431 protein-coding genes, 2 tRNA genes, 1 other RNA gene, 20 pseudogenes and 1 other annotated feature (2 of these 455 only partly in view) are annotated in these 461373 nt (G+C 49.6%); of the genes and pseudogenes, 225 read left to right on the top strand and 229 right to left on the bottom strand.

The window, feature by feature from the left end; genetic code table 11:
- A protein-coding gene (gene nifJ, locus HGD79_RS04390) for a pyruvate:ferredoxin (flavodoxin) oxidoreductase (RefSeq protein ID WP_000628159.1) crosses the window boundary here: on the bottom strand, nt 1-334 show its start. It extends 3191 nt beyond the left edge of the window; the window shows 334 of its 3525 coding nt (coding positions 1-334); its start codon is at nt 332-334; its stop codon lies beyond the left edge, outside the window.
- Between the two features lie 273 nt (nt 335-607).
- Between nifJ and HGD79_RS04385 the strand changes: the two genes are divergently transcribed.
- On the top strand, nt 608-874 hold the full coding sequence (locus tag HGD79_RS04385) for a DUF333 domain-containing protein (protein WP_001295715.1): 267 nt from the start codon (nt 608-610) through the stop codon (nt 872-874).
- Here the strand turns inward: HGD79_RS04385 and hslJ are convergent.
- Together hslJ and ldhA are read right to left on the bottom strand one after the other, a co-directional pair.
- On the bottom strand, nt 871-1293 hold the full coding sequence (hslJ, locus tag HGD79_RS04380) for a heat shock protein HslJ (RefSeq protein ID WP_001295716.1): 423 nt from the start codon (nt 1291-1293) through the stop codon (nt 871-873). The genes HGD79_RS04385 and hslJ overlap by 4 nt on opposite strands.
- A 110-nt stretch (nt 1294-1403) precedes the next feature.
- Nucleotides 1404-2393 (bottom strand): D-lactate dehydrogenase, encoded by a 990-nt coding sequence (gene ldhA / locus HGD79_RS04375; RefSeq protein WP_000762236.1) that lies wholly within the window; start codon nt 2391-2393, stop codon nt 1404-1406.
- Nucleotides 2394-2600: 207 nt separating this feature from the next.
- Between ldhA and HGD79_RS04370 the strand changes: the two genes are divergently transcribed.
- Genes HGD79_RS04370 through HGD79_RS04360 form a run of 3 tightly spaced genes read left to right on the top strand, consistent with a single transcriptional unit; the run spans nt 2601 to nt 5756 of the window.
- A complete protein-coding gene (locus tag HGD79_RS04370; RefSeq protein WP_000900974.1) occupies nt 2601-5240 on the top strand; it encodes a YdbH family protein in 2640 nt (879 codons plus the stop codon).
- Nucleotides 5237-5422, top strand: a complete 186-nt coding sequence (locus HGD79_RS04365) for a YnbE family lipoprotein (RefSeq protein ID WP_000698141.1) — start codon at nt 5237-5239, stop codon at nt 5420-5422. Before HGD79_RS04370 ends, HGD79_RS04365 begins: the two co-directional genes overlap by 4 nt.
- Before the next feature lie 4 nt (nt 5423-5426).
- Nucleotides 5427-5756, top strand: a complete 330-nt coding sequence (locus HGD79_RS04360) for a YdbL family protein (RefSeq protein ID WP_001345059.1) — start codon at nt 5427-5429, stop codon at nt 5754-5756.
- 171 nt (nt 5757-5927) lie between these two features.
- On the opposite strand, the gene feaR is transcribed toward HGD79_RS04360, so the two are convergent.
- Nucleotides 5928-6833, bottom strand: coding sequence for a transcriptional regulator FeaR (gene feaR / locus HGD79_RS04355; RefSeq protein WP_001067523.1), 906 nt, complete (start codon nt 6831-6833; stop codon nt 5928-5930).
- Nucleotides 6834-7068: 235 nt separating this feature from the next.
- Here feaR and feaB point away from each other — a divergent pair, with 235 nt between their 5' ends.
- The gene (gene feaB / locus HGD79_RS04350; protein WP_000138623.1) at nt 7069-8568 is read left to right on the top strand and encodes a phenylacetaldehyde dehydrogenase; all 1500 of its coding nucleotides are present in this window, start codon (nt 7069-7071) and stop codon (nt 8566-8568) included.
- 57 nt (nt 8569-8625) lie between these two features.
- On the opposite strand, the gene tynA is transcribed toward feaB, so the two are convergent.
- Both tynA and paaZ read right to left on the bottom strand, forming a co-directional pair.
- Entirely contained in the window at nt 8626-10899 is a 2274-nt protein-coding gene (gene tynA, locus HGD79_RS04345) for a primary-amine oxidase (protein WP_021534099.1), read from the bottom strand.
- Nucleotides 10900-11146: 247 nt separating this feature from the next.
- Nucleotides 11147-13192: a phenylacetic acid degradation bifunctional protein PaaZ gene (gene paaZ / locus HGD79_RS04340; protein ID WP_139496364.1), complete on the bottom strand. Its 2046-nt coding sequence runs from the start codon at nt 13190-13192 to the stop codon at nt 11147-11149.
- A gap of 284 nt (nt 13193-13476) precedes the next feature.
- Here paaZ and paaA point away from each other — a divergent pair, with 284 nt between their 5' ends.
- The 19 genes from paaA (at nt 13477) to HGD79_RS04245 (ending at nt 32824) form a co-directional block, all read left to right on the top strand.
- Nucleotides 13477-14406, top strand: a complete 930-nt coding sequence (gene paaA, locus HGD79_RS04335; RefSeq protein WP_000191073.1) for a 1,2-phenylacetyl-CoA epoxidase subunit PaaA — start codon at nt 13477-13479, stop codon at nt 14404-14406.
- Nucleotides 14407-14417: 11 nt separating this feature from the next.
- A complete protein-coding gene (gene paaB / locus HGD79_RS04330) occupies nt 14418-14705 on the top strand; it encodes a 1,2-phenylacetyl-CoA epoxidase subunit PaaB (protein WP_000073393.1) in 288 nt (95 codons plus the stop codon).
- Between the two features lie 8 nt (nt 14706-14713).
- On the top strand, nt 14714-15460 hold the full coding sequence (paaC, locus tag HGD79_RS04325) for a 1,2-phenylacetyl-CoA epoxidase subunit PaaC (protein WP_001072831.1): 747 nt from the start codon (nt 14714-14716) through the stop codon (nt 15458-15460).
- A gap of 14 nt (nt 15461-15474) precedes the next feature.
- Entirely contained in the window at nt 15475-15972 is a 498-nt protein-coding gene (gene paaD, locus HGD79_RS04320) for a 1,2-phenylacetyl-CoA epoxidase subunit PaaD (protein WP_001189197.1), read from the top strand.
- Nucleotides 15973-15979: 7 nt separating this feature from the next.
- Entirely contained in the window at nt 15980-17050 is a 1071-nt protein-coding gene (gene paaE, locus HGD79_RS04315) for a 1,2-phenylacetyl-CoA epoxidase subunit PaaE (protein WP_000206374.1), read from the top strand.
- Nucleotides 17047-17814 carry a 2,3-dehydroadipyl-CoA hydratase PaaF gene (gene paaF, locus HGD79_RS04310; protein ID WP_001292353.1) on the top strand — a complete coding sequence of 256 codons (768 nt, stop codon included), beginning with the start codon at nt 17047-17049 and terminating at the stop codon, nt 17812-17814. The genes paaE and paaF overlap by 4 nt, the downstream gene beginning before the upstream one ends.
- Nucleotides 17814-18602, top strand: coding sequence for a 2-(1,2-epoxy-1,2-dihydrophenyl)acetyl-CoA isomerase PaaG (gene paaG / locus HGD79_RS04305; RefSeq protein ID WP_000969777.1), 789 nt, complete (start codon nt 17814-17816; stop codon nt 18600-18602). Before paaF ends, paaG begins: the two co-directional genes overlap by 1 nt.
- Before the next feature lies 1 nt (nt 18603).
- The gene (gene paaH / locus HGD79_RS04300; protein WP_000973362.1) at nt 18604-20031 is read left to right on the top strand and encodes a 3-hydroxyacyl-CoA dehydrogenase PaaH; all 1428 of its coding nucleotides are present in this window, start codon (nt 18604-18606) and stop codon (nt 20029-20031) included.
- Nucleotides 20021-20443: a hydroxyphenylacetyl-CoA thioesterase PaaI gene (gene paaI, locus HGD79_RS04295; protein ID WP_000018413.1), complete on the top strand. Its 423-nt coding sequence runs from the start codon at nt 20021-20023 to the stop codon at nt 20441-20443. The genes paaH and paaI overlap by 11 nt, the downstream gene beginning before the upstream one ends.
- Nucleotides 20443-21648: a bifunctional 3-oxoadipyl-CoA/3-oxo-5,6-dehydrosuberyl-CoA thiolase gene (gene paaJ, locus HGD79_RS04290; RefSeq protein WP_001206190.1), complete on the top strand. Its 1206-nt coding sequence runs from the start codon at nt 20443-20445 to the stop codon at nt 21646-21648. The genes paaI and paaJ overlap by 1 nt, the downstream gene beginning before the upstream one ends.
- Nucleotides 21649-21674: 26 nt before the next feature.
- Nucleotides 21675-22988, top strand: a complete 1314-nt coding sequence (paaK, locus tag HGD79_RS04285; RefSeq protein WP_000632286.1) for a phenylacetate--CoA ligase PaaK — start codon at nt 21675-21677, stop codon at nt 22986-22988.
- Between the two features lie 100 nt (nt 22989-23088).
- Nucleotides 23089-24039 (top strand): phenylacetic acid degradation operon negative regulatory protein PaaX, encoded by a 951-nt coding sequence (paaX, locus tag HGD79_RS04280; RefSeq protein WP_000039892.1) that lies wholly within the window; start codon nt 23089-23091, stop codon nt 24037-24039.
- A complete protein-coding gene (paaY, locus tag HGD79_RS04275) occupies nt 24021-24611 on the top strand; it encodes a phenylacetic acid degradation protein PaaY (protein WP_168848311.1) in 591 nt (196 codons plus the stop codon). The genes paaX and paaY overlap by 19 nt, the downstream gene beginning before the upstream one ends.
- Before the next feature lie 231 nt (nt 24612-24842).
- Nucleotides 24843-25703 carry a pyridoxine 4-dehydrogenase gene (pdxI, locus tag HGD79_RS04270; RefSeq protein ID WP_000097794.1) on the top strand — a complete coding sequence of 287 codons (861 nt, stop codon included), beginning with the start codon at nt 24843-24845 and terminating at the stop codon, nt 25701-25703.
- Nucleotides 25704-25766: 63 nt separating this feature from the next.
- Nucleotides 25767-28073 carry a DUF2773 domain-containing bactofilin gene (locus HGD79_RS04265; RefSeq protein WP_000471490.1) on the top strand — a complete coding sequence of 769 codons (2307 nt, stop codon included), beginning with the start codon at nt 25767-25769 and terminating at the stop codon, nt 28071-28073.
- A 170-nt stretch (nt 28074-28243) separates the two neighbouring features.
- Nucleotides 28244-28849 carry a CDP-alcohol phosphatidyltransferase family protein gene (locus HGD79_RS04260; protein WP_000177537.1) on the top strand — a complete coding sequence of 202 codons (606 nt, stop codon included), beginning with the start codon at nt 28244-28246 and terminating at the stop codon, nt 28847-28849.
- The gene (locus HGD79_RS04255; RefSeq protein WP_000890931.1) at nt 28849-29745 is read left to right on the top strand and encodes a phosphatidate cytidylyltransferase; all 897 of its coding nucleotides are present in this window, start codon (nt 28849-28851) and stop codon (nt 29743-29745) included. Before HGD79_RS04260 ends, HGD79_RS04255 begins: the two co-directional genes overlap by 1 nt.
- A gap of 15 nt (nt 29746-29760) precedes the next feature.
- Nucleotides 29761-31518: a bifunctional alpha/beta hydrolase/class I SAM-dependent methyltransferase gene (locus tag HGD79_RS04250; protein WP_000431896.1), complete on the top strand. Its 1758-nt coding sequence runs from the start codon at nt 29761-29763 to the stop codon at nt 31516-31518.
- Nucleotides 31508-32824, top strand: a complete 1317-nt coding sequence (locus tag HGD79_RS04245) for a phosphatase PAP2/dual specificity phosphatase family protein (protein ID WP_001585693.1) — start codon at nt 31508-31510, stop codon at nt 32822-32824. The genes HGD79_RS04250 and HGD79_RS04245 overlap by 11 nt, the downstream gene beginning before the upstream one ends.
- 50 nt (nt 32825-32874) lie before the next feature.
- On the opposite strand, the gene azoR is transcribed toward HGD79_RS04245, so the two are convergent.
- Nucleotides 32875-33480, bottom strand: coding sequence for an FMN-dependent NADH-azoreductase (gene azoR, locus HGD79_RS04240; RefSeq protein WP_000048948.1), 606 nt, complete (start codon nt 33478-33480; stop codon nt 32875-32877).
- Between the two features lie 200 nt (nt 33481-33680).
- Here azoR and hrpA point away from each other — a divergent pair, with 200 nt between their 5' ends.
- The 3 genes from hrpA to aldA all read left to right on the top strand — a co-directional run bounded on the left by hrpA (nt 33681) and on the right by aldA (nt 40291).
- On the top strand, nt 33681-37583 hold the full coding sequence (gene hrpA / locus HGD79_RS04235; RefSeq protein ID WP_000139567.1) for an ATP-dependent RNA helicase HrpA: 3903 nt from the start codon (nt 33681-33683) through the stop codon (nt 37581-37583).
- 271 nt (nt 37584-37854) lie between these two features.
- Nucleotides 37855-38655 (top strand): DUF218 domain-containing protein YdcF, encoded by an 801-nt coding sequence (gene ydcF / locus HGD79_RS04230; protein WP_001027942.1) that lies wholly within the window; start codon nt 37855-37857, stop codon nt 38653-38655.
- Nucleotides 38656-38851: 196 nt separating this feature from the next.
- On the top strand, nt 38852-40291 hold the full coding sequence (gene aldA, locus HGD79_RS04225) for an aldehyde dehydrogenase (RefSeq protein WP_000115944.1): 1440 nt from the start codon (nt 38852-38854) through the stop codon (nt 40289-40291).
- A gap of 41 nt (nt 40292-40332) precedes the next feature.
- On the opposite strand, the gene gap is transcribed toward aldA, so the two are convergent.
- Nucleotides 40333-41334: a type I glyceraldehyde-3-phosphate dehydrogenase gene (gene gap, locus HGD79_RS04220; RefSeq protein WP_000048667.1), complete on the bottom strand. Its 1002-nt coding sequence runs from the start codon at nt 41332-41334 to the stop codon at nt 40333-40335.
- A gap of 188 nt (nt 41335-41522) precedes the next feature.
- Here gap and cybB point away from each other — a divergent pair, with 188 nt between their 5' ends.
- The 3 genes from cybB (at nt 41523) to yncP (ending at nt 42565) form a co-directional block, all read left to right on the top strand.
- Entirely contained in the window at nt 41523-42053 is a 531-nt protein-coding gene (gene cybB / locus HGD79_RS04215; RefSeq protein ID WP_001307188.1) for a cytochrome b561, read from the top strand.
- Nucleotides 42054-42297: 244 nt separating this feature from the next.
- Nucleotides 42298-42471, top strand: coding sequence for a periplasmic protein (locus HGD79_RS04210; protein WP_000731833.1), 174 nt, complete (start codon nt 42298-42300; stop codon nt 42469-42471).
- Nucleotides 42472-42496: 25 nt separating this feature from the next.
- Nucleotides 42497-42565: a hypothetical protein gene (gene yncP, locus HGD79_RS26525; protein ID WP_212591405.1), complete on the top strand. Its 69-nt coding sequence runs from the start codon at nt 42497-42499 to the stop codon at nt 42563-42565.
- Here yncP and hokB read toward each other — a convergent pair.
- Nucleotides 42543-42692, bottom strand: a complete 150-nt coding sequence (gene hokB / locus HGD79_RS04205; protein ID WP_001320773.1) for a type I toxin-antitoxin system toxin HokB — start codon at nt 42690-42692, stop codon at nt 42543-42545. The genes yncP and hokB overlap by 23 nt on opposite strands.
- Before the next feature lie 398 nt (nt 42693-43090).
- Between hokB and trg the strand changes: the two genes are divergently transcribed.
- Nucleotides 43091-44731 (top strand): methyl-accepting chemotaxis protein Trg, encoded by a 1641-nt coding sequence (gene trg, locus HGD79_RS04200; RefSeq protein WP_001098551.1) that lies wholly within the window; start codon nt 43091-43093, stop codon nt 44729-44731.
- 37 nt (nt 44732-44768) lie between these two features.
- Here trg and HGD79_RS04195 read toward each other — a convergent pair whose 3' ends face one another.
- A complete protein-coding gene (locus tag HGD79_RS04195) occupies nt 44769-45692 on the bottom strand; it encodes a LysR substrate-binding domain-containing protein (RefSeq protein WP_000414560.1) in 924 nt (307 codons plus the stop codon).
- 216 nt (nt 45693-45908) lie between these two features.
- Here HGD79_RS04195 and HGD79_RS04190 point away from each other — a divergent pair, with 216 nt between their 5' ends.
- The 4 genes from HGD79_RS04190 to rimL all read left to right on the top strand — a co-directional run bounded on the left by HGD79_RS04190 (nt 45909) and on the right by rimL (nt 50095).
- A complete protein-coding gene (locus tag HGD79_RS04190) occupies nt 45909-47252 on the top strand; it encodes a VOC family protein (RefSeq protein WP_139496365.1) in 1344 nt (447 codons plus the stop codon).
- 224 nt (nt 47253-47476) lie between these two features.
- Entirely contained in the window at nt 47477-49132 is a 1656-nt protein-coding gene (gene opgD / locus HGD79_RS04185) for a glucan biosynthesis protein OpgD (protein ID WP_000375956.1), read from the top strand.
- 139 nt (nt 49133-49271) lie between these two features.
- The gene (locus tag HGD79_RS04180; protein WP_001296778.1) at nt 49272-49496 is read left to right on the top strand and encodes a YdcH family protein; all 225 of its coding nucleotides are present in this window, start codon (nt 49272-49274) and stop codon (nt 49494-49496) included.
- 62 nt (nt 49497-49558) lie between these two features.
- Complete coding sequence (gene rimL, locus HGD79_RS04175; RefSeq protein WP_139496366.1) at nt 49559-50095, top strand: 50S ribosomal protein L7/L12-serine acetyltransferase; 537 nt, start codon at nt 49559-49561, stop codon at nt 50093-50095.
- On the opposite strand, the gene ydcK is transcribed toward rimL, so the two are convergent.
- A complete protein-coding gene (gene ydcK, locus HGD79_RS04170) occupies nt 50090-51070 on the bottom strand; it encodes a YdcK family protein (protein ID WP_001234056.1) in 981 nt (326 codons plus the stop codon). The two genes, rimL and ydcK, sit on opposite strands and share 6 nt — an antisense overlap.
- Nucleotides 51071-51193: 123 nt before the next feature.
- Between ydcK and tehA the strand changes: the two genes are divergently transcribed.
- The 3 genes from tehA to HGD79_RS04155 all read left to right on the top strand — a co-directional run bounded on the left by tehA (nt 51194) and on the right by HGD79_RS04155 (nt 53747).
- The gene (gene tehA, locus HGD79_RS04165) at nt 51194-52186 is read left to right on the top strand and encodes a dicarboxylate transporter/tellurite-resistance protein TehA (protein ID WP_001296725.1); all 993 of its coding nucleotides are present in this window, start codon (nt 51194-51196) and stop codon (nt 52184-52186) included.
- Complete coding sequence (gene tehB, locus HGD79_RS04160; protein ID WP_000586733.1) at nt 52183-52776, top strand: tellurite resistance methyltransferase TehB; 594 nt, start codon at nt 52183-52185, stop codon at nt 52774-52776. Before tehA ends, tehB begins: the two co-directional genes overlap by 4 nt.
- A 302-nt stretch (nt 52777-53078) precedes the next feature.
- Nucleotides 53079-53747 (top strand): DUF3313 domain-containing protein, encoded by a 669-nt coding sequence (locus tag HGD79_RS04155; RefSeq protein WP_001261013.1) that lies wholly within the window; start codon nt 53079-53081, stop codon nt 53745-53747.
- A gap of 98 nt (nt 53748-53845) precedes the next feature.
- Here the strand turns inward: HGD79_RS04155 and tnpA are convergent.
- Nucleotides 53846-54208: pseudogene (tnpA, locus tag HGD79_RS04150) on the bottom strand (IS200/IS605 family transposase); the annotation flags it as partial.
- A 69-nt stretch (nt 54209-54277) separates the two neighbouring features.
- On the opposite strand from tnpA, the gene HGD79_RS04145 reads away from it, so the two are divergent.
- Entirely contained in the window at nt 54278-55486 is a 1209-nt protein-coding gene (locus tag HGD79_RS04145) for an RNA-guided endonuclease TnpB family protein (protein WP_168848310.1), read from the top strand.
- Between the two features lie 39 nt (nt 55487-55525).
- Here HGD79_RS04145 and ydcO read toward each other — a convergent pair whose 3' ends face one another.
- Nucleotides 55526-56740 carry a BenE family transporter YdcO gene (gene ydcO, locus HGD79_RS04140; RefSeq protein WP_071529698.1) on the bottom strand — a complete coding sequence of 405 codons (1215 nt, stop codon included), beginning with the start codon at nt 56738-56740 and terminating at the stop codon, nt 55526-55528.
- A gap of 52 nt (nt 56741-56792) precedes the next feature.
- On the opposite strand from ydcO, the gene sutR reads away from it, so the two are divergent.
- The gene (gene sutR, locus HGD79_RS04135; protein WP_000429140.1) at nt 56793-57329 is read left to right on the top strand and encodes a DNA-binding transcriptional regulator SutR; all 537 of its coding nucleotides are present in this window, start codon (nt 56793-56795) and stop codon (nt 57327-57329) included.
- Nucleotides 57330-57401: 72 nt separating this feature from the next.
- Nucleotides 57402-59363 carry a 23S rRNA 5-hydroxycytidine C2501 synthase gene (gene rlhA / locus HGD79_RS04130; protein WP_001298803.1) on the top strand — a complete coding sequence of 654 codons (1962 nt, stop codon included), beginning with the start codon at nt 57402-57404 and terminating at the stop codon, nt 59361-59363.
- Between the two features lie 91 nt (nt 59364-59454).
- Here rlhA and HGD79_RS04125 read toward each other — a convergent pair whose 3' ends face one another.
- Nucleotides 59455-59685 carry a YncJ family protein gene (locus HGD79_RS04125; protein ID WP_000494244.1) on the bottom strand — a complete coding sequence of 77 codons (231 nt, stop codon included), beginning with the start codon at nt 59683-59685 and terminating at the stop codon, nt 59455-59457.
- A gap of 221 nt (nt 59686-59906) precedes the next feature.
- Between HGD79_RS04125 and HGD79_RS04120 the strand changes: the two are divergent.
- The 8 genes and pseudogenes from HGD79_RS04120 (at nt 59907) to patD (ending at nt 67601) form a co-directional block, all read left to right on the top strand.
- Nucleotides 59907-60061: pseudogene (locus HGD79_RS04120) on the top strand (mRNA interferase).
- 45 nt (nt 60062-60106) lie between these two features.
- Nucleotides 60107-60523, top strand: a complete 417-nt coding sequence (gene hicB / locus HGD79_RS04115; RefSeq protein WP_001270286.1) for a type II toxin-antitoxin system antitoxin HicB — start codon at nt 60107-60109, stop codon at nt 60521-60523.
- 78 nt (nt 60524-60601) lie between these two features.
- The gene (locus tag HGD79_RS04110) at nt 60602-62008 is read left to right on the top strand and encodes a PLP-dependent aminotransferase family protein (RefSeq protein ID WP_000760589.1); all 1407 of its coding nucleotides are present in this window, start codon (nt 60602-60604) and stop codon (nt 62006-62008) included.
- Nucleotides 62009-62252: 244 nt separating this feature from the next.
- Nucleotides 62253-63398: a putative ABC transporter substrate-binding protein YdcS gene (ydcS, locus tag HGD79_RS04105; RefSeq protein ID WP_000047456.1), complete on the top strand. Its 1146-nt coding sequence runs from the start codon at nt 62253-62255 to the stop codon at nt 63396-63398.
- Between the two features lie 17 nt (nt 63399-63415).
- Nucleotides 63416-64429 carry an ABC transporter ATP-binding protein gene (locus tag HGD79_RS04100; protein ID WP_000220396.1) on the top strand — a complete coding sequence of 338 codons (1014 nt, stop codon included), beginning with the start codon at nt 63416-63418 and terminating at the stop codon, nt 64427-64429.
- Nucleotides 64430-65371 (top strand): ABC transporter permease, encoded by a 942-nt coding sequence (locus HGD79_RS04095; RefSeq protein ID WP_001251315.1) that lies wholly within the window; start codon nt 64430-64432, stop codon nt 65369-65371.
- The gene (locus HGD79_RS04090; RefSeq protein WP_000555471.1) at nt 65361-66155 is read left to right on the top strand and encodes an ABC transporter permease; all 795 of its coding nucleotides are present in this window, start codon (nt 65361-65363) and stop codon (nt 66153-66155) included. The genes HGD79_RS04095 and HGD79_RS04090 overlap by 11 nt, the downstream gene beginning before the upstream one ends.
- Before the next feature lie 21 nt (nt 66156-66176).
- On the top strand, nt 66177-67601 hold the full coding sequence (gene patD / locus HGD79_RS04085; protein ID WP_001163890.1) for an aminobutyraldehyde dehydrogenase: 1425 nt from the start codon (nt 66177-66179) through the stop codon (nt 67599-67601).
- Between the two features lie 96 nt (nt 67602-67697).
- Here the strand turns inward: patD and yncL are convergent, their stop codons facing one another.
- A complete protein-coding gene (yncL, locus tag HGD79_RS04080) occupies nt 67698-67793 on the bottom strand; it encodes a stress response membrane protein YncL (RefSeq protein ID WP_001303494.1) in 96 nt (31 codons plus the stop codon).
- A gap of 194 nt (nt 67794-67987) precedes the next feature.
- Here yncL and ortT point away from each other — a divergent pair, with 194 nt between their 5' ends.
- Entirely contained in the window at nt 67988-68161 is a 174-nt protein-coding gene (ortT, locus tag HGD79_RS04075; RefSeq protein WP_000061178.1) for an orphan toxin OrtT, read from the top strand.
- Nucleotides 68162-68246: 85 nt separating this feature from the next.
- Nucleotides 68247-68480 carry a DUF2526 family protein YdcY gene (gene ydcY / locus HGD79_RS04070; protein WP_000018633.1) on the top strand — a complete coding sequence of 78 codons (234 nt, stop codon included), beginning with the start codon at nt 68247-68249 and terminating at the stop codon, nt 68478-68480.
- Here ydcY and HGD79_RS04065 read toward each other — a convergent pair whose 3' ends face one another.
- Together HGD79_RS04065 and mddA are read right to left on the bottom strand one after the other, a co-directional pair.
- Complete coding sequence (locus HGD79_RS04065; RefSeq protein WP_001076535.1) at nt 68481-68930, bottom strand: DMT family transporter; 450 nt, start codon at nt 68928-68930, stop codon at nt 68481-68483.
- Nucleotides 68927-69445 carry an L-methionine sulfoximine/L-methionine sulfone acetyltransferase gene (mddA, locus tag HGD79_RS04060; protein WP_000027563.1) on the bottom strand — a complete coding sequence of 173 codons (519 nt, stop codon included), beginning with the start codon at nt 69443-69445 and terminating at the stop codon, nt 68927-68929. Before mddA ends, HGD79_RS04065 begins: the two co-directional genes overlap by 4 nt.
- 180 nt (nt 69446-69625) lie before the next feature.
- Here mddA and curA point away from each other — a divergent pair, with 180 nt between their 5' ends.
- Both curA and mcbR read left to right on the top strand, forming a co-directional pair.
- Nucleotides 69626-70663: an NADPH-dependent curcumin/dihydrocurcumin reductase gene (gene curA, locus HGD79_RS04055; RefSeq protein ID WP_000531452.1), complete on the top strand. Its 1038-nt coding sequence runs from the start codon at nt 69626-69628 to the stop codon at nt 70661-70663.
- 197 nt (nt 70664-70860) lie between these two features.
- Nucleotides 70861-71526 (top strand): colanic acid/biofilm transcriptional regulator McbR, encoded by a 666-nt coding sequence (mcbR, locus tag HGD79_RS04050; RefSeq protein ID WP_001300742.1) that lies wholly within the window; start codon nt 70861-70863, stop codon nt 71524-71526.
- Nucleotides 71527-71561: 35 nt separating this feature from the next.
- On the opposite strand, the gene pqqU is transcribed toward mcbR, so the two are convergent.
- Complete coding sequence (gene pqqU / locus HGD79_RS04045; RefSeq protein ID WP_000689379.1) at nt 71562-73664, bottom strand: TonB-dependent receptor PqqU; 2103 nt, start codon at nt 73662-73664, stop codon at nt 71562-71564.
- Between the two features lie 241 nt (nt 73665-73905).
- Here pqqU and HGD79_RS04040 point away from each other — a divergent pair, with 241 nt between their 5' ends.
- On the top strand, nt 73906-74967 hold the full coding sequence (locus HGD79_RS04040; protein WP_000550675.1) for a YncE family protein: 1062 nt from the start codon (nt 73906-73908) through the stop codon (nt 74965-74967).
- Nucleotides 74968-75081: 114 nt separating this feature from the next.
- Here the strand turns inward: HGD79_RS04040 and ansP are convergent, their stop codons facing one another.
- The gene (gene ansP / locus HGD79_RS04035) at nt 75082-76581 is read right to left on the bottom strand and encodes an L-asparagine permease (protein WP_001300590.1); all 1500 of its coding nucleotides are present in this window, start codon (nt 76579-76581) and stop codon (nt 75082-75084) included.
- A gap of 266 nt (nt 76582-76847) precedes the next feature.
- Between ansP and HGD79_RS04030 the strand changes: the two genes are divergently transcribed.
- The 16 genes and pseudogenes from HGD79_RS04030 to pptA all read left to right on the top strand — a co-directional run bounded on the left by HGD79_RS04030 (nt 76848) and on the right by pptA (nt 95033).
- Nucleotides 76848-77465, top strand: a complete 618-nt coding sequence (locus HGD79_RS04030; protein WP_000598869.1) for a glutathione S-transferase family protein — start codon at nt 76848-76850, stop codon at nt 77463-77465.
- Nucleotides 77466-77540: 75 nt separating this feature from the next.
- Entirely contained in the window at nt 77541-77753 is a 213-nt protein-coding gene (locus HGD79_RS04025; protein ID WP_000882235.1) for a YncH family protein, read from the top strand.
- Between the two features lie 820 nt (nt 77754-78573).
- Nucleotides 78574-80682, top strand: coding sequence for a type VI secretion system tip protein VgrG (locus HGD79_RS04020; protein ID WP_000103418.1), 2109 nt, complete (start codon nt 78574-78576; stop codon nt 80680-80682).
- 67 nt (nt 80683-80749) lie between these two features.
- Nucleotides 80750-84970, top strand: coding sequence for an RHS element core protein (locus HGD79_RS04015; RefSeq protein WP_168848309.1), 4221 nt, complete (start codon nt 80750-80752; stop codon nt 84968-84970).
- Nucleotides 84971-85369: a hypothetical protein gene (locus tag HGD79_RS04010; protein ID WP_168848308.1), complete on the top strand. Its 399-nt coding sequence runs from the start codon at nt 84971-84973 to the stop codon at nt 85367-85369.
- Between the two features lie 84 nt (nt 85370-85453).
- A pseudogene (locus HGD79_RS26830) lies at nt 85454-85591 on the top strand (RHS repeat-associated core domain-containing protein); the annotation flags it as partial.
- Nucleotides 85565-85987, top strand: coding sequence for a hypothetical protein (locus HGD79_RS26945; RefSeq protein ID WP_230075144.1), 423 nt, complete (start codon nt 85565-85567; stop codon nt 85985-85987). The pseudogene HGD79_RS26830 and the gene HGD79_RS26945, both read left to right, overlap by 27 nt.
- Nucleotides 85988-86013: 26 nt before the next feature.
- Nucleotides 86014-86358, top strand: coding sequence for a hypothetical protein (locus HGD79_RS04000; RefSeq protein ID WP_001279018.1), 345 nt, complete (start codon nt 86014-86016; stop codon nt 86356-86358).
- A 403-nt stretch (nt 86359-86761) separates the two neighbouring features.
- The gene (locus HGD79_RS03995; RefSeq protein WP_000420793.1) at nt 86762-87898 is read left to right on the top strand and encodes an ISAs1 family transposase; all 1137 of its coding nucleotides are present in this window, start codon (nt 86762-86764) and stop codon (nt 87896-87898) included.
- Between the two features lie 29 nt (nt 87899-87927).
- Nucleotides 87928-88341 carry a hypothetical protein gene (locus tag HGD79_RS03990; RefSeq protein ID WP_000960009.1) on the top strand — a complete coding sequence of 138 codons (414 nt, stop codon included), beginning with the start codon at nt 87928-87930 and terminating at the stop codon, nt 88339-88341.
- A gap of 304 nt (nt 88342-88645) precedes the next feature.
- Entirely contained in the window at nt 88646-88840 is a 195-nt protein-coding gene (locus HGD79_RS03985) for a DUF3969 family protein (RefSeq protein WP_000990552.1), read from the top strand.
- Between the two features lie 80 nt (nt 88841-88920).
- A pseudogene (locus HGD79_RS03980) lies at nt 88921-93161 on the top strand (RHS element core protein).
- The gene (locus HGD79_RS03975; protein WP_001774450.1) at nt 93139-93372 is read left to right on the top strand and encodes a hypothetical protein; all 234 of its coding nucleotides are present in this window, start codon (nt 93139-93141) and stop codon (nt 93370-93372) included. The pseudogene HGD79_RS03980 and the gene HGD79_RS03975 overlap by 23 nt, the downstream one beginning before the upstream one ends.
- Nucleotides 93356-93532, top strand: a complete 177-nt coding sequence (locus HGD79_RS03970) for a hypothetical protein (protein WP_000008097.1) — start codon at nt 93356-93358, stop codon at nt 93530-93532. Before HGD79_RS03975 ends, HGD79_RS03970 begins: the two co-directional genes overlap by 17 nt.
- A 449-nt stretch (nt 93533-93981) precedes the next feature.
- Nucleotides 93982-94755: pseudogene (locus tag HGD79_RS03965) on the top strand (ISAs1 family transposase); the annotation flags it as partial.
- Between the two features lie 50 nt (nt 94756-94805).
- Nucleotides 94806-95033: a tautomerase PptA gene (gene pptA, locus HGD79_RS03960; protein WP_001120141.1), complete on the top strand. Its 228-nt coding sequence runs from the start codon at nt 94806-94808 to the stop codon at nt 95031-95033.
- A 3-nt stretch (nt 95034-95036) separates the two neighbouring features.
- Here the strand turns inward: pptA and HGD79_RS03955 are convergent, their stop codons facing one another.
- On the bottom strand, nt 95037-95606 hold the full coding sequence (locus HGD79_RS03955) for a flavin reductase family protein (RefSeq protein ID WP_000085912.1): 570 nt from the start codon (nt 95604-95606) through the stop codon (nt 95037-95039).
- A gap of 172 nt (nt 95607-95778) precedes the next feature.
- Here HGD79_RS03955 and nhoA point away from each other — a divergent pair, with 172 nt between their 5' ends.
- Complete coding sequence (gene nhoA / locus HGD79_RS03950) at nt 95779-96624, top strand: N-hydroxyarylamine O-acetyltransferase (protein WP_000187896.1); 846 nt, start codon at nt 95779-95781, stop codon at nt 96622-96624.
- Nucleotides 96625-96719: 95 nt separating this feature from the next.
- Here nhoA and HGD79_RS03945 read toward each other — a convergent pair whose 3' ends face one another.
- From HGD79_RS03945 to yddG, 9 genes and pseudogenes are all read right to left on the bottom strand, one after another.
- Entirely contained in the window at nt 96720-97613 is an 894-nt protein-coding gene (locus HGD79_RS03945; RefSeq protein ID WP_000804379.1) for a PhzF family isomerase, read from the bottom strand.
- 78 nt (nt 97614-97691) lie between these two features.
- Nucleotides 97692-98372 (bottom strand): respiratory nitrate reductase subunit gamma, encoded by a 681-nt coding sequence (narI, locus tag HGD79_RS03940; RefSeq protein WP_000617115.1) that lies wholly within the window; start codon nt 98370-98372, stop codon nt 97692-97694.
- Nucleotides 98369-99064 (bottom strand): nitrate reductase molybdenum cofactor assembly chaperone, encoded by a 696-nt coding sequence (narW, locus tag HGD79_RS03935; RefSeq protein WP_001166377.1) that lies wholly within the window; start codon nt 99062-99064, stop codon nt 98369-98371. Before narW ends, narI begins: the two co-directional genes overlap by 4 nt.
- Nucleotides 99064-100608 carry a nitrate reductase subunit beta gene (narH, locus tag HGD79_RS03930; RefSeq protein ID WP_000702560.1) on the bottom strand — a complete coding sequence of 515 codons (1545 nt, stop codon included), beginning with the start codon at nt 100606-100608 and terminating at the stop codon, nt 99064-99066. Before narH ends, narW begins: the two co-directional genes overlap by 1 nt.
- Nucleotides 100605-104345, bottom strand: a complete 3741-nt coding sequence (gene narZ / locus HGD79_RS03925; protein ID WP_168848307.1) for a nitrate reductase Z subunit alpha — start codon at nt 104343-104345, stop codon at nt 100605-100607. The genes narH and narZ overlap by 4 nt, the downstream gene beginning before the upstream one ends.
- Nucleotides 104346-104426: 81 nt before the next feature.
- Nucleotides 104427-105815 (bottom strand): nitrate/nitrite transporter NarU, encoded by a 1389-nt coding sequence (gene narU / locus HGD79_RS03920; protein WP_001207905.1) that lies wholly within the window; start codon nt 105813-105815, stop codon nt 104427-104429.
- A gap of 322 nt (nt 105816-106137) precedes the next feature.
- A pseudogene (locus HGD79_RS03915) lies at nt 106138-107468 on the bottom strand (leucine-rich repeat domain-containing protein).
- A gap of 38 nt (nt 107469-107506) precedes the next feature.
- Nucleotides 107507-107782, bottom strand: a pseudogene (locus tag HGD79_RS03910) (porin); the annotation flags it as partial.
- 258 nt (nt 107783-108040) lie between these two features.
- Complete coding sequence (gene yddG, locus HGD79_RS03905) at nt 108041-108922, bottom strand: aromatic amino acid efflux DMT transporter YddG (protein WP_000198200.1); 882 nt, start codon at nt 108920-108922, stop codon at nt 108041-108043.
- 231 nt (nt 108923-109153) lie between these two features.
- Here yddG and fdnG point away from each other — a divergent pair, with 231 nt between their 5' ends.
- The 3 genes from fdnG to fdnI are packed head-to-tail and all read left to right on the top strand — an operon-like array spanning nt 109154 to nt 113744.
- On the top strand, nt 109154-112201 hold the full coding sequence (fdnG, locus tag HGD79_RS03900) for a formate dehydrogenase-N subunit alpha (RefSeq protein ID WP_077250785.1): 3048 nt from the start codon (nt 109154-109156) through the stop codon (nt 112199-112201).
- A 12-nt stretch (nt 112202-112213) separates the two neighbouring features.
- A complete protein-coding gene (fdnH, locus tag HGD79_RS03895) occupies nt 112214-113098 on the top strand; it encodes a formate dehydrogenase N subunit beta (RefSeq protein WP_001240582.1) in 885 nt (294 codons plus the stop codon).
- Nucleotides 113091-113744, top strand: a complete 654-nt coding sequence (gene fdnI, locus HGD79_RS03890) for a formate dehydrogenase-N subunit gamma (RefSeq protein ID WP_000045648.1) — start codon at nt 113091-113093, stop codon at nt 113742-113744. The genes fdnH and fdnI overlap by 8 nt, the downstream gene beginning before the upstream one ends.
- A 50-nt stretch (nt 113745-113794) precedes the next feature.
- On the opposite strand, the gene HGD79_RS03885 is transcribed toward fdnI, so the two are convergent.
- The 5 genes from HGD79_RS03885 to bdm form a co-directional block, all read right to left on the bottom strand.
- Nucleotides 113795-114079, bottom strand: coding sequence for a HigA family addiction module antitoxin (locus HGD79_RS03885; RefSeq protein WP_000781370.1), 285 nt, complete (start codon nt 114077-114079; stop codon nt 113795-113797).
- Nucleotides 114080-114225: 146 nt separating this feature from the next.
- Complete coding sequence (adhP, locus tag HGD79_RS03880; protein ID WP_000642407.1) at nt 114226-115236, bottom strand: alcohol dehydrogenase AdhP; 1011 nt, start codon at nt 115234-115236, stop codon at nt 114226-114228.
- A gap of 133 nt (nt 115237-115369) precedes the next feature.
- Nucleotides 115370-117067: a malate dehydrogenase gene (gene maeA / locus HGD79_RS03875; RefSeq protein WP_000433475.1), complete on the bottom strand. Its 1698-nt coding sequence runs from the start codon at nt 117065-117067 to the stop codon at nt 115370-115372.
- Nucleotides 117068-117223: 156 nt separating this feature from the next.
- Nucleotides 117224-117361: a stationary-phase-induced ribosome-associated protein gene (sra, locus tag HGD79_RS03870; RefSeq protein WP_000841554.1), complete on the bottom strand. Its 138-nt coding sequence runs from the start codon at nt 117359-117361 to the stop codon at nt 117224-117226.
- 101 nt (nt 117362-117462) lie between these two features.
- A complete protein-coding gene (gene bdm, locus HGD79_RS03865; protein WP_000495766.1) occupies nt 117463-117678 on the bottom strand; it encodes a biofilm-dependent modulation protein in 216 nt (71 codons plus the stop codon).
- A gap of 345 nt (nt 117679-118023) precedes the next feature.
- Here bdm and osmC point away from each other — a divergent pair, with 345 nt between their 5' ends.
- A complete protein-coding gene (gene osmC / locus HGD79_RS03860; RefSeq protein WP_000152305.1) occupies nt 118024-118455 on the top strand; it encodes a peroxiredoxin OsmC in 432 nt (143 codons plus the stop codon).
- Between the two features lie 55 nt (nt 118456-118510).
- Here the strand turns inward: osmC and HGD79_RS03855 are convergent, their stop codons facing one another.
- From HGD79_RS03855 to HGD79_RS03790, 14 genes are all read right to left on the bottom strand, one after another.
- Complete coding sequence (locus HGD79_RS03855) at nt 118511-119437, bottom strand: ABC transporter ATP-binding protein (RefSeq protein ID WP_001285553.1); 927 nt, start codon at nt 119435-119437, stop codon at nt 118511-118513.
- The gene (locus HGD79_RS03850; protein ID WP_000193559.1) at nt 119430-120416 is read right to left on the bottom strand and encodes an ABC transporter ATP-binding protein; all 987 of its coding nucleotides are present in this window, start codon (nt 120414-120416) and stop codon (nt 119430-119432) included. Before HGD79_RS03850 ends, HGD79_RS03855 begins: the two co-directional genes overlap by 8 nt.
- Nucleotides 120413-121309, bottom strand: a complete 897-nt coding sequence (gene ddpC / locus HGD79_RS03845; RefSeq protein WP_000979586.1) for a D,D-dipeptide ABC transporter permease — start codon at nt 121307-121309, stop codon at nt 120413-120415. The genes HGD79_RS03850 and ddpC overlap by 4 nt, the downstream gene beginning before the upstream one ends.
- Nucleotides 121306-122328 (bottom strand): ABC transporter permease, encoded by a 1023-nt coding sequence (locus HGD79_RS03840; RefSeq protein ID WP_075826915.1) that lies wholly within the window; start codon nt 122326-122328, stop codon nt 121306-121308. The genes ddpC and HGD79_RS03840 overlap by 4 nt, the downstream gene beginning before the upstream one ends.
- Nucleotide 122329: 1 nt before the next feature.
- Complete coding sequence (locus tag HGD79_RS03835; RefSeq protein WP_000830514.1) at nt 122330-123880, bottom strand: ABC transporter substrate-binding protein; 1551 nt, start codon at nt 123878-123880, stop codon at nt 122330-122332.
- Between the two features lie 13 nt (nt 123881-123893).
- Nucleotides 123894-124475, bottom strand: coding sequence for a D-alanyl-D-alanine dipeptidase (gene ddpX / locus HGD79_RS03830; protein WP_001285834.1), 582 nt, complete (start codon nt 124473-124475; stop codon nt 123894-123896).
- Between the two features lie 257 nt (nt 124476-124732).
- Nucleotides 124733-127132 (bottom strand): oxygen-sensing cyclic-di-GMP phosphodiesterase DosP, encoded by a 2400-nt coding sequence (gene dosP / locus HGD79_RS03825; protein WP_168848306.1) that lies wholly within the window; start codon nt 127130-127132, stop codon nt 124733-124735.
- A 24-nt stretch (nt 127133-127156) separates the two neighbouring features.
- Nucleotides 127157-128539 carry a diguanylate cyclase DosC gene (gene dosC / locus HGD79_RS03820; protein WP_000426277.1) on the bottom strand — a complete coding sequence of 461 codons (1383 nt, stop codon included), beginning with the start codon at nt 128537-128539 and terminating at the stop codon, nt 127157-127159.
- A gap of 376 nt (nt 128540-128915) precedes the next feature.
- Nucleotides 128916-130235 (bottom strand): glycoside hydrolase family 10 protein, encoded by a 1320-nt coding sequence (locus HGD79_RS03815; protein ID WP_168848305.1) that lies wholly within the window; start codon nt 130233-130235, stop codon nt 128916-128918.
- 130 nt (nt 130236-130365) lie between these two features.
- Nucleotides 130366-131901, bottom strand: a complete 1536-nt coding sequence (gadC, locus tag HGD79_RS03810) for an acid resistance gamma-aminobutyrate antiporter GadC (RefSeq protein ID WP_000246019.1) — start codon at nt 131899-131901, stop codon at nt 130366-130368.
- Nucleotides 131902-132056: 155 nt separating this feature from the next.
- Entirely contained in the window at nt 132057-133457 is a 1401-nt protein-coding gene (locus HGD79_RS03805; protein ID WP_000358930.1) for a glutamate decarboxylase, read from the bottom strand.
- Between the two features lie 361 nt (nt 133458-133818).
- Entirely contained in the window at nt 133819-136602 is a 2784-nt protein-coding gene (locus HGD79_RS03800; protein ID WP_001245021.1) for a M16 family metallopeptidase, read from the bottom strand.
- A gap of 56 nt (nt 136603-136658) precedes the next feature.
- Nucleotides 136659-139031 carry a TonB-dependent receptor plug domain-containing protein gene (locus tag HGD79_RS03795; protein WP_000832460.1) on the bottom strand — a complete coding sequence of 791 codons (2373 nt, stop codon included), beginning with the start codon at nt 139029-139031 and terminating at the stop codon, nt 136659-136661.
- 37 nt (nt 139032-139068) lie between these two features.
- Nucleotides 139069-140754: an ABC transporter ATP-binding protein/permease gene (locus tag HGD79_RS03790; protein WP_000628542.1), complete on the bottom strand. Its 1686-nt coding sequence runs from the start codon at nt 140752-140754 to the stop codon at nt 139069-139071.
- A gap of 202 nt (nt 140755-140956) precedes the next feature.
- Here HGD79_RS03790 and HGD79_RS03785 point away from each other — a divergent pair, with 202 nt between their 5' ends.
- The gene (locus tag HGD79_RS03785; RefSeq protein ID WP_120795387.1) at nt 140957-141079 is read left to right on the top strand and encodes a protein YneP; all 123 of its coding nucleotides are present in this window, start codon (nt 140957-140959) and stop codon (nt 141077-141079) included.
- Here HGD79_RS03785 and HGD79_RS03780 read toward each other — a convergent pair.
- The 15 genes and pseudogenes from HGD79_RS03780 to lsrR all read right to left on the bottom strand — a co-directional run bounded on the left by HGD79_RS03780 (nt 141045) and on the right by lsrR (nt 163571).
- Complete coding sequence (locus HGD79_RS03780) at nt 141045-142202, bottom strand: anaerobic sulfatase maturase (protein WP_168848304.1); 1158 nt, start codon at nt 142200-142202, stop codon at nt 141045-141047. The genes HGD79_RS03785 and HGD79_RS03780 overlap by 35 nt on opposite strands.
- A 51-nt stretch (nt 142203-142253) precedes the next feature.
- Complete coding sequence (locus HGD79_RS03775) at nt 142254-143936, bottom strand: sulfatase (protein ID WP_001295684.1); 1683 nt, start codon at nt 143934-143936, stop codon at nt 142254-142256.
- A 403-nt stretch (nt 143937-144339) separates the two neighbouring features.
- Nucleotides 144340-145101: an acid stress response transcriptional regulator YdeO gene (gene ydeO / locus HGD79_RS03770; RefSeq protein WP_000060489.1), complete on the bottom strand. Its 762-nt coding sequence runs from the start codon at nt 145099-145101 to the stop codon at nt 144340-144342.
- Nucleotides 145102-145174: 73 nt separating this feature from the next.
- Nucleotides 145175-145372 (bottom strand): two-component system connector SafA, encoded by a 198-nt coding sequence (safA, locus tag HGD79_RS03765; protein ID WP_000543394.1) that lies wholly within the window; start codon nt 145370-145372, stop codon nt 145175-145177.
- Nucleotides 145373-145619: 247 nt separating this feature from the next.
- The gene (gene ydeP, locus HGD79_RS03760) at nt 145620-147899 is read right to left on the bottom strand and encodes an acid resistance putative oxidoreductase YdeP (protein WP_001402249.1); all 2280 of its coding nucleotides are present in this window, start codon (nt 147897-147899) and stop codon (nt 145620-145622) included.
- A 333-nt stretch (nt 147900-148232) separates the two neighbouring features.
- Nucleotides 148233-149147: a fimbrial protein gene (locus tag HGD79_RS03755; protein ID WP_000520676.1), complete on the bottom strand. Its 915-nt coding sequence runs from the start codon at nt 149145-149147 to the stop codon at nt 148233-148235.
- A gap of 59 nt (nt 149148-149206) precedes the next feature.
- A complete protein-coding gene (locus tag HGD79_RS03750) occupies nt 149207-149710 on the bottom strand; it encodes a fimbrial protein (RefSeq protein WP_109553913.1) in 504 nt (167 codons plus the stop codon).
- 12 nt (nt 149711-149722) lie between these two features.
- A complete protein-coding gene (locus tag HGD79_RS03745) occupies nt 149723-150253 on the bottom strand; it encodes a fimbrial protein (RefSeq protein WP_000876763.1) in 531 nt (176 codons plus the stop codon).
- Between the two features lie 13 nt (nt 150254-150266).
- Nucleotides 150267-152468, bottom strand: a pseudogene (locus HGD79_RS03740) (fimbria/pilus outer membrane usher protein); the annotation flags it as partial.
- A gap of 210 nt (nt 152469-152678) precedes the next feature.
- A pseudogene (locus tag HGD79_RS03735) lies at nt 152679-152887 on the bottom strand (AraC family transcriptional regulator); the annotation flags it as partial.
- A 311-nt stretch (nt 152888-153198) separates the two neighbouring features.
- Complete coding sequence (gene hipA / locus HGD79_RS03730; protein ID WP_001125463.1) at nt 153199-154521, bottom strand: type II toxin-antitoxin system serine/threonine protein kinase toxin HipA; 1323 nt, start codon at nt 154519-154521, stop codon at nt 153199-153201.
- Nucleotides 154521-154787, bottom strand: coding sequence for a type II toxin-antitoxin system antitoxin HipB (hipB, locus tag HGD79_RS03725; RefSeq protein ID WP_001296726.1), 267 nt, complete (start codon nt 154785-154787; stop codon nt 154521-154523). Before hipB ends, hipA begins: the two co-directional genes overlap by 1 nt.
- A gap of 208 nt (nt 154788-154995) precedes the next feature.
- Complete coding sequence (locus HGD79_RS03720; protein ID WP_168848303.1) at nt 154996-160416, bottom strand: ECSE_1600 family autotransporter; 5421 nt, start codon at nt 160414-160416, stop codon at nt 154996-154998.
- Nucleotides 160417-160946: 530 nt separating this feature from the next.
- Nucleotides 160947-162539, bottom strand: a complete 1593-nt coding sequence (gene lsrK, locus HGD79_RS03715) for an autoinducer-2 kinase (protein WP_000113129.1) — start codon at nt 162537-162539, stop codon at nt 160947-160949.
- Nucleotides 162540-162617: 78 nt separating this feature from the next.
- Nucleotides 162618-163571 carry a transcriptional regulator LsrR gene (lsrR, locus tag HGD79_RS03710; RefSeq protein WP_000154340.1) on the bottom strand — a complete coding sequence of 318 codons (954 nt, stop codon included), beginning with the start codon at nt 163569-163571 and terminating at the stop codon, nt 162618-162620.
- A 248-nt stretch (nt 163572-163819) separates the two neighbouring features.
- Between lsrR and lsrA the strand changes: the two genes are divergently transcribed.
- From lsrA to tam, 7 genes are read left to right on the top strand one after another with little or no spacing between them, the layout of a single operon-like run.
- Nucleotides 163820-165355, top strand: coding sequence for an autoinducer 2 ABC transporter ATP-binding protein LsrA (gene lsrA, locus HGD79_RS03705; RefSeq protein WP_001194887.1), 1536 nt, complete (start codon nt 163820-163822; stop codon nt 165353-165355).
- Nucleotides 165349-166377, top strand: a complete 1029-nt coding sequence (gene lsrC / locus HGD79_RS03700; RefSeq protein WP_000911143.1) for an autoinducer 2 ABC transporter permease LsrC — start codon at nt 165349-165351, stop codon at nt 166375-166377. The genes lsrA and lsrC overlap by 7 nt, the downstream gene beginning before the upstream one ends.
- Nucleotides 166377-167369, top strand: a complete 993-nt coding sequence (gene lsrD / locus HGD79_RS03695) for an autoinducer 2 ABC transporter permease LsrD (protein WP_001222721.1) — start codon at nt 166377-166379, stop codon at nt 167367-167369. Before lsrC ends, lsrD begins: the two co-directional genes overlap by 1 nt.
- Before the next feature lie 11 nt (nt 167370-167380).
- The gene (gene lsrB / locus HGD79_RS03690; RefSeq protein WP_000172479.1) at nt 167381-168403 is read left to right on the top strand and encodes an autoinducer 2 ABC transporter substrate-binding protein LsrB; all 1023 of its coding nucleotides are present in this window, start codon (nt 167381-167383) and stop codon (nt 168401-168403) included.
- A 26-nt stretch (nt 168404-168429) separates the two neighbouring features.
- The gene (gene lsrF / locus HGD79_RS03685) at nt 168430-169305 is read left to right on the top strand and encodes a 3-hydroxy-5-phosphonooxypentane-2,4-dione thiolase (RefSeq protein ID WP_000774169.1); all 876 of its coding nucleotides are present in this window, start codon (nt 168430-168432) and stop codon (nt 169303-169305) included.
- 23 nt (nt 169306-169328) lie between these two features.
- Complete coding sequence (lsrG, locus tag HGD79_RS03680) at nt 169329-169619, top strand: (4S)-4-hydroxy-5-phosphonooxypentane-2,3-dione isomerase (protein ID WP_000558520.1); 291 nt, start codon at nt 169329-169331, stop codon at nt 169617-169619.
- A 56-nt stretch (nt 169620-169675) separates the two neighbouring features.
- Nucleotides 169676-170434 (top strand): trans-aconitate 2-methyltransferase, encoded by a 759-nt coding sequence (gene tam, locus HGD79_RS03675; protein ID WP_001286554.1) that lies wholly within the window; start codon nt 169676-169678, stop codon nt 170432-170434.
- A gap of 3 nt (nt 170435-170437) precedes the next feature.
- Here tam and HGD79_RS03670 read toward each other — a convergent pair whose 3' ends face one another.
- The 6 genes from HGD79_RS03670 to sad form a co-directional block, all read right to left on the bottom strand.
- Entirely contained in the window at nt 170438-171352 is a 915-nt protein-coding gene (locus HGD79_RS03670; RefSeq protein ID WP_168848302.1) for a bestrophin family protein, read from the bottom strand.
- 206 nt (nt 171353-171558) lie between these two features.
- Complete coding sequence (gene uxaB / locus HGD79_RS03665) at nt 171559-173010, bottom strand: tagaturonate reductase (RefSeq protein ID WP_000854633.1); 1452 nt, start codon at nt 173008-173010, stop codon at nt 171559-171561.
- Nucleotides 173011-173236: 226 nt separating this feature from the next.
- Complete coding sequence (locus HGD79_RS03660; RefSeq protein ID WP_000558044.1) at nt 173237-174655, bottom strand: diguanylate cyclase; 1419 nt, start codon at nt 174653-174655, stop codon at nt 173237-173239.
- A 138-nt stretch (nt 174656-174793) separates the two neighbouring features.
- A complete protein-coding gene (locus HGD79_RS03655) occupies nt 174794-175153 on the bottom strand; it encodes a DUF4186 domain-containing protein (RefSeq protein WP_001191027.1) in 360 nt (119 codons plus the stop codon).
- The gene (gene glsB, locus HGD79_RS03650) at nt 175153-176079 is read right to left on the bottom strand and encodes a glutaminase B (protein WP_000257409.1); all 927 of its coding nucleotides are present in this window, start codon (nt 176077-176079) and stop codon (nt 175153-175155) included. The genes HGD79_RS03655 and glsB overlap by 1 nt, the downstream gene beginning before the upstream one ends.
- A 63-nt stretch (nt 176080-176142) precedes the next feature.
- The gene (sad, locus tag HGD79_RS03645; protein WP_001296740.1) at nt 176143-177531 is read right to left on the bottom strand and encodes a succinate-semialdehyde dehydrogenase; all 1389 of its coding nucleotides are present in this window, start codon (nt 177529-177531) and stop codon (nt 176143-176145) included.
- Between the two features lie 100 nt (nt 177532-177631).
- Here sad and HGD79_RS03640 point away from each other — a divergent pair, with 100 nt between their 5' ends.
- The 3 genes and pseudogenes from HGD79_RS03640 to ydeA all read left to right on the top strand — a co-directional run bounded on the left by HGD79_RS03640 (nt 177632) and on the right by ydeA (nt 181044).
- Nucleotides 177632-178513 (top strand): LysR family transcriptional regulator, encoded by an 882-nt coding sequence (locus HGD79_RS03640; protein ID WP_000366496.1) that lies wholly within the window; start codon nt 177632-177634, stop codon nt 178511-178513.
- 77 nt (nt 178514-178590) lie between these two features.
- Nucleotides 178591-179704 (top strand): annotated as a pseudogene (gene yneK, locus HGD79_RS03635) (putative protein YneK).
- A 149-nt stretch (nt 179705-179853) separates the two neighbouring features.
- Nucleotides 179854-181044, top strand: coding sequence for an L-arabinose MFS transporter (gene ydeA, locus HGD79_RS03630; protein WP_000210799.1), 1191 nt, complete (start codon nt 179854-179856; stop codon nt 181042-181044).
- 24 nt (nt 181045-181068) lie between these two features.
- On the opposite strand, the gene marC is transcribed toward ydeA, so the two are convergent.
- Complete coding sequence (marC, locus tag HGD79_RS03625; protein WP_000885033.1) at nt 181069-181734, bottom strand: NAAT family transporter MarC; 666 nt, start codon at nt 181732-181734, stop codon at nt 181069-181071.
- 211 nt (nt 181735-181945) lie between these two features.
- Between marC and marR the strand changes: the two genes are divergently transcribed.
- From marR to marB, 3 genes are read left to right on the top strand one after another with little or no spacing between them, the layout of a single operon-like run.
- The gene (gene marR, locus HGD79_RS03620; RefSeq protein WP_000843419.1) at nt 181946-182380 is read left to right on the top strand and encodes a multiple antibiotic resistance transcriptional regulator MarR; all 435 of its coding nucleotides are present in this window, start codon (nt 181946-181948) and stop codon (nt 182378-182380) included.
- Between the two features lie 19 nt (nt 182381-182399).
- Nucleotides 182400-182783 carry an MDR efflux pump AcrAB transcriptional activator MarA gene (gene marA / locus HGD79_RS03615; protein WP_000091199.1) on the top strand — a complete coding sequence of 128 codons (384 nt, stop codon included), beginning with the start codon at nt 182400-182402 and terminating at the stop codon, nt 182781-182783.
- A 31-nt stretch (nt 182784-182814) separates the two neighbouring features.
- On the top strand, nt 182815-183033 hold the full coding sequence (gene marB / locus HGD79_RS03610; RefSeq protein ID WP_139496566.1) for a multiple antibiotic resistance protein MarB: 219 nt from the start codon (nt 182815-182817) through the stop codon (nt 183031-183033).
- A 56-nt stretch (nt 183034-183089) separates the two neighbouring features.
- Here the strand turns inward: marB and HGD79_RS03605 are convergent, their stop codons facing one another.
- The 5 genes from HGD79_RS03605 to HGD79_RS03585 form a co-directional block, all read right to left on the bottom strand.
- Nucleotides 183090-184529, bottom strand: coding sequence for a 6-phospho-beta-glucosidase (locus HGD79_RS03605; RefSeq protein WP_000012618.1), 1440 nt, complete (start codon nt 184527-184529; stop codon nt 183090-183092).
- 24 nt (nt 184530-184553) lie between these two features.
- Nucleotides 184554-186227: a carbohydrate porin gene (locus HGD79_RS03600; protein WP_001022772.1), complete on the bottom strand. Its 1674-nt coding sequence runs from the start codon at nt 186225-186227 to the stop codon at nt 184554-184556.
- Nucleotides 186228-186282: 55 nt separating this feature from the next.
- Nucleotides 186283-186594, bottom strand: a complete 312-nt coding sequence (locus tag HGD79_RS03595; protein ID WP_001296721.1) for a PTS lactose/cellobiose transporter subunit IIA — start codon at nt 186592-186594, stop codon at nt 186283-186285.
- A gap of 27 nt (nt 186595-186621) precedes the next feature.
- Nucleotides 186622-187944: a PTS sugar transporter subunit IIC gene (locus HGD79_RS03590; protein ID WP_168848301.1), complete on the bottom strand. Its 1323-nt coding sequence runs from the start codon at nt 187942-187944 to the stop codon at nt 186622-186624.
- Between the two features lie 114 nt (nt 187945-188058).
- Entirely contained in the window at nt 188059-188370 is a 312-nt protein-coding gene (locus HGD79_RS03585; protein ID WP_000722571.1) for a PTS sugar transporter subunit IIB, read from the bottom strand.
- A 198-nt stretch (nt 188371-188568) separates the two neighbouring features.
- On the opposite strand from HGD79_RS03585, the gene HGD79_RS03580 reads away from it, so the two are divergent.
- On the top strand, nt 188569-189267 hold the full coding sequence (locus HGD79_RS03580) for a GntR family transcriptional regulator (protein WP_168848300.1): 699 nt from the start codon (nt 188569-188571) through the stop codon (nt 189265-189267).
- A 44-nt stretch (nt 189268-189311) separates the two neighbouring features.
- On the opposite strand, the gene eamA is transcribed toward HGD79_RS03580, so the two are convergent.
- A complete protein-coding gene (eamA, locus tag HGD79_RS03575; protein ID WP_000087216.1) occupies nt 189312-190211 on the bottom strand; it encodes an O-acetylserine/cysteine exporter in 900 nt (299 codons plus the stop codon).
- A 194-nt stretch (nt 190212-190405) separates the two neighbouring features.
- On the opposite strand from eamA, the gene ydeE reads away from it, so the two are divergent.
- The 3 genes from ydeE (at nt 190406) to mgtT (ending at nt 191919) form a co-directional block, all read left to right on the top strand.
- Nucleotides 190406-191593, top strand: a complete 1188-nt coding sequence (gene ydeE, locus HGD79_RS03570; protein WP_001054164.1) for an efflux MFS transporter YdeE — start codon at nt 190406-190408, stop codon at nt 191591-191593.
- A gap of 126 nt (nt 191594-191719) precedes the next feature.
- Entirely contained in the window at nt 191720-191815 is a 96-nt protein-coding gene (gene mgtS / locus HGD79_RS03565) for a protein MgtS (RefSeq protein ID WP_000901367.1), read from the top strand.
- The gene (gene mgtT / locus HGD79_RS26515) at nt 191815-191919 is read left to right on the top strand and encodes a protein MgtT (protein WP_211180496.1); all 105 of its coding nucleotides are present in this window, start codon (nt 191815-191817) and stop codon (nt 191917-191919) included. The genes mgtS and mgtT overlap by 1 nt, the downstream gene beginning before the upstream one ends.
- A 114-nt stretch (nt 191920-192033) precedes the next feature.
- Here the strand turns inward: mgtT and dgcZ are convergent, their stop codons facing one another.
- The gene (gene dgcZ / locus HGD79_RS03560) at nt 192034-192924 is read right to left on the bottom strand and encodes a diguanylate cyclase DgcZ (RefSeq protein ID WP_000592826.1); all 891 of its coding nucleotides are present in this window, start codon (nt 192922-192924) and stop codon (nt 192034-192036) included.
- A 254-nt stretch (nt 192925-193178) separates the two neighbouring features.
- Entirely contained in the window at nt 193179-193571 is a 393-nt protein-coding gene (gene ydeI / locus HGD79_RS03555) for a YdeI family stress tolerance OB fold protein (RefSeq protein ID WP_000671731.1), read from the bottom strand.
- Nucleotides 193572-193846: 275 nt separating this feature from the next.
- On the opposite strand from ydeI, the gene HGD79_RS03550 reads away from it, so the two are divergent.
- On the top strand, nt 193847-194365 hold the full coding sequence (locus HGD79_RS03550; protein ID WP_001024746.1) for a 2-oxo-tetronate isomerase: 519 nt from the start codon (nt 193847-193849) through the stop codon (nt 194363-194365).
- Nucleotides 194366-194408: 43 nt separating this feature from the next.
- Here HGD79_RS03550 and dcp read toward each other — a convergent pair whose 3' ends face one another.
- Nucleotides 194409-196454: a peptidyl-dipeptidase Dcp gene (dcp, locus tag HGD79_RS03545; RefSeq protein WP_021565120.1), complete on the bottom strand. Its 2046-nt coding sequence runs from the start codon at nt 196452-196454 to the stop codon at nt 194409-194411.
- A gap of 136 nt (nt 196455-196590) precedes the next feature.
- Between dcp and ydfG the strand changes: the two genes are divergently transcribed.
- The 3 genes from ydfG (at nt 196591) to ydfZ (ending at nt 198493) form a co-directional block, all read left to right on the top strand.
- Nucleotides 196591-197337, top strand: coding sequence for a bifunctional NADP-dependent 3-hydroxy acid dehydrogenase/3-hydroxypropionate dehydrogenase YdfG (ydfG, locus tag HGD79_RS03540; protein WP_000636571.1), 747 nt, complete (start codon nt 196591-196593; stop codon nt 197335-197337).
- 88 nt (nt 197338-197425) lie between these two features.
- The gene (rspR, locus tag HGD79_RS03535; RefSeq protein ID WP_000215549.1) at nt 197426-198112 is read left to right on the top strand and encodes a DNA-binding transcriptional regulator rspR; all 687 of its coding nucleotides are present in this window, start codon (nt 197426-197428) and stop codon (nt 198110-198112) included.
- Between the two features lie 177 nt (nt 198113-198289).
- Nucleotides 198290-198493 carry a putative selenium delivery protein YdfZ gene (gene ydfZ, locus HGD79_RS03530; protein ID WP_000214712.1) on the top strand — a complete coding sequence of 68 codons (204 nt, stop codon included), beginning with the start codon at nt 198290-198292 and terminating at the stop codon, nt 198491-198493.
- A 35-nt stretch (nt 198494-198528) separates the two neighbouring features.
- Here ydfZ and HGD79_RS03525 read toward each other — a convergent pair whose 3' ends face one another.
- Together HGD79_RS03525 and ydfJ are read right to left on the bottom strand one after the other, a co-directional pair.
- On the bottom strand, nt 198529-199989 hold the full coding sequence (locus HGD79_RS03525; RefSeq protein WP_000527781.1) for a mannitol dehydrogenase family protein: 1461 nt from the start codon (nt 199987-199989) through the stop codon (nt 198529-198531).
- Between the two features lie 88 nt (nt 199990-200077).
- A pseudogene (ydfJ, locus tag HGD79_RS03520) lies at nt 200078-201361 on the bottom strand (MHS family MFS transporter YdfJ); the annotation flags it as partial.
- 604 nt (nt 201362-201965) lie between these two features.
- Here ydfJ and HGD79_RS03515 point away from each other — a divergent pair.
- From HGD79_RS03515 to HGD79_RS03505, 3 genes are all read left to right on the top strand, one after another.
- Nucleotides 201966-202079, top strand: coding sequence for a YnaM/YnfT family protein (locus HGD79_RS03515; RefSeq protein WP_120795384.1), 114 nt, complete (start codon nt 201966-201968; stop codon nt 202077-202079).
- A gap of 68 nt (nt 202080-202147) precedes the next feature.
- Nucleotides 202148-202381 carry a cold shock protein YdfK gene (gene ydfK, locus HGD79_RS03510; RefSeq protein WP_000836768.1) on the top strand — a complete coding sequence of 78 codons (234 nt, stop codon included), beginning with the start codon at nt 202148-202150 and terminating at the stop codon, nt 202379-202381.
- Nucleotides 202382-202697: 316 nt separating this feature from the next.
- On the top strand, nt 202698-203288 hold the full coding sequence (locus HGD79_RS03505; RefSeq protein WP_168848299.1) for a recombinase family protein: 591 nt from the start codon (nt 202698-202700) through the stop codon (nt 203286-203288).
- 97 nt (nt 203289-203385) lie between these two features.
- Here HGD79_RS03505 and HGD79_RS03500 read toward each other — a convergent pair.
- The 23 genes and pseudogenes from HGD79_RS03500 to HGD79_RS03390 all read right to left on the bottom strand — a co-directional run.
- Nucleotides 203386-203508 (bottom strand): annotated as a pseudogene (locus tag HGD79_RS03500) (tail fiber assembly protein); the annotation flags it as partial.
- 51 nt (nt 203509-203559) lie between these two features.
- Nucleotides 203560-206865, bottom strand: coding sequence for a prophage tail fiber N-terminal domain-containing protein (locus HGD79_RS03495; protein ID WP_168848298.1), 3306 nt, complete (start codon nt 206863-206865; stop codon nt 203560-203562).
- A 64-nt stretch (nt 206866-206929) separates the two neighbouring features.
- Nucleotides 206930-207529, bottom strand: a complete 600-nt coding sequence (locus HGD79_RS03490; protein WP_001230359.1) for an Ail/Lom family outer membrane beta-barrel protein — start codon at nt 207527-207529, stop codon at nt 206930-206932.
- Between the two features lie 66 nt (nt 207530-207595).
- Complete coding sequence (locus HGD79_RS03485; RefSeq protein ID WP_168848297.1) at nt 207596-210994, bottom strand: host specificity protein J; 3399 nt, start codon at nt 210992-210994, stop codon at nt 207596-207598.
- Between the two features lie 60 nt (nt 210995-211054).
- Complete coding sequence (locus HGD79_RS03480; protein ID WP_247653390.1) at nt 211055-211627, bottom strand: tail assembly protein; 573 nt, start codon at nt 211625-211627, stop codon at nt 211055-211057.
- Complete coding sequence (locus HGD79_RS03475; RefSeq protein ID WP_000194780.1) at nt 211624-212367, bottom strand: C40 family peptidase; 744 nt, start codon at nt 212365-212367, stop codon at nt 211624-211626. The genes HGD79_RS03480 and HGD79_RS03475 overlap by 4 nt, the downstream gene beginning before the upstream one ends.
- 5 nt (nt 212368-212372) lie before the next feature.
- A complete protein-coding gene (locus HGD79_RS03470) occupies nt 212373-213071 on the bottom strand; it encodes a phage minor tail protein L (protein WP_001152624.1) in 699 nt (232 codons plus the stop codon).
- Nucleotides 213071-213400: a phage tail protein gene (locus HGD79_RS03465; protein ID WP_000847331.1), complete on the bottom strand. Its 330-nt coding sequence runs from the start codon at nt 213398-213400 to the stop codon at nt 213071-213073. The genes HGD79_RS03470 and HGD79_RS03465 overlap by 1 nt, the downstream gene beginning before the upstream one ends.
- Entirely contained in the window at nt 213397-215976 is a 2580-nt protein-coding gene (locus tag HGD79_RS03460) for a phage tail tape measure protein (protein WP_168848295.1), read from the bottom strand. The genes HGD79_RS03465 and HGD79_RS03460 overlap by 4 nt, the downstream gene beginning before the upstream one ends.
- Nucleotides 215969-216403, bottom strand: a complete 435-nt coding sequence (locus HGD79_RS03455; RefSeq protein ID WP_000459458.1) for a phage tail assembly protein T — start codon at nt 216401-216403, stop codon at nt 215969-215971. The genes HGD79_RS03460 and HGD79_RS03455 overlap by 8 nt, the downstream gene beginning before the upstream one ends.
- Nucleotides 216385-216807 (bottom strand): phage minor tail protein G, encoded by a 423-nt coding sequence (locus HGD79_RS03450; protein WP_000479206.1) that lies wholly within the window; start codon nt 216805-216807, stop codon nt 216385-216387. Before HGD79_RS03450 ends, HGD79_RS03455 begins: the two co-directional genes overlap by 19 nt.
- Nucleotides 216808-216822: 15 nt before the next feature.
- Entirely contained in the window at nt 216823-217563 is a 741-nt protein-coding gene (locus HGD79_RS03445; protein WP_001360166.1) for a phage tail protein, read from the bottom strand.
- Nucleotides 217564-217570: 7 nt separating this feature from the next.
- Complete coding sequence (locus tag HGD79_RS03440) at nt 217571-217966, bottom strand: phage minor tail U family protein (protein ID WP_000683128.1); 396 nt, start codon at nt 217964-217966, stop codon at nt 217571-217573.
- On the bottom strand, nt 217963-218541 hold the full coding sequence (locus HGD79_RS03435; RefSeq protein ID WP_000975111.1) for a phage tail protein: 579 nt from the start codon (nt 218539-218541) through the stop codon (nt 217963-217965). Before HGD79_RS03435 ends, HGD79_RS03440 begins: the two co-directional genes overlap by 4 nt.
- Nucleotides 218542-218552: 11 nt before the next feature.
- Nucleotides 218553-218906, bottom strand: coding sequence for a head-tail joining protein (locus tag HGD79_RS03430; protein WP_000752996.1), 354 nt, complete (start codon nt 218904-218906; stop codon nt 218553-218555).
- Nucleotides 218907-218917: 11 nt separating this feature from the next.
- Nucleotides 218918-219316 carry a DNA-packaging protein FI gene (locus HGD79_RS03425; RefSeq protein WP_000158854.1) on the bottom strand — a complete coding sequence of 133 codons (399 nt, stop codon included), beginning with the start codon at nt 219314-219316 and terminating at the stop codon, nt 218918-218920.
- 39 nt (nt 219317-219355) lie between these two features.
- Nucleotides 219356-220381, bottom strand: a complete 1026-nt coding sequence (locus HGD79_RS03420) for a major capsid protein (protein ID WP_000063254.1) — start codon at nt 220379-220381, stop codon at nt 219356-219358.
- A 55-nt stretch (nt 220382-220436) separates the two neighbouring features.
- A complete protein-coding gene (locus HGD79_RS03415; protein WP_168848294.1) occupies nt 220437-220769 on the bottom strand; it encodes a head decoration protein in 333 nt (110 codons plus the stop codon).
- A gap of 9 nt (nt 220770-220778) precedes the next feature.
- Entirely contained in the window at nt 220779-222098 is a 1320-nt protein-coding gene (locus HGD79_RS03410; protein ID WP_000123317.1) for a S49 family peptidase, read from the bottom strand.
- Entirely contained in the window at nt 222079-223680 is a 1602-nt protein-coding gene (locus HGD79_RS03405) for a phage portal protein (RefSeq protein WP_001349645.1), read from the bottom strand. The genes HGD79_RS03410 and HGD79_RS03405 overlap by 20 nt, the downstream gene beginning before the upstream one ends.
- Entirely contained in the window at nt 223677-223883 is a 207-nt protein-coding gene (locus HGD79_RS03400; protein WP_000198149.1) for a gpW family protein, read from the bottom strand. The genes HGD79_RS03405 and HGD79_RS03400 overlap by 4 nt, the downstream gene beginning before the upstream one ends.
- Nucleotides 223880-225805: a phage terminase large subunit family protein gene (locus HGD79_RS03395; protein WP_053879349.1), complete on the bottom strand. Its 1926-nt coding sequence runs from the start codon at nt 225803-225805 to the stop codon at nt 223880-223882. Before HGD79_RS03395 ends, HGD79_RS03400 begins: the two co-directional genes overlap by 4 nt.
- Nucleotides 225780-226325, bottom strand: coding sequence for a DNA-packaging protein (locus HGD79_RS03390; RefSeq protein WP_000453611.1), 546 nt, complete (start codon nt 226323-226325; stop codon nt 225780-225782). Before HGD79_RS03390 ends, HGD79_RS03395 begins: the two co-directional genes overlap by 26 nt.
- Nucleotides 226326-226713: 388 nt before the next feature.
- Between HGD79_RS03390 and HGD79_RS03385 the strand changes: the two genes are divergently transcribed.
- Together HGD79_RS03385 and HGD79_RS03380 are read left to right on the top strand one after the other, a co-directional pair.
- On the top strand, nt 226714-226947 hold the full coding sequence (locus HGD79_RS03385; protein WP_001368374.1) for a YlcI/YnfO family protein: 234 nt from the start codon (nt 226714-226716) through the stop codon (nt 226945-226947).
- A gap of 57 nt (nt 226948-227004) precedes the next feature.
- A complete protein-coding gene (locus HGD79_RS03380) occupies nt 227005-227415 on the top strand; it encodes a DUF1398 domain-containing protein (protein ID WP_000373090.1) in 411 nt (136 codons plus the stop codon).
- 151 nt (nt 227416-227566) lie between these two features.
- Here the strand turns inward: HGD79_RS03380 and HGD79_RS03375 are convergent, their stop codons facing one another.
- The 9 genes from HGD79_RS03375 to essD form a co-directional block, all read right to left on the bottom strand.
- A complete protein-coding gene (locus tag HGD79_RS03375) occupies nt 227567-227740 on the bottom strand; it encodes an addiction module toxin, GnsA/GnsB family (RefSeq protein ID WP_001019606.1) in 174 nt (57 codons plus the stop codon).
- Between the two features lie 171 nt (nt 227741-227911).
- Nucleotides 227912-228142: a protein YnfN gene (gene ynfN, locus HGD79_RS03370; RefSeq protein WP_000720962.1), complete on the bottom strand. Its 231-nt coding sequence runs from the start codon at nt 228140-228142 to the stop codon at nt 227912-227914.
- Between the two features lie 4 nt (nt 228143-228146).
- Nucleotides 228147-228212, bottom strand: a complete 66-nt coding sequence (gene ynfR / locus HGD79_RS03365; RefSeq protein ID WP_168848530.1) for a small protein YnfR — start codon at nt 228210-228212, stop codon at nt 228147-228149.
- Between the two features lie 2 nt (nt 228213-228214).
- Entirely contained in the window at nt 228215-228403 is a 189-nt protein-coding gene (locus tag HGD79_RS03360; RefSeq protein ID WP_071524604.1) for a cold-shock protein, read from the bottom strand.
- A gap of 10 nt (nt 228404-228413) precedes the next feature.
- Nucleotides 228414-228626: a cold shock protein CspI gene (gene cspI / locus HGD79_RS03355; RefSeq protein ID WP_000066495.1), complete on the bottom strand. Its 213-nt coding sequence runs from the start codon at nt 228624-228626 to the stop codon at nt 228414-228416.
- Between the two features lie 363 nt (nt 228627-228989).
- Entirely contained in the window at nt 228990-229487 is a 498-nt protein-coding gene (locus HGD79_RS03350) for a DUF2514 domain-containing protein (RefSeq protein ID WP_001071769.1), read from the bottom strand.
- Nucleotides 229484-230017, bottom strand: coding sequence for a lysozyme (locus HGD79_RS03345; protein WP_001092971.1), 534 nt, complete (start codon nt 230015-230017; stop codon nt 229484-229486). Before HGD79_RS03345 ends, HGD79_RS03350 begins: the two co-directional genes overlap by 4 nt.
- Nucleotides 230014-230325, bottom strand: coding sequence for a YdfR family protein (locus tag HGD79_RS03340; protein ID WP_000189915.1), 312 nt, complete (start codon nt 230323-230325; stop codon nt 230014-230016). Before HGD79_RS03340 ends, HGD79_RS03345 begins: the two co-directional genes overlap by 4 nt.
- A gap of 4 nt (nt 230326-230329) precedes the next feature.
- Nucleotides 230330-230545, bottom strand: a complete 216-nt coding sequence (gene essD, locus HGD79_RS03335; protein WP_000839590.1) for a phage lysis protein EssD — start codon at nt 230543-230545, stop codon at nt 230330-230332.
- A 219-nt stretch (nt 230546-230764) separates the two neighbouring features.
- Between essD and ynfU the strand changes: the two genes are divergently transcribed.
- Nucleotides 230765-230935, top strand: a complete 171-nt coding sequence (ynfU, locus tag HGD79_RS26510; protein WP_001405948.1) for a putative zinc-binding protein YnfU — start codon at nt 230765-230767, stop codon at nt 230933-230935.
- Between the two features lie 363 nt (nt 230936-231298).
- Here the strand turns inward: ynfU and cspB are convergent, their stop codons facing one another.
- Entirely contained in the window at nt 231299-231514 is a 216-nt protein-coding gene (cspB, locus tag HGD79_RS03330; protein ID WP_000066484.1) for a cold shock-like protein CspB, read from the bottom strand.
- Between the two features lie 300 nt (nt 231515-231814).
- On the opposite strand from cspB, the gene cspF reads away from it, so the two are divergent.
- Together cspF and HGD79_RS03320 are read left to right on the top strand one after the other, a co-directional pair.
- Complete coding sequence (gene cspF, locus HGD79_RS03325) at nt 231815-232027, top strand: cold shock-like protein CspF (protein WP_000087756.1); 213 nt, start codon at nt 231815-231817, stop codon at nt 232025-232027.
- A gap of 54 nt (nt 232028-232081) precedes the next feature.
- A complete protein-coding gene (locus tag HGD79_RS03320) occupies nt 232082-232171 on the top strand; it encodes a hypothetical protein (protein ID WP_120795389.1) in 90 nt (29 codons plus the stop codon).
- Nucleotides 232172-232448: 277 nt separating this feature from the next.
- Here HGD79_RS03320 and HGD79_RS03315 read toward each other — a convergent pair whose 3' ends face one another.
- From HGD79_RS03315 to relB, 7 genes are all read right to left on the bottom strand, one after another.
- Nucleotides 232449-233201, bottom strand: coding sequence for an antitermination protein (locus HGD79_RS03315; protein WP_001047135.1), 753 nt, complete (start codon nt 233199-233201; stop codon nt 232449-232451).
- Nucleotides 233202-233214: 13 nt separating this feature from the next.
- Complete coding sequence (locus tag HGD79_RS03310) at nt 233215-234264, bottom strand: DUF968 domain-containing protein (RefSeq protein WP_168848293.1); 1050 nt, start codon at nt 234262-234264, stop codon at nt 233215-233217.
- 1 nt (nt 234265) lies between these two features.
- The gene (locus tag HGD79_RS03305) at nt 234266-234544 is read right to left on the bottom strand and encodes a hypothetical protein (RefSeq protein ID WP_012304870.1); all 279 of its coding nucleotides are present in this window, start codon (nt 234542-234544) and stop codon (nt 234266-234268) included.
- A 66-nt stretch (nt 234545-234610) separates the two neighbouring features.
- Nucleotides 234611-234862: a protein Rem gene (gene rem, locus HGD79_RS03300; RefSeq protein ID WP_000980994.1), complete on the bottom strand. Its 252-nt coding sequence runs from the start codon at nt 234860-234862 to the stop codon at nt 234611-234613.
- A 216-nt stretch (nt 234863-235078) separates the two neighbouring features.
- Complete coding sequence (gene hokD, locus HGD79_RS03295) at nt 235079-235234, bottom strand: type I toxin-antitoxin system toxin HokD (RefSeq protein WP_000813254.1); 156 nt, start codon at nt 235232-235234, stop codon at nt 235079-235081.
- Nucleotides 235235-235305: 71 nt separating this feature from the next.
- Entirely contained in the window at nt 235306-235593 is a 288-nt protein-coding gene (gene relE / locus HGD79_RS03290) for a type II toxin-antitoxin system mRNA interferase RelE (RefSeq protein ID WP_000323025.1), read from the bottom strand.
- Complete coding sequence (gene relB, locus HGD79_RS03285) at nt 235593-235832, bottom strand: type II toxin-antitoxin system antitoxin RelB (RefSeq protein WP_000534858.1); 240 nt, start codon at nt 235830-235832, stop codon at nt 235593-235595. Before relB ends, relE begins: the two co-directional genes overlap by 1 nt.
- A gap of 24 nt (nt 235833-235856) precedes the next feature.
- Here relB and ydfV point away from each other — a divergent pair, with 24 nt between their 5' ends.
- Both ydfV and HGD79_RS03275 read left to right on the top strand, forming a co-directional pair.
- The gene (gene ydfV / locus HGD79_RS03280; RefSeq protein ID WP_168848292.1) at nt 235857-236162 is read left to right on the top strand and encodes a protein YdfV; all 306 of its coding nucleotides are present in this window, start codon (nt 235857-235859) and stop codon (nt 236160-236162) included.
- Nucleotides 236163-236364: 202 nt separating this feature from the next.
- Entirely contained in the window at nt 236365-236697 is a 333-nt protein-coding gene (locus tag HGD79_RS03275; RefSeq protein ID WP_001317460.1) for a FlxA-like family protein, read from the top strand.
- A 436-nt stretch (nt 236698-237133) separates the two neighbouring features.
- On the opposite strand, the gene HGD79_RS26505 is transcribed toward HGD79_RS03275, so the two are convergent.
- From HGD79_RS26505 to HGD79_RS03240, 10 genes and pseudogenes are all read right to left on the bottom strand, one after another.
- Nucleotides 237134-237313, bottom strand: a complete 180-nt coding sequence (locus HGD79_RS26505) for a hypothetical protein (RefSeq protein ID WP_247653389.1) — start codon at nt 237311-237313, stop codon at nt 237134-237136.
- A gap of 90 nt (nt 237314-237403) precedes the next feature.
- A pseudogene (locus HGD79_RS26500) lies at nt 237404-238066 on the bottom strand (IS1202-like element ISEsa1 family transposase); the annotation flags it as partial.
- A 37-nt stretch (nt 238067-238103) separates the two neighbouring features.
- Complete coding sequence (locus HGD79_RS26495; protein WP_021511900.1) at nt 238104-238475, bottom strand: helix-turn-helix domain-containing protein; 372 nt, start codon at nt 238473-238475, stop codon at nt 238104-238106.
- 634 nt (nt 238476-239109) lie between these two features.
- A pseudogene (locus HGD79_RS26340) lies at nt 239110-239531 on the bottom strand (hypothetical protein).
- Between the two features lie 165 nt (nt 239532-239696).
- Nucleotides 239697-239879, bottom strand: a pseudogene (locus tag HGD79_RS26940) (hypothetical protein).
- Nucleotides 239880-240008: 129 nt separating this feature from the next.
- Nucleotides 240009-240498: pseudogene (locus tag HGD79_RS03260) on the bottom strand (class I SAM-dependent methyltransferase).
- Nucleotides 240495-240917: a DUF977 family protein gene (locus HGD79_RS03255; RefSeq protein ID WP_168848291.1), complete on the bottom strand. Its 423-nt coding sequence runs from the start codon at nt 240915-240917 to the stop codon at nt 240495-240497. The pseudogene HGD79_RS03260 and the gene HGD79_RS03255 overlap by 4 nt, the downstream one beginning before the upstream one ends.
- 40 nt (nt 240918-240957) lie before the next feature.
- Nucleotides 240958-241923 (bottom strand): hypothetical protein, encoded by a 966-nt coding sequence (locus HGD79_RS03250; RefSeq protein ID WP_000054509.1) that lies wholly within the window; start codon nt 241921-241923, stop codon nt 240958-240960.
- Entirely contained in the window at nt 241904-242425 is a 522-nt protein-coding gene (locus HGD79_RS03245; protein ID WP_168848290.1) for a toxin YdaT family protein, read from the bottom strand. The genes HGD79_RS03250 and HGD79_RS03245 overlap by 20 nt, the downstream gene beginning before the upstream one ends.
- Nucleotides 242409-242636 (bottom strand): Cro/CI family transcriptional regulator, encoded by a 228-nt coding sequence (locus tag HGD79_RS03240; RefSeq protein WP_168848289.1) that lies wholly within the window; start codon nt 242634-242636, stop codon nt 242409-242411. Before HGD79_RS03240 ends, HGD79_RS03245 begins: the two co-directional genes overlap by 17 nt.
- Before the next feature lie 80 nt (nt 242637-242716).
- Between HGD79_RS03240 and HGD79_RS03235 the strand changes: the two genes are divergently transcribed.
- The 9 genes from HGD79_RS03235 to HGD79_RS03195 all read left to right on the top strand — a co-directional run bounded on the left by HGD79_RS03235 (nt 242717) and on the right by HGD79_RS03195 (nt 248974).
- Entirely contained in the window at nt 242717-243124 is a 408-nt protein-coding gene (locus tag HGD79_RS03235; RefSeq protein ID WP_000381212.1) for a helix-turn-helix domain-containing protein, read from the top strand.
- Nucleotides 243125-243292: 168 nt separating this feature from the next.
- A complete protein-coding gene (locus HGD79_RS03230; protein WP_000379578.1) occupies nt 243293-243448 on the top strand; it encodes a DUF1391 family protein in 156 nt (51 codons plus the stop codon).
- 1 nt (nt 243449) lies between these two features.
- Nucleotides 243450-243578 carry a protein YdfB gene (ydfB, locus tag HGD79_RS26820; RefSeq protein ID WP_000344964.1) on the top strand — a complete coding sequence of 43 codons (129 nt, stop codon included), beginning with the start codon at nt 243450-243452 and terminating at the stop codon, nt 243576-243578.
- 29 nt (nt 243579-243607) lie between these two features.
- Nucleotides 243608-243826 carry a protein YdfC gene (ydfC, locus tag HGD79_RS03225; RefSeq protein WP_168848288.1) on the top strand — a complete coding sequence of 73 codons (219 nt, stop codon included), beginning with the start codon at nt 243608-243610 and terminating at the stop codon, nt 243824-243826.
- 567 nt (nt 243827-244393) lie between these two features.
- Nucleotides 244394-244582 (top strand): cell division inhibition protein DicB, encoded by a 189-nt coding sequence (gene dicB / locus HGD79_RS03215; protein ID WP_000854559.1) that lies wholly within the window; start codon nt 244394-244396, stop codon nt 244580-244582.
- Entirely contained in the window at nt 244579-244770 is a 192-nt protein-coding gene (gene ydfD, locus HGD79_RS03210; RefSeq protein ID WP_001083280.1) for a lysis protein YdfD, read from the top strand. Before dicB ends, ydfD begins: the two co-directional genes overlap by 4 nt.
- Nucleotides 244771-244863: 93 nt before the next feature.
- Nucleotides 244864-247335 carry an exonuclease gene (locus HGD79_RS03205; RefSeq protein WP_021511903.1) on the top strand — a complete coding sequence of 824 codons (2472 nt, stop codon included), beginning with the start codon at nt 244864-244866 and terminating at the stop codon, nt 247333-247335.
- A 72-nt stretch (nt 247336-247407) separates the two neighbouring features.
- Complete coding sequence (locus tag HGD79_RS03200) at nt 247408-247659, top strand: excisionase family protein (protein ID WP_000005552.1); 252 nt, start codon at nt 247408-247410, stop codon at nt 247657-247659.
- A gap of 34 nt (nt 247660-247693) precedes the next feature.
- Nucleotides 247694-248974 (top strand): site-specific integrase, encoded by a 1281-nt coding sequence (locus HGD79_RS03195; RefSeq protein ID WP_000876986.1) that lies wholly within the window; start codon nt 247694-247696, stop codon nt 248972-248974.
- A 187-nt stretch (nt 248975-249161) separates the two neighbouring features.
- On the opposite strand, the gene HGD79_RS03185 is transcribed toward HGD79_RS03195, so the two are convergent.
- The 3 genes from HGD79_RS03185 to HGD79_RS03175 all read right to left on the bottom strand — a co-directional run bounded on the left by HGD79_RS03185 (nt 249162) and on the right by HGD79_RS03175 (nt 251939).
- Complete coding sequence (locus HGD79_RS03185; protein WP_000836057.1) at nt 249162-250181, bottom strand: Zn-dependent oxidoreductase; 1020 nt, start codon at nt 250179-250181, stop codon at nt 249162-249164.
- Nucleotides 250182-250192: 11 nt separating this feature from the next.
- Nucleotides 250193-251407 (bottom strand): starvation-sensing protein RspA, encoded by a 1215-nt coding sequence (gene rspA / locus HGD79_RS03180; RefSeq protein ID WP_168848287.1) that lies wholly within the window; start codon nt 251405-251407, stop codon nt 250193-250195.
- Nucleotides 251408-251612: 205 nt separating this feature from the next.
- Nucleotides 251613-251939, bottom strand: a complete 327-nt coding sequence (locus HGD79_RS03175; RefSeq protein ID WP_000598292.1) for a YnfA family protein — start codon at nt 251937-251939, stop codon at nt 251613-251615.
- A 134-nt stretch (nt 251940-252073) separates the two neighbouring features.
- Here HGD79_RS03175 and HGD79_RS03170 point away from each other — a divergent pair, with 134 nt between their 5' ends.
- Both HGD79_RS03170 and speG read left to right on the top strand, forming a co-directional pair.
- Nucleotides 252074-252415: a DUF1283 family protein gene (locus tag HGD79_RS03170; protein WP_000705211.1), complete on the top strand. Its 342-nt coding sequence runs from the start codon at nt 252074-252076 to the stop codon at nt 252413-252415.
- Between the two features lie 34 nt (nt 252416-252449).
- Entirely contained in the window at nt 252450-253010 is a 561-nt protein-coding gene (speG, locus tag HGD79_RS03165; protein WP_001138581.1) for a spermidine N1-acetyltransferase, read from the top strand.
- A gap of 2 nt (nt 253011-253012) precedes the next feature.
- Here speG and HGD79_RS03160 read toward each other — a convergent pair whose 3' ends face one another.
- Nucleotides 253013-253723: a YnfC family lipoprotein gene (locus tag HGD79_RS03160; RefSeq protein ID WP_001321287.1), complete on the bottom strand. Its 711-nt coding sequence runs from the start codon at nt 253721-253723 to the stop codon at nt 253013-253015.
- Between the two features lie 107 nt (nt 253724-253830).
- Between HGD79_RS03160 and HGD79_RS03155 the strand changes: the two genes are divergently transcribed.
- The 7 genes from HGD79_RS03155 to clcB all read left to right on the top strand — a co-directional run bounded on the left by HGD79_RS03155 (nt 253831) and on the right by clcB (nt 262837).
- On the top strand, nt 253831-254136 hold the full coding sequence (locus HGD79_RS03155; RefSeq protein WP_001307224.1) for a DUF1161 domain-containing protein: 306 nt from the start codon (nt 253831-253833) through the stop codon (nt 254134-254136).
- A gap of 198 nt (nt 254137-254334) precedes the next feature.
- The gene (ynfE, locus tag HGD79_RS03150; RefSeq protein WP_050940319.1) at nt 254335-256761 is read left to right on the top strand and encodes a selenate/tellurate reductase subunit YnfE; all 2427 of its coding nucleotides are present in this window, start codon (nt 254335-254337) and stop codon (nt 256759-256761) included.
- A gap of 60 nt (nt 256762-256821) precedes the next feature.
- Nucleotides 256822-259245, top strand: coding sequence for a selenate/tellurate reductase subunit YnfF (gene ynfF, locus HGD79_RS03145; protein ID WP_001342196.1), 2424 nt, complete (start codon nt 256822-256824; stop codon nt 259243-259245).
- A gap of 10 nt (nt 259246-259255) precedes the next feature.
- Nucleotides 259256-259873 carry a DMSO reductase like molybdoenzyme iron-sulfur subunit YnfG gene (gene ynfG / locus HGD79_RS03140; protein WP_000213028.1) on the top strand — a complete coding sequence of 206 codons (618 nt, stop codon included), beginning with the start codon at nt 259256-259258 and terminating at the stop codon, nt 259871-259873.
- Nucleotide 259874: 1 nt separating this feature from the next.
- Nucleotides 259875-260729, top strand: a complete 855-nt coding sequence (gene ynfH / locus HGD79_RS03135; RefSeq protein ID WP_000526492.1) for a selenate reductase membrane anchor subunit YnfH — start codon at nt 259875-259877, stop codon at nt 260727-260729.
- A gap of 42 nt (nt 260730-260771) precedes the next feature.
- On the top strand, nt 260772-261386 hold the full coding sequence (gene dmsD / locus HGD79_RS03130) for a Tat proofreading chaperone DmsD (protein WP_000148710.1): 615 nt from the start codon (nt 260772-260774) through the stop codon (nt 261384-261386).
- 158 nt (nt 261387-261544) lie between these two features.
- Complete coding sequence (gene clcB, locus HGD79_RS03125; RefSeq protein ID WP_168848286.1) at nt 261545-262837, top strand: voltage-gated ClC-type chloride channel ClcB; 1293 nt, start codon at nt 261545-261547, stop codon at nt 262835-262837.
- Here clcB and bioD read toward each other — a convergent pair.
- The 3 genes from bioD to HGD79_RS03110 form a co-directional block, all read right to left on the bottom strand.
- Entirely contained in the window at nt 262790-263485 is a 696-nt protein-coding gene (bioD, locus tag HGD79_RS03120) for a dethiobiotin synthase (RefSeq protein ID WP_000919226.1), read from the bottom strand. The two genes, clcB and bioD, sit on opposite strands and share 48 nt — an antisense overlap.
- 124 nt (nt 263486-263609) lie before the next feature.
- Entirely contained in the window at nt 263610-264830 is a 1221-nt protein-coding gene (gene mlc, locus HGD79_RS03115; RefSeq protein ID WP_000225276.1) for a sugar metabolism global transcriptional regulator Mlc, read from the bottom strand.
- Between the two features lie 134 nt (nt 264831-264964).
- Entirely contained in the window at nt 264965-265858 is an 894-nt protein-coding gene (locus HGD79_RS03110; RefSeq protein ID WP_001019530.1) for a LysR family transcriptional regulator, read from the bottom strand.
- 106 nt (nt 265859-265964) lie between these two features.
- Here HGD79_RS03110 and HGD79_RS03105 point away from each other — a divergent pair, with 106 nt between their 5' ends.
- The 4 genes from HGD79_RS03105 (at nt 265965) to HGD79_RS03090 (ending at nt 269047) form a co-directional block, all read left to right on the top strand.
- Nucleotides 265965-267218 carry an MFS transporter gene (locus HGD79_RS03105; protein ID WP_000091840.1) on the top strand — a complete coding sequence of 418 codons (1254 nt, stop codon included), beginning with the start codon at nt 265965-265967 and terminating at the stop codon, nt 267216-267218.
- A gap of 423 nt (nt 267219-267641) precedes the next feature.
- A complete protein-coding gene (gene asr, locus HGD79_RS03100) occupies nt 267642-267950 on the top strand; it encodes an acid resistance repetitive basic protein Asr (RefSeq protein ID WP_001342195.1) in 309 nt (102 codons plus the stop codon).
- A gap of 92 nt (nt 267951-268042) precedes the next feature.
- A complete protein-coding gene (locus HGD79_RS03095; protein WP_000233090.1) occupies nt 268043-268126 on the top strand; it encodes a hypothetical protein in 84 nt (27 codons plus the stop codon).
- A 99-nt stretch (nt 268127-268225) separates the two neighbouring features.
- Nucleotides 268226-269047, top strand: coding sequence for a serine protease (locus tag HGD79_RS03090; protein WP_001260841.1), 822 nt, complete (start codon nt 268226-268228; stop codon nt 269045-269047).
- Between the two features lie 38 nt (nt 269048-269085).
- Here the strand turns inward: HGD79_RS03090 and mdtI are convergent, their stop codons facing one another.
- Nucleotides 269086-269415, bottom strand: a complete 330-nt coding sequence (mdtI, locus tag HGD79_RS03085) for a multidrug/spermidine efflux SMR transporter subunit MdtI (protein ID WP_000046661.1) — start codon at nt 269413-269415, stop codon at nt 269086-269088.
- Entirely contained in the window at nt 269402-269767 is a 366-nt protein-coding gene (gene mdtJ, locus HGD79_RS03080) for a multidrug/spermidine efflux SMR transporter subunit MdtJ (protein ID WP_000276149.1), read from the bottom strand. The genes mdtI and mdtJ overlap by 14 nt, the downstream gene beginning before the upstream one ends.
- A gap of 411 nt (nt 269768-270178) precedes the next feature.
- Between mdtJ and tqsA the strand changes: the two genes are divergently transcribed.
- Nucleotides 270179-271213: an AI-2 transporter TqsA gene (gene tqsA, locus HGD79_RS03075; protein WP_001118241.1), complete on the top strand. Its 1035-nt coding sequence runs from the start codon at nt 270179-270181 to the stop codon at nt 271211-271213.
- Nucleotides 271214-271237: 24 nt separating this feature from the next.
- Here tqsA and pntB read toward each other — a convergent pair whose 3' ends face one another.
- Together pntB and pntA are read right to left on the bottom strand one after the other, a co-directional pair.
- Complete coding sequence (gene pntB / locus HGD79_RS03070; protein WP_000014036.1) at nt 271238-272626, bottom strand: Re/Si-specific NAD(P)(+) transhydrogenase subunit beta; 1389 nt, start codon at nt 272624-272626, stop codon at nt 271238-271240.
- Between the two features lie 10 nt (nt 272627-272636).
- Nucleotides 272637-274169, bottom strand: coding sequence for a Re/Si-specific NAD(P)(+) transhydrogenase subunit alpha (pntA, locus tag HGD79_RS03065; RefSeq protein WP_001352420.1), 1533 nt, complete (start codon nt 274167-274169; stop codon nt 272637-272639).
- Between the two features lie 523 nt (nt 274170-274692).
- On the opposite strand from pntA, the gene ydgH reads away from it, so the two are divergent.
- The 3 genes from ydgH (at nt 274693) to folM (ending at nt 277964) form a co-directional block, all read left to right on the top strand.
- Nucleotides 274693-275637 (top strand): DUF1471 family protein YdgH, encoded by a 945-nt coding sequence (gene ydgH / locus HGD79_RS03060; protein WP_000769322.1) that lies wholly within the window; start codon nt 274693-274695, stop codon nt 275635-275637.
- 185 nt (nt 275638-275822) lie between these two features.
- The gene (locus HGD79_RS03055; protein WP_000412379.1) at nt 275823-277205 is read left to right on the top strand and encodes an amino acid permease; all 1383 of its coding nucleotides are present in this window, start codon (nt 275823-275825) and stop codon (nt 277203-277205) included.
- A gap of 36 nt (nt 277206-277241) precedes the next feature.
- Nucleotides 277242-277964, top strand: coding sequence for a dihydromonapterin reductase (gene folM, locus HGD79_RS03050; protein WP_160539688.1), 723 nt, complete (start codon nt 277242-277244; stop codon nt 277962-277964).
- Here folM and HGD79_RS03045 read toward each other — a convergent pair.
- Nucleotides 277961-278296 (bottom strand): GlpM family protein, encoded by a 336-nt coding sequence (locus tag HGD79_RS03045; RefSeq protein ID WP_000524868.1) that lies wholly within the window; start codon nt 278294-278296, stop codon nt 277961-277963. The two genes, folM and HGD79_RS03045, sit on opposite strands and share 4 nt — an antisense overlap.
- Before the next feature lie 128 nt (nt 278297-278424).
- On the opposite strand from HGD79_RS03045, the gene rstA reads away from it, so the two are divergent.
- From rstA to tus, 3 genes are all read left to right on the top strand, one after another.
- Nucleotides 278425-279144, top strand: coding sequence for a two-component system response regulator RstA (rstA, locus tag HGD79_RS03040; RefSeq protein WP_001092519.1), 720 nt, complete (start codon nt 278425-278427; stop codon nt 279142-279144).
- A 3-nt stretch (nt 279145-279147) separates the two neighbouring features.
- Nucleotides 279148-280449, top strand: a complete 1302-nt coding sequence (gene rstB / locus HGD79_RS03035) for a two-component system sensor histidine kinase RstB (protein ID WP_168848285.1) — start codon at nt 279148-279150, stop codon at nt 280447-280449.
- A gap of 75 nt (nt 280450-280524) precedes the next feature.
- Nucleotides 280525-281454 (top strand): DNA replication terminus site-binding protein, encoded by a 930-nt coding sequence (gene tus, locus HGD79_RS03030; protein ID WP_001295399.1) that lies wholly within the window; start codon nt 280525-280527, stop codon nt 281452-281454.
- Here tus and fumC read toward each other — a convergent pair.
- Entirely contained in the window at nt 281451-282854 is a 1404-nt protein-coding gene (gene fumC, locus HGD79_RS03025) for a class II fumarate hydratase (protein WP_001099102.1), read from the bottom strand. The two genes, tus and fumC, sit on opposite strands and share 4 nt — an antisense overlap.
- A 142-nt stretch (nt 282855-282996) precedes the next feature.
- A complete protein-coding gene (gene fumB / locus HGD79_RS03020; RefSeq protein WP_000066639.1) occupies nt 282997-284643 on the bottom strand; it encodes a class I fumarate hydratase in 1647 nt (548 codons plus the stop codon).
- A 198-nt stretch (nt 284644-284841) separates the two neighbouring features.
- Between fumB and manA the strand changes: the two are divergent.
- Nucleotides 284842-286017, top strand: a pseudogene (gene manA / locus HGD79_RS03015) (mannose-6-phosphate isomerase).
- A 100-nt stretch (nt 286018-286117) separates the two neighbouring features.
- The gene (locus HGD79_RS03010) at nt 286118-287626 is read left to right on the top strand and encodes a YdgA family protein (protein WP_168848284.1); all 1509 of its coding nucleotides are present in this window, start codon (nt 286118-286120) and stop codon (nt 287624-287626) included.
- Nucleotides 287627-287670: 44 nt separating this feature from the next.
- Here the strand turns inward: HGD79_RS03010 and uidC are convergent, their stop codons facing one another.
- The 6 genes from uidC to malI form a co-directional block, all read right to left on the bottom strand.
- Nucleotides 287671-288936: a glucuronide uptake porin UidC gene (gene uidC, locus HGD79_RS03005; protein ID WP_001227035.1), complete on the bottom strand. Its 1266-nt coding sequence runs from the start codon at nt 288934-288936 to the stop codon at nt 287671-287673.
- A gap of 38 nt (nt 288937-288974) precedes the next feature.
- Complete coding sequence (uidB, locus tag HGD79_RS03000) at nt 288975-290348, bottom strand: glucuronide transporter (RefSeq protein WP_001075893.1); 1374 nt, start codon at nt 290346-290348, stop codon at nt 288975-288977.
- A complete protein-coding gene (gene uidA, locus HGD79_RS02995; RefSeq protein WP_168848283.1) occupies nt 290345-292156 on the bottom strand; it encodes a beta-glucuronidase in 1812 nt (603 codons plus the stop codon). The genes uidB and uidA overlap by 4 nt, the downstream gene beginning before the upstream one ends.
- Before the next feature lie 387 nt (nt 292157-292543).
- Nucleotides 292544-293134: a DNA-binding transcriptional regulator UidR gene (uidR, locus tag HGD79_RS02990; protein ID WP_000969095.1), complete on the bottom strand. Its 591-nt coding sequence runs from the start codon at nt 293132-293134 to the stop codon at nt 292544-292546.
- Nucleotides 293135-293362: 228 nt separating this feature from the next.
- On the bottom strand, nt 293363-294130 hold the full coding sequence (gene hdhA, locus HGD79_RS02985; RefSeq protein ID WP_000483362.1) for a 7-alpha-hydroxysteroid dehydrogenase: 768 nt from the start codon (nt 294128-294130) through the stop codon (nt 293363-293365).
- A gap of 111 nt (nt 294131-294241) precedes the next feature.
- Nucleotides 294242-295270 carry a mal regulon transcriptional regulator MalI gene (malI, locus tag HGD79_RS02980; RefSeq protein ID WP_000179513.1) on the bottom strand — a complete coding sequence of 343 codons (1029 nt, stop codon included), beginning with the start codon at nt 295268-295270 and terminating at the stop codon, nt 294242-294244.
- Nucleotides 295271-295444: 174 nt separating this feature from the next.
- Here malI and malX point away from each other — a divergent pair, with 174 nt between their 5' ends.
- From malX to add, 3 genes are all read left to right on the top strand, one after another.
- Complete coding sequence (malX, locus tag HGD79_RS02975; RefSeq protein ID WP_000125609.1) at nt 295445-297037, top strand: PTS maltose transporter subunit IICB; 1593 nt, start codon at nt 295445-295447, stop codon at nt 297035-297037.
- A gap of 9 nt (nt 297038-297046) precedes the next feature.
- Nucleotides 297047-298219 (top strand): bifunctional maltose regulon transcriptional repressor/cystathionine beta-lyase MalY, encoded by a 1173-nt coding sequence (gene malY, locus HGD79_RS02970; protein WP_168848282.1) that lies wholly within the window; start codon nt 297047-297049, stop codon nt 298217-298219.
- A 103-nt stretch (nt 298220-298322) separates the two neighbouring features.
- The gene (gene add / locus HGD79_RS02965) at nt 298323-299324 is read left to right on the top strand and encodes an adenosine deaminase (RefSeq protein WP_096147387.1); all 1002 of its coding nucleotides are present in this window, start codon (nt 298323-298325) and stop codon (nt 299322-299324) included.
- Nucleotides 299325-299358: 34 nt separating this feature from the next.
- On the opposite strand, the gene HGD79_RS02960 is transcribed toward add, so the two are convergent.
- On the bottom strand, nt 299359-300399 hold the full coding sequence (locus HGD79_RS02960) for an oxidoreductase (RefSeq protein ID WP_001282516.1): 1041 nt from the start codon (nt 300397-300399) through the stop codon (nt 299359-299361).
- A gap of 242 nt (nt 300400-300641) precedes the next feature.
- Here HGD79_RS02960 and blr point away from each other — a divergent pair, with 242 nt between their 5' ends.
- The 12 genes from blr to gstA all read left to right on the top strand — a co-directional run bounded on the left by blr (nt 300642) and on the right by gstA (nt 310977).
- Nucleotides 300642-300767, top strand: coding sequence for a division septum protein Blr (blr, locus tag HGD79_RS02955; RefSeq protein WP_001300888.1), 126 nt, complete (start codon nt 300642-300644; stop codon nt 300765-300767).
- 272 nt (nt 300768-301039) lie between these two features.
- Nucleotides 301040-301255 (top strand): transcription modulator YdgT, encoded by a 216-nt coding sequence (ydgT, locus tag HGD79_RS02950; RefSeq protein WP_000217950.1) that lies wholly within the window; start codon nt 301040-301042, stop codon nt 301253-301255.
- Between the two features lie 85 nt (nt 301256-301340).
- Nucleotides 301341-301781: a DUF2569 domain-containing protein gene (locus tag HGD79_RS02945; RefSeq protein ID WP_000214176.1), complete on the top strand. Its 441-nt coding sequence runs from the start codon at nt 301341-301343 to the stop codon at nt 301779-301781.
- A 76-nt stretch (nt 301782-301857) separates the two neighbouring features.
- Complete coding sequence (gene rsxA / locus HGD79_RS02940; RefSeq protein ID WP_000133193.1) at nt 301858-302439, top strand: electron transport complex subunit RsxA; 582 nt, start codon at nt 301858-301860, stop codon at nt 302437-302439.
- A complete protein-coding gene (gene rsxB / locus HGD79_RS02935; protein ID WP_000991809.1) occupies nt 302439-303017 on the top strand; it encodes an electron transport complex subunit RsxB in 579 nt (192 codons plus the stop codon). Before rsxA ends, rsxB begins: the two co-directional genes overlap by 1 nt.
- Nucleotides 303010-305136, top strand: coding sequence for an electron transport complex subunit RsxC (rsxC, locus tag HGD79_RS02930; RefSeq protein ID WP_000915756.1), 2127 nt, complete (start codon nt 303010-303012; stop codon nt 305134-305136). Before rsxB ends, rsxC begins: the two co-directional genes overlap by 8 nt.
- On the top strand, nt 305137-306195 hold the full coding sequence (gene rsxD / locus HGD79_RS02925) for an electron transport complex subunit RsxD (RefSeq protein ID WP_000231922.1): 1059 nt from the start codon (nt 305137-305139) through the stop codon (nt 306193-306195). It begins immediately after the preceding gene.
- A 3-nt stretch (nt 306196-306198) separates the two neighbouring features.
- Complete coding sequence (gene rsxG / locus HGD79_RS02920) at nt 306199-306819, top strand: electron transport complex subunit RsxG (protein ID WP_000920805.1); 621 nt, start codon at nt 306199-306201, stop codon at nt 306817-306819.
- A gap of 3 nt (nt 306820-306822) precedes the next feature.
- On the top strand, nt 306823-307518 hold the full coding sequence (rsxE, locus tag HGD79_RS02915) for an electron transport complex subunit RsxE (RefSeq protein WP_001289657.1): 696 nt from the start codon (nt 306823-306825) through the stop codon (nt 307516-307518).
- On the top strand, nt 307518-308153 hold the full coding sequence (nth, locus tag HGD79_RS02910) for an endonuclease III (RefSeq protein ID WP_001030348.1): 636 nt from the start codon (nt 307518-307520) through the stop codon (nt 308151-308153). Before rsxE ends, nth begins: the two co-directional genes overlap by 1 nt.
- Nucleotides 308154-308763: 610 nt before the next feature.
- Complete coding sequence (dtpA, locus tag HGD79_RS02905; protein ID WP_000100931.1) at nt 308764-310266, top strand: dipeptide/tripeptide permease DtpA; 1503 nt, start codon at nt 308764-308766, stop codon at nt 310264-310266.
- Nucleotides 310267-310371: 105 nt separating this feature from the next.
- Nucleotides 310372-310977: a glutathione transferase GstA gene (gene gstA / locus HGD79_RS02900; RefSeq protein ID WP_000765749.1), complete on the top strand. Its 606-nt coding sequence runs from the start codon at nt 310372-310374 to the stop codon at nt 310975-310977.
- Nucleotides 310978-311020: 43 nt separating this feature from the next.
- Here gstA and pdxY read toward each other — a convergent pair whose 3' ends face one another.
- The 5 genes from pdxY to anmK form a co-directional block, all read right to left on the bottom strand.
- Complete coding sequence (gene pdxY / locus HGD79_RS02895; RefSeq protein ID WP_001307229.1) at nt 311021-311884, bottom strand: pyridoxal kinase; 864 nt, start codon at nt 311882-311884, stop codon at nt 311021-311023.
- Between the two features lie 58 nt (nt 311885-311942).
- Complete coding sequence (gene tyrS / locus HGD79_RS02890; RefSeq protein WP_001295400.1) at nt 311943-313217, bottom strand: tyrosine--tRNA ligase; 1275 nt, start codon at nt 313215-313217, stop codon at nt 311943-311945.
- A gap of 128 nt (nt 313218-313345) precedes the next feature.
- Nucleotides 313346-314002 (bottom strand): pyridoxamine 5'-phosphate oxidase, encoded by a 657-nt coding sequence (pdxH, locus tag HGD79_RS02885; protein ID WP_001282311.1) that lies wholly within the window; start codon nt 314000-314002, stop codon nt 313346-313348.
- 58 nt (nt 314003-314060) lie between these two features.
- On the bottom strand, nt 314061-314390 hold the full coding sequence (mliC, locus tag HGD79_RS02880; RefSeq protein WP_000061968.1) for a C-type lysozyme inhibitor: 330 nt from the start codon (nt 314388-314390) through the stop codon (nt 314061-314063).
- 97 nt (nt 314391-314487) lie between these two features.
- Entirely contained in the window at nt 314488-315597 is a 1110-nt protein-coding gene (anmK, locus tag HGD79_RS02875) for an anhydro-N-acetylmuramic acid kinase (RefSeq protein ID WP_000835094.1), read from the bottom strand.
- Between the two features lie 273 nt (nt 315598-315870).
- Between anmK and slyB the strand changes: the two genes are divergently transcribed.
- Complete coding sequence (gene slyB / locus HGD79_RS02870; RefSeq protein ID WP_000597196.1) at nt 315871-316338, top strand: outer membrane lipoprotein SlyB; 468 nt, start codon at nt 315871-315873, stop codon at nt 316336-316338.
- 46 nt (nt 316339-316384) lie between these two features.
- Here the strand turns inward: slyB and slyA are convergent, their stop codons facing one another.
- Complete coding sequence (slyA, locus tag HGD79_RS02865; RefSeq protein WP_001296943.1) at nt 316385-316819, bottom strand: transcriptional regulator SlyA; 435 nt, start codon at nt 316817-316819, stop codon at nt 316385-316387.
- 200 nt (nt 316820-317019) lie between these two features.
- Between slyA and HGD79_RS02860 the strand changes: the two genes are divergently transcribed.
- Genes HGD79_RS02860 through HGD79_RS02850 form a run of 3 tightly spaced genes read left to right on the top strand, consistent with a single transcriptional unit; the run spans nt 317020 to nt 320128 of the window.
- Entirely contained in the window at nt 317020-317256 is a 237-nt protein-coding gene (locus HGD79_RS02860) for a DUF1656 domain-containing protein (protein WP_000670998.1), read from the top strand.
- Between the two features lie 2 nt (nt 317257-317258).
- Nucleotides 317259-318116 carry an HlyD family secretion protein gene (locus HGD79_RS02855; RefSeq protein ID WP_001296942.1) on the top strand — a complete coding sequence of 286 codons (858 nt, stop codon included), beginning with the start codon at nt 317259-317261 and terminating at the stop codon, nt 318114-318116.
- Nucleotides 318116-320128: an FUSC family protein gene (locus HGD79_RS02850; RefSeq protein ID WP_000994289.1), complete on the top strand. Its 2013-nt coding sequence runs from the start codon at nt 318116-318118 to the stop codon at nt 320126-320128. The genes HGD79_RS02855 and HGD79_RS02850 overlap by 1 nt, the downstream gene beginning before the upstream one ends.
- Here HGD79_RS02850 and sodC read toward each other — a convergent pair whose 3' ends face one another.
- The 3 genes from sodC to HGD79_RS02835 all read right to left on the bottom strand — a co-directional run bounded on the left by sodC (nt 320129) and on the right by HGD79_RS02835 (nt 321915).
- Nucleotides 320129-320650 carry a superoxide dismutase [Cu-Zn] SodC gene (gene sodC, locus HGD79_RS02845; RefSeq protein ID WP_001296937.1) on the bottom strand — a complete coding sequence of 174 codons (522 nt, stop codon included), beginning with the start codon at nt 320648-320650 and terminating at the stop codon, nt 320129-320131.
- 80 nt (nt 320651-320730) lie between these two features.
- Entirely contained in the window at nt 320731-321627 is an 897-nt protein-coding gene (locus HGD79_RS02840) for an aldo/keto reductase family oxidoreductase (RefSeq protein ID WP_000250656.1), read from the bottom strand.
- 48 nt (nt 321628-321675) lie between these two features.
- Nucleotides 321676-321915 (bottom strand): DUF1289 domain-containing protein, encoded by a 240-nt coding sequence (locus HGD79_RS02835; protein ID WP_001542911.1) that lies wholly within the window; start codon nt 321913-321915, stop codon nt 321676-321678.
- Nucleotides 321916-322017: 102 nt separating this feature from the next.
- Here HGD79_RS02835 and nemR point away from each other — a divergent pair, with 102 nt between their 5' ends.
- From nemR to HGD79_RS02810, 5 genes are all read left to right on the top strand, one after another.
- Nucleotides 322018-322617: a DNA-binding transcriptional regulator NemR gene (gene nemR / locus HGD79_RS02830; RefSeq protein WP_021532937.1), complete on the top strand. Its 600-nt coding sequence runs from the start codon at nt 322018-322020 to the stop codon at nt 322615-322617.
- A 36-nt stretch (nt 322618-322653) separates the two neighbouring features.
- Entirely contained in the window at nt 322654-323751 is a 1098-nt protein-coding gene (nemA, locus tag HGD79_RS02825) for an N-ethylmaleimide reductase (protein ID WP_000093589.1), read from the top strand.
- Between the two features lie 80 nt (nt 323752-323831).
- On the top strand, nt 323832-324239 hold the full coding sequence (gene gloA / locus HGD79_RS02820; RefSeq protein ID WP_001237796.1) for a lactoylglutathione lyase: 408 nt from the start codon (nt 323832-323834) through the stop codon (nt 324237-324239).
- Between the two features lie 102 nt (nt 324240-324341).
- Nucleotides 324342-324989, top strand: coding sequence for a ribonuclease T (gene rnt, locus HGD79_RS02815; RefSeq protein ID WP_001282281.1), 648 nt, complete (start codon nt 324342-324344; stop codon nt 324987-324989).
- 92 nt (nt 324990-325081) lie between these two features.
- Complete coding sequence (locus HGD79_RS02810; RefSeq protein ID WP_168848281.1) at nt 325082-329698, top strand: ATP-dependent helicase; 4617 nt, start codon at nt 325082-325084, stop codon at nt 329696-329698.
- A 50-nt stretch (nt 329699-329748) separates the two neighbouring features.
- On the opposite strand, the gene grxD is transcribed toward HGD79_RS02810, so the two are convergent.
- The gene (gene grxD / locus HGD79_RS02805) at nt 329749-330096 is read right to left on the bottom strand and encodes a monothiol glutaredoxin 4 (protein WP_139496520.1); all 348 of its coding nucleotides are present in this window, start codon (nt 330094-330096) and stop codon (nt 329749-329751) included.
- A gap of 334 nt (nt 330097-330430) precedes the next feature.
- On the opposite strand from grxD, the gene mepH reads away from it, so the two are divergent.
- Together mepH and sodB are read left to right on the top strand one after the other, a co-directional pair.
- Nucleotides 330431-331246, top strand: coding sequence for a peptidoglycan DD-endopeptidase MepH (mepH, locus tag HGD79_RS02800; RefSeq protein ID WP_000101193.1), 816 nt, complete (start codon nt 330431-330433; stop codon nt 331244-331246).
- Between the two features lie 127 nt (nt 331247-331373).
- Nucleotides 331374-331955: a superoxide dismutase [Fe] gene (gene sodB / locus HGD79_RS02795; RefSeq protein WP_000007283.1), complete on the top strand. Its 582-nt coding sequence runs from the start codon at nt 331374-331376 to the stop codon at nt 331953-331955.
- Between the two features lie 145 nt (nt 331956-332100).
- Here the strand turns inward: sodB and HGD79_RS02790 are convergent, their stop codons facing one another.
- Entirely contained in the window at nt 332101-333270 is a 1170-nt protein-coding gene (locus HGD79_RS02790) for an MFS transporter (protein WP_168848280.1), read from the bottom strand.
- A gap of 165 nt (nt 333271-333435) precedes the next feature.
- Nucleotides 333436-333525: a cytochrome bd-I accessory subunit CydH gene (gene cydH / locus HGD79_RS02785; protein WP_000102278.1), complete on the bottom strand. Its 90-nt coding sequence runs from the start codon at nt 333523-333525 to the stop codon at nt 333436-333438.
- A gap of 298 nt (nt 333526-333823) precedes the next feature.
- Between cydH and purR the strand changes: the two genes are divergently transcribed.
- Complete coding sequence (purR, locus tag HGD79_RS02780; RefSeq protein WP_000190982.1) at nt 333824-334849, top strand: HTH-type transcriptional repressor PurR; 1026 nt, start codon at nt 333824-333826, stop codon at nt 334847-334849.
- On the opposite strand, the gene punR is transcribed toward purR, so the two are convergent.
- Entirely contained in the window at nt 334846-335778 is a 933-nt protein-coding gene (gene punR, locus HGD79_RS02775) for a DNA-binding transcriptional activator PunR (RefSeq protein WP_000269501.1), read from the bottom strand. The genes purR and punR overlap by 4 nt on opposite strands.
- A 112-nt stretch (nt 335779-335890) precedes the next feature.
- On the opposite strand from punR, the gene punC reads away from it, so the two are divergent.
- Together punC and cfa are read left to right on the top strand one after the other, a co-directional pair.
- Nucleotides 335891-337102, top strand: coding sequence for a purine nucleoside transporter PunC (gene punC / locus HGD79_RS02770; protein WP_001182363.1), 1212 nt, complete (start codon nt 335891-335893; stop codon nt 337100-337102).
- A gap of 290 nt (nt 337103-337392) precedes the next feature.
- Nucleotides 337393-338541 carry a cyclopropane fatty acyl phospholipid synthase gene (gene cfa, locus HGD79_RS02765; RefSeq protein ID WP_000098911.1) on the top strand — a complete coding sequence of 383 codons (1149 nt, stop codon included), beginning with the start codon at nt 337393-337395 and terminating at the stop codon, nt 338539-338541.
- Between the two features lie 39 nt (nt 338542-338580).
- Here cfa and ribE read toward each other — a convergent pair whose 3' ends face one another.
- Nucleotides 338581-339222: a riboflavin synthase gene (gene ribE / locus HGD79_RS02760; protein ID WP_000493947.1), complete on the bottom strand. Its 642-nt coding sequence runs from the start codon at nt 339220-339222 to the stop codon at nt 338581-338583.
- A gap of 214 nt (nt 339223-339436) precedes the next feature.
- Here ribE and mdtK point away from each other — a divergent pair, with 214 nt between their 5' ends.
- Nucleotides 339437-340810 carry a multidrug efflux MATE transporter MdtK gene (gene mdtK, locus HGD79_RS02755; protein ID WP_001174942.1) on the top strand — a complete coding sequence of 458 codons (1374 nt, stop codon included), beginning with the start codon at nt 339437-339439 and terminating at the stop codon, nt 340808-340810.
- A gap of 40 nt (nt 340811-340850) precedes the next feature.
- On the opposite strand, the gene HGD79_RS02750 is transcribed toward mdtK, so the two are convergent.
- On the bottom strand, nt 340851-342107 hold the full coding sequence (locus HGD79_RS02750) for an AIDA repeat-containing protein (RefSeq protein WP_000534291.1): 1257 nt from the start codon (nt 342105-342107) through the stop codon (nt 340851-340853).
- Between the two features lie 307 nt (nt 342108-342414).
- Between HGD79_RS02750 and HGD79_RS02745 the strand changes: the two genes are divergently transcribed.
- The 4 genes from HGD79_RS02745 (at nt 342415) to HGD79_RS02730 (ending at nt 344715) form a co-directional block, all read left to right on the top strand.
- Nucleotides 342415-342491: transfer RNA gene (locus tag HGD79_RS02745), tRNA-Val, on the top strand.
- A 4-nt stretch (nt 342492-342495) separates the two neighbouring features.
- Nucleotides 342496-342572: transfer RNA gene (locus HGD79_RS02740), tRNA-Val, on the top strand.
- Nucleotides 342573-342679: 107 nt separating this feature from the next.
- The gene (locus tag HGD79_RS02735; protein ID WP_000212657.1) at nt 342680-342985 is read left to right on the top strand and encodes a monooxygenase; all 306 of its coding nucleotides are present in this window, start codon (nt 342680-342682) and stop codon (nt 342983-342985) included.
- 125 nt (nt 342986-343110) lie between these two features.
- Nucleotides 343111-344715, top strand: a complete 1605-nt coding sequence (locus HGD79_RS02730) for an FAD-NAD(P)-binding protein (protein ID WP_168848279.1) — start codon at nt 343111-343113, stop codon at nt 344713-344715.
- A gap of 11 nt (nt 344716-344726) precedes the next feature.
- Here the strand turns inward: HGD79_RS02730 and ydhT are convergent, their stop codons facing one another.
- The 7 genes from ydhT to fumD all read right to left on the bottom strand — a co-directional run bounded on the left by ydhT (nt 344727) and on the right by fumD (nt 351122).
- On the bottom strand, nt 344727-345539 hold the full coding sequence (gene ydhT / locus HGD79_RS02725; RefSeq protein WP_000587560.1) for a protein YdhT: 813 nt from the start codon (nt 345537-345539) through the stop codon (nt 344727-344729).
- A 3-nt stretch (nt 345540-345542) separates the two neighbouring features.
- Nucleotides 345543-346328, bottom strand: a complete 786-nt coding sequence (gene phsC / locus HGD79_RS02720) for a thiosulfate reductase cytochrome B subunit (RefSeq protein WP_001069997.1) — start codon at nt 346326-346328, stop codon at nt 345543-345545.
- Complete coding sequence (locus tag HGD79_RS02715) at nt 346325-346993, bottom strand: 4Fe-4S dicluster domain-containing protein (protein WP_001310861.1); 669 nt, start codon at nt 346991-346993, stop codon at nt 346325-346327. The genes phsC and HGD79_RS02715 overlap by 4 nt, the downstream gene beginning before the upstream one ends.
- 63 nt (nt 346994-347056) lie before the next feature.
- Nucleotides 347057-347695: a YdhW family putative oxidoreductase system protein gene (locus tag HGD79_RS02710; protein WP_001299088.1), complete on the bottom strand. Its 639-nt coding sequence runs from the start codon at nt 347693-347695 to the stop codon at nt 347057-347059.
- 12 nt (nt 347696-347707) lie between these two features.
- The gene (locus HGD79_RS02705) at nt 347708-349810 is read right to left on the bottom strand and encodes an aldehyde ferredoxin oxidoreductase (protein WP_168848278.1); all 2103 of its coding nucleotides are present in this window, start codon (nt 349808-349810) and stop codon (nt 347708-347710) included.
- Nucleotides 349811-349830: 20 nt separating this feature from the next.
- Nucleotides 349831-350457, bottom strand: a complete 627-nt coding sequence (locus tag HGD79_RS02700) for a ferredoxin-like protein (RefSeq protein ID WP_001070230.1) — start codon at nt 350455-350457, stop codon at nt 349831-349833.
- A gap of 455 nt (nt 350458-350912) precedes the next feature.
- Nucleotides 350913-351122: a fumarate hydratase FumD gene (gene fumD, locus HGD79_RS02695; protein ID WP_000528342.1), complete on the bottom strand. Its 210-nt coding sequence runs from the start codon at nt 351120-351122 to the stop codon at nt 350913-350915.
- Nucleotides 351123-351476: 354 nt separating this feature from the next.
- On the opposite strand from fumD, the gene HGD79_RS26490 reads away from it, so the two are divergent.
- The 3 genes from HGD79_RS26490 (at nt 351477) to lpp (ending at nt 353638) form a co-directional block, all read left to right on the top strand.
- The gene (locus HGD79_RS26490) at nt 351477-351671 is read left to right on the top strand and encodes a protein YnhH (RefSeq protein WP_240806354.1); all 195 of its coding nucleotides are present in this window, start codon (nt 351477-351479) and stop codon (nt 351669-351671) included.
- A 7-nt stretch (nt 351672-351678) separates the two neighbouring features.
- Entirely contained in the window at nt 351679-353091 is a 1413-nt protein-coding gene (gene pykF / locus HGD79_RS02690; protein WP_001295403.1) for a pyruvate kinase PykF, read from the top strand.
- Nucleotides 353092-353401: 310 nt separating this feature from the next.
- Nucleotides 353402-353638 carry a murein lipoprotein Lpp gene (gene lpp, locus HGD79_RS02685; RefSeq protein WP_000648420.1) on the top strand — a complete coding sequence of 79 codons (237 nt, stop codon included), beginning with the start codon at nt 353402-353404 and terminating at the stop codon, nt 353636-353638.
- Between the two features lie 63 nt (nt 353639-353701).
- Here lpp and ldtE read toward each other — a convergent pair whose 3' ends face one another.
- From ldtE to HGD79_RS02635, 10 genes are all read right to left on the bottom strand, one after another.
- Entirely contained in the window at nt 353702-354706 is a 1005-nt protein-coding gene (ldtE, locus tag HGD79_RS02680) for a L,D-transpeptidase LdtE (RefSeq protein WP_000817104.1), read from the bottom strand.
- Between the two features lie 148 nt (nt 354707-354854).
- Nucleotides 354855-355271: a cysteine desulfuration protein SufE gene (sufE, locus tag HGD79_RS02675; RefSeq protein ID WP_001196517.1), complete on the bottom strand. Its 417-nt coding sequence runs from the start codon at nt 355269-355271 to the stop codon at nt 354855-354857.
- A 12-nt stretch (nt 355272-355283) separates the two neighbouring features.
- Nucleotides 355284-356504 carry a cysteine desulfurase SufS gene (gene sufS, locus HGD79_RS02670; protein ID WP_000144602.1) on the bottom strand — a complete coding sequence of 407 codons (1221 nt, stop codon included), beginning with the start codon at nt 356502-356504 and terminating at the stop codon, nt 355284-355286.
- Nucleotides 356501-357772 carry a Fe-S cluster assembly protein SufD gene (gene sufD, locus HGD79_RS02665; protein ID WP_000908012.1) on the bottom strand — a complete coding sequence of 424 codons (1272 nt, stop codon included), beginning with the start codon at nt 357770-357772 and terminating at the stop codon, nt 356501-356503. The genes sufS and sufD overlap by 4 nt, the downstream gene beginning before the upstream one ends.
- Nucleotides 357747-358493 (bottom strand): Fe-S cluster assembly ATPase SufC, encoded by a 747-nt coding sequence (gene sufC, locus HGD79_RS02660; RefSeq protein WP_000948855.1) that lies wholly within the window; start codon nt 358491-358493, stop codon nt 357747-357749. The genes sufD and sufC overlap by 26 nt, the downstream gene beginning before the upstream one ends.
- A gap of 9 nt (nt 358494-358502) precedes the next feature.
- Complete coding sequence (gene sufB / locus HGD79_RS02655; protein WP_000089364.1) at nt 358503-359990, bottom strand: Fe-S cluster assembly protein SufB; 1488 nt, start codon at nt 359988-359990, stop codon at nt 358503-358505.
- An 8-nt stretch (nt 359991-359998) separates the two neighbouring features.
- Nucleotides 359999-360367, bottom strand: coding sequence for a Fe-S cluster assembly scaffold SufA (gene sufA, locus HGD79_RS02650; protein ID WP_000367160.1), 369 nt, complete (start codon nt 360365-360367; stop codon nt 359999-360001).
- Between the two features lie 547 nt (nt 360368-360914).
- Nucleotides 360915-361103, bottom strand: coding sequence for a YdiH family protein (locus tag HGD79_RS02645; RefSeq protein ID WP_001296104.1), 189 nt, complete (start codon nt 361101-361103; stop codon nt 360915-360917).
- 99 nt (nt 361104-361202) lie between these two features.
- On the bottom strand, nt 361203-361613 hold the full coding sequence (gene menI, locus HGD79_RS02640; RefSeq protein WP_000637982.1) for a 1,4-dihydroxy-2-naphthoyl-CoA hydrolase: 411 nt from the start codon (nt 361611-361613) through the stop codon (nt 361203-361205).
- On the bottom strand, nt 361610-364666 hold the full coding sequence (locus HGD79_RS02635) for an FAD-binding and (Fe-S)-binding domain-containing protein (RefSeq protein WP_000612968.1): 3057 nt from the start codon (nt 364664-364666) through the stop codon (nt 361610-361612). Before HGD79_RS02635 ends, menI begins: the two co-directional genes overlap by 4 nt.
- A 388-nt stretch (nt 364667-365054) precedes the next feature.
- Between HGD79_RS02635 and ydiK the strand changes: the two genes are divergently transcribed.
- The 9 genes from ydiK to HGD79_RS02590 all read left to right on the top strand — a co-directional run bounded on the left by ydiK (nt 365055) and on the right by HGD79_RS02590 (nt 374329).
- Nucleotides 365055-366167 carry an AI-2E family transporter YdiK gene (ydiK, locus tag HGD79_RS02630; RefSeq protein ID WP_000248636.1) on the top strand — a complete coding sequence of 371 codons (1113 nt, stop codon included), beginning with the start codon at nt 365055-365057 and terminating at the stop codon, nt 366165-366167.
- Nucleotides 366168-366352: 185 nt separating this feature from the next.
- Nucleotides 366353-366460, top strand: an RNA gene (gene rprA / locus HGD79_RS02625) — antisense sRNA RprA.
- Between the two features lie 135 nt (nt 366461-366595).
- Complete coding sequence (locus HGD79_RS02620) at nt 366596-366952, top strand: YdiL family protein (protein WP_001299124.1); 357 nt, start codon at nt 366596-366598, stop codon at nt 366950-366952.
- A gap of 99 nt (nt 366953-367051) precedes the next feature.
- Entirely contained in the window at nt 367052-368266 is a 1215-nt protein-coding gene (locus HGD79_RS02615) for an MFS transporter (RefSeq protein WP_000795570.1), read from the top strand.
- A gap of 226 nt (nt 368267-368492) precedes the next feature.
- Nucleotides 368493-369758, top strand: coding sequence for an MFS transporter (locus HGD79_RS02610; protein ID WP_001297389.1), 1266 nt, complete (start codon nt 368493-368495; stop codon nt 369756-369758).
- A gap of 11 nt (nt 369759-369769) precedes the next feature.
- Nucleotides 369770-370636, top strand: coding sequence for a quinate/shikimate dehydrogenase (ydiB, locus tag HGD79_RS02605; RefSeq protein WP_000383460.1), 867 nt, complete (start codon nt 369770-369772; stop codon nt 370634-370636).
- 30 nt (nt 370637-370666) lie between these two features.
- Nucleotides 370667-371425: a type I 3-dehydroquinate dehydratase gene (gene aroD, locus HGD79_RS02600; RefSeq protein ID WP_000860182.1), complete on the top strand. Its 759-nt coding sequence runs from the start codon at nt 370667-370669 to the stop codon at nt 371423-371425.
- 143 nt (nt 371426-371568) lie between these two features.
- Nucleotides 371569-373164, top strand: coding sequence for an acyl CoA:acetate/3-ketoacid CoA transferase (locus HGD79_RS02595; protein WP_000805691.1), 1596 nt, complete (start codon nt 371569-371571; stop codon nt 373162-373164).
- Nucleotides 373165-373177: 13 nt separating this feature from the next.
- Nucleotides 373178-374329 carry an acyl-CoA dehydrogenase gene (locus HGD79_RS02590; RefSeq protein WP_000347850.1) on the top strand — a complete coding sequence of 384 codons (1152 nt, stop codon included), beginning with the start codon at nt 373178-373180 and terminating at the stop codon, nt 374327-374329.
- Nucleotides 374330-374371: 42 nt separating this feature from the next.
- On the opposite strand, the gene HGD79_RS02585 is transcribed toward HGD79_RS02590, so the two are convergent.
- Nucleotides 374372-375283, bottom strand: coding sequence for an AraC family transcriptional regulator (locus HGD79_RS02585; RefSeq protein WP_000284799.1), 912 nt, complete (start codon nt 375281-375283; stop codon nt 374372-374374).
- A 315-nt stretch (nt 375284-375598) separates the two neighbouring features.
- Here HGD79_RS02585 and HGD79_RS02580 point away from each other — a divergent pair, with 315 nt between their 5' ends.
- Genes HGD79_RS02580 through fadK form a run of 5 tightly spaced genes read left to right on the top strand, consistent with a single transcriptional unit; the run spans nt 375599 to nt 380659 of the window.
- A complete protein-coding gene (locus HGD79_RS02580; protein ID WP_000692135.1) occupies nt 375599-376363 on the top strand; it encodes an electron transfer flavoprotein in 765 nt (254 codons plus the stop codon).
- A 19-nt stretch (nt 376364-376382) separates the two neighbouring features.
- Entirely contained in the window at nt 376383-377321 is a 939-nt protein-coding gene (locus HGD79_RS02575; protein WP_000080700.1) for an electron transfer flavoprotein subunit alpha, read from the top strand.
- A 55-nt stretch (nt 377322-377376) separates the two neighbouring features.
- Nucleotides 377377-378666 (top strand): FAD-dependent oxidoreductase, encoded by a 1290-nt coding sequence (locus HGD79_RS02570; protein ID WP_001287814.1) that lies wholly within the window; start codon nt 377377-377379, stop codon nt 378664-378666.
- Entirely contained in the window at nt 378663-378956 is a 294-nt protein-coding gene (locus tag HGD79_RS02565) for a ferredoxin family protein (protein WP_000081071.1), read from the top strand. Before HGD79_RS02570 ends, HGD79_RS02565 begins: the two co-directional genes overlap by 4 nt.
- A 56-nt stretch (nt 378957-379012) precedes the next feature.
- Nucleotides 379013-380659 (top strand): medium-chain fatty-acid--CoA ligase, encoded by a 1647-nt coding sequence (gene fadK, locus HGD79_RS02560; RefSeq protein WP_168848277.1) that lies wholly within the window; start codon nt 379013-379015, stop codon nt 380657-380659.
- A 56-nt stretch (nt 380660-380715) separates the two neighbouring features.
- Here the strand turns inward: fadK and ppsA are convergent, their stop codons facing one another.
- Nucleotides 380716-383094, bottom strand: coding sequence for a phosphoenolpyruvate synthase (gene ppsA / locus HGD79_RS02555; RefSeq protein WP_000069375.1), 2379 nt, complete (start codon nt 383092-383094; stop codon nt 380716-380718).
- A gap of 332 nt (nt 383095-383426) precedes the next feature.
- Between ppsA and ppsR the strand changes: the two genes are divergently transcribed.
- The 3 genes from ppsR to hemP all read left to right on the top strand — a co-directional run bounded on the left by ppsR (nt 383427) and on the right by hemP (nt 385786).
- On the top strand, nt 383427-384260 hold the full coding sequence (ppsR, locus tag HGD79_RS02550) for a posphoenolpyruvate synthetase regulatory kinase/phosphorylase PpsR (protein ID WP_000368046.1): 834 nt from the start codon (nt 383427-383429) through the stop codon (nt 384258-384260).
- 156 nt (nt 384261-384416) lie between these two features.
- Entirely contained in the window at nt 384417-385463 is a 1047-nt protein-coding gene (gene aroH, locus HGD79_RS02545) for a 3-deoxy-7-phosphoheptulonate synthase AroH (protein ID WP_001082226.1), read from the top strand.
- Nucleotides 385464-385594: 131 nt separating this feature from the next.
- Nucleotides 385595-385786, top strand: coding sequence for a hemin uptake protein HemP (hemP, locus tag HGD79_RS02540; protein ID WP_001270809.1), 192 nt, complete (start codon nt 385595-385597; stop codon nt 385784-385786).
- A 3-nt stretch (nt 385787-385789) separates the two neighbouring features.
- On the opposite strand, the gene selO is transcribed toward hemP, so the two are convergent.
- From selO to thrS, 14 genes are all read right to left on the bottom strand, one after another.
- The gene (selO, locus tag HGD79_RS02535) at nt 385790-387226 is read right to left on the bottom strand and encodes a protein adenylyltransferase SelO (RefSeq protein ID WP_063113659.1); all 1437 of its coding nucleotides are present in this window, start codon (nt 387224-387226) and stop codon (nt 385790-385792) included.
- Between the two features lie 62 nt (nt 387227-387288).
- A complete protein-coding gene (ydiV, locus tag HGD79_RS02530; protein ID WP_063113660.1) occupies nt 387289-388002 on the bottom strand; it encodes an anti-FlhDC factor in 714 nt (237 codons plus the stop codon).
- Between the two features lie 246 nt (nt 388003-388248).
- Nucleotides 388249-388713, bottom strand: a complete 465-nt coding sequence (locus HGD79_RS02525; protein ID WP_001209780.1) for an NlpC/P60 family protein — start codon at nt 388711-388713, stop codon at nt 388249-388251.
- A gap of 77 nt (nt 388714-388790) precedes the next feature.
- Nucleotides 388791-389540: a vitamin B12 ABC transporter ATP-binding protein BtuD gene (gene btuD, locus HGD79_RS02520; protein WP_000029479.1), complete on the bottom strand. Its 750-nt coding sequence runs from the start codon at nt 389538-389540 to the stop codon at nt 388791-388793.
- Nucleotides 389540-390091: a bifunctional thioredoxin/glutathione peroxidase gene (gene btuE / locus HGD79_RS02515; RefSeq protein WP_001154187.1), complete on the bottom strand. Its 552-nt coding sequence runs from the start codon at nt 390089-390091 to the stop codon at nt 389540-389542. Before btuE ends, btuD begins: the two co-directional genes overlap by 1 nt.
- A 62-nt stretch (nt 390092-390153) precedes the next feature.
- Complete coding sequence (btuC, locus tag HGD79_RS02510; protein ID WP_000956529.1) at nt 390154-391134, bottom strand: vitamin B12 ABC transporter permease BtuC; 981 nt, start codon at nt 391132-391134, stop codon at nt 390154-390156.
- A gap of 100 nt (nt 391135-391234) precedes the next feature.
- Nucleotides 391235-391534: an integration host factor subunit alpha gene (gene ihfA / locus HGD79_RS02505; RefSeq protein ID WP_001229265.1), complete on the bottom strand. Its 300-nt coding sequence runs from the start codon at nt 391532-391534 to the stop codon at nt 391235-391237.
- 4 nt (nt 391535-391538) lie between these two features.
- On the bottom strand, nt 391539-393926 hold the full coding sequence (pheT, locus tag HGD79_RS02500) for a phenylalanine--tRNA ligase subunit beta (RefSeq protein ID WP_024230122.1): 2388 nt from the start codon (nt 393924-393926) through the stop codon (nt 391539-391541).
- 14 nt (nt 393927-393940) lie between these two features.
- Nucleotides 393941-394924, bottom strand: coding sequence for a phenylalanine--tRNA ligase subunit alpha (gene pheS / locus HGD79_RS02495; RefSeq protein WP_000018596.1), 984 nt, complete (start codon nt 394922-394924; stop codon nt 393941-393943).
- Between the two features lie 209 nt (nt 394925-395133).
- Nucleotides 395134-395258: a sequence feature (Phe leader region), on the bottom strand.
- Nucleotides 395208-395252, bottom strand: a complete 45-nt coding sequence (gene pheM / locus HGD79_RS02490) for a pheST operon leader peptide PheM (RefSeq protein WP_001386830.1) — start codon at nt 395250-395252, stop codon at nt 395208-395210. (Overlaps the previous feature by 45 nt.)
- Nucleotides 395259-395374: 116 nt before the next feature.
- Nucleotides 395375-395731, bottom strand: a complete 357-nt coding sequence (rplT, locus tag HGD79_RS02485) for a 50S ribosomal protein L20 (RefSeq protein WP_000124850.1) — start codon at nt 395729-395731, stop codon at nt 395375-395377.
- A gap of 52 nt (nt 395732-395783) precedes the next feature.
- Nucleotides 395784-395981: a 50S ribosomal protein L35 gene (rpmI, locus tag HGD79_RS02480; RefSeq protein WP_001124225.1), complete on the bottom strand. Its 198-nt coding sequence runs from the start codon at nt 395979-395981 to the stop codon at nt 395784-395786.
- 96 nt (nt 395982-396077) lie between these two features.
- The gene (gene infC, locus HGD79_RS02475) at nt 396078-396620 is read right to left on the bottom strand and encodes a translation initiation factor IF-3 (RefSeq protein ID WP_001700733.1); all 543 of its coding nucleotides are present in this window, start codon (nt 396618-396620) and stop codon (nt 396078-396080) included.
- A 3-nt stretch (nt 396621-396623) separates the two neighbouring features.
- Nucleotides 396624-398552, bottom strand: coding sequence for a threonine--tRNA ligase (gene thrS, locus HGD79_RS02470; protein WP_001144202.1), 1929 nt, complete (start codon nt 398550-398552; stop codon nt 396624-396626).
- A 523-nt stretch (nt 398553-399075) separates the two neighbouring features.
- Here thrS and espL1 point away from each other — a divergent pair.
- Both espL1 and yniD read left to right on the top strand, forming a co-directional pair.
- Nucleotides 399076-400973 (top strand): annotated as a pseudogene (espL1, locus tag HGD79_RS02465) (type III secretion system effector EspL1).
- Between the two features lie 171 nt (nt 400974-401144).
- A complete protein-coding gene (gene yniD, locus HGD79_RS02460; RefSeq protein ID WP_001142445.1) occupies nt 401145-401252 on the top strand; it encodes a small membrane protein YniD in 108 nt (35 codons plus the stop codon).
- A 52-nt stretch (nt 401253-401304) separates the two neighbouring features.
- On the opposite strand, the gene HGD79_RS02455 is transcribed toward yniD, so the two are convergent.
- Nucleotides 401305-402063 carry a YdiY family protein gene (locus tag HGD79_RS02455; RefSeq protein WP_000771396.1) on the bottom strand — a complete coding sequence of 253 codons (759 nt, stop codon included), beginning with the start codon at nt 402061-402063 and terminating at the stop codon, nt 401305-401307.
- Between the two features lie 286 nt (nt 402064-402349).
- Here HGD79_RS02455 and pfkB point away from each other — a divergent pair, with 286 nt between their 5' ends.
- From pfkB to HGD79_RS02440, 3 genes are all read left to right on the top strand, one after another.
- Nucleotides 402350-403279 (top strand): 6-phosphofructokinase II, encoded by a 930-nt coding sequence (gene pfkB, locus HGD79_RS02450; RefSeq protein ID WP_000251735.1) that lies wholly within the window; start codon nt 402350-402352, stop codon nt 403277-403279.
- Nucleotides 403280-403379: 100 nt separating this feature from the next.
- A complete protein-coding gene (gene ghoS, locus HGD79_RS02445; protein WP_000146159.1) occupies nt 403380-403670 on the top strand; it encodes a type V toxin-antitoxin system endoribonuclease antitoxin GhoS in 291 nt (96 codons plus the stop codon).
- 105 nt (nt 403671-403775) lie between these two features.
- Nucleotides 403776-404636 carry a fructosamine kinase family protein gene (locus HGD79_RS02440; RefSeq protein WP_000267654.1) on the top strand — a complete coding sequence of 287 codons (861 nt, stop codon included), beginning with the start codon at nt 403776-403778 and terminating at the stop codon, nt 404634-404636.
- Nucleotides 404637-404676: 40 nt separating this feature from the next.
- Here HGD79_RS02440 and HGD79_RS02435 read toward each other — a convergent pair whose 3' ends face one another.
- Nucleotides 404677-405213 carry a YniB family protein gene (locus HGD79_RS02435; protein WP_000222172.1) on the bottom strand — a complete coding sequence of 179 codons (537 nt, stop codon included), beginning with the start codon at nt 405211-405213 and terminating at the stop codon, nt 404677-404679.
- 146 nt (nt 405214-405359) lie between these two features.
- Between HGD79_RS02435 and hxpB the strand changes: the two genes are divergently transcribed.
- The 3 genes from hxpB to tcyP all read left to right on the top strand — a co-directional run bounded on the left by hxpB (nt 405360) and on the right by tcyP (nt 408305).
- On the top strand, nt 405360-406028 hold the full coding sequence (hxpB, locus tag HGD79_RS02430; protein ID WP_000106834.1) for a hexitol phosphatase HxpB: 669 nt from the start codon (nt 405360-405362) through the stop codon (nt 406026-406028).
- 162 nt (nt 406029-406190) lie between these two features.
- The gene (locus HGD79_RS02425) at nt 406191-406781 is read left to right on the top strand and encodes a metal-dependent hydrolase (RefSeq protein WP_001297653.1); all 591 of its coding nucleotides are present in this window, start codon (nt 406191-406193) and stop codon (nt 406779-406781) included.
- Between the two features lie 132 nt (nt 406782-406913).
- On the top strand, nt 406914-408305 hold the full coding sequence (gene tcyP / locus HGD79_RS02420) for a cystine/sulfocysteine:cation symporter (RefSeq protein WP_001010697.1): 1392 nt from the start codon (nt 406914-406916) through the stop codon (nt 408303-408305).
- A 3-nt stretch (nt 408306-408308) separates the two neighbouring features.
- Here the strand turns inward: tcyP and HGD79_RS26485 are convergent.
- Nucleotides 408309-409111 (bottom strand): annotated as a pseudogene (locus HGD79_RS26485) (hypothetical protein).
- Between the two features lie 288 nt (nt 409112-409399).
- Nucleotides 409400-409663, bottom strand: a complete 264-nt coding sequence (gene cedA, locus HGD79_RS02405) for a cell division activator CedA (RefSeq protein ID WP_001241561.1) — start codon at nt 409661-409663, stop codon at nt 409400-409402.
- Between the two features lie 182 nt (nt 409664-409845).
- Between cedA and katE the strand changes: the two genes are divergently transcribed.
- Complete coding sequence (katE, locus tag HGD79_RS02400; protein ID WP_168848276.1) at nt 409846-412107, top strand: catalase HPII; 2262 nt, start codon at nt 409846-409848, stop codon at nt 412105-412107.
- 46 nt (nt 412108-412153) lie between these two features.
- Here the strand turns inward: katE and chbG are convergent, their stop codons facing one another.
- The 7 genes from chbG to osmE all read right to left on the bottom strand — a co-directional run bounded on the left by chbG (nt 412154) and on the right by osmE (nt 418033).
- Nucleotides 412154-412912, bottom strand: a complete 759-nt coding sequence (gene chbG / locus HGD79_RS02395) for a chitin disaccharide deacetylase (protein ID WP_000440460.1) — start codon at nt 412910-412912, stop codon at nt 412154-412156.
- A gap of 12 nt (nt 412913-412924) precedes the next feature.
- Nucleotides 412925-414277, bottom strand: a complete 1353-nt coding sequence (celF, locus tag HGD79_RS02390; RefSeq protein ID WP_168848275.1) for a 6-phospho-beta-glucosidase — start codon at nt 414275-414277, stop codon at nt 412925-412927.
- A 104-nt stretch (nt 414278-414381) separates the two neighbouring features.
- Nucleotides 414382-415224: a transcriptional regulator ChbR gene (gene chbR, locus HGD79_RS02385; protein WP_000983653.1), complete on the bottom strand. Its 843-nt coding sequence runs from the start codon at nt 415222-415224 to the stop codon at nt 414382-414384.
- Nucleotides 415225-415231: 7 nt separating this feature from the next.
- Complete coding sequence (gene chbA / locus HGD79_RS02380) at nt 415232-415582, bottom strand: PTS N,N'-diacetylchitobiose transporter subunit IIA (RefSeq protein ID WP_000968919.1); 351 nt, start codon at nt 415580-415582, stop codon at nt 415232-415234.
- 50 nt (nt 415583-415632) lie between these two features.
- A complete protein-coding gene (chbC, locus tag HGD79_RS02375; protein ID WP_000073041.1) occupies nt 415633-416991 on the bottom strand; it encodes a PTS N,N'-diacetylchitobiose transporter subunit IIC in 1359 nt (452 codons plus the stop codon).
- A gap of 84 nt (nt 416992-417075) precedes the next feature.
- Nucleotides 417076-417396, bottom strand: coding sequence for a PTS N,N'-diacetylchitobiose transporter subunit IIB (chbB, locus tag HGD79_RS02370; RefSeq protein WP_000412169.1), 321 nt, complete (start codon nt 417394-417396; stop codon nt 417076-417078).
- Between the two features lie 298 nt (nt 417397-417694).
- Complete coding sequence (gene osmE, locus HGD79_RS02365) at nt 417695-418033, bottom strand: osmotically-inducible lipoprotein OsmE (RefSeq protein WP_001039044.1); 339 nt, start codon at nt 418031-418033, stop codon at nt 417695-417697.
- 201 nt (nt 418034-418234) lie between these two features.
- On the opposite strand from osmE, the gene nadE reads away from it, so the two are divergent.
- Complete coding sequence (nadE, locus tag HGD79_RS02360; RefSeq protein WP_000175010.1) at nt 418235-419062, top strand: ammonia-dependent NAD(+) synthetase; 828 nt, start codon at nt 418235-418237, stop codon at nt 419060-419062.
- Nucleotides 419063-419291: 229 nt separating this feature from the next.
- A pseudogene (cho, locus tag HGD79_RS02355) lies at nt 419292-420178 on the top strand (excinuclease Cho).
- Here the strand turns inward: cho and ves are convergent.
- The 7 genes from ves to astC all read right to left on the bottom strand — a co-directional run bounded on the left by ves (nt 420138) and on the right by astC (nt 427757).
- Nucleotides 420138-420713: an environmental stress-induced protein Ves gene (gene ves, locus HGD79_RS02350; protein ID WP_000455601.1), complete on the bottom strand. Its 576-nt coding sequence runs from the start codon at nt 420711-420713 to the stop codon at nt 420138-420140. The pseudogene cho and the gene ves sit on opposite strands and share 41 nt — an antisense overlap.
- Nucleotides 420714-420914: 201 nt before the next feature.
- The gene (spy, locus tag HGD79_RS02345) at nt 420915-421400 is read right to left on the bottom strand and encodes an ATP-independent periplasmic protein-refolding chaperone Spy (protein ID WP_001228981.1); all 486 of its coding nucleotides are present in this window, start codon (nt 421398-421400) and stop codon (nt 420915-420917) included.
- A gap of 329 nt (nt 421401-421729) precedes the next feature.
- Nucleotides 421730-422698, bottom strand: a complete 969-nt coding sequence (astE, locus tag HGD79_RS02340; protein WP_000368492.1) for a succinylglutamate desuccinylase — start codon at nt 422696-422698, stop codon at nt 421730-421732.
- A complete protein-coding gene (gene astB / locus HGD79_RS02335) occupies nt 422691-424034 on the bottom strand; it encodes an N-succinylarginine dihydrolase (RefSeq protein WP_000995006.1) in 1344 nt (447 codons plus the stop codon). The genes astE and astB overlap by 8 nt, the downstream gene beginning before the upstream one ends.
- Nucleotides 424031-425509 (bottom strand): succinylglutamate-semialdehyde dehydrogenase, encoded by a 1479-nt coding sequence (astD, locus tag HGD79_RS02330; RefSeq protein WP_000177243.1) that lies wholly within the window; start codon nt 425507-425509, stop codon nt 424031-424033. The genes astB and astD overlap by 4 nt, the downstream gene beginning before the upstream one ends.
- A complete protein-coding gene (astA, locus tag HGD79_RS02325) occupies nt 425506-426540 on the bottom strand; it encodes an arginine N-succinyltransferase (RefSeq protein ID WP_000989414.1) in 1035 nt (344 codons plus the stop codon). Before astA ends, astD begins: the two co-directional genes overlap by 4 nt.
- On the bottom strand, nt 426537-427757 hold the full coding sequence (gene astC / locus HGD79_RS02320) for a succinylornithine/acetylornithine transaminase (protein ID WP_000081983.1): 1221 nt from the start codon (nt 427755-427757) through the stop codon (nt 426537-426539). The genes astA and astC overlap by 4 nt, the downstream gene beginning before the upstream one ends.
- Nucleotides 427758-428202: 445 nt before the next feature.
- On the opposite strand from astC, the gene xthA reads away from it, so the two are divergent.
- The 9 genes from xthA (at nt 428203) to ynjE (ending at nt 436549) form a co-directional block, all read left to right on the top strand.
- Nucleotides 428203-429009 (top strand): exodeoxyribonuclease III, encoded by an 807-nt coding sequence (xthA, locus tag HGD79_RS02315; RefSeq protein ID WP_168848274.1) that lies wholly within the window; start codon nt 428203-428205, stop codon nt 429007-429009.
- Between the two features lie 166 nt (nt 429010-429175).
- Nucleotides 429176-429886, top strand: coding sequence for a TVP38/TMEM64 family protein (locus HGD79_RS02310; protein ID WP_001307236.1), 711 nt, complete (start codon nt 429176-429178; stop codon nt 429884-429886).
- Between the two features lie 4 nt (nt 429887-429890).
- A complete protein-coding gene (gene ydjY / locus HGD79_RS02305; RefSeq protein WP_139496354.1) occupies nt 429891-430568 on the top strand; it encodes a lipoprotein YdjY in 678 nt (225 codons plus the stop codon).
- Nucleotides 430569-430582: 14 nt separating this feature from the next.
- Complete coding sequence (locus tag HGD79_RS02300; RefSeq protein ID WP_000975813.1) at nt 430583-431290, top strand: TVP38/TMEM64 family protein; 708 nt, start codon at nt 430583-430585, stop codon at nt 431288-431290.
- The gene (locus tag HGD79_RS02295) at nt 431290-431838 is read left to right on the top strand and encodes a carboxymuconolactone decarboxylase family protein (protein ID WP_000524070.1); all 549 of its coding nucleotides are present in this window, start codon (nt 431290-431292) and stop codon (nt 431836-431838) included. The genes HGD79_RS02300 and HGD79_RS02295 overlap by 1 nt, the downstream gene beginning before the upstream one ends.
- Nucleotides 431839-431847: 9 nt before the next feature.
- Entirely contained in the window at nt 431848-433014 is a 1167-nt protein-coding gene (locus HGD79_RS02290; RefSeq protein WP_001215355.1) for an ABC transporter substrate-binding protein, read from the top strand.
- Complete coding sequence (locus HGD79_RS02285) at nt 432987-434522, top strand: ABC transporter permease (protein ID WP_000258517.1); 1536 nt, start codon at nt 432987-432989, stop codon at nt 434520-434522. Before HGD79_RS02290 ends, HGD79_RS02285 begins: the two co-directional genes overlap by 28 nt.
- A complete protein-coding gene (locus HGD79_RS02280) occupies nt 434522-435175 on the top strand; it encodes an ATP-binding cassette domain-containing protein (RefSeq protein WP_001299207.1) in 654 nt (217 codons plus the stop codon). Before HGD79_RS02285 ends, HGD79_RS02280 begins: the two co-directional genes overlap by 1 nt.
- 66 nt (nt 435176-435241) lie before the next feature.
- Nucleotides 435242-436549 carry a thiosulfate sulfurtransferase YnjE gene (ynjE, locus tag HGD79_RS02275; protein ID WP_001299203.1) on the top strand — a complete coding sequence of 436 codons (1308 nt, stop codon included), beginning with the start codon at nt 435242-435244 and terminating at the stop codon, nt 436547-436549.
- A gap of 8 nt (nt 436550-436557) precedes the next feature.
- On the opposite strand, the gene HGD79_RS02270 is transcribed toward ynjE, so the two are convergent.
- Nucleotides 436558-437178 (bottom strand): CDP-alcohol phosphatidyltransferase family protein, encoded by a 621-nt coding sequence (locus HGD79_RS02270; RefSeq protein ID WP_001295484.1) that lies wholly within the window; start codon nt 437176-437178, stop codon nt 436558-436560.
- An 86-nt stretch (nt 437179-437264) separates the two neighbouring features.
- Here HGD79_RS02270 and nudG point away from each other — a divergent pair, with 86 nt between their 5' ends.
- Nucleotides 437265-437672, top strand: coding sequence for a CTP pyrophosphohydrolase (gene nudG / locus HGD79_RS02265; RefSeq protein ID WP_000781876.1), 408 nt, complete (start codon nt 437265-437267; stop codon nt 437670-437672).
- On the opposite strand, the gene HGD79_RS02260 is transcribed toward nudG, so the two are convergent.
- A complete protein-coding gene (locus tag HGD79_RS02260; RefSeq protein WP_000085238.1) occupies nt 437638-437910 on the bottom strand; it encodes a YnjH family protein in 273 nt (90 codons plus the stop codon). The genes nudG and HGD79_RS02260 overlap by 35 nt on opposite strands.
- Nucleotides 437911-438145: 235 nt before the next feature.
- On the opposite strand from HGD79_RS02260, the gene gdhA reads away from it, so the two are divergent.
- Nucleotides 438146-439489 (top strand): NADP-specific glutamate dehydrogenase, encoded by a 1344-nt coding sequence (gdhA, locus tag HGD79_RS02255; RefSeq protein ID WP_000373043.1) that lies wholly within the window; start codon nt 438146-438148, stop codon nt 439487-439489.
- 116 nt (nt 439490-439605) lie between these two features.
- Here gdhA and HGD79_RS02250 read toward each other — a convergent pair whose 3' ends face one another.
- The 4 genes from HGD79_RS02250 to HGD79_RS02235 form a co-directional block, all read right to left on the bottom strand.
- A complete protein-coding gene (locus HGD79_RS02250) occupies nt 439606-440646 on the bottom strand; it encodes a DUF1266 domain-containing protein (protein WP_000756943.1) in 1041 nt (346 codons plus the stop codon).
- Nucleotides 440647-440772: 126 nt separating this feature from the next.
- Complete coding sequence (gene topB / locus HGD79_RS02245) at nt 440773-442734, bottom strand: DNA topoisomerase III (protein ID WP_001235796.1); 1962 nt, start codon at nt 442732-442734, stop codon at nt 440773-440775.
- A 4-nt stretch (nt 442735-442738) separates the two neighbouring features.
- Complete coding sequence (selD, locus tag HGD79_RS02240) at nt 442739-443782, bottom strand: selenide, water dikinase SelD (protein ID WP_001297659.1); 1044 nt, start codon at nt 443780-443782, stop codon at nt 442739-442741.
- A 116-nt stretch (nt 443783-443898) separates the two neighbouring features.
- Nucleotides 443899-444450 carry an NAD(P)H nitroreductase gene (locus tag HGD79_RS02235; protein ID WP_000339283.1) on the bottom strand — a complete coding sequence of 184 codons (552 nt, stop codon included), beginning with the start codon at nt 444448-444450 and terminating at the stop codon, nt 443899-443901.
- 160 nt (nt 444451-444610) lie between these two features.
- Here HGD79_RS02235 and sppA point away from each other — a divergent pair, with 160 nt between their 5' ends.
- From sppA to pncA, 3 genes are all read left to right on the top strand, one after another.
- On the top strand, nt 444611-446467 hold the full coding sequence (gene sppA / locus HGD79_RS02230) for a signal peptide peptidase SppA (protein ID WP_001259824.1): 1857 nt from the start codon (nt 444611-444613) through the stop codon (nt 446465-446467).
- A gap of 166 nt (nt 446468-446633) precedes the next feature.
- Entirely contained in the window at nt 446634-447650 is a 1017-nt protein-coding gene (gene ansA / locus HGD79_RS02225) for an asparaginase (protein ID WP_001170162.1), read from the top strand.
- 10 nt (nt 447651-447660) lie between these two features.
- Nucleotides 447661-448302, top strand: a complete 642-nt coding sequence (gene pncA, locus HGD79_RS02220) for a bifunctional nicotinamidase/pyrazinamidase (protein ID WP_168848273.1) — start codon at nt 447661-447663, stop codon at nt 448300-448302.
- 160 nt (nt 448303-448462) lie between these two features.
- Here the strand turns inward: pncA and HGD79_RS02215 are convergent, their stop codons facing one another.
- Both HGD79_RS02215 and msrB read right to left on the bottom strand, forming a co-directional pair.
- The gene (locus HGD79_RS02215) at nt 448463-448735 is read right to left on the bottom strand and encodes a YeaC family protein (protein WP_001046790.1); all 273 of its coding nucleotides are present in this window, start codon (nt 448733-448735) and stop codon (nt 448463-448465) included.
- Between the two features lie 41 nt (nt 448736-448776).
- Nucleotides 448777-449190, bottom strand: coding sequence for a peptide-methionine (R)-S-oxide reductase MsrB (gene msrB, locus HGD79_RS02210; RefSeq protein ID WP_001284613.1), 414 nt, complete (start codon nt 449188-449190; stop codon nt 448777-448779).
- A 341-nt stretch (nt 449191-449531) separates the two neighbouring features.
- On the opposite strand from msrB, the gene gapA reads away from it, so the two are divergent.
- Complete coding sequence (gene gapA / locus HGD79_RS02205; RefSeq protein ID WP_000153502.1) at nt 449532-450527, top strand: glyceraldehyde-3-phosphate dehydrogenase; 996 nt, start codon at nt 449532-449534, stop codon at nt 450525-450527.
- An 83-nt stretch (nt 450528-450610) separates the two neighbouring features.
- Nucleotides 450611-451495, top strand: a complete 885-nt coding sequence (locus tag HGD79_RS02200; protein ID WP_001356266.1) for a D-hexose-6-phosphate mutarotase — start codon at nt 450611-450613, stop codon at nt 451493-451495.
- A gap of 50 nt (nt 451496-451545) precedes the next feature.
- Here the strand turns inward: HGD79_RS02200 and yeaE are convergent, their stop codons facing one another.
- Nucleotides 451546-452400 (bottom strand): methylglyoxal reductase YeaE, encoded by an 855-nt coding sequence (gene yeaE / locus HGD79_RS02195; protein ID WP_096147394.1) that lies wholly within the window; start codon nt 452398-452400, stop codon nt 451546-451548.
- Nucleotides 452401-452489: 89 nt separating this feature from the next.
- On the bottom strand, nt 452490-453236 hold the full coding sequence (gene mipA / locus HGD79_RS02190; protein ID WP_000163771.1) for a scaffolding protein MipA: 747 nt from the start codon (nt 453234-453236) through the stop codon (nt 452490-452492).
- 435 nt (nt 453237-453671) lie between these two features.
- Here mipA and yeaG point away from each other — a divergent pair, with 435 nt between their 5' ends.
- The 5 genes from yeaG to yeaK all read left to right on the top strand — a co-directional run bounded on the left by yeaG (nt 453672) and on the right by yeaK (nt 460841).
- Nucleotides 453672-455606 (top strand): protein kinase YeaG, encoded by a 1935-nt coding sequence (gene yeaG, locus HGD79_RS02185; RefSeq protein ID WP_001019882.1) that lies wholly within the window; start codon nt 453672-453674, stop codon nt 455604-455606.
- Nucleotides 455607-455718: 112 nt separating this feature from the next.
- The gene (locus tag HGD79_RS02180) at nt 455719-457002 is read left to right on the top strand and encodes a YeaH/YhbH family protein (RefSeq protein ID WP_000219686.1); all 1284 of its coding nucleotides are present in this window, start codon (nt 455719-455721) and stop codon (nt 457000-457002) included.
- Between the two features lie 146 nt (nt 457003-457148).
- Nucleotides 457149-458624, top strand: a complete 1476-nt coding sequence (locus HGD79_RS02175; protein ID WP_000616433.1) for a GGDEF domain-containing protein — start codon at nt 457149-457151, stop codon at nt 458622-458624.
- Nucleotides 458625-458804: 180 nt separating this feature from the next.
- A complete protein-coding gene (gene dgcJ / locus HGD79_RS02170) occupies nt 458805-460295 on the top strand; it encodes a diguanylate cyclase DgcJ (RefSeq protein WP_001295489.1) in 1491 nt (496 codons plus the stop codon).
- A gap of 42 nt (nt 460296-460337) precedes the next feature.
- On the top strand, nt 460338-460841 hold the full coding sequence (gene yeaK / locus HGD79_RS02165; RefSeq protein WP_000138052.1) for a mischarged aminoacyl-tRNA deacylase: 504 nt from the start codon (nt 460338-460340) through the stop codon (nt 460839-460841).
- On the opposite strand, the gene yoaI is transcribed toward yeaK, so the two are convergent.
- On the bottom strand, nt 460842-460946 hold the full coding sequence (gene yoaI, locus HGD79_RS02160; protein ID WP_000999630.1) for a small membrane protein YoaI: 105 nt from the start codon (nt 460944-460946) through the stop codon (nt 460842-460844).
- Nucleotides 460947-461115: 169 nt separating this feature from the next.
- Here yoaI and HGD79_RS02155 point away from each other — a divergent pair, with 169 nt between their 5' ends.
- Nucleotides 461116-461373: the 5' portion of a DUF441 domain-containing protein gene (locus tag HGD79_RS02155; protein ID WP_000460707.1), read on the top strand. Its footprint extends 189 nt past the window's final position; the window shows 258 of its 447 coding nt (coding positions 1-258); it begins with the start codon at nt 461116-461118; its stop codon lies beyond the right edge, outside the window.

Raw genomic sequence — 461373 nt, 5'->3', positions numbered from 1 at the left:
CGGTACGTGCCGCTACATGCAGGACAAATGGCGTCAGTTCGCCTGCCAGTTTGTACAGCGTCGGGATCATCAGCAGCAAACCCTGCGATGACGTAAACGATGTTGAAAGGGCACCCGTCTGCAAAGCGCCATGCACGGTAGCGATAGCACCCGCTTCCGACTGCATTTCAACTACGCGTGGTGTGTCTCCCCAAACGTTCTTTAAGCCGTTTCCGGCCCAGGCATCAGCCTGTTCTGCCATCGTGGAACTGGGGGTAATAGGGTAGATGGCGATAACTTCACTGGTGCGAAACGCCACCGAAGCAACCGCGCCATTACCGTCAATAGTAATCATATGACACCCTTACATTGCGCAAATGAGGGGCGCACGAAATTGCTGCGCGCCCAGTAGTAATCCTTCAATTTTAGCAAATGGCTTTCTTCTGCATTTTCGCTTTTGTGTCCCCCACATCAGCGTAATGAATGTTTTGATCAAACAGAGGGCAAAAAAATAGCCATAAAAAAGTAAAAATGCGGGGCAACGCGCAGGACAGCTCTCGACGTCGCCCTCTGTGCTGCCTATTATTTATGGCGGTGTCGTTTGGCTTGAAGATCAGAGGAAGAAAAGATGCGAGCAGCGTTTTGGGTAGGGTGTGCCGCTTTATTGTTGTCGGCGTGTAGTAGTGAACCTGTTCAGCAGGCGACTGCGGCGCACGTAGCGCCAGGTTTAAAAGCGTCGATGTCCAGTAGTGGAGAAGCAAATTGTGCAATGATCGGCGGTTCGCTTTCTGTTGCCCGTCAACTGGATGGTACGGCGATTGGGATGTGTGCATTACCCAACGGCAAACGCTGTAGCGAACAGTCACTTGCCGCCGGGAGCTGTGGCAGCTATTAATTCATTAAATCCGCCAGCTTATAAGTTAATGTCTGTTTCGCGGTCGCCAGCGTTAACTGGTTCGCGGTCAGATCCACTTGTGCACCTTCTTTCAGCATTTCGCTAATGGTGTTATCGAGTTCATTAAGCTGCGGGTTAGCGCACATCATACGGGTCATTGCCAGCCCTTTGGCTGTCAGTTCACCATTAGACAGTTTGCCTTCACCGCTAAAGCGGTTACACATGCTGCCGGAAATCATCATTTTTTCACCAAAGCTGATTTCTGGCGGATTTTTATCGCTGGTCACGGGCTTACCGTTTACGCTTTCCAGCACAAAGCGATGATGCTGTAGCTGTTCTGGCGTAACAGCAATTTTGTCATTACTTACACATCCCGCCATCAGCAGGCTTAGCGCAACAAACGCGGCTAGTTTCTTCATTGTGGTTCTCAATTACAGTTTCTGACTCAGGACTATTTTAAGAATAGAGAATGAAAGGTCATTGGGGATTATCTGAATCAGCTCCCCTGGATTGCAGGGGAGCGGCAAGATTAAACCAGTTCGTTCGGGCAGGTTTCGCCTTTTTCCAGATTGCTTAAGTTTTGCAGCGTAGTCTGAGAAATACTGGTCAGAGCTTCTGCTGTCAGGAATGCCTGGTGCCCGGTAAACAGCACGTTGTGGCAGGCAGACAGACGACGGAACACGTCATCCTGGATCACGTCGTTGGATTTGTCTTCAAAGAACAGATCGCGTTCGTTCTCATACACGTCCATACCCAACGAACCAATTTTCTGATTTTTCAGCGCTTCAATTGCTGCCTGAGAATCAATCAATGCACCGCGACTGGTATTGACGATCATCACGCCATTTTTCATCTGTTCGAAGGCGGCTTCGTTCAACAGATGGTAGTTTTCCGGTGTCAGCGGGCAGTGCAGAGAGATAACGTCTGATTCAGAGAACAGGGTTGGCAGATCGACATACTCCACACCGAGTTCCAGCGCCGCTGCACTTGGATACGGATCGAACGCCAGCAGACGCATACCAAAACCTTTCAGAATGCGCAGCATCGCCACACCGATTTTACCGGTACCGATAACGCCTGCCGTTTTGCCATACATAGTAAAGCCGGTCAGACCTTCCAGAGAGAAGTTAGCGTCACGGGTACGCTGATACGCGCGGTGAATACGGCGGTTCAGCGTCATCATCATACCGATGGCGTGTTCAGCAACGGCCTCTGGATCATAGGCTGGAACACGGACTACTTTCAGCCCCAGTTCTTTTGCCGCGTCAAGGTCGACGTTATTGAAACCGGCACAGCGCAGGGCGATATATTTAACGCCGTGCTTTTTCAGCTCTTCCAGCACCGGGCGGCTGCCGTCATCGTTTACGAAAATACATACCGCTTCGCAGCCATTGGCAGTTTTAGCGGTTTTTTCCGTCAGCAGAAAGTCAAAAAATTCCAGCTCAAAGCCAAAGGACTCGTTCACCTGTTGCAGGTACTTCTTGTCGTACTGTTTTGTGCTATAAACGGCGAGTTTCATAAGACTTTCTCCAGTGATGTTGAATCACATTTAAGCTACTAAAAATATTTTACAAAATTTCAAATTTAATTGAAAGCTATGGCGATATTGAAAAATTCATCAACAACTATGCTTAGTGTAGGCGCAACCTTCAACTGAACGGTTAAACATGCCACAATACCCGTATTGAATGCTTAATTTTTCGCTAAATCAGGATATTAACTACCCATGCTGGGTAAATATAAAGCCGTTCTCGCGCTGTTATTACTGATTATTCTTGTGCCGTTGACGCTGTTGATGACGCTCGGGCTGTGGGTTCCCACTCTGGCGGGCATCTGGCTACCGCTCGGGACACGTATTGCATTAGATGAAAGCCCACGCATTACGCGTAAAGGTTTAATCATTCCCGATCTCCGTTATCTGGTGGGAGATTGTCAGCTTGCGCATATCACCAACGCCAGCCTTTCACATCCCAGCCGCTGGTTATTGAACGTCGGCACGGTAGAACTTGATTCTGCTTGTCTGGCGAAATTGCCGCAGACGGAGCAATCGCCAGCTGCTCCAAAAACCCTCGCGCAGTGGCAGTCCATGCTGCCTAACACCTGGATCAATATCGATAAACTGATTTTTTCTCCCTGGCAGGAATGGCAGGGAAAACTCTCTCTCGCATTAACCTCTGATATCCAGCAACTGCGTTATCAGGGCGAAAAAGTTAAATTTCAAGGCCAGCTGAAAGGGCAACAACTTACAGTCAGCGAACTGGATGTCGTCGCGTTTGAAAATCAGCCGCCGGTTAAACTGGTGGGGGAATTTACTATGCCGCTCGTGCCGGATGGACTTCCTGTAAGTGGGCATGCTACTGCGACGTTAAACTTGCCGCAGGAACCGTCACTGGTGGATGCAGAGCTGGACTGGCAGGAAAATAGCGGGCAATTGATTGTGCTGGCACGGGATAACGGCGATCCGTTGCTCGATTTGCCGTGGCAAATTACTCGTCAACAATTGACCGTAAGCGATGGTCGCTGGAGTTGGCCGTATGCAGGTTTTCCTTTGAGTGGCCGACTGGGTGTCAAAGTCGACAACTGGCAGGCAGGGCTTGAGAACGCTCTGATCAGCGGACGACTGAGTGTGCTGACCCAGGGGCAAGCGGGTAAAGGCAACGCGGTGCTAAATTTTGGCCCAGGAAAATTAAGCATGGATAACAGCCAGCTGCCTCTGCAACTGACCGGTGAAGCGAAACAGGCGGACCTCATTTTATATGCCCGCTTACCCGCGCAGCTAAGTGGAAGTCTGACTGACCCAACGCTGGCCTTTGAGCCAGGCGCGTTATTACGTTCGAAGGGAAGAGTCATCGATTCGCTGGACATCGATGAAATCCGCTGGCCTTTAGCGGGTGTAAAAGTCACCCAACGTGGTGTTGACGGACGTTTGCAGGCCATTTTGCAGGCGCATGAAAATGAACTGGGCGATTTCGTGCTGCATATGGATGGGCTGGCGAATGATTTTCTCCCTGACGCGGGCCGCTGGCAGTGGCGCTACTGGGGAAAAGGCAGTTTTACACCGATGAATGCCACCTGGGATGTCGCAGGAAAAGGTGAATGGCATGACAGCACGATTACGCTGACCGACCTCTCCACCGGTTTCGACCAGTTACAATACGGTACGATGACGGTAGAAAAGCCGCGATTAATTCTCGACAAGCCCGTCGTCTGGGTACGTGACGCACAGCATCCCTCCTTCAGCGGCGCGCTGTCACTGGACGCCGGGCAAACGCTGTTCACTGGCGGCAGTGTGTTACCGCCATCAACCTTAAAATTTAGCGTCGATGGGCGCGATCCGACGTATTTCCTCTTTAAAGGCGATTTACATGCTGGTGAGATTGGCCCGGTTCGGGTAAATGGTCGCTGGGACGGTATTCGTCTGCGCGGTAACGCCTGGTGGCCAAAACAATCACTGACTGTATTCCAGCCGCTGGTGCCACCCGACTGGAAGATGAACTTACGCGATGGTGAACTGTATGCTCAGGTTGCATTTTCTGCTGCGCCTGAACAAGGATTCCGCGCGGGAGGACACGGCGTGTTGAAAGGCGGTAGTGCCTGGATGCCAGATAATCAGGTTAACGGTGTCGATTTTGTCCTGCCTTTCCGTTTTGCCGATGGAGCCTGGCATCTGGGGACTCGCGGCCCCGTTACGTTGCGAATTGCCGAAGTGATTAATCTGGTGACAGCGAAAAATATTACGGCTGATTTGCAAGGGCGTTATCCGTGGACTGAAGAAGAACCCTTGCTGTTGACTGATGTTAGCGTCGATGTGTTAGGCGGTAACGTACTGATGAAACAATTACGTATGCCGCAACATGACCCGGCACTGTTGCGGCTGAATAATCTCTCATCCAGCGAACTGGTTAGCGCCGTCAATCCGAAACAATTCGCCATGTCCGGGGCATTTAGTGGTGCATTGCCGTTATGGCTAAACAGCGAAAAATGGATAGTGAAAGATGGTTGGCTGGCAAATAGCGGGCCAATGACCTTGCGGCTGGATAAAGACACCGCAGATGCGGTGGTGAAAGACAATATGACTGCGGGTTCAGCAATTAACTGGTTGCGCTATATGGAAATTAGCCGGTCATCGACAAAAATTAACTTAGATAATCTCGGTTTATTAACCATGCAGGCCAACATTACAGGTACCAGTCGCGTTGATGGTAAAAGCGGTACGGTAAACCTTAATTACCATCATGAAGAGAATATTTTTACGCTGTGGCGCAGTTTACGCTTTGGCGATAATCTCCAGGCATGGTTGGAGCAGAACGCACGTCTGCCGGGAAATGACTGTCCGCAAGGAAAAGAGTGTGAGGAAAAACAATGAAAATTTTACTGGCTGCGTTGACGTCATCTTTTATGCTGGCTGCCTGTACGCCGCGTATTGAAGTCGCTGCGCCCAAGGAACCGATCACTATCAATATGAACGTTAAAATTGAGCATGAGATCATCATCAAGGCAGACAAAGATGTCGAAGAGCTGCTTGAAACTCGTAGCGATCTTTTCTGAGGCGATGATGAAGAAAACATTACTTTTTTGTGCGTTTCTTGTTGGGCTGGTAAGCAGCAATGTAATGGCATTGACTCTGGATGAAGCCAGAACTCAGGGGCGGGTAGGTGAAACATTTTATGGTTATCTGGTTGCGCTGAAAACGGATGCTGAAACAGAGAAATTAGTAACCGACATTAATGCCGAACGTAAAGCGAGTTACCAACAACTGGCAAAGCAAAATAATGTGTCTGTAGATGATATCGCGAAACTCGCCGGGCAAAAGCTCGTAGCTCGGGCCAAACCGGGGGAATATGTACAAGGGATAAACGGTAAATGGGTGCGAAAATTTTAATAGCAAAACCGCAATATCGGGATAACGCTACAGGAGAAAGCGATTGATCTATTTTCCTGAAACAAGGTGAATATTCAAAAACTCCTGTCAAATTGCCTTTCGCCCTGAAAAATGCATAGTCAAATATCTGTTTTAACTAATTGGCGTTGCAGTACACACAACGCCAATTAGTTAGCGGAATTTACGTCGATACTCGCCTGGCGTCATCCCAAAGCGTTGCTTAAATACCGTTGAAAAATGACTCTGGTCAGAAAATCCCCAATGAAAGCCGATGCCTGCCAGTTTTTCATCATCTGCGGCATGGCGAATCGCATCTGCACAAAAATCGAGACGACGGTTACGAATATATTGCGCGACTACCAAACCTTTATCGGCAAACATTCGGTACAAACTACGTACTGACATACCTGTCTCTCCGGCTATCCACTCCGGGCGTAATATCTCTTCGCGAATATTATCGTCTATCAACGTAACCACTTTTTGAAACTGACGTTCACGACGAGGTTGAACAGATTCCCGCTGATGAAGTACCGGGCGAAGCAGACACACCATCGCCTGTAGCGCAGCTTCACTTTCTGTTTCAGAAAGTGCCGGATTATTCATGCTCTCCTGTAACAGGCGATGACTGAGTTGCACCATGGGTAAGTCAGCGTCCAGTCTTTCTGCGCAGACAGGTTTTTGATGGGGAAAATATTGTTCCAGCAGAGTGCGTGGCAAAAGTAATGAAATCTGTTTAGAAGACTCCTGCCAGTAAAGCGAACAGGGGCGTGAGGCATCGAGTAACGTAATATCGCCAGCGCCAATCTGCACCTGACGCTCATCCTGCTCCATTATTGCCTGACCACTAAGTTGAAAAACGGTGTAAAACCAGGCATCGTCGCTGCCTTTTATTTCCTGCCAGGTGCGGTATAAATTCACTCCGTTGGTTGTCACGGTGCTCAGCTTTAGTCCTTTGGCAAAATGCGTTTCCAGTACACCCGTGTAACGCTCAGTCAGCAGGCGTCCGGTAAAATTTCCGCATACCTGATTGATTTGGGAAAGCCATTGCTGAAACTCATTATCCACTGCGGGGTTCATGGCACGTTTTCGCTCTGTGAAATGTATTTTTATTGTTGCATTTGTGTTGCAATAAACGAAGCTAATGAGCCTGACTATAGGAAATAAGTCTTGTCAGGCATAGAGACATAAGCGGTTATTGTCACGATTTGCGGAGCTTGTCACAGCTGACAAAGCGAATGTCACAGCGAAAAAAGTGACTTTTCTTGTCGCTGCGTACACTGAAATCACACTGGGTAAATAATAAGGAAAAGTGATGACAGAGCCGCATGTAGCAGTATTAAGCCAGGTCCAACAGTTTCTCGATCGTCAACACGGTCTTTATATTGATGGTCGTCCTGGCCCCGCACAAAGTGAAAAACGGTTGGCGATCTTTGATCCGGCCACCGGGCAAGAAATTGCATCAACTGCTGATGCCAACGAAGCGGATGTAGATAACGCAGTCATGTCTGCCTGGCGGGCCTTTGTCTCGCGTCGCTGGGCCGGGCGATTACCCGCAGAGCGTGAACGTATTCTGCTACGTTTTGCTGATCTGGTGGAGCAGCACAGTGAGGAGCTGGCGCAACTGGAAACCCTGGAGCAAGGCAAGTCAATTGCCATTTCTCGTGCTTTTGAAGTGGGCTGTACGCTGAACTGGATGCGTTATACCGCCGGGTTAACGACCAAAATCGCGGGTAAGACGCTGGACTTGTCGATTCCTTTACCCCAGGGGGCGCGTTATCAGGCCTGGACGCGTAAAGAGCCGGTTGGCGTGGTAGCGGGAATTGTGCCATGGAACTTTCCGTTGATGATTGGTATGTGGAAGGTGATGCCAGCACTGGCAGCAGGCTGTTCAATCGTGATTAAGCCTTCGGAAACCACGCCACTGACGATGTTGCGCGTGGCGGAGCTGGCCAGCGAAGCTGGTATTCCTGATGGCGTTTTTAATGTGGTCACCGGGTCAGGTGCTGTATGCGGCGCGGCCCTGACGTCACATCCTCATGTTGCGAAAATCAGTTTTACCGGTTCAACCGCGACGGGAAAAGGTATTGCCAGAACTGCTGCTGATCGCTTAACGCGTGTAACGCTGGAACTGGGCGGTAAAAACCCGGCAATTGTATTAAAAGATGCTGATCCGCAATGGGTTATTGAAGGCTTGATGACCGGAAGCTTCCTGAATCAGGGGCAAGTATGCGCCGCCAGTTCGCGAATTTATATTGAAGCGCCGTTGTTTGACACGCTGGTTAGTGGATTTGAGCAGGCGGTAAAATCGTTGCAAGTGGGACCGGGGATGTCACCTGTTGCACAGATTAACCCTTTGGTTTCTCGTGCGCACTGCGACAAAGTGTGTTCATTCCTCGACGATGCGCAGGCACAGCAAGCAGAGCTGATTCGCGGGTCGAATGGACCAGCCGGAGAGGGGTATTATGTTGCGCCAACGCTGGTGGTAAATCCCGATGCTAAATTGCGTTTAACTCGTGAAGAGGTGTTTGGTCCGGTGGTAAACCTGGTGCGGGTAGCGGATGGAGAAGAGGCGTTACAACTGGCAAACGACACGGAATATGGCTTAACTGCCAGTGTCTGGACGCAAAATCTCTCCCAGGCTCTGGAATATAGCGATCGCTTACAGGCAGGGACGGTGTGGGTAAACAGCCATACCTTAATTGACGCTAACTTACCGTTTGGTGGGATGAAGCAGTCAGGAACGGGCCGTGATTTTGGCCCCGACTGGCTGGACAGTTGGTGTGAAACTAAGTCGGTGTGTGTACGGTATTAATCTGGTTCGCTCATAAGTAAAAAACGGCACCTGGTGCCGTTTTTTTGTCTGAAACAATCACTTATCTTTCTTCAGCGCCCCTAGCGTTGGCGTTTCGTCAAAGAAGTTCCATGGTTTCAGCAGAGTATGTACCCATTCGGTCGGCATAATCGGCCACTCTTCGGCGCGGGCCACATGTGTGGTGCCGGTGGTCATCCAGACAACGGCGTCGGTGTTGTCCAGCGACTCGTTATCTTTACTGTATTGTCCAAGACCGGTGTCATGAGTAGAACGGTTCGGATATTTGCCTTCCGGGAAACGCTCGCCAGGATGATAACGCGTTACCCAGAGCTGCTTGTCCATAAAGCTTAAACGATGATAGATCCACTCGTCCGGCGCGAACTGGGCACCTTTTGCTACCGGGTGAGTACCACCTGCATAAGGAATAATTTGATAGGAAACCGGATTACCCATGCGGTTCTCTTTGTTCGGGTTACTCAACAGACGAATCGTGCCCGGATCAAATTTCTGTGCGGCATCCTGTTCATTGCCGATGTTGTACTGATTAACTTGCATGGTACTGGTGCGTGGGCCACCGGCAGTATTCGGTTTTACCACTGGGTCCATCGCCACCAGGCTGTTATTCTCGCCATCTACATCCAGATCGAGGCGGAAATTATAAATATGTTGGTGTGTAGTACCCACGATATTGTGATCGATAAGCGTGCCGTAGCGCGTGTCATCTTTCGCCGTCTCATCGTGCATGGTTTTCGCTTTAACACCTTTCACCGCTTCGATGCCCGTAGCACCGGCATCAATGCCAATAGTGCCGTTTTCATGGAAGATCCAGTCAAAAATGTAGTCATAGTTACCCACTGTACTGATCCAGCGCACCACTAACTCCCGGCGTTCGGTACTGACGTTGGGCTGGCCCATTTCCTGATGCTTATACTCAGGCCCGGCATAACGTTCAAATACCGCGATAGCGCGAGGGATCTCCATCGGCACGCCAGTGTAGTCGGCGATGGTTTCATTAAGGAGCACTGCGTTAGACGGGGCATCTTTACCACGAGCAATTGGTGAGGTTAGCGTGCCCATACCGTAGTCACCAGAGTCCAGATACGCTTTAAAGTACCAGCCAATATCAGGATCACCGTAAGGCACAATCATGCCGCCGAGAGAACCTTCGTACATGACTTTGCGTTTGGTGCCATTGTCGTTATAAGTCACGGTGGAGATCATCGGCCCGACGCGAGAGTTCATGCTGAGGTGAAAATCCCAGTTCCGCCAGTGAATCATATCGCCAGTAATGGTGTAATTTTTACCTTCAGGCTCAATGATTTGCATAGGCTTAACTGCCGGAGCAACGCGGTCACGGCCATCAAATGGGCGTGCGGTCATTGGCACCGGAACTACCGGACCTTCTTCAATCTTAACGATTTTTTTCTGTTCTAAATCAACGACCGCCACCAGGTTTTCGATGGGATGTGCCCAGTAGTTGCCATCACCGACATCAAGATAGCTGATGACTTTGAGCAACCGGGCATCTTGTTTCAGGCCATCTTTACCATCGAAATAACCTACGGTCAGCGGCGTGGTAATCACTTTTTTCGCATCAGTAATACCGCGTTTCTTCACGGCAGCGGCAAATTCTTCACTGTTGTTAATAATGTTCTGCACACTGGCGAAATCATCCAGCAACACCATACCGTGGGCGTCTTTAATGGGTTGCCAGGAGAGCAGTTTGTTGTTTTGCAGATCCACCACCGCTTCGATGATATGTTTGCCGTCGAGCATAATGACGTCGGCTTTGCGCGGCTGGTCAACCGGTTTGTTTTCCAGCGCAAACGCCCAGACAGCTTCTTTATCTGGCGGTAGCAGGGAGATCTCAGTAAAACGGGTATTGGGTTTGAAGTCCGCGGAAGCTTTAACAATTTCAACGGCCTGTTTAATTTCGTCCGCAGTTAGCGCATTAAGTGGGTGAAGGCGCTTTTCTACCTGAAAGGTTTGATCCAGCCCGGACTGGAAAACATCGTTAATAAAGGTGTCAGAAACCCAGGCTTTATTGTCTTTCATCACTACCGGTACTTGCAGTGCCAGAGGCTGACCATTAACAATTGCTGTTTGCGCACCAGGCTTCACTTTCACGTACGCGCCATCTTTAATCAGGGTAAAGAGCTGGGCGTAGTCGTCCCACTGCACATCGGCACCAAATTCTTTAAGCGTTTTATCCATTGGCACCATATGCGCTTCACCACCGTGGGCAAATACCGGCGCTTGCCAGGCGAAACTTAAGGCGACTGCCAACGCCAGGGTTGTTTTACGGGCAGAATACAGAGAGGGGCTTCCCATTATTAACCTCGTCAGATGTTGTGTTCTTGTTAGCAACCGCGCTCTGTGGGCGGTTTAGTCAGGTTCACATTATCAGTACTGATGCAAAGGGGATTGCCTGCACCTGCCAGGTTGTTTGGCAGGTGTGCCAGCTTTTCATACAGTGGATGCCCTGAAAATAGATGTACACATCATGCATAATGTGACAACGTCACAAAATTTAGTGAAATAAAAGGGCAACTATTCGCCGTTGCCCTTCATTCACCGATTAATCGACAAAATCACCGTGCTGCCTGGCCACCAGCGTCAGAATTGAATACAGCGCCACCGGGGTTTGATGCTGATTGAATACCTCTACCGCCCATTCCACCACACCTGTTGGTTTTTCTTCTGCGCTACGCTGTTTTTTCAGCGTCTTGCGCTTACAGGTGAGACGCACCTGGATGGTATCGCCTGGCTTTACGGGTTCGATAAAGCGCAAGTTTTCCAGCCCATAATTAGCAATGACCGGACCGACACCGGCATCGACAAACAGACCCGCAGCCGCAGAAAGCACAAAATACCCATGCACCACACGCTCACCGAAAATAGATTCGGCAGCAGCAATCTTATCCATATGCGCATAGAAATGATCGCCGCTGAGGCAAGCAAAGTTAACAATATCGGCCTCTGTCATTGTGCGGCGGGGAGTCAGCAGGCTGTCGCCTGGTTGTAGCTCCTCAAAATATTTGCGGAACGGATGAATACGATCTTCTTCGACTTTCGCACCACGCACCCACTGTTTACTGATAGCTGCAAGCATCGTCGGACTACCCTGAACAGCGGTTCGCTGCATGTAATGTTTCACCGCTCGTAAACCACCTAATTCTTCACCGCCTCCTGCGCGACCAGGCCCACCATGTACCAGTTGTGGCAGTGGGGAGCCATGCCCGGTGGATTCTTTTGCCGACTCTTCATTGAGGATCTGAATTCGCCCATGCGTACGTGCCGCGCCGGCAATAAACTGACGCGCAATTTGCGGATCAGCCGTCACCAGCGTTCCCGCAAGGCTACCGCCGCCTGCACAAGCCAGTTGCAGAGCATGTTGCTGGTTTTGTGCTGGCATCAGCGTTGCGACAGGGCCAAAGGCTTCTGTTGCATGTACCGCCGGTGTTTCATCCGGCTGCGGACAGTACAATAAGGTTGGCGGGAAGAAGGCACCCGCAGCAGATAAATCCGCCTGACCACCGAGGCGAATCTCGCATCCTGCAGCCAGCAATGTGTTCACTTTTTCCTGCACATCAGCACGCTGTTCAGCATTTACCAGTGCGCCCATTTTCACACCTTCCTGTGCAGGATCACCGACCACGACTTTCTGTAATCGCGCAACCAGAGCATCACTGACAGCATTAACCAATGCCTGCGGCACAATAATCCGCCGGATTGCCGTACATTTTTGCCCGGCTTTTGTGGTCATCTCACGCACAACTTCACGAATAAACAGCGCAAACTCCGGTTGATCCGGGGTGACATCTTCGCCCAGTACGCAGCAGTTCAGGGAATCAGCTTCCATAGTGAAGGGGATAGATTTGGCGACGATATTTGGCTGAACTCGCAGCATCTGTCCGGTCGCCGCTGACCCCGTGAAAGTCACCACATCCTGGCTGTCCAGATGATCCAACAAGTCGCCAGCACTACCGCAGATCAGACTAATTGCGCCTTCGGGAACAAGACCACTATCGACAATTGATTTCACCATCGCCTGAGTCAGTTGGGCCGTCGCGGTAGCTGGTTTGATGATGGCTGGTATTCCGCCCAGCCACGTTGGTGCCAGCTTTTCCAGCATTCCCCAGCAGGGGAAGTTAAAGGCGTTAATATGCACTGCCACGCCTGACTTCGAGGTCAGTACATGGCGCGCGGCAAATCCACCTTCTTTCGATAAGGGGATCAATTCATCTTCCGGCCACAGCGTATCGTCAGGCAGCTCCCGGCTACCGAGGCTGGCGTAAGTAAATAACGTCCCAATGCCACCTTCAATATCAACCCAACTGTCTGCCCGCGTTGCGCCTGTTTGCGCAGAAAGAGCATAGAAACGCTCTTTTTCACTCAGCAGATGTTTAGCGACCGCTTTAAGCATCGCCGCACGTTCGATAAAGGTCATCGCGCGGAGGGCGGGGGCACCTTTTTCAATGGCAAACTGGCGGGCAGCCGCCATATCAAGACCTTCACTGGTCACTTCCCATAACGCCTCGCCGCTAATAGCGTGGTGAATCAAACGGCTACGGCCCCGGCCAGACTGCCAGGTACCGGATAAGAAACTGGCTAACTGCTGCATCGCTACTCTCCAGATGTTTCACATTTCTGTTTCTAATAGTTAAATCGCGAATCATAAAAAGCAAGGGATCTTTTAACGAAATGTTAACTGCGTGATCTGTATATCAACTACTAAAAACATTAATGCACTGATAAATAATGAGTTATCAAAATAGAGTGCGAAATCTGTCACAGTTCAAGTATACAAAATTTGTGACTTTAGTTAACCATTGTGTAGCTTTCATAAAACAACGTGATTCGTGTTTTTAATTAATTCACGAAAACTGGAATCGTAAAGGTGATGACGTGACCCAAGAAGAACGCTTTGAACAACGGATAGCCCAGGAAACGGCTATCGAGCCGCAGGACTGGATGCCCGATGCTTACCGAAAGACATTGATCCGCCAGATTGGGCAGCATGCGCACTCCGAGATTGTTGGTATGTTGCCTGAAGGTAACTGGATCACTCGCGCACCAACCTTGCGGCGTAAAGCCATTCTGTTAGCCAAAGTGCAGGATGAAGCCGGTCATGGTCTGTATCTCTATAGCGCCGCCGAAACACTGGGCTGTGCCAGAGAAGACATCTACCAAAAAATGCTCGACGGACGGATGAAATATTCCTCCATCTTTAATTATCCGACATTGAGTTGGGCTGATATCGGCGTTATCGGCTGGCTGGTGGATGGCGCAGCGATCGTCAATCAGGTGGCGTTATGCCGAACTTCTTATGGCCCGTATGCCAGAGCAATGGTGAAAATCTGCAAAGAAGAGAGTTTTCACCAGCGTCAGGGGTTTGAAGCCTGCATGGCACTGGCGCAGGGCAGCGAAGCTCAAAAGCAGATGTTGCAAGACGCCATTAACCGTTTCTGGTGGCCAGCCTTAATGATGTTCGGGCCAAACGATGATAACTCGCCAAACAGCGCCAGAAGTCTCGCCTGGAAAATCAAACGTTTCACCAACGACGAACTCCGCCAGCGTTTCGTGGACAACACCGTTCCACAGGTTGAAATGCTCGGTATGACCGTTCCTGACCCGGATCTGCATTTTGACACTGAAAGCGGTCACTACCGCTTTGGTGAGATCGACTGGCAGGAGTTTAACGAAGTAATTAACGGTCGCGGAATTTGTAATCAGGAGAGGCTCGACGCCAAACGTAAAGCCTGGGAAGAAGGTACCTGGGTACGGGAAGCAGCGCTGGCCCATGCACAAAAACAACTTGCCCGTAAGGTCGCATAAGGAGATTCAAAATGAGTAATGTTTACTGGCCGTTATACGAAGTTTTCGTGCGTGGCAAACAGGGCTTATCACACCGCCATGTTGGCAGTTTACATGCTGCCGATGAGCGGATGGCACTGGAAAATGCCCGTGATGCTTACACCCGTCGTAGCGAAGGATGTTCAATTTGGGTGGTGAAGGCGAGTGAAATTGTTGCCTCGCAACCGGAAGAACGCGGTGAATTTTTTGATCCGGCTGAAAGCAAGGTCTATCGCCATCCAACGTTTTACACCATCCCTGATGGCATTGAGCACATGTGAGGTCGGAAATGAATCAGTTAACGGCTTACACCTTGCGCCTGGGCGATAACTGTCTGGTGCTCTCCCAGCGGTTGGGGGAATGGTGCGGTCACGCACCGGAACTGGAAATCGATCTCGCACTGGCAAACATTGGCCTCGATTTATTAGGTCAGGCACGTAACTTCTTATCGTATGCCGCTGAATTAGCGGGAGAAGGTGATGAAGATACCCTGGCCTTCACCCGAGACGAGCGCCAGTTCAGCAACTTATTGTTGGTTGAACAACCAAACGGCAATTTTGCCGACACCATTGCACGCCAGTATTTCATCGATGCATGGCATGTGGCGCTCTTTACCCGTCTGATGGAAAGCCGTGATCCGCAACTGGCGGCGATTTCTGCCAAAGCAATTAAAGAAGCGCGTTATCACCTGCGTTTTAGTCGTGGCTGGCTGGAGCGACTGGGCAATGGTACTGACGTATCAGGGCAAAAGATGCAGCAGGCCATCGACAAGTTGTGGCGTTTTACTGCCGAACTGTTCGATGCCGACGAGATTGATATTGCACTGAGTGAAGAGGGTATTGCGGTTGATCCACGCACTTTACGCGCAGCGTGGGAAGCCGAAGTTTTTGCCGGAATCAACGAAGCCACATTGAACGTACCGCAAGAGCAGGCGTATCGCACTGGCGGTAAAAAAGGACTGCATACCGAACACCTTGGACCCATGCTGGCAGAAATGCAGTATCTCCAGCGTGTCTTGCCCGGTCAGCAATGGTAACAGAGGAGATGGGTATGCAACGTCTGGCCACCATTGCACCGCCACAGGTTCATGAGATATGGGCGCTACTCAGCCAGATCCCGGACCCGGAGATCCCGGTGCTGACCATTACCGATTTAGGCATGGTGCGTAATGTGACACAGATGGGAGAAGGATGGGTGATCGGCTTTACGCCGACTTATTCCGGTTGTCCGGCAACGGAACATTTGATTGGCGCGATACGTGAGGCAATGACAACCCACGGGTTTACCCCCGTTCAGGTTGTGCTGCAACTCGACCCGGCATGGACCACCGACTGGATGACCCCCGATGCCCGTGAGCGTCTGCGACAGTATGGCATTAGCCCGCCCGCCGGACACAGTTGCCATGCCCATTTGCCGCCAGAAGTACGTTGCCCGCGCTGCGCCAGCGTCCATACCACACTTATCAGTGAATTTGGTTCCACGGCCTGTAAAGCATTGTACCGCTGCGATAGTTGCCGCGAACCTTTCGATTATTTCAAATGTATTTGAGGATGCCATGACAACGTTTCATTCCTTAACAGTGGCAAAAGTCGAGCCGGAAACCCGTGATGCGGTGACCATTACCTTTGCGGTGCCCCAGCCTTTGCAGGAGGCGTATCGCTTTCGCCCCGGTCAACATTTGACCTTAAAAGCCAGTCTTGATGGTGAAGAATTACGCCGTTGTTACTCCATTTGCCGCAGCTACCTGCCTGGCGAAATTAGTGTGGCGGTGAAAGCCATTGAAGGCGGACGTTTCTCCCGCTATGCCCGCGAACACATCCGCCAGGGTATGACGCTGGAGGTCATGGTGCCGCAGGGGCATTTCGGCTATCAGCCACAGGCCGAACGCCAGGGCCGCTATCTGGCTATTGCAGCAGGATCAGGTATTACGCCAATGCTGGCGATTATCGCCACCACTTTACAAACCGAGCCTGAAAGTCAGTTCACCCTGATCTACGGTAACCGTACCAGCCAGAGCATGATGTTTCGCCAGGCACTGGCAGACCTGAAAGACAAATATCCTCAGCGTTTACAGTTGTTGTGCATTTTCAGTCAGGAAACCCTCGACAGCGATCTGCTTCACGGGCGTATTGACGGTGAAAAATTACAGTCACTTGGGGCCTCGCTCATTAATTTTCGTCTTTATGATGAGGCATTTATTTGTGGTCCGGCGGCGATGATGGATGAGACGGAAGCCGCCTTAAAAGCACTGGGAATGCCAGATAAAACCATTCATCTGGAGCGGTTTAATACGCCTGGCACGCGCGTCAAACGTAGCGTTAACGTGCAAAGTGACGGACAAAAAGTGACTGTACGTCAGGATGGGCGGGATCGGGAAATCGTGCTTAATGCCGACGATGAAAGCATTCTCGATGCGGCATTGCGCCAGGGGGCTGATCTGCCCTATGCCTGCAAAGGCGGCGTCTGTGCGACCTGCAAATGCAAAGTGCTGCGTGGCAAAGTGGCGATGGAAACCAATTACAGTCTGGAACCGGATGAACTGGCCGCAGGTTATGTGTTGAGTTGCCAGGCACTGCCGCTGACCAGCGATGTGGTGGTTGACTTTGACGCGAAGGGGATGGCATGAGCGAACTGATCGTCAGCCGTCAGCAACGAGTATTGTTGCTGACCCTTAACCGTCCCGCCGCACGTAATGCGCTAAATAATGCCCTGCTGATGCAACTGGTAAATGAACTGGAAGCTGCGGCTACCGATACCAGCATTTCGGTCTGTGTGATTACCGGTAATGCACGCTTTTTTGCCGCTGGGGCCGATCTCAACGAAATGGCAGAAAAAGATCTCGCGGCCACCTTAAACGATACACGTCCGCAGCTATGGGCGCGATTGCAGGCCTTTAATAAACCACTTATCGCAGCCGTCAATGGTTACGCGCTTGGGGCGGGTTGCGAACTGGCATTGTTGTGCGATGTGGTGGTTGCCGGAGAGAACGCGCGTTTTGGGTTGCCGGAAATCACTCTCGGCATCATGCCTGGCGCAGGCGGAACGCAACGTTTAATCCGTAGTGTCGGTAAATCGTTAGCCAGCAAAATGGTGCTGAGCGGAGAAAGTATCACCGCCCAGCAAGCACAGCAGGCCGGGCTGGTTAGCGACGTCTTCCCCAGCGATTTAACCCTCGAATACGCCTTACAGCTGGCATCGAAAATGGCACGTCACTCGCCGCTGGCCTTACAAGCGGCAAAGCAAGCGCTGCGCCAGTCGCAGGAAGTGGCTTTGCAAGCCGGACTTGCCCAGGAGCGACAGTTATTCACCTTGCTGGCGGCAACAGAAGATCGTCATGAAGGCATCTCCGCTTTCTTACAAAAACGCACGCCCGACTTTAAAGGACGCTAATGATGGAATTCATCCTCAGTCATGTAGAAAAGGGCGTGATGACACTAACGCTCAACCGCCCGGAACGCCTGAACAGTTTTAATGATGAGATGCACGCACAACTGGCAGAGTGCCTGAAACAGGTCGAGCGCGACGACACTATCCGTTGCCTGTTACTTACAGGTGCCGGGCGCGGATTTTGTGCTGGTCAGGATCTTAACGATCGTAACGTTGATCCCACAGGCCCCGCACCGGATTTAGGGATGTCAGTTGAACGTTTCTATAACCCACTGGTACGTCGCCTGGCAAAACTGCCAAAACCGGTGATCTGTGCAGTCAATGGCGTGGCGGCAGGGGCAGGCGCAACACTGGCACTGGGGTGCGACATCGTTATTGCTGCCCGTTCAGCAAAATTCGTCATGGCGTTTAGTAAGTTAGGCTTAATACCCGATTGCGGTGGAACCTGGTTACTGCCACGCGTTGCTGGGCGAGCGCGCGCCATGGGGCTGGCACTGCTGGGGAATCAACTGAGTGCTGAACAGGCGCACGAATGGGGGATGATCTGGCAGGTTGTTGATGATGAAACGCTGGCAGATACCGCGCAACAGCTGGCACGGCATCTGGCGACACAACCGACATTTGGTCTTGGACTTATCAAGCAAGCGATAAATAGCGCTGAAACCAATACGCTCGATACGCAACTGGATCTGGAACGCGACTATCAGCGACTTGCCGGACGGAGCGCAGATTATCGTGAAGGTGTCAGTGCGTTCCTGGCTAAACGCTCACCGCAGTTCACGGGGAAATAGCATGATGATAAATGTGCAAACTGTGGCAGTGATTGGGAGCGGCACCATGGGGGCTGGCATTGCTGAAGTTGCCGCCAGTCATGGACATCAGGTTTTACTGTATGACATTTCTGCTGAAGCGCTGACCCGCGCAATCGACGGGATACACGCGCGGCTAAATTCACGCGTGACGCGGGGAAAACTGACTGCTGAAACCTGTGAACGCACATTGAAACGCCTGATCCCGGTGACCGATATTCACGCGCTGGCAGCTGCGGACCTGGTCATTGAAGCGGCGTCTGAACGTCTGGAAGTCAAAAAAGCGCTCTTTGCACAGCTGGCGGAAGTTTGCCCGCCACAAACGCTATTGACCACTAACACTTCGTCAATCTCTATAACCGCGATTGCTGCGGAGGTAAAAAATCCTGAACGTGTTGCGGGGCTGCATTTTTTTAACCCGGCACCGGTGATGAAGTTGGTGGAGGTGGTCAGTGGGCTGGCAACGGCAGCGGAAGTTGTTGAGCAGTTGTGTGAACTAACGTTGAGTTGGGGTAAGCAGCCTGTGCGCTGTCATTCGACCCCTGGATTTATCGTTAACCGTGTGGCGCGTCCTTATTATTCCGAGGCCTGGCGGGCACTGGAAGAGCAGGTTGCTGCACCAGAAGTGATTGACGCTGCACTTCGCGATGGCGCTGGTTTCCCGATGGGGCCGCTGGAATTAACCGATCTGATTGGTCAGGACGTCAATTTTGCTGTCACCTGTTCGGTGTTTAACGCTTTCTGGCAGGAGCGTCGTTTTTTACCTTCGCTGGTGCAACAGGAACTGGTGATTGGTGGACGGTTGGGCAAGAAAAGTGGGCTGGGCGTGTACGACTGGCGCGCGGAACGTGAGGCAGTTGTTGGCCTGGAAGCGGTAAGCGACAGTTTTAGCCCAATGAAAGTAGAAAAGAAAAGTGACGGCGTCACGGAAATTGACGATGTTTTATTGATTGAGACACAAGGCGAGACGGCACAGGCGCTGGCAATACGACTGGCACGCCCGGTGGTAGTGGTCGACAAAATGGCGGGCAAGGTGGTGACCATTGCTGCGGCAGCGGTGAACCCGGACTCAGCGACCCGCAAGGCCATTTATTACCTGCAACAGCAGGGCAAAACAGTGCTGCAAATTGCAGATTACCCAGGAATGCTGATTTGGCGAACGGTAGCAATGATCATCAATGAAGCCCTTGATGCGCTGCAAAAAGGCGTGGCCTCTGAACAGGATATCGATACCGCCATGCGTCTTGGGGTGAATTATCCATATGGCCCGCTTGCCTGGGGAGCGCAACTTGGCTGGCAGCGAATATTAAGGCTCCTGGAAAATCTACAACATCACTATGGCGAAGAACGCTATCGCCCATGTTCATTGCTGCGCCAACGAGCGCTTCTGGAGAGCGGTTATGAGTCATAAGGCCTGGCAAAATGCCCATGCAATGTATGAGAACGATGCCTGCGCCAAAGCGCTTGGCATCGACATTATCTCAATGGATGAAGGCTTTGCTGTAGTGACCATGACCGTCACTGCACAAATGCTTAACGGTCATCAAAGTTGCCACGGCGGGCAGCTATTTTCACTGGCTGATACTGCCTTTGCCTACGCCTGCAATAGCCAGGGGCTGGCAGCCGTCGCTTCTGCCTGCACGATTGATTTTTTGCGTCCAGGCTTTGCCGGAGACACCTTAACTGCTACTGCGCAGGTACGTCATCAGGGCAAGCAAACCGGTGTTTACGACATCGAAATTGTTAACCAACAACAAAAAACGGTTGCGCTGTTTCGCGGTAAATCTCACCGCATCGGCGGCACCATTACAGGAGAAGCCTGATGCGTGAAGCCTTTATCTGTGACGGAATTCGTACGCCAATTGGCCGCTATGGTGGGGCATTATCAGGTGTTCGGGCTGACGATCTGGCTGCTATCCCTTTGCGGGAGCTGCTGGTGCGAAACCCGCGTCTCGATGCGGAGTGTATCGATGATGTGATCCTCGGCTGTGCTAATCAGGCGGGAGAAGACAACCGTAACGTAGCCCGGATGGCGACGTTACTGGCGGGGCTGCCGCAGAGTGTTTCCGGCACAACCATTAACCGCTTGTGTGGTTCCGGGCTGGACGCACTGGGGTTCGCCGCACGGGCGATTAAAGCGGGCGATGGCGATTTGCTGATCGCTGGTGGCGTGGAGTCAATGTCTCGGGCACCGTTTGTTATGGGCAAGGCAACCAGTGCATTTTCTCGTCAGGCTGAGATGTTTGATACCACTATTGGCTGGCGATTTGTGAACCCGCTCATGGCTCAACAATTTGGAACTGACAGCATGCCGGAAACGGCAGAGAATGTAGCTGAACTGTTAAAAATATCGCGAGAAGATCAAGATAGTTTTGCGCTACGCAGTCAGCAACGTACGGCAAAAGCGCAATCCTCAGGCATTCTGGCTGAGGAGATTGTTCCGGTTGTGTTGAAAAACAAGAAAGGCGTTGTAACAGAAATACAACATGATGAGCATCTGCGCCCGGAAACGACGCTGGAACAGTTACGTGGGTTAAAAGCACCATTTCGTGCCAATGGGGTGATTACCGCAGGCAATGCCTCCGGGGTGAATGACGGAGCCGCTGCGTTGATTATTGCCAGTGAACAGATGGCAGCAGCGCAAGGACTGACACCGCGGGCGCGAATCGTAGCCATGGCAACCGCCGGGGTGGAACCGCGCCTGATGGGGCTTGGTCCGGTGCCTGCAACTCGCCGGGTGCTGGAACGCGCGGGGCTGAGTATTCACGATATGGACGTGATTGAACTGAACGAAGCGTTCGCGGCCCAGGCGTTGGGTGTACTACGCGAATTGGGGCTGCCTGATGATGCCCCACATGTTAACCCCAACGGAGGCGCTATCGCCTTAGGCCATCCGTTGGGAATGAGTGGTGCCCGCCTGGCACTGGCTGCCAGCCATGAGCTGCATCGGCGTAACGGTCGTTACGCATTGTGCACCATGTGCATCGGTGTCGGTCAGGGCATCGCCATGATTCTGGAGCGTGTTTGAGCATATCAACCTGCGAGTACCCTACAATGATAACCAATACAAAGCTTGACCCGATTGAAACCGCGTCTGTTGATGAGTTACAGGCGTTGCAAACACAACGTCTGAAATGGACGCTCAAACACGCGTATGAAAATGTCCCGATGTATCGGCGCAAATTTGACGCAGCAGGCGTACATCCTGATGATTTCAGGGAACTTTCAGATCTGCGTAAATTTCCCTGTACCACCAAACAGGATCTGCGCGACAACTATCCCTTCGACACCTTTGCCGTGCCGATGGAACAAGTGGTGCGCATTCATGCTTCTTCGGGAACCACAGGTAAACCGACAGTTGTCGGCTATACGCAAAACGATATTGATAACTGGGCCAATATTGTAGCGCGTTCCTTGCGTGCGGCAGGTGGCACGCCCAAAGACAAAATTCATGTTGCCTATGGTTACGGCCTGTTTACTGGTGGGCTGGGCGCGCACTATGGTGCCGAACGTCTGGGCGCTACGGTGATCCCGATGTCTGGCGGGCAGACGGAAAAACAAGCGCAACTGATCCGCGATTTTCAACCAGATATGATCATGGTTACGCCATCTTATTGCCTTAACCTGATTGAAGAGCTGGAGCGGCAGTTGGGCGGTGATGCCAGCGGTTGCTCGCTGCGGGTTGGCGTGTTTGGTGCTGAGCCGTGGACACAGGCCATGCGTAAAGAAATTGAGCGTCGCCTGGGGATCACCGCACTGGATATTTATGGCCTGTCAGAAGTGATGGGGCCGGGGGTGGCGATGGAGTGTCTGGAAACTACCGACGGTCCAACTATTTGGGAAGATCATTTCTATCCTGAAATTGTTAATCCTCATGACGGCACACCGCTTGCCGATGGTGAACATGGCGAACTGTTATTCACCACGCTGACCAAAGAAGCATTGCCGGTCATTCGTTACCGCACGCGTGATTTAACCCGACTGTTACCAGGAACGGCGCGGACTATGCGCCGCATGGATCGCATCAGCGGACGCAGCGATGACATGTTGATTATTCGCGGTGTAAATGTCTTTCCGTCACAACTGGAAGAAGAGATTGTCAAATTCGAACATTTATCGCCGCATTACCAACTGGAGGTGAACCGCCGGGGGCATCTTGATTCACTTTCTGTGAAAGTGGAGTTGAAAGAAAGTAGCCTGACATTGACGCATGAGCAGCGTTGCCAGGTATGCCACCAGCTGCGCCATCGGATTAAGTCGATGGTGGGGATCTCTACCGATGTGATGATCGTTAACTGTGGCAGTATCCCGCGTTCAGAAGGCAAGGCGTGTCGGGTGTTTGATCTGCGCAATATTGTTGGTGCCTGATGTGTCGTCTGGCCCGGGTGGGGTAAAGCGCCAGGGCCAGAAGTCGATACGACCTGTGCTATGATTCATAAATCACAACAATAACAACAGACTGAATCGAATGAGTAAACTTGATACTTTTATCCAACATGCTGTAAACGCTGTTCCTGTCAGTGGCACATCTTTGATCTCCTCTCTGTATGGTGATTCGCTTTCCCATCGTGGTGGTGAAATCTGGCTGGGTAGTCTGGCTGCTTTACTGGAAGGGCTGGGATTTGGTGAGCGATTCGTGCGCACCGCTTTGTTTCGTCTTAATAAAGAAGGCTGGCTGGATGTTTCCCGCATCGGGCGACGCAGTTTCTATAGCCTCAGTGATAAAGGCTTGCGCCTGACGCGACGGGCAGAAAGTAAAATTTATCGCGCAGAGCAACCTGCATGGGATGGTAAATGGCTCCTGTTGCTTTCGGAAGGTTTAGATAAATCAACGCTGGCTGATGTCAAAAAGCAGTTGATCTGGCAAGGTTTTGGCGCACTGGCACCCAGCCTGATGGCATCGCCGTCGCAAAAACTGGCCGATGTACAGACACTTTTGCATGAAGCGGGTGTGGCGGATAACGTGATTTGTTTTGAAGCGCAAATACCACTGGCGCTTTCTCGTGCAGCACTGCGTGCCAGAGTAGAAGAGTGCTGGCATTTAACTGAACAAAATGCCATGTACGAAACCTTTATTCAGTCATTCCGCCCGTTGGTGCAGCTGTTAAAAGAGGCAGCAGACGAGTTAACCCCGGAGCGTGCATTTCATATTCAGCTTTTACTGATCCATTTTTATCGCCGTGTCGTCCTTAAAGACCCTTTGTTGCCGGAGGAGTTGCTTCCGGCTCACTGGGCAGGGCATACGGCGCGTCAGCTGTGTATCAACATTTATCAGCGCGTAGCGCCTGCTGCTTTAGCGTTCGTTAGTGAAAAAGGTGAAACCTCGGTCGGTGAACTGCCTTCGCCGGGTAGCCTGTATTTTCAACGTTTTGGCGGTTTGAATATTGAACAGGAGGCGTTATGCCAATTTATCAGATAGACGGTCTGACTCCGGTTGTGCCAGAAGAGAGTTTTGTCCATCCGACAGCGGTATTGATCGGCGATGTTATTCTCGGCAAGGGTGTTTACGTTGGGCCAAATGCCAGCCTGCGTGGCGATTTTGGTCGTATCGTGGTGAAAGATGGCGCGAACATTCAGGATAATTGCGTTATGCACGGTTTTCTCGAGCAGGATACTGTCGTTGAAGAAGATGGGCATATTGGTCATAGCGCTATCCTTCACGGCTGCATTATCCGCCGCAATGCATTAGTGGGAATGAACGCGGTAGTGATGGATGGTGCGGTGATTGGCGAGAACAGCATTGTTGGCGCATCCGCATTTGTGAAAGCCAAAGCAGAAATGCCTGCCAATTACCTGATTGTCGGCAGCCCGGCGAAACTGATTCGTGAGCTTAGTGAGCAGGAGCTGGCATGGAAAAAGCAGGGTACGCATGAGTATCAGGTGCTGGTGACACGCTGTAAGCAGACGTTACATCAAGTCGAACCATTGCGGGAAGTTGAACCTGGCAGGAAACGCCTGGTATTTGATGAGAATCTGCGACCGAAACAGTAACGTCCAGATACTGAACGTTCTAATTTTTAGCATGTGATACCTAAACCGCAACGCTGATACAGGTTGCGGTTTTTTTATTGCCGAATGCGGCGCTTTACGCGTTTTGTTTTGGTGTCTTTCAGGACAATAGAGCAACTCATCCAGTAATCTTGTTTACGCCTTCGCATTATTTATCTCTTTTCGTTTCTATACTGATTTTTCTCAATCCGTTTTATTACAGGGCAGGGTGCGATGAGCAGCAATACATTTACTCTCGGTACAAAATCCGTTAACCGTCTTGGTTATGGCGCGATGCAACTGGCAGGTCCTGGGGTTTTTGGTCCCCCAAGAGATCGCCACGTCGCTATAACCGTGCTGCGCGAGGCGCTGGCATTGGGCGTCAATCACATTGATACCAGCGACTTTTATGGTCCGCACGTCACCAATCAGATTATCCGCGAAGCGCTTTATCCTTACTCTGACGACCTGACAATTGTCACTAAAATTGGTGCGCGGCGTGGAGAGGACGCATCCTGGTTGCCCGCATTTTCTCCGGCAGAGCTGCAAAAAGCGGTGCACGATAATCTACGTAATCTCGGGCTGGACGTACTGGATGTGGTTAACTTGCGCATTATGATGGGGGATGGTCATGGCCCAGCGGAAGGATCGATTGAAGCCAGCCTGACCGTGCTGGCAGAGATGCAACAACAAGGCCTGGTAAAACATATTGGCCTAAGCAACGTCACACCGACGCAGGTTGCAGAGGCGCGCAAGATTGCCGAAATCGTCTGTGTGCAGAACGAATACAACATTGCTCATCGTGCTGATGACGCAATGATTGATGCTTTGGCTCGTGACGGCATTGCCTACGTGCCGTTCTTCCCGCTCGGGGGCTTTACACCGCTGCAATCCTCTACGCTGTCGGATGTTGCTGCGAGCCTGGGTGCAACACCCATGCAGGTGGCGCTGGCGTGGCTGTTACAACGTTCACCGAATATTTTGCTGATCCCAGGGACGTCTTCTGTTGCGCATTTACGGGAGAATATGGCTGCTGAAAAATTGCATCTTTCTGAGGAAGTGTTGTCTACGTTGGATGGTATTTCGCGAGAATAACGAATATACAAAAGGGAAAGATGCATTTCCCTTTTGTTTCTTTTTTAATGGCATGGAGTGCATATGTTTAAGGCCAGGATTTGCGGCTGGATAGGTTTACTTCCCCTGTTTATGCTGAGTCTTCCAGTACAGGCGGAACTTCGATGTGTTGCAAATACAGTTGATATTGAACCATTTTTTTCTGCGGCTACCGCTGAAGATAAACAACAAGTTGAACAAGCTATCAACAGTAGCGTGAATCTTGTCCCCTTCGGTTTATCTGCATCGGACTGGAAAGTGCATCGTGGCGATTTAGTGGTAGAAGGTAATATAGAGAGTAATCAAAAATTGATTGTTCTTGGTAATTTGACAGTCAAAGGTAATATTTCCACTTTCTCTCTTTCTAATCCATGGGTTATTCTCGGTAACGTGACGGCAACGAATATAGTTACGGATTCACCACTGTTAATTACCGGTTCGATAAATGCAAGTGGACTGGTATTTATCGACTCATATTACGATAATCCGTCTACGATTAAGGGGAGTATTAATGCGCGTGGGATATTTATCAATGACATAATTGCACCTATTGTTGCGTCTTCGACAAATAGTGAATTCATGGTCCGTGCGAGTGACAAAAATGACACTGAAAATGTCAAAAAAGCGCTGATGATAATAAATCCTGATGCATATTATTGGGGTCTAATAAATGATGAAGATGCTCTGAAAGAAATTTTTAAGCGAAGCAATATTCGCATGGCAGGGAATGTCTGTAATCAGATGAAAAAAGAAGCGCTGTTTCGCCCTAAGCCTTCTCCTGAGTTAGTGCAGGAATTGCAAATGCTGGATGAAGGCAACGTTGCTGCATTTGAAGGACGAGATATTGCGACATTTGATCTTGCCATAATCCGAACTCTCCCAAGGCTTAAAGGAATTTCAGCTAACCTACGCAAACAACTTATTAATAGCAATGATGAACAAACGATTGAAAGTATGGCGAGATATATGCCTGACAATGAGATTCTGGAGTTGACCGATCAGCAATTGGGTTACCAGCCTGTTGTTCTGGGGTTGCTCGACCGTGAACCGCTCTCTGTCGAAATAATGACGCGAATGAGTCGTCTACCTGATGGTGTCGGTCCGTTGAATCTTGCGCTACGTGAAAATCTCCCTCTGGATATCGTAATGACTCTGGCGAAAAGAGATTGGGATATGATCATTCAGGAGCTTTATAAAGATGCGTGGTTATTGCCTGAATCCATTATTGATGGCTATATCCGCAGTGATGATTCCTCTATTCGTCAGGTCGGTGCTGGAGGACAACTCACCTACAATCAGGCAATGCAGTTGGCGAACGATTCATCAAACAATGTTGTCACAAGCTTAGCGTTCAAGCTGGCAGAGATGAAACACCATGGTCAATTATTGCGGATGACGCCACAAGAGAGTGACAAAGTTGCAGCCTATTTATACCAAAAATTCGAGAATGACGATGATCTAATACGTGTGTTATTTTTAGCATTGCCAGATAACTTACAGTTTAATTTTGTTAAAAGGATGGAGAAAAAATCCCCTGCCTACTTTTGCTGTCGGGATATGCAGGTAATTCACTCTGACGCTGCTCTACAACGGTTATTGACACGTTTCAACGATCCTGAGGGGTGGAGTAATCTGGCGAAAAATCAGTATCTGAGCACGTCGATGAAACAAAAAATTTGGCAACGTGCTTTATCGCATCGGAAAAATAATCCGAAAGCAGATTCAGCTGCGTATGAAACCAGCGCTGATATGATTTTGTCTGAGCTTATCAGCCACGGTGAAGTTGATGATCAGATGCTATTAAATGCCACAGCCCTGATACGTTTGGAAGACTGGGACTTTTTAGAGAGTGCATTAGTTAGTTGGGATAATTTACCCGCTGTTGTCCTCAAGGAATTACAGCAAAATACGCCACGCAATGATATTTGGGCGAAGTTTTTTCTGAGGCAGGAAAACAGCTCCCGTGCGCAGGTTGATGAAGCATTACGCGTCTATTATGCACTCGACCCCGATGCGTTAGCACAACTGGATGTACTGGCAAAACAACCGGATCGTATATGGTGGAGTACACTGGCGAAAAGCAATCTCACATTTTTCAAGTTCGGCGCACTTAACAACCGCCACACACCGCCTGCAGTACTGGCGGCAGAAATTGATCCCGAGTGGTGGATTGTGGCGATGAATAATCCCCGTTTTCCAGTTGATGTATTAAAGGCGAGGCTGAAACGTGATCCTTTGCTGGCGTTAGAGCTTGTTAACCCTGAACTGGATTTAGTCCGCCAGCTGGCGCTTAACGGTAAGACGCGCGCAATACGGGAACAAGCGATGAGAAAACTTGATGAGTTGTATTGATCCACAACGTAATATTTCTTAACCCTTTGATTAATTGGGGATAATTATTCCTGACAGTGAGTCCCCAATACCTTGATATATTCTGAATTTTTAATGAAGCGGCGTGTTGCGATATCTCCGTCAGGGGAATTGATGCACCATAGCGCAAACCGAATTATCAAGGATTGATAATGACGCTCTACCAGATAAAACCGCTCTTTCAGTCGCTGTTAAGGCCGACGATGTTTTGGCTTTACAAGCACCACGTTACAGCGAATCACATCACTCTTGCTGCACTGGCGCTTTCTCTTCTTACCGGATTGCTGTTGGTGTTGGTGGCACAACCCATCCTCTTTTTGCTATTGCCCATCGTGCTTTTTATCCGTATGGCGCTCAATGCGCTGGATGGCATGTTGGCGCGTGAGTGCAATCAGCAAACACGTCTGGGGGCGATTTTGAATGAAACTGGCGATGTTATTTCCGATATTGCGCTCTATTTACCGTTTTTATTTTTACCGGAAAGTAACGCATCACTCGTAATACTCATGTTATTTTGCACCATATTGACTGAGTTTTGTGGTTTACTCGCGCAGACAATTAACGGTATTCGCAGTTATGCCGGTCCATTCGGCAAAAGCGATCGTGCGTTAATATTTGGGTTGTGGGGGCTGGCCGTTTCCATTTATCCACAGTGGATGCAATGGAATAATCTTTTATGGAGCATTGCTTCAATTCTGCTTCTCTGGACTGCGATTAATCGTTGTCGGAGTGTGCTTTTTATGAGTGCTGAAAGATAATGCTGGAAAAATCTCTGGCAACACTTTTCGCGTTGTTAATTTTAGCAACGCTGATAAACCGTTTTCTGCTATGGCGGTTACCGGAGAGAAAAGGGGGTGAGGTTACATTACGTATTCGTACCTGGTGGGGCATCGTCATTTGTTTTTCACTGGTGATTTCAGGTCCACGCTGGATGACGTTGACGTTTTTTGCGCTGATAAGTTTTCTGGCATTGAAAGAATATTGTACGCTTATATCCATACATTTTCCGCGGTGGTTATATTGGGTTATTCCTCTTAACTATTTGCTTATCGGTTTTAATTGCTTTGAGCTGTTTCTGTTATTTATACCTTTGTCTGGGTTTCTGATATTAGCCACCTGGCGAGTTTTTGTGGGTGAACCCTCCGGTTTTCTGCATACCGTGAGCGCTATTTTTTGGGGCTGGATAATGACCGTTTTCGCCTTGAGTCATGCCGCCTGGTTATTAATGTTTCCATCCATGAATATCCAGGGCGGGGCGTTACTGGTGTTATTTCTTTTGGCGTTAACCGAGTCAAACGATATTGCACAGTATTTATGGGGGAAATCCTGCGGCAGAAGAAAAGTGGTCCCCAAAGTCAGCCCGGGAAAAACGCTGGAAGGTCTGGTGGGGGGCGTCATCACCACCATGATTGCGTCACTGATTATTGGACCGTTGCTGACACCGCTAAATACATCACAGGCATTATTAGCGGGTTTGTTAATTGGTATTAGTGGTTTTTGCGGCGATGTAGTGATGTCAGCCATCAAACGAGATATTGGTGTTAAAGATAGTGGAAAACTATTACCAGGACATGGCGGACTCCTTGACAGGATTGACTCATTAATTTTCACCGCTCCGGTATTTTTTTATTTTATACGCTACTGCTGTTACTGAAGGAAAATAGAGAAAATGGAAAATTCACGCATCTCTGGGGAACATTTTTTTACCACCAGTGATAATACAGCGTTGTTTTATCGGCACTGGCCCGCTTTACAGCCCGGGGCGAAAAAGGTCATCGTCTTATTTCATCGTGGCCATGAACATTCTGGTCGTCTACAACATATCGTTGATGAACTGGCGATGCCAGATACTGCTTTTTATGCCTGGGATGCCCGAGGGCATGGACAAACTTCGGGGGCGCGTGGTTATAGCCCATCTCTTGCGCGTTCAGTGCAGGATGTCGATGAATTTGTTCGTTTTGCTGCCAGCAATAGCCAGGTCGGACTGGATGAGGTGGTAGTGATCGCGCAAAGCGTCGGCGCAGTGCTGGTTGCCACATGGGTTCATGATTATGCGCCTGCAATTCGCGGGCTGGTGCTGGCTTCTCCGGCCTTTAAGGTTAAATTGTATGTGCCGCTGGCACGTCCTGCGCTGGCGTTATGGCATCGTCTGCGTGGTCTGTTTTTTATTAATTCCTATGTGAAAGGACGCTATTTGACCCACGATCGGCAACGGGTGGCGAGTTTCAATAATGATCCGCTGATCACACGGGCGATTGCCGTCAATATCTTGCTCGATCTCTATAAAACGTCTGAACGTATTATTAGAGATGCGGCGGCGATTACGCTCCCCACGCAACTTCTGATATCAGGCGATGACTATGTGGTGCATCGCCAACCGCAGATTGATTTTTATCAGAGATTACGTAGCCCTCTGAAAGAGCTGCATCTGCTGCCAGGCTTTTATCACGACACGTTGGGTGAAGAGAACAGGGCGCAGGCATTTGAAAAAATGCAAAGCTTTATTCGTCGTTTATATGCTAACAAGTCACAAAAATTTGATTATCAGCATGAAGACCGCACTGGACCATCAGCGGATCGCTGGCGGCTCCTTTCAGGTGGACCCGTGCCATTATCGCCGGTTGATTTGGCGTATCGCTTTATGCGAAAGGCGATGAAATTGTTCGGGGCGCACTCTGCGGGCCTGCATCTCGGAATGAGCACCGGCTTTGATTCAGGCAGTTCCCTGGATTATGTCTATCAAAATCAACCGCAAGGCAGTAACGCATTCGGGCGCTTAATTGACAAAATCTACCTGAACAGTATTGGCTGGCGCGGTATTCGCCAGCGTAAAACCCATTTACAAATACTGATTAAACAAGCCGTTGCCGATCTCCACGCCAAAGGTTTAGCCGTCCGCGTGGTTGACATTGCCGCAGGGCATGGGCGCTATGTACTGGATGCGCTGGCAAACGAGCCTGCCGTAAGCGATATTTTGTTACGTGATTACAGTGAGTTAAATGTTGCACAGGGGCAAGCGATGATTGCCCAACGGGGAATGTCTGGGCGGGTGCGTTTTGAACAGGGCGATGCGTTTAACCCGGAGGAACTCAGCGCGTTAACTCCGCGGCCTACGCTGGCAATTGTCTCTGGACTGTATGAGCTGTTTCCCGAAAATGAGCAGGTAAAAAACTCACTCGCAGGTCTTGCCAATGCCATCGAACCGGGTGGCATTCTCATCTACACTGGGCAGCCGTGGCACCCACAACTGGAGCTGATTGCCGGGGTGTTAACCAGTCATAAAGATGGTAAACCGTGGGTGATGCGCGTGCGTTCGCAAGGGGAGATGGATTCACTCGTGCGTGATGCCGGATTTGATAAATGCACACAACGGATTGATGAGTGGGGTATTTTTACGGTTTCGATGGCGGTGCGTCGTGATAACTGAACGTCGGAACGTATTGCTACAAGGCGCTGGCTGGTTATTGTTGCTGGCCCCTTTTTTCTTCTTCACCTATGGATCTCTTAATCAGTTCACCGCGGTTCAGGACCTTAACAGCCATGATATCCCCAGTCAGGTATTCGGTTGGGAAACGGCGATCCCTTTTCTTCCCTGGACTATTGTTCCTTACTGGAGTCTGGATCTTTTATATGGATTTTCGCTGTTCGTTTGTAGCACGACATTCGAACAGCGCCGACTTGTCCACCGGCTTATTCTGGCAACGGTAATGGCCTGCTGCGGTTTTTTGCTCTATCCGCTGAAGTTTAGTTTTATCCGTCCTGAAGTGAGTGGGGTGACGGGATGGCTATTTTCGCAACTTGAACTGTTTGATCTGCCTTATAACCAGCCTCCTTCGCTGCATATTATTCTCTGCTGGCTACTTTGGCGTCACTTTCGTCAGCATCTGGCTGAGAGGTGGCGTAAAGTCTGTGGCGGATGGTTTTTACTCATCGCTATTTCTACTCTGACGACCTGGCAGCATCATTTTATTGATGTCATCACAGGGCTGGCGGTAGGTATGTTGATTGACTGGATGGTGCCCGTCGATCGTCGTTGGAATTATCAGAAACCTGATCAACGTCGAATCAAAATAGCACTGCCATATGTCGTAGGCGCGGGCTCGTGCATTGTGTTGATGGAGCTAATGGTGATGATTCAGTTATGGTGGTCAGTCTGGTTATGTTGGCCAGTATTATCGCTACTCATTATTGGCCGTGGGTACGGTGGGCTTGGCGCGATAACAACAGGGAAAGATAGTCAGGGGAAACTCCCGCCCGCCGTTTACTGGCTGACATTGCCCTGGCGCATCGGGATGTGGCTGTCTATGCGTTGGTTTTGTCGTCGCCTGGAGCCGGTGAGCAAAATGACTGCTGGTGTTTATTTAGGGGCGTTTCCACGACATATTCCGGCACAGAATGCGGTTCTGGACGTCACCTTTGAATTCCCTCGGGGACGAGCGACAAAAGATCGACTCTATTTCTGTGTACCGATGCTGGATCTGGTGGTTCCGGAAGAGGGGGAGCTCCGACAGGCCGTGGCGATGCTGGAAACATTACGCGAAGAGCAAGGCAGCGTTCTGGTCCATTGCGCGTTGGGATTATCGCGCAGTGCGCTGGTAGTGGCGGCATGGTTGTTATGTTACGGACACTGTAAAACCGTTGATGAAGCGATTAGTTATATTCGAGCCAGACGTTCGCATATTGTGCTTAAGGAAGATCACAAAGCGATGCTGAAATTATGGGAAAACAGGTAAGTGGATTGAGATGTGGACTGAACTACAGTCCACATCAAGATCGTGTCCGGTTATGCAGCAACAATGCTGTCGATGGCCGCTTTCGCGTCAGACTGCGCTTTCGCTGCCATTTCCGGACCGTATGCGATCCCTTCGGCGAAGACAAATTTCACATCGGTAATGCCGATAAAGCCGAGGAACGTGGACAGATACGGCGTCACCAGGTCCGTTGGTCCATCTTTGTGGATCCCACCGCGGCTGGTAATAACGATGGCTTTTTTACCCGTTACCAGACCTTCCGGACCGTTCTCGGTATAGCGGAAAGTAACGCCTGCGCGTGCAACCAGGTCAAAATAGTTTTTCAACTGAGTTGAGATGTTGAAGTTATACATCGGTGCCGCAATAACGATAACGTCGTGGGCTTTCAGCTCGGCAATCAGCTCATCGGAAAGCGCCAGAGCTTCCTGCTGACGCGGAGTCAGCGGCGCATCGCTCGGACGCAGTGCACCAACCAGTTCGCCATCCAGTACCGGAATCGGATTTGCAGCCAGGTCGCGAACGGTGATTTCATCAGCGGAGTGCTTTTCGCGCCATTGTTCAACAAAATAATCGGACAACTGATTAGACTGAGAGTACCCTGCCAGGATGCTGGATTTAAGAACTAATACCTTGCTCATGGTGTTTCCTTATAGATGTTTGAATGGGCGATGCCCCGTTGCTTGCTGACACTTTATTCACAATCCTGCCACAGAGATAGCGCAATAAATCGAAGCCTATGTTCGAATTTATTGAACAACGCATAGAAAGCCGCGATGTGGTACTCTATATCTATCATTTAAAAGAAAATTAATCAGGCAGACTACTGCCCACTAACGTTATGACAGAACAACAAAAATTGACCTTTACGGCCTTGCAGCAGCGGCTGGATTCGCTGATGCTGCGCGACAGACTGCGTTTTTCTCGGCGTCTGCACGGTGTTAAGAAGGTTAAAAATCCTGATGCACAACAGGCCATTTTCCAGGAGATGGCGAAAGAGATTGACCAGGCGGCAGGGAAAGTCCTGCTGCGTGAAGCGGCACGACCGGAAATTACTTATCCTGACAATTTACCGGTTAGTCAGAAAAAACAGGACATTCTCGAAGCGATTCGTGATCACCAGGTGGTGATCGTCGCCGGGGAAACGGGTTCTGGTAAAACGACTCAGTTACCGAAAATCTGTATGGAGCTGGGGCGCGGGATTAAAGGGCTGATCGGCCATACCCAGCCGCGTCGCCTGGCGGCAAGAACGGTGGCGAACCGTATTGCGGAAGAGCTGAAAACGGAGCCGGGCGGTTGCATCGGTTACAAAGTGCGTTTCAGCGATCACGTTAGTGATAACACGATGGTCAAGCTGATGACCGACGGTATCCTGCTGGCGGAGATCCAGCAAGACCGCCTGCTGATGCAGTACGACACCATCATTATTGACGAAGCACACGAACGCAGCCTGAATATCGATTTTCTGCTCGGCTATTTGAAAGAGTTGCTGCCGCGGCGTCCTGACCTAAAAATCATTATCACTTCCGCGACTATCGACCCGGAACGCTTTTCGCGCCACTTTAATAATGCGCCGATTATCGAAGTCTCCGGTCGGACCTATCCGGTGGAAGTGCGCTATCGACCGATTGTTGAAGAAGCCGACGACACCGAGCGCGATCAGTTGCAGGCGATTTTTGACGCCGTAGACGAACTGAGTCAGGAAAGCCCTGGCGACATTCTGATCTTTATGAGTGGTGAGCGGGAAATTCGCGATACCGCCGATGCGCTGAACAAGCTAAATCTGCGTCATACCGAAATCTTGCCGCTTTATGCGCGGCTTTCGAACAGCGAACAGAACCGCGTGTTCCAGTCGCACAGCGGACGGCGCATTGTGCTGGCGACCAACGTCGCGGAAACCTCGCTGACCGTACCGGGGATTAAATACGTTATCGACCCCGGTACAGCACGTATCAGCCGCTACAGCTATCGCACCAAAGTGCAGCGTTTGCCGATTGAACCCATTTCGCAGGCGTCTGCCAATCAGCGTAAAGGCCGCTGTGGGCGTGTGTCCGAAGGGATCTGTATTCGTCTCTATTCCGAAGACGATTTCCTTTCGCGCCCGGAGTTTACCGATCCGGAGATTCTGCGTACCAACCTGGCCTCGGTTATTTTGCAGATGACCGCGCTGGGGCTGGGCGATATCGCTGCGTTCCCGTTTGTCGAAGCACCGGATAAACGCAATATCCAGGATGGCGTGCGTCTGCTCGAAGAACTGGGCGCGATCACCACGGATGAACAGGCCAGCGCCTATAAACTGACGCCGCTCGGTCGCCAGCTCTCGCAGTTGCCTGTCGATCCACGTCTGGCGCGTATGGTGCTGGAAGCGCAAAAACATGGCTGCGTGCGTGAGGCGATGATTATCACGTCCGCGCTTTCCATTCAGGATCCGCGCGAGCGTCCGATGGATAAACAGCAGGCATCGGACGAAAAACATCGTCGCTTCCACGACAAAGAGTCTGACTTCCTCGCGTTTGTGAATCTGTGGAATTATCTTGGCGAGCAGCAAAAGGCGCTTTCTTCCAACGCCTTCCGTCGCCTGTGTCGTACCGATTATCTCAACTATCTGCGCGTGCGCGAATGGCAGGATATCTACACCCAGTTGCGCCAGGTGGTGAAAGAACTTGGCATTCCGGTTAACAGCGAACCGGCGGAGTATCGCGAAATTCACATTGCGTTGCTGACGGGTTTACTTTCCCATATCGGCATGAAAGATGCCGATAAACAAGAATATACCGGCGCACGTAACGCGCGTTTCTCCATCTTTCCCGGTTCTGGTTTATTCAAAAAACCGCCGAAATGGGTAATGGTGGCGGAACTGGTAGAAACCAGCCGCCTGTGGGGGCGCATTGCTGCGCGTATCGACCCGGAATGGGTGGAGCCTGTCGCTCAGCATTTGATTAAACGCACCTACAGCGAACCTCACTGGGAACGGGCGCAGGGCGCGGTGATGGCAACGGAAAAAGTCACTGTTTATGGTTTGCCGATTGTTGCCGCGCGCAAGGTCAACTACAGCCAGATCGATCCGGCGTTATGCCGTGAACTCTTTATTCGCCATGCGCTGGTGGAAGGTGACTGGCAGACGCGTCACGCATTCTTCCGTGAAAACCTGAAACTGCGGGCCGAAGTGGAAGAGCTGGAACACAAATCACGTCGCCGCGATATTCTGGTTGATGACGAAACGTTGTTTGAGTTCTACGACCAGCGCATCAGCCACGATGTAATCTCCGCTCGTCACTTCGACAGCTGGTGGAAAAAAGTCAGCCGCGAAACCCCTGATTTGCTCAACTTTGAAAAAAGCATGTTGATCAAAGAGGGCGCAGAAAAAATCAGCAAGCTGGATTACCCGAACTTCTGGCATCAGGGCAATCTCAAGCTGCGTTTGAGCTATCAGTTTGAGCCCGGCGCGGATGCTGACGGTGTGACCGTACATATTCCGCTGCCGTTACTTAACCAGGTTGAGGAAAGCGGGTTTGAATGGCAGATCCCCGGTCTGCGCCGCGAACTGGTGATTGCTCTGATTAAATCGTTGCCGAAACCGGTACGCCGTAATTTTGTACCCGCGCCAAACTATGCCGAAGCGTTTTTAGGCCGCGTCAAACCGCTGGAGTTACCGTTGCTCGACAGCCTTGAGCGCGAGTTACGGCGGATGACCGGCGTTACCGTTGACCGCGAAGACTGGCACTGGGATCAGGTGCCTGATCACCTGAAAATTACCTTCCGCGTGGTGGATGACAAAAACAAGAAGCTAAAAGAAGGGCGCTCGCTACAAGATCTGAAAGATGCGCTGAAAGGCAAAGTGCAGGAAACGCTATCTGCGGTGGCGGATGACGGTATCGAGCAGAGCGGCTTACATATCTGGAGTTTTGGTCAGCTGCCGGAAAGCTACGAACAGAAGCGTGGCAACTACAAAGTGAAGGCGTGGCCGGCGCTGGTGGATGAGCGCGACAGTGTGGCGATCAAACTGTTTGATAACCCGCTGGAGCAAAAGCAGGCAATGTGGAACGGTCTTCGCCGTCTACTGCTGCTGAATATTCCATCGCCAATCAAATATTTACATGAAAAGTTACCGAACAAAGCCAAGCTGGGACTGTACTTTAACCCGTATGGCAAAGTGCTGGAGCTGATCGACGACTGTATCTCCTGCGGTGTGGATCAATTGATCGACGCCAATGGTGGCCCGGTCTGGACGGAAGAAGGCTTTGCTGCGCTGCATGAAAAAGTGCGCGCCGAACTGAATGACACGGTGGTGGATATTGCGAAGCAGGTCGAGCAAATCCTCACTGCGGTGTTCAATATCAACAAACGTCTGAAAGGGCGGGTGGATATGACCATGGCACTGGGGCTTTCTGACATTAAAGCGCAGATGGGCGGGTTGGTATATCGCGGTTTTGTCACTGGTAACGGCTTCAAACGGCTGGGCGACACGCTGCGATATTTGCAGGCGATTGAAAAACGGCTGGAAAAACTGGCGGTTGATCCACATCGCGACCGTGCTCAGATGCTGAAAGTCGAAAACGTCCAGCAGGCGTGGCAGCAATGGATCAACAAACTGCCGCCCGCACGTCGTGAGGATGAAGACGTGAAAGAGATCCGTTGGATGATAGAAGAGTTGCGCGTTAGTTACTTCGCTCAACAACTTGGTACGCCTTATCCGATTTCAGATAAGCGTATTTTGCAGGCGATGGAGCAGATTAGCGGTTAACCCTGCTATTTGCCTGATAAAGAAAAAACCCGGTAAGCATTTAGCGCCGGGTTTTTTATTAATTCTAAAACGGTAAGGGTAAAAATTCAGGAATTCAGAAAAATACAATTCTCTGCTGCAAGATGAATAATGTTTATCTACAGCATTTCCTTAAAAGATATGTCAGGCTTGCGGAGTGGCGGTTAAGGACATACGACTTCCTCCTTTCAGAGTGCTCCGCTTCTCACTATTATCTCACGCAGTATTCTTAAGGGAACGATAAGGAGGAACCATGAACATTACCCCGTTTCCGACGCTTTCGCCGGCAACTATAGATGCCATAAATGTTATCGGACAGTGGCTGGCGCAGGATGATTTCTCCGGTGAGGTGCCGTATCAGGCCGATTGCGTGATCCTTGCAGGCAATGCGGTTATGCCGACTATCGACGCGGCATGTAAGATTGCTCGCGATCAGCAAATTCCTTTACTGATTAGTGGTGGTATCGGTCACTCGACAACTTTTTTGTATAGCGCCATCGCACAGCATCCGCACTACAACACTATCCGCACCACTGGCAGAGCAGAAGCGACCATCCTGGCGGATATCGCTCATCAGTTCTGGCACATTCCGCATGAAAAAATCTGGATTGAAGACCAGTCAACAAACTGCGGTGAAAACGCACGCTTTAGCATCGCGCTATTGAATCAGGCCGTAGAACGAGTTCATACGGCTATCGTTGTTCAGGACCCCACCATGCAGCGGCGCACGATGGCGACGTTCCGCCGTATGACTGGGGACAATCCCGATGCACCACGCTGGTTAAGTTATCCCGGATTCGTTCCTCAGTTAGGAAATAACGCAGACAGTGTAATCTTTATTAATCAGTTACAAGGATTATGGCCGGTTGAGCGTTATCTCTCACTACTCACTGGCGAGCTGCCGCGTTTACGCGATGATAGCGATGGCTACGGTCCCCGCGGGCGAGATTTTATCGTTCACGTTGATTTTCCGGCAGAAGTCATCCATGCATGGCAAACGCTGAAACATGATGCGGTGCTCATCGAGGCGATGGAAAGTCGCTCGTTACGTTAAAAATTGCCCGTTTGTGAACCACTTGTTTGCAAACGGGCATGACTCCTGACTTTTATTTCTGCCTTTTATTCCTTTTACACTTGTTTTTATGAAGCCCTTCACAGAATTGTCCTTTCACGATGCCGTCTCTCTGATGATTGATGTTAATTAACAATGCATTCACCGAAAACAAACATATAAATCACAGGAGTCGCCCATGTCAGTACCCGTTCAACATCCTATGTATATCGATGGACAGTTTGTTACCTGGCGTGGAGACGCATGGATTGATGTGGTAAACCCTGCTACAGAGGCTGTCATTTCCCGCATACCCGATGGTCAGGCCGAGGATGCCCGTAAGGCAATCGATGCAGCAGAACGTGCACAACCAGAATGGGAAGCGTTGCCTGCTATTGAACGCGCCAGTTGGTTGCGCAAAATCTCCGCCGGCATCCGCGAACGCGCCAGTGAAATCAGTGCGCTGATTGTTGAAGAAGGGGGCAAGATCCAGCAGCTGGCTGAAGTCGAAGTGGCTTTTACTGCCGACTATATCGATTACATGGCGGAGTGGGCACGGCGTTACGAGGGCGAGATTATTCAAAGCGATCGTCCAGGAGAAAATATTCTTTTGTTTAAACGTGCGCTTGGTGTGACTACCGGCATTCTGCCGTGGAACTTCCCGTTCTTCCTCATTGCCCGCAAAATGGCTCCCGCTCTTTTGACCGGTAATACCATCGTCATTAAACCCAGTGAATTTACGCCAAACAATGCGATTGCATTCGCCAAAATCGTCGATGAAATAGGCCTTCCGCGCGGCGTGTTTAACCTTGTACTGGGGCGTGGTGAAACCGTTGGGCAAGAACTGGCGGGTAACCCAAAGGTCGCAATGGTCAGTATGACAGGCAGCGTCTCTGCAGGTGAGAAGATTATGGCGACTGCGGCGAAAAACATCACCAAAGTGTGCCTGGAATTGGGTGGTAAAGCACCAGCTATCGTAATGGACGATGCCGATCTTGAACTGGCAGTCAAAGCCATCGTTGATTCACGCGTCATTAATAGTGGGCAAGTGTGTAACTGTGCAGAACGTGTTTATGTACAGAAAGGCATTTATGATCAGTTCGTCAATCGGCTGGGTGAAGCGATGCAGGCGGTTCAATTTGGTAACCCCGCTGAACGCAACGACATTGCGATGGGGCCGTTGATTAACGCCGCGGCGCTGGAAAGGGTCGAGCAAAAAGTGGCGCGCGCAGTAGAAGAAGGGGCGAGAGTGGCGTTGGGTGGCAAAGCAGTAGACGGGAAAGGATATTATTATCCGCCGACATTGCTGCTGGATGTTCGCCAGGAAATGTCGATTATGCATGAGGAAACCTTTGGCCCGGTTCTGCCGGTGGTCGCATTTGACACGCTGGAAGATGCTATCTCAATGGCTAATGACAGTGATTACGGCCTGACCTCATCAATCTATACCCAAAATCTGAACGTCGCGATGAAAGCCATTAAAGGGCTGAAGTTTGGTGAAACTTACATCAACCGTGAAAACTTCGAAGCTATGCAAGGCTTCCACGCCGGATGGCGTAAATCCGGTATTGGCGGCGCAGATGGTAAACATGGCCTGCATGAATATCTGCAGACCCAGGTGGTTTATTTACAGTCGTAATGAGTAAAAGAGGCGGAGGTTTTTTCCTCCGCCTGTGCGCGTCAGAGTTTAGCGAATTTTTCGAGGGTGCGAATAAGCTGCGTGACGAAGCCATATTCGTTATCGTACCAGGCGACCGTTTTCACCAGTTGTAAATCGCCCACGGCGGTAATTTCCGTTTGCGTGGCATCAAACACCGAACCGAAATGGCTGCCAATGATATCGGAAGAGACTATTTCTTCATCGGTATAACCAAATGACTCGTTATTGGTGGTTGCTTGTTTAAGTGCGTTATTCACCTCTTCGGCAGTCACTTTTTTTCCGAGAATGGACACCAGCTCAGTGACCGAACCTGTTTTCACCGGCACGCGTTGCGCATGACCTTTCAGTTTGCCGCTCAGTTCCGGGATCACCAGACCAATGGCTTTTGCCGCCCCCGTAGTGTGGGGAATGATATTTTCTGCCGCTGCGCGTGAAGCACGTAAATCTTTACCACGTGGGCCATCCACCAGTGACTGGGTGCCAGTATAGGCATGAATGGTCGTCATCGTGCCGACTTCTATCCCGAAACTGTCATGCAAGGCTTTGGCCATCGGCGCAAGACAGTTAGTGGTGCATGACGCCACGGAAACAATGGTGTCGTTGCCATCCAGAGTGTCGTCATTGACGTTATAAACGATAGTTTTCATTTCACCGGCAGGGGCGGAAATCAACACCTTCTTCGCACCAGCATCAAGATGCGCCTGCGATTTCTCGGCGGAGGTATAAAAGCCAGTACATTCGACAATGATTTCTGCACCTTTCGCTTTCCACGGAATATTTTTAGCCTCTTTTTCGGCGTAAACCGCGATACTTTTCCCATCAACGATAAGTGAATCTTCCGTAAAATCAACGCTCCAGGGGAATGGTCCGTAGTTTGAATCATGTTTCAGCAGGTAGGCGAGAATTTTTGGGGAAGTGAGATCATTAATAGCGACAACGTCTATGTTGCTTTTGACTTCAAGTAATCGACGCAACACCAGTCGACCGATACGACCAAAACCGTTAATACCAACTTTACTCATGGTTTTCTCCTGTCAGGAACATTCGGATGAAAATTGATCCTTTCCAGGCTTAGACCAGGATTGTGGGATGGGCAATCTCCATTCTTACAGTGAAACGTAACGTACTGAAAACGGGTGAACAATATTTAATGAAATTTTGAGAAAAGCCCGTTATGTTAACGGAAAATTATGTTAAAGCAGGAAATGTTATGGAAAATAAATACTCAAGGTTACAAATCAGCATTCACTGGCTGGTCTTTTTGCTGGTTATCGCAGCGTATTGCGCAATGGAGTTTCGTGGTTTCTTCCCACGTAGCGATCGGCCACTCATCAACATGGTTCATGTTTCCTGTGGTATCTCAATTCTCGTGCTGATGGTGGTTCGTCTTTTGTTAAGACTGAAATACCCAACCCCGCCGATTATACCTAAGCCAAAACCGATGATGACGGGACTGGCGCATTTGGGACATTTGGTGATTTATCTCCTGTTTATTGCGCTGCCAGTGATTGGTTTGGTGATGATGTATAACCGGGGCAACCCGTGGTTTGCGTTTGGTTTGACGATGCCTTACGCTTCAGAGGCCAATTTCGAACGGGTTGATAGCTTAAAGTCGTGGCATGAGACGCTGGCGAATCTGGGATATTTTGTCATCGGGTTGCACGCTGCGGCTGCACTGGCACACCACTATTTCTGGAAGGACAACACACTTCTACGCATGATGCCGCGTAAACGTTCCTGAAGGATATTTAAAGAAAACGCCTGTACTAAAACCGACCCGTGGTACAGGCGAAGAATACGGGTCTACATCGGAAGCGCCTATTATATTTATTTGTATGACAAATAAAACCATAATCCTTGCCCATACGTCCATCTGGCTTATTTTTAATCAATTCACCCGATCTTTGATCTCATCAACGGTATCAAAATAAACCAGCGTATAACGTTCAAATCGAACATAAGATTCGATAAACCATGGAGGTTATATGAAAAAACTGGCACTTATTTTGTTTATGGGAACGCTTGTTTCCTTTTATGCCGATGCCGGGCGCAAACCCTGTTCTGGTTCGAAAGGGGGGATCTCACACTGTACGGCAGGCGGCAAATTTGTCTGTAATGATGGTTCTATTAGTGCCTCGAAAAAAACATGCACTAACTGAAGTGTAAAAGGGGTGCCATGAGAAAATGAATCTGCTAGTCAGATGCGCGGGGAAAATCCCCGCGCTTGCCCTTACCTGGACGTGCAGGCCATGAGCGCAGCAACCTCCTTATCACCGTCCCGGAACCGCAGTTCGTAGAGCGTTTGTCGGGTCAGGAGTGTGAATGTCAGAATCGTAATGCAGATAATGAGCAGACACACCACCAGAGGGTTGTGCTTCATAGCCTTTCTCCTTGCCGGATGGCGGGTAAGAGGCTAAGATCTGAATTGCTAGGTTCATTCGTTGGCCTCGGTTGATAGAAATATCGGTCGGGGCCTTCGTCTTTCTGATTCCCGGTTAGCCTGAAAACAGAAAGTCTCAGGCACCCGCAGGCATCCTATGAGGTTTCCTTAGGGACGAAAATAATCACTTCACGAAATTGCGTGCTGTTTTCCAGAATTTTTCGTCATTCGGGTTAGCCAGTTTAGCCATTCGTTACTCTCTTCATTCCAATAGCATTAATTTTCTCTGCAATAATTGTTGTAAAAATGTGACGCAAAGAGGTTTTTGGTCATAAGTAATTACCGTCAAGTGCCGATGACTTTCTATCAGGAGTAAACCTGGACGAGAGACAACGGTAATGAATACAACTCCCTCACAGCGATTAGGTTTTTTGCATCACATCAGACTGGTTCCGTTATTTGCCTGCATTCTTGGCGGTATCTTAGTTCTATTCGCATTAAGTTCTGCTCTGGCTGGCTATTTCCTCTGGCAGGCCGATCGCGATCAGCGTGATGTTACTGCGGAGATTGAGATTCGGACCGGGTTAGCGAACAGTTCAGATTTTTTGCGTTCAGCCCGGATCAATATGATTCAGGCCGGGGCTGCGAGTCGTATTGCGGAAATGGAAGCAATGAAGCGAAATATTGCGCAAGCCGAATCGGAGATTAAACAGTCGCAGCAAGGTTATCGTGCTTATCAGAATCGGCCGGTGAAAACACCTGCTGATGAAGCCCTCGACACTGAATTAAATCAACGCTTTCAGGCTTATATCACGGGTATGCAACCTATGTTGAAATATGCCAAAAATGGCATGTTTGAAGCGATTATTAATCATGAAAGTGAGCAGATCCGACCGCTGGATAATGCTTATACCGATATTTTGAACAAAGCCGTTAAGATACGTAGCACCAGAGCCAACCAACTGGCGGAACTGGCCCATCAGCGCACCCGCCTGGGTGGGATGTTCATGATTGGCGCGTTTGTGCTTGCCCTGGTCATGACGCTGATAACATTTATGGTGATACGTCGGATCGTCATTCGTCCACTGCAACATGCCGCACAACGGATTGAAAAAATCGCTAGTGGCGATCTGACGATGAACGATGAACCGGCGGGTCGTAATGAAATCGGTCGCTTAAATCGTCATTTACAGCAAATGCAGCATTCACTGGGGATGACAGTAGGGACTGTTCGACAGGGTGCGGAAGAGATTTATCGTGGCACCAGCGAAATTTCAGCTGGCAATGCGGACCTGTCATCTCGCACCGAAGAACAAGCGGCGGCTATCGAACAAACTGCCGCTAGCATGGAGCAACTCACTGCGACGGTGAAACAGAATGCGGATAACGCGCATCATGCCAGCAAACTGGCGCAAGAGGCTTCTATTAAAGCCAGCGATGGCGGGCAGACGGTTTCCGGTGTAGTAAAAACGATGGGCGCTATCTCTACAAGTTCGAAGAAAATTTCCGAGATCACCGCCGTCATCAACAGTATTGCTTTCCAGACGAATATTCTGGCACTGAATGCTGCCGTTGAAGCCGCGCGAGCGGGTGAGCAAGGCCGTGGATTTGCCGTTGTCGCCAGCGAAGTACGGACACTCGCAAGCCGCAGCGCCCAAGCGGCGAAAGAGATTGAAGGCTTGATCAGTGAATCAGTCAGGTTAATTGACCTGGGGTCGGATGAGGTGGCAACGGCAGGGAAAACCATGAGCACTATTGTTGATGCCGTCGCGAGTGTCACACATATCATGCAGGAAATCGCCGCCGCCTCGGATGAACAAAGTAGAGGCATAACGCAGGTTAGCCAGGCGATTTCTGAAATGGATAAGGTGACGCAACAGAATGCTTCTCTGGTAGAAGAGGCCTCAGCGGCGGCGGTGTCCCTTGAAGAACAGGCGGCACGATTAACTGAGGCGGTGGATGTATTCCGTCTGCACAAACATTCTGTGTCGGCAGAACCTCGCGGAGCGGGTGAACCAGTTAGTTTCGCTACGGTGTGAAAATGTTCAAGGAGGGATCGACAGATCCCTTCACCTTTCAGAACGGCATTGATTTTCGAATAGCGTTAATCATCAACTGGCAACCAGAAGAGAACGTCGCATCTACGCGGGTCAGTATTCCAATCGGTTCGCCTGCACCATGTCCCGGAACAGGCAGGGCCACCAGCGTGGCATGACGCAGGTCGTCTTTTACAGCGCCAGAAGGGACAAACCACACGTAATCGTATTCAACCGTAAGTTGACGAGATAGCGAAGCAGACAGCGTTTCGATACAACCCGAAGGAATTTTACAGCCCTGGCTCTGCACTAATGCATCTGAATGCTGGCGTGGCGCAGTGCCTTCTGGTGATACAACGACCGGCCATTCCAGCACCCGGCTTAGCGTTACGTTCTCCTGAAGTAGCGGGTGATTAGGGCGGACAACCAGCTTCAGCGATTCAAGAAACAGCAGTTCGTAATTAAGCCCGGTCATCAGTTCAGGATCTGACATCCGACCAATGCCGATATCGATTTCCCCGGTTTTTAAACCCGCCAGAATCATAGGGTTACTCATTGTCGCAACTTGCAAGGTCGTCTCTTTTTGTTGCTGATGAAACTGACCTATAACCGAAGGTAATATCCCCAGTGCCGCAGTAGGTAGTGCACCAACCCTGACGACATCATTATTAAGATCTTCTTTACGATGAAGCGACTGTCCGGCAGTGTTGATGGCGTCAAGAACTCTGACTGCATGCGTTAAAAATTGTTCGCCGGGTAAGGTAAGTTGCGCCCCCTGACGACCACGCTCAAACAAGCGAGCGCCAGTCAGCTGCTCCAGTTCATTCAATGTCTTAGAGAGCGCAGGTTGACTCAAATTAAGGGTTTCAGCCGCGCGCCCCAAAGTTCCTTGTTGTGCGACAGCTACGAATGTATGAAGGTGGCGCAAACGGATGCGCTGACTAAACAGACTATTTTTTTCCATAAGCGATGTTAAAAACGAAGCGGTGTCGCTGACAAGTGAAGTTGTTTGATTATGATAACTTGATTGCAAAATATTATTAACAATTAAAGCAATTATGTTACAGCAAAATGGATAATATTGATGTTTTCGCGGCGAGATCACAGTTTGTAAATTCTTCCCGCCAGAGTGAATGCGGTTACCTACACTCCAGATTACTGACCACTGGAGGCAGATACTATGGCGAACAGCATCACGGCGGATGAGATTCGGGAACAGTTTTCGCAGGCAATGTCAGCCATGTACCAGCAAGAAGTTCCGCAATATGGCACGCTGCTGGAACTGGTAGCTGATGTGAATCTGGCTGTGCTGGAAAACAATCCTCAACTGCACGAAAAAATGGTAAATGCAGACGAGCTGGCGCGACTGAATGTTGAACGTCATGGGGCGATTCGCGTTGGGACTGCACAAGAGCTTGCTACTCTTCGGCGGATGTTTGCCATTATGGGGATGTACCCGGTGAGCTATTACGATCTCTCGCAGGCAGGGGTGCCGGTACATTCGACAGCATTTCGGCCCATTGATGATGCTTCTCTGGCGCGTAATCCCTTCCGCGTTTTTACCTCCTTACTCCGCCTTGAGCTTATCGAGAACGAAATTTTGCGCCAGAAAGCGGCGGAGATTCTGCGTCAGCGCGATATCTTCACCCCACGTTGTCGACAACTGTTAGAGGAATATGAGCAGCAGGGCGGTTTTAACGAAACACAGGCACAGGAGTTTGTGCAGGAAGCCCTGGAAACGTTTCGCTGGCACCAGTCAGCAACGGTAGATGAAGAAACCTATCGCGCCTTGCACAACGAACATCGGTTGATTGCTGATGTGGTCTGTTTTCCTGGATGCCATATCAACCACCTGACGCCACGTACGCTGGATATTGACCGGGTGCAGTCGATAATGCCTGAATGCGGAATTGAACCCAAAATTCTCATCGAGGGGCCGCCGCGCCGCGAGGTACCGATTTTACTACGCCAGACCAGCTTTAAAGCACTGGAAGAGACGGTGTTGTTTGCGGGGCAGAAACAGGGCACGCATACCGCGCGCTTTGGTGAAATTGAGCAGCGTGGCGTGGCATTAACGCCGAAAGGGCGACAACTGTATGATGATCTTCTGCGTAACGCTGGAACCGGGCAGGATAATCTCACTCACCAAATGCATTTACAGGAAACCTTCCGCACTTTTCCTGACAGTGAGTTTTTAATGCGTCAGCAAGGGCTGGCATGGTTCCGGTACCGTCTGACGCCTTCAGGTGAGGCGCATCGTCAGGCGATTCATCCCGGAGACGATCCACAGCCCTTAATTGAACGTGGTTGGGTCGCGGCGCAACCCATTACCTATGAAGATTTCTTGCCCGTTAGCGCGGCGGGGATCTTCCAGTCAAATCTGGGTAATGAAACGCAGGCACGCAATCACGGTAATGCCAGTCGCGAGGCATTTGAGCAGGCGTTGGGTTGTCCGGTTTTGGATGAGTTCCAGCTTTATCAGGAAGCGGAAGAACGCAGTAAACGTCGCTGTGGTTTGCTTTAAATTCTGACCATCCGCCTTTGCAAAAATTTGCCTGATTTTACAAACGAATCAGGCTCATCCCATCGACATAAAAAAATTGCCGATTTATGCATATTCTCTGAGTTCAACAATTGGATTATTAATAAATATTGTCTAGAGTGAGCGGTCATAAATAAGCACTTTCTTGCCGCTGAAAACGACCAGCGCGGGACCATTCACAACACCAGAAGGACTCACTTTCAGGTATGGATCGTAGACGATTTATTAAAGGTTCAATGGCTATGGCCGCCGTGTGCGGTACCAGCGGCATTGCTTCTCTTTTTTCTCAGGCGGCATTCGCGGCAGATTCTGATATTGCCGACGGGCAAACCCAGCGTTTTGACTTCTCCATTCTACAGTCAATGGCGCACGACTTAGCGCAAACAGCGTGGCGTGGTGCGCCTCGTCCGTTACCTGACACGCTGGCGACAATGACGCCGCAGGCTTATAACAGTATTCAATACGACGCCGAAAAATCGCTCTGGCATAACGTTGAGAACCGTCAACTGGACGCTCAGTTCTTCCATATGGGAATGGGATTCCGTCGCCGCGTTCGTATGTTTTCTGTAGATCCAGCAACACATCTGGCGCGTGAAATTCACTTTCGCCCGGAGTTGTTCAAATACAACGATGCAGGTGTTGATACCAAACAATTAGAAGGGCAAAGCGATCTCGGCTTTGCCGGTTTTCGCGTGTTTAAAGCCCCCGAACTGGCGCGCCGTGATGTAGTATCATTCCTCGGAGCGAGTTATTTCCGCGCCGTTGATGACACATATCAATACGGTTTGTCGGCCCGCGGCCTGGCGATTGACACTTACACCGACAGTAAAGAAGAGTTCCCCGACTTTACCGCCTTCTGGTTTGATACGGTAAAACCGGGGGCAACTACCTTTACCGTTTATGCGTTGCTCGATAGCGCCAGCATTACTGGTGCCTATAAGTTCACTATCCATTGTGAGAAAAGTCAGGTGATTATGGATGTGGAAAATCACCTGTATGCGCGCAAAGACATTAAACAGCTGGGCATTGCGCCGATGACCAGTATGTTCAGCTGCGGTACTAATGAACGTCGGATGTGCGACACCATTCATCCGCAAATTCATGACTCTGATCGTCTGTCCATGTGGCGGGGCAACGGCGAGTGGATTTGCCGTCCGCTGAATAATCCGCAAAAATTGCAGTTCAATGCTTACACCGACAACAACCCGAAAGGGTTTGGTTTATTGCAACTGGATCGTGATTTCTCCCATTATCAGGACATTATGGGCTGGTATAACAAACGCCCAAGTCTGTGGGTGGAACCGCGTAACAAGTGGGGTAAGGGCACCATCGGCCTGATGGAAATCCCAACAACGGGCGAAACGCTGGATAACATTGTCTGCTTCTGGCAGCCAGAAAAAGCTGTAAAGGCGGGTGATGAGTTTGCATTCCAGTATCGTCTGTACTGGAGTGCGCAACCGCCTGTTCATTGCCCATTAGCGCGCGTTATGGCGACGCGTACCGGCATGGGCGGTTTCCCGGAAGGTTGGGCACCAGGTGAACACTATCCCGAAAAATGGGCGCGTCGTTTTGCCGTCGATTTCGTTGGTGGTGATCTGAAAGCTGCCGCACCAAAAGGCATTGAGCCGGTGATTACGCTTTCCAGTGGGGAAGCGAAGCAAATCGAAATTCTCTATATTGAACCCATTGATGGTTATCGTATTCAGTTTGACTGGTATCCGACTTCGGACTCCACTGATCCGGTCGATATGCGGATGTATCTGCGTTGTCAGGGCGACGCTATCAGTGAAACATGGCTGTATCAGTATTTCCCGCCAGCGCCGGATAAACGTCAGTATGTTGACGACCGCGTGATGAGTTAATCGTTTTTTCTTCGGCACCTTCTTCGGGAGGTGCCGTCTGGTTAAACACGATCCCGCTCGCATTTTTCCCTAAGTTAAATGAGTAATCTGATGGTGTGTATTTCAGATACACCTTGTCAGCCACTAACAGGGAGTGCGTATGTTTCCAGAATATCGAGATTTAATATCCCGTCTGAAAAACGAAAATCCTCGCTTTATGTCCTTGTTCGATAAACACAATAAACTTGATCATGAAATTGCCAGAAAGGAAGGTTCCGACGGTCGAGGGTACAATGCGGAAGTGGTCCGCATGAAAAAACAAAAGCTACAGTTAAAAGATGAGATGCTCAAAATCCTGCAGCAGGAGAGCGTCAAAGAGGTATAAACTTTCCTAAGCCGCCAGCCAGGCGGCTTTTTTAACAACTGCATGGATTGACTGGAGATAAGATGACTGAAACGATAAAAGTAAGCGAATCACTTGAATTACATGCTGTTGCAGAAAATCACGTCACTCCTCTTTATCAGTTAATCTGTAAAAATAAAACCTGGTTACAGCAGTCGCTAAACTGGCCGCAGTTCGTTCAGAGTGAAGAGGACACGCGAAAAACGGTGCAGGGTAATGTGATGTTGCATCAACGCGGCTATGCCAAAATGTTCATGATTTTCAAAGAAGATGAACTTATCGGCGTTATCTCGTTTAATCGTATTGAACCACTGAATAAAACCGCTGAAATAGGCTACTGGCTGGACGAATCTCATCAGGGGCAGGGGATCATTTCTCAGGCGCTGCAGGCATTGATTCATCATTACGCCCAGTCTGGTGAACTTAGACGCTTCGTGATCAAATGTCGGGTGGACAATCCGCAAAGCAACCAGCTCGCTTTGCGCAATGGTTTTATCCTTGAAGGTTGCCTGAAACAGGCTGAGTTCCTGAATGATGCCTATGATGATGTGAACTTATACGCGCGTATTATCGATTCATAATAACCCTGCCAGCGGCGTTCGCGTAATGCGCTCCTCGCCGTTAATGACTTTTGGACCACGGACATGAACCGTGTCGCCATCAAAGGCTTCAACGACGGCGTGGTCGGTTAACTCCACATGGTTTTCAATTATCACCGCACCTGTAATACGGCTCTCACCTTGTATTACAACGTGCTCGTCGAGCAGAATCGGTCCACCACGTACCACGGCATTTCCGCCAATCAAGACATGATGTTTTAACACACAATTACCTTCCACAATGGCATATTCCGCCACCTGCGAACTGTAATGAATCGTTGGAATGGCATCTTCTTCTATGCCAGCTTTCACCTGCGCGTGACCGTAGACTTTAGCGCAATCGCATAGCCAGACGTTGTTCTCTTCATTACCTTCAATACTGGCAAAATCAAAAACTTCGGCACGATGTTCAATAAAAGCATACCGGATGACGGCATCGCCATAAATTTGTGCCTGGTGGACAATACGCGAGGCGCTAACCCTTGCGCGATCATAAATTTGGAGCAGGAGTTGATGGTCGGGCGTTAAGCCTTGTGCGGCGACGATCATAGAATGTTGATCAATTAAGGCGTGACCAAATATTCTACATTGCCCGTAAACTAATGAGTCATGAATGGTGACACTGTCACTTATGTATGCACCCTGGCTGATTTCACTATTATCGATCCAGACATTATCCGTTGCGTAAACCTCTCCCCACAGTACGCTGGTGCCGGTGATGCGCGTATTACCGGAAATCACCGTTCCGCCGAACGCAATAGCATTCTGGTCGTAAATCCAGCAATTTCCTTCCTGTGCTAACACCGTTTCGCGATCGATCCAGCCGCCAGCGGTTCCTGCTATCACATCGTTAAAATCGCTAATGGCGATAATCTGCCGTAATAACACATTTTTTTTAGTGCCATCTTCCTGATAACTAAAGGCTCGCTGTTCTTCACTTAGACGATATTTGCGCATAGCGTTTTCCCACAGGTGACTTACTATAACCGTAGCAAATTCTGCGGCTCTGGCTATGCTCGAGAAAATTCCATAAAATGCATTTCAAATATACTTTATAAATTAAACAAAATGAGTAAGAAGATGCAGAGCGATAAAGTGCTCAATTTGCCGGCAGGCTACTTTGGTATTGTGTTGGGGACGATAGGGATGGGATTTGCCTGGCGCTATGCCAGCCAGGTTTGGCAGGTCAGCCACTGGTTAGGGGATGGGCTGGTGATTCTGGCGATGATCATCTGGGGATTATTAACTAGCGCATTTATTACCCGACTCATACGCTTTCCGCATAGCGTGCTGGCGGAAGTTCGCCATCCAGTGCTGAGCAGTTTTGTGAGTTTGTTTCCGGCAACGACGATGCTGGTGGCGATTGGTTTTGTTCCGTGGTTTCGCCCACTGGCGGTGTGCCTGTTCAGTTTTGGTGTCGTGGTTCAGTTGGCTTATGCCGCCTGGCAAACTGCGGGATTATGGCGCGGATCTCACCCTGAAGAAGCTACCACGCCTGGACTGTATCTGCCGACAGTTGCCAACAACTTTATCAGCGCAATGGCCTGTGGTGCGTTGGGCTACACCGACGCCGGTCTGGTGTTTTTAGGCGCAGGCGTTTTCTCATGGCTAAGCCTTGAACCGGTGATCTTGCAGCGTCTGCGCAGTTCGGGAGAATTACCCACGGCACTGCGGACATCACTCGGCATTCAGCTCGCTCCTGCGCTGGTGGCTTGTAGTGCCTGGCTGAGCGTCAACGGCGGCGAGGGTGACACGCTGGCGAAAATGCTTTTCGGTTATGGACTGCTGCAACTGCTGTTTATGCTACGTCTGATGCCATGGTATCTCTCCCAGCCATTTAATGCTTCATTCTGGAGTTTCTCGTTCGGCGTATCTGCACTGGCAACCACCGGTTTGCATCTGGGGAGTGGCAGCGATAATGGATTTTTCCATACGCTGGCGGTGCCGCTGTTTATCTTTACCAATTTTATTATTGCAATACTGCTCATCCGTACTTTTGCGCTTCTGATGCAGGGAAAATTGTTAGTCAGAACCGAGCGCGCCGTTTTAATGAAAGCAGAGGACAAAGAATGATCATTCGTGACGAAAACTATTTTACTGATAAATATGAATTAACCCGCACACACTCTGAAGTACTGGAAGCGGTGAAAGTGGTTAAACCGGGTAAAACGCTGGATCTGGGCTGTGGCAATGGTCGTAACAGTCTTTACCTGGCAGCCAATGGTTATGATGTTGACGCATGGGATAAAAATGCCATGAGTATCGCCAACGTCGAGCGCATTAAATCCATTGAAAATCTGGATAATTTACACACCCGAGTCGTTGATCTGAATAACCTCACATTTGATAGACAGTACGATTTTATTCTTTCGACTGTGGTACTGATGTTCCTTGAGGCTAAAACCATCCCAGGGCTGATTGTCAATATGCAACGTTGCACTAAACCTGGTGGTTACAACCTGATTGTGGCGGCGATGGATACCGCTGATTATCCATGTACCGTCGGCTTCCCGTTTGCCTTCAAAGAGGGAGAATTACGTCGATATTACGAAGGCTGGGAGAGGGTGAAATACAATGAAGACGTCGGCGAACTGCACCGCACCGACGCCAACGGTAATCGTATTAAACTGCGTTTCGCCACGATGCTGGCACGTAAAAAATGACCCGCTAAGAATAAGGCGCGTGAAAATTCCCCACGCTGAGATGATTTACTGTTCTTCTTTTCGGTAAGCATATTTTTTATCGAAGGGATGTGAAATTAATCACAGTAGTCGAAGTTTTTTAGCAGCTTAACTTACTGAAATTTAACTACTGATGATTGACTTAGCCCCTTTTTCGGCATTGACTATGTCGTCTGAAAAGGGGCTGAAAAATTTATTTTCACCAACACTTTTTTTGCCACAACACGAAGCGGCGCTTTTTGCTATAACTTAGAAAGTAATATAATCATCTCAGGAAACTATTCATGCGTACCACATCATTTGCGAAAGTTGCAGCTTTATGCGGCTTGTTGGCTCTGTCTGGTTGTGCCTCTAAAATCACCCAGCCAGATAAATATTCTGGTTTTTTAAACAATTACTCTGATTTAAAAGAAACAACCTCAGCAACAGGTAAACCTGTTTTACGTTGGGTAGACCCGAGTTTTGATCAAAGCAAATATGACAGCATCGTCTGGAACCCAATCACTTATTATCCGGTACCAAAACCTTCTACCCAGGTAGGGCAGAAAGTTCTGGATAAAATTTTGAACTATACCAACACCGAAATGAAAGAAGCGATAGCGCAGCGTAAACCACTGGTTACCACCGCTGGGCCGCGTAGTCTGATTTTCCGTGGGGCCATTACCGGTGTAGATACCAGCAAAGAAGGGCTGCAATTCTATGAAGTGGTTCCTGTTGCATTAGTGGTTGCGGGGACACAAATGGCTACAGGCCACCGTACCATGGATACTCGCCTCTATTTTGAAGGTGAGCTGATTGATGCAGCGACTAATAAACCGGTTATCAAAGTCGTTCGTCAGGGCGAAGGTAAAGACCTGAATAACGAAAGTACGCCAATGGCTTTCGAAAATATTAAACAAGTTATTGATGACATGGCGACCGATGCCACCATGTTTGACGTTAACAAAAAGTAGTTCCAGACGCGCCATCGTTAGATGGCGCTTTTTATCCGGTGCGCCGTAAAACCCCATCCTTCAGGGCGGGGATATAAGGCGCGGTTTTCCACCTGACCAGGTGTTTGCTGTTGTTCAATGTATTGGCGGATGACGGATATTGGCGCACCTCCGCAGCTACTGGCAAAATAGCCAGGACTCCACAAAACGCCTTTGTAGTAATACCTGACTGCAATATCTGGTCGATCTCGTCGCAGTAACCTACTCGATACGCCTTTGAGGCTGTTTACCAGACTGGATATCGCCAGTTTGGGAGGATAGTTAATTAACAAATGGACGTGATCTGGTTCGCCATCCATTTAAACCAGTTCAGCTTCAAAATCAGCACATACATTTGAAAAGTAAGTGCGTAGTTTTTCTGTCGCGTCATAGTCAAAAATCTGACGTCGGTATCTGGTGACAAAGACCAGGTGAACATGCATCAGGAAAACACAATGCTTCCCCGTCGGATATCGGTTTCTTTATTCATAGACCAAAGTATCATTTGGCCTGTGAAACGATTACAGGCATTTAAATTCCAGTTAAGACCCGGTGGTCAACAGGAGCGTGAAATGAGGCGCTTCGCAGGCGCATGTCGTTTCGTTTTCAATCGTGCTCTGGCGCTTCAGAATGAGAATCATGAGGCCGGTAATAAATACATCCCTTACGGGAAAATGGCTTCCTGGCTGGTTGAGTGGAAAAACGCCACTGAAACGCAATGGCTTAAAGATTCGCCCTCACAGCCATTGCAACAGTCACTGAAAGGCCTTGAGCGGGCTTACAAAAACTTCTTCCAGAAGCGGGCTGCTTTTCCCCGATTCAAAAAGCGGGGACAGAATGATGCATTCCGCTACCCGCAGGGCGTTAAGCTCGATCAGGAAAACAGCCGTATTTTTCTGCCGAAACTGGGCTGGATGCGCTACCGGAACAGCCGTCAGGTCACGGGAGTTGTGAAAAATGTCACTGTCAGCCAGTCCTGCGGTAAGTGGTACATCAGTATTCAGACAGAAAGTGAAGTATCAACTCCGGTTCACCCTTCAGCATCAATGGTCGGGCTGGATGCTGGCGTGGCTAAACTCGCCACGCTGTCAGATGGCACAGTCTTTGAGCCTGTAAACAGTTTTCAGAAAAAACAGAAGACGCCGGCGAGACTTCAGCGACAGTTAAGCCGCAAGGTCAAATTCAGCAACAACTGGCAGAAGCAGAAACGCAAAATACAGCGACTGCATTCCTGTATCGCAAATATCCGCAGGGACTACCTTCACAAAGTCACAACGACCGTCAGCAAAAACCACGCAATGATAGTCATTGAGGATTTGAAGGTCAGCAACATGTCAAAGTCAGCAGCGGGTACGGTCAGCCAGCCGGGGCGCAATGTCCGGGCAAAATCAGGTTTAAACCGTTCGATACTGGATCAGGGCTGGTATGAAATGCGCCGCCAGCTTGAATACAAGCAGCTCTGGAGTGGCGGTCAGGTGCTTGCTGTTCCGCCAGCGTATACAAGCCAGCGTTGCGCGTGCTGTGGTCATACAGCGAAAGAAAATCGTCTGTCACAAAGTAAATTCAGATGCCAGGTATGTGGATATACAGCGAACGCCGATGTAAACGGCGCTCGTAACATTTTAGCGGCGGGGCACGCCGTTCTTGCCTGTGGAGGGATGGTGCAGTCAGGCCGCCCGTTGAAGCAGGAACCCACCGAAATGATTCAGGCGACAGCCTGAACGTAGCAGGGATCCACGTCCTTCAGGGCGTGGAGGATGTCAATATCGGTTTCTGTCAGCGATTAAATTCAACACCACGTAACAAACGCCTCCGGCAATTAATCCCCAGAACGCAGAACCAATCCCGACCAGCGTCAATCCACTTGCCGTTACCAGAAATGCCACCACCGCCGCGTCGCGCTCACGCTCATTATGCAGCGCCTGATACAAACTGCCGCCAATGGTACTCAACAGCGCCAGACCTGCCAGCATCTGGATCCAACTTACGGGCAGGGCAGCCATCATCCCGGTAATGGCACTACCAAACAGACCTGCGAGCAAATAGAAAATGCCTGCACCGGCAGCTGCCAGCCAACGTTGATCTTTATCCGGATGCGCTTCCGGGCTTTGGCAAATAGCCGCGGTGATTGCCGCAATACCGACGGAATAAACGCCGAAAGGGGAAAAAACCAGTGCCAGCAATCCAGTAAATACAATTAATGGCGAAACAGGAGTTGAATATCCGGCTGCTTTCATTGCTGCGATACCCGGTGCGTTTTGCGATGCCATCGTCACCAGAAAAAGGGGGAGTGCAACGCTCAGGCTGTGAGCAAACGAAAAATCAGGGGTAATATAAGTGGGGAGAACGGGTTTAAAGACAACATCAGTTGTGACAACGTCACCTTGCGCGATAACGATCACGATCCCAATAATCATCGCGGCAATTACCGCATAGCGCGGCGCAACGGCCTTGGTTGCCAGCCATACCAGCAACATACTTCCACACAACGTAAATTGACCGTCCAGACTGGCAAACGCCTGTAAACCAAAGCGTAATAAAATCCCGGCAAGCATTGCCGCCGCAAGCGAGTGCGGAATAATGCGCATCAGACGAGCAAAGAGTCCCGTTATGCCGCAGAGGACTATTAACGCGTTGGTGAAAATAAAAACGCCGATGGCTTCGTTAAGTGTTAGTCCCTGCAATCCGGTGACCAACAAAGCCGCGCCAGGCGTTGACCATGCGGTGAGAACAGGTACGCGATACCATAATGTCAGAGTCAGCGTACTGACGCCCATTGCCAGCCCCAGCGCCGTCATCCAGCCAGAGATTTGTGCAGTGGTGGCTCCGGCGACAATCGCTGCTTGCCAGATTATTGCCGCTGAACTGGCGTAGCCAATTAATACCGCCAGAAACCCCGCCAGTAGCGTGGGTGGAGGAACAGAAAACAGACGCATAGTCACCTCGTGCGTTATAGCGTACAGGCACCGTAGCATTTGTCCGTTATAACGCACAAGTGATAAACTTCCGTTTTGCCGGAGGAGTCGCATGGAAAATCTCGCTCGCTTTTTATCCACCACACTTAAACAACTACGCCAGCAGCGCGGCTGGAGTCTTTCGCGACTGGCAGAAGCGACGGGCGTTTCTAAAGCAATGTTAGGGCAGATTGAGCGTAATGAGTCCAGTCCGACGGTCGCGACATTATGGAAAATTGCCACCGGGTTGAACGTACCATTTTCAACATTTATTTCTCCGCCGCAGCCCGCTACGCCTTCAGTTTATGATCCACAACAGCACGCGATGGTGATCACTTCGCTGTTTCCTTATGATCCACAACTCTGCTTTGAACACTTCTCGATTCAGATGGCACCCGGTGCAATAAGCGAATCGACGCCCCATGAGAAGGGGGTAATCGAACATGTCGTCGTCATTGATGGACAACTTGATCTGTGCGTTGATGGGGAATGGCAGACCCTTAATTGTGGGGAAGGCGTTCGATTTGCTGCAGACGTCACGCATATCTATCGTAATGGTGGGGAGCAAACCGTACATTTTCATTCCCTCATCCATTACCCGCGCAGTTAAGCGGGAAAACTATTTCGCAACGTCGCGCTTGTGGCTAAAATAGCCGCCATTTTTCAGCTACTGGATAAGAATGTGACCGTATCTTCTCATCGACTTGAACTGTTAAGCCCGGCACGCGATGCCGCCATTGCCCGCGAAGCTATTTTGCACGGTGCCGATGCTGTTTATATCGGCGGCCCTGGTTTTGGTGCCCGTCATAATGCCAGTAATAGCCTGAAAGATATTGCCGAGCTGGTGCCGTTTGCCCATCGTTATGGTGCAAAAATTTTCGTCACGCTTAACACCATTTTGCATGATGATGAGCTGGAACCCGCGCAACGGCTGATTACTGACCTCTACCAGACCGGTGTCGATGCGCTGATTGTTCAGGATATGGGGATTCTGGAACTTGATATTCCGCCGATTGAACTGCACGCCAGTACGCAGTGCGACATTCGTACAGTTGAAAAAGCGAAGTTCCTCTCTGATGTTGGCTTCACGCAGATTGTGCTGGCGCGAGAGCTGAATCTTGATCAGATCCGCGCGATTCACCAGGCTACGGACGCGACCATTGAATTCTTTATTCATGGGGCACTGTGCGTGGCCTATTCGGGTCAGTGCTACATTTCTCATGCGCAAACAGGGCGTAGCGCCAACCGTGGCGATTGCTCGCAGGCGTGCCGTTTGCCATACACATTGAAAGACGATCAGGGGCGGGTGGTTTCCTATGAAAAACATCTGCTGTCGATGAAAGATAACGATCAGACAGCCAACCTCGGCGCGCTGATTGATGCTGGCGTACGCTCCTTCAAGATTGAAGGGCGTTACAAAGATATGAGCTACGTGAAGAATATCACCGCCCATTATCGCCAGATGCTGGATGCCATTATTGAAGAACGTGGCGATCTGACGCGTGCTTCATCAGGTCGTACTGAACATTTCTTTGTTCCATCGACGGAAAAGACTTTCCACCGTGGTAGCACAGATTATTTTGTGAATGCCCGTAAAGGCGATATTGGCGCGTTCGATTCGCCGAAATTTATCGGCCTGCCGGTGGGTGAAGTATTGAAAGTGGCGAAAGATCATCTCGATGTTGCCGTCACCGAGCCACTGGCAAATGGTGATGGCCTGAACGTGATGATTAAACGTGAAGTCATCGGTTTTCGTGCCAATACGGTCGAGAAAACCAGAGAAAATCAGTACCGCGTCTGGCCCAATGAAATGCCAGCAGATTTGCACAAAATTCGTCCACATCACCCACTAAACCGTAATCTTGATCATAACTGGCAGCAGGCACTGACAAAAACCTCCAGCGAACGTCGGGTGGCGGTAGACATTGAACTGGGCGGCTGGCAGGAACAACTGATTCTGACCCTCACCAGTGAAGAGGGTGTCAGCATCACGCATACGCTGGACGGGCAGTTCGACGAAGCCAATAACGCCGAAAAAGCAATGAACAATCTGAAGGATGGTCTGGCAAAACTGGGGCAAACCCTCTATTACGCCCGCGATGTGCAAATTAATTTGCCGGGGGCGCTGTTTGTACCAAACAGTCTGTTAAACCAGTTCCGCCGTGAAGCTGCTGACATGCTGGATGCTGCGCGTCTTGCCAGTTACCAGCGCGGCAGCCGTAAACCGGTTGCTGATCCTGCGCCGGTTTATCCGCAAACGCATCTGAGTTTCCTCGCGAACGTATACAACCAGAAAGCGCGTGAATTTTATCATCGCTATGGTGTGCAGCTGATTGACGCGGCGTATGAAGCACATGAAGAGAAGGGCGAAGTCCCGGTGATGATCACCAAGCATTGTCTGCGCTTTGCCTTTAATCTGTGCCCGAAACAGGCGAAAGGCAATATCAAAAGCTGGAAGGCGACGCCAATGCAACTGGTTAACGGCGATGAAGTATTAACGCTAAAGTTTGATTGCCGCCCATGCGAGATGCACGTCATTGGCAAAATCAAAAATCACATACTGAAAATGCCGTTACCGGGAAGCGTAGTGGCATCCGTAAGTCCGGATGAGCTGCTGAAAACATTGCCTAAGCGAAAAGGGTAAAACGCCAGTTTTCTGGTTACTCACAACTCATTGAATCTGCATGATATTGCCTGCCGGGTAAGGCGTCTCGCCGCATCCGGCAACAAATGACTCAACGTTGTCCCGCTTCTGGTTTGCGCGATTTTTGCCAGTAAAAATGCTCGCGCAAACCTTCCGCCGACTCTTCCGCCACAGCACGCAATTCATCGCTGTCCGCTTCATGACGCAGCTGATGATCCACATTCTTTACCCACACAAATTCATGTCCTTTGTGCCCTGCCATGAGTTGTCCTGAGAACAGCGCACACGTTAATAAGACAACCGATAACGCCTTCGTAAACATCCTGCCACCTTTTTCTTACCTTTTGCCGCTATGATGCCGATCGTTTCTTGAGGTTATTATTCAGTTTTGCAAATTAGCGCAAAGAAATTCTGGAATCTTCCTTCCTGATTTTGCATTGCATTCTGCCGTTGCGGCGATTTAGTGCTATTTTCGAGCAAATTACACACAGAGGTAAACACTAATGTTTACTTTGTTGATATACTCAGCGGCAGGGAGGCGATGTGAAACAAAGCGAGTTCAGACGTTGGCTCGAATCTCAGGGCGTCGATGTAGCGAATGGCCGCAACCATTTGAAACTCAGGTTTCATGGGAGGCGCAGTGTCATGCCGCGTCACTCCTGCGTAAAGCAATCCTGAAACAACTCGGTTTGAGTTAATCGCCAATTAAAAAGGTTAATGACATGCGAGAGACAGTCGAAATTATGCGTTATCCCGTCACTCTTACACCCGCGCCGGAAGGCGGTTATATGGTTTCTTTTGTGGATATCCCTGAAGCGTTGACGCAGGGCGAAACTGTCGCTGAAGCGATGGAAGCGGCAAAAGATGCTTTACTGACCGCATTTGATTTTTATTTTGAAGATAACGAGCTTATCCCGTTACCTTCGCCATTAAATAGTCATGATCACTTTATTGAAGTACCTTTGAGCGTCGCCTCTAAAGTATTGCTGTTAAATGCTTTTTTACAGTCAGAAATCACTCAGCAAGAGTTAGCCAGGCGAATTGGCAAACCTAAACAGGAGATTACTCGCCTATTTAACTTGCACCATGCGACAAAAATCGACGCCGTCCAGCTTGCGGCAAAGGCGCTTGGCAAAGAGTTATCGCTGGTGATGGTTTAATTACAGTTAACGAAAAGTTGTCATTTTTAACAACTGATATAGACTGCCGAATCATCTGCACATAATTACGATTCGATAATGAAAAAATACCAGCAGCTTGCAGAACAATTACGCGAGCAGATTGCGTCGGGTATCTGGCAACCCGGCGATCGTTTGCCTTCGTTGCGTGACCAGGTGGCGCTTTCTGGCATGAGCTTTATGACTGTCAGCCATGCCTATCAGTTGCTCGAAAGTCTGGGATATATTATCGCGCGACCGCAGTCGGGTTATTACGTTGCGCCACAGGCAATAAAAATGCCGAAAGCGCCAGTCATTCCAGTCACTCGAGATGAAGCAGTCGATATCAACACTTATATTTTTGATATGTTGCAGGCCAGTCGCGATCCGTCGGTCGTTCCGTTTGCCTCGGCCTTTCCCGACCCGCGACTTTTCCCCCTCCAACAACTAAACCGCTCGCTGGCGCAGGTAAGCAAAACCGCCACAGCGATGAGCGTGATTGAAAACTTACCGCCAGGAAACGCAGAACTGCGTCAGGCTATTGCTCGTCGCTATGCCTTACAGGGCATCACCATTTCTCCTGATGAAATTGTCATTACTGCCGGGGCGTTAGAGGCATTAAACCTCAGTTTGCAAGCGGTAACTGAACCGGGCGATTGGGTGATAGTAGAGAATCCTTGTTTCTACGGTGCGTTGCAGGCGCTGGAGCGGCTACGGCTGAAGGCGTTATCGGTGGCGACGGATGTTAAAGAAGGGATCGATCTTCAGGCGCTGGAACTGGCGTTGCAGGATTATCCGGTGAAAGCGTGCTGGCTGATGACTAATAGCCAGAACCCACTCGGATTTACCTTAACGCCGCAAAAAAAAGCACAACTGGTGGCGTTACTCAATCAGTACAACGTAACGCTGATTGAAGATGACGTTTACAGCGAACTTTATTTTGGACGGGAAAAACCGCTGCCTGCGAAAGCGTGGGATCGCCACGATGGCGTTTTGCATTGCTCTTCGTTTTCGAAATGTCTGGTGCCTGGTTTTCGTATTGGTTGGGTCGCCGCCGGAAAACATGCACGTAAAATTCAACGCTTGCAGTTGATGAGTACGCTTTCCACCAGCTCACCGATGCAGCTTGCGCTGGTGGATTACCTTTCCACGCGCCGATACGACGCCCATCTTCGTCGCCTGCGTCGCCAGCTTGCGGAACGTAAACAACGTGCCTGGCAGGCACTGCTGCGTTATCTGCCTGCGGAAGTTAAAATTCATCATAGTGACAGCGGTTATTTTCTCTGGCTGGAGCTCCCCGAGCCGTTAGATGCCGGCGAATTAAGCCTGGCGGCACTGACGCATCATATCAGTATTGCGCCGGGTAAAATGTTTTCTACCGGTGAAAACTGGTCACGTTTTTTTCGTTTTAATACCGCGTGGCAGTGGGGAGAACGTGAAGAACAGGCGGTAAAACAATTAGGCAAACTTATTCAAGAACGGCTGTAATAGCGTTTAATTTAATTCCTCTTAGATTGGGTAATATGAATTTCGAATAGCAGTCATATTTCCTAACCCCTTGTCTATACTCCAGAAGATAACCTTACAGACGGCATAATGCGCGGTAGCTCACAACCTGATTAAATTTTCTCAGGGGCGAAGGTGTGCCTGCAAGCCGCCGTCTATGGTTAAACAAGGAGATATTTTTACGGCACGGCGGCTGAACAATTAATTACGACAGGAGTAAGACCTTATGAGCAAGACATTTGCCCGCAGCAGCCTGTGTGCGCTCACCATGACAATAATGACCGCTCACGCCGCCGAACCACCTACCAATTTAGATAAACCGGAAGGGCGACTGGATATTATCGCCTGGCCGGGATACATCGAACGCGGACAAACTGATAAACAATACGACTGGGTAACGCAATTTGAAAAAGAGACAGGCTGCGCGGTGAATGTGAAAACCGCCGCGACTTCCGATGAAATGGTCAGTCTGATGACCAAAGGGGGTTACGATCTGGTTACGGCATCCGGCGATGCCTCGCTGCGTTTGATTATGGGCAAACGCGTGCAGCCGATTAATACCGCCTTGATTCCCAACTGGAAAACGCTCGATCCGCGCGTGGTTAAAGGCGACTGGTTTAATGTTGGCGGCAAAGTTTACGGCACACCTTACCAATGGGGGCCGAACCTGCTGATGTACAACACTAAAACCTTCCCGACGCCGCCGGATAGCTGGCAAGTGGTTTTTGTTGAGCAAAATCTGCCGGACGGCAAGAGCAATAAAGGCCGCGTTCAGGCTTATGATGGCCCTATCTACATTGCGGACGCTGCGTTGTTCGTTAAAGCCACTCAGCCGCAGTTGGGCATCAGCGATCCGTATCAACTAACCGAAGAACAGTACCAGGCGGTGCTGAAAGTGCTGCGCGCTCAACACAGTTTGATCCATCGCTACTGGCATGACACTACCGTGCAAATGAGCGATTTCAAAAACGAGGGTGTGGTTGCTTCCAGTGCCTGGCCCTATCAGGCCAACGCCCTGAAAGCCGAAGGCCAGCCTGTTGCTACCGTTTTCCCGAAGGAGGGTGTTACCGGTTGGGCTGATACCACCATGCTGCATAGCGAAGCGAAACATCCGGTTTGCGCCTACAAATGGATGAACTGGTCATTAACGCCAAAAGTGCAGGGCGATGTGGCGGCCTGGTTTGGCTCGTTACCGGTAGTGCCGGAAGGGTGTAAAGCCAGTCCGTTATTAGGCGAAAAAGGTTGTGAAACCAACGGTTTTAACTATTTCGACAAAATCGCCTTCTGGAAAACGCCTATAGCAGAAGGGGGCAAGTTTGTTCCCTACAGTCGCTGGACGCAGGATTACATTGCCATTATGGGCGGTCGCTAACTTCGCTGGGGTGCTTTATGACGTACGCAGTGGAGTTTGACAACGTCTCGCGGTTGTACGGTGACGTGCGCGCAGTAGATGGCGTCAGTATTGCGATAAAAGATGGTGAGTTCTTCTCTATGCTGGGGCCGTCCGGCTCCGGCAAAACCACCTGCCTGCGCCTGATTGCTGGCTTCGAACAGCTTTCCGGCGGGGCTATCTCTATCTTTGGTAAACCCGCCAGCAATCTGCCACCGTGGGAGCGGGACGTGAATACTGTCTTTCAGGACTACGCGCTATTTCCGCATATGTCGATTCTTGACAATGTCGCCTATGGGCTGATGGTCAAAGGCGTGAATAAAAAGCAGCGGCACGCAATGGCGCAAGAGGCGCTGGAGAAAGTGGCGTTGGGGTTTGTACATCAACGTAAACCGTCACAACTTTCTGGTGGTCAGCGCCAGCGGGTTGCTATCGCCAGAGCATTGGTGAATGAACCGCGCGTATTGCTGTTGGATGAACCGCTCGGCGCACTGGATCTCAAATTGCGTGAGCAGATGCAGCTGGAACTGAAAAAACTGCAACAGTCTCTCGGTATCACTTTTATCTTCGTTACCCACGATCAGGGCGAAGCGTTATCGATGTCCGATCGTGTGGCGGTTTTCAATAATGGACGCATTGAGCAGGTCGATTCCCCGCGCGATCTCTATATGCGCCCGCGCACGCCGTTTGTTGCCGGATTCGTCGGGACATCCAACGTTTTTGATGGACTGATGGCAGAGAAACTTTGTGGCATGACGGGAAGCTTCGCCCTGCGACCGGAACATATCCGCCTCAACACCCCTGGTGAACTGCAGGCCAATGGCACGATCCAGGCGGTGCAATATCAGGGCGCGGCAACTCGTTTTGAACTGAAATTGAACGGCGGTGAAAAACTGCTTGTGAGTCAGGCCAATATGACAGGCGAAGAACTGCCTGCCACGCTCACGCCCGGACAACAGGTGATGGTTTCCTGGTCGCGTGATGTGATGGTGCCGCTGGTTGAGGAGAGGTGAATGGCGATGAATGTATTGCAATCACCTTCACGTCCAGGTCTGGGTAAGGTGTCCGGTTTCTTCTGGCGTAATCCGGGGCTGGGGCTGTTTTTACTGCTGCTTGGCCCGCTAATGTGGTTTGGCATTGTCTATTTCGGCTCGCTGCTGACACTGTTATGGCAGGGATTTTATACTTTTGACGATTTCACCATGTCGGTAACGCCGGAACTGACGCTGGCGAATATCCGTGCGCTGTTTAATCCGGCGAATTACGACATCATTCTCCGCACGCTGACTATGGCTGTGGCAGTCACTATCGCCAGCGCCATTCTGGCTTTTCCAATGGCGTGGTATATGGCGCGCTATACCAGCGGGAAAATGAAAGCTTTTTTTTATATTGCGGTAATGTTGCCGATGTGGGCGAGCTACATTGTTAAAGCCTATGCCTGGACGTTATTGCTGGCAAAAGATGGCGTGGCTCAGTGGTTTTTACAACATCTTGGGCTGGAACCACTGCTGACTGCGTTCCTTACATTACCTGCGGTGGGCGGAAATACGCTGTCAACTTCCGGGCTGGGGCGCTTTCTGGTGTTTCTCTATATCTGGTTGCCGTTCATGATCCTGCCCGTTCAGGCGGCGCTTGAGCGTTTGCCGCCGTCATTGTTGCAGGCGTCGGCTGATCTCGGCGCACGTCCACGACAAACCTTTCGCTATGTGGTGCTGCCGCTGGCAATCCCGGGTATTGCCGCTGGCTCTATCTTTACCTTCTCACTCACACTGGGCGATTTTATCGTCCCGCAGCTGGTTGGTCCTCCAGGATATTTTATCGGCAATATGGTTTATTCCCAGCAGGGGGCGATTGGCAATATGCCGATGGCGGCGGCATTCACCCTGGTGCCGATTGTTCTCATCGCACTGTACCTGGCGTTCGTGAAACGTCTGGGAGCGTTCGATGCACTCTGAACGCGCACCGTTTTTCCTCAAACTGGCGGCCTGGGGCGGCGTGGTTTTCCTACATTTTCCCATCCTGATTATCGCCGCTTATGCGTTTAACACTGAAGATGCGGCGTTTAGTTTTCCACCGCAGGGCCTGACGCTGCGCTGGTTTAGCGTGGCAGCACAGCGTAGTGATATTCTTGATGCCGTGACACTGTCACTTAAAGTGGCGGCGCTGGCGACATTAATGGCGCTGGTGTTAGGGACGCTGGCAGCTGCCGCGCTGTGGCGACGAGACTTTTTCGGCAAAAACGCCATTTCGCTGTTACTGCTGCTGCCCATTGCGCTGCCGGGCATTGTCACTGGTCTGGCGCTATTAACCGCTTTTAAAACCATCAATCTGGAGCCGGGATTTTTCACCATCGTGGTCGGTCATGCGACTTTTTGCGTAGTGGTGGTGTTTAACAATGTCATCGCCCGTTTTCGCCGCACCTCGTGGAGTCTGGTTGAGGCGTCAATGGATCTTGGGGCCAATGGCTGGCAAACCTTCCGCTACGTAGTGTTGCCGAATCTCAGTTCGGCGCTACTGGCAGGAGGAATGCTGGCGTTTGCCTTGTCGTTCGATGAAATCATCGTTACGACTTTTACGGCAGGTCATGAACGAACGTTACCGTTGTGGTTGCTCAATCAGCTTGGGCGACCGCGTGATGTACCGGTAACTAACGTGGTGGCACTGCTGGTTATGTTGGTAACAACCTTGCCGATCCTGGGGGCCTGGTGGCTAACCCGCGAAGGCGACAATGGTCAATAACCACTGATACAGGAATATGCTATGCAACATAAGTTACTGATTAACGGAGAACTGGTTAGCGGCGAAGGGGAAAAACAGCCTGTCTATAATCCGGCAACGGGGGACGTTTTACTGGAGATTGCCGAGGCATCCGCAGAGCAGGTCGATGCTGCTGTGCGCGCGGCAGATGCAGCATTTGCCGAATGGGGGCAAACCACGCCGAAAGTGCGTGCGGAATGTCTGCTGAAACTGGCTGATGTTATCGAAGAAAATGGTCAGGTTTTTGCCGAACTGGAGTCCCGTAATTGTGGCAAACCGCTGCATAGTGCGTTCAATGATGAAATCCCGGCGATTGTCGATGTTTTTCGCTTTTTCGCGGGTGCGGCGCGCTGTCTGAATGGTCTGGCGGCAGGTGAATATCTTGAAGGTCATACTTCGATGATCCGTCGCGATCCGTTGGGGGTCGTGGCTTCTATCGCACCGTGGAATTATCCGCTGATGATGGCAGCGTGGAAACTGGCTCCGGCGCTGGCGGCAGGGAACTGCGTAGTGCTTAAACCATCAGAAATTACCCCGCTGACCGCGTTGAAGTTGGCAGAGCTGGCGAAAGATATCTTCCCGGCAGGCGTGATTAACGTACTGTTTGGCAGAGGCAAAACGGTGGGTGATCCGCTGACCGGTCATCCCAAAGTGCGGATGGTGTCGCTGACGGGCTCTATCGCCACCGGCGAGCACATCATCAGCCATACCGCGTCGTCCATTAAGCGTACTCATATGGAACTTGGTGGCAAAGCGCCAGTGATTGTTTTTGATGATGCGGATATTGAAGCAGTGGTCGAAGGTGTACGTACATTTGGCTATTACAATGCTGGACAGGATTGTACTGCGGCTTGTCGGATCTACGCGCAAAAAGGCATTTACGATACGCTGGTGGAAAAACTGGGTGCTGCGGTGGCAACGTTAAAATCTGGTGCGCCGGATGACGAGTCTACGGAGCTTGGACCTTTAAGCTCGCTGGCGCATCTCGAACGCGTCAGCAAGGCAGTAGAAGAGGCGAAAGCGACAGGGCACATCAAAGTGATCACTGGCGGTGAAAAGCGCAAGGGTAATGGCTATTACTATGCGCCGACGCTGCTGGCTGGCGCATTACAGGACGATGCCATCGTGCAAAAAGAGGTATTTGGTCCAGTAGTGAGTGTTACGCTCTTCGACAACGAAGAACAGGTGGTGAACTGGGCGAATGACAGCCAGTACGGACTTGCATCTTCGGTATGGACGAAAGATGTGGGCAGGGCGCATCGCGTCAGCGCACGGCTGCAATATGGTTGTACCTGGGTCAATACCCATTTCATGCTGGTAAGTGAAATGCCGCACGGTGGACAGAAACTTTCTGGTTACGGCAAGGATATGTCACTTTATGGGCTGGAGGATTACACCGTCGTCCGCCACGTCATGGTTAAACATTAAGGATAATATTGCAGATCGTAAGAGTATGAGATGATCTTGCGTACTGTCAGAGCACTGATTTCTCTGACAGTACGTGCTGCGTGCAAAATCACTACATCAAATAAACCAGCCAAATCTCATAGAGATAAGAGTAAACAAACCAACAGCAGCAAAGACATTTATCAGTACTACAGTTCTACTGGAAACATTCATTTTTGCCACCTTTTATCATTGCCCCTATGTGTATAGTACGGGTTAAGAAAATCCGCAATAATACTCATTCTGAAGATGAATAAGGGCAAGTTGCTGTTTGATGATTTTTTCTCAAACTGGTGAAAAAACTTGATGCACGTCAAAAAATGACGCATATTTGCGCGCGTTTTATTCATCTGGCTGGACGCCCGTACATGTCTCTCTATCAACACATGCTTGTTTTTTATGCGGTTATGGCAGCAATCGCATTTCTTATCACCTGGTTTCTTTCTCACGATAAGAAACGCATCCGTTTCTTAAGCGCCTTTCTGGTGGGGGCAACATGGCCGATGAGTTTCCCGGTGGCGCTGTTGTTTTCACTGTTTTAAATCTTACTCACTGGCTTGACGGCACCACGCAGACTTATATCATTTGGATGAATCGATAAATTTCACAAGTGGCTAAGGAGAAAGTATGTCGCATCTGGATGAAGTCATCGCGCGCGTGGATGCCGCGATTGAAGAGAGCGTCATTGCCCATATGAACGAATTATTAATCGCCCTGAGCGATGACGCGGAGTTAAGTCGGGAAGATCGCTACACCCAGCAGCAGCGTTTGCGCACCGCTATTGCTCATCACGGTCGCAAGCATAAAGAAGATATGGAAGCGCGCCACGAACAGTTAACCAAAGGCGGCACCATCCTCTGATTAAAATGAGCGTCTGGCTACCAACCAGGCGCCAACCACAAGTAAAATTGCGCCACAAATTGGGCCGAACAACGCCCGTAGTGGTACGCCATGACTGCGGAAGATATCCAGCATCAGACCGCCAATTAGCTGGCTGGCGACCAGTACTGCAATAGTTGTCGCCGCTCCCACATTCTGATATCCGCTGATACTGGCGAAGACAAAAAACGATCCCAGCAAGCCGGGTATAAGTGTCCACCAGCGCACGCTGGACACCAGTTCGCCAAACCCCGCCATGCCTTGTTTAAACCATAAAATAGAAACAAAGAGCACAATCCCCACCAGTGAGTTCAGCAACATGGCGATGAGAATGGTAGAGGAGGTCTGGGTGATGCGCACCATCAGCGTGTTCTGGACTACCAGACCAATTCCGGCGGCAATCAAAAAAGCAAGGGTGAGCGACTGATTCATCCAATCGCGTCCGGTTCAGTGCGTTCGTCGAGTTGCAACTGCATAAATGTCAGATCCAGCCAGCGCCCAAATTTAGTGCCCACCTGCGGCATTTGTGCGGTGACGACAAATCCCAGCGACTGGTGCAGATGCAGCGAGGCCTGATTTTGCGATTCGATCCCGGCGACCATGACATGCTTCCCGCAATCCCGCGCTTCATCAATCAATCGGCTTAACAATTTACGCCCCAGACCTTTGCCCTGATGATCGGGATGGACATAAACCGAATGTTCCACGGTATGGCGAAAACCATCGAAACTACGCCAGTCGCCAAACGAGGCATATCCCGTCACTACGCCATCTTCTTCACTCACCAGCACCGGATAACCTGCTATGGTCCGCGCTTCAAACCAGGCAATGCGGTTATCTGCATCAACCGTTTGGTCATTCCAGATAGCCGCCGTATACAACACGGCGTGGTTATAAATTTCCGCAATGGCAGCACAATCGGCTTTGCGGGCAAAACGGATGGACATGTCTGGCCTCGATAAAATAATGATGATGATGTTATCAATACTATCGAAAACAGCCCGAAGCAACGGATTCCTCGATGAAATTATTGCGTGTTGCAGAGGGGATGTGACGGCTGCAAACAAAACCAATCCCGTGAGCCTGCTACTATTGATGGATTCATGCCAAAAGCACAGGAGAGCATTATGGGGCAACAAAAGCAGCGTAATCGACGTTGGGTTCTGGCCTCGCGTCCACATGGCGCACCGGTTCCGGAGAATTTCCGTCTTGAAGAAGATGATGTCGCCACACCGGGTGAAGGACAGGTGTTACTGCGCACAGTTTATTTGTCCCTGGACCCGTATATGCGTGGACGTATGAGCGATGAGCCATCTTATTCACCGCCTGTTGATATTGGCGGCGTGATGGTCGGCGGCACGGTGAGCCGTGTTGTGGAGTCGAATCATCCTGATTATCAGCCTGGCGACTGGGTGCTGGGCTACAGTGGATGGCAGGACTATGACATATCCAGTGGTGATGATCTGGTGAAACTTGGCGATCATCCGCAAAATCCATCGTGGTCGCTGGGTGTGCTGGGGATGCCAGGCTTTACCGCTTATATGGGGCTGCTGGATATCGGTCAGCCTAAAGAGGGCGAAACGTTGGTGGTAGCTGCGGCGACAGGTCCTGTGGGAGCAACGGTGGGGCAAATCGGCAAACTTAAAGGTTGCAGGGTGGTGGGGGTTGCCGGTGGCGCGGAAAAATGCCGCCATGCTATCGAGGTGCTGGGCTTCGATGTTTGTCTTGATCACCACGCGGATGATTTTGCCGAACAACTGGTGAAAGCGTGCCCAAAAGGTATTGATATCTATTATGAAAACGTGGGCGGTAAGGTATTTGATGCAGTGCTACCATTACTTAATACATCTGCGCGCATTCCCGTTTGTGGCTTAGTGAGCAGCTATAACGCTACAGAGCTACCACCCGGTCCGGATCGTTTACCCCTGTTGATGGCAACGGTGCTGAAAAAACGTATTCGCTTGCAAGGCTTTATTATCGCTCAGGATTATGGTCACCGCATCCATGAGTTTCAGAAGGAGATGGGGCAATGGGTGAAAGAGGATAAAATCCACTACCACGAAGATATTACTGATGGTTTAGAGAATGCGCCACAGACGTTTATCGGCCTGCTGAAGGGTAAAAACTTCGGCAAAGTGGTGATCCGCGTCGCGGGTGATGATTAAAGTTTCAACGGCGGCGTAAGCCGCCATAAAAATCCAGGCAAAAAGCTTATTTTCAGCTTTAATTAACTAACCACGTCATTGTTCTGCTGCTAATAACAACAAAGGTGGGTGGTTTATGATTATTCACTTTAATACACCAGGTGAACTCCTTCTGCCATGCAGGCAGGGTTGGACAGAAAACACGCGAAGGAATTAAAATGCCTGGAACGGGAAAAATGAAACATGTCAGTTTGACTCTGCAGGTTGAGAACGACCTGAAACATCAGCTTAGTATTGGCGCATTAAAACCTGGCGCACGCCTGATTACTAAAAATCTGGCGGAGCAATTAGGTATGAGTATTACACCTGTGCGTGAAGCATTATTACGTCTGGTTTCGGTGAATGCGCTTTCTGTCGCACCTGCACAAGCATTTACAGTTCCGGAAGTGGGGAAACGTCAATTAGACGAAATCAATCGGATCCGCTACGAACTGGAATTAATGGCAGTTGCTCTGGCTGTTGAAAACCTCACCCCGCAAGACCTTGCGGAACTCCAGGAATTGCTCGAGAAATTACAGCAGGCGCAAGAAAAGGGCGACATGGAACAAATCATTAATGTAAACAGGCTATTTCGCTTAGCGATTTATCATCGCTCAAATATGCCCATCCTGTGTGAGATGATTGAGCAACTGTGGGTCAGGATGGGGCCTGGTTTACATTATCTCTATGAAGCGATTAATCCAGCGGAATTACGGGAGCATATAGAAAACTATCATCTGTTACTCGCTGCGTTAAAAGCAAAAGACAAAGAGGGATGCAGACATTGTCTTGCTGAAATTATGCAACAAAATATTGCTATTTTATACCAGCAATACAATCGTTAAAGTAAATGCCCGGCAAATACCGGGCATCAAGGTAATTACTCAAATCTCCACGCAATATTCATGCCGACACCATAATTTCGTCCGGGCGAAGGTTCGTAATATCGCCCGTTTGACTCATTGACAATGACAGAACCAACGTATTCTTTATCGAATAAATTATCGACACGACCAAATAAATCCACAGTTAAATTGTGGTAATTGTATTTATACCCGGTGAATAAGCCGACGAGAGTATAAGACGGCGCTTTTGCCGTATTTTCATCATCTGCCATAATATCGCCCATATAACGCGCTTCCGTGCCTGCATACCAACCATCTTCCGGTACATAACCTATCGACGCAAAGCCCATATTACGGGCGATCCCTGGCATCCGATTACCGTTACAATCCTGTTCATTGCAAACATTGCTGCGATAGGTCGCATCAAGCCAGGTCCAGGACGCGTTTACGCGAAAATCTCCTGCGAAACGTTGATCCCATGCCAGTTCAGCGCCTTGACGACGGGTCTTTCCGGCATTTTTGTAAGTCGTACGCCCACCGCTACTGCTATCGACAACAATTTCATCATCAGTGTCGGTCTGAAACAATGCGAGACTAAGCAGCCCATCACCAATACGCGTTTTACTGCCGATCTCAATTGTATCGTTGGTGGATGGTTTTAAACCTAAGTTCATACCGCTTTGCCCATCAGCACGATAAGACAGCTCATTAATCGTCGGCGTTTCAAAACCTCGCCCGGCTGCCAGATAGATATTCCAGGCATCGGTCATTGCATATTTTAACGAACCGGCAGGTAGCCATTTATGATAACTGGCATCACCGCTGTCATCGCCGTTACCCGGAGTAACGTAATGGTCGTTGGAATCAAACCACACGGAGCTGTAGCGCACGCCAGCATCCAGCGACAGTTTTTCGCTCAGCTGCCACTGCGTCTGTAAATAGGGATCGATGTTCCACATCAGATTGCGTTCGTCGCGACGCAACTCACCTTTTTGCCCGTACTCCGGCATGCCGCTATTCAGGCGGAAGTTATTGTAGCCCTTGCGGTTTTCACTCATGTTTTCGTAGTTCAGGCCGGTAGTGAACGTGACCGGAACGCCCAGTTCACCACGGTGTGTCCAGCGGCTGTCTATCCCCTGGTAATGGCGTTGCAGGGTAATCACGCCGCCCGCATGTGACGGGTTAAGTTGGGGGGCCATCGGGATTGACTGGTACTGGGTCGTTTCTCGCTCTCCGGCATACATCATCACACTCATATCATCTTGCGCGCTCAGGCTACGCTCATAGCGCAACCCAGCCTGAGTTTGCTTGATGGTTTTTCGCGTGTCGTACTGTTCTGCACGAGGCGCTTGTTGTGGATTCGCCTTCCATTCTGCTTTGGTTAGCCCACCTGGGTCATCTGCTTTGATATCCACACTATTGAAAATCAGGCTTAATTTGCTGGCTTCATCAATGCGTACGCCCAGTTTGGCATTGGCTAAATTTTTCTGTGCGCCACTATGGTCACGATAGCCGTGGGTCGTAAAACGCGTGGTTGAGACGGTGTAATCGACATCGCCGGGCTGTGTACCGTCTCCCGTTGCGCCCGTTGCTTTCAGCCCATAGCGCCAGCTGCCAAAACTGCCGTAGTAACTACTGGCTTCAATGGTTGGTGGCTGTTGTCCGGTCTGGGTGGTGACATTCATTACACCGCCAGACGCGTTGCCATACAGGGCAGAGAAGGGGCCACGCAGCACTTCCACATTTTGCACACTGCTTAAATCGATGTTGGATGTTTGCCCTTGCCCGTCGGGCATGGTGGCGGGAATACCGTCCACATACAGGCGAATACCGCGAATTCCGTAAGTGGAACGGGAGCCAAATCCGCGAATCGACAGCTGTAAATCTTGCGCATAGTTCTGCCGGTTTTGTACCTGCAAACCAGGCACGCTGGTCAGTGATTCGGACAAGTTAATGCGCGGTGTTGCCAGGCGCATCTCCTCGCCATCCACCACGCTTACTGCTGCTGGCGTATCCAGCTCGGAAACCACCTGCGGTGCGGCACTGACAATCATAGTCTGTTCATCAGCGGCAAAAACAACGGGGGAAAGGACAAGCAGTGCGGGCAAAACGGTCTGTCGGACGGAAAAAATCTTCATGAAAAAAGCCAGGTTAAGAATGGGAAAACGCTGTCATGGTAATAAAATTGTAAATTTATGGAAAACGAAACGGCACGATACGTTAATTAATTGAGAAAATTGTAGTCGTAACGGCAAGAAATGCTCCACATTTGAGAAAATAATGATTACCATTCCCATTTATAACAAGAGCGTAACGATGATTACGCTTAGCGAAGCATTGTGAAGCAGCAAAAATATTGGTTCATCAAAGGGAGTCGTCATGCATTTACGTCATCTGTTTTCATCGCGCCTGCGTGGTTCATTACTGTTAGGTTCATTGCTTGTTGCTTCATCATTCAGTACGCAGGCCGCAGAAGAAATGCTGCGTAAAGCGGTAGGTAAAGGTGCCTACGAAATGGCTTATAGCCAGCAAGAAAACGCGCTGTGGCTCGCCACTTCGCAAAGCCGCAAACTGGATAAAGGTGGCGTGGTTTATCGTCTTGATCCGGTCACTCTGGAAGTGACGCAGGCGATCCATAACGATCTCAAGCCGTTTGGTGCCACCATCAATAACACGACTCAGACGTTGTGGTTTGGTAACACCGTAAACAGCGCGGTCACGGCGATAGATGCCAAAACGGGCGAAGTGAAAGGCCGTCTGGTGCTGGATGATCGTAAGCGCACGGAAGAGGTGCGCCCGCTGCAACCGCGTGAGCTGGTAGCTGATGATGCCACGAACACCGTTTACATCAGTGGTATTGGTAAAGAGAGCGTGATTTGGGTCGTTGATGGCGAGAATATCAAACTGAAAACCGCCATCCAGAACACCGGTAAAATGAGTACCGGTCTGGCGCTGGATAGCAAAGGCAAACGTCTTTACACCACTAACGCTGACGGCGAATTGATTACCATCGACACCGCCGACAATAAAATCCTCAGCCGTAAAAAGCTGCTGGATGACGGCAAAGAGCACTTCTTTATCAACATTAGCCTTGATACCGCCAGGCAGCGTGCATTTATCACCGATTCTAAAGCGGCAGAAGTGTTAGTGGTCGATACCCGTAATGGCAATATTCTGGCGAAGGTTGCGGCACCGGAATCACTGGCTGTGCTGTTTAACCCAGCGCGTAATGAAGCCTACGTAACGCATCGTCAGGCAGGTAAAGTCAGTGTGATTGACGCGAAAAGCTATAAAGTGGTGAAAACGTTCGATACGCCGACTCATCCGAACAGCCTGGCGCTGTCTGCCGATGGCAAAACGCTGTATGTCAGTGTAAAACAAAAATCCACTAAACAGCAGGAAGCTACCCAGCCGGACGATGTGATTCGTATTGCGTTGTAATAGATATGGCGAGGGTGAAAACGGAGAGACTTGCCTGACTTTTATCACGCCGCATGCGGCACACCTTCGTCAGTAATTTGAAATTGCCCGGCACGTAGCCGGGCAATTTTGCAATTAGCTCGCCGTTTCAGGCTTAAACACGATTTCCTGTTTTTCTTCATCTTCCTCGACGACTGGCGCAGTGCTGTGAATTTCAGCAACGCGTTTGCGCACACCAAACCAGCCTATAACCAGCAGAATACCGATAATCGGCAGCGCCGCGATAGTATAAGTCCCGTTCGGGTAATCGAACGCCATCAGCACAAGGACACTCAGTAAAAACAGTAATGTCAGCCAGGAAGTGAAGGGCGCGCCAGGCAGTTTAAAACTGACATCCGCTGCTTTGCCTTCTTTAATCGCTTTACGCAGGCGCATCTGGCACACGATGATAAACGCCCATGAAGCGATGATTCCCAGCGACGCGAAGTTCAACACAATCTCAAATACGCGCGACGGCACCAGATAGTTGAGGAATACGCCGACGACATACACAACTAGTGTCGCTAGAATCCCGGCATACGGCACATGCTGACGACTCATTTTCGCCATAAAACTCGGTGCGGAACCGCCCATCGCCATTGAGCGCAGAATACGTCCGGTGCAGTACAGACCTGAGTTCAGGCTGGAGAGGGCAGCGGTCAGCACCACAATGTTCATAATGCTGCCGATATATGGCACACCCAGTTTAGAGAAAAACGTCACGAACGGACTTTGCCCCGCCTGATACGCGCTCCACGGCAATAGCATAACCAGCAACACCACGGAGCCGACGTAAAACAGGCCAATACGCCAAATCACGCTGTTAATCGCTTTAGGCACCATGGTCTGCGGATCTTTACATTCTCCGGCAGCTGTACCCACCATTTCAATGGAGGCAAAAGCAAACACTACGCCCTGAATCAACACCAGCGCAGGCAGCAAACCGTGGGGGAAGAAGCCGCCATTATCGGTGATTAAATGAAAGCCAGTGGTGTTGCCATCCAGCGGCTGACCACTACCGAGGAACACTGTACCCACGACCAAAAAGGTCACAATGGCGAGCACTTTAATAAGCGCAAACCAGAACTCCATCTCCGCAAACCATTTCACACCGATCATATTCATGGTGCCAACGATGGTAAGTGCAGCGAGCGCAAAGACCCACTGCGGCACGCCGCCAAACGCACCCCAGTAATGCATATACAGAGCGACGGCGGTAATATCAACAATCCCCGTCATCGCCCAGTTGATGAAGTACATCCAGCCAGCAACATAAGCGGCTTTCTCACCCAAAAACTCACGGGCATAAGAGACAAAACTGCCACTGGAAGGGCGGTGTAGCACCAGCTCACCCAATGCACGCAGAATAAAAAACGAAAACAAGCCACAAATTAAATAAACCAGTGCCAGTGCTGGACCCGCCATTTGCAGTCGGGCTCCTGCACCTAAAAACAAGCCGGTGCCAATCGCGCCGCCAATGGCGATCATCTGTACCTGGCGATTGCCCATCGCTTTGTGATACCCCTCTTCGTGGGCATTAAGCCAGCGGCGTTTCGCGGCGTGTTGATCTGAAGTGTCGGTGTCGTGTTTACTCATTGCTCTCCCTGATTGCTTTAATGAAAAAGTCATATAAGTTGCCATGAACAATGTTTATTCATCCTGGCGATGATAGTTATCACCATTATTCTTTATGGGTATAAAACTATCGGCGCAGCATCCTACCCGTTATCGATAAACGATGCAAAACATCCCCTTACAATCCTGAAGGGGATTAATACAACTGACGAAAAAATGACAAATCCTTTTGCTGGTTAACCTGTGTACTGTCCTACACTTAATCTTTAAAAGATTGTGAGGGGCATATGATTAAGGTGTATGGCGTACCCGGATGGGGCTCTACAATCAGTGAGCTGATGCTAACACTGGCTGATATTCCTTATCAGTTCGTTGATGTCAGTGGTTTTGACCACGAGGGAACTTCACGCGAGTTATTGAAAACCCTGAACCCGTTGTGTCAGATTCCGACACTGGCGCTGGAAAATGACGAGATTATGACGGAGACAGCGGCGATTGCATTGATGGTTCTCGATCGTCGCCCGGACCTTGCGCCACCGGTTGGGCGCGCCGAACGTCAGCAGTTTCAACGGCTATTGGTCTGGCTGGTTGCTAATGTCTATCCAACATTCACTTTCGCCGATTACCCTGAGCGTTGGGCTCCTGACGCACCTGAACAGTTAAAGAAGAATGTTATTGAATATCGTAAATCGCTTTATATCTGGCTGAATTCACAATTGACCGCTGAACCTTATGCGTTTGGTGAGCAACTAACGCTGGTGGACTGTTATCTTTGCACTATGCGCACATGGGGGCCTGGGCATGAATGGTTTCAGGATAATGCCACGAATATCAGTGCGATTGCTGATGCTGTATGTCAGTTACCGAAATTACAAGAAGTATTAAAAAGGAATGAAATTATTTGAGTGGGATACCAGAGGATTATGTTATTTATTATTCAGTAACTTTATCCACAATGATGGGCGTAATTAATTAAATTCATGTTATGTTTTTTGATTTATATCACTCTCCCCTTCATTCAGCTTGTCTATTTCATTTCCTCTGAAAAGAAACTAACTATTCACATTGTGCAGATGTTTCACTTGTTATCACAGGTATTCTATAATCTCAAAAAGTTTTTAATGATGGATATGCTCGGAGTTGGAGATGCAATTAATATTAATACAAATAAAAATATCCGGCAGGTATGCTAAAAGGATAAATGGCGTTCTCTGTATTTATTCGCAATTATCTGTAGGACAAATATGGAGAGCTTGATGAGTCAGAGCTAAAACAGCAATTGATAAATAAACATGTTGATTTATTCAAGAAAATGGATGTATTTTAAATATTGATTCTTAATATAACCTAATCAATAGATTATCACGTGAGAGCTGCACATTATTGGCGGGGCCGGGGAAAACATCATTTTGGGAACAATGAATCAGGTACTCTTACCACTGAAGCAAGATCATCCGGGCACCTGGTGGTGGTGCAGTGCTTTGGAAATGGTCCCCTCGGGGGAATTGTCATTATTTTCTATGCTATTTGCTTATGATATTCATCAGGTGAATTTAATAAATTCCTAATTTGAAATATCCACTATTAAGCCAGTGTTTAACGACGTTAAGATGGCAATGTGCAGATCATGTTATCAGGGTGGGGCGGTAGCGTATATTCCTTATACAAATCATCATTCATTTCAATGATTGTTATTGAATTATTTATTGTTGTGAATAAAAAGACATTATGAATATTGGTTTGACTTTGCATATCAGGTTTTTTATTACTCGCTGTAATGTACGAGCCTGTCGTGAATAACGTCGAGAACCCATCCGTTGCGTTTGTGATTATTTTGTTGACTAAACAGACACCCGTTTCTCTGAAGTAAAATCCCAGACTAAATCATCACATAACCATGACATTTTTCTGATATTCCCCGGTAACGCCAGATGTCGACTCGCTTATCTCATCCGCCCGACATGTTGTACATGCAATATGTGCGGATTATTATTCATTTTCACGGAGGTTGCTATGTCAACCGGATTACGTTTCACACTTGAAGTGGACGGCCTGCCACCGGACGCGTTTGCGGTGGTTTCCTTTCATCTCACCCAGTCACTCTCTTCACTTTTTTCCCTCGACCTTTCTCTGGTCAGTCAGCAGTTTCTTTCCCTTGAATTTGCGCAGGTGCTGGACAAAATGGCCTACCTGACGGTATGGCAGGGCGATGACGTACAGCGCCGGGTGAAAGGTGTGGTGACCTGGTTTGAACTGGGGGAGAACGACAAAAACCAGATGCTGTACAGCATGAAGGTGTGCCCGCCGCTGTGGCGCACAGGGCTGCGCCAGAACTTCCGTATCTTCCAGAATGAGGACATCGAAAGCATCCTCGCTACGATCCTGAAGGAAAACGGTGTGACCGAGTGGAGTCCGCTGTTCAGCGAGCCGCATCCTTCCCGTGAGTTTTGTGTCCAGTACGGCGAAACCGATTACGATTTCCTGTGCCGGATGGCGGCGGAGGAAGGCATCTTCTTTTATGAGGAGCACGCGCAAAAAAGTACCGACCAGAGCCTGGTCCTGTGCGACACCGTGCGTTATCTGCCGGAGTCCTTTGAGATCCCCTGGAATCCGAACACCCGTACCGAGGTGAGCACCCTCTGCATCAGCCAGTTCCGCTACAGCGCACAAATCCGCCCTTCTTCCGTGGTGACCAAGGACTACACCTTTAAACGACCCGGCTGGGCAGGGCGTTTTGATCAGGAAGGCCAGTACCAGGATTACCAGCGCACACAGTATGAAGTGTATGACTACCCCGGACGTTTCAAGGGTGCCCACGGGCAGAACTTTGCCCGCTGGCAGATGGATGGCTGGCGAAACAACGCAGAAGTGGCGCGCGGAACAAGCCGTTCTCCGGAGATATGGCCGGGACGGCGAATTGCGCTGACGGGGCATCCGCAGGCGAACCTGAACCGGGAATGGCAGGTGGTGGCAAGTGAACTGCACGGCGAGCAGCCGCAGGCGGTGCCGGGACGCAGTGGTTCAGGTACCACGCTGAATAACCACTTTGCGGTAATACCGGCAGACCGGACATGGCGGCCACAGCCGTTGCTGAAACCGCTGGTGGACGGCCCGCAGAGCGCCGTCGTGACGGGACCGGCAGGCGAGGAAATCTTCTGTGATGAACATGGCCGCGTGCGGGTGAAATTTAACTGGGACCGCTATAACCCGTCAAACCAGGACAGTTCATGCTGGATCCGTGTGGCACAGGCGTGGGCAGGCACCGGCTTTGGCAACCTGGCGATACCGCGAGTGGGTCAGGAGGTGATTGTGGACTTCCTCAACGGCGACCCGGACCAGCCGATTATTATGGGGCGTACCTACCACCAGGAAAACCGCACACCCGGCAGCCTGCCGGGGACGAAGACGCAGATGACCATTCGTTCGAAAACCTATAAGGGCAGCGGGTTTAATGAACTGAAGTTTGACGATGCGACAGGGAAAGAACAGGTCTACATCCACGCGCAGAAGAACATGAACACCGAGGTGCTGAATAACCGCACCACTGATGTGATAAACAACCATGCTGAAACCATTGGCAACAATCAGATGATTGCGGTTACCAACAATCAGATACAGACGGTGGGTGTTAACCAGATAGAGACGGTGGGCAGTAACCAGATAATTAAAGTGGGTTCTGTTCAGGTGGAAACGATTGGACTTGTTCGTGCGCTGACCGTGGGCGTGGCGTATCAGACGACGGTAGGTGGCATTATGAACACCTCGGTGGCACTGATGCAGTCCTCGCAGATCGGTTTGCATAAATCGTTGAGGGTCGGGCTGGGTTATGACGTCAAAGTCGGAAATAACGTTACCTTCACCGTTGGTAAAACGAAAAAGGATGATACCGGGCAGACCGCGATTTACTCCGCCGGTGAGCATCTGGAGCTCTGCTGTGGTAAGGCAAGGCTGGTGCTGACGAAGGACGGACAAATTTTTCTCAACGGCACAAAAATTCATTTGCAGGGTAAGGAGCAGGTTAATGGTGACTCACTGTTGATTAACTGGAACTGTGCAGCCTCGAAATCCCCACCGAAGACCCCTGATGAAAAGCAGGATACGCCGGATATGAGAGAGTACTGATCCCGTACCTGTTCGGAATTCAGTAACAAACCAGCATTAAAAATAAACAGAAGAAGGAATTTGAATCATGAGCGGAAAACCAGCGGCGCGTCAGGGAGATATGACTCAGTATGGCGGTCCCATTGTCCAGGGTTCGGCAGGTGTAAGAATTGGCGCGCCCACCGGCGTGGCGTGCTCGGTGTGTCCGGGCGGGATGACTTCGGGCAACCCGGTAAATCCGCTGCTTGGGGCGAAGGTGCTGCCCGGCGAGACGGACCTTGCGCTGCCCGGCCCGCTGCCGTTCATTCTCTCCCGCACCTACAGCAGCTACCGGACGAAGACGCCTGCACCGGTGGGCGTTTTCGGCCCCGGCTGGAAAGCGCCTTCTGATATCCGCTTACAGCTACGTGATGACGGACTGATACTCAACGACAACGGCGGGCGGAGCATTCACTTTGAGCCGCTGCTGCCGGGGGAGGCGGTGTACAGCCGCAGTGAGTCAATGTGGCTGGTGCGCGGTGGTAAGGCAGCACAGCCGGACGGCCATACGCTGGCGCGGCTGTGGGGGGCGCTGCCGCCGGATATCCGGTTAAGCCCGCATCTTTACCTGGCGACCAACAGCGCACAGGGGCCGTGGTGGATACTCGGCTGGTCAGAGCGGGTGCCGGGTGCTGAGGACGTACTGCCAGCGCCGCTGCCGCCGTACCGGGTGCTTACCGGGATGGCGGACCGCTTCGGGCGGACGCTGACGTACCGGCGTGAGGCCGCCGGTGACCTGGCCGGGGAAATCACCGGCGTGACGGACGGTGCCGGGCGGGAATTCCGTCTGGTGCTGACCACGCAGGCGCAGCGTGCGGAAGAGGCCCGCACCTCTTCGCTATCTTCTTCTGACAGTTCCCGCCCTCTCTCAGCCTCAGCGTTCCCCGACACACTGCCCGGTACCGAATACGGCCCCGACAGGGGTATCCGCCTTTCGGCGGTGTGGCTGATGCACGACCCGGCATACCCGGAGAGCCTGCCCGCTGCGCCACTGGTGCGGTACACGTATACGGAAGCCGGTGAACTGCTGGCGGTATATGACCGCAGCAATACGCAGGTGCGCGCTTTCACGTATGACGCGCAGCACCCGGGCCGGATGGTGGGGCACCGTTATGCAGGCAGGCCGGAGATGCGCTACCGCTACGACGATGCGGGGCGGGTGGTGGAGCAACTTAACCCGGCAGGCCTGAGTTACCGCTACCAGTATGAGCAGGACCGCATCACCGTCACCGACAGCCTGAACCGGCGTGAGGTGCTGCATACAGAAGGCGGGGCCGGGCTGAAGCGGGTGGTGAAAAAAGAACTGGCGGACGGCAGCGTCACGCACAGCGGGTATGACGCGGCAGGAAGGCTCACGGCGCAGACGGACGCGGCGGGACGGCGGACAGAGTACGGTCTGAATGTGGTGTCCGGCGATATCACGGACATCACCACACCGGACGGGCGGGAGACGAAATTTTACTATAACGACGGGAACCAGCTGACGGCGGTGGTGTACCCGGACGGGCTGGAGAGCCGCCGGGAATATGATGAACCGGGCAGGCTGGTATCGGAGACATCGCGCAGCGGGGAGACAGTACGCTACCGCTACGATGACGCGCACAGTGAGTTACCGGCGACGACAACGGATGCGACGGGCAGCACCCGGCAGATGACGTGGAGCCGCTACGGGCAGTTGCTGGCGTTCACTGACTGCTCGGGCTACCAGACCCGCTATGAATACGACCGCTTCGGCCAGATGACGGCGGTTCACCGCGAGGAAGGTATCAGCCTTTACCGCCACTATGACAACCGTGGCCGGTTAACCTCGGTGAAAGACGCACAGGGCCGTGAAACGCAGTATGAGTACAACGCCGCAGGCGACCTGACTGCCGTTATCACCCCGGACGGCAACCGGAGCGAGACACAGTACGATGCGTGGGGAAAGGCGGTCAGCACCACGCAGGGCGGGCTGACGCGCAGTATGGAGTACGATGCTGCCGGACGTGTCATCAGCCTGACCAACGAGAACGGTAGCCATACAGAATTTAGCTGGGATGTGCTTGACCGCCTGATACAGCAGCGCGGCTTTGACGGGCGGACGCAGCGTTACCGTTATGACCTGACCAGAAAACTCACGCAGAGTGAAGACGAGGGGCTTATCACCCTCTGGCACTACGATGCGTCGGACCGCATCACGCACCGGACGGTGAACGGCGACCCGGCAGAGCAGTGGCAGTATGATGAGCACGGGTGGTTAACCACCCTCAGCCATACCAGTGAAGGCCACCGCGTGTCGGTCCACTACGGCTACGACGATAAGGGCCGCCTGACGGGCGAACGGCAGACGGTGGAGAACCCGGAGACGGGGGAACTGCTGTGGCAGCATGAGACGAAACACGCCTACAACGAACAGGGGCTGGCAAACCGCGTCACGCCGGACAGCCTGCCGCCGGTGGAGTGGCTGACCTACGGCAGCGGTTACCTGGCGGGCATGAAGCTGGGCGGGACGCCGCTGGTCGAGTATACGCGGGACAGGCTGCACCGTGAGACGGTGCGCAGCTTCGGCAGCAGGGCAGGCAGTAATGCCGCATACGAACTGACCAGCACATACACCCCCGCAGGCCAGTTACAGAGCCAGCACCTGAACAGCCTGGTATATGACCGTGACTACGGGTGGAATGACAACGGCGACCTGGTGCGCATCAGCGGCCCGCGACAGACGCGGGAATACGGCTACAGCGCCACGGGCAGGCTGGAGAGCGTGCGTACCCTCGCACCGGACCTGGACATCCGCATCCCGTATGCCACCGACCCGGCGGGAAACCGCCTGCCGGACCCGGAGCTGCACCCGGACAGTACCCTCACGGCGTGGCCGGATAACCGCATCGCAGAGGATGCGCACTATGTTTACCACTATGATGAATACGGCAGACTGACGGAGAAGACGGACCTTATCCCGGCGGGTGTTATCCGGACGGACGACGAGCGGACCCACCACTACCACTACGACAGCCAGCACCGTCTGGTGTTCTACACGCGGATACAGCATGGCGAGCCACTGGTCGAGAGCCGCTACCTCTACGACCCGCTGGGACGGCGAATGGCGAAACGGGTATGGCGGCGGGAGCGTGACCTGACGGGGTGGATGTCGCTGTCGCGTAAACCGGAGGTGACGTGGTACGGGGGGGACGGCGACCGGCTGACGACGGTACAGACCGACACCACGCGTATCCAGACGGTATATCAGCCGGGGAGCTTCGCGCCGCTCATCCGCATCGAAACAGACAACGGTGAGCGGGAGAAAGCGCAGCGCCGCAGCCTGGCGGAGAAGCTGCAGCAGGAAGGGAGCGAGGACGGGCACGGCGTGGTATTTCCGGCTGAACTGGTGCGGCTGCTGGACAGACTGGAGGAAGAAATCCGGGCAGACCGCGTGAGCAGTGAAAGCCGGGTGTGGCTTGCGCAGTGCGGGCTGACGGTGGAGCAACTGGCCAGACAGGTGGAGCCGGAATACACACCGGCGCGAAAAGTTCATTTTTACCACTGCGACCACCGGGGCCTGCCGCTGGCGCTCATCAGCGAAGACGGCAATACTGTGTGGAGTGCAGAATACGATGAATGGGGCAACCAGCTGAATGAAGAGAACCCGTATTACCTGTATCAGCCATACCGTCTGCCAGGGCAGCAGTACGATGAGGAGTCGGGGCTGGATTATAACCGTCACCGGTACTACGATCCGTTGCAGGGGCGGTATATCACCCAGGACCCGATTGGGCTGGCGGGGGGATGGAGTCTGTATGCGTATCCGCTGAATCCAGTGCAACACGTTGATCCATTAGGGCTTAGTACTATGATAATAGGTAACGGCCCCGTTCCTGATAATCCTTTTGGGCATGCTGCGGCGGCAAATCGATATGGATTAATGAGTTCGGGAACTGGGGATGAGATGGGAGCCTCTGTCTCTGATTATTTTAAAAAGATGCAACCCCGCAGAGATACCTGGATTTGGATAATAGATACAACAGATGAAGAAGAACAATGTATGATGAATAAGGCAATAGACCTTAATAAAAAACTAAAAACTATTAACCTCGGGCCTCTTCCTGTTGCAAATAATTGTTTTAGCCGGACGAACATGATTTTTGAGGCGTGCGGGTTTAGCAACCCCTCTATGAATACAAATGCGCCTATAAGCCTACAAGTGCTCGGTGAGTTATATGGATATCAAAGATATTTTATGCCTAAAGGTCCTTTCACTGGATTCCCATTTGAATTTCAAGAGGTAAAGTAAATGGAAATGCTTGGGAAGATATTAGTGATAATTATTTCCATGATAATTATATCTTGCGATTATTATAATGCTGGCATGGACTATCAAGATAATATAGCCCCCGAGCAAGTCGTAACATGGGATTCTGATAATATATTCACACCTAATATCTTTGAACATAATGGAAGATGTTTTATGAAGAAAAATGAAACATGGATGTTATTAAATGGAGATGCAACACCAAACATTAGAACAATGAGCAATAAGAAAATTGAATGCCTGGAGAAGAGTGAAGTAGAATGGGCTAGTAGGGTTTGCGACAGTATCACAGACAAGGAAAGGGAAAATCTGAAGGCATTAATATGTAGCAAACCAGCTAAATCAGTTAATACAGGCAAAAGACCAGCGTTAGGATATTGAAACCGGCACTGCACTATATCACTATTACAATATTCTGAGTGACTAGAGCAACTGCTCCGCCATCCGGGCTAGCAGTATGACGACGAATCCGAACTGCACTACAACTGGCAGCGGTACTACAATCCGGGACAGGGACGATATATCACCCAGGACCCGATAGGGCTGGCGGGGGGATTAAACCCGTACAGTTATGTTATGAACAATCCTGTGCAATGGATTGATCCATTGGGATTAGCTCATACTTCAGGAAAATGGAAGGACTGTGGTAAAGGTTGTCGAATCCGAATAGATGGCGATGCTGTTGGTGACGGAAGACATTTGCATTGGGAGTGTAAAAATGGGAGTGGTGTAATGGGGGAATTTGGAGGTATGTCCCATGGTGAGGATTACTCATCAGCACCAAATAGCATTAAGAAATGTGCAAAAAAATATGGTTTCGAGCCAGAACCAAGTAAAGATCTGTCATGCAAAACCTCCGGGCTATCAACTACTGATGCGGCTCTTGCAACTGGTGCTACAATTGGCGCAGGGTATGTTATATATAGAGTGATTCGATTTATACCTTCACTTGCACCACCTCTTTGGTGGTCAATACCTGCAAACGTTGTTACTCCATGATTAAAACGGATAATGGAGATTATATAATGAGCGATTTTGACATTGTGAGTTCAATTGACTGGCATGATGGGGTTTTGTTAGAAGTAAAAACGACATTCAAAGAATCTCATTTTAACATGACGTTATTTATTGACATTTATAAAAGTGAGAATATTAGGGAAAAAATGATAGTTGAATTTTCTGATGTAGATGATTTAGTGTTCGCTATGGATTCTGCTGAGTTAATCGATAATCACAAGTCAGGAAATATAAGTAATGGGTATATAAAGAAATTAAAAAACAAAAGGATATATAAATTTTTTCTTTATTTTTCTGATGGCTTATTAAGCATGACATTTAAAAATTTACAATTAATAAAACCATTAGAGTAACCAAATAAAAGGACTGGAGGAATCAGGGGAAGATCATTAAAGTTGTGATTATCATCACAACTTTAATCTTGGTTTTACCTTGTTGATTTGATTAAAATCTAATCGCCAAATAATTAAATATATTAGAAAAGGACGTCTGGTGAACATTCAAAGTCTTCTTGAGCATATTCGTAAGCGCCTCATCTGAACCGTCTGGTATGTTTCCTCCGGCTCCACAAAAATAGTGTCCATCATTTTTAATGGACACTATCGTATGGAACAGGGAAAGATCATCAGAAGTTCACTTTTTGTACTAAATAATTCGCATTTTATGTTTAAAAATTGAGATATTCCTTATTACCTGAAGCTGTTTTTTATTGCTTATACATGATCAAATACTCCTTACATAAATAAGGAGAACAAAATGGAACTTAAAAAATTGATGGAACATATTTCTATTATCCCCGATTACAGACAAGCCTGGAAAGTGGAACATAAATTATCGGATATTCTACTGTTGACTATTTGTGCAGTTATTTCTGGTGCAGAGGGTTGGGAAGATATAGAGGATTTTGGGGAAACACATCTCGATTTTTTGAAGCAATATGGTGATTTTGAAAATGGTATTCCTGTTCACGATACCATTGCCAGAGTTGTATCCTGTATCAGTCCTGCAAAATTTCACGAGTGCTTTATTAACTGGATGCGTGACTGCCATTCTTCAGATGATAAAGACGTCATTGCAATTGATGGAAAAACGCTCCGGCACTCTTATGACAAGAGTCGCCGCAGGGGAGCGATTCATGTCATTAGTGCGTTCTCAACAATGCACAGTCTGGTCATCGGACAGATCAAGACGGATGAGAAATCTAATGAGATTACAGCTATCCCAGAACTTCTTAACATGTTGGATATTAAAGGGAAAATCATCACAACTGATGCGATGGGTTGCCAGAAAGATATTGCAGAGAAGATACAAAAACAGGGCGGTGATTATTTATTCGCGGTAAAAGGAAACCAGGGGCGGCTAAATAAAGCCTTTGAGGAAAAATTTCCGCTGAAAGAATTAAATAATCCAGCGCATGACAGTTCCGCAATGAGTGAAAAGAGTCACGGCAGAGAAGAAATCCGTCTTCATATTGTTTGCGATGTCCCTGATGAACTTATTGATTTCACGTTTGAATGGAAAGGGCTGAAAAAATTATGCGTGGCAGTCTCCTTTCGCTCAATAATAGCAGAGCAAAAGAAAGAGCCCGAAATGATGGTCAGATATTATATCAGTTCTGCTGATTTAACCGCTGAGAAGTTTGCGACAGCGATTCGAAATCACTGGCACGTGGAGAATAATCTGCACTGGCGTCTGGACGTGGTAATGAATGAAGACGACTGCAAAATAAGAAGAGGAAATGCAGCAGAATTATTTTCAGGGATACGGCACATCGCTATTAATGTTTTGACGAATGATAAGGTATTCAAGGCAGGGTTAAGACGTAAGATGCGAAAAGCAGCCATGGACAGAAACTATCTGGCGTCAGTCCTTGCGGGGAGCGGGCTTTCGTAATCTTGCCCTGGGTAGGAGGCCCTCCAGGGATGTTAGTCGGTGCGGCAGTTGGAGCGGTGGTTATTGGTGGTGGTATAGTAATATACAACAATCGCGAGGCTGTTGGGGATGCGATTGAGAAAAGTATGGAGATGCGGGGTGAAGCCGAATTATTAAATGCACAAAGTCAAATGGAATTCTGGCGAGAACCCTATGGTGCTTTTTCCAGCGTGTTTGGAAATGATGATTCATCAAAAGAGAATCCAAATGTCGGGAAGGATTTGACGGATGAAGAGAAGAACTGTTTGGGCAGTGGCAGTACAGGAGGTTCGGGAGGGTGGGAGCCAGATGAGGATGGCGAAATAAGAAATACCTACAGGTCTATTAAGGATGCTCCTCAGTATCCCAGAGGGGTTAGGAATGTCCAAAATGGCACTACAAGGAATGTTGTAAAGGATCAGTAGTTATTGAAACAATTACGTAAAGTAGATTCAGGAAAATAGAGTAAAGTTTATAAAGATGGATTTGATGCGTCAGGTCGAAAAGTGTCCATTCACTATTTTGAAAGTCAGAGTGGTCGAGTATTTAATGTAAAAGTAAAACCTTATTGGAGTAATTAATAATGAGAATTGATTATAGTATTAGCAATGAACACGCAGAGAAATTTATCAGTCTTTTAGTGTTGGGTGTTTTATATTCTATTGAAAAAAAGCAATATCTATAGATGAGGCAGAAGGTTTTATATTTAAGCCATCTACGTCAAAAACATTGAATGCTGCATCGCACTCTAAAAACTTAATTGACATTATAGATTCTGGTTGTGAGCTTGAAGATATATCTAGCATCATTCCTGAAAATTTATCAGGTAATATTGATAAATTAATTAACCAGACGCTGGATTTTATTCGAGGTGCTCCTGATTTTGGCGGTGCAGTCGATAAGGAAATTATTTTAGTTAAATAAAAATATATCGTTAATATATGTTGGTGATGTTTTGTTGAGGGCTTTTTTATTGTTAGTGGTATAAATATAAGGGAGTGAGAATGAGCGGAAAACCGGCGGCGCGGCAGGGCGACATGACCCGCAAGGGACTGGATATTGTGCAGGGTTCAGCAGGGGTGCTGATAGGCGCGCCGACGGGGGTTGCCTGCTCGGTGTGTCCTAAAAAAAAGGACAGTCCAAATTATGGCAACCCGGTGAACCCGGTGCTGGGTGCAAAGGTGCTGCCGGGCGAGACGGACATTGCGCTGCCCGGCCCGCTGCCGTTCATCCTTTCCCGCGCCTACAGCAGTTACCGGACCAGGACGCCCGCGCCGGTAGGGGTGTTTGGTCCCGGCTGGAAAGCGCCCTTCGATATCCGCTTACAGATACGCGATGAAGGCCTGATACTCAACGACAGCGGCGGCAGGAGCATTCACTTTGAGCCGCTGTTTCCCGGCGAGATAAGCTACAGCCGCAGCGAGTCACTCTGGCTGGCGCGGGGCGGAGTAGCGGCGCAGCACAGTTCGCAGCCGCTAAGCGCGCTCTGGCAGGTGCTGCCGGAAGATGTTCGCCTGAGTCCGCATGTGTACCTGGCGACAAACAGCCTTCAGGGGCCGTGGTGGATACTCAGCTGGCCGGAGCGGGTGCCGGGGGCGGACGAGGTGCTGCCGCCTCCGCCGCCCGCATACCGGGTGCTGACGAGGGTGGTGGACGGCTTCGGGCGGACGCTGGCCTTTCACCGGGCAGCTAAGGGTGACGTGGCGGGCGCGGTGACGGGGTGACGGACGGCGCGGGCCGCCGTTTTCACCTGGCGCTGACCACGCAGGCGCAGCGGGCGGAAGCCTTCCGTAAACAGCGCGCCTCTTCCTTATCTTCCCCGGCCAGTCCCCGTTCTGTTTCCTCTTCTCAGGTTTTCCCCGACACGCTGCCCGCCGGTACAGAGTACGGTGCCGATAACGGTATCCGGCTGGAGGCGGTATGGCTGACACACGACCCGGCATACCCGGATGAACAGCCGACTGCGCCGCTGGCGCGCTACACGTACACGGCCGGTGGTGAACTGCGGGCGGTGTATGACCGCAGCGGAACGCAGGTGCGCGGGTTTGCTTATGATGCGGAGCACGCCGGGCGGATGGTGGCGCACCATTATGCGGGGAGGCCGGAGAGCCGCTACCGGTATGATGATACCGGCCGGGTGACGGAGCAGGTCAACCCGGAGGGGCTGGACTACCGCTTTGAGTACGGGCAGGACCGTGTGACCATCACGGACAGCCTGAACCGGCGGGAGGTGCTGTACACGGAGGGCGAGGGCGGCCTGAAGCGGGTGGTGAAGAAGGAGCATGCCGACGGGAGCATCACCCGCAGCGAGTATGATGAGGCGGGGAGGCTGAAGGCGCAGACGGATGCGGCGGGGCGGCGGACGGAGTACCGGCTGCATATGGCGTCGGGCGCGGTGACAGCGGTGACGGGGCCGGACGGCAGGACGGTGCGGTATGGCTATAACAGCCAGCGGCAGGTGACGTCAGTGACGTACCCGGACGGGCTTCGCAGCAGCCGGGAGTATGATGAGAGGGGAAGGCTGACGGCGGAGACCTCGCGCAGCGGTGAGACAACGCGGTACAGCTATGATGACCCGGCGAGTGAGCTGCCGACAGGGATACAGGACGCGACGGGCAGTACAAAACAGATGGCATGGAGCCGTTACGGTCAACTGCTGGCCTTCACGGACTGCTCGGGGTACACGACGCGGTATGAGTACGACCGGTACGGTCAACAAATCGCCGTTCACCGGGAGGAAGGCATCAGCACTTACAGCAGTTATAACCCGCGTGGGCAACTGGTCAGTCAGAAGGATGCGCAGGGGCGTGAAATCCGTTATGAGTACAGCGCCGCAGGCGACCTGACAGCAACGGTATCACCGGACGGTAAACGCAGCACCATCGAATATGATAAACGCGGGCGTCCGGTGAGTGTGACGGAAGGCGGTCTGACGCGCAGCATGGGGTATGACGCTGCCGGGCGCATCACTGTGCTGACCAACGAGAACGGCAGCCAGTCCACGTTCCGGTATGACCCGGTCGACAGGCTGACGGAGCAGCGCGGCTTTGACGGCCGGACGCAACGTTACCAGTATGACCTGACCGGAAAACTCACGCAGAGTGAAGATGAGGGGCTTATCACCCTCTGGCATTACGATGCGTCGGACCGTATCACCCGGCGCACGGTGAACGGTGAACCGGCGGAGCAGTGGCAGTATGACGACCACGGCTGGCTGACAGAAATCAGCCACCTGAGTGAAGGCCACCGTGTGGTGGTCCACTACGGCTATGACGATAAAGGCCGTCTGACGGGTGAACGGCAGACGGTGGAGAACCCGGAGACAGGGGAGATGCTGTGGGAGCATGAGACGGGGCATGCGTACAGCGAACAGGGGCTGGCGACCCGTCAGGAGCCGGACGGTCTGCCGCCGGTGGAGTGGCTGACGTATGGCAGCGGTTATCTTGCGGGGATGAAGCTGGGCGGAACGCCGCTGGTCGAGTACACGCGGGACCGGCTGCACCGCGAGACGGCCCGTAGCTTCGGCGGGGCGGGCAGTACAGCGGGGTACGAACAGGCCACGGCGTACACCCTCACAGGGCAGCTACAGAGCAGGCACCTGAACCTTCCGCAGCTTGACCGTGACTATACGTGGAACGATAACGGACAACTGGTGCGCATCAGCGGCCCGCAGGAGTGCCGGGAGTACCGTTACAGCGGCACGGGAAGGCTGACGGGCGTCCACACTACGGCAGCGAACCTGGATATCGATATCCCGTATGCGACGGACCCGGCAGGAAACCGGCTGCCGGACCCGGAACTGCACCCGGACAGCACCCTCACGGCGTGGCCGGATAACCGCATCGCGGAAGATGCGCACTATGTCTATCGCTACGATGAATACGGCAGGCTGGCGGAGAAGACGGACCGCATCCCGGAAGGGGTTATCCGGATGCACGACGAGCGGACCCACCACTACCATTACGACAGCCAGCACCGTCTGGTGTTCTACACGCGGATACAGCACGGCGAACCACAGGTGGAGAGCCGCTACCTCTATGACCCGCTGGGCCGCCGGACGGGAAAACGGGTGTGGCGGCGGGAGCGTGACCTGACGGGGTGGATGTCGCTGTCGCGTAAACCGGAGGAGACCTGGTACGGGTGGGACGGTGACAGGCTGACCACTGTACAGACCCAACAGACAAGAATCCAGACGGTATACCAGCCGGGAAGCTTCACGCCGCTCCTGAGAATCGAAACAGAGAATGGCGAACAGGCGAAGGCGCGGCACCGGAGCCTGGCGGAGGTGTTGCAGGAGGACACGGGGGTGACGCTTCCGGCGGAGCTGGCGGTGATGCTGGGGAGGCTGGAGCGGGAACTGCGTGCGGGTGCGGTGAGTGCGGAGAGTGAGGCATGGCTTGCGCAGTGCGGGCTGACGGTGGAGCAGATGGAAAGCCAGATGGAGGCGGAATACATCCCGGAGCGGAGGCTGCATCTTTACCACTGTGACCACCGGGGACTGCCGCAGGCGCTTATCAGCCCGGAAGGGGAAACGGCGTGGCGCGGGGAGTATGACGAGTGGGGGAACCAGCTTAATGAGGAGAACCCGCATCACCTGTACCAGCCGTACCGTTTGCCGGGGCAGCAGTATGATGAGGAGTCGGGACTGTATTACAACCGTCACCGGTACTACGATCCGTTGCAGGGGCGGTATATCACCCAGGATCCGATAGGGTTGAAGGGGGGAATAAATCTATACACGTATCCACTGGCACCAATACGTTACACTGATCCACTGGGGTTAGAACGAGTTATAAGTGTATATGGGCCTCCCGCTCCAGACCGGGCAGGTGCTGAAACTCCTCTTGTTCTTACTGATATGACTGGAGGAGTGACTATTTATTATGATCCTGAAACAGGTGATTCAATGACTTTTGATTGTAGCAATAGAATTGATCGTCGTTCTCAACGTGGTGCTGGTGATCCATATACAGGTGAAGTCGTTGGTTGTGAGACAAATGGATCAGGAATATCGGCAGCATATGGCACAACGAAGATCTATACTACAGATACTAGAGCAAGATGGCTACATGGTGGGGGATCATCGTTGCGCGATCCTTATGCTCCTCGACAAGGCTGGAAACCAACTATGGGATGTACCCGTGCACAGAATGAAGATGTAGATGAGTTGTGTAAGAAAGTGACAAGTTGGATGTATTCGCATCCTGGAGAGAGAATTAGATATGAACGTTTTAAGACACGTTAATGCGATTAACATGGGAGTGTGCATTCTAATTTTGGTTATTGGATGTGCAAATGCTAAAGTTCTTAAACGATGTATATTACCCGCTCCTGATGGTGGCGTAGAAAAACTATCAAAACCCAACTTACATGGAGTAATTAAAAAAGTTGATTTGAACACAAATGAAGCGGAAATTAAAATAAAAGAGGGGGGGGGCAGTGAGTTTTATTTTTAATGAGGAAACATTGTATTTTACTGTTTTTGGTGGGGATTTTATTATGGATGATTTAAAAATAGTAAAAAATACGGAAGCATGGGTATGGTATAAAAATTGCGATAGTAAAAATAAAAAAGTGGCAGTTGAACTTCTTCAAATCTACGAATTGCATCAATGAAAAATATAGTTAAATAGAGGAGGTTATTAATAGCAGGAAAAGCATCACGTGATGCTGATTTTTTGCACTAAATAATTCGCGCTAATGTTCAATAGTTAATATATCCCTCATCAGGGAAAGATCACGGTGTGCCGTAGGCACAAAGATGCAAAACGGGACGTTTTGCATGTAACATGTAATAAGCATAAGCTTGTGAAGAGATGGTGGCAGGCCCACCGGGATCTGCTGTCGGAAGTCGGTCCCAAACAACCCCGGCTGCTGTGGTAAAGAGCCATGGTAGCAGGGAAAGATCATCAGGAGTTCACCAGGGAAAGATCACGTAACGCTACTTTTTTGTACTAAATAATTCGCATTTTATGTTTAAAAATTGAGATATTCCTTATTACCTGAAGCTGTTTTTTATTGCTTATACATGATCAAATACTCCTTACATAATTAAGGAGAACAAAATGGAACTTAAAAAATTGATGGAACATATTTCTATTACCCCCGATTACAGACAAGCCTGGAAAGTGGAACATAAATTATCGGATATTCTATTGTTGACTATTTGTGCCGTTATTTCTGGTGCAGAAAGTTGGGAAGATATAGAGGATTTCGGGGAAACACATCTCGATTTCTTGAAGCAATATGGTGATTTTGAAAATGGTATTCCTGTTCACGATACTATTGCCAGAGTTGTATCCTGTATCAGTCCTGCAAAATTTCATGAGTGCTTTATTAACTGGATGCGTGACTGCCATTCTTCAGATGATAAAGACGTCATCGCAATTGATGGAAAAACGCTCCGGCACTCTTATGACAAGAGTCGCCGCAGGGGAGCGATTCATGTCATTAGTGCGTTCTCAACAATGCACAGTCTGGTCATCGGACAGATCAAGACGGATGATAAATCTAATGAGATTACAGCTATCCCAGAACTTCTTAACATGCTGGATATTAAACGAAAAATCATCACAACTGATGCGATGGGTTGCCAGAAAGATATAGCAGAGAAGATACAAAAACAGGGAGGTGATTATTTATTCGCGGTGAAAGGAAACCAGGGGTGGCTAAATAAAGCCTTTGAGGAAAAATTTCCGCTGAAAGAATTAAATAATCCAGAGCATGACAGTTACGCAATTTGTGAAAAGAGTCACGGCAGAGAAGAAATCCGTATTCATATTGTTTGCGATGTCCCTGATGAACTTATTGATTTCACGTTTGAATGGAAAGGACTGAAAATTCACAATGTGTGTTAATTTTACTGACATCTTTCAAAAGGAGCACAATCATGCCGCACATCGACATTAAATGTTTTCCGCGTGAACTGGACGAACAACAAAAAGCAGCACTTGCTGCAGATATTACCGACGTTATTATTCGCCATCTGAACAGTAAAGACAGTTCGATAAGCATTGCTCTACAGCAGATTCAACCAGAATCTTGGCAAGCTATCTGGGATGCCGAAATCGCGCCCCAAATGGAGGCTTTGATAAAGAAACCTGGTTACAGCATGTAATGCTTAACCCGCCGTAACTCGCTTGCCGCTGGTAACAAACGTGCCAGCACCTAAATGATGCAACGTATTGAGCTTATCATCATCAAACTGCCAGCGGCCTTCGACAAATACCCGTGCGTCTGCCGCTGCTGATACCACCTCGCCAAACAGCGTGTCGTATTTTTGTTGCGCAGAAGTCGCAGGTAGCAGGCGGCACTCCATCCACGCCAGGCATTTCTCTTCAACAAGTGGCAAACCAAGCACCGGACCTTTCACCACCGGAATGCCATAGCAATTAAATTTATCTTCTTCACGACCCGACACGCTTCCCACTGCCCACGTCCAGTTAGTTGCTGCAACGCCCGGGATAACGATGCCAAATTTACCGTTACGTTCAATCAACTCCCTGGTCCATGTCGATTTATCTACCACAATCGCCACGCGTGGCGGTTCAAACTCCACCGGCATTGACCAGGCTGCTGCCATAATGTTACGCCGCTGGGATTGCTCATCGAAACTGGTGATCATGACAGTTGGGCCATGATTTAACAGACGGCTGGCATGGTGTAATTCTATGGGGATGAATCGGCTCATGGTATCGCCTCGCGAAGAAGGTTTTTTTAAGCGTAGTCCGTAACGCAATAAGTAACGAAATTAACGGGATTGGCGATTTGCAAACGTGATGCATGTCCGCGATCGCACAAAATAGCCGGTGCGGCGTCTATTCCAGGTTATAAGTTGAGAAAACCACTAAGGGAAACGCCTGATGACGCCCATTCTGAATCACTATTTTGCCCGTATTAACTGGTCGGGAGCTGCTGCGGTCAATATTGATACGCTTCGTGCATTGCACCTGAAACACAATTGCACTATTCCGTTTGAAAACCTCGACGTTTTGCTGCCGAGGGAAATACAGCTTGATGATCAATCGCTGGAAGAGAAACTGGTGATAGCCCGTCGTGGCGGTTACTGTTTTGAGCAGAATGGCGTGTTTGAGCGGGTGTTACGCGAGCTGGAGTTTAACGTTCGCAGCTTGTTAGGGCGCGTAGTGTTATCAAATCCGCCAGCATTACCGCCGCGCACCCATCGTTTGCTGTTGGTGGAACTGGAAGAGGAAAAATGGATTGCTGATGTCGGTTTCGGTGGGCAGACGCTAACCGCGCCGATTCGTTTAGTTTCCGATCTCGTGCAGACCACGCCACACGGAGATTATCGGTTGTTGCAGGAGGGTGATGATTGGGTGTTGCAGTTTAATCATCATCAGCACTGGCAGTCGATGTACCGTTTTGATCTCTGCGAGCAGCAACAAAGCGATTATGTGATGGGCAATTTCTGGTCGGCGCACTGGCCGCAGTCGCATTTTCGCCATCATTTGCTGATGTGCCGCCATTTGCCGGACGGCGGCAAGCTGACACTGACCAATTTTCATTTTACCCATTATGAAAATGGGCACGCGGTGGAGCAGCGAAATCTACCGGATGTGGCGTCATTATATGCTGTGATGCAAGAACAGTTTGGTCTGGGCGTGGATGATGCGAAACATGGCTTTACCGTGGATGAGTTAGCGCTGGTGATGGCGGCTTTTGATACGCACCCGGAGGCGGGAAAATAATTTATGTCAGGTTGCCGGATGCGGCGTAAACGCCTTATCCGGCATACATTAGCTCGGTTGTAGACCTGATAAGCGAAGCGCATCAGGCAACGGTTTCAGAGTTTAATTGCCCATTCGGCATGAAACAAAATCACCGCCGCGCCAGAAATGGTGACTTTTTCCGGTTGGTTATCACGAATTGTCACCGTCACTTCAATCACGCCGTCACGCCCCAATGCGCGCCCCTGATGGCCTTTAACACGCAGCACCTTGCCATCGTGGGGCAATACGTTGTGATGTACCAACCATGCACCCATCGGGCCATTGGCATTGCCAGTCACCGGATCTTCCACAATACCAATCGCAGGCGAGAACATGCGACCATCGGTTTCGTTTTTGCCTGGGCGGATCTGGAACGGGAAGAAACCATTGCAGCCAATCTGTTTACTGATAGCGGTCAGCGCATTAAGGTCAGGCGAAAGAGCGTCGATATCCACTTCCGGCTTCAATGGGATCATCACTTTAGAATGCCCGGTCGTCGCGACCTGGATCGGCAAACCCGGCAGAATATCGTCTTCAGTAAGATGCAATGCGTTGATAATCGCCGCGCGTACTTCACCCTCCAGCGGCAGTTCAAAGCCCGGCGTACCTTGTTCCAGCGAAATACGATAATCATCGTTGTGCTTTTCGATAGTCACGCGATGTTTTCCTGCCAGCGATGTTTGCCAGATCGTGCAATTTCCTAAACCTAACACCTTCGCACGTACATAGTGCGCAGCTACTGTCGCGTGACCGCAAATCGGCACTTCAACCGTTGGCGTAAAGTAGCGGATGCGCACATCGCTGTCGTCGCTGTGCAGCAGAAAAGCAGTTTCCGAATGGCCTAACTCGCGGGCGATAAGCTGCATTTGCGCTTCGCTAAGATTATCGGCGGGGAAAACAACACCGGCAGAATTGCCGCGAAACGGTTGTGAGGTAAAAGCATCGACGTGGTACACCTGCGGTTTCATTAACGTTCTCCTGTGACTGGAGAACTATCATAGCCTGCAAGTGGCCGGAGAGCGAAGGGCTATCCGGCCAGGGTGAAATTATCGCCGCGAACGCACAATCTGATACCGACGAGTAAAGTACTCAAACGGCGCGCTCCACACATGCACCAGTCGGGTGAACGGGAAGAGCAGGAAGATGGTCATTCCCAACACCAGATGCAGGCGGAAGACGAACGCTACGCCGTTGAGCATCTCTGACGATCCACCACGGAAAGTGACAATGCTTTGCGCCCAACCCACCAGCTTCATCATTTCGCTACCATCAGGATACTGTGCTGAAAACGGTATGGTACTTAGCCCCAACAGACACTGGATCAGCAAAATGCTCATGATGATGATATCCGGCGTAGTGGAAGTGGCACGCACGCGCTGATTTGTCAGCCTGCGCCACAGCAGTCCTGCGCCGCCAATCAATGTCAACACACCGCAAATACCGCCGAGCACCATCGCCATTAGTTGTTTCGCTGCCACTGGCAAAAACCACGCGTACATCCAGTGCGGCGTTAACATGCCGAACAGGTGCCCGAAGAAGATCCCCAAAATGCCGATATGGAACAGATTCGACCATATAACCATTCCGCGTTTATCGAGCATTTGACTTGAGGAGGCGCGCCAGGTGTACTGCCCGTAGTCGTAGCGCAGCCAGCTGCCGAGGAAAAACACCGTCGCACAAATGTACGGGTAGATATCGTAAAAAAAGACGTTCAGATACTGAATCATTTCCCACCTCCCGCACTGATGTCGACATATTGCGGCGCGACATCCTGGCTAAAGCGTCGCTGATATTGATTAAGCGGCGAGCTGTCACACGCCGTGGCGTTATCTTCAATAAACTTCACCTGTTCCTCTTCCCACACTGCATCAAGCGCCTGGCGGGTGTCATCGCGCTCTTCGCTGTTTACTTGTTTTGTGACACTGTCACTTGAAAGGGAGCTTCCCGCCAGTTGCAGCAGAGCATCAAACAACGCGTACCACGGTGCCTCGCGTTGTTTTAAGCGACCGCCAAGCAGGGCGAGGATCGGCGCAACATTGAGCAATCCTTCTTTCGCCTGATCGTCAGGCAGTACGCTTAAATACTCCAGATACAGCGGTAGATAATCGGGCAGTTCCCGACAATCCAGCTGCAGGCCGACCTTTTCATACTCCGCCAGCAGGTCCACCATTGCCTGGCCGCGATCGCGGGACTCGGCATGAACATGTTCGAACAGCAGCAGCGATGTGGTACGTCCACGGTCAAACACTTCGCACCATTCGGCCTGTTTATCCAGCAGCGGCGCGTTAAGCAGGTTGTGGGTGAAATCCGTAAGCATCGGCGCGTCGCTGCGGATCAACGCCAGCGCGTCCTCCTTGCATTCCCACAACAGCTCGTCCGGATACTCCATCAACAGGCCGATCACTTTGAGGATCTGCATTATTCGCCCTCCGCTTTGTCGCGCACTTCGGTGATGTTGATGGCATCGATACGGCTACTGTTGAACAGGTTGAATTTACTGTCCGAACCGTGGCAACCGTCGCCAAAGGTAAAACCGCAGCCGTTGCGTTCTGCGAAGGCATCGCCCGCCATTTCCCGATGGCTCGTCGGGATGACAAAACGATCTTCATAGTTGGCAATGGCGAGGTAACGATACATCTCTTCGACCTGGGCGACGCTCAGGCCTACTTCGTCGATGGCACGAGTATCAGTAACGCCTTCCACGGTTTGTGAACGCATATAGTGGCGCATCGCCATCATCCGTTTCAGCGCCCGCAGTACCGGACCGGTATCGCCGGCACTCAACATATTGGCGAGATATTGCACCGGAATACGCAGGCTTTCGATGGCGGGCAGCACGCCTTCGCTTTTCGGCAAACCGCCCGCATCTGCGTAGGACTGAATCGGCGACAGCGGAGGAACGTACCAGACCATTGGCAGGGTGCGATATTCAGGGTGCAGCGGTAGCGCCAGTTTCCAGTCCATCGCCATTTTGTAGACAGGCGAACGCTGGGCAGCTTCAATCACGTTTTGTGGAATACCTTGTTTCAGGGCTTCCTCGATCACTGAGGGATCGTGTGGATCGAGGAATACTTCGCACTGACGTTCATAGAGGTCAACTTCGCGCTCGGTGCTCGCCGCTTCCTCAATGCGGTCGGCGTCGTAAAGCAGCACGCCCAGATACCGGATGCGACCCACGCAGGTTTCTGAGCACACGGTGGGTTGGCCTGACTCAATTCGCGGATAACAGAAGATACATTTTTCTGACTTGCCGCTTTTCCAGTTGAAGTAGATTTTTTTGTACGGACAACCGCTAATGCACAAACGCCAGCCACGGCATTTATCCTGATCAATCAGCACAATGCCGTCTTCTTCGCGTTTGTAGATAGCGCCGCTTGGGCAGGTCGCCACGCAACTGGGATTGAGGCAGTGTTCGCACAGGCGCGGCAGGTACATCATGAAGGTGTTTTCAAACTGCCCGTACATCTCCTTTTGCATGGCCTCGAAGTTGCGGTCGCGGGCACGTTTTTCAAACTCGCCGCCCAGCAGTTCTTCCCAGTTTGGGCCCCAGATCACTTTGTCCATCCGTTTGCCGTCAATCAGTGAACGCGGGCGAGCAGTAGGGATATGTTTGCCTTCCGGTGCGCTATGCAAATGTTCGTAGTCGAAGGTGAAAGGTTCGTAGTAATCATCAATCTGCGGCACCACCGGGTTGGCGAAGATTTTGGTTATTACGCCCATCTTGCTGCCCAGACGCGGACGGATCTTGCCATTCACATCGCGGACCCAGCCGCCTTGCCACTCTTCCTGATCTTCCCAGTTTTTCGGATAACCAATGCCCGGTTTGGTTTCGACGTTGTTAAACCATGCGTACTCCATGCCTTCGCGCCCGGTCCAGACGTTTTTACAGGTCACCGAACAGGTATGGCAGCCGATACATTTGTCGAGGTTAAGCACCATGCCGACTTGTGAACGGATTTTCATTTTTTCGCCTCCTGTACCTGATCGCGACCTTCATCATCCAGCCAGTTAACGTTCTTCATCTTGCGGATCATGATGAACTCATCGCGGTTCGATCCGACGGTGCCGTAGTAGTTAAAGCCCCAGGCCAGCTGCGCGTAACCGCCAATCATATGCGTTGGTTTCGGGCAAACGCGGGTGACCGAGTTATGAATGCCGCCGCGCATGCCAGTTACTTCCGAACCAGGAATATTCATAATGCGTTCCTGGGCGTGATACATCATGGTCATGCCCGGCGGTACACGTTGGCTGACCACCGCGCGGGCAGTCAGCGCGCCGTTGGCGTTGAATACTTCCACCCAGTCGTTATCGACAATGGTCAGTTCTCGGGCATCTGTTTCGCTGATCCAGACAATCGGTCCACCGCGAGAGAGCGTCAGCATTAGCAGGTTTTCACTGTAGGTTGAGTGAATGCCCCATTTCTGGTGCGGCGTCAGGAAGTTAAGTGCTTTTTCCGGGAAGCCGTTTGGCGGTATCTGGCGCATCTCACTGACGCTACGGGTGTCGATAGGCGGGCGATAAGCCACCAGGCTTTCACCAAAAGCACGCATCCACGGATGATCCTGATAGAGCTGCTGGCGTCCCGACAGCGTGCGCCACGGAATTAACTCATGAACGTTGGTGTATCCCGCGTTATAGGATACGTGATCGCTTTCCAGACCGGACCAGGTGGGGCTGGAGATAATTTTACGCGGCTGCGCCTGAATATCGCGAAAGCGAATCTTCTCGTCCTCTTTGTGCAGCGCCAGATGGGTATGTTCGCGCCCGGTGATCTCGCCCAGCGCCTGCCACGCTTTGACTACAACATGACCGTTGGTTTCCGGTGCCAGTGCCAGAATCACTTCTGAAGCGTCAATGGCGGTGTCAATCAGCGGACGCCCCTGTGCCGGGCCATCACGCTTGGTGTAATTGAGTTTGCCGAGGAAATCGATTTCATCCTGCGTATTCCACGAAATCCCTTTACCGCCATTGCCAAGTTTGTCCATCAATGGCCCGAGCGAGGTAAAGCGTTCATACGTAGCAGGGTAGTCGCGCTCCACCGCCACAATATTCGGCGCGGTTTTGCCTGGAATCAGATCGCATTCGCCTTTGCGCCAGTCGAGCACTTCACACGGCTGTGAGAGCTCTGCCGGAGAGTCATGCAGTAGGGGTTGTAATACCACGTCGGTTTCTTTGCCAAGATGACCCACGCACACTTGCGAAAATGCTTTGGCGATACCTTTGTAGATTTCCCAGTCGCTGCGTGATTCCCACGCCGGATCGACCGCCGCAGAAAGCGGATGAATAAACGGATGCATATCCGAGGTGTTCATATCGTCTTTTTCGTACCAGGTGGCGGTGGGCAGAACGATATCGGAGAACAGGCAGGTACTGGACATGCGGAAGTCGAGCGTCACTAGCAGGTCGAGCTTGCCTTCAATCGCCGCAGTTTGCCACTCGACTTCTTCCGGTTTGATCCCGTCGCTGGCACCGAGTTCCTCGCCCTGAATCCCACTTTCGGTCCCCAGCAGATACTTCTGCATATACTCGTGGCCTTTGCCGGAGGAGCCAAGCAGGTTAGAGCGCCAGACAAACAAATTACGCGGATGATTGCTGCCGCTATCTGGTTGTTCGCAGGCCATACGTAAATCGCCCGATTTCAGCGCCTGGGCGGTAAATTCTGTGGGGGATAATCCGGCCTTGTCGGCTTCAGCTTTAATCCCGAGCGGGTTACGCCCCAGCTGCGGCGCAGAAGGTAGCCAGCCCATACGTTCGGCGCGAACGTTGAAATCAATCAGATGACCGCTGTACTTACTGGCATCGGCGAGCGGTGAAAGTAACTCCTGAGCAGAGACTTTTTCATAGCGCCATTGGCTGGAATGATTGTAGAAAAACGAGGTGCTGTTCATTTGGCGCGGTGGTCGGTTCCAGTCGAGCGCAAAGGCCAGTGGCAACCAGCCGGTTTGTGGGCGCAGTTTTTCCTGGCCGACATAGTGTGCCCAGCCGCCACCGCTTTGCCCGACACAACCGCAGAAGATCAGCATATTGATCATCCCACGGTAGTTCATATCCATGTGATACCAGTGGTTGACGCCAGCGCCGAGGATAATCATTGAGCGCCCATGCGTTTTATGGGCAGTATCGGCAAATTCACGAGCGATGGATTCAATATACTGGCGCGGCACGCCGGTAATTTGCTCACCCCAGGCTGGGGTGTACGGTTTGATTTCAGCGTAATCTTTCGCACTGTTTTCATCTTCCAGCCCGCGATCGAGGCCGTAATTCGCCAGTACCAAATCATAAACGCTGACCACCGGACAGGTGTTGCCATCGACTAACGTCAGGTTTTTAACGGGCAATTGGCGCACCAGCACCGGATTGTGTTTTACGCTGCGAAAATGCGGATTTTCAATGCCGCCAAAGTAGGGGAAGGCCACGCCTGCAACAGCGTCATGTTGACCGAGCAGGGTTAACGACAATTCGGTTTCCGTACCGGCGGCAATGGATTCCAGATTCCATTTGCCTTTTTCTCCCCAGCGGAAACCAATCGAACCGTTCGGCACTACCAATTCACCTGCGGTATTAACTGCTACGGTTTTCCACTGCGGATTGTTGCTTTCGCCCAGTCCATCCACCAGGTCAGATGCGCGGATCATGCGCCCGGGAACGTAGCTACCATCGTCGCGAGGCTCCAGCATTACCAGCATCGGCATGTCGCTGTAGCGGCGGCAGTAGTTGATAAAGTAGTCGCTGGGATTATCGAGATGAAACTCTTTTAAAATCACATGGCCCATTGCCATCGCCAGGGCGCTATCAGTGCCTTGTTTCGGTGCCAGCCACTGGTCGCACAATTTGGCCACTTCAGAGTAGTCAGGGGTAATGGCGATGGTTTTAGTGCCTTTGTAGCGTACTTCGGTAAAGAAGTGGGCGTCCGGCGTACGTGTCTGCGGTACGTTAGACCCCCAGGCGATGATGTAGCTGGAGTTATACCAGTCGGCAGATTCCGGTACGTCGGTTTGCTCGCCCCAGGTCATCGGCGAGGCGGGCGGCAGGTCGCAATACCAGTCGTAGAAGCTTAAACAGGTGCCGCCAAGCAGTGACAGATAACGCGTTCCGGCGGCGTAAGAAACCATCGACATCGCCGGGATCGGCGAGAAACCGGCAACGCGATCCGGGCCGTAGGTTTTGATGGTCCAGACGTTAGCGGCGGCAATCAGCTGGTTTAGTTCCTGCCAGTTGGAGCGGATAAACCCGCCGCGCCCACGCACTTGTTTGTAGCTCAGGCACTTTTGCGGATCGTTCATAATCGATGCCCACGCCAGTACCGGATCGCTGTGTTGCTTGAGGGCTTCGCGCCACAGTTCAATCAGTCGTTTACGAATGAGCGGGTATTTCAGGCGGTTAGCGCTGTAAAGATACCAGGAGTAACTTGCGCCACGCGGGCAGCCGCGAGGTTCATGATTGGGCAGGTCAGGGCGAGTGCGCGGGTAGTCGGTCTGTTGGATTTCCCAGGTCACCAGACCATTTTTAACGTAGATTTTCCAGCTACAGGAGCCTGTACAGTTAACACCGTGGGTGGAACGCACGATTTTGTCGAACTGCCAACGCTGGCGATAGCTGTCCTCCCAGTCGCGGTTGCTATGCATCACCTGTCCGTGACCATCGGCAAAGGTTTCGCCCTTTTGTTTGAAGTAGCGAAAGCGATCCAAAAGTTTACTCATGACATGACTCCTGCTCCAGGAATGAATTGGGATCTGATGCCTTGTCGGATGCGACACGGTTGTACATCAGGCATCGATCTCTTATTTTTGGCTGAACTTCCGCCGACCATAAACCAGCCAGGTCAGCAGCACACAAACGATGTAGAAGATTAAAAACACTTTCATCGCGCCGACCGGAGAGCCGGTCATATTGAGCGACATGCCAAACGCCTGCGGAATAAAAAAGCCGCCCACTGCGCCAATGGCTGAGATAAAGCCCAGAGCCGCCGCCGTTTCGGTGACGGCTTCTTTCTGAGCTTGCTCATCACTACCGCCTTTCATCTTTACCCGATAAATGGTTATCTGGCGAAAGATGACGGCGATCATCTGGAAAGTAGAACCACTTCCCAGACCCGCAGTCAGAAACAGCCCCATAAATACGGCGTAAAAGGCGATGAAATTACCGGAGCCTGTGCCCGGTAAGGTAAGGAACAGCAGGGCACTGAAAATCGCCATAAAAATAAAGTTGATCAACGTCACCCGCACGCCGCCGAACTTATCGGAAATAGCACCACCAACCGACCGCGCGATGGCACCGATAAATGGGCCAAAGAACGCCAGGCGCAGAATATTCACATCCGGGAACTGGGTTTTTGCCAGCATGGCAAAACCCGCAGAAAAACCGATAAACGAACCGAAGGTGGCAAGGTAAAGCAGGCTCAGCAGCCAGAGATGCAGGCGTTGTAAGACAGGGAGCTGGTCGGCAATTGAGGCGCGTGAACTGGCGATATCATTCATCCCTGACCAGGCAGCGATCGTGGCAATCGCCAGTAGCGGTACCCAAATCCATGCGGCATTCGCCAGCGACATCACCGAACCGTCGGCCTGCGGTACGCCATTGACGCCGAGAAAGGCAAATACAGGTACAAAAATGACCAGCGGTGCAACCAGCTGCATTACACTTACACCTAAGTTTCCTAATCCGCCATTAATCCCAAGAGCGCTCCCTTGTTTGGCTTTTGGAAAGAAGAAACTGATATTGCCCATGCTCGAAGCAAAGTTTGCACCTGCAAAACCGCATAGCAAAGCGATAACGATAAATATCCCAAAAGGAGTATTCGGATTTTGCACGGCAATTCCGAGCCAGACGCAAGGAATAATCAGGATTGCAGTACTAAAAACCGTCCATCGGCGTCCACCGAATATAGGCACCATAAAGGAGTAGGGAACACGCAATAATGCGCCAGAAACGGAGGGTAATGCGGTTAATAAAAAGAGTTGATCGGTAGTAAAATTAAAACCGATTTTATTGAGATTAACGGTAACTGCGCTAAATAGCATCCAGACACAGAAGGCAAGAAGTAGACAACTGACTGATATCCAGAGGTTTCTTCGAGCAATATGTTTTCCTTTATTTTCCCAGAAGGCAGGATTTTCTGGTTTCCAGTCGCGTAAAAGATAACGACTATTTTTCTCATTTTGCAGTGCCATATTGTTCCTCACATGCACACATTGGTAATGAAAAAAGACAAAACAGGAGGTAAGGCGCAATAGCCAGTTATTAGAATTAAGGATGAATTGGGTGAAGTGCTGATTGAAAGAATAGATAAGAAAGCGTAACCGCGGGGGCAGAATGGGGATTAAGTAGCCAGATATGTGTTACTAAATGTAACTAACAAGCTAACCTTCAAACGGGGTTAATCTTTGAACGTATGTCATGTTTCAACCCTTCAGATCGTGAATCTAAAGGGTTACATATTAACTATATTATCAACAAGACCAGACACTTATAGAATTAGTGATGATTTATTCACTAAAAAGGCCATGAACTGGAGGAAAACGATCTGTCCAGAAGGTCTATCGGTTCCTCTCTTATTGCCTGATTGTAATAATCGTTATTACAGTAAGTATTGTTTATTTCATCTAAGGTCATGTTTTTAACTTTTATATTCCTCTGGTTTACAACTTCCTCTGTCTTGTAAGTGTGTATATTATATGGGGTATATGCTTTATTAATAGGATAGTGAAACAATTCGTTATCCACATCTATTCCGTCAGAGTGAACTTCAAATGCACCAGGCGAAAGAATTGCCAGGCCAGTATTAAGCTTAAGTGCTGGGGAAAACAAATTAAATAACATGAGCTGCATAGTAGGGCAATTGTTCTTCCCAGAAACATTTAAAAAATTTAAGTTTTGCTCTGTTTTATTATGGGGAATAAAGTTCCAATATCGGATGTATTATTAGTATCAATGTGGGTTATTTTATTAATGTCCAGTCTTAAACTTTTGATAGATGGAAGATAAGTCAGGAAATCAAGATTTATATATTTCAACTGGTTGTTAGCAGCGTTTAATGTCTGAACATTGCAGAAGTTGCTATAGAATATTTTAATTTCAGAAAGCAAATTGTTGTTAATAAGTAACGTATTCAAGTTGGGAAATAAGTCATTGTGTAAACTTGTTAGTTTATTATGGGATAGATCCAGCAGTAAGAGTTCATTTTTATTACCTGCAACAATATCAGTTAATTGATTATGGCTGAGATTCAGGTATTGCAGCCATTCGCAAGATTCTAATTGCACAAACTCTAGTTGATTATGTGCCGCACTAAAATAAGTAACTGATGAAAGCCTATCTATATCAATATTTCTGAGAGCATTATTATTCATAGATATATGTGTAATACTTACATTTCTGCCTTGAGGAAAATTTATTGACTCAAGAGCATTACTATTCAGACTTAGCTTTACGAGTCTATCGTAGTTGGTTGCATCAAAATGTGTGAGTTGGTTATTATCAAGATTGATAGAGGTGAAGTTTTGCAGCCCTGGTGGTTGAGTGGTTAAATTAAGTCCTGATAAATCAATGGTCACTTCATTAGTGTCATCAATTATATTTCTTACTGCAGTCCAGTACTGCATTTGTGCAAGTGGATCATTGTTGATGCCGTTAACTAATACATGCCAAAGATATTTTGATGATATTAGTTGATCAATGTCATTGGTTGGCAGTAAATTGTTATTGCTTAAGTTTAAATATTCCAGTTTTGTAGTGTTTTTGGCGTTTAAATGTGCAATATGGTTGTCGTTTAAAGTGATTGTTTTCATCCTGGGATGATTGTGTAATATAAGGTCAGTGATCATATTGTGATGGGCACTTAACTCAATCAGAGATTCTTGCCGCGCGAGCAGTTGGCTTCATCGTTATAGCCTTTAAAATCATATTCCCAGTGACCAAAACCAATCATTTGATCATTGATTTGCGTTTCTCCTTTAAAGCCGAGACGGGCATAAGTTTTATCACCATCGTCACGCTTATCATCAGTAAAATAACGTAGAGCGGTAACCTTGCCATAAAGGTCGAGTTTATTACCATCCTTGTTATAGACTTCGGCAGCGTGTGCTACGTTCGCAGCTAACAAACCAGTTACAACCACCGCAACTATTTTTAATTTCATTTAACAGAATCCTTTTAATTATCGTTAAACGTATTTTCTAAACGAATTTTAAACGGCGTCATTTATAAATGATATACTGTTTTTAAAATAGAATGGTGATTAAAAACAATGAGAAAAATAGATGAAATAATATTATTTATCGATATGTGATCGAAGTCGAAATGAGATATAAGGTGAATTACTGGTATTTGAAATTTATTTTTTAATATTGTCGGAATTTATCTGATTAACTGCCGGGCCGTAGACCCGGCAATTATTTTAACCACGACGTGTCGCCAGCCAGCAGAGCAGGGAACCGCCGCAGACCATTAGCGCGCCTTGCCAGAATGAGAACGACAGCGGGGCGCTGAGCAGCACGGCTGCAAGCGCTGAGGAAAGTACGGGCGTAAAATACGAGCCTACCGCCATTATGGTGACATTGCCATGCAGTATACCGACATTCCATGCAGCATAAGCAAATCCTAAGGTAAATGCCGCAGAGATGAGTTTAATCATGACGGGCGTGCTAAATACCATTTCTGGTTGTGGCGTGAGAAAATAGTAAACCCACAGACTTGCTCCCGTTAGCAGGACAAAAACGGTAATTCCGTTAAATCCGCGTGCGTATTTATTCGTTACTGTGCAATAGGCTGCCCAGATAAACGCACCAATAAACGCCAGGAAATAACTCAATGGGCTGGTGGTAATATTATTGATGATTTCATCATAATGTAACCCATTATCACCGCCTAACACCCAGCAGACGCCGACCAGGGCTAATAATAATCCTGGTACAATCAGCCAGTTGGTTTTCTGACCATTAAACAGAATGGCAAAGAGAATTGTCAGGCTGGGCCATAGATAGTTCACCATACCCACTTCAATCGCCTGATGACGGGTCGCCGCATACCCTAAGGAAAGCGCCAGACAGATTTCATAGCTGACGAATAACAGACTCCCGGCGAGTAAATAGCCTTTCGGAATCTGCCGAATACGCGGAAATCCAACCGTGAAGATTAACAGCAGCCCGCTTAATGAATAGATAGCAGCTGCGCCGCCGACCGGGCCGAGCTCCTCGCTGACACCGCGAATCAATCCTACCATCGTGCTCCACAGGACGATCGCTATTAGCCCTATGAGCGTTGCTTTTTGTCGTGTCATGCTCGCTGTTTTGTCTCTCTTGCCGTTAAAAATTAAGCTGAATTTTATAGCATTTTTTTAACTGGCCTGTCAGGCAGTGGTGCGTTTTTCTACCGCTATTGAGGTAGGTCAATTTGCGCAGGCGGATTATTTTGTGGCAAACACGTGTTCTTTTTGATTTCGCGCAAAAAGATTCAGAATTTTACTGTTAGTTTCCTCGCGCAGTAATACCCCTGAAAAAAGAGGAAAGCAATGGACGTCAGTCGCAGACAATTTTTTAAAATCTGCGCGGGCGGTATGGCTGGAACAACGGTAGCGGCATTGGGCTTTGCCCCGAAGCAAGCACTGGCTCAGGCGCGAAACTACAAATTATTACGCGCTAAAGAGATCCGTAACACCTGCACATACTGTTCCGTAGGTTGCGGGCTATTGATGTATAGCCTGGGTGATGGCGCGAAAAACGCCAGAGAAGCGATTTATCACATTGAAGGTGACCCGGATCATCCGGTAAGCCGTGGTGCGCTGTGCCCAAAAGGGGCCGGTTTGCTGGATTACGTCAACAGCGAAAACCGTCTGCGCTACCCGGAATATCGTGCGCCAGGTTCTGACAAATGGCAGCGCATTAGCTGGGAAGAAGCATTCTCCCGTATTGCAAAGCTGATGAAAGCTGACCGTGACGCTAACTTTATTGAAAAGAACGAGCAGGGCGTAACGGTAAACCGTTGGCTTTCTACCGGTATGCTGTGTGCCTCCGGTGCCAGCAACGAAACCGGGATGCTGACACAGAAATTTGCCCGCTCCCTCGGGATGCTGGCGGTAGACAACCAGGCGCGCGTCTGACACGGACCAACGGTAGCAAGTCTTGCTCCAACATTTGGTCGCGGTGCGATGACCAACCACTGGGTGGATATCAAAAACGCTAACGTCGTAATGGTAATGGGCGGTAACGCTGCTGAAGCGCATCCCGTCGGTTTCCGCTGGGCGATGGAAGCGAAAAACAACAACGATGCAACCTTGATCGTTGTCGATCCTCGTTTTACGCGTACCGCTTCTGTGGCGGATATTTACGCACCTATTCGTTCCGGTACGGACATTACGTTCCTGTCTGGCGTTTTGCGCTACCTGATCGAAAACGACAAAATCAACGCCGAATACGTTAAGCATTACACCAACGCCAGCCTGCTGGTGCGTGATGATTTTGCTTTCGAAGACGGTCTGTTCAGCGGCTACGACGCTGAAAAACGGCAATACGATAAATCGTCCTGGAACTATCAGTTCGATGAAAACGGCTATGCGAAACGCGATGAAACACTGACTCATCCGCGCTGTGTGTGGAACCTGCTGAAAGCGCACGTTTCCCGCTACACGCCGGACGTTGTTGAAAACATCTGTGGTACGCCAAAAGCCGACTTCCTGAAAGTGTGTGAAGTGCTGGCCTCCACCAGCGCACCGGATCGCACAACCACCTTCCTGTACGCGCTGGGCTGGACGCAGCACACTGTGGGTGCGCAGAACATCCGTACTATGGCGATGATCCAGTTGCTGCTCGGTAACATGGGTATGGCCGGTGGCGGCGTGAACGCATTGCGTGGTCACTCCAACATTCAGGGCTTGACTGACTTAGGCCTGCTCTCTACCAGCCTGCCAGGTTATCTGACGCTGCCGTCAGAAAAACAGGTTGATTTGCAGTCGTATCTGGAAGCGAACACGCCGAAAGCGACGCTAGCTGATCAGGTGAACTACTGGAGCAACTATCCGAAGTTCTTCGTTAGCCTGATGAAATCTTTCTATGGCGATGCCGCGCAGAAAGAGAACAACTGGGGCTATGACTGGCTGCCGAAGTGGGACCAGACCTACGACGTCATCAAGTATTTCAACATGATGGATGAAGGCAAAGTCACCGGTTATTTCTGCCAGGGCTTTAACCCGGTTGCGTCCTTCCCGGACAAAAACAAAGTGGTGAGCTGCCTGAGCAAGCTGAAGTACATGGTGGTTATCGATCCGCTGGTGACTGAAACCTCTACCTTCTGGCAGAACCACGGCGAGTCGAACGATGTCGATCCGGCGTCTATTCAGACTGAAGTATTCCGTCTGCCTTCGACCTGCTTTGCTGAAGAGGATGGTTCTATCGCTAACTCCGGTCGCTGGTTGCAGTGGCACTGGAAAGGTCAGGACGCGCCGGGCGAAGCGCGTAACGACGGCGAAATTCTGGCGGGTATCTACCATCATCTGCGCGAGTTGTACCAGGCCGAAGGTGGTAAAGGCGTAGAACCGCTGATGAAGATGAGCTGGAACTACAAGCAGCCGCACGAACCGCAATCTGACGAAGTAGCTAAAGAGAACAACGGCTATGCGCTGGAAGATCTCTATGACGCTAATGGCGTGCTGATTGCGAAGAAAGGTCAGTTGCTGAGTAGCTTTGCGCATCTGCGTGATGACGGTACCACCGCATCGTCTTGCTGGATCTACACCGGTAGCTGGACAGAGCAGGGCAACCAGATGGCTAACCGCGATAACTCCGACCCGTCCGGTCTGGGGAATACGCTGGGATGGGCCTGGGCGTGGCCGCTCAACCGTCGCGTGCTGTACAACCGTGCTTCGGCGGATATCAACGGTAAACCGTGGGATCCGAAACGGATGCTGATCCAGTGGAACGGCAGCAAGTGGACGGGTAACGATATTCCGGACTTCGGCAATGCCGCACCGGGTACGCCAACCGGGCCGTTTATCATGCAGCCGGAAGGGATGGGACGCCTGTTTGCCATCAACAAAATGGCGGAAGGTCCGTTCCCGGAACACTACGAGCCGATTGAAACGCCGCTGGGCACTAACCCGCTGCATCCGAACGTGGTGTCTAACCCGGTTGTTCGTCTGTATGAACAAGACGCGCTGCGGATGGGTAAAAAAGAGCAGTTCCCGTATGTGGGTACGACCTATCGTCTGACCGAGCACTTCCACACCTGGACCAAGCACGCATTGCTCAACGCAATTGCTCAGCCGGAACAGTTTGTGGAAATCAGCGAAACGCTGGCGGCGGCGAAAGGCATTAATAATGGCGATCGTGTCACTGTCTCAAGCAAGCGTGGATTTATCCGCGCGGTGGCTGTGGTAACGCGCCGTCTGAAGCCGCTGAATGTAAACGGTCAGCAGGTTGAAACGGTGGGTATTCCAATCCACTGGGGCTTTGAGGGTGTCGCGCGTAAAGGTTATATCGCTAACACTCTGACGCCGAATGTCGGTGATGCAAACTCGCAAACGCCGGAATATAAAGCGTTCTTAGTCAACATCGAGAAGGCGTAAGGGGGCGAACAGATGGCTATGGAAACGCAGGACATTATCAAAAGGTCCGCAACTAACTCCATCACGCCGCCTTCTCAGGTGCGTGATTACAAAGCAGAAGTCGCAAAACTTATCGACGTTTCCACCTGTATCGGCTGTAAAGCCTGTCAGGTGGCGTGTTCGGAGTGGAACGACATCCGTGATGAAGTGGGGCACTGCGTCGGGGTTTACGATAACCCCGCCGATCTGAGCGCCAAGTCCTGGACGGTGATGCGCTTTAGCGAAACCGAACAGAACGGCAAGCTGGAGTGGCTGATCCGTAAAGACGGCTGTATGCACTGTGAAGATCCCGGCTGCCTGAAGGCGTGCCCGTCTGCTGGTGCAATCATTCAGTACGCTAACGGGATTGTCGATTTCCAGTCGGAAAACTGCATCGGCTGTGGTTACTGCATTGCCGGGTGTCCGTTTAATATTCCGCGCCTCAACAAAGAGGATAACCGGGTATATAAATGCACGCTCTGCGTCGATCGCGTCAGCGTCGGCCAGGAACCGGCTTGTGTGAAAACCTGTCCGACCGGGGCTATCCACTTCGGCACCAAGAAGGAGATGCTGGAGCTGGCGGAACAGCGCGTGGCGAAACTGAAAGCGCGTGGTTACGAACATGCTGGCGTCTACAACCCGGAAGGGGTCGGTGGTACGCACGTTATGTACGTGCTGCATCACGCCGATCAGCCGGAGCTGTATCACGGTCTGCCGAAAGATCCGAAGATCGACACCTCGGTAAGCCTGTGGAAAGGCGCGTTGAAACCGCTGGCAGCGGCTGGCTTTATTGCCACTTTTGCCGGGTTGATTTTCCACTACATCGGTATTGGCCCGAATAAGGAAGTGGACGATGACGAGGAGGATCATCATGAGTAAGTCGAAAATGATTGTGCGCACCAAATTTATTGATCGCGCCTGTCACTGGACCGTGGTGATTTGCTTCTTCCTGGTGGCGCTGTCCGGGATTTCGTTCTTCTTCCCGACGCTGCAATGGCTGACGCAAACCTTCGGTACGCCGCAGATGGGACGCATTTTGCACCCGTTTTTCGGCATTGCGATTTTCGTCGCACTGATGTTTATGTTTGTGCGTTTTGTGCATCACAACATCCCGGATAAGAAAGATATTCCGTGGCTGTTGAACATTGTCGAAGTATTGAAAGGCAATGAGCATAAAGTGGCGGATGTCGGTAAGTACAACGCCGGGCAAAAGATGATGTTCTGGTCGATCATGAGCATGATTTTCGTGCTGCTGGTGACCGGGGTGATTATCTGGCGTCCGTACTTTGCGCAGTACTTCCCGATGCAGGTTGTTCGCTACAGCCTGCTGATCCACGCGGCTGCGGGTATCATCCTGATCCACGCCATCCTGATCCATATGTATATGGCATTCTGGGTGAAAGGGTCGATTAAAGGGATGATCGAAGGGAAGGTGAGCCGTCGCTGGGCGAAGAAACACCATCCGCGCTGGTATCGTGAAATCGAGAAGGCAGAAGCGAAAAAAGAGAGTGAAGAAGGGATATAATCTCTTTTGAACTTTAAGCTGAAAATGGCGCTTTAAGAAGCGCCATTTTTTTATTGCGTAACCAGACGGCGTAGTCGCGACACATCCACCGTTTTTTCTGCCTCTGCCAGACTCCAGGCGTTTTGCAGATTCAGCCACATTTGCGGCGAACTGCCGATCACCACGGAAAGTTTAATCGCCATTTCTGGTGTCAAAGCTGCTTTTCCGGTCAGCAATCGGCTTGCCGTTGAGGGAGCAATTTCCATTGCTCTGGCAAACTCGCGCAGGCTGACATTAAGTTCGTCCAGTGATTCCTGAATAATGTCCCCCGGGCGGGGATGATTGGCCATTTTCATCAGTGTCTTTACTCTCAGTAGTGTTCCTTCATCAGGAACACTATCATTATTGTTGCGTAGGAAGGAACAATAATCCATTTAGCCATTTAATGTCGGAGAGAGTGCGATGCTGCGACACCAGGACTGGCACTCGCAGCAAAGGCCTCTTAACGGCGGAAATCAATCACCATACGGCCACGGATTTTGCCTTCTTCCATCTCGGTAAAGATGGTGTTGATGTCCGCTAACGGACGCAGGGCGACTTTCGGCACCACTTTGCCTTCGGCGGCAAACTGGAAGGCTTCGGTTAGATCCTGGCGCGTGCCGACCAGCGAACCGACCACTTCAATGCCATCCAGCACAAGGCGTGGGATATCCAGGCTCATAGACTCCGGCGGCAGACCGACAGCCACAACACGACCGCCTGCACGGACAGCATCAACTGCCGAGTTAAACGCAGCTTTAGCAACTGCTGTTACCACCGCAGCGTGAGCGCCACCGGTTTTCTCCTGCACAATTTTGGCGGCGTCTTCGGTGCGTGAGTTAATCGCTAAATCTGCACCCATTTCGGTTGCCAGTTTTAACTGCTCATCATTGACATCAATGGCGATCACTTTCGCGTTAAAGACATTCTTCGCGTATTGCAGAGCGAGGTTACCCAGACCGCCAAGACCGTAGATAGCAATCCACTGCCCTGGACGAATTTTTGACAGTTTAACGGCTTTGTAGGTGGTGACCCCCGCACAGGTAATGCTGCTGGCCGCCGCCGAGTCCAGACCATCTGGCACTTTTACCGCGTAATCGGCGACCACGATGCACTCTTCCGCCATCCCGCCATCAACGCTGTATCCGGCATTTTTAACTGAACGGCAGAGCGTTTCGTTACCACTATTACAGTATTCGCAATGACCGCATCCTTCGTAGAACCACGCCACGCTGGCACGATCGCCTGGTTTTAATGAGGTGACACCTGGGCCAACTTCTGCCACCACACCGATGCCTTCATGGCCCAGAATTACGCCAGTTTTGTCACCAAAATCGCCATTCTTAACATGAAGATCGGTATGACATACACCACAACACTCCATTTTCAGCAGGGCTTCGCCATGTTTCAGTGAGCGCAGTGTTTTATCCGTAACGTCAACGTGATGATCCTTCGTAACAACTGCAGCCTTCATAGTTCCTCCTTTTCGGATGATGTTCTGCATAGCAGGTGAGGCAAATGAGATTTATTCGCCACTACCCAGTATGGATGAGATCTGAAAAAGGGAGAGAGAAATAGCCCGGTAGCCTTCACTACCGGGCGCAGGCTTAGATGGAGGTACGGCGGTAGTCGCGGTATTCGGCTTGCCAGAAATTATCATCAATGGCCTGTTGCAGAGCTTCGGCAGACGTTTTCACCGCCACGCCTTGCTGCTGCGCCATTTTGCCAACCGCAAACGCAATTGCGCGGGAGACTTTCTGAATATCTTTCAGTTCCGGTAGTACCAGACCTTCGCCGTTCAGGACCAGCGGCGAATACTGAGCAAGCGTTTCACTTGCCGACATCAGCATCTCATCGGTGATACGTGACGCGCCGGAAGCAATAACCCCCAGGCCGATGCCCGGGAAAATAAAGGCGTTGTTACACTGGGCGATAGGGTAGATTTTATCTTTCCATACCACTGGATTAAACGGGCTGCCAGTGGCGACCAGCGCGTTACCTTCGGTCCAGGCGATAATATCCTGCGGTGTGGCTTCCACGCGTGACGTCGGGTTAGACAGCGGCATCACGATCGGACGCGGACAGTGTTTATGCATCTCACGAATGATCTCTTCCGTAAACAGCCCGGTCTGTCCTGAGACGCCAATCAGAATATCTGGTTTTACATTGCGCACCACATCCAGCAGTGACAACACATCGCTGTCGGTATCCCAGTCACTGAGGTTTTCGCGCTTCTGCACCAGTTTGGTCTGGAAAGGCAGCAGGTTCGGCATCTTGTCGGTCAGCAAGCCAAAGCGATCGACCATAAAGACTTTCTGCCGCGCCGCTTCCTCGCTTAATCCTTCGCGCTGGGTCTGGGAGATGATCATTTCGGCAATGCCGCATCCCGCTGAACCTGCGCCAAGGAAGACGATTTTTTTCTCGCTTAACTGACCACCTGCCGCGCGGCTTGCTGCGATCAGTGTGCCGACTGTTACCGCCGCAGTGCCCTGAATGTCATCGTTAAAAGAACAAATTTCATTGCGATAGCGGTTAAGTAACGGCATCGCATTTTTTTGAGCAAAGTCTTCAAACTGCAACAGCACGTCTGGCCAGCGTTGTTTCACAGCCTGGATAAATTCATCAACGAATTCATAGTATTCGTCGTCAGTGATACGCGGATTACGCCAGCCCATATACAGCGGATCGTTAAGCAGCTGTTGGTTGTTCGTTCCGACATCCAGCACCACCGGAAGGGTATACGCCGGGCTGATGCCGCCACAGGCGGTATAGAGCGACAGTTTACCGATCGGAATGCCCATCCCGCCGATGCCCTGGTCACCAAGCCCTAGAATACGTTCACCGTCAGTCACCACAATCACTTTAATATTATGGTTCGGCACGTTTTGCAGAATATCGTCCATATTGTGCCGGTTCTGGTAAGAGATAAACACGCCGCGTGAACGGCGGTAGATCTCAGAAAAACGCTCACAGGCTGCGCCGACGGTTGGGGTATAAATAACAGGCATCATCTCATCAAGATGATTGTTTACCAGACGGTAGAAGAGGGTTTCGTTAGTGTCCTGGATGTTACGCAGGTAGATGTGTTTGTCGATTTCGGTTTTGAATCCCTGATACTGGATCCATGCTCGTTCCGCTTGTTCTTCGATGGTTTCGACCACTTCCGGCAGTAACCCCAGCAGGTTGAAGTTACGGCGTTCTTCCATGCTGAAGGCACTGCCTTTATTCAACAACGGAAATTCCAGCAGTACAGGGCCAGCGTAAGGGATATAAAGCGAACGCTGTTTTTTTGTTTTTGGTTCCATGTCACTCACTCTTTTTTGAATATCCATCCCTGGCACGCTTTTATCGTCTTTGCTTTACCGCCAGGGCGTCGGCCCCAAGTATAGAGCAGATAAAAACAAAAACACCATTGCGCAGGCAATGGTGTTTAATCGTCATTGAGGACTGATGGTTATGAATTACTTTTCAGCGGGGCGTTTTCTGCCGGTTGGATTATTTACCACGCTGGATTTGTCACCTTCGGTAACTATTTTGCGCTGGTTAGAAATTTTATGGTCCAGTCCAAGAATATGACGTGCCTGACGGTTCGATTTCATTTTAACTCCTCAATCCTGTTGCTAGTTTTAAGGACAACATCGCCGTAGCGAAGAAACACGTGCTAAACCCCTAAATTAGGTTGCCGATCAAGCATAGCACCTTAAAGCGTAGGGTGCTGGCCACTGACCACATAATTGATCGTTTGCTGGTAGATATCACTGAGGATGTCGTTATCAGAAGCTTCCACCCATTTGGTCAGCTCCATGAGAATGTCATCTTCAGTGACAACACCGTGCTCTGCCCGAAGGCCTTGCTCAATGGCATTAACCAGAGCGGGTTCTGCTGTTGAATTTTCTGCCTGATAATAAGTAAACATAGTGATTCTCCGTGTCTGTGTATTTATGGTGTCTGCTACGGATCGCAGATTTATAAAGCACATTCAGCATGGCAAATATTTGCCGCTTCGTTGTTAAGATTAGTCCTGGTTGATGATTTTTATATTTTAACCTCATGATATTGATAGGTATTATTATTGTGGTGAGTTGATTAATATTAATGCAATATCTCTTGGGTTATATATTCCCGGTTATCTATTGTGGAAATTTAATTTAAGTGCAGAAGTAATATTTCTGCCGGATTTTTATTCGGAATATCCTGCTTATCCTCGTGCTGTTTCTCACGTAGTCTATAATTTCCTTTTTAAGCCCACAGGAGAGCAACAATGACAATCCATAAGAAAGGTCAGGCACACTGGGAAGGCGATATCAAACGCGGGAAGGGAACAGTATCCACCGAGAGTGGTGTGCTGAACCAACAGCCGTATGGATTTAACACGCGTTTTGAAGGCGAAAAAGGAACTAACCCTGAAGAACTGATTGGCGCAGCGCATGCCGCATGTTTCTCAATGGCGCTTTCATTAATGCTGGGGGAAGCGGGATTTACGCCAACATCGATTGATACCACCGCCGATGTGTCGCTGGATAAAGTGGATGCCGGTTTTGCGATTACGAAAATCGCACTGAAGAGTGAAGTTGCGGTGCCGGGTATTGATGCCTCTACCTTTGACGGCATCATCCAGAAAGCAAAAGCAGGATGCCCGGTTTCTCAGGTACTGAAAGCGGAAATTACGCTTGATTACCAGTTGAAATCGTAAAGCATTGCCGGATGACGCGTCAGGCGCGTGAATGCCTGATGCGTTGTTAGCATCTCTACAGCGCCCGCCAGCACCGGATCTCACGTCCGTCCTCCCTTATTGTTAATGATTGCCGGACTTCACATCCGTGGGTTGCCAGAGGGCAACGTTCGTAGAAAAAACAGCCTTGCGGCAACGTGCGGTTTCCCGGCAGATCCGTTTTACGTAATGCCCATTCTTCCTCCAGCGGTTTATCAATGGCGGGGAGGGAATCCAGCAATAATCGGGTGTATGGATGTGCAGGTGCCGTCAACACCTGCTGCGCGTCGCCCAGTTCTACAATCTGCCCGAGATACATCACCGCTACCCGATCGCTCATATGACGAATCACCGAGACATTGTGTGAGATCAGCACATAGGTCAGCCCGCGATTTACCTGTAGCGTTACCAGTAAATTGAGGATCTGCGCCTGCACGGAGATATCCAGTGCAGAGGTTGGCTCATCAAGCACAATCACGTCAGGCTGCGAAGAGAGTGCTCTGGCAATGGCGATGCGTTGCCGCTGCCCGCCGGAGAACGCATGAGGCAGGCGGTCGAGATACTCCGGACGAATACCCACCTGCACAGCCAACTCCTCTGCTAACGCTCGCCGCTGTTGTTCACTACTACGCTTAGCTATCCAGAGCGGTTCTGTGATGATGCGCCACACCGGTAAGCGCGGATTAAGCGAAGAGAGCGGGTCCTGAAACACCATCTGCATAATGCGTTGTGAGCCAGAACGGATGTACTGCCCGTGGCTCGGTTGCAGCATACCCATTAAAAGCTGTGCGAGGGTGCTTTTGCCGCAGCCTGACTCGCCGACGATCCCTAAGGTTTCACCACGGCGGATCTGTAAATCAATACCATTAATGGCATGAACATGTTCCGTAGTTTTACCAAGCCAGTTTTTACGGGCCGGGAAATTGATATGGACGTCGCGTAACGTTAATAACGTGTCAGACACTTATGACCTCCTGCTGCGGATACCAACAGGCGCAGCGCTGGTTGTTGTCACCACACGCTGTCAGCGCCGGGACGTTTTCACACTGTGCACCTGCCGCATAGCAACGATCGCGAAAAGCGCAGCCGTCAGGCAAATGGGTGAGGTTTGGTACCGTCCCTGGAATGGCGGGTAATAGCTGGCGTGGTACTCCATGTTCTGGTGCGCATTGCAGCAAACCAATGGTATACGGATGCCGGGGATGATGGATAACGTCTGCCGTCACGCCGCTTTCAATTACGCTTCCGGCATACATCACGTAAACGCTATCGCACAGTTGCGACACCACGGCCATATCATGGCTGATGAACAGAACCGCAGTTCCACTGGCGCGGGCTTTATGTTTAAGCAAACGCAGTACCTGCAACTGCACCGTGACGTCCAGCGCCGTAGTCGGTTCGTCGGCAATAATCAATTGCGGCTCGCAGGAGAATGCCAGCGCAATCATTACCCGCTGGCGCATACCACCTGAAAGCTCAAACGGATAGCGCGACATAACTTCCACGGCATCCGGGATTTGCATCTCTTCCAGCAGGGCAATCGCTTTAGCTCTGGCTTCCCGACGACTTATTGGTTGATGATGGCGGATCACGTCCATCATCTGAAGACCTATTCGACGTGTCGGATTGAGGGCGGTCATCGGTTCCTGAAAGATCATCGCCACTCGTGCGCCGCGCCACTGACGAAGCTGTTTTTCCCGAGCGTTAAGAACATCGTCTCCCAGCAGTGAAATCTGCCCCCGATGTACGCAATAACTGCCCGTCTGTAGCAGACGCATAATCAGCATTGCGGTGACTGATTTACCTGAGCCGGATTCTCCCACCAGACCGACAATTTCGCCGCGGTTAATCTGCAAGGACACATTGTTGAGCGCGTGAACATCACCGTTAAAACCGGGGAAACTCAAATGCAGCTGTTGAATGTCCAGAACGGGTTGGGTCATGACTGCTTTCCTCCTGCTTTCGGGTCAAGCAGATCGCGAATACCATCACCAAAGAGATTAAACCCAACGGCGGTAAGCAAAATCGCTGCCCCCGGAAATGCGCAATACCACCACTGATCGAGTACATAGTTGCGACCATTCGCTACCATCGCGCCCCATTCAGCACTCGGTTGTTGAGCACCCAGGCCAATAAATCCCAACGTGGCGGCCATTAAAATCGCGCTACCGATATCCAGCGATGCCTGCACGATCAGCGGCGGCAGGGAGTTACGTAAAATATGCCAGCTGATCAGATGCCAACGCGACGCACCAAAGGTTTTCGCCGCCTGAACATAGGTATACTGGCGTACAACTAATGCTTGCCCCCGCGCCAGGCGCACATAAAAGGGAATTCGCACAATAGCAATCGCCAGCATGGCGTTAAATAAACTCGGCCCGAGAGCGGCAGCCAGTGCCATTGTCAGTACCAACGAAGGAATCGACAGCATAATGTCCATGATGCGCATGATGATGGCGTCTGCGCGTCCGCCAAGCACACCGGATAGACATCCGAGTAGCGAACCAATCATACCCGCAATGGCAACCACGACTAATCCGGCGAGAATTGATTGCTGACTGCCGACCAGTACGCGGCTGAACAGATCGCGTCCCACTTCATCGGTGCCAAACCAGTGCGCCGCAGAAGGCGGCAAAAGGCGGGCGGTTAAATCAATGGCGTTGGGATCATGCGTCGCCAGCCACGGTGAAAAAATCATCATCAATAGCATTAATACAATGATGACTGCGCCGGTCACGGTGAGCGGACTGCCTTTCAGCATCCATACCAGTTTTGCACCGTTAAATCGCGTTTGTTTTGCTGGGCGTACGGCGGACGTATCCTCGCTTAGCATCATTCACCACCTCCACGTCCGATACGCGGATCAATCCACAAATAGAGCAAATCCACCACCAGGTTGACCAGCACATAAACAAATGAAACCACGACGGCAAAGCCCATCACTGCCGGGAAGTCGAGCGCCTGTATTGATGTTACTACCCATGCACCCATTCCGGGCCAGGCAAAAACGGTTTCGGTGAGCACTGCGCCATACAACAAATCGCCCAGCGCCAGACCCAATACGGTAATCGATGGGATCAATGCATTGGGTAGCGCATAACATAGAACGATATACCAGCCGGGCAAGCCGCTGGCCCGGGCGGTACGAATGTGGTCTTCACTCAATTGTTCCAGCATCGCTGAGCGGATCTGGCGGGCGACAATCCCCAGGTGAACGAACGCCAGCGTTAATGCCGGTAAGATGAGATGTTGCAGCGCATTGAAGAAGACTTCACCGTTACCTTCAAGCAGCGCATCGAGCAGATAAAAGCCGGTAACGTGCGTTGGTGGATCCAGCCAGTCATCAAGCCTTCCGCCGCCGGGAAGAATTTGCAGATGACCATAAAACAGCACAATGACGCCCAGCCCAAGCCAGAACGCAGGTGTGGAGATTCCGGTAATGGCCATTATTCGCACCAGATGATCCAGCCAGCGATTTCGCCAGACTGCAGAGAGTATGCCCAGCGGGATGCCAATCAGGAGTGCCAGCAGCAGGGCACAAAAAGCCAGTTCCAGCGTCGCCGGGAAAAATATACGCAACTCTTCCAGCACCGGACGCCCGGTACGAATGGATGTTCCCAGGTCACCATGAAACAGGTCGCTGACGTAGCGGTAAAACTGTACATACAGTGGCTGGTCCAGTCCCAGTTGCTGGCGAATATTTTCCACGATAGCATCGCTGGCGCGGTCACCCGCCAGTAACCGCGCCGGATCGCCAGGGATCAGATGCGAGATAATAAACGTAATCACGCAGACGCCCGCCACCACGAGCACCAGCCCCCAGCAGCGTTGGCGTAAAATACTCCAGAAGGTCACGTTATTTACTCATGGTATTGATATTGAAGACCTGTTCCAGCATGGGATTGAACACAAAGCCTTTCACCTCTTTGTTCATCGCCAGTTGGTAGTTTTTCTGGAACAGGTACACATAAGCAGCGTCATCAATGACGATTTTCTGTGCCTGCTGGTAGTCCCGGGTACGCTGCGTCTGGTCGGTGGTCGCAAGCGCATTGCGCAGTAACTTATCGACCTCACTGTTTTCATAGAACGAGCGGTTGCCTGGCAGACCTTTTTTGTCTGACTCAAACCAGTAATTCATAAACATATACGGGTCGGCAAAATCCGGACTCCAGTTGCCAATCGCAATGTCGTAATCACCTTTACCCACTCTGTCGCGCATGGTGGCGTTCGCCAGCTTTTCCAGCTTCACATTGATGCCCAGCTTGTTGAGACTGGATTGTGTCGCCAAAGCAATAGGCTCCCAGTTCGGATCGTTATCGGAGTAGAGAAACGTCAGGCTGGTGGGTTTGCTCGTCACTTTATCCCATTCGGCTTTGGCTTTCGTTTCGTCATGGTTGTATTGCATTGCCGTCGCATCGTAGCCCCACATGCCTTCCGGAATCGGGCCGCGCATCTGTTTTCCGTTACCACTCAGAATGCCGTTAACCATGCCCTGATAATCGGTAGACCAGGAAATGGCCCGACGCAGATCCGCCTGATTAAGAGGCGCTTTGCTGTTATTCAGATACAGATAGGTAACGCGCAGTGACGGATACTCTGCCACATTGACTTTATTTTCCTGCTTCAGGGCGTTGAGTTGATCCACCGGCAGCGCATCGGCAATGTCAATGTCGCCACGGGAGAGCTGCAGGCGACGGGAGGCACTTTCACCGATAATTTTTACCGATACTCGCTTAAAGTTCGGTTTATTGCCGGGGTAATGCGGATTTGGCACCAGAACTAATTGCTGACCTTTTTGCCAGCTTTTCAGCATAAATGGTCCGGAACCGGCGGTATTTTGCGCGAGGAAGCCGCGAGCATCATCCGCTGCATGTTCCTTTAAGACCGCCGGATTGATAATGGATGCACCGTCATTCGCCAGCGTGTAGAGGAACGGTGCGAATGGCTGGCTAAGGGTAAACTTCACCGTATGTTCGTCGGGAGCATCAATCTTTAAATCTTTGGGAAATGCTTCTGCTGGCCCCTGGCCGATTTTTAGTAGCCGCTCAAAAGAGAGTTTTACTGCTTCGGCAGTGACCGGTGTGCCATCGGCAAATTTAGCATTGTCCTTCAGGGTGAACGTCCACTCTTTTTGATCGTCAGACGCTTTCCAGCTACTTGCCAGATCGCCTTCAACGTCGGTTGAGCCTTTATCACCGTCCGTTTTGTACTGAACCAGCCGCTGATAAGACGGGTAGGTCACCGTCCAGTCGTTATTATCTATTGTTACCGCCGGGTCGAGGGTTTGTGGATCGGCGGCCTTACCAATCACCAGCATATCTTTCGGTACGGCGGCGTGCGCAACCGGGAAATTTGTGGCAAGGACGAGCGCGAGCAATGTGGGACGAAACGGTATCGATCTCTTCATGACAGTTTCCTGATTAACTGACGTGTTGTGTGCCAGGGGATATAAAACAGGTGAATTGATCAGCGAGCAGAGGGTAACTCGCTGCCTGGGGTAATTCGAAGTGCCACCATTCGCTGGAGATACCGACAAAACCGCCACCAGTCATTATCGCATTCAGCAACAGCCGATTGCGCTGAGCGGCGGGCGGGACGGAAGGGTGATAGGCATGGGAGCGCTCGTGCATTTCATCGAACCCTGCGCCCATATCGAGGATGTTCCCGTGTTCATCACGAAGCGTCAGGTCGATCGCCGTGCCACGGCTGTGATTAGAACCGACCGTCACATCAACAACATATTGCGGGTCTGGGCAGGCTTGCCACAACATCGCCTGTGCTTGTTGTGGGCGATACGCATCGTAAATCACCAGTTGTAAGCCTGACAGCTGGGCGATACTGATACTTTTCGCCAGCGCGGTAATCGCATCCTTGTGTAGCAGACAACGCGCTTGCTGATAAATAGCTTTACCTGTGATGTTATCAGCGCAGGCGTATTTCAATTCGATCTCCAGATCAGGGAAGATTACGGCTAAATCAACCAGTTCGGTGGTATCCGACATAAACGGTTCCTGTATAAGACAAAAATTGCTGCGCTTTCCGCTTATGCAGATCTCATGCCATGCCGGGATAAGCGCCAGAATGCTGGCTTAAAGTTATATTTTTTAACTTTTGATCAACATTTGTGCAGCGTAGTGCAGTTTTGGTGCAAGAGGGGAAGTTAAGGAAGGAATCTCCCGGAATCGTAGCTGAAATCACAGTATTTAAGTGACAGTGTCACGTTAAATGAAAACCCGCGAGTGCGGGCGAGAGGAATTTGTCAGATTTTCAGCGGTAACACGCTGCTCATCCAGCCTGGAATTTCTTCGGCGGGTAGAGGGCGGGAAAAGAAATATCCCTGAATAACGCGACAGTGGATCTTGCGTAGCATCTCAAATTGCTCTTTGGTTTCGACGCCTTCCGCCACGACGGTTAAATTGAGGCTTTGCCCAATGCTGGTAATGGCTTCAAGTAAGGCAAGGATGCGTTTTTCGGTCAGACAACGATCGACAAAACTTTTGTCAATTTTGATTTCCGTTACCGGAAGACTGACTAAGCGGGATAATCCGGAAAAGCCCGTACCAAAATCATCTACCGATAAGCCCACGCCCATATCACGCAGGATCTGAATGCGCTTAAAGATTTCGGTATCGTGTTCCATCATCATGCTTTCCGTGATTTCTACCGTCAGCTGGTGGCCGTCAATACCCCAGGCGTGCATTGCATCAGACACCTGATTAGGCAGTTGATTACTGCGAAAGTGCAGCGCCGACAAGTTCACGGATAATGCCGGGATATGAATATTCTGGCTACGCCATTCTGCTAACTGACGGCAAGCTTCCGCGATGACCCAGCGCCCAATATTTTCGATTTCACCAATCTCTTCTGCGAGAGGAATAAACCGTGAAGGGGGCACATGACCATGCAGGGGATCGTGCCAGCGAGCAAGGGCTTCGATGCCGTACAGTTCACCCGTTTCTGCGAAGATTTGCGGCTGGTAAACCAGTTTCAGTTGGTTATTGCTAATCGCTTCTTTCAGCGCTGCGCCTAAAACCAAACGCTCTTTTACCATTTCGTTCATCGCCGGGTTGAAGAACTGCCAGCCGTTACCGCCATTCTTGCGAATATAATCCATTGCATTGTGAGCAGTGGAGAGTAGGTAATCGCGGTTTTTACCCACGTCGTAGCTGATGCCAATACTCAAGGTAAGCGGGAAGGGGTTGTCGTCAATCATTATCGGCTTGCTGACCACATTCCGTAGCTCATCGGCGATTTGGGTAATGTTACTGACGTCGTTTTCGAGGCTCACGAGGACAAACTGCGTACCTTCGATACGACAGAGATACTGATCCGGTTTGAGTTTTTCACGAAAGCGATTGACCACTTCCAGCAATGCCTGATCGGCCCACGCATAGCCAAGGCTATCAATCACATCCTGAATATGGTCAACACCGATGAGATACACCACCGGAGAGACGGCTTTGTCGACCAGGTCATCGAGGTAATTGTGCAGGTTATTGCGATTTGGCAGACCGGTCATCGGATCAAATTGGATGAGTTGTTCAATATGCTGGCGGCTTTTTTCCTGTTCCAGCGCCAGCGCGGCCATATGCTGACTGATATCTGCCACGCGTTCGATAAAGGCGCTGGTTTCTGCTCCTGACGAGGTTTTAATTTGCAGGATCCCCGCAGGCGCGCCATCACGCTGACGAATGGTCGCTGACCAGCTTTGCGCATTTTGAACTTCTGCACCGTGCGAAGATGACGCCCAGTGTATCGGCATCCCGTTGCGCAGTGCGAACAGCGAAACATGCGATTCGTTGAGAACAGATTCGATGTTACGACAAATGATTTCCCCCATTTCATGAAATGGCGGGCTGCTGCACATGGCGGCGAGAATATTGCCTTCAAGCTGGCGGATTTGCCGTTCTTCGGTGATATCCGAGAAGGTCATTACCAGGTTCTGCAGATGCGCGAGCACGTCATAAACCGGGCTGATAGAGGCTTTAATCCAGATTTTTTCACCGGTGCGCGTCAACAGCAGAAATTCATCCTGATCGCGGGCGGTTTTCCATAGCAACTGTTGTAAACGAATGCGGTTATCGGCAGGGAATTCAGGAATGTTCAGGAGTGTATCGGGCTGCATACCGCTGGCTTCGCTAATGCAGTAACCAAACATTTCGGTAAATGCGCGATTGCACTGCACAATATGGCGTTCCGGATCGAGGACAATCACCGGTCGGTCGAGATGGTCAACGGCAATAATCAATTGTCGAGTCTGTTCTTTTTGCGCCATTTCTACGCTGGCATCCCGTACCAGCGCCAGGTAATAAACTTTCCCCTCGGCGCTCACTTTCGATAGCGCAAAACGGGTCCAGATTTTACTGCCGTCTTTTTTCTCCAGCTGCAGCTCCCGACTCATCCCCTCGACACGCGCTTTACCGCCTTCACGGTTATGACGAATGTATTCAGGATGCGCAGGACGCAAATCCCGCGGAATCAGCATATCAATGTTATTGCCAATGACTTCTTCACGTTTGTACCCCCAGAGCTTCTCTGCGGCGGGGTTGAAAAACATCACTTCATCATTTTCGTTAATTAACACCGCACCCATCATATTTTGCTCAAGGGCGGGGAAAAAAATGCCATCGGCGGCATTATCCGCATCGGTTAGCTTCATGATTACCTCTGCATCCTGGCGCATCTAAAGACTGGCTTTCCAGAGTTCAACACGGTTTCTACCTCGTCTTTTGGCGATATACAGAGCTTCATCGGCTATTTGAATGAGGCGCTCATAGTCAGGATGACCATTAAACATGGCGGCACCGATGGAAAGTGAGAGGGCAATATCCTCGCCGTTTGCGGCTTTCAGTTTGGTTTTCTCCACCCGACTGCGAATACGTTCTGCGGTACGTAACGTTTCGTTTTCCGAAGCTTCAGTCAAAACAATGATAAATTCATCGCCCCCGTAGCGGAAAACATAATCACTACTGCGGACGTTGTCATAAAAGGCCTGAGAGACTTTACGCAGAATTTCATCGCCAGTGTTATGGCCCCACGTATCGTTGATCTCTTTGAATTTATCAACGTCAATAATCAGCACTGACAGTGGTGTACCGGTCCGGTTGGCATGGGCAATTTCGCGTTTGAAGATAGTCGGCAGGAAACGGCGGTTAAGTAATTTCGTCAGTACATCCATACCGACTTCGTGGCGCGATACTTCTTCAAACAATTCACGCAGCAAGGTAATAATCTGCGATACGGTATTTCTTATCTGTAATAGAAATTTCACCCGCAAACTTCTGTTATTCAAATTCCTGGTGTTACGCATGGTTTGATTGAAAATACCGTCGAAATCCTGAATCAGACGGGAGATATGGCCCACTTCGGCAATGCCGCTAAAATAATGTCGACCTTTATGGTTAAACCACAGGCCAAAATCAGCCTGGCTTAAAGGCAAACTGCTGCCTAAATCAGAATCCAGCAGGACTTTATAGATAATATCTATTTCCCATGAAAGTATTGAGGCTATTTGCCGTTCTTTTTCTTCTTCGGCGTTTTCCAGTAACGAGAAGATACGATAGTTTTCATCTTCCTTTGAGGCACTACTGTCACTAAAGGTAAACGCGCGGGTCATCACTTCCATAGCGATATCAATACTGTTAATCGAGAAATGGTAGACCTGAAGTTTTTCTGCGGCGGAATAATCCGAAGAGAAGATTACCGGATAGAGGATTTTTTTCAGCACCCGAAACCCCATCTCGACAATTTCTACCGGAATTCCTATGCGGGCATGCACTTCCGCGACGGTATGCTGGATTTGTATTAGCCTTTCGACATCGTCAACCTGGGCAGAAAGCACGTTAATAATCCAGCGTTCCATCGCACTTTTCAACTGCCGCTCAACTTGTTCATTACTCAAGAATTCTTCGGCATGCGGGTCGATGCGGACAATTCGATAAAACTCGATACTCAGATAATGAGCATGCGCAACGGCAATTTCTGCGGCTTTAGCACGAATGAGAGGATCTGCCTGTTCGACAAGTCCGGTCCACTCATCTTTCATTCTTTTAAAATACATCTCCATAATTCACACCCTTATAAGGCTGGGAAATCAGACGGAATCAAAACGAAACGCAACGTGCGAGATCGACTAACTGCACCATATTCTCCTGAAATATGAAGATATACTGAAAAGAAATAAGCGACTTAGGACAGTTTCAATCTACGCTACTGTTCTTCAGAAGAGTATAGCCCATCGTAATTATTTTTCGGTGACAGCGAATATCGTATGGTTTTTCATATTCATACATTTTTATTAGGGATTTATAGCTGTTTAACTAAGTGTGGTTAATTGCGTGGTTAATTTGACTTATGTAAGCATGATTACTAGTGGGATATTTCACAAGGTGTAACACGCCGGTGGGTAAAGCACCGGCTTGTTACAAAGTAAGCATGGGAGTTTAACTGCCCCAACGACTTTGCAGATAGCTGACCGCTTGTTGAGTCTGCGGTTTATTCAGATAGTCCTCACGGAACAAGATGGTGCCGCTAATTTCTGGTACCGCATCGTTAAGATCGAGCTGCTTTTTCAGTTCCGGTACGCCGCCGTTAATCATCCAGTCTGGCTCTATCTTTGAAGGTTCACCCACTTTATAGAAGGCGATACCGATATACAGGCGGGTCCTGGTCGGTTTAACGACATCCGCCCACCATTTTGCCAACACGTCATAACGCGCGGCACTCCGTGAGAACGGCCAGTAAATTTGGGGAGCAATGTAATCCAGCAATCCTTGTTCCACCCATCGACGGGTGTCAGCGTAGGATTCGTCATAGGCTGCCGCGCCTCGGGTATCGGAACCGAGCGGATCGTGTGATCGGTTACGCCACACGCCTGCCGGGCTAACGCCAAATTCGACTCCCGGCTTAATGCTTTTAATGGTGTGTGATACCTTTGCAATTAACTGCTGAGTATTGTTGCGCCGCCAGTCTGCTTTTGACGCAAATGCGCCTCCGTATTTACGGTACGTTTCGTTATCATTTAGCCGTGAACCCGGTGATTCAGTATAGAAATAGTCGTCAAACTGCACGCCATCTACCGGATAGCGGGAAACCACTTCAGCGACTATTGATGTGATCCAGTCCTGAACCTCAGGGATGCCCGGGTCGAGGACAAAGCGATCGCCAGACGTTCTGATCCAGTCACGGTGTTGCACATAGACGCTCGCCGGTTGTTGAGACAGAGTGCTATTCAGTTCCCTGATAGTACCGGGCTTCGTATTAACCGATACGCGATAGGGGTTAAACCAGGCGTGTACTTTCATCCCACGCTTGTGGGCTTCGTCGAGCATAAATTGCAGCGGATCGTAACCCGGATTTTCACCAATCTTACCGGTCATAAGATCGGACCACGGCAAAATTTTCGATGGCCACAGGGCGGTACCGTCCGGCTTGACCTGGAAAAAGACCGTGTTTATGCCGAGACGTTGCAGATGATCCAGTTTGTCGATCATCGCCTGTTGTTGTACACTGGCCCGGCTGGTGGGGTTACTAATGTTAACCGAGGAAACCGGTGGCCAGTCGAGCCGAGAAACCGTGGCCAGCCAGATGCCACGCATCGGTTGTGACGATTGTTGCGTCGTGGCTGGTGGCTTTGAACCTGCTGGTGGTGTCACCATGGACTCTGGAGGCGTGCTTTTACAACTACACAGTAAAAGTGCCAGTGCAACTAGTATCGCTGGTCTTCTAATCGTTAATTTCTTGTTTCGGGAGCAGATATCCATATGTGCTGGTTTCCGGTAAACAGATGTGCGCTCATTCTCGTACTTATCCCGGTTAAGTCAATACGACAGCAAGCACGAAAAAGGGAGCGATGACTTATCGCTCCCTTGTCTTATAACCATTCAGACATGGTTAGTGTTTCTTGTCATTCATCACAATATAGTGTGGTGAACGTGCACGCGGGTGCAGGAAGAAGTGACCTTTTGGTGCGTTCTGACTGTTGATTGGCTCCAGAGTGACGCCGGTATTCGCTTTGCCTTTACGATCATGAACAGCATAGAGAATAAAGGGCAGGGCAAGTACCACCAGGAAACTAACAACCAGTAATTCAACATACATATCGGTAGAATCACCCTGGATGTTATCCGGCGGCAGGAAGGAAACAATAAACGCCATAATTGAAGTCAGCAGACCGACAATTGCCACGACCAGTTTCACCCCTTTACCACCAGGGATATTAAATGTGCGTTTTAAGTCAGGATGTTTAAGAACCAACACAATGTAGCCAATAAACAGCATGAAATAAGCACACAGATAAATCACCACCGTCAGCGCCAGAGCGATCAGGAAGGACATGTTGTTACCGCCACCGGTATTGGTGAGGATGATCAACGCGATAGAAGTAATCACCAGCTGCGAAATGACCAGCGTTACCGGTACGCCATTTTTGTTCATTTTAGCGAATGCCGCTGGCAGCAGGTTTTTCTGCGCTGTGACATACATCCCGCGAGAAGGACCAACAATCCAGGAGGCGATTTCCGCCAGAACACCCAGCAACAGCAGTGCGGAGATCACGCGAACCGTCCACTCAATTTCCGGTGCCACATGGGACATCAGAACGGTAAAGGTTTGCATTACCCCTGCGGAGAGGTTGATTTCATTACCCGGAATGACCATCGCAATAGACAAACCACCAACAGAGCTTAAGCAGATTGCCGCCACCATCAGCAGTAACATAGCCAGTGGATAGTCGCGCCCTGGGTTACTCATTTCATTGACGTGGGTTGCGGAAGCTTCTACGCCCATATAACTCAAAATGAAGGCAACAAATACAACCAGGGTGCCCACTTTAGAGAAGTCAGGGAAGAAGGTCTTCGAATCCATTTCGATAGCAACGGGGGCACCGGAGTGCAGATAAATAGCCGCTAATGCGATCAAAATAAATGCAGGTAACAGGATACCGGCGAAGAAGCCAACTTTAGCAATTCGCGCCGTGTATTTCGTGCCACCAAACTGCGTTAATGCCAGCGCCCAAAGAATGATGAGCGCTGCAATAGTTTTGGTAATGGGGTCTTCATTCAGCGCTGGCCATTTCAGGATGTAGGAGAGTGCCCCTAACACGAAATAGAGCATCGGAATAAAACCAATGGCGATTTGCAGATAGCCAAATGAGATCGCTGCAAATCCCCATCTCGGCCCCAGAGTATTTGATACCCAGGCGAAGACACCACCTTCTTCCCAGCCGTCGACGGTGGCCATTTCCGCAGCACAAAGTCCCACGGGAATAAACCATAAAATCCCGCCTAATAGCAGGAAGAAGACTAATGAAAAGCCCGATGTTGCGAAGGTAGGGTATTCATAAACAGCCATTACCATCGATGCCGTTATGGCAAAGAATCCGAGTAATGTGAGCTGCTTAGCTTTACCTGTCTGTACTGATGTAGCCATATTATCCCCCTAAAACGGTATTCCTGTCGGAACCGCACCTGTTTTGTTCTGAAGCGTATTCAGAACAATATTTTCCGTTGCTAATGCCAGTGAACAGACTTTGGAAATTGTCCCGAAACGGGTTCGTTTCGGGACACCGTTACCGTTAAACGTTATCAGGTATGTTTAAAGCTGTTCTGCTGGGCAATACCCTGCAGTTTCGGGTGATCGCTGAGATATTTCAGGGAGGCTTTGTAGTCTTCCAGCAACAGTTCAGCAAAGTCCATTTCGAAGCCGCGACGACACATAATGCGCATCACCACGATGTCGGTGGCTTCACCGCCGAGAGTGAAGGCCGGAACCTGCCAGCCGCGCAGACGCAGACGTTCAGAGAGGTCGTACAGGGTGTATCCCGGATCTTCACCATCTTTCAGTTTGAAGCAAACCGCCGGGATGCCTTCGTCCGGGCGACCCGTACAGATGAACTCATACGGCCCCAGTTTGGCGATTTCATCCGCCAGATAAGCGGCAACCTGGTAAGAGGCGTTCTGTACTTTGGTATAGCCTTCACGACCGAGGCGCAAGAATTCATAGTACTGTGCAATTACCTGACCCGCCGGGCGGGAGAAGTTGATGGCAAAAGTACCAATTTGACCACCCAGGTAGTCAACGTTGAACACCAGTTCCTGCGGCAGCGCTTCTTCGTCACGCCAGATAACCCAGCCGCAGCCCAGCGGAGCCAGACCGAATTTATGGCCTGAAGCACTGATCGATTTCACACGCGGCAGGCGGAAGTCCCAGACGATATCCGGGGCGACGAACGGTGCCAGGAAGCCACCGCTGGCAGCGTCGATGTGCATGTCGATGTCGATACCGGTGTCGGCCTGGAATTTATCCAGCGCATCGTGCAGCGGTTGTGGGAACTCATAGTTACCGGTGTAGGTCACGCCGAAAGTCGGCACCACGCCGATGGTGTTTTCGTCACAGGCTTCAATCATGCGTTTCGGGTCCATAAACAACTGACCGGGGCGCATAGGGATCTCACGCAGCTCCACATCCCAGTAGCGGGCGAATTTATGCCAGCAGATTTGTACCGGACCGCACACCAGGTTTGGTTTATCCGTTGGTTTGCCTGCAGCTTCCATACGCTTGCGCCAACGCCATTTCATCGCCATCCCGCCGAGCATACAGGCCTCGGAAGAACCAATGGTGTTGGTGCCAACGGCCTGACCATTTTTCGGCGCAGGCGCATGCCACAGATCGGCAACCATATTTACGCAACGTAGGTCGATGGCTGCGGATTGCGGATATTCTTCTTTGTCGATCCAGTTTTTGTTAATGGATAAATCCATCAATTTGTGGACATTTTCGTCGTCCCAAGTCTGGCAGAAAGTGGCCAGGTTCTGACGAGCGTTGCCATCAAGATATAATTCGTCATTGATAATCTGGAATGCGACATCGTCGCGCATTTCGTGCAGCGGAAAACGTTTTGATTCTGCGATAGTGGAAATAGACTTCGCACCAAAACGTGAATCGAGTAGTTCCGACCTTAAATCCGTTACTTGCTTCTTATCCATTTTAAACTCCTTAAAATGATTGGATCGCATTAAAAAAGTAGGATTTATCGATAAAGTAAGCAAGTGCAAAGGACTCGTGTTTAAATAACAAAATCCTAATGTTATTTATCGTGAGATATTGCGCGAATAATATTTTTTCATTGAAAAACAATACAATATGAAATTCTTGGGTGGTGGTAAGGTGTTTTATGCTGTTATTTTTATGCGCATTCTGTGTCTCCTGAATTATCACGTAAAAATCAGACCTTAAAATATCACTATTAGTACTTGATTATTATTTTGAACGCATTTATAAAATTATTACATAAAAATAGCGAATATTGCTAAAATCCCCGCCAACGATGTGTTGACGGGGCTGTTATTATTTTGGCAATAATACTCCGGTATAAGTATTTACCGGATGAGAAAGATATTGTTTAACGGCAGTGTTAACATTCTCTACCGTCATTTGTTTCAACAATTGCTCCTGCTCAGTCCATGCTGCAGGATCGTCATATTGAATAAGACTATTTACAATAGTGTTCGCTAATTGTTGAACGCTACGCTGTTGGATATCGAGGCTGCGCTGAACGTTTTGCTGGTATTCATTCAGTTCTTGCTCACTGATCCCTTTAGCCAGACGCTTAACCATCACTTCATTCGCTAACGTTAACAGTTCATCATGTCGTTCTGGTTGACAAGTAAAAGCCAGCAAATGACTGATATCTTTGGCCTGAGGATCAACCGAGAGGCGAGAAGAAACGCTGTATGCTCCAGATGCCTGTTCACGAATATTAACACGTAGATCTTTTGCCAGTGCGACGTTAAAAGCATCGAGCGCCATACGCGTCGCCAGATTAACAGGTGTCCGGGAATCATAACGCTTCCACTGTGAAACCTGTGCCACAGGTTCATTTTGTTCTTTTACAGTAACCGATGCGTTGTCCGTCGCGCGAGTTAATGGTTTACCTGCGGCTAATGGCGAATCAGAGTGTTTGATTGATCCTAAGTAACGCGTAATTAACGCCACGAGTTTGTCTTCTGAGACATTACCGACAATGACAAACGTGATATCCGCTGGAGATGAAAACAACTGGCGATCGGCAGCCAGCGCATCTGCGGCAGTAAACTGTACAATCTGATTTTCTTGCAGTAATTTCGTGCGGTCATCAGCATAGCGCGTCTCATACATCTGCTGGGCGAATTTCTCCGCTGGACGCTGGTCGAGCGTTTTCAACGCCTGAATTTGAGCATTTTGTAGCGATGCCCAAATATTGTCGTTAATCGTGCTGTGGGTGATTCGCTGGTTAATCAACTGAAAACCAGGTTCAGGGTTATTAGTCCGCGCGCTAACGGAGAGCAACGTATTCATGCCACTGACTTTACTGCTCATGGTTACCGAATTTTCCGCACTCCAGCGTTTCAGGCTGGAAGAGGAGAGCTCACCAACGCCGCTTCCGCTTACTGCTTTATTTGCCAGCGCGATAAGTGATTTTTGCTGCGCAGGGAAACTTAAATCGCCTTTATTCGATACGGCAGTAATTTGTAGCTTTTGCTCTTCACCCGCGGATTTTGCCAGAATAACCCTGGCACCATTGGAAAGTGTTAATGATGTCAGATTCTCAGCCAGCGTTTCTTTGCTGCTAATTTCCGCCTGTGGGTCAGCGTCTACTGTTAACGATAAATTTCTGCCTGGGAAGATGTAAGCCGCCAGCTTTTTGTTGGCGTACTCTTTTTCCAGCGCCAGGATAGCCGCAGGAGACAATGCTTTTTTGGCGGCAAGCTCATTGTTTACCATTTGCTCCCAAAATGCGTCCTGGTTCTTTCTTAACTGCTGCCATTTTTCCGCCAGACTTTGCACGGTAATTTGCTGCCACAGACGTTTCGAAAGTTGATATGTCTCTTCCGGCGACAAGAACGGCGTATTATTTAATGAGCTGGATGCCAGGCGACTGGTCAGCATACGTAAATCACGTTCAGCTTGCTGATCAACCGCATTTTTCAGCCAGGTGAGGCGGGTAGATTTGACATCATCGAGTTCTTCAGCAGAAAAACCATGCTGATCAATGGTTGCCAACTCTGCCATTAATGCATTCGCAGCATCCTGCATATTATCGTCTCGTGCATTTACACGGAAAAACAGCGACTGATAATCGGGTGCAATTTTAACGCTGCGCGCAGTGCCGCCAGAAATAGTCTTCAACTCGCCCGACTGTATGCGTTCCTGCAGACGTTGATTGAACAGCTGAACTAACATGCTCCATTCAGCTTGTTCGACAAAGCTTTGCTCATCGTTCACTTGTACCATTGGCAGGCGATAATAGAGTGCGATGCCGTTCACCCGGTTTTCTTTATCATTAATGATATTAAAGCGCAGGTGGTTTTCGGCTTTTGTCGGCCAGACGCGATTTTCAGCTGCTTTGTTAGCCGGAAGCTTACTTAAATTATCCTTTATCAGCGCCAGCGCTTCTTTACTGTCGATATCGCCGACCACGATAAAGGTCATATTATTTGGTTGATACCAGCGTTGATAAAATTGGCGCAATTGTGCCGGTGTGACCGTGGCGACAGTATCCATCAGGCCGATAGGTTCACGGTCTAAATTACGGGTATTAGCCAGCAGGAAAGGGCGGCGCGCCTGAGAGGTGCGCCATTTCGCATCCTGATGGGCACGCCATTCCTCAGTAATTACGCCACGTTCAGCGTCTACTTCGAGTTTTTCAAAGGTTGCGGCATTACTCCATTCACTGAAGATTGCCATCACTTGTTGCAGATTTTGTTTCTGCGTAGTCGGCAAACTCACCTGATACACCGTTTCGTCATAGCTGGTATAGGCATTAACATCGCGACCAAAACGCAGGCCCATTGACTCAAATGTTTCGATGACTTTATTACCCGGCCATGTTTTTGTGCCGTTAAACATCATATGTTCTACAAAATGAGCCACGCCGCGCTCATTGTCTTCTTCCTGCAATGAACCGGTATGAATTTGCAGCCATAAATTTACCTGATCCTTTGGATGAGCATGCGGATAAATCATATATCGCAAGCCATTGCCCAGTTGCCCGGTAATTAACTTTTCATCCTGCGGTAAGGCGGCGGCAATCAGCCGCCCGGGGAGCAACAGAGTTGCCACTAACGTCAGTAAGAAACAGAGGTTTCTCATAATTATCTCCATGCGAAAACCGGGCGAATTTACCCGGTTAAGTAAAATCCGAACTATTAAAATTTCATGCTGACATCAAGCCAGAAAGTACGGCCACTGGCGTAGGTCGCCACACCGGTGTTCGTTGTATCAACAGCGGTTTTGCTATCCAGTACATTGAGAATATCGGCACTGATCGTCAGGTTTTGTTGTTTCAGAAATTGTGGCGTCCAGGACAAGCGGGTGTCCCAGGTCAGGCTGCTATCCAGTTTTTCGTCAACATACTGCTTGTAATCTGAATATTCGCTGATGTATTGCGCATTTGTCTTACCAAGGATAATGCGAGCTTTACGCGCTTCTTGCCAGGCCAGCGTATTCGCCCACACTAACCCGCTCGGTTGATGCGTGAAATCCATGTTTAAGGAGATCTTTAATGGGTTATTAAAATCTGCCACTGGAACGCTATCGTAAGAGACTAGATTACCGTTATAAACCACCTGGTTATCACCGGTATTGCTCTCCTCATAACCATTGTTTAACGACAAGTTGCCCTTGCTCTTGATATAGCTAAAGACAATTTGTGGGTTAATATCTACCTGGCGGATATGCAGGGGTTCGGCCAGTTCAAAACTGAGGCTGAACGAATGCGTTTTGGTTTTGCCATCGTTGTTATATTCAGTAATGGTGGTTTTAGTCGCGCTGTCGGTACGACTGCTTTTGCTGATTTGATCATGCGCTTCACGGTAAACATAGTTTGCGCGTGCAATAACGTTCTTACCGATTTTCTGCTGCAATCCCATTGCCAGTTCATCGTTATAAGGCGTTTTCAAATCCTGATAACGCGTCAGAGTTTTATTACCTGATACCGATTCCGTCCAGCTATTGCGGATATCACGTAATCCCATATCAAGAATATTCCCGCCATAGTAACGGTTATAACCTGCTGTAATCATTGAGGTTTGATTAGCAAAAATATCCCATTCCGTCATAAAGCGCGGGGAGATATTGTGGTTTGACAGATAGTTGTCATAGTCATACCGCACGCCGGGCATTAATGACACATTACGCCAGCTAATGCGATCCGCCATATACAGCGTGTAGTTGTCAATTCCCAGGCTGCCTTTACCTTTATGGTAAATGGTATGGTTAGTTTTCTTTCCGGCAGCATTAATCACATAGGATTCAGACTGGTTATGGCGTTCAGTCCACGCATCGGAATAGATGTATTCCGCGCCGAAGTAGGGTTGATGCGAAACATTACCCACGGCGAATTTTTGCCAGTCCAGGCGTGTTTTGAAGGTGTAATTATCTACAGCCTGGGAAATGTGTCCTAATCCGCCACGGGTGCAACGCCCTGTAATATCACCATATGTACATGAAAGTTCGGTGTACCAGATGTCATGATCGTGACGGGTATAATCACTAATATGATCCCAACCAACGGTGGTACGTAGTTTGGCCCATGCGAGCTGCGTATCCATATCCCATGCCAGACCATAGGATTTATTACCCATTTCGCGATCAGACTGCGGGAAGGTGCTGGTATTATAATCACGGCTGGAGCCGGTATATTTTAAGGTTAAATCGTGGGTAAAGCGGTCGCTGGCAAACCAGGTAAATTTGCTCAATGCGGTATCGATAACGTTTTTATACTGTGCCCGACCGGCGACAATGCCGTCATTCGAAACATAATCCGCGCGGGTGATATCAGACTGGCGGCGCGATAAACCGGCGGTAACGCCAAAGTTATCAGCGAGTTCCTGATTAAACGACAAGGTATAAAAGTTCTTTTTAAAATCTGGGGAGTAATAAGTACTTCCTGAAGAGCCTTGATTAAATGCGCTCTTGTTATTCTCATCGATATGCGATGTTAACCAGTCCGAACGCGTAGTGCGATAACCCAGTTTCACGCTGCTATCATCAGCGTTGAAGCGTTTGATCTTTGCATCAATTACCCCGCCATTGAAGCGACCGAATTCAACCGGCACAAAACTGTCATAAAGCGTCACATTGTCCAGTAAGCTGACATCAAGATAATACCCCTGTGACATCCCGCTAATATTGGTTGCACTACTGGCATCGGACTCATTCGCTGGGTTCAAGTTATTAGTGGCACTAATACCGTCAATCAAATAGGCATTCTGGTAGGGCGACGCACCGTGAATAGAGATTTTCTCAGGGCGAATATCTCCCTGGTTCAACGAGGTACTTTGCGTTGAATCCATGCGTACCGCAGGGTTGGTTCTCAGCAGATCGCTGATATTGCCATTCCCGGTCGGTAAACGCTCGATGCTTTCACTGGTATAATGCGTGTTGCCGTTTACGGGTACAGGGACAGGAGCATAGACCGTCATCTCTTCAAAAAAATGCATGTACATGTTTTTGTCATCGACGGCCTGCGCCACATCAGCGCCACATAAAATGACGCCAGGAATAAGAACTCGCTTCATTTATTTATATCTCCGTACAGCAGGGCTTTTATTGTTGTTATAAAACCGTGCTAATGTCACAAATATCATCAGCCAGGTTCCAGACACCGGGTTGATGTGTAACCATAATGACGCCGCTTGTGGGTAGTTTTTCACGCACTAAACGCAGTAAGCGTATAGCCTCTTGTTCCTCAAGATGAGAGGTAGTTTCGTCAAGAAATATCCATTTCGGACGTCGTAAAATTAATCGTGCCAGGGCGATACGTTGTTTTTCGCCGCTGGAAAGAATATCTCCCCAGCGATCGTGGTCATGAATACGCGCAGCCAATTTCCCCAGACCAACCTGATGCAGTACTTCGCTCAACGATTTATCGTCTACGGGCAGGGGAAGTGCTTTACAAATAATCTCTTTCAGTAAGCCGCTTTTGATTAACGGTGTTTGTGACACATACCAACTGTCAGCAGGAGAAGAAATATCACCTTTAAACCACGGCCAGCAGTGGGATAATGTTTTAAGCAGTGTGGTTTTTCCCGCACCAGAGTAGCCTTTCAGTAATAGCCATTTGCCTGGCGAAACATGAAAGTTCAAGTTCTCTAATATGATCTTATTATCAGGCGTACGAATACTCGCATTAGCCACTTGTACCGCATGTTGGCAATTTTTAGGCTTATTCGTAGGGCGCTGTTCAGTGAGTTGATGGAACTCATACAAGCGATCGATAACCGCAGCCAGTTCAGCAAGTTCGTCATATTTATAAATAAACCAGCTTAAATTGTTCGATACTAGCATAAATGCCTGGCGCGATTTCATCAGTCCGCCCAGATTGATCTGCCCGCTAATAAACTGCGGCAATAACAGAAAGTAGGGAAGAACGCTAAGCGAGCGCGAATAAATATTTTGCCAGTAATCAAGCCACCGCTGACGATTCATTAAACGATGCCAGTTCTCTTTAATGGTATGAAAATTGTCGCGCAACTCCTGGCGTTGTAGAGACTCAGCATTGCTTAGCGCAATCAGTTCTGCCTGCTTATTATGCTGCACAAGATTAGTTCGAAATGTCGCTTCGCTACGTTGTTTTTCCACATTAAGCGGACGAATACGTTTACCCACCTTATGGGTAAATAAAGTTCCACCGATCACAATGAGCACGACGGTATAGACCATATACCCCTGGATATTCCATTCTGTTCCACCAACAGTGAATGAGAGCGTACCCGCGCTTTGCCAAAGAATAACGGTAAAGGTGATCAGCATGCTAAGTGACTGGATGAAGCCAAATGAAAGACTGAGCGTTTTGCTGATCAGTAAGAGAATGTCTTCAGCGATACGTTGGTCAGGGTTATCTGTATTTTTATGCTCGCCGTAGATCTGCGTGAAGTAGTAGTTTTTATCTGCAAACCAGCGATTAAGGTAGTAATCTGTTAACCATTCGCGCCAGCGAATAGTCAGTAGTTTAATTAACCATGTTTTGTTTACGGATATTAATACAAAGATCCCCAGCAGGGCAGGGAACCAAAGGACAAGCTGCCAAAGCTTATCGGTTTCTTTCTGGCTTAGCGCATTGAAAAAATCATTATTCCAGTCGTTTAACCAGACCTGAATTTTAACCACGCCAAGGATCATTGCGAGGATAATAATGATTAACAACACTGAAGTTTTATTATTCTTACGCAGCCAAAAGGGCTTCAGCAGACAGAGATACTTTGCTATCAACATACAAAACGTAATGGGAATGGTTATCATTAGCGAAAATTGATTGTGCCATCCAATGATTATCTATGGCAATGATTTACTGATGAAATTTATTTAAGTATCACTTAACAATATGAAATATAAAGAAATATTTCATTTTCATCGGTTATGGTTATGCTATTGATAATCAAGGGTATTGCTAATGCCCTGACGCATACCACGTAAGCCAGGATTTTCGCAAGGGAAGATGATGATGACGAAACACCCGACAGGAATTTATGTCGGGTGCCTTGTTAAGGTCATAAGAAGGAGGCTAAGAATGGAGTTAAAAGAGAGCGTTATTAATTATTCTCCATTTGTTTTGCAACATCCATAATGTGGTAAAGCGGTACTCTGTTCTTAGCTAACTCCACCATGGCGTTCATATAAGGTACCATGGTTGAAAAAAGGATTTTATAACCTTCGCAAAAATAAGAAACAGTCTCATTGTTTACTTTAGTAATACGATGCTTAGGACAACCGCCATTGCAGATAGGTTTATATGCACATTGCTGACATTTCGCTGAAATCCGTTTTTTTTGCGCTGTCAGTTGTACACTGTTCATCGTTTTGAGTTCAGATTTATTAATGTTTCCAATTTTGTACTGTGGATAGACAAAATGGTCGCATTCGTAAATGTCTCCATTACTTTCAACAACCAGATTATCCTTGCAGGACTCCTGGAAAATACAACTTGTATGCCCATTCCCCAAAAAACGGCTGACAAAGCTTTCAAACTGACGAATGAAAATTTCACCCACATCGTTTTTAACCCATTGCATAAAAATGGTTGACATAAACTTGCCATAAGCCGTGGGAGGCACAGAAAAATCAATGATACGGAATGTGTTCTCACTATGACCACTGAAATCAATATTCGGCGTCCAGGTTTCTAGCAATTCGATAAATTGCATATGTTTACTGCCGATAGATTTTAAAAAATGATAAACCTCAAGAGGGTAATGGACATTAACGTTATTAATGACGGTTAACGTATTAAACTCTACTCGATATGATTTCAGACGCTCGATGGCTGCTATCACTTTTGCAAAAGTACCGTTACCTGAATTACTGCGTCTGTAACGGTCATGTAACTCCTGGGGGCCATCGATCGAGATACCAACCAGAAATTCATGTTCTTTGAGAAAGGCACACCATTCATTATTCAATAAAATGCCATTCGTTTGTAATGCATTAAAAATACGTTTTTGGCCTGCATAGCGTTGTTGATAGTGAATAACTTTACGGAAAAAATCCAGGCCAGCCAGAGTGGGTTCACCGCCTTGCCAGGTAAAATAGACCTGATTGCCAGACGCTGCGATATATTGTTTGATGAACTCTTTCAGAGTACTGTCATCCATCCATTTTTCATGAGTAAACTGCGACTCTTTTTCAAGGTAAAAACAGTAATCACATTTGAGATTACATTGAAAACTGGAGGGCTTGGCTGTAACGTGCATCGCTATCTCGCTCAATAAGGCGGCGGAAAATTCCGCCGCATGAAGGTTTAGTTATTTCGCTTCGCTTAGTGCTTTCTTGATATTGTTAAACTTCTCCTGATTTACCTCGCTAAGCGGTGGCTGGCTGCTGTCGATAAACTCTCTTACCACGCCTTGCATCTCTTTAACGACCTGCGGATTGGCGGCGGCAAGGTTATCTTTTTGCTGTAGATCCGTCAGTTTGTAGAGACCTAACTGATTGTTTTCTACTGTATAGACAAGCGAATAATCGTTATTTCTCACCGTATAAGAGAATTGGCTTAAGTCCTCAGTGTTGGGGTTATGCGGGTAATCGTCTGACTGATGGCGAACAAATTTGTGGTAATTATCCCAGAATGGAATATTTTCCTCGTCAAACCAGTGAGAATAAGAGGTTATCCAGGTCAGATTTTTATGTGGCTCGCCTTGTTTCTTATCTTGCAACCAGGGCAGCAAGGAAACGCCATCCAGCTTAAGGTCTTTTGGAATGCTGATATCGGCTGCATCAAGAGCTGTCGGGTAGAAATCCATTGCGGAAATCAGCTTGTCATAATTACCGGGTTGAAGTTTTCCTTTCCACCACATAAACATTGGGGTGTGAGTACCGCCAGGATAGGTCTGACTCTTATAGCCTTTTTGCGCCCCGTTCAGCGGCAGAGGACCATCGATAACCGCACCATTATCGGAGGTAAAGAGAATAATTGTATTGTCATACTGTCCGTTTTTCTTCAGTTGTTCGAGAATGCGTTTTACACCCTGATCAACAGAATAAACGGAAGCGTAGTAGTTATCTGCTGTTTGACTACCGGTATTAAATTGCTTCTGATATTGATCCGGTGCAGGATTATCATTTGGCAGGTGCGGAGCATTATAAGCCAGGTAAAGCATAAATGGCTGGTCAAGTGTTTTGGCACGATCAACAACGCCAATTGCCTCATCGGTTAACTGATCGCTGATATAACCTTTTGCGGGGACACGTTCACGATTTTTGAACAGTGAAGGGGAGTTGTAATATGCCGTTCCTGCAGCGTGGAATCCCATAAAGTAATCAAAGCCACGGTTTTGAGGTTGCCATTCTTCCGCAGAAAATGTGGTGAAGTTGTCATGATAGTCACGCGTTTGTTTATCTTCCGGTACCGGCACATTACTGATTTTTGACAAGTGCCATTTACCTACTGCTGCAGTGTAATAACCATGATTCTGGAATAATTCAGGCAAGAAAGTTTCTGTTAGCGGAATACCATCCTGAGCATCGGTATTGGAATAGACACCAAAGCGGGCGGGAGCTCGACCGGTCATTATTGCGGCACGGGAGGGGCCGGAAACACCGTGTGCCACATAGCCGTTAGTAAACCGTACGCCTTCATCCATTAATGAAAGGAGCGTCGGCGTTGATTTTTGTGCAGCTTCAATGGCTTTATCTATCCCTATTTTGTAGGTATCGACAACTTCACGATTTTCCATTGTTTTTGGGTCAAAAGATCCCTTATCAAAAGGAAGTTGTCCATAACCAAGATCATCCATGGTTAGTACGATAATATTTGGCTTTCCTTTGGTACTGTATTCAGTCGGCGTAAAGTCTGAGAAAGCAACGTTTGTTTTGGTTGCTTTCAGCTTTACATCATCTGCCGCATGAGCAGCAAATGCAGCCATACCAGATGCCAGTATCAAAGATATCGAGGTACTTACGACACTTTTCTTTAATGCAGACTTCATAAATGTTCCTCTTCTTATTGTACTTAATTCCGAAGTAATTTTACGAAGAGAAATAAGTGGGTGTAAGTGAAGTTAGTCACATAAAGAGATAGCAGATTTAGCTAAAAAAAGGGAAATAACAGTCCATAAAGCGTTGACATTACTTTCTGTTCTACTAAGTAATTTCTCGCCGATAAACAACTAATCTATTGATATTTAATAAATTATTGCATTTTACTGACAAAATGCCGAATTGAGATCATAAATAATCATGCAACAGGTTATGCAAATGCATAAATATGTGATGAATGTCACTTATTTATTTCAATAAATATATCGCCTAAAAACAACGCGGGGCAGGGAATGACTGCCCCATTTTTAATTTTTACGTAGGGTGCGTGGTTGACTACTCGTTAGCAAATAATCAAATAGCTAAAGCATTCATCGTGTTGCCCGTATTCATACCCGTGTGCCTTTGACAACGGTACTCCTTAGAAACTCTCTTCGGACTGTTGCCGAAATGTTTGCGGAACGCATAAATAAAATAAGATGTACTGGCATAACCACATTGTTCGGCAATTTTATTGACTGAACCTTCTACGCGTATCAAATTTTTTGCGTGCTGCATTCTGGCATCTAAAAGAATCTGTGAGAATGTCGTTTGCTCTTGCTTAAGTTTTTTCTTCAACAGGCTTTCACTGATGTACAGGCAGTCACAAATATCTTTCAGCTTCCATGGGTGCGCCAGCTTCATGTTGACAATATTTCTCACTTTTCCGGAAACGGATAGCACACCGTTAGTTAATAGTGTAATGAAACCTTTGCATGCGGCAAAAATAGACAGGCAAGAAAAAAGCAAAAGTTCTGAAAAATTATGATGATTGCGTTCTTCCGAGTTGAGATAAGCAATCATTTCATTAAGCAATCCAGTCGGTACATTTGAAGCACGTAAAAACTTCGCAGGAACAGGCACCGTCACTGTCTGGATGTTAGTGCATTGTAGATATTTTTTAATGGTATTTTCAGTAAATCCGATCTCTTTAAAATGCCGCTCATAAGGTTCAAAATGCGTACGAACAGCGTTATCTACCATCAGGATCTCGCCGTCAGAGAAGGCGTAATCTTTATCTAAAATGTTAGCGTTGAAGGCATGATGAATAAATATAACAGAACAAACGAGCGACATTTTATCTCCTTAAAACAATAAAGTTTTATCGATACCTTTTAAACATTTCACATTTATAATTTGCTGTTTATTTTCAGTCTTGCAAACTATTGATAATGAAATGTGTAAGATCTCTTGCAATGCGACCCATTTCTGAAATACTCAGCTGATCAATTGCCGAAAAAATGGCTATCAACGTAAGTGTCAGTAATAAGACAACCACAATTACAGACATGATTTCTTTATAGTTGTCTCTTTGCGTGATTTTGTTTTTCACTGTGGTCGCATGCATTTCAAATATGTTTATTTAGCGGATAACGTTAAAAATCGTTAATCAGTATGCTTAATATAACAGGCTGGAGAAAAGAGGAAATAGGACTGGTGCTTCAGTACTGAGCGGAGTTTCTTACAGCTGTAGGCAGAAGTTTATATCTTATAGTGTGTGGTTTAATTTAATCAATGTGAGCAAATTGCGCGATAATAGTCAATGAGAAATTCTTCTGCTGTGCGGATGACAGCAGAAGAAATGAGGAGGCGAATTAATTTGATGGTTCTAATTCAACCGGAATACTTTTATAACCAGGAATGCCACTTAATGGATCGTGGTTATCAAGAGTTAGCATGTGATTCGATTCTGGAAAATAGGTCACCAGTGAGCGGTCAGCCATAGGGTAAATGACCACTTTTAATCTATCCATGCGGCGTGAGCTGCGCTTACCGTCTGGCGTAAGCGCAATAAGATTAACTCTTTCGCCGTTTTTTACACGGCAAATTTTAGCTTGTTTAGCACTCATAAAGACCACATCTCGTTGACCGAATACCCCTCGATAGCGATCATCCATACCATAAATCGTCGTGTTGTACTGATCGTGGCTGCGTACTGTCGCCATGACCAGCTTACTGTTAAACGCTGAAGAGGGATCTTCTAACAGCCCTTTGCTGGTAATGAAATTAGCCTTACCTGACGGCGTCATCCAGCGCCTTTCAGCAGCTGCATTTATCAGGTGAAAACCACCGGGATGACGGATGCGCTGGTTATAGTCGGCGAACTCTGGCAGCACAGCTTCAATGTCATTGCGAATGCGATCATAATCTTCCACCAGATACTCCCAGGCTACCACGCTCTGGGGTAGTGTTGCCTGGGCGATTCCCGCGACCACAGCACACTCTGATTTCAGCATTACACCGGCGGGTTTTAACACGCCACGCGAGGCATGAATCATCGACATTGAATCCTCAACGGTTACCGCCTGCGCACCGCTTTTTTGCATATCAATCTCGCTACGCCCCAGAACCGGCAGGATATAGCTATGCCGTGCGGTCAGCAGATGAGAGCGGTTAAGCTTAGTGGCTACGTGTACCGCCAAATCTAATTGCGTTAACGGTACAGCGCTCGCTTCCCGATCTGGCATTGCCAGTGCAAAGTTGCCCCCCATGCAGATCAATGCTCGAGCCTGCCCCGTACATATTGCTTGCATGCTGGCAATTGCAGCATGTCCAGGTGCATGAGGTGGGGTGAAGCCATAGCGCTCACCCAGGCGAGCCAGAAACTCTGCAGACGGTTTCTCGGTGATACCGACGGTTCGGTCGCCCTGTACATTAGAGTGACCACGTAGTGGGCAGATACCCGCACCAGGCTTGCCAATGTTACCTTTCATCAACAGCAAATTGACCAGTTGCTGTACGTTCTGGGTACCATGTTCGTGCTGAGTGATCCCCATTCCGTAACAGATAATGGTGCGTTCGGCAGCGGCATATGCGTCAGCCAGTTCGGCGATTTGTGTCTGACTTAGTCCAGAAATACGTTCGATATCTTTCCACTCGGAATTGAGAACGTCATGGCGTAGCTCGTCAAAGCCGACGGTATGCGTTTGAATAAATTCGTCATCAAGCAATGAGGGCCGACCTGCGGCACTTGCAGCATCATCGCGCTCAATTAACAGGCGCATCATCCCCTTGAGCAACGCCATATCGCCACCAATGCGCACGTTGTAGTAGGCACTGGCCAACTGAGTCTCAGAGTTCGTCAGCATTTCAAACGGGTTTTGCGGTGCGGTAAATCGCTCCAGGCCACGTTCCTGTAGAGGATTGATGGCGATCATTTTCGCTCCCCGTTTCACTAAAGCGCGCAACGAAGTCAGCATGCGAGGGTGGTTTGTACCAGGGTTATGCCCAATGCAAATGACTAAATCGCACTTCTCAAAGTCTTCCAGCAACACGGTCCCTTTACCTACACCGATACTCGCTGCCAAACCCACGCTTGTCGGTTCATGGCACATGTTGGAGCAGTCGGGAAAGTTATTGCTCCCGTATTCACGGGCAAAAAGCTGATAAAGAAAGGCAGCTTCATTGGAAGTGCGGCCCGAAGTATAGAATTCAACCTGATTGGGATCACTATAGCTTTGAAGGCGTGCGCCAATTTCGTCGAAAGCTTGTTGCCAGCTTAATGGCTTGTAACAGTCGCTGACAGCATCATATTTCAAAGGCTGAGTGAGACGTCCCGCAGCCTCAAGCTCGTGATCTCCCCAGGAAAGTAATGATTGAACCGTATTCTCAGCAAAGAAAGAGGCATTTACCTGCTTATCCGTGACTTCCCAGGCGATTGCTTTTGCGCCGTTTTCACAAATGTCGAATGACGCACTGTGCTTAGGATCTGGCCATGCACAACCCGGACAGTCAAAGCCCTCTGGCTTATTCATGTCAAACATGGCAATAACATCCTGGCGTATATCCATCTGCTTACGTACTGCATTCGCTACGGATTTGACAGCACCCCAACCACCTGCAGCACCCTGGTAGGATTCAATTTTTTTCTTCATCTACTTATCCTGTGTGGAAATGAATTATTAGGATTTGTAATAGCGATGATGCACAGTACATACAAAGGGATTATCGCCAACATGGATATATAAGAGTAGGGGACTACTCTCTTTCTATTTTTAATCTATTATCGTTAAACAATAGATTAAATACGATAAGTTAAGCATCATCTCTCATAGTGTTTAAATTAACATATTTTTCAATATAAAAAATAAGACTCTGGCTTCAATTGTGCGCGGATTTTCTTACAGGTGTAGGCTAATAGCCTTCACAAAATAATTATCCGCGCAATTTTCGTGAATGGAGCGCATAGACTAAGGTCAAAATCACAATTATTCATAGATAAAAGTGACACCAATGACTGACTGGACGGTTCCGGCTGAAACCTTGTTTCCTGTTTGTCCATAGGTTGCGCTTAAACCCAGAGGTACTTTGCTTTTATTTACTGTCCCCAGGGAGACATTTTCTCCCGTAGCCAGTATTTTTCCATTACGCATTAGAGTGACACCCACTCCCGATGCTTTTGTTGCATCAGGTGCTGTGTTAGCAAACACTTGTCGGCTACTGTCAGTGGTGGCACCCGAAAGATAAAATGAGAGCTTTTGTTCGCTTGAGCAATATACGCCAAGGGGTATTTCTGCGCTTCCAGGAAAGTCCGGGAGATCCACGGTGACATTACGACTATCAACGGTGCAGCCGCCTGTTGGCATAACAACATTGTTATTTGAAATAATATTCCACGTAAAATTACGCGGATTTCCGCTTCCTAATGTTGCAATTTTATACATATGAATACGGGCAATGACTTCCCCCGCTTTTATGACAACTCCACCGGCCGCCCCAACTGGGGTAATATAGAGTTTTAACGGTAATGGCATCGGTGTCTTATCACCAATATCCAATACGTTGGTATTTGTCGTCAACGGGAAGGGGTAGGTCACATTATTCCAGTACAGCGATCCTTTATATGACTGTAGAGAGCCTGCGAAAGCTGAGCCTTGTACCAGGTTTATATGATCAGTGTCGTACCAGCCGCCGTAATCATTCCAGCAACTTATATGCTGAGACAAGTCTACAACCAGATTCTGGCCCGGCTGTATTACAGGGTCGAGATTAACATAAACAGAGGTTGTACCAGCTCCAATACTTGACCCGCCATCGACATTACAACTGAAGGCAAAAACTTTACCTGCCATTAATAGAAGATAAATACCGAACAGGACCTTTATACTGATTGTTTTACCCATGATATATCCTAAGGTTAAAAAATTGATTTAAAAAGAAGGCTAAGAAAATCGAATCGACGTTATTGCCAGGTGTAGATCACATTGATTAGCGCCTCGATCGTTCCCTGGCTTGCGTTTCCATTCACCGTGATAGCTCTTGCCTTAAGTGGAAACTGTGCATTACGAGTGATCTCATCAACAATAACCGTTTTGCTATCGCCATTTTTTAACGTCGCATCCTGGTCATCCCTCAGCTCTATCTGAATATTTTCGGCAGTACCTTCATTTTTGTAATAACCCGTATTGTCAGTTGAACCTGTCACGATTGCCGTCACTGCACTTGTTTCAACCGGACAATCGGTTAATGACAAAGTAATATTGTGCCAGCCAGATGCAGAACCAGGTTGTTGCAGATTGCGCGTATGAAGATCCCCGAGATTAACGTTAGCTTCTTTGGTTTGAATAGTGCAGGGTTTAGCGACTACCCGACCATTAACAGTGATAGTGACATCGGCGGCCTGGAGAGTTGCTGTGAATAACGCGCAAAACGTAGCTAACAGGAACCTCTTGTGAAGTCTTTTCATATCTGACTCTGATTATTGAAATTCAAGGGTAAAGGTTGCCGAAGCCCTCACCAGTCCCGGATTGACGGACTTCTGAGTTGACTTCAGACGAGCGGAGTAAGGCAAAATATTGTTCTGTTCTGGTACCAGTGGGATCCACTGCATCCCGGCATGAAGGTCATTCAGTTTCACCGGACGCATATTTGCGTCCAATATTTCTATACCCAAACCGGAGGCCGTATTGCTTCCTTCATCCAGTTTCAACAAAGTATTATTTTCTGCATCCTCAATACCGTTAAATGCAACCCGAACCCCCGTTGTCCCTTTGCTGCATTCACTTAACGTAATCTGAAAAGGGACGGCTGGACTTGTGCTACCGGTCGTTGGAAATTGTCTGGCACTGTTTTTTTGGAGATCTACGGTAAAATTAAGCGAATCCGATGAGACTGTGCAGCCATAATCGAGGACGCGCCCGCTAATTTTAATAACGCTATCTGCGGATAAAGCAGAATAGGTGGTTAACCCCAGACATAAACCGAGGAAAATAATGTTATTGTATTTCATAATCTATTGTTCCTTAGCGACAGATTGCTGTCTGCTGGTTCAGTAAGGTACCAGGAGAAACTTCAGGAAGCTTGTACTCGACAATACAGTTTGAGTTTTTATCTTTGCCCCATGAAACCTGTAATTGCCCTGACTGTGGAAGTCCAGTCAGATAAACCTGACCATTTTCCGCGACAATGCTGCCATTTTTATTCTCTCCGTGTGTGACAATTGCACCGAATGGAACGCTCTTATTACCGTACTTCAACGTCATTAATACTTTCCCGCCGATTTGTGCATTAAATGTTGCTCTGGCAATAGCACCGTGAGTTGGGATGACAGTGACCACGGTTTCATTCAGTTCAACATTATCTGCAAGGGAATTCGCGTTAAGAGCAACACGGTTTTCTCTATATTCTGTCGCAAATGGTAATATGGCATAGCCACGCCAGTCGGTATGAATTCCGGTCTGGTTCTCTATTTTGACATTATCAGCACCAGGAGCCTTAACCAGAACCATTGTGTCGCCCAGCGGCTGTCCAAAGGTGATGCCATCAGCATGAGCAATAATCCCACCACTCATTCCGTAATAAATCTGGCTGCTGTCACCATTCCGACTGTAACCGACATTAGTATTACCATAAGCTCCACGATAATTAAGAGAACTGTAACCACTGGTGCCAGACGATGTATTACCTCCGTGGGTGTTACCGACCTGAACGCTATAATTCAGGTTATTATCCGGCAGCAGAGTGCCATAAACCCCCGATAGATTGGTCATGCCGCCTTTCAAATCGTTTGACATACTGTAACTGGCGTTTGAATTACGAAATGCCGACTGACTGTCTGTACGCATCCAATGACTGAAGGGAACATTAAGCGTAAAAGCGAGTAAATGATCCCGATCGTTTTGCCATATATTATTGGAATAGCTGTAATTCAGCGAAGTCGTTATATCACCAAACGGCACATTTAATCCAAATGATATTTGCTGGTCGCTGCGTGACGTGTTCCAGTAACTTTGGCGACTGGCACTGAAAAATGTCGTACCGTAATTTCCAAGCTGCTGAGAGATGCTTATTTGTTCCTGACCCCGCTTACTGTAGAACAGATTAAAATAATCAATAAATTGTGTCTGCTCATTGCTGTCTCTGGTAGGAGGCTTAACGGTGTAACCACTCATTCGACTGTAGGCACTGTCGGATAAGTTATAAAAACCTTGCGTAGAATAGCGATATCCTGCGACCTGGATATTGGTTCCTGTCTGGTAGAAGGATTTGCTGTAGACGGATTTAACCGATTGCCCGCTGTGACGGGTGCCATCTGCAAGTGTCGTATTGGCCTGCGTGATATCGAAAGAAAAGGCACCAAAAAGTCCTAAATCTTTACCAATACCAAGGTTGAAGGCCTGATAATCTTCTGCAATTTGCATTCCGCCATAAGGTGTCCAGTTTCCTTCCAGTCCATGCATCAAGCTACCTTGTATGAACTTGGGGGAGCTTTGCAGGTTATTTCCACTACGATATTCCCCCATGGCAAGCGCATAACGCGTATATCCAGCACGTTGGAGAACCGGAACAGACGAATAAGGAACATATAATGTCTGAATACTGCCGTCTGCCTCTTTTATGGTTACTTGCAGATCACCACCATTGGCGGCAGAGTTGATATCATCAATAGTAAAAGGGCCGGGTGGAACAGTAGTCTGATAAACATCGTATCCGTTCTGTTTTACACTCACTTGTGCGGTGCCACGGGCAATACCATGAATCACCGGAGCGAAACCATGTTGGCTATCGGGCAACATCGCTTCTGTTGAATTTATTTTGAGGCCACGAAAGTTCACACTATCAAAAATATCGCCATCGGTATAACTATCACCTACCGTTAACCGTGAGCGTAAGGGAATAATGTCACGTTCAGCCGACGTATTGATATGCTGCCATTTATTGCTGTCAGATGAATTGCTACTCCCACTGTTATAACTCCACGTTGAGTTATCGCGTAGTCGCCAACTACCAATGTTGATGCCACTCTGTAAATTCAAATATGCATAGTTTGATTTTCCTGCATTATGGTTACTACGATTATTAATAGAATTACCATTAAAACTATAGTTTAGAAGCCCAGCATTTATTCCTTCTTCCCACAGATCAGGAGAAACATAGCCGCGAGCCATTCTGCCAACATAAATTTGCGGAACGGAGAGTGACAAATGTTGCTGACCAACATCAAACACATTTTATGTCGCTAAATAACATGACGATTTCATTATGCATGTTATTTATAAACCGTGACTAAACAGAATATTATTGCGAACAAGGGAAGTGTCAGGAAAGGTCAAGGGCTACCAATGGTTAATATGGCTATAAATCATTAGCTATGGTTAATGTTTGCTTGCTGAAACTAACACCGAATTGCTCTAAACAGATAAGTGCAGGGTTTATTAAAGCTGACCGACAGACTTTCTTAACCTGGTAATATCTCTCTTGGGTGACTCTCCAAACATCCGCGAATATTCCCGACTGAAATGGGATAGCTTTCGTAACCGACAGCATAGGCTGCTGTGGTGACATCGTAATGTTCATTCAGCATCGGTCGCCTGACTTCATTGAGACGTAGCCATTTCTGATACCGGAGTGGACTCATTCCCGCTTGATCCGTCCTTAAATAAGTAACAGCACCCTCTGGTGTTTTCGTATGCAGTGTCTATGCGACAGACACTGCGCTCTTAGCATGGGGCAGGGAATAACCAGGCTATTTCTCCATGCACAGGCCAATTATGAAAGAGGAGAGGCTTAAGTTCTTGAACCCTGAACGAATAACGACTACCAGAAAAGCACTTCGCATCACTCAGACATGATTTAACATAATATACATTATGCGCACCAGTATAAACCAAGGAAGAATCCAGTCGTTGGCGGTCATGATTGTCGTGCTCATTAACAACGACCAAACCCCATATCTCACTTACTACCGTATTCTCGGCTTAACCGTCCATGCAACCTCAACACATTGGTTTCAACTGCCGTCACCACGTTCTCCGGAAAATCTGTCGGTAATGAAGTCTTCACGTTATCCAGTGCTGCCGGAATCATTCTGGCAAAGTCACTTAGGATTTCATGCATCTGCACTTCCGGGAATCTCAGCACCTTTGCTGTCGCCAAAAAATGTCGCGGATAAATTTTATCGATTGCCGTTTTTTTGCCTTTGGATGCGTTAAGCCCCATTGCCAGTTTGAGATCGCTGATGTGTATTCCCGTACCGCCAAGGACCGGAAATGCTGAAATGATGTCGTAAAATGGCGTGAGTCGATAACTGCCGCCAGCCTGAATAAATACGGAGAAGTTTTTTGCATGGCCATCCGTTGCGCCAATCAACCACTGGAAGACCTGGAATTTCATAAAATCATAACGATCGCGAAGCGCCTCGCTGGACCCCATCAAAAACGCCATGATCCGCGCGATGCCTGGGCCTCCATCTGATTCATATTTCACAGATGAAGGTAAACCGAATGTCTGACACATATCCTCCTGTGGCAAGCGAAGTAAAACCGTTCGCTCAGTATTCCAACGCCTGTCAAAACGTTCGACCGCTAACGCGCGCACCCTTCCCGCTTTAATGATTTCTGCGTCCGGAACATTCAACCCAAGTTCTTTCGCCAGCAGCAGACAGTAATACTCATTATCAACGCTTTGGCTGAGATCGAGCGTCGCATTGGGCTGCCTGATTTCGCCAATCGGTAATTTAATGATGTGCGTCGTCGGCGTTATTCCTTTCGGAATGCACCAGTCATTGCCTATTCTAAGCAGCGCTGTCTTCTCCTGCGCGCCAGCAACCGAGATGCGAAAGTCATTTTCTTCTCTAATCATGCCCAGAGGGATATCTGCTTTATAAGCCGTTAATACTTCTTCAAGCCTGGCTTCAGTAAGCTTTTCCCATGCCATTATCGGGCGCGTTATGGTTTCATTTTCGGGTAATAACGTTACGGCACCAACGCTGTCTCGCCCTATTTCTGACAATAAATCAAACGGTTGTCTGGATTTAGCATGATAACGTTTAACGATCCGGTCACGTACAATCGGGCTATCGGGTAACAGGTTATCGAAGAAGTTAAATACGGCATCTGAGGTGATATTCCCCCTCTGCAATGGCAGCGAAAGTGACAACGGTCTGGCATAACGGCTGGCTAACCACTCCGGTGCATACTTAAAGGTGTGCGCGCCGTTGGCTAACTTCGTTAACTCGCCTACCCGCTGGTTGTTCATCCAAGTGACAAGTTTAGGCATTACCACTCCAGATCTTGCTGTTCTGTTGATTCTGGCGAGGCATTTTTCGTGTCGCATAGTGTCATTGAGAGTTCAAGCGACTGTAAAATCTTAAAAAATGTCGTGAGCGTGGTATTGTCAGGGTTGTTTTCGAAATTGGAAATTGTCGCCTGCTTAATGCCAATTTTTTTCGCCAGCTCGCTCTGCGTCCAGCCATTTTGCTGGCGAACCAGTTTCATTGCATTCGCCAATTGCGTTGGGCTATAGATCTTCTGAAAGCTCATCATGTCATACGTCCACAGCAAATTTATCCGCTTAAGGGGATATTATCAGTTTTATCCTTTAGTGAGGATAAAGTCAATCTGGAAACACATCTTATCCGCTGTACGGGATAAACGCTGCGATATCCGCGATCGCGGATAAAAGGGAGGCTTTAAAGCCTTTGAAGTCGGCAATATTAAGCCGCATGCCATCTCGACATGCGGCTTATACGGTTTACCAGCTATATTTCACTCCCAGCATGCCCTGAGTATCGCTATAGCCTTTATCACCTAGTTGCACACCGACATTCCCCCACAGGCTAAGGTTGTTATTTACTTTCGCCTCAACCCCGGTACGTACTTCACCGAGATTACGCGCACCTTCACGGCCTACGGTTTGACCATTCATCTTCACGGCGTAGACTTTGCTGTTGTTGATCCAATTCGCTTCAATGTAAGGCTGGAACTCACGCTGTTTACCATCGTCACGCTGGTGATGGCTGTTCAGGTAGGTTTTCACCCCAAGTCGCGTTTGCACATTTCCGTCGCCTTCCGTTTCAATGCGCGTTCCGTCTTTCCGGGTATGGTCGGAATCTTTCACACCCATCCAGGTGATTTGCGCCTGTGGCTGGACGTACCAGGTATTCAGCGTCTCTTCGCTGCCGCTAAATGTTCCCGCTTCAAAGGTATACCCACCCTCAACAGAGGCCGTCACACCGCGAGAATCATAGTCGTCAGCAGAACGGTTATCGGAACTGACGCTGTTATCAAACCAGTTATACAGCGCCCAGCTGTCAACATAAGCGCCGGTCTTATTCGCATCGTTCTGATACCAGGTCGCGTACAGCCCAGCGCTGTAACCGCTGATGCGCCCATCCGATTTATAACCCACACGATTACTCTGAGTATTACTGTGCTGATTAGCGTAACCTGCCATCACGCCAAGATGCCAGCGATCCTGCGCGTTGCTACTCCACTGCGCCAAATCGCCGCCTAGCTGCAATACATAGCGGTTAGCCTGAGTATTTAGCTGACCGTCACCGGCCCTTGAACGTTCGTGCCCTCCGACATGACGCATCCACATACTGCTTGCCGACCCCTGAGAATGCAGTGAATCTATATACTGCGGCTCACCCAGACGGTCGTGTAAACGATGGCTAAACAGCGAGTTGGCTGCGGCAATGTTGCTGATATAGCTTCCGGCCTCCGGGCGATAAACTGATGGGCCTTCCGGATCCACAACAGGGGGATTATTGATGGGGTCGGGCGTATCCGGTGGCGTTACGCCGTCCCATTTACTGGTCAGATACCAGTTTTTCTCGTCATTCCCCTTCCCTTTAGCCAGCGTGTAGACGTAAGCCCCAGCTTCGACAGTTCCGGTGGTCAGCGCGAAGTTACCTGCAGAATTACCGCCAACCTCAATGAGTTCAATACCGTTGACCGTTTGTGCACCGACGCCGCCAATGTTATCAACCCGAACGCGAGTGTTCCCTTGGGTATCGCCTTTCACGTTCATTTTATCGGTGGGCGAATTATCGCCGCCCAGCGTCGCGTTGAACGTCATCAGGCCATTGTTTCCGGTATAGTTGCCGTTAACGGTCAGTACATTCCCCGGTTTCCCCCCTTCGCTATTCATTTGAACCGTGCCGCCATTCTCCAGGTTGCCGCCGATTGTGGTTTTAGCGACACGCAGTGTCCCCCCAGGCATAACGTTCACATCACCTGCAGTGGTGACATTTCCCGACATCACACCGCTGTTATGGATATTAATGTGTTGACTTGCCATATTAATGGCAGAGTCGGAACCGAAAGCAATTTCCCCCCCCACGATATCCGTCGTACCCTGATACGCCGCGGAATCGTTGTTAAGAGTCAGGATCCCGGTACCCAGTTTTGTCACATCACCGCTACCGCTGATACTGTGCGTCATCGCCCAGCTACGCTCAGTGGAGATGGTGAGCAGGCCATTATTGATAACGGAAGCATCACCCAGGTTTTTCTGCTCGTTGACGCTGAGCGCGCTGCCTGTATCAATGTTGAATTGCCCCACAAAGCGGCTATTATCGCCATCCAGCTCTACATCTGTCCTGGCGGTTGCGCTCACGATACCCTTCCCGCTTATGCTATTACGCAGTTCGCCAGTCACGTTTTTTAGCGTTAACAGACCGTCATTGGCAATATTTCCTCTGCCTAACCCCTGAGTATTATCGAGGCTGACTTCCGCATTTGGGCTAATGCTGGTTAACGCATTGTAGCGTGCATTAAGCCCCTCGATAGCCAGCGTTCCCCCTGTAACATTCAGGTTTCCGCCACCTGTCAGTTCACCCTGACTGATCCCACCTTTATTTACCGTCAGCGCCCCCTCTTTGAACAAAACAGTCGAACCCATCTGCCCGGTGAATGTCTCTACCGTCTGCGTCGATCCATTAAGATCGACGATGGCCGCGTTGCTGATGTTCAGTTCCCGGGTGTTGCCAAGTGCACCATCCGCATCGGTACGTAATGTCCCCATCTGAACGTAGGTTGCCCCCTGATAGTCGTTCTGACCGTTGGAAAGCGAAACCTGTCGCACCGTATTGATTGCCAGATCCCCTTCACCACCGATTTTTGCCGACATATCGGCCGTTGCGCCATAGGCTCCGCCATGTTCGGCTAACGTCAGCTTTTGCCCACCATGGATGTTCAGCGCTTTCAGCCCATAGTTAACGTACAAACCATCACCTGGTGCGGTCGTGAGGCGGAATCCATAATCACCCTCGGCGACCACCGTTCCGTTTTGCGCAATGTGTAACGTTTTGTCCGCTTCCACCTCGTCGCCCTGTAAATCACGTAACGTTAATGAGCCACCCGACCCAATAACCGTTTGCGCCTTCACCAGTTGAACGCCGACATGGCTATCGTCGTGTTCCAGCAAATTGAGCGTCGTCAGAGGGTTATTCGCCATGGGATCATTCCACGGTTTAGGCACGTCGATAAGCACGTCGCCCGTCCCGTTTACCTGATAGTTACGGCCTTTCCAGGTGTAGTCACCCGCGCCGACAACCAGCGTATCGACGCTGATATATCCCTCTGCAAGCGTCGCAGCAGGAATATCCGTATCGAAAATGAGCGTACCGCCATTCATGGCCAGTCCACCAATGGATTGCTCTCCCACTTTTACCGATGTGGTATTTTCACTGTCAGACTGCAACATCGCGTGAGTAAGCGCAGCGGTGTTGTCGCGTTCCAGAGTGAAGGTACTGTCTTTCAGTTGGGCAACACCGGCGAATTCAGTCCCTGTTGCATGGGTAAAGCCAAACATCTTGTCGTAGGATGACAGCTGCACTCGCATCAAGCCATCGCCTTTGAGCGCATTGGTCAGCGTGTAATCTCCTGCACTGTTCGTTGATGCGAGAATGTCGAGCGTACCGGGGCTTGCAATGGTGACTTCACTCGAACCCATGCCCGTTACCCCATCTGCCGTATGAGACGCAATGGTCAGGAGGCCGTCATTGACCAGCGTTTTACCGCTATAAGTATTCCCTGCATTGAACACCGTATGGCCTGCATCATGGATCACTTTTCCGTCTTTATCGTCACCTGTAATCAGCATATCGACCTGGTAGCCGGCATCACTGTTATTAGTATGATTAAAGACAAAAACACCTTCGCCAGAACCAAACTCTACTTTCGTCGCGTTGGTTATATACCCGGCATCTGCCGCCGCCTCACCGTGAGCTGCACCAATGTTTAGCGTTCCTACAGCAGGTTCAAAAACACCTAAGTAAACTTCTCCACCTTCGACATTCAGCGTGCCGCTATTCGTCAGGGTTAACGTACCCGTACCAGATGTCCCTACGTACATATTGAATGTTTCAAGAAGAGAGTTCTGCCCATCCACCCTCACGTCGCCCTTACTTTTGTCATTGAGAGCTATCTGTGTATCACGCGCTTTAACTATACCTCCGGTGGTAATATTCAGTTCACCCTTGCCTAATACACCGACCTGTAGCAATTGTGCGTTAGTAGATGATGTCTTTAAATTCCAGAGACTGTCCGTTGAAATATTAACTATCTCCTTACCGGAGGCATTTCCTCCGATAAATCCATAGCCCGTTGAATTAAGGGTGGCACCATTACTGACATTTACGATACCGCTACCAAAATTACCGACATTGATACCCACAGTATCGAACGATGATGTCGCATCCATCAGGTTCAGTGTGCCGATACCGCTTGCTTTATCGCCCAAAAAAGTAATATTTTGCGATACGAACTTACCGCCATCGCTAATATTGAGGTTTCCGACGCCCGCAACACCAATGGTGGTATAGACATTCTTATTGACCTCCCACATCCCCCCCGTGGTGATGCTGACATTCCCGACGCCGGTTTCTCCATAACCGAGTGAGCTTCCTCCGTTGCTGACAACAAGCCCTTCATTACTGATATTCATTTCGCCGTGGCCGTCATAACCAAGATTAGTTCCGAGATTAGTGATAACGGAGTTCTTATCCTTAACAGTAATGTTGCCTGTGCCTGTTTCTTTCATCCCCGCAGTGATAATTCCCGAATCTACTTTACCTTCACGCGAGACATTAAGTTCACCGTCGCCAGCATCACCGATATAGATATAGCGGAAAGCTTCACCCGTTCCGAGGAAATTCCAATGCCCTTTATCGGTCACGTTGACGACACCGTGGGAACCGTCCTGAACGCCCACTAATGAATATTCTTTGTTATTAATTAGTCCATTATTGGAAATATTGAGTGTGCCATTACCGAAATATCCATTATAGAGTCTGCGTACCGTGATGACAGAGTCTTGATCCTGCACATTCAGGGTTCCGACACCGGTGGCATTGCCACCGATAATCGTATTTTCAGCCGTAATCAGTCCACCCTCGCGAATAGTCGCCTCCCCAGTTCCTTGATTACCAATTTGAAATTCAATTGAGGAATCGTTATTTTTTATTAGCCACTCGCCACCCTTTTCAACGACAACCTGGCCATTACTGCCCGCCTGATAGCCTAAAATGGCGACGATTGAACTCGTGACGTAACCCTTATCCGTAATATTTAATGAGCCCGTACCGTAACTCCCTATTTCGAATAATTCGGTCGTCAGAACAGAGTCCTCTCCCTCAACATTGACCGTCCCGACGCCTCCTGTCGAAGAACCTAATCTTAAATAGCCTCCATCGACGTGACCCTTCTGTTTAATATTCAGCGTCCCCGTTCCGGATTGACCCACATTTAAAGGCCTTGCATTATTTCCGCTATCATACAATCGCCAGGTGCCACCCAAAACATTAACGGTGCCCTCTGAGTCCTCATTAGCGCCAATGACGCTGGTAGTAATAGTGGTTAAGGAGGCATTACCGCCAGCCAAAATATTAAGCACTCCAGTGCCATACCAGCCAACCAGGTAGGCATCATAAGCAACATCAGTATCAATATTGGTAATCTGATCATTATCAACTTCCAGACTTGCACCAGACGCTGAACCGCTTAGTGCCAGCAAAACACCCAGCGTCAATCTACTGAATTTCGTTGTCAGTCCAGAGGATTTATGCAAATTAACCGTCGATGTTTTACCTGCCCTGCGAGTTAATTCCGAGCAGGCCTGAAATACCTGTAGAGTGCAATTCCATATCACGCGATAGATTCTATTCATATAAACGCTCCATATACAAACAATACAGCCACGAAAGAGATGAGTCGTCAGACATTAAAAATGAAACTTATTAAATTGTCAGAGGTCTGTATTAAGTGTTAGTTGGAGGTGGGAAGGTGTCAATTTGGCTAATTTGCTAATACTTTCGAATTGATAGATTAAAAAATGCATAGTTCTTATTTTATTTAAAAATGAACTATGAGTTATTGTTGATTAATAAGAAAACTGTTTCTTTCAATAGGAAAATTATCATCATCATATTTAACAAAGAATAGCACTAATTGCTAAAAATCGAAGTTTGTTAAACCCCTTTTGCATCCATTAATGTCTTTAGGAATATTCGCTATAAAATAAGGGTTATGCTTAATGCTTTAAGAAAAATAGCAATTTTCCCTTGAATATAGTACTGGTGATGGAACGATGAATCTGCAAGCTGGCATTTAACAAGCCAGCTCTAAAAGAAGGGAAATAAGAAAAACTATACTCAAAAACTAACAGCCACGGTCATCATGATGTGGCTGTCAATGAAACTATAACCCAGGCGCTTTCCATAACGACGTCGTCAGTCCATGATCAACCAGCCCCAGCTGATCCTGATAAACTGCCTGCCACTTATCGCGTGAATCCTGATAAAGTTCATGCTTTTCCGGGTCTGGTGTGTGCGTCCGTTCCCAGCGAACCAGGCGTTCTCCGGTTTCTGCCATTGATGAAAAAATTCCGGCACCGACGCCAGCTGCAATGGCACATCCTAATGCGGTGGCTTCTTTGACTACCGGAATATTGACGGGTAATCCCGAGACATCAGCGAGAATTTGACTCCATAATTTCCCTTTTGAACCTCCGCCAGCAAAAACCAGCGAGGTGGGATGAATATTCGAGAAATCAGCAATTTGCTGCAAGTTACACGCTGATACAATCGCCGCATTTTCTTCCAGCGCACGGAACAATGTCGCTTTGTTACATTTATCCGGGTCAATGGACAAGTTAATAAAGGAAGGCGCAGCGTGATACCAGGTTTTAAAGCGCATTCTGTCGGAGAAGATCGGCATTACGCCCCACGACCCAGGCGGCACCCGACTGGCCATCTCTTCCAGCAGCGTATAGGTGTCGATGCCTAAACGTTCGGCAATCAGTTTTTCTTCGGCACAGAAAGCATCGCGGAACCAGCGCATGGTGAGTCCGGTAAAAAAGCTTATAGATTCAGCTTGTACCATGCCAGGAATAACATGAGGATTAACGCGCACGTTCATTTCTGGGTCTGTCACCGGCGCGGCTAAATTTACAACTTGCTGCCAGAATGTGCCGCCAAGAACCGCGGTTTGTGCCGGACGCACAACGCCTAACCCAAGGCAACCAAGCTGCACGTCGCCTCCTCCAACGACCACCGGAGTGCCCGCCTTCAGACCGCAGAGTTCCGCCGCTTGTGAACTTACCACGCCCAGCAATGTGCCGGTTTCTTTGACAGGAGAAAGAATATCGGCACGCAGGCCAGCCATATCCAGCAATGCAGGTTTCCAGTCACGGGTGGTTAAATCAAGAAGTCCCGTGGTGCCAGCGTTAGAGGGATCCACCGCCAGTTCGCCGCTGAGCATATAGGCCAGCCAGTCGCTGATCATGGTGATGGTTGATGCCTGACGGTAAATATCGGAACGATGGTGCGCCAGCCAAAGTAATCTGGGGATGGCACTTAAAGCCAGTGTTTGTCCGGTCGCGCGATAAACTTCGTTTTCAAAGGTATTGTTGTGCAGTTCTTTAAGTTCGCTAACTTCGCGTGCCGCTCTGGCATCCACATTGGCGCAGGCCCAGATCGGGGCTCCTTCATTATTATATAAAACAATGCCTTCACGCATCGAACATGCCGAAACGGCAGCGATATACTCCGGGGCTATGCCGGCGTTGTGCAGCGCCTGGCGCATACACTCACACGCCAGTTGCCAGTTTTTGTTGAGATCAAATTCCATAGAACCAGGAACGTCCGGTACTGCCAGGTGCCGCCACTCCGCCTGTCCCACTGCTATTTGATTGCCTTCCAGGTCGAATATCACAGCCCGAATACTTCCGGTACCTGCATCCAGCGCCATCAGGTAATACTTTGATTCTGAAGGGGTAAAGAGTCGAGCCATTAGATTATCCTCGGCTTATGCGTTCTGTCTGTTCCTCTATACGTTCTCCATCATTCCCGGTAATAAGGTCATGCAAATTTAACTACGTAAAATCGCCGCTGCTGTGTCCTGATCGGTAACCAGTGCGTTGATATAACCGCCTTTCATTGCAGCGGCAATTGCTTCGGCTTTATTTTCTCCCCCTGCCACGCCAACCCGGACGGGTATGGTCTTCAGCGAGCTTAAAGGTAAGCCAATCAGTTCGTTATGTATTTTAATATCCGTGACAACGTCACCTTTTGCATCAAAAAAGTAGCCTAAAATGTCGCCAACCGCCCCTTTTCGACCAATCATTAACTGTTCGCCCTGGCTGATATAACCGGAGCGAATGATCGTCGCGTCGTCCTGTTGACTGACGGCCCCAATGCCGACAATCGCCACATCGGCTGCTTGCGCGGCTAACAGAACATCTTTGACGCAATTTTCATTTTTTAGCGTACGGGCAATGTCAGCGGAGGATGCCCGCAACGGAGCCGGAATAATATTCACACTGCACGCCGCGTTAAGCTGCCCGATACCCGTCATATAAGAACCGACGCCACCGGAGAGCGTGACCAGGCGAATTTGCTGTGACGAAATAAAACCACTTAAGCGTTGCAGCGTATTCATGGTTGCCTCGCCAAAACCAATCGCCAGCATCTGTTGTGGTTGAAGTAAACTCATCAACATATGCGCCGCGCCTATCCCCAGTCGCCCGCCGACATCAGCATCCGCAAGCCCAGGGATCACCCGGACATGTTGCAGCGAAAACTGACGACGTAATTGAGTTTCATATTCCAGACAGCCTTCAAAGCGAGAATTAATCTGTACGCGAATAATGCCGGACTGATGCCCTTTCTCCAGCAAGCGCGACACTTTCAAACGGGTCAGGCCGAGACGATCGCTGATCTCGCTCTGGGTCAGCCCGTCGTGATAGTAAAACCACGCGATCCGCGCGACCTGTTCTTCTTCACACATTCCCTGTTCTGAAATTGCCGAATCGTTGATTGTCATAATTCATTCTTCACTTTGAACATATTTAAATCTTTAATGCAATTGTTCAGTTCTTGCGCATTTATATCTGTGATGGCAGCCACAGTTTGACTCTACGAGCATGAACAAACGCAACCGTGAAAATCAAAATAGCATAAATTGTGATCTATTCGTCGGAAATATGTGCAATGTCCACCTAAGGTTATGAACAAATTAAAAGCAGAAATACATTTGTTCAAAACTCACCTGCAAAACTGAACGGGGGAAATATGCAAACGAGTGATACCCGCGCGTTACCGCTACTTTGCGCCCGCTCGGTTTATAAACAGTATTCAGGGGTCAATGTCCTGAAAGGCATCGATTTTACGTTGCATCAGGGGGAGGTCCACGCCCTGCTCGGCGGCAATGGTGCCGGTAAATCGACGTTAATGAAGATTATTGCCGGTATTACCCCTGCTGATAGCGGTACGCTGGAGATTGGGGGCAACAACTACGCCAGATTAACGCCAGTTCATGCTCATCAGCTGGGCATTTATCTCGTTCCCCAGGAACCGCTGCTTTTCCCAAGCCTGTCGATAAAAGAAAACATCCTGTTTGGGATGGCAAAAAAACAGCTCTCCATGCAAAAAATGAAGAACTTGCTGGCGGCGCTGGGCTGCCAGTTTGATCTGCATAGTCTGGCAGGATCGCTGGATGTCGCCGATCGCCAAATGGTGGAAATCCTCCGCGGGCTAATGCGCGACTCGCGGATTCTGATCCTCGATGAACCTACCGCCTCGCTTACCCCTGCGGAAACCGAACGCTTGTTTACTCGCTTGCAAGAGCTGCTTGCTACTGGCGTGGGTATTGTTTTTATCTCGCATAAGCTGCCGGAAATTCGCCAGATTGCCGATCGAATTAGCGTGATGCGCGACGGAACCATCGCCTTAAGCGGCAAAACCAGCGAACTGTCTACCGACGACATTATTCAGGCCATCACCCCAGCGGTACGGGAAAAATCGCTCTCTGCCAGCCAAAAATTATGGCTGGAGTTACCTGGTAACCGCCCACAACATGCTGCCGGAACGCCGGTGCTGACACTGGAAAACCTGACCGGCGAAGGTTTCAGGAATGTCAGCCTGACGCTCAATGCCGGAGAAATTCTGGGCCTGGCTGGGCTGGTGGGGGCCGGACGCACAGAACTGGCCGAGACGCTCTATGGTCTGCGTACTTTGCGTGGCGGACGCATTATGCTGAATGGTAAAGAGATCAATAAATTATCCACTGGAGAACGTTTACTGCGCGGTCTGGTTTATCTGCCGGAAGATCGCCAGTCATCCGGACTGAATCTCGATGCTTCGCTGGCCTGGAACGTCTGCGCCCTTACTCATAACCTTCGTGGATTCTGGGCGAAAACCGCGAAAGATAATGCCACCCTGGAACGTTATCGTCGGGCGCTGAATATTAAATTTAACCAACCGGAACAAGCTGCACGGACATTATCCGGTGGCAACCAGCAAAAAATCCTCATTGCCAAATGCCTGGAAGCTTCGCCGCAAGTATTGATTGTCGATGAGCCGACGCGCGGCGTGGATGTCTCGGCCCGTAATGATATCTACCAGCTGTTGCGCAGCATCGCCGCACAAAATGTGGCAGTGCTGCTTATCTCCTCCGATCTGGAAGAGATCGAACTGATGGCAGATCGCGTGTATGTGATGCATCAGGGCGAAATTGCCCACTCTGCACTGACCGGGCGCGATATTAATGTCGAGACTATTATGCGCGTTGCCTTCGGCGATAGTCAGCGTCAGGAGGTGTCATGCTGAAGTTTATTCAGAACAACCGTGAAATCACGGCACTGCTGGCGGTGGTGCTGCTGTTTGCATTACCCGGTTTTCTCGACCGCCAGTATTTAAGTGTGCAAACGCTGACCATGGTTTATAGCAGCGCGCAAATCCTGATCCTGCTGGCAATGGGCGCGACGCTGGTAATGCTTACGCGCAATATTGATGTTTCAGTGGGTTCGATTACCGGAATGTGCGCAGTGCTGTTGGGGATGTTACTGAACGCGGGGTATTCACTACCTGTTGCTTGTGTCGCGACTTTACTGCTTGGTTTGCTCGCGGGATTTTTCAACGGTGTCCTGGTCGCGTGGCTAAAAATCCCTGCCATTGTTGCCACCCTTGGCACGTTAGGGTTGTACAGAGGCATCATGTTGCTGTGGACTGGCGGTAAATGGATTGAAGGGTTACCCGCCGAACTGAAACAGCTCTCCGCACCGCTGCTGTTTGGCGTTTCCGCGATTGGTTGGTTGACGATAATTCTGGTGGCATTTATGGCCTGGCTGCTGGCAAAGACGGCGTTTGGACGCAGTTTTTATGCCACGGGCGATAATTTACAGGGCGCTCGTCAACTGGGTGTTCGTACGGAAGCCATTCGCATTGTGGCATTTTCGTTGAACGGCTGCATGGCGGCACTGGCGGGAATTGTGTTTGCTTCGCAGATTGGTTTTATCCCCAACCAGACCGGTACCGGGCTGGAGATGAAAGCAATTGCAGCCTGCGTGCTGGGCGGCATTAGTTTGCTCGGCGGTTCCGGTGCGATCATCGGTGCGGTACTCGGCGCATGGTTCCTGACGCAGATCGATAGCGTACTGGTGCTGTTGCGCATTCCGGCATGGTGGAACGATTTTATCGCGGGCCTCGTGCTGCTGGCGGTGCTGGTGTTTGATGGACGCCTGCGTTGTGCGCTGGAACGTAATCTACGGCGGCAAAAATATGCCCGCTTTATGACGCCACCGCCATCCGTTAAACCCGCTTCGTCAGGTAAAAAACGGGAGGCCGCATAATGCGTATTCGCTACGGTTGGGAACTGGCTCTTGCCGCACTGCTCGTTATTGAGATTGTCGCATTTGGTGCAATTAACCCGCGAATGTTAGATCTCAATATGTTGCTGTTCAGCACCAGTGACTTTATCTGCATTGGCATTGTCGCCCTACCGCTGACGATGGTGATTGTCAGTGGCGGGATCGATATTTCGTTTGGTTCGACCATCGGCCTCTGCGCCATTGCATTGGGCGTACTGTTTCAAAGTGGTGTGCCGATGCCGCTGGCGATTCTCCTGACCTTACTGCTCGGCGCATTGTGCGGGCTGATCAACGCCGGATTAATTATCTATACCAAAGTTAACCCGCTGGTGATTACGCTTGGCACGCTGTATCTGTTTGCCGGAAGCGCCCTACTGCTTTCCGGGATGGCCGGAGCGACGGGGTACGAAGGTATTGGTGGATTCCCGATGGCGTTTACAGATTTCGCTAACCTGGATGTGCTGGGACTCCCCGTTCCGCTGATTATCTTCCTGATATGTCTCCTCGTTTTCTGGCTCTGGCTGCATAAAACCCATGCCGGACGTAATGTGTTTTTGATTGGGCAAAGCCCGCGCGTGGCGCTTTATAGCGCGATTCCAGTTAACCGCACCTTATGTGCGCTCTATGCCATGACGGGGCTGGCGTCTGCGGTCGCCGCTGTGCTGCTGGTGTCGTATTTTGGTTCAGCACGTTCCGATCTCGGTGCGTCGTTTCTGATGCCCGCCATCACCGCCGTGGTGCTTGGCGGTGCCAATATTTATGGTGGTTCCGGTTCCATTATCGGCACCGCCATTGCGGTTTTATTAGTGGGATATTTGCAACAAGGTTTGCAAATGGCAGGAGTGCCAAATCAGGTGTCCAGCGCCCTTTCCGGTGCGCTACTTATCGTCGTTGTCGTAGGTCGTTCCGTTAGCCTGCATCGCCAGCAAATTAAAGAGTGGCTGGCGCGTCGGGCCAATAACCCATTGCCATAAAGGATATCTTCATGACACTTCATCGCTTTAAGAAAATCGCCTTACTTAGCGCTCTTGGCATTGCCGCAATCTCTATGAATGTGCAGGCCGCAGAGCGTATTGCATTTATTCCCAAACTGGTTGGCGTGGGATTTTTTACCAGCGGTGGCAACGGCGCACAACAAGCGGGTAAAGAGCTGAGCGTTGATGTGACCTACGACGGGCCGACAGAACCCAGTGTTTCTGGTCAGGTACAGTTGATTAATAACTTCGTCAATCAAGGTTATAACGCCATTATCGTTTCTGCGGTTTCGCCTGATGGCTTGTGTCCGGCACTGAAACGCGCCATGCAACGTGGTGTGAGAGTGCTGACCTGGGACTCTGATACTAAACCGGAGTGCCGCTCTTACTACATTAATCAGGGAACGCCCGCCCAGTTGGGAGGTATGTTGGTGGATATGGCGGCGCGTCAGGTGAATAAAGACAAAGCCAAAGTCGCGTTTTTCTACTCAAGCCCCACCGTTACGGACCAAAACCAGTGGGTGAAAGAAGCGAAAGCGAAAATCGCCAAAGAGCATCCTGGCTGGGAAATTGTCACTACGCAGTTTGGCTATAACGATGCCACTAAATCATTACAAACCGCAGAAGGAATATTAAAAGCGTATAGCGATCTCGACGCCATTATCGCCCCCGACGCCAACGCCCTGCCCGCTGCCGCACAAGCCGCAGAAAACCTGAAAAATGACAAAGTTGCGATTGTCGGATTCAGTACGCCAAACGTGATGCGTCCATATGTGGAACGCGGCACGGTGAAAGAATTTGGCCTGTGGGATGTGGTTCAGCAAGGCAAAATTTCAGTGTATGTCGCGGATGCATTATTGAAAAAAGGATCAATGAAAACGGGCGACAAGCTGGATATCCAGGGCGTAGGTCAGGTGGAAGTCTCGCCAAACAGCGTTCAGGGCTATGACTACGAAGCGGATGGTAATGGCATCGTACTGTTACCGGAGCGCGTGATATTCAACAAAGAGAATATCGGCAAATACGATTTCTGATGTGCATTACTTAACCGGAGTAAGTTATGGCAGATTTAGACGATATTAAAGATGGTAAAGATTTTCGTACCGATCAACCGCAACAAAATATCCCTTTTATCCTGAAAGGTTGCGGTGCGCTGGATTGGGGAATGCAGTCACGCTTATCGCGGATATTTAATCCGAAAACGGGTAAAACCGTGATGCTGGCCTTTGACCATGGTTATTTTCAGGGGCCGACTACCGGACTTGAACGCATTGATATAAATATCGCCCCGCTGTTTGAACATGCCGATGTATTAATGTGTACGCGCGGCATTTTGCGCAGCGTAGTTCCCCCAGCGACCAATAAGCCGGTGGTACTGCGGGCGTCAGGTGCGAACTCTATTCTGGCGGAATTAAGTAATGAAGCCGTGGCGTTATCGATGGATGATGCCGTGCGCCTGAACAGTTGCGCGGTGGCGGCGCAGGTTTATATCGGCAGCGAATATGAACATCAGTCGATCAAAAATATTATTCAGCTGGTTGATGCCGGAATGAAAGTGGGAATGCCGACCATGGCCGTGACTGGCGTGGGCAAAGATATGGTGCGCGATCAGCGTTATTTCTCGCTCGCGACTCGAATCGCCGCTGAAATGGGGGCGCAAATTATCAAAACCTATTATGTCGAAAAAGGTTTTGAACGGATTGTTGCCGGATGTCCGGTACCCATTGTTATTGCTGGCGGTAAAAAATTACCGGAGCGCGAGGCGCTGGAAATGTGCTGGCAGGCTATCGATCAGGGCGCTTCTGGTGTGGATATGGGGCGTAATATTTTCCAGTCTGACCATCCGGTGGCGATGATGAAAGCCGTACAGGCGGTGGTTCACCATAACGAAACGGCTGATCGGGCATATGAACTCTATCTGAGTGAAAAACAGTAACTGCGGATTTAAGGAGAAGAATTATGCACGTCACACTGGTTGAAATTAACGTTCATGAAGACAAGATTGACGAGTTTATCGAAGTTTTTCGCCAGAACCACCTGGGCTCTGTACAGGAAGAAGGCAATTTGCGCTTCGATGTCTTACAGGACCCAGAAGTGAATTCGCGCTTTTATATCTACGAAGCCTATAAAGATGAAGACGCAGTGGCATTCCATAAAACCACGCCCCACTACAAAACCTGTGTCGCGAAACTGGAATCTTTAATGACCGGGCCGCGTAAAAAACGTCTGTTCAATGGGTTGATGCCGTGAGGCGAATTCATCAGTTTTATCTACAATTGGGGTAACGCGCTGACGGGAGTAAATAAATGTCTGACTGGAACCCCTCTTTATATCTGCACTTTGCCGCTGAACGATCGCGTCCGGCGGTGGAGCTGCTTGCCAGAGTACCGCTGGAGAATATCGAATACGTTGCCGATCTTGGCTGTGGCCCAGGTAACAGCACCGCCCTTCTAAACCAACGTTGGCCTGCTGCCAGGATAACAGGCATCGACTCGTCTCCGGCGATGATTGCTGAAGCGCGCAGTGCTTTGCCAGACTGCCAGTTCGTGGAAGCAGACATCCGCAACTGGCAACCGGAACAGGCACTCGATCTGATTTTTGCTAATGCCTCACTGCAATGGCTGCCCGACCACTACGAATTGTTTCCTCATCTGGTTTCTTTACTTAATCCGCAGGGCGTGCTGGCAGTACAGATGCCAGATAACTGGCTGGAGCCGACCCATGTGCTCATGCGCGAAGTTGCCTGGGAACAAAACTACCCGGATCGCGGGCGTGAGCCGTTGGCTGGCGTTCATGCTTACTACGATATTTTGAGCGAAGCCGGATGTGAGGTCGATATCTGGCGAACCACCTACTATCACCAGATGCCGTCACACCAGGCGATTATCGATTGGGTGACTGCCACTGGATTACGTCCGTGGTTACAGGATCTGACCGAGAGCGAACAGCAGCTTTTTCTTAAGCGCTACCATCAGATGCTGGAAGAGCAGTATCCACTGCAAGAGAACGGACAGATACTGCTGGCATTTCCGCGTCTTTTTATTGTTGCCCGGCGTATGGAGTAAATATCACGTCAGCTGGTAATGACGATCGGGAAGAATTTTTGCTGGAATTTCGGCTTCATAGTTCATCTGTAACAGGTCAATTTCAATAGCGTTGCAGATGGCATCCAGTGGTAAATCATTGTTTTCAGTACCGAACGGATCTTCCAGTTCTTCCGCCAGACAATCCAGCGAAATAAAAGTGTAGGAAATCAGCACAGAGATAAAAGGCGTCATGTAATGCAGGTCCACGACCAGCGCGAACGGCAGCATGATACAAAACAGATAAACGGTACGATGCAAAATCAGGGTGTAGGCAAAGGGAATTGGCGTATAGGCAATGCGCTCGCATCCTGCCAGGACCGCTGAAATATCATTAAGCCGATCGTTGAGGCTAATAAACAGGATATCTGAAAGCTGCCCATTGCGGCGCTGAACCGCCAACCACTCCCCCATTATTAACAAGATACGGTTAGCTGGAGAGTTCGAAGCCAGTACAGGCTGAAGATCTTCAGTCTTGAGATAATGAGCCAGCACTTCCGCCTGTGGCTGTTTGCGTAATGTCATGCGTAAACAGTGGGCGAAGGCGATTTGCAACCGGGCAAACTCCCTTACACTTGCCGAATCCGGCAATGTCGTTTTTACCTCGCGCAGTAACGACCGTGAGGCAATCATCAACTGCCCCCAAAGTTTTCGCGCTTCAACGTAACGGGCGTACCCGGCATTATTACGAAAACCAAGAAAAATGGCGATAGCGACACCGAGAATGCTGAACGGTGCGAGGGTGAATTTGATGCCCAGATGCGTGTACCAGGGCAGCATGAAAATAACAGCGATAGAAAAGAGAAAATTGAGTAGTAAGCGCGATGATATCTTGGATAATACTGAGCCGTGCCAGACAAAAATACGGCGCAGCCAGTGTTGTTGTGGACGAACAATCATGGTTATCTTCAGGCGTGAAAAAGTCGCCCTATTAAACGTGATTACGATCACATTCTCAAGACGCTATTTACAAATTACCTATAAGCTTACAACATTAACAGGCGCTGCATGTGGCATCTGTTAATGATAAAGGCACATAGGATGTTGTAACTAATATAGTGAAATAAGAAACCCGGTCGAAACCGGGTTCAGAAGTAACGGTGTTATTAGCACAACGGACGTACAGCTTCGCGCATCCCTTTTTCAAGAATCGCATCCAGGTCATTAGCAACCTGCTCGACCAGACCAGGCACTTGCGTCAGGTCCTGCTCCCAGTGGTCTTTTTCTGCCAACACAATCGCTACCAGTTCCTGGGTACCGATAACACGGTCACGATGCTGGCTCCAGAGTTGCTGATAACGTTCCAGCCAGTGTGCATCGTCCTGTACCGGATATGTTTCTCCGTTACGCTCACCACGATAGAACGCAATCAATGCCGCTAATGCGAAAGTAAGGCGCGCCGGAAGTGTGCCGTTTGCCTTCTGCCCTGCCAGCAGCTGCGGCAGGATGCGGGTGCGGAACTTGGTCATACCGTTGAGCGCGATAGACAGCAGCTGATGCTTAATGTACGGGTTACGGAAACGCCCGGTGACTGCACTGGCGAAAGATTCCAGTTCATCACGAGGCAAATCCAGTACCGGAATAATTTCTTCGTAGATAGCTTTTTCAACGAATGCGCAAATTTCAGCATCGTTCATCGCTTCACCTACGGTATCCAGCCCTGCCTGGAACGCCACCGGCACCAGCGCGGTGTGCGCACCGTTGAGGATTGCCACTTTGCGTTCTTTGTACGGTTTAATATCGTCAACAATCAGCACGTTGAGCGGATATTTGTCCAGACGCAGTTCAGTCGCTAAGGATTTCGGTCCCTGAATCACAAACAGGTAAAAGTGTTCAGCGGTGTCGAGAAAACCATCGTGATAACCCAGCTCTTCTTCCAGTTTAGCCACTTCATCGCGCGGATAACCGGTAACGATACGGTCCACCAGCGTAGAACAGAAGCTGTTAGCCTGATCCAGCCATTGAATAAATGCTTCTGGCAGTGCCCACTCTTGCGCATAGCGCAGCACCAGTTCACGCAACGCGTCGCCATTGTAGTCGATCAACTCACACGGGATGATGATCCAACCTTTATCCAGCGCACCGTTGAAATGGCTAAAACGTTCGAACAGCAGACGGGTCAGTTTTGCCGGATAACTTACCGCTGGCGCGTCATCGAATTTATCGCCCGCATGGTAGCTGATACCCGCTTCGGTGGTATTAGAGAAAACAAAGCGCATTTCCGGGTTGTGAGCCAGTTTCAGGAATTCATCGTATTCACTGTAGACGCTGATTTCACGATTAACCGAGCGAATCAGACGCGCGTCGCTGACCGCTTCCCCCTTCTCATTCAGGCCACGGATAATGGTGGTATACAGACCATCCTGCGTGCTCAGTGACGGTGGGAATGAAGTTTCAATCGGACGAACAACGACCACACCAGAATTCAGATCGGTGTGCTCATTCAGGAGATCGATTTGCCAGTCAACAAAGGCGCGCAGGAAGTTACCTTCACCAAACTGAATGATACGTTCTGGATACTGTGCACCGGGAAAATCGCGACGATTTAGTGTTTTCACAATGGGTTCCCTTCTGATTAGTCATACAACCTGTTTGAATTGGTACGACAGGTTAGCAAACTTTAATACGCCGAACCCCTGTTTTGATCAACTCCTGATGATTAATGAGCAGTTTTATGAGAAAAGTGTGGCGCGGATCATGGTTTAATCGAGGAAATACGCCTTTTCCTGGATCATAAAGTGGTAGAACACATTGCATTCAAATCGCGCGGAATGAATAAAGATGTCAGACAACTTCCTCACCGTAACGCATAGTGCTGGTACGGTTGCGCCCATCTTTCTTCGAGCGATACAGACACGTATCGGCTTCGACCATCAATTTATTAAAATCATCGGTCAGCGTTCGGTACGATGCGCGACCACTACCGACGCCAATACTTACCGTGAGATAAAGCGTTTTTTGTTGCCAGGTGAATGGTTGCAGTTCAACGCCTTTACGGATTTTTTCCGCCATTAGCAGACCATCGACAGGATTCACCGACGGCACTGCAACAGCAAATTCTTCGCCGCCCATGCGCGCCACCAGCCCCTTATCACCGACAATCTTCTGAATATGCCGGGCAAACACGCTTAACACTTTATCGCCACATTCATGTCCATAGTTATCGTTAATGCTTTTGAAATAGTCAATATCAAGCAGCATGACCGTCAGATGTTGTGTCTGTTTCAGCGATGGACTTTTCAGCGCCTCATAAAGACCGGACCGTGAGTAAACCTGAGTCAGAAAATCAAAGTCGGCTCGCAGCGCAACTTGCTTCATTAGCGAATTGATCGCTGCCACGCTAAAAGAAACCATAATTGGGCATATCGCCATCGTGGCAATACCGAGACGTGCGGAGAACATTTCCGGAATGGAGAACGGCGAACCGACCGAGATATCAATCACCGAATTTGCCACCAGTACGATTTCCACCGCACCGGTGACAAAGGTCAACAGACATGTTACCTGCGGCGTATAGCGCACTGCACACCAGATTAATGCAGGCAGCGGGAACGCCAGACTCCCCGCTCCGCCAATGACTACCGAGGCAATAACCGACACAATAAGCGCGATGGCGGGCATCATCTGTTCTGCTTTAAAGCGCGGCAGCACTCCAGGAATAGCCAACGTCAGCATACAAGGCACGATCAACACGCCCGTTGAGAATTGCTCACTGAACCAGTCCGCAAGCAAAGGCCAGAAATCCAGACTATCAATACTGACCGAACCAATCGCCCCGACAATAGCGCATAATAATGCGGCAATCAGACAGTAATTAAATAGCCGTAAGGCACTTACTGGCTCATACTTATTTTTCCCCAGACGCTTATCCCGCACGACCAGTAAGGCGACGGTAACAATAAACATCATATTGGAGAAATTGATAACCAGTGAAACCAGTCCCCATTCGGTGGTTATGGCATCATAAACCAGCATCGCCACATAACTGATCGCATAGTAATGCAGTCGATTAAGCCAGACATAGCGGGCAAACACCCCCGCCATTACGCCATTCAGCGGCCAGAAAAGAGAAAGTTCGTGAACCAGCCGTAACTCTGCACCAATAAAATAGAACAGCGTGGTTAGCGCAAAAATAGCGATGCTATTACGTAGCAGATGACCTTCCTGGAACAAACGGAAAGTTGAAATGGGGTGTACATGCATTAATTATCTGTCCATACAATTGCGGGTGGCAATTATCTCAACGTAATAAGTAAATTCACATAAAGGATAGCATGTTCGCTAACAGCGGCGGCAAATAAAGGTACCCTGGGAATGCTATTTTATCGTTTTCCGCAATTCTCATGGCTGATTCATCTGTACAACCAGCCAGTGATAGATTACCGCCACGATATAACGTTGTTGTTCTTCGCTTAACGAAACACCCTGCGGAATGTTATGCCACTTAGCCAGACAACCGCGACAGCAGGTCGCGGTGGCGTGCTGAGCGATAAACACCGGATGCCCGCGCATGGGGGTTTGCTTACCGTCATTAGCCGGTAATGCCGGAGCAAGACGTTTAGCGACAAAATCCGCCGCATGTTGTTCGATGACTGGCGCGCCTTTCTCCAGGCAATACTGACGCTCTTTCATGCCCAGACGAAAGCGAGAGCGAAATTTTGAACGGGATAAACGCGCGAAGAGTGGATCGAGAGACTGCATTAATAAACCGAACGCCCTAACTGTTTCGTCAATTGTTCAAGGACGGCGATACCCGCAAGCGAGTTACCTGCATCATCCAGTTCCGGACTCCAGACTGCGATGGCCATTTCATGCGGAACAATCGCCACAATACCGCCACCAACGCCAGATTTCGCCGGTAGCCCCACCCGCCAGGCAAACTCCCCCGCGTTCTGGTACATACCACTGGTCGCCATCAGCGCGTTAATTTGCCGCGCCTGCATTGGCGTCACCACAGGTTCATCAATATGAATAGCTTTCCCCTGATTAGCCAGAAAGACAAACGTCCGGGCCAGCTCTACACAGCTCATTTTCAGAGCGCAGTAATGAAAGTAGTTTTGCAGAACGGTTGTCACATCATGATGGAAATTGCCAAACGACTTCATCAGCCAGGCGATAGCCGCATTTCGCGCGGAATGTTCAAATTCGGAACGCGCTACCACCGTATCGTATGAAATATCAGACACACCGCTTAAGCCGCGCACGACTTCCAGCATACGTTGCCGTGGTGCGCTTAATCGCCCTTGCAACATATCGCAAACCACCAGCGCACCAGCATTAATAAACGGATTACGCGGAATACCCTGCTCCATTTCCAGTTGCACTAAAGAATTGAACGGTGATCCAGACGGGTCTTTGCCGACGCGTTGCCAGATTTCCTCTTCGGAGTAATGACGCATGGCGACAACGAGACTCAGCACTTTGGAAATAGACTGAATGGAAAAACGTTCTTGCGCGTCTCCGGCCTGAAAAAGCTGTCCGTCAACGGTACAGATAGCAATGCCCAATCGGGAACCGTCTACTGTAGCCAGCGCCGGAATATAATCCGCGACTTTACCCTGACCAATGAGCGGCCGCACTTGCCGCAAGATGTTTTCTAAAATTGCATTATCCATGGCGACTGCCACTTTCTACTCCTGGACCGCAGGTCTGAAAAGACCTGCGAGTATATCAGAGCTGAATATGTCGCGTCAGATCCGGTCTTTCCACACCGTCTGGATATTACAGAATTCGTGTAAGCCGAAATGGGAAAGCTCACGACCAAAGCCACTCTTTTTCACGCCACCAAAGGCCACTCGCGCGTCGCTGGCACAATAACCATTGATAAACACCCCACCGCATTCCAGACGTGCCGCCATCTGTCTGGCCTGTGTTTCGTCGGTGGTAAAAATGGTCGCTGAAAGGCCGAACTCACTATCATTAGCCAGTTCCAGCGCATGTTCTGCATCTTTCGCAACGGTGATTGCCGCAACAGGGCCAAACATTTCTTCCCGAAACGCGGTCATTTCTGGGGTAACATTCGCCAGAACCGTTGGCGGATAGTAGTTACCTGCCCCAGCCATCTTTTCCCCGCCCAGTAACAAACGCGCACCCTGCGCCAGGGTTTTCTCCACCTGATGATGCAGCTCATCACGTAAATCAAAACGAGCCATTGGTCCGAGAGCGTTCTCTTCATCACGGGGATCGCCCATTTTCAAGGCTGCCGCAGCTGCCACAAAACGTTCGGTAAATGCAGAAGCAATTCCCTCTTCGATAATAAAGCGTTTTGCCGCTGCACAAACCTGTCCGGTATTCTGATAACGTCCGGCTACCGCCGCTTTAACCGCCAGTTCCAGATCGGCATCGTTAAGCACAATAAATGGATCCGAACCGCCCAGTTCCAGTACGCATTTTTTCAGTGCCGCTCCAGCCTGTGCGCCAATAGCCGCTCCCGCACGAACACTTCCGGTCACCGTGACAGCAGCAATGCGCGAATCTTTAATCATTTGACTGACACCGTCGTTGTCGGCATTCAGCCAGCCATATACGCCTTGCGGGATTCCCGCATCTTTAAACACCTGGGCAATGAGCTGAGCACAGCCCATCACATTCGGCGCATGTTTAAGTAAGTAGCCGTTACCTGCAAGAATGATGGGAACCGCGCCACGCATCACCTGCCATAACGGAAAGTTCCACGGCATAATCGCCAGAATCGTCCCCAACGGTCGATACTCAATAACTGCCTGCTGATTTTCCACCAGCGTAGGTTCCGCCTTCAGCATTGCCGGACCATGTTCTGCATACCAGTCACACAAATTCGCCGATTTCGCCACTTCAGCGCGCGCCTGATTGATTGGTTTGCCCATTTCACGGGTGATCATTTGCGCCATTTCTTCGCTACGGGCGCGCAGAGCCTTACCGATACCACGCAGTTTTTCAGCACGATAATCTATATTTGTCTCGCGCCAGTCGCGAAAGCCTGCTGCCGCCAGCTGAAGTGCGTTTTCGATATCGTTAGCGCCAGCCCAAGGCAGCACAGAAAGTTGTTCACCCGTGGCAGGATTTATTGAAATTGCATGAGTTGCCGGAGTAATGGTCATCGGGGTATCTCCTTTATGAGTCATGGTATGAAGATACGCAGATTTACTCTTGCTTTAAAATGAATAATATTAAGCCACTTATTCACGAATCGAGAATGTTATGGATCTGACCCAACTGGAGATGTTCAACGCGGTTGCCGAAGCTGGCAGCATTACCCAGGCTGCAGCAAAAGTGCATCGCGTACCGTCGAATCTCACTACCCGTCTACGCCAGCTGGAAACAGAACTGGGGGTAGATCTGTTTATTCGCGAGAATCAGCGTTTACGTCTCTCTCCTGCCGGGCATAACTTTTTACGCTATAGCCAACAAATTCTCGCGTTAGTGGATGAAGCGCGGAGCGTTGTCGCTGGCGATGAGCCGCAAGGTTTATTTTCTCTTGGTTCGCTGGAAAGCACCGCAGCAGTGCGCATTCCGGCCACGCTGGCGGAATTCAACCATCGTTATCCCAAAATTCAGTTTTCACTTTCCACCGGCCCTTCCGGCACTATGCTGGAAGGAGTGCTGGAGGGAAAACTGAATGCGGCATTTATTGATGGGCCCATTAACCATACTGCCATTGACGGGATACCGGTATACCGCGAGGAGCTGATGATCGTCACGCCACAAGGTCATGCGCCAGTAATCCGCGCCAGTCAGGTTAACGGCAGTAACATTTATGCCTTCCGCGCCAATTGTTCGTATCGTCGCCACTTCGAGAGCTGGTTTCATGCTGACGGTGCCGCTCCGGGAACTATTCACGAGATGGAGTCGTATCACGGGATGTTGGCCTGTGTGGTCGCAGGAGCAGGCATTGCGCTTATTCCACGCTCTATGCTGGAAAGTATGCCGGGGCATCACCAGGTTGAAGCGTGGCCGTTAGCTGAGCAATGGCGTTGGTTAACAACCTGGCTGGTCTGGCGTCGCGGTGCGAAAACGCGTCCGCTTGAGGCATTTATTCAACTACTGGATGTGCCTGACTCGGCAAAACAGGGTTACCAATGAGCTATTTTTGATAGTTCTTGCAGCTCAAATGCCCTATATAGTGATGTTCCGATGACTTATGACTATATGGGGCAAATATGGTTACGCCAGTAAGCATCAGTAATTACATATCTCTTCCTGATGATTTTCCCGTACGTAATATTGCACCTCAGGTAAAAGAAGTTTTAAAGGACTTTATTGATGCGCTAAGTACAATAATATGTGATGAAGAGTGGCGCACGTCTTTAAACATCAACTCAGCCACAAAAAAGATATTTAATAACCTTGATAACTTATCATATATTCAGAGGACTTCTTTTCGGGGTAACGACACGCTATACAATGAAAAGGTTCAGTTTAAACTCACTTATCCAGTCAAGAATGGAAGACACAAAGAAAATATTGAATTTCAGGTAGTAATAAATTTAAGCCCTATTTATTTAGATAATTTTCGCCATGATGGAGAAATTAATATTTTTGCGCTCCCAACCCAAAGCCTGTCACTATGGGGCGCGTATTTCAGACCGGCGTCGAGCGTGTGCTATTTCTGTTTCTGAATGATTTTATTGAACAATTTCCAATGATCAACCTTGGCGTTCCCATCAAAAGAGCGCATACACCACATATTGAACCCCTGCCTCCGGATCGCCATACCGCTGCAGATTACTTACGCCAGTTTGATTTGCTTGTCCTGAATTTTATCTCTCGCGGTAATTTTGTCATACTCCCCCGATTATGGAGTAACTCTGAGGTTCACAGATGGTTCGTCAATAAAGATCCTAACTTGATCACCGCCATTCTCGACATAACAGACGGCGAATTAAAAGAGGATTTATTGCAAAGCCTGATGGATTCATTAGGTTCTAACAAACATGTACTACCCGAAGTCTGCATCTGCTTTTTATCCCTTTTAGCAGAACAAGAATCTCCTCATTTTCAGGACTTTTTTTATTTTTCGCCAATATGTTATTGCACTATCACCAATTTATGAATCCCAATGAAAGTGATCTGAATGACGTGTTGATGCCAGCATCATTAAGTGATGATAAAATTATCAAACATATGGCGCGCAGGACCCTCAAACTGTTTGTAAAAAATGAAACGCCGCCAAAAGTTACTCACGAAGACCTGGTGAAAAACAGGCCTCGCTCCCCTGTCAGACCACCTATACCCGCAACCTCCAAAACGCCAGACCTCCCTGAACGTCATTAAACCGTGATGTTACCGACTCTCTGACGCGTGAAAGAATCAGCGTCAGAGAAACGGAAAACGCGATCCAGATCACAAATGCATTGTATTCACATCATTAACCGTTTTAAGATCATTTCATCACTTTTTCGCAACTCACCCGATAATCTGTTATGACAACAAACACTGTTTCCCGCAAAGTGGCGTGGCTACGGGTCGTTACGCTGGCAGTCGCCGCCTTCATCTTCAACACCACCGAATTTGTCCCTGTTGGCCTGCTCTCTGACATTGCGCAAAGTTTTCACATGCAAACCGCTCAGGTCGGCATCATGTTGACCATTTACGCATGGGTAGTAGCGCTAATGTCATTGCCTTTTATGTTAATGACCAGTCAGGTTGAACGGCGCAAATTACTGATCTGCCTGTTTGTGGTGTTTATTGCCAGCCACGTACTGTCGTTTTTGTCGTGGAGCTTTACCGTTCTGGTGATCAGTCGCATTGGTGTGGCTTTTGCACATGCGATTTTCTGGTCGATTACGGCGTCTCTGGCGATCCGTATGGCTCCGGCCGGGAAGCGAGCACAGGCATTGAGTTTAATTGCCACCGGTACAGCACTGGCGATGGTCTTAGGTTTACCTCTCGGGCGCATTGTGGGCCAGTATTTCGGTTGGCGAATGACCTTCTTCGCGATTGGTATTGGGGCGCTTATCACCCTTTTGTGCCTGATTAAGTTACTTCCCTTACTGCCCAGTGAGCATTCCGGTTCACTGAAAAGCCTCCCGCTATTGTTCCGCCGCCCGGCATTGATGAGCATTTATTTGTTAACTGTGGTGGTTGTCACCGCCCATTACACGGCATACAGCTATATCGAGCCTTTTGTACAAAACATTGCGGGATTCAGCGCCAACTTTGCCACGGCATTACTGTTATTACTCGGTGGTGCGGGCATTATTGGCAGCGTGATTTTCGGTAAACTGGGTAATCAGTATGCGTCTGCGTTGGTGAGTACGGCGATTGCGCTGTTGCTGGTGTGCCTGGCATTGCTGTTACCTGCGGCGAACAGTGAAATACACCTCGGGGTGCTGAGTATTTTCTGGGGGATCGCGATGATGATCATCGGGCTTGGTATGCAGGTTAAAGTGCTGGCGCTGGCACCAGATGCTACCGACGTCGCGATGGCGCTATTCTCCGGGATATTTAATATTGGAATCGGGGCGGGTGCGTTGGTAGGTAATCAGGTGAGTTTGCACTGGTCAATGTCGATGATTGGTTATGTGGGCGCGGTGCCTGCTTTTGCCGCGTTAATTTGGTCAATCATTATATTTCGCCGCTGGCCAGTGACACTCGAAGAACAGACGCAATAGTTGAAAGGCCCATTCGGGCCTTTTTTAATGGTACGTTTTAATGATTTCCAGGATGCCGTTAATAATAAACTGCACACCCATACATACCAGCAGGAATCCCATCAGACGGGAGATCGCTTCAATGCCACCCTTGCCCACCAGCCGCATAATTGCGCCGGAGCTGCGTAGGCTTCCCCACAAAATAACCGCCACCAGGAAAAAGATCAGCGGCGGCGCAACCATCAGTACCCAATCAGCGAAGGTTGAACTCTGACGCACTGTGGACGCCGAGCTAATAATCATCGCTATGGTTCCCGGACCAGCGGTACTTGGCATTGCTAGCGGCACAAAGGCAATATTGGCACTGGGTTCATCTTCCAGCTCTTCCGACTTGCTTTTCGCCTCCGGTGAATCAATCGCTTTCTGTTGCGGAAAGAGCATCCGAAAACCGATAAACGCGACGATTAAGCCGCCTGCAATTCGCAGACCGGGAATCGAAATGCCAAATGTATCCATCACCAGTTGCCCGGCGTAATACGCCACCATCATGATGGCAAATACGTACACCGAGGCCATCAACGACTGACGATTACGTTCGGCACTGTTCATGTTGCCTGCCAGGCCAAGAAATAACGCGACAGTTGTTAATGGGTTAGCTAACGGCAGTAACACCACCAGCCCCAGGCCAATTGCTTTAAACAAATCTAACATTGGTGGTTGTTATCCTGTGTATCTGGGTTATCAGCGAAAAGTATAAGGGGTAAACAAGGATAAAGTGTCACTCTTTAGCTAACCTTGCATCGCATTGACCAAAACTTGAACCGATTTAGCAAAACGTGGCATCGGTCAATTCATTTATTTGACTTATACTTGCCTGGGCAATATTATCCCCTGCAACTAATTACTTGCCAGGGCAACTAATGTGAAAAGTACCAGCGATCTGTTCAATGAAATTATTCCATTGGGTCGCTTAATCCATATGGTTAATCAGAAGAAAGATCGTCTGCTTAACGAGTATCTGTCTCCGCTGGATATTACCGCGGCACAGTTTAAGGTGCTCTGCTCTATCCGCTGCGCGGCGTGTATTACTCCGGTTGAACTGAAAAAAGTGTTGTCGGTCGACCTGGGAGCACTCACCCGTATGCTGGATCGCCTGGTCTGTAAAGGCTGGGTTGAAAGGTTGCCGAACCCGAATGATAAGCGCGGCGTACTGGTAAAACTTACCACCAGCGGCGCGGCAATATGTGAACAATGCCATCAATTAGTTGGCCAGGACCTGCACCAAGAATTAACAAAAAACCTGACGGCGGACGAAGTGGCAACACTTGAGCATTTGCTTAAGAAAGTCCTGCCGTAAACAAAAAAGAGGTATGACGATGTCCAGACGCAATACTGACGCTATTACCATTCATAGCATTTTGGACTGGATCGAGGACAACCTGGAATCGCCACTGTCACTGGAGAAAGTGTCAGAGCGTTCAGGTTACTCTAAATGGCACCTGCAACGGATGTTTAAAAAAGAAACCGGTCATTCATTAGGCCAATACATCCGCAGCCGTAAGATGACGGAAATCGCGCAAAAGCTGAAGGAAAGTAACGAGCCGATACTCTATCTGGCAGAACGATATGGCTTCGAGTCGCAACAAACTCTGACCCGAACCTTCAAAAATTACTTTGATGTTCCGCCGCATAAATACCGGATGACCAATATGCAGGGCGAATCGCGCTTTTTACATCCATTAAATCATTACAACAGCTAGTTGATAACGTGACAACGTCACTGAGGCAATCATGAAACCACTTTCATCCGCAATAGCAGCTGCGCTTATTCTCTTTTCCGCGCAGGGCGTTGCGGAACAAACCACGCAGCCAGTTGTTACTTCTTGTGCCAATGTCGTGGTTGTTCCCCCATCGCAGGAACAACCACCGTTTGATTTAAATCACATGGGTACTGGCAGTAATAAGTCGGATGCGCTCGGCGTGCCCTATTATAATCAACACGCTATGTAGTTATTGTCAGGCTCTGATCACAGAGCCTGACATCTCCGTAATATCTTCCTCAAGTCTCAAATATTTTCGCCATTGTTGGCGATGAGATCCCGATACCAGTAAAACGACGCTTTACGTATCCGTTCCAGCGTTCCCTTCCCTTCGTTGTCTTTATCGACATAAATCATTCCGTAGCGCTTTTTCATTTCCCCTGTTCCGGCAGAAACCAGGTCAATGCAGCCCCACGGGGTGTAGCCAATTAAGTCAACACCATCTTCAACTACGGCTTTTTTCATTTCCCGAATATGGGAAGCAAAGTAATCAATGCGATAGTGATCGTTCACCGTGCCGTCAGCTTGTCTCTGGTCAACCGCACCAAATCCATTTTCGACAATAAACAGCGGCAACTGGAAATGATCCCAGAACCAGTTGAGTGAATAACGTAGCCCTGCCGGATCAATTTGCCATCCCCATTCGGATGTATCGATATAAGGGTTGCTGACCAAATCTCGTGGTTCAACATAATCCAGTTGCGGGTTATCGGGCGAAAATTGTGTCGTAAAAGACATGTAGTAGCTAAAGCCGATAAAGTCGACACAACCACTGGCAAGAATCGCGTTATCTTCTGGTGTGATATCGAGGTTGAATCCTTTCCTGGCAAAGTAATTCAGCATATGTTGCGGATAATATCCACGAGCATGAACATCAGTAAACCAGTAACGACGATGCATTGCTTTCGTGGCCATCATCATATCGTTGGGTGCACACGTCAGAGGATAGATGGGACACATGGCGATCATACAGCCAATGTTAAATTCAGGATTGATCGATTTTCCAGTCTGTACCGCCAGGGCACTGGCAACTAACTCGTAATGTACCGCCTGGTACATTATTTGTTCGCGCTCATTGATATCTTCCTCTGGCGAATACAAGATACCGGAATTAGTAAATGGACACAGGCTTTCGCTGAAATTCACCTGATTATTGATTTCGTTAAACGTCATCCAGTACTTTACTTTTTCTTTATAGCGCGTGAAGACCGTTGATGCGAAGCGGATAAAAAAGTCGATCAGTTTACGGTTTCGCCAGCCACCATATTTTGTCACCAGATGATAAGGCATCTCAAAATGTGAAAGCGTCACCACAGGTTCCATTCCCTGCTTAAGGCATTCATCGAACAGATCATCATAAAATTGTAAACCCTCTTCATTCGGCTCCTGTTCGTCACCTTGCGGAAAGATTCGTGTCCAGGCAATGGAAGTTCGAAAGCATTTGAATCCCATCTCGGCAAATAACTGAATATCTGTTTTATAGCGATGATAAAAATCAATTGCTTCATGATTGGGATAATTAAGCCCGTCGATAACGCCTTCTGTCACTTCACGCGGCACCCCGTGAGCGCCAGCAGTCATCACATCAGCGATGCTGATGCCTTTTCCTCCTTCATTCCAGCCACCTTCCAACTGATGCGCGGCTACCGCACCGCCCCATAAAAAACCTTTTTTAAATCCTGACATACACAACTCCTTAACTAAAATAGATTACCACCAGACTTCCGCCTGGATGCCGGCCATAAACTCGTCTTTGCTGTTCTCATTAAACTTAAAATTCGATAATTCGTTATCCAGAATATTGATATACGTTCCATAGAAGCGAATTTCTGGTCGTGAACCTAAAATGCTTTCACCCACTTTCAATGCATGCCAGAGTGTCGTTTTATAAGCCGATTCATTTAGTGTTACACCCTGCTGAGTTTTGTTCTGTTGCTTAAACCAGCCTAATTCAAGCCCCGTCTGATTCCATGTATTCCAGATCCAGGCCGGTCTTATTACAGTGCGAATACTGTCAAAATCACTATGAGCACCACTTTCATAACTATAAACATCTTCGCCGTGAGAATAGACAAGCGCGTTAGCCATAATAATATTGTCAGTAAGATACATCTCGCCCTGAGAGATTAAACGCCAGGCGATCCCATTGGTATGATCACCATAGTAATAGCGACCATGCGCCATCGTATTACTGGCATCTGAGAAACTGGCAAAACTGCTGGCATAGGAATTATTGGCAACCTGTAACGTAAATTCATTAAACGTATCGCGTTGCAGGTTTTGCCGTAAAACAGAAGTCAGCATCCAGCTATCTTTCATTTCAAAATAACTGTTGTCATTTTCGTTATCTTGTTGTTGATCCGTTTTATTAGGTGCGGAATATTTAGCCATTAATGATAATGTCGCATCATCCCATAACGGGATATTGCGATAACGAACATCCACAGAATTGGTATTCATCTGGCTGGTACGCGAAAAATCACGAGAGTAAACATCGACATCATCACGGCTTAAGGACATATCAAACAGCCCTACACCAAGTGCCCAGTTTTCAATCCCCACACCCGCGGCGACATCCGTGGTTAAGGTTTTCCAGTCCAGCATCTGGATCTCATATTGCGGGAGTTTATGTTTGCCGACCCAGAAGTCTGCCTCTGGTGCGAAGGGTAAAAAACCTCGCGTTGTCAGGTAAATATCGCTGAACTGCATGATATTTTCATTGGCACTGTCACCAAACCAGGCATCGTTATACTGCTCACCCACGTTGCCATCATAGGTAACGACCGCATTTGCCGTTTTACCGTCCTGATTATAAACACGCTGATTTAAGGTCAGGTCAAACCAACCGCTCATCTCATTACCAAAACGTCCCAGAGAACCCGCTGCATAAGTTTGTGGTGAGCCGTGATTACCAGTACCCCAGCCTGAGCGGAAGTACCCCTGATAGCTGAACCCAATATCATCCTTTATATATTTACTGATATCTTTCAGGGTCACGCTTTCGATAGTGGTTTTGTCGCCTTTACTTTCAATAACGGCAACTTGCTGCGATCCATTTATAGTATGCGCTGCGGTAAACGAGTTCTGTTCACCGTTTTCATTTTTGATGTTATCAGCGACGGGAGATGTCGCTGATATTTCAGCAAGCGAGGCTGATTTATATTTGTTTTCCGTGATGCTTTTTTGTAAGGTCGAAAGTCGGGATTTATATACTCCCAGTTCATTCTGTGTTGCTTTCAGCTCTTGTTTATTTTGCGACAATTCATTTTCAAGCAATTCAAGGCGCTGCTCTATGGTTAATTTTGTTGCCATCGCGTTCAATGGAAACAATGCTGTAATAATAGAAAAAGACAAAAGGCTGACGTTAAGCGTCTTTATATTCATGACTTATCCTTAAGAGTATAATAATTTCCTCCAGCTATCGCACTGGAGGAAAAAATCAGGCATGGAGTTCTTTTCTTAATGAAATAATTTCCCTGGCTAAATCCTGGCATAATATTGCATTCATCAAATGATCCTGTGCATGAATCAGAATTAAATTAACTTTTATTTTGCCACAGCCTTCATCCTGACTAATTAATGCGGTCTGAATCTTATGTGCCTGAAGACAGGCAGATTCAGAACTGGCCATTAGCTGAGTTGCGCCCTGCCAGTCTTTTTGCCCGGCACAACGTATGGCTTCCATCGCGTCAGAACGTGCCTGCCCCGCGTTGACCAGTAACTCCATAACAAGTTCTTCATCTGCAAACATCACAATCTCCTTCCTGGGTAAATGGAATTATCCGTTAGTTGTCATGTTATTGACTTTGTTGGCGGCAATAACAAAAGGTAAATAGATCATTGTCGCCACACCTAAACATAAAAAACCAACCAGTAAAGCCAGCCAGTTCCCCCCGGTTCCGAGGAAAGCAATTAAAGGTCCGGGCGTAGTCCAGGGCACGGCATAAGCAACCGGTGGAATAATTTCCATCGAAACAAAGAAGTAACCAATGGCACAGTTAACAATGGGAACCATAATAAACGGCACCATCATGATGGGGTTAAGTACAATAGGAAGGCCAAACATTATCGGTTCATTGATATTGAAAATACCGGGGATAAATGACATTTTTGCCAGATCACGGTATTCCGCACGCTTAGAAGCGATAAAAATAGCCAACAATAACCCCAACGTCATACCTGAACCGCCGCAGTTGGCGAATGCATCATTAATAGAAGTCCAGGTAATCGGATATGGCGCGCCCCAGGTAGTGCCATGTTGAGCGGCCCAGGAGAGATTCTCCAGATTAGCCTCAGAAAAAACGGTTTCTCGAATTGCCGATGTGGTATTAGGTCCGTGGATCCCCAGCACCCACAGGAAATTACCCACAGCCCCCAGGATAATTACCGCAAAGATATTCGTTCCCATATGTTTGAGCGGCGTCTGGATTAATGTGTAAATAAGATCGTTTAGTCCTGCCGGGGATATCAGTGTCAGGCAATAATTAAGTGCGGAAAAGAACACCATGACAAAAAATATTGGCAATAAAACTTTAAATGAACGCGCTACCGCAGGCGGTACAGCTGCCGGCATCGTTATGGTGATTTTTGGGTTTCGAGCTAAGCGACAAAATATTTCACTGGTGATCAATGCAACGATAACAGCAACAAACAACCCCTGCGCGCCGAGATATTTGGTCGTCAGGAATGCTTGCCCATCTATCATCTGATATGGCGTATAAACAATAAAAAATGCTCCTATTGCCGTTAATCCGCATAAAAGATCATCTTGCTCATGGCTAATCGCCATATTCCTGGCGACCAGGAAAGCAATCATAATTGACATGATATTTACAGAACCATTCATTACCGGAGTAAAAATAGCTTGTGCTTTTTCAAGGTTGGGGAAAATGCTATTCAGATGCAGTAATCCGGCAATAAAACCGTCTGGCGATAATATGGCAAAGTTAATTAATATAATTAATGAACTTGCCATGATAATTGGAAACGTAAAAACGAATCCATCTCTCACCGCTGCAACATGTTTTTGTGAGTTTAACTTGATAGCAACTGGAACAAGAAAACGTTCCATTCCACGTTCGAATGAGGCCATTAATCCCATTTTTTTATACCTGTTGTTTTGGATATTTATACATCCCAATAAAGCATGTATGCCATATCCATTTTATGATGTGTGAAAAGTTAGTTCAGGTAATAGTTTAATAATATTAGATTCTTACTCTTGCAGTAGTTTCATCGCAAATTCAAGAACTGCCTGTCCGTTCATGGTGCCGTAGTCTTTCATCTCGATAACGGCTACAGGCATTTTCCCCTGTGCAACGGCTTCAATCTCTGGTTTCTGAAAGCGAACTTGCGGGCCAAGTAAAACAACGTCAACTTCGTTATTTTTAATTTTCCCTTTAGCCTCTGCAATCGCCAATGCGGAAATATTAACTTCAAGTGAAATAGCGTTAGCATGATCAATCATACGTTTAACCAGCATACTGGTTGACATGCCCGCAGCGCAAACTAACAATATTTTTTTCATATTTTCCCTTACTGGTATATAACAGATTACATTGTTTAAATATCATATCCCGCAGTAGCTATACGTCCTGGTACATTGATCACAGTAATACAGTGATAAAGTTGTTCAACATCAGGGTGATTATTAAACGACTCGGCCATACGATAAACCAATCAGGACTCAACTCCTTGTTTTCAATGGCTCTTAAAAGGTGCAAAAGTGATTTTTCAAAAGATTGCCCGCTTACTTACATCCGAAATCAATGGCAATTCATGGCATGTTGGTGATTTGTTGCCGTCAGAAGCGGAACTCGCTGTTCGTTATAATGTTTCGCGTAATACCCTGCGTAAGGCATTATCCTTGCTGGAAGGCGAAGGAATTATTCACAGAAAGCATGGTTCAGGAACATACATTCAAAAAAAGAATTTTGTTGCACACATTGATCACATGAACAGTTTCAGTGAAATTGCGCATAAAAGCGGCAAAGAGGCAGGGAGTCAGATTATGAAATTTGAAGTGCAGGATGCTTCACCCACTATTGCGACTGAGCTGAATTTAGTGACTGGTGAGCAGGTTTATTACATAAAGAGACTGCGATTCATTGAGGATAATGCAGCACAATTAGAAGAAACGTGGATGTCAGTAGCACGTTTTCCTGATTTAACCGTGTCACATATGCAAAAATCCAAATTTTCATATATTGAGAATGAATGCGGGATCAAAATCATTGGCACCTTTGAAACTTTCTCCCCTACTTTTCCTACCCCAGAAATCGCCAGTATTTTACGGATCAGCCCACGGGATCCCATACTTAAAATTCAGACCCAGGCTGTGGACAGTAACTCTATTCCGCTGGATTATTCGTTACTTTACAGCAATATTTTCGAGTTCCAGGTAAAGTACTTTTTCCCGCGATAAAAGCAGACGCACAGAGTGCTGACATCACATTCTGTGCGTATGGTTTAGCCTCTAACCTTTACCGCTTTACGCCACCGCAAGCCAAATACATTGATATACAGCCCGGTCATAATGAGCACCGCACCTAAAAATTGCAGACCCGTTAAGCGTTCATCCAACAATAGTGCCGCACTTGCCAGTCCGACTACGGGCACCAGTAACGATAACGGTGCAACCCGCCAGGTTTCATAGCGTCCCAGTAACGTCCCCCAGATCCCATAACCAACAATTGTCGCCACAAACGCCAGATACATCAGCGACAAGATGGTGGTCATATCAATAGTAACCAGACTGTGAATCATGGATGCGGAACCATCGAGAATCAGCGAGGCAACAAAGAAGGGAATGATTGGGATTAAAGCGCTCCAGATTACCAGCGACATCACCGCCGGACGCGTTGAGTGCGACATGATCTTTTTATTGAAGATGTTGCCACACGCCCAACTAAATGCTGCAGCCAGGGTCAACATAAAGCCGAGCATCGCCACATGCTGACCGTTCAGACTATCTTCGATTAACACCAGTACGCCAAAAATCGCTAAGGCGATCCCCGCCAATTGTTTGCCATGCAATCGCTCCCCGAAAGTAAACGCGCCAAGCACGATAGTAAAAAACGCCTGTGCCTGTAACACCAGCGAAGCCAGTCCAGCAGGCATACCGAAGTTAATGGCACAAAAAAGAAAAGCAAACTGCGCAAAACTGATGGTTAATCCATACCCCAGCAGCAAATTCAGTGGTACTTTCGGTCGTGCGACAAAAAAGATAGCCGGAAAAGCGACCAGCATAAAGCGCAAACCGGCCAGCATCAGCGGTGGCATGTTATGAAGCCCCACTTTGATGACCACAAAATTTAGCCCCCATACGACCACTACCAGTAGCGCCAACACCCCATCTTTTCGCGACATTCTACCGCCTCTGAATTTCATTTTTTGTAAGCAATCAACTTAGCTGAATTTACTTTTCTTTAACAGTTGATTCGTTAGTCGCCGGTTACGACGGCATTAATGCGCAAATAAGTCGCTATACTTCGGATTTTTGCCATGCTATTTCTTTACATCTCTAAAACAAAACATAACGAAACGCACTGCCGGACAGACAAATGAACTTATCCCTACGACGCTCTACCAGCGCCCTTCTTGCCTCGTCGTTGTTATTAACCATCGGACGCGGCGCTACGCTGCCATTTATGACCATTTACTTGAGTCGCCAGTACAGCCTGAGTGTCGATCTAATCGGTTATGCGATGACAATTGCGCTCACTATTGGCGTCGTTTTTAGCCTCGGTTTTGGTATCCTGGCGGATAAGTTCGACAAGAAACGCTATATGTTACTGGCAATTACCGCCTTCGCCAGCGGTTTTATTGCCATTCCTTTAGTGAATAACGTAAAGCTGGTGGTGCTCTTTTTTGCCCTCATTAACTGCGCCTATTCTGTTTTTGCTACCGTGCTGAAAGCCTGGTTTGCCGACAATCTTTCGTCCACCAGCAAAACGAAAATCTTCTCAATCAACTACACCATGCTAAACATTGGCTGGACCATCGGTCCGCCGCTCGGCACGCTGTTGGTGATGCAGAGCATCAATCTGCCCTTCTGGCTGGCAGCTATCTGTTCCGCGTTTCCCATGCTTTTCATTCAAATTTGGGTAAAGCGCAGCGAGAAAATCATCGCCACGGAAACAGGCAGTGTCTGGTCGCCGAAAGTTTTATTACAAGATAAAGCACTGTTGTGGTTTACCTGCTCTGGTTTTCTGGCTTCTTTTGTAAGCGGCGCATTTGCTTCATGCATTTCACAATATGTGATGGTGATTGCTGATGGGGATTTTGCCGAAAAGGTGGTCGCGGTTGTTCTTCCGGTGAATGCTGCCATGGTGGTTACGTTGCAATATTCCGTGGGCCGCCGACTTAACCCGGCTAACATCCGCGCGCTGATGACAGCAGGCACCCTATGTTTCGTCATCGGTCTGGTCGGTTTTATTTTTTCCGGCAACAGCCTGCTATTGTGGGGTATGTCAGCTGCGGTATTTACTGTCGGTGAAATCATTTATGCGCCGGGCGAGTATATGTTGATTGACCATATTGCGCCGCCAGGAATGAAAGCCAGCTATTTTTCCGCCCAGTCTTTAGGCTGGCTTGGTGCCGCGATTAACCCATTAGTGAGTGGCGTAGTGCTAACCAGCCTGCCGCCTTCCTCGCTGTTTGTCATCTTAGCGTTGGTGATCATTGCTGCGTGGGTGCTGATGTTAAAAGGGATTCGTGCAAGACCGTGGGGGCAGCCCGCGCTTTGTTGATTTAAGTCGAACACAATAAAAATTTAATTCAGCCTTCGTTTAGGTTACCTCTGCTAATATCTTTCTCATTGAGATGAAAATTAAGGTAAGCGAGGAAACACACCACACCATAAACGGAGGCAAATAATGCTGGGTAATATGAATGTTTTTATGGCCGTACTGGGAATAATTTTATTTTCTGGTTTTCTGGCCGCGTATTTCAGCCACAAATGGGATGACTAATGAACGGAGATAATCCCTCACCTAACCGGCCCCTTGTTACAGTTGTGTACAAGGGGCCTGATTTTTATGACGGCGAAAAAAAACCGCCAGTAAACCGGCGGTGAATGCTTGCATGGATAGATTTGTGTTTTGCTTTTACGCTAACAGGCATTTTCCTGCACTGATAACGGATCGTTGACACAGTAGCATCAGTTTTCTCAATGAATGTTAAACGGAGCTTAAACTCGGTTAATCACATTTTGTTCGTCAATAAACATGCAGCGATTTCTTCCGGTTTGCTTACCCTCATACATTGCCCGGTCTGCTCTTCCAATGACCACATCCAGAGGCTCTTCAGGAAATGCGCGACTCACACCTGCTGTCACGGTAATGTTGATATGCCCTTCAGAATGTGTGATGGCATGGTTATCGACTAACTGGCAAATTCTGACACCTGCACGACATGCTTCTTCATCATTAGCCGCTTTGACAATAATGATAAATTCTTCGCCCCCGTAGCGATAAACCGTTTCGTAATCACGCGTCCAACTGGCTAAGTAAGTTGCCAGGGTGCGTAATACTACATCGCCGATTAAATGCCCGTAGGTATCATTAACCAATTTAAATCGGTCAATATCCAACAACATTAAATAAAGATTCAGAGGCTCAGTGTTGCGTAACTGATGATCAAAGGATTCATCAAGAACCCGACGCCCCGGCAATCCCGTCAAAACATCCATATTGCTACGGATCGTCAGCAAATAAATTTTGTAATCGGTTAATGCCGCAGTAAAAGAAAGCAACCCCTCCTGAAAGGCGTCGAAATGCGCGTCCTGCCAGTGATTTTCAACAATAGCCAGCATTAATTCCCGACCACAGTTATGCATATGTTGATGGGCAGAATCCATTAGCCGAACGTAAGGTAATTCATCGTTATCGAGTGGCCCCAGATGATCAATCCACCGACCAAACTGGCACAGTCCATAAGAATGGTTATCCGTTATTTCTGGCTTACTGGCATCTCTCGCGACCACGCTGTGAAACATACTCACCAGCCACTGGTAGTGGGCATCGATAGCCTTATTGAGATTTAACAAGATGGCATCAATTTCCGTTGTCTTCTTGATCATTGCCACTCCTTTTTCACAGTTCCTTGTGCGCGCTATTCTAACGAGAGAAAAGCAAAATTACGTCAATATTTTCATAGAAATCCGAAGTTATGAGTCATCTCTGAGATAACATTGTGATTTAAAACAAAATCAGCGGATAAAAAAGTGTTTAATTCTGTAAATCACCTCTGCATTATCGTAAATAAAAGGATGACAAATAGCATAACCCAATACCCTAATGGCCCAGTAGTTCAGGCCATCAGGCTAATTTATTTTTATTTCTGCAAATGAGTGACCCGAACGACGGCCGGCGCGCTTTTCTTATCCAGACTGCCGCTAATGTTGATCATCTGGTCCGGCTGAACTTCTCGTCCATCAAAGACGGCCGCAGGAATAACGACATTAATTTCACCGCTCTTATCGCGAAAAACGTAACGGTCCTCTCCTTTGTGAGAAATCAAATTACCACGTAGTGAAACCGAAGCGCCATCGTGCATGTTTTTTGCGAAATCAACGGTCATTTTTTTTGCATCATCGGTTCCGCGATAGCCATCTTCTATTGCATGAGGCGGCGGTGGCGCTGCATCCTGTTTTAAACCGCCCTGGTCATCTGCCAACGCATAAGGCATGACAAGAAAACTTGCTAATACAATGGCCTGAAATTTCATACTGACTCCTTAATTGCGTTTGGTTTGACTTATTAAGTCTGGTTGCTATTTTTATAATTACCAAATAAGAATATTGCCAATTGTTATAAGGCATTTAAAATCAGCCAACTAGCTGTCAAATATACAGAGAATTTAACTCACTAAAGTTAAGAAGATTGAAAAGTCTTAAACATATTTTCAGAATAATCGGATTTATATATTTGAAAATTATTATATTGGACGAGCATACAGAAAAAGCAAATCACCTTTACATATAAAAGCGTGGACAAAAAACAGTGAACATTAATAGAGATAAAATTGTACAACTTGTAGATACCGATACTATTGAAAACCTGACATCCGCGTTGAGTCAAAGACTTATCGCGGATCAATTACGCTTAACTACCGCCGAATCATGCACCGGCGGTAAGTTGGCTAGCGCCCTGTGTGCAGCTGAAGATACACCCAAATTTTACGGTGCAGGCTTTGTTACTTTCACCGATCAGGCAAAGATGAAAATCCTCAGCGTAAGCCAGCAATCTCTTGAACGATATTCTGCGGTGAGTGAGAAAGTGGCAGCAGAAATGGCAACCGGTGCCATAGAGCGTGCGGATGCTGATGTCAGTATTGCCATTACCGGCTACGGCGGACCGGAGGGCGGTGAAGATGGTACGCCAGCGGGTACCGTCTGGTTTGCGTGGCATATTAAAGGCCAGAACTACACTGCGGTTATGCATTTTGCTGGCGACTGCGAAACGGTATTAGCTTTAGCGGTGAGGTTTGCCCTCGCCCAGCTGCTGCAATTACTGCTATAACCAGGCTGGCCTGGCGATATCTCAGGCCAGCCATTGGTGGTGTTTATATGTTCAAGCCACGATGTTGCAGCATCGGCATAATCTTAGGTGCCTTACCGCGCCATTGTCGATACAGGCGTTCCAGATCTTCGCTGTTACCTCTGGAAAGGATCGCCTCGCGAAAACGCTGCCCATTTTCACGCGTTAATCCGCCCTGCTCAACAAACCACTGGTAACCATCATCGGCCAACATTTGCGTCCACAGATAAGCGTAATAACCTGCAGCATATCCGCCACCAAAAATATGGGCGAAATAACTGCTGCGATAGCGTGGCGGTATAGCAGGAAGATCCATATTTTCCGCCACCAGCGCCCGCAATTCAAAATCATCGACATCCTGCATTGCTTCGTTTTCTTCCAGGCAATGCCAGCGCATATCGAGAAGTGCGGCGCTAAGCAGTTCGCTCATCTCATACCCTTTGTTGAACAGGCTGGCATTACGCATTTTCTGTTGCAGTTCGTCAGGCATTGCTGCCCCGCTCTGATAATGCCGGGCGTAGCGAGCGAATACCTGCGGATGCGTTGCCCAGTGTTCGTTGATTTGCGACGGAAATTCGACAAAATCACGCGGCGTGTTGGTGCCGGAAAGCGTGGCATAACGCTGGCGGGCAAAAAGGCCGTGCAGCGTATGACCAAATTCATGGAATAAGGTTATTACATCATCCCAGAGTAACAACGCAGGCTCACCGGCAGCGGGTTTCTGATAATTGCAAACGTTATAAATTACCGGATGCGTTTCATTAAGCGTTGATTGCTCAACAAAATTGCCCATCCATGCACCGCCGCTTTTTGAATCACGGGCGAAGAAATCACCGTAAAATAACGCCAGTCCCACGCCATTATGATCAAAAATTTCCCACACACGAACGTCAGGATGGTAGACAGGAATATCAAAACGTTCGACAAACTTAATACCGAAGAGCTGATTCGCGGTCCAGAATACACCTTCATTCAACACCGTGTTTAATTCAAAATATGGCTTGAGCTGCGCCTCATCAAGATCAAATTTCTCCCGCCGTACCTGTTCGGCATAAAATGCCCAGTCCCACGGCTGCGCGCTAAACCCGCCTTGCTGCTTATCGATAACCGCCTGTATGGAGGCTAATTCATCGCTAGCACGTTGACGCGCCGCTGGAACAATTTCCCGCATAAAGTTGAGTGCTGCTTCAGGTGTTTTTGCCATCTGATCGGCGATTTTCCATGCGGCATAATGAGGAAAACCAAGCAGTTTCGCCTGCTGTGCGCGAATCTCTACCAGACGTTGAATGATAGCGCGGGTATCATTGCCATCATTTTTTTCCGCTCGCGTCCAGCCCGCAATAAACAGTTTTTCACGCGTCGCACGATCGCGCATTTCGGCAAGCGCCGGTTGTTGGGTGGTATTCAGCAGCGGAATCAGCCATTTGTTATCCAGACCTTTCTCGCGAGCCGCCTCTGCCGCCAGCGCAATCTCTTGCTCACTCATTCCTGCCAGCTGCGCGATATCGTTCACAACCAGACCGCCGGATTTATTTGCTGCAAGTAACCGCTGGTTAAACTGGCTGGTCAGGGTCGCAGCTTCTGTATTCAGTACTTTTAATTTTGCTTTATCAGCTTGCGCAAGTTTGGCTCCGGCAAGGACAAAACGTTGATGAATAACCTCCACCAGGCGGATGGATTCACTATCAAGCCCCAGGGATTCACGGCGCTGCCAGACAGCATCTACCCGCGCGAATAATTCACCGTTCAGATAGATATCATTAGCCAGTTCCGCCAGTTCAGCGGAAAACTGTTCATCAAGACGCTGTAATTCATCATTGGTATGCGCCGCAGTCATCGCAAAAAAGACGCTGGTAACGCGGGTAAGTAATTCTCCGCTTTGTTCCAGTGCCAGAATAGTATTGTTGAAATCAGGCGTTTGCGGGTTAAGCGCGATGGCAGCAATTTCTGCCCGCTTTTGCTGCATTCCCTCATCGAATGCCGGGCGATAGTGATGATTGGCAATTTGATCAAAATGAGGAGCCAGATACGGCAGTGTGCTTTGCACAAGGAAAGGATTCATTGTTGTCATTTTCTTCTCCTGAACGCGAGGTGTTCCATAGCGTAGGCTTACTGATAACGGAGTGCAATCTTGCAAACCAGTATTACCCGCTCTTAAGCATCACGTGCTATGTTATTGACACACAAAAGCGTTGAGGAACAGTGAGATGATCGTTTTAGTAACTGGAGCAACGGCAGGTTTTGGTGAATGCATTACTCGTCGTTTTATTCAACAAGGGCATAAAGTTATCGCCACTGGCCGTCGCCAGGAGCGGTTGCAGGAGTTAAAAGACGAACTGGGAGATAATCTGTATATCGCCCAACTGGACGTTCGCAACCGCGCAGCTATTGAAGAGATGCTGGCATCGCTCCCTGCCGAGTGGTGCAATATTGATATCCTGGTAAATAATGCCGGCCTGGCGTTGGGCATGGAGCCTGCGCATAAAGCCAGCGTTGAAGACTGGGAAACGATGATTGATACCAACAACAAAGGCCTGGTATATATGACGCGCGCCGTCTTACCGGGTATGGTTGAACGTAATCATGGTCATATTATTAACATTGGCTCAACGGCAGGTAGCTGGCCGTATGCCGGTGGTAACGTTTACGGTGCGACGAAAGCGTTTGTTCGTCAGTTTAGCCTGAATCTGCGTACGGATCTGCATGGTACGGCGGTGCGCGTCACCGACATCGAACCGGGTCTGGTGGGTGGCACCGAGTTTTCCAATGTCCGCTTTAAAGGCGATGACGGTAAAGCGGAAAAAACCTATCAAAATACCGTTGCATTGACGCCAGAAGATGTCAGCGAAGCCGTCTGGTGGGTGTCAACGCTGCCTGCTCACGTCAATATCAATACCCTGGAAATGATGCCGGTTACCCAAAGCTATGCCGGACTGAATGTCCACCGTCAGTAATTTTTATACCCGGCGTAACTGCCGGGTTATTGCTTGTCACAAAAAAGTGGTAGACTCATGCAGTTAACTCACTCACAAGCAAGAACGAATGACCGTCGAAACGCAACTTAATCCCACACAGCCTGTCAATCAGCAGATTTATCGTATTCTTCGTCGCGACATTGTCCATTGCCTGATTGCACCAGGCACACCGTTGTCGGAAAAAGAAGTTTCTGTTCGTTTCAATGTGTCACGCCAGCCGGTTCGTGAAGCCTTTATTAAACTGGCGGAAAACGGCCTGATTCAAATTCGTCCGCAGCGTGGCAGCTACGTCAACAAAATTTCCATGGCCCAGGTGCGAAACGGCAGTTTTATCCGTCAGGCCATTGAGTGCGCGGTGGCGCGTCGGGCGGCGAGCATGATTACCGAAAGCCAGTGCTACCAACTGGAACAAAATCTTCACCAGCAACGCATTGCCATTGAGCGCAAGCAACTGGATGATTTTTTTGAACTTGATGACAACTTCCATCAACTCCTGACGCAGATTGCCGACTGTCAACTGGCGTGGGATACCATTGAGAACCTGAAAGCGACCGTTGATCGCGTGCGCTATATGAGTTTCGACCATGTTTCTCCACCAGAAATGCTGTTACGCCAGCATCTTGATATTTTCTCTGCCCTGCAAAAACGTGATGGCGATGCGGTAGAACGTGCAATGACGCAACATTTGCAGGAAATCAGCGAATCCGTGCGCCAGATCCGCCAGGAAAACAGCGACTGGTTTAGCGAAGAGTAATTCATTTACTCTCATCCCATCCGGGATGAGAGGCTTTTCCCCCCGCCTTACGGCTCATGCATGCATCAAAAAAGATGTGAGCTTGATCAAAAACAAAAAATATTTCACTCGACAGGAGTATTTATATTGCGCCCGTTACGTGGGCTTCGACTGTAAATCAGAAAGGAGAAAACACCTATGACGACCTACGATCGTAACCGTAACGCAATCACCACTGGCAGCCGTGTTATGGTTAGCGGCACCGGTCACACTGGCAAGATCCTGTCGATTGATACTGAAGGTCTGACCGCTGAGCAAATCCGCCGCGGAAAAACCGTAGTTGTTGAAGGTTGTGAAGAGAAACTGGCACCTCTGGACCTGATTCGTCTCGGCATGAACTAAGTGTGTGAATGCCGCCGATGGCGGCATTGCTTTTTTTACTTCACGGAATATTTCGCCACGGTCGCTTTCGCGCCATGCGCTAATAAAGACAAGTACGCTTCCGTCACTTTTGCAGTAAACAAGCTATTGTCTGGCAAATCATCACCAAAGATTGCCTTAATCGCCAGCAATGACTGGACGCGCGCTTTCCCTTCGGCACTACTTTGTACAGCCTTCTGAATAACAGGTAACAGTGGGTCACTGATTTCTATCGGATTTCCCTGTTCATCAACACCACCGACATAACGCATCCAACCCGCGACGCCCAGCGCCAGCAGATCGAACTTGCTGTCATGCGCCAGATGCCAGCGAACAGAATCCAACATCCGCTGTGGCAATTTCTGGCTACCATCCATCGCAATCTGCCAGGTTCGATGACGTAACGCCGGGTTGCTATAGCGTGCAATTAATCGGTTAGCGTAATCTTGCAAATCAACGCCCTGCACTTTCAGCGTCGGCGCTTGTTCCTGCAACATCAAGCCATACGCCGCATGACGATAATGTTCATCTTCCATACAGTCATTAATGTGCTGATATCCAGCAAGATAACCCAGATACGCCAGGAATGAATGACTGCCGTTGAGCATGCGCAACTTCATCTCTTCATAAGGCAGTACATCGCTAACCAGTTCTGCTCCCGCTTTTTCCCATTCCGGACGTCCGGCAACAAAATTATCTTCTATTACCCACTGGCGGAAAGGTTCACAGGCAACGCCAGCAGGATCGCGCACACCGGTAAGTTGTTCGATTTTCGCAAGAGTATCCTCTGTCACTGCGGGCACAATACGGTCCACCATTGTTGATGGGAAAGTCACGTTATCTTCGATCCATTGTGCCAGTTTTACATCAACGGCTTGCGCGTAGGAAGTGACAACGTCACGCATAACATGACCGTTTTCTGGCATGTTGTCACATGACATAACGGTAAATGCGGGAAGTCCTGCCGCTTTACGGCGAGCCAGCGCCTCAACAATCACCCCTGTTGCTGTTTTCGGCTGGTGGGGATTTTGCACGTCGGCAGCGACCATCGGGTGATCGAGCATTAACTGTCCGGTCGCCGGAGAGTGGAAATACCCTTTTTCGGTGATTGTCAGAGAGACAATCGCAATTTGCGGTTCACACATCGCAGCCAGCACGGTTTCTAAGCCATCTATTTGTACGTGCAAGGCTTTTTTAACGACGCCAACGACGCGAGCCGTCCACGCGTCGGCCGACATTTCCGCAACGGTATAAAGATTATCTTGCTGTTGTAAATCGGCAATTTGCTGTTCGCCGCCGATTAAGTTGACCTCATAATATCCCCAGTCACTGAAATGTTCCGTAGCAAGAATATCGGCATACACGCCCTGATGCGCACGGTGAAATGCACCAAAGCCTAAATGAACAATTCTTGGGGCCAGGTTATTACGATCATAAACAGGGAGTGTCGCTTTTGCTGATAACAAATTATTTCCCATAACAATTCCTTAAATATAAATATGGCAAGCTATATGTTTTGTTATATGAATAAAAATCCCCTCTCCGGTAAGAGAAGGGATTAAGGGTTTACAGACTTCTGGAAGGTTGCGCAGCTCTTACAACACGCGGTTGATCTTCCGCAGCGTCTTCCAGCGCACTTAAATCACGGTCTTTCACCTCTGGCATTTTCAGCGCAGAGATTAAACCAATCACTGAATATGCCATGATCATAATGGCGATCGGATACCAGGATTCCGTCATGGTGCAGAAAATACCCGCCAGGATAGGACCAAAACCGGAAGCGATAAGACCACCAATTTCTTTAGAAATAGCCATCCGGGTAAAGCGGTTTTTACAGCCGAACATTTCTGCCATGGTAATGTTTTCCAGAGCAAATAATCCCAGCACCGCACAGTTATGAATCACAATCAGTGCAACCATAATGGTGCTCGGGGCATAGCTTTTATCTACAATGATAGAAAGCATTGGCCATGCCAGCACAATCGCGGAGGTATTCATAATAATATACGGGATCCGGCGACCAATTTTATCGGATAACCAACCAAGGAACGGAATGGTCATAAAGCCGAGAATCGAACTAATCATCAATGCATCTGTTGGAATTGCTTTGTTAAACAATAACGTCTGCACTAAATAGCCTGCAAGGAAAGTCTGAATTAACCCGGAGTTACCCGCCTGACCAAAACGCAGCCCTGTTGCCAGCCAGAAGGATTTGCTCTGGAACATGCTACCAGCAGGTGCAGGTTTTGCTGTGGGTTGGTTGCTGTCATTAACCTTCTCAAAGACCGGGCTTTCTTTCAGATTCATACGTAACCAGATAGCAAAGACCATCACGACAACGCTCGCCAGGAACGGTATACGCCATCCCCACGCCAGCAGTTCCTCTTTACTGAGAATGAAGAACATAAAGGCCCAGATTGCCGTTGCGCTCAAGGTTCCGCAGTTAGTTCCCATAGCTACAAATGAGGAGATAATTCCGCGCTTACCTTTTGGTGCATATTCCGCCAGCATCGTACCGGCACCGGAAATTTCCGCACCTGCACCCAACCCCTGAATAATACGCAGCGTCACCAGCAAGATGGGGGCAAAAACACCAATCTGTGCATAGGTCGGTAACACACCAATTAAGGTGGTACAGATCCCCATCATGGTGATGGTAATAAAGAGCACTTTTTTACGCCCTATTCTGTCGCCCATTTTGCCGAAAATAAATGCTCCGACAATACGCGCCACATAACCTGCACCGTAGGTTCCCATTGCCAAAATTAACGCCATTGCCGTTGATGATTCAGGAAAAAATATTTCATGAAACACTAACGCTGCGCCGAGCGAATATAACTGGAAATCCATAATTCACAGGTGTTTTTTCCCATCCTGTGGTTTCCTTGGCGTTTTCTAGGTTTTTTCAGATAGTTGCATTTTTTTAAAAAGCATCCTAAGTTCGATCTCAGTGTCTATCTGGGGCCTATTTCTGTCCCATATATGCCCCAAAAAAACTCCCCAACAGATAAGTAGTTTTTTCATGGATTTATGCGTAAAATCAAGAACGGCTGGAAATCATTCAATACTCACACTATCGAAAAATTTACCAGCCAATCGCAGCACGTTCTTGCATAAGGCGTGTCTGCGGTTTTTCAACTATTCAGATACATCACTCCCATCACATTCATTCCTCCGCATCAAAGGCATATAGGCTATATCACCTTGATATTTTTCTTTTTCAGATAAAAACTGTTATCTATGTATACTTTTAAACCCAATCCGTGTAGAGTCTCTGCATAAGATAGTTTGCAGTTGCCGCTTCAGCTTGCGCCATAAACCGCCTGATTTTTGCTGCCACCTGTTAGCATTCCTGTATACCTGAAACGACAATGTTTATCTACGAACTTTAAGAACACCCAAGATAAAAATTGTCAACTATATCATATATAACACATTACTAATTCGAGGCTATATGAACAGCATACTGATAATCACATCTCTCCTTATCATATTCAGCATTTTTAGTCATGCCCTAATAAAATTAGGGATTGGCATATCCAATAACCCAGACAAAACCGATGTATAAGTCAACATATCCTGAATCAGACATACAATATCGCAATGAAAATCAATAATATTTTAAGGAATATCTTCATGAAATCAAAAGACACCCTAAAGTGGTTCCCTGCGCAGCTTCCTGAAGTAAGAATTATCCTAGGGGATGCTGTAGTGGAAGTAGCAAAACAGGGAAGACCTATCAATACCAGAACATTGCTTGATTACATTGAAGGAAACATAAAGAAAAAATCATGGCTGGATAACAAAGAATTATTACAAACAGCGATATCAGTTCTTAAAGACAACCAAAATTTAAATGGTAAAATGTAATATAATAAACTTACTTTTTTATCATTTTTCCACTTTAACAACATTTTGCTCCACTTTTCCACGACCAAACAACTTGAAATCTGGTTAAAATAACACGCAACACTATTCTTCTTCCTTGAGTCCGCCCGGAACTCGAAAAACAAACCGAGTTAAAGCCATTTTTCACAAAATCGATTTTGGGTCTCACCAAAATTACGGGGTTGCATACGCATTCGTTTATTTTCGAACGTGTACATACAAATATGCACAAAAATAATCATAATTATTTTCTGAGATGCATTATGATATGAACACCAATTTCGTATAGAGTCTCACTATGTCTCAAATTTTTGCTTACTGTCGGATATCAACGCTGGATCAGACCACCGAAAATCAACGCCGGGAAATCGAAAGTGCAGGTTTTAAAATCAAACCTCAGCAAATAATCGAAGAACACATTAGCGGCTCAGCAGCAACCAGTGAGCGTCCTGGTTTTAACCGGTTGCTTGCTCGCCTGAAATGTGGTGATCAATTGATTGTGACAAAACTGGATCGCCTTGGTTGTAATGCAATGGATATCAGGAAAACAGTGGAACAACTGACCGAAACAGGTATCAGAGTGCATTGCTTAGCATTGGGGGGCATTGACCTGACCAGTCCAACAGGAAAAATGATGATGCAAGTAATTTCAGCAGTCGCTGAATTTGAACGAGACCTTTTACTTGAACGCACTCATTCCGGGATAGTAAGAGCCCGCGGCGCAGGGAAACGTTTTGGTCGACCACCTGTGTTAAATAAAGAACAGAAACAGGCGGTATTCGAACGAATTAAGTCAGGTGTAAGTATAAGTGCCATTGCCCGGGAATTCAAAACCTCGCGGCAAACCATTTTAAGAGCCAAAGCAAAACTTCAGACACCTGACATATAAAAAATAATCTCGGTGTGAGATGCTTTACGTCTTCCAAGCCCCCTTCCTTGCCGTAAATGGAAAGATACATCTAATTATAGAATTTATATGTTTTACCCTACGGCAGTGCTGGCCATTCAATATCCTGTGCAGTTGACGTATCAACACGGTTCAGCAATACCCGATATGTTTTCCATGCGGCCAGAAACGCTTTCTCTTCCTCCGTTGCGATCTCCAGCTCAACAACAGTCTGAACGTACCAGGAACAGCCTCCTTCAGGGCTTGAAGGATATCAATGTTCGCTTCCTGTTAACTGCCGGACAAGTGCAACCAGTTCGCTTACCTGATTTTCCAGAGTGCTGATCCGGGTGCCTGCTGTTGCCAGATTTTGACGTAGCGTTGTGTTTTCCTCTTCCAGCGCGGTAACGCGATCATCTGTTTCACGGGCGACCTGAACAAGTAAACCCGTCACGGCGGAGTAGTCAACATTAAGATAGCGAGTTTCTTCGCGTAGCTCGTTGCCGTCAACGGTCGGACCTTGCAACTCTTCACCATAATGAGTAAACGATCCCACAGCTTCTGGTATCGCCTCCATTACTTCCTGTGCAATAACGCCAGCATAAGGCATCCCGTTTTCCTTGAGCGTGTAGGTGTATCCGTTCATTTTACGGATTGCTTTCGTCGCGTCGCTGATAACGAGAATATCGTCTTTAAGGTCGCGGTCTGATGACTGATTCAGCGTTGTGCAATTAATAGCGCCATTTACATCAAACAACTGGCCTGCTGACGTTTTTTGCGCATAAAACAGATACGCAGCAGACGTTCCAACCTCAAAAACGTTTTGTCGAGTACTGGAACCCCACACCCTGACAGAAAACGGTAGTTCTGCATTACCTGAGTTCTGTAAAACAAAACGATTACCAGTCCCTGATTGCTTTGTAAGGGTTAAATCAACGGTTGAGTTAACCTCATCCTTGTTGATAGTGAGCGCCTGCGCTTTAGCCCCGTTAACAGCACCTGTTTTGAGTTGAACCGCGCCGTCATTACCATTTAGCAGTATCTCAGCTCCGCTAAAGAAATTTTTTAGCGACAGCATCTTACTTACGCCGACTGATGAACCCAACGCCCACGCGAGAGAATTACCGGTGCTATCAAACCCACGTACAAAGCAATCCATTTTGCTATAGTCTGACGTGCTTCCAAGGACATCAATTCGCCCTCCGCCAGATTTTACCGGGTTAGATGTGGTTAATGACCTGACAGCAAGATCGGTAGATGAATTGAGATCGTCTACTGTTAGTAATTTCTTCCATTCCTGCGTCGTTCCATTTTCAATTGTTCTTCCCCAAAAACCGGAATTGCGGCCTCCGAACTGCACAGCATAATTTTTACTAAATTGAACATGAATGCCGCCAAGAACCATAGAACCTGCCGGGCCGTTTGTACTGCCTGCAATTGGTATAAATTTATTAATGTTATCAGTATGCTGCGTGTTCCAGTCTCGTCCTGTTTTTGTAAGCAGTCCTAATGTCGTGTCGAGCGCTTCGGTTAAAGTAAGGTTTTTAAATTTAACTGCGCTACTTTCGCCAAGACTTAAGTTGTTTCGCGCATCTTCTACTGTTGTCGCACCTGTACCTCCTTGCCCAACAGCTAATGGCAACCAGCCAGTGCCATTATGACAACCCCACAAACCAGATTTGGAAACCTGTAAGCGTGGTGCGCCTGAAGAATACGTAGAATATACGTAAGTTGTTTCTTTTCCCTCTTCAACCCTTTCTGTTGATACATCTCTCTTCCATTCAGACCAGGTACCGCTACCTCCTTCATATATTCGTCTATAAGTAATTCCCGGATTATTATAAGGGTAGTACACCTGAACGCAGGAAGAAGCAGTGTTGGCTCTCGTTTGGAGCACTATTAAAGCGCCCGCCAGACCGATTGGGTAATTTAATTCTTCTGTTGCGTAAGCGCTCGTTGGTTGTTGATAGAAACCAGAATATTCACCGGTAAGGGTGTTTAGGTCAGTATTAGCAAGGCCAGCTTTTTGCTCATACATTACCCGCAAGTTCGCACGTGCTTGCTCGATAGTTCTTCCACCAGTACCGCCCTGGGCTAAACCTAACGGAGACCATTGTCCAGAAGAAGAATCATAAACCCCCCAACTCCCGTTAGTATGGATTTCAAAGAAACGATCACCAGTTGGACCATACATACGAGTTGTTGATTCATTTTGACCAAAGCGGCTTAATTCATCTCTGCGGGTATGACGTATCCATTGCGGGCCAGAACTTTGGCTGTAAATGTACGAATACAATGATTTTGTATCTGAACCAACAAATAGACCGGAATATCTTTTTGTTGACACTTCTGATCTAACTATATAACCAGAAATAAGATTATCCCCGGCACTAGACGCTACTGATGGATAACCTTTCGCTGAGATGTAAATCCTGACAAATCCAATATAACCTGATGGCTCAACAGAGATATCAGTGCAGGTCATGGCAACTTCACCAAGACCAATATTGTTACCAACAACGGATTGTGCCTGGTTGCGATAATTAAGTGCGTCCGCCGCAGATTTCGCCGCGTTTGTTTCACTGGATTTAGCATTAGTTTCGCTGGCTTTAGCGTTGGTTTCGCTGCTCTTTGCTGCTGCCTCGCTATTTTTCGCGTTGGTTTCTGATTTTTTGGCTGCTGTCGCGGAGTTTGCTGATGCAGTTTGTGAGTCTGCTGCCGCCTGTGCGCTGTTATCCGCATTCGTCTCAGACGTTTTTGCGGCCTTCGCGGAATTTCCTGCCGCCGTTGCCGAGGAAGCTGCACTACTGGCACTTGATGATGCGTTCGTTTCTGATGATTTCGCTGCCTCTTTTGAGGCCGCCGCATCCCGGGCTGAGGTGGCAGCTTCTGACGCTTTCGTGGTCGCGGTGGATGCAGAAGTGGCTGCAGATTTTTGTGACGCTGCAGCATTCGTTTCTGACGTTTTCGCCGCACCGGCACTGGTAGCCGCCGCGCTTTTTGAGGACTCTGCAGCGGCAGCACTTTTTGATGCTTCAGTAGCCTTTGTTGATGCCGTTCCTGCGCTGGAAGACGCTGACTGAGCCGACGAAGCGGCCTGCCCGGCTGATGTGCTGGCTGCACGTGCTGAGCCTGCAGCATCAGTCGCATGGGTTGCCGCCTCACGGGCTGATGTGCCGGCATCACTGGCTGACTTCTTCGCGGCTGCCGTGTTCTGTGCCACTGCGGACGCGTTACGCGCCACCTCTTCCACCATCAGTTCAAAACGGCGCAGTGCCTCCGGACGGGCATCATCCTCCGTCATGGCACCGAGAAAATCATTCAGCGTACCGGGTTGAGAATCTTCATACACGGTGATGGTCCCGGCATGTGACGGCGGGAATCCTTCCACCAACAGAATAACGCTGTACTGACCGTACTCAACGTCCATGCTGTAACGCCCGGCTTCATCCGGATTTTCTGAGGCCACCGTGTTCACCACCACCGTGGTGCTGTTACGTTTTGCTTTCAGCTGGATTGTACAGTTCTGTACCGGTTTACCTGCACCGTCTTTCAGTACACCTGAAATCTTTACTGCCATATTCACCCCACAAAAAAGCCCGCCTGAACCGGCGGGCTGTCATAACACTGTGTTACCTGGCTAATCAGAATTTATAACCGACACCCACGATGAAACCGTCAGTGCGCCAGTCACCACTGCCGGAGCCTTCATAAGCAATATCAATGGCCACGGATTCGGTCGGGTTAAACTGCACGCCAGCCCCCCACGCCAGAGACGTGTTGCTGTGGCGACCGTCATCACTTCCGGTCAGCACATCGTGCGTTTTCCCCTTATTGTCAGTTACGCGGATATAATCCCCGGAAAAAGTCGACACACGGCTGTAAGCCACACCCGCCATCGCATACGCGCTGAACCATTCATTCACGCGCACAGACGGCCCCGCCATTACGCTGAACCAGCGGTTACGAACGGAATCTTCATGCCAGCGGGTATCGCTGTAACGGGTCAGCTGACGATTCTTGTCTCCTGCATAGCTGAATGACGTCACCATCCCCAGTGTGTCCGTAAACTCATAACGGTATTTCACGTTAATCCCGTTCAGATCATCACTGCCGGGAACGTTCGTCCGGGCATGAAGATACCCCGCGCTCAGCGTGGACTGATGTTCAGACGCCCATGCAGGCGCACCGGATACGGCCAGACAAATGGCTGCGGACAAAATGGCGGCATAAAGTTTACGCATAATTACCTCTCGCTTTTCTGCAATAAAAAAGGCGTCATTTCTGACGCCCGTTCTGGGTTATAAAATTCAGCTGATACTGATACCTGCTGTGGATTTTTTCATCACCACAACCAGCAGATCGCTGATACTGGTTGTTGGTGTCCAGTTATTCGCTCCTGATGAAGATACGGTGAATGTCAGTGTCAGCGTCCCCTGTCCGGCAGGCATATCTATAACTGAGGAAAATACGCCCTGAGCATCCGTCGTGGACTGATTAAAAATCTCCTGACCATTGCGGGTCACTCTTAACCGGCAGGTTGAATACCAGTATGACTGTTGGTTATTACTGTTGAAATTCTCATGCTTACCACCGCGGAATAACACTGGCGGTATCATGACCTGCCGGTCAAATTTCTGATCATCACTGATTCTTACCGTGATGGTGCCACTGGCATAACTGTTCGTGCGGGGGAAAGACTTGCTGACCGTTTTGACAATATCGCCTTCAATCTGATTGGCTGACAGTTTCCCCTTAATCTGACAGTTTTCATTAATCGTGACATTGTTGAGCGTCCCTGAATTTGCATTCACATTACCGCTGATATCCGCATTTTTAGCGGTCAGCTTTCCGTCTGGTGTCAGGGAAAATGCCGGCGGATTTCCACCGCTGGTAATGGTGGGAGCCGTCAGGCGTTTCAGGAACACGTCATTCATGAATATCTGGTTGCCCTGCGCCACAAACATCGGCGTTTCATTCCCGTTTGCCGGGTCAATAAACGCGATACGGTTAGCGGCAACCAGAAACTGGCTCAGCTTGCCTTCCTCCGTGTCCTCCATGCTGAGGCCAATACCCGCGACATAATGTTTGCCGTCTTTGGTCTGCTCAATTTTGACGCCCCACATCGCATTCCATTTATCGTTAGCGTCCTTCCACTCTTTCGAAAACTCATCCAGTCTGCTGGCGTTATCCTCCGTCAGATCAACTTTTTCCAGCAGCTCTTTACCGAGATGGGATTCGGTTATCTTGCCTTTGAAAAAATCCAGGTAACCTTCCGCATCATCGCTCGCCCGACCGACGGCCTCCACGAATGCCGATTTGCCAACGGTGTTCACACTGCGGATATAAAAGTAATAATCATGGCCCGGTTTGATATTGATACTGGCGGCTATCCAGTACAGCCCCGCGCCAAGGTAGCGGGCTGTGGTTTCAACCTGCCTGATATCAGCAATCCGTTTTTCCGAGAACCAGAACTCAAACTGTACCGTCGGGTCATAAACCGCAAGATGCGGCGTGGCGGTTATCTGAAAATAGCCCGGTGTCAGCTCAATCCGAGACGGCGCTGCCGGTGCGGCAATCCGGAACGATACCGATGCCGGATCGCCCTGCTGTCCCCACGCATTTACCGCCCGGACTGTCAGCCTGTAGTTCCCTGGCGCCAGTTGCGTGAAGCGGTATGTGGTTTCCGTCGTCCGGGCCGTGCTGACCAGCCGCTCACTGCCGTCATCCGCTGCCACGGTCAGGCGAAGCATAAAGCTCACCCCCTTCACCACCTTCGGCGTGTCCCAGCGCGCCAGCACCTGATATTCCCCGCTGTCTGCGGTGACTTCGGCAGTCAGGTGCTGCACCGCTGGCGGCGTGACACCATTCACCGTGCCGCTCTGGTCGCCGTCAAAGTGCGCCCCGTTATCCACGATGGCCTCTTTTTCCGGTACATGCTGCACGGCGGTGATGGCATACGTGCCGTCATCGTTCTCACGGATACTCACGCAGCGGAACAGGCGCTGGCGCAGCGTCGGCAGCTTCAGCCCCCATACGCTGTATCCGGCAACGCCGTCAGGAACACGGCTCACTTTTACCTTCACGCCGTCGGTGACGGACTGGACCTCCACGCTGACCGGATTGCCACTTCCGTCAACCAGGCTTATCAGCGTGGTACCGGAGGATGGCAGCGTGATTTCACGGTCGAGCGTCAGCGTCCGGGTCTGGCTGTTCACAGCCAGCACGCGCCCGCCGATGCTGATCCCCGCATAGTCATCATCGCAGATTTCAATAACATCACCCGGCACATGGCGAAGCCCTTCGGCACCCACGCTGAAATCCACGGTCTGCGTCTCCAGCAGCTCCGTTTTAATCAGCCACAGCCCGGCGCGGTGTGCCTGCCCCCGGCTGGTACAGCCAAAGGCATCCATCTTCGTAACATTACGACCGTAACGGGCAATGGCCTGCGTATCTTCAACAAGCTCTGTCGCCGTCTCCCAGCCGTTATCCGGGTCAATCCAGTTCACCTCAACGGCATTATGGCGGTCCTTCAGGGCGCTGAAGCTGTAGCGGAACGGCGCGCCATCATCCGGCATCACCACATTACTGCGGTTATAGGTCCACACCTTATCTGATGGTCGGTCCTGCACGAACGTCAGCGTCTGCCCGTTCCATACCGGCATACAGCGCATCGCCGAGCAGAAATCACTGAGCACATCCCACGCCTTGCGCTGTGTGGTCAGGTACGCATTACAAGTGATGCGCGGCTCCGTGCCGCCAAAGCCGTCCGGCACTGACTGGTCGCAGTACTGGCCGATAACATACAACGCCCATTTATCCACATCCGCCGCACCAAGACGTTTCCCCATGCCGTAGCGCGGATGGGTCAGCATATCCCACAGACACCAGGCCATGTTGTTGCTGTATGCCGGTTTAAACGTTCCGTCCCAGATACCGCTGTATTGCCGCGTCTGCGGGTTATAATTCGACGGCACCTGCAGAATACGCCCGCGCAGATGATAATTACGGCTCACCTGCTGGCTGCCGAACTGCTCCGAGTCCACCTGCACGCCGACCAGTGCCGTGTTCGGGTAGCACTGTTTCACATCGATAATTTCGGTGTATGACGACCAGAGCGTTTTGTTCTGCAGCTGGTCTGTGGTGCTGTCCGGCGTCATCCTGCGCATCCGGATACTGAACGGGCGCGGCGGCAGGTTATCCACCACCACCGAGGCCAGATACTGTGAAGTGGTTTTACCCTTAATGGTGATGTCTTTTTCCGTCACCCAGCCACCGTTACGTTGTATCTGAACCAGCAGGCGGACTTCCGATGGATTCCTGTCCCCCTTTGAGGTGGTTTCCACCAGTGCCTGCACGCCGAAAGTAAAACGCAGTCGGTCGATGTTTGCCGACGTGATGGTGCGGGTGATCGGCGTGTCATATTTCACTTCTGTACCGAGCACCGTCTCGGAGCCGGAGGATTCAAATCCCTCCGGCGGTGTCTGCTCCTGCTCACCGGCCCGGAACACCACCGTGACGCCGGATATATTGGTATTCCCCTCACTGTCCAGCACCGGCGTACTGTTCAGCAGCACGCTTTTTAATCCATCCACCGGACCTTCAACCGGCCCTTCGCTGATGGCATCGATCACACTCAGCAGCTGCGTGGACTTCAGGTTGTCCTTCGCTTCGCGCGGGGTATGCCCCTTACTGCTGCCTTTACCCATTCGTCATGCTCCATAAACGATAAAACCGCCCGGAGGCGGTTTCACATAAAACATTTTGCATCAGCGACCAATCACCACAACCTGACCACCATCCCCTTCGTCTGCCGTGCTGATCTCCTGAGAAACCACGCGTGACCCCACGCGCATTTCACCGTACAGAACCGGCAGAACATTACCCTGGGCAACCATGTTATCCAGGGAGGAGAAATAGGTGTTCTGTTTGCCGTTATCCGTTGTCTGTGTACGGAGAGTTCTGGCTTTCGGTGCCAGCATCTGCGCCACACCACCGAGCACCATACTGGCACCGAGAGAAAACAGGATGCCGGTCATACCACCGGCCCCAATGGCTGCCCCCCATGCTGCAAGGGTGGCTCCGGCGGTAAAGAATGATCCGGCAATGGCGGCAGCCCCCAGGACAATCTGGAATACGCCACCTGACTTGGCCCCGGCGACTCTGGGAACAATATGAATCACAGCGCCATCAGGCAGAGTCTCATGTAACTGCGCCGTTAACCCGGACGTGCTGACGTCCCGCCCGGCAATCCGTACCTGATACCAGCCGTCGCTCAGTTTCTGACGAAACATCGGGAGCTGTGTGGCCAGTGCGCGGATGGCTTCAGCCCCCGTTTTCACACGAAGGTCGATGCGGCGACCAAATCGTTGTAAATCCCCGTAAAGGCAGATGCGCGCCATGCCCGGTGACGCCAGAGGGAGTGTGTGCGTCGCTGCCATTTGTCGGTGTACCTCTCTCGTTTGCTCAGTTGTTCAGGAATATGGTGCAGCAGCTCGCCGTCGCCGCAGTAAATTGCGGCGTGATTCGGCACCGATGAACCAAAACAGCACAGCAGCACATCGCCCGGCTGTGCCGCTGACAACGGCACCTGATACAGCCCCGTCGCCTCCAGATTATCCAGATAGAGATTCTGGCCGTTACGCCACCAGTCATCCTCACGATGAAAGTCCGGCATCTCAATCCCCGCCAGATGATAAGCATCCCGGAACAGTGTGTAACAGTCCGTCACACCGTGCTCAAAGCGCCGCCCGGTGAGATGCGGCACACAGCGGAACTTATGAATCGTCCCCCGGCAGACCAGCCACCACGGCAAATCACTCTGCACCTGCAGCCGCCGGTCGGCCTCACTCAGCCAGGGCAGACCACCGGGGTGGCTGTGGACCAGCGCCACAATCTCACCCTGCATTTCTGCCTGCAGCCAGTCTTCCGGCGACATACGGAAATACGCCTCCGGCTCACCGGAGATATTCACGCAGGGGAAATATCTTTCCCCCTCCGGCGTGCTTACCACGAAGCCGCACGACTCCGCTGGCGCACATCGCCGGGCGTGCGCCAGAATCGCTGATTCTGTCTGTGTCATGGGATTTACTGCGAAAGTTTGTTAATGGAAAGGAAGCCGCCAAAGTTGCCGACGTTATTGCGGAACTTACAACCGCTCAGGCATTTGCTGCATTTATCCTTCGTGATATCGGACGTTGGCTGGTCATATTCATCCGCGACAGCCGGACCGCTATAACCGCACTCGTCACCGCGATAGGTCCAGGTGCAGGTGTTGGCCAGCATGATACGTCCCGGAAAAACAGCGCCATCCGTTTCCGTCGGCGTGGACAGTACAAAAGAGGCACTCACCGCGCTCAGTTCGCTGCACTGCTCAATGCGCCAGCGGCTGATCACCTCCTGCTCCGGATCGGCGCCACTGTTTCCGTTGACGAAGTTCACCGCATCCAGAAAACGGGCGTAAACCTTACGCCGGACCACCGTTCCACCGACCAGACTCTGCAGATCTTCCGCCATCCCGGTGACCATACCGTACAGGTTAGAAACCGTCAGTGTGGGGCGCGTACTGGTGCCTTTGCCATTCAGTTCAAAACCACTCCCCTGAATGGGATACGGCTGATACTGTCGCCCCTGCCAGGTGACCGGCTCACCTTTTTCGTTCTGCTCATTACAGAAAAAATAACGTTCTCCACCGACCTCTGTCAGGTCGATTTCCCAGAGCACCACGCTGGCCGACTGCTCCGCACGGGTGCATTCATTCAGTGTTTCCTGCCGGATATCCTGCATCAGTTCACCACCTGTTCAAACTCTGCGCTGAACTCAACACGCAGCATACTGACCCGCGACGACCATTTTGCGCAGGTCACCTTTATCTGCCGCCACTCATAAGGCGGCGTCCACAGAAAGGCTTTCCAGCCCCCGTGCTCAGCCAGAAACGACTCCAGCGCCGTGGCCTCCCAACGGGGAACAGAAAGCGTCACGCTGTACGTTTTCAGGTCGGCATTCAGCCCGGCAGGCGCTCGCTGGGAATAGCCATCACCAAAGCGCACTTTCCTGACGGAAGGGGCCGAAGCCACATCCATACCGGGTTTCACTTTCCAGCGGAAGGTCTTCATCGTCCACCTCCGGAGAACAGACCACCATCGCGCATCTGTGCCTGAATTTCATCACGGGCACCCTTGCGGGCCATGTCATACACTGCCTTCATCATCTGTGGACCTGGCAGACCATTCGTACCGTCGTTCTGAATCACCACGTGATTGTTCTGATTAAAATTAATGCCTTCAGCCCGCCGCATCTGCGCCGGACTTCCGGCACCGCCCACATAACCACCTTCCGCATAGCCCCGCATCAGGCGGTACAGGTTGCCGACACCAATTCGGCTGGTTGCCTCCTTCGTGAAGACAAATTCACCACGGTGAACAATCCCCGCTGGCTCATATTTGCCGCCGGTTCCCGTAAATCCTCCGGTTGCAAAATGGAATTTCGCCGCAGCTGCCTGAATGGCTGTACCGCCTGATGCGGATGCGCCGCCACCAACAGCCCCGCCAATGGCGCTACCGATACTCCCGACAATCCCCACCATTGCCTGCTTAAGCAGAATTTCTGTCATCATGGACAGCACGGAACGGGTGAAGCTGCGCCAGTTCTGCTCACTGCCGGTCAGCATCGCCGCCATATTCTGCGCAATACCATCAAAGGTCTGCGTGGCTGCACTTTTAACCTGCGACATACTGTCCGTGGCGCTCTCTTCCCACTCACTCCAGCCGGACCTGAGGCCTGCCATCCAGCTCCCGCGAAGCTGGTCTTCAGCCGCCCAGGTCTTTTTCTGCTCTGACATGACGTTATTCAGCGCCAGCGAATTATCGCCATACTGTTCCTTCAGGCGCTGTTCTGTGGCTTCCCGCGCTGCCTGCCGGTCAGTAAGCCCCCGGTTTTTCGCCTCAATGGCTGCCCGTTTTGCCCGTTGTTGCTGTGCGAACTTATCCGCCTGCTGCGCCAGCGCGTTCAGGCGCTCCTGATACGTAACCTTGTCGCCAAGTGCAGCCAGCTGGCGTTTGTACTCCAGCGTCTCATCTTTATGCGCCAGCAGGGATTTCTCCTGTGCGGACAGCTGGCGACGTTGCGCCGCCTCCTCCAGTACCGCGAACTGACTCTCCGCCTTCCACAAATCCCGGCGCTGCAGGCTGATTTTCTCATTTGCTCCGGCATGCTTCTCCAGCGTCCGGAGTTCAGCCTGAAGCGTCAGCAGGGCAGCATGAGCACTGTCTTCCTGACGATCGCCCGCAGACACTTTCACGCCGGACTGTTTCGGCTTTTTCAGCGTCGCTTCATAATCCTTTTTCGCCGCCGCCATCAGCGTGTTGTAATCTGCCTGCAGGATTTTCCCGTCTTTCAGTGCCTTGTTCAGTTCTTCCTGACGGGCGGTATATTTCTCCAGCGGCGTCTGCAGGCGTTCGTAAGCCTTCTGCGCCTCTTCGGTATATTTCAGCCGTGATGCCTCAGACTCGGCCCAGTCCTTTGCTGCCATCTCTCTGGCCTTTTCAAGATCGGCCTGCAACGTGGCGGCTGAAAGCCCAAGTTGCGCATTCGCTCTGTCCTCCCATGCTCCCCGGAGATTGGCAAGAAATGCTGAGGTTTTACCGCGCCGGTGGCTTCGGCTCTGATACCACTGCCATTTTTTGTCCGCCTCATCAAAAGCCTTTTCTGCTTTCTCCAGCATTCCCTGGGCAGTGTCCGGGCGACCAATATCCAGCACCGAATCCCACATGGATTTGAATGCCCGTGCTGTCCTGTCTGCCCAGGTCTCCAGCGTGCCCATGTTCTCTTTCAGGCGGCGGGTCTGGTCATCAAACCCTTTCGTTGCGGCCTCGTTCGCCGCCTGCAATGCCCCGGCTTCATCTCCGGAACGCTGCAACTGAGCAACATACGCAATCTGCTCCGCCGTCACGTTATGGAACTGACGTGCCATCGCTGTCAGTCCCGACGTCGGGTCTGTGGTCAGCTTCCCGAAGGCTTCAGCGACCTTGTCCACCTCCACGCCGGATGCAGAGGAGAAACGCGCCACACTCTGGCTGATCGCCTCAAACTGCTCACCACCACGCACACCGGCATTCACCAGCGCCGTCAGTGACTCGCTGGTCTGGTTAAACGTCAGCCCTGCCGCCTGCCCGGCTCTGGACAGGGCCAGAATACGATCTGCCGTCAGTCCCGCCTGATTGCCGGAAAGGACCAGCGTTTTGTTGAAATCGGACAGGGTTGAGTTGCCCTGATACCAGGCATACGCCAGCGCACCGGTCGCCACCGCCAGCGAGGTGGCCCCCACCATCGGCAGGGTGATCGCACCGGCAAGCCCCCTGAACATGGGGATCATCCCGCCGAAGGAGTCCTTAACCTGACCACCCTGTTGCAGCAGGATCAGCCACGGACTTTGCCCGCCTGCAAGCTGCGTGGCCACGTCGGTGAACTGTGCAGGCAGCATACGCATGGCGGCTTTATACTGCCCGACGGAAATCCCCGCTTTCTGTGCAGCTAGCGCCTGTCGGCTCAGCGACTGTTCAACGACTGCCGCTGTTTTTTTCGCATCACTTTCCGTACCGGAAAAATGACGCCTGACTCTGGCCATCTGCTCGTCAAATCTGGCCGCATCCAGACTCAAATCAACGACCAGATCGCCTACCGGTTCAGCCATACCGGACTCCTCCTGCGATCCCTTCTGATACTGTCATCAGCATTACGTCATCCTCCGTCATGTCCGCCACATCCGGGGAAGTAGGGATAACTTCATTCCCGTCCGGGCCAAAGCGGACACCTCCGGCAAGCCCTGCCGCTTTCTGCATCAGCACATCATCTTCAGGCTCTTCGTCAGCCTCGCGCCGGTTCAGCAGACTGAAATCCAGCGGATGCATATCCGGATCGCTGAAAAACAGGCTGAGCACGGTGTATGTCAGCCCGGAAAAGTGCATATCCAGCAGAACATCATGAAAATAATGGGTACTGTAAAAGCGGTGCCAGTCGGCATACTCCGTGGATGACATCCCGGCAAGCATGGCGCGCCAGTCGGGTCGCCCCATCTCACGCGCCAGTTTCAGGGCAAAACTCAGCTCACCGTCGAACACTTTCCCGCAGAAACAGGCTCTGTAGGCCCGGCGTCATCTGCCTGTTCAGGGGCATTATTCACCACAAACTCAGACATTCCGGACAGACGTAACACCACGTTTTCAGCCTGAGCAATTGCCTCCGTGGGCCAGGTGGTAAGCACTTCCTGCTCAATCTGCGTAATGGCTTCATTCATGGACGGCAGCTTTGTCTTCTGCGGATGGTTATGCCACAGAGACATCGCCACCAGAAACGCCCCGCCTCTGATAAGATCCTCTACAGACACCTGCAGGTTGCCACTGGATTCAGCCTTTTTTTCCTGCTCTTTCAACCAGGCGAGATGCTCAATACGCTGCAGGGCTGACAGTTCAGAAAGCGTGACGGTCACGCCGTTATATTCAAATGATTCGGTTTTCAGAAACATCGCTGACTCTCCGGATTAACTGGCGGTGACGGTGATTTCTGCAACCGCAGCAAACTCACCATTACTGGATACAACCGGAATGTTGACCTTGCCTGCAGCAACGCCGTTCACGGTGATGGTCATACCACTGACCGACACGGTGGCTTTTGTTTTATCCGCAGACACCGCACGGAAGCTCTTGTCGGTTACACCTTCCGGCTGGAATGCCACGGTCAGCGTGGTGCTCTGCCCTTTCACTACGGAAGCACTGGCTGGCGTTACCGTCATGCCGGTTGCTGCCGTCACCGTACTGCGATCTTCAGCCATCGACGGGCGTCCCACATTGGTGACCTTCACCGTGCGGGTGATCACTTCCTTCGCCGTCACCGCTTTACCGATACTGCTGACCCAGCCACGGAACACATCGACCGTGCCGTTCGGGAAGCGGATTTTATAGGCACGGGTATCACCTTCATTAAACCACGCCAGCAGCGCCTGCTGCCCCTGCTCTCCGGGCATCCACGCCAGCGTGAAGCTGGTATCTCCGGCAGATTTCTGCCCCTGCCCGGTCGCAGTCCAGTCCGCATCTTCATCATCGAGATAGCTGTCGTCATAGGACTCAGCGGTCAGTTCGCCGGGTGTCAGGTCTTTAACTTTTGCCAGACGCGACCAGTCAACGTCTGAAAGCGGGTTCGCATAAGGGTCACCGTTCCCCTTATAAACCCACAGTGTGGTCCCGGCACCTTTCACCGGCATTGTTGGATTTGGTACAGGCATAGCGTCCTCACATTTCATAGGTAATGACATACGTCAGATCGGCTGAACTCCACAGGCCCGCATCATCGTCGCGCCGGTAGTCATAGCCACTGGCCACCATACTGGTGATCAAATCTGACAGTGCCGGGATATCGCTCATCACCGGATAAATCCGGGACTCCATCCACGAATCCAGCTCTGAATCCGGCACCTGAGCAGGCAGGAAAACTTCAATATGCAGCTCCGCCTGCCAGGTATCGCTGTCCAGCTCTTCGCCCGTGTATTCAGCGCCGGTGAGATAAACGGCAATTGCCGGAAAATCCGCCTCATCAAAAACAGCGGGGCGACCATCAAAAAGCGTCGCCCCGGTGTCATGCTTCTCCAGTGCATCCAGTACGGCTGCTCGGAGTTCAGTATGTTTCATCGCTTTATTACCATTCTCAGTTGATGCTGCAGCGCATAGCCCAGCTCTTTCGGAAGACGCTCACGCCGTATCCGCTCAATATTCTGTTTAAACGCCGTGGTCAGCGGCACCGCCATCGGGATTTTCACCACATCAATGGGGTAACGGTTTTTCCCGGCCACACGCTGCATGACATGCCACCGGCCATTTTTCAGTTGCTGAATAAACGCGCCGGGAATACGACGGTTTCCCACCACAAGCACGCTGCCGCCACCTTTCAGGGCTGAACGCTGCCCCTTTTTACGACGCCTGCGTCGGGACAGGACAATCCGCGCGTTACCCAGCTTTATTACGGGCAAATCCCCCCGGTTAACCTTGATTCTGGCCTGCGGGTTTTTGACCGTGGCCCTTTTCAGCCTGGCCCTTTCCTTTACCAGTTTCCGGCGTACCTTTGTCTCACGGGCAACCTGTGACGCCGACAGCGATATCGCGGATGAAGCAACGCGGTTAATGGCCATTGCGGCGGCACCAGGCACCGCCGTTCTGCTGATACGGCTGAGGTTTTCAACGGCCTGCTCAAGACCTTTTATGGCCATACATCCCCCTTTCAGCGGCGACGGTTAACGGCAGGCGGTACGCCCCGCCCAAGCCAGAGATGACAGCTTCCACCATCATCCGGCGAAACCCGGTCTATCCAGAAGTTTTCCTCACCGATGGTCAGCGTGTCTCCACGCCGCAGTTGCCGCACATCATCAGTCCGGACAAACAGGGACGGGCTGGAGCCTTCAACGCGCACGCCCTGTCCGGCATAGCTGATATTTTCAGGGTCATCAAAAACACCACGTATTACTGCGCCGGACTGCTCACCGGATGTCATGGTGGCTGACGTTCCCATGTACCCGCGTATCGTTTCATCGGCGCGGGCAATGGCAGCATCGAACAGGTTATCGAAATCAGCCACAGCGCCTCCCGTTATTGCATTCTGGCCAGGCCGCGCTCTGTCATTTCAACTGCCACACCGGCAGAGACACGGAACTCCGTTCCCGGCAGCACAAAATCCACAGGCTCATCCCGTGTGGCGTGAAGTGCATCGGTATGCAGCGTCACCAGTGCCACGACCGTGACCAGATCAGCCGTATCCTGAATTACGGTATCCGGCGGCTCTGATACCACCTCATTTTCATGCCCGGTCAGCGCATTTTCCGGGCTGACAGGCGTGTCCTGGCCGGAAGTGTCATCCGAGTCATCAAGCTCCTCTTCCAGCTCTGCCACACGGAGCGCCAGTTCTTCCTTCGTCCCCGTCAGGCTGACATCACGGTTCAGTTGCTCACCCAGCACCTTAAGACGGGCAATCAGTTCATCTTTCGTCATGGACTCCTCCACAGAGAAAATGGCCCCGAAGGGCCATGATTACGCCAGTTGTACGGACACGAACGCATCAGGGTCAGCCAGCAGCATCAGCGGTGCAGACTGAATCATGGTGAACTCACGCGCCGGATCGCCGGTGGTCACCCAGTTTTTCGGGTAGCGGGCAGAGGCGTTAATACCTTCGCGCTGTGCGTCCGCATCCTGAATGCAGCCATAGGTGCGCAGACCGCGTGCCTGAGTGTTCCCCAGCACCATCGTGTTGTCCGGCAGGAAGTTCTTTTTGACGTCGTTTTCCACGTACTGTCCGGAATACACGACGATCGCCGTATCGCCATACATCCCCTTATAGGACACCGCTTCGCCCAGGTCTTTTACCGCTGTCTCCAGCTCGGAATTAGAGCCGCGACGGGTATCCAGCTTCTCCTTGACGGCTTTGAAGGAACGGAACAGCGCCCAGCCTTTCGGATCAAACACGATGATATTCACCACGCCGCTGGCGTTCAGCGCATAGGCTTCGATATCGTCGGTCGGGTCATACGTGGACTTGTCACGCTTGCTCCACTCCGTACCACCGGACTGTGTGATGTTGTTCGCCGCACTGCGGCCCATATCCACCTCAACCGGATCGAAGGCTTCACCGGTCATGGTGTATTTGCCCTTAAGCACAGCAGAAACGGCCTGCATCTCTTCGACCTGAGCAATGGCCAGCTCTTCGTCTCGCATGTTCTGCATGATGATGCGACGGCGGCGGTAAGCCGGGTCCGCCAGATTCTGCGGATCTTCATCCGGCAGGCGACGCAGGGTCATCTGCGGATTCACCTCATGCTTGGGTTTGACATATCCCGGCGTAAATTCAGAGGTGGAGCCGCCACGGGAACGGATAACCTCACCGGAAACAATCGGCGAAACGTACAGCGCCATGTTTACCAGTCCCGGAATTTGTGAGAGATAGACTTTCTCCGTGGTGAAGGGATAGCTCTCACGGAAAAAGAGACGCAGAAACAGCGGATCAAACTTAAATTTCTGCTCATTTGCCGCCAGCAGCTGGGCGGTTGTGTACATCGACATAAAAAAATCCCGTAAAAAAAGCCGCACAGGCGGCCTTTAGTGATGAAGGGTAAAGTTAAACGATGCTGATTGCCGTTCCGGCAAACGCGGTCCGTTTTTTCGTCTCGTCGCTGGCAGCCTCCGGCCAGAGCACATCCTCATAACGGAACGTGCCGGACTTGTAGAACGTCAGCGTGGTGCTGGTCTGGTCAGCATCAACCGCCAGAATGCCAACGGCAGTACCGTCGGTGGTGCCATCCCACGCAACCAGCTTACGGGTGGAGGTGTCCAGCATCAGCGGGGTCATTGCAGGCGCTTTCGCACTCAATCCGCCGGGCGCGGTTGCGGTATGAGCCGGGTCACTGTTGCCCAGCGGCTGGTAATAGGTAAAGGTTTCTTTGCTCGTCATAAACATCCCTTACACTGGTGTGTTCAGCAAATCGTTAACGGCATCAGATGCCGGGTTACCTGCAGCCAGCGGTGCCGGTGCCCCCTGCATCAGACGATCCAGCGCAGTGTCACTGCGCGCCTGTGCACTCTGTGGTGCAGCTGCCAGAATGCGGCGGGCCGTTTCCACGGTCATACCGGGGGTTTCTGCCAGCACGCGGGCCTGTTCTTCGCGTCCGTGAGCCTCCTCACAGTTGAGGATCCCCATAATGCGGCTGTTTTCTGCCGCAACCGCAGCGGTGATCTGCGCGTTCACGTCCGGCTGCGCCGCGCTGGCGTTTTCGCCCTCCGTCGCTGGCACCACGTCAGTAACGTCAGCCTGCGAAGCAGTGGCTGAAACAGTTGTTGATTGAGTCTCTTTGGTCATTCGCCCTCCTGAGAGACGGGATTTACGTGCATCCAGTGCATCACGCATAACGGTGATCGCATCGGTGCTGTTGACAAGTTCATCAGCCAGTCCGGCATCAATGGCCTCCTGACCGCTGTACACTGCAGCCTCGGTATCCAGCACAGCCTGCACGGACAGGCCGGTATATGCCGACACCTTCTGTGCAAACATCCGGCGGGTTGCATCCATCCGGGACTGCAATGTTTCCCGGACATCATCCGGTAGATGGCTGTAGGGGTTGCCATCCACCTTATGGCTGCCGCTGTAAATCAGCGTGATTTCCACGCCCTGTTTCTCCAGTGCAGCGCCGTAATTACTGTGAGCCATCATGACGCCGATGGAGCCTGTCCGGGCGGTCTGCGTGACCAGACGCCGGGAGGCGGCACTGGCAAGCAGCTGACCTGCGCTGCAGTTCATGTCATTGGCCAGCGCCCATACCGGCTTTATGTCACGCACACGGGCGATGATGTCAGCGCAGTCAAATGCCCCCGCCACCATCCCGCCGGGCGTGTCCATATCGAGCAGAATGCCGTCCACCATCGGGTCACTGGCAGCCTGTTGCAGACGGGCGATAATGCCGTTGTAACCGGTCATCCCCGAGTACGGCTGCAGCGCCCGCGTCCGGCTGACCAGCGTGCCGGACACCGGCAGCACGGCGATGCCGTTCATGACCTGATAACTGCGGGCCTGTCGTGGTCCGTCATCATCACCGGATAATGCCAGCGTCGCGAGTGCCTCCTGGGCAGTCAGGCTGTCGCCGGACACCGCATCCGTCAGGCGGCTGATCCCAAGCTGGCCTGCAAGCGCACAAAAGAAAACCCGCGCATAGGCGGGTTCAAGCATCAGCGGCTCATTAAAAGCCATGCTGGCAATATGCGGGAGATTACGCAGCTCTGCTGTCACTCTTCTCCTCCTCTGTTGATTGTCGCAGCCCGGATTCAAATGCCGCAGCCGCCCAGGCGGGCGGTTTAAGACCAGCTGCGCGGCGCTCCATCGTTTCACGGACCTGCTGGGCAAAAATTTCCTGATAGTCGTCACCGCGTTTCGCGCACTCTTTCTCGTAGGTGCTCAGTCCGGCTTCTATCAGCATCACCGCTTCCTGAACTTCTTTCAGACCATCGATGGCCATACGACCGGAGCCTATCCAGTCGCAGTTCCCCCAGGCACTGCGGGCTTCCTGAAAGCTGAAGCGCGCTTTTGAAGGTAACGTCACCACGCGGCGAACGATGGCCTCTTCCAGCCAGCACAGAAACATCTGGCTCGCCTGACGGGATGCGACGAATTTTCGCCGCCCCATAAAGTACGCCCACGACTCGTTCGCACTGGCCCGTGCCGTGGAGTAGCTCATCTGGGCGTAATTCCGGGAAAGTTGCTCATACGAGACACCCAGCCCGGCAGCGATATACCGCAACAGTGACTGCTCAAACACGGAGTAGCCGTTATCCGTGTCCTGAGCCGTCTGCAGGTTCAGTGAGTCCCCCGGCATCAGGTGCGGTACTTTTGCGCCTCCCAGCCGGACCGGCGCTGCGGCGTAATACGCGGCAATTTCACCAATCCAGCCGGTCAGCCTTTCCCGCTGCTCCTGACTGTTCGCGCCCAGAATAAAATCCATCGCTGACTGCGTATCCAGCTCACTTTCAATGGTGGCGGCATACATCGCCTTCACAATGGCGCTCTGCAGCTGCGTGTTCTGCAGCGTGTCGAGCATCTTCATCTGCTCCATTACGCTGTAAAACACATTTGCACCGCGGGTCTGCCCGTCCTCCACGGGTTCAAAAACGTGAATGAACGAGGCGCGCCCGCCGGGTAACTCACGGGGTATCCATGTCCATTTCTGCGGCATCCAGCCAGGATAGCCGTCCTCGCTGACGTAATATCCCAGCGCCGCGCCGCTGTCATTAATCTGCACACCGGCACGGCAGTTCCGGCTGTCGCCGGTATTGTTCGGGTTGCTGATACGCTTCGGACTGACCATCCGGAACTGTGTCCGGAACAGTCGCGACGGGCTGGTATCCCAGGTGGCCTGAACGAACAGTTCACCGTTAAAGGCATGCATGGCCACACCTTCCCGAATCATCATGGTGAACGTGCGTTTTCGCTCAACGTCAATGCAGCAACAGTCGTCCTCGGCAAACTCTTTCCATGCCGCTTCAACCTCGCGGGAAAAGGCACGGGCTTCTTCCTCCCCGATGCCCAGATAGCGCCAGCTTGGGCGATGACTGAGCCGGAAAAAAGACCCGACGATATGATCCTGATGCAGCTGGATGGCGTTGGCAGCATAGCCGTTATTGCGTACCAGATCGTCCGCGCGGGCATTGCCACGGGTAAAGTTGGGCAGCAGGGCTGCATCCACACTTTCACTCGGTGGGTTCCACGCCCGCAACTGCCCACCAAATCCGCTGCCACCGCCGTGATAACCGGCATATTCACGCAGCGATGTCATGCCGTCCGGTCCCAGAAGGGTGGGAATGGTGGGCGTTTTCATACATAAAATCCTGCAGGTCCCCTGCGTCGCTGTGTCATGCCGGTCTGCACCTCCAGCTCCGCAATGTATTTTTTCAGGTCAGACACGGAAGTGGCCGTAAACTCCACTCGCCGTCCGTCTTTCTGTACCGTTGCCACCCGTTTACCTGTCATCAGGTCATGCAGTGCCGCACGGGCAGCGGCAAGTTCTTCCTGTCGCGTCATTCATCCTCTCCGGATAAGGCACGGGCGTAATCTGCCAGTGTTTTCTTGTTGGTTGCTGCACCATCCTCTTCCTGCAGGCTCGCCAGCAGTGCACTGAGATCCAGCTGCCAGCGGGAAATACTGATGCGCAGCGCCGCCAGCGCATAAACGAAGCAGTCGAGCGCCTCATTGCGTCGCTTTTTGCTGTCCCACAGTATTTTTTTCCTGCCATCCACCCATTTTTCGACCTGCTCTTCAGCAGTCAGCTGCTGCGCTTCGGTCAGATCAAAAATATCCGGGTTATTCGGGAAGTGAACGGCACCGGGAAGCGGTTCATCCCCTTCCGGCGTCAGTGTGAAGCGGTTATAAATCTGCTCTTTCGCGGTATCCGTACCGATTTCGGTAAGGTAAACCCCGTTTTTGTTTCGCTTACGTGGCATGCTGGCCACCGGCTTTCCGTAGACGGATGCCCCTTTAATGGGGATCACCCGGAACAGCCCATGTTTTTTCGAGCGTTCATACACAATGGTCGGGTCAATCCCGCCAATATCCCAGCAGATACGGGATACCGACATTTCTGCACCATTCCGGCGGGTATAGGTTTTATTGATGGCCTCATCCACACGCAGCAGTGTCTGTTCATCGTCGTGGCGGCCCATAATAATCTGCCGGTCAATCAGCCAGCTTTCCTCACCCGGCCCCCATCCCCATACGCGCATTTCGTAGCGATCCAGCTGGGAGTCGATACCGGCGGTCAGGTAAGCCACACGGTCAGGAACGGGCGCTGAATAATGCTCTTTCCGCTCTGCCATCACTTCAGCATCCGGACGTTCGCCGATTTTCGCTTCCCACGTCTCACCGAGCGTGGTGTTCACGAAGGTTTTACGTTTTCCCGTATCCCCTTTCGTCTTCATCCAGTCTTTGACAATCTGCACCCAGGTGGTGAACGGGCTGTACGCCGTCCAGATGTGAAAGGTCACGCTGTCAGGCGGTTCAATCTCTTCACCGGATGACGAAAACCAGAGAATGCCATCACGGGTCCAGATCCCGGTCTTTTCGCAGATATAACGGGCATCAGTGAAGTCCAGCTCCTGCTGGCGGATGACGCAGGCATTATGTTCGCAGAGATAAAACACGCTGGAGGGATCATCCGGCGTCCATTTGAGGCCAAACGGCGTCTCTTTATCGCCAAATTTAAGGTACTGCTCCTCCCCGCAGTGCGGGCAGGCAACATGAAAACGCATAAAATGCGGGGATTCACTGGCTGCACGCTCAATCTGACAGGTGCCTCTCACTTTGGGCGTGGAGCCACGGATGGACTTTGGCCAGACCGAGCCTTCAATACGCTTGTCACCCAGGAACGTCGGAGAGCCTTCCTGTTCAATATCCTCATCAAAAGCAGCAAGTTCATCATAACCCGCCACATCCACCGACTTTTCACGGTAGTTTTTTGCCGCTTTACCGCCCAGGCACCAGAAGCCACGCCCATTAGTGAAACGCTTCATGGTGAGCGTGTTATCCCGGTGCTTTTTGCCATACCACGGGGCCAGCGCCAGCAGCGACGGAATATCACGAATAGTCGGCTCAACGTGGGTTTTCATAAAGTTCTCGGCATCACCATCCGTCGGCAACCAGATAAGGGTGTTGCGCTGCTTATGCTCTATGAAGTAGGCATAAACACCCAGCAGCATTTTGGAATAACCGACACGGGCAGACTTCACCACATTCACCTCACGGATGTAGTCGCTGCCCATCGCATTCATGATGGCCCGCTGAAAGGGCAGTGTTTCCCAGCGCCCTTCCTGGTATGCGGATTCTTTCGGGAGATAGTAATTAGCATCCGCCCATTCAACGGCGGTCTGTGGCTCCGGCCTGAACAGTGAGCGAAGCCCGGCGCGGACAAAATGCCGCAGCCTGTTAACCTGACTGTTCGATATATTCACTCAGCAACCCCGGTATCAGTTCATCCAGCGCGGCTGCTTTGTTCATGGCTTTGATGATATCCCGTTTCAGGAAATCAACATGTCGGTTTTCCAGTTCCGGAAAACGCCGCTGCACCGACAGGGGGATCCCGTCGAGAATACTGGCAATTTCACCTGCGATCCGCGACAGCACGAAAGTACAGAATGCGGTTTCCACCACTTCAGCGGAGTCTCTGGCATTTTTCAGCTCCTGTGCGTCGGCCTGCGCACGCGTAAGTCGATGGCGTTCGTACTCAATAGTCCCTGGCTGGAGATCTGTCTCGCTGGCCTGCCGCAGTTCTTCAACTTCCCGGCGCAGCTTTTCGTTCTCAATTTCAGCATCCCTTTCGGCATACCATCTTATAACGGCGGCAGAGTCATAAAGCACCTCATTACCCTTGCCACCGCCTCGCAGAACGGGCATTCCCTGTTCCTGCCAGTTCTGAATGGTACGGATACTCGCACCGAAAATGTCAGCCAGCTGCTTTTTGTTGACTTCCATTGTTCATTCCACGGCCAAAAACAGAGAAAGGAAACGACAGAGGCCCAAAAGCTCGTTTTCAGCACCTGTCGTTTCCTTTCTTTTCAGGGGGTATTTTAAATAAAAACATTAAGTTACGACGAAGAAGAACGGAAATGCCTTAAACCGGAAAATTTTCATAAATAGCGAAAACCCGCGAGGTCGCCGCCCCGTAACCTGTCGGATCGCCGGAAAGGACCCGCAAAATGATAATAATTATCATCTGCATGTCACAACGTGCATCTACGCCATCAAACCACGTCAAATAATCAATTATGACGCAGATATCGTATTAATTGATCTGCATCAACTTAACGTAAAAACAACTTCAGACAATACAAATCAGCGACACTGAATACGGGACAACCTCATGTCAACGAAGAACAGAACCCGCAGAACAACAACCCGCAACATCCGCTTTCCTAACCAAATGATTGAACAAATTAACATCGCTCTTGAGCAAAAAGGGTCCGGGAATTTCTCAGCCTGGGTCATTGAAGCCTGCCGCCGGAGACTGTGCTCAGAAAAAAGAGTTTCTTCTGAAGCAAACAAAGAAAAGAGTGACATTACTGAATTGCTCAGAAAACAGGTCAGACCAGATTGAAGCAATTTAGATAATCGTGCAGACTACGCCCCCTCATATCACATGGAAGGTTTATCTATGGATCAGGTAGTCATTTTTAAACAAATATTTGATAAAGTTCGAAACGATTTAAACTATCAATGGTTTTATTCTGAGCTAAAACGTCACAATGTCTCACATTACATTTACTATTTAGCCACAGAGAATGTTCATATTGTATTAAAAAATGATAATACAGTGTTATTAAAGGGCCTAAAAAACATTGTGTCTGTCAAATTTTCAAAGGATAGGCATCTTATAGAAACGACCTCTAATAAGCTGAAATCCAGAGAGATCACATTTCAGGAATACAGAAGAAACCTTGCTAAAGCAGGAGTTTTTCGGTGGGTTACAAATATCCACGAACAAAAAAGATATTACTATACCTTTGATAATTCATTACTATTTACTGAAAGCATCCAGAAAACTACACAGATCTTACCACGCTAAACCATAACGTCCGGCTTCTCTCACTCCTGAGCCGGACTGCATTGGTTTAATAAAAACCATCAACAATTGTGATTTAGATATTCGGAACCATTCAAATATAACAAAACCCCGTAAAAACGAGGTTTATGGATAAATTTTATTATTGAATACATCAGATTAAATTAATCTTGACATCATAGCTTTCAAGACCCGTCATTTTTTCCCGTGCGGTAAACTGAATACTGGTAACTTCTTTCCCGGTCTTTTTCTTAAGTTCAATAATTTTTTTTGTTATATATTCAGAAATATCTGCTTCTGCTTTTGTTTTTAAGTTTTCAATATTCATCATTTCCTCTTTTAGTCTGTTATGACTTTCCAGTTACACAGTAAGTCGATTATATGGTGCAAACGTGTAAAAGATAAGATGAAACATCGCAATAATCAACATACGATAGTCTAAATTTTACACAAACAGACAAAGAAAATTTTCCTGAATTATCAATACAATAGCATCAAATCAACTCAAGAGCCTTATTGCTGCTTCCAGAATTTCTTCTGAAGTAACATGTCGATCCGCGGCTACATAAATGACTTTATGATCTCCGGTCAGAGATGGAAACCCTGCGGCCATTACAGTAAGGTGTGTTTTTTCGCCATTTGGATATTCACGCATGATGGTGTTAACTCCAGTCATCGCTGGCACTACCACTGCAGGTTCAGAGTTAAAAAAAACTATGATTTTTTTCATGATGTTACCGTAGTATGTGAGTATCCATCGAATAGGTACCAAGCAAAAAAGCTCCCGAAGGAGCCTTCATTTTCACTTTTTTAAATCCAACGACAGACGGCTGGCATTTAAGTATTGTGAAATATTATCAAATGTAATCATCATTGATTTACAAAAGATACATTTTGCCCCGAAAGGATTCATGTCAGAAACATCAAAAGATGATGTTCTATACTGGGAACCATGACAACACGGGCATCTAAAGTGAATATGGTTTGTAATATTGTCTACCTCAAAGCGCCACTACATGAACAGCGGCAGGACCTTTAGGTCCGTTCTCAATACCAAATTCAACTTCCTGATTCTCAGTTAATGTTTTGAAATCGTTGCTCTGAATTGCTGAGAAATGGACAAACACATCTTTGCTGCCATCTTTCGGCGTGATGAAACCAAAACCTTTTTCAGGGTTAAACCATTTCACTAAACCAGTCATTTTGTTAGACATAATTATTACCTTTTGAAGAAATTAGCCCTTGGGCAGAATGGTCCGAAAAAAAATATCAGAGAGAAAAACCAACAAGGAAATCTCAAGAGGTACAAATAATAAAATTATAACAATGACTGCTTCAGATAAATTTGTAACAAACCAGAACACCATTAACGCATGATTAACCACCCATAGCAAGGATTACTTTTGTAAAGAAAAACACAGCAATGAAAGAATAGCTTTATTTATTAATAATAACGTGTCATTCTGATTAAGACCTTTTATCTTACCCTTAAGATTTCAGGAATTTTGGCTCATGGAAGAGTCCTTTTTATTTAAATTTTACATTCCGCGATGTAAATGTTCCGATTTAATATTACCCTACATTTGATGCTTTTTATCTCTTAAAGATTCATAGATCTGTTGACAAGTCACTCCTGCGATGTAGCGTTCGTCAGCAATTTCAGCATAAAGCTGAGCTTCTGCTGCAATATCTCCGAGCATGTTGGTGAGCATTCCTTCGGCGGTTTTGGTTGTTTTGCCTCTGACGGCAGCGGCAAGATCTGCGGTATGCTTCGCTGCGTCAAGGCGTATGGCATATTTTTTTGCTTCGGCACGCAACTGGTTAACACTATCAGACAGATAAGCAGCCCTGGCAGAAATTTCAGCAGATTTCTGTTGTGCATCTTTAACAGCCTCATCACGGGCTATAGTTCGCCCCTGTTCAATTATTCGAGCAGCAAATTGAGCATTTACCTCTTGTGATAATGCGGCAGCATCACGTTCCGCCCATTTTTTTTGCCATCCTCTGTCGCTCCAGACATTTCCGACGATAAATCCTGACAACACGAGAAAAATCACCATGAATATCTGATTCACTGTTCTATCCCCCAGCAGGTTAATGCGCTCTCCTGGTCACGACGAATAACCTGACCGTAACAGTTATTTGAACGAATGCGGCAATCGCGTCCGCCATCCTTAATCCACCAGCGAATCGCTTCGCATGCACCTTTACGATCACCAGCATTCAGCCGCTTATAAAACGTCGACGGGAAACACTTACCGGGGCCAATGTTATAGGGACAAAATGACGCGATACCCGCTTTTTGTGGTTCGGTCAGTGGTACTTTAATATTGCGCTCCACCCATGCCAGCGCCTTATCACGCTCAATGGCGTTGACCTGGTCGCATTTTTCCTTCGACAGTTTCATATTGGGAAAAACGGTTTTTCCATCCACCACTGTGGCACCCCGACAGATGGTCCATATGCCAGAACCATCGCGGTATGCCATTGTGTGGTTACCTTCTTTTTCGTCCAGAAACTGGTCAAGTATCTGAGGAGCAGATGCGCCAGCACCAATCAGCGCCAGAACGGCAGCCGACAGGCCGTATCTGATTTTTGTGTTCATATATATTTATGATGAGGACGCTCGTGCTTATTGGCAGGATTTTCAATCTTAAAGGAGTACTGATGCTGCAGATAAGACTCAACTTTTTCTGACAATTTTTCTGCTACTTCCAGGAAGACTTGCCGGACGCTCCTTCTGGCTGCTGCCTCATAAAACTCCAGCGCAGCTCCTTCAACACGGTCCATGGCGACATCCAGGTCAAAAATTTCACCGTCAAAGCGTTCTTTGTCCTGTAAGGCTACAGTTACCGTAACTTTATTCTCAAAATTACGGACTCCTTTCACAACCAGTTCATAGTCTTGAGTCATTGGATTACTCTCCTCTCGCAGCCTTACGCCTGTCTTCTTTAATCTTGAAATAAAGATTTGTCAGATACGTCAGCAGGCCAAAAACCAGGCTACCCAGCACACCGATTGCAGCCCACTGTGACGGAGTTACTTTATCGAGTAACTGCAATGCCCAGAAACCAGCATTACCCGCCGATGTGCCATAGGCAACACCTGTTGTTAACTTATCCATTGATTTCATATCCTCACCCCGATGTACACGGATGGTGCAATATGTTTGAAAAGATCGGAGTCTACGGGGTAGTTTTGACAGCACACGTTGTTCTCAACGGCGCTAAAGAAACATACACATTAAAAATGTGAGTAATTATTTTGAAAGAAAGTTATATATAAAATAATAATACGAGAAATGTTTTCATATTTAGTGTACTGTATACGGCCATTTATACAGGAAAAGCCTATGTCAGAACGTAAAGACTCAAAATCACGCCGTAATTATCTCGTTAAATGTTCCTGCCCAAACTGCACCCAAGAGTCAGAACACAGTTTTTCAAGAGTACAAAAAGGTGCCCTTTTGATCTGCCCTCATTGCAACAAAGTATTCCAGACAAATCTTAAAGCTGTAGCCTGATTGATTTTATTAGTAACAAGTATTTTTTATATTTTAATAATATATTTAAAGCAGATAATAAAAAACCCGCCTGAGCGGGTTTGAGATTGTGGTGCTTTTTGTGGGAGTCATCCACTTACGCACTTTGTTTTGCCATGCCAGCAGTTAGCTTCTGCTGTAAAACTATTCATGCAGCAAACCTGCACTTCACCACAATGGTTAGCATACTTTTCCTGATTAAGATTTTGCCAAATATGCTGGCCATTGTTTCATGTATTGGACCTCCTTACTTTTTATTAAAGAGATCCAATATTCACTACTCTGTCCGTATCTCTACTCAGGCATCAGCCTTCTTCGTTATCGTATACAGACGAGCGATGAATTTTAATCAGTAATGATGACATTTGCTGCTGCAGGACCTTTAGCACCACTCTCTATAGAGAAGGTAACCTTTTGACCTTCAAATAAGGTTCGATAATTATCATTCTGAATCGCAGAAAAATGCACAAACACATCTTTACTACCATCAACAGGAGAAATAAAGCCGAAACCTTTATCAGCGTTAAACCATTTTACTAAACCAGTCATTTTATTTGACATTCTACATTCCTTAACTTGAGCCTTTCGGCATAAATGGTTTGCATAACAGAAACGACTTCGTACTTAATTGGAGAGACTCAAAGAAGGAATAAGTGAATAACACCTGAAATGAGAACTGCTTTAGTAAACTACTTCGTATATCGTCTGTTCTTCAAACCGACGCAATCATTAACGCATAGTTGAACATATGAAGCAATGTTTATTTTAGACATCCAGCCATCTTCAACCCCATCAAAAAACTATAGCTTTCTTCAGGAACGTGTGTATAGTGCGCCAAGTTATCAGTATTAAGGAATTTTTTTGTCCCGTAAAATGACAGGAATTGTCAAAACCTTTGACGGCAAAAGCGGCAAGGGTCTTATCACCCCATCCGATGGTCGTATCGATGTCCAGCTTCATGTCTCAGCGCTCAATCTCCGCGATGCAGAAGAAATTACCACCGGATTACGCGTGGAATTTTGCCGGATAAATGGTCTGCGTGGCCCTTCAGCTGCCAATGTTTACCTTTCATGAGCTATATTAAAGCTTTAATTTCAGGCCCCATCGGATCACACATGGAGAGTTTTTATGAATAACCCCGTCTGTCTTGATGACTGGTTGATTGGCTTTAAAAGCTTATGCTGTACTTTGGCCGTAATAGCTCTGCTAATAATATAATAAGCAGACTCATTGTGTTTAGGGACATTGTACTGGAAGAAAACATTTTAAACATCAGGCAAATAACCAAGTCACCAGCTAAATAATAAGTTAACAGACATGAGTCCCGGGATGAGATTCAACATTACCATTGCCCCATTTAAAGCACAAAACCCGCTCATCAGCGGGTTTTCTACTTTTTCTTAACGTCGGGTATACAAAGCCCATCGTTGAAAAAATTTTATCCATATTTTTTGAAAAATGCAAACATCATGTCGCCATCTTCAGCAAAAATCATTTATCTCGTCACCTTCCTCAATTGCGCTTCCGCGTATGCTTCTTCCTGCCAGCACTTTGTTACCAGTTTACCAATGACGTCCGCATACCCCTTATACCACTGATAATCGGTCAGGTCTGGTACCAGCTTCTGGACATGACGTCGTGCCAGCGTGGTCGGTAAACGACTAAACCGGTTTCCATTACAACGCCCACAAATCTTATATACCGGTACGCCATGAAACCGGGTTCTTTTTTCATCCAGAACAATCCCTTTACCCTTACACCCTCTGCACGCTGTGCTGGCTTCGCCCTTACCATGGCAATGCTGACATAGTTCCTTCACCCATTCTTCCTTGATTACAGATTCCCCGCGTCTGTAGTGTTTCACCACTTCGCGCAATACATTATAAAATCCCGTACCTGAACAATGCTCACAGCGAGCCTTACTTGCCGCAGACCTGGAGTAATCAGCAAAGGCAAAACTCACGAGGTAAGGAATAATCTGTAACCGGATTTCTTCACTCAATTTGTTCAATGTCGGGTTATCCAGTGCCATCGCGTAATTTAGCAGGCCTTCAATCGCAAACTGAGGGTCCTGAACACCAACTTTTGCCAGAAATAAGGCCAACCCAAGTGGTGCTTTCGACTGCACCATCCCCTGCGCTGCCATTACATCCGTAATTGTTAAACAACCGGTGCCTGTCGCTGGAGCGTCATCGCTCAATTTTGGAGATTTTGGGGAGTAATATTTTGGTAAGGCTTCAAGGTTCATGCTCGTTCTCCACTTACGCCAGTACGCCAATTGCCAGCGCGCGATCGATAAAACGAAATATCAGCTCCAGTTGGGAGCCATACTTATCTTCAAATGCCACTGTATCCGTATGCAGCTCGTTGTGATGCTTTCTGCACAAAGGCAACACAAAGAGATCATGTGCTTTTGTTCCCATTCCGCCCTGCCCGTGACCAATCAGATGATGCGGATCGTCGGCTGGCATACCGCAGCAAGCACACGGCTGTGTCTTAACCCAACGTGTGTATTTCTCCTTAACCCAGCGGCGACGTTTAGGCAGCTTCATGAAAGATTCCGGAGACTCTGGATCAACGATGATGCTTACCACCGTCTTTTCCTGTGGTGATTTTTGTTGCTGGTGGGCGTAAGGCAACGGTGCAAGATTTTTTGTGCGTTGTTTCAATATGCTGGTGGCGGTCTGCTCTCCCGGTACGATGTCGCTTTCGCGGTACACCGAGCAGATTTTTTCCGCTGGTAATCCCAGCGAACGACGCGATACAGCCTCAGGTAGTGCATCCACCACCTGATTGCAGACCGCCCACCAGGATAATTCAGCCAAAGATAATTCCCGCTCCTGCGTACCGCTTATTGCGTGACGGATGACGTCAATCACCCATGCTGTCAGATTTTGTTGAGCAAGCAGCTCCAGTGATTCCGATGTCTGGTCACGCAGTTGGTTGTCGCAGTGCCAGCACAACACCATTGCGCCGGTACCATAACGGTGAATGACTGTTTCAGTGTGATGGTAATCGCCATTAGGCCACTGGCAGGATGTAACATGACGTAATAGCCAGTCGGACAATGCGCCAACGCCGCCAGCAGCACGAATCACCCGTTCGTTACTAAAAAACGGCAGCAATGTTTTGTCTTCCGCCAGCGGCTGGCGAACGGCAGGAACGACTCCGGATGGCAGATTACGCATGCTTTTTGGTTCCGGTTCCACCAGCACTCGAGGATTATGAAATATCTGTATGGATTCACGGCCCGGCTTAAGGACCACCAGCCCAAGCTCAGGCACCAGAACAGGTCTAAGTAATACCCGCACGTTACCTCCAGATCCGTTGCTGGAAAGTGCGGGACGCACGTGGTGGGCGTTCGGAATAAGGCAGCCTGACAGAGATTATCCAGTGCCGATAGTCGAGACTGAGAGCTTTCTTAACCTCGAACCCGCGCCTGCGGTAAGAATGAATCAGCCATTCGGCCTGTTCTGCAGTGCATGGAGGGTGCTGGAACCATTCAGACTTGAATGCGTGAGAATACCGCCCGTGCGTGCAGGCAAGAACGGGCGAATTATCAGAATTGTAATATTTTGCGTTGCGTGCCATCGGTTTTCTCCGGTGGCACGGTGTTACTCAGCGGGAGTTCAGCCCCGCGCAAGATTGTAGATGAGTTTATTCTCCTGAAAAAGCAGAAAAGCCAGCTTTTATTCCGATCTCTTTCAATGCCTGTAATGAAGTGACAAACTCACCTTCGCGCAAGATAAATCCGTCCGTGACCCGAGCATCCACAAAATTAATTAACGCAGCCCCATTCTTTCGCAAACACATAATGCGGTAATGACTAACAAGATTTCCATTTTCAACGCACACAGCATAGAGGCCATCTTCACAAAAAATTTTACGCAGTTCTTCGATGTTCATCATCAGAATCCTTCCGGATAATTAGCTCTCCCCTTTAAGGGACCATCCCTCTTATCCCTGCGCGCTACTTAAGTATTTTTGATTCTATTCCGGCACCGTCCAGAACTTCAAACGCGTTGAAAATAAAAACAAAAACCCGCCGAAGCGGGTTAAGTGCGGGTGCGTTGAGGATGCCTGCCACATCAGAGGTGGCGAGGGATTTCTCCCCCGCCGGGTCTCTTACTCCTCAGGTTCGTAAGCTGTGAAGACAGCGACCTCCGTCTGGCCGGTTCGGATTCGTACCTCGCAGAGGTCTTTCCTCGTTACCAGTGCCGTCACTATGACGGTTAAACAGATGACGATCAGGGCGATTAACATCGCCTTTTGCTGCTTCATAGCCTGCTTCTCCTGTCAACGCAAAGCAGAAGTGTCACCTTCGGTGCGAAACAGAGATGTCATGCTTTGGTTCAGAGAATGCGTTTGACCGCCTCGCTATATACTTCCGAGCGTTCTCTTTTCCCAACAGAAATCACGAAAACGACAACTTTCTCGTCTATAACCTGGTATACAAGGCGATAGCCTGAAGACCGGAGCTTAATCTTGTAACAATCAGGCATACCACGGAGCTTGTTTGCTTCAATCCGGGGTGACTCAAGTACTTCAACCAGCTTCTTTTTCAACTGTTCACGTACCGTCGAGCCCAGCTTTCGCCATTCCTTTAGTGCCCGCTCGTCAAAATCCAGAAAATACGCCATCAGAGTTCATCCAGCGTCACACGTACTGGCTTAGGATTACGAAGCCGTTCTTTCACTATCTCCACAAGTTCAGCATCTTCATCACTCAGGAGTGTCTGTTTGAACGGCAAGCGTTCATTGTCAGCGATATACTCGAGCATGAGACGAAGCGCTTCAGAAGGAGTTACACCCATTTTTTCAAGCGCGGCGTAAGAACGCGCTTTAAGTTCATCGTCAATACGCAGGTTAATGCTACCCATGTCTTACACCTCTTGTAATTACAAATGTCATTACAAGTATCGCACTACAACATGCTTAGGGCAAGTCACGAAGGAAGTCAGAAAGTAGTCGTAAGAACGGTGATCACTGTCCGCTTTGTGCCAGGAGCAGCCATTGCTAAGTCCATCCTGTATTGTGCAGGTCAGCTCGTTTTTAAAGAGTCCGGCCATCATCTTACTGGTACAGACACCATATACTTTGTGACGGTCAGGCTACATATGCACAACTCAACTTATTCATCTATTTTTTGCTTTAGCATGTCAGTGTTGCTTTCTCGTCGGCGGGCGAGCGGTGACCTGACCTGTCGATAAAGGAACGTAGCACGTTTTATGCAACACCCGCATGCGGCAGAAAATTATTGCCGAACGTTTACCCCTGTCAACAAGCTTTACTTTCTGAGGCGCGCCAGCCCGCGAGGAAAACAATCTGAACATCAAACAATTAATGACACAAGAAATACGATTAAAGATTTTTTTGTGCATGCCGATAGTGCTTTTTTAAAAGGAGAAATCTATGTCTGTCACAATTCAGGGAAATACCTCAACCGTTATTTCAAACAACTCCGCCCCGGAAGGAACATCAGAAATAGCCAAAATCACAAGACAAATTCAGGTGCTGACTGAAAAGCTTGGGAAAATCTCATCGGAAGAGGGGATGACGACACAGCAGAAAAAAGAAATGGCTGCATTGGTACAGAAGCAAATTGAAAGCCTCAGGGCTCAACTGGAGCAGTTGTTAAGGCAGCAGGCAGAGAAAAAGAATAAAGACGCGACAGTTCAGCCTGATAAAAAAGAAGAGAAAAAAGACGATACAAATACCGCTGGCACCATTGATATTTACGTCTAAGTGACAGCCGTATTGTGGCCCTCATCGGGCCACTTTTCGCCATCAGCCTTTTCTTTAAAGACATATTATCTTTGTATCATTTCTGATAGTTAACATTACAAGATATAAGTAATGGACGCACTCCCAATTAGTCTATTTAAATCGCCACGAGTTTAACTGACAACCCATGATCAATTATGAATTGCAACTATTTCTGTAGTCACTTTTGTGGGGACAGTCCACAAAACTGCCAACTTCCGCTTCTTGCTCTTAGCGGACATTAGCATAGGCTATTTACCATAACGCCTCATTACGCGCACCGCCCAGACTGACTCAGCGCGTTTCTGGCATATCCCCGGTAAAACAAGTAACAAACCACCCGAAAATGAACACCAGAAACGCGACTTAAGAATCTACCCTATGAATGGATATGCACTCAACCGAATCGATCTTGGTTTCAATCTTTTTTATCGGGATCAGGCTTCTTTTTAGGTAACTTCGGGGGCTTAACTTGCTGATGACTTTGCGTTCGGCGCGTAAGCCAGGGATGGTCAGCTTTAGGTTTAACATAGTATTTTGAGCGTAAATCAATACGGGCATTATCCGCTCGTTCATGGACACTCTTTTCATCATCCAGTGGTATAGGCTCCGGGCCATCAACATACTTTTCCCAGCCCAGCGCTTTCCCGTCATACAGAACGTTAATTTCACCGTCAAAGTTCTCGCATACAGTAACAACCGAATGCCTAAGTCGATATCCCCGGCCCTCACTGCGTACCTGAAACGCACTGCTTTTGTACTGGAAAGTGAGATTTTTAGACAGAACGCGCTTCGCCTGTAGGCTGAAGATATAACCCAGTTCCTCTTCAGAATGGTGCACATCAAGATGAGCATTATCAGTAGTACGAGGCGACGTAGCGAACCGGTTGTTATAGGCTTCAATAAAGGTCGGCAACCATGCATTTGCTGTTTCAATATCACTGATATTCTGAAGCCGCATTTCTTTGACCAGCCTGTCCTGTAGTGTCTGATTGGCGCGCTCTACCCGCCCTTTTGCCTGCGGGCTGTTGGCATGGATTGGCTCGATGCCCAGTGTCTTTATCGCACGAGTGAACTGGGTCAGCTCACCTTCCCGCTCTGGGTTATTTACCCTGAATATACTGTGTCTATCAGAGTAGAGAGCGAGCGGTACGCCATGATCATTAAGGTAACCCCGGAGGGTTTCCATGTAAGCCCGGGTTGTTTCAGCAGGCACAAAACGCAACGCCATCAACGCACTGGTGGCATCATCAATGAAAACGATCAGTGTACATCTGGGGCCTCGATTTTCAAACCAGTCATGAGGTGAGCCATCAATCTGGATCAGTTCACCGTAAGATGGTCGTCGCATGCGGCGTTGATATATACGGGCAATTTTACGACGGCGTTCACGCCATACCCCCCTCTTCTATCATCCACTTTCTGAGAGTTTCAACGGATAAAGATAAACCGTGTATCTCGCGCAATTTTTCGCACGCAAACGTAGGTCCAAAATCAGCGTAACGGCCTTTGAGGAGTAAAATTACTGTTGCTCTGAATTCAGTAGAAAAGGAATTATTAGGACGCTTTCCACGTCGGTGGGAAACCAGACCAGAAGGCCCTTCATTTCTATACCGTTGCACCAGACGTTTAACCTGCCGAATAGAAATGCCAATGCGTGCCGCAGCTTGTTCCTGAGTAATATGTCGATTAATTGACTCCTGAATAATCTGAAGTCGGTGGAGTTCCTTATGACTCATCGTAACAGTTTCTTTGGTCATGAAAAATCCCCCAGAGAATTGTCTGGGGACATTTTAGAATGGTTCAAAGGGGACATTACAGCTTGGTGTTAACAATAGCCTGCTTCTCCTTGCCTTTCGGCACGTAAGAGGCTAACCTACATGTGTCTGGCATGAAATTGGCCTCAGATTAATGTTAAGCGTCTTGCAGGACGCGTAATGTTAACTGGGGCTTTTCTCTACCTGCCGTTGGTGTTCGTGCCCGAGGCAGATAGCCTCAAGCACCCGCAGTCATTCTACTTAACTAAGATTTCCCCGCAAACCGTTTTTGTCCAGCACAGTAAATATCCAACTAAACCAATGGAGTTCGCTGTATTTACCGCCAGTATTCAATGCACATGACCGCCATGAACACCCCTAAAAAAAGGGCATTTATATATCCAAATATTAATATCAAAACATCAACTTTTTCCATATACCTTGCTGTGAAGATGATGGGCATACATGATGCGAACAACCAGAACGCAACAAACAAAAACTGCAATGCGTTTTTCATTATTCCTCCTACAATCAATGTGCAATTACATTTAAACACACCTCAATTTGGCCGGACATATAAATATCTAAACCAGAAAAAATCACTTACATAGCGTTACAAACTCTTTAGTCTAAAGGTTCATCGTAAAACATTCCCCATACTTATCAGTCCGTTCCGCGCCAGGTAGCTCATTGCCTTATCTGGCAACCTGTAATCAGGTTTCCGCTTTTTCAGTTGGCTGGTCGTTTAACCGACATAGTTAACCCATTAATCTAGTTGCCGGATGTTGGTGGATTTTCGCGTTTTAGTTGTTCATAAAAGTGCACAGCTTTAACCAATTCTTCTGATGTAACCGGGACTGGTGAGGCAGTGAATAAGGCCTGAATTTGATAGTTCGGCCTGTCGTTACAATCCTCTTTTTTCGGTACATATTTCCAGTCACCAGACCACTACTTCCCCTGAAAGTCCGTAACGCCTTTTTTCACGTAGCGATATCGCCATGTCACTGGTTTTGCTTGCCCCGCCGTTTCATGCCCTTCCTGATAATTAATCTCGCTCATTCATCGCCCCACTCATCACAATATGCTTCGACCGGAGTTTTTCCCGCTTCATAGTCATCACGCTAGGATTCGACATCAGCAGCACTTCCACCGCGTAACTCACCATAGTCCATTAATAGTTCATCCCGCTCTTCAAAACTGATGTTATATTTAGCTGAACAAAAATCAGCCACTTTGTTCTTCCTCATCGTCTTTTATTTCGTGGTATGAGTAATTGCAGTAGTTAAAGAAAATTTCTTATGCTCCGTCATGAATTTCATCAGGTGTTGCGTCATCGTCCACTTCGAATACATCCTCAAAATCTCCACCAGCTATTCCCGTTTCAATAATAATTTTGAACTTTCGCATTTCACTACCGCCCTTTCGGGCGGCCTCCTGATGTTCTGAGGGTGCAGAAATCCATCCGGTTAAGGATTAAGTTTTATTTACAGAACTGAATTTAATTATTCAGATATACGTATCTGTAACCTTACGAATCTACTCACTGGATGCCTCTTTCATAAAAATAATCCAGTGGGTTTTATCGTTTTTTCCCTGTTCGTTGACAGATAACAGGCTTTCTATCTGTCAGTGCCAGAATCTGGCTTACCGGTATTTGCGTTTCATTCCATTAAAAAATCAGAACGCCGTGCGGCCTCAACACCCGAAAAGCTTCTTTAAATCTCTGTCGCAAATCATCACGCCAGGCATCTTTATTCAGCCGTCCATATTTCTTTCCCATCCAGGCGTTATCACCAACACGCTCAAGATGCGGAGGGTCTAATACAACCATCGAAAAAGATGCGTCTGCAAATGATAATGCACGAAAATCTGCGATAATGTCAGGGCTGATAATCAAGCGTCTCCCATTGCGTAATGTGTATCCTTCTTTTCTGATATCGCTAAATATCGCCCGTTCGTCAGACTTATCGAACCAGAACATGCGGCTGCCACAGCACATATCAAGAATGGTTGCCGGTGCACTCACTGCGCCACGTCCTGAAAATTACCCTGATAGAAAGCCAGTATGCGCTGCATAACTTCGCTCTTCCGGCACTCGCGACAGATTATGTTTAGGCGACTGTCGTAGCGACGTGTTTCTCCGTCAGGTGATGACCAGATAAGGTCCGGATCAACCACAGCAGGTTTCTTCACCTTTGCCCTCGAGAGTTTTTTGCGGGCGTTTTGCCAGTCCTTACGCGCCTGTTCAGAGGGGAATAACCCGTAGCCGGAGTTGTATACATCGCCACTGGCTACCAGCTCTCTGGCAAGAACGCTCATCAGATATCTAGTCGCACCTGTTTTAGCTTCCAGTTGCCGTAACGTCTCACGGCCGCTCTGGCGCACGAGTTCCACCACCTGCCATTTAATTTTTTCCCGCTCTTCTTGTGTAAAAACTTTTGCCACAAGTCCCCCTTAAAATTACCTCATGACCTGAAATCAACACTTATCCTCTGAAACCAGGCGGAATTTCTGTATCCGGTTCAGAAATATGATTAACACAACGCTGTACAGGTGAACGTCCCAGGCGGATGACCAGTTCGTCCCATTTTTCGCGGAGCTTTGACGGGCTCATGATGTTTTTTACCCAGAATGGATCTCGCTGAACCCGACCAAACATTTCGCAAATTTGTCTGTGGCTTCTGCCATCCAGCATCCGCATTGTGCGCACGTCATTGGCCCAGGCAGTCCAGTTAGGCTCTTTTGGTCGCATGATCTCGCCATCATCACTGGCTGCCTGTTCGTAGAGACCCACGATCCGCCCCCAGATCCACTGCGCACACGCCAAATCCTCCCTGCTACCCCACTGGCGTTTTTTCGCACTAAACACAACCGCGTCGGAGTTCCGGGTTAAAAAATCCTGTTCAGTCGTCTGCGGGTCCGGTTGCGAAGCTTCCGGACGAAAAGTGTTTTTATTCTCTGTAGTAATCTCTGTTGTATTCTCTGTAAGATCATCAGGCCATTTTGACCCGATGACATTGGGTCGTTTTGAATCAATGGAGCGTTTCATTTTGACCTCTTCCATCGTGTCATTTTGACCTGATGGAGCGGCGCATTTTGAACCGATGGATTCGCTCAATTTGCCACCATCTAAAAGCTCGCTCCCATAGTTGATCGTGTAGAAATTGGTCATATCGCGCTTTGATTTATTGAGCTTTTCACAACGCAAAAGCCCCAGCGTTTTCAGACTTGCAAACGCGCGCTTTAACGTTGACTCTGACCAGAATGGGAACTGTTCCAGCCATTGTTCCGTTGTGTTATAAATCCAGCGAACACCATCACATTCCATGCCGGAGTTGGTATCTCTCAACCAGTAGTGCAGTTGTTGCAAAACAATGGCTTCGTTTAAGCCAATTTTCATTGCCAGCTGCGTGTTTATAACCAGTGGGCGTTCAGCAAAAAGAAGGCTCATAATTCCATCCAGCTTTTTGTTGGTATTGCTGTCGATACGCAAGCTTGAAAGCAATTGCTTTTTCTATAAGTTCGTCAGTTTCACGATCCACTACGGCAGGATCAGCAAAAAGCAGTCCGGACTCCACCACATCGCCATATTCTTTGTTTAACCCGGCGATCATGCACGTGATGCTTTTTCCGTCAATAATTTCACGATACAACCTGAAATCACTAATCCGGATAGCCTCCATAATCGCAGGCACTAGCGCCGTGAACTTTTCACGCTTATCCCTGGTGTCGATAGCCTTCCAGCGTTCGAATATCTTCACTCGATTAACACCAAGCGCTCGCTGATCAACCGCGCCACCTTCATCTGTGACACGCTGAACATCGATGTTCGGGCGCTCTTTCAAAGCCCAGAATGCTTCAGTGATTAATATCGTCGCCTGCTCCTGTGTCATTCCTGGTCGACATATCCAGGCATCCAGAGCCTCACGAGCCTGTTCAGGAGTGATTTTCATTGTTCAACCACCCCGCCCGCTTCGTCTTACGATATTCATCATAAACTTTGGGATCATACTGAAGCTCCCCGCCAGATGCCTCCTGTAGACGCATCGCGCGACCTTCAGGAACCAGTATCCCCCAAGCAGCAACACTTGCCAGCCTCACTCCTGCGGCATTGGCAAGCTTTGTTTTGCTGCCAAAAAAAGTAATTGCGTCAACTTTAAGCATCAAATCCCCCTCTTGTTAGATTTTTCTAACATTATTGTGCGCGGGATACCTAAGTCAAGAAAAATTAGAATTACCTAACTATGGATACAAGAACCCTGGGCCAGCGAGTTCTGGCGCGACGAAAAGAATTACGCTTAACACAACGAGAAGCCGCGCGCCTCGCTGGAGTTGCTCACGTCACAATTTCACAATGGGAAAGAGACGAAACCCAGCCAGTCGGAAAACGATTGTTTGCTTTAGCGGATGCTCTGAAGTGCTCACCTACATGGCTAATGTTTGGTGACGAAGACAAGGCACCAGTGCCTGCACAAGAACTTCATGTGGAAACAGAGCTAACTCCCAACCACAAAGAATTGATCGAATTATTCGATGCTCTTCCATCTTCCGAGCAGGAAGCCTTGCTGTCTGAAATGCGCGCAAGAGTAGAAAACTTCAACAAACTCTTCGAAGAAATGCTTAAAGCGCGTAAAAATAAATCAATAAAATAACATTCTTTTCAAGTGATTAGTTGCGCCCACCCTTTTTGTTAGATCAATCTAACAAAAAACACTTGCCTCTCATGTTAGGTTATTCTAAATTATTTTCCATCAAGACACCGCACGGTGTTCTCAGCAAACAGTTCCGCTACCCCGGCGTTAAGGGGAAATGAGGTCAGCATGGATACTATCGATCTTGGCAACAACGAATCTCTGGTGTACGGCGTGTTTCCAAACCAGGACGGCACGTTCACCGCAATGACGTATACCAAAAGCAAAACGTTTAAAACCGAATCTGGAGCGCGTCGCTGGCTGGAAAGAAATTCAGGTGGGTGATATGGATTTCGACACAATCATGGAAAAGGCTTACGAAGAATACTTCGAAGGCCTTGCCGAAGGCGAAGAAGCTCTCAGCTTCAGCGAATTTAAACAGGCGCTTTCCAGTTCGGCAAAATCTAACGGCTGATAAGCGAAACAGCACCGCAAGGAATCAGTATGCAGAAACGAGAACCCGTTATCATCGCGCCAGACTATACCGATGATGAACTTTATGAGTGGATGCACCAGAAAATTAATGCAGCGCAGGATCTGAAATGGGCTAATGAAGCCAGGGCTAAGCAGGCTGAAAATATGTTCTCTCTGGAGCAGGATATCACCAATCTGGAAAAAGCAGCGGCATTAAGCATTGCCAGAATGATTACATACCCGCGTTAATAGCTAACCAACGAAGCTAAGGTTGGTAATTAAGGAGTTCTCCACGGGTGAGGTGGAGTGCGTGCGCCGGACACGGGTGAGCATCCGGCACTGACAGTTTACTGAAAGGATATTTCCCTGAAAAGTCAGACCATAACGCGAAAGCGCACGGCGAGGTAGCTGGTTCATAGATAGCCTGTCGTTAAATTTTCGTCGACCGTGCGCTTCCGGTTGTGGCAACCCGCGAAATGGCGCGGCGGTAAGTATGGCGGGGTTATTCCTTCCCCGTTGAGGACACCGGGTTGTCAGGTTGACCATACGCTTAAGTGACAACCCCGCTGCAACGCCATCTGTTATCAATTTTCTGGTGACGTTTGGCGGTATCAGTTTTACTCCGTGACTGCTCTGCCGCCCTTTTTAAAGTGAATTTTGTGATGTGGTGAATGCGGCTGAGCGCACGCGGAACAGTTAAAACCAAAAACAGTGTTATGGGTGGATTCTCTGTATCCGGCGTTAATTGTTAACTGGTTAACGTCACCTGGAGGCACCAGGCACCGCATCACAAAACTCATTGTTGAGGGCGCGATAATGAAAACGTTATTACCAAACGTTAATACGTCTGAAGGTTGTTTTGAAATTGGTGTCACTATCAGTAACCCTGTATTTACTGAAGATGCCATTAACAAGAGAAAACAAGAACGGGAGCTATTAAATAAAATATGCATTGTTTCAATGCTGGCTCGTTTACGTCTGATGCCAAAAGGATGTGCACAATGAATTCAGCATTTGCGCTTGTTCTGACAGTTTTTCTTGTTTCCGGAGTGCCAGTTGATATTGCAGTCAGTGTTCACAGGACAATGCAGGAGTGTATGACTGCAGCAACCGAACAGAAAATTCCCGGTAACTGTTACCCGGTCGATAAAGTTATTCACCAGGATAATATCGAAATCCCGGCAGGTCTTTAAAACAGTTCCGTAATAAATATCCGGTTTCATTCTTATATGCCAGCAATGGCAGGGATTTGTTCATCCTTAAATCTGTCATGAGGTTAAAACAAAATGAGTAAAGTCTTTATTTGCGCCGCTATTCCTGACGAACTGGCAACAAGGGAAGAAGGCGCTGTGGCTGTAGCCACAGCCATTGAAGCTGGCGACGAACGCCGTGCTCGAGCAAAATTTCACTGGCAATTCCTGGAACATTATCCGGCTGCTCAGGACTGCGCTTATAAATTTATTGTCTGCGAGGATAAACCTGGTATACCCCGCCCTGCCCTCGATTCATGGGATGCTGAATATATGCAGGAAAACCGCTGGGATGAGGAGTCTGCTTCTTTTGTCCCGGTTGAGACTGAATCCGATCCGATGAACGTCACTTTTGACAAGCTGGCCCCTGAAGTACAGAACGCTGTCATGGTTAAGTTCGACACATGTGAAAACATCACCGTTGATATGGTTATTAGCGCACAGGAATTGTTGCAGGAAGACATGGCAACATTCAACGGACATATCGTTGAAGCGTTGATGAAAATGCCAGAAGTTAACGCCATGTATCCGGAGCTTAAGTTGCACGCCATTGGGTGGGTTAAGCATAAATGTATTCCTGGTGCTAAATGGCCCGAAATTCAGGCAGAGATGCGCATCTGGAAAAAACGTCGCGAAGGTGAACGCAAGGAAACCGGAAAATACACGTCTGTTGTTGATCTCGCCCGCGCCAGAGCCAATCAACAGTACACTGAAAATTCAACAGGAAAAATCAGCCCGGTCATTGCTGCCATTCATCGCGAATACAAGCAGACATGGAAAACACTGGATGACGAACTGGCCTACGCTCTCTGGCCTGGTGATGTGGATGCCGGAAACATTGACGGCAGCATCCATCGCTGGGCAAAAAATGAAGTTATCGACAACGACCGCGAAGACTGGAAGCGTATCTCGGCATCAATACGCAAACAGCCTGATGCCCTTCGCTACGACCGCCAAACTATTTTTGGCCTTGTCCGTGAGCGTCCGATCGACATTCACAAAGATCCCGTAGCACTGAACAAATATATCTGCGAATACCTGACGACAAAGGGCGTGTTTGAGAATGAAGAAACAGACCTGGGCACTGTTGATGTTCTCAAGTCATCAGAAACACAAACTGATGCAGTGGAAACTGAGGTATCTGATATCCCAAAAAATGAAACCGCACCGGAAGCTGAACCATCTGTAGAGCGTGAGGGGCCGTTCTATTTCCTCTTCGCAGATAAGGACGGAGAAAAATACGGTCGCGCAAACAAACTTTCTGGTCTGGATAAGGCACTGGCTGCTGGCGCCACTGAAATCACAAAAGAAGAATATTTTGCCCGAAAAAATGGCACATACACGGGCTTACCGCAAAATGTAGATACCGCTGAAGATTCAGAACAACCAGAGCCGATAAAAGTTACCGCTGACGAAGTAAACAAAATTATGCAGGCAGCCAATATCAGCCAGCCTGACGCCGATAAGTTGCTTGCTGCATCACGTGGTGAATTTGTTGAAGGGATTAGTGACCCGAATGATCCGAAATGGGTTAAGGGGATCCAGACCCGCGATTCTGTGAACCAGAACCAGCATGAATCGGAACGGAACTACCAAAAAGCGGAACAAAACAGCCCAAATGCGTTACAAAACGAGCCAGAAACGAAACAGCCTGAATCAGTGGCGCAACAGGAAGTGGAAAAAGTCTGCACCGCTTGCGGTCAGACCGGCGGCGGCAACTGCCCTGATTGTGGCGCGGTGATGGGCGACGCAACATACCAAGAAACATTCGATGAAGAGTATCAGGTTGAAGTTCAGGAAGATGATCCGGAGGAAATGGAAGGCGCTGAACATCCACACAAGGAGAACGCTGGCGGCAATCAGCATCACGATAGCGATAATGAAACTGGCGAGACGGCAGATCACTCAATTAAGGTGAACGGTCATCACGAAATCACATCCACCAGCAGGACGTGTGACCATCTAATGATCGACCTTGAAACCATGGGAAAAAATCCTGATGCCCCGATCATCTCAATAGGTGCAATATTTTTCGATCCGCAAACCGGAGATATGGGACCGGAATTTAGTAAGACTATCGATCTGGAAACTGCTGGCGGAGTCATTGATCGGGACACCATTAAATGGTGGCTTAAGCAATCACGCGAAGCGCAATCGGCCATTATGACCGATGAAATCCCGTTAGATGATGCACTGTTACAATTGCGGGAATTTATCGACGAAAACTCCGGTGAATTTTTTGTTCAGGTTTGGGGAAATGGAGCCAACTTCGACAACACGATTTTGCGCCGTTCATACGAACGGCAGGGGATCCCCTGCCCGTGGCGTTACTACAACGATCGCGATGTACGCACAATCGTTGAGCTGGGGAAAGCCATAGACTTCGATGCCAGAACGGCTATTCCATTCGAAGGTGAGCGCCATAATGCACTTGATGACGCCCGTTACCAGGCAAAATACGTTTCAGTTATCTGGCAAAAACTGATCCCGAGTCAGGCTGATTCTTAATGTTCAACTGTCGCCGGTTGTGACTGGTATTCTGCAACCGGCGCTCGTCTGATGTAAGAGATAAAGAAATCGATGAGCGAAGTAATCATGATTGTCTCTCCCGGCAAATGGGTATCCGAAGAGCAGTTAATTGCGCTGAAAGGAATAAAAAAAGGTACGTTAAAAAAGGCCCGGGAAAAATCGTTTATGGAAGGAAGGGAATATAAGCATGTCGCTCATGACGGTATGCCATGGGATAACAGTCCATGCTTTTACAACCTGGAAGAAATTGATCGCTGGATTGAGCGCCAGGCATCAGCAAGACCAAGACGTCATCTTACTTGACTAAAAGCCACACTAACTAATGAGAGAAGTTGAAATGAAATATCCGACAGGCGTGGAAAACCATGGAGGGAAATTACGTATCTGGTTTGTTTATAAAGGCGTAAGAGTCAGGGAAAACCTGGGGGTTCCTGACACAGCAAAAAACAGGCGCGTTGCAGGTGAGCTACGCGCCTCTGTTTGTTACGCAATAAAAACTGGTGTTTTCGACTATGCAAAACAGTTTCCCTCCTCACGCAATCTGGAAAAATTTGGTGAGACTCGACAAGATTTAACCATAAAAGAACTGGCTGAAAAATTTCTGGCACTGAAAGAAACTGAAGTCGCAAAAACATCACTCAACACATACCGTGCCGTCATCAAAAATATCCTGAGCATAATCGGTGAAAAAAATCTTGCCTCATCGATTAATAAAGAAAAATTACTGGAGGTTCGTAAAGAGCTACTGACTGGATACCAGATCCCCAAAAGTAACTATATTGTTACACAACCAGGGAGATCGGCTGTAACTGTAAATAATTACATGACAAATCTTAACGCCGTGTTCCAGTTTGGTGTTGATAACGGTTACCTGGCAGATAACCCGTTTAAGGGGATCTCGCCATTAAAGGAATCAAGAACCATTCCGGATCCTCTTTCGCGGGAGGAATTCATCCGTCTTATCGATGCGTGCAGAAATCAGCAAGCCAAAAATTTATGGTGTGTTTCTGTTTATACTGGCGTTCGCCCTGGTGAGCTGTGTGCACTTGGATGGGAGGACATAGATCTGAAAAATGGAACAATGATGATCAGGAGAAATTTAGCAAAAGACCGTTTCACGGTACCAAAAACACAGGCGGGAACCAATCGGGTCATTCATCTTATTAAGCCAGCAATCGACGCTCTCCGGAGTCAGATGACATTAACGAGACTGAGCAAAGAGCATATCATTGATGTTCACCTCAGAGAGTATGGCAGAACAGAAAAACATAAATGCACCTTTGTTTTTCAACCTGAAGTGTCAGCGAGAGTAAAAAATTATGGTGACCATTTTACCGTTGACTCAATAAGGCAGATGTGGGACGCAGCGATAAAACGTGCCGGACTCCGCCATCGAAAATCATATCAGTCGAGACATACTTATGCCTGCTGGTCGCTGACAGCTGGTGCTAATCCGGCATTTATAGCAAACCAGATGGGCCATGCAGATGCGCAAATGGTATTTCAGGTATACGGAAAATGGATGTCTGAAAACAATAATGCACAGGTAGCTTTGTTAAATACACAGTTAAGCGAGTTTGCCCCAACCATGCCCCATAACGAAGCAATGAAAAATTAATTTAATATTTATCAAATAGTTGACACGTATGACTCTTGAAATCCATAAATTCAAGCGCAGTGCCCAGCCATCCCGATACTGCTGCTTTCACCAAATCCTTAGTGCTTCTTTCATGTTTTTCTATTGTCATAATGGTTATCTCTAAAAAAGAGGTAAGATGCGTACTACTTACTCGCCGTTATTGGTATTATTCAGAAAAAGTGAGTAAGACTTTGCAGCAATGTTTTTGATCCTGTTCAAATAAACTAATGGCATCAGCAACATGCTGGAAATCAAACGTATGGGTAATTAATTTTTCTGGTTTAATTAACCCTTTACTTAACCAGTCGATAACAACCGGAAATTTATTTGCATTTAAGCGTGAAGAGAAAATAGAGAGTTCTTTTCCGGTAATTCCTTGCTGAATCACTTCAGACGGTTCACTGGAGAAGCCCATCAATACAATACGTGCCGCTGGAGAAGCCAGCGTTACGGCCTCTTTCAGGATAGAAGGATGACAAGCCGCATCGATAATTAATGTCGGCTTGATGCCTTTTTCAGCGAAAATCTCGCCAAGCGGTGTCTGGCTGTTATTAATCGCCCTGTCTGCCCCGCTCTCTTTCGCTTTTTCCAGTCGTTCATCAATGCGATCGGCAACAATCACATTTTTAACGTTATAGACGCCTTTTAATACCTGAACGATCGTCAGGCCGATTGGACCGGCACCATAAACCAGAACGGTATCATTTTCAGTCGGTTGACCATGTCCGGTTACGTTAGCCGCAATGGTAAAAGGTTCGATCATCACCGCATATTGATCGGCCACTGCTTCAGGAATTTTCCACGCATTTTTTGCCGGAACCACGGCATATTCACTGAAACCACCGTCAGCGTGCACACCTAATACAGCAAGTGTCGTACAAACGTTCGGTTTACCTATAGAGCACGGATAGCAATGCCCACAGCTGACCACCGGATCGACAGCAACACGTTCACCGACTCTGGCGCTTTCCACGCCGTCACCCACCGCATCAATGACGCCAAAGAATTCATGTCCAATGACGCGCGGATATTTCGCAAAAGGATTATGCCCACGATAAATATGGCTATCTGAACCACAAATTCCGGCAAGTTTCACTTTTACTCGTACTTCACCCGCTGACGGGGTGGGTATTTCACGTTCGACAATCGCCAGTTGATTCGGTTTTTCAATTAATATGCTTTTCATTATCTTACTCCTTACCAGTTCCACAGCGTGCCATCTTCCAGACGTGCGACTGGTAGATAAGCAGGTTCATAGGGATATTTCGCCGCCAGCTTTTCATCGAATTCGATGCCAAGACCCGGTTTGTCTCCCGGATGCATATAGCCGTTATCGAAAGTCCAGTTGTGCGGGAAGACTTCGAGCATTTGTTCGGAATAACCCATGTATTCCTGGACACCGAAATTGGGGACCCACAGATCAAAGTGCAGCGCTGCAGCCATGCAGACTGGTGACAAATCGGAAGGACCGTGTGAGCCAGTACGTACCTGATACAGCGAAGCAAAATCGGCAATCCGGCGCATACCGGTAATTCCGCCTGCATGGGTCAGCGTGGTGCGGATATAATCGATGAGTTGCTCTTCAATCAGTTGTTTGCAGTCCCAGATGCTGTTGAAGACTTCACCCACTGCGATGGGTGTGACGGTATGTTGGCGAATGAGACGGAAGCATTCCTGGTTTTCTGCAGGCGTCGGGTCTTCCATCCAGAACATGCGATAATCTTCAATGCTTTTACCAAAGCGCGCCGCTTCAATAGGCGTTAAGCGATGGTGCATGTCATGCAGCAAATGTTCATTAAAACCAAACTTGTTACGTACCGCGTCAAACAATTTCGGCATGAAATCGAGGTATTTCTCCGTCGACCACAGCTGCTCTTCCGGCCACTGTCCTTTGGTTACGGGTTCATAAGCCAGACCTTTACCTTTCGACATGCCGTAGGTGGTTTTCATACCAGGGATTCCGCACTGCACGCGGATGGCTTTGAATCCCAGCTCCTGATGACGGGCATAATCATCCAGAGCTTCATCAATACTGTGACCGGTGGTATGGCAATAAACCATCACCCCTTCACGAGACGCGCCGCCGAGTAACTGGTAAAGCGGCATGTTGGCAGCTTTGGCTTTAATATCCCACAGCGCCATATCAACCGCTGAAATGGCCGACATCGTAACCGGACCGCGACGCCAGTAAGCACCTTTATAGAAAAACTGCCAGATATCTTCGATACGGTGCGCATCGCGACCAATAAGCTGCGGACAAAGGTGATCCTGCAAATAAGAGGCCACGGAAAGCTCACGTCCATTGAGGGTGGCATCCCCAAGGCCCGTAATACCGTCCTCAGTGGTGATTTTTAATGTGACGAAATTACGCCCCGGACAGGTAACAAAAACTTCAGCCTTTACGATCTTCATGTTCGATTCCTTGCATCGCTTGTCGTGATGCATGAAATCTACGCAACTGAGCTACTACCATACAAGTATAAAGATCGAAAAAAGCCGGAGTGATCACAAAAAAAGGCGTATATTTGCGCTGTGAATGGTTGACAAAAGATGAAATAGAATACCTTTTGTCAGCTGACACTTCCTCTTATCTTATTGATAAAATGGATTTATGTTCCTACGTGCGCCCCCAGCCCGCAACAATGATCAACATGCCGCAAAGCGCAATCAACGCACCCGTCCAGTCATAAAGAGTCAGTTTCACGCCATCCACAACGCGCAGCCACATCAACGCCGTGCAGACATAAACGCCACCATAAGCCGCGTAAACACGCCCACTCGCCGCTGGATGCAACGTTAACAACCAGACAAACAGCGCCAGTGAAATCCCCGCCGGAAGCAACAGCCAGATACTGGCGTTTCGTTTTAACCACAACCAGGGCAGAAAGCATCCAATAATTTCACACAGCGCAGTAGCAAAAAATAGTAACGTTGTTTTAATCATCTTTGTCTCTTATTGACATCATGTATAGTTATAGGGCGACATAATATCATCAATATAAACACCCTCCTGGTACGTTTTGCGTCCGCAGTGGATGGTGTAGAATCACCTTTAATCATTCATACAGGGAATGAATTATGAAAATCACTCTCAGCAAACGAATCGGCCTGCTCGCTATTCTGCTGCCTTGCGCACTGGCATTGAGCACAACTGTTCATGCCGAAACTAACAAACTGGTGATTGAGTCTGGCGACAGTGCACAAAGCCGCCAGCACGCCGCTATGGAAAAAGAGCAATGGAATGACACGCGCAATCTGCGCCAGAAAGTGAATAAACGCACTGAAAAAGAGTGGGATAAAGCCGACGCCGCTTTTGATAACCGCGATAAATGTGAGCAAAGCGCCAACATCAATGCCTACTGGGAGCCCAATACTTTGCGCTGCCTGGACCGTCGAACTGGCCGCGTTATTACCCCCTAACCTGTTATTGATTTAAGGAATGTAAGGACACGTTATGCCAAGCGCCCACAGTGTTAAGCTACGCCCGCTGGAGCGTGAAGATTTACGCTATGTACATCAACTCGACAACAACGCCAGTGTGATGCGTTACTGGTTTGAGGAACCCTACGAAGCCTTTGTTGAACTCTCTGATCTGTATGATAAGCATATTCACGATCAGAGCGAACGGCGCTTTGTGGTGGAATGTGACGGCGAAAAAGCCGGTCTGGTGGAGCTGGTGGAAATTAACCATGTTCATCGCCGCGCAGAATTTCAGATAATTATCTCCCCGGAGTATCAGGGGAAAGGTCTGGCAACCCGTGCCGCCAAATTAGCAATGGACTATGGCTTTACCGTTCTCAATCTCTATAAGCTGTATCTGATCGTTGATAAAGAGAATGAAAAAGCGATTCACATTTACCGCAAGCTTGGCTTTTCGGTTGAAGGTGAATTGATGCACGAGTTCTTTATTAATGGTCAATATCGTAATGCCATTCGCATGTGTATATTCCAGCATCAGTATCTGGCAGAGCACAAAACACCGGGTCAGACTCTCCTGAAGCCGACCGCACAATAGCATTAATAATAATCGATCGTATTTTTGATGGTGTAAACCCGTTCGACGGCGGGTTTTACTCCTTCATCAACAATGATTAGCTGACAGTCCACCGGATTAGCGTGACTGTCATATTCACAGCTCTGTTTTACATTACCAACCCGTTGATTATTCAGTAAAGTAACCGCTGTGTAATCTAATTTTTTGATCGGATCCGTTGATGGCGTGGCGCTGACAGATAATGTTTTGTCGTTACTTTTCGTGGTTTTACCCAGCGGATAACCCTGATCATCATAGCGATATTCCATCTGCATTTGTTTGCTGCTGGCTTTAATCACGAAGCCATTATCATCGGTTTCCCAACTCACCCCGGCAGAAGGTAATTCTGCTAGCTGGCATTTTCCCTGTAAACGTACTCTCTTCTCCAGCGTCTCGGCATCACGGTAATAATTGGCGTCCAGTACCAGAGCGACCACGGTATTATTTTCCAGATCCAGTAATTCGAGTGAATCAAAACAGCCTTCTTCCGACAAAGTCCCAGAAACACGTTTCGTCACTTCACCTTGCTCATCCATTAATGTCTGAGTGAAATCTTTTACCGGACCACGCAGCGGATCAAAATCGAATTCATTAGAGAAACTGGCCATCTCAGGGGTAAATGAAAGTGTTACCTCTGTGCGGTCACATCCTGTGAGGAATATCGCGAGTAAGCATGGTAGTAATTTGTATTTCACAACAGTCACCAGAGAGTAGAGATGATTCTCAATCATAGTAGCAAATACAGTACTTTACACGTTAAATGCTATGCTTAAAGAAGTTATCTTCGCGTAAGGAGCTTATGATGAAACTCTCAACCTGCTGTGCCGCGCTTCTGCTCGCCCTCGCCTCACCCGTGGTACTCGCCGCGCCGGGATCCTGTGAGCGCATACAGAGCGATATATCACAGCGCATTATCAATAATGGCGTACCCGAAAGCAGCTTCACGTTAAGTATTGTACCCAATGACCAGGTTGATCAGCCTGATTCCCAGGTCGTCGGCCATTGCGCTAATGATACGCATAAAATTCTCTATACCCGCACCACCAGCGGTAACGTCTCTGCTCCCGCGCAGTCTACCCAGGATGGCGCGCCTGCCGAACCGCAGTAATACATTATCGACTGAACGCCGGATACGACACATCCGGCGATTTGAACATACAACATAATCCCACCTTATTACTCATACCCTTCTATTGATATGGATTAATAATTCTTAACCCAAAATGGGTAGACTCCCTCTATTGTTAGCGCGCTAAATATTCAATATATAAACATTTATATAACGATAAAGAACAGGGAGTGAGTTATGTCCAAAAATGACCGAATGGTGGGCATCAGCCGCAGAACACTCGTTAAATCAACCGCGATAGGTTCTCTGGCGCTGGCTGCAGGCGGTTTTTCTTTACCGTTCACCCTGCGCAGTGCAGCGGCAACGGTACAACAGGCCAGCGAAAAAGTGATCTGGGGTGCCTGTTCCGTCAACTGTGGTAGCCGCTGTGCACTTCGTCTACATGTTAAAGATAATGAAGTGACCTGGGTGGAAACTGACAATACCGGCAGCGATGAGTACGGCAACCATCAGGTACGCGCCTGTTTGCGCGGTCGCTCCATCCGCCGGCGTATTAATCATCCCGATCGCTTGAATTACCCAATGAAACGCGTGGGTACACGCGGTGAAGGCAAATTCGAACGGATTAGCTGGGATGAAGCCCTGGATACTATCGCCAGTAGCCTGAAAAAAACCGTCGAACAATATGGCAATGAGGCTGTATATATTCAGTACTCTTCGGGGATTGTTGGCGGCAATATGACCCGCTCTTCGCCATCAGCCTCGGCGGTCAAACGCCTGATGAACTGCTACGGCGGTTCACTCAATCAGTATGGCTCCTACAGCACCGCGCAAATTTCCTGTGCCATGCCCTACACCTACGGCAGTAATGATGGCAACAGCACCACGGATATTGAAAACAGCAAGCTGGTCGTGATGTTTGGTAACAACCCGGCAGAAACCCGCATGAGCGGCGGTGGCATCACTTATCTTCTTGAAAAAGCGCGCGAGAAATCGAACGCCAAAATGATTGTTATCGATCCGCGATATACCGATACGGCTGCTGGTCGTGAAGATGAATGGCTCCCTATTCGCCCGGGCACCGATGCCGCGCTGGTTGCGGGTATTGCCTGGGTATTGATTAACGAAAATCTCGTTGATCAACCTTTTCTCGATAAATACTGCGTCGGCTATGACGAAAAAACCTTACCCGCAGATGCACCCAAAAATGGTCACTATAAAGCCTATATTCTTGGTGAAGGTGATGATAACACAGCGAAAACGCCGCAGTGGGCTTCGCAAATTACCGGTATCCCGGTAGACCGTATCATCAAACTGGCGCGTGAAATTGGCACAGCAAAACCCGCTTATATCTGCCAGGGCTGGGGGCCGCAACGCCAGGCAAACGGCGAACTGACTGCACGCGCTATTGCTATGTTACCTATTTTGACGGGCAATGTCGGCATCAGCGGCGGAAATAGTGGCGCGCGTGAATCGACCTATACCATTACCATAGAACGCCTGCCGGTGCTGGATAATCCGGTCAAAACGTCAATCTCCTGCTTCAGCTGGACAGATGCTATCGATCATGGTCCGCAAATGACGGCAATCCGCGACGGCGTCCGCGGCAAAGATAAACTGGATGTGCCCATTAAGTTCATCTGGAACTACGCGGGAAATACCCTCGTTAATCAGCATTCTGACATCAACAAAACGCATGAAATTCTGCAAGACGAATCGAAATGCGAAATGATTGTGGTCATCGAAAACTTTATGACCTCATCGGCAAAATATGCCGACATTCTGCTGCCAGACCTGATGACCGTTGAGCAGGAAGATATTATTCCTAACGACTACGCCGGTAACATGGGATATCTCATTTTCCTCCAGCCAGTCACCAGCGAAAAATTCGAACGTAAACCGATTTACTGGATCCTGAGTGAAGTCGCGAAACGTCTTGGACCTGACGTCTATCAAAAGTTCACTGAAGGTCGCACGCAGGAACAATGGTTACAACATCTGTACGCCAAAATGCTTGCCAAAGATCCGGCGTTACCGTCTTACGACGAACTGAAAAAAATGGGTATCTATAAGCGTAAAGATCCCAATGGTCATTTTGTCGCCTACAAAGCATTTCGTGACGACCCCGAGGCAAATCCACTTAAAACACCTTCCGGTAAGATTGAAATTTATTCCAGCAAGCTGGCGGAAATTGCCCGTACCTGGGAACTGGAAAAAGATGAAGTGATAAGCCCACTGCCAGTTTATGCCTCTACCTTTGAAGGCTGGGACTCCCCTGAACGTAGAACCTTCCCACTGCAACTGTTTGGTTTCCATTACAAATCCCGTACTCACTCGACCTACGGCAACATTGATGTCCTGAAAGCAGCCTGCCGTCAGGAGGTGTGGATCAACCCTATAGATGCGCAGAAACGTGGGATTGCCAACGGCGATATGGTGCGGGTGTTTAACCATCGTGGCGAAGTTCGGCTACCAGCCAAAGTGACACCACGTATTCTCCCTGGAGTTAGCGCTATGGGCCAGGGAGCCTGGCACGAGGCCAATATGTCTGGCGATAAAATCGACCATGGCGGCTGTGTGAATACGCTAACCACTCTGCGCCCTTCACCACTGGCGAAGGGAAACCCGCAGCACACTAATCTGGTCGAGATCGAAAAAATATAACCCACTACAACCATAAATTCTGGCATGACATTTTGTTTGAAAAGCAATAAGTGAGTAATGATGAAAATCCATACCACAGAGGCGCTCATGAAGGCTGAAATCAGCCGTAGAAGTCTGATGAAAACCTCCGCACTTGGCAGTCTCGCGCTGGCAAGCAGTGCTTTCACTCTGCCATTTTCCCAAATGGTCCGGGCGGCAGAGGCTCCGGTAGAAGAGAAAGCGGTCTGGAGTTCCTGCACCGTTAACTGCGGGAGCCGCTGTCTGTTACGTTTGCATGTGAAAGATGACACCGTGTACTGGGTGGAGTCTGATACGACAGGTGACGACGTCTACGGTAATCATCAGGTTCGAGCGTGTTTACGCGGGCGCTCTATCCGCCGACGGATGAATCATCCTGATAGGTTGAAATATCCCATGAAGCGCGTCGGCAAGCGCGGTGAAGGTAAATTTGAACGGATAAGTTGGGACGAAGCCCTGGATACCATCAGTGATAATCTTCGGCGGATCCTGAAAGATTACGGCAATGAGGCTGTACATGTCCTGTACGGAACAGGCGTAGATGGCGGAAACATCACCAACTCAAACGTCCCGTACCGTCTGATGAACTCTTGCGGTGGTTTTCTCAGTCGCTATGGCAGCTACAGTACCGCACAGATCAGTGCCGCAATGAGTTATATGTTCGGTGCCAATGATGGCAACAGCCCGGATGATATCGCCAATACGAAACTGGTCGTTATGTTCGGAAATAACCCGGCAGAAACGCGGATGAGCGGCGGTGGTGTCACTTACTACGTCGAGCAAGCCCGCGAACGTTCAAACGCACGCATGATCGTCATCGATCCACGTTATAACGACACTGCTGCCGGGCGTGAAGATGAATGGCTGCCCATTCGCCCTGGCACCGATGGCGCACTGGCCTGTGCGATTGCCTGGGTACTGATTACTGAAAACATGGTCGATCAGCCATTTCTCGACAAATATTGTGTTGGTTACGATGAAAAAACGCTGCCCGCCAACGCACCACGTAACGCGCATTATAAAGCCTATATTCTGGGCGAAGGGCCTGACGGCATAGCTAAAACGCCGGAATGGGCAGCAAAAATCACCAGCATCCCGGCAGAAAAAATTATCCAGTTGGCGCGAGAGATCGGTTCAGCAAAACCTGCTTATATTTGTCAGGGTTGGGGGCCACAACGACATTCCAACGGCGAGCAAACGTCCCGCGCTATTGCCATGCTTTCCGTTCTCACCGGTAACGTCGGCATAAACGGCGGCAACTCAGGTGTACGCGAAGGTAGCTGGGATCTGGGGGTAGAATGGTTCCCGATGCTTGAGAATCCTGTTAAAACGCAGATTTCCGTCTTTACATGGACAGATGCCATCGACCATGGTACGGAAATGACCGCGACCCGTGATGGTGTTCGTGGAAAAGAAAAACTGGATGTCCCCATCAAGTTTTTATGGTGCTACGCCAGTAACACATTGATCAATCAACATGGCGACATCAATCACACCCATGAGGTGCTTCAGGATGACAGCAAGTGCGAGATGATTGTTGGCATTGACCACTTCATGACGGCCTCGGCTAAGTATTGCGATATCCTGTTGCCCGACCTGATGCCAACAGAGCAAGAAGACCTTATCTCTCATGAATCTGCAGGGAATATGGGCTATGTGATCCTCGCCCAACCCGCAACCTCAGCAAAATTTGAACGCAAACCCATCTACTGGATGCTGAGTGAAGTCGCCAAACGCTTAGGACCAGACGTTTATCAAACCTTTACTGAAGGTCGCAGTCAGCATGAATGGGTCAAATATCTCCATGCGAAAACGAAGGAACGTAACCCTGAGATGCCCGACTACGAGGAGATGAAAACGACCGGGATCTTTAAGAAAAAATGCCCGGAAGAACACTACGTCGCTTTCCGCGCATTCCGTGAAGATCCACAGGCAAACCCGTTGAAAACACCTTCGGGGAAAATCGAAATTTATTCTGAACGACTGGCGAAGATTGCAGATACCTGGGAATTGAAAAAAGATGAAATTATTCATCCCCTTCCTGCGTATACCCCAGGTTTTGATGGCTGGGACGATCCCCTGCGGAAAACCTATCCACTGCAGTTAACGGGCTTCCATTACAAAGCGCGTACCCACTCCAGCTACGGCAATATTGATGTGTTACAGCAGGCCTGCCCACAAGAGGTGTGGATCAACCCCATTGATGCTCAGGCACGCGGTATCCGTCATGGCGATACCGTGCGGGTATTTAACAATAATGGAGAAATGCTGATTGCCGCAAAAGTGACTCCGCGTATTCTGCCTGGCGTTACCGCCATCGGGCAAGGTGCGTGGCTTAAAGCGGATATGTTTGGTGACCGGGTCGATCACGGCGGCAGTATCAATATTCTGACCTCTCACCGCCCTTCACCGCTGGCAAAGGGAAACCCGTCGCACAGCAATCTTGTCCAGATCGAAAAGGTTTAAGGAGTAGCCCATGACCACACAATATGGATTTTTTATCGATTCCAGCCGCTGTACTGGCTGTAAAACCTGCGAACTGGCGTGCAAAGATTTTAAAGATCTTGGCCCGGAAGTCAGTTTCCGCCGTATTTATGAATACGCTGGCGGCGACTGGCAGGAAGATAATGGCGTCTGGCACCAGAACGTGTTCGCTTATTATCTCTCCATCTCCTGTAACCATTGCGATGACCCCGCATGTACAAAAGTCTGCCCCAGCGGCGCAATGCATAAGCGTGAAGATGGCTTTGTGGTGGTTGATGAAGATGTTTGTATCGGCTGCCGCTACTGCCACATGGCTTGTCCGTACGGCGCACCACAGTACAATGCTGAAAAAGGGCACATGACGAAGTGCGATGGTTGTTATTCGCGCGTCGCCGAGGGGAAACAACCCATATGCGTCGAATCCTGCCCGCTGCGTGCACTTGAGTTCGGTCCAATTGAAGAGCTGCGCCAGAAGCACGGCACTCTGGCTGCCGTCGCGCCACTGCCGCGCGCGCATTTCACAAAACCCAATATCGTTATCAAACCTAACGCCAACAGCCGCCCGACCGGCGATACCACTGGTTATCTGGCTAATCCGGAGGAAGTGTAAAATGGGAAATGGATGGCATGAATGGCCACTGGTTATCTTTACCGTATTGGGTCAATGCGTAGTAGGCGCGCTGATTGTTAGCGGAATTGGCTGGTTCGCCGCCAAAAATGACGCAGACCGTCAGCGTATTGTCCGTGGCATGTTTTTCCTCTGGCTGTTGATGGGCATCGGGTTTATTGCCTCTGTCATGCACCTGGGATCGCCACTGCGAGCGTTTAACTCGCTGAATCGAATCGGAGCTTCTGGTCTGAGTAACGAGATTGCTGCCGGTTCCATATTTTTTGCCGTTGGCGGACTATGGTGGCTGGTGGCGGTCATCGGTAAAATGCCGCAAGCGTTGGGGAAACTCTGGTTACTTGTCAGCATGGCGCTCGGCGTCATTTTCGTCTGGATGATGACCTGCGTGTATCAAATCGACACCGTGCCAACCTGGCATAACGGTTACACTACGCTGGCTTTCTTCCTGACGGTATTGTTGAGCGGTCCAATACTTGCTGCCGCAATTCTGCGGGCAGCTCGCGTTACATTTAATACCACACCATTTGCCATCATTAGCGTTTTGGCGCTGATCGCTTGTGCCGGGGTGATTGTGCTGCAAGGTTTGTCTCTGGCGTCTATTCACTCATCCGTGCAACAAGCCAGCGCACTGGTACCAGATTACGCCTCCTTACAGGTCTGGCGTGTGGTATTGTTATGCGCAGGTCTTGGATGCTGGCTTTGCCCGCTCATTCGTCGCCGTGAACCTCACGTTGCCGGACTTATTCTGGGGCTAATCCTCATACTTGGCGGTGAGATGATCGGGCGTGTGCTCTTTTATGGCCTGCACATGACAGTAGGAATGGCTATTGCAGGTTAACAAATTGGTGCGGGGCAACCCGCACATTTCAGGATGTTAGGAATGACCCATTTTTCACAGCAAGATAATTTTTCTGTCGCGGCGCGCGTGTTGGGCGCGCTGTTTTATTACGCTCCAGAGAGTGCGGAAGCCGCACCTCTGGTTGCGGTACTCACCAGTGACGGCTGGGAAACTCAGTGGCCTCTACCAGAAGCGTCATTAGCGCCGCTGGTGACGGCTTTTCAGACACAGTGTGAAGAGACTCACGCCCAGGCCTGGCAGCGTTTGTTTGTCGGCCCGTGGGCACTGCCGTCTCCGCCGTGGGGGTCGGTCTGGCTGGATCGCGAATCTGTGCTGTTTGGCGATTCAACATTGGCACTTCGTCAGTGGATGCGCGAGAAAGGCATTCAGTTTGAAATGAAGCAAAACGAACCGGAAGATCATTTTGGTTCACTGCTGTTGATGGCTGCGTGGTTGGCGGAGAATGGTCGCCAGACAGAATGCGAAGAATTGCTGGCATGGCACCTTTTTCCGTGGTCAACACGTTTTCTTGATGTTTTTATCGAAAAAGCAGAACACCCTTTCTACCGTGCACTGGGTGAACTGGCTCGCTTAACGCTGGCGCAATGGCAATCACAACTGTTGATTCCTGTCGCGGTTAAACCGCTGTTTCGATAGGATCACCGTAATATTGCCGGATGGTGACGATTACGCGCAATCCGGCAATAATAGGTTACAGTGTCACGTTTTTTTATCTCTTAAAGCACGCACTGCTTTTGCGGCTGGCCTCTTTTGTCGCAAAATAGTCGCCCGTGTTTCATTGCCCATTTCTGCTCATGCATCATCTACACATCTATCCGGATCTGCGCACTATGTTCCGCCGTCTGCTTATCGCAACAGTCGTCGGTATTCTCGCGGCCTTTGCCGTTGCCGGGTTTCATCATGCGATGCTGCTACTGGAGTGGTTGTTCCTCAATAATGACTCCGGCAGTCTGGTCAATGCAGCGACAAACCTTTCCCCCTGGCGACGGCTGCTAACTCCGGCGCTCGGCGGACTGGCGGCGGGTTTGTTGCTGATGGACTGGCAGAAATTTACCCAACAACGCCCTCATGCGCCGACCGATTACATGGAAGCGTTGCAAACCGATGGACAGTTCGATTACGCAGCAAGCCTGGTTAAATCGCTTGCCTCGCTGCTGGTAGTAACCAGCGGCAGTGCAATTGGTCGCGAAGGTGCGATGATTCTTTTAGCTGCCCTTGCCGCCTCCTGTTTTGCCCAACGTTTTACGCCACGCCAGGAGTGGAAATTATGGATCGCCTGTGGGGCCGCGGCGGGAATGGCTGCGGCCTATCGTGCCCCGCTTGCTGGCAGTTTATTTATAGCCGAAGTGCTGTTTGGCACTATGATGTTGGCCTCTCTCGGCCCGGTGATTATTTCCGCCGTCGTGGCATTGCTGGTTAGCAATCTGATTAATCATAGCGACGCGTTACTCTACAACGTACAACTCTCAGTGACGGTTCAGGCTCGTGACTATGCGCTGATTATCAGTACAGGTGTGCTGGCAGGTCTGTGCGGACCACTGTTGTTAACGTTAATGAACGCCTGTCATCGTGGATTTGTGAGTCTCAAACTTGCGCCGCCCTGGCAACTGGCACTAGGCGGGTTGATCGTGGGTCTGCTTTCCCTGTTCACACCTGCAGTGTGGGGCAACGGCTATAGCACCGTACAATCCTTTTTAACCGCCCCACCACTGTTAATGATCATTGCCGGGATCTTCCTTTGTAAACTGTGTGCCGTGCTGGCGAGTAGCGGTTCCGGCGCACCCGGTGGTGTCTTTACACCGACGCTATTTATCGGTCTTGCCATTGGCATGTTGTATGGTCGTAGCCTGGGATTATGGTTCCCTGATGGCGAAGAAATTACGCTTTTACTCGGATTGACCGGGATGGCGACACTGTTGGCAGCAACCACGCACGCGCCGATTATGTCGACGTTGATGATATGTGAAATGACCGGGGAGTATCAGCTACTCCCCGGTTTATTGATTGCCTGCGTCATTGCGTCGGTAATTTCGCGGACGTTACACCGTGACTCTATCTACCGCCAGCACACTGCGCAGCATAGCTAAGCGGATGTATTGCCCCAGTTCTCGCTGTTCGGCGCGCGGCAGATAAGGCAGTTCACCAATGAGCGGTGCCGGAAGTTTTTTACCCAGCACATCAATGATTTCCGCATAATGCGCCAGTCCTGGGTTGATTCGGTTAGCCACCCAGCCAATGAGCGGCAGCCCGTCGTTGGCAATCGCCTGAGCTGTTAGCAGTGCATGGTTAATGCAACCTTCCTGAATACCGACAACCATCAACACCGGCAACTGTTCCTGCACCACCCATTCAGAGAGTGGACGCAAATCATTCATCAGACTGCGCCAGCCGCCAGTCCCTTCTACCACGACATGATCGACTTTATCGGTCAGGTTTGCCAGGCCGTTTGAAATGAGGGTGTAATTGATTGGGCAACTGTGCGCCACGCTACTTTCTTCTTCGCTTAACGCGATAGGATTAACTGCTTCATAAGGCAGTTCGATGGTTGAAACACTCTGCAACACCAGGGCATCTTTATTACGCAGCCCTTCGGGTGTCTCTTTGCTCCCCTTCGCTACGGGTTTATATCCCGCAACCGTTTTTCCCTGGGAGGCTAACGCTTGTAGCAATGCGCGGGAAACCACCGTTTTCCCTACAGAAGTGTCTGTACCGGTAATAAAGAAACGCTTCAGCATCACTAACTCCACCGTTATGCTTCACAAATATAAACCAGGAAAATAATTAACCTTGAAAGTCTAAGTTATGCTTTCCTGGCCCAAATTGAGATAGCGCAAATTTTGGTAGAACAGTTAAAAAATGTTAACCCTGCAACAGACGAATCAACAAAGAACCGTTATACATCGCGTCTTTTACCAGCGCAGCGCCTGCCATCGTGCCCTGGTTAGAAAACTGAGTACTCTCAACGCTAATGTGCTGACTATACGCAGGAAGGGCCTGCTGACGGATGCTGTCTGAGATGACCGGGAAGAGGATATCTGCCGCTTTACTTAACGGTGAGCCAATCAGTATTTTTTGTGGGTTAAATAAATTCACCATGATGGCAAGAATGCGCCCCACATGCGCGCCCACCCCGGTAATGATGTCTTTTGCCAGCAGATCGCCGCGCAATGCCGCCTGACACAATGAGTCCACGGTTAACGGTTGCCCATGTAACATCGAGCTCATGGATTGATTGAGACGCAGCTGTGCCAGCTCAAGTATACTGTCCACACTGGCGATGGTTTCGAGGCAGCCGTGATTCCCGCAATAACAACGTTTCCCATACGGGTCGACCTGTGTGTGGCCTATTTCCACGAGGCTACTGCTGCCTGCGTGTAGCAGATGACCATCGGTAATGACGCCCGCCCCCACGTTGTGATCGATAACCACCTGAATCACATCGCGCGCCCCGCGTGAGGCACCAAACAAGGCCTCTGCCATCGTCCATGCGCTGATATCATGCTGAATATAAACCGGAACGCCGGTATGCTGCTCCAGAGCCTCGCCGAGCGGCATCTCTTTTACATCCTCGTAGAACGGCATGCGATGTACAATGCCATTTTCCGTATCAATAATTCCCGGCAGGGTTATGGCAATCGAAGTTAGACGCTCAAGTTTTTTCTGGTGGCGGATAAAAAACTGATCGATATGGGAAATGATACGATCCAGCAATGGCGAGTCATCTTTTAACGCCAGTTCCTGCGACTCTTCCACCACCAGTTTGCTGCTCAGATCGCGCAGAGCAAGGAAAATCTCCCCGCGACTAATGCGCAGAGAAAGATAGTGCCAGGCTTCAGTTTCAACCACCAGCCCCACCGCCGGACGGCCACGGTTCCCCGCTTCTTTGATTTCCAGCTCTTGCACCAGGTGTGCTTCGAGCATCTCACGGACAATTTTAGTGATACTGGCAGGAGCCAGTTGCGCCAGACGGGAAAGATCGATACGCGAGACTGGACCAAGCTGATCAATCAGGCGATAAACCGCGCCCGCGTTGGTCTGCTTTATTTGATCAATGTGCCCAGGCTGGTTTTCAGCAACCACCGCATACTCCCTATATTTTCGCGCTCCGAAATAATCTGTAGGCTATGGTGAAGCACTTCAATACGTGTCGTCAAATTTTTACTTAGGCATGTGATTAACAGCACATTTTTCGGGCTTTTTCGCTGAAATTTCCCTCACCTGAGAGCATTCAGCAGATGAATACGAAAGTTACGCGCAGCTGGACTTTGTTCATGATGTTTCGGCCAGACCAACCACATTTCAGAAACCGCATCCTCTTCTGCAATCGGCACCCAGCGCATTTCGTTGAGCTGAACACGTTTAAATGACGCAGGCAAAATTGAAACACCCAGACCGGCGGAAACCAGACCGATGATGGTCATTGCCTCGCCCACCTCCTGAGTGATGACGGGCGTCAAATGGTAACGTCGCATCAGCCCGAGAATATCGTCATACAGCCCTGTCCCGACGTGCGGATCAAAAAAGACGAAGGGTTCTTTCGCCAGTTCAGCCAGCGTTACATTCGGGTTATTTGCCAGGGGATGATCGTGCGGGATCATCGCCATAAGCGGTTCATGGACGATGACTGCGTGTTCAAGCGTCTCCGGTAACGCTGTGTTACGCAGCAATCCCATATCCAGCGTTCCTTCAATGAGCGGAGCGATTTGCTCACGAGTGTTCATTTCGCGGGTTTGTAAATGGACATCGGGATAATCACGGCGAAACAGCGATAACGTATCGGACACCGCCCGAATAAAAGGAGCGGACGAAGTAAAACCAATGCGCAACTCCCCCGCTTCACCCTGATGCAGTCTTTCAGCGCGAGCGGCAGCGTCATCCACCATAGACAGGATTTGCCGACTATCTGCAAGAAACTGTTTTCCTGCTGCCGTCAGCAATACACTGCGATTGGTTCGTGCCAGCAGTCGGGCACCAATTTGTTGCTCCAGCGCCTGAATCTGCTGACTTAGCGGTGGTTGCGAAATATTCAGGCGGGCAGCGGCGCGCCCGAAATGCAGCTCTTCCGCAACAGCAACAAAGTAACGCAGATGACGAAGTTCAATATTCATATTTAAAAAATCTTATTTGAGATTATTAATATATTAGACAGAACAATTCGATTTTCCTACCCTATGTATAAGCCTGATCCACAGGCATATTTAGCAAGGATTTCAAGTGAGCCGTACTACAACTGTTGATGGCGCTCCGGCAAGCGACACTGACAAGCAAAGCATTTCTCAGCCAAATCAATTTATTAAACGCGGTACGCCGCAATTTATGCGCGTCACCCTGGCGCTGTTCTCTGCCGGACTGGCAACCTTTGCACTTCTCTATTGTGTGCAGCCTATCCTTCCGGTGCTTTCGCAGGAGTTTGGCTTAACCCCCGCGAACAGTAGTATTTCACTGTCCATTTCCACGGCGATGTTGGCTATTGGTTTGCTGTTTACTGGCCCCCTATCCGATGCCATTGGTCGCAAACCAGTGATGGTCACGGCGCTACTGTTGGCCTCCATTTGTACGTTACTTTCGACAATGATGACCAGCTGGCACGGCATTTTGATTATGCGCGCCTTGATTGGGCTTTCGTTAAGTGGCGTGGCAGCTGTTGGCATGACTTATCTTAGCGAGGAAATCCACCCCAGTTTCGTGGCCTTTTCGATGGGGTTGTATATCAGCGGCAACTCAATTGGCGGCATGAGCGGACGCTTAATTAGTGGTGTCTTCACGGACTTTTTCAACTGGCGAATTGCTCTGGCGGCAATCGGTTGTTTCGCGCTGGCCTCGGCGTTGATGTTCTGGAAAATCCTTCCGGAATCACGCCATTTTCGCCCGACTTCGCTGCGCCCTAAGACGTTATTTATCAACTTTCGTCTGCACTGGCGTGACCGGGGATTACCGTTATTGTTCGCAGAAGGCTTTTTGCTGATGGGGTCGTTCGTCACGCTGTTTAATTACATCGGCTATCGGTTGATGCTTTCCCCCTGGCATGTCAGTCAGGCCGTGGTTGGCTTATTATCGCTGGCTTATTTGACCGGTACATGGAGCTCACCCAAAGCCGGAACCATGACCACCCGCTACGGGCGCGGTCCGGTGATGTTGTTTTCGACGGGGGTTATGCTGTTTGGTTTACTGATGACCTTATTCAGCTCGCTGTGGCTGATCTTTGCCGGAATGTTACTCTTCTCAGCAGGATTCTTCGCAGCCCACTCAGTTGCCAGCAGCTGGATTGGCCCCCGCGCAAAACGCGCTAAAGGCCAGGCCTCCTCGCTGTATCTGTTCAGTTACTATCTGGGGTCGAGTATTGCCGGGACGCTGGGTGGTGTTTTCTGGCATAACTATGGCTGGAACGGCGTCGGCGCATTTATTGCTCTGATGCTGGTCATTGCTCTGCTGGTCGGGACGCGTTTGCATCGTCGTCTGCACGCCTGAAAAATAAGCCCGGACTGCGGTAACTACACGTCCGGACTTATTGCTTGCTCAAACCAACGTTAATAGCCATCCTAAAATAGACGAAGCGCCAGCCAATTCCCGCAGCGCGTCTAGCGTCATCAGGATTATAAGTACCCAAATAAACGGATTCATTTTGCTGTGTGTCATTTATTACTGATGCGCAGTTATTCTACCGCTTTGTAAGTAGTAAAATAGTTAACCCGATCAAGACTACTATTATTGGTAGCTAAATTTCCCTTAAGTCACAATACGTTATTATCAACGCTGTAATTTATTCAGCGTTTGTACATATCGTTACACGCTGAAACCAACCACTCACGGAAGTCTGCCATTCCCAGGGATATAGTTATTTCAACGGCCCCGCAGTGGGGTTAAATGAAAAAACAAATTGAGGGTATGACAATGAAAAAAGTATTAGCTCTGGTTGTTGCCGCTGCTATGGGTCTGTCTTCTGCCGCCTTTGCTGCAGAGACTGCGACCACACCTGCTCCGACTGCGACGACCACCAAAGCAGCGCCGGCGAAAACTACACATCATAAAAAACAGCATAAAGCAGCACCTGCCCAGAAAGCGCAGGCGGCTAAAAAGCATCATAAAAATACGAAAGCTGAACAGAAAGCCCCTGAACAAAAAGCGCAGGCAGCGAAGAAACACGCCGGGAAACACAGCCATCAGCAACCGGCAAAACCTGCTGCACAACCCGCAGCGTAAGTTTTCAACAGTAATGCTGGCGCGCCCCCTCGCGCCTGAAAATTACGGTGCTAAGCGGGTAACGTTTAGCACCGCCTTTAGCGGAGGGTAGTATGGTGGGCCGTTATCGCTTTGAGTTCATTCTTATCATCCTTATTTTATGCGCACTGATTGCCGCCCGTTTTTATCTTTCCTGACTGTAGTTATCTGATTTTACTCCCACTTTCATCCCGTCCCGTCTATAGTATTTATGAGGGTTTGCTTTTAATAATCATAATTACCCACCAGAGTGTGATATGCGTACAACCATTGCTGTAGTGTTGGGTGCAATTAGTTTGACGTCTGCTTTTGTGTTTGCAGATAAACCAGACGTTGCCAAATCGGCAAACGATGAGGTCAGCACCCTGTTTTTTGGTCATGATGATCGTGTGCCAGTGAATGACACGACCCAATCACCGTGGGATGCGGTTGGGCAACTGGAAACGGCCAGCGGCAATTTATGTACGGCGACGCTGATTGCACCCAATCTGGCATTAACGGCAGGACACTGTTTATTGACACCTCCAAAGGGTAAAGCCGATAAAGCAGTGGCGCTGCGTTTTGTGTCAAATAAAGGTCTTTGGCGCTATGACATCCACGACATAGAAGGCCGCGTTGATCCGACACTGGGAAAGCGGTTAAAAGCAGATGGGGATGGTTGGATTGTACCTCCCGCAGCCGCGCCGTGGGACTTCGGATTGATTGTGCTACGTAATCCCCCTTCTGGCATTACACCGTTGCCGTTATTTGAGGGAGATAAAGCCGCGCTTACTGCCGCATTAAAATCGGCTGGCCGTAAAGTAACTCAGGCGGGATACCCTGAAGATCATCTCGATACGTTGTACAGTCATCAAAACTGTGAAGTGACTGGCTGGGCGCAAACGTCGGTGATGTCACATCAGTGCGATACCTTGCCGGGTGACAGCGGTTCGCCTCTGATGTTGCATACCAATGACGGCTGGCAATTAATTGGGGTGCAAAGTTCGGCTCCTGCCGCGAAAGATCGCTGGCGCGCCGATAACCGGGCCATTTCTGTTACCGGTTTTCGCGACAAGCTGGATCAACTGTCGCAAAAATAATGTTCAAACGCTGCCCGACTGTGCGGGCAGCGTGTTCATCAGGCAAGTTTCACCATGATCATTCCAGCCAACAGCAAGACCAGGCCAATCCAGCCTTTACGATTTAACCGTTGACCAAACAAGATCCAACCTGCGGCTAACGTGGCGGCAATACCAAACCCGCCCCACAATGCATAAGCGACAGACAAGTCGATCCCTTTAACGGCCTGAGAAAGCGCACTAAAGGCAGCCAGCACCGCCGCCAGGGAGAGCAAGCCAAATATTTTGCGACGAAAGCCGTCAGAAAATTTCAAAAAGACGTTAGCAACGATTTCCAGCACGATTGCCAATGCCAGCCAGGCGGCGTGAACCCATTCAAACTGCGCCATGGTTCACCTCCAGTTCAGGTTTACGCGCTTTACGGGTACCTGATTTTATTAACACAATCCCGGCGACCAGGGTGGTTAACCCGGCAATTTTCATCAGCGATAAACTTTCGTCGAATAACAAAACGCTAAACAAGGTAATAAATAAAATACCGATACCTTCCCACAGCGCATAAGCTACGCCTAAGGCGATTTTTTTAACGGCGAAAGAGAGAAATATATACGACAGAGAAATCATCACCAGCATTAAAATAAAGCCGCCATTTCCCTCACTGACGCTCGCCCATTTCATGGACAGCGTACCGGTAATTTCTGTAGCAATAGCCAGACCTAATAAAATCCAATAAATATACATTGTCCTTCTCCTGCAAGAGAATTATTTTAATTTTCGCTTAATTCAGCGAAACCAAAGTAAAGTGGTCAAGCCCCGCGCTTAGCGCAAGCTTTGGCAGAAGAAAGGACTAAAGTGCGTTACGCCAGTGCTGCTCACCTACGAGCAAGATAGTGGATGAGGTACGAAGATGGGTAAATGTAGAAAATAACGTCCTGAACAAATTGTCCATAATATTACAATTATCCGCAGTGTTGCTTCTCGTCATCGCGGATGATAATTGTCCTCGGTAGTTGAACACGCCTGATTTGTATCATAGCTTAAGAATTAACTCAAAATATTTTCACTTCTTTACCTGAGCGGTTTGATTTTCGTTATGATGACGGAGCGAAAAAGACATTATTATTAGCGAAGGAAGAAAAAACGGGGACAAGCATGGCAAAGCCGATCATCACGCTCAATGGCCTAAAAATCGTCATTATGTTGGGAATGCTGGTCATTATTCTCTGCGGTATCCGTTTTGCCGCCGAGATCATCGTGCCGTTTATTCTCGCATTATTTATTGCTGTTATTCTTAACCCGCTGGTGCAACACATGGTCCGCTGGCGTGTGCCGCGTGTACTGGCAGTGTCGATTTTGATGACCATCATCGTGATGGCGATGGTGTTGCTATTAGCTTATCTGGGTTCCGCCCTCAACGAGTTGACGCGGACGTTACCGCAATATCGCAACTCTATTATGACGCCGCTGCAAGCTCTTGAGCCGTTGTTGCAACGCGTAGGGATTGACGTCTCAGTTGACCAGCTGGCGCATTACATTGATCCGAACGCGGCGATGACGTTGCTCACCAACTTATTGACGCAGTTATCTAATGCCATGTCATCAATATTTTTATTGCTGCTGACGGTGCTGTTTATGCTGCTCGAAGTGCCACAATTGCCCGGAAAATTTCAGCAAATGATGGCGCGTCCGGTTGAAGGGATGGCGGCGATTCAACGTGCAATTGACAGTGTTTCTCATTATCTGGTGCTGAAAACAGCCATCAGCATCATCACCGGCCTGGTCGCCTGGGCGATGCTCGCCGCACTCGATGTTCGCTTCGCTTTTGTCTGGGGATTGCTGGCCTTTGCGCTTAATTACATCCCTAATATTGGTTCAGTTCTCGCGGCAATCCCCCCTATCGCTCAGGTACTGGTGTTTAATGGCTTCTACGAAGCGTTGCTGGTGCTGGCGGGATATCTGCTGATTAATCTGGTCTTCGGCAATATTCTGGAGCCGCGCATCATGGGACGTGGGCTGGGGCTTTCCACATTGGTGGTATTTTTGTCGTTGATTTTTTGGGGATGGTTGTTAGGACCGGTGGGTATGCTGCTTTCCGTGCCGTTAACAATTATTGTCAAAATTGCGCTTGAACAAACAGCGGGAGGTCAAAGCATCGCCGTTCTGTTAAGCGATCTCAATAAAGAGTGACGGCCTCCGCAGAGGCCGTCAGGGTTACAGAGCTTTCAGGATTGCATCCACGCTGGCTTTGGCGTCACCAAACAGCATGTGGGTGTTTTCCTTGAAGAACAGCGGGTTTTGCACACCAGCATAGCCAGTGTTCATCGAACGTTTAAAGACAATCACGTTCTGCGCTTTCCACACTTCCAGCACAGGCATACCAGCAATCGGACTCTTCGGATCATCCTGCGCCGCCGGGTTAACCGTATCGTTAGCACCAATCACCAGTACGGTATCGGTATCAGCAAAGTCATCATTGATCTCGTCCATTTCCAGCACGATGTCATACGGTACTTTTGCTTCAGCCAGCAATACGTTCATATGTCCAGGCAAACGCCCCGCGACCGGGTGGATACCGAAACGCACATTAATACCACGAGCGCGCAATTTCTCAGTAATTTCAGCGACAGGATATTGCGCCTGCGCAACTGCCATGCCGTACCCCGGAGTAATGATCACTGAATGGGAGTTTTTCAGCAGTTCCGCTGTCTCTTCTGCAGTGATTTCGCGGTGCTCGCCCACTTCCTGATCATCACCAGTAGAAGAGCCGTCGGTGCCGAAACCACCCGCAATAACGCTGATAAAGGAACGGTTCATCGCCTTACACATAATGTAAGAAAGGATAGCCCCCGAAGAACCGACCAGCGCACCGGTCACAATCAGCAGGTCGTTGCTGAGCATAAAGCCCGCAGCCGCAGCCGCCCAGCCGGAGTACGAGTTCAGCATCGACACCACCACTGGCATATCTGCACCACCGATGGAGGCGACTAAATGCCAGCCGAATACCAGCGCAATGGCGGTCATTATCAGCAATGCCAGCACTTGCAGGCCGACGCTATCCGTGCGAACAAATACAATCAGCAGCAGGAAGGAAACGACCAGAGCCGCCAGGTTCATTTTGTGACGGTTTGGCAGCATCAACGGTTTAGACGAAATCTTGCCACACAGTTTGCCGAACGCCACCACCGAACCCGTGAACGTTACCGCCCCGATGAAGATACCGAGGAACACTTCCGTCAGGTGAATATTGACCAGAATCGGTGCCATTCCCGCGTCATGATGCAGATAACTGTTAAAGCCAACCAGCACTGCCGCCAGACCCACGAAGCTATGCAGGATCGCCACCAGTTCTGGCATTTCGGTCATTTCAACTTTCTTCGCCAGACGGATACCAATTGCCCCACCAATGACCATCGCCAGCAAGATCCAGCCAACATTACCCGTATCCGGTCCAAAAATGGTTGCGATTAACGCAATCGCCATCCCGGCGATACCGAAGTTGTTACCCTGGCGAGACGTTTCATGTTTCGAAAGACCGGCCAGACTGAAGATAAACAGGATCGCGGCAACAATGTATGCAGCTGTAACTAATCCTCCAGACATATGTTACCCCTTAATTTTTGCGGAACATTTTCAGCATGCGCTGAGTCACGGTGAAGCCACCGAAAATATTAATGCTGGCTATAAGCACCGCGATAAAACTAAGGAAGCTAACCCAGCCGCCCTGGCCAATCTGCAACAGTGCTCCGACAACAATAATCCCTGAAATCGCGTTGGTGACCGACATCAACGGTGTATGCAGCGCGTGCGATACATTCCACACCACGTAATAACCGACAACGCAGGCCAGCGCGAAAACGGTGAAGTGCCCAAGAAACTCTTTCGGCGCAACGCTTGACAGCCAACCGAACAGGATGATTGCCAGCGCCATCAACGCGTATTTACGCCACGGTGAGCAGGTACATTTTTCCTCAGTTTTCACTTCCGGTGCCGCTTTTTGTGCCGCCTGCGGCTGAGCTGATACCTGAATCGGCGGTGCCGGCCAGGTAATTTCACCCGCACGGATCACGGTCACGCCGCGAATCACCACATCATCAAAATCAACAGTGATATTGCCGTCTTTCTCTTTGCACAACAGTTTCAGCAGATTAACGAGGTTAGTACCGTAAAGCTGTGAGGATTGCGTCGGCAGACGGCCCGGAAGATCGGTATAACCAATCACTTTGACACCATTTTCCGTAGTGAAGATTTCACCCGGCACGGTGTATTCACAGTTGCCACCGTTTTGGGCTGCCAGGTCGACAATCACACTGCCCGCCTTCATGGAGTCAACCATTTCACGGGTAATTAGCTTCGGCGCTGGTTTGCCTGGAATAAGCGCGGTGGTGACAATGATATCGACCTCTTTTGCCTGGGCGGCAAAGAGTTCCATTTCCGCTTTAATGAACGCGTCCGACATCACTTTGGCATAGCCATCGCCGCTGCCCGCTTCCTCTTTAAAATCCAGCTCGAGGAATTCCGCGCCCATACTTTGAACTTGTTCTTTCACTTCCGGACGGGTGTCGAATGCACGCACAATCGCGCCGAGACTGTTTGCTGCGCCAATGGCGGCCAGACCTGCAACACCCGCACCAATCACCATCACTTTTGCCGGTGGCACTTTCCCGGCCGCAGTAATTTGCCCGGTAAAGAAGCGCCCAAATTCATGTGCCGCTTCAACAATGGCGCGATAACCGGCGATGTTCGCCATCGAGCTTAGTGCGTCCAGCGATTGTGCGCGTGAGATACGCGGCACAGAATCCATCGCCATCACGGTCACGTTACGTTCCGCAAGTTTTTGCATTAATTCCGGATTCTGCGCAGGCCAGATAAAACTCACCAGCGTTGTCCCTGGATTCAGTAACGCAATTTCATCATCTAACGGCGCATTGACCTTCAGAATGATCTCTGACTGCCAGACGCTATTCCCTTCTACAATTTCAGCGCCCGCTTGCACAAACGCTTTATCGTCAAAACTTGCCAGTTGACCCGCGCCGCTCTCTACCGCGACGGTAAAACCCAGTTTCAGCAGCTGTTCCACTGTTTTTGGCGTTGCTGCAACACGGGTTTCATTGGTTAACCGTTCTCTTGGTATGCCAATTCGCATGATATTCCCTTCCATCGGTTTTATTGATGATGGTTTGCCTGTGTCAGGAGCCACACAAGCCGCTCATGTACGAGCTAAATGTTACTCCGTTAAAATAAATTAGTAACAAACGCCCTATAACGTACTGAAAATTATGCCTGTGATCTAGCGCCAAAAATCAGTATTTCGGCGTGAACTCGCAAAATATTAACGATTCAGCCGTGATAGTGGGATAAACACCTTAGAACGCCGGATAAAGACTGATAATTGTCTTCGACGGTCGGGTAAAACGAGACATCGCCCCGGCACGAATCACTACTTAACATTAAATTAACTTATACAATTCAGTTGCTTCAGTAGTAATGATGCTGATACGGCTGTTTTTTAAGCATAGACGGTCATTTGAGCAGGATTAAAATTGGCTTAAGGAATGTGATATGAAAAATGACGCAGACAGTTACACCGTTTAAATGCAATAATCAGCCACGTTTCTCGTTAATAACAATACCAGTACCTGGTTTGCGCAAGGCGAAGGATTATTTTTATGAAGCTTAAGAACACCCTCCTGGCGTCGGCACTGCTTTCTGCTACGGCATTCTCCGTTAACGCAGCAACAGAACTGACACCGGAGCAAGCGGCAGCGGTTAAACCTTTTGACCGTGTAGTGGTTACCGGTCGTTTTAATGCTATTGGCGAAGCGGTGAAAGCCGTTTCTCGTCGCGCAGATAAAGAAGGTGCCGCCTCTTTTTATGTTGTCGACACTTCTGATTTTGGTAACAGCGGTAACTGGCGTGTGGTCGCTGACCTCTATAAAGCCGATGCTGAAAAAGCAGAAGAAACAAGTAATCGCGTAATTAACGGTGTTGTCGAACTGCCGAAAGATCAGGCTGTTCTGATTGAACCGTTTGACACGGTCACCGTCCAGGGCTTCTATCGTAGCCAGCCAGAAGTCAATGATGCCATCACCAAAGCAGCAAAAGCGAAAGGTGCCTACTCTTTCTACATTGTTCGTCAAATCGATGCCAACCAGGGCGGCAACCAGCGTATTACTGCATTCATCTATAAAAAAGATGCTAAGAAACGTATCGTCCAGAGCCCGGATGTGATCCCGGCAGATTCCGAAGCAGGACGTGCAGCTCTGGCTGCCGGTGGCGAAGCCGCGAAGAAAGTTGAGATCCCAGGTGTTGCGACTACCGCATCACCAAGTTCTGAAGTCGGTCGTTTCTTTGAAACCCAGTCATCAAAAGGCGGACGTTACACTGTCACGCTTCCTGACGGCACTAAAGTCGAAGAACTGAACAAAGCGACAGCAGCGATGATGGTCCCGTTCGACAGCATCAAATTCTCTGGCAACTACGGCAACATGACCGAAGTCTCCTATCAGGTTGCGAAACGTGCCGCGAAGAAAGGTGCTAAGTATTACCACATCACCCGCCAGTGGCAGGAACGTGGTAATAACCTGACCGTCAGCGCAGATCTGTATAAATAACTATTCAGTTACTCCTATAAGGCGGCTTGATGCCGCCTTTCGCATTTTTAGTCACAAATTTCCCCGCGACCATTGCATGCAGACACATCTCTTCGTAAAATCCCGCGCTTCAGTGGCAAACTCCATTTTTATGCGTTTTGCCCTAATATTTATTCTTCTTATCACGTTTTAATCACTGGATATCGATGGAAAAGAAACTGGGACTGAGCGCACTCACCGCGCTGGTATTAAGCTCAATGCTGGGCGCGGGTGTTTTCAGTCTGCCGCAAAATATGGCGGCAGTTGCCAGCCCGGCAGCACTGCTCATCGGCTGGGGTATTACTGGCGCTGGCATTTTATTGCTGGCCTTTGCCATGCTGATCCTCACGCGCATTCGTCCCGAACTTGACGGCGGTATCTTTACCTATGCCCGCGAAGGGTTTGGCGAGCTAATCGGCTTTTGTTCCGCATGGGGATACTGGCTGTGCGCAGTCATCGCCAACGTCTCCTATCTGGTGATCGTTTTTTCCGCGTTAAGCTTTTTTACGGACACGCCGGAATTGCGCCTGTTCGGCGATGGTAATACCTGGCAATCGATAGTCGGTGCATCGGCTTTATTGTGGATTGTTCACTTTTTGATCCTGCGCGGGGTGCAAACCGCTGCCAGCATTAACCTGGTGGCGACACTGGCAAAATTGTTGCCGCTGGGTCTGTTTGTTGTGCTGGCGATGATGATGTTCAAACTGGATACCTTCAAGCTCGACTTCACCGGACTTGCACTTGGCGTACCCGTGTGGGAACAGGTGAAAAACACCATGCTGATCACCCTGTGGGTTTTCATTGGTGTGGAAGGTGCCGTGGTTGTTTCTGCGCGTGCGCGTAATAAACGTGATGTTGGCAAAGCGACACTGCTGGCGGTTCTCTCCGCTCTGGGCGTTTACTTGCTGGTAACGCTGCTTTCGCTGGGCGTGGTGGCACGTCCTGAACTGGCTGAAATTCGTAACCCGTCAATGGCCGGTCTGATGGTGGAAATGATGGGACCATGGGGCGAAATCATCATCGCTGCCGGTTTGATCGTTTCCGTTTGCGGCGCGTACTTAAGCTGGACCATCATGGCGGCAGAAGTTCCGTTCCTGGCTGCCACTCATAAAGCATTCCCACGCATTTTTGCGCGCCAGAACGCACAAGCTGCGCCATCCGCCTCGCTGTGGTTGACCAACATCTGCGTGCAAATTTGTCTGGTACTCATCTGGCTGACCGGTTCCGATTACAACACGTTGCTGACCATCGCCTCAGAAATGATTCTGGTGCCCTATTTCCTGGTCGGCGCGTTCTTGCTGAAAATCGCAACCCGTCCACTGCATAAAGCGGTAGGTGTCGGTGCCTGCATTTATGGCTTATGGTTATTGTATGCCTCTGGTCCAATGCACTTGCTGTTATCCGTTGTTCTGTATGCGCCGGGGCTGCTGGTTTTCCTGTATGCGCGCAAAACGCATACACATGATAATGTACTGAACCGTCAGGAAATGGTGCTGATTGGCATGCTGTTAATTGCCTCAGTTCCGGCGACCTGGATGCTGGTGGGATAACGTTCATCCCATCGTTGGATAGCAAAGGAGATAACGATGGGTAAAGCCCAGCCCTTGCCAATATTAATTACTGGCGGAGGTCGTCGCATCGGCCTCGCCCTCGCCTGGCATTTCATTAATCAAAAGCAACCGGTGATTGTCAGCTATCGGACGCACTATCCAGCCATTGATGGACTGATTAAGGCAGGTGCGCAGTGTATTCAGGCTGATTTTTCGACCAACGACGGTGTGATGGCGTTTGCCGATGAAGTACTAAAAAGCACCCATGGTCTGCGTGCTATTTTGCATAACGCCAGTGCGTGGATGGCGGAAAAACCAGGTACACCACTGGCCGACGTACTGGCTTGCATGATGCAGATCCACGTTAATACCCCATACCTGCTCAACCATGCGCTGGAAAGATTACTGCGTGGGCACGGACACGCCGCCAGCGATATCATTCACTTTACCGATTATGTGGTGGAGCGCGGTAGCGACAAACATGTTGCGTATGCTGCAAGCAAAGCGGCACTGGATAATATGACCCGCTCGTTTGCCCGCAAGCTGGCACCGGAAGTGAAAGTGAATTCTATTGCGCCATCGCTGATCCTGTTTAATGAACATGATGATGCCGAATATCGACAACAGGCGCTGAATAAATCACTGATGAAAACCGCGCCTGGCGAGAAAGAAGTGATCGACCTGGTCGATTACTTACTTACCAGCTGCTTTATCACCGGACGCAGTTTCCCACTTGATGGCGGTCGTCATCTGCGTTAATGCAGCTTTATCCAGCATATAATCAACACCCATGCGCTTATCCCCCAACACGCAACAGAACCAACAAAAGCGGCGGGCAAGCGCATCATTCCGGTGAAATACCACAGCGACACCAGGTAAACAAAATAGGGAATAATCGACCACATACTAAAAATGATGGTTGCGCGTAAGGCTTCAATGCCGCGTTCGCTGGCAACAATATAATGCGCGATAAGCGCAAAGGTCGGGAAAAGTGGAATCAGCCCGGCGATATAATAATTTTTCGTTTTTGCTAAAACACCAATCAACAGCACTACCAGCGCACCGAGCGCGGCTTTGATTACCAGCCCCATCTTTTTACCTTAACACTTCCATAACAAGTCATCAGTAGAATACCTGATGAAAACTTGTTTAGAAACGATTGATAGTAAGTAAAAACAGCGCGGTGTATTGTGACGTTTTTATATCTACCGTGAATGTTATGAACACTATCGTATTTGTGGAAGATGATGCGGAAGTCGGTTCACTGATTGCCGCGTACCTGGCAAAACATGATATGCAGGTTACCGTAGAACCGCGCGGCGACCAGGCCGAAGAAACCATTTTGCGAGAAAGTCCGGATTTGGTGTTACTCGACATCATGCTACCAGGCAAGGACGGCATGACCATTTGTCGTGATTTACGCGCAAAGTGGTCTGGACCGATTGTTCTTCTAACCTCTCTCGATAGCGATATGAACCACATCCTGGCACTGGAAATGGGTGCCTGCGACTATATTCTCAAAACGACGCCCCCTGCTGTTTTGCTAGCGCGTTTACGTTTGCATTTGCGTCAGAATGAGCAAGCCACACTGACCAAAGGTCTTCAGGAAACGTCTCTGACTCCCTACAAAGCCCTGCATTTCGGCACGTTGACCATCGATCCCATCAACCGCGTAGTCACACTGGCTAACACTGAAATCTCGCTCTCGACAGCTGATTTCGAATTATTGTGGGAATTAGCTACCCATGCCGGGCAAATCATGGACCGCGATGCATTGCTGAAAAATTTACGCGGCGTCAGTTATGACGGACTGGATCGTAGCGTGGACGTGGCTATTTCGCGGTTAAGAAAAAAACTGCTCGATAACGCCGCAGAACCTTATCGCATTAAAACTGTGCGTAACAAAGGCTATCTTTTTGCGCCTCATGCATGGGAATAAGCGATGAAAAAACTGTTTATCCAGTTTTACCTGTTATTGTTTGTCTGCTTCCTTGTGATGTCTCTGCTGGTTGGGCTGGTGTACAAATTTACCGCCGAACGCGCGGGCAAACAGTCGCTGGATGATTTGATGAACAGTTCGCTGTATCTGATGCGCAGCGAATTGCGTGAGATCCCCCCACACGACTGGGGTAAGACGCTGAAAGAGATGGATTTAAATCTCTCTTTCGATCTGCGTGTCGAGCCACTGAGTAAATACCATCTTGATGATATTTCCATGCACCGACTGCGTGGCGGCGAAATTGTCGCCCTGGACGATCAGTACACGTTTTTGCAGCGTATCCCGCGCAGCCACTACGTGCTGGCAGTTGGTCCTGTTCCTTATCTTTATTATCTCCATCAGATGCGATTGCTGGATATCGCCCTGATCGCTTTTATTGCTATTTCCCTCGCCTTTCCGGTGTTTATCTGGATGCGTCCGCACTGGCAGGATATGTTAAAACTGGAAGCAGCGGCGCAACGATTTGGCGATGGGCATCTCAATGAACGTATCCACTTTGATGAGGGGTCGAGCTTTGAACGACTTGGTATCGCATTTAACCAGATGGCGGACAATATCAACGCCTTAATTGCCAGCAAAAAACAGCTTATTGACGGTATCGCTCACGAACTGCGAACACCGTTAGTGCGCCTGCGTTATCGACTGGAGATGAGCGATAACCTGAGCGCCGCCGAATCCCAGGCGTTGAATCGAGATATCAGTCAACTTGAAGCTTTAATTGAAGAGCTGCTGACTTATGCCCGGCTCGATCGCCCACAAAACGAGCTTCATCCTAGCGAACCAGACCTGCCGTTGTGGCTGTCAACGCATCTGGCAGATATTCAGGCAGTAACGCCCGATAAAACGGTACGGATAAAAACGCTCATGCAAGGCCATTATGCGGCGTTGGATATGCGCTTAATGGAGCGCGTGCTGGATAATTTGCTCAATAACGCCCTGCGCTACTGCCATTCAACGGTTGAAACCAGCCTGCTACTATCGGGGAATAAAGCGACATTAATTGTTGAGGATGATGGCCCAGGGATTGCCCCAGAAAACCGCGAACATATCTTTGAACCTTTTGTTCGCCTCGATCCCAGCCGGGATCGCTCAACCGGCGGCTGCGGGCTGGGGCTGGCAATTGTCCACTCTATAGCACTGGCAATGGGCGGTACGGTTAATTGTGACACCAGCGAACTGGGTGGTGCCCGCTTCTCGTTTAGCTGGCCGTTATGGCATAACATCCCGCAATTTACCTCTGCTTGACACTACGCGCACGGTGGTCAAGTCACCACCACTGTGCTATAAGTTAAGGATGTTGTAACTAAAGAGGTTAATATTATGGCGCGTTACGATCTCGTAGACCGACTCAACACTACCTTTCGCCAGATGGAACAAGAGCTGGCTGCATTTGCCGCTCATCTTGAGCAACACAAGCTATTGGTTGCCCGCGTGTTCTCTTTGCCGGAGGTAAAAAAAGAGGATGAGCATAATCCGCTTAATCGTATTGAGGTAAAACAACATCTCGGCAACGACGCGCAGTCGCTGGCGTTGCGTCATTTCCGCCATTTATTTATTCAACAACAGTCCGAAAATCGCAGCAGCAAGGCCGCTGTCCGTCTGCCTGGCGTGTTGTGTTACCAGGTCGATAACCTTTCGCAAGCAGCGTTGGTCAGTCATATTCAGCACATCAATAAACTCAAGACCACGTTCGAGCATATCGTCACGGTTGAATCAGAACTCCCCACCGCGGCACGTTTTGAATGGGTGCATCGTCATTTGCCGGGGCTGATCACCCTTAATGCTTACCGCACGCTCACCGTTCTGCACGACCCCGCCACTTTACGCTTTGGTTGGGCTAATAAACATATCATTAAGAATTTGCATCGTGATGAAGTCCTGGCACAGCTGGAAAAAAGCCTGAAATCACCACGCAGTGTCGCACCGTGGACGCGCGAGGAGTGGCAAAGAAAACTGGAGCGAGAGTATCAGGATATCGCTGCCCTGCCACAGAACGCGAAGTTAAAAATCAAACGTCCGGTGAAGGTGCAGCCGATTGCCCGCGTCTGGTACAAAGGAGATCAAAAACAAGTCCAACACGCCTGCCCTACACCACTGATTGCACTGATTAATCGGGATAATGGCGCGGGCGTGCCGGACGTTGGTGAGTTGTTAAATTACGATGCCGACAATGTGCAGCACCGTTATAAACCACAGGCGCAGCCGCTTCGTTTGATCATTCCACGGCTGCACCTGTATGTTGCAGATTAACGCCCGGCTTTCATACTGCCGACCATCTGTTCTGGCCGTACCCAGCTGTCAAACTCGGCTTCGCTAAGATACCCCAGCGCAAGGGCCGCAGCTTTTAAGGTCAGCCCTTCTTTATGCGCTTTTTTGGCGATCTCCGCGGCTTTGTCATAACCAATGTGGGTGTTAAGCGCAGTCACCAGCATCAGCGATTCATTGAGTAATTGATTGATTCGCTCACGATTCGGTTCAATACCCACTGCGCAGTGTTTGTTAAAACTTTCCATGCCATCTGCCAGCAAGCGCACCGATTGCAGGAAATTGTGGATCACCATTGGACGGAAGACGTTCAGTTCAAAGTTACCGGAAGCGCCCCCCATGTTGATCGCCACGTCGTTCCCCATCACCTGACAGCAGAGCATGGTTAATGCCTCACACTGTGTTGGATTCACTTTCCCCGGCATGATTGAGCTGCCCGGCTCATTTTCCGGGATTGAGATTTCACCAATTCCGCAGCGCGGGCCAGAGGCCAGCCAGCGGACATCATTGGCGATTTTCATCAGTGACGCAGCCAACCCTTTCAACGCGCCGTGCGCCTGAACCAGGGCATCACAGGTCGCAAGCGCTTCAAATTTGTTCGGCGCGGTAACAAACGGTGCACAGGTAATGACTGCCAGTTCATCTGCTACGCGACGCGCATACTCCGGATGGGTATTTAGTCCAGTACCCACCGCTGTACCGCCAAGAGCCAGTTCCGCTACGTGAGGCAGGCTGTATTCGATATGTTTGAGATTATGCTCGAGCATCGCTACCCAGCCGGAAATCTCCTGCCCTAGTGTTAGCGGCGTGGCGTCCTGCAAGTGGGTTCGACCGATTTTGACGATATCGGCAAATGCACGCGATTTTTCACTCAGCGTCTGTGTCAGGGTTTTAAGCTGCGGAATGAGTTGCTTGCGCAGCGCCAGCAGCGCCGCAACGTGCATCGCCGTCGGAAAGACATCGTTGGAACTTTGGCTTTTGTTCACGTCGTCGTTAGGGTGAACTTTACGTTCCATCCCGCGCACGCCGCCGAGTAATTCACTGGCCCGGTTAGCCAGCACTTCGTTCATGTTCATGTTACTTTGCGTGCCGGAGCCGGTCTGCCAGATAGCCAGCGGGAATTCGTCGTCATGCTGTCCTGCCAGTACTTCATCCGCCGCCTGCCGAATGGCGCTCGCTTTCTCTTCAGACAACAAGCCTAAATCTTCATTAACTTTTGCCGCTGCGCGCTTGGTTAGCGCCAGCGCATGAATCAGTGAGGTGGGCATTTTCTCCGTCGAAATGCGGAAATGCTCCAGCGAGCGTTGAGTTTGTGCGCCCCACAGCTTATCTGCCGGGACATCAATCGCCCCCATCGAATCTTTTTCGCTGCGTACTGTATTCATGGCCTGCTCCTCACCTGTTTAATTTTTTCTTTCTGTTTTGCTTTCGTTAAGCAACTTTTAGCTCACTTATTATTTACTATTTGATAACAAATGTTTGGTCTTTCGTGCCATGTAAAAAAACCGCCCCGAAGGGCGGCTCTGTTTATTTCACACAGCGAGTGCACTGTGTGAGTTGTATCTGCTGGAAGAAGTCATTTCCTTTATCATCCACAAGGATAAACGCCGGGAAATCTTCCACTTCAATTTTCCAGATGGCTTCCATTCCCAGTTCCGGATATTCAACACATTCCAGGCTCTTAATACTTCCCTGCGCCAATACAGCGGCCGGACCACCGATACTGCCAAGGTAGAAGCCGCCGTGTTTTTTACAGGCATCCGTCACCTGCTGGCTGCGGTTGCCTTTCGCCAGCATGATCATACTTCCGCCCTGCGCTTGCAGTTGATCGACATAAGAATCCATCCGTCCGGCGGTCGTTGGGCCAAGAGAACCGGAGGCATAACCTTCCGGCGTTTTGGCCGGACCCGCGTAGTAAATCGGATGATCTTTAATGTACTGCGGCAGCCCTTCACCGTTATCCATCCGCTCTTTCAGTTTGGCGTGAGCAATATCACGACCGACGATAATCGTGCCGTTAAGCGATAAGCGTGTAGAAACGGGATACTGCGACAACTGTGCGAGGATCTCTTTCATCGGACGGTTAAGGTCAACGCGCACCGCTTCGCCTTCTCCCGCTTTACGCAGCTCTTCAGGGATATATTTACCTGGATTATGTTCCAGTTTTTCGATCCAGATCCCCTGACGGTTGATCTTCGCTTTGATATTACGGTCAGCAGAGCAGGAAACACCCATACCAACCGGACAGGATGCGCCGTGACGTGGCAGGCGAATCACGCGTATGTCGTGAGCGAAGTATTTACCACCAAACTGCGCACCCAGACCGAGATTTTGCGCTTCGATCAGCAATTCTTTTTCCAGTTCCACATCGCGGAATGCCTGACCGTGCTCATTCCCTTCCGTTGGCAGTTCGTCATAGTATTTAGCGGAAGCCAGTTTCACTGTTTTAAGGTTAGTTTCTGCAGAAGTTCCACCAATTACGAACGCAATATGATACGGAGGACAGGCCGCCGTACCCAGCGTGCGCATCTTCTCAACCAGGTAATTTTTCAGTTTCCCCGGCGTTAGTAACGCTTTGGTTTCCTGATAGAGATACGTCTTGTTTGCCGAACCACCACCTTTGGCGATACAGAGGAATTTGTACTCGTCGCCATCAACAGCATAAAGATCGATCTGCGCTGGCAGATTGGTGCCGGTATTCACTTCTTTATACATATCCAGCGGCGCGTTTTGCGAGTAGCGCAGATTATCTTCGATATAAGTGTTATAGACACCGCGCGCCAGCGCCGCTTCATCACCACCACCGGTCCATACACGCTGCCCTTTTTTACCAACAATAATCGCGGTGCCGGTATCCTGACAGGTTGGCAGAACGCCTTTCGCCGCGATGTCGGAGTTACGCAGGAATTGCAGCGCCACATATTTATCATTTTCGCTGGCCTCCGGGTCACGCAGAATGTCGGCCACCTGTTGTTGGTGAGCCGGACGCAGCATAAATGACGCATCATGAAATGCCTGACGCGCCAACAGAGTTAACGCTTCGGGTGCGACTTTCAAAATCTCCTGCCCTTCAAATTCAGATACGCTAACGTGTTCGCTGGTTAGCAGGTAATACTCAGTATCATCTTTTTTGAGTGGAAAAGGAGCCTGATAATGAAAGGGTTTGTTTGACATTGTTCTCTCACTTACTGCCTGGTTTGGTTATGCTCTGGGCGGGTGTTCCGTTGCCCTGTTAAAAGCGAGTAACAATATCCTACACACTTTTTTAACAAAAACTGAGACTAGTACGACTTTTTGCGGCTCCAGGTTACTTCCCGTAGGATTCTTGCTTTAATAGTGGGATTAATTTCCACATTAAAACAGGGATTGATCATGCAAAAACTCATTAACTCAGTGCAAAACTATGCCTAGGGCAGCAAAACGGCGTTGACTGAACTTTATGGTATGGAAAATCCGTCCAGCCAGCCGATGGCCGAGCTGTGGATGGGCGCACATCCGAAAAGCAGTTCACGAGTGCAGAATGCCGCCGGAGATATCGTTTCACTGCGTGATGTGATTGAGAGTGATAAATCGACTCTGCTCGGAGAGGCCGTTGCCAAACGCTTTGGCGAACTGCCTTTCCTGTTCAAAGTATTATGTGCAGCACAGCCGCTCTCCATTCAGGTTCATCCAAACAAACGCAATTCTGAAATCGGTTTTGCCAAAGAAAATGCCGCAGGTATCCCGATGGATGCCGCCGAGCGTAACTATAAAGATCCTAACCACAAGCCGGAGCTGGTTTTTGCGCTGACGCCTTTCCTTGCGATGAACGCGTTTCGTGAGTTTTCCGAGATTGTCTCCCTACTCCAGCCAGTCGCAGGTGCACATCCGGCAATTGCTCACTTTTTACAACAGCCTAATGCCGAACGTTTAAGCGAACTGTTCGCCAGCCTGTTGAATATGCAGGGTGAAGAAAAATCCCGCGCGCTGGCGATTTTAAAATCGGCGCTCGACAGTCAGCAGGGTGAACCGTGGCAAACGATTCGTTTAATTTCTGAATTTTACCCGGAAGACAGCGGCCTGTTCTCCCCGCTGTTACTGAATGTGGTGAAATTGAATCCTGGCGAAGCGATGTTCCTGTTCGCTGAAACACCGCACGCTTACCTGCAAGGCGTGGCGCTGGAAGTGATGGCGAACTCCGATAACGTGCTGCGTGCGGGTCTGACGCCTAAGTACATTGATATTCCGGAACTGGTTGCCAATGTGAAATTCGAAGCCAAACCGGCTAACCAGTTGTTGACCCAGCCGGTGAAACAAGGTGCAGAACTGGACTTCCCGATTCCAGTGGATGATTTTGCCTTCTCGCTGCATGACCTTAGTGATAAAGAAACCACCATTAGCCAGCAGAGTGCCGCCATTTTGTTCTGCGTCGAAGGCGATGCAACGTTGTGGAAAGGTTCTCAGCAGTTACAGCTTAAACCGGGTGAATCAGCGTTTATTGCCGCCAACGAATCACCGGTGACTGTCAAAGGCCACGGCCGTTTAGCGCGTGTTTACAACAAGCTGTAAGAGCTTACTGAAAAAATTAACATCTCTTGCTAAGCTTATTAAAGGCTTATAACACCTTCAGGCGGCCAGTCCGCCTGATTTCATTTTATGGATAATCATTATGAATAAATCGCTGGTAGCGGTAGGCGTCATTGTTGCGCTAGGCGTAGTCTGGACAGGCGGCGCATGGTATACAGGCAAGAAGATTGAAACCCATCTCGAAGACATGGTCGCGCAGGCGAACGCGCAACTCAAACTGACCGCTCCTGAATCCAACCTGGAAGTGAGTTATCAAAACTATCATCGCGGCGTATTCAGCAGCCAGTTGCAACTGTTGGTGAAACCCATTGCCGGGAAAGAAAATCCGTGGATTAAAAGCGGTCAGAGCGTCATCTTCAACGAATCGGTTGATCATGGTCCCTTCCCGCTTGCCCAGCTTAAAAAACTGAACCTGATCCCGTCGATGGCATCAATTCAAACCACGCTGGTTAATAACGAAGTAAGCAAACCACTGTTTGATATGGCAAAAGGTGAAACGCCTTTTGAGATTAACTCGCGCATTGGTTACAGCGGTGATTCCAGTTCCGATATTTCGCTCAAGCCACTGAATTACGAGCAAAAGGATGAAAAAGTCGCCTTTAGCGGCGGCGAGTTCCAGTTAAATGCTGACAGAGACGGCAAAGCCATCTCCCTTTCCGGGGAGGCGCAAAGTGGTCGGATAGACGCAGTTAACGAATACAACCAGAAAGTGCAGTTGACCTTTAATAATCTGAAAACCGACGGTTCCAGCACGCTGGCAAGTTTTGGTGAGCGCGTAGGAAACCAAAAACTGTCACTGGAAAAAATGACCATTTCAGTGGAAGGCAAAGAACTGGCACTGCTGGAAGGCATGGAGATCAGCGGTAAATCGGATCTGGTCAATGACGGTAAAACGATCAATAGCCAACTGGATTACTCGCTAAACAGCCTGAAGGTACAGAATCAGGATCTGGGCAGCGGCAAGCTGACTTTAAAAGTCGGCCAGATTGATGGTGAAGCCTGGCATCAGTTTAGCCAGCAATATAACGCGCAAACTCAGGCGCTGCTGGCACAGCCAGAAATTGCCAACAATCCCGAACTTTATCAGGAGAAAGTGACGGAAGCCTTCTTTAGCGCCCTGCCGCTGATGTTGAAAGGCGATCCGGTGATTACTATCGCGCCGCTAAGCTGGAAAAACAGTCAGGGTGAAAGTGCGCTGAATCTGTCGCTGTTCCTGAAAGATCCGGCAACGACTAAAGAAGCGCCGCAAACGCTGGCGCAGGAAGTAGATCGTTCGGTTAAATCTCTGGATGCGAAACTGACCATTCCGGTGGATATGGCAACTGAGTTTATGACTCAGGTAGCGAAGCTGGAAGGTTATCAGGAAGATCAAGCGAAAAAACTGGCGAAACAGCAAGTTGAAGGTGCATCAGCAATGGGGCAGATGTTCCGTCTGACCACCTTGCAGGACAATACCATCACCACCAGCCTGCAATATACTAACGGTCAGATAACGTTAAACGGGCAGAAAATGCGACTGGAAGATTTCGTTGGTATGTTTGCAATGCCGGCATTAAATGTTCCGGTCGTACCCGCTATTCCGCAGCAGTAATTCACAGACAAAACGCCGGAGATTTTTCTCTCCGGCGTTATTTTTTACTTCAGCATAAAGTCATACTGAATACTCATTTTCACATCCCAGTAATTCAGGCGATCGCCCAGCGTACTGCCATCGCGCTTTTCCCGCCCTTTATCGGCAGCAAGAAAGAAATTCATCCCTTGTAACGGCCCTTCGCTGACCCGATAGTTCATACCACCTAAGATACCCGCGCCTTCAATCCGCACATCTCGTTTACTGGATTCATAGCCGCGAGTCACAATCGGTGCAAATGTCAGTGTAAATTGCGGCGTTAAACGATAGTTGACGCCCAATTGCCAGGACTGCATTCCTTCACGGTTACGATCAAGACTTAATGAAAAGGGATAGCCAATGTCGGTATCCACCACGGCACCATTCATTGCATGGCGCAAATAACCACCACTGCCAAATACGCTTCCCCACGGCGCATTCCAGGTCACTTGTCCACTAACCAACGCCGTATCATTGGGCTGGCTGGTATTACGACTTAAACCTTCGAGTTGCGCGTAAAAGCCGAGCAACTCCCCTTTCAACGTATAATTCGGGTCGAGCGGTATGCCTTTCTCGAGAATACTTTGTATCTGATTGGAAACATCTTTCTGTACCGATCCCCCCAGAGAATAGCGACTGGTATCATCATGCCAACTGGCGGCTAAAAAAGAACGTGCGCGATGTTTATCGTATTTTCCCGTCTGGCTGTTATACACCCCTTCATCACGAATACCGGTTGTTGAATCGGTCCATAAAAATACTCGTGAACGCCACATTCCCCACAGATCAATATTTGGCGTTAACGCCCAATAACCTAATGCTCCTTCAGAAACTGTCGGTAATGTACGTTGCGAACTGCCAGCCATTAACGGAATACGATAAGGTAAGCTACCGTAACTATAATCCGTCCCGAAGCGACCTAATTTAAGCAGGCTATTTTCACTGGGTTTTATTTTTACTGCCCCCAGGGCAAAGCCAAAACTTTTATCACCATCAAGATACCACCGGGTACTCATATCAGCACGAGCACCTAATTTATAAACATAATACGCCCCGCCTTCAACGCCAATAATATTGGAATAATAACCACTATTGAAATCGAGCAATCCTCCCTGTACCCATGCGTAAATATCTCTTCCCGCGCCAGCACTGGGCTTATCAGCCCTGCGCAATTCGTTTTTCAGTCTGATGCGTAGTCCCGCTTCATCGTCAGCCAGTTGCGCCGCATAAGCAGAGGTAAGGCCAGAGGCAGCCGTCAGGCAAATAACGGCCATGGCCACTATTTTTCTCATAGTTGCACCTTTGATGTTCTGATTATTTTTATTGAATATTAATTAGTGATATCGCTGATTAATTGCTGCTGCACTTTTTTACGATTATCAATTTCAACCACGATTTCTTTGAATTTTTTATCCGTGAGCGGATAAAACCAGATAATAACGAATGCCAGTAGCATAAATCCGCAAGGTACTAAGGCAATTGATGTGCGGATGCCCATAATAACTTCCGGCGTTTGCACCTGATTGGCGATATATCCGCTTAATCCCAAAATAAAGGCAGGAATTGAACCTCCGATTGCCTGACCGCATTTACGGGTAAATGAGAATAGTGAATAGGTGAGCCCTTCAATTCGCACGCCGGTCAGGTATTCACCGTATTCTACGGTATCAGCTTCCAGTGCCCACATCACAGTCATAGTAACGCCCTGACCAATTGAAGCGATGGCCAACGCAACCAACGCCACCGGCAGTGACCAGACGGAAACCCAGAAGAATAGCAGATAACCGCAGGTTCCCAGCAAAGCGCCAATCAGGAAGGTATTCTTTTTACCGATCCTCGCGACCATCCCCGGCACCAGCGGTGCCGATGCCACAGTACCAACCAGGTTTTGCACCAGTACCAGCACAGTGAACAGCCCGGTATCATTTAACACATAGCGCACGTAGAACAACGACGAGGCGCTGACCGCGAAGGTCGAAATCAGCACACACAGCGCACCGATGCACAACATAAACAGCGGGCGATTCCGTTTCAGGGTTTGCAGACTGATCTTCAATGACGGCTGCGCCACGATACGTACCACATTCTCACGCGTCGATTTGAAGCAGATGAAGTAAAGCACCATTCCGGCAATCGCCAGCACAATCGTCCAGAAATGGTATACCGACACCATCTCTTCCGGGCTGGAGTTCTTAATGCTCGGTCCTATCAGAAATGCCAGGCAGACAAAGGTTAATGAAGCGGCAATCCCGCGAGCCGCGCCCAGACGGGCGCGGGATTGTGGTTGTTGGGTCATCGCGGTAGCAAGTGAACCATAAGGAATATTCACCAGGCTGTAGCAAAGCCCGAGGCCCATGTAGGTCAAATATGCATACACTACTTTGCTGCTATGGCTCCAGTCGGTCGGTACCCAGAATACCAGCACGCTGAAGATCATTAACGGCGCAGTACCGAAGAGTAAAAACGGGCGGAATTTTCCCCAGCGGGTATTCACACTGTCCACCACTCGTCCGGCAAAGACGTCGGCGAAGGCATCGAATACCCGCACCAGTAACAGCATGGTGCCCGCCGCAGCGGCACCGACGCCAGCGACGTCGGTGTAGTAACTCAATAGGAAGAGCGCCCCCATTGCGAAGGCGAAGTTATTGGCGACGTCACCGAGGCTGTAGCCGACGATGGTGCGCCAGGAGAGTTGTTGATTCATTGTTTGCCTCCCTGCTGCGGTTTTTCACCAAAGTTCATGCCAGTCCAGCGTTTTTGCAGCAGAAAAGCCGCCGACTTCGGTTTGCGGTCGCGAGTGAAGATCCCTTTCTTGTTACCGCCAACGCGCAATATGCCTTGCGAGGTCGCAAAATCGGCGAAATTCCATACCTGTTCACCGACGACGGCGCTGACGCGATCAAAGACGCGGTGATACATATCCAGCCATGCACACTGATACTCTTCACTCCACATGTCGGTGTACATTGAGTGCAGCCCGGCTAACGTATCCACGCCGTATTCGGTGATGATAATCGGCTGATGCAGTTTCTCCTGCCAGGCCAGAAGTTCTTTTTCCAGTACCTTCTCTGCCGTTTCCAAATCGCCGCTTTGGACATACCATCCGTAATAACGGTTCAGGCACAGCACATCAAAGAGATCGCTGATGGTATCGGTGTGAGCGTCGCAGAACATTACATTGACGCAGGTGATCGGACGCGTCGGGTCGAGTTTACGCGTTGCTTCCGCCAGTGGCGCGAAATATTCCCGTGCACCTTGCGGACGGGTATCCGGTTCGTTGGCAATACTCCACATCACCACGCTTGGGTGGTTTTTGTCACGCGCTATCAGCTCTTTAATCGCCTGTAAGTGCGCTTGCTGAGTTTCCCCGTTGACTGCCTCTTCGCTGTACAGTTCTTTCGGCTTGTTGCCCGCTTCGAAACCAATGCCTAAAGAGAGGTTAAAGCCGACAGCAGCAGTTTCATCAATCACCACGATGCCATGTTCATCTGCCCAGTCGAGCATCTCTTCAGCGTAAGGGTAATGCGAGGTACGGTAGGAGTTGGCCCCAATCCAGTCCATTAATGCGTGGTCGTGCACCATCAGCACGTTATCGAATCCTTTGCCACGCAAGTCCGCATCTTCATGACGACCAAAGCCAGTAAAGTAGAACGGTTTGTAGTTAATCAGGAACTGTTCGCCCTTCACTGCCACTGACCGGATGCCGACGCGAAGCGGGTAGATATCACACTCTGTCTGGCTTTTGGCTGTGACGCACAGTTCATAGAGATAACCTTCACCCGGTTGCCAGAGGTGCGGATTCACCACTTGCAAAGTCCCGCTAGTGCCTTGTCCAGTTGCAACCACCTGTTGATCCGCATCACGCAGTTCAACGCTGACATCACCATTGGCCACCACCTGCCAGTCAACAGACGCGTGGTTACAGTCTTGCGCGACATGCGTCACCACGGTGATATCGTCCACCCAGGTGTTCGGCGTGGTGTAGAGCATTACGCTGCGATGGATCCCGGCATAGTTAAAGAAATCATGGAAGTAAGACTGCTTTTTCTTGCCGTTTTCGTCGGTAATCACCATTCCCGGCGGGATAGTCTGCCAGTTCAGTTCGTTGTTCACACAAACGGTGATACGTACACTTTTCCCGGCAATAACATACGGCGTGACATCGGCTTCAAATGGCGTATAGCCGCCCTGATGCTCCATCACTTCCTGATTATTGACCCACACTTTGCCGTAATGAGTGACCGCATCGAAACGCAGCACGATACGCTGGCCTGCCCAACCTTTCGGTATAAAGACTTCGCGCTGATACCAGACGTTGCCCGCATAATTACGAATATCTGCATCGGCGAACTGATCGTTAAAACTGCCTGGCACAGCAATTGCCCGGCTTTCTTGTAACGCGCTTTCCCACCAACGCTGATCAATTCCACAGTTTTCGCGATCCAGACTGAATGCCCACAGGCCGTCGAGTTTTTTGATTTCACGGGTTGGGGTTTCTACAGGACGTAACATAAGGGACTCCTCATTAAGATAAAAATACTGGTCAACCTTTAATCTGATTAGTTAACCAATTCTGTGTTGCACACAGTTATCTGTGAGAAACCCATGGAAGAGAAATGGAAATAAAAAGAACTGACACCGCGATCAAAAAACCAAAATCTGCAATACCCACAGCGTGATATAGATCGCATTAATCTTTAAAACAGCGTTGACAGAAGCCATAAAATAAGCAATCGAACGTTCGTTCGAGCATCTTGAGAACGATAAACTCTCATGACATATGGCTACGGTGAATATTTTTGGGGGGAATTCTCCGATCCCGGCTAGATTGTATTTTGTACAGGGAAATTAAAGTATGAAACGCGGGCACAGTTATCACCAGCCCGCGAAATGAGAGGATCAGGATGCGGTTAAGATACCGCCAATCATCGCGCGTAATCCCTGAGCAAACGACGCTTCACGCGCCAGGTCTTCCGCTTCGATATCGGCCAGTACACCGTAGGTCAGATCCAGCAGTAAACGTGAAGTCATTGACGTGTTGATGTCTGGGCTTATCTCGCCTTTTTGCTGGGCATCACGCATCCGCTGGGCAACAAATTCAGTGATCGTCATATGCTTATTTTTAAGCATGGCGGCGACCTGTGGGTTACGCATCCCTTCCGCCATAATTTCGACCACCAGCGCCCGTTGCCCAAAGGCTTCATGGGTGAGAGAGACAATAGACTCGACCATATAGTCAACAAAATGAATCCCTTCAATCGGTTCCCGGAAACGGGCCAGCGCCCTCTCCTGGTCCTGTAAGATAATCGCCTGAATCAAGGCTTCTTTGGAGATGAAATGGTGATAGAGCGTCCCGGGACTAATGGCGCAGGATTTACAGATGGCTTTCATCGAGGCACTGTGAAATCCATTTTCTGAAAAAATCTCTCTGGCAGCATTGAGGATCCGGGTCCGTGTCGGTTGTGCTTCAGTCTGCATGTTATCCATCATTAAACCATTATAGTTAGCGTGAATAACTAGTTTACCGCGTTGTCAGGTGAGCGCCTATCATTGCTGTTGAATAGTGCGAAGGCACACTCTATTCGTATGCTTTTCATCCAGCTATTGGTTAACCAATAGCCGTGATTTGGCTGCCAGTTGTTTAGCAGAGACGTTGATGAATTGCACACGCTATCCCGGTAAACAACACATACGGCTGTTTACCGGTTCGTTAGTGTATTAATTGAGCTCCTGTACCCCACCACCGGAGACGGTGAGAATTTGTCCGCTTACCCAGCTGGCTGCAGGCGAGCAAAGGAACAGCGCCGCGTTAGCAATATCTTGCGGTTGGCCCAGACGTCTGATCGGCGTGTGCTGTAACATTTTTTGTTCAATTTCTGGTGTAATAACGGATTTCAGGGCATCGGTTAATATTGCCCCCGGCGCAATGCCATTCACCCGAATATTTTTTTCACCCAGGTCAAATGCCATATTTCTGACCAGATGACTGGCCGCAGCTTTAGATGATGCATAGGAAGTCATGTTTATATTTTTATTTTCTGCCGCCATAGAAGTGATGGTCAGAATAACGCCACCGCCATTTTTTTCCATTTCTGGCGCAACAAGTTGTGACAGATGGAAAAAAGAAAACACATTCAGTTCATAAGCACGGCGAAAATCTGCCATTGGCATATCAAACGGTTTAGGACCACCGCCACCGGCGTTGTTAACCAGGATATCAACTTTACCCAGCTTACTGACGGCAAAGTCTGCCAGTGCAGAGAGTTCCTGTTCGGAAGTAATATCACAACGGCAGGCAAATGCCTGACCACCCAGTTGTTGAATTTCGTCTACAACATGGTTAGCTGCGTCGGCGTTAATATCACTGACCACCACAGATGCGCCAGCTGTCGCGAATGTAATGGCGATTTCTTTACCAATACCTGCACCCGCACCTGTGATGATGGCGCATTTTCCGTCGAGTCTCAGGTTGTCAGAATTAAACACATAAACCTCCTGTGAACTTCAGTAAAAATAAAAGGCACCGCCTGTGTGCCACATTTTTTATCATTAACCTTGAGGAAAGGACACTACCAGGTATAGCAGATAAAGAGAGGATTATTTCGCCGCAATGAGCCGGGCGGGAATAATAAGATTGCGTGAATGCGTCTCTTCATGGGTGATTTTTTGCATCATGCGATCCGCAAGTGTGGTACCAAGTTCCCGCGCAGGCGTGCTGGCCCAGGTAACGGGTATATCATCAAGTGTGGTTGGTGTCGCATCGGTAAATGCCGCCAGCGAAACTTGTTGCTCAAAGTAACGATCGACTCCGCTTTCCCCGCTTTGCCGCCCTGCTTTGAGCAAACCAAACCATGCCCCCATCGCAATAGTTTCGTTATAGCAAACCACAGCACTGATGGTCGGGTTATGACGTAAAAGCGCCGTGATAGCTTCCGCGGCTTGCTTCTGGCTGGATGTGCACTCCAGCACCCAATCGCTGTGAAACGGCAGGCCAAATTTTAGTAGAGTTGCACAATAGCCCCCCACCCGTTCTGCACGGGTTAATGAGGAACTTTGCCCTCCCAGCCAGGCGATCCGCTGATGCCCATTGCGAATGAGATGCTCCGTCAACAACTGTGCAGCCTGCATGTTGTCCGGGCGAACCGTATCAACATCATCAAGATAACTGGCACGGGAAGCGAAAATCACCGGGATAGCTTTTTCTTCTGCCATCCGTCGCAGGTCATCGCTGCTTCCTGCAGCCCCGGCAATTACCACACCATCCACACCCTGATTCAGTAACAGTGAAAACCGCTGTGCCAGCTGCTCGCCGTCTTTACCGCCGTGAAGCAAAAAAACCATCCGTCCCTGCGCTTCCAGAGCTTCCGTCAATCCGGCCGTCAATTCGGCGTAAAACGGCGCAGATAAATCACGGACGATCAAACCAATGACGCCGCTTTGCCCGCCGCGCAGCGCCGACGCCTGGCGATTGCGCACAAATCCCAGCTCTTCAATGGCGGCGTTAACGCGTTCTCCTGTGGCGGTAGAGATTCGCCCTTTGCCACTAAGCACCAGCGAAACGGTACTTACCGACACGCCCGCAGCCAGCGCAACATCATGAATGGTTATTTTTTTGGCGGTAGCCATGCAGATGACCTACTCCCTGATTATGTGACAGATAAAACGTTTTACCTTTTATTTATCTTATACCCGCTATTATCGTTGCGTAATGTGATTTATGCCTCACTAAAATTTGATAAAACGTTTTATCTTCTCGCGCAATTTACTGAATCCAGATTGTTCTCTACGAGGAGTCGTTTTATGACGGCGAAAACAGCACCGAAAGTCACGCTGTGGGAGTTCTTCCAGCAGTTAGGCAAAACCTTCATGTTACCCGTGGCATTATTGTCGTTCTGCGGCATTATGCTCGGCATTGGTAGTTCTCTTAGCAGCCATGATGTCATAACCCTGATCCCGGTCCTGGGCAACCCCGTGTTGCAGGCTATCTTTACCTGGATGAGTAAGATTGGCTCGTTTGCTTTTAGTTTCCTGCCTGTCATGTTCTGTATCGCCATCCCGCTGGGCCTGGCACGCGAAAATAAAGGCGTAGCGGCATTCGCTGGCTTCGTCGGTTATGCGGTAATGAACCTCGCGGTAAACTTCTGGTTGACCAATAAAGGCATTCTGCCAACCACGGATGCCGCGGTTCTGAAAGCCAATAACATCCAGAGCATTCTTGGGATCCAGTCGATCGATACCGGGATCCTCGGTGCGGTGATCGCCGGTATTATCGTCTGGATGCTGCATGAGCGTTTCCATAATATCCGCCTGCCGGATGCGCTGGCATTCTTCGGCGGTACGCGCTTCGTACCAATTATCTCCTCGCTGGTGATGGGCCTTGTCGGCCTGGTGATTCCATTAGTCTGGCCGATTTTCGCCATGGGTATTAGCGGCTTGGGCCATATGATAAACAGCGCGGGTGATTTCGGACCGATGCTGTTTGGTACCGGTGAACGTCTGCTGTTGCCGTTTGGTCTGCATCACATTCTGGTGGCATTAATTCGCTTTACCGACGCAGGCGGCACGCAGGAAGTCTGCGGTCAAACCGTCAGCGGCGCACTGACCATCTTCCAGGCGCAATTGAGTTGCCCGACCACTCACGGTTTTTCTGAAAGCGCCACGCGTTTCCTTTCGCAAGGTAAAATGCCTGCGTTTCTCGGCGGTCTGCCAGGTGCAGCGTTAGCTATGTATCACTGCGCGCGCCCGGAAAATCGCCATAAAATTAAAGGTCTGCTGATTTCTGGCCTGATCGCCTGCGTCGTTGGCGGCACTACCGAACCGCTGGAATTCCTGTTCCTGTTCGTAGCGCCAGTTCTGTATGTCATCCACGCGCTGTTAACCGGCCTCGGCTTCACCGTCATGTCTGTGCTCGGCGTCACCATCGGTAATACCGACGGCAATATCATCGACTTCGTGGTGTTCGGTATTTTGCATGGTCTGTCAACCAAGTGGTACATGGTGCCAGTGGTGGCGGCAATCTGGTTTGTCGTTTACTACGTCATCTTCCGTTTCGCTATCACCCGCTTCAATCTGAAAACCCCGGGGCGCGATAGCGAAGTTGCCAGCTCAATCGAAAAAGCCGTTGCCGGTGCGCCGGGTAAATCAGGTTACAACGTTCCTGCAATCCTCGAAGCATTAGGCGGTGCCGACAATATTGTCAGCCTCGATAACTGCATTACCCGTCTGCGTTTGTCTGTGAAAGATATGTCGCTTGTTAATGTGCAGGCACTGAAGGACAATCGGGCAATTGGCGTAGTACAACTTAATCAACATAACCTGCAGGTTGTTATCGGGCCACAAGTTCAGTCAGTAAAAGATGAAATGGCCGGTCTGATGCATACTGTCCAGGCATAAGGATAAGATATGTTCGATTTTTCAAAGGTCGTGGATCGTCATGGCACATGGTGTACACAGTGGGATTATGTCGCTGACCGTTTCGGCACTGCTGACCTGTTACCGTTCACGATTTCAGACATGGATTTTGCCACTGCCCCCTGCATTATCGAGGCGCTGAATCAGCGCCTGATGCACGGCGTATTTGGCTACAGCCGCTGGAAAAACGATGAGTTTCTCGCGGCTATTGCCCACTGGTTTTCCACCCAGCATTACACCGCCATCGATTCTCAGACGGTGGTGTATGGCCCTTCTGTCATCTATATGGTTTCAGAACTGATTCGTCAGTGGTCTGAAACAGGTGAAGGCGTGGTGATCCACACACCCGCCTATGACGCATTTTACAAGGCCATTGAAGGTAACCAGCGCACAGTAATGCCCGTTGCTTTAGAGAAGCAGGCTGATGGTTGGTTTTGCGATATGGGCAAGTTGGAAGCCGCGTTGGCGAAACCAGAATGTAAAATTATGCTCCTGTGTAGCCCACAGAATCCTACCGGGAAAGTGTGGACGTGCGATGAGCTGGAGATCATGGCTGACCTGTGCGAGCGTCATGGTGTGCGGGTTATTTCCGATGAAATCCATATGGATATGGTTTGGGGCGAGCAGCCGCATATTCCCTGGAGTAATGTGGCTCGCGGAGACTGGGCGTTGCTAACGTCGGGCTCGAAAAGTTTCAATATTCCCGCCCTGACCGGTGCTTACGGGATTATAGAAAATAGCAGTAGCCGCGATGCCTATTTATCGGCACTGAAAGGCCGTGATGGGCTTTCTTCCCCTTCGGTACTGGCGTTAACTGCCCATATCGCCGCCTATCAGCAAGGTGCACCGTGGCTGGATGCCTTACGCGTCTATCTGAAAGATAACCTGACGTATATCTCAGATAAAATGAACGCCGCGTTTCCTGAACTCAACTGGCAGATCCCGCAATCCACTTATCTGGCCTGGCTTGATCTACGTCCGTTGAATATTGACGACAACGCGTTGCAAAAAGCGCTTATCGAGCAAGAAAAAGTCGCGATCATGCCGGGGTATACCTATGGTGAAGAAGGTCTTGGTTTTGTCCGTCTCAATGCCGGCTGCCCACGTTCGAAACTGGAAAAAGGTGTGGCTGGATTAATAAACGCCATCCGCGCTGTTCGTTAACCACAATTGCGCAACGTAAAAAATCGTTGCGCAATCGTGGATTTTTACCCTGCTTTGTTTTTATAATGGTGCGCACTTTTATATCCAGAAAAAGAGTGCGACCATGATTGATACCACCCTGCCATTAACTGATATCCATCGCCACCTTGATGGCAACATTCGTCCCCAGACCATTCTTGAACTTGGCCGCCAGTATAATATCTCGCTTCCTGCACAATCCCTGGAAACACTGATTCCCCACGTTCAGGTCATTGCCAACGAACCCGATCTGGTGAGCTTTCTGACCAAACTTGACTGGGGCGTTAAAGTTCTCGCCTCTCTTGATGCCTGTCGCCGCGTGGCATTTGAAAACATTGAAGATGCAGCCCGTCACGGCCTGCAGTATGTCGAGCTGCGTTTTTCACCAGGCTACATGGCAATGGCACATCAGCTGCCTGTAGCGGGTGTTGTCGAAGCGGTGATCGATGGCGTACGTGAAGGTTGCCGCACCTTTGGTGTGCAGGCGAAGCTTATCGGCATTATGAGCCGGACCTTCGGCGAAGCCGCCTGTCAGCAAGAGCTGGAGGCCTTTTTAGCCCACCGTGACCAGATTACCGCACTTGATTTAGCCGGTGATGAACTTGGTTTCCCGGGAAGTCTGTTCCTTTCTCACTTCAACCGCGCGCGTGATGCGGGCTGGCATATTACCGTCCATGCAGGCGAAGCTGCCGGGCCGGAAAGCATCTGGCAGGCGATTCGTGAACTGGGTGCGGAGCGTATTGGACATGGCGTAAAAGCCATTGAAGATCGGGCGCTGATGGATTTTCTCGCCGAGCAACAAATTGGTATTGAATCCTGTCTGACCTCCAATATTCAGACCAGCACCGTAGCAGAGCTGGCTGCACATCCGCTGAAAACGTTCCTTGAGCATGGCATTCGTGCCAGCATTAACACTGACGATCCCGGCGTACAGGGAGTGGATATCATTCACGAATATACCGTTGCCGCGCCAGCTGCTGGGTTATCCCGCGAGCAAATCCGCCAGGCACAGATTAATGGTCTGGAAATGGCTTTCCTCAGCGCTGAGGAAAAACGCGCACTGCGAGAAAAAGTCGCCGCGAAGTAACAAAATGGATGGTGCAAATTGCACCATCCATTTTTCATGCAAGGCACAAAGTCGCGCGATGTTTGGCGGATTCGATGCCCAGCTCAATCAACTCCATTACCTGGATTGCCTGGCTTGCCGGAACCGGATTTTCACCATCGCCATTTAACGCATCACGAATAGCCGCATAGTAAGCCGGATAATTCCCAGGCACCGTCAACAGCGTTTCTTCGACACGTTCCTCACCTTCCACGCGGGTAAGTACGCCATCACGCATATCGTAGCCCCAGTCTTCCTGCGGTAGACGCTCGCCATTTTTCAGACGTTCTTCCTGTGGATCGAGGCCATATTTCACATAACTGCCTCGGGATCCATGCACGATATACCGTGCTGACTCAGCGGCTGCCAGCATGGTACCGTGTAAAATGACTCGCCGCTGTGGATAGGACAAGATGGCGTGGAAATAATCGGTCGACTGCGCTCCGGGCCGTAACTGTGCCAAATCTACCGTCATGCTGACCGGTAAACCAAAAAGCGTAATGGCCTGATCAAGAAGATGTGGTGCTAAATCGTACCAGATACCGCTGCCTGGGCCGCCCTGTTCACGCCAACGATCGCGCACCTGCGGACGGAAGCGGTCAAAATGAGACTCAAAGTAAGCAACTTCACCCAGCACGCCTTCCGCGAGTAAACCTTTTAGCGTCAAGAAATCGCTATCCCAGCGACGGTTATGGAATACAGACAGCACACGCCCCAGGCTTTTTGCCAGCGCATCCAGCTCTCGCGCTTGTGACAGTGTCACGGTAAAGGGTTTATCAACGACCACATGTTTACCCGCCTCAAGCGCCGCTTTGGCTAACGGGAAATGGGTATCGTTGGGTGTAGGAATGACAATCAGGTCTATGTTGGGATCGTTAAACAGATGCTTCGGCTCAGAGACAACCGTAACCGTTGGCCAGTCGGCTTTTACTTTTGTTTCATCACTGCTGGAGATTACCGCCAGTTCCAGCCCGGGCGTGCCCGCAATCAGGGGCGCATGGAAGGTTTTGCTCGCATAACCATACCCAATCAACCCAACACGGATGTTGTCGCTCATGTCATTGCCTCTCATTGAAGTATGATGGCTATTTGACACTATCCTTTACCCACGCTCAACAGTTTAATAACCTGCCAGCAATAAGGGATGTTGTTTAACTTAAGTCAAAAAAATAGCGAATTTTCCAACGACAAAAGCTAAATATCGCAAAAACCTAAGTAAAAATCTTGCTGGAGCTATTATTGCTAAGTAACATTTACCCCCTGAAGTTAATGGATCAATCAAGAGAGATGTGGGCTGTAATGAATCGTCTTATTGAATTAACAGGTTGGATCGTTCTTGTCGTTTCAGTCATTCTTCTTGGCGTGGCGAGTCACATTGACAACTATCAGCCACCTGAACAGAGTGCTTCGGTACAACACAAGTAAGCTCTGCACTTGTGGAGCGACATGCTGCCCGTCCGGGTGCATGTTTTCACTTGTCGGATATTAAACCAGGAATTTATTATCTTGTTCGATGTTGTTGGTGATTGTCAGGGATAGTAAAGCGCGTTACTCTTTTCAGAGCAGTTTTTCATCCCTGAATATTTGCCATCAGCGCATTCTTATTATTGTAATAACACAAGCGTTCACTTTTGGTGAAATTTTATCATCACTAATAATACCTACCCCTTTGGTATTAATTATTTTATGGACCTTTTATGACTGTTCAGGACTACTTATTAAAATTTCGCAAAATCAGTTCACTCGAAAGTCTGGAAAAACTCTACGACCATCTTAATTACACCCTGACGGACGATCAGGAACTGATCAATATGTATCGTGCTGCCGATCACCGTCGCGCAGAGCTGGTTTCTGGCGGGCGTTTGTTTGACCTCGGCCAGGTACCGAAGTCCGTCTGGCACTATGTCCAATAAAGAAAGTAGCGATCGGTTATAAAAGCCTTATAATAACGCCCCTAAAATTAGATTTGCCTGTTTGCGTCGCTATTCTGGAGAACCTATGACCACCACAACGCCACAACGTATTGGAGGCTGGTTGCTTGGCCCGTTGGCCTGGCTTTTAGTCGCTCTGTTGAGTACGACGCTGGCGTTGTTGCTGTATACCGCTGCGTTATCTTCTCCGCAAACATTTCAAACGCTCGGCGGACAAGCACTGACGACACAAATCTTATGGGGCGTTTCTTTTATTACCGCTATCGCCATGTGGTATTACACACTGTGGTTGACCATCGCTTTCTTTAAACGTCGGCGTTGTGTTCCTAAACACTATATTATCTGGCTGCTTATTTCCGTATTGCTGGCAGTAAAAGCATTCGCTTTTTCACCCGTGGAAGATGGCATAGCCGTTCGCCAGTTGCTGTTTACTTTGTTGGCAACCGCATTGATCGTCCCCTATTTCAAACGCTCGTCGCGGGTAAAAGCGACGTTTGTGAATCCGTAATAACCTTACAGTTAACCTGTTGTCGCCTGCTCTGGATTAACGGATAATAGGCGGCTTTTTTATTTCAGGCCGAAAAATGACTGACTACCTGTTACTGTTTGTCGGAACTGTACTGGTCAATAACTTTGTACTGGTCAAGTTTCTCGGTCTCTGTCCGTTTATGGGGGTTTCCAAAAAACTGGAAACCGCGATGGGCATGGGGCTGGCAACAACGTTTGTGATGACGCTGGCGTCTATTTGCGCCTGGCTTATCGATACGTGGATTTTGATCCCACTTAATCTGATTTACCTGCGCACCCTGGCATTTATTCTGGTGATTGCTGTGGTCGTGCAGTTCACCGAGATGGTGGTGCGCAAAACCAGCCCGGTGCTTTACCGTCTGCTGGGGATTTTTTTGCCGCTTATCACCACCAACTGTGCAGTGCTCGGCGTGGCGTTGCTGAATATCAATCTCGGGCACAATTTCTTGCAGTCGGCGCTGTACGGTTTTTCCGCCGCTGTCGGTTTCTCGCTGGTGATGGTGCTCTTCGCCGCCATCCGCGAACGCCTTGCTGTGGCTGATGTCCCGGCACCTTTTCGCGGTAATGCCATTGCGTTAATTACCGCAGGTCTTATGTCTCTGGCCTTTATGGGCTTTAGTGGTTTGGTGAAGTTGTAATGAATGCTATCTGGATTGCCGTTGCCGCCGTGAGCCTGCTGGGCCTGGCGTTTGGCGCCATTCTGGGTTATGCCTCCCGCCGTTTTGCGGTGGAAGACGATCCGGTCGTTGAGAAAATTGACGAAATCTTACCGCAGAGCCAGTGTGGTCAGTGCGGTTATCCCGGCTGTCGCCCCTACGCGGAAGCCATCAGCTGTAACGGTGAAAAAATCAACCGTTGCGCCCCAGGTGGCGAAGCTGTGATGCTAAAAATTGCCGAGTTGCTTAATGTCGAGCCGCAGCCGCTGGATGGCGAAGCGCAAGAGCTAACGCCTGCGCGGATGGTGGCGGTTATTGATGAAAATAACTGTATTGGCTGCACTAAATGTATTCAGGCTTGTCCGGTAGACGCCATCGTTGGCGCTACCCGTGCCATGCATACGGTAATGAGTGATCTCTGTACGGGCTGCAATTTATGTGTTGATCCGTGCCCGACGCACTGCATCTCGTTGCAACCGGTCGCAGAAACACCTGACTCCTGGAAATGGGATCTGAACACCATTCCCGTGCGTATCATTCCCGTGGAACACCATGCTTAAGTTATTCTCTGCATTCAGAAAAAATAAAATCTGGGATTTCAACGGCGGCATCCATCCACCGGAGATGAAAACCCAGTCCAACGGTACACCCCTGCGCCAGGTACCACTGGCGCAGCGTTTTGTTATTCCACTGAAACAGCATATTGGCGCTGAAGGTGAGTTGTGCGTTAGCGTCGGCGATAAAGTGTTGCGCGGCCAGCCGCTTACCCGTGGTCGCGGCAAAATGCTGCCTGTTCACGCGCCCACCTCGGGTACCGTTACGGCTATTGCGCCCCACTCTACGGCTCATCCTTCAGCTTTAGCTGAATTAAGCGTGATTATTGATGCCGATGGTGAAGACTGCTGGATCCCGCGCGACGGCTGGGCCGATTATCGCACTCGCAGTCGCGAAGAGTTAATCGAGCGCATACATCAGTTTGGTGTTGCCGGGCTGGGCGGTGCAGGATTCCCGACAGGCGTTAAATTGCAGGGTGGCGGAGATAAGATTGAAACGTTGATTATCAACGCGGCTGAGTGCGAGCCGTACATTACCGCCGATGACCGTTTGATGCAGGATTGCGCGGCTCAGGTCGTAGAGGGTATTCGCATTCTTGCGCATATTCTGCAGCCACGCGAAATTCTTATCGGCATTGAAGATAACAAACCGCAGGCGATTTCCATGCTGCGCGCGGTGCTGGCGGACTCTAACGATATTTCTCTGCGGGTGATTCCAACCAAATATCCTTCTGGCGGTGCTAAACAATTAACCTACATTCTGACCGGGAAGCAGGTTCCACATGGCGGGCGTTCATCCGATATCGGCGTATTAATGCAAAACGTCGGCACTGCTTATGCAGTGAAACGTGCCGTTATTGATGGCGAGCCGATTACCGAGCGTGTTGTAACCCTGACTGGCGAAGCAATCGCTCGCCCGGGCAACGTCTGGGCACGGCTGGGGACGCCAGTGCGTCATTTATTGAATGATGCCGGATTCTGCCCCTCTGCCGATCAAATGGTGATTATGGGTGGCCCGCTAATGGGCTTTACCTTGCCATGGCTGGATGTCCCGGTCGTAAAGATTACCAACTGTCTGTTGGCTCCCTCTGCCAATGAACTTGGCGAACCACAGGAAGAACAAAGCTGCATCCGGTGTAGCGCCTGTGCTGACGCCTGCCCTGCGGATCTTTTGCCGCAACAGTTGTACTGGTTCAGCAAAGGTCAGCAACACGATAAAGCTACCACGCATAACATTGCTGATTGCATTGAATGTGGGGCTTGCGCGTGGGTTTGCCCGAGCAATATTCCCCTGGTGCAATATTTCCGTCAGGAAAAAGCTGAAATTGCGGCTATTCGTCAGGAAGAAAAGCGCGCCGCAGAAGCCAAAGCGCGTTTCGAAGCGCGCCAGGCTCGTCTGGAGCGCGAAAAAGCGGCTCGCCTTGAACGACATAAGAGCGCAGCCGTTCAACCTGCAGCCAAAGATAAAGATGCGATTGCTGCCGCTCTGGCGCGGGTGAAAGAGAAACAGGCCCAGGCTACACAGCCTATTGTGATTAAAGCGGGCGAACGCCCGGATAACAGTGCAATTATTGCAGCACGGGAAGCCCGTAAAGCGCAAGCCAGAGCGAAACAGGCAGAACTGCAGCAAACTAACGACGCAGCAACCGTTGCTGATCCACGTAAAACTGCCGTTGAAGCAGCTATCGCCCGCGCCAAAGCGCGCAAGCTGGAACAGCAACAGGCTAATGCGGAACCAGAAGAACAGGTCGATCCGCGCAAAGCCGCCGTCGAAGCCGCTATTGCCCGTGCCAAAGCGCGCAAGCTGGAACAGCAACAGGCTAATGCGGAACCAGAAGAACAGGTCGATCCGCGCAAAGCCGCCGTCGAAGCCGCTATTGCCCGAGCCAAAGCGCGCAAACTGGAACAGCAACAGGCTAATGCGGAACCAGAAGAACAGGTTGATCCGCGCAAAGCCGCCGTCGAAGCCGCTATTGCCCGTGCCAAAGCGCGCAAGCTGGAACAGCAACAGACTAACGCAGAACCAGAAGAACAGGTTGATCCGCGCAAAGCGGCAGTTGCCGCGGCTATTGCCCGCGCTCAGGCCAAAAAAGCCGCCCAGCAGAAGGTTGTAAACGAGGACTAAATGGTATTCAGAATAGCTAGCTCCCCTTATACCCATAACCAGCGCCAGACATCGCGCATTATGCTGTTGGTGTTGCTCGCAGCCGTGCCAGGAATCGCAGCGCAACTGTGGTTTTTTGGTTGGGGTACTCTCGTTCAGATCCTGTTGGCATCGGTTAGTGCTCTGTTAGCCGAAGCTCTCGTACTCAAACTACGCAAGCAGTCGGTAGCCGCAACGTTGAAAGATAACTCAGCATTGCTGACAGGCTTATTGCTGGCGGTAAGTATTCCCCCCCTCGCGCCATGGTGGATGGTCGTGCTGGGTACGGTGTTTGCGGTGATCATCGCTAAACAGTTGTATGGCGGTCTGGGGCAAAACCCGTTTAATCCGGCAATGATTGGTTATGTGGTCTTACTGATCTCCTTCCCGGTGCAGATGACCAGCTGGTTACCGCCACATGAAATTGCGGTCAACATCCCTGGTTTTATCGACGCCATACAGGTTATTTTCAGCGGACATACCGCCAGTGGTGGTGATATGAACACACTACGCTTAGGTATTGATGGCATTAGTCAGGCGACACCGCTGGATACATTTAAAACCTCTGTCCGTGCCGGTCATTCGGTTGAACAGATTATGCAATATCCGATCTACAGCGGTATTCTGGCGGGCGCTGGTTGGCAATGGGTAAATCTCGCCTGGCTGGCTGGCGGCCTGTGGTTGCTATGGCAGAAAGCGATTCGCTGGCATATTCCCCTCAGCTTCTTAGTAACGCTGGCGTTATGCGCAACGTTGGGCTGGTTGTTCTCACCAGAAACACTGGCAGCACCGCAAATTCATCTGCTGTCTGGTGCGACCATGCTCGGCGCATTCTTTATTTTGACTGACCCGGTTACCGCTTCTACGACCAATCGTGGTCGTCTTATTTTCGGCGCGCTGGCGGGCTTATTAGTCTGGTTGATCCGCAGTTTCGGCGGCTATCCTGACGGCGTGGCTTTTGCCGTCCTGCTGGCGAACATCACGGTTCCTCTGATCGATTACTACACGCGTCCGCGCGTCTACGGCCATCGCAAAGGGTAAACCATGCTGAAAACTATCCGAAAACACGGCATTACGTTGGCGCTATTTGCAGCGGGTTCAACAGGGTTAACTGCGGCCATCAACCAGATGACCAAAACGACGATTGCTGAACAGGCCAGTCTGCAACAAAAGGCGTTATTTGATCAGGTGCTGCCAGCCGAACGCTATAACAATGCGCTGGCACAGAGTTGCTATCTGGTAACTGCGCAAGAGTTAGGTAAAGGTGAGCATCGGGTTTACATCGCCAAACAGGATGACAAACCGGTAGCCGCCGTTCTGGAAGCAACCGCGCCAGATGGCTATTCCGGTGCGATTCAGCTGCTGGTGGGAGCCGATTTTAACGGCACGGTACTTGGCACGCGCGTGACAGAGCACCACGAAACGCCAGGGCTTGGCGATAAAATCGAACTGCGCCTTTCTGACTGGATCACCCATTTTGCGGGTAAAAAAATCAGTGGTGCAGATGATGCGCACTGGGCGGTGAAGAAAGATGGTGGTGATTTCGACCAGTTCACCGGCGCGACGATTACTCCCCGCGCGGTGGTTAATGCGGTAAAACGCGCCGGATTGTACGCTCAGACGTTACCGGCACAACTTTCTCAACTTCCTGCCTGTGGAGAATAAAGCGTGAGCGAAATTAAAGACGTTATTGTTCAGGGGTTGTGGAAAAACAACTCTGCGCTGGTCCAGCTGCTCGGCCTTTGTCCTCTGTTGGCGGTCACGTCCACTGCCACTAACGCTCTGGGTTTAGGACTTGCGACTACGCTGGTACTGACGCTGACCAACCTGACCATTTCGACGCTGCGTCACTGGACGCCAGCCGAGATCCGCATTCCCATTTACGTGATGATCATCGCCTCGGTGGTCAGCGCTGTACAGATGCTGATCAACGCCTACGCCTTTGGCCTGTATCAATCATTAGGGATTTTTATTCCGCTGATTGTCACTAACTGTATCGTTGTGGGCCGCGCTGAAGCCTTCGCCGCCAAAAAAGGTCCGGCGCTTTCGGCACTGGACGGCTTTTCAATTGGTATGGGCGCAACCTGCGCCATGTTCGTGCTGGGTTCACTACGCGAAATTATCGGCAATGGCACATTGTTTGACGGTGCAGATGCGCTGTTAGGTAGCTGGGCAAAAGTATTACGCGTGGAAATTTTCCACACCGACTCCCCTTTCCTGCTGGCGATGCTGCCTCCAGGTGCATTTATTGGCCTGGGACTGATGCTGGCAGGAAAATACCTGATTGATGAAAGAATGAAAAAGCGCCGTACTGAAGCAGCTGCCGAACGTGCATTGCCAAACGGTGAAACAGGGAATGTCTGATGAACAAAGCAAAACGCCTGGAGATCCTCACTCGCCTGCGTGAGAACAATCCTCATCCCACCACCGAGCTTAATTTCAGTTCGCCTTTTGAATTGCTGATTGCCGTACTGCTTTCCGCTCAGGCGACCGATGTCAGTGTTAATAAGGCGACGGCGAAACTTTACCCGGTGGCGAATACGCCTGCAGCGATGCTTGAACTGGGCGTTGAAGGGGTTAAAACCTATATCAAAACGATTGGGCTTTATAACAGCAAAGCAGAAAATATCATCAAAACCTGCCGTATCTTACTGGAGCAGTATAATGGCGAGGTTCCGGAAGATCGTGCTGCGCTTGAAGCCCTGCCCGGCGTAGGTCGTAAAACAGCCAACGTCGTATTAAACACTGCATTCGGCTGGCCGACTATTGCTGTCGACACGCACATTTTCCGCGTTTGTAATCGTACTCAATTTGCGCCGGGGAAAAACGTCGAACAGGTAGAAGAAAAGCTACTGAAAGTGGTTCCGGCAGAGTTTAAAGTCGACTGCCACCATTGGTTGATCCTGCACGGGCGTTATACCTGCATTGCCCGCAAGCCCCGCTGTGGCTCTTGTATTATTGAAGATCTTTGTGAATACAAAGAGAAAGTTGACATCTGAAGAAAAGGGGTAACACCGATTACCCCATTGATAACCTTTCTTTATCCTCTTTTAAAACATCTTTTTAACGTGAATGATGCCATTGCTTAGCGTTATCATCAGGTAATCCGTTTGCGGATAACCAAAAATGCAGGTTAATTGTTTTTTTAATAGCGAAATTTTCTATTCATTCGTGATCAAGATCACGATGCTGTCGCAATGTAAAAACATTGCAAGAATCAGGTTAAAATCATTTAAATTTACACACGCAACAAATATTGACCTACAAAACATTACACTGGCTATTTTTCAGAAACTGGACTATCTCACTAGTAAAAACGCTAAATAGCAGAACATATCGCCGTTAAGCCATCACCCCCCTCTCAGTGCAGTGAAAAAATCTGCCGTTACGTTTTTTGAAAAATTTAACGCTGGATAACATTTCCCGGAATGGTTGAATTCCCCGCCTCAGTTATATGTAACAGATTATTACAAAGGACTTGTCTGAAAGTGCAAGATAGTGAACATTACCTGCCGTTTCCCCTCCCACTATAACAATTGCGCGTATGTTTTTTAGACATAACGCGAGAAAGCACCCCCGTTAATATGGGATGTAAAAAAAGAGGTAAAAGTGTCCACTGCAAACCAAAAACCAACTGAAAGCGTCAGTTTGAACGCTTTCAAACAACCGAAGGCGTTCTATCTCATCTTCTCGATTGAGTTATGGGAACGTTTTGGTTATTACGGCCTACAAGGAATTATGGCTGTTTACCTGGTTAAACAACTGGGTATGTCTGAAGCGGATTCAATCACCCTTTTCTCTTCCTTTAGTGCCCTGGTTTATGGTCTGGTCGCTATCGGCGGCTGGTTAGGTGACAAGGTACTGGGTACTAAACGCGTAATTATGCTCGGCGCTATTGTGCTGGCGATTGGTTATGCTCTGGTTGCCTGGTCTGGTCACGACGCCGGTATCGTTTATATGGGTATGGCGGCTATTGCGGTCGGTAACGGCCTGTTTAAAGCTAACCCGTCTTCTCTGCTTTCTACATGCTATGAGAAAAACGACCCGCGTCTGGACGGTGCATTCACCATGTACTACATGTCCGTCAACATCGGCTCTTTCTTCTCTATGATTGCTACGCCGTGGCTGGCCGCGAAATACGGCTGGAGTGTTGCGTTTGCGTTGAGCGTTGTAGGCCTGCTGATCACTATCGTTAACTTCGCCTTCTGCCAACGCTGGGTTAAACAGTACGGTTCAAAACCAGACTTCGAGCCTATCAACTACCGTAACCTGCTGCTGACCATTATTGGTGTTGTGGCACTGATCGCTATCGCCACCTGGCTGCTGCACAATCAGGAAGTTGCGCGTATGGCGCTGGGCGTTGTTGCCTTCGGTATCGTGGTTATCTTCGGTAAAGAAGCCTTCGCGATGAAAGGTGCTGCGCGTCGTAAAATGATCGTTGCCTTCATCCTGATGCTCGAAGCCATTATCTTCTTCGTGCTGTACAGCCAGATGCCAACGTCACTGAACTTCTTTGCGATTCGTAACGTTGAGCACTCCATTCTGGGTCTGGCCGTAGAACCTGAGCAGTATCAGGCACTGAACCCGTTCTGGATCATCATCGGTAGTCCGATTCTGGCCGCTATCTATAACAAGATGGGCGATACCCTGCCGATGCCAACCAAGTTTGCAATCGGCATGGTGATGTGTTCTGGTGCGTTCCTGATTCTGCCGCTGGGTGCGAAATTCGCGTCTGACGCTGGTATCGTGTCTGTAAGCTGGCTGGTCGCAAGCTATGGCCTGCAGAGCATCGGGGAACTGATGATCTCTGGTCTGGGTCTGGCAATGGTTGCACAACTCGTTCCGCAGCGTCTGATGGGCTTCATTATGGGTAGCTGGTTCCTGACCACTGCCGGTGCAAACCTGATTGGTGGTTATGTTGCGGGTATGATGGCTGTGCCGGATAACGTTACCGACCCGCTGATGTCACTGGAAGTTTATGGTCGCGTATTCTTGCAGATTGGTGTCGCTACTGCCATTATTGCAGTACTGATGCTGCTGACCGCGCCTAAACTGCACCGTATGACGCAGGATGACGCTGCAGACAAAGCGGCGAAAGCTGCTGTAGCGTAAAATTCAGGGAAACTCTTTTACAAGCCGCTAACTTTTCGTTAGCGGCTTTTTTTTTGTTCAGCAACGCACTACCATACTTTAAACCACAGACAAAAGGAGTTACCGATGAAATTGTTCTACAAACCGGGTGCCTGCTCTCTCGCTTCCCATATCACCCTGCGTGAGAGCGGAAAGGATTTTACCCTCGTCAGTGTGGATTTAATGAAAAAACGTCTCGAAAACGGTGACGATTACTTTGCCGTTAACCCTAAGGGGCAGGTGCCTGCATTGCTGCTGGATGACGGTACTTTGCTGACGGAAGGCGTAGCGATTATGCAGTATCTTGCCGACAGCGTCCCCGACCGCCAGTTGCTGGCACCGGTAAACAGTATTTCCCGCTATAAAACCATCGAATGGCTGAATTACATCGCCACCGAGCTGCATAAAGGTTTCACACCTCTATTTCGCCCTGATACACCGGAAGAGTACAAACCGACAGTTCGCGCGCAGCTGGAGAAGAAGCTGCAATATGTGAACGAGGCACTGAAGGATGAGCACTGGATCTGCGGGCAAAGATTTACAATTGCTGATGCCTATCTGTTTACGGTTCTGCGCTGGGCATACGCGGTGAAACTGAATCTGGAAGGGTTAGAGCACATTGCAGCATTTATGCAACGTATGGCTGAACGTCCGGAAGTACAAGACGCGCTGTCAGCGGAAGGCTTAAAGTAATATCCATCGGCCCACAGGTCGTTGTGGGCCGAAATGAGATATTTCAGAGCTTTGTTGCGCTGAAGTAATGTTCTGGTTTGGCAATACGATCCTGAGCAGCCACCACTTGCAGCTCATATTCCTGCATTGCTTTGGTGGTCACCATGATTTCGTAGACTGCAGCGGTCACATGTTCCAGCGCCTCCTGCAGCGTTGCCCCCTGAAGCAGTTTCACCAGCAGTAAACCGCTCGTCACATCACCAACACCTACCGGCTGGCGCATACCAAAATCCACCAGCGGACGGCTGATATGCCAGGCTTCATCGGCGGTGACCAGCAGCATTTCAAAACGGTCACGGCTGTAGCCAGCTCGCGCCAGGTGTTTAACCAACACAATTTGTGGCCCTTGCGCAATGAGTTCGCGCGCTGCCAGAACCGCTTCTTCGACGTTATTTACCGCATGCTCACAGAGTATTTCCAGCTCAACCAGATTCGGCGCAATGATATCGCTGGCAGGCAAACCGTGCCGCACATGAAACTCTGCGACACCCGGTGCAACGATACAGCCTTTTTCCGGATGACCCATTACCGGATCGCAAAAATATTTCGCCTGCGGATTCGCGGCTTTCACCTGACGGACGATACCGAGGATATGTTCACCCTGCTCCGCCGATCCCAGATAGCCACTTAACACGGCATCACAGGTGTGTAATTTATCAATGGCGGCAATGCCTTGCACAATTTCGGTTAAATGGCTGGGCGGCATCACGCAGCCAGTCCATTTGCCGTATTGGGTGTGATTAGAAAATTGAACGGTGTTCAGCGGCCAGACGTTCGCGCCCAGGCGGCGCATAGGAAACTCTGCCGCACTGTTACCCGCATGACCATAAACAACGTGAGACTGGATAGCGAGAATATTTTTCATCATGTTCCCTGTATAAAAACCAGGGGGAGTGATTTCTCACTCCCCCTTTCCACTTAATGCATTATTTCCAGCAAATCAGACAGTAATTCTTTTTGCCGCGACGCAGTAAGGTAAAACGACCAAACAGACGATCTTCTTCTTTAAAGAAGTATTCAGGATCGGACTGTTTTTCACCGTTAATGGTGATGGCATTGGAGGCGATAGTTTTACGCGCCTGACCACGGGAAGGTTGCAGTTCAGAATCGACCAGCGCCTGCATCAGGTCTGCGCCCTTTTCCATCTCAACCATCGGTACGCCGTCCTGCGCCAGCTGTTCGAAGTCCGCTTCACTCAGCGCACTCAAAGAACCGCTGAACAGGCATTCGGTAATACGTTTTGCCGCCTGTAAACCTTCTTCACCGTGAACCAGACGAGTCACCTGCTCCGCCAGTACATACTGGGCGCGCGGTGCTTTACCGCTGTTTTTATCTTCTTCTTCCAGGGCGTTGATCTCTTCAATGCTCATAAAGGTGAAGAACTTCAGGAAGCGGTAAACGTCGGCATCCGCAGTGTTGATCCAGAACTGGTAGAATTTGTACGGGCTGGTTTTCTTCGGATCCAACCAGACTGCGCCGCCTTCAGTTTTACCAAATTTGGTGCCATCTGCTTTAGTGATCAGCGGAACGGTCAGGCCAAACACCTGATTCTGATGCAGACGACGGGTCAGGTCGATACCAGAAGTGATGTTACCCCACTGGTCAGAACCACCAATTTGCAGCACCACACCGTACTGTTTGTTCAGACAGGCGAAGTCATAACCCTGCAACAGGTTGTAGGAAAACTCAGTGAACGAAATCCCCTGATCTTCACGGTTGAGACGCTGCTTAACCGCTTCTTTGTTGATCATCTGGTTAACGGAGAAGTGTTTGCCAATATCGCGCAGGAAGGTCAGCACATTCATATTGCCGAACCAGTCATAGTTGTTCGCCGCGATAGCAGAGTTTTCTCCACAGTCGAAATCGAGGAACGGGGCAACCTGCTTACGGATTTTGTCCACCCACTCCTGAACAGTTTCTTCGGTGTTCAGCTTACGCTCGGCAGCTTTGAAGCTCGGGTCGCCAATCAGACCCGTCGCGCCGCCTACCAGCGCAACCGGCTTGTGGCCCGCCTGCTGGAAGCGTTTCAGGCATAACAATGGAACAAGATGCCCCAAATGCAAGCTGTCAGCGGTAGGATCGAAGCCGCAATAGAGCGCGATCGGGCCTTGCGCCAGTCGCTCTGCTAACGCTTCCTCGTCCGTCACCTGGGCTACCAGCCCCCGCTCTTGCAATTGTTTAATCAAGTTACTGCTTGCCATCAAAATCTCCATGTATATAACGACTGCACCTTTGCCGGTACACGACTTTTCGCCAGATGCGAAAGAGACATAGAATAAAGTGCCAGAATCAGGAGTACCAGCGATTAAAGCAAGATTTTTGCATCTTTTCAGGGTGCAAGACGATCAATCTTCCACGCATCATTTTCTCGCTGGTACAAAAAGCGGTCATGCAGGCGATGCTCACCGCCCTGCCAGAACTCAATCTGTTCAAGGCTGATGCGAAAACCGCCCCAAAAGCTCGGCAATGGCACTTCGCCCTGTTGAAACTTCTGCTTCAGCTCCAGGAATTTACTTTCAAGGATACCGCGGGCAGAAATGCGACTGGACTGCTTCGAAACCCATGCACCAATCTGGCTATCACGCGGGCGGCTATGAAAATATTTCATCACTTCGAGAGTCGAAAGTCGTTCTGCTTTACCGATCACCATCACCTGGCGTTCAAGGGTATGCCACGGGAACAGCAGGCTAACGCGCGGATTATTTTCAATTTGATGTGCTTTACGGCTACCGAGGTTGGTGTAAAACACCATGCCTTTTTCGTCGTAATGTTTGAGTAAAACGATGCGTTGATAAGGCTGAGCATGTTCATCCACGGTAGCGACCACCATCGCGGTAGGGTCTGCCAGTTTGGCTTCACACGCCTGAGAGAGCCAACGTTCAAAAAGGGTTAATGGATCGGCGGGAAGATCGCGACGGCGTAACCCGCCTTTGGTGTATTCACGGCGCAGATGCGCGATTTGCTGCAATTCGTCGTTATCAGACATGGTTTTCTTTACGGATTGTCAGTGGGTGACGCTATTGTGCGCCGCCCCTGGAAAAATCTCAACGCTGTGGATTTTGTAACTGACAGTTATTCAAGACGATGCGGTCGCGTTTATAGACAGTCGCTTCATCGCCTTTCGACCAGAAAACATAGATTCCGTCAGTGTAACGTGCACCAGACGCTGAAATGCCCTGTTTGAGATGCAGTAGTTGATTATCGTAAACAAAACTGACTTCCTGGCGCGGATTATTCAGTTTGACCGTCAACGGTTTTTCATCACACTGGTATTCCAGCGTAGCGGTTTGCATGTGCTCAACCAGTTGATTGAACGCGCTACAGCCGGTGAGAAGCACCGGCAAACAGATCAGTAACAGTTTTTTCATAGACATTTCCCGAAGACTTTCCTGGTCTGGAGGGCAATACGCCCTCCCTAATGTTCCAAGTGTAACGGCAGACGCGGTAAGAAAAATTCAGTTAACTCTGATATCACGGGTTAGCAGGGAAAATAGCCCCCAGTACCGTCTCCTGGCTTGCGCCAGTGACGGAAGGCAGATTTCCTGGTAATCCCGCCAGCGTCCGCCAGGCAAGCCAGGCGAAAGCCAATGCTTCCATGTCATCGCCACTAATGCCAACGGCATCGGTGGTGGTGACTTCTGTGCCTGGCAGTAATGCCGCCAGACGCGCCATGAGTAGCGGATTACGACTACCTCCACCACATACCATCAATCGTTCGCAGCCACCGCTCAACAAAACTTGTTCAGAAATGGTCACGGCGGTGAGTTCTGCCAGTGTGGCCTGAACATCACGGGGATCAACACCCGGAAAATGGCGTAAATGGCGCTCCAGCCAGCCGTAGTTAAAGTATTCGCGTCCGGTGCTTTTCGGTGCAGGTTGCGAGAAATATGGGTCGCTGAGCATATTTTGCAGCAGTGGGAGAATAACTTTACCCGCCCGTGCCCACTCGGCATCTTTATCGTAAGGTTTACCGGCCTGACGCCAGATCCAGGCATCCATCAGCATGTTACCAGGACCGGTATCGTAGCCGCCAACCGGCTGCCCAGGAATGAGCAGTGACAGATTGGCGATGCCGCCAATATTGAGCACCATTCGTCGCTCGGTTGAGTGAGCCAGCAAGGCATGATGGAACGCAGGTACCAGCGGTGCGCCTTGTCCTCCCAAGGCAATATCGCGACGGCGAAAATCACCGACAACCGTAATTCCGGTGCGTGCCACAATTTGATTGTTATCGCCAATCTGTAAAGTGTGTGGTGCCACGCCCGTCGGTTCATGCCAGACGGTTTGACCGTGACAGCCGATCGCAACTATATCTCTCGCCTGCAGGTTTTGTTCCTTAAGCAAGGCATTGACCGCATCAGCAAAAAGTCGCCCGAGTTGAGTATCAAGCTGTCCAAACTGCGAAAGTGTAAGCTGCTGGCCCTGGCAAATATCCAGTACAGCCTGTTTCAGAGACACCGGGATCGGCCAGCTCAAGCTTGCCAGCTGTGCGACCCGGTGTTCATCTATTGTCGCCAACACAACATCAACACCATCAAGGCTGGTGCCTGACATAACGCCAATAAAGCGGCCCGATTTCATAGTTCATCCTTTTTCAATCTGACGTTTGCGCACCACTCAAACATAAACTTTTCGTGAATACCATGCGGAATGACCGATTTTTACCGTTGGTAGTAAAACATTATCTTCAAATCAATAATCATCATGAATGTTTTGTTTATAATTGGTTGATCCTACTTTCATTATGATTTGCTCATATTTGGTAGAACATGTAACCATGGATTCACATATGCCATATACTTTGACCATGAGGGATGCTTGCGTGGCGTTTCATGGTGAACAGGAGATTTTTCAATGATTAAACGCGTATTGGTTGTTTCAATGGTAGGTCTGTCTCTTGTCGGTTGTGTTAATAACGACACCCTGTCAGGGGATGTTTATACCGCTTCTGAAGCGAAACAAGTACAGAATGTCAGCTATGGCACCATCGTTAACGTACGTCCGGTACAGATTCAGGGCGGTGATGATTCCAACGTTATCGGTGCAATTGGCGGTGCTGTTCTTGGTGGTTTCCTGGGGAATACTGTTGGTGGCGGAACCGGGCGTTCTCTGGCTACTGCAGCAGGCGCTGTTGCAGGTGGCGTAGCTGGTCAGGGCGTACAGAGTGCAATGAACAAAACGCAGGGTGTCGAGCTGGAAATTCGTAAAGACGATGGTAATACCATCATGGTGGTACAGAAACAAGGCAACACTCGTTTCTCTCCGGGCCAACGTGTCGTACTGGCCAGCAATGGCAGTCAGGTGACCGTTTCTCCGCGCTAAATAAGTTTGCGTGTGGTCAGGTTACTGACCACACGCCCCCTTCATTTCACCCTTTGGCCTGTAACTCAATGATATTATGCTCAAGTTTTGCGATGAGCGTAATCAGTTGCTCCAGTTCCTCTGCGGAGATGCCATGTAATATTTCCGCGCGGGTTTTGTTAATAACAGCTTCCATTTCGCTGATCAGTGGCTCTGCCTTTTCCGTCAGTTTAATACGTTTAGCCCGACGATCGCTGGCACAAGTTTGACGCGAAATTAACCCTTTTTCTTCCAGTTGGTCCAGAGTACGGACCAGTGATGGCTGCTCGATGCCAATCGCTTTTGCCAGTTGAATTTGCGACTGGTCTGGAGGTAACTGATGAATATTGTGTAACGTAACCCAATGGGTTTGTGTTAACTCCAGCGGTTTCAGGCGATGGTCTATCAGAGCACGCCATATGCGCACCAACCGTGCCAGATCAGAACCTAGTGGCGATTCCAATTTCATCTCCTTATAATTAGCTTGCTAAGATATTATGCGGCTTTTAGAATAGTGTGCAGCAATTGTATTGCTAAAACAAATGTATTGCTGCATTTGGTTACCGTCAGACATATTTTTCAGAAATTGCGCGTAAATTTTTCGCACTTAAAGAATATTTATTAATCTAACGCAATATATTCGGTCGTAAAGGAATCTACTTTGTGAAGTTTATGCTCAATGCAACAGGATTGCCCTTACAAGATCTGGTGTTCGGTGCGTCCGTCTATTTTCCTCCGTTTTTCAAAGCCTTCGCGTTTGGATTCGTCATCTGGCTTGTCGTACACCGCCTGCTTCGTGGCTGGATCTACGCCGGTGACATCTGGCATCCCTTGTTAATGGATTTATCGCTGTTTGCGATTTGCGTTTGCCTTGCTCTGGCAATACTGATTGCGTGGTAACTATGTCAATTAAAACAATTAAGTATTTCTCAACAATCATTGTAGCGATAGTTGCGGTTCTTGCCGGATGGTGGCTGTGGAATTATTACATGCAATCTCCGTGGACACGCGACGGGAAAATACGCGCAGAAAAGGTTTCTATCACCCCACAGGTGTCGGGACGTATTGTTGAGCTGAATATAAAAGACAACCAACTGGTTAACGCGGGGGATCTTCTGCTCACGATCGATAAAACGCCCTTTCAGATCGCCGAGCTGAACGCACAGGCTCAGCTGGCGAAAGCGCAATCTGACCTCGCAAAAGCCAATAACGAAGCGAATCGTCGTCGTCATCTCTCACAAAATTTTATTTCTGCCGAAGAACTCGATACCGCTAACCTCAATGTTAAAGCGATGCAGGCCAGTGTTAATGCCGCACAGGCCACGCTGAAACAGACACAATGGCAACTGGCGCAAACGGAAATTCGCGCCCCGGTGAGTGGTTGGGTGACTAACCTCACTACCCGCATCGGCGATTACGCTGACACCGGGAAACCGCTGTTTGCCCTTGTCGACAGCCACTCGTTTTACGTCATTGGTTATTTTGAAGAAACCAAGTTGCGCCATATCCGCGAAGGTGCACCAGCACAAATTACCCTCTATAGTGATAACAAAACGTTACGGGGTCACGTTTCCAGTATCGGTCGGGCGATTTATGATCAAAGCGTTGAAAGTGACTCAAGCCTTATTCCGGATGTGAAACCTAACGTCCCCTGGGTTCGTCTCGCCCAACGCGTTCCCGTCCGCTTTGCGCTGGATAAAGTTCCAGGCGATGTCACGCTGGTGTCGGGCACCACCTGTAGCATTGCCGTAGGTCAATAATGAACGCATCGTCATGGTCCTTGCGCAATTTGCCCTGGTTCAAGGCCACGCTGGCGCAATGGCGTTATGCGTTACGCAATACCATTGCCATGTGTCTGGCGCTGACGGTTGCCTATTATTTGAATCTGGATGAACCCTATTGGGCGATGACCTCGGCTGCAGTGGTTAGCTTTCCCACCGTTGGCGGTGTCATCAGCAAAAGCCTCGGACGCATCGCTGGCAGTTTACTGGGAGCCATTGCGGCACTGCTTCTTGCCGGGCATACGCTCAATGAGCCGTGGTTTTTTCTATTGAGCATGTCGGCGTGGCTTGGCTTTTGTACCTGGGCCTGTGCGCACTTCACGAATAACGTCGCGTATGCATTTCAACTGGCGGGCTACACGGCTGCCATCATCGCCTTTCCGATGGTTAATATTACTGAGGCCAGCCAGCTGTGGGATATCGCTCAGGCGCGCGTTTGCGAGGTGATAGTCGGTATTTTGTGCGGCGGCATGATGATGATGATCCTGCCTAGCAGTTCCGATGCTACAGCCCTTTTAACCGCATTGAAAAACATGCACGCCCGATTACTGGAACATGCCAGTTTACTCTGGCAGCCTGAAACAAACGATGCCATTCGTGCAGCACATGAGGGGGTGATTGGGCAGATACTGACCATGAATTTGCTGCGTATCCAGGCTTTCTGGAGCCACTATCGTTTTCGCCAGCAAAACGCGCGCCTTAATGCGCTACTCCACCAGCAATTACGTATGACCAGTGTCATCTCCAGCCTGCGACGTATGTTGCTCAACTGGCCCTCACCGCCAGGTGCCACGCGAGAAATTCTCGAACAATTGCTGACGGCGCTCGCCAGTTCGCAAACAGATGCTTACACCGTCGCACGTATTATCGCCCCGCTACGCCCGACCAACGTCGCCGACTACCGGCACGTCGCCTTCTGGCAGCGACTACGTTATTTTTGCCGCCTTTATCTGCAAAGTAGTCAGGAATTACATCGTCTGCAAAGCGGTGTAGATGATCATGCCAGACTCGCACGGACATCCGCTCTGGCTCGTCATACCGACAACACCGAAGCTATGTGGAGCGGGCTGCGTACATTTTGTACGTTGATGATGATTGGCGCATGGAGTATTGCATCGCAATGGGATGCCGGTGCCAATGCATTAACGCTGGCAGCAATTAGCTGCGTACTCTACTCCGCCGTCGCAGCACCGTTTAAGTCGTTGTCACTGCTGATGCGCACGCTGGTGTTACTTTCGCTATTCAGCTTTGTGGTCAAATTTGGCCTGATGGTCCAGATTAGCGATCTGTGGCAATTTTTACTGTTTCTCTTTCCACTGCTGGCGACAATGCAGCTTCTTAAATTGCAGATGCCCAAATTTGCCGCACTGTGGGGGCAACTGATTGTTTTTATGGGTTCGTTTATCGCTGTCACTAATCCCCCGGTGTATGATTTTGCTGATTTTCTTAACGATAATCTGGCAAAAATCGTTGGCGTTGCGCTGGCTTGGCTAGCGTTCGCCATTCTGCGTCCAGGATCGGATGCTCGTAAAAGCCGCCGCCATATTCGCGCGCTGCGCCGGGATTTTGTCGATCAGCTAAGCCGCCATCCAACACTGAGTGAAAGCGAATTTGAATCGCTCACTTATCATCACGTCAGTCAGTTGAGTAACAGCCAGGATGCGCTGGCTCGCCGTTGGTTATTACGCTGGGGTGTAGTGCTGCTGAACTGTTCTCATGTTGTCTGGCAATTGCGCGACTGGGAATCGCGTTCCGATCCGTTATCGCGAGTACGGGATAACTGTATTTCACTGTTGCGGGGAGTGATGAGTGAGCGTGGCGTTCAGCAAAAATCACTGGCGGCCACACTTGAAGAATTACAGCGGATTTGCAACAGCCTTGCCCGTCATCATCAACCTGCCGCCCGTGAGCTGGCGGCAATTGTCTGGCGGCTGTACTGCTCGCTTTCGCAACTTGAGCAAGCACCACCGCAAGGTACGCTGGCCTCGTAATTACTTAATTACACCACAGGCATAGCGTTCACCGCCACCGCCCAGCGGTTTAGGTTGATCGGACATATTATCGCCGCCAACGTGGACCATCAGCGCTTTGTCTTTGATTTCATCCAGTGATTTCAGACGAGGCGCGATGACGGCATCGGTAGCTTTGCCGTCATTATTGACGACCAGTGCAGGCAGATCGCCTAAATGCCCGGCACCTTCTGGCCCTTCATGTTTACCGGTATTTTGTGGATCAAGATGCCCGCCTGCGGATTCCGCGGCGCTGGCTTTGCCATCTTTGGTGGCTGGCTGGCAGCTTCCTTTGGCATGAATATGGAAGCCATGTTCACCGGGGGGTAATGCTTTCAGATCGGGCGAAAACTCCAGACCTTTATCGGTTTCAGTAATGGTGACGCTACCAATTGACTGCCCTACCCCTTGCGACGTGACGAGGTTCATCTCGACTTTTTCACTGGCAGCTTGTGCGCCGGTTGCAACAACCAGCGCCAGAATAGCCAGACTAAAACGTTTCATAGGACCTCCGTTCATTGTGCATTCCTGAATAAGTGTAAACCAGTGACACATTTTTGAACGGCGGCTATTCCTAAAAGTGCTTACGGTACGTCGTACCCCAGTGCCGCTTTACGGATACGAAACCATTGTTGACGGGTCATTTTCAGTGTTTCTGCTTCGACAGCTGCCCGTACGCGCTCAATTTTACCTGAACCGATAATTGGCAGCGGCTGCGATGGTAAACGTAATACCCAGGCGTAAACCACCTGTTCAATCGAGCCCGCGTTTAACTCCTCTGCCACCACAGCCAGTTCATCACGCAGCGGCTGGAAATAATCATCATTAAACAGACGACCACCACCAAGGCAGGACCACGCCATCGGACGAACACGCAGTTGTTGTAGTTGGTCGAGCGTGCCATCCAGCAGTAACGGCTGATGCACCGGGGATATTTCCACCTGATTAGTGGCAAGGGTAAACGGCAGACGTGATTGCAACAGGGCAAATTGCGCAGGCGTAAAGTTCGATACGCCAAAATGACGCACTTTGCCGCTCTGATGCAGATGTTTGAACGCGTCCGCCACTTCATCGGCATCCATTAACGGGTCTGGTCGGTGGATTAACAGCAGATCCAGATGATCGGTCGCGAGATTAATTAGCGACTGTTCGGCGCTCTTAATGATGTGATCGCGGTCAGTGATGTAATGACCAATGACGTTTTCTTCACGCGCGGTCGTCGCGATACCGCATTTACTGACGATTTCCATCCGTTCACGCAGGTGAGGTGCCAGTTTCAGTGCCTCGCCAAACGCCGCTTCGCACTGATAGCCACCATAAATATCAGCATGGTCCACGGTGGTCACGCCGAGATCCAGATGCTCTTCAATAAAACTGACCAGCTGGCGGGCGGACATATTCCAGTCCATCAATCGCCAGTAGCCCATCACAAAACGGGAAAACTCCGGGCCTTGCGGCGCAATAGTAATACGCTGAACCATAATCGCTTCCTCTTATCAGATATGAGAGGAGTATACGCAAGATTAGGTTCAAAAGAGTGATGGTTGCTTCGGTTCGTCTGATGACGCTGGCTTATTTGCGCGTAATTTGCGCATTAATCGCTGCCGACAAAGGCGCAGCACCTCTTGTTTTTCGCCATCGCTCATTTTATTCCAGTTAAAACGCTCATCACGACTACGAAAACAGCCGCGACAAAACCCGCGTTCGTCAGACTGGCAAATTCCCCGGCACGGGCTCTGGACGGGAAAGAACTCTAATTGCTCCGCCACTTCGCCCTCCTCAGATAAGATTATTACCATTATTGAAGCTGTTAATGTCCAAAGTAGCAACTTTGCTTGCACTAGACCGACTGGTCTACTACACTCCAACGCATGAACAAACACACCGAACATGATACTCGCGAACATCTCCTGGCGACGGGCGAGCAACTTTGCCTGCAACGTGGATTCACCGGGTTGGGGCTAAGCGAATTACTAAAAACCGCTGAAGTGCCGAAAGGGTCCTTCTATCACTACTTTCGCTCTAAAGAAGCGTTTGGCGTTGCCATGCTTGAGCGTCATTACGCCGCATATCACCAGCGACTGACTGAGTTGCTGCAATCCGGCGAAGGTAACTACCGCGACCGCATACTGGCTTATTACCAGCAAACCCTGAACCAGTTTTGCCAACATGGAACCATCAGTGGTTGCCTGACAGTAAAACTCTCTGCCGAAGTGTGCGATCTGTCAGAAGATATGCGCAGCGCGATGGATAAAGGTGCTCGCGGCGTGATCGCCCTGCTCTCTCAGGCGCTGGAAAATGGCCGTGAGAACCATTGTTTAACCTTTTGTGGCGAACCGCTACAACAGGCACAAGTGCTTTACGCACTGTGGCTTGGCGCGAATCTGCAGGCCAAAATTTCGCGCAGTTTCGAGCCACTGGAAAACGCGCTGGCCCATGTAAAAAACATTATTGCGACGCCTGCCGTTTAGCAGGCATTTTTTATCACCAGACGACCAGGAGCCTTTATGTCATCTGAAAAACTGTATTCCCCACTGAAAGTGGGCGCGATCACGGCGGCAAACCGTATTTTTATGGCACCGCTGACGCGTCTGCGCAGTATTGAACCGGGTGACATTCCTACCCCGTTGATGGCGGAATACTATCGCCAACGTGCCAGTGCCGGTTTGATTATTAGTGAAGCCACGCAAATTTCTGCCCAGGCAAAAGGATATGCAGGTGCGCCTGGCATCCATAGTCCGGAGCAAATTGCCGCATGGAAAAAAATCACCGCTGGCGTTCATGCTGAAAATGGTCATATGGCCGTGCAGCTGTGGCACACCGGACGCATTTCTCACGCCAGCCTGCAACCTGGCGGTCAGGCACCGGTAGCGCCTTCAGCACTTAGCGCGGGAACACGTACTTCTCTGCGCGATGAAAATGGTCAGGCGATCCGTGTTGAAACATCCATGCCGCGTGCGCTTGAACTGGAAGAGATTCCAGGTATCGTCAATGATTTCCGTCAGGCCATTGCTAACGCGCGTGAAGCCGGTTTTGATCTGGTAGAGCTCCACTCTGCTCACGGTTATTTGCTGCATCAGTTCCTTTCTCCTTCTTCAAACCATCGTACCGATCAGTACGGCGGCAGCGTGGAAAATCGCGCACGTCTGGTACTGGAAGTGGTCGATGCCGGGATTGAAGAATGGGGTGCCGATCGCATTGGCATTCGCGTTTCGCCAATCGGTACTTTCCAGAACACGGATAACGGCCCGAATGAAGAAGCCGATGCACTGTATCTGATTGAACAACTGGGTAAACGCGGCATTGCTTATCTGCATATGTCAGAACCAGATTGGGCGGGGGGTGAACCGTATACTGATGCGTTCCGCGAAAAAGTACGCGCCCGTTTCCACGGTCCGATTATCGGCGCAGGTGCATACACAGTAGAAAAAGCTGAAACGCTGATCGGCAAAGGGTTAATTGATGCGGTGGCATTTGGTCGTGACTGGATTGCGAACCCGGATCTGGTCGCCCGCTTGCAGCGCAAAGCTGAGCTTAACCCACAGCGTGCCGAAAGTTTCTACGGTGGCGGCGCGGAAGGCTATACCGATTACCCGACGTTGTAATCCAACATTGCGAGCGGCGTAAAGCCGCCGCTATACTAAAACAACATTTTGAATCTGTTAGCCATTTTGAGGATAAAAAGATGCGTCTTCTTCATACCATGCTGCGCGTTGGCGATCTGCAACGCTCCATCGATTTTTATACCAAAGTGCTGGGCATGAAACTGCTGCGTACCAGCGAAAACCCGGAATACAAATACTCACTGGCGTTTGTTGGCTACGGCCCGGAAACCGAAGAAGCGGTGATTGAACTGACCTACAACTGGGGCGTGGATAAATACGAACTCGGCACTGCTTATGGTCACATCGCGCTTAGCGTAGATAACGCCGCTGAAGCGTGCGAAAAAATCCGTCAAAACGGGGGTAACGTGACCCGTGAAGCGGGTCCGGTAAAAGGCGGTACTACGGTTATCGCGTTTGTGGAAGATCCGGACGGTTACAAAATTGAGTTAATCGAAGAGAAAGACGCCGGTCGCGGTCTGGGCAACTAATCTCCTGCCGGGCGTGAACTCATCGCGCCCGCATCTTTACTGCATCGACAAGTAATATTTGTCATAATGCGCGCTGCAATTTATCCGTATTAAGAGAATCAGATGTCCGATAACGCTCAACTTACCGGTCTGTGCGACCGTTTTCGTGGTTTTTATCCTGTTGTGATCGATGTTGAAACAGCCGGATTTAACGCCAAAACCGATGCGCTGCTTGAGATTGCCGCCATCACCCTGAAAATGGATGAACAAGGCTGGCTGATGCCGGACACCACATTACATTTCCACGTCGAACCATTTGTCGGCGCAAATTTGCAGCCAGAGGCCCTCGCCTTCAACGGCATTGACCCGAACGATCCCGATCGCGGCGCGGTCAGCGAATACGAGGCGCTGCACGAAATTTTTAAAGTTGTACGTAAAGGTATTAAAGCGAGCGGCTGTAACCGCGCCATTATGGTGGCGCACAATGCCAATTTTGATCACAGCTTTATGATGGCCGCCGCAGAACGCGCCTCACTGAAACGTAACCCGTTCCACCCTTTCGCCACTTTTGACACTGCTGCACTGGCCGGGCTGGCACTCGGACAAACCGTATTGTCAAAGGCTTGCCAGACCGCTGGCATGGACTTCGACAGCACCCAGGCGCACTCCGCGCTGTACGACACCGAACGCACTGCTGTGCTGTTTTGTGAAATCGTCAACCGCTGGAAACGTCTGGGAGGCTGGCCGCTACCTGCCGCCGAAGAGGTGTAATCGAGTCGATGCCTGATGACATGCAATGATTCAGGCATCTATAGTGAGGCTATTCCACGCATCAAGCATGATATTCACGGGGAATAGCGTTAATGGCAGATAATCCAGACCCTTCATCGCTCCTGCCGGACGTGTTTTCACCGGCGACCCGCGACTGGTTTCTTCGCGCCTTTAAACAGCCGACCGCTGTCCAGTCGCAAACCTGGCATGTGGCGGCGCGAAGCGAACATGCGCTGGTGATTGCACCGACCGGCTCCGGGAAAACGCTGGCAGCATTTCTCTACGCCCTCGATCGGCTCTTCCGCGAAGGCGGCGAAGATACCCGCGAGGCGCATAAGCGTAAAACCTCACGCATCCTCTATATTTCACCGATAAAAGCTCTGGGCACCGACGTTCAGCGCAACTTGCAGCTCCCGTTGAAGGGTATTGCCGATGAACGGCGGCGGCGCGGCGAAACGGAAGTCAATCTTCGCGTAGGGATCCGTACTGGCGATACGCCTGCACAGGAACGCAGCAAACTCACCCGTAATCCGCCGGATATTCTGATCACCACACCCGAATCACTCTATCTGATGCTGACCTCCCGCGCGCGCGAAACGCTACGCGGCGTCGAAACGGTAATTATTGATGAAGTCCACGCGGTAGCGGGCAGTAAACGTGGTGCGCATCTGGCGTTAAGTCTGGAGCGGCTCGATGCGCTGCTCCACACCTCAGCACAGCGAATTGGCCTTTCTGCCACTGTGCGCTCAGCCAGCGATGTGGCAGCATTTCTTGGTGGCGATCGCCCGGTTACGGTAGTCAACCCGCCCGCAATGCGCCATCCGCAGATACGAATTGTCGTACCGGTCGCCAATATGGATGATGTCTCATCGGTCGCCAGCGGCACCGGCGAAGACAGCCATGCCGGCCGGGAAGGCTCCATCTGGCCATATATTGAAACGGGTATCCTTGATGAAGTGTTGCGCCATCGCTCGACCATTGTCTTTACTAATTCACGTGGGCTGGCGGAAAAACTGACGGCACGATTAAATGAGCTTTACGCCGCACGCTTACAGCGTTCCCCGTCTATCGCCGTTGATACGGCCCATTTCGAGTCGACCTCCGGCGCAACCTCTAACCATGTACAAAGTAGCGACGTTTTTATTGCCCGCTCACACCACGGCTCCGTCTCTAAAGAACAACGAGCAATCACCGAACAGGCGCTGAAATCGGGTGAATTACGCTGCGTGGTCGCAACCTCCAGTCTCGAACTGGGGATTGATATGGGCGCGGTGGATCTGGTGATTCAGGTGGCAACGCCGCTTTCTGTTGCCAGTGGGTTACAACGCATTGGTCGCGCCGGACATCAGGTTGGCGGTGTATCTAAAGGGCTGTTTTTCCCTCGTACCCGGCGTGACTTAGTCGATTCCGCAGTCATTGTAGAGTGTATGTTCGCAGGCAGGCTGGAAAACCTGACACCGCCGCATAATCCACTCGACGTCCTTGCGCAGCAAACCGTTGCCGCCGCGGCGATGGATGCATTACAGGTAGACGAATGGTACTCCCGCGTACGCCGTGCCGCACCGTGGAAAGATCTGCCAAGACGTGTTTTTGACGCCACGCTGGATATGCTTTCCGGGCGCTATCCCTCTGGCGATTTTTCTGCTTTTCGCCCCAAACTGGTCTGGAACAGGGAGACCGGGATATTGACCGCCCGACCTGGCGCTCAATTGTTGGCGGTTACCAGCGGCGGCACCATTCCGGATCGTGGCATGTATAGCGTGTTATTACCCGAAGGTGAAGAACAGGCCGGTTCGCGGCGGGTGGGTGAACTGGATGAGGAGATGGTATATGAGTCGCGGGTGAACGACATTATCACTCTCGGCGCTACCTCATGGCGGATCCAGCAAATCACCCGCGATCAGGTGATTGTGACTCCTGCTCCGGGTCGTTCTGCCCGGCTCCCCTTCTGGCGTGGTGAAGGTAACGGACGTCCGGCTGAATTAGGCGAGATGATCGGCGATTTTCTTCATTTACTGGCGGATGGCGCGTTCTTTTCCGGGACTATTCCCCCGTGGCTGGCAGAAGAAAATACGAACGCCAATATTCAGGGGTTGATTGACGAGCAACGCAACGCGACGGGCATCGTTCCGGGGAGTCGCCATCTGGTCCTCGAACGGTGCCGTGATGAAATTGGCGACTGGCGTATTATTTTGCACTCTCCCTATGGAAGACGGGTGCATGAACCCTGGGCGCTGGCGATTGCCGGGCGAATACATGCCCTATGGGGCGCTGACGCGTCTGTGGTCGCCAGTGATGACGGCATTGTTGCGCGCATTCCTGACACTGATGGTAAATTGCCCGACGCCGCGATTTTTTTGTTTGAACCAGAAAAGTTGCTGCAAATTGTCCGCGAGGCGGTAGGCAGCTCGGCACTTTTCGCCGCCCGTTTTCGCGAATGCGCCGCGCGGGCATTATTAATGCCGGGGCGCACTCCGGGCCATCGCACCCCGCTTTGGCAACAACGGCTGCGCGCCAGTCAGTTGCTGGAAATCGCTCAGGGATATCCGGATTTTCCGGTCATTCTCGAAACCCTACGCGAATGTCTGCAAGATGTTTATGATCTTCCCGCACTGGAACGTTTGATGCGTCGCCTGAACGGTGGCGAAATTCAAATATCCGATGTAACGACCACTACGCCCTCGCCTTTCGCCACAAGTTTATTGTTCGGCTATGTCGCGGAATTTATGTACCAGAGCGACGCCCCGCTGGCAGAGCGCCGGGCATCCGTACTGTCGCTGGACAGCGAGTTACTGCGCAATCTACTCGGACAGGTCGATCCGGGGGAATTACTCGACCCGCAGGTCATTCGCCAGGTGGAAGAAGAGTTGCAACGACTGGCTCCTGGCAGAAGAGCGAAAGGTGAAGAAGGATTGTTCGACCTGCTGCGCGAACTGGGGCCAATGACCGTTGAAGACCTGGCGCAACGGCATACAGGCAGCAGTGAAGAGGTTGCGTCGTATCTGGAAAATCTTCTTGCAGTAAAACGAATCTTCCCAGCGATGATTAGCGGACAGGAGCGTCTTGCCTGTATGGATGATGCCGCCAGGCTGCGTGATGCCCTCGGCGTACGACTACCAGAGTCATTGCCAGAGATTTATTTACATAGAGTCAGTTACCCGCTTCGCGATCTCTTTCTGCGCTATCTCCGGGCTCATGCTCTGGTCACGGCTGAACAACTGGCTCATGAGTTTAGTCTCGGTATTGCCATTGTCGAAGAGCAGCTTCAGCAACTGCGTGAACAGGGTCTGGTGATGAATCTGCAACAAGACATCTGGGTGAGCGATGAAGTATTTCGTCGTCTGCGTTTGCGCTCGCTGCAAGCCGCCAGAGAAGCGACGCGTCCCGTTGCAGCCACGACCTATGCGCGATTGCTGCTGGAACGTCAGGGCGTATTACCCGCCACCGATGGTAGCCCGGCGCTCTTTGCCTCAACATCGCCAGGCGTTTATGAGGGCGTAGATGGCGTGATGCGGGTGATCGAACAGCTTGCCGGAGTCGGTTTACCCGCCTCACTCTGGGAAAGCCAGATCCTGCCTGCCCGCGTACGCGACTATTCGTCAGAAATGCTCGATGAATTACTGGCAACCGGTGCGGTTATCTGGTCGGGGCAAAAAAAACTGGGTGAAGATGACGGCCTGGTGGCACTGCATCTACAGGAATATGCTGCAGAATCGTTCACTCCCGCCGAAGCGGATCAGGCGAATCGTTCGGCGCTGCAACAAGCGATAGTCGCTGTTCTGGCTGACGGAGGAGCCTGGTTTGCACAACAAATCAGCCAACGGATACGCGACAAAATCGGCGAATCGGTTGATCTCTCTGCCCTGCAAGAGGCGTTATGGGCGCTGGTCTGGCAAGGCGTCATCACCAGCGACATTTGGGCACCGTTACGCGCCCTCACCCGCAGCAGTTCCAACGCACGCACCTCAACTCGCCGCAGTCACCGGGCTCATCGTGGACGTCCTGTCTATGCGCAACCCGTCTCGCCGCTGGTATCTTACAACACACCAAATCTGGCTGGACGCTGGTCGTTATTGCAGGTGGAGCCACTAAACGATACCGAAAGGATGCTGGCGCTGGCGGAAAATATGCTCGACCGCTACGGCATCATCAGTCGTCAGGCGGTGATAGCCGAAAATATCCCTGGCGGGTTTCCATCGATGCAAACGCTTTGTCGAAGTATGGAAGACTCCGGGCGAATTATGCGAGGTCGTTTTGTAGAAGGTCTGGGTGGCGCGCAATTCGCTGAACGTCTGACTATTGACCGATTGCGCGATCTGGCGACACAAGCCACGCAAACGCGCCACTATACACCAGTGGCGCTCTCTGCCAACGATCCGGCTAATGTGTGGGGAAATCTTCTGCCCTGGCCTGCACATCCGGCAACGCTGGTTCCAACGCGTCGGGCGGGTGCGCTGGTGGTCGTTTCTGGCGGCAAATTGTTACTCTATCTGGCGCAAGGTGGCAAAAAAATGCTGGTCTGGCAGGAAAAAGAGGAATTACTCGCCCCAGAGGTTTTCCACGCGCTGACTACCGCACTGCGTCGCGAACCACGGCTGCGCTTTACGCTAACAGAAGTGAATGATCTACCGGTCCGGCAAACGCCGATGTTTACGCTGCTGCGTGAGGCGGGATTTTCAAGTTCGCCACAAGGGCTGGATTGGGGATAGAGAAAGGACTGACGGATGCCCGTTCGCATCCGTCAGTATTGCAGGACGGATTATTCCGCGTCCGGCTCTTCAGACTTGTATTTAGCGGCAGTTTCTTTGATCAGCTGCTGCAGTTCGCCACGCTGATACATTTCGATCACGATATCACAACCGCCGACCAGCTCGCCGTCAACCCACAGTTGCGGGAAGGTCGGCCAGTTAGCATGTTTCGGCAGTTCCGCACGAATGTCCGGATTCTGCAGAATATCAACATAGGCAAAACGTTCGCCACATGCGGCAAGCGCCTGGACTGCCTGGGCAGAGAAACCGCAGCTCGGCAGTTTCGGTGAACCTTTCATGTACAGCAGGATCGGGTTTTCAGCAATCTGGCGTTGGATTTTTTCGATAGTGGTGCTCATTGTCTTGCTTCCTCAAACTTCTTTACGGCAGTAATCTGACATTGTAGCGGGTCAGTGCGGCATCGGAAAATAACATTTTCATCACGCTTTTGCTATTTTATCCCTTTGCTCTATTTGTTGCATTTCAAATATTCGTTTCTTCTCTGATGCGCGGCAAACTGGCGTATTTATAACCATTTTTAGCTTTCACTGCTGCATTTTTTTGCGCTCGCCAACGAAACGTATTTTTTAACAATAAAAGCTATTAACTTTCTCTTCTTCTATGCATTAGAATCATCAAGTTTTGTAAATCAGACGCAGGCATGATAGACCTGCCTTAACAGAGGGACGCTCAGTGGCGCGGATAAACCGTATTTCGATCACGCTCTGTGCTTTACTTTTTACCACCCTGCCTTTAACGCCTATGGCCCATGCTTCAAAGCAAGCCAGGGAGAGTTCTGCTACCACTCATATCACCAAAAAAGCAGATAAAAAGAAAAGCACGGCAACCACCAAAAAGACCCAGAAAACAGCGAAAAAAGCCGCCAGTAAAAGTACGACCAAAAGCAAAACCGCTTCTTCCGTTAAAAAATCTTCCATTACCGCTTCTAAAAACGCCAAAACTCGCAGCAAACACGCCGTCAATAAAACGGCCTCAGCCAGCTTTACCGAAAAGTGTACCAAACGTAAGGGCTATAAATCGCATTGTGTGAAAGTCAAAAATGCCGCGTCAGGAACTCTTGCCGACGCGCACAAAGCGAAGGTGCAAAAAGCTACGAAAGTGGCAATGAATAAACTGATGCAGCAAATTGGTAAGCCATATCGTTGGGGTGGCAGCTCACCGCGTACCGGTTTTGATTGCAGCGGCCTGGTTTATTACGCTTATAAAGATTTGGTGAAAATTCGTATTCCGCGTACGGCGAATGAAATGTATCACCTGCGTGATGCAGCGCCAATCGAACGTAGTGAACTGAAAAACGGCGACCTGGTCTTTTTCCGTACTCAGGGACGCGGCACAGCCGATCATGTCGGCGTGTATGTCGGCAACGGCAAATTTATTCAGTCACCGCGCACAGGTCAGGAAATTCAAATCACTTCTCTCAGTGAAGACTACTGGCAGCGCCACTATGTTGGCGCTCGTCGGGTAATGACCCCAAAAACACTTCGCTAAAACTTTACCCTGTTGTTACGGCAACAGGGTAAGTTCATCTTTTGTCTCACCTTTTAATTTGCTACCCTATCCATACGCACAATAAGGCTATTGTACGTATGCAAATTAATAATAAAGGAGAGTAGCAATGTCATTCGAATTACCTGCACTACCATATGCTAAAGATGCTCTGGCACCGCACATTTCTGCGGAAACTATCGAGTATCACTACGGCAAGCATCATCAGACTTATGTCACTAACCTGAACAACCTGATTAAAGGTACCGCGTTTGAAGGTAAATCACTGGAAGAGATTATTCGCAGCTCTGAAGGTGGCGTATTCAACAACGCAGCTCAGGTCTGGAACCATACTTTCTACTGGAACTGCCTGGCACCGAACGCCGGTGGCGAACCGACTGGAAAAGTCGCTGAAGCTATCGCCGCATCTTTTGGCAGCTTTGCCGATTTCAAAGCGCAGTTTACTGATGCAGCGATCAAAAACTTTGGTTCTGGCTGGACCTGGCTGGTGAAAAACAGCGATGGCAAACTGGCTATCGTTTCAACCTCTAACGCGGGTACTCCGCTGACCACCGATGCGACTCCGCTGCTGACCGTTGATGTCTGGGAACACGCTTATTACATCGACTATCGCAATGCACGTCCTGGCTATCTGGAGCACTTCTGGGCGCTGGTGAACTGGGAATTCGTAGCGAAAAATCTCGCTGCATAATAACTGATGGCAAATGCAGCATTGCCTGATGCGCTTCGCTTACCATGCCAACGCGGATGAGGCGTTAACAGCGCATTCGGCAAGATAAATCGCACGTTGTCAGCAACTGTAACGCAGAAGGTTATCCTTCTGCGTTTTTGTTTAATTAGCTGTTAGCAACGCAAACTGTTTCAGGTTGTTTTCTGGCTGACATAAACACCAGCAATAATGCCAGTCCCGCGACAATCGCTCCCATCACCGGCACAAAGCTGTATCCCAGCCCAGCGGAAATTACCGCACCACCAGCAGCTGCTCCCAGCGCATTTCCAAGATTAAAGGCACCAATATTGACTGATGAAGACAGACCCGGCGCTTCACTGGCGACACGCATCACGCGCATCTGTAACGGCGGTACGACCGCAAAGGTTGCTGCGCCCCACACCACCATGCTAATAGCTGCGCCGAACTCATTGCGGGCCAGGAACGGGATTGCCAGCATAATCACCATCAGCAGCAACAAAAAGCCTTTCAACGTGCCGTTAACTGAACGATCTGCCAGTTTGCCGCCGAGATAGTTACCGATAGAGAATCCGACACCAATCAGCACCAGCATTGCCGTGACGAACACTGGTGTTGCGTGGGTAATACTTTGTAGTACCGGAGAGATATAGGTGTAGAGAGTAAACATTGCACCAGCTCCCAGTACCGTCGTCAGCAATGCAGACAGCACCTGCGGACGCATTAATACCGCCAGCTCTTTTTTCACTTCAGGTCGTGCCCCTGCACCACCTTTAGGTAATGAGAAGAACAGACTTACCATTGAAATCACTCCCAGCCCCGCCGTTGCCAGAAATGACATCCGCCAGCCGATGGTTTCACCCAACCAGGTCGCCGCCGGCACGCCACCGATATTTGCCAGGGTTAACCCCATAAACATAGTGGCAACTGCGCTGGCCTGTTTATGTTTTGGCACCACGCTTGCGGCCACGACTGAACCCAAACCAAAAAATGCTCCGTGTTTCAGGCTGGTCAAAATGCGTGAAAGCATCAGGGTCATATAATCCGGCGCGATGGCGGAAAGTACGTTGCCGAGCGTGAAAATTGCCATCAGGAAAATCAACGCACTGCGGCGGGCACGATGAGAAAGTAGAAGCGTCATCAGCGGCGCGCCAACCATTACGCCAACTGCATAGGCACTGATTAACATTCCGGCAGCGGGAATCGAGACATCCACACCGCGCGCAATGACGGGCAACAAGCCCATTGGCGAGAACTCCGTTGTCCCGATACCAAACGCGCCAATCGCCAGCGCCAGCAACGGATAGTTAATTTTCATGCCTTATCTCCACCTCTTCGCGTCATTACGCGATATTCATTAAAGTGGCGAAAGCATGACAGCAATCACAAAAAAATGAAAATAACAAAAAGAGAAAACACTTTTGCCATTTTGCTAACAAACAGGAAGGAGATGCGAGGGAGAACGCGCTCCCTCGAGAGGAAATCAGTGCAGCGCGGCAGTCAAACCCACGGCCACGATCAAACCGAGGACGATAATCGTTGTTACCAGTGAAAATTTAAGGTCGGTGCTCATCAAGTTTTCTCCTTTTTTATTACCACACAAATAGTGATATTACGCATTTTTACACACTGTGATGAAAAAATCTCCCGTCATTTATAATGATAAGTGTTTTTACCACTTCCCCTTTTCGTCAAGATCGGCCAAAATTCCACGCTTACACTATTTGCGTACTGGCCATTGACCCCTTCCTGACGCTCCGTGTCGTTTTTCCGGCGTACCGCAACACTTTTGTTGTGCGTAAGGTGTGTAAAGGCAAACGTTTACCTTGCGATTTTGCAGGAGCTGAAGTTAGGGTCTGGAGTGAAATGGAATGGCAACAATAAAAGATGTAGCGAAACGAGCAAACGTTTCCACTACAACTGTGTCACACGTAATCAACAAAACACGTTTCGTCGCTGAAGAAACGCGCAACGCCGTGTGGGCAGCGATTAAAGAATTACACTACTCCCCTAGCGCGGTGGCGCGTAGCCTGAAGGTTAACCACACCAAGTCTATCGGTTTGCTGGCGACCAGCAGCGAAGCGGCCTATTTTGCCGAGATCATTGAAGCGGTTGAAAAAAATTGCTTCCAGAAAGGTTACACCCTGATTCTGGGTAATGCGTGGAACAATCTTGAGAAACAGCGGGCTTATCTGTCGATGATGGCGCAAAAACGCGTCGATGGTCTGCTGGTGATGTGTTCTGAGTACCCAGAGCCGTTGCTGGCGATGCTGGAAGAGTATCGCCATATCCCAATGGTGGTGATGGACTGGGGTGAAGCAAAAGCTGACTTCACCGATGCGGTCATTGATAACGCGTTCGAAGGCGGCTACATGGCCGGGCGTTATCTGATTGAACGCGGTCACCGCGAAATCGGCGTCATCCCCGGCCCGCTGGAACGTAACACCGGCGCAGGCCGCCTTGCCGGTTTTATGAAGGCGATGGAAGAAGCGATGATCAAGGTGCCGGAAAGCTGGATTGTTCAGGGTGACTTTGAACCCGAATCTGGTTATCGCGCCATGCAGCAAATACTGTCGCAGCCGCATCGCCCTACTGCCGTCTTCTGTGGTGGCGATATCATGGCAATGGGCGCACTTTGTGCTGCTGATGAAATGGGTCTGCGCGTCCCGCAGGATGTTTCGCTGATCGGTTATGATAACGTGCGCAACGCCCGCTATTTTACGCCGGCGCTGACCACGATCCACCAGCCAAAAGATTCGCTGGGTGAAACAGCGTTCAACATGCTGTTGGATCGTATCGTCAACAAACGTGAAGAACCGCAGTCCATTGAAGTGCATCCGCGCTTGATTGAACGCCGCTCCGTGGCTGACGGCCCGTTCCGCGACTATCGTCGTTAATCACCCGTTGCGGGAGTCTCTTCCGGCTCCCGCAGCCACTCCTTATTCAGCGTCTCACTATCGCCGAGATACTCAAGCAGCCAGGTTAACGCAGGCGACATATCATTTTGCTGCCATGTCAGACAACATGCCGAATCCGGGAAGGGGTTTTCCAATTCAAGTGCTACCCACTTCCCCTCATTAAGCCACGGTTTGGCGAAATGTGTTGGCACCATCCCTATGCATAATCCTGCCGAGATACAGGTTGCCGATGATTCCCAGTCAGGCACGACAACTCTTTTTTGGTTATCCAGCAACCAGGTAATACGTTTAGGTAGCGTTCGCGAGGTGTCTTCGCGCACCAACGACGGCCAGTTGCGCAACGTATCATCGCTGAATGGGCCATCCATCAACGCCAGCGGGTGGTGGCTGGCAACAACGCAACTCCAGCTTAGCATCCCCATATCCCGGAAGGCATAACGACCGCCTACCGGAATCGCGCGTGTTGCGCCAATCGCCAGTTCCACGCGCCCGTCGGAAAGCGCATCCCAGACACCGTTGAACACTTCCTGAAAGACAAGAAGTTCGACATCATCAAAATGGCGATAAAAATCAACGATCATCTGCCGTGTACGTTCTGGCCTGACAATATTATCCACTGCGATAGCTAACTGACCGCGCCAGCCGTTCGCTATCTGCTGACATTGCTGGCGGGTGATCTGCATTTTTTTGACAACAGAGCGCCCTTCTTTGAGAAACCACGCTCCAGCAGCGGTCAGCTCCACATCACGGTGCCGTCGTTCAAAGAGCGGCACCGCCAGCCACTCTTCCAGCTGACGCACGGTATAGCTGACCGCAGAAGGAACGCGATGCAGCTCCTGTGCCGCAGCGCTAAAACTACCATTACGCGCTACCGCATCAACAACTTCGAGTGAATATTCTGACCACATAGTCTGCCTGCAAAATTTTTGAAACCAGTCATCAAATATTACCGTTTCACAACACTAATTTCACTCCCTACACTTTGCGGCGGTGTTTAATTGAGAGATTTAGAGAATATACATGCAACCTGGGAAAAGATTTTTAGTCTGGCTGGCGGGTTTGAGCGTACTCGGTTTTCTGGCAACCGATATGTATCTGCCTGCTTTCGCCGCCATACAGGCCGACCTGCAAACGCCTGCGTCTGCTGTCAGTGCCAGCCTTAGTCTGTTCCTTGCCGGTTTTGCCGCAGCCCAGCTTCTGTGGGGGCCACTCTCCGACCGTTATGGTCGTAAACCGGTGTTATTAATCGGCCTGACAATTTTTGCGTTAGGTAGTCTGGGGATGCTGTGGGTAGAAAACGCCGCTACGCTGCTGGTATTGCGTTTTGTACAGGCTGTGGGTGTCTGCGCCGCGGCGGTTATCTGGCAAGCGTTAGTGACGGATTATTATCCTTCACAGAAAGTTAACCGAATTTTTGCGACCATCATGCCGCTGGTGGGTCTATCTCCGGCCCTGGCTCCTCTGTTAGGAAGCTGGCTGCTGGTCCATTTTTCCTGGCAGGCGATTTTCGCCACCCTGTTTGCCATTACCGTGGTGCTGATTCTGCCTATTTTCTGGCTCAAACCCACGACGAAGGCCCGTAACAATAGTCAGGATGGTCTGACCTTTACCGACCTGCTACGTTCTAAAACCTATCGCGGCAACGTGCTGATATACGCGGCCTGTTCAGCCAGTTTTTTTGCATGGCTGACCGGTTCACCGTTCATCCTTAGTGAAATGGGCTACAGCCCGGCAGTTATTGGTTTAAGTTATGTCCCGCAAACTATCGCGTTTCTGATTGGTGGTTATGGCTGTCGCGCCGCGCTGCAGAAATGGCAAGGCAAGCAGTTATTACCGTGGTTGCTGGTGCTGTTTGCAGTCAGCGTCATTGCGACCTGGGCTGCAGGCTTCATTAGCCATGTGTCGCTGGTCGAAATCCTGATCCCATTCTGTGTGATGGCGATTGCCAATGGCGCGATCTACCCGATTGTTGTCGCCCAGGCGCTGCGTCCCTTCCCACACGCAACTGGTCGCGCCGCAGCGTTGCAGAACACTCTACAACTGGGTCTGTGCTTCCTCGCAAGTCTGGTAGTTTCCTGGCTGATCAGTATCAGCACGCCATTGCTCACCACCACCAGCGTGATGTTATCAACAGTAGTGCTGGTCGCTCTGGGTTACATGATGCAACGTTGTGAAGAAGTTGGCTGCCAGAATCATGGCAATGCCGAAGTCGCTCATAGCGAATCACACTGATCTATATCGATATACTTATACTTAGGCTGCTAACAAAATTTTGTTGTATGATTGAAATTAGCGGCCTATACTAATTTCGAGTTGTTAAAGCTACGATAAATATTATGTTTTTACGGGGACAGGATCGTTCCCGACTCACTATGGATGGTCATTTCGGCAAAGGTTCCTCCTTTCCCTCTGTTCTACGTCGGATTATAGACTCGCGGTTTTTTCTGCGAGATTTCTCACAAAGCCCAAAAAGCGTCTACGCTGTTTTAAGGTTCTGATCACCGACCAGTGATGGAGAAACTATGAGTTCATCGTGTATAGAAGAAGTCAGTGTACCGGATGACAACTGGTACCGTATCGCCAACGAATTACTTAGCCGTGCCGGTATAGCCATTAACGGTTCTGCCCCGGCGGATATTCGTGTGAAAAACCCCGATTTTTTTAAACGCGTTCTGCAAGAAGGCTCTTTGGGGTTAGGCGAAAGTTATATGGATGGCTGGTGGGAATGTGACCGACTGGATATGTTTTTTAGCAAAGTCTTACGCGCAGGTCTCGAGAACCAACTCCCCCATCATTTCAAAGACACGCTGCGTATTGCCAGCGCTCGTCTCTTCAATCTGCAGAGTAAAAAACGTGCCTGGATAGTCGGCAAGGAGCATTACGATTTGGGTAATGACTTGTTCAGCCGCATGCTTGATCCCTTCATGCAATATTCCTGCGCTTACTGGAAAGATGCCGATAATCTGGAATCTGCCCAGCAGGCGAAGCTCAAAATGATTTGTGAAAAATTGCAGTTAAAACCAGGGATGCGCGTACTGGATATTGGCTGCGGCTGGGGCGGACTGGCGCACTACATGGCATCTAACTATGACGTAAGCGTGGTCGGCGTCACCATTTCTGCCGAACAGCAAAAAATGGCTCAGGAACGCTGTGAAGGCCTGGATGTCACCATTTTGCTGCAAGATTATCGTGACCTGAACGACCAGTTTGATCGTATTGTTTCTGTGGGGATGTTCGAGCACGTCGGACCGAAAAATTACGATACCTATTTTGCGGTGGTGGATCGTAATTTGAAACCGGAAGGTATATTCCTGCTCCATACTATCGGTTCGAAAAAAACCGATCTGAATGTTGATCCCTGGATTAATAAATATATTTTTCCGAACGGTTGCCTGCCCTCTGTACGCCAGATTGCTCAATCCAGCGAACCCCACTTCGTGATGGAAGACTGGCATAACTTCGGTGCTGATTACGATACTACGTTGATGGCGTGGTATGAACGATTCCTCGCCGCATGGCCAGAAATTGCGGATAACTACAGTGAACGCTTTAAACGAATGTTTACCTATTATCTGAATGCCTGTGCAGGTGCTTTCCGCGCCCGTGATATTCAGCTCTGGCAGGTCGTGTTCTCACGCGGTGTTGAAAACGGCCTTCGAGTCGCTCGCTAAAGGCTATTCTATCGCCCCCTCTCCGGGGGCGATTTCAGATCAGGCTTCTGTACCTGGTTGATTCATGGCATTTTCTCGTGCCGCCAGCACACGTTCTACCGTATCTACCACTGCCTGAGTTTGTGGATCAATTTCAATGTTGACGCGTGCGCCGAGTTTTTTCTTCCCAAGAGTCGTGCGTTCCAGAGTTTCCGGAATTAAATGGACGCAAAAACGCGTTGGCGTGACTTCGCCGACGGTCAGGCTAATACCGTCGATGCCAATAAATCCTTTGTACAGGATATATTTCATCAACTGACTATCCTGGACTTTAAACCAGATCTGGCGATTATTTTCCGAGGTTAATATTTTCGCCACTTCAGCGGTGGTCATAATATGACCTGACATTAAGTGTCCGCCAATTTCATCACTGAATTTCGCCGCACGCTCAACGTTTACCCAATCCCCCACTTTTAAATCGCCAAGATTGGTAATGCGTAACGTTTCTTTCATCAGGTCAAAACTGACATGGTTGCCGTTAATTTCCGTCACGGTCAGGCAGCAACCGTTATGCGCCACGGAAGCACCTGTTTCCAGGCCGTCCAGCATGTGGTCGGGTAACTCCACCACATGCGTACGAAAATTTGGTTTCTCGTCAATCGACACCAGTTTTGCGGTGCCCTGTACAATCCCCGTAAACATACTTACAACTCCTGAAATCAGTTAAGACATTCTGTTCAGCACAATAGCAGGTGGCAAACGCCCTTACCAGTGAAGGGGTAAGAATGACTATTTTTTCACTGGAGAATTAATAAATCCTCGCTACAATAGACTGAATTTCCCCTGCTTCTTCTTTTTGCTGCCCATTCAGGCGGCTTTTTAGTCTCTCATATAACTACAAATAAAAGGTGTTCACGTGCAGAAGTATATCAGTGAAGCGCGTCTGTTATTAGCATTAGCAATCCCGGTGATTCTCGCGCAAATCGCCCAAACTGCGATGGGTTTTGTCGATACCGTGATGGCGGGCGGCTATAGTGCCACCGACATGGCGGCGGTCGCTATCGGTACTTCTATCTGGCTTCCGGCGATCCTCTTTGGTCACGGACTGCTGCTGGCATTAACGCCGGTTATCGCGCAATTAAATGGTTCCGGTCGACGTGAGCGCATTGCGCATCAGGTGCGACAAGGTTTCTGGCTGGCAGGTTTTGTTTCCGTTCTCATTATGCTTGTGCTGTGGAATGCAGGTTACATTATCCGCTCCATGGAAAACATCGATCCGGCTCTGGCGGACAAAGCCGTGGGTTATCTGCGTGCGTTGTTGTGGGGCGCGCCGGGCTATCTGTTCTTCCAGGTTGCCCGTAACCAATGTGAAGGTCTGGCAAAAACCAAGCCGGGTATGGTAATGGGCTTTATCGGCCTGCTGGTGAACATTCCGGTGAACTATATCTTTATTTATGGTCATTTCGGTATGCCTGAGCTCGGTGGCGTTGGTTGTGGCGTGGCTACTGCGGCGGTGTATTGGGTCATGTTCCTTGCCATGGTTTCTTACATTAAACGCGCCCGCTCCATGCGCGATATTCGTAACGAAAAAGGCACCGCGAAACCCGATCCTGCGGTTATGAAACGACTGATTCAACTCGGTTTGCCGATTGCGCTGGCACTATTCTTTGAAGTGACACTGTTTGCCGTCGTGGCTCTGTTAGTGTCTCCGCTCGGTATTGTTGATGTCGCAGGACACCAGATTGCCCTGAACTTTAGTTCACTGATGTTTGTGCTTCCAATGTCGCTGGCGGCAGCGGTAACTATCCGCGTAGGTTATCGTCTGGGTCAGGGCTCAACGCTGGATGCGCAAACCGCTGCGCGGACCGGGCTTATGGTGGGTGTCTGTATGGCAACCCTGACGGCCATATTCACGGTTTCACTGCGGGAGCAAATCGCCCTGTTGTACAACGACAATCCCGAGGTTGTAACGCTGGCTGCGCATTTGATGTTGCTGGCGGCGGTATATCAGATTTCTGACTCAATCCAGGTGATTGGCAGTGGGATTTTGCGTGGTTATAAAGATACGCGTTCCATTTTCTATATCACCTTTACGGCTTACTGGGTGCTGGGCTTGCCAAGCGGCTATATTCTGGCACTGACCGATCTGGTCGTTGAACCTATGGGGCCAGCAGGCTTCTGGATAGGCTTTATTATTGGCCTGACGTCGGCAGCCATTATGATGATGCTGCGTATGCGGTTCCTGCAACGTCTGCCGTCAGTTATCATTCTGCAACGAGCATCCCGCTAATAAAGACAAGGCGCAACCTTCACGGGTTGCGCCTGTGTTTTTACGCAGGCTGGAGCGTTGCGCCAATCCCGTCTTCGTCTGGCTGTAATTTCAGAGCGTTGCACAGAGTTTGCCGACTGGCATCTGTTATCTCAACGTGTATATCCCCGGTAACTTCCCCTTTCACATTGATGAAGTCAGGTGAGATTTCTTTCGCACTGGTTTGCAGGCAAATCGCTCCCTCTCCGCGCAGGCGTTTCACTTTCAGTTGCACATGCGTTGCCGCACCAGTGATCAGCCACAGTTTTCCGCCATTCAGATTGATGTTACCAACAATAAAAGTGACACCGTCACCTTTTACCGTACTGCCGTCGAGAATCAACACACCGCCCTGCTGTACAGTAATCGTTGATTGTTGCAGATCTGCGCCATAGCCAATAATCATTGAAGCGCCGTCCAGTAATGCAACACTCCCGGTCAGTTCAACCGGTGCGCGATCTTCCTCTACGACAAAATTTTCGTCCGCGCTGGTGGGTGACAACAGGATCACTGTTCCACCTTGTATTACCGCATTTTCCAGCGTACCGGCATGCACTTCAGCCCGACCACCCACATTCACGGACAGGTTTTGCGTCTTACCGGAACTGTAGAGCTGAAGGCCATCCGTCCCCAGACGATAAATGGATCCATTCTCAACAATAGTGTCAGAGTCTTCACCACCGAGATTATTCATGGTGCCACCAGCAAGCAACGTATCACTGGCTTTCCCGGCCAGCATAAAAACGCCGCCCTGATTAATCTCACAATTGCTGGCTTCCCCACCTGGATACACCAACAATTCACCACCTTCATCTACCACGACCGCTGAGGTTGTCCCATTAACCAACAGGCCGCCCTCTTGATCGAGAATGATTTTTTCCGCGCGATGTCCTTCCAGTACACGCAGGTTACCGCCATTTTCCAGCAACAAACCGCAGGCATAACCCTGATCAACGCTGAATTCACCTTCGGGATGGCGGCCATTAACCGTAGCGAGCGTAGAGAGACTAATTGCGCCTCCCTCGGACTGAACAATATCTGTGGCAATGGCACCGTCGCTGACCGATAGCGTGCCATTGTTACCGTACTGTGTGCATTTGGCGATCCCACCGGTTGCCACTTTCAACCAGCCAGCCCCCGTGACCACGGTATTTTCGGCTCTTCCGCCAGCTTCAACAATCAACTCGCCTTCAGTAAGTTGCGTCGCGCCAATGACCTCGCCGGTCTTAACAATTTGCACATTCCCGTCGCTCATCAAGTTTTTCGCATCAGATCCCATGATTTATTCCTTTGCTGCATCTGTGTGCCTTTATTGCTACCTAAGTGTAAAGGCTACGGAGGATTTATCCACGACAGATTTGAGATGGTGGCAAACAACTCTGTTTAAACTCTGATACACGAATTATTGGGTTGTATCAGATGTAAATGCGATCCTGAATAAAAATCGCCCTTGCAAATCAACAAAATATAGCCAATTTGCTTAAAAGCTCTGCAAACGGTCGAAATAGCGCAGAAAATTACGTTTTGCCTCTTGCCACCTTCCCACTCTGCCGCTAATATTCGTCCCCGTTGTCACCTACAACGTTGCGTTCATAGCTCAGTTGGTTAGAGCACCACCTTGACATGGTGGGGGTCGTTGGTTCGAGTCCAATTGAACGCACCATCCTGCGTCCGTAGCTCAGTTGGTTAGAGCACCACCTTGACATGGTGGGGGTCGGTGGTTCGAGTCCACTCGGACGCACCAGATTTTCTTAATCTGGTCTTCTCCTTTTTCCCTCTGTTTCTTCTCTGTATCCAATACGTTAAAAGATTTACACTGTCTTCGTATGCGTTATCAGAAGGAGAATCGCTATGGCAACTTTGTTACAACTTCATTTTGCTTTTAATGGCCCATTTGGCGACGCAATGGCTGAGCAGCTTAAACCGCTTGCTGAGTCGATTAATCAGGAACCTGGTTTTCTGTGGAAGGTATGGACAGAAAGTGAAAAGAACCACGAAGCCGGTGGGATCTATCTTTTTACTGATGAAAAAAGCGCCCTTGCCTATCTGGAAAAACATACTGCCCGACTTAAAAATCTCGGCGTTGAGGAAGTTGTCGCCAAAGTTTTCGATGTCAATGAGCCACTGAGTCAAATCAATCAGGCAAAACTCGCCTGACAGAATTTAATCAAGGGCGGTTAGCGCCCTTTTCATCCCTGTCTGAAATTTCTCAAATTCTAAAAATCTCAACCAAACTTATCTGATAACACTAAATTCGAAAGAATGCGTACAGGTAAGTAACAATGAAAAAAATTGCTATTGTGGGTGCCGGGCCTACGGGGATCTACACCTTATTCTCGCTTCTACAGCAACAAACTCCACTTTCTATTTCTATCTTCGAGCAGGCTGACGAGGCCGGTGTCGGGATGCCATACAGTGATGAGGAAAACTCAAAAATGATGCTGGCAAATATTGCCAGTATTGAAATACCGCCGATTAATTGTACGTATCTCGAATGGCTACAAAAGCAAGAAGCCAGCCATCTCCAGCGTTATGGCGTTAAAAAAGAAACCTTGCACGATCGTCAGTTTTTACCGCGAATTCTGCTGGGCGAATATTTCCGCGATCAATTTTTACGATTAGTAGACCAGGCACGACAGCAAAAATTTGCAGTGGCTGTTTATGAATCATGCCAGGTTACCGATCTGCAAATTACAAATGCTGGCGTCATGCTCGCTACAAATCAGGATTTACCCAGCGAGACGTTTGATTTAGCGGTGATTGCCACGGGTCACGTCTGGCCTGATGAACAAGAAGCAACCAGAACGTATTTTCCCAGTCCGTGGTCAGGCCTGATGGAAGCAAAGGTCGATGCGTGTAACGTGGGTATTATGGGAACATCCTTGAGCGGACTAGATGCGGCAATGGCAGTGGCTATTCAGCATGGTTCGTTCATTGAAGATGATAAACAACACGTCGTTTTTAACCGCGATAACGCAAGTGAAAAGCTAAATATTACGTTGATGTCGCGCACGGGTATTTTACCCGAAGCCGATTTCTATTGCCCTATTCCCTACGAGCCCTTACACATCGTCACCGATCAGGCATTAAATGCTGAGATTCAAAAAGGTGAAGAGGGCCTTTTGGATCGGGTATTTAGATTGATAGTAGAGGAAATCAAGTTTGCTGATCCAGACTGGAGCCAACGCATAGCCTTAGAGAGCCTGAATGTCGATTCCTTTGCTCAAGCCTGGTTTGCCGAGCGCAAACAACGCGACCCATTTGACTGGGCAGAAAAAAATCTCCAGGAAGTCGAACGCAATAAACGAGAAAAACATACTGTTCCCTGGCGTTATGTCATTCTGCGCCTGCATGAAGCCGTACAGGAAATTGTTCCTCATCTGAATGAACACGACCATAAACGGTTCAGTAAAGGCCTTGCCAGGGTTTTCATCGATAATTATGCGGCAATCCCTTCAGAGTCTATTCGTCGCCTACTTGCCTTACGTGAAGCGGGAATCATTCATATTCTCGCCCTCGGTGAAGACTACAAAATGGAAATTAATGAGTCGCGCACCGTCCTGAAAACGGAAGACAACAGCTACTCGTTTGACGTTTTTATTGATGCCCGCGGACAGCGTCCGCTTAAAGTGAAAGATATTCCTTTCCCTGGGCTACGCGAGCAATTACAGAAAACAGGGGATGAAATCCCTGATGTTGGCGAAGATTATACGTTACAGCAACCCGAAGATATTCGTGGACGCGTAGCGTTCGGCGCGTTGCCCTGGTTGATGCACGACCAGCCTTTCGTTCAGGGACTTACGGCATGTGCAGAAATTGGTGAGGCGATGGCTCGGGCGGTCGTAAAGCCTGCATCCCGTGCTCGTCGGCGTCTTTCGTTTGATTAAAGGTAAAGCTATCAGCACTCAACAAACTGATGCTGTTCATTAAGACGATAGCGGACTCCGGTTCGAATATTGTTTTCACCTTCAATGGCGACGGCGAAGCGAACTCTTTCGCCGTCATGATATGCCAGTGCGGCGCTTCCCCCTGGCCCGAGAATAATTGAGTCGACCACGCCCGTGCTCACTACCGTTGAATTTTCACCGCTGGCAATGATGTGTACATTGTCGCCGCTGTTGGCAATTCTGGCGTTTGCGCCAAAGCTGGCGATTTGCACCAGGTCACCATTACTGGCGACATGACACCGTTCACCCAATGTACAAACGCGTACTCGCATTCCGGTATTCGCAATCCGACTACTATCTCCAGCGCTGCTTATCCGCGAAGAATTACCGGTTACAGCAACCCGTGCGCGTTCACCGGAGCTGCCAATGTGACTGTTAAAGCCGACACTTCCAATCCGCACGCTATAACCCATACTGGCAATTTGCGCGGCATACCCAGCGGTTGCGATTCGGGCGTTATCCTCACAACAGCCGATGCGAGCATGATCGTCGCTGCGGGCAAACTGACTGCAAAATGGTATCTCTCCGGGGTCTGTGGCCAGTTTTTGCATAGAGGAAACTTCCTGATGCGCGAAGTTTTCATCCGCCAGCCATTTTTTCCACGCATACTCAACCAGACTCTCCGCCCAGTCCGTATATCCTTCCTCAATCAGTGCATGATGAATATCGGCATAACTACCGCCGCGTGGGAAATGGCGCAGGAACCAGCGATACATCACCGCTCCGATACGCCATTCTCGCAGGTCTGCTCGTGTAATGATCATTCGTTAGTGCCGGTGATAGCCATCGACCATGCTTTTAAAGGTTTCGTGTGGCGTACGCCCCGTGGTGCAAAGATAAAGATGACCGAAGATAAAAAAGAGGCTTATAAATGCCAGAGCAAAATGCGCCTGCAATAACCAGTATCTTACGCCAGGAAACACATCTCCCACGGCTTGCGGATAGAGACACAGCAGCCCCGTCAATAGTAACAACGGCAGCAATCCATACATAACACCAACATAGGCGACCTGCTGTAAGGGATTAAATTTAGACTGGGTTGTTGCCGGGAAAGGATGTTCTTCCCCCTGCATAATGCCAAACAAATAAAATCGCGTTTGTTTTGCCGCTCGCTCCAGCCACCCCTGACGACGAATGCGATAGTGGTGACCATTACCCCCAACGGCATTGATCAGCACAAAGCCGAGCCAGCATGCGAGTAACAAAAATCCGCAAACTTCATGCACCGCAACCAGACTTTTAACCGCAGTTGCGCCCACCAGCGCAAAGTGATTTATCAGCCCACTTGCCAGCAACAATACAAAGAGTAACGCATTCGACCAGTGCCATAATCTGACCGCTTTGCAGTAAAGATAAATCTTCTCACCATAATCGGTGACTGATTTCTTCACGCCACGAGCACGAAGCAAGGCATGCAGCCCCAGCACCAACCACATCCCAACCAGCAATACTCCGGCAATGATCAACCACACCGGCCAAAATTCGGGAGTGAACTGTGGCACATAGTTCGCTAACTGGCTCTGAAACTGTTCAGCATGTTGCGACGGGTTCATACATTTTCCTTTTTAATCAAATGTTGACCGAACCGGCGATACAGATGCGGTTTCCCGGCACCAGGTAGCTGATATTGATAGTATTTATTTTGCTGCAACCACGCCTGAATTTCTGGGCTATCTTCGCGACCAAAGATCAATGCGTGTTCCGGGCAGGCGCTGACGCAAATGGGCGGAAAGCCTTTTGCCAGTCGGGACTCAGCGCAGAAATCACATTTATCTGCCACTTTAGTGACAGGGTTAAGGTAGCGAACCTGGTACGGACAAGCGCCAATGCAATAACTGCAGCCGATGCACTGCGATTTTTCTACCCGCACGATCCCCTGCTCATCACGCCACGACGCCCCTGTCGGGCATACGTCGATGCACGGAGCATCTTCGCAGTGCTGACATGACTGGCGAAAAAAGTGATACTGCGTTTCGTTATCGTTATCGGTGACTGGAATGTGTGCTATCGATAAACGGCTTCCCTGAGCGGGGACGTGGTTAGTTTTACGGCATGCGCGGGCGCAAATATTACAGCCATTGCACCGTGACTCGTCATGAATCATGGCATACCGAACTTCCTTTTCTTGCCTCGTGTTCGCTAACAGAGAAGACGCAGAACCAGTAAAAAAGATTACTGTTCCCATCCCCAGAACAAATTTGCGTCGAGTGAAGGACATCTGATTATCCCCTAATGCAGTGGCTGCAACTGTCCACCCTATCCATGACATCTCCCTGAAATTTCAGGGGTTCTGAAACTGCTCTACCTCGAACCATTCGCATAAGCCATAAGCCTTGCCATAGGTCATAAATCGCTCGCTAAACAAGTACAACACCGCCGTCGATGACTCCACCTGCCGTATATCGGCATATTCAGGTGCAACATCCATCGCGGCGATCGCGGCTTCAATCTGCGCTTCCTGGAAGTAATATGGCGCTTGCATCAGCATGGCGACTTTGTAAGGACGAGGATACGTCTGGCACTCAAAACGAACGGCGTGTGCAATGGCGCGACAAATGTCCTGCTCCACAACTTGCAAAGACATCGCCGCGTAGTTTTCACTCATGGCCTGCGTTGAGTAATAGTAATCATCCTGACTTCCCGTCATACAAGCGATATCCGCGTAGTCTCCGTTCTGCTTAATGCTTTCCAGCAAAACTGACAGTTCCTCTTCTGCAACCGAATAGGGTGGCGAGAGAAACACGGCGCGCGCCACCAGCTGCCCAGCCACAGAATGCTGGCGAATGAACTCTGCCAGGATTTCAGCCGGTTCTGGTTCGGTTACCGTATCAACGGGGTGACGCATCCCCTGTAACCATTGCCGCTTCGCCTCGTCAACTTCGCTGACTTTCGCTAACGGCAATTCATCCCGATGGTTCATCTCACCCATTCCTTACGCAGGCAGTAGATTGTGTGCTGCCAGATCGGCGGCAATATCTTCCAGCCCCAGACGCTGCAATGTTTCGCGGGTCGGACAACCAAGCTGTGGGTCCCAGCCCATTTCTTTGTAGAACATCGTGAGCGAAGCATGCATATCGTCACGATCCATTTTGTCAGTACCTTCAGTAAAGACCGGGATCTGCGGATCCTTGTCGAATACCCAGGAACAGATAAGATCGTGTTCATTACGCATATCTTTGGTTTGCATCAGTTTTACCGTGTAGGCACGATGCAACGTAAAGATACGCTCTGCAGCTAAATCTAATTTTTCCTGAGTCATCTCTTCGCCGGTGATCGCTTTGAAGAATTTGGCTTCAAGCGCCAGATCGCCCCGGTAATTACGGCTTTTCAGCGGCGAAACGGTCATTGGCCAGACCCAGTTGCACAGGGTGACGGCGTTATGCAAACAGACCCGCAACAGCGACCACTTTGCATATTTAATTTTTGCGTCATTGATTGGCGTGTAGTTTTTGGTTTCATCGTAGGCATCTTCAGAACCAAAAAGCTCTTTCGCCACTTCACGCTGCAGTTTCAATGGCAAACCCGAACCAATAAAATTGATATGGGTATGCGTCATGCAGTCACGGTTGAACATACAGTTAACAATGGAACCGACCTGCGCTGACGCTTCATTGGCATGGTGAACCGGATAGCCAAACGGCGACCAGAGTTTATTTTTTGCGTAGCCCCAGTACTCTTCACCCAAATTCCAGCGTTCTGCGATGGCATATGAACCATCAGCCAGGTGACTCAGCTCACCCACACGATGCGCCAGACGGTAGTAAAAATCTTTAATGAAATTAACGTCACCCGCTTCCAGTTGATCCCAGTGAATTTCCGCATACTCTTCAGCTGGCAGAACACGCTTGAACACCCCTTTGCTGTAACAATAAGTAAAGTCGCGATGCAGCTGCCCGTAGTTACACCATAGGCCGTAGTCATCGAACAAATTCAGACCAACCAGGTTACCAATCACACGACCATCGTCTTTATCTTCAAAATCTTTCGGCCCGTTCGGGAAGATGGTGGTATGGACAAAGTTGGCTACACAAGTGTTACCACCTGTGCTGGGCACGCCAAACTCTTTCACCCGAGGAATATTCATTTGGGTCATACAACGGATCGGGCAAGAGTGGCAGCCACTCATTTTTACTGTGTATTTCTCTGCCGCCGGACCTAAGTCAAAAACGGATTTATAGGTACGAAAGCCGACCGTGTTCTGATTGCCTGGCGGAATTTCCCCCGTTTCAATCGGACCACCTTCAGCCGCGCCCCAAAACAGCCCTTTACGTGCTGTCCAACGTGACTTGGGATCTGAATACTCTGCCCACGATTGCGGCGTACTTGGCACGACATGGTTGTTATTCGCACCAATAAGTTCAGTCATCATGTAATCGTTGAGACGCTTCATCTCCTGACGATCGGCAATGTTGACCCCTTTCGTCCCTTCAACCGCAATCGCTTTCAGGTTTTTCGAACCCATAATTGCGCCAGTTCCCGCACCGCCGCTGTGGTTACGGCTATTCAACATGCCAGAGAGAGGAACAAGGTTTTCCCCAGCCTGACCAATAGCCGCCACACAGGTTTCCGGACTGGTCAATCGACAAATTTCTTCCGTCGTTGCGCGCGTCCCTTTTCCCCATAAGAAATCGGCTTTTTCCAGGCTAACTTTGTCATCTTTAATCTTCAGCCATACCGGTGATTTCGCCTTCCCTTCGATAATAATGACGTCGTATCCAGCGAATTTCATTTGCGCTGCAAAAAAGCCACCCATATGGGCATCGACAACTAAATTTCCTTTGGTAAAAGTAGAAAGTGAGGTGATATTTACGCGAGAACTACAGGCGGCACCAGATCCAGTTAATGGGCCGGTAGCAAAGACTAATTTATTCGCTTCATCGAAAGGTTTCGTGCCTGGCGGTACTTCGTCATACATAATTTTGTAGCCGAAGCCCATGCCACCGACAAAACTTTTAAACTTACTGGAATCTTCGAGGGTAATATTTCCTGTCGTGAGATTGACTCTTAATATATTACCTGTCCAACCGTTAGCCATGATTTTTTCCTTTGCAAGATTCACACAGTAATATCTTTCCACTCGATAATTTTTAACGCCCCTGTTGGGCAGGCGTTTGCGCATTCACCGCATAACACACATTTCGAGGATTTTTTACTTTCGGTATTTACGGTGGCCATCATCCACGGGCATGCCGTAGTACAGGCGCTACAGCCAATACAGCGTTTATGATCGACGGTAATACAGCCTTCTTTCTGCTGCCAGGTAATCGCACCAATCGGGCAGACGTTCATGCATTGCGGCTCTTTGCATTGACGGCAGGTGTCCGCGGTATAGTTGAGATCGCCATACAGGCCGCCGCCAGAGCCAACCCCGTTGTCGCCAAAGAAATAATTGCGGTGGATTTTGATACGGGAGAAGAATGTCCCTACTGAGCCATCGTTGAAGTTGGTACAAGAGATTTCACAGCGGTGGCAACCCGTGCATCGCGCTCGCTGGGTCACCAGCACCCCTTTGGGTGTATTTATCAACCCTACTGTGCCGCTATCAATATCTTCCTGTTTGCAACCCAAAAGTGACAGTAACGCAGGGGCAATTGTTAGACCAGCAAGGCCTTTTCCTGATATACGCAAGAATTCTAATCGCGTTAAGCCAATATCTAATAGTGGACGATCAACCGGGTTCATTTATTTCGCATCCTCTTCGCAAACACAGTGCTGACAATTCAGCAGCCTGATATTAAGCATTCAACTAATACGCTGCTGACTCTGTCCCCAACACCAGATATTTTCCCTAACCCGATAGTGTATGAGAAAAGATTTAACGCCGATAAACTAATCCTTTATGGTTAGGAGAAAAAATAATGTGATTATTCTGAGCCCTTAACATTGATCGTTATCAATTAAAATTACAAAGCAAGAAATTATAAGTGAACTGATATTTATTATCATTTGAAATAAATTTAACTTAAGCGACAATTATTTGTGACGTTCATTGCAGAAAATAAAAATAATATTATCGTTATAAATTAAAATACATACCGCGATTCGTATAATTTCAGCAGTTGTTATTTAGAATGATTAACTGGACCGCAACTGAAGCAAGAATATCAGGATGAAGCTTACCGCCTCATCCTGAATGGTCATTTTACCAGTGCGTTAATGACGGTTTCCATCGCCTGCTTTTCCAGCTCACTGCGCTGAATGCGTTTATTGGCTAATGCTGTACGTAATACGCCTGCGATAACAATATGCTTTGGTTCCTGCCCCAGATCGCGCATTTCCAGCACAACTTTACCGACAACTCTGCACATTTCTCGGTACAGTTCATCCTCTTTTGTCCGATTTCCCATTCTTTATACCTATTTATCATGCCAACTATCAGCATATATCAATCTAACCAATTAAACAAAAATCAAACAAAATCAGACAAATAACGCGATAAATTATTTTAACTGTAGCAATTGAGCGATGATGTATTTATACACCGGATGAACTTTCACTTATCCTCACACTGACAACTTCGGCACCAGACGTTGCGCAAACAGTGAAGTTTTTGCGTAACCTTTTCCCTGGAACGTTAAATCTTTGATAACAATTTATTGTCTAACAAGTTGTATATTTTTTGAAACGCTGTTTTTGTTTTCCTTTTGGATTAATTTCAGCGTATAATGCGCGCCAATTGACTCTTGAATGGTTTCAGCACTTTGGACTGTAGAACTCAACGACTCAAAAACAGGCACTCACGTTGGGCTGAGACACAAGCACACATTCCTCTGCACGCTTTTTCGATGTCACCTATCCTTAGAGCGAGGCACCACCACTTTCGTAATACCGGATTCGCTTTCCGGCAGTGCGCCCAGAAAGCAAGTTTCTCCCATCCTTCTCAACTTAAAGACTAAGACTGTCATGAAAAAGACCAAAATTGTTTGCACCATCGGACCGAAAACCGAATCTGAAGAGATGTTAGCTAAAATGCTGGACGCTGGCATGAACGTTATGCGTCTGAACTTCTCTCATGGTGACTATGCAGAACACGGTCAGCGCATTCAGAATCTGCGCAACGTGATGAGCAAAACTGGTAAAACCGCCGCTATCCTGCTTGATACCAAAGGTCCGGAAATCCGCACCATGAAACTGGAAGGCGGTAACGACGTTTCTCTGAAAGCTGGTCAGACCTTTACTTTCACCACTGATAAATCTGTTATCGGCAACAGCGAAATGGTTGCGGTAACGTATGAAGGTTTCACTACTGACCTGTCAGTTGGCAACACCGTACTGGTTGACGATGGTCTGATCGGTATGGAAGTTACCGCCATTGAAGGTAACAAAGTTATCTGTAAAGTGCTGAACAACGGTGACCTGGGCGAAAACAAAGGTGTGAACCTGCCTGGCGTTTCCATTGCTCTGCCAGCACTGGCTGAAAAAGACAAACAGGACCTGATCTTTGGTTGCGAACAAGGCGTAGACTTTGTTGCTGCTTCCTTTATTCGTAAGCGTTCTGACGTTATCGAAATCCGTGAGCACCTGAAAGCGCACGGCGGCGAAAACATCCACATCATCTCCAAAATCGAAAACCAGGAAGGCCTCAACAACTTCGACGAAATCCTCGAAGCCTCTGACGGCATCATGGTTGCGCGTGGCGACCTGGGTGTAGAAATCCCGGTAGAAGAAGTTATCTTCGCCCAGAAGATGATGATCGAAAAATGTATCCGTGCACGTAAAGTCGTTATCACTGCGACCCAGATGCTGGATTCCATGATCAAAAACCCACGCCCGACTCGCGCAGAAGCCGGTGACGTTGCAAACGCCATCCTCGACGGTACTGATGCAGTGATGCTGTCTGGTGAATCCGCAAAAGGTAAATACCCGCTGGAAGCGGTTTCTATCATGGCGACCATTTGCGAACGTACCGACCGCGTGATGAACAGCCGTCTCGAGTTCAACAATGACAACCGTAAACTGCGCATTACCGAAGCGGTATGCCGTGGTGCCGTTGAAACTGCTGAAAAACTGGATGCTCCGCTGATCGTGGTTGCTACTCAGGGCGGTAAATCTGCTCGCGCAGTACGTAAATACTTCCCGGATGCCACCATCCTGGCACTGACCACCAACGAAAAAACGGCTCATCAGTTGGTACTGAGCAAAGGCGTTGTGCCGCAGCTGGTTAAAGAGATCACTTCTACTGATGATTTCTACCGTCTGGGTAAAGAACTGGCTCTGCAGAGCGGTCTGGCACACAAAGGTGACGTTGTAGTTATGGTTTCTGGTGCACTGGTACCGAGCGGCACTACTAACACCGCATCTGTTCACGTCCTGTAATATTGCTTTTGTGAATTAATTTGTATATCGAAGCGCCCTGATGGGCGCTTTTTTTATTTAATCGATAACCAGAAGCAATAAAAAATCAAATCGGATTTCACTATATAATCTCACTTTATCTAAGATGAATCCGATGGAAGCATCCTGTTTTCTCTCAATTTTTTTATCTAAAACCCAGCGTTCGATGCTTCTTTGAGCGAACGATCAAAAATAAGTGCCTTCCCATCAAAAAAATATTCTCAACATAAAAAACTTTGTGTAATACTTGTAACGCTACATGGAGATTAACTCAATCTAGAGGGTATTAATAATGAAAGCTACTAAACTGGTACTGGGCGCGGTAATCCTGGGTTCTACTCTGCTGGCAGGTTGCTCCAGCAACGCTAAAATCGATCAGCTGTCTTCTGACGTTCAGACTCTGAACGCTAAAGTTGACCAGCTGAGCAACGACGTGAACGCAATGCGTTCCGACGTTCAGGCTGCTAAAGATGACGCAGCTCGTGCTAACCAGCGTCTGGACAACATGGCTACTAAATACCGCAAGTAATAGTACCTGTGAAGTGAAAAATGGCGCACATTGTGCGCCATTTTTTTTGTCTGCCGTTTACCGCTACTGCGTCGCGCGTAACATATTCCCTTGCTCTGGTTCACCATTCTGCGCTGACTCTACTGAAGGCGCATTGCTGGCTGCGGGAGTTGCTCCACTGCTCACCGAAACCGGATACCCTGCCCGACGATACAACGCTTTATCGACTAACTTCTGATCTACAGCCTTATTGTCTTTAAATTGCGTAAAGCCTGCTGGCAGTGTGTATGGCATTGTCTGAACGTTTTGCTGTTCTTCTGCTGATAGTGGTCGATGTACTTCAACATAACGCATCCCGTTAGGTTCCACGGAATATTTCACCGGTTCGTTGATCACTTTCACCGGCGTTCCCGTCCGCACGCTGGAGAACAAGGCTTTAATATCCGGTGCATTCATGCGAATACACCCTGAACTGACGCGCAAACCGACGCTGTCCGGCGCACTGGTACCATGAATGAGGTATTCGCCATTACCATGCGCGAGGCGCAGTGCGTAACGTCCTAGCGGGTTATTTGGTCCGGCAGGAACGACTGGCGGTAATTTAATGCCACGCTCCAGCGAACGTTGACGAATGCCTGCCGTAGGCGTCCAGGTTGGGTTAGGGATTTTCTGCCCAACACGCGTTTCCATCACCGGCGTTTCCAGCCCCTGCAATCCAATACCTATTGGATAAACCTGCACAATATTTTCTCCCGGCGGATAATAATAAAGGCGCAGCTCTGCAAGGTTAACGATAATCCCCTGACGCGGTGCATCAGGTAATAACAGTTGTGAAGGAATAGTTATCGTCGTACCAGGTTTTGGCACCGGGGCGATAGTGTTATTGGCTTCAAGGATCAACATTGCCGCAGTATCAAAACGTCGGGCAATAGCCTGAAGGTTTTTATCCCCTTCTTGCACCGTATACGTTTGATTTTGCCCAACCAGTCGGCTTCCGGTTGGTGGTAGCGGATAATCAACCGCCCAGGCAGCCTGGATGGCGCTAAAAGCGCCGATAAGCGTGAGTGTAAGCAAAGACGCGCGTTTCATTGTAAACCTCCTGTATTTGCCGGAGACTCACGCTGAAACGTCGGATGGCGCTTATGTTCACCTGAAACCAAAACACTCCTGTGCAGGTCAGTGTAAACATTGACCATCCGGCAATGTGAGCCAACCGGATGAAAGCTGTCCCTTTAGTTTAGCTAAGTGCAGCGGCTTTGGCGCGAATTGCGCGAATCATCGCTTCCAGACCTTGTGAACGAGATGGGGTGAGATGTTGGGTGAGCGCCATTTTTTCAAACCACGGACGCACATCGAAATTGACAATATCCTGCGGCGTCATCTGATCGTAGAGAATAAAGACGACCGCAATAAGCCCTTTCACAATCGCCGCATCGCTGTCGCCCTGCAATTCAATAATTCCCTGCGCATTCTGGCGCATGACAATCCACACCTGACTCTGACAGCCCTGAATGCTATTTTGTGGGCTTCGGTCTTCGGCGCGTAATTCTGGCAGACGCTGGCCCAGCTCAATAATGTAGAGATATTTCTCTTCCCAGTTGGCGCAGCGTAAAAAATTACGCAGCAATTTTTCTTTATCCGGCAATAAAGCCATAGTGCCTCCCTGTTATCCCAGCAGACGGTGAATACGTTGCAGTCCGGTCACCAGACGATCCACTTCTTCATGGGTGTTATACATGGCCAGCGACGCCCGACACATAGCAGGGACGTTGTAATAGGCCATTAATGGCATAGCGCAGTGATGTCCGGTACGCACAGCAATGCCGTAGTTATCGAGAAAACTGCCAACATCATAGGCGTGGTGTTTACCAAGATTAAAAGCAATAACGCCAAGCCTGTTCCGCGGGCCATAGAGAGTGAGATCCGGTACAGATTCCAGCTGTGATAGCGCGTAGTGCATCAGATTCTGTTCATACTCGGCTATGTTATTAAGCCCCAGCGCCGAAACATACTCCAGCGCCGCGCCAAGACCAATGATGCCCCCGGTATTGGGTGTACCGGCTTCAAACCGCCATGGTGCTTTGGTCCAGGTAGTGCCTTCACTCAGGCTGACGGTGGCGATCATAGAACCGCCCCCTTCCCACGGCGGCATCTCCTGCAACAAGGCTTCTTTCACATAAAGAATGCCAATTCCGGTGGGGCCATACAGTTTATGCCCGGAGAATACGTAAAAATCGCAATCCAGCGCCTGAACGTCCACCGGATGATGCATCACCGCCTGAGCGCCATCCACCAGCACTTTTGCGCCATGCTGATGCGCAAGCGTGATCATTTCCGCCAGGGGATTTTCTGTGCCAAGCACGTTGGAGACATGAGTAATTGCCAGCAGGCGAGTTTTCTCATCGAACAGATTAGGTAGCGTCTCCAGTTGTAGCGTACCGTCGGGATTGAGCGGGATCACACGCAGCTCTGCGCCAACGCGTGCGCAAAGCATCTGCCAGGGAACAATGTTAGCGTGGTGCTCCATCTGACTGATGATGATGTTATCGCCCGCCCGCACGTTGCTGTTGCCCCAACTATTGGCGACCAGATTGATCCCTTCCGTCGTGCCGCGGACGAACACCAGCTCTTCCGCCGAACGGGCATTAATAAACAGCGATGCCCGCTTGCGCACGTTCTCCATTTTCTCGGTCGCCTGGGCGCTTAAGGTATGAATACCGCGATGCACCGCCGCGTAGCCGTGACGATAAAACTCGGCTTCGGAGTCAATCACCTGGCTTGGTTTCTGCGCACTGGCGGCGCTGTCGAGATAAGCCAGCGGCAAACCGTTTACCTCACGCGAAAGCACCGGAAAGTCGGCCCGCACTTTGTCGACGGAAAAAGTCATCTTGCACCTCCTGGCAGTCGTTGACCGATTCGGGCCAGCACCTGCTGTTTAAGCCCCTCATCACGCAGTGCTTCCGTCAGTTCGGCAGCAAAGGCGTAAATGATCATCTGCTGGGCATCCTGCTGATTGATCCCGCGCGAGCGCAGATAGAACATCTGTTCATCATCAATACGCCCCACCGTCGCGCCGTGGCTGCATTTCACATCATCTGCATAGATTTCCAGCTGCGGTTTCGTATCCACTTCTGCCAGTTTTCCCATCAGCAGATTATTGTTGGTCATCTGACCATCCGTTTTGATGGCGTGCTGCGCGACGTTGATCAAACCGTTAAATACCGCGCGGCCTTTGTCGCTGACGATAGTTTTGTGCAACTGTCGGCTGTTACAAAAACCTTTATTGTGTTCCAGCCAGGTACGGGTATCACACACCTCGTTTTTCACCGGCATCGCCAGGCTATTGATCCGCAGCGTGCTGTTTTCGCCATTGAGTTGCGTACTGGTGTTGTGTCGTAACACTGCGCCACCCAGCAGGAAACTATGGCTAAATGCGGTGGCATCGTCAGCCAGCAACAAATCGTTATGGGCAAAGTGGTGACTGACCGGGTTTTCAAACGCCAGCTTGATATGCTGCAAGTGGGCGTTCGCTGCGACATTGATAGTGAACCGTGCGCCGGTGAAGTGACGAGCATCATTAAGGCTGACAAAATGTTCGATCACCGTTGCTTCGGCACCTTCCGCCAGATCCAGATGATGTCGGTAATGGGCAGTGTTGACCTCTTCACCTGCCACGCCCTGGGTAATATGCATTAACAGCAATGGCTTTGCCGGCCGTTGACCGCGCTTCACGGCGATATGCGTCACGCTTTGTGCCAGGCTTTCCGTCAAATGCAGAAACACTTCCGCCTGAATAGCGTCGGGTACCCCCTGACGGTCGTCGTTAATGCTCACTTCATACCCGCTGCCTTCAGTCGCATCGCTCAGTGCTGACACGTAACGTCCATCGACAAATACCAGCCGCACAGCGTCTAACGTTAACGCTAAGGCATCTCGCTGCTGTGGGGATATCTCTCCCGCAATGCTGACAAACTGGCTATTGGTCAGCCCTTCCAGCGGCGTATATTTCCAGTTTTCATGTTTACGTGTCGGCAGTCCGGTACGCAGCAATTGTTGTAAATGCTGCTGTGCTTGCGGTGAGCGTTTTGTCCCTTCAGCTTCAAACAAGTGATGCCACTGTTGCAGCGCGTTACTGCTGTTCGGTAAGCCAGCCATAACCCTGCTCCTCCAGTTGTTTGACCAACGTGAAATCGCCGGATTTCACAATTCGTCCCTGATATAGCACATGGACGTAATCAGGCTTGATGTAGTCGAGAATGCGTTGGTAGTGCGTAACAATGATGAATGAGCGCTTGCCATCACGCAGCGAGTTCACGCCATCGGCGACCACTTTTAATGCGTCAATATCCAGCCCGGAGTCCGACTCATCAAGAATGCATAACTCCGGTTCCAGCACCGCCATTTGCAAAATATCGTTGCGCTTTTTCTCGCCGCCGGAAAAACCAACGTTTACCGAACGGGTTAATAAATCTTCCGGCATCTTCAGGAGAGCGATTTTCTCTTCCATCAAATCCTGAAAATCAAAGCGGTCGAGCGTTTCCTGGCCGCGATAGCTGCGCACTGCATTAAGTGCCGTTTGCAGGAAAAACTGGTTACTGACGCCTGGAATCTCCACCGGATACTGGAAGGCCATAAAGATGCCTTCGCCTGCACGATCTTCCGGCGACAGTGCAAGCAAATCTTTGCCTTTGAACTCAACCGTGCCGCCCGTCACTTCATAATCTTCGCGCCCGGCAAGCGTTGCCGATAAGGTACTTTTGCCCGAACCGTTTGGCCCCATAATGGCGTGAACTTCGCCGGGACGAACGGCGAGGCTTAATCCACGCAGGATAGCTTTATCTTCCACGCTGACGTGTAAATCTTTAATACTTAACATGTTTATTCCTTATCCGACGCTGTGTTCAAGACTGATGGCGAGGAGTTTTTGTGCTTCAACGGCAAATTCCAGCGGCAGTTCTGAGAACACGTCTTTGCAGAAACCGTTAACAATCATCGAGATGGCGTCTTCTTCGCTGATCCCGCGTTGCAGGCAGTAAAACAGTTGATCTTCACCAATACGTGATGTCGTTGCCTCGTGCTCCAGTTGTGCGCTGTTATTGCGACATTCGACATACGGGAAGGTATGCGCCCCACAATTAGCGCCAATCAGCATTGAGTCGCACTGAGTGAAATTGCGCGCATTGGTTGCCGTCGGCATGATTTTCACTAAGCCGCGATAACTGTTCTGACTATGTCCGGCAGAGATCCCTTTCGAGATAATGGTCGATTTGGTGTTTTTACCGATGTGGATCATCTTGGTGCCGGTATCCGCTTGCTGATGACCGCTGGTCAGCGCCACTGAGTAAAACTCACCAATGGAGTTATCGCCGCGCAAAATGCAGCTGGGATATTTCCACGTAATCGCTGACCCGGTTTCTGATTGCGTCCATGACATTTTGCTGTTTTCGCCTTCGCACAAAGCACGCTTGGTGACGAAGTTGAGAATACCGCCGGTGTTGTTATCGCCAGGGAACCAGTTTTGTACCGTGGAATATTTCACCTCGGCGTTTTTATGGATGATGACTTCCACCACTGCCGCGTGTAACTGATAGCTGTCACGCACCGGAGCGGAACAGCCTTCAATGTAGCTGACGTAGCTGTCTTCGTCGGCCACCAGAATGGTACGCTCAAACTGCCCGGTTTTTTCCGCGTTAATGCGAAAATAGGTGGAAAGTTCCATCGGGCAGCGCACGCCTTTAGGCACATAAATAAACGTACCGTCAGAGGCTACCGCCGCATTAAGCGCGGCAAAGAAGTTGTCATTCCCCGGCACCACGGTGCCGAGATATTTACGCACCAGTTCCGGGTGATCGTGGATCGCCTCACCAAAGGAACAGAAAATAATTCCCTGCTCCGCCAGTTTTTCGCGATAAGTAGTGGCAACCGAAACTGAGTCGAAAATGGCATCCACCGCCACCTCTTTGCCTTCCCGCACGGGAACGCCCAACTGCTCAAACGCCGCCTCCACCTCTTTACTTAAAAAGGCGTTCGCGCCAGTTTGCTGCACCGCGCCAGGTTCAGACGCGCAAGTGTCGTCACAATTACCGCACGATGGTGCTGAGTAGTAGCTGTAATCCTGATAATTCAGCTTGTCGTAGTGCGCTTTCAACCAGTGCGGTTCTTCCATCTCCAGCCATGCGCGATAGGCGTTTAGACGAAACTCCAGCATCCACTCCGGCTCATTACGCTTCGCCGAAATTGCGCGCACCACCTCTTCGTTTATCCCCTTTGCCAGCTCATCGGTGGCTAACTGGGTGAAGAATCCTTCTTTATAATTCAGCGGGCCGCCGGTCCAGGTTTTGACATCGTCAGTTGCTTCAGTATTACGAGACATAGTACCGCCTATACCCCAAAGCTTTCGCCACAGCCACATTCATTCTGGGCTTTAGGGTTGTGAAATTTGAATATCTGATTAAGTCCTTCACGAACGAAATCGACTTCCGTGCCATCAATAAACGGCATCGCTTGCAGCGGGACAAACAGCTTCGCGCCGTCGTGTTCAAACAGCAGATCGTCTTTGTCCGGCTCGCTAACACTGTCGAGCACATAGCCAAAGCCCGCGCAGCCCGTTTGCTTCACGCCTAAGCGCACGCCGACCATACCCGGCTGCTTTGCCACCAGCTCACGGATGTGTATCGCCGCTGCGGGTGTCAGCGTTAAGCCTTGCCAGGCGAAATCTTGTGGGTTAAAGGTTCCTGAATGCATGTCCATCGATTTACCTCACTTCATCGCTTTCAGCGTATAACAGCATGTTAGTGATAATGATTATCAGTTCAACCCAGCAAACGCAGGGGCTTTACCGTAAAACATGCTTTTTGCCTGCTTTTAATAAGCATAGACCCTGATGTGTGGGTTAACAGGCACGCTAAGAATTAGGTATCTCATTGTTAGATAATGGTTATTATCTAAGGAGCATTAAGGCTGTGATGAAAAAGAAAAAGTTGTATTGAAAATGACTATTTAAGAGATAGGTAAAAAAGTGCAGCGTTCAGAAATAAGAAAACCCTTAAGTCTGTGCAACACAGGCTTAAGGGTTTCTACCCCATCCGGCGCTTATCTCCGGCACTCTCAGTGGCTTAGCTCTTGAAGGGGCGATAAGAATAATCTCATAAAGCTAACCCGCCGTTTTAACACAAACTGCGATTAGTATTATTTTTGAACAATATCAGGCGGTAGATAAGCAGTATTAAGAAGGTCATCGAACCTGGACGGAGGTTAATCCAGGTCGATTTGGCGAACTTGCGGCATTAAGTCAGGATCAATGCACGCCCAGACGCCAGGCAAAGTAGATTTCTTCTTTTAATTCAGCAGAAGAGAGAGTAAGCAGGTCAGCAAATTCAAGTTCTAGTTGTTTCAGACGTTTGAGATATTGGGCAGGTGAAAGATTGCTCTGGTCACGGCGTAAAAATTCAATGGCCAGCTGGGTGGGATCAAGTTGAGTAGACATAGCATCCTCGCTTTTAGACAAGACCTGCACAGTATACCACCGTTTACTGTGCAGATAATGACCAAAGGCAATATGCGTCACACTTTTCTGGTGACAACGTCACAAAATGGCGGTCGTCAATCGTGACGAACAGCACAAACGCCCTTTCTCATCGAAGATTTCAATCTGCCAGACCTGGTGACGCGAACCGAGATGCAACGGTTTGCATACCCCGCGCACCCGCCCTTCTCGTGCCGAGCGGACGTGGTTAGCATTGATTTCCAGACCAACCACTTTTTGCTCACCTTCGGTACATAAATAACCGGCAACGGAACCGATACTTTCGGCCAGTACCACGGATGCTCCTCCATGCAGCAACCCGAAAGGCTGCTTTGTCCGCGAGTCTACTGGCATTGTCGCTTCAAGGGTGTCATCACCAATATGTTCAAAGCGAATATCCAGGAACCCCACCATGTTTCCTTCACCCATAGCATTCAGTGCTTCCAGGGTGATTTTCCGTTTCCATATCATTTAATAATCTCCAGTAAAGCCTGCACAGGATGGCGTACCCCCGTGCCTTCAACCCGTTTTACCTGGCTACGGCAGGAATATCCGGTCGCCAGACAGCGGTTACGCGGCAGTCGCTGCATAGCCTGATGCCAGGATAACTCATAGATCCCGAGCGAATTTTTATGGTTTTTCGCTTCATGTCCGTAAGTCCCTGCCATGCCGCAGCAACCCACGCTGACATTTTCCAGTTTCGCGCCAAAACGGGCAAATATCGCGGCCCATTGTGCTGGCGCACCCGGCAAGGCGGTAACTTCGGTACAGTGACCAAAGAAATACCATGATTCACCGCTGACTGTAGCCACTGGCTGTGACTCAAGTGCGCTTGCCAGCCATTCATTCGCCAGTAAGACGTTAAACTCGCCACGTTCCTCGCCCAGCGCCAGTTTATATTCATCGCGATAACAAAGTACCAGCGCCGGATCGACGCCCACCATTGGCATACCCAGCTTCGCCATACGGTTGAGGAAATCCGCCGTCTTTTTCGCCGTCTTCGCAAAACGATTAAGAAAACCTTTAATATGCTGGGCTTTGCCATTTGGCGAAAATGGCAGTAACACAGGCTGGAAACCTAATTTTTCGACCAGACGGACAAAATCCGCCACCACTTGCGCATCGTAATAGCTGGTAAAGGGGTCCTGCACCACCAACACTGTGCGCGCTTTCTGCTCTGCATTGAGAGATTCAAGCTGTTCCAGCGTCATGTTTGCCGAGCGATGCCCCACCATTTGTTGTTGTAGCGAGGGGACCGACAGCAGCGGCAAATCAACCATGCCGATATGTTTTTCCGAGAGTTTGCGCACCAGCGGCTGGTTAATGAAGAAGTTAAAGGTTTTCGGCGCGCGTGCCATCAGCGGCGCGTAGCTCTCGACCGTAGCGACGAGGTGGTCGCGCAGCGGGCGTAAATAACGGGTGTGATAGAGCTGCAGAAAACGAGAGCGAAACTCCGGCACATCAATTTTGATGGGGCACTGGGTCGAACACGCTTTACAGGCCAGACAGCCCGACATCGCCTCTTTGACTTCGTGTGAGAAGTCATATTCGCCTTTATTCGCATGCCAGCTATTGCGCGTGCGGGCAATTAACGTCCGCAAACTGACGCCGGATTCAGGCAGTTCTTGTTCCAGTTTGAGTGGATCAACGCCGCGATCCGCCAACAAACGCAGCCATTCACGCACCAGCGTTGCGCGCCCTTTCGGTGAATGAATCCGGTTCTGGGTGATCTTCATCGACGGACACATCGGACTACGGGCATCAAAGTTGAAGCATAAACCGTTGCCGTTACACTCCATCGCACCGCGCCACTGCTGGCGTACCGCAATGGGGATCTGCCGATCGAATGTACCGCGCTTCACCGCGTCCACTTTCATCATCGGCGCATCGAGACCTTCTGGCGGGCAAATCTTCCCTGGGTTGAGTCGGTTATGCGGGTCAAATGCCGCTTTCACTTTGCGCAGTTCTGCAAAAAGTTCCTCACCGAAAAACGCCGGGCTGTATTCAGCGCGAAAACCTTTGCCGTGCTCGCCCCACAACAAACCACCGTATTTCGCAGTCAGCGCCACTACGTCATCAGAGATTTGCTTCATCAAAATCTCTTGTTGAGGATCGCACATATCCAGCGCTGGACGGACGTGCAAGACACCTGCGTCGACGTGACCGAACATACCGTAGCTTAAGCCGTGGCTGTCGAGCAGCGCGCGAAATTCAGCAATATAATCGGCCAGATGTTCCGGCGGTACGCAGGTATCCTCAGCAAACGGAATTGGCTTAGCGGCACCTTTGGCATTGCCAAGCAGACCAACGGCTTTTTTACGCATCGCATAGATACGTTCAACACCCGCCAGCTCGCGGCACACCTGCCAGCCAATCACACCTGCCTGTTGGCTGGCAATCAGCTCATCAAGCCGCACACAGAGAGCATTAACTCGCTCGTCAATCAGCGCCTCATCATCACCAGCAAACTCCACAATGTTCAGCCCGAGCATCTCTTTGTCAGGCACATCGGTAATCAACTCGCTGACGGAATGCCAGACAATATCTTCCCGCGCCAGATTCAGCACTTTTGAGTCCACCGTCTCTACCGAAAGCGCCCGCGCCTCAACCATAAACGGCGCGTTACGCAGCGCGGAGTCAAAAGAGTCATATTTGACGTTCACCAGACGGCGCACTTTAGGCAAGGGCGTAATATCCAGCCGCGCTTCGGTAATAAAGGCCAGCGTCCCTTCTGAACCCGTCAGAATGCGCGTCAGGTCGAACTCGGTCATCTCATCGTTAAAGACATGACGCAGATCGTAACCGGTAAGAAAGCGGTTAAGTTTGGGGAAGTTGTCGATAATTAACTGGCGTTGCTGACGGCAACGTTGATAAACCGTGTTATAAATTCGCCCGATTGTGGTATTGGATTTACCCAGCGTTTCCGCCAATTCGACGGGTAAAGGTTGCGTATCGAGAATATCGCCCCCCAACAACACCGCGCGTACGCCAAGTACGTGATCTGACGTTTTGCCATAGACCAGCGATCCCTGACCAGAAGCATCGGTATTGATCATCCCGCCGAGCGTTGCCCGGTTGCTGGTCGAAAGTTCTGGTGCAAAAAAGTAGCCGAACGGTTTCAGGTACTGATTGAGTTGATCTTTTATCACCCCGGCCTCAACGCGCACCCAGCCCTCTTCAGGGTTAATTTCGATGATGCGGTTCATATGGCGGGACATATCAACAATAATCCCCTGGTTGAGCGCCTGACCGTTAGTGCCGGTGCCGCCGCCACGGGGGGTAAAGATCAGCGATGAATAGCGTTCCTGCGCGGCAAGACGGGCGATCAGCGCCACATCTGCGGTTGAACGCGGAAATACCACCGCATCGGGGAGAAGTTGGTAAATACTGTTGTCGGTCGACATTGTCAGACGATCGGCATAACTTGTCGCCGTATCGCCGGTAAAACCTTGTTGCTCCAGCTCTTGCAAAAAATTAAGCACCAGTTGAACGACGCCGGGTGCCTGGGAAATCTGTGGAATCATTATATTGACCCTTTCCTGCGGTCTGTGATGTAGGTCGATACACTATTCTTTCAGGCGGCTGCAATAGCGCACTGAAAGGTGATGTTTATTTACTCTATGGATTTCGAGTTGCAGGAAGGCGGCAAGCGAGTGAACTCCAGGAGCTTACAATAGTAAGTGACTGGGGTGAACGAACGTAGCCGCAGCACATGCAACTTGAAATACGACGAGTAAATCGTTTGCGTGTTGCCTGAGTTGTTGTACCACATTTTTTTCTAACACGCCCATCAGAATTAAGGGCAGAATCGGCCTGTTAAAAACCGCTGAAATTGCTCATCATTATGCAGGTGAGTTTCGCGTGTTCACGTCGCGTCGACGATTTGACGCACAAAAAAGGTGAAAAGTAGTTATGGTAAATGTTCGTCAGCCCAGGGATGTCGCACAAATTCTGCTTTCGGTGCTGTTTTTAGCCATCATGATTGTGGCATGTCTGTGGATTGTTCAACCCTTTATTCTCGGCTTTGCATGGGCCGGTACGGTGGTTATCGCCACCTGGCCGGTATTGTTACGTTTGCAAAAGATCATGTTTGGCCGCCGCTCTCTCGCCGTTCTGGTGATGACGCTGTTATTAGTGATGGTGTTTATCATCCCTATTGCTTTGCTGGTTAACAGTATCGTCGACGGCAGCGGCCCGCTAATTAAAGCCATTTCCAGCGGCGACATGACGTTACCCGATCTGGCGTGGCTTAATACCATTCCGGTGATTGGCGCGAAGCTGTATGCAGGCTGGCACAACTTGCTGGATATGGGGGGGACGGCGATCATGGCGAAAGTCCGCCCTTATATTGGCACCACCACCACCTGGTTCGTTGGGCAGGCGGCGCATATCGGGCGCTTTATGGTGCATTGTGCGCTGATGCTTCTCTTCAGTGCCCTGCTGTACTGGCGCGGTGAACAGGTGGCACAAGGCATTCGCCATTTTGCAACCCGTCTGGCAGGCGTTCGCGGAGATGCCGCCGTACTGCTGGCGGCACAGGCTATCCGCGCGGTGGCGCTGGGTGTGGTGGTGACGGCGTTAGTACAGGCAGTGCTTGGCGGTATCGGCCTCGCCGTATCCGGCGTACCTTATGCAACGTTGCTAACGGTGTTAATGATCCTCTCCTGCCTTGTCCAGCTTGGCCCGTTGCCGGTACTGATTCCGGCGATTATCTGGCTCTACTGGACTGGCGATACCACCTGGGGAACGGTATTGTTAGTGTGGAGCGGTGTGGTTGGCACGCTGGATAACGTCATCCGCCCAATGTTAATTCGCATGGGTGCCGATTTACCGCTGATCCTGATCCTCTCTGGTGTTATTGGTGGTTTGATTGCTTTCGGGATGATCGGTCTGTTTATTGGTCCGGTTCTGTTAGCCGTTTCCTGGCGTCTGTTTGCCGCGTGGGTGGAAGAAGTCCCGCCGCCGACGGACCAACCGGAAGAAATTCTCGAAGAACTTGGCGAAATCGAGAAACCGAATAAGTAATTTCTCATCAGGCGGCTCTGCCGCCTGATTGTTAACCCCCGCTAATTGATATTTGCTTGCTCTTCCCCATATTTTCCTGCTTACCGCCATTCAGCTGGTAGTACCTGTCGCAAATTCTTTACAGTTTTTAAACTAATGAGACGAATCTGATCGACGCAAAAAGTCCGTATGCCTACTATTAGCTTACGGTTATAAATCAACATATTGATTTATAAGCATGGAAATCCCCTGAGTGAAACAACGAATTGCTGTGTGTAGTCTTTGCCCATCTCCCACGATGGGCTTTTTTTTAACATTTTTCCGCTTCGCTACCTCGCCCCTCACTCTTTCCAATAATGTTGCACAAGATACTGTGACTCTCTTCAAGCCGTCAGCAGGCTGATAATGTTATTTATATTTTATTGTTTATTTCATGCAGCCATTACACGATGAACGCTTATGAACTCCAGGCACTTCGCCATATTTTTGCCATGACTATTGATGAATGCGCGACCTGGATTGCCCAGACCGGTGACAGTGAAAGCTGGCGTCAGTGGGAAAATGGCAAATGCGCCATTCCTGATCGTGTAGTCGAGCAACTGTTGGCTATGCGTCAGCAACGAAAAAAACATCTTCATGCCATCATAGAGAAAATAAATAACCGCATCGGCAACAACACCATGCGTTTTTTCCCCGACTTAACCGCGTTTCAACAAGTCTACCCTGATGGCAATTTTATTGACTGGAAGATCTATCAATCGGTAGCCGCTGAATTATATGCACACGATCTGGAGCGGCTTTGTTAATTTCTCCACAAAAAGGAATTGTCGTTGTTACAACAATAATGAACGGATACTGACACAACATCGCTACACTTTTTAAAGCACCTTTGCTAAGTAGAACCTATGAAAAATCCCTATTACCCTACCGCACTTGGGTTGTATTTTAATTACCTGGTGCATGGTATGGGCGTCATTTTGATGAGCCTGAATATGGCCTCGCTGGAGACACTTTGGCAGACTAATGCCGCGGGTGTCTCGATAGTTATCTCATCGCTGGGCATTGGTCGATTAAGTGTCTTGCTTTTTGCAGGATTATTATCCGATCGCTTTGGTCGCCGCCCTTTTATCATGCTCGGGATGTGCTGCTATATGGCCTTCTTTTTTGGCATCCTGCACACCAATAACATCATTATCGCTTATGTTTTTGGCTTTCTGGCAGGAATGGCAAACAGTTTTCTCGATGCAGGCACTTATCCCAGTTTGATGGAAGCTTTTCCACGCTCACCTGGGACAGCCAATATTTTAATTAAAGCATTTGTTTCCAGCGGACAATTTTTATTACCGCTAATCATTAGCCTGTTAGTGTGGGCTGAACTGTGGTTCGGTTGGTCCTTTATGATTGCTGCAGGCATTATGTTTATTAACGCTCTGTTTTTATACCGTTGTACGTTCCCACCCCATCCGGGTCATCGCTTACCTGTCATAAAGAAAACCACCAGCTCTACGGAACATCGCTGTTCAATTATCGATTTAGCCAGTTATACCTTATATGGCTATATCTCAATGGCAACGTTTTATCTGGTTAGCCAGTGGCTGGCACAGTACGGACAATTTGTTGCAGGCATGTCATACACTATGTCGATTAAACTACTCAGTATCTACACCGTGGGTTCGCTGCTTTGTGTATTTATTACCGCTCCACTCATTCGTAATACCGTTCGCCCAACAACATTACTGATGCTGTACACCTTTATCTCATTTATTGCTCTGTTTACCGTCTGCCTGCATCCCACATTTTATGTGGTGATAATATTTGCTTTTGTCATTGGTTTTACCTCTGCTGGAGGTGTTGTGCAAATTGGCCTGACGTTAATGGCTGAACGTTTCCCTTACGCTAAAGGTAAAGCTACAGGGATCTATTACAGTGCGGGCAGTATTGCGACCTTTACTATTCCGTTGATTACGGCTCATCTGTCCCAAAGAAGTATTGCCGATATTATGTGGTTCGATACCGCCATCGCTGCCATCGGTTTTTTACTGGCACTGTTTATCGGCTTACGCAGCCGCAAAAAAACGCGGCATCACTCGCTAAAGGAAAATGTCGCTCCGGGTGGGTAATGCAATATTCTTTTCAGGTCATGCAAGATCTTACGGATAAATAACTCTTTCTGCGCTAACTAAGGAAAATCGCGATCAAAAACAAACTATGACATGCAATATTCCTGGAAACATAAACTTTATGCCATGTACCCAGGGAAAATCATCTTCAGTATAGTAATTATGTAAACCGTCGAAGAACAATACGTACGGTAACGAAATTATCTTTCAGCAAGGAGCTGTGAAAATGTCTCAAAATAAGGCTTTCAGCACGCCATTTATCCTGGCTGTTCTTTGTATTTACTTCAGCTACTTCCTGCACGGCATTAGTGTTATTACGCTTGCCCAAAACATGTCATCTCTGGCGGAAAAGTTTTCCACTGACAACGCGGGCATTGCCTACTTAATTTCCGGTATTGGTTTGGGGCGATTGATCAGTATTTTATTCTTCGGTGTGATCTCCGATAAGTTTGGTCGTCGGGCGGTGATATTAATGGCAGTAATAATGTATCTGCTATTCTTCTTTGGTATTCCCGCTTGCCCGAATTTAACTCTCGCCTACGGTCTGGCAGTGTGCGTAGGTATCGCTAACTCAGCGCTGGATACGGGTGGCTACCCCGCGCTCATGGAATGCTTTCCGAAAGCCTCTGGTTCGGCGGTCATACTGGTTAAAGCGATGGTGTCATTTGGGCAAATGTTCTACCCAATGCTGGTGAGCTATATGTTGCTCAATAATATCTGGTACGGCTATGGGCTGATTATTCCGGGTATTCTGTTTGTACTGATCACGCTGATGCTGTTGAAAAGCAAATTCCCCAGCCAGTTGGTGGACGCCAGCGTAGCTAATGAATTACCGCAAATGAACAGCAAACCGTTAGTCTGGCTGGAAGGTGTTTCATCGGTACTGTTCGGTGTAGCCGCATTCTCGACCTTTTATGTGATTGTGGTGTGGATGCCCAAATATGCGATGGCTTTTGCTGGTATGTCAGAAGCTGAGGCATTAAAAACCATCTCTTATTACAGTATGGGCTCGTTGGTCTGTGTCTTTATTTTTGCCGCACTACTGAAAAAAATGGTCCGGCCCATCTGGGCTAATGTATTTAACTCTGCACTGGCAACAATAACAGCAGCCATTATCTACCTGTACCCTTCTCCACTGGTGTGTAATGCCGGCGCCTTTGTTATCGGTTTCTCAGCAGCTGGCGGCATTTTACAGCTCGGTGTTTCGGTCATGTCAGAGTTTTTCCCAAAAAGCAAAGCCAAAGTCACCAGTATTTATATGATGATGGGTGGACTGGCTAACTTTGTTATTCCGCTGATTACCGGTTATCTGTCGAACATCGGCCTTCAATATATCATTGTTCTCGATTTTACTTTCGCGCTGCTGGCCCTGATTACCGCAATTATTGTTTTTATCCGCTATTACCGCGTTTTTATTATTCCTGAGAATGATGTGCGGTTTGGCGAGCGTAAATTTAGCACCCGGTTAAACACAATTAAGCATAGAGGTTAAAGGAGTTAATTATGGATGTTACCGCAAAATACGAATTGATTGGGCTGATGGCCTATCCTATCCGCCACAGTTTATCGCCTGAAATGCAGAATAAAGCCTTAGAAAAAGCGGGATTGCCATTTACCTATATGGCCTTTGAAGTGGATAACGATAGTTTTCCCGGAGCAATTGAAGGATTAAAAGCCCTCAAAATGCGCGGAACTGGTATATCAATGCCGAACAAACAACTGGCGTGTGAATATGTTGATGAATTAACGCCAGCAGCCAAACTGGTGGGTGCCATCAACACCATCGTTAATGATGATGGCTACCTGCGCGGCTATAACACCGACGGCACGGGCCATATTCGCGCCATTAAAGAGAGCGGTTTTGATATCAAAGGCAAAACAATGGTGCTGTTAGGGGCCGGAGGTGCCTCAACGGCGATTGGCGCGCAGGGGGCAATTGAAGGTTTAAAAGAAATTAAACTCTTTAACCGTCGGGATGAGTTCTTCGATAAAGCCCTCGCCTTCGCGCAGCGGGTTAACGAAAACACCGATTGTGTCGTCACGGTTACCGATCTCGCCGATCAGCAAGCCTTTGCTGAAGCCCTGGCTTCCGCCGACATTTTAACCAATGGCACAAAAGTGGGTATGAAACCCCTTGAGAATGAATCATTAGTTAATGATATCAGTCTGTTACATCCGGGACTGCTGGTCACTGAATGCGTGTATAACCCGCATATGACGAAGTTATTGCAGCAGGCGCAACAAGCTGGTTGCAAAACGATTGATGGATACGGCATGTTGTTGTGGCAAGGGGCTGAACAGTTCACGTTATGGACTGGCAAAGATTTCCCTCTGGAATATGTTAAACAGGTCATGGGGTTCGGTGCCTGACAGGCTGACCGCGTGCAGAAAGGGTAAAAAATGAAAACCGTAACTGTAAAAGATCTCGTCATTGGTACGGGCGCACCTAAAATCATCGTCTCGCTGATGGCGAAAGATATCGCCCGCGTGAAATCCGAAGCTCTCGCCTATCGTGAAGCGGACTTTGATATTCTGGAATGGCGTGTGGACCACTTTGCCGACCTCTCCAATGTGGAGTCTGTCATGGCGGCGGCAAAAATTCTCCGTGAAACCATGCCAGAAAAACCGCTGCTGTTTACCTTCCGCAGTGCCAAAGAAGGCGGCGAGCAGGCGATTTCCACCGAGGCTTATATTGCTCTCAATCGTGCAGCCATCGACAGCGGCCTGGTTGATATGATCGATCTGGAGTTATTTACCGGCGATGATCAGGTTAAAGAAACCGTCGCCTACGCCCACGCGCATGATGTGAAAGTTGTCATGTCCAACCATGACTTCCATAAAACGCCGGAAGCCGAAGAAATCATTGCCCGTCTGCGCAAAATGCAGTCCTTCGACGCCGATATTCCTAAGATTGCGCTGATGCCGCAAAGTACCAGCGATGTGCTGACGTTGCTTACCGCGACCCTGGAGATGCAGGAGCAGTATGCCGATCGTCCAATCATCACGATGTCGATGGCAAAAACTGGCGTAATTTCTCGTCTGGCTGGTGAAGTATTTGGCTCGGCGGCAACTTTTGGTGCGGTAAAAAAAGCCTCTGCACCAGGGCAAATCTCGGTAAATGATTTACGCACGGTATTAACTATTTTACACCAGGCATAAGCAATAATATTTCGGCGGGAACACCCTCCCCGCCGAACTTAAAAAATATATTTAACCGTATTTAATAAAAATATTTCGTGAGTCTCTGTGCGCTAATTCTCCATCTGGCGTAGGGAAAATCACATCTGAATCAGGAATTAACAATGAAACCTGTAAAACCACCTCGTATTAATGGACGAGTGCCGGTCCTGTCGGCACAGGAAGCGGTGAATTATATTCCCGACGAAGCAACACTTTGTGTGTTAGGCGCTGGCGGCGGTATTCTGGAAGCCACCACGTTAATTACAGCTCTTGCTGATAAATATAAACAGACTCAAACGCCACGTAATTTATCGATTATTAGTCCGACAGGGCTTGGCGATCGCGCCGACCGTGGTATTAGTCCTCTGGCGCAAGAAGGTCTGGTGAAATGGGCATTATGTGGTCACTGGGGACAATCGCCGCGTATTTCTGAACTCGCAGAACAAAATAAAATTATTGCTTATAACTATCCACAAGGTGTACTTACACAAACCTTACGCGCCGCCGCAGCCCACCAGCCTGGTATTATTAGTGATATTGGCATCGGGACATTTGTCGATCCACGCCAGCAAGGCGGCAAACTGAATGAAGTCACGAAAGAAGACCTGATTAAACTGGTCGAGTTTGATAACAAAGAATATCTCTATTACAAAGCGATTGCGCCAGATATCGCCTTCATTCGCGCTACCACCTGCGACAGTGAAGGCTACGCCACTTTTGAAGATGAGGTGATGTATCTCGACGCATTGGTTATTGCCCAGGCGGTGCACAATAACGGCGGTATTGTGATGATGCAGGTGCAGAAAATGGTTAAGAAAGCCACGCTGCATCCTAAATCTGTCCGTATTCCGGGTTATCTGGTGGATATTGTGGTGGTCGATCCGGATCAAAGCCAACTGTATGGCGGTGCGCCGGTTAACCGTTTTATTTCTGGTGACTTCACCCTTGATGACAGCACCAAACTTAGCCTGCCCCTAAACCAACGTAAATTAGTTGCGCGGCGTGCATTATTCGAAATGCGTAAAGGCGCGGTGGGGAATGTCGGCGTCGGTATTGCTGACGGTATTGGCCTGGTCGCCCGGGAAGAAGGTTGTGCTGATGACTTTATTCTGACGGTAGAAACAGGTCCGATTGGCGGAATTACTTCACAGGGTATCGCCTTTGGCGCGAACGTGAATACCCGCGCCATTCTGGATATGACGTCCCAGTTTGATTTTTATCACGGTGGTGGTCTGGATGTTTGTTATTTGAGTTTTGCTGAAGTCGACCAGCACGGTAACGTCGGCGTGCATAAATTCAATGGCAAAATCATGGGTACCGGTGGATTTATTGATATCAGTGCCACCTCGAAGAAAATTATTTTCTGCGGCACGTTAACTGCGGGCAGTTTAAAAACAGAAATTGCCGATGGCAAATTGCATATCGTCCAGGAAGGACGGGTAAATAAATTTATTCGGGAACTACCGGAAATTACTTTTAGCGGAAAAATCGCGCTCGAACGGGGACTGGATGTTCGTTACATCACCGAACGTGCTGTATTCACGCTGAAAGAAGACGGCCTGCATTTAATCGAAATCGCCCCTGGCGTCGATTTACAAAAAGATATTCTCGACAAAATGGACTTCACCCCAGTGATTTCGCCAGAACTCAAACTGATGGACGAAAGATTATTTATCGATGCGGCGATGGGTTTTGTCCTGCCTGAAGCGGCTCATTAACAGGAGTATAATGATGGATTTTTCTTTAACTGAAGAACAAGAACTGCTGCTGGCCAGTATTCGCGAACTGATTACGACTAACTTTCCGGAAGAGTATTTCCGCACCTGCGATCAAAACGGGACATATCCGCGTGAGTTTATGCGGGCGCTGGCGGATAACGGTATTTCCATGCTTGGCGTGCCGGAAGAATTTGGTGGTATCCCTGCGGATTACGTCACCCAAATGCTGGCGCTGATGGAAGTGTCAAAATGCGGTGCTCCGGCATTTTTAATTACCAACGGTCAATGTATTCACAGTATGCGCCGTTTCGGTTCTGCAGAGCAGCTACGTAAAACGGCAGAGAGCACCCTGGAAACGGGTGATCCCGCCTATGCCCTGGCGTTGACGGAACCAGGTGCTGGCTCAGATAACAACAGTGCCACTACCACTTACACGCGTAAAAACGGCAAGGTCTACATCAACGGACAAAAAACCTTTATTACCGGTGCGAAAGAGTACCCGTATATGCTGGTGCTGGCGCGCGATCCGCAACCGAAAGATCCCAAAAAAGCCTTCACCCTGTGGTGGGTCGACTCCAGTAAGCCCGGCATTAAGATTAACCCGCTGCATAAAATCGGCTGGCATATGCTCAGCACCTGCGAAGTCTATCTCGACAATGTGGAAGTTGAAGAGAGCGACATGGTGGGCGAAGAAGGAATGGGTTTCCTCAATGTGATGTACAACTTTGAGATGGAGCGCCTGATCAACGCCGCGCGCAGCACCGGCTTTGCCGAATGCGCCTTTGAAGATGCCGCCCGCTATGCCAACCAACGTATCGCTTTTGGTAAGCCCATTGGTCATAACCAGATGATCCAGGAAAAACTGGCGCTGATGGCGATTAAGATCGACAACATGCGCAACATGGTGCTGAAAGTGGCATGGCAAGCCGATCAGCATCAGTCACTGCGCACCAGCGCGGCGCTGGCAAAACTGTATTGCGCACGTACCGCAATGGAAGTCATTGATGATGCGATTCAAATCATGGGCGGTCTGGGCTATACCGATGAAGCGCGCGTCTCCCGCTTCTGGCGTGATGTCCGTTGTGAACGTATCGGCGGCGGTACAGACGAAATTATGATTTACGTAGCAGGTCGGCAGATCCTGAAAGACTATCAGAACAAATAATCTGCAGGCGGCGCAGCTTCTTAACAAACTGCGCCGCCAGATTTATCCAACAAGACTTACCGGTTGAGGAAATTCAGATAGGATTTCTTGTTCCGCAAAACAGTTTTTAAATTGTCTACGGTAATCGCTGGGCGAACAACCGACATGGCGCAAAAACAGTTTGGCAAAGTGATCGACATTTTCATAACCCACACGCCAGGAGATCTCTGCCTGTGATAATTCAGTATTAGTGAGTGACCATTTTGCTTCCGTCATACGCCGTTGAATAACATAGTTAATAGGGGAAATACGATACTCTTTGGTAAATTCATGGCAAATATAACTGACGCTGGCACGAAATTTTTTCGATAACTGTTCTAAAGTGATTTTTTCGCGATAATTATTATTCAGATAGAAAAGAATATCTTTTATCAGAACATCTTTTTTAATATACCCCTGCTCCGAACGATAAGCATTTTTAAAATTTTCGTAGTAAAGAATGGCTAACGTATAGGCAAATGCATCCCATAACGAAGATGTTTGGCTATTTTTACTTTGCGGCAAAATCACACTTAGCTCATTAAATAAGGTTTTTATGACTTCTTTTCCCTGCCCCGCGGCAATTACCGGACAAGAATGCGGTTGCAGTAGCTGATTTTCCTCAGCCCCCTGAAACTGAAAGCCGTACAGCGCACAGGTACACGTCGTTGCCGGATCGTTAACGTCAGAGGCCACCGCATGCAGCCTGCCGCGTTCTATCACCACAATGTCATCCGCATGTGCGACATATAACGAAGAATCGATGGTAAACCTTGCAACCCCTTTCTTGACGTAAATCAACTCGGTTTCATTGTCATGAACGTGATGTCCGGACTCCCATTTTGGATCATCGCTAAATGCAAAACGTGAAAGCCGTGGCGTTTTACCGGCGACAAACAGCGTTTCACTGGCGTTATCAAAACAGCGTTGATACATGACAACCTCCCTATTCCATGAGCAAGCAAAAACAATATATGCCGGATAAAATACGGCGTGTATTGCGGTTATACAACCGCGTTTAGCGAGAGCTAAACAAGATTATTTACACTGAATGCAAGATTGTACGGTCATGGAATAACTATATTGCCGCAAATTGCACTTTTGTTTTAGCGATCGCATTTTTTTTGCAAGATTGTTGGCAAGGAAAACAGCTTGCTCCGTCGAAAACCCCGCACCGCTATCGCACACTATTTTCAGGCCATTTTTACCTTCCATCGGAGATGGTTCCGTATGCGACTCACAGGAGAAATCATGAAAATAATAACCTGCTTTAAGCTGGTGCCTGAAGAACAGGACATTGTTGTCACTCCAGAATACACCCTGAATTTCGACAATGCCGACGCCAAAATCAGCCAGTTCGATCTCAATGCCATTGAAGCTGCAAGCCAGCTCGCAACAGATGACGATGAGATAGCCGCGCTGACCGTTGGCGGCTCATTGTTGCAGAACTCGAAAGTGCGCAAAGACGTGCTATCCCGCGGGCCGCACAGCCTGTATTTGGTGCAGGATGCGCAACTTGAACATGCACTGCCTCTCGATACCGCAAAAGCGCTGGCGGCAGCAATTGAAAAGATCGGCTTCGATTTACTGATCTTTGGTGAAGGTTCCGGCGACCTTTATGCCCAGCAGGTTGGCTTGCTGGTCGGAGAAATTCTGCAACTTCCGGTGATTAATGCAGTGAGTGCTATTCAGCGTCAGGGCAATACACTGGTGATTGAACGCACGCTTGAAGATGATGTTGAAGTTATTGAACTCTCTGTTCCAGCCGTGCTCTGCGTCACCTCCGATATTAACGTGCCACGCATTCCTTCGATGAAAGCCATTCTCGGCGCGGGTAAAAAACCGGTAAATCAGTGGCAGGCAAGTGATATTGACTGGAGCCAGAGCGCGCCACTTGCTGAACTGGTCGGCATTCGCGTACCACCGCAAACAGAACGTAAGCACATCATTATCGATAACGATTCGCCGGAGGCCATTGCCGAGCTGGCGGAACATCTGAAGAAAGCCCTGAACTGAAGCCTACGGAGAAGAAACGATGAGTCAATTAAACAGCGTCTGGGTCTTTAGCGATAATCCTGAACGTTATGCTGAACTGTTTGGCGGCGCTCAGCAATGGGGCCAACAGGTGTATGCCATTGTACAAAATACCGACCAGGCGCAGGCAGTTATGCCTTATGGTCCAAAATGTATTTATGTTCTTGAGCAAAACGACGCGCTGCAACGCACTGAAAATTACGCCGAAAGCATTGCTGCCCTGCTGAAAGATAAACACCCCGCTATGTTGCTGTTGGCCGCGACGAAACGTGGTAAAGCTCTGGCAGCACGGTTAAGTGTGCAACTGAATGCGGCGCTGGTGAACGATGCCACGGCGGTGGATATTGTCGATGGTCACATTTGCGCCGAACACCGGATGTATGGCGGGTTAGCGTTCGCTCAGGAAAAGATCAACAGCCCGCTGGCGATCATTACCCTTGCACCCGGTGTTCAGGAACCGTGCACCAGTGATACCTCTCATCAGTGCCCGACAGAAACGGTACCTTATGTTGCTCCGCGTCATGAAATTCTCTGTCGCGAACGCCGTGCGAAAGCCGCAAGCAGCGTGGACCTGAGCAAAGCAAAACGTGTGGTTGGCGTCGGTCGTGGTCTGGCGGCGCAGGATGACCTGAAAATGGTCCACGAACTGGCGGCGGTGCTGAATGCTGAAGTCGGCTGTTCACGTCCAATTGCCGAAGGCGAGAACTGGATGGAGCGTGAACGTTATATCGGTGTCTCCGGCGTGTTGCTGAAATCCGATCTCTACCTGACGCTGGGGATCTCCGGGCAGATCCAGCATATGGTTGGCGGCAACGGCGCAAAAGTGATTGTCGCCATCAATAAAGATAAAAATGCGCCAATCTTCAATTATGCCGACTACGGTCTGGTGGGCGATATCTACAAAGTCGTCCCTGCCCTGATTAGCCAGTTGAGCCGCTAATTCCCCTTTCAACCACATCTCCCGCTGTAAACGCAGCGGGAAGGGAGCATAACGCATGTCGGAAGACAAATTTGATGCCATTGTGGTCGGTGCGGGCGTTGCTGGTAGCGTTGCCGCACTGGTCATGGCGCGAGCCGGGCTGGATGTCCTGGTGATAGAACGCGGCGACAGTGCCGGATGTAAAAACATGACCGGCGGGCGTCTTTATGCCCACACACTTGAAGCAATCATTCCAGGCTTTGCAGTATCAGCGCCGGTAGAACGCAAGGTCACACGCGAGAAAATCTCCTTCTTAACCGAAGAAAGCGCCGTTACCCTCGATTTTCACCGCGAGCAACCAGATGTTCCGCAACACGCATCTTATACCGTATTGCGTAATCGTCTGGACCCGTGGTTGATGGAACAAGCCGAGCAGGCGGGCGCGCAGTTTATCCCAGGCGTTCGCGTCGATGCGCTGGTTCGTGAAGGAAACAAGGTCACTGGCGTGCAGGCTGGGGATGATATTCTCGAAGCGAATGTGGTGATTCTGGCTGATGGCGTTAACTCGATGCTTGGCCGCTCGCTGGGAATGGTTCCCGCTTCCGATCCGCATCATTACGCTGTTGGTGTTAAAGAGGTTATTGGCCTCACACCAGAACAGATCAACGATCGCTTTAATATTACGGGCGAGGAAGGTGCCGCCTGGCTGTTTGCCGGTTCCCCTTCTGACGGCCTGATGGGCGGGGGATTTCTCTATACCAACAAGGATTCCATATCCTTGGGGCTGGTTTGTGGATTGGGTGATATCGCCCATGCGCAAAAAAGCGTGCCGCAAATGCTGGAAGATTTTAAACAACACCCCGCCATTCGCCCACTAATTAGCGGCGGCAAACTGCTTGAATATTCCGCGCATATGGTGCCAGAAGGCGGTCTGGCAATGGTGCCGCAGATGGTTAACGATGGCGTGATGATCGTTGGTGACGCCGCAGGCTTCTGCCTGAATTTGGGTTTTACAGTTCGTGGCATGGATTTAGCCATTGCATCGGCTCAGGCTGCCGCCACAACGGTGATCGCCGCCAAAGAACGCGAGGATTTCTCCGCCAGCAGTCTGGCGCAATACAAACGTGAGCTGGAACAAAGCTGCGTCATGCGCGATATGCAGCATTTCCGCAAGATCCCGGCGCTGATGGAAAACCCGCGCCTGTTTAGCCAATACCCACGAATGGTCGCCGACATCATGAACGAGATGTTCACCATTGACGGCAAACCAAACCAGCCGGTACGCAAAATGATCATGGGACATGCGAAGAAAATTGGGCTGATCAACTTGCTGAAAGATGGCATTAAGGGAGCAACCGCGCTATGAGCCAGAACGCTACGGTTAACGTCGACATCAAATTAGGCGTCAATAAATTCCATGTTGATGAGGGCCACCCGCATATCATTCTGGCGGCAAATCCCGATATCAATGAATTCCGTAAATTAATGAAAGCCTGCCCTGCCGGACTTTATAAGCAGGATGACGCCGGCAACATTCATTTTGATTCTGCCGGTTGTCTGGAGTGCGGCACCTGTCGGGTGCTGTGCGGTAACACTATTCTCGAACAGTGGCAATATCCCGCAGGCACCTTCGGTATTGATTTTCGCTACGGCTAATCATGCATCCCACAGGCCCGCATCTCGGGCCTGATGTTCTGTTTCGAGAGTCCAACATGAAAGTGACATTAACGTTCAACGAACAACGTCGTGCGGCGTATCGTCAGCAAGGGCTATGGGGCGATGCTTCGCTGGCCGATTACTGGCAGCAGACCGCTCGTGCGATGCCAGACAAAATTGCCGTGGTCGATAATCATGGTGCATCGTACACCTATAGCGCGCTCGATCACGCCGCGAGCTGTCTGGCAAACTGGATGTTAGCGAAGGGTATTGAATCAGGCGATCGCATCGCATTTCAACTGCCTGGCTGGTGTGAATTTACCGTTATCTATCTTGCCTGCCTGAAAATCGGTGCGGTTTCCGTGCCGCTGTTGCCTTCCTGGCGGGAAGCAGAACTGGTGTGGGTGCTCAATAAGTGTCAGGCAAAAATGTTCTTTGCACCGACGTTGTTTAAACAAACGCGCCCGGTAGATTTAATCCTGCCGCTGCAAAATCAGCTTCCACAACTACAACAAATTGTCGGCGTGGACAAACTGGCTCCCGCCACCTCTTCCCTCTCATTAAGTCAGATTATCGCCGACAATACCTCACTGACCACGGCGATAACGACCCACGGCGATGAATTAGCTGCGGTGCTGTTTACCTCCGGAACCGAGGGTCTGCCAAAGGGCGTAATGCTAACGCATAACAATATTCTCGCCAGTGAGCGGGCTTATTGCGTGCGGCTGAATCTGACCTGGCAGGATGTCTTTATGATGCCTGCGCCACTTGGTCACGCAACGGGATTTCTGCATGGCGTAACAGCACCATTTTTAATTGGTGCTCGCAGCGTGTTGTTAGATATTTTCACTCCTGATGCATGTCTCGCGCTGCTTGAGCAGCAGCGTTGCACCTGTATGCTCGGCGCAACGCCGTTTGTCTATGATCTTTTGAATTTACTAGAGAAACAACCCGCAGACCTTTCAGCGCTGCGCTTCTTTCTTTGCGGCGGTACCACAATCCCCAAAAAAGTGGCGCGCGAATGCCAGCAGCGCGGCATTAAATTATTAAGTGTTTATGGTTCCACAGAAAGTTCGCCGCATGCGGTGGTGAATCTCGATGATCCTTTGTCGCGCTTTATGCACACCGATGGTTACGCTGCCGCAGGTGTAGAGATGAAAGTGGTCGATGATGCACGCAAGACCTTACCGCCAGGTTGCGAAGGTGAAGAAGCCTCGCGTGGCCCCAATGTGTTTATGGGGTATTTTGATGAACCTGAATTAACCGCCCGTGCGCTGGATGAAGAAGGCTGGTATTACAGCGGCGATCTCTGCCGTATGGATGAGGCTGGCTATATAAAAATTACCGGACGCAAAAAAGATATTATTGTCCGCGGCGGCGAAAATATTAGCAGCCGTGAAGTGGAAGATATTTTATTGCAGCATCCTAAAATTCACGATGCCTGTGTGGTTGCAATGCCCGATGAACGTTTAGGTGAACGATCATGCGCTTATGTCGTGCTGAAAGCGCCGCATCATTCATTATCGCTGGAAGAGGTGGTGGCTTTTTTTAGCCGTAAACGGGTCGCAAAATATAAATATCCTGAACATATCGTGGTAATCGAAAAACTACCGCGCACTGCCTCAGGTAAAATACAAAAGTTTTTGTTAAGAAAAGATATTATGCGGCGATTAACGCAGGATGTCTGTGAAGAGATTGAATAAGTTTCATCTTCGGGGATCACATAAACCCGGCGACAAAACGCCGCCGGGTATTTATTTTATTTCTTCAGTTCAGCCAGGCTTAACCAGGTTTGCACCACGGTGTCCGGATTCAGAGACAGGCTATCGATCCCCTCTTCCATCAACCATGCGGCAAAATCTTCGTGGTCGGACGGACCCTGACCGCAAATCCCGACATATTTGCCCTGTTTCTTCGCGGCACGAATCGCCATCGACAGCAGTGCTTTCACCGCATCGTTGCGCTCATCGAACAGTTCAGACACCACGCCGGAGTCGCGGTCCAGACCGAGCGCCAGCTGCGTCATATCGTTTGAGCCAATTGAGAAGCCGTCGAAATATTCGAGGAACTGCTCTGCCAGCAAGGCGTTGGACGGGATTTCACACATCATGATGATTTTCAGCCCGTTCTCGCCACGTTTCAGCCCCTGACGCGCCAGTTCTTCAACCACCGCTTTCGCCTGATCTACGGTACGCACGAACGGGATCATGATCTCAACGTTGGTCAGCCCCATGTCGTTGCGCACACGTTTCACTGCTTCACACTCCAGCGCGAAACAGTCGCGGAAGCTGTCGGAAACATAGCGGCCCGCGCCACGGAAGCCGAGCATCGGGTTCTCTTCATCTGGCTCGTAACGCTCACCACCGACCAGGTTGGCATATTCGTTCGATTTAAAATCAGAGAGACGGACAATGACGCGCTTCGGATAAAACGCGGCACCCAGCGTCGCGATCCCTTCAGTCAGACGACCAACGTAAAATTCACGCGGAGAATCAAAACCTTTCATCATCTCGCGGATTTCGTTTTGCAACTGCGGTTCCTGATCGTCAAACTCAAGCAGTGCGCGTGGGTGGACGCCAATCATACGGTTGATGATAAATTCCAGACGCGCAAGGCCCACGCCTTCGTTCGGCAGGCAGGCGAAGTCGAAAGCACGGTCCGGGTTACCGACGTTCATCATCACTTTCAACGGCAGATCCGGCATCGTTTCTACGCTGGAGCTTTTCACGCTAAATTCCAGCAACTCCGCATAGACGTAACCGGTATCACCTTCGGCACAAGAAACAGTGACGTTCTCACCGTCTTTCATCCGTTCTGTTGCATCACCACAGCCCACTACCGCCGGAATGCCCAGTTCACGAGCGATGATCGCCGCGTGACAGGTACGACCGCCACGGTTGGTGACGATGGCAGATGCTTTCTTCATGATCGGTTCCCAGTCCGGGTCGGTCATGTCAGTGACCAGCACGTCGCCAGGTTCGATGCGGTTCATTTCGCTGATGTCATGGATGACTTTCACCGGACCCGCGCCGATGCGATGACCGATAGCACGGCCTTCGGCGATAATCTTACCCTGTGAATGCAGCGTATAACGCTCCATGACCTGACCGCGTGAGCGCACGGTTTCCGGACGCGCCTGCACAATGAACAGTTTGCCGGTGTGGCCATCTTTCGCCCACTCAATATCCATCGGGCGACCGTAGTGTTTCTCAATTTGTACGGCCTGTTTTGCCAGTTCCTGCACTTCTTCGTTGGTCAGCGAGAAGATGTCACGCTGTTCCTGCGGTACGTCTTCGATTTTAACCTGCTTGCCGTGCTCCTGGGTCGGCGCGTAAACCATGCGGATTTTTTTCGACCCCATGGTGCGACGCACGATAGCCGGGCGATTCGCTGCAAGTGTCGGTTTATGGACGTAAAACTCATCCGGGTTAACCGCGCCCTGCACGACCATTTCACCAAGGCCCCATGCGGAAGTGATAAACACCACCTGGTCAAAGCCGGATTCGGTATCAATGGAGAACATCACGCCAGAAGATGCGAGGTCAGAGCGCACCATCCGTTGAACACCGGCGGAGAGCGCCACACCACGGTGATCGTAACCCTGGTGCACACGATAAGAGATGGCGCGATCGTTAAACAGAGAAGCAAATACATGTTTCACTGCCACGAGAACGGCGTCAAAACCCTGAACGTTGAGGAAGGTTTCCTGCTGACCGGCAAAGGAAGCGTCCGGCATATCTTCTGCAGTAGCGGAGGAGCGCACCGCAAAAGAGGCGTTTTCGTCATCGGCGGAAAGCTGTGCATAAGCTTCGCGGATGGCATTTTCCAGCTCAGGCTGGAAGGGAGTGTCGATAATCCACTGGCGGATTTGCGCGCCCGCTTTCGCAAGCTGGGTAACATCGTCAATATCCGTTTTATCCAGCAGTTCATAAATGCGCTGGTTTACGCCGCTTTGGTCCAGAAACTGGTTAAACGCGTCGGCGGTTGTGGCGAAACCATTCGGAACGGAAACACCCATTCCGGAAAGGTTAGTAATCATTTCACCCAGGGAGGCATTTTTGCCCCCAACCCTGTCTACATCATTCATGCCGAGTTGGTTATACCAAAGCACCAGCGGTGACGAGCCATTGTTGGACATCGAACAATCCTTTTGTGATAAATGAACGGTTTGAGAAACACATTTCTGCGCATTTATCTTTGCATATTTAACCGGATGAAAAAAACGGTGAATCGTTCAAGCAAATATATTTTTTTACTTTTTAAGACTGATCCCAGCGTTGCGCAAATCTGCTCTCTTCGACAATTTCCACATAAACCATCGGTATAAACGAAACCATAAAAATGAAATGCTGTTTTCATAAAAAATAAAATTGAAGGTTCATTTTATAAACCAGACATAACGTTCTACGCTTCTGTGCGTTTTTAATTTATGCTTTCATAGAATTATGTCTGCATCACGGGAAGAACAAAATGGATAATGCTGTTGATCGCCACGTTTTTTATATTTCTGATGGTACGGCAATAACTGCGGAGGTATTAGGACACGCAGTAATGTCACAATTTCCCGTCACTATCAGCAGCATTACGCTGCCGTTTGTCGAAAATGAGAGCCGTGCACGGGCAGTGAAGGATCAGATTGACGCAATTTATCACCAGACAGGTGTGCGCCCGCTGGTCTTCTACTCCATCGTGTTGCCGGAGATTCGCGCCATCATCTTGCAAAGTGAAGGCTTTTGCCAGGATATCGTTCAGGCGCTGGTTGCCCCGCTACAACAAGAGATGAAACTGGATCCAACGCCGATTGCTCATCGTACCCATGGCCTTAACCCTAATAATCTCAATAAATATGATGCGCGCATTGCGGCGATTGATTACACCCTTGCCCACGATGACGGTATTTCGTTGCGCAATCTGGACCAGGCTCAGGTGATCCTGCTCGGCGTTTCTCGCTGTGGTAAAACCCCCACCAGTCTGTATCTGGCAATGCAATTTGGTATCCGCGCGGCAAACTACCCCTTTATTGCCGACGATATGGATAATCTGGTGCTACCCGCGTCGCTCAAACCGCTTCAGCATAAATTGTTCGGCCTGACTATCGACCCGGAACGTCTGGCGGCGATTCGCGAGGAACGTCGGGAGAACAGCCGCTATGCCTCGCTTCGTCAGTGCAGGATGGAAGTCGCGGAAGTAGAAGCGTTGTACCGTAAAAATCAGATCCCGTGGATTAACAGTACCAATTATTCGGTTGAAGAGATTGCCACCAAGATCCTCGATATCATGGGGCTTAGCCGCCGAATGTACTAGAGAACTAGTGCATTAGCTTATTTTTTTGTTATCATGCTAACCACCCGGCGAGGTGTGACACACCTCGCACTTGAAATCAGCTGCGATTGGTTTATCGTGATGCGCATCACTTCCCGGTAGTCCTGCCGTAGAAGCAACAAATTTCTGAGACTTGTAATGAACAGAACTGACGAACTCCGTACTGCGCGTATTGAGAGCCTGGTAACGCCCGCCGAACTCGCGCTACGGTATCCCGTAACGCCTGGCGTCGCCACCCATGTCACCGACTCCCGCCGCAGAATTGAAAAAATACTGAATGGTGAAGATAAGCGACTGTTGGTTATTATTGGCCCCTGCTCGATCCACGATCTCACCGCTGCAATGGAGTACGCCACCCGTCTGCAGTCGCTGCGCAACCAGTACCAGTCACGGCTGGAAATCGTAATGCGCACCTATTTTGAAAAACCACGAACTGTTGTCGGCTGGAAAGGGCTAATCTCCGATCCGGATTTAAACGGCAGCTATCGGGTAAATCACGGTCTGGAGCTGGCGCGCAAATTACTTTTACAGGTAAATGAGCTGGGTGTCCCTACCGCGACTGAGTTCCTCGATATGGTGACCGGTCAGTTTATTGCTGATTTAATCAGTTGGGGCGCGATTGGCGCACGTACTACCGAAAGTCAGATCCACCGTGAAATGGCTTCGGCACTCTCCTGTCCGGTAGGTTTTAAAAATGGTACCGATGGCAACACGCGGATTGCCGTGGATGCTATCCGCGCAGCCCGCGCCAGCCATATGTTTCTCTCGCCAGACAAAAATGGTCAGATGACCATCTATCAGACCAGCGGCAACCCGTATGGCCACATTATTATGCGTGGCGGCAAAAAACCGAATTATCATGCCGATGATATCGCCGCAGCCTGCGATACGCTGCACGAGTTTGATTTACCTGAACATCTGGTGGTGGATTTCAGCCACGGTAACTGCCAGAAGCAGCACCGTCGCCAGTTAGAAGTTTGTGAGGATATTTGTCAGCAAATCCGCAATGGCTCTACGGCGATTGCTGGAATTATGGCGGAAAGTTTCCTGCGCGAAGGAACGCAAAAAATCGTCGGCGGTCAGCCGCTCACTTACGGTCAATCCATTACCGACCCGTGTCTGGGCTGGGAAGATACCGAACGCCTGGTCGAAAAACTTGCCTCTGCGGTAGATACCCGCTTCTGAATGCGTGCCCATTCCTGATGGGATGGGCATTTCTGCGCAACTTGTTGTCTTCTCAGCACATTACTGCTTGCTCTGGTCAGCCATAATATTGATAATAAGAATCATTGTTATATCAATTATTATTAATTTTTATGCGTTATACGGATAGCAGAAAACTCACGCCTGAAACGGATGCCAATCACAAAACCGCTTCCCCGCAGCCTATTCGGCGAATTTCCAGCCAGACACTGTTAGGTCCGGATGGCAAACTGATTATCGATCATGACGGGCAAGAATATCTGCTCCGTAAAACTCAGGCTGGCAAGCTGCTGTTAACTAAGTAGCCTTTAACTCGAGCAGCTGACTTCCAGCCGTTTACCCCAGTCAGGTGGACGACTGACATAGTCATCAGCTCTGTCGCTGAAAGGATTTCGCAACGCCTCATGCAGGCGGTGCAATTCCGTCATATCACCCTTTTCTGCCGCTTCAATCGCCCGTTGCGCCAACCAGTTGCGCAACACCAGAGCTGGGTTAACGCTTTGCATCAGTTGCTGACGCTCAATATCGCTAACCTCGTCTTGTTGCAAACGCCTCCGATAACGGGCAAACCAGTCATCAAATGCCGCACGATCAATAAACTCATCACGTAGCGGTGACGCCGCGCTGTGCTGCTCGGTCAGACTCAGCATGCGGAATGTGCGGGTATAATCGCTGCGCTCTCGCGCCATCAGACTGAATAATTCATTCAGTAGCGCGTTATCCTCTTTTTGCTCCGTCATGAAGCCCAGTTTCTGCCGCATCCGTTGTCCATAATGCGTCAACAAAACCTGCTGATAGCTGTCCAGGGCCTCATTCAGGGCATCTACGGCAACAAATGGTGACAATGTCTGCGCCAGACGCTGTAAATTCCACAACGCGACAGCAGGTTGATTATCAAAGCTATAACGCCCTTGATGATCCGAGTGATTACAAATAAAACCGGGTTCGTAATCATCAAGAAAACCAAACGGCCCGTAATCAAGCGTCAGCCCCAGCAGCGACATGTTGTCGGTATTCATCACCCCATGAGCAAAGCCGACCGTCTGCCATTGGGCAATTAACGATGCGGTACGTGCGACAACATCGGTAAACCAGAGACGGTATTTGTCCTCATCATCTGCAAGATGTGACCAGTAATGACGAATGGCAAAGTCAGCTAACTGACGAACCTTTTCCGGCTCGCGGCGATAGTAAAAATGTTCGAAATGACCAAAGCGCAGATGACTTGGTGCCACACGTATCAGCATCGCGCCTGGCTCCACCGTTTCCCGATACACTGGCGAATCGCTGGTGACGATACTTAACGCGCGGGTCGTCGGAATGCCCAGATAATGCATCGCCTCACTGGCGAGACTTTCTCGTATCGTCGAACGTAAAACCGCCCGTCCATCACCCATTCGCGAATAAGGCGTCAGGCCAGCACCTTTCAGATGCCAGTCCATTGTAGTGCCATCAGCAAGCAGTTGTTCGCCGAGTAAAATGCCGCGCCCATCACCCAGTTGGCCCGCCCAGACGCCGAACTGATGACCACTGTAAACCTGCGCCAGTGGTGACATACCAGGCAGTAGGGCTTCGCCGCCCCAGACACCTGCGCCATTTTTAAACAGCGACGATGGAATACTCAGCGTGTTAGCCAGTTCGGTATTATGCCAAATCAGCCGGGCATTATTTAAAGGCGTAGGAGAAAGTGCTGTATAGGTTTCTGGCAATTCATCGCGCCAGCGGGTAATAAAAGACAGGGTCATAGATCCTCCTGTTTGATAGTGTAGACGGTTACTCTCGTCTTAAACACCAGCAAACAGAAGGGTTATCGCTGAACCAACGTCGTTATCTGATTTATGGGAACGGCAGGCCACAGGCATCCCTGGAGAGCATGGAAATCGAAGGGGGTAATCTGTGCCAATATTTCTGCCGTATCAATGCCTCCCGCAATGATGCAATTGCAACAAGGGGAAATTTGCGACTGGATCGCACGAATAAACGGTTCGAAGGAGCGGTGCGTGATTTGTTGCTGAATAAAACTTTTATCCAGCATGACGCGGGTGAAAAGACCATCAAAAACCGCTTTCATTGTGCTATTGCCTGCTCCCAAATTACCTAACACAAGGGGATACACTTGCGATAAGGATAAAAGACCGCGATTATCTTTTCCTTCATTGAGATGCGGGTAATTCTCATTAATCAACAGTTCAATAAACGGATATTTTAATAGTTCGCCTGCGTAATTATCCCTCTCTAATAATAATGTAGCCACTTGTGGCGTTAAATTAAGCCAGGCAAAGAGTTTATGTTGAATAAAAAAATGTTGGCATGATTTTAGTAATTCCAACTGCTCTGAAAATAATTGCCAATGTTGCTCCTCGGTAAGTTGCGCTATAACCCGACTCGTCGGGATACGAACCGTACCATCTTCACTGGAGAAATGGGTAATTAACTCAACGCCGACAAGGTCTTGCTGGTTATCTCTTATCGGCAGGAAATAGCAATCAGAATGATAAAGATTCTCCAAAAAAATCTTCATGGTAACCGTCCCTCTCGAAGGATGTTTTTCAGTATCCGGCTAAAAGGGATGAGGCCATAAGACATAACAATTACATAAGGAGTAACTTTCATTTGTTCCATGTTAACCACTTTTTCAGGGGTCCTTTTTTTAGATTATCCTGATTATAAACGAATAATCCATTTACGGAATTTTTGTCTGCAAAATACTACTGTATTCAGGAGTAAATGGACGGCGATGTATCATCGCCGTCCATTTTTCGACATACTAAATTCGTCTCGCCTGCCAGAAATTTTTCTGCCAATAGACATTATCAAGTGAGGAACGCATCACTCCCTTGCTGGTAGAGGCGTGGATAAATTGGTTGTTGGTATCGTAAATACCTACATGCAAACCATTTTGTCCGGAACCCGTTTTGAAAAAGACCAGGTCACCAGGCAGCAACTCGTCTTTATCAATTTGCGTGCCGATAGAGGCTTGTTCTTTGGTTTCTCGGGGCAGCTGCAAATCGAAACGATCGCGCATCGTTACAACCACAAATCCCGAACAGTCCACACCGCGCCGCGTCATGCCACCATAACGATACGGCGTGCCATGCCAGCTTTGTAGCTGGTCGTTCAAACCGGCAATAACGGTAATCGAATCAGAAAGTCTGGCATTTGGCGGCGGTGCTTTATGGTGGCTACACCCGGCCAGAAACAGTGCTGTGATCAAAATAAGGCAGAAACGCATTCCGTACGGTTCCTCTGTTTTTTATTCTTGCATTAATTTAGCGTCGTAATTACCCGATTTTCAAGATACTAATGAAATCAGATGGTCGAAATCAGCATTCTGTGACCTTCGATATCCAGACGGCGAAAATTCATCCCATAGGCCTGCGCCAGATTTGGCGGCGTGAGCACCTCTTCTCTGCGTCCACTGGCCAGCATTTTTCCACCTTTTAGCAACCACGCCCGATGCGCATGACGCAATGTGTGGTTGAGATCGTGACTGCTCATCACAATCGCCAGTCCTTGCTGACACAGAGCGCTCAGAATTTTGTCTAACGCACTTTGTTGCGCAACATCAAGACTGTTCATCGGCTCATCAAGAAGCAGCAATTGACCTGCGGGATTGGCTTGTGGTGTGATTTGCAGCACCACCGCAGCAAGACGTACGCGTTGCCATTCACCGCCGGAAAGTTGATTGGTGCTACGTCCGAGTTTGTCATCAAGAGCCAGCGCCCCTGCGACATCATTCAGTAGTTCGGTACGCGTTTTATCGTGCTGATGCAGTGTCAGGTAGTGCCAGACCGGCATTGCAAACGGCGGCGTCTGCTGTTGTGAAAGGTAGGCGCGATGCAGCGCGAGTTTTGTTGCGGACCATGCTTCCAGTGGTTGCCCCGCGAACTGAATGCTTCCCTTACCGCTGGTCATTCCGGCCATTCGTGCAAGCAAGGTACTCTTACCCGCGCCATTCGGCCCCACCAGGTGCAGGATCTCCCCAGCCCGAACCTCGCCAGAAAGCGGCCCCAGGCGGGTAGTTTCCGCAACATCCTGTAACTGCATCACAATAGACATTATTTTGCCAACGCCAGTTTAATGCTTTCCATCACAATGGGATCTTCAGGCGTCATATCCGGGGAAAAACGCTGGATGACCAACCCGTCCCTGCCAACTAAAAATTTCTCAAAATTCCATAAAATATCATCAGGGTACAGCGGTGCACGACCTTTGCTGACCATACGGGCATAGAATCCGCTCTCTTCCGGCGCGACTGCGGTCGGCGCTGCGGCAATCAATTTTTGATACAGCGGATGGCGTCCTTCGCCATTAACTTCAATCTTACTGAACATCGGGAACGTCACCCCCCATGTGGTGGTACAGTAAGTTTTAATCTCTTCATCGCTGCCCGGTTCTTGTTCCAGAAACTGGTTGCACGGGAATCCCAGCACCACAAAACCTCGATCGGCCCAGGCTTTCTGAATATTCTCCAACTGCTCATATTGCGGCGTTAAGCCACACTTTGAGGCGACATTGACAATCAACAGCACATTACCAGCGTACTTCTCCAGCGTGGTCACTTCACCGTCGATATCTTTCACTACGGTCGTCAGAATGGAATCTTGCATCGTTTCTCCTGGGTGTGGTCAGTAAAAATCTTAGCTTTTAATCATAGACCGTCTTTTTGCGGCTAACGTCTTGCTTTTAACAATAACCAGATAAACACCGGCGCACCCAACGTTGCGGTGACCACGCCAATAGGCAGCTCTGCGGCAGCTAATGCCAGGCGCGCTACAATATCGGCCAGCAGCAATGCGCTCGCCCCTGCCAGCGCGCAGCCGGGAAGTAATACGCGATGATCGGTTAAACCACACAACCGAAGAATATGTGGGATCACCAGACCAATAAAGCCGATAGCACCCGCCAGCGCCACACTGACGCCAACCATCCAGCCGGTCGCGGCCACCAGCACATTGCGCCAGAACCACAGGGGTAAACCCAGTTGCCGCGCCGAGATCTCGCCAAGTGCTAACATATTCATCGGCCTGGACTGACAACAGATCCACAACAACACGGGGATCAATGCCAGCATCAGCCAGCTTTGCCGCCAGTCTACGCCGCCAAAACCGCCCATCATCCAGTACATCAGCTGACGTAAATCAACAGAGGTGGAAAAGTAGATAGCCCACGTCATTAGTGCGCTACAGATAATCCCTAATGCAACGCCAGCCAGCAATAACCGACTGGTCGAAAGATGACGACGGGCGAAACGTAAGAGTATTAAAGTGATGATAAGCGCGCCAGCAATCGCACACAGCCCTAGCGCCCAGTTGGGGAGTTGCCCTTGCCCAAGCAATACCGCGGCGATAAGCCCCACGCCTGCGCCGTTAGAGACGCCAAGTAGTCCAGGTTCTGCCAGTGGATTTTCAAACAACGCCTGCATTACAGCGCCGGATATAGCCAGCGCCGCACCAACCAGCAATACAGCCAGCGTACGTGGCAGGCGAATTTGCCAGACGAACAGTTCGCCACGAGGAGTAAACCAGTCACCTGGCGAGATCCATTGTTCACCGGCGCAAAGGCTTAAGAGAAGCGCCAGCAGCATCAAAACTGACAGGCATAATAACCAGCGAATATTTTGTCGCTGTTGTTGGCGGGCAAGTGTCAGCATGGTATCCGTTCTGCTGAAGTGTCATGGCGTTGATTTTACGGTGACTCTTCGACAGTGAAAAGAAAAAAGGCCGCAGAGCGGCCTTTTTAGTTAGATCAGATTACTCGTCTTTGGGCGAAGCGTTTTCGACCCGGCTTTTTAACTTCTGCCCGGGTCTGAAGGTCACCACGCGCCGTGCTGTAATGGGAATATCCTCGCCCGTTTTCGGGTTACGTCCCGGGCGTTGATTCTTATCACGCAGATCGAAGTTACCAAAACCAGAGAGTTTCACCTGTTCGCCGTTTTCCAGAGCGCGACGGATCTCTTCGAAAAACAGTTCAACCAGTTCTTTGGCATCCCGCTTGCTAAGCCCAAGCTTATCAAACAGATATTCTGACATTTCAGCTTTTGTAAGCGCCATAGGTTCAATCCCTCAATGATGCCTGGAATCGCTCTTTTAATGCCTCTACACATTTGGCGACGGTAGCGGCAATCTCCTCTTCTTCGAGTGTACGGCTGGTATCTTGCAGGATCAGGCTTATGGCGAGGCTCTTATACCCCTCCGCAACACCCTTACCGCGGTACACGTCAAATAAGTTTACGCCAACTACCTGATTTACGCCAACTTTCTTACATTCGGATAAAATATCCGCTGCGGGAACGTTTTCTGCGACCACCACCGCGATGTCACGACGGTTCGCCGGGAAGCGAGAAATCTCGCGCGCCTGAGGCACCACGCGGTCTGCGAGCTTGTTCCACTCCAGTTCGAACACCAGAGTGCGACCGTTAAGATCCAGTTTACGTTCCAGTTCAGGATGAACAACCCCAACAAAACCAATACGTTCACCTTTCAGATAAATCGCTGCGGATTGCCCCGGATGCAGTGCCGGATTCGCTTCTGCACGGAACTCAACCTCATTCAGTTTACCGGTCAGGTCGAGAACGGATTCAAGATCGCCTTTCAAATCATAGAAATCAACGGTCTCTTTTGCCAGGTTCCAGTGCTCTTCGTAACGGTTACCGCAAATCACACCGGCTAACATCAGATCCTGACGAATGCCCAACGGTGCCTGAGTATCTGGTACGAAACGCAGACCGCTTTCGAAAATGCGCACACGGTTCTGCTGACGGTTCTGGTTGTACACCACGGTTGCCAGCAGGCCGGTCCACAGAGAAAGACGCATTGCTGACATTTCAACAGAGATCGGGCTTGGCAGCAGTAAGGCTTCAACGCCTGGATGGATCATCTGCTGCACTTTCGGATCAACGAAGCTGTAGGTGATCACTTCCTGATAGCCTTTGTCGTTGAGCAGCGTTTTCACGCGCTTGAGCGACAGGCCAGCTTCACGGTGAGTACCCATAATCAGGCTTGCCTGTACCGGCTCATCCGGGATGTTGTTGTAGCCGTAAACACGCGCGACTTCTTCGACCAGATCTTCTTCAATCTCCATATCGAAACGCCAGCTCGGCGCAACTGCCTGCCACTCGTCTTTGCCTTCGGTCACTTCGCAGCCGAGACGACGCAGAATGTCAGTTACCTGCTCATCCGCAATATGATGGCCGATCAGGCGATCCAGTTTGCTACGACGTAAAGTGATGGTTGCACGCTTCGGCAGCGTTGCTTCGTTGGTGATATCAATTACCGGACCAGCCTCACCACCGCAGATGTCGATCAGCAGACGGGTCGCACGTTCCATCGCTTTGTGCTGCAGTGCCGGATCAACGCCACGCTCATAACGGTGAGACGCATCAGTATGCAGGCCATGACGACGAGCACGACCGGTGATAGACAGCGGGCTGAAGAAAGCGCATTCCAGCAAGACGTTTTGCGTTTCGTCATTCACGCCAGAGTGTTCGCCACCAAAGATGCCGCCCATCGCCAGCGCCTTGTTGTGGTCGGCGATGACCAGAGTGTCAGCATTCAGCTTCGCTTCAGTGCCATCAAGCAGTACCAACGTTTCGCCCTCTTTCGCCATCCGCACCACAATGCCGCCTTCAATGCGATCTTTATCGAAAGCGTGCATCGGCTGGCCCAGTTCGAGCAGTACATAGTTGGTGACGTCAACAACTGCATCGATAGAACGGATCCCGCAACGACGCAGTTTTTCTTTCATCCACAGCGGAGTTGGCGCTTTAACGTTAATGCCTTTTACCACACGGCCAAGATAACGCGGGCAGGCTTCCGGCGCTTCGACTGTAATCGGCAGCGTGTCGTCGATGGTCGCACCAACCGGAACGATTTCCGGTTCAACCAGCGGCAGCTGATTCAGCACGGCAACGTCACGCGCAACACCAATGATACCTAAACAGTCGGCACGGTTTGGCGTCACGCTGATTTCGATGGTGTTGTCATCAAGTTTCAGGTATTCACGGATGTCGGTGCCAATCGGCGCATCCGCAGGCAGCTCGATAATGCCGCTATGATCGTCAGAAATTCCCAGCTCAGAAAAGGAGCACAGCATCCCTTCAGACGGTTCACCACGCAGTTTCGCCGCTTTAATTTTGAAATCACCCGGCAGAACAGCACCAATGGTAGCTACCGCCACACGCAGGCCCTGACGGCAGTTTGGCGCACCGCAGACGATGTCCAGCAGGCGATCGCCGCCAACATTCACTTTTGTCACACGCAGTTTGTCAGCGTTCGGATGCTGCGCACACTCAACCACTTCACCAACGACCACGCCGTGGAAGCTACCGGCAACCGGTTCTACACCGTCAACTTCCAGGCCCGCCATAGTGATTTGATTCGCCAGCGCATCGCTATCAATCGCCGGGTTCACCCATTCGCGTAACCACAGTTCACTGAATTTCATAATCTATTCCTGCCTTATTTAAACTGTTTGAGGAAACGCAGATCGTTTTCGAAGAATGAACGCAGGTCGGTGACGCCGTAACGCAACATAGTCAGACGCTCCATCCCCATCCCGAAGGCGAAACCAGAGTAAACTTCCGGGTCGATGCCAACGTTACGCAGCACGTTCGGATGCACCATCCCGCAACCCAGCACTTCCAGCCATTTACCGTTTTTACCCATGACGTCAACTTCTGCAGAAGGCTCGGTGAACGGGAAGTAGGAAGGACGGAAGCGAATCTGCAAATCTTCCTCAAAGAAGTTACGCAGGAAATCGTGCAGAGTGCCTTTCAGGTTGGTAAAGCTGATGTTGGTATCAACAATCAGACCTTCCATCTGATGGAACATCGGCGTGTGAGTCTGGTCGTAGTCGTTACGATAAACGCGGCCAGGCGCGATGATACGAATCGGTGGCTGCTGGGCTTTCATGGTGCGGATCTGTACGCCAGAGGTCTGGGTACGCAGCAGGCGGGTAGTGTCAAACCAGAAAGTGTCGTGGTCAGCGCGCGCCGGGTGGTGACCAGGAATGTTCAGAGCATCGAAGTTATGATAATCGTCTTCGATTTCCGGCCCGGTTGCCACGGTAAAGCCAAGCTCACCGAAGAAACTTTCGATACGGTCGATGGTACGGGTAACCGGATGCAGACCGCCGTTTTCAATGCGACGACCTGGCAGGGAGACATCAATCGTTTCCGCCGCCAGACGCGCATTCAGTGCAGCGCTTTCCAGTTCCGCTTTACGCGCATTCAGCGCCTGCTGAACCTGCTCTTTCGCTTCGTTGATAACCGCACCAGCTGCCGGACGCTCTTCTGGCGGCAGCTCACGCAGGGTCGTCATCTGAAGGGTTAAGTGCCCTTTTTTACCCAAATATTCGACGCGCACATTATCTAACGCGGCAACATCTGACGCCTGGCTAATGGCCGCCTTCGCACTGGCAACCAGTTCTGCGAGATGTGACATGGTTTTCCTCATTGTGTCAGTGGTGACACTGGTTCGTTGGACTTAGAGCCTATCCCATCAGGCTATTTTACTTGCCATTTTGGTCCCGGGCAGTGCTCGAAATTCTCACGTACTTAAATACGCTCCGGTTTCTCCGCGCTGGCCGTGTCCAGACTGGCTGCGACAATTACACCTGATGAGACAGGCTTTTTATTTTTCAAAACGCGCATACAAAAAAAGCCTCCACTGGGAGGCTTTCAGGCGCTGTTTTCCGTTTCTCTTCTCACGCGCTAGCCTCCTGGATTCAGGTGCTAAAGTAAAAAAAGAAGCGGAAAATAGCAGCATTCATTGCTTGCGTTACCTTTTGGTACTCTTCAAAAGACCTTTATTGAAAAGGCTACGGCGATAAAAGTCAATGTTTTGATGGCGTTGAAACGAAAAGAGGGAGACTAGCTCCCTCTTTCAACTGGCTTATGCCAGAGCTGCTTTCGCTTTTTCAACCAGAGCGGTGAACGCTACTTTGTCGAATACTGCGATATCAGCCAGGATCTTACGGTCGATTTCAACAGAGGCTTTTTTCAGGCCATTGATGAATTTGCTGTAAGAAATACCGTTCTGACGTGCTGCTGCGTTGATACGCGCAATCCACAGTTGACGGAACTGACGCTTACGTTGACGACGGTCACGGTAAGCATACTGACCAGCTTTGATAACAGCCTGGAAGGCAACGCGGTATACGCGAGAACGCGCACCGTAGTAGCCTTTAGCTTGTTTCAAAATTTTCTTGTGACGTGCGCGTGCAATAACACCACGTTTTACGCGAGCCATATGTGCTCTCCTGTATCTATATTCTAATTAAAAAGTTAAAAACGTTAACGGCTTATGCGTACGGCAGGCACGCGATTACCAGGCCCAGATCGCCTTTGGAAACCATGGCTTTCGGACGCAGGTGACGTTTACGTTTGGTCGCTTTTTTGGTCAGAATGTGACGCAGGTTAGCGTGCTTGTGCTTAAAACCACCTTTACCGGTTTTTTTGAAGCGCTTAGCAGCACCGCGTACGGTCTTAATTTTTGGCATTTTAATAACTTCCACTTCGCATTGTTAATAAACGAAACAAAGGCGAACAAAGCCTGTGAAGCCCGAAGGCTCCACAGACAGTGCTACTTGAAGGCCTTACTGTTTCTTCTTAGGAGCGAGCACCATGATCATCTGGCGGCCTTCGATCTTCGTTGGGAAGGATTCGACCACTGCCAGTTCTTGCAAATCGTCTTTCACGCGATTAAGCACTTCCATACCGATTTGCTGGTGCGCCATCTCACGACCGCGGAAACGCAGCGTGATTTTGGCTTTATCACCCTCTTCGAGAAAGCGAATCAGGCTGCGGAGTTTTACCTGATAGTCGCCTTCATCTGTACCAGGACGGAATTTAATTTCCTTAACCTGGATAACTTTTTGCTTTTTCTTCTGTTCCTTAGAAGACTTGCTCTTTTCATAGAGGAATTTGCCGTAATCCATTATACGACAAACCGGCGGCTCGGCGTTAGGGCTGATCTCGACTAAGTCTACTCCGGCTTCTTCTGCTTTCTCCAGAGCTTCTCTCAGACTCACAATACCAAGCTGCTCGCCTTCCAGACCTGTTAAGCGAACTTCCTGGGCGCGAATTTCGCCATTGATACGGTTAGGGCGCGCCGTTTGAACTCGTTTTCCGCCTTTAATACCTTATTCCTCCAATTGTTTAAGACTGCGGCTGCGAATCTCTTGTTGCAGCTTCTCGATCACTTCATTTACGTCCATGCTTCCCAGGTCTTTACCACGGCGGGTGCGAACGGCAACTTTGCCTGATTCCACCTCTTTATCACCACAGACCAGCATATATGGGACGCGACGCAAAGTGTGCTCGCGGATTTTAAAGCCAATCTTCTCATTTCTCAAGTCTGCTTTAACACGAATGCCCGCATTTGATAGTTTTTGCGTCAATTCGTTAACGTATTCAGACTGTGAATCGGTAATATTCATGATAACAACCTGAACTGGCGCAAGCCAGGTCGGGAAGAAACCAGCGAATTCTTCGGTCAGGATACCGATGAAACGTTCCATCGATCCCAGAATTGCGCGGTGAATCATTACCGGTACTTTACGTTCATTGTCTTCGCCTACATAAGAAGCGCTCAGACGAGAAGGCAAAGAGAAGTCCAGCTGTACTGTACCGCACTGCCATGCACGATCGAGGCAGTCATACAGGGTAAATTCAATTTTCGGACCGTAGAAAGCGCCTTCACCCAGTTGATATTCAAACGGGATGTTGTTTTCTTCCAGCGCAACCGCCAGGTCCGCCTCAGCACGATCCCACATTTCATCACTGCCAATACGTTTTTCAGGACGAGTGGAGAGTTTGACGACGATCTTCTCGAAGCCAAAAGTGCTGTACATATCATAGACTAAACGGATACATCCGTTAACTTCATCGCGAATTTGTTCTTCAGTACAGAAGATATGCGCGTCATCCTGGGTAAATCCACGCACGCGCATCAGGCCATGCAGCGAACCTGACGGCTCATTACGGTGGCAGCTACCAAACTCGGCCATACGCAGCGGCAGATCGCGATAAGACTTCAGCCCCTGGTTGAAAATTTGTACGTGACCCGGGCAGTTCATCGGCTTAATGCAGTATTCACGGTTCTCAGAAGACGTGGTGAACATTGCATCTTTGTAGTTGTCCCAGTGACCGGTTTTTTCCCACAGGACACGGTCCATCATGAACGGACCTTTAACTTCCTGATACTGGTACTCTTTCAGTTTAGAACGAACAAACACTTCTAGTTCACGGAAGATGGTCCAGCCGTCGTTGTGCCAGAATACCATACCCGGCGCTTCTTCCTGCATATGGTACAGGTCGAGCTGTTTACCGATTTTACGGTGGTCGCGTTTCGCGGCTTCTTCCAGGCGCTGCAGGTAAGCGTTAAGCGCTTTTTTGTCTGCCCACGCCGTACCGTAAATACGTTGCAACATTTTGTTGTTGCTGTCGCCACGCCAGTAAGCCCCTGCCGTTTTCATTAGTTTGAAATGATGGCAGAAACGCATGTTCGGTACGTGCGGACCGCGGCACATATCGACATATTCTTCATGGAAGTACAGACCTGGCTTGTCATCATGGGCGATGTTTTCGTCAAGAATGGAGACTTTGTAGCTCTCCCCACGGTTGGCGAAAGTTTCACGCGCTTCGTGCCAGCTGACTTTCTTCTTAATGACGTCGTAGTTTTTCTCAGCAAGCTCATGCATCCGCTTCTCGAGTGCTTCGACATCTTCCTGGGTTAACGTGCGGTCAAGATCAACGTCGTAATAAAAACCGTTGTCAATAACCGGGCCGATTGCCATTTTGGTATGCGGCCAAAGTTGTTTAATCGCGTGCCCTAACAGGTGCGCACAGGAGTGACGAATGATCTCCAGACCTTCTTCGTCTTTGGCGGTAATGATCGACAGTTGTGCGTCGTTTTCAATCAGATCGCAAGCATCAACCAGTTCGCCATTAACGCGCCCTGCGATACAGGCTTTCGCCAGACCTGGACCAATGTCCAGCGCAACATCCATGGGGCTTACAGCGTGGTCGTAATGGCGTTGGCTGCCATCAGGAAGAGTTATAACAGGCATTTTATATCCTTATTTGCAGTGGTGACCCACACGAAAGATCACATACAAAGAAAAATTTGTTTATTAACAGTTCATTGCGAAACCATCTAGCCAACAAATGCTAAATTGGTTCGCAATCAGGTACACAAATGAAAGACATTAACCTCTCACCTTCCACCCGGTTGAGCGATGTTAACACTAAAAAAAGGGAGATTGTACCTTTCCGTTTCACATTGATTCGATTCGCAATTCGTTTGTAGTGAGTACACCAGCAAAACGCTTAAAGAACCACTGATAACATCACGGTGCGTCTGAAAGGTTTACTGCGAGCGGATTTACAGCAGCATAAACTGAATCCAGCAAAGTTCGTTGCGTGATTTGGCGGTAGTATTTTAAACGCTCATGAGATTAATGACGAAGTGGTCATATCACAATGATAAAAGTGACACAATTCTTATAACAATTTTTCGTGCACATTTCGTTCTGGCGATAATAATTAATCATCATCCTCAAAACCCCCAGATATATATAAGGCGAATAGATTATGAGTCAAAACGATATCATTATCAGAACTCATTATAAGTCTCCTCATAGATTGCACATCGATAGCGACATACCAACACCTTCATCAGAGCCTATTAATAAATTTGCGCGCCAGTTCATCACCCTACTTGATACCTCTGACTTAAGTTCGATGCTGTCATACTGTGTTATTCAGGAATTTACCGCAAACTGTCGAAAAATATCACAAAATTGTTATTCCACTGCCCTTTTTACCATTAACTTTGCCACTTCACCCATCCATGCAGAAAATATACTCATTACATTACACTATAAAAAAGATTTCATTTCCTTATTACTGGAAACCACGCCTATTAAAGCTAACCATTTGCGAAGCATACTGGATTATATTGAACAGGAACAGTTAACTGCTGAAGATCGTAACCATTGTATGAAACTGTCTAAAAAAATCCATAGAGAAAAAACTATACACCCAACAGTAAATCTCAATGGTAGTGCATGTTTTTTGCAATCTCCTTCTGACGCTATTTTTTGTCGCCATCTGTCATTGCAATACGCCCTTGATTCATTGAGAAATGGAAAAGGCAAAGTCAACCTGATTAAACATTACTCCTCCGTTGAATCCATACAGCAGCATGTCCCCTTAGTCCGGGACGCGGAGTTCAGAGCATTACTTCGCCATCCTCCTGCAGGGAGTCGCGTTATCGCGAGTAAGGATTTTGGCTTCGCTTTAGATATTTTCTTTTGTCGAATGATGGCAAACAATGTCAGTCATATGTCCGCGATTTTATATATAGACAATCATACTTTGTCAGTAAGGCTACGAATAAAGCAGTCAGTGTATGGACAATTAAACTATGTTGTGTCCGTTTACGACCCGAACGATACCAACGTTGCCGTCAGAGACACCCACAGGACAGCACGGGGCTTTCTTTCGCTTGATAAGTTCATCAGTTCAGGTCCCGATGCTCAGACCTGGGCTGATAGATATGTTCGCAACTGTGCAATTGCTATTCTGCCCCTATTACCTGTGGGAGTTCCAGGGGCTATTTTCGCGGGTATTGCATCACGAATGCCATTTGCCCCTATACATCCATCGGCAATGTTGTTAATAATGGCTACAGGCCAGACTCAACAGCTTATTACATTATTCAAACAGTTGCCCATACTCCCTGAAAAAGAAATCATTGAAATAATAACTGCGCAGAATAGCGTTGGTACACCTGCTTTATTTTTGGCTATGATGAACGGACATACTGACAACGTGAAAATATTTATGCAAGAAATTCAGTCACTGGTAGATAATCACATCATTCATGAAGATAATCTGGTTAAATTACTGCAAACTAAAAGTGCTAACGAAACACCTGGACTTTATATCTCCATGTTGTATGGATTCGATGAAATAATCGATATCTTTCTGAATGCATTAACCACTCCAATAGCACAAGAGCTTTTAAACAAAAAACTGGTGATGAGTATTTTAGCCATGAAAATACATGATGGTGAGCCAGGATTATACGCCGCAATGGAAAATAATCACCCTTTGTGTGTCACACGGTTCCTCTCTAAAATTAATGGCATCGCCTTTAAATACAAGTTGAGCAAAGCTAACATCATGGATTTATTAAAAGGAGCTACAGCACAGGGAACCCCTGCATTATACATCGCCATGAGCAAGGGTAATGAAGACGTCGTGTTATCTTATATATCGACGCTGGGTGCTTTTGCAAAAAACATTCTTTTAGTCAACATCAGTTATTTACACTATTGGCCGCTAAAAATCATGACAACATGTCAGCTGTTCATATAGCCATTCATCATAAGCATTATAAAACTGTAGAAACATATTATGCTGCTATAAATGTCATCAGCCAAAGCCTGAGTTTTAGTGCTGATGAAATAAAGACGTATTTATAACCAGCTATTTACGATATATATCGATACATAATTTTATTTTTTTCATAAAACGCAGAAACAGTGACCATGTGCACAACGCCACCCGACGGCTGTAATAACAAAAAATCCCTTGATGCCTGTCCCTTTTGTTACACTCCGTTATCACGCACAAGAGATATGCAGGACACTGGTATGCCGACTAAACGCTTTGATAAAAAACACTGGAAGATGGTGGTGGTGCTACTGGCAATCTGTGGCGCTATGTTGTTGCTACGTTGGGCAGCAATGATTTGGGGCTGAGCAGTGACAAACGAAGACAGCCAGACCGCATAACACGGTCCGGCAGATAATTTTACATGCTGTAGCCCAGCGATAAGGTTGTCCGACGATCGGTATGTTCCGGTGCAGACTCTGGAGGTTCAGAGTTCCATGTGACGTTGTAAGCCACTTTCAGTCCAAAATGTTCATTAATAGCAACATTTAATGCGCTTTCGGAGTTCAGCGTTGTGTCTTCCGCGCCAAAGACGGAAACACCCTGCGTAAATTTAGCGTTGTCAGTCAACTGCCATGCATAAGCACCGGAGGCATAGCCCAGCGGCTGAGTTTCACTGGCATTGTCGGTATATTTGTCGTAACGCACACCTGGACCGAATTCAAAGCGGAAACTGTGTACCGGGCCATTCAAAAACTGACGACCATAACCCGCGGTCAACACATCGCGCTCTCGATAGCCGTTATAACGGTCTGTCAGCCAGCTTGCCTGACCAAATAAATAGTCATAATCAGTTAAATTAAAACGGCTACGCCCGCCCGCCGCATATTTTTCTGAAGAACGCTCATCATTAGAAGAAGTATTACTGGCGTTCCCCCACAGCGACCAGGCAGTGGTTTGTCCATACCAGGTCATGGTGGTGTCAGCCGTAAGTGAGGAGCTTTTCGTATTGCCTGATTGTGCAAGATATCCTGCGTTCAGATTACCTTCGAAAGGTTTTTTAGCGCTGGCAGGATCGTCCATGACAGTAAAAACGGAATCATCGGCAGCTGCATTCAGTGACGCAAACATGCCCCCCGCCAACATAACGATGGCAGGAACTGTCTTCAAAAGCTTCATTTATCAAGAGTCCGTACAACAAAAAAAGAGACCATCGCGGTCCCGGAAACTTTCTTAAGGATCAAAGATTAGCGTCCCTGGAAAGGTAACGAATTATAAAAAGGCGCGAATAACTTAGCAATGTATTCTTATTTCATTTTTTGAATAAGCATGTAGCGAAAACAGATTTTTATTTATATATATTTATCTGCAAAATTTTAAATAAAGCTCTAATAAATCATATTGTTAATTTCTTCACTTTCGGCTGATTCGGTGCCAGACTGAAATCAGCCTATAGGAGGAAATGATGGTACGTATCTATACGTTGACACTTGCGCCCTCTCTCGATAGCGCAACAATTACCCCGCAAATTTATCCCGAAGGAAAACTGCGCTGTACCGCACCGGTGTTCGAACCCGGGGGCGGCGGCATCAACGTCGCCCGCGCCATTGCCCATCTTGGAGGCAGTGCCACAGCGATCTTCCCGGCGGGTGGCGCGACCGGCGAACACCTGGTTTCTCTGTTGGCGGATGAAAATGTCCCCGTCGCTACTGTAGAAGCCAAAGACTGGACCCGGCAGAATTTACACGTACATGTGGAAGCAAGCGGTGAGCAGTATCGTTTTGTTATGCCAGGCGCGGCATTAAATGAAGATGAGTTTCGCCAGCTTGAAGAGCAAGTTCTGGAAATTGAATCCGGGGCCATCCTGGTCATAAGCGGAAGCCTGCCGCCAGGTGTGAAGCTGGAAAAATTAACCCAACTGATTTCCGCTGCGCAAAACCAAGGGATCCGCTGCATCATCGACAGTTCTGGCGAAGCGTTAAGTGCAGCACTGGCGATTGGTAACATCGAGTTGGTTAAGCCTAACCAAAAAGAACTCAGTGCGCTGGTGAATCGCGAACTCACCCAGCCAGACGATGTCCGCAAAGCCGCGCAGGAAATCGTTAATAGCGGCAAGGCCAAACGGGTTGTCGTTTCCCTTGGTCCACAAGGAGCGCTGGGTGTTGATAGTGAAAACTGCATTCAGGTGGTGCCACCACCGGTGAAAAGCCAGAGTACCGTTGGCGCTGGTGACAGCATGGTCGGCGCGATGACACTGAAACTGGCAGAAAATGCCTCTCTTGAAGAGATGGTCCGTTTTGGCGTAGCTGCGGGGAGTGCAGCCACACTCAATCAGGGAACACGTCTGTGCTCCCATGACGATACGCAAAAAATTTACGCTTACCTTTCCCGCTAACAAAAACATTCCCCCAGCATTGGGGGAATCACCACCAACCTGTCGGCAACGCGTTTCTCCGACTATGCTCAAAAGTCATGTGATAACAAAGGGGTGAACTATGGCCAGTGGCGATCTTGTCCGTTATGTCATAACCGTCATGTTGCATGAGGATACATTGACTGAAATTAACGAGTTGAATAATTACCTGACTCGCGACGGTTTTTTGCTCACCATGACGGATGATGAGGGAAATATCCATGAGCTGGGGACTAACACTTTTGGACTTATCAGTACCCAAAGTGAAGAAGAAATTAGAGAACTGGTTTCGGGGCTTACCCAAAGTGCAACCGGCAAAGATCCTGAAATCACCATCACGACCTGGGAGGAATGGAATAGCAACAGAAAATAAATGGTTTTTGGGCAATAATCAGTCTGTGGTGTGCGTTAGCTCGTGTTTTTACACCGCATTCTTGCGCTAACCTTATGATCTGGCAGACAACATGGGAGAGACATCATGTGGCAGGCAATCAGTCGTCTTTTGAGCGAGCAGTTAGGTGAAGGCGAAATCGAACTGCGTAATGAACTGCCTGGCGGAGAAGTCCATGCCGCATGGCATTTGCGCTATGCAGGACATGACTTTTTCGTCAAATGTGATGAAAGGGAACTGCTTCCCGGTTTTACCGCCGAAGCCGACCAACTGGAGTTACTGTCGCGTAGTAAAACCGTCACCGTGCCTAAGGTTTGGGCAGTAGGCGCTGACCGTGACTACAGTTTTCTGGTGATGGATTATCTCCCACCTCGTCCGCTGGATGCGCATAGCGCATTTATTCTTGGTCAGCAAATTGCGCGTTTACATCAATGGAGTGACCAACCACAATTTGGCCTCGATTTTGATAACTCGCTCTCCACAACTCCACAGCCCAACACCTGGCAACGTCGCTGGTCAACGTTTTTTGCTGAACAACGGATTGGCTGGCAGTTGGAACTGGCAGCAGAGAAAGGGATCGCTTTCGGCAATATCGACGCCATCGTCGAGCATATTCAGCAGCGTCTGGCCTCGCATCAACCGCAGCCTTCTCTGTTGCACGGCGATTTATGGTCCGGCAACTGTGCGCTGGGTCCGGATGGCCCGTACATTTTCGACCCTGCCTGCTACTGGGGTGACCGAGAGTGCGACCTGGCGATGTTACCGCTGCATACTGAACAGCCGCCACAAATCTATGACGGCTATCAGTCAGTATCCCCGCTACCTGCCGATTTCCTTGAACGTCAACCGGTTTACCAACTCTACACGCTGTTAAATCGTGCAAGATTATTTGGCGGTCAGCATTTGGTTATTGCTCAGCAGTCATTGGATAGATTATTAGCAGCATGATATGGGTTGAGGATAATGGCCGCTCCGTGCGGCCTTTTGATTAAATAAACCCAAGCAGAGAAAAGAACACATAACCTGCAGCAATACAAATAACCGGCAGGATATATAGTGAGAAAAACTGCAGGAAAATAGTATGGTGCGGAACAACAATACGGGACTCAATTTGTTCACGCGTTAGCCCCTCTTCCCCTTTGGCTTTTTCCAGAATGAGTTGATCTTCAACACCTTCCCGCAAGAAGCGCGCCTGGCGACTCATCCGGGCACCGGAATCCTGCAACGCCAGTCCGACAAAAATCAGGATGAAAATCACCCAGAACATAACGTTCACGCCACCATTAAAATTAGGGGTCGGGGAGTTATACCAGAACAGATTCAAAAAAGGCGTATTCGCCTGCATCATATCGATCATGACATGAGTAAAGTCGAGCATGACCGCATTAATGCCTTCCTGGTTTTCCTGCCGGGTATTCATAAATTTCAGCAAAGAAATCAATGTAGAGATCAATGCAGGTATAAAAATCACCCAACCCAAAATCCTTTTCAAAACAGCAATGCGTCCAGCTTGTTGATACGTCATGAGTTCTCCTTGATTAAGACGCGTCGTTTCACTTAGTTTACCTGTAGATATCTGTTTTCGCCCATTCTTTAAAGGCGATATGATAGGCGCTTAATCATAAGCACGGCTTAATACCTTACACATAATGCTCTAAAGGAGAGGTTGTAATGTCAACCCCGCGTCAGATTCTTGCTGCAATTTTTGATATGGATGGATTACTTATCGACTCAGAACCTTTATGGGATCGAGCCGAACTGGATGTGATGGCAAGCCTGGGGGTGGATATCTCCCGTCGTAACGAGCTGCCGGACACCTTAGGTTTACGCATCGATATGGTGGTCGATCTTTGGTACGCCCGGCAACCGTGGAATGGGCCAAGCCGTCAGGAAGTAGTAGAACGGGTTATTGCCCGTGCCATTTCACTGGTTGAAGAGACACGTCCATTATTACCAGGCGTGCGCGAAGCCGTTGCGTTATGCAAAGAACAAGGTTTATTGGTGGGACTGGCCTCCGCGTCACCACTACATATGCTGGAAAAAGTGTTGACCATGTTTGACTTACGCGACAGTTTCGATGCCCTCGCCTCGGCTGAAAAACTGCCTTACAGCAAGCCGCATCCGCAAGTATATCTCGACTGCGCAGCAAAACTGGGCGTTGACCCACTGACCTGCGTAGCGCTGGAAGATTCAGTAAATGGCATGATCGCCTCTAAAGCAGCCCGCATGCGTTCCATTGTCGTTCCTGCGCCAGAAGCGCAAAATGATCCACGTTTTGTATTAGCAAACGTCAAACTCTCATCGCTGACAGAACTCACCGCAAAAGACCTTCTCGGTTAATGACCAGGGGCAGTGATCTCGCTGCCCCTGGTTCTTTATCTGAATTTGCATTCAACTGACGGATTAATCGTCAATTTAAGAGAAAGAGTTACACCGTCACCACTTCCGTGCACTGTATAAAAATCCTATACTGTACGTATCGACAGTTTAGTGAGTTTTATCATGACGGCGGAAGGTCACCTTCTCTTTTCTATTGCTTGTGCGGTATTTGCCAAAAATGCCGAGCTGACGCCCGTGCTGGCACAGGGTGACTGGTGGCATATTGTCCCTTCCGCAATCCTGACGTGTTTGTTACCGGACATCGATCACCCAAAGTCGTTTCTTGGGCAGCGATTAAAATGGATATCAAAACCGATCGCCCGCGCTTTTGGGCATCGTGGTTTTACCCACAGTCTGCTGGCGGTATTTGCGCTGCTGGCAACCTTTTACCTTAAGGTTCCGGAAGGCTGGTTCATTCCGGCTGATGCGCTACAAGGAATGGTGCTGGGTTATTTGAGCCACATACTTGCCGATATGCTGACACCCGCCGGTGTTCCCCTGCTCTGGCCATGCCGCTGGCGTTTCCGCTTGCCTATCCTGGTTCCCCAAAAGGGCAACCAACTGGAACGTTTTATCTGCATGGCATTATTTGTCTGGTCGGTATGGATGCCCCATTCATTACCCGAGAACAGCGCTGTTCGTTGGTCATCGCAAATGATCAATACCTTGCAGATCCAGTTTCATCGGCTTATTAAGCATCAGGTTGAATACTAAAAAGACAAAAATCACCTTTCTGGAATAAGCAATTCCATTTGAATATAAGAGCCAGCTCACAGTTCTGTTAATCTTGCGCCAACACTATGACTGCTACGCAGTGATAGAAATAATAAGATCAGGAGAACGGGGATGAACTTTCCATTAATTGCGAACATCGTGGTGTTCGTTGTACTGCTGTTTGCGCTGGCTCAGACCCGCCATAAACAGTGGAGTCTGGCGAAAAAAGTGCTGGTGGGTCTGGTGATGGGTGTGGTTTTTGGCCTTGCCCTGCATACCATTTATGGTTCTGACAGCCAGGTACTTAAAGATTCTGTACAGTGGTTTAACATCGTTGGTAACGGCTATGTTCAACTGCTGCAAATGATCGTTATGCCGTTAGTCTTCGCCTCTATTCTGAGCGCGGTTGCCCGTCTGCATAACGCATCTCAGTTAGGCAAAATCAGTTTTCTGACCATCGGTACGCTTTTGTTTACCACGCTGATTGCGGCGCTGGTCGGTGTGCTGGTCACCAACCTGTTTGGTTTGACGGCTGAAGGTCTGGTTCAGGGTGGTGCAGAAACTGCACGTCTGAACGCCATTGAAAGTAACTATGTTGGTAAAGTCTCTGATCTGAGCGTTCCGCAGCTGGTCTTGTCCTTTATCCCGAAAAACCCGTTTGCCGATCTTACCGGAGCCAATCCGACGTCAATTATCAGCGTGGTAATTTTTGCCGCATTCCTCGGCGTAGCTGCATTGAAACTGCTGAAGGATGATGCGCCGAAAGGTGAACGCGTCTTAGCCGCTATCGATACCCTACAAAGCTGGGTGATGAAACTGGTTCGCCTTGTCATGCAATTGACCCCTTACGGCGTTCTGGCTCTAATGACCAAAGTGGTTGCAGGTTCTAACTTGCAAGACATCATCAAACTGGGAAGTTTCGTTGTCGCGTCCTACCTCGGTCTGCTGATTATGTTTGCAGTGCATGGCATTCTGCTGGGCATTAATGGCGTGAGTCCGCTGAAGTACTTCCGTAAGGTATGGCCTGTGCTGACGTTTGCCTTTACCAGCCGTTCCAGTGCTGCGTCTATCCCACTGAATGTGGAAGCACAAACGCGTCGTCTGGGCGTTCCTGAATCCATCGCCAGTTTCGCCGCCTCTTTCGGTGCAACCATTGGTCAGAACGGCTGCGCCGGTTTGTATCCGGCAATGCTGGCGGTGATGGTTGCGCCTACGGTTGGCATTAACCCGCTGGACCCGATGTGGATTGCGACGCTGGTCGGTATTGTTACCGTTAGTTCCGCAGGCGTTGCCGGTGTCGGTGGTGGTGCAACTTTCGCCGCACTGATTGTGCTGCCTGCGATGGGCCTGCCAGTAACCCTGGTGGCGCTGTTAATCTCCGTTGAACCGCTTATCGACATGGGCCGTACGGCGCTAAACGTTAGTGGCTCGATGACAGCTGGCACGCTGACCAGCCAGTGGCTGAAGCAAACCGATAAAGCCATTCTGGATAGCGAAGACGACGCCGAACTGGCACACCGTTAATTCTTATGCTGGCAACGGTCCGTTTTGTATAGGGGCCGTTGCTTTACTTTTTAAATGTTCCATCGCGGCGATGCATACTGACTCATATTTAAACAGATCGTCAGCGAAAAAAATGTCCAACTTATCAATACATTCCTGGCTCAATGAATGTGCCTGTAGTGAGAAGCTTAAAACCTCATACCCGAGACGTTTTCTAAGTGAACTATCTGGAATACTCATAATATCTTCAAGCACACCACTTCCCATTCCCGGAAGATTTAGTGGATTAAAAAGAAGATTGATATTAAGTATTGATATTATCGAAGGAAACTTTAGGAGACTCTCATTTTTTTGAATCGCAGCAAAAATGCTCCCGGCAGGATGTATATAATTTTTTTCATAGTATATAGTCCTTAAATAATGAATAACCAACCTATTTTTATATTGATCAAATTCGTCATTTTTTCGGGTCAGAATTCACAGGTAAAATCCATCCCAACAAAATTCTCATTAATATCTCTTATCCGAAACTCACTGCCATAAAGATTATTAATTATCACTCTATATTTAACATTGTCCTGCAGATACGTATCAAAACTAAGTGCTGGCGCTCCTGGCTTTGAGGCATCATAGTTAATGTTAGACATATAGGCAATCATACGATTGAAGTTCGACTCTGCTATTTCATCGCAGTCACATTGACCCGTTGATATAAAGAAAGTGAGTGCCGCCATGGTAGACTCAAGCCTTTCTTTAAAAGAGTCGAAAGCCAGGCTTTTAATATTTAAATCACCATAATTACTCTGTATTAAGTTTGTAGAAAACATCTCCCGCCCCATATTGTTAACAAAATTATTATCTCATTTAAATCTAAGTCACTTACAATATAAGTTTAAGAGCGACGCCACAGGATGAACTATCAAAAATAGCTCATCATGATTAGCAAAACTTAACCATTTTAAAATAAATAAACAATTAAAGAAAAAAGATCACTTATTTATAGCAATAGCTCGTCAAAGGCAGCTTTTTGTTACAGGTGGTTTGAATGAATGTAGCAACGAAATGCAGAATTTCAGGTCATGTAACTCCCGGCAAAACCGGGAGGTATGTAATCCTTACTCAGTCACTTCCCCTTCCTGGCGGATCTGATTTGCCCAACGTTGGGCAGATTCAGGCACAGTAAACGCCGGTGAGCGCAGAAATGACTCTCCCATCAGTACAAACGCAACATATTTGCCACGCAGCATCCAGACATCACGAAACGAATCCATCTTTATCGCATGTTCTGGCGGCGCGGGTTCCGTGCGTGGGACATAGCTAATAATCTGGCGGTTTTGCTGGCGGAGCGGTTTCTTCATTACTGGCTTCACTAAACGCATATTAAAAATTAGAAAAACTGTAGTTTAGCCGATTTAGCCCCTGTACGTCCCGCTTTGCGTGTATTTCATAACACCGTTTCCAGAATAGTCTCCGAAGCGGGATCTGGCTGGTGGTCTATAGTTAGAGAGTTTTTTGACCAAAACAGCGGCCCTTTCAGTAATAAATTAAGGAGACGAGTTCAATGTCGCAACATAACGAAAAGAACCCACATCAGCACCAGTCACCACTACACGATTCCAGCGAAGCGAAACCGGGGATGGACTCACTGGCACCTGAGGACGGATCTCATCGTCCAGCGGCTGAACCAACACCGCCAGGTGCACAACCTACCGCCCCTGGGAGCCTGAAAGCCCCTGATACACGTAACGAAAAACTTAATTCTCTGGAAGACGTACGCAAAGGCAGTGGAAATTATGCGCTGACCACTAATCAGGGCGTGCGCATCGCCGATGATCAAAACTCACTGCGTGCCGGTAACCGTGGTCCAACGCTGCTGGAAGATTTTATTCTGCGCGAGAAAATCACCCACTTTGACCATGAGCGCATCCCGGAACGTATTGTTCATGCACGCGGATCAGCAGCTCACGGTTATTTCCAGCCATATAAAAGCTTAAGCGATATCACCAAAGCGGATTTCCTCTCAGATCCGAACAAAATCACCCCAGTATTTGTTAGGTTCTCTACCGTTCAGGGTGGTGCTGGCTCTGCCGATACCGTGCGTGATATCCGTGGCTTTGCCACCAAATTCTATACCGAAGAGGGTATTTTTGACCTTGTTGGCAATAACACGCCAATCTTCTTTATCCAGGATGCGCATAAATTCCCCGATTTTGTTCATGCGGTAAAACCAGAACCACACTGGGCAATTCCACAAGGGCAAAGCGCCCACGATACTTTCTGGGATTATGTTTCTCTGCAACCTGAAACTCTGCACAACGTGATGTGGGCGATGTCGGATCGCGGCATCCCCCGCAGTTACCGCACCATGGAAGGCTTCGGTATTCACACCTTCCGCCTGATTAATGCCGAAGGGAAGGCAACGTTTGTACGTTTCCACTGGAAACCACTGGCAGGTAAAGCCTCACTCGTTTGGGATGAAGCACAAAAACTAACCGGACGTGACCCGGACTTCCACCGCCGCGAGTTGTGGGAAGCCATTGAAGCAGGCGATTTTCCGGAATACGAACTGGGCTTCCAGTTGATTCCTGAAGAAGATGAATTCAAGTTCGACTTCGATCTTCTCGATCCAACCAAACTGATCCCGGAAGAACTGGTGCCCGTTCAGCGTGTCGGCAAAATGGTGCTCAATCGCAACCCGGATAACTTCTTTGCTGAAAACGAACAGGCGGCTTTCCATCCTGGGCATATCGTGCCGGGACTGGACTTCACCAACGATCCGCTGTTGCAGGGACGTTTGTTCTCCTATACCGATACACAAATCAGTCGTCTTGGTGGGCCGAATTTCCATGAGATTCCGATTAACCGTCCGACCTGTCCTTACCACAACTTCCAGCGTGATGGCATGCATCGTATGGGGATCGACACTAACCCGGCGAATTACGAACCGAACTCGATCAACGATAACTGGCCGCGCGAAACACCGCCGGGACCGAAACGCGGCGGTTTTGAATCATATCAGGAACGCGTGGAAGGAAATAAAGTTCGTGAGCGCAGTCCATCGTTTGGCGAATATTATTCCCATCCGCGTCTGTTCTGGCTAAGTCAGACGCCATTCGAGCAGCGTCATATTGTCGATGGTTTCAGTTTTGAGTTAAGCAAAGTCGTTCGTCCGTATATTCGTGAGCGCGTTGTTGACCAGCTGGCGCATATTGATCTCACTCTGGCCCAGGCGGTGGCGAAAAATCTCGGTATCGAACTGACTGACGACCAGCTGAATATCACCCCACCTCCAGACGTCAACGGTCTGAAAAAGGATCCATCCTTAAGTTTGTACGCCATTCCTGACGGTGATGTGAAAGGTCGCGTGGTAGCGATTTTACTTAATGATGAAGTGAGATCGGCAGACCTTCTGGCCATTCTCAAGGCCCTGAAGGCCAAAGGCGTTCATGCCAAACTGCTCTACTCCCGAATGGGTGAAGTGACTGCGGATGACGGTACGGTGTTGCCTATAGCCGCTACCTTTGCCGGTGCGCCTTCGCTGACGGTCGATGCGGTCATTGTCCCTTGCGGCAATATCGCGGATATCGCTGACAACGGCGATGCCAACTACTACCTGATGGAAGCCTACAAACACCTTAAACCGATTGCGCTGGCGGGAGACGCACGCAAGTTTAAAGCAACTATCAAGGTCGCTGACCAGGGTGAAGAAGGGATTGTGGAAGCTGACAGCGCCGACGGTAGTTTTATGGATGAACTGTTAACGCTGATGGCAGCACACCGCGTGTGGTCACGCATTCCTAAGATTGACAAAATTCCGGCGTAAATATGGATAAGGTCACGTCCCCTGGGGAGTGACCTTACCACCTTACTTACACATCAAGATAACTACCCAACCGATAACCACGCTCAGCAATTGCATATTTCAACGACGCTGATGTCAGCACTTCCAGCTCCGTTAACCGTGGGAAACAGTAAGCACTCTTGCGAATCAAATTATCGACAAATGCCGGATGGCACATGACTTCCAGCGAGCGTTCCCCGCGATGGCTGGAATCATCAAGCACTTGCAGGAACAGTGCCTCGCTAATCTCTTCACCATAAAACGCGCTACTGAATCCGTGTGAACTGCGCAGATTAGCCGGTAAATCACCAGCGTTAGATAGCGGCTGACGGTCGATGCGCAACGCAATCCCCTCTTCAGCCGCAAAGCTGGCAACAATCGGGAAAATCTGCGGGAACATATGCACATGATGATGGCTATCAAGATGCGTAGGTTTGCGTCCAAATAGCTCAATGAAACGCAAATACTGACTGGCAAGCTCCTGAGTAATTTCTTCCAGCGGTAAAGCATCTTCTTCTGCCAACTGCCAGATCCATTTTCCCAGCACACCATCGCGGGTTAACCCCGGCATAGCTGTCAGTGGCTTGCCCATAGTAAGGACAAAGTGCATCCCTATGGCCAGACTCGGTTCATCACGACTCAACTGCACCGCATGGTCAATAGCCTGCCCATTCACCAGCGCCGTCGTCGATGTGACAATCCCATTGCGACAGGCCTCGATAATGCCGTAGTTCTGACCTTTGCTTAAGCCAAAATCATCGGCATTAACAATCAGTAAGCGTTCCATAATCAGCCTCGGTTAATGTGCTTTTTTAAGCTCTGCGATGCAGTCGGCAAAATTTGGCAGCCATTTCTCGTGCGCCAGAATCATCTCGCGTGCCAGCAGCTCAGCATCGCGATCGGAATGCACCAACGGACTAAGGTTTAGCGCCAGTAACACATCGTTAAATTCTCCGCTAAGTGCGGCGTTGCTGGCAGCAATCTCGAAGCCTTTAATGGTGTGAATCAGCCCCATCACTTTATCATCGAAATGCGTAATGCGCGGATGTGGCGTCGCGCCATCGCGCCCCAGCTTACAGGTCATTTCTACCGCCCAGTCTGCCGGAATATTATCAATATGCCCATGATGCGGGATATTAACGTAATGTTCAGCTTGCTTGTCGTTGTAGATAGCGTTGATCACTTCGCACGCTGCATCAGAGTAATAAGCCCCACCGCGCTGTTCCAGTTCTTTCGGCTTAACTTTCAACTCCGGATTTTTATACAGCTCAAAAAGTTGTTTCTCGACTTTCTGTACTACCTGTGCTCGTGCGCCGCCTTTGTAGTATTCGCCCATTTCAATAGCCAGCATCTCTTTCTGCTTGAAGTAATACAGCAGATAAGAACATGGCAGCAGATTTAACGAACGAATTAAGCCCTCACTAAATGGCAGATCGTAAATATTTTTTACAGAGGACGCTTTTAACTGCCCTGACGCCACACCATCAAGCAATTCGGCAAAGCGCGACTTGCCATTTACCAGCACATCCTTAATGAACACCATATGGTTGAGGCCGAACAGATCGATAGATAAATCATCGCTGTCTTTCAGCATCAGAACATCGCGAATAAACATCTTCATGCCGATCGGAATATTACACACGCCGATAAAGCGTTTAAATCCGGTATGACGATAAACGGCTTCAGTGACCATTCCCGCCGGGTTAGTGAAGTTAATCACCCATGCATTCGGACAAAGTTCTTCGACATCTTTTACGATGTCAAAAATCACCGGAATGGTACGCAGACCTTTAAACAGACCGCCCGCGCCGTTGGTTTCCTGACCAAGATAACCATGACTTAATGGAATACGTTCATCCAGTTCGCGCGCCGGTAATTGGCCTACGCGCAGTTGGGTAGTAACGAAATCAGCATCTTTCAATGCTTCGCGGCGATCCAGCGTTTTATAAAGCTTCATCGGGACGCCAGCGTTATCAATCATCCGTTGGCAGAGTTCAAAAATGATATCCAGTTTCTCTTTACCATCTTCGACATCCACCAGCCATAATTCGCTGACCGGCAATTCGTGATAACGCTTAATAAATCCTTCCAGTAACTCCGGGGTATAGCTGCTCCCGCCACCAATAGTGACGACTTTTAATTTCTGGCTCATAATTTCTCCCTTCAGTACAGAATACTGATATCTGGCATATCTGCCCCCCCGGACATAAATAATCCAGCAACAGTACAGATATGTGAATTGTCAGGTATAACGACTTACTGATTAAATTCAGTCAATTTCTTACGATAGCTCTTAGGCGTAAAGGACGTTAATTTCTTAAACGTTTTAATAAACAAACTCGGGCTACTATAACCGGCCTCAAACGCAATATCCGTCACGGAATAGTTGGTCATTTCCAGTTGTTTTTTGGCAAAATTAATACGGATCTCATTAATAATCTGCATTGGTGTTTTGCCATAATATCGTTGAGTCGCTCGCGTCAAATATTCCTGTGATTTGGCTGACAACGTCACCATATTCTCCAGCGCCGATTCACTAAACTGCTCTTTATCATGCATCTTTTCTACCGTACTTTTCAGCCACTGCGGTACATCATCAATCACCTGTTCTTCGCGGTAATGACGTAAACGGTTAATGACATAAAAAGTAACCATCTCAACAAACTCTTCCAGCCCTGTTTCGCGGAAATTCAATGAAGAAATCACTGTTTCCACATAGGTGAGAAAAGCGTTATTGGTCCGGTATACCTGCGAAGCGACAAAGCAATAAGGCAACAACGGCAGGTAATGCTGCTCAAAAAAGCGTTTACTGATCCCAACGTTCAATATACGCGTGGCACCAAACTCATAAAAACTTTGATGGTGCGAACCTAACGGAATAAAAACAAAATCGCCCCGTTCCAGTAACACGCGCTTACCGTTAATCTCCTGGAAATAACGCCCGGTTAATACCAGAGTAAATTCATAATAGTCGTGCTGATGCAGCCCACTGATACTCTCAGTTTTGTTATAGATAAACACATGGAAGTTTTTGCCATTAAACAACTGCTGTTCTCGGGCAGTGGCAATTTCCGGCGCGTTAATCACTGGCTGCATCATCGACTCCTTATGCCTTCAGTTTTTCATGAAGCTCAATTAATTCAGTAATCAGTTCACGCGCAAGCATGGACGTCATTAAATGATCCTGAGCGTGGACCAGCACCAGACTCACTTTCATCTTACCTTCGCCCGCATCGCCTTCAATCAGTTTCGTCTGTACCAGATGCGCTTCATTCAATGCCATCCGTGACTGATCCATCATGGCTTTTGCTGCAGCAAAATCGCCCTGCTTCGCCTGTTTCAGTGCCGCATACGCCAGGCTGCGCGCTTGTCCGGAGTTGATGATAAGCCCCATCACCACTTCTTCCAGCTCTTCAGCTTCTGTTTGCGTATCAGGAATATTATCGAGATCCATCATACATCGTTCCTCTCTCTTCTTACCGGCAAGATTACCCGTACCGGCATCGATTAAAATTTCAGGGCGTTAGCGATATCTTCTTCGCTCTCTTCTTTATCAATCGCATTTTGTGCTTTGTTAGCCACCACAACAAAGGGCAGATAAATTAAGGTTGCGATGCCAAGGTTGAAGAGTGCGACCAGCAATGCGGCGACGCTACCGTTGGTGTTAAAGAAGGCTCCCAGACCGGTTGGCATGGTCCACGGTGCAATATTGGTCACCGGAGGAATGATGCCCATGTAGTACGCTGCGAGGGTGATTGCCGCCAGAATCGGTTGTACCAGTACAAACGGGATAAACATCACCGGGTTCATGATAATTGGCAGACCAAACAGAATCGGTTCGTTAATCTGGAAGATGCCGGACGGCAGCGCCAGTTTTGCCACCTGACGATAATCAGCACGGCGAGAGGCGATAAAGATAGCCAGGATCAGGCCTAAAGTCGCACCACTGCCCCCAAGGAAAATAAAGGAGTCCAGCATCGGCTTGGCCCAGATATGGAAGGTCTTACCGGCTGCCAGCGCCGCTTCGACGGAACCATATTGCTGATAGGTCGCGATATTTTCCAGCGCCCACGGCGTCATAATGCCGTTGTCCAGTGCGGTCAGCGCCAGCGCGCCATGAATACCGAAGAACCAGAGCAGTGGAACAAAGATCACATAGGCCCAGCCCACCACGCTACCCAACGATGCCAGTGGGGTTGAGATGGTATCCATAATGATCTGATGGAAGTTGGTGCCCCAGGTATTCAACGCCCAGGCAATAATCCCCATCACGGAAAGAATAATAAAGCCGGGAATTAATGCCGAGAAGGAACGCGATACTGAAGCAGGTACGCTGTCGGGCAGTTTAATGACCCAATTGCGGCGGACAATAAAGGTAAACATTTCTGCCACCACCAGGCCAATAATAATCCCGGAGATGATATTCGCCCCACCTAACCAGTTTGCGCCAACCGCATAGGCCTCACCGACACTATATGGGGTGACGGTCATAAATGCTGCAACGGATAACAACCCCGCCGCCAGCGCATCGACTTTACGCTCTTCTGCCAGCGCCATGCCAATAAAGAACGGTGCCATTAAAGACATTATCCCTAATGTTCCGTTATATACGTTGCCGCCAATACCTTTCAGGCCATTAAGTGTTTCAATGGTTGAGGCGTCGAGGCGAATACCTAAGGAATAAAAAAACGACCCCTCCCCAAAGCTTAGAAAAACGTTGTTAATTAATACAAACATGGCCCCCGCAAGGGTTAACGGCATTAAGCGAATAAAGCCATTTTTGATTGCATTAACGTGTGGCTGCTTTCCTATTTTAACTGCAAAAGGGAGGAGTACCTTTTCAAGCGATGCAATAACATTACTCATAGAAAAATACCCTTAAAAACCGCAATTTAAATATTGCGGTATTGATTTATGAAATAACTCTTTGACGGGAAAATTTAAAATAAATTAATTTGCTGCGGCTTTTTTAATCGCTGCAACCGCAGCCTTAAGCACGCCTAAACCATCGACTTTGCCATAAAGCAGCGAGTCAATTACTTCAACCGGTTTGTTGGGTAACAAACGCTGGATTTCGGGCAACATATAAGCAATCTGCGGCCCTAATAACACGACATCGGCATTCTGACCTTTTTCACCAGCCAGTGTTTCCGGAAATGCTTCAATAATGACCGGAACTTCATATTTTTCTGCCTGTGCGCGCATTTTTGATACCAGTAAAGAGGTAGACATGCCCGCAGAACAAAACAGATAAATGTGTTTCTTTTCCATAAAACTGCCCTCATCGACGATTATCTGTCAGCCAGACACTCCGCAAGCCTTAACCTGCTTCCATGCTCTGGGTAACTTGCGAAACCAACATGACTTTTTTTGTGGCTGAAAGGAGTATACGGTATAGACCTGAGCAATAGTATTTCTTTGACCTTATAAATTGTCTCTCCTTGACCTGCGGTTATGACCCTCTTCACATTTCGGGCAAATAATTCGCGAAGATAATTAAGAACTCAGGCCAAAAAAAACCGGCACAATGGCCGGTTTCCGTTGTTACTCAAGCTTTCAGACGAATTGATTACTTCGCAGCCTGTGGATCAGTGTCGTATTCAGCACAGGTCTGATAACCGGAGTTGATGACATGTCCGGTATCATCTAACGCGACAAAGTAGGTTTCTGCTTTACCATCACGTTGACCCAGGATGTAGGTCTGGCAAGTACCACGAGCATGGATCATGCTCACTTCAGACGAAGGTTTACCCGCAATTTGTGCAACCTGCGCCCGGCTCATGCCTTTTTTGACGTCTTTCACCACAGGCTGTACAAACTGGTCTTTAGTACGATCATAAGCCGTACAACCCGCCAGCATGGTTAATACCGCCGCTGCACTCAGAATTCCTGCCATATTCTTGTTCATATTCCGTCCTCTTGTTTATCAGCGTGTTAGATAAGCCTGGAATACATTGGGCGCTTTTTCAAGCCCGTGAACGAAACGGCTCCGCTTTCAGAGGATTCCTGTATGACGTTTTAACCACCATTCAGCCCGCTGTCGCTTGTCGTTTCAGTGGCAACGGGTTAGCTTTAAGGAAGTTTTGTCTTTTCTGTCTGGAGGGGTTCAATGACATTGCAACAACAAATAATAAAGGCGCTGGGCGCAAAACCGCAGATTAATGCTGAAGAGGAAATTCGTCGTAGTATCGATTTTCTGAAAAGCTACCTGCAAACTTATCCGTTCATTAAATCACTGGTGCTCGGGATCAGCGGCGGTCAGGACTCCACGCTTGCCGGAAAGCTGTGCCAGATGGCGATTAATGAGCTGCGCCTGGAAACCGGCAACGAATCACTGCAATTTATTGCCGTACGCCTGCCCTATGGTGTTCAGGCTGACGAACAAGATTGTCAGGATGCCATTGCCTTTATTCAACCGGATCGCGTATTAACCGTTAATATCAAGGGCGCGGTATTGGCTAGCGAGCAGGCATTGCGGGAAGCAGGCATTGAACTGAGCGATTTTGTCCGTGGCAATGAAAAAGCGCGTGAGCGGATGAAAGCACAATATAGCATTGCGGGTATGACCAGCGGTGTCGTGGTGGGCACCGATCATGCAGCAGAAGCCATTACCGGATTCTTCACTAAATATGGTGACGGCGGTACGGATATTAATCCGCTGTATCGTCTCAACAAACGCCAGGGTAAACAGTTGCTGACGGCATTAGGTTGCCCGGAACACCTTTATAAGAAAGCCCCAACGGCCGATCTGGAAGATGATCGCCCTTCTCTGCCAGATGAAGTGGCACTCGGCGTGACCTATGACAATATCGACGACTATCTGGAAGGGAAAAACGTACCTGAACAGGTCGCCAGAACAATAGAGAACTGGTATCTGAAAACCGAACATAAACGCCGTCCGCCAATTACCGTTTTCGATGATTTCTGGAAAAAGTAATAATTTGCACATAATGGTTTGTGCGAAAAAGAGTAATTTGTTCACGCCGGATGCGGCGTGAACGCCTTATTCGACCTACAAAACTATGCAAATTCAATATATTGCAGGAGTCGAATAGGCCTGACAGGCGTAGCACGTCAGACGGTGTAACCTTTGTCATCGACCCGCCTCTTTTTTAATCGCTTCCCGCCTGTTACACTGGATAGATAACCAGCATTCGGAGTCAACAGTGGTACGGCGTTTAACTTCTCCGCGGCTCGAATTTGAAGCTGCGGCAATTTATGAATATCCCGAACATTTACGTTCATTCCTTAATGACTTACCCACCCGACCAGGGGTGTATCTGTTTCATGGCGAAAGTGACACCATGCCGCTCTATATCGGCAAAAGCGTTAATATCCGCAGTCGGGTGCTTTCTCATATACGCACCCCGGATGAAGCCGCCATGCTACGGCAATCCCGGCGAATTAGCTGGATCTGCACCGCAGGCGAAATCGGCGCTCTGCTCCTTGAAGCGCGATTAATCAAAGAACAACAGCCGCTGTTTAATAAACGGTTGCGCCGCAATCGCCAGCTCTGTGCCCTGCAATTAAATGAAAAGCGCGTCGATGTGGTGTATGCCAAAGAGGTGGATTTTTCACGAGCCCCCAACCTGTTTGGCCTGTTTGCCAATAGGCGCGCAGCTTTGCAAGCATTGCAGAGCATCGCTGATGAACAAAAACTTTGTTATGGCCTGCTGGGACTGGAACCGTTAAGTCGCGGTCGTGCATGTTCCGTTCAGCGCTAAAACGTTGCGCCGGAGCATGCTGCGGTAAAGAGAGCCATGAGGAACATGCGCTACGCTTGCGCCAGTCTCTGGAGCGTTTGCGGGTGGTGTGTTGGCCTTGGCAAGGTGCGGTGGCACTGAAAGAACAGCACCCGGAAATGACTCAATATCATATTATTCAAAACTGGCTGTGGCTGGGGGCGGTTAATTCGCTGGAAGAAGCGACAACGTTAATTCGGACACCCGCCGGGTTTGATCACGACGGTTATAAAATTCTTTGTAAGCCGCTGCTTTCCGGTAACTATGAAATTACTGAACTTGATCCGGCGAATGACCAGCGAGCCAGTTGATTTCACTGAACAACAGTTTACCTTGCGGTTGTAAAAGCCGCAGGGTGTGCCTGCCATCGAACCAGCACGCGCCCTGGTCGGTAGTGAGCAATTTATCGCCCAGTTGCCACGCCCCGTTAATCACAAACACCACCCCGCCGCGTGAGCCAAAGGTAGTAAACGTACGTTCGGCAATTCTGACTTTCGCCTTACAGACATCCAGGCGTGTCATGATGTTGAAATCCATCGACATCTGCCCTGCCGTCAGTTTCGCTTTTACCACCTGGTCCGCTGCAAAGGCAAAAGGCTGTAACGGTTTTAAGGTATGGTTAAAGCGGTCTGCGCTTTCAAGGAACATCTCGCCGCCTTCCAGCAACGTCACTATCCTTTCCATGCCGGGAAACAAAGAAAACTCCCCATTCGCCGCGATGGATGCAATGCTGGCACGCCAGTAAAAATCACGTTTTGCCGGTGGGAAAGTGCAAATTTCGCGCGTTTCACCGGCAGCGTTTCGCCACAGATTCACCGACATTTTACGCATATCAAAGTATTCCATACTCGCTCCCGGCCCGTTCTTTTCATTGTTATCGTTCAGGTAACCGTGGATGGTTATCGGCAACTCGGATGATTTACGTTAGTGGTGATCAGGCTTTTTTACAACTGTTTGAGAAGAGAAAAGAAAACCGCCGATCCTGTCCACCGCATTACTGCAAGGTAGTGGACAAGACCGGCGGTCTTAAGTTTTTTGGCTGAAAGATTATTCAGCAGTTGCAGGCATTTTACCTTTTGCCGCTGGACGTTCTGTCAGACGCTTCTCAAAATTAGCATTAAATTGCTTTTTCTGTTCCGGCGTCAGGATGTTGTAAATTTTGTTCTGGGTTTCCATGTGCGCCAGCATGTTAGCTTTGCGCTGTTCTTCCATTTTTGCGATCTGCGCTTCAGCTTTTGCTTTATCGAAGGTATCGCTGGCAATGATGTCATGCATTGCGCGGCGTTCTTCCAGCGGCGGACGTTTCATCTGGTCACGCTGGCCTTTCATGATTTCGCGGATCTGCTGTTTCTGCGCGTCGGTCAGGTTCAGGTCTTTGAACATCATGTCCTGATGCGGACCGAACTTGCCTTTGTGGTGCATCATCGGCTTCGCGTCAGCCGGTGCTGCGGTAGTGGTGTCTGCGGCATGGGCCAGGTTAGCCGCGCCAAGAGCCAGGGTAGAGGCAACAAACAGTGCAGTTAATTTACGCATATTCTATATCCTTCCTTTCAGTTATTTATTACGGCTTTCTTAAGTAGCGTGCCGTGTTGACGAGATTAACTTTACTGACTTTAGCGTCAATTAATCAGAGCAACGGTAAAACAATGAAAGTGTAAAAAACACTTTTGCGCCAATTATGGAGAAAAAAAGAAAATTTGATGGAGAGTGATGAGAGAATATTACAACACGATGATTTTGCAGAGATTATGAAGAACTATACCGGATGACTGGTGATAAATAAAGCAAATAACCAGGATTAATCTGTATTAATTTATAAGAAAGCAACTTAATACCCGCAGAATGATTTCTGCGGGTAAGTATTAGCTTATTTTTTCGAGCATTAATCCCGCGCGTAATCCCAACGCTACCAACGGATTAGGGAATAACACATACTCTACATCATGGGTTACGGTAAAACGTTCCTCTCCGTCCTGCGCCAGCAATGTTCCTTTCTCAAACGGCATAAAATTCAGCGTGTCACTTGCCATATGCATTTCGAAGGACGGCGAGTGGCGAGTAATTTGCGAAACCACCCGATAACGGAGCGGCGGTGTTCTCACGATACCGACACTCTCACCAGATAGCAGCGCAGCAATTGCGCTGGCAGTTACTGCAAACTGGCGAAGATCGTTTTGCCCAAAGGGCAACGCTTTGCCAAGTTCCAGCGTACAGGCCAGCGCGCCAAAATGTCTGGCGCTGAAATGGGTAAACGTACCACCAGGTTCCTGATGGAACACCAACGCCTCCAGCCCCGCCGCACCCAGCCACGTCAGAAATTTCTCGTCCCAGGGAATGTCGCGTTGCGGTAATACACCGAACTGCGGATGCAAGGAGCCACGAATTGCGGTATGTAGATCAAGGTGCCAGCGCACAGATTCTTTGCCCAGGTCATAAAAATCTTCCAGGCACTGTTCCAGTTCGCGCGCCCGACAGGTTTCTCCGCTTTCAGCAAATAGCTGCCAACGACCGCCAAACATTCGATTCATATCGCTATGGCAATAACGTTTCCCTTGCTTCAGCGCAGGAGGATTCCCGAGGATCACCAGCAACCGCCAACGTAACGGGATCTCGCCGTGAGATATCGCGCCAAGCAACGCGTCCAGCATCTCCACAGGTGCCGTCTCATTACCGTGTATTCCCGCTGAAATCACCAGTGCGCCTTGCGGTGGCGTTAATGGCGTCAGTTCCAGCACACCATCGCCCAGCCAGCGCCAGCGAACGCCGTTGATTTCTCGCTCGGTGATAACCGGTTTTTTACCCGTTAAGGTCAGAGCAAGAAAATTATCCATTGCCCCCTCCCTCGCGCTGGAACGGATAAACCGAACCGAGATTCAGTAATTGGCTCAATATATCCAGTGCTTCCCGCCCTCCGCGCAGCAATTGCGGGTCGGCCAGATCGGCAGCAGTAAGGCGATCGCGGTAGTAACGATCCACCCAGTCATTGAGCGCATTAAACAGCGTATCGTTCATCATCACCGCCGGATTCACCGCCCGGCGTTCTTCTTCTGTCAATACCACCCGCAACCGCAGGCACGCCGGGCCGCCGCCATTCGCCATGCTTTCACGTAAATCAAAGACTTTTAGTTCGCTAATCGGGTTGTCAGCGGCAAGGAGTTCATTGAGATAACCCCATACTCCGGCGTGTTCCCGACACTCCTGAGGCAGCACCAACATCATGGAACCATCATCGCGGCTCAACAGTTGGCTGTTAAACAGATAGGTAGACACCGCATCCGACACGGAAACCTGAGTTGCCGGAACTTCTATCGCCATAAAACCGTTCACCCGCGCACGCAGGTTTGCCAGTAACTGTGACTGGCGAGCGAACGCCTGTTGGTGGCAAAACAGCACCTGGCGGTTACTCACGGCAATCACGTCATTATGAAAAACGCCCTGGTCGATAACGTCCGGGTTTTGCTGGGCGAAAATCACCTGTTGGGGATTCACCTGATTCAGCCTTGCCACCGCCTCGCTGGCTTCGCGAGTCTGTCGCGCCGGATAACGGGAAGGCCGGGTATCATTGCCTTCTTCTCGCCCGTAGACAAAAAGTTGCATACCCGGCTCACCGTAATGACCGCCGAGACGATTGTGGTTTGCCGCCCCCTCATCACCGAGCAACGCTACCTGCGGCAACGCCGAATGAACGCTAAATTTCTCTTCGTCGTTAAAAATCGCTTTTAAAAGTGATTCGGTGACGTGCGCTTCCAGCGAGCGGTGAAATTTATTGTTCAGGTTGGCAACGGTGAGATGCACTTTGCCATCCAGCGTATCGGCAGATGGCGCGATCGTTGCCGCATTGGCTACCCACATTGGCGAAGCGGAACTGACGCTGGAAAGCCAGTGCGGTGCCTGGCGTGCAACTTTTTCCAGTACCTGCTCATCGCTACCACTGAATCCCAACTGACGCAGCACCGGAATAAACGGACGCTCGTGCGGCGGGATCACGGCCTGGGGGAATCCCGCATCGGCAAGGGCTTTCATTTTCAGTAAGCCCTGTTTTGCCGCCTGTCGCGGGTTAGACACCTGAAAACGGTGACGGGTAGAGGCTTCATTACCAAACGACAGGCCAGCGTAATGATGCGTCAGCCCTACCAGCCCGTCGAAATTAACTTCCCAGGCGTTCATCGCACCACCTCATCGGAAAAATCCAGCCCGGGGTTAAGCGTTGCGGGCAAAGTTAACGAGTCCGACTCCAGGCTCGCCATAGGCCATGCGCAGTAATCTGCGGCATACCAGGCGCTGGGGCGATGGTTACCGGATGCACCAATGCCGCCGAATGGCGCGGTACTGGCAGCACCAGTAAGCGGTTTGTTCCAGTTAACAATCCCCGCCCGCGCCTCCAGCAACAGTTGATCGAATTTTTCCCGCTCGGGGGAAACCAGACCGCAAGAGAGTCCGAAGCGAGTGTTATTCGCCATTAGAATCGCTTCCTCGAAAGAATCATAACGCCAGACGCGCAATAACGGTCCGAACACCTCTTCATCTGGTACGCCAGCAACGCCTGTCATTTCAATGATCCCCGGCGTCAGCAACGATGTCTCTGATTGTAATAAGCGCGGCGCAAGCAGGGTTCGTCCGCCCATCGCTTCCAGTTGCTGCCAGGCAGTAACCACCTGCTGTGCGGCCTGTTCAGAAATCAGCCCGCCAATAAACGGCTGCGGTTCGTCATCCCAGTTGCCCGGCGTTAATCGCTGGCTGACGGCAACCAGACGAGCAAGAAACGCATCGCCCTGCGCTCCGCTTTTGAGCAATAAACGGCGGGCGCAGGTGCAGCGTTGCCCGGCTGTGACAAACGCCGACTGAATGGTCAGATGGACAGCCGCGTCGATATCCGCCACCTCATCGATAATTAGCGGATTATTACCGCCCATCTCAAGGGCGAGAATTTTCTCCGGCTGACCGGAGAGCTGGCGATGCAGCTGGTAGCCGGTATTGGCGCTACCGGTAAACAGCAAACCGTCGAGATCCTCCAGCGCACTCAGCGCCTGACCCGTTTCACGCCCGCCCTGCACCAGGTTCAGTACGCCCGGCGGCAAGCCAGCCTGCTGCCATAAACGCATTACCGCTTCGCCACTCCACGGTGTCAGTTCGCTGGGTTTAAAGATAATGGTGTTACCTGCCAGCAATGCCGGAACGATATGTCCGTTCGGCAAATGACCAGGGAAATTATACGGCCCAAACACCGCCAGCACGCCGTGCGGGCGATGTCGCAGGCTCGCCGCACCGTCCGGCATTTCACTACGCTGCTCGCCGGTACGAACGTGATACGCCTTAATTGATATCGCGATTTTATTGATCATCGCCGTCACTTCGGTTGCCGCTTCCCAGCGCGGCTTACCCGTTTCTCTGGCAATAATCGCGGTTAATTCGCCTTTATTCCTTTCCAGCAATCCGGCAAAGCGTTCGACAACGACCTGACGTTCAGCCAATGAGAGCCGCGCCCAGCGCGGAAACGCCGCACGGGCTGCGCGACAAGCCTGCCCGACCTGAGCGGCATCGGCATCATTGCCTTGCCATAACACCTCGCCCGATACCGGATTACGCTTCACACGCGATGCGCCCTGGCCCGTTATCCAGTCACCGTTAATCCATAAAGTCATGCTGTTTTCTCCTCTGCGCACAGGCGCACCAGACGAACGCGATCCCCTGCGTGGCATTTGAGGGCATCCAGTTGTGCGGCGGTTAAAATCAAACGCTCGGTTGCCGGATCGGTACGCGCCAGCACCACGCGGAAATGGTGATAATTTTCATTGGCGACCAGGCAGGCCGGAAAATCGCCCTGCGCAGGCTGCCCTTCTGCCACTTCCACCAGCCGACTTTTACGAATGGCGCGCACGCGGTCGATGTCACACTCAAGCGTTGGCCCGCCGTCGAAGATGTCGATATAGTTGCGGTAACGAAAACCTTCTTTCTCCAGCACCGCGCGGGCAGGCGCGGTTTGCGGATGTACCTGACCGATGACGTCCTGGGCTTCCTGGGATAAAAAGTGGGTATAGATCGGATGTTTCGGCATCAGTTCTGCAATAAATGCCTTTTGCCCGGTGCCGCAGAGAAAATCGGCGCGGCTAAAATCCATCGAAAAGAAGCGTTTACCGAGGCTTTGCCAGAACGGTGAATAGCCGTGTTCGTCAATCACCCCGCGCATTTCAGCAACCACTTTGTCATTAAACTTGTCGCGAAAAGCCGCCATAAACATAAAGCGCGATTTCGACAGCAAATAGCCGTTGCCCTCTTTGCGCCAGTCCGGGTCGAGAAACAGCGTGCACAGCTCGCTGCTGCCGGTGTGATCGTTACTGAGAAACAGCGTCGGCAATGCGTTATAGACATTCAGCTCTTTTGAGGCGTGAACCAACGTGCCGACGCGATAGTTGTACCAGGGATCGTTCAGCCCAACCGCCACCTCAATGGCACAAATCCCCGCCACGGTGCCTGTCTCGCTATCTTCCAGCACGAACACATAGCCCTGCTCACTTTTGGGCAGTTCGCCTTGCCAGGTTTTGATTGCCCTTTCGATACGCGCCGAAAGCGTGGCTTCATTGGCGGGAAGCGACGTCAGGCCGCCGCCCGTTTTGCTGGCAAGCTGCATCAGCGCCGAGACATCTGATCGCTCAACGGGACGGATGACCATCATGATGAACCTCGGCTAACAAAGTGTTCGCAAGCAGCTGCAAAGCGATCCAGTCCGGTCGTCACCTCTTCTTCGCTGACATTGAGCGCAGGCGCAAAACGCACCACGTTGCCACCCGCAATCAGTACCATCACGCCTGCTTTCGCCGCTTCCTGAGAGATCTGTTTCGCTTGCCCGGCGTAATCGGCATTCAGTACACAGCCAATCAGCAAACCTAAGCCGCGAACTTCACTGAACAAACCATAGCGGTGATTAATAGTATTAAGACGCTCAACAAACCAGTCGTGACGCTGTTTAACGCCATTAAGCATCTCTGGTGTGTTGATGAGCTCCAGCACTTTGCCTGCCACCGCCGAGGCCAGCGGATTACCGCCATAGGTGGTGCCATGAGTGCCAACGGTCATCACGCGGGCGCACTCTTCGGTTGCCAACAACGCACCGACCGGGAAACCGCCGCCCAGCGCTTTGGCGGTAGTTAACAGATCAGGCGTCACGCCGTAGTGCATATAGGCATACAGTTCCCCGGTGCGCCCGACGCCGGTTTGTACTTCATCAAAAATCAACAGCGCATTGTGGCGGTTACACAATTCACGCAGACCTTGTAAAAACGCGTTGCTGGCTGGCACCACACCGCCTTCCCCCTGGATGGGTTCGACAATCACCGCACAGGTAGAGTCGTCAATCAGCGCGCTGGCAGAGTTAATATCGTTATATGCAGCATGACGAATATCCGCCGGCAGTGGCGCAAAATCCTGTGAATAGGCTGGCTGCCCACCCGCACTGACAGTAAACAGCGTGCGACCATGAAACGCATTTTTGAACGCCACGATGCCGCTCTTATGGCTGCCGTAGCGGTCGTGAGCGAATTTACGCGCCAGTTTTAGCGCCGCTTCGTTGGCTTCCGCACCGGAGTTACAAAAGAAGACGCGATCGGCAAACGTGGCGTCGATCAATTTTTTCGCCAGTCGCAGTACCGGCTCGTTGGTGTAACCGTTGCCGGTATGCCAGAACTTACTCGCCTGTTCGTTCAGCGCTTCACGCAGTTCCGGATGCGCATGGCCCAGCGCGTTCACCGCAATGCCACCCGCGAAGTCGATATACTCTTTCCCCTGCTGATCCCACAAGCGCGAACCTTCGCCACGTACCGGTATAAAGGGTGCCGGAGCGTAAACAGGTATCATCCATTCATCAAAGTTTTCACGCGTAATTGGCTGAGACATAGCGACCTCTACAGTAAATAATTCGTTATTTATATGTTAACAATAAGTAATTTTTGCGCTGTAAATGTAGATTGCAGGGTTCGTGCCAGCCAGTGATAAAAGTGCATAAACGGCGGAGGCTAACTGGAAATCAAGGAGTTATAACCAAACCATATGCATTTAAAGTGCATATAAAGTGAATACGTTTGCGATGTGGGTGAATAAAAAGAATAAAAAACGCAATGTTATGCAGAAGTAAAATATAATTCTGGAATTGTGATCATTGACGAAATTTACTGGAAATTACTGCGCCATTCTGACGCAGCGCGCACCAAAAGCGGGCATTTTTTGCGCCATCGTTGACATCATTAACAACCATCGATCAAATCACTTAACAACAGGCGGTAAGCAACGCGAAATTCTGCTACCATCCACGCACTCTTTATCTGAATAAATGGCAGCGACTATGAAATTTGTCTCTTTTAATATCAACGGCCTGCGCGCCAGACCTCACCAGCTTGAAGCCATCGTCGAAAAGCACCAACCGGATGTGATTGGCCTGCAGGAGACAAAAGTTCATGACGATATGTTTCCGCTCGAAGAGGTGGCGAAGCTCGGCTACAACGTGTTTTATCACGGGCAGAAAGGCCATTATGGCGTGGCGCTGCTGACCAAAGAGACGCCGATTGCCGTGCGTCGCGGCTTTCCCGGTGACGACGAAGAGGCGCAGCGGCGGATTATTATGGCGGAAATCCCCTCACTGCTGGGTAATGTCACCGTGATCAACGGTTACTTCCCGCAGGGTGAAAGCCGCGACCATCCGATAAAATTCCCGGCAAAAGCGCAGTTTTATCAGAATCTGCAAAACAACCTGGAAACCGAACTCAAACGTGATAATCCGGTACTGATTATGGGCGATATGAATATCAGCCCTACAGATCTGGATATCGGCATTGGCGAAGAAAACCGTAAGCGCTGGCTGCGTACCGGTAAATGCTCTTTCCTGCCGGAAGAGCGCGAATGGATGGAGAGACTGATGAGCTGGGGGTTGGTCGATACCTTCCGCCATGCTAATCCGCAAACAGCAGATCGTTTCTCATGGTTTGATTACCGCTCAAAAGGTTTTGACGATAACCGTGGTCTGCGCATCGACCTGCTGCTCGCCAGCCAACCGCTGGCAGAATGTTGCGTAGAAACCGGCATCGACTATGAAATTCGCAGCATGGAAAAACCGTCCGATCACGCCCCCGTCTGGGCGACCTTCCGCCGCTAATTTAGCAGCTCTCCTGGCTCAAACTGGGTCAGGAGAATTAACCTTGAGAAAAATCAACAAACTGTCAGTAATGATTTGTTGCCTGCCGTCCTTTGTTATACCGTCACTGCGTTTTTAGTTGTCTGACCACTTATCTATTATCAAGTTTGATATAGGAAACTCCACGATGAACGCTGAGCGTAACTTTCTGTTTGCCTGTCTTATTTTTGCGCTGGTCATTTACGCTATCCACGCTTTCGGTTTATTCGATCTGCTCACCGATTTACCCCACTTACAGACACTCATTCGCCAGAGCGGATTGTTCGGTTATAGCCTCTATATTCTGTTATTCATCATTGCCACCCTCTTTCTGTTACCAGGAAGCATACTGGTGATCGCTGGAGGAATAGTTTTTGGCCCGCTCTTAGGGACACTACTCTCATTAATTGCCGCAACGCTGGCCTCCTCGAGCTCATTCCTGCTGGCGCGCTGGCTGGGACGTGATTTACTGCTGAAATACGTGGGCCATAGCCATACCTTCCAGGCCATTGAAAAAGGCATTGCGCGTAACGGTATTGATTTTCTTATTCTGACCCGCTTAATCCCGTTGTTTCCTTACAATATTCAAAATTACGCTTACGGATTAACCACCATCGCCTTCTGGCCTTATACCCTTATTTCGGCACTCACGACCCTGCCCGGTATTGTTATTTATACCGTGATGGCAAGCGATCTCGCCAATGAAGGCATTACGCTGCGCTTTATTTTACAACTCTGTCTGGCGGGCCTGGCGCTGTTTATTCTCGTCCAGCTCGCAAAACTCTACGCCCGACACAAACATGTGGATCTGTCTGCTTCGCGCCGCAGCCCACTTACTCACCCAAAAAATGAAGGATAGAACGATGTCGCAACATTATTCAGTGTCATGGAAAAAAGGACTGGCTGCACTCTGCTTACTGGCTGTTGCCGGGCTTAGCGGCTGCGATCAAAAAGAGAATGCGGCGGGAAAAGTGGAATACGACGGACTTTCGAACAGCCAACCGCTGCGCGTCGATGCCAATAACCATACGGTAACCATGCTGGTGCAAATTAATGGTCGTTTCCTCACCGACGACACTCGTCACGGTATTGTGTTTAAAGATGGCTCCAACGGACATAAATCGCTGTTTATGGCTTATGCGACCCCGAAAGCATTTTATGAAGCCCTGAAAGAGGCAGGTGGTACGCCGGGCGAAAATATGACGATGGATAATAAAGAATCGACTCTTGTCACAGGCAGCAAACTGGATATTTCGGTCAACTGGCAAGGGGCGGCAAAAGCGTATTCCTTCGATGAAGTGATTGTTGACAGTAATGGCAAGAAACTGGACATGCGCTTTGGCGGTAATTTAACGGCAGCAGAAGAGAAGAAAACGGGTTGCCTGGTGTGTCTGGATAGCTGCCCGGTCGGCATCGTCAGCAATGCAACATACACTTATGGTGCGGTGGAAAAACGCGGCGAAGTGAAATTCAAAGGCAATGCCTCAGTTCTCCCGGCGGATAACACGCTGGCAACGGTTACCTTTAAAATCACCGAATAAAGCCAGGATAAAGGATGATGAAGATACAATCGCGTAAAATCTGGTACTACCGTATAACCCTCATCATCCTGTTGTTCGCTATGCTGCTCGCATGGGCGCTGCTTCCCGGCGTCCATGAGTTTATCAATCGCAGCGTTGCGGCGTTTGCCGCCGTGGACCAACAGGGTATAGAACGCTTTATTCAGTCTTACGGCGCACTGGCGGCAGTTGTCTCGTTCTTGTTGATGATTTTACAGGCCATTGCTGCACCGCTACCTGCGTTTTTGATCACCTTTGCCAATGCGTCGCTGTTTGGCGCGTTCTGGGGCGGCTTGCTGTCGTGGACCAGTTCGATGGCCGGCGCGGCGCTGTGCTTTTTTATCGCCAGAGTGATGGGCCGCGAAGTGGTGGAAAAATTAACCGGCAAAACCGTGCTTGACAGTATGGACGGCTTTTTCACTCGCTACGGCAAACACACCATCCTGGTCTGTCGGTTATTGCCTTTTGTCCCTTTCGATCCAATCAGCTATGCTGCCGGTCTGACTTCAATACGTTTTCGCTCGTTTTTTATCGCCACCGGGCTTGGTCAATTACCGGCGACTATTGTTTATTCCTGGGCGGGCAGCATGTTAACAGGCGGTACTTTCTGGTTTGTCACCGGACTGTTTATTCTGTTTGCCCTGACCGTGGTGATTTTTATGGCGAAGAAAATATGGCTTGAGCGCCAGAAGAGGAATGACTGATGGGTTTACCGCCGCTTAGCAAAATTCCTTTCATTTTACGTCCGCAGGCGTGGCTGCATCGTCGCCATTACGGCGAGGTGCTAAGCCCGATTCGCTGGTGGGGGCGGATCCCGTTTATCTTTTATTTGGTGTCAATGTTTGTTGGGTGGCTGGAGCGCAAACGCTCACCGCTCGATCCGGTAGTGCGATCGCTTGTCAGCGCGCGCATTGCGCAAATGTGCCTGTGTGAGTTTTGCGTGGATATCACCAGTATGAAAGTCGCCGAGCGTACCGGCAGCAACGATAAACTGCTGGCAGTGGCTGACTGGCGGCAAAGCCCGCTCTTTAGCGATGAAGAACGGCTGGCGCTGGAGTACGCCGAAGCCGCAAGCGTCACACCGCCAACAGTCGATGATGCCCTGCGTACCCGACTGGCTGCGCATTTTGACGCTCAGGCGCTCACCGAACTGACGGCATTGATCGGCCTGCAAAACCTGTCGGCTCGTTTTAATTCTGCCATGGACATTCCCGCTCAGGGGCTGTGCCGTATTCCGGAAAAACGTTCTTAAGGAGGGAAGATGCGCCATTGTGGGTGGTTGCTGGGATTGTTATCGCTGTTTTCTTTGGCAACACATGCCAGTGACTGGCAGGAAATTAAAAATGAGGCCAAAGGGCAAACCGTCTGGTTTAACGCCTGGGGCGGCGATACCGCAATTAACCGCTATCTCGACTGGGTTAGCGGCGAGATGAAAACCCATTACGCTATAAACCTGAAGATTGTTCGTCTCGCGGATGCCGCAGACGCGGTGAAGCGCATTCAGACCGAAGCTGCTGCCGGACGTAAAACGGGCGGCTCGGTGGATCTGCTCTGGGTGAACGGCGAAAACTTCCGCACCTTAAAAGAGGCCAATTTATTACAAACGGGCTGGGCGGAGACTCTGCCCAACTGGCGCTATGTCGACACACAGCTGCCGGTGCGGGAAGATTTTTCAGTGCCGACACAAGGTGCGGAATCGCCCTGGGGCGGCGCACAACTGACGTTTATCGCCCGCCGCGATGTTACGCCACAGCCACCACAAACGCCGCAAGCCTTACTGGAGTTTGCTAAAGTCAATCCCGGCACGGTTACTTATCCGCGCCCACCGGACTTTACCGGCACGGCGTTTCTTGAACAGTTGCTGATTATGCTGACGCCAGATCCCGCCGCATTAAAAGAAGCGCCGGACGATGCGACTTTCGCCCGTGTCACTGCTCCCTTGTGGCAATATCTTGATGCGCTACATCCGTATTTGTGGCGCGAAGGAAAGGATTTCCCGCCTTCGCCCGCGCGGATGGATGCTCTGCTGAAAGCCGGCACATTGCGCCTGTCGCTGACCTTTAGCCCCGCGCATGCGCAGCAAAAAATCGCCAGCGGCGATTTGCCGGCAAGCAGTTACAGTTTTGGCTTTCGCGAGGGGATGATAGGCAACGTGCATTTCGTCACCATTCCAGCCAACGCGAATGCCAGTGCTGCGGCGAAGGTAGTTGCCAATTTCCTGCTCTCACCCGATGCGCAACTGCGTAAAGCAGATCCCGTTGTCTGGGGCGATCCTTCTGTTCTCGATCCGCAAAAACTGCCTGACGGGCAGCGCGAAATATTGCAATCAAGAATGCCGCAGGATCTGCCGCCGGTACTGGCTGAACCGCACGCAGGATGGGTGAATGCACTGGAACAAGAATGGTTACGCCGTTACGGTACGCATTAATCTTTTTGCTGTGGGCGATGGTGGCGGTGATTTATGCACCGCTGATCCCGGCAGCTCTCACGCTGATATCGCCTGCGTTGTCGTTGACACACTGGCAGGCGTTATTTGCCGATCCACAGTTACCGCATGCATTACTGGCAACGCTGGTGTCGACAACCATCGCGGCGGTCGGGGCATTGTTGATTGCCCTGCTGGTGATTGTGGCGCTATGGCCTGGGCCGAAATGGCAGCGTATGTGCGCCCGTCTGCCGTGGCTGCTCGCCATTCCCCATGTGGCTTTTGCCACCAGCGCCCTGCTGCTCTTTGCTGACGGAGGGCTGCTATATGACTATTTCCCGTATTTCACTCCGCCAATGGACCGATTTGGCATCGGTCTGGGCCTCACCCTTGCAGTGAAAGAAAGCGCATTTCTGCTGTGGATCTTAGCGGCAGTATTGAGCGAAAAACGGCTGTTGCAGCAGGTCATTGTGCTGGATTCGCTGGGCTACAGCCGCTGGCAATGCCTGAACTGGCTGCTGTTGCCCTCCGTCGCGCCTTCGCTGGCAATGGCGATGCTGGCGATTGTTGCCTGGTCGCTTTCGGTCGTGGATGTGGCGATTATTCTTGGGCCAGGTAATCCACCGACGCTGGCAGTAATTAGCTGGCAGTGGTTAACTCAGGGCGACGCGGATCAACAAACGAAAGGCGCACTCGCCAGTCTGCTGCTGATGCTGTTACTCGCCGCCTACGTTTTGCTGAGCTATCTGCTATGGCGCAGCTGGCGGCGCACTATTCCCCGCGTAGATGGCATTCGCAAGCCTGCCACACCTTTATTACCAGGCACTACGCTGGCGAGTTTTTTACCCTTAACCGGTGTGCTGTGTGTGGTTCTGCTGGCGATCCTCGCGGATCAGTCGACGATCAATAGTGAAGCACTCATCAACAGCCTGACAATGGGGCTGGTGGCGACATTCATCGCTTTGCTCCTGTTACTGCTGTGGCTGGAATGGGGGCCACAGCGTCGCCAGTTGTGGCTCTGGTTGCCCATTCTATTGCCCGCTCTGCCACTGGTGGCGGGCCAGTACACGCTGGCGCTATGGCTGAACCTGGATGGAAGCTGGACGGCGGTGGTCTGGGGGCATCTGCTGTGGGTAATGCCGTGGATGCTGTTTATCCTGCAACCCGCCTGGCAGCGCATTGATTCACGGTTAATTTTGATTGCGCAAACACTGGGCTGGTCGCGGGCCAAAATCTTCTTTTACGTGAAATGCCCACTCATGTTGCGCCCTGTGCTGATTGCCTTCGCGGTGGGATTTTCAGTCAGTATTGCGCAGTATATGCCGACGCTGTGGCTGGGCGCGGGGCGTTTTCCGACGCTCACCACTGAGGCGGTGGCATTAAGCAGCGGCGGCAGCAACGGTATTCTCGCCGCCCAGGCTTTATGGCAACTGTTGTTACCGCTTATTATTTTTGCCCTGACCGCGTTAGTCGCAAAATGGGTAGGTTATGTCAGACAAGGACTCCGCTAATGCTCTGCGTGAAAAATGTTTCGCTACGTTTACCAGAAAGCCGCTTGCTGACAAACGTTAACTTTACGGTTGATAAAGGTGACATTGTCACGTTAATGGGGCCGTCTGGCTGTGGAAAATCCACTCTGTTTTCATGGATGATTGGTGCACTGGCTGGACAGTTTTCTTGTACAGGTGAGCTATGGTTCAATGAGCAACGGATTGACATGCTACCCACCGCACAGCGTCAGATTGGCATTCTTTTCCAGGATGCACTGTTATTTGACCAGTTCAGCGTCGGGCAAAATTTACTGCTGGCGCTACCGTCGACGCTCAAGGGGACTGCCAGGCGCAATGCCGTGAAAGACGCGCTTGATCGAGCGGGACTGGCTGAAACTTATCACCAGGACCCTGCGACATTATCAGGCGGTCAGCGAGCGCGGGTGGCCCTGCTGCGCGCCCTTCTCGCTCAGCCAAAAGCGTTACTCCTGGATGAGCCATTCAGCCGTCTTGATGTGGCTCTGCGCGATAATTTTCGCCAGTGGGTGTTCAGCGAAGTTCGCGAACTGGCGATCCCCGTCGTTCAGGTAACGCACGATCTCCAGGATGTTCCTGCTGATAGTTCTGTTCTGGATATGGCGCAGTGGTCAGAAAATTACAACAAACTGCGATAACGCAAAGTTTTTCTCAATGCGTCAGTTCAGAATGGCGCACTCAAAACTACAATGTCGGGATTTTCGATGAAACGTGTTTCTCAAATGACCGCGCTGGCAATGGCTTTAGGGCTGGCTTGCGCTTCTTCGTGGGCCGCTGAACTGGCGAAGCCTCTTACACTTGACCAGCTTCAACAACAAAATGGCAAAGCGATAGATACTCGCCCCAGCGCGTTTTATAACGGCTGGCCACAAACCTTAAATGGCCCTTCTGGTCATGAACCTGCCGCCTTAAACCTCTCTGCCAGCTGGCTCGACAAAATGAGCACCGAACAGCTCTATGAGTGGATCAAGCAACATAATCTGAAAACCGATGCTCCGGTGGCGCTGTACGGCAATGACAAAGATGTCGACGCCGTCAAAACGCGTCTGCAAAAAGCAGGTTTTACGCATATCTCCATTCTGAGTGACGCGCTAAGCGAACCTTCCCGTCTACAAAAACTGCCGCACTTTGAGCAGCTGGTTTATCCGCAATGGCTGCACGACCTGCAACAAGGTAAAGAGGTTACGGCGAAACCTGCCGGTGACTGGAAAGTCATTGAAGCGGCCTGGGGCGCTCCTAAGCTTTACCTTATCAGCCATATTCCTGGCGCTGACTACATCGATACCAACGAAGTGGAAAGCGAACCGCTGTGGAACAAAGTTTCTGATGAACAACTAAAAGCGATGCTGGCAAAACACGGCATTCGCCATGACACCACGGTCATTCTGTACGGGCGTGACGTATACGCTGGAGCGCGTGTGGCGCAAATTATGCTCTACGCAGGCGTGAAAGATGTGCGTCTGCTGGATGGCGGCTGGCAAACCTGGTCCGACGCGGGACTGCCTGTTGAGCGAGGAACGCCACCGAAAGTGAAAGCGGAACCGGATTTCGGCGTGAAGATCCCGGCACAACCGCAGTTGATGCTCGATATGGAACAGGCCCGTGGACTGCTGCATCGCCAGGATGCATCGCTGGTGAGCATTCGTTCGTGGCCAGAATTTATCGGTACGACCAGCGGTTACAGCTATATTAAACCAAAAGGTGAAATAGCCGGAGCACGTTGGGGACACGCTGGTAGCGACTCGACGCATATGGAAGATTTTCATAACCCGGATGGCACCATGCGCAGCGCCGATGATATTACCGCTATGTGGAAAGCGTGGAATATCAAACCAGAGCAGCAAGTTTCATTCTACTGCGGCACCGGCTGGCGCGCGTCCGAAACCTTTATGTACGCACGCGCCATGGGTTGGAAGAATGTTTCCGTGTATGACGGCGGCTGGTACGAATGGAGCAGCGATCCAAAAAATCCGGTAGCAACCGGTGAACGCGGCCCGGACAGTAGCAAATAACATTGCAATTACTGACGCTGGAGCGACTTCAGCGTCAGATACCCACTCCACACCCGCGTAAAGGTCGTCATCCAGCACAACGCACCGAAGATCCACGCAAACCACGCAAACCATGCAGGGAATAAACATCCCAGCACAAACAGTAAGATCGTTTCTGTGCCTTCGGTTAATCCCCCCAGATAGTAAAACGACTTATGTGCATAACCGGGGTTATCAATCTGATGTTTTGCTGCCAGTGCAGCAAAGGCGAGAAAACTGCTGCCCGTGCCGATAAACGCAAACAACAACCAGCCGCCTGCCAGCGCATTTTGCTCCGGTGCAGCAAGAATAAAGCCAAACGGCACCAGCGCGTAAAAGAGAAAATCGAGAGAAATATCAAGAAAGCCGCCCGCGTCGGTAAGCTCTCTGCGCCGCGCCAGCGCACCGTCCAGACCATCAAGCAGCCTGTTCAACAAAATGACGACTAGCGCCGCCAGATACCAGCCCAGCGCCAGAAACGGCAGAGCCAGCACGCCGATGGCAAATCCCACTAATGTTAAACCATCTGGCGTAATGCCCGGTTTATCAAGAACCCGCACGCACTGATGCAACAACGGTTTAATCCGGGGATGAAGATGGCGGTCTAGCACAGGCACTCCTTAAATATAAAGCCTTTCTGATTGAGCAACAGTGCGGATATTATGGCATTTTTCGCTTATCTGCCCGTGTGTAATTTATGAAAATGATTGAAGTTGTTGCCGCCATCATTGAACGTGATGGCAAAATTTTACTCGCGCAACGCCCCGCCCAGAGCGATCAGGCGGGATTATGGGAGTTTGCCGGTGGTAAAGTCGAGCTGGATGAAAGCCAGCAGCAGGCACTGGTGCGTGAGTTAAACGAAGAATTGGGCATCGAAGCAACTGTGGGTGAGTATGTTGCCAGCCATCAGCGAGAAGTTTCGGGCCGGATTATCCATCTTCATGCCTGGCACGTACCCGACTTCCACGGGACGTTACAGGCACATGAACATCAGGCGCTGGTCTGGTGCTCACCTGAAGAGGCGCTGCAATATCCGCTGGCCCCTGCTGACATTCCACTATTAGAGGCGTTTATGGCTTTACGCGCCGCCAGAGCAGCGGATTAGTGCTAAGGGTTTTGTCATCCCGCTGGCATTGCAGCAGTATTCCTTCGGCTTTAATTACCGCCCCTTCAGAATAATTTTGATCCTGATAAACGCAGCACTGAGTACAGGGCTGCGCTGACTGCCCGCCTGAACTGAACACTTCTGGCGGTACGTTTACCTCCACGTCCGGACGATAATGCGGGTTAGCCAGTGCAATTAATGGAAATGCTAATACTACGGCGAACAATGCTCGACTCACAGGGAACTCCTTAACGTTATTGTCTCTGCTACTGATAACGGTAGCCGGGTGGCAAAACTTTAGCGTCTGAGTTATCGCATTTGGTTATGAGATTACTCTCGTTATTAATTTGCTTTCCTGGGTCATTTTTTTCTTGCTTACCGTCACATTCTTGATGGTATAGTCGAAAACTGCAAAAGCACATCACATAAACAACATAAGCACAATCGTATTAATATATAAGGGTTTTATATCTATGGATCAGACATATTCTCTGGAGTCATTCCTCAACCATGTCCAAAAGCGCGACCCGAATCAAACCGAGTTCGCGCAAGCCGTTCGTGAAGTAATGACCACACTCTGGCCTTTTCTTGAACAAAATCCAAAATATCGCCAGATGTCATTACTGGAGCGTCTGGTTGAACCGGAGCGCGTGATCCAGTTTCGCGTGGTATGGGTTGATGATCGCAATCAGGTACAGGTCAACCGTGCATGGCGTGTGCAGTTCAGCTCTGCCATCGGCCCGTACAAAGGCGGTATGCGCTTCCATCCGTCAGTTAACCTCTCCATTCTCAAATTCCTCGGCTTCGAACAAACCTTCAAAAATGCCCTGACTACCCTGCCGATGGGCGGTGGTAAAGGCGGTAGCGATTTTGACCCGAAAGGTAAAAGCGAAGGCGAAGTGATGCGTTTCTGCCAGGCGCTGATGACCGAGCTTTATCGTCATCTGGGCGCGGATACCGACGTTCCGGCAGGTGATATCGGCGTTGGTGGTCGTGAAGTCGGCTTTATGGCGGGGATGATGAAAAAGCTCTCCAACAATACCGCCTGCGTCTTCACCGGTAAGGGCCTTTCATTTGGCGGTAGTCTTATTCGCCCGGAAGCTACCGGCTACGGTCTGGTTTATTTCACAGAAGCAATGTTAAAACGCCACGGTATGGGTTTTGAAGGGATGCGCGTTTCCGTTTCTGGCTCCGGCAACGTCGCCCAGTACGCTATCGAAAAAGCGATGGAATTTGGTGCTCGTGTGATCACTGCGTCAGACTCCAGCGGCACTGTAGTTGATGAAAGCGGATTCACGAAAGAGAAACTGGCACGTCTTATCGAAATCAAAGCCAGCCGCGATGGTCGAGTGGCAGATTACGCCAAAGAATTTGGTCTGGTCTATCTCGAAGGCCAACAGCCGTGGTCTGTACCGGTTGATATCGCCCTGCCTTGCGCCACCCAGAACGAACTGGATGTTGACGCCGCGCATCAGCTTATCGCCAATGGCGTTAAAGCCGTCGCTGAAGGGGCAAATATGCCGACCACCATCGAAGCGACTGAACTGTTCCAGCAGGCAGGCGTACTGTTTGCACCGGGTAAAGCGGCTAATGCTGGCGGTGTAGCAACGTCGGGCCTGGAAATGGCACAAAACGCTGCGCGCCTGGGCTGGAAAGCCGAGAAAGTTGACGCACGTTTGCATCACATCATGCTGGATATCCACCATGCCTGTGTTGAGCATGGTGGTGAAGGTGAGCAAACCAACTACGTGCAGGGCGCGAACATTGCCGGTTTTGTGAAGGTTGCCGATGCGATGCTGGCGCAGGGTGTGATTTAAGTTGTAAATGCCTGATGGCGCTACGCTTATCAGGCCTACAAATGGGCACAATTCATTGCAGTTACGCTCTAATGTAGGCCGGGCAAGCGCAGCGCCCCCGGCAAAATTTCAGGCGTTTATGAGTATTTAACGGATGATGCTCCCCAGGGAACATTTCTTATGGGCCAACGGCATTTCTTACTGTAGTGCTCCCAAAACTGCTTGTCGTAACGATAACACGCTTCAAGTTCAGCATCCGTTAACTTTCTGCGATAGCAGCAGATATGCCAGTAAAGAAATCCCATTAGACTATTTTTTTGATAATCTTCTTCGCTTTCGAACAACTCGTGCGCCTTTCGAGAAGCAAGCATTATATAATGCCAGGCCAGTTCTTCTTCAATTGTCCCGTTTTGAAAAGCTGTGCTTGATATCGAGATCATCCATGATAATTCCGCCGCCCATATTAGCTTCGCCGAGGATTTACCGGAGCGATTATTAGCGCAATCAGAGATATAGTCTGAGGGAAAAACAGCAAATTTATTCAACAAGGCGATAACCTGCTCTGGGGCTTCCTCCATGTTTGCTTTAAAGGTATTGGCTCCATGGTCGCCAGAAAGAAAATGCTCCATTAAGGCACAATAACTTTCGCTATCTTCGATACCCCATTGATCCTCTAAAGACTCGCGTCTTTTACTTATGATATCGATCGAGTCAAAAGGAAGCACATGATATTGGAAGGTATCTTTGCCAGGTTCAGGCTTTCGCGGCCAGAACTCCAGCGTTTCAGACCATTGCTTATGATAGAATCGATAAGGTGCGATCAATTGTAGCGCCTGTAACTTCTCGATACTGAGCGGCTCAATACCTTTAGCCTGATAATAATGCAGTTGTTCTTTTTTTGCTTTAAAACCGGCCCGAACAATAAGCCCCATCATAATTAATAGATAAAGAAAAGAGCATCCCGCAGTAATCAGGCCTCTTTCATTCAAACCGTTGGATGTTATCGCTGCGAATACAAACATTACAGCGACAACACATGTTAAATACCCCCCCCACTTACAAAGCAGCATGGCCTTATTTTCTTTAATCATCCGTTCAAAATTACTATTAAATATTTCCCAGCCATTAAAAGAATACTTCTCGCTCCCAGGATGGTTTTGTAATAAAACTTTTTTCATCACATTCCCTGTTATTACATACTTTAGAGGCGATAATTTTATCCATGCAAAAAAATATCCAACGAATTTTCTTGATCCGCTGGATATTTCAGAATATGACTCGAATAGCACGAAAGATTCGCTCGCTTACGCTATCGCCCCGCTTCCGGCTTCATCTGCTGGCGGACTTTTTTTCGCACTACGTTTACGCGGTGCAGCCTTTTTCTTATCAGCACTGCCACCACTGCCCGGAGCCACAATGCCGCGAAACTGCCGCACCGGAGTACGTTTGGCTTGATCAATAAGCTGATATAGCGTCCCCACCAGCGGCTGCATAAAGTCCTGATAGCGACACTGCTTTTCGCTGATTTGCGTCAGCACCGATTCCCAGTGCGCGGTCATGTCCGGTCGCGTAGCCATTTCTGGCAGCGAATGGAATAACGCTTTTCCGGCGTCGGTGGAGTGGATATAGCGCCCTTTTTTGGTGAGGAAACCACGCTTGAACAACAGTTCAATAATCCCGGCACGCGTTGCTTCTGTCCCCAGACCATCGGTCGCACGAAGGATCTTTTTCAGATCTTTGTCCTGCACAAAGCGCGCAATCCCGGTCATCGCCGAAAGCAGTGTTGCATCGGTAAAATGGCGCGGCGGCTGGGTTTGCCGCTCTACCACTTCACCTTTTTCACACAGCAACTCATCGCCTTTCGCCACCACAGGCAATGGCGTGCCGTCGTTTTCTTCATCGCGCTCTTTGCTGCCTAACAGCGCGCGCCAACCTGCTTCAGCAAGAAAACGCGCTTTAGCGACAAATTTGCCTTTGGCAATGTCCAGTTCGATAACACACTTGCGGAACACCGCATCCGGGCAGAACTGCATCAGATACTGACGGGCAATCAGGTTATAGACCTTCGCTTCGTTCTCCGTCAGGTTGATCGCAGAACTCCGTGCGGTCGGAATGATGGCGTGGTGCGCATCGACCTTTTTGTCATCCCAACAGCGGTTGCGTATATCTGGATCTACCACTGGCTGCGGCAACAGATCTGGTGCATGAACGCTGATGGCATTCATCACCGCGTGGCGTCCGGCAAAATGTTCTTCTGGCAAATAGCGACAATCGGAACGCGGATAAGTGATTAACTTGTGTGTTTCGTACAGCTTCTGGCAGATATCAAGCACGTTCTGCGCGCTCAGACCAAAGCGTTTTGCCGCTTCAATCTGCAACGCCGAAAGCGAAAACGGCAGCGGCGCGGATTCTGATTCCCGTTTATCGTTATAGCTGGTGACAATAGCCGGTTGACCACTAATGCGGTTAACCACATGCTCCGCCAGTGGACGATGTAACAAGCGCCCTTCTTCATCCTGGTACGGTTCACACGCTTCGCTCGGTTGCCAGATAGCGGTAAACCGCTCATCGGCAGGTGTCACGATATGCGCTTTGACTTCAAAGAAGTCTTTCGCCACGAAGTTTTCAATCTCTTCATCGCGGCGCACCACCAGCCCGAGCACGGGTGTCTGCACGCGTCCCACGGAAAGTACGCCCTGATAACCGGCATTGCGACCGAGAATGGTATACGCACGGGTCATATTGATGCCGTACAGCCAGTCGGCACGCGCTCGCGCCAGCGCAGAAACGCACAATGGCACAAACTCACTGTTGGAACGAAGACGGTCGATCGCCCGCTCAACCGCCTGCGGGTTCAGGTCGTTTATCAAGCAACGCTGCACCTGCTGGCGCTTTTCCGGTGCCAGTTGCAGATAGTCCAGCACTTCATCCACCAGCAATTGCCCTTCACGATCCGGGTCCCCGGCGTGAACGATTTCGCTGGCTTCATGCAGGAAGCGTTTGATGACGTTAAGTTGTTTGGTCACGGAGGGTCGGGGCTGTAATTGCCACTTTTCCGGGACAATCGGCAAATCCGCAAGATTCCAGCGCGCATAGCGGCTGTCGTAGGCGTCTGGCTGCGCCTGCTCAAGCAGGTGACCGATACACCAGGTCACCACCTGACCATTACCGCACTCGATAAAGCCATCGCCTTTACGGTGCGGTTTGGGCAGGACATCAGCAATGGCGCGCGCCAGACTCGGTTTTTCGGCAATAAACAACCGCATTGAATTAACGGATCTCAACCATGGCACGACCGCCGCGCGCTGGCACCAGTTCGCCAATCGCCGTCAGTTCAATGCCAAACTCGGCGGCTGTAGTTTTAACCTCATTTTCTGCTTCCGGCATGACCGCCAGCAGCAAACCGCCAGAAGTTTGCGGATCGCACAGCAGATCGCGCACTTCACGCGGCATTTCACCCATCAGATGACCGTAGCTGGCAAAGTTACGTTCGGTGCCGCCAGGCACTGCGCCCAACTTAATGTACTCTTCAACCCCCGGCAATTTTGGGATCGCGTCATAGTCAACGCGCGCCTGCACACCTGCGCCCTGACACATTTCGCTCAAATGGCCCAGCAGACCAAAACCAGTAACGTCGGTCATCGCTTTTACGCCTTCGATGTTGGCAAAGGACGCACCTGCGATGTTCATCCGGCACATCACTTCCGTCGCCAGTCCCTGATGTTCTGGTTTCAACAGTGATTTTTTCTCAGCCGTGGTAAGAACGCCGATCCCCAGCGGTTTCGTCAGGAACAGTTTGCATCCGGCTTGTGCGGTACTGTTTTTCTTCACCCGCTCGGTCGGTACGATCCCCGTTACCGCCAGACCAAAAATCGGCTCCGGCGCATCGATGGAGTGACCGCCAGCCAGCGCAATACCCGCCTGACGGCATGCATAGCGTCCACCTTCGGTTACTTCGCGGGCAATTTCCGGGGAAAGTTTGTTAATCGGCCAGCCGAGGATCGCAATCGCCATAATCGGTTTGCCCCCCATCGCGAAGATATCGCTGATGGCGTTAGTCGCCGCAATGCGGCCAAAATCGAAAGGATTATCAACGATCGGCATAAAGAAGTCGGTGGTACTGATAACGCTGGTGCCATTGCCCAGATCGTACACCGCCGCATCGTCGCGGGTCTCATTACCCACAAGCAAATTCGGATCAACAAACTTCGCCTGCTCACTGTGCAGGATGGTTTCCAACACTTTTGGGGAAATTTTACAGCCGCAACCAGCTCCGTGGCTGTATTGGGTCAAACGAATCGAGTTCTCGCTCATGGACATCTCCTGTCAATGCAATCCGGGTATGGTAACCCTCATTCCGTGAAGTGATAAGTGAGAGTGTCTGAATTCCTGCGCCTTTGCTCACAATCCAGACAGTTTCGCGACAATTATCAGAAATAAGTTACAAACGGCGTCGGGTCCGGGACGTTAATCGACGTAGATGCTTTCAACTGCGGCGTGCCGAGGTAGAGAAAACCGACAATTTTATCCTGCTCACGGCAACCGAATGCTTCACGCACTACCGGACTTTCAGTTAATGCGCCACTGCGCCAGATGCCGCCAAATCCTTGGGCAACGGCTGCCATTTGCATCGCCATGACCGCGCATCCGGCAGACATTTCCTGTTCCCATCGCGGGACTTTATGATTTTCTTCGCATTTCGCCACCACCGTGATGATGAGCGGTGCGCGGAACGGCGCATTACGGGCTTTGTCGATAGCTTTGTCATCACTACCGGCAGCAATCGCCCCCTGTTCCAGTACGGCGCTGAAACGCTCGCGCCCTTCCCCTTCAATCACAAAAAAATGCCACGGTTGCATGGACTTATGGTCCGGCGCACGCATACCCGCACGCAGGATGTTTTGCAGTTGTTCACCCGTTGGCGCGGGTTCAGCCAGGCGGGAGGCGCTACGGCGATTGATCAATAGTTCGAGTGCATCCATTTGATTAACTCCTGTCGTGATATTTATTCACAAAATTAACACGAGAGTGGATTTTGTTACAGCACAGTCCGCAATTCCTGCTGACAAGTGCCGGTTGGGTCATTACGATAACCACATCTATTGCGCCTGTGACAGGTGTGACCTTAAGTTGGGAGAATACATGCGAACCCTTTGGCGATTTATTGCCGGATTTTTTAAATGGACGTGGCGTCTGCTGAATTTCGTCCGTGAAATGGTACTTAACCTGTTCTTTATTTTCCTCGTACTGGTTGGTGTGGGGATCTGGATGCAGGTCAGTGGTGGTGATTCGAAAGAAACGGCCAGTCGTGGCGCACTGCTGCTGGACATTTCTGGTGTGATCGTCGATAAACCCGACAGTTCTCAGCGGTTTAGTAAATTAAGCCGCCAGCTGCTTGGTGCCAGTTCCGATCGTCTGCAGGAAAACTCACTGTTTGATATCGTCAACACCATTCGCCAGGCGAAGGACGACCGCAATATCACCGGTATCGTGATGGATCTGAAAAACTTCGCAGGCGGCGACCAGCCGTCTATGCAGTACATCGGCAAAGCCCTGAAAGAGTTTCGTGACAGCGGGAAACCGGTTTATGCCGTTGGCGAGAACTACAGCCAGGGGCAATATTATCTCGCCAGTTTCGCCAATAAAATTTGGCTGTCACCGCAAGGCGTGGTTGATCTGCACGGTTTTGCTACCAACGGTCTGTACTACAAATCGTTGCTGGATAAGCTGAAAGTTTCCACCCATGTGTTCCGCGTGGGTACGTATAAATCTGCCGTTGAACCGTTTATTCGTGATGATATGTCACCGGCAGCCCGCGAAGCTGACAGCCGCTGGATTGGTGAGCTGTGGCAAAACTATCTGAATACTGTTGCCGCTAACCGGCAGATCCCTGCTCAGCAGGTATTCCCTGGCGCGCAAGGGTTGCTTGAGGGTTTAACCAAAACCGGTGGCGATACCGCGAAATATGCACTGGAAAACAAGCTGGTCGATGCACTGGCATCGAGTGCCGAAATCGAAAAAGCTCTGACCAAAGAGTTCGGCTGGAGTAAGACTGATAAAAATTATCGCGCCATCAGTTATTACGATTACGCATTGAAAACGCCGGCAGATACCGGTGACAGCATCGGTGTCGTCTTCGCTAATGGCGCAATTATGGATGGCGAGGAAACTCAGGGGAATGTTGGCGGTGATACCACTGCGGCACAAATCCGCGACGCTCGCCTTGACCCGAAAGTGAAAGCGATTGTCCTGCGTGTTAATAGCCCAGGCGGCAGCGTTACCGCGTCTGAAGTGATTCGCGCTGAACTGGCAGCAGCCCGGGCAGCGGGTAAGCCTGTGGTTGTATCGATGGGCGGCATGGCGGCATCTGGTGGTTACTGGATTTCCACGCCAGCTAATTACATTGTGGCTAACCCCAGCACCCTGACCGGTTCTATCGGTATCTTCGGCGTGATCACCACCGTAGAAAATAGTCTGGATTCGATTGGTGTTCATACTGATGGTGTCTCAACTTCACCGCTGGCGGATGTTTCTATCACCAGGGCACTGCCGCCGGAAGCGCAGCAGATGATGCAATTAAGCATTGAGAATGGCTATAAACGCTTTATCACGCTGGTTGCTGATGCGCGTCATTCGACGCCGGAGCAAATTGATAAAATCGCCCAGGGCCACGTCTGGACCGGTCAGGATGCAAAAGCTAACGGGCTGGTCGATAGTCTCGGGGATTTCGATGATGCGGTTGCCAAAGCAGCAGAGCTGGCAAAAGTGAAACAGTGGCATCTGGAATACTACGTTGATGAACCGACCTTCTTCGACAAAGTGATGGACAACATGTCTGGTTCTGTCCGGGCAATGTTGCCAGATGCGTTCCAGGCCATGTTACCTGCACCGCTTGCCTCGGTAGCCTCTACCGTTAAAAGTGAAAGCGACAAGCTGGCCGCGTTTAACGACCCACAAAACCGTTATGCGTTTTGCCTGACCTGCGCCAACGTGCGTTAAGTCTTGTACTGAGTGGCCGACAGATCGTCGGCCACATTATTTTTTACCTCGACGAATCCTCTTCCCGCTGTCTCGACCCATATTTCCTTATCCGCATAGTATCAGGTGCGCTCCTCCTGCCTCACGTATATACTTTTGCTCTTTCGATATCATTCATATCAATATCATGCAAAAGAAATCAATTTACGTCGCCTACACGGGCGGGACCATCGGGATGCAGCGTTCCGAGCAGGGTTATATTCCGGTGTCAGGTCATCTACAACGCCAACTGGCGCTGATGCCGGAATTCCATCGCCCGGAGATGCCAGATTTCACCATTCATGAATATACGCCGTTGATGGATTCTTCTGATATGACGCCGGAAGACTGGCAGCATATTGCTGAAGATATTAAAGCGCACTATGACGACTATGATGGTTTTGTCATTCTACACGGTACCGACACGATGGCGTATACCGCCTCTGCGCTGTCGTTCATGCTCGAGAATCTCGGTAAACCGGTCATTGTGACAGGGTCACAAATCCCGCTGGCTGAGTTACGCTCTGACGGACAAATTAATCTGCTGAATGCGTTGTACGTTGCGGCGAATTATCCGATCAACGAAGTAACGCTCTTTTTCAATAACCGATTGTATCGCGGCAACCGCACTACCAAAGCCCATGCCGATGGTTTTGATGCGTTTGCCTCTCCAAACCTTCCTCCGTTACTGGAAGCTGGTATCCATATTCGTCGTTTGAATACGCCACCCGCCCCGCACGGTGAAGGGGAATTAATCGTTCATCCAATCACGCCACAACCAATTGGCGTAGTGACGATTTATCCGGGGATTTCTGCTGATGTCGTGCGCAATTTTCTGCGCCAACCGGTGAAAGCATTGATTCTGCGCTCCTATGGCGTGGGTAATGCGCCACAAAACAAAGCCTTCCTGCAGGAATTACAAGAAGCCAGCGATCGCGGTATTGTGGTGGTCAACCTGACACAATGTATGTCCGGTAAAGTGAATATGGGTGGTTATGCCACCGGTAACGCCCTCGCCCATGCCGGCGTTATTGGCGGTGCAGATATGACTGTAGAAGCCACGCTAACCAAACTGCATTACCTGCTGAGCCAGGAACTGGATACTGAAACCATTCGCAAGGCCATGAGCCAAAACCTGCGCGGCGAACTGACGCCGGATGATTAAGGAGACTGCAATGCCCCATCGCGCCCTGTTACTGGTCGATTTACAAAATGATTTCTGTGCTGGTGGCGCGCTCGCCGTACCGGAAGGTGACAGTACGGTGGAGGTTGCTAACCGCCTTATTGACTGGTGCCAGTCGCGCGGAGAAGCGGTTATCGCCAGCCAGGACTGGCATCCGGCGAATCACGGCAGTTTTGCCAGTCAGCACGGTGTAGAGCCTTATACGCCAGGCCAACTCGACGGTTTGCCACAAACCTTCTGGCCAGATCACTGTGTGCAGAACAGTGAAGGCGCACAATTACATCCGTTACTGAACCAAAAAGCGATCGCAGCGGTGTTCCATAAAGGCGAAAATCGTTTAGTTGACAGTTACAGTGCCTTTTTTGATAACGGCCGTCGGCAGAAAACCTCTCTCGATGACTGGTTACGCGATCATGAAATCGATGAATTGATCGTTATGGGCCTGGCTACTGACTATTGCGTGAAGTTTACCGTGCTGGACGCGTTACAGTTAGGTTATAAGGTGAACGTGATTACCGATGGTTGTCGTGGCGTGAATATCCAGCCCCAGGACAGTGCGCACGCGTTTATGGAGATGTCAGCAGCTGGGGCAACGCTATATACGCTGGCAGACTGGGAAGAGACGCAGGGGTAATATTAGTTGAATTCATCTCTGGCCTACATTTCCTCAATGACATTGTAGGCCAGATAATACTTGTCAGTGTTGCATTTAACCTACTTGCAGCTAAAACACGACGTCCTAACAAGTATATTTGCCCTCCCTTAATAACAGGCTTAAATACTAGATAACTCATTCACTTAAACATAGCAATAGGCTTTGCTGAGATACCAAAATCTTCTTTTAACTGCTGTTTGCTCTTCATGACCATCTGACCATTTGTGTCAATTGTCATATGCTGTGCTTCGGTATTATGGCGGGCTTGCCACAGCATCACCAGTTGCAGGCAATTCTCTTTTTGTTCCTCGGTCAACGCAACGCCATCAGGCCATTTCCCCAGTTCAACGGCGGTCGACAAACGCTGGTATACCTCAGGCGTCATGCTGTTGATAATGTCATCAAGATTCATAATTTTTCCGCTCCTGTGGAATAAGTTGCTGAATCGTTTTTTCAACCGTTGATTTCTTCGCCGTTTTCGCCATCAGTGAAGCGTAAAGAAGCAGAGTTAACACAATAACGTTCGCCTGTTGGTTGCGGCCCGTCGGGAAAGACATGCCCCAGATGGGCATCACAGTTACCGCAACGAATTTCTATGCGCTGCATTCCATGTGACAAGTCTTTGATATAACGAATGGATTCTTCACTCACCGGTTCGTAGAAACTGGGCCAGCCACAGCCGGAATCATACTTGGTTTCGGAATGAAACAGCGGGGCATCGCAGATCAAACAGTGATATACGCCGTCACGCTTGTTATGCAGTAAACGACCCGTAAATGGCGGTTCTGTCCCATGATTCTGCGTCACGTAAAACTGCATCTCGGACAAATTTTTTTTCAGTTCTTCTGCCGAAGGTTTATTAGCCATTTGCTCACATCTCACTTTAATCGTGCTCACATTACGTGACTGATTCTAACAAAACATTAACACCAACTGGCAAAATTTTGTCCTAAACTTGATCTCGACGAAATGGCTGCACCTAAATCGTGATGAAAATCACATTTTTATCGTAATTGCCCTTTAAAATTCGGGGCGCCGACCCCATGTGGTCTCAAGCCCAAAGGAAGAGTGAGGCGAGTCAGTCGCGTAATGCTTAGGCACAGGATTGATTTGTCGCAATGATTGACACGATTCCGCTTGACGCTGCGTAAGGTTTTTGTAATTTTACAGGCAACCTTTTATTCACTAACAAATAGCTGGTGGAATATATGACTATCAAAGTAGGTATCAACGGTTTTGGCCGTATCGGTCGCATTGTTTTCCGTGCTGCTCAGAAACGTTCTGACATCGAGATCGTTGCAATCAACGACCTGTTAGACGCTGATTACATGGCATACATGCTGAAATATGACTCCACTCACGGCCGTTTCGACGGTACCGTTGAAGTGAAAGACGGTCATCTGATCGTTAACGGTAAAAAAATCCGTGTTACCGCTGAACGTGATCCGGCTAACCTGAAATGGGACGAAGTTGGTGTTGACGTTGTCGCTGAAGCAACTGGTCTGTTCCTGACTGACGAAACTGCTCGTAAACACATCACCGCTGGTGCGAAGAAAGTGGTTATGACTGGTCCGTCTAAAGACAACACTCCGATGTTCGTTAAAGGCGCTAACTTCGACAAATATGCTGGCCAGGACATCGTTTCCAACGCTTCCTGCACCACCAACTGCCTGGCTCCGCTGGCTAAAGTTATCAACGATAACTTCGGCATCATCGAAGGTCTGATGACCACCGTTCACGCTACTACCGCTACTCAGAAAACCGTTGATGGCCCGTCTCACAAAGACTGGCGCGGCGGCCGCGGCGCTTCCCAGAACATCATTCCGTCCTCTACCGGTGCTGCTAAAGCTGTAGGTAAAGTACTGCCAGAACTGAATGGCAAACTGACTGGTATGGCGTTCCGCGTTCCGACCCCGAACGTATCCGTAGTTGACCTGACCGTTCGTCTGGAAAAAGCTGCAACTTACGAGCAGATCAAAGCTGCCGTTAAAGCTGCTGCTGAAGGCGAAATGAAAGGCGTTCTGGGCTACACCGAAGATGACGTAGTATCTACCGATTTCAACGGCGAAGTTTGCACTTCCGTGTTCGATGCTAAAGCTGGTATCGCTCTGAACGACAACTTCGTGAAACTGGTATCCTGGTACGACAACGAAACCGGTTACTCCAACAAAGTTCTGGACCTGATCGCTCACATCTCCAAATAAGTTGAGATGACACTGTGATCTAAAAAGAGCGACTTCGGTCGCTCTTTTTTTTACCTGATAAAATGAAGTTAAAGGACTGCGTCATGATTAAGAAAATTTTTGCCCTTCCGGTCATCGAACAAATCTCCCCTGTCCTCTCCCGTCGTAAACTGGATGAACTGGACCTCATTGTGGTCGATCATCCCCAGGTAAAAGCCTCTTTTGCATTACAGGGCGCACACCTTCTCTCGTGGAAACCTGCGGGTGAAGAAGAAGTTCTGTGGTTGAGCAACAACACACCGTTCAAAAATGGCGTCGCTATTCGCGGTGGCGTACCGGTTTGCTGGCCGTGGTTTGGTCCGGCGGCACAACAAGGCCTGCCTGCGCACGGTTTTGCCCGCAACCTGCCGTGGACGCTGAAATCACATCGTGAAGATGCTGATGGCGTAGCGCTGACTTTTGAATTGACACAAAGCGAAGAGACGAAAAAATTCTGGCCGCACGACTTTACGCTGTTAGCGCATTTCCGCGTGGGTAAAACCTGTGAAATCGATCTTGAAGCACACGGCGAATTTGAAACCACCTCTGCTCTGCATACCTACTTTAACGTGGGTGATATCGCTAAGGTAAGCGTCAGTGGGCTGGGCGATCGCTTCATTGATAAAGTGAATGACGCGAAAGAAGATGTACTGACCGATGGTATTCAGACCTTCCCTGACCGTACCGATCGCGTGTATCTGAATCCGCAAGATTGCAGCGTGATTAATGATGAAGCGCTGAATCGTATTATCGCCGTAGGCCACCAGCATCATCTGAACGTTGTCGGCTGGAACCCGGGACCGGCGCTTTCAGTTAGCATGGGCGACATGCCGGACGATGGCTACAAGACCTTTGTTTGTGTAGAAACGGCTTACGCTTCAGAAACGCAAAAAGTCACCAAAGAGAAACCAGCACATCTGGCGCAATCCATTCGCGTTGCCAAACGTTAATTTGCGCTAATGTTGTGTGCCGGGTGCGATGCATCCGGCACGTATCAACATCACACCATATCCAGCGCAGTTTTTCCTTTTGGTGCCGGATATGCCTTATCCAGCATAGCTAATTCCGCTGACGAAAGTTCGACCTCAAGCGCAGCTGCATTTTGTTGGACATGGGCAATCGTGGCCGCTTTTGGAATCGCCATCACACCATGATGACTGATCACCCACGCCAACAATACTTGTGCCGCGCTGATATTGTGAGCATGTGCAATTTCGTTGACTACCGCGTTTTTTAACAGTCCATTGCGCAACCGCCCGGCCTGGGCTAATGGACTGTAAGCCATCACCGGCATCTGCTGTTGCTGGCACCAGGGAAGGAGATCGTACTCAATCCCTCGTGAACCGAGGTGGTAAAGCACCTGATTAGTGGCACACTGATTTCCCCCCGGCAGCTGCCAGAGTTCCTGCATATCAGCATAATCAAGGTTAGAAACGCCCCAGCGGCGGATTTTTCCCTGGGCGATCAATTTTTCCATCGCTGCAACAGTCTCTTCAAAAGCGAAACTGCCAGACCAGTGTAATAAGTAGAGATCGAGATAATCAGTATTGAGACGGCGTAAACTGGCTTCGCATGCATTTATCGCTTTTTGCCCGCCAGCATTCCACGGATAGACTTTAGAGACGAGAAAGACGTTATCGCGCAGACCGGTTAATGCTTCCCCAACCACCTTTTCGGCACCGCCATCGGCATACATTTCGGCGGTATCAATGAGGGTTAAACCGAGTTCAATGCCCGCGCGTAGTGCAGCAACTTCTGTTTTGCGCTGACTGGCATCTTCGCCAATATACCATGTTCCCTGCCCTATGGCTGGCAGTGAGACATCGCCACTAAATTGAATCATTTTTTGTTGCATTGTTTCCTCCCAGGTATTGCACCACCGTAATGCAAAACAGGGCGTGACGCCCTGTTTTTATGCACAAAATGCCCTGGAAAGATGCATTATCAGAATTTGTAGGTGATCCCGGTAGAAATCAGGCCAGTCCAGGATTTATCCACCATCGGGCTGTCAGTAACTTCATCAGACAGACGGGTATAGCGCGCGGTACCGTAAACACTCCAGTCGCCGAGGAAGTTGTAGCTGGCGCTCAGCTCCAGGTAAGGGCTCCAGCTGTCGTTCGGGTTATAGCCACGCAGACCGCTGCGAGCGGACTCTTTGCGCGATACGCCATAATAGTATTCGTTCTGGTTTTCGCTGTTCCACTGCACACCAATACCCGGAGTCACGGTCAGGCCACCGTTGGTGTAACGATACAACCAGGCCATATCCCAGACAATGCCGTTGCTGTTATCCAGGGTATCGCCAGCCAGGGTGGTACGCAGGTAACCGTACTGGGTAAAGTGAGCATAAGACAGACCAGCCATCATGGTGCTCTTACGGTCATCCAGGTGACGCATTTGGTGATCGCCACTGTCTTTCGCTTTGAAGTAAAGCGGCGACCAGTAAGCGGTAATTGAAAGTTTATCCGTTGCGTCATTCCACAGGTAGTAACCACCACCTAAGCCACGGAACCAGAAGTTATCGCCTTCATAGTTGATTACCGGTACTGGGTAAACATCGGTATCGTAATCTTTATATGGGTGCTCAACGACACCTACGCCTGCGCCCAGGGAAAATTTACCTTCAGCGTGCGCTACGCCTGCAGACGTTGCGATAAGCACTCCAAGTGCCAGAAGTTTGAGTTTGGTCACAATTAATCATTCCTTAAACAAATGTTTAGCGGGCGACAAAGTTTACCCGTCAATACATCGAAACCCAACCTTTTTACGTTTTCATTTTTTAAAGTAACTGTTTAATTTTCCTGACGCGGATGACACCGCGCTTACAGCCAAATGAATTTAGCGTTACTGGCTACCCTGGTCTTTACATTAATTATGCAAAATTTATGGATGAGTTGTTGATATGCCATTGAAATTAAGAAAGCCGTGCAGGCAAGTTTTCCATTTGCCATCTACGCTTAATTTTGAAGGTGTATCATCGGGCACGTTGTTCTCATCGTCGATAAAATGGCATGAGAGTTGCTGTGTTTTAGCAAGAGACGTCGTTCAGTTTACCTCTTCCGGGAGCCTCTACTATTCATATGAACGGCTCTTAACCTGTGCTAAAAAACGAAAGGACGGCATACCATGAATATATTCGATCACTATCGCCAGCGATATGAAGCTGCCAAGGACGAAGAGTTCACACTGCAGGAGTTTCTTACCACTTGTCGGCAAGATCGCAGTGCTTATGCCAACGCGGCTGAGCGGCTATTGATGGCTATCGGTGAGCCTGTCATGGTCGATACAGCCCAGGAACCCAGACTTTCTCGACTCTTTTCTAACCGGGTCATTGCACGTTATCCGGCGTTTGAAGAGTTTTACGGCATGGAAGACGCGATTGAACAGATTGTCTCTTATCTGAAACACGCGGCTCAGGGGCTGGAAGAGAAGAAACAAATCCTGTATCTGCTGGGGCCTGTGGGTGGGGGTAAATCATCGCTTGCTGAGCGACTGAAATCATTAATGCAGCTCGTACCGATTTATGTATTGAGCGCCAACGGTGAGCGTAGCCCGGTCAACGATCATCCGTTCTGTCTTTTCAATCCGCAGGAAGATGCTCAGATTCTGGAAAAAGAGTATGGCATTCCTCGCCGTTATCTCGGCACCATCATGTCGCCATGGGCGGCAAAACGCCTGCATGAATTTGGTGGCGATATCACTAAGTTCCGGGTAGTGAAGGTCTGGCCGTCAATTCTGCAACAAATTGCTATCGCCAAAACGGAACCCGGTGATGAGAACAACCAGGACATCTCCGCGCTGGTTGGGAAAGTCGATATTCGTAAACTCGAACACTACGCGCAGAATGACCCGGACGCCTACGGCTATTCCGGTGCGCTGTGCCGCGCCAACCAAGGGATCATGGAATTTGTCGAGATGTTTAAAGCACCGATAAAAGTGCTGCATCCGCTGTTAACCGCCACTCAGGAAGGTAACTACAACGGGACGGAAGGTATCTCCGCCCTGCCGTTCAACGGGATTATTCTCGCCCACTCGAACGAATCCGAATGGGTCACTTTCCGTAATAACAAAAACAACGAAGCCTTCCTCGACCGTGTTTACATCGTGAAGGTGCCGTATTGCTTACGCATTTCCGAAGAGATCAAAATCTACGAGAAATTGCTTAATCACAGTGAATTGACTCACGCCCCCTGCGCCCCTGGCACGCTGGAAACGCTGTCACGTTTTTCCATTCTTTCGCGCCTTAAAGAGCCAGAAAACTCCAGCATTTATTCAAAGATGCGGGTTTATGATGGCGAAAGTCTGAAAGACACCGATCCCAAAGCCAAGTCGTATCAGGAATATCGTGACTACGCCGGTGTCGATGAAGGGATGAACGGTCTGTCGACGCGTTTTGCGTTTAAGATCCTCTCCCGCGTGTTCAACTTCGATCATGTAGAAGTGGCGGCAAACCCGGTCCATCTGTTCTACGTACTGGAACAGCAGATCGAGCGCGAGCAGTTCCCACAAGAGCAGGCAGAACGCTATCTGGAGTTCCTGAAAGGTTATCTGATCCCGAAATATGCCGAGTTTATCGGCAAAGAGATCCAGACGGCCTACCTTGAATCCTATTCCGAATATGGGCAAAACATTTTCGACCGTTATGTTACCTACGCGGATTTCTGGATTCAGGATCAGGAGTATCGCGATCCGGATACCGGGCAGCTGTTTGACCGCGAGTCTCTTAACGCCGAGCTGGAGAAAATCGAGAAACCGGCGGGGATCAGTAATCCAAAAGATTTCCGCAACGAGATTGTTAACTTCGTACTGCGCGCCAGAGCGAATAACAGCGGACGCAATCCGAACTGGACCAGCTATGAAAAACTGCGCACGGTTATCGAGAAGAAAATGTTCTCCAATACCGAGGAGCTGTTGCCGGTTATCTCGTTTAACGCCAAAACGTCAACCGACGAGCAGAAGAAACACGACGACTTTGTCGACCGTATGATGGAAAAAGGCTACACCCGTAAACAGGTGCGTTTACTGTGCGAATGGTATTTGCGCGTACGTAAATCGTCTTAACAACCCTGGCCCGGTACACATGTTACCGGGCCTACAACGACAGCGAACCGTGGGCCTGAGAAGCGGCAACACAGGCGTAGCATACAGTTGGCAAATGTAGTACGGGGGGCATATGACCTGGTTTATTGACCGGCGTCTGAACGGCAAAAACAAAAGCATGGTGAATCGCCAGCGTTTTTTACGCCGTTATAAAGCGCAAATTAAACAGTCGATCTCCGAGGCCATTAATAAGCGTTCGGTGACTGACGTCGACAGCGGCGAATCCGTATCCATTCCCACGGAAGATATTAGCGAACCGATGTTTCATCAGGGGCGTGGCGGTCTGCGCCACCGCGTGCATCCGGGCAATGACCATTTCGTCCAGAACGACCGAATTGAACGTCCCCAGGGTGGCGGCGGAGGTTCCGGCAGTGGTCAGGGCCAGGCCAGCCAGGATGGTGAAGGTCAGGATGAATTTGTCTTTCAGATTTCGAAAGATGAGTATCTTGATTTGCTCTTTGAAGATTTGGCCTTACCGAATCTGAAACAAAACCAACAACGCCAGCTGACCGAATATAAAACGCATCGGGCGGGTTATACCGCTAACGGCGTTCCGGCAAATATCAGCGTTGTGCGCTCCTTGCAGAACTCACTGGCGCGACGCACAGCCATGACGGCAGGCAAGCGGCGGGAACTTCATGCACTGGAAGAGAATTTGGCCATCATCAGCAACAGTGAACCTGCGCAGCTGCTGGAAGAGGAACGTCTGCGCAAAGAAATTGCAGAATTACGTGCCAAAATTGAACGCGTCCCTTTTATTGACACCTTCGATTTACGTTACAAGAACTACGAGAAGCGGCCCGATCCCTCCAGCCAGGCAGTGATGTTTTGCCTGATGGACGTTTCCGGTTCAATGGATCAATCCACTAAAGATATGGCTAAGCGTTTTTATATTCTGCTGTATCTGTTCCTCAGCAGAACGTATAAGAACGTGGAAGTCGTATACATCCGCCATCATACCCAGGCGAAAGAAGTCGATGAACATGAGTTTTTCTACTCGCAGGAAACAGGCGGCACCATCGTTTCCAGCGCCCTGAAACTGATGGATGAGGTAGTGAAAGAGCGTTATAACCCGGCACAGTGGAATATTTACGCTGCACAAGCATCGGACGGCGATAACTGGGCCGATGACTCTCCGCTTTGCCATGAAATCCTGGCGAAAAAATTATTACCTGTTGTTCGTTATTACAGCTATATCGAAATTACCCGTCGTGCACATCAGACATTGTGGCGAGAATATGAGCATCTGCAATCTACTTTCGACAACTTTGCGATGCAGCACATCCGCGACCAGGATGATATTTATCCGGTGTTCCGTGAACTGTTTCATAAACAAAATGCAACAGCTAAAGACTAAAACTATCAGCCAGGTCATTATCGCCTGGCTGATTTTTAGCTTACTGTAAATTATCTCATTTATTACATACATTAGCTTACAATCGCTTTAAATATGACAGCATAACCTTTACATAATTTAGTTCCAGAAAACAATCATTCGGAAAAATGATTCAGTCAACACGTATTTCCATGGGGTTATTCTTTAAATATTTTTTATCGTTAACGAAAATTGATCCTGGTCAAAACTATATATCTCTGCCATCAATAAAATCCAGCACTCACATTGCTCTCCTTTTTATGGTTTCTATGGGTACACAAAAATTAAAAGCTCAAAGCTTTTTTATTTTCAGTTTATTGCTGACGTTAATTTTATTTTGCATCACCACATTATATAACGAAAACACAAATGTAAAACTCATCCCACAGATGAATTACCTGATGGTTGTTGTGGCTTTGTTTTTCCTTAACGCCGTCATTTTTCTTTTCATGTTAATGAAATATTTCACTAACAAACAAATTTTACCAACACTCATTTTAAGCCTTGCATTTTTAAGTGGCCTTATCTATTTAGTTGAAACCATTGTAATTATCCATAAACCAATTAACGGCAGTACACTGATCCAGACAAAGTCGAATGATGTTTCTATTTTCTATATTTTCCGCCAACTCAGTTTTATTTGTTTAACCTCGCTGGCACTCTTTTGTTATGGAAAAGACAACATCCTTGACAACAATAAGAAAAAAACGGGAATCCTGTTGCTGGCGCTGATTCCTTTTTTAGTTTTTCCCCTTCTGGCACACAATCTGAGCAGTTATAACGCTGACTATTCTTTGTATGTCGTCGACTACTGTCCGGACAACCATACTGCGACCTGGGGAATCAACTATACAAAAATATTGGTTTGTCTGTGGGCATTTTTACTGTTCTTTATTATCATGCGTACACGATTAGCCAGCGAACTATGGCCGTTAATAGCATTATTATGTCTGGCATCGCTATGCTGCAACTTACTTCTACTGACTCTGGATGAGTATAATTACACCATCTGGTATATCAGTCGCGGGATTGAAGTTTCCAGTAAACTGTTTGTTGTGTCTTTTCTGATTTATAACATTTTTCAGGAACTGCAACTCTCCAGCAAACTGGCAGTTCATGATGTGCTGACCAATATTTATAATCGGCGCTACTTTTTCAACAGCGTAGAGTCATTATTGTCGCGACCTGTTGTTAAGGACTTCTGTGTCATGCTGGTTGATATTAATCAGTTCAAACGCATCAATGCCCAATGGGGACATCGTGTGGGTGATAAAGTGCTGGTTTCAATTGTCGATATTATCCAGCAAAGCATCCGCCCTGATGATATTTTAGCGCGACTGGAGGGTGAGGTGTTTGGCTTGCTATTTACCGAACTCAATAGTGCCCAGGCAAAAATCATTGCGGAACGTATGCGTAAAAATGTCGAACTCCTGACCGGCTTTAGTAACAGATATGATGTTCCTGAACAAATGACCATCAGTATTGGCACGGTTTTTTCAACGGGTGACACGCGTAATATCTCGCTTGTCATGACGGAAGCAGATAAAGCCTTACGCGAAGCGAAAAGCGAGGGGGGCAACAAAGTGATTATTCATCATATTTAAGTGCAAAAATATTCAGAGCCATGCTTTTTGCGTGGCTTTTGCATACAATTTATTACTATTACCCCTAAATTTCCCCTCCCCAGCGGCGCAGAGATGAGTATAATTAGCGCCCCTGTGCCAGGCCGCAATCGAACTTTATCTGGTTTTCTCGTTTCACTAACCGAAGGAGTGCCATTTATCATGAAATTGCACCATAGAATGCTCCGGCATTTTATCGCCGCAAGTGTCATTGTGCTGACATCTTCCTTCCTTATTTTTGAACTTGTCGCCAGCGACAGAGCAATGAGTGCCTATCTGCGCTATATCGTGCAGAAAGCAGACTCCTCCTTTCTTTATGATAAGTATCAGAATCAGAGTATTGCCGCGCATGTGATGCGCGCTCTCGCTGCTGAGCAGTCGGAAGTGTCGCCAGAACAGCGGCGCGCCATCTGCGAGGCTTTTGAGTCTGCCAATAATACCCATGGCTTAAACCTGACTGCCCATAAATACCCGGGCTTACGCGGCACACTACAAACCGCATCCACTGACTGCGACACAATTGTGGAAGCTGCAGCACTATTACCCGCTTTTGATCAGGCAGTGGAAGGCAACCGCCACCAGGATGATTACGGTTCAGGTCTTGGGATGGCCGAAGAGAAATTTCACTATTATCTCGATCTCAATGACCGCTATGTCTATTTTTATGAGCCGGTTAATGTTGAATACTTTGCGATGAATAACTGGTCCTTCCTGCAGTCAGGAAGTATTGGTATCGATCGCAAAGATATTGAAAAGGTATTTACCGGGCGTACCGTATTGTCGAGCATTTACCAGGATCAGCGTACTAAACAGAACGTGATGAGTTTGCTGACGCCGGTGTATGTTGCAGGGCAGCTAAAAGGGATTGTGCTGCTGGATATTAACAAAAACAATTTGCGGAATATCTTTTACACTCATGACCGCCCTCTCCTCTGGCGTTTTCTCAATGTCACGCTAACCGATACCGATTCGGGGCGCGACATTATCATCAACCAGAGCGAAGATAATCTGTTCCAGTATGTCAGTTACGTCCATGACTTACCGGGCGGCATTCGTGTCTCGTTATCCATTGATATTCTTTACTTTATCACGTCTTCGTGGAAAAGCGTTCTGTTCTGGATTTTGACGGCGTTAATTTTGCTGAATATGGTGCGGATGCACTTCCGCTTATACCAAAATGTGTCGCGAGAAAATATTAGTGATGCGATGACTGGACTGTATAATCGCAAAATTTTAACCCCTGAACTGGAGCAGCGGTTGCAGAAACTGGTGCAATCCGGTTCTTCGGTGATGTTTATTGCAATTGACATGGACAAGTTAAAGCTAATAAATGACACCCTCGGTCATCAGGAAGGGGATTTAGCGATTACGTTGTTAGCTCAGGCGATTAAACAATCGATTCGTAAAAGTGATTATGCCATCCGACTCGGTGGCGATGAATTCTGCATCATTCTTGTCGATTCGACGCCGCAAATTGCAGCACAACTGCCTGAACGTATCGAAAAACGTCTGCAACATATCGCGCCGCAGAAAGAGATCGGCTTCTCTTCCGGTATTTACGCGATGAAAGAAAACGATACGTTACATGATGCGTATAAAGCTTCCGATGAGCGTTTATATGTCAATAAGCAGAACAAAAACAGCCGTTCATGATAACCTTCTGTGGTTGTTTGCTTGTAATCTCAGGAGCGTGAAATGACTGAAATGGCTAAAGGAAGCGTGACGCATCAGCGGTTAATCGCTTTATTATCACAAGAAGGTGCTAACTTCCGCGTCGTTACCCATGAAGCGGTAGGTAAATGTGAAGCGGTGTCAGAAATTCGTGGCACCGCTTTAGGCCAGGGAGCTAAGGCACTGGTATGTAAAGTCAAAGGCAATGGCGTAAATCAACATGTTCTGGCGATCCTCGCTGCCGATCAACAGGCCGATCTGAGCCAACTCGCCAGCCATATAGGCGGATTACGCGCTTCGTTGGCCAGCCCGGCGGAAGTCGATGAACTCACAGGCTGTGTCTTCGGCGCGATCCCCCCTTTCAGCTTCCATCCAAAACTCAAACTGGTTGCCGACCCTCTACTCTTCGAACGATTTGATGAAATCGCCTTCAATGCAGGGATGCTGGATAAATCCGTTATTTTGAAAACCACGGATTATTTGCGCATTGCGCAACCAGAACTGCTCAATTTCCGCCGCACTGCGTAACTAGCCTGTCCGTTCAATAAGCAGAACGGACAAAACCAGCACAACAGCAATGGCAAAAAACGATGACGTGATAATCAGTGTCTCGACGAACATTTGATCGTTCATAGCATGCCCCCGGGAGATAGCTGTTTTCACGTTATTGTTAGCGTGCACAAATGGCAGTTTGATGACAGTTCGCCTGATTTTTTATGCAAAAAACGTAAAGATTTTCTACTTCCTTCCTGCAGCAAGCGTAAAGTAAGCAGGCTTATTATTTTTTGGCAAGGAAACCACGATGTTTGATGTCACTTTGCTGATCCTGCTCGGGTTAGCTGCGCTGGGCTTTATCAGTCATAACACCACTGTCGCCGTTTCAATTCTGGTGTTGATCATTGTCCGCGTCACACCGTTAAGCACCTTTTTCCCGTGGATTGAAAAACAGGGGCTAAGTATCGGGATAATCATTCTGACGATTGGCGTTATGGCCCCCATCGCCAGCGGGACGCTACCGCCCTCAACCTTGATTCACTCGTTTCTGAACTGGAAATCGCTG

Origin of the sequence: Escherichia sp. SCLE84 (assembly GCF_012584495.1) — a bacterium.
Lineage (GTDB): Bacteria > Pseudomonadota > Gammaproteobacteria > Enterobacterales > Enterobacteriaceae > ECMA0423.
This window is presented reverse-complemented; position numbering and strand designations above follow the sequence as displayed.

What these genes read in the sequence shown, in the direction of transcription:
- HGD79_RS04385 (WP_001295715.1), top strand. Translation starts at nt 608, where the DNA reads ATGCGAGCAGCGTTTTGGGTAGGGTGTGCCGCTTTATTGTTGTCGGCG.
- hslJ (WP_001295716.1), bottom strand. Translation starts at nt 1,293, where the DNA reads ATGAAGAAACTAGCCGCGTTTGTTGCGCTAAGCCTGCTGATGGCGGGA.
- ldhA (WP_000762236.1), bottom strand. Translation starts at nt 2,393, where the DNA reads ATGAAACTCGCCGTTTATAGCACAAAACAGTACGACAAGAAGTACCTG.
- HGD79_RS04370 (WP_000900974.1), top strand. Translation starts at nt 2,601, where the DNA reads ATGCTGGGTAAATATAAAGCCGTTCTCGCGCTGTTATTACTGATTATT.
- HGD79_RS04365 (WP_000698141.1), top strand. Translation starts at nt 5,237, where the DNA reads ATGAAAATTTTACTGGCTGCGTTGACGTCATCTTTTATGCTGGCTGCC.
- HGD79_RS04360 (WP_001345059.1), top strand. Translation starts at nt 5,427, where the DNA reads ATGATGAAGAAAACATTACTTTTTTGTGCGTTTCTTGTTGGGCTGGTA.
- feaR (WP_001067523.1), bottom strand. Translation starts at nt 6,833, where the DNA reads ATGAACCCCGCAGTGGATAATGAGTTTCAGCAATGGCTTTCCCAAATC.
- feaB (WP_000138623.1), top strand. Translation starts at nt 7,069, where the DNA reads ATGACAGAGCCGCATGTAGCAGTATTAAGCCAGGTCCAACAGTTTCTC.
- tynA (WP_021534099.1), bottom strand. Translation starts at nt 10,899, where the DNA reads ATGGGAAGCCCCTCTCTGTATTCTGCCCGTAAAACAACCCTGGCGTTG.
- paaZ (WP_139496364.1), bottom strand. Translation starts at nt 13,192, where the DNA reads ATGCAGCAGTTAGCCAGTTTCTTATCCGGTACCTGGCAGTCTGGCCGG.
- paaB (WP_000073393.1), top strand. Translation starts at nt 14,418, where the DNA reads ATGAGTAATGTTTACTGGCCGTTATACGAAGTTTTCGTGCGTGGCAAA.
- paaC (WP_001072831.1), top strand. Translation starts at nt 14,714, where the DNA reads ATGAATCAGTTAACGGCTTACACCTTGCGCCTGGGCGATAACTGTCTG.
- paaD (WP_001189197.1), top strand. Translation starts at nt 15,475, where the DNA reads ATGCAACGTCTGGCCACCATTGCACCGCCACAGGTTCATGAGATATGG.
- paaE (WP_000206374.1), top strand. Translation starts at nt 15,980, where the DNA reads ATGACAACGTTTCATTCCTTAACAGTGGCAAAAGTCGAGCCGGAAACC.
- paaF (WP_001292353.1), top strand. Translation starts at nt 17,047, where the DNA reads ATGAGCGAACTGATCGTCAGCCGTCAGCAACGAGTATTGTTGCTGACC.
- paaG (WP_000969777.1), top strand. Translation starts at nt 17,814, where the DNA reads ATGATGGAATTCATCCTCAGTCATGTAGAAAAGGGCGTGATGACACTA.
- paaH (WP_000973362.1), top strand. Translation starts at nt 18,604, where the DNA reads ATGATGATAAATGTGCAAACTGTGGCAGTGATTGGGAGCGGCACCATG.
- paaI (WP_000018413.1), top strand. Translation starts at nt 20,021, where the DNA reads ATGAGTCATAAGGCCTGGCAAAATGCCCATGCAATGTATGAGAACGAT.
- paaJ (WP_001206190.1), top strand. Translation starts at nt 20,443, where the DNA reads ATGCGTGAAGCCTTTATCTGTGACGGAATTCGTACGCCAATTGGCCGC.
- paaK (WP_000632286.1), top strand. Translation starts at nt 21,675, where the DNA reads ATGATAACCAATACAAAGCTTGACCCGATTGAAACCGCGTCTGTTGAT.
- paaX (WP_000039892.1), top strand. Translation starts at nt 23,089, where the DNA reads ATGAGTAAACTTGATACTTTTATCCAACATGCTGTAAACGCTGTTCCT.
- paaY (WP_168848311.1), top strand. Translation starts at nt 24,021, where the DNA reads ATGCCAATTTATCAGATAGACGGTCTGACTCCGGTTGTGCCAGAAGAG.
- pdxI (WP_000097794.1), top strand. Translation starts at nt 24,843, where the DNA reads ATGAGCAGCAATACATTTACTCTCGGTACAAAATCCGTTAACCGTCTT.
- HGD79_RS04265 (WP_000471490.1), top strand. Translation starts at nt 25,767, where the DNA reads ATGTTTAAGGCCAGGATTTGCGGCTGGATAGGTTTACTTCCCCTGTTT.
- HGD79_RS04260 (WP_000177537.1), top strand. Translation starts at nt 28,244, where the DNA reads ATGACGCTCTACCAGATAAAACCGCTCTTTCAGTCGCTGTTAAGGCCG.
- HGD79_RS04255 (WP_000890931.1), top strand. Translation starts at nt 28,849, where the DNA reads ATGCTGGAAAAATCTCTGGCAACACTTTTCGCGTTGTTAATTTTAGCA.
- HGD79_RS04250 (WP_000431896.1), top strand. Translation starts at nt 29,761, where the DNA reads ATGGAAAATTCACGCATCTCTGGGGAACATTTTTTTACCACCAGTGAT.
- azoR (WP_000048948.1), bottom strand. Translation starts at nt 33,480, where the DNA reads ATGAGCAAGGTATTAGTTCTTAAATCCAGCATCCTGGCAGGGTACTCT.
- hrpA (WP_000139567.1), top strand. Translation starts at nt 33,681, where the DNA reads ATGACAGAACAACAAAAATTGACCTTTACGGCCTTGCAGCAGCGGCTG.
- ydcF (WP_001027942.1), top strand. Translation starts at nt 37,855, where the DNA reads ATGAACATTACCCCGTTTCCGACGCTTTCGCCGGCAACTATAGATGCC.
- aldA (WP_000115944.1), top strand. Translation starts at nt 38,852, where the DNA reads ATGTCAGTACCCGTTCAACATCCTATGTATATCGATGGACAGTTTGTT.
- gap (WP_000048667.1), bottom strand. Translation starts at nt 41,334, where the DNA reads ATGAGTAAAGTTGGTATTAACGGTTTTGGTCGTATCGGTCGACTGGTG.
- cybB (WP_001307188.1), top strand. Translation starts at nt 41,523, where the DNA reads ATGGAAAATAAATACTCAAGGTTACAAATCAGCATTCACTGGCTGGTC.
- HGD79_RS04210 (WP_000731833.1), top strand. Translation starts at nt 42,298, where the DNA reads ATGAAAAAACTGGCACTTATTTTGTTTATGGGAACGCTTGTTTCCTTT.
- hokB (WP_001320773.1), bottom strand. Translation starts at nt 42,692, where the DNA reads ATGAAGCACAACCCTCTGGTGGTGTGTCTGCTCATTATCTGCATTACG.
- trg (WP_001098551.1), top strand. Translation starts at nt 43,091, where the DNA reads ATGAATACAACTCCCTCACAGCGATTAGGTTTTTTGCATCACATCAGA.
- HGD79_RS04195 (WP_000414560.1), bottom strand. Translation starts at nt 45,692, where the DNA reads ATGGAAAAAAATAGTCTGTTTAGTCAGCGCATCCGTTTGCGCCACCTT.
- HGD79_RS04190 (WP_139496365.1), top strand. Translation starts at nt 45,909, where the DNA reads ATGGCGAACAGCATCACGGCGGATGAGATTCGGGAACAGTTTTCGCAG.
- opgD (WP_000375956.1), top strand. Translation starts at nt 47,477, where the DNA reads ATGGATCGTAGACGATTTATTAAAGGTTCAATGGCTATGGCCGCCGTG.
- HGD79_RS04180 (WP_001296778.1), top strand. Translation starts at nt 49,272, where the DNA reads ATGTTTCCAGAATATCGAGATTTAATATCCCGTCTGAAAAACGAAAAT.
- rimL (WP_139496366.1), top strand. Translation starts at nt 49,559, where the DNA reads ATGACTGAAACGATAAAAGTAAGCGAATCACTTGAATTACATGCTGTT.
- ydcK (WP_001234056.1), bottom strand. Translation starts at nt 51,070, where the DNA reads ATGCGCAAATATCGTCTAAGTGAAGAACAGCGAGCCTTTAGTTATCAG.
- tehA (WP_001296725.1), top strand. Translation starts at nt 51,194, where the DNA reads ATGCAGAGCGATAAAGTGCTCAATTTGCCGGCAGGCTACTTTGGTATT.
- tehB (WP_000586733.1), top strand. Translation starts at nt 52,183, where the DNA reads ATGATCATTCGTGACGAAAACTATTTTACTGATAAATATGAATTAACC.
- HGD79_RS04155 (WP_001261013.1), top strand. Translation starts at nt 53,079, where the DNA reads ATGCGTACCACATCATTTGCGAAAGTTGCAGCTTTATGCGGCTTGTTG.
- ydcO (WP_071529698.1), bottom strand. Translation starts at nt 56,740, where the DNA reads ATGCTACGGTGCCTGTACGCTATAACGCACGAGGTGACTATGCGTCTG.
- sutR (WP_000429140.1), top strand. Translation starts at nt 56,793, where the DNA reads ATGGAAAATCTCGCTCGCTTTTTATCCACCACACTTAAACAACTACGC.
- HGD79_RS04125 (WP_000494244.1), bottom strand. Translation starts at nt 59,685, where the DNA reads ATGTTTACGAAGGCGTTATCGGTTGTCTTATTAACGTGTGCGCTGTTC.
- hicB (WP_001270286.1), top strand. Translation starts at nt 60,107, where the DNA reads ATGCGTTATCCCGTCACTCTTACACCCGCGCCGGAAGGCGGTTATATG.
- HGD79_RS04110 (WP_000760589.1), top strand. Translation starts at nt 60,602, where the DNA reads ATGAAAAAATACCAGCAGCTTGCAGAACAATTACGCGAGCAGATTGCG.
- ydcS (WP_000047456.1), top strand. Translation starts at nt 62,253, where the DNA reads ATGAGCAAGACATTTGCCCGCAGCAGCCTGTGTGCGCTCACCATGACA.
- HGD79_RS04100 (WP_000220396.1), top strand. Translation starts at nt 63,416, where the DNA reads ATGACGTACGCAGTGGAGTTTGACAACGTCTCGCGGTTGTACGGTGAC.
- HGD79_RS04095 (WP_001251315.1), top strand. Translation starts at nt 64,430, where the DNA reads ATGGCGATGAATGTATTGCAATCACCTTCACGTCCAGGTCTGGGTAAG.
- HGD79_RS04090 (WP_000555471.1), top strand. Translation starts at nt 65,361, where the DNA reads ATGCACTCTGAACGCGCACCGTTTTTCCTCAAACTGGCGGCCTGGGGC.
- patD (WP_001163890.1), top strand. Translation starts at nt 66,177, where the DNA reads ATGCAACATAAGTTACTGATTAACGGAGAACTGGTTAGCGGCGAAGGG.
- yncL (WP_001303494.1), bottom strand. Translation starts at nt 67,793, where the DNA reads ATGAATGTTTCCAGTAGAACTGTAGTACTGATAAATGTCTTTGCTGCT.
- ortT (WP_000061178.1), top strand. Translation starts at nt 67,988, where the DNA reads ATGTCTCTCTATCAACACATGCTTGTTTTTTATGCGGTTATGGCAGCA.
- ydcY (WP_000018633.1), top strand. Translation starts at nt 68,247, where the DNA reads ATGTCGCATCTGGATGAAGTCATCGCGCGCGTGGATGCCGCGATTGAA.
- HGD79_RS04065 (WP_001076535.1), bottom strand. Translation starts at nt 68,930, where the DNA reads ATGAATCAGTCGCTCACCCTTGCTTTTTTGATTGCCGCCGGAATTGGT.
- mddA (WP_000027563.1), bottom strand. Translation starts at nt 69,445, where the DNA reads ATGTCCATCCGTTTTGCCCGCAAAGCCGATTGTGCTGCCATTGCGGAA.
- curA (WP_000531452.1), top strand. Translation starts at nt 69,626, where the DNA reads ATGGGGCAACAAAAGCAGCGTAATCGACGTTGGGTTCTGGCCTCGCGT.
- mcbR (WP_001300742.1), top strand. Translation starts at nt 70,861, where the DNA reads ATGCCTGGAACGGGAAAAATGAAACATGTCAGTTTGACTCTGCAGGTT.
- pqqU (WP_000689379.1), bottom strand. Translation starts at nt 73,664, where the DNA reads ATGAAGATTTTTTCCGTCCGACAGACCGTTTTGCCCGCACTGCTTGTC.
- HGD79_RS04040 (WP_000550675.1), top strand. Translation starts at nt 73,906, where the DNA reads ATGCATTTACGTCATCTGTTTTCATCGCGCCTGCGTGGTTCATTACTG.
- ansP (WP_001300590.1), bottom strand. Translation starts at nt 76,581, where the DNA reads ATGAGTAAACACGACACCGACACTTCAGATCAACACGCCGCGAAACGC.
- HGD79_RS04030 (WP_000598869.1), top strand. Translation starts at nt 76,848, where the DNA reads ATGATTAAGGTGTATGGCGTACCCGGATGGGGCTCTACAATCAGTGAG.
- HGD79_RS04025 (WP_000882235.1), top strand. Translation starts at nt 77,541, where the DNA reads ATGTTATGTTTTTTGATTTATATCACTCTCCCCTTCATTCAGCTTGTC.
- HGD79_RS04020 (WP_000103418.1), top strand. Translation starts at nt 78,574, where the DNA reads ATGTCAACCGGATTACGTTTCACACTTGAAGTGGACGGCCTGCCACCG.
- HGD79_RS04015 (WP_168848309.1), top strand. Translation starts at nt 80,750, where the DNA reads ATGAGCGGAAAACCAGCGGCGCGTCAGGGAGATATGACTCAGTATGGC.
- HGD79_RS04010 (WP_168848308.1), top strand. Translation starts at nt 84,971, where the DNA reads ATGGAAATGCTTGGGAAGATATTAGTGATAATTATTTCCATGATAATT.
- HGD79_RS26945 (WP_230075144.1), top strand. Translation starts at nt 85,565, where the DNA reads ATGAACAATCCTGTGCAATGGATTGATCCATTGGGATTAGCTCATACT.
- HGD79_RS04000 (WP_001279018.1), top strand. Translation starts at nt 86,014, where the DNA reads ATGAGCGATTTTGACATTGTGAGTTCAATTGACTGGCATGATGGGGTT.
- HGD79_RS03995 (WP_000420793.1), top strand. Translation starts at nt 86,762, where the DNA reads ATGGAACTTAAAAAATTGATGGAACATATTTCTATTATCCCCGATTAC.
- HGD79_RS03990 (WP_000960009.1), top strand. Translation starts at nt 87,928, where the DNA reads ATGTTAGTCGGTGCGGCAGTTGGAGCGGTGGTTATTGGTGGTGGTATA.
- HGD79_RS03975 (WP_001774450.1), top strand. Translation starts at nt 93,139, where the DNA reads ATGAACGTTTTAAGACACGTTAATGCGATTAACATGGGAGTGTGCATT.
- pptA (WP_001120141.1), top strand. Translation starts at nt 94,806, where the DNA reads ATGCCGCACATCGACATTAAATGTTTTCCGCGTGAACTGGACGAACAA.
- HGD79_RS03955 (WP_000085912.1), bottom strand. Translation starts at nt 95,606, where the DNA reads ATGAGCCGATTCATCCCCATAGAATTACACCATGCCAGCCGTCTGTTA.
- nhoA (WP_000187896.1), top strand. Translation starts at nt 95,779, where the DNA reads ATGACGCCCATTCTGAATCACTATTTTGCCCGTATTAACTGGTCGGGA.
- HGD79_RS03945 (WP_000804379.1), bottom strand. Translation starts at nt 97,613, where the DNA reads ATGAAACCGCAGGTGTACCACGTCGATGCTTTTACCTCACAACCGTTT.
- narI (WP_000617115.1), bottom strand. Translation starts at nt 98,372, where the DNA reads ATGATTCAGTATCTGAACGTCTTTTTTTACGATATCTACCCGTACATT.
- narW (WP_001166377.1), bottom strand. Translation starts at nt 99,064, where the DNA reads ATGCAGATCCTCAAAGTGATCGGCCTGTTGATGGAGTATCCGGACGAG.
- narH (WP_000702560.1), bottom strand. Translation starts at nt 100,608, where the DNA reads ATGAAAATCCGTTCACAAGTCGGCATGGTGCTTAACCTCGACAAATGT.
- narZ (WP_168848307.1), bottom strand. Translation starts at nt 104,345, where the DNA reads ATGAGTAAACTTTTGGATCGCTTTCGCTACTTCAAACAAAAGGGCGAA.
- narU (WP_001207905.1), bottom strand. Translation starts at nt 105,815, where the DNA reads ATGGCACTGCAAAATGAGAAAAATAGTCGTTATCTTTTACGCGACTGG.
- yddG (WP_000198200.1), bottom strand. Translation starts at nt 108,922, where the DNA reads ATGACACGACAAAAAGCAACGCTCATAGGGCTAATAGCGATCGTCCTG.
- fdnH (WP_001240582.1), top strand. Translation starts at nt 112,214, where the DNA reads ATGGCTATGGAAACGCAGGACATTATCAAAAGGTCCGCAACTAACTCC.
- fdnI (WP_000045648.1), top strand. Translation starts at nt 113,091, where the DNA reads ATGAGTAAGTCGAAAATGATTGTGCGCACCAAATTTATTGATCGCGCC.
- HGD79_RS03885 (WP_000781370.1), bottom strand. Translation starts at nt 114,079, where the DNA reads ATGAAAATGGCCAATCATCCCCGCCCGGGGGACATTATTCAGGAATCA.
- adhP (WP_000642407.1), bottom strand. Translation starts at nt 115,236, where the DNA reads ATGAAGGCTGCAGTTGTTACGAAGGATCATCACGTTGACGTTACGGAT.
- maeA (WP_000433475.1), bottom strand. Translation starts at nt 117,067, where the DNA reads ATGGAACCAAAAACAAAAAAACAGCGTTCGCTTTATATCCCTTACGCT.
- sra (WP_000841554.1), bottom strand. Translation starts at nt 117,361, where the DNA reads ATGAAATCGAACCGTCAGGCACGTCATATTCTTGGACTGGACCATAAA.
- bdm (WP_000495766.1), bottom strand. Translation starts at nt 117,678, where the DNA reads ATGTTTACTTATTATCAGGCAGAAAATTCAACAGCAGAACCCGCTCTG.
- osmC (WP_000152305.1), top strand. Translation starts at nt 118,024, where the DNA reads ATGACAATCCATAAGAAAGGTCAGGCACACTGGGAAGGCGATATCAAA.
- HGD79_RS03850 (WP_000193559.1), bottom strand. Translation starts at nt 120,416, where the DNA reads ATGACCCAACCCGTTCTGGACATTCAACAGCTGCATTTGAGTTTCCCC.
- ddpC (WP_000979586.1), bottom strand. Translation starts at nt 121,309, where the DNA reads ATGATGCTAAGCGAGGATACGTCCGCCGTACGCCCAGCAAAACAAACG.
- HGD79_RS03835 (WP_000830514.1), bottom strand. Translation starts at nt 123,880, where the DNA reads ATGAAGAGATCGATACCGTTTCGTCCCACATTGCTCGCGCTCGTCCTT.
- ddpX (WP_001285834.1), bottom strand. Translation starts at nt 124,475, where the DNA reads ATGTCGGATACCACCGAACTGGTTGATTTAGCCGTAATCTTCCCTGAT.
- dosP (WP_168848306.1), bottom strand. Translation starts at nt 127,132, where the DNA reads ATGAAGCTAACCGATGCGGATAATGCCGCCGATGGCATTTTTTTCCCC.
- dosC (WP_000426277.1), bottom strand. Translation starts at nt 128,539, where the DNA reads ATGGAGATGTATTTTAAAAGAATGAAAGATGAGTGGACCGGACTTGTC.
- HGD79_RS03815 (WP_168848305.1), bottom strand. Translation starts at nt 130,235, where the DNA reads ATGGATATCTGCTCCCGAAACAAGAAATTAACGATTAGAAGACCAGCG.
- gadC (WP_000246019.1), bottom strand. Translation starts at nt 131,901, where the DNA reads ATGGCTACATCAGTACAGACAGGTAAAGCTAAGCAGCTCACATTACTC.
- HGD79_RS03805 (WP_000358930.1), bottom strand. Translation starts at nt 133,457, where the DNA reads ATGGATAAGAAGCAAGTAACGGATTTAAGGTCGGAACTACTCGATTCA.
- HGD79_RS03800 (WP_001245021.1), bottom strand. Translation starts at nt 136,602, where the DNA reads ATGAGAAACCTCTGTTTCTTACTGACGTTAGTGGCAACTCTGTTGCTC.
- HGD79_RS03795 (WP_000832460.1), bottom strand. Translation starts at nt 139,031, where the DNA reads ATGAAGCGAGTTCTTATTCCTGGCGTCATTTTATGTGGCGCTGATGTG.
- HGD79_RS03790 (WP_000628542.1), bottom strand. Translation starts at nt 140,754, where the DNA reads ATGATAACCATTCCCATTACGTTTTGTATGTTGATAGCAAAGTATCTC.
- HGD79_RS03785 (WP_120795387.1), top strand. Translation starts at nt 140,957, where the DNA reads ATGACGAAACACCCGACAGGAATTTATGTCGGGTGCCTTGTTAAGGTC.
- HGD79_RS03780 (WP_168848304.1), bottom strand. Translation starts at nt 142,202, where the DNA reads ATGCACGTTACAGCCAAGCCCTCCAGTTTTCAATGTAATCTCAAATGT.
- HGD79_RS03775 (WP_001295684.1), bottom strand. Translation starts at nt 143,936, where the DNA reads ATGAAGTCTGCATTAAAGAAAAGTGTCGTAAGTACCTCGATATCTTTG.
- ydeO (WP_000060489.1), bottom strand. Translation starts at nt 145,101, where the DNA reads ATGTCGCTCGTTTGTTCTGTTATATTTATTCATCATGCCTTCAACGCT.
- safA (WP_000543394.1), bottom strand. Translation starts at nt 145,372, where the DNA reads ATGCATGCGACCACAGTGAAAAACAAAATCACGCAAAGAGACAACTAT.
- ydeP (WP_001402249.1), bottom strand. Translation starts at nt 147,899, where the DNA reads ATGAAGAAAAAAATTGAATCCTACCAGGGTGCTGCAGGTGGTTGGGGT.
- HGD79_RS03755 (WP_000520676.1), bottom strand. Translation starts at nt 149,147, where the DNA reads ATGGGTAAAACAATCAGTATAAAGGTCCTGTTCGGTATTTATCTTCTA.
- HGD79_RS03750 (WP_109553913.1), bottom strand. Translation starts at nt 149,710, where the DNA reads ATGAAAAGACTTCACAAGAGGTTCCTGTTAGCTACGTTTTGCGCGTTA.
- HGD79_RS03745 (WP_000876763.1), bottom strand. Translation starts at nt 150,253, where the DNA reads ATGAAATACAATAACATTATTTTCCTCGGTTTATGTCTGGGGTTAACC.
- hipA (WP_001125463.1), bottom strand. Translation starts at nt 154,521, where the DNA reads ATGCCTAAACTTGTCACTTGGATGAACAACCAGCGGGTAGGCGAGTTA.
- hipB (WP_001296726.1), bottom strand. Translation starts at nt 154,787, where the DNA reads ATGATGAGCTTTCAGAAGATCTATAGCCCAACGCAATTGGCGAATGCA.
- HGD79_RS03720 (WP_168848303.1), bottom strand. Translation starts at nt 160,416, where the DNA reads ATGAATAGAATCTATCGCGTGATATGGAATTGCACTCTACAGGTATTT.
- lsrK (WP_000113129.1), bottom strand. Translation starts at nt 162,539, where the DNA reads ATGGCTCGACTCTTTACCCCTTCAGAATCAAAGTATTACCTGATGGCG.
- lsrR (WP_000154340.1), bottom strand. Translation starts at nt 163,571, where the DNA reads ATGACAATCAACGATTCGGCAATTTCAGAACAGGGAATGTGTGAAGAA.
- lsrA (WP_001194887.1), top strand. Translation starts at nt 163,820, where the DNA reads ATGCAAACGAGTGATACCCGCGCGTTACCGCTACTTTGCGCCCGCTCG.
- lsrC (WP_000911143.1), top strand. Translation starts at nt 165,349, where the DNA reads ATGCTGAAGTTTATTCAGAACAACCGTGAAATCACGGCACTGCTGGCG.
- lsrD (WP_001222721.1), top strand. Translation starts at nt 166,377, where the DNA reads ATGCGTATTCGCTACGGTTGGGAACTGGCTCTTGCCGCACTGCTCGTT.
- lsrB (WP_000172479.1), top strand. Translation starts at nt 167,381, where the DNA reads ATGACACTTCATCGCTTTAAGAAAATCGCCTTACTTAGCGCTCTTGGC.
- lsrF (WP_000774169.1), top strand. Translation starts at nt 168,430, where the DNA reads ATGGCAGATTTAGACGATATTAAAGATGGTAAAGATTTTCGTACCGAT.
- lsrG (WP_000558520.1), top strand. Translation starts at nt 169,329, where the DNA reads ATGCACGTCACACTGGTTGAAATTAACGTTCATGAAGACAAGATTGAC.
- tam (WP_001286554.1), top strand. Translation starts at nt 169,676, where the DNA reads ATGTCTGACTGGAACCCCTCTTTATATCTGCACTTTGCCGCTGAACGA.
- HGD79_RS03670 (WP_168848302.1), bottom strand. Translation starts at nt 171,352, where the DNA reads ATGATTGTTCGTCCACAACAACACTGGCTGCGCCGTATTTTTGTCTGG.
- HGD79_RS03660 (WP_000558044.1), bottom strand. Translation starts at nt 174,655, where the DNA reads ATGCATGTACACCCCATTTCAACTTTCCGTTTGTTCCAGGAAGGTCAT.
- HGD79_RS03655 (WP_001191027.1), bottom strand. Translation starts at nt 175,153, where the DNA reads ATGCAGTCTCTCGATCCACTCTTCGCGCGTTTATCCCGTTCAAAATTT.
- sad (WP_001296740.1), bottom strand. Translation starts at nt 177,531, where the DNA reads ATGACCATTACTCCGGCAACTCATGCAATTTCAATAAATCCTGCCACG.
- HGD79_RS03640 (WP_000366496.1), top strand. Translation starts at nt 177,632, where the DNA reads ATGGATCTGACCCAACTGGAGATGTTCAACGCGGTTGCCGAAGCTGGC.
- ydeA (WP_000210799.1), top strand. Translation starts at nt 179,854, where the DNA reads ATGACAACAAACACTGTTTCCCGCAAAGTGGCGTGGCTACGGGTCGTT.
- marC (WP_000885033.1), bottom strand. Translation starts at nt 181,734, where the DNA reads ATGTTAGATTTGTTTAAAGCAATTGGCCTGGGGCTGGTGGTGTTACTG.
- marA (WP_000091199.1), top strand. Translation starts at nt 182,400, where the DNA reads ATGTCCAGACGCAATACTGACGCTATTACCATTCATAGCATTTTGGAC.
- marB (WP_139496566.1), top strand. Translation starts at nt 182,815, where the DNA reads ATGAAACCACTTTCATCCGCAATAGCAGCTGCGCTTATTCTCTTTTCC.
- HGD79_RS03605 (WP_000012618.1), bottom strand. Translation starts at nt 184,529, where the DNA reads ATGTCAGGATTTAAAAAAGGTTTTTTATGGGGCGGTGCGGTAGCCGCG.
- HGD79_RS03600 (WP_001022772.1), bottom strand. Translation starts at nt 186,227, where the DNA reads ATGAATATAAAGACGCTTAACGTCAGCCTTTTGTCTTTTTCTATTATT.
- HGD79_RS03595 (WP_001296721.1), bottom strand. Translation starts at nt 186,594, where the DNA reads ATGTTTGCAGATGAAGAACTTGTTATGGAGTTACTGGTCAACGCGGGG.
- HGD79_RS03590 (WP_168848301.1), bottom strand. Translation starts at nt 187,944, where the DNA reads ATGGGATTAATGGCCTCATTCGAACGTGGAATGGAACGTTTTCTTGTT.
- HGD79_RS03585 (WP_000722571.1), bottom strand. Translation starts at nt 188,370, where the DNA reads ATGAAAAAAATATTGTTAGTTTGCGCTGCGGGCATGTCAACCAGTATG.
- eamA (WP_000087216.1), bottom strand. Translation starts at nt 190,211, where the DNA reads ATGTCGCGAAAAGATGGGGTGTTGGCGCTACTGGTAGTGGTCGTATGG.
- ydeE (WP_001054164.1), top strand. Translation starts at nt 190,406, where the DNA reads ATGAACTTATCCCTACGACGCTCTACCAGCGCCCTTCTTGCCTCGTCG.
- mgtS (WP_000901367.1), top strand. Translation starts at nt 191,720, where the DNA reads ATGCTGGGTAATATGAATGTTTTTATGGCCGTACTGGGAATAATTTTA.
- mgtT (WP_211180496.1), top strand. Translation starts at nt 191,815, where the DNA reads ATGAACGGAGATAATCCCTCACCTAACCGGCCCCTTGTTACAGTTGTG.
- dgcZ (WP_000592826.1), bottom strand. Translation starts at nt 192,924, where the DNA reads ATGATCAAGAAGACAACGGAAATTGATGCCATCTTGTTAAATCTCAAT.
- ydeI (WP_000671731.1), bottom strand. Translation starts at nt 193,571, where the DNA reads ATGAAATTTCAGGCCATTGTATTAGCAAGTTTTCTTGTCATGCCTTAT.
- dcp (WP_021565120.1), bottom strand. Translation starts at nt 196,454, where the DNA reads ATGACAACAATGAATCCTTTCCTTGTGCAAAGCACACTGCCGTATCTG.
- ydfG (WP_000636571.1), top strand. Translation starts at nt 196,591, where the DNA reads ATGATCGTTTTAGTAACTGGAGCAACGGCAGGTTTTGGTGAATGCATT.
- rspR (WP_000215549.1), top strand. Translation starts at nt 197,426, where the DNA reads ATGACCGTCGAAACGCAACTTAATCCCACACAGCCTGTCAATCAGCAG.
- ydfZ (WP_000214712.1), top strand. Translation starts at nt 198,290, where the DNA reads ATGACGACCTACGATCGTAACCGTAACGCAATCACCACTGGCAGCCGT.
- HGD79_RS03525 (WP_000527781.1), bottom strand. Translation starts at nt 199,989, where the DNA reads ATGGGAAATAATTTGTTATCAGCAAAAGCGACACTCCCTGTTTATGAT.
- HGD79_RS03515 (WP_120795384.1), top strand. Translation starts at nt 201,966, where the DNA reads ATGAACAGCATACTGATAATCACATCTCTCCTTATCATATTCAGCATT.
- ydfK (WP_000836768.1), top strand. Translation starts at nt 202,148, where the DNA reads ATGAAATCAAAAGACACCCTAAAGTGGTTCCCTGCGCAGCTTCCTGAA.
- HGD79_RS03505 (WP_168848299.1), top strand. Translation starts at nt 202,698, where the DNA reads ATGTCTCAAATTTTTGCTTACTGTCGGATATCAACGCTGGATCAGACC.
- HGD79_RS03495 (WP_168848298.1), bottom strand. Translation starts at nt 206,865, where the DNA reads ATGGCAGTAAAGATTTCAGGTGTACTGAAAGACGGTGCAGGTAAACCG.
- HGD79_RS03490 (WP_001230359.1), bottom strand. Translation starts at nt 207,529, where the DNA reads ATGCGTAAACTTTATGCCGCCATTTTGTCCGCAGCCATTTGTCTGGCC.
- HGD79_RS03485 (WP_168848297.1), bottom strand. Translation starts at nt 210,994, where the DNA reads ATGGGTAAAGGCAGCAGTAAGGGGCATACCCCGCGCGAAGCGAAGGAC.
- HGD79_RS03475 (WP_000194780.1), bottom strand. Translation starts at nt 212,367, where the DNA reads ATGACACAGACAGAATCAGCGATTCTGGCGCACGCCCGGCGATGTGCG.
- HGD79_RS03470 (WP_001152624.1), bottom strand. Translation starts at nt 213,071, where the DNA reads ATGCAGGATATCCGGCAGGAAACACTGAATGAATGCACCCGTGCGGAG.
- HGD79_RS03465 (WP_000847331.1), bottom strand. Translation starts at nt 213,400, where the DNA reads ATGAAGACCTTCCGCTGGAAAGTGAAACCCGGTATGGATGTGGCTTCG.
- HGD79_RS03460 (WP_168848295.1), bottom strand. Translation starts at nt 215,976, where the DNA reads ATGGCTGAACCGGTAGGCGATCTGGTCGTTGATTTGAGTCTGGATGCG.
- HGD79_RS03450 (WP_000479206.1), bottom strand. Translation starts at nt 216,807, where the DNA reads ATGTTTCTGAAAACCGAATCATTTGAATATAACGGCGTGACCGTCACG.
- HGD79_RS03445 (WP_001360166.1), bottom strand. Translation starts at nt 217,563, where the DNA reads ATGCCTGTACCAAATCCAACAATGCCGGTGAAAGGTGCCGGGACCACA.
- HGD79_RS03440 (WP_000683128.1), bottom strand. Translation starts at nt 217,966, where the DNA reads ATGAAACATACTGAACTCCGAGCAGCCGTACTGGATGCACTGGAGAAG.
- HGD79_RS03435 (WP_000975111.1), bottom strand. Translation starts at nt 218,541, where the DNA reads ATGGCCATAAAAGGTCTTGAGCAGGCCGTTGAAAACCTCAGCCGTATC.
- HGD79_RS03425 (WP_000158854.1), bottom strand. Translation starts at nt 219,316, where the DNA reads ATGACGAAAGATGAACTGATTGCCCGTCTTAAGGTGCTGGGTGAGCAA.
- HGD79_RS03420 (WP_000063254.1), bottom strand. Translation starts at nt 220,381, where the DNA reads ATGTCGATGTACACAACCGCCCAGCTGCTGGCGGCAAATGAGCAGAAA.
- HGD79_RS03415 (WP_168848294.1), bottom strand. Translation starts at nt 220,769, where the DNA reads ATGACGAGCAAAGAAACCTTTACCTATTACCAGCCGCTGGGCAACAGT.
- HGD79_RS03405 (WP_001349645.1), bottom strand. Translation starts at nt 223,680, where the DNA reads ATGAAAACGCCCACCATTCCCACCCTTCTGGGACCGGACGGCATGACA.
- HGD79_RS03400 (WP_000198149.1), bottom strand. Translation starts at nt 223,883, where the DNA reads ATGACGCGACAGGAAGAACTTGCCGCTGCCCGTGCGGCACTGCATGAC.
- HGD79_RS03390 (WP_000453611.1), bottom strand. Translation starts at nt 226,325, where the DNA reads ATGGAAGTCAACAAAAAGCAGCTGGCTGACATTTTCGGTGCGAGTATC.
- HGD79_RS03385 (WP_001368374.1), top strand. Translation starts at nt 226,714, where the DNA reads ATGTCAACGAAGAACAGAACCCGCAGAACAACAACCCGCAACATCCGC.
- HGD79_RS03380 (WP_000373090.1), top strand. Translation starts at nt 227,005, where the DNA reads ATGGATCAGGTAGTCATTTTTAAACAAATATTTGATAAAGTTCGAAAC.
- HGD79_RS03375 (WP_001019606.1), bottom strand. Translation starts at nt 227,740, where the DNA reads ATGAATATTGAAAACTTAAAAACAAAAGCAGAAGCAGATATTTCTGAA.
- ynfN (WP_000720962.1), bottom strand. Translation starts at nt 228,142, where the DNA reads ATGAAAAAAATCATAGTTTTTTTTAACTCTGAACCTGCAGTGGTAGTG.
- cspI (WP_000066495.1), bottom strand. Translation starts at nt 228,626, where the DNA reads ATGTCTAACAAAATGACTGGTTTAGTGAAATGGTTTAACCCTGAAAAA.
- HGD79_RS03345 (WP_001092971.1), bottom strand. Translation starts at nt 230,017, where the DNA reads ATGAACACAAAAATCAGATACGGCCTGTCGGCTGCCGTTCTGGCGCTG.
- HGD79_RS03340 (WP_000189915.1), bottom strand. Translation starts at nt 230,325, where the DNA reads ATGACTCAAGACTATGAACTGGTTGTGAAAGGAGTCCGTAATTTTGAG.
- essD (WP_000839590.1), bottom strand. Translation starts at nt 230,545, where the DNA reads ATGAAATCAATGGATAAGTTAACAACAGGTGTTGCCTATGGCACATCG.
- ynfU (WP_001405948.1), top strand. Translation starts at nt 230,765, where the DNA reads ATGTCAGAACGTAAAGACTCAAAATCACGCCGTAATTATCTCGTTAAA.
- cspB (WP_000066484.1), bottom strand. Translation starts at nt 231,514, where the DNA reads ATGTCAAATAAAATGACTGGTTTAGTAAAATGGTTTAACGCTGATAAA.
- HGD79_RS03320 (WP_120795389.1), top strand. Translation starts at nt 232,082, where the DNA reads ATGAATAACCCCGTCTGTCTTGATGACTGGTTGATTGGCTTTAAAAGC.
- HGD79_RS03315 (WP_001047135.1), bottom strand. Translation starts at nt 233,201, where the DNA reads ATGAACCTTGAAGCCTTACCAAAATATTACTCCCCAAAATCTCCAAAA.
- HGD79_RS03305 (WP_012304870.1), bottom strand. Translation starts at nt 234,544, where the DNA reads ATGGCACGCAACGCAAAATATTACAATTCTGATAATTCGCCCGTTCTT.
- rem (WP_000980994.1), bottom strand. Translation starts at nt 234,862, where the DNA reads ATGATGAACATCGAAGAACTGCGTAAAATTTTTTGTGAAGATGGCCTC.
- hokD (WP_000813254.1), bottom strand. Translation starts at nt 235,234, where the DNA reads ATGAAGCAGCAAAAGGCGATGTTAATCGCCCTGATCGTCATCTGTTTA.
- relE (WP_000323025.1), bottom strand. Translation starts at nt 235,593, where the DNA reads ATGGCGTATTTTCTGGATTTTGACGAGCGGGCACTAAAGGAATGGCGA.
- relB (WP_000534858.1), bottom strand. Translation starts at nt 235,832, where the DNA reads ATGGGTAGCATTAACCTGCGTATTGACGATGAACTTAAAGCGCGTTCT.
- ydfV (WP_168848292.1), top strand. Translation starts at nt 235,857, where the DNA reads ATGTCATTACAAGTATCGCACTACAACATGCTTAGGGCAAGTCACGAA.
- HGD79_RS03275 (WP_001317460.1), top strand. Translation starts at nt 236,365, where the DNA reads ATGTCTGTCACAATTCAGGGAAATACCTCAACCGTTATTTCAAACAAC.
- HGD79_RS26495 (WP_021511900.1), bottom strand. Translation starts at nt 238,475, where the DNA reads ATGACCAAAGAAACTGTTACGATGAGTCATAAGGAACTCCACCGACTT.
- HGD79_RS03250 (WP_000054509.1), bottom strand. Translation starts at nt 241,923, where the DNA reads ATGAGCCTTCTTTTTGCTGAACGCCCACTGGTTATAAACACGCAGCTG.
- HGD79_RS03245 (WP_168848290.1), bottom strand. Translation starts at nt 242,425, where the DNA reads ATGAAAATCACTCCTGAACAGGCTCGTGAGGCTCTGGATGCCTGGATA.
- HGD79_RS03240 (WP_168848289.1), bottom strand. Translation starts at nt 242,636, where the DNA reads ATGCTTAAAGTTGACGCAATTACTTTTTTTGGCAGCAAAACAAAGCTT.
- HGD79_RS03235 (WP_000381212.1), top strand. Translation starts at nt 242,717, where the DNA reads ATGGATACAAGAACCCTGGGCCAGCGAGTTCTGGCGCGACGAAAAGAA.
- HGD79_RS03230 (WP_000379578.1), top strand. Translation starts at nt 243,293, where the DNA reads ATGGATACTATCGATCTTGGCAACAACGAATCTCTGGTGTACGGCGTG.
- ydfB (WP_000344964.1), top strand. Translation starts at nt 243,450, where the DNA reads ATGGATTTCGACACAATCATGGAAAAGGCTTACGAAGAATACTTCGAA.
- ydfC (WP_168848288.1), top strand. Translation starts at nt 243,608, where the DNA reads ATGCAGAAACGAGAACCCGTTATCATCGCGCCAGACTATACCGATGAT.
- dicB (WP_000854559.1), top strand. Translation starts at nt 244,394, where the DNA reads ATGAAAACGTTATTACCAAACGTTAATACGTCTGAAGGTTGTTTTGAA.
- ydfD (WP_001083280.1), top strand. Translation starts at nt 244,579, where the DNA reads ATGAATTCAGCATTTGCGCTTGTTCTGACAGTTTTTCTTGTTTCCGGA.
- HGD79_RS03205 (WP_021511903.1), top strand. Translation starts at nt 244,864, where the DNA reads ATGAGTAAAGTCTTTATTTGCGCCGCTATTCCTGACGAACTGGCAACA.
- HGD79_RS03200 (WP_000005552.1), top strand. Translation starts at nt 247,408, where the DNA reads ATGAGCGAAGTAATCATGATTGTCTCTCCCGGCAAATGGGTATCCGAA.
- HGD79_RS03195 (WP_000876986.1), top strand. Translation starts at nt 247,694, where the DNA reads ATGAAATATCCGACAGGCGTGGAAAACCATGGAGGGAAATTACGTATC.
- HGD79_RS03185 (WP_000836057.1), bottom strand. Translation starts at nt 250,181, where the DNA reads ATGAAAAGCATATTAATTGAAAAACCGAATCAACTGGCGATTGTCGAA.
- rspA (WP_168848287.1), bottom strand. Translation starts at nt 251,407, where the DNA reads ATGAAGATCGTAAAGGCTGAAGTTTTTGTTACCTGTCCGGGGCGTAAT.
- HGD79_RS03175 (WP_000598292.1), bottom strand. Translation starts at nt 251,939, where the DNA reads ATGATTAAAACAACGTTACTATTTTTTGCTACTGCGCTGTGTGAAATT.
- HGD79_RS03170 (WP_000705211.1), top strand. Translation starts at nt 252,074, where the DNA reads ATGAAAATCACTCTCAGCAAACGAATCGGCCTGCTCGCTATTCTGCTG.
- speG (WP_001138581.1), top strand. Translation starts at nt 252,450, where the DNA reads ATGCCAAGCGCCCACAGTGTTAAGCTACGCCCGCTGGAGCGTGAAGAT.
- HGD79_RS03155 (WP_001307224.1), top strand. Translation starts at nt 253,831, where the DNA reads ATGAAACTCTCAACCTGCTGTGCCGCGCTTCTGCTCGCCCTCGCCTCA.
- ynfE (WP_050940319.1), top strand. Translation starts at nt 254,335, where the DNA reads ATGTCCAAAAATGACCGAATGGTGGGCATCAGCCGCAGAACACTCGTT.
- ynfF (WP_001342196.1), top strand. Translation starts at nt 256,822, where the DNA reads ATGAAAATCCATACCACAGAGGCGCTCATGAAGGCTGAAATCAGCCGT.
- ynfG (WP_000213028.1), top strand. Translation starts at nt 259,256, where the DNA reads ATGACCACACAATATGGATTTTTTATCGATTCCAGCCGCTGTACTGGC.
- ynfH (WP_000526492.1), top strand. Translation starts at nt 259,875, where the DNA reads ATGGGAAATGGATGGCATGAATGGCCACTGGTTATCTTTACCGTATTG.
- dmsD (WP_000148710.1), top strand. Translation starts at nt 260,772, where the DNA reads ATGACCCATTTTTCACAGCAAGATAATTTTTCTGTCGCGGCGCGCGTG.
- clcB (WP_168848286.1), top strand. Translation starts at nt 261,545, where the DNA reads ATGCATCATCTACACATCTATCCGGATCTGCGCACTATGTTCCGCCGT.
- bioD (WP_000919226.1), bottom strand. Translation starts at nt 263,485, where the DNA reads ATGCTGAAGCGTTTCTTTATTACCGGTACAGACACTTCTGTAGGGAAA.
- HGD79_RS03110 (WP_001019530.1), bottom strand. Translation starts at nt 265,858, where the DNA reads ATGAATATTGAACTTCGTCATCTGCGTTACTTTGTTGCTGTTGCGGAA.
- asr (WP_001342195.1), top strand. Translation starts at nt 267,642, where the DNA reads ATGAAAAAAGTATTAGCTCTGGTTGTTGCCGCTGCTATGGGTCTGTCT.
- HGD79_RS03095 (WP_000233090.1), top strand. Translation starts at nt 268,043, where the DNA reads ATGGTGGGCCGTTATCGCTTTGAGTTCATTCTTATCATCCTTATTTTA.
- HGD79_RS03090 (WP_001260841.1), top strand. Translation starts at nt 268,226, where the DNA reads ATGCGTACAACCATTGCTGTAGTGTTGGGTGCAATTAGTTTGACGTCT.
- mdtI (WP_000046661.1), bottom strand. Translation starts at nt 269,415, where the DNA reads ATGGCGCAGTTTGAATGGGTTCACGCCGCCTGGCTGGCATTGGCAATC.
- mdtJ (WP_000276149.1), bottom strand. Translation starts at nt 269,767, where the DNA reads ATGTATATTTATTGGATTTTATTAGGTCTGGCTATTGCTACAGAAATT.
- tqsA (WP_001118241.1), top strand. Translation starts at nt 270,179, where the DNA reads ATGGCAAAGCCGATCATCACGCTCAATGGCCTAAAAATCGTCATTATG.
- pntB (WP_000014036.1), bottom strand. Translation starts at nt 272,626, where the DNA reads ATGTCTGGAGGATTAGTTACAGCTGCATACATTGTTGCCGCGATCCTG.
- pntA (WP_001352420.1), bottom strand. Translation starts at nt 274,169, where the DNA reads ATGCGAATTGGCATACCAAGAGAACGGTTAACCAATGAAACCCGTGTT.
- ydgH (WP_000769322.1), top strand. Translation starts at nt 274,693, where the DNA reads ATGAAGCTTAAGAACACCCTCCTGGCGTCGGCACTGCTTTCTGCTACG.
- HGD79_RS03055 (WP_000412379.1), top strand. Translation starts at nt 275,823, where the DNA reads ATGGAAAAGAAACTGGGACTGAGCGCACTCACCGCGCTGGTATTAAGC.
- folM (WP_160539688.1), top strand. Translation starts at nt 277,242, where the DNA reads ATGGGTAAAGCCCAGCCCTTGCCAATATTAATTACTGGCGGAGGTCGT.
- HGD79_RS03045 (WP_000524868.1), bottom strand. Translation starts at nt 278,296, where the DNA reads ATGGGGCTGGTAATCAAAGCCGCGCTCGGTGCGCTGGTAGTGCTGTTG.
- rstA (WP_001092519.1), top strand. Translation starts at nt 278,425, where the DNA reads ATGAACACTATCGTATTTGTGGAAGATGATGCGGAAGTCGGTTCACTG.
- rstB (WP_168848285.1), top strand. Translation starts at nt 279,148, where the DNA reads ATGAAAAAACTGTTTATCCAGTTTTACCTGTTATTGTTTGTCTGCTTC.
- tus (WP_001295399.1), top strand. Translation starts at nt 280,525, where the DNA reads ATGGCGCGTTACGATCTCGTAGACCGACTCAACACTACCTTTCGCCAG.
- fumC (WP_001099102.1), bottom strand. Translation starts at nt 282,854, where the DNA reads ATGAATACAGTACGCAGCGAAAAAGATTCGATGGGGGCGATTGATGTC.
- fumB (WP_000066639.1), bottom strand. Translation starts at nt 284,643, where the DNA reads ATGTCAAACAAACCCTTTCATTATCAGGCTCCTTTTCCACTCAAAAAA.
- HGD79_RS03010 (WP_168848284.1), top strand. Translation starts at nt 286,118, where the DNA reads ATGAATAAATCGCTGGTAGCGGTAGGCGTCATTGTTGCGCTAGGCGTA.
- uidC (WP_001227035.1), bottom strand. Translation starts at nt 288,936, where the DNA reads ATGAGAAAAATAGTGGCCATGGCCGTTATTTGCCTGACGGCTGCCTCT.
- uidB (WP_001075893.1), bottom strand. Translation starts at nt 290,348, where the DNA reads ATGAATCAACAACTCTCCTGGCGCACCATCGTCGGCTACAGCCTCGGT.
- uidA (WP_168848283.1), bottom strand. Translation starts at nt 292,156, where the DNA reads ATGTTACGTCCTGTAGAAACCCCAACCCGTGAAATCAAAAAACTCGAC.
- uidR (WP_000969095.1), bottom strand. Translation starts at nt 293,134, where the DNA reads ATGATGGATAACATGCAGACTGAAGCACAACCGACACGGACCCGGATC.
- malI (WP_000179513.1), bottom strand. Translation starts at nt 295,270, where the DNA reads ATGGCTACCGCCAAAAAAATAACCATTCATGATGTTGCGCTGGCTGCG.
- malX (WP_000125609.1), top strand. Translation starts at nt 295,445, where the DNA reads ATGACGGCGAAAACAGCACCGAAAGTCACGCTGTGGGAGTTCTTCCAG.
- malY (WP_168848282.1), top strand. Translation starts at nt 297,047, where the DNA reads ATGTTCGATTTTTCAAAGGTCGTGGATCGTCATGGCACATGGTGTACA.
- add (WP_096147387.1), top strand. Translation starts at nt 298,323, where the DNA reads ATGATTGATACCACCCTGCCATTAACTGATATCCATCGCCACCTTGAT.
- HGD79_RS02960 (WP_001282516.1), bottom strand. Translation starts at nt 300,399, where the DNA reads ATGAGCGACAACATCCGTGTTGGGTTGATTGGGTATGGTTATGCGAGC.
- blr (WP_001300888.1), top strand. Translation starts at nt 300,642, where the DNA reads ATGAATCGTCTTATTGAATTAACAGGTTGGATCGTTCTTGTCGTTTCA.
- ydgT (WP_000217950.1), top strand. Translation starts at nt 301,040, where the DNA reads ATGACTGTTCAGGACTACTTATTAAAATTTCGCAAAATCAGTTCACTC.
- HGD79_RS02945 (WP_000214176.1), top strand. Translation starts at nt 301,341, where the DNA reads ATGACCACCACAACGCCACAACGTATTGGAGGCTGGTTGCTTGGCCCG.
- rsxA (WP_000133193.1), top strand. Translation starts at nt 301,858, where the DNA reads ATGACTGACTACCTGTTACTGTTTGTCGGAACTGTACTGGTCAATAAC.
- rsxB (WP_000991809.1), top strand. Translation starts at nt 302,439, where the DNA reads ATGAATGCTATCTGGATTGCCGTTGCCGCCGTGAGCCTGCTGGGCCTG.
- rsxC (WP_000915756.1), top strand. Translation starts at nt 303,010, where the DNA reads ATGCTTAAGTTATTCTCTGCATTCAGAAAAAATAAAATCTGGGATTTC.
- rsxD (WP_000231922.1), top strand. Translation starts at nt 305,137, where the DNA reads ATGGTATTCAGAATAGCTAGCTCCCCTTATACCCATAACCAGCGCCAG.
- rsxG (WP_000920805.1), top strand. Translation starts at nt 306,199, where the DNA reads ATGCTGAAAACTATCCGAAAACACGGCATTACGTTGGCGCTATTTGCA.
- nth (WP_001030348.1), top strand. Translation starts at nt 307,518, where the DNA reads ATGAACAAAGCAAAACGCCTGGAGATCCTCACTCGCCTGCGTGAGAAC.
- gstA (WP_000765749.1), top strand. Translation starts at nt 310,372, where the DNA reads ATGAAATTGTTCTACAAACCGGGTGCCTGCTCTCTCGCTTCCCATATC.
- pdxY (WP_001307229.1), bottom strand. Translation starts at nt 311,884, where the DNA reads ATGATGAAAAATATTCTCGCTATCCAGTCTCACGTTGTTTATGGTCAT.
- tyrS (WP_001295400.1), bottom strand. Translation starts at nt 313,217, where the DNA reads ATGGCAAGCAGTAACTTGATTAAACAATTGCAAGAGCGGGGGCTGGTA.
- pdxH (WP_001282311.1), bottom strand. Translation starts at nt 314,002, where the DNA reads ATGTCTGATAACGACGAATTGCAGCAAATCGCGCATCTGCGCCGTGAA.
- mliC (WP_000061968.1), bottom strand. Translation starts at nt 314,390, where the DNA reads ATGTCTATGAAAAAACTGTTACTGATCTGTTTGCCGGTGCTTCTCACC.
- anmK (WP_000835094.1), bottom strand. Translation starts at nt 315,597, where the DNA reads ATGAAATCGGGCCGCTTTATTGGCGTTATGTCAGGCACCAGCCTTGAT.
- slyB (WP_000597196.1), top strand. Translation starts at nt 315,871, where the DNA reads ATGATTAAACGCGTATTGGTTGTTTCAATGGTAGGTCTGTCTCTTGTC.
- HGD79_RS02855 (WP_001296942.1), top strand. Translation starts at nt 317,259, where the DNA reads ATGTCAATTAAAACAATTAAGTATTTCTCAACAATCATTGTAGCGATA.
- HGD79_RS02850 (WP_000994289.1), top strand. Translation starts at nt 318,116, where the DNA reads ATGAACGCATCGTCATGGTCCTTGCGCAATTTGCCCTGGTTCAAGGCC.
- sodC (WP_001296937.1), bottom strand. Translation starts at nt 320,650, where the DNA reads ATGAAACGTTTTAGTCTGGCTATTCTGGCGCTGGTTGTTGCAACCGGC.
- HGD79_RS02840 (WP_000250656.1), bottom strand. Translation starts at nt 321,627, where the DNA reads ATGGTTCAGCGTATTACTATTGCGCCGCAAGGCCCGGAGTTTTCCCGT.
- nemR (WP_021532937.1), top strand. Translation starts at nt 322,018, where the DNA reads ATGAACAAACACACCGAACATGATACTCGCGAACATCTCCTGGCGACG.
- nemA (WP_000093589.1), top strand. Translation starts at nt 322,654, where the DNA reads ATGTCATCTGAAAAACTGTATTCCCCACTGAAAGTGGGCGCGATCACG.
- gloA (WP_001237796.1), top strand. Translation starts at nt 323,832, where the DNA reads ATGCGTCTTCTTCATACCATGCTGCGCGTTGGCGATCTGCAACGCTCC.
- rnt (WP_001282281.1), top strand. Translation starts at nt 324,342, where the DNA reads ATGTCCGATAACGCTCAACTTACCGGTCTGTGCGACCGTTTTCGTGGT.
- HGD79_RS02810 (WP_168848281.1), top strand. Translation starts at nt 325,082, where the DNA reads ATGGCAGATAATCCAGACCCTTCATCGCTCCTGCCGGACGTGTTTTCA.
- grxD (WP_139496520.1), bottom strand. Translation starts at nt 330,096, where the DNA reads ATGAGCACCACTATCGAAAAAATCCAACGCCAGATTGCTGAAAACCCG.
- sodB (WP_000007283.1), top strand. Translation starts at nt 331,374, where the DNA reads ATGTCATTCGAATTACCTGCACTACCATATGCTAAAGATGCTCTGGCA.
- HGD79_RS02790 (WP_168848280.1), bottom strand. Translation starts at nt 333,270, where the DNA reads ATGAAAATTAACTATCCGTTGCTGGCGCTGGCGATTGGCGCGTTTGGT.
- cydH (WP_000102278.1), bottom strand. Translation starts at nt 333,525, where the DNA reads ATGAGCACCGACCTTAAATTTTCACTGGTAACAACGATTATCGTCCTC.
- purR (WP_000190982.1), top strand. Translation starts at nt 333,824, where the DNA reads ATGGCAACAATAAAAGATGTAGCGAAACGAGCAAACGTTTCCACTACA.
- punR (WP_000269501.1), bottom strand. Translation starts at nt 335,778, where the DNA reads ATGTGGTCAGAATATTCACTCGAAGTTGTTGATGCGGTAGCGCGTAAT.
- punC (WP_001182363.1), top strand. Translation starts at nt 335,891, where the DNA reads ATGCAACCTGGGAAAAGATTTTTAGTCTGGCTGGCGGGTTTGAGCGTA.
- cfa (WP_000098911.1), top strand. Translation starts at nt 337,393, where the DNA reads ATGAGTTCATCGTGTATAGAAGAAGTCAGTGTACCGGATGACAACTGG.
- ribE (WP_000493947.1), bottom strand. Translation starts at nt 339,222, where the DNA reads ATGTTTACGGGGATTGTACAGGGCACCGCAAAACTGGTGTCGATTGAC.
- HGD79_RS02750 (WP_000534291.1), bottom strand. Translation starts at nt 342,107, where the DNA reads ATGGGATCTGATGCGAAAAACTTGATGAGCGACGGGAATGTGCAAATT.
- HGD79_RS02735 (WP_000212657.1), top strand. Translation starts at nt 342,680, where the DNA reads ATGGCAACTTTGTTACAACTTCATTTTGCTTTTAATGGCCCATTTGGC.
- HGD79_RS02730 (WP_168848279.1), top strand. Translation starts at nt 343,111, where the DNA reads ATGAAAAAAATTGCTATTGTGGGTGCCGGGCCTACGGGGATCTACACC.
- ydhT (WP_000587560.1), bottom strand. Translation starts at nt 345,539, where the DNA reads ATGATCATTACACGAGCAGACCTGCGAGAATGGCGTATCGGAGCGGTG.
- phsC (WP_001069997.1), bottom strand. Translation starts at nt 346,328, where the DNA reads ATGAACCCGTCGCAACATGCTGAACAGTTTCAGAGCCAGTTAGCGAAC.
- HGD79_RS02715 (WP_001310861.1), bottom strand. Translation starts at nt 346,993, where the DNA reads ATGTCCTTCACTCGACGCAAATTTGTTCTGGGGATGGGAACAGTAATC.
- HGD79_RS02710 (WP_001299088.1), bottom strand. Translation starts at nt 347,695, where the DNA reads ATGAACCATCGGGATGAATTGCCGTTAGCGAAAGTCAGCGAAGTTGAC.
- HGD79_RS02705 (WP_168848278.1), bottom strand. Translation starts at nt 349,810, where the DNA reads ATGGCTAACGGTTGGACAGGTAATATATTAAGAGTCAATCTCACGACA.
- HGD79_RS02700 (WP_001070230.1), bottom strand. Translation starts at nt 350,457, where the DNA reads ATGAACCCGGTTGATCGTCCACTATTAGATATTGGCTTAACGCGATTA.
- fumD (WP_000528342.1), bottom strand. Translation starts at nt 351,122, where the DNA reads ATGGGAAATCGGACAAAAGAGGATGAACTGTACCGAGAAATGTGCAGA.
- pykF (WP_001295403.1), top strand. Translation starts at nt 351,679, where the DNA reads ATGAAAAAGACCAAAATTGTTTGCACCATCGGACCGAAAACCGAATCT.
- lpp (WP_000648420.1), top strand. Translation starts at nt 353,402, where the DNA reads ATGAAAGCTACTAAACTGGTACTGGGCGCGGTAATCCTGGGTTCTACT.
- ldtE (WP_000817104.1), bottom strand. Translation starts at nt 354,706, where the DNA reads ATGAAACGCGCGTCTTTGCTTACACTCACGCTTATCGGCGCTTTTAGC.
- sufE (WP_001196517.1), bottom strand. Translation starts at nt 355,271, where the DNA reads ATGGCTTTATTGCCGGATAAAGAAAAATTGCTGCGTAATTTTTTACGC.
- sufS (WP_000144602.1), bottom strand. Translation starts at nt 356,504, where the DNA reads ATGACTTTTTCCGTCGACAAAGTGCGGGCCGACTTTCCGGTGCTTTCG.
- sufD (WP_000908012.1), bottom strand. Translation starts at nt 357,772, where the DNA reads ATGGCTGGCTTACCGAACAGCAGTAACGCGCTGCAACAGTGGCATCAC.
- sufC (WP_000948855.1), bottom strand. Translation starts at nt 358,493, where the DNA reads ATGTTAAGTATTAAAGATTTACACGTCAGCGTGGAAGATAAAGCTATC.
- sufB (WP_000089364.1), bottom strand. Translation starts at nt 359,990, where the DNA reads ATGTCTCGTAATACTGAAGCAACTGACGATGTCAAAACCTGGACCGGC.
- sufA (WP_000367160.1), bottom strand. Translation starts at nt 360,367, where the DNA reads ATGGACATGCATTCAGGAACCTTTAACCCACAAGATTTCGCCTGGCAA.
- HGD79_RS02645 (WP_001296104.1), bottom strand. Translation starts at nt 361,103, where the DNA reads ATGTCTACTCAACTTGATCCCACCCAGCTGGCCATTGAATTTTTACGC.
- menI (WP_000637982.1), bottom strand. Translation starts at nt 361,613, where the DNA reads ATGATATGGAAACGGAAAATCACCCTGGAAGCACTGAATGCTATGGGT.
- HGD79_RS02635 (WP_000612968.1), bottom strand. Translation starts at nt 364,666, where the DNA reads ATGATTCCACAGATTTCCCAGGCACCCGGCGTCGTTCAACTGGTGCTT.
- ydiK (WP_000248636.1), top strand. Translation starts at nt 365,055, where the DNA reads ATGGTAAATGTTCGTCAGCCCAGGGATGTCGCACAAATTCTGCTTTCG.
- HGD79_RS02620 (WP_001299124.1), top strand. Translation starts at nt 366,596, where the DNA reads ATGAACGCTTATGAACTCCAGGCACTTCGCCATATTTTTGCCATGACT.
- HGD79_RS02615 (WP_000795570.1), top strand. Translation starts at nt 367,052, where the DNA reads ATGAAAAATCCCTATTACCCTACCGCACTTGGGTTGTATTTTAATTAC.
- HGD79_RS02610 (WP_001297389.1), top strand. Translation starts at nt 368,493, where the DNA reads ATGTCTCAAAATAAGGCTTTCAGCACGCCATTTATCCTGGCTGTTCTT.
- ydiB (WP_000383460.1), top strand. Translation starts at nt 369,770, where the DNA reads ATGGATGTTACCGCAAAATACGAATTGATTGGGCTGATGGCCTATCCT.
- aroD (WP_000860182.1), top strand. Translation starts at nt 370,667, where the DNA reads ATGAAAACCGTAACTGTAAAAGATCTCGTCATTGGTACGGGCGCACCT.
- HGD79_RS02595 (WP_000805691.1), top strand. Translation starts at nt 371,569, where the DNA reads ATGAAACCTGTAAAACCACCTCGTATTAATGGACGAGTGCCGGTCCTG.
- HGD79_RS02590 (WP_000347850.1), top strand. Translation starts at nt 373,178, where the DNA reads ATGGATTTTTCTTTAACTGAAGAACAAGAACTGCTGCTGGCCAGTATT.
- HGD79_RS02585 (WP_000284799.1), bottom strand. Translation starts at nt 375,283, where the DNA reads ATGTATCAACGCTGTTTTGATAACGCCAGTGAAACGCTGTTTGTCGCC.
- HGD79_RS02580 (WP_000692135.1), top strand. Translation starts at nt 375,599, where the DNA reads ATGAAAATAATAACCTGCTTTAAGCTGGTGCCTGAAGAACAGGACATT.
- HGD79_RS02575 (WP_000080700.1), top strand. Translation starts at nt 376,383, where the DNA reads ATGAGTCAATTAAACAGCGTCTGGGTCTTTAGCGATAATCCTGAACGT.
- HGD79_RS02570 (WP_001287814.1), top strand. Translation starts at nt 377,377, where the DNA reads ATGTCGGAAGACAAATTTGATGCCATTGTGGTCGGTGCGGGCGTTGCT.
- HGD79_RS02565 (WP_000081071.1), top strand. Translation starts at nt 378,663, where the DNA reads ATGAGCCAGAACGCTACGGTTAACGTCGACATCAAATTAGGCGTCAAT.
- fadK (WP_168848277.1), top strand. Translation starts at nt 379,013, where the DNA reads ATGAAAGTGACATTAACGTTCAACGAACAACGTCGTGCGGCGTATCGT.
- ppsA (WP_000069375.1), bottom strand. Translation starts at nt 383,094, where the DNA reads ATGTCCAACAATGGCTCGTCACCGCTGGTGCTTTGGTATAACCAACTC.
- ppsR (WP_000368046.1), top strand. Translation starts at nt 383,427, where the DNA reads ATGGATAATGCTGTTGATCGCCACGTTTTTTATATTTCTGATGGTACG.
- aroH (WP_001082226.1), top strand. Translation starts at nt 384,417, where the DNA reads ATGAACAGAACTGACGAACTCCGTACTGCGCGTATTGAGAGCCTGGTA.
- hemP (WP_001270809.1), top strand. Translation starts at nt 385,595, where the DNA reads ATGCGTTATACGGATAGCAGAAAACTCACGCCTGAAACGGATGCCAAT.
- selO (WP_063113659.1), bottom strand. Translation starts at nt 387,226, where the DNA reads ATGACCCTGTCTTTTATTACCCGCTGGCGCGATGAATTGCCAGAAACC.
- ydiV (WP_063113660.1), bottom strand. Translation starts at nt 388,002, where the DNA reads ATGAAGATTTTTTTGGAGAATCTTTATCATTCTGATTGCTATTTCCTG.
- HGD79_RS02525 (WP_001209780.1), bottom strand. Translation starts at nt 388,713, where the DNA reads ATGCGTTTCTGCCTTATTTTGATCACAGCACTGTTTCTGGCCGGGTGT.
- btuD (WP_000029479.1), bottom strand. Translation starts at nt 389,540, where the DNA reads ATGTCTATTGTGATGCAGTTACAGGATGTTGCGGAAACTACCCGCCTG.
- btuE (WP_001154187.1), bottom strand. Translation starts at nt 390,091, where the DNA reads ATGCAAGATTCCATTCTGACGACCGTAGTGAAAGATATCGACGGTGAA.
- btuC (WP_000956529.1), bottom strand. Translation starts at nt 391,134, where the DNA reads ATGCTGACACTTGCCCGCCAACAACAGCGACAAAATATTCGCTGGTTA.
- ihfA (WP_001229265.1), bottom strand. Translation starts at nt 391,534, where the DNA reads ATGGCGCTTACAAAAGCTGAAATGTCAGAATATCTGTTTGATAAGCTT.
- pheT (WP_024230122.1), bottom strand. Translation starts at nt 393,926, where the DNA reads ATGAAATTCAGTGAACTGTGGTTACGCGAATGGGTGAACCCGGCGATT.
- pheS (WP_000018596.1), bottom strand. Translation starts at nt 394,924, where the DNA reads ATGTCACATCTCGCAGAACTGGTTGCCAGTGCGAAGGCGGCCATTAGC.
- rplT (WP_000124850.1), bottom strand. Translation starts at nt 395,731, where the DNA reads ATGGCTCGCGTAAAACGTGGTGTTATTGCACGCGCACGTCACAAGAAA.
- rpmI (WP_001124225.1), bottom strand. Translation starts at nt 395,981, where the DNA reads ATGCCAAAAATTAAGACCGTACGCGGTGCTGCTAAGCGCTTCAAAAAA.
- thrS (WP_001144202.1), bottom strand. Translation starts at nt 398,552, where the DNA reads ATGCCTGTTATAACTCTTCCTGATGGCAGCCAACGCCATTACGACCAC.
- yniD (WP_001142445.1), top strand. Translation starts at nt 401,145, where the DNA reads ATGCCGACTAAACGCTTTGATAAAAAACACTGGAAGATGGTGGTGGTG.
- HGD79_RS02455 (WP_000771396.1), bottom strand. Translation starts at nt 402,063, where the DNA reads ATGAAGCTTTTGAAGACAGTTCCTGCCATCGTTATGTTGGCGGGGGGC.
- pfkB (WP_000251735.1), top strand. Translation starts at nt 402,350, where the DNA reads ATGGTACGTATCTATACGTTGACACTTGCGCCCTCTCTCGATAGCGCA.
- ghoS (WP_000146159.1), top strand. Translation starts at nt 403,380, where the DNA reads ATGGCCAGTGGCGATCTTGTCCGTTATGTCATAACCGTCATGTTGCAT.
- HGD79_RS02440 (WP_000267654.1), top strand. Translation starts at nt 403,776, where the DNA reads ATGTGGCAGGCAATCAGTCGTCTTTTGAGCGAGCAGTTAGGTGAAGGC.
- HGD79_RS02435 (WP_000222172.1), bottom strand. Translation starts at nt 405,213, where the DNA reads ATGACGTATCAACAAGCTGGACGCATTGCTGTTTTGAAAAGGATTTTG.
- hxpB (WP_000106834.1), top strand. Translation starts at nt 405,360, where the DNA reads ATGTCAACCCCGCGTCAGATTCTTGCTGCAATTTTTGATATGGATGGA.
- HGD79_RS02425 (WP_001297653.1), top strand. Translation starts at nt 406,191, where the DNA reads ATGACGGCGGAAGGTCACCTTCTCTTTTCTATTGCTTGTGCGGTATTT.
- tcyP (WP_001010697.1), top strand. Translation starts at nt 406,914, where the DNA reads ATGAACTTTCCATTAATTGCGAACATCGTGGTGTTCGTTGTACTGCTG.
- cedA (WP_001241561.1), bottom strand. Translation starts at nt 409,663, where the DNA reads ATGCGTTTAGTGAAGCCAGTAATGAAGAAACCGCTCCGCCAGCAAAAC.
- katE (WP_168848276.1), top strand. Translation starts at nt 409,846, where the DNA reads ATGTCGCAACATAACGAAAAGAACCCACATCAGCACCAGTCACCACTA.
- chbG (WP_000440460.1), bottom strand. Translation starts at nt 412,912, where the DNA reads ATGGAACGCTTACTGATTGTTAATGCCGATGATTTTGGCTTAAGCAAA.
- celF (WP_168848275.1), bottom strand. Translation starts at nt 414,277, where the DNA reads ATGAGCCAGAAATTAAAAGTCGTCACTATTGGTGGCGGGAGCAGCTAT.
- chbR (WP_000983653.1), bottom strand. Translation starts at nt 415,224, where the DNA reads ATGATGCAGCCAGTGATTAACGCGCCGGAAATTGCCACTGCCCGAGAA.
- chbA (WP_000968919.1), bottom strand. Translation starts at nt 415,582, where the DNA reads ATGATGGATCTCGATAATATTCCTGATACGCAAACAGAAGCTGAAGAG.
- chbC (WP_000073041.1), bottom strand. Translation starts at nt 416,991, where the DNA reads ATGAGTAATGTTATTGCATCGCTTGAAAAGGTACTCCTCCCTTTTGCA.
- chbB (WP_000412169.1), bottom strand. Translation starts at nt 417,396, where the DNA reads ATGGAAAAGAAACACATTTATCTGTTTTGTTCTGCGGGCATGTCTACC.
- osmE (WP_001039044.1), bottom strand. Translation starts at nt 418,033, where the DNA reads ATGAACAAGAATATGGCAGGAATTCTGAGTGCAGCGGCGGTATTAACC.
- nadE (WP_000175010.1), top strand. Translation starts at nt 418,235, where the DNA reads ATGACATTGCAACAACAAATAATAAAGGCGCTGGGCGCAAAACCGCAG.
- ves (WP_000455601.1), bottom strand. Translation starts at nt 420,713, where the DNA reads ATGGAATACTTTGATATGCGTAAAATGTCGGTGAATCTGTGGCGAAAC.
- spy (WP_001228981.1), bottom strand. Translation starts at nt 421,400, where the DNA reads ATGCGTAAATTAACTGCACTGTTTGTTGCCTCTACCCTGGCTCTTGGC.
- astE (WP_000368492.1), bottom strand. Translation starts at nt 422,698, where the DNA reads ATGGATAATTTTCTTGCTCTGACCTTAACGGGTAAAAAACCGGTTATC.
- astB (WP_000995006.1), bottom strand. Translation starts at nt 424,034, where the DNA reads ATGAACGCCTGGGAAGTTAATTTCGACGGGCTGGTAGGGCTGACGCAT.
- astD (WP_000177243.1), bottom strand. Translation starts at nt 425,509, where the DNA reads ATGACTTTATGGATTAACGGTGACTGGATAACGGGCCAGGGCGCATCG.
- astA (WP_000989414.1), bottom strand. Translation starts at nt 426,540, where the DNA reads ATGATGGTCATCCGTCCCGTTGAGCGATCAGATGTCTCGGCGCTGATG.
- astC (WP_000081983.1), bottom strand. Translation starts at nt 427,757, where the DNA reads ATGTCTCAGCCAATTACGCGTGAAAACTTTGATGAATGGATGATACCT.
- xthA (WP_168848274.1), top strand. Translation starts at nt 428,203, where the DNA reads ATGAAATTTGTCTCTTTTAATATCAACGGCCTGCGCGCCAGACCTCAC.
- HGD79_RS02310 (WP_001307236.1), top strand. Translation starts at nt 429,176, where the DNA reads ATGAACGCTGAGCGTAACTTTCTGTTTGCCTGTCTTATTTTTGCGCTG.
- ydjY (WP_139496354.1), top strand. Translation starts at nt 429,891, where the DNA reads ATGTCGCAACATTATTCAGTGTCATGGAAAAAAGGACTGGCTGCACTC.
- HGD79_RS02300 (WP_000975813.1), top strand. Translation starts at nt 430,583, where the DNA reads ATGATGAAGATACAATCGCGTAAAATCTGGTACTACCGTATAACCCTC.
- HGD79_RS02295 (WP_000524070.1), top strand. Translation starts at nt 431,290, where the DNA reads ATGGGTTTACCGCCGCTTAGCAAAATTCCTTTCATTTTACGTCCGCAG.
- HGD79_RS02290 (WP_001215355.1), top strand. Translation starts at nt 431,848, where the DNA reads ATGCGCCATTGTGGGTGGTTGCTGGGATTGTTATCGCTGTTTTCTTTG.
- HGD79_RS02285 (WP_000258517.1), top strand. Translation starts at nt 432,987, where the DNA reads ATGGTTACGCCGTTACGGTACGCATTAATCTTTTTGCTGTGGGCGATG.
- HGD79_RS02280 (WP_001299207.1), top strand. Translation starts at nt 434,522, where the DNA reads ATGCTCTGCGTGAAAAATGTTTCGCTACGTTTACCAGAAAGCCGCTTG.
- ynjE (WP_001299203.1), top strand. Translation starts at nt 435,242, where the DNA reads ATGAAACGTGTTTCTCAAATGACCGCGCTGGCAATGGCTTTAGGGCTG.
- nudG (WP_000781876.1), top strand. Translation starts at nt 437,265, where the DNA reads ATGAAAATGATTGAAGTTGTTGCCGCCATCATTGAACGTGATGGCAAA.
- gdhA (WP_000373043.1), top strand. Translation starts at nt 438,146, where the DNA reads ATGGATCAGACATATTCTCTGGAGTCATTCCTCAACCATGTCCAAAAG.
- HGD79_RS02250 (WP_000756943.1), bottom strand. Translation starts at nt 440,646, where the DNA reads ATGAAAAAAGTTTTATTACAAAACCATCCTGGGAGCGAGAAGTATTCT.
- topB (WP_001235796.1), bottom strand. Translation starts at nt 442,734, where the DNA reads ATGCGGTTGTTTATTGCCGAAAAACCGAGTCTGGCGCGCGCCATTGCT.
- selD (WP_001297659.1), bottom strand. Translation starts at nt 443,782, where the DNA reads ATGAGCGAGAACTCGATTCGTTTGACCCAATACAGCCACGGAGCTGGT.
- HGD79_RS02235 (WP_000339283.1), bottom strand. Translation starts at nt 444,450, where the DNA reads ATGGATGCACTCGAACTATTGATCAATCGCCGTAGCGCCTCCCGCCTG.
- sppA (WP_001259824.1), top strand. Translation starts at nt 444,611, where the DNA reads ATGCGAACCCTTTGGCGATTTATTGCCGGATTTTTTAAATGGACGTGG.
- ansA (WP_001170162.1), top strand. Translation starts at nt 446,634, where the DNA reads ATGCAAAAGAAATCAATTTACGTCGCCTACACGGGCGGGACCATCGGG.
- pncA (WP_168848273.1), top strand. Translation starts at nt 447,661, where the DNA reads ATGCCCCATCGCGCCCTGTTACTGGTCGATTTACAAAATGATTTCTGT.
- HGD79_RS02215 (WP_001046790.1), bottom strand. Translation starts at nt 448,735, where the DNA reads ATGAATCTTGATGACATTATCAACAGCATGACGCCTGAGGTATACCAG.
- msrB (WP_001284613.1), bottom strand. Translation starts at nt 449,190, where the DNA reads ATGGCTAATAAACCTTCGGCAGAAGAACTGAAAAAAAATTTGTCCGAG.
- gapA (WP_000153502.1), top strand. Translation starts at nt 449,532, where the DNA reads ATGACTATCAAAGTAGGTATCAACGGTTTTGGCCGTATCGGTCGCATT.
- HGD79_RS02200 (WP_001356266.1), top strand. Translation starts at nt 450,611, where the DNA reads ATGATTAAGAAAATTTTTGCCCTTCCGGTCATCGAACAAATCTCCCCT.
- yeaE (WP_096147394.1), bottom strand. Translation starts at nt 452,400, where the DNA reads ATGCAACAAAAAATGATTCAATTTAGTGGCGATGTCTCACTGCCAGCC.
- yeaG (WP_001019882.1), top strand. Translation starts at nt 453,672, where the DNA reads ATGAATATATTCGATCACTATCGCCAGCGATATGAAGCTGCCAAGGAC.
- HGD79_RS02180 (WP_000219686.1), top strand. Translation starts at nt 455,719, where the DNA reads ATGACCTGGTTTATTGACCGGCGTCTGAACGGCAAAAACAAAAGCATG.
- HGD79_RS02175 (WP_000616433.1), top strand. Translation starts at nt 457,149, where the DNA reads ATGATTCAGTCAACACGTATTTCCATGGGGTTATTCTTTAAATATTTT.
- dgcJ (WP_001295489.1), top strand. Translation starts at nt 458,805, where the DNA reads ATGAAATTGCACCATAGAATGCTCCGGCATTTTATCGCCGCAAGTGTC.
- yeaK (WP_000138052.1), top strand. Translation starts at nt 460,338, where the DNA reads ATGACTGAAATGGCTAAAGGAAGCGTGACGCATCAGCGGTTAATCGCT.
- yoaI (WP_000999630.1), bottom strand. Translation starts at nt 460,946, where the DNA reads ATGAACGATCAAATGTTCGTCGAGACACTGATTATCACGTCATCGTTT.